The following is a 461373-nucleotide window of genomic DNA, read 5'->3' on the forward strand; positions in this document are numbered from 1 at the left end:
ATAACTACGGTTAAAAACCACTGAAAACCGGTAGTTATCCAATGTATAACCCTAATCTTCGCCTATCCCTGTGGATAATAGCTTCAGGTGATCCCAGCTTATACTGGCCGGGATCACCGATCATTCACAGGCTCAGAGGATCGATAATCCCTTGTATAGGTTGATCAAAAATAGCTTATCCACAGAGGATCGCGATTCTAGTAGTAGACATAACAAGAGATCTTTAAATAAAAAGATTTTTCTTTAATTACCCGCTGATCTTCCGGGCTTGTATCCCGCCTAAACTTGAGTAGAATCCTCTTCCCCATGCCCCTTGACGATCCTTCGCTTTCACGTGAGGTGTTTTTACCATGTATTATCCCGATCATTTTGACGTTATCATCATTGGTGGCGGCCATGCCGGTACGGAAGCGGCAATGGCGTCGGCACGTATGGGATGCCAAACCCTGCTGCTGACGCATAACATTGATACGCTTGGACAAATGTCCTGTAACCCGGCGATCGGCGGTATCGGCAAGGGGAATTTGGTCAAGGAAATTGATGCGATGGGCGGTTTGATGGCGCAGGCCATCGATAAGGCCGGCATTCAGTTCAGGATACTAAACGCCAGTAAAGGGCCGGCGGTCAGGGCGACCCGCGCACAGGCGGATCGCGTGCTTTACCGTCAGGCGGTGCGCGGCGCGCTGGAGAACCAGCCTAACCTGATGATCTTCCAACAGGCGGTAGAGGATCTGATCGTGGATGGCGATCGGGTCGTCGGTGCCGTTACGCAAATGGGGCTGAAATTCCGCACCCGCGCCGTGGTGCTGACCGTGGGGACCTTCCTGGACGGCAAGATCCACATCGGCATGGATCACTACAGCGGCGGTCGGGCAGGGGATCCGCCGTCGATTTCTCTGTCGCGCCGTCTGCGCGAGCTGCCGTTCCGGGTGAACCGCCTGAAAACCGGTACGCCGCCGCGTATTGATGCGCGCAGTATTGATTTTTCGCAGCTGGCGACACAGCATGGCGACGATCCGCTACCCGTCTTCTCATTTTTGGGCTCGGCGGATCAGCATCTGCGCCAGATCCCCTGTTATATCACCTATACCAACGAGAAGACCCATGAGGTCATCCGCCAGAATCTGGATCGCAGCCCGATGTACGCCGGCATCATCGAAGGCGTCGGGCCGCGCTATTGCCCGTCCATTGAAGATAAGGTCATGCGTTTTGCCGATCGCGATGCCCACCAGATCTTCCTCGAGCCGGAAGGGTTGATCAGCAACGAAATTTATCCCAACGGCATCTCGACCAGCCTGCCGTTCGATGTACAAATGAAAATCGTCCACTCTATGCGGGGGTTGGAGAACGCGCGCATCGTGCGTCCGGGCTATGCGATCGAGTACGACTTTTTTGATCCGCGCGATCTCAAGCTGACGCTGGAAAGCAAATTGATCGCGGGGCTGTTCTTCGCCGGCCAGATCAACGGGACTACCGGATACGAAGAGGCCGCCGCCCAGGGCATGCTCGCCGGTCTGAACGCCGCCAGGCTTGCCACCGACAAAGAGGGCTGGTCGCCGCGGCGCGATCAGGCCTATCTGGGCGTGCTGGTGGATGATTTATGCACATTGGGCACCAAGGAGCCTTACCGTATGTTTACCTCTCGCGCCGAATACCGGCTGCTGTTGCGCGAAGATAACGCCGATCTTCGGCTGACGGAAATCGGCCGGCAGCTCGGTTTGGTGGATGAGGTGCGCTGGGCGCGCTTCTGCGCCAAGCAAGAACAGATCGCGCTGGAGCGTCAGCGTCTGCGCGATATCTGGGTGCATCCCGACAGCGAAGGCGTCGAACAGCTTAATCCGCTGCTTAAAGCGCCGCTGACGCGCGAAGCCAACGGGGAAGAGCTTCTGCGCCGCCCGGAGATGGATTATGCGCGGCTGACCGGCCTGGACCGCTTTGGTCCGGCGCTGACCGACGACCAGGCGGCGGAACAGGTCGGGATCCAGATCAAATACCAGGGCTACATCGCCCGTCAGCAGGAGGAGATCGCGCGCCAGATGCGCAATGAACATACCCTGCTGCCGGTGGATATGGATTTCAGCGCCGTATCGGGCCTGTCCAACGAAGTGATCGCCAAGCTAAACGATCATAAACCCAACTCTATCGGCCAGGCTTCACGGATATCCGGCGTCACGCCGGCGGCGATTTCCATCTTGCTGGTCTGGCTGAAAAAACAGGGGCTGCTGCGCCGCAGCGCCTGACAACGACTGAATCATTGATGCTTGAGACATTGGAGACCCTGCTTGGACAGGCGGACATGGCGCTGTCGGCGGCGCAAAAAAAGCAGTTGCTGGGCTATGTCGGGCTGCTACACAAATGGAACAAGGCCTACAACCTGACGTCGGTGCGTTCCCCTGAGCAGATGCTGGTTCGCCACATCATGGACAGTATCGTCGTCAATCCTCATTTGCGCGGTGACCGCTTCATCGACGTCGGCACCGGTCCGGGGCTGCCGGGCATTCCGCTGGCTATCGTGCGACCCGAGGCGCATTTCACTCTGCTGGACAGCCTGGGCAAGCGCATACGCTTTCTGCGCCAGGTACAGCATGAACTGGGGCTCGACAATGTCACGGCGGTGCAGAGCCGGGTAGAGAGCTTCACGCCGTCCGCAGGCTTTGACGGCGTCATAAGCCGCGCTTTCGCCTCTCACGGCGACATGCTGACCTGGTGCGCTGCGCTGCCGGCCAAAGAAAAAGGCCGATTTTATGCGCTGAAAGGTCAGCTTTCCGAGGCGGAGCTGACAGCGCTGCCGCCGGGCTTTCGGTTAGAATCGGTGATCGGGCTTCAGGTGCCTGGCCTGGAAGGCGAGCGGCATATTGTGGTGGTGGCGGCGAATTAAATTGCTTTTCGTCAACAAAAAGGCAAAAAGAACCGTCGCGCGCTTTATTAAATAAACCGCCGGCGGTAATTTAGCTGTCCCGATAATCATTTACCTCTCTTTTACATTTCGTTAGCAATTGAATCCCGCCGCTAAATAGTATCTATACTAATAGTAACTAAGATAAATATATGTAATAAAAAATTATAATCACATTACTAAACCGCGCGCCAATATGAACGCGCGAGACGTCTGAAGCGTAAGAGGTGCGTCCAAATAGAGCGATTTTATAAAAAATAATATTAAAGCAGTTATATATTATAAATAATAATTTTTTTTAAATGCTGCGATGGCTAAATTAACCGCCGGATCGCGCTTTTAAATCCGTCGTGGTGTGATCTTGTGCACAGTTTTACAGGCGATAATTGGTGAAGCGTTGGAAAGCTTTGCATGTTATGATTCCCGCGCTTTTGCGGTAAAAAGACGAAATCTGCATTCTTTAAATTATTGTTCACCTTTTCGCTACTTATCGATTGAATTCGTAGTACTGACCCGTATAATTTTCACGTTTTTCACCGCTTGACTGATCGCGGCAAAGGCAGTTTTACACACACTCAGCCGGAGTTGAGCGGGTAGGGAGAGTATCAAAGTCATGACCTTAGCCCTTTACGGCGGTAAAGTCGCTGGAAAGCTACTCTTTGCCCAGTTGATGACTTTGGTGCTGTTCAGCGTTCTGTTCGCTCTGCAAAGCCCCCGCGCCGCCGCATCAGCCGCGGGGGGCGGGCTGGCCGCCTGGTTGCCGAATGTCGTGTTCATGCTGTTCGCATGCCGTCATCAGGCCGCGGTCTCGGGTCGCATCGCCTGGTCGTTCTCCGTCGGCGAGGGGCTGAAAATGGCGGCGACCATCGCCTTGCTGGTCGTCGCGCTTGGGATGTTTAAGGCCGCGTTTGTCCCATTGGGACTGACCTATTTATCGGTGCTGATTGTGCAGATATTGGCACCGGCCGTAATTAACAACAAAGGGTAAGAGGCATCATGTCTGCATCAGGAGAAATCGCTACTCCACAGGAATACATAGGCCACCACCTGAACAACCTTCAGTTGGACCTGCGTACGTTTGAACTGGTTAATCCCCACTCGGCGGCGTCTTTCTGGGTCCTGAACATTGATTCCATGTTCTTCTCGCTGCTGCTGGGCGCGATTTTCCTGCTGATCTTTGACCGCATCGCTAAGGGTGCCACCAGCGGCGTCCCCGGGAAAATGCTGACCTTCGTCGAGCTGGTGGTCGGCTTTGTCGACGGCAGCGTGCGGGATATGTTCCACGGTAAAAGCAAACTCATTGCTCCGCTGGCGTTGACCATCTTCGTCTGGGTCTTTTTGATGAACCTGATGGATTTGCTGCCCATCGATCTGCTGCCCTATCTCGGCGAGCACGTGCTGGGCTTGCCGGCGCTGCGTGTGGTGCCCTCGGCTGACGTTAACATTACGCTGTCGATGGCGCTCGGCGTATTTATCCTCATCCTGTATTACAGCGTGACGATGAAAGGGATCGGCGGCTTTGTCAAAGAGCTTACCCTGCAGCCGTTCAATCACCCGATTTTCATTCCCGTCAACCTGATTCTCGAAGGCGTCAGCCTGCTGTCCAAGCCAGTGTCGCTGGGCCTTCGGTTGTTTGGCAACATGTATGCAGGTGAGTTGATCTTCATCCTGATTGCTGGTCTGTTACCGTGGTGGTCGCAATGGATTCTGAATGTGCCCTGGGCCATTTTCCATATCCTGATTATTACGCTGCAAGCCTTTATCTTCATGGTCCTGACGATTGTCTATCTCGCGATGGCATCTGAAGAACATTGATTTTTATAACTTTAATATTGCGTTTAACTGAAACAAACTGGAGACTGTCATGGAAAACCTGAATATGGATCTGCTGTACATGGCTGCCGCTGTGATGATGGGTCTGGCGGCAATCGGTGCTGCGATCGGTATCGGCATCCTGGGTGGTAAATTTTTGGAAGGCGCCGCGCGTCAGCCTGATCTGATCCCTCTGCTGCGCACGCAGTTCTTTATCGTTATGGGTCTGGTTGACGCCATCCCCATGATCGCCGTGGGCCTGGGCCTGTACGTGATGTTCGCCGTAGCCTAGTGTTAAACGCCAAGCTAACCAACATTGAACCGTTAACTTTACAAGAGGCATTGTGCTGTGAATCTTAACGCAACAATCCTCGGCCAGGCCATCGCGTTTGTCCTGTTTGTGCTGTTCTGCATGAAGTATGTGTGGCCGCCGTTAATGGCCGCCATCGAGAAGCGTCAGAAAGAAATTGCTGACGGTCTGGCTTCCGCGGAACGCGCAAAAAAAGATCTGGACATCGCCCAGGCCGAAGCAACTGATCATTTGAAGCAAGCGAAGGTGGAAGCCCAGGCTATCATCGAACAGGCCAACAAGCGTAAAGCGCAAGTGGTTGATGAAGCCAAAGCCGAAGCGGAAGCGGAACGCAACAAAATCCTGGCACAGGTGCAGGCGGAAATTGACGCCGAACGCAAGCGCGCCCGCGAGGAGTTGCGCAAGCAGGTCGCTATGCTGGCTTTGGCGGGTGCCGAGAAGATCATCGAACGTTCCGTGGATGAAGCTGCCAACAGCGACATCGTCGATAAAATTGTCGCTGAACTGTAAGGAGGGAGGGCCGATGTCTGAACTGGTAACTGTAGCTCGCTCCTACGCCAAAGCGGCTTTTGACTTTGCTGTCGAGCACCAGGACGTGGCGCACTGGCAGTTGATGCTGGCGTTCTCTGCCGAGGTGAGCCGCAATGAGCGGATAGCCAAACTGCTCTCGGGCGCCGTTGCGCCCGAAAAGCTGGCGCAAACGTTTATCGCGGTCTGTGGCGAGGCGCTTGATGCCTCCGGTCAGAACCTGATTCGGGTCATGGCGGAAAACGGGCGTCTGGCGGTTCTGCCCGACGTGCTGGAGCAGTTCATTCTTCTGCGCGCGGCGCAGGAGGCGACTGTGGAAGTGGATGTCATTTCCGCCAGCACGTTGAAAGAAGAGCAACTGGCAAAAATTAGTGCCGCGATGGAGCAACGTCTGTCACGCAAAGTTAAGCTGAATTGCAAAATTGATAAGTCTGTCGTGGCCGGCGTCGTGATACGCGCGGGCGATATGGTGATAGACGGCAGCGTACGCGGTCGTCTGGAGCGCCTGGCAGACGTCTTGCAGTCTTAAGGGGACTGGAGCATGCAACTGAATTCCACCGAAATCAGCGAACTGATCAAGCAGCGCATTGCTCAGTTCAATGTAGTGAGCGAAGCTCACAATGAAGGTACCATCGTTTCCGTCAGCGATGGGATCATCCGCGTACACGGCCTGGCCGAAGTCATGCAGGGTGAAATGATCGCGCTGCCCGGCAACCGTTTCGCCATCGCCCTGAACCTGGAACGCGACTCCGTCGGCGCCGTGGTCATGGGGCCGTATGCGGATCTGGCCGAAGGCACGAAAGTCAAATACACCGGGCGTATTCTGGAAGTGCCGGTCGGCCGTGGCTTGCTTGGCCGCGTGGTCAATACCCTAGGTGCGCCCATCGACGGTAAAGGCCCGTTGGAGCACGACGGCTTCTCCGCCGTTGAAGCCATTGCGCCGGGCGTTATCGAACGTCAGTCGGTCGATGAACCGGTACAGACCGGTTATAAATCCGTCGACGCCATGATTCCTATCGGCCGCGGTCAGCGCGAGCTGATTATCGGCGACCGTCAGACCGGGAAATCGGCGCTGGCCATCGACGCCATCATCAACCAGCGCGACAGCGGCATCAAATGTATCTATGTCGCCATCGGCCAGAAAGCGTCCACTATTGCCAACGTGGTGCGTAAGCTGGAAGAGCACGGCGCGGTGGCGAACACCATCGTGGTAGTCGCCACCGCATCCGAATCCGCCGCATTGCAGTATCTGGCGCCGTATGCCGGTTGCGCCATGGGCGAATACTTCCGCGATCGCGGCGAAGACGCGCTGATCATTTATGATGATCTTTCCAAGCAGGCCGTGGCGTATCGCCAAATCTCCCTGCTGCTCCGCCGTCCGCCCGGCCGTGAAGCCTATCCCGGCGACGTGTTCTACCTGCACTCCCGTTTGCTGGAGCGCGCTTCCCGCGTTAACGCGGAATACGTTGAAAACTATACCAAGGGCGAAGTGAAGGGCAAAACCGGTTCGTTAACCGCGCTGCCTATCATCGAAACCCAGGCAGGTGACGTTTCCGCCTTCGTTCCGACCAACGTGATTTCCATCACTGATGGTCAGATCTTCCTGGAATCGAACCTGTTCAACGCCGGTATCCGTCCCGCCGTTAACCCGGGGATCTCGGTTTCCCGCGTCGGCGGTGCCGCCCAAACCAAGATCATGAAAAAACTGTCCGGCGGTATCCGTACCGCGCTGGCGCAGTATCGTGAATTGGCCGCTTTCTCCCAGTTCGCCTCCGATCTGGATGACGCGACCCGCAAGCAGCTGAATCACAGTCAGAAAGTGACCGAACTGCTGAAGCAGAAACAGTATGCGCCGATGTCGGTCGCCCAGCAGGCGCTGGTGCTGTTCGCGGCAGAACGCGGTTATCTGGAAGATGTCGAGCTGGAGAAAATCGGCGATTTTGAAGCCGCGCTAATGGCCTACGTGGACCGCGAGCAGGGCGAATTGATGCAACAAATCAACCAGACCGGCGCTTATAACGATGATATCGAAGGCAAGCTGAAAGGCATTCTCGATACCTTCAAGGCAACCCAGTCCTGGTAACGCGCTATGGCCTGCTCCGGCAGGCCATAAAGCAATGAGGAGAAGCAGAAATGGCCGACGCAAAAGAGATAAGTAGTAAGATTGCAAGCGTCCAGAATACGCAAAAGATCACCAAAGCGATGGAAATGGTCGCCGCCTCCAAAATGGGTAAAACTCAGGAACGCATGGCGTCCAGCCGTCCTTATGCAGAAACGATGCGCAAAGTGATTGGTCACCTTGCACTGGGTAATCTGGAATACAAACACCCCTACCTGGACGAGCGCGACGTAAAGCGCGTGGGTTACCTGGTGGTGGCAACCGACCGCGGTCTGGCGGGCGGCCTGAACATTAATTTGTTCAAAAAGCTGCTGGCGGACATGAAAGAGTGGAACGAGAAAGGCGTGGAAACCGAACTAGCGCTGATTGGCTCCAAGGCGGTGTCTTTCTTCAATTCGGTCGGTAGCAAAGTGGTTGCTCAGGTGACGGGCATGGGGGACAACCCCACGCTGTCTGAATTGATCGGGCCGGTAAAGGTTATGCTACAGGCCTATGACGAAGGCCGCCTGGACAAGCTCTATATTGTCAGCAACAAATTTGTCAATACCATGTCCCAGGTGCCGCAGATTCTGCAAATCCTGCCTCTGCCGCCAGCGGAAGAAGCGGATTTAAAGACCAAATCCTGGGATTATCTGTATGAACCCGATCCCAAAACGCTGCTGGATACCCTGCTGCGTCGTTATGTGGAATCGCAGGTTTATCAGGGCGTCGTTGAAAACCTGGCCAGCGAACAGGCCGCGCGTATGGTAGCGATGAAAGCCGCAACGGACAACGGCGGCAGCCTGATTAAAGAGCTGCAACTTGTTTACAATAAGGCTCGACAGACCAGCATCACTCAGGAACTCACCGAAATCGTCTCGGGAGCCGCCGCGGTTTAGGTTACGAATTACGTAGAGGATTCAAGATGGCTACTGGAAATGTTATCCAGGTTATCGGCGCCGTGGTCGACGTCGAGTTCCCGCAAGACGCCGTACCCAAGGTGTACAACGCGCTTGAAGTGGAAAACGGCGCCGCGAAATTGGTGCTGGAAGTAGAACAACAGCTGGGCGGCGGCGTCGTCCGCTGCATCGCGATGGGCTCCTCCGACGGTTTGCGTCGCGGCCTGAAAGTGACCGATCTCGAACGCGCGATTGAAGTGCCAGTGGGTAAAGCTACCCTGGGCCGCATCATGAACGTGCTGGGCGAGCCGGTCGACATGAAGGGCGATATCGGCGAGGAAGAACGCTGGTCTATTCACCGCCCGGCGCCGAGCTATGAAGAGCTGGCCAGTTCCCAGGATTTGCTGGAAACCGGTATCAAGGTTATCGACCTGATGTGTCCGTTCGCCAAGGGCGGTAAAGTCGGCCTGTTCGGCGGCGCCGGCGTGGGCAAGACCGTTAACATGATGGAGCTTATCCGCAACATCGCTATCGAACACTCCGGTTATTCCGTGTTCGCCGGCGTGGGTGAACGTACCCGTGAAGGTAATGACTTCTATCATGAAATGACCGACTCCAACGTTATCGATAAGGTTTCACTGGTGTATGGCCAGATGAACGAGCCGCCGGGCAACCGTCTGCGCGTGGCGCTGACCGGCCTGACCATGGCGGAGAAATTCCGTGATGAGGGTCGTGACGTTCTGCTGTTCATCGACAACATCTACCGTTATACCCTGGCCGGGACCGAAGTGTCCGCGCTGCTTGGCCGTATGCCGTCCGCGGTAGGCTACCAGCCGACGCTGGCGGAGGAAATGGGCGTGTTGCAGGAGCGTATCACTTCCACCAAAACCGGGTCTATCACCTCGGTGCAGGCAGTCTACGTCCCCGCGGATGACTTGACCGACCCGTCGCCGGCGACCACCTTCGCCCACCTTGACGCAACCGTGGTTCTGAGCCGTCAAATCGCCTCTCTGGGGATTTACCCGGCGGTTGACCCGCTCGACTCCACCAGCCGTCAGCTGGATCCGTTAGTGGTAGGCCAGGAGCATTATGATGTGGCGCGCGGCGTGCAGTCCATTCTCCAGCGCTATCAGGAGCTGAAAGACATCATCGCTATCCTCGGCATGGACGAGCTGTCCGAAGATGACAAGCTGGTGGTATCGCGCGCGCGTAAGATTCAGCGCTTCCTGTCCCAGCCGTTCTTCGTGGCGGAAGTGTTCACCGGCTCGCCCGGTAAGTACGTGGCGCTGAAAGACACGATCCGTGGCTTTAAAGGCATCATGGACGGTGAATACGATCATCTGCCGGAACGGGCGTTCTACATGGTGGGTTCCATCGACGAAGCCGTGGAAAAAGGCAAGAAACTGTAACGCCTTGATAGGAGGGTGATATGGCTGCAAAAACTTACTATCTGGATGTGGTCAGCGCCGAAAAACAGATGTTTTCCGGGCTGGTTGAGAAAATCCAGATGACGGGTAGCGGGGGCGAATTGGGGATTTTCCCCGGTCACGCGCCGCTGCTCACCGCCATTAAGCCCGGTATGGTGCGTATCGTTAAAGAGCACGGCAACGAAGAGTATATCTACTTGTCCGGTGGTGTACTCGAAGTGCAGCCCAGTACGGTAACCGTACTGGCCGATGCCGCCATTCGCGGCAAGGATCTTGACGAAGCGAGGGCGATGGAGTCCAAGCGCAAGGCGGAAGAGCATATCAATAACTCCCACGGTGATATTGATTATGCCCAGGCGTCGGCCGAGCTCTCCAAAGCGCTGGCGAAACTGCGGGTCATCGAACTGACCAAAAAAGTGATGTAATCAATAGTGAATCATGAAAGGCTGGTCGCGATGACCGGCTTTTTTGAGCCTGTTTAGAAATTTGTGTATTTGCCTGATTTTGATATGTTCAATCCAACATCAAAAACAGGTTAATTTATGGACGAAAAACAGTTGCAGGCTCTGGCTAACGAACTGGCCAAAAATCTCAAAACCCCTGAAGATCTCAGTCACTTCGATCGGCTGCTGAAAAAAATTAGCGTCGAAGCAGCTCTCAATGCCGAAATGACCCATCACCTCGGCTACGATAAAAATCAGCCTAAACCGGGGACCAACGCCCGCAACGGATATTCCACAAAAACCGTTATCACTGGCGATGGCCCGCTGGCGCTGCGTACTCCGCGCGATCGTGACGGTTCCTTTGAACCGCAACTGGTGAAGAAGAACCAGACCCGGATTACCGGGATGGATAACCAGATTTTATCGTTGTACGCCAAAGGGATGACCACCCGCGAGATCGCCGCCGCGTTCAAAGAGCTGTATGACGCCGATGTCTCGCCGGCGCTGGTCTCAAAGGTCACCGATGCGGTCATGGAGCAGGTTGTCGAATGGCAAAACCGGCCTCTGGATGCAGTCTATCCCATTGTTTATCTTGACTGTATCGTTCTAAAAGTCCGGCAGGACAGCCGCATCATCAACAAATCTGTGTTCCTGGCGCTGGGCATCAACATCGAAGGCCAGAAAGAGTTGCTAGGTATGTGGCTGGCCGAAAATGAAGGCGCAAAGTTCTGGCTGAACGTGCTGACAGAGCTGAAAAACCGCGGCCTGAACGATATCCTTATCGCCTGCGTAGACGGGCTGAAAGGTTTCCCTGACGCTATTAACGCGGTGTATCCGGAGGCGCGGCTCCAGCTGTGTATCGTACATATGGTGCGCAACAGCCTGCGGTTCGTCTCCTGGAAGGACTACAAGGCCGTCACCCGCGACCTGAAAGCTATCTATCAGGCCCCTACGAAAGAAGCCGGCTTGCAGGCGCTGGAAGCGTTCTCCAGTGCCTGGGACATCCGCTACCCGCAAATAAGTCGAAGCTGGCAGACAAACTGGGCCAATCTGGCCACGTTCTTTGCCTACCCAACGGACATCCGCAAGGTGATCTACACGACCAACGCCATCGAGTCGTTAAACAGCGTGATCCGGCATGCCATCAAAAAGCGCAAGGTGTTCCCGACCGACGACGCAGTGAAAAAGGTGGTGTGGCTGGCGATACAGGCGGCCTCACAGAAATGGACAATGCCTTTGAGGGACTGGCGCATGGCAATGAGCCGCTTTATTATCGAGTTCGGTGACCGCCTGGACGGTCACTTCTGAGAAAAGGCATTTACACAGAATCGTGTACAGGGTCGCTTTTTTTTATCTTTTTAATTAAGTCGCGGAATATTCACCGGCCTATGTGGGCAATTTCAGGTCCGCGTCGCTGAAAAAAACACCAGTTACGCCGCCATTTTCCTTTCTGGCAACACAATTGCTAGTTCCGGTCACATCCGATCACTGATTCCGATTTCACCCGATCACTAATTCTGATTTCATCCGATCACTGATTCCGGTCGCCCGATCAGCGATTCCGATTCTGTCCGATCGCTCATCTTCTGTTCCGCCATACTCTGGATACTTTTAGCTTCCGGGGGCATGGCACGTAAAAAGAAGAAAGCGAGAACGGAAATGTGCATTTATATTAATGTGTTACGTATGAAATTCGAGCCGCGTCGCTCGAATCGCACTATCGCAGCAGCGCTCGGCATAGGCTGTACTACCGTGCACGATATCCTCGGCCGATTCACGGTAGCTAACCTGGTCTGGCCATTGCCGGCGGAACTGTCCCCCGTCGACCTCGACCGCCTGCTCTATCCCGGCAAATCCGGAAAAGTTATCAATACATTACCCAGCTGGCTTGATATCGATACCGAGTTAAGCCGCAAGGGCATGACCAAGCAGCTGCTCTGGATGGAATATCAGTCCGCCGTGGGCGGTGATGCCCTCGGTTACTCACAGTTTTGTGCACTGTTCTGTGACTGGAAAAAGAAGCAGCGGCGTTCTATGCGCATGGAGCACAAGGCTGGCGAAAAGCTCTTCATCGACTTCTGTGGCCCCACCGTACCTATCGTCAACCCTGCGACCGGTAGCGTACGCCAGGTCGCTATCTTCGTCGCTGCCATGGGCGTGTCAGGCTATGCGTATATCGAAGCCTGCGAAGGGCAGGACATGGCATCGTGGCTCAACGCCAATAGCCGCTGTCTGCACTTCATGGGTGGGGTTCCGGAGCTGATGATACCTGATAATCTGCGCAGCGCTGTCAGCACCCCTGACCGCTATGAGCCGGTCATAAACCAGAGCTACCAGGCGCTGGCAAATCACTATGAGACAGTGGTGCTACCGGCGCGCCCGAGAAAACCGAAAGACTAGGCGAAGGCAGAATCAACTGTGCAGCTGGTAGAACGCTGGATTTTGGCCCGGTTGCGTAAACGTAGGTTCTACTCGCTGGCCGAACTCAACCAGGTGATACGAGAACTCAATCATGAGTTGAATCTGCGCCCGATGCGTCATTACGGCGGACAAAGTCGCCTTGAACGCTTCGAGCAGCTGGACAAACCGGCTCTTGGGCCTCTACCGCCCACACAATGGGAATACAGTGAGTATTTCGTTGCCCGAGTGGGACCTGATTACCACATAGACTACGGCAAAAACTGGTACTCGGTGCCGCATCCGCTGGTTGGCGAGCGCGTTGACGTCATCGCCACCCAACGGCTGGTGCAAATCCACCATAAGGGCGTCTGCGTGGCTACGCACCCTCGCAGCGATAACGCCTATAGGCACACGACTCAGGCGGCGCACATGCCGGCTAACCATAAGGGGCAGAGTCAGTGGACGCCGGAAAGGCTGTACAGTTGGGCTCTGTCGGTGGGTGTGTGCACACTGAAGTGGTCGAGTCCATCCAAAAGAGCAAAGCCCATCCGGAGCAGGCTTACCGCTCCGTGCTGGGGCTACTCAATCTGCAACGGCGCTATGAGACGACGCGACTGGAGAAGGCCTGCGCGCTGGCGTTGGAGAAAGGGTGCATTAACCGCTCTTTCATAGCCAACGTATTGAAACACGGCCGTGAAAGTGAGGTCACCCAGGACGGAGCCGGAGTATCAATGCTGGTTCACGAAAACCTCCGAGGTCCGGACAGTTATCACTAAGGAGAATAAATATGGATACACTGTTAATGGCTCTGCGAGAGCTGAAGTTGTCGGCAATGGTCCAGGCGTTGGAGACGCAACGCGAACTCCCGGGGAGTTATGGGGAGCTGGGGTTCGAGGAGCGGTTGTCGCTGATGGTAGAAGCGGAAAATTTGCATAAAAAAACAACCACATATGCCGTCTTCGACGGCAATCGCAAATGCGCTTGCAGGCAAAACCGGAAGATATCCGCTATATCCCTAGCCGAGGAGTGACACCGGAACAGATGCGAGATCTGCTAGGGGGACAATATCTGAAATATCAGAAAAGCATACTCATCACGGGGCCGACAGGTACGGGCAAAACCTGGCTCAGTTGTGCGCTTGGTGAGCAGGCATGCCGGCAGCAATATAGCGTGCGTTACTGGCGAGTGGGTCGGTTGCTGGCCCATCTTCACCAGTGTCAGGTAGACGGGACCTATCTAAAACAGCTTAATCAGTTAGAAAAAATAGAGTTACTGATCTTGGACGAAGTGGGCCTAGAATCAATAAGTCCGATGCAGGCAACGATACTGTTGGAGGTGATGGAAGATCGCTACGACAAAAGCAGCAGCATCCTGATCAGTCAACTGCCGGTGAAAAAATGGTATGGACTGATAGAAAACCCCACGACAGCTGACGCGTTACTCGATCGGTTAGTACACCCTAGCTATAGACTGGAACTTAAAGGCGAATCACTACGCAAAGAGCAAGGAGTAGCCAGCACAGGAAAAATAGACTAAACCCGAGTCAGAAGATGAGCGAACACATGATCGAATATCACTGGAATGGGTGATCGGAAAATATCGGAATAACTGATCGGATGTCGCCGGAACAGCGAGCCTGTTTAGAAATTTGTGTATTTGCCTGATTTTGATATGTTCAATCCAACATCAAAAACAGGTTAATTTATGGACGAAAAACAGTTGCAGGCTCTGGCTAACGAACTGGCCAAAAATCTCAAAACCCCTGAAGATCTCAGTCACTTCGATCGGCTGCTGAAAAAAATCAGCGTCGAAGCAGCTCTCAATGCCGAAATGACCCATCACCTCGGCTACGATAAAAATCAGCCTAAACCGGGGACCAACGCCCGCAACGGCTATTCCACAAAAACCGTTACCACTGGCGATGGCCCGCTGGCGCTGCGTACTCCGCGCGATCGTGACGGTTCCTTTGAACCGCAACTGGTGAAGAAGAACCAGACCCGGATTACCGGGATGGATAACCAGATTTTATCGTTGTACGCCAAAGGGATGACCACCCGCGAGATCGCCGCCGCGTTCAAAGAGCTGTATGACGCCGATGTCTCGCCGGCGCTGGTCTCAAAGGTCACCGATGCGGTCATGGAGCAGGTTGTCGAATGGCAAAACCGGCCTCTGGATGCAGTCTATCCCATTGTTTATCTTGACTGTATCGTTCTAAAAGTCCGGCAGGACAGCCGCATCATCAACAAATCTGTGTTCCTGGCGCTGGGCATCAACATCGAAGGCCAGAAAGAGTTGCTAGGTATGTGGCTGGCCGAAAATGAAGGCGCAAAGTTCTGGCTGAACGTGCTGACAGAGCTGAAAAACCGCGGCCTGAACGATATCCTTATCGCCTGCGTAGACGGGCTGAAAGGTTTCCCTGACGCTATTAACGCGGTGTATCCGGAGGCGCGGCTCCAGCTGTGTATCGTACATATGGTGCGCAACAGCCTGCGGTTCGTCTCCTGGAAGGACTACAAGGCCGTCACCCGCGACCCTGAAAGCTATCTATCAGGCCCCTACGGAAGAAGCCGGCTTGCAGGCGCTGGAAGCGTTCTCCAGTGCCTGGGACATCCGCTACCCGCAAATAAGTCGAAGCTGGCAGGCAAACTGGGCCAATCTGGCCACGTTCTTTGCCTACCCAACGGACATCCGCAAGGTGATCTACACGACCAACGCCATCGAGTCGTTAAACAGCGTGATCCGGCATGCCATCAAAAAGCGCAAGGTGTTCCCGACCGACGACGCAGTGAAAAAGGTGGTGTGGCTGGCGATACAGGCGGCCTCACAGAAATGGACAATGCCTTTGAGGGACTGGCGCATGGCAATGAGCCGCTTTATTATCGAGTTCGGTGACCGCCTGGACGGTCACTTCTGAGAAAAGGCATTTACACAGAATCGTGTACAGGGTCGGAACAGCTGATCGGATACGTCGGAATCTGCACCAATCGTGACAAATAGCCTTAGCGCCGGACGGCTACGCCCTGTAAAGTGTTTTTCATGCCAAAATATGTAGTAATCCCGCCTGCGAACGGGTTTACTTTCGTCTGATAAACAGGATTCCACAGGATGGTTATGTCGAATCGAGCATTAAGCGTGGTTGTCCTTGCCGCCGGCAAGGGAAGTCGAATGTTTTCCGCCTTGCCGAAAGTGCTGCATCCCCTGGCCGGTAAAGCTCTGGTGCAACACGTTATTGATGCCGCAACCCAGCTGGGCGCGGCGCGCATCCATCTGGTCTACGGTCACGGCGGCGAATTGCTGCGTGAACGGCTCGCCCGTCAGGATGCCCCCCTGAATTGGGTGCTGCAGGCCGAGCAGCGCGGCACCGGCCATGCCGTACAGCAGACGCTGGCGGATCTGCGCGACGAGGAAGATGTCCTGATCCTGTACGGCGATGTCCCGCTTATTTCTCCCGACACTTTGCAGCGCTTGCTGACGGCAAGGCCGGAAGGCGGTATTGGCCTATTGACGGTAACGCTGGACAATCCCGAGGGCTATGGCCGTATCGTGCGCACCGACGGCGAGGTGGTCGGTATTGTTGAGCAGAAAGACGCCAGCGAACAGCAGCGGCAAATAAAGGAAATCAACACCGGTATTCTGGTGGCCGGCGGCGGCGATTTGAAACGCTGGCTGGGGCAGTTAACCAACCATAACGCGCAGGGCGAGTTCTATTTGACGGACATTATCGCCATGGCCTGGCACGAAGGCCGAAAAATCAATACGGTGCAGCCCTCGCGGCATAGCGAAGTCGAAGGGGTGAATAACCGGCTACAGCTTGCGCGTCTGGAGCGGCTATTTCAGCAAGAGCAGGCGGAGCGTCTTTTGCTGGCCGGTGTGATGCTGTCCGATCCGATGCGTTTCGATTTGCGCGGCGAACTGCGTCACGGACAGGATGTCTCCATTGACACCAACGTCATCCTTGAGGGCCGGGTGACGCTCGGCAACCGGGTGATAATTGGTACCGGTTGCGTCCTGAAAAATGTGGTCATCGGTGATGATGTGGTCGTTAGCCCTTATACCGTTATCGAAGACGCCCGCGTGGCGGCGCACAGTACTCTCGGTCCCTTTGCCCGACTGCGCCCCGGCAGCGAGCTGGAGGAGGGCGCGCACGTGGGTAATTTTGTCGAAATGAAACAGGCCCGCCTGGGCAAAGGGTCGAAAGCCGGCCATCTTAGCTACCTCGGGGACGCCGAGATAGGGGCACAGGTCAATATCGGCGCCGGTACCATCACCTGCAATTATGATGGCGCTAACAAGCATAAAACCGTGATCGGCGACAATGTCTTCGTCGGCTCCGATAGCCAACTGGTGGCGCCGGTAACCCTTGGCCGCGGCGCCACCATCGGCGCCGGCACGACCGTTACGCGCGATGTGGCCGACGGCGAAATGGTCATCAGTCGGATCCGTCAGTTTCCCATTGCCAACTGGACGCGGCCGGTGAAGAAAAAATGAGGATGCGGCCGCCCTTAGCGGGTGGTTTTGTCCGCCGCGCTACCCTAAAGCGGCCGGCAAGACCCGCGGCGTGTAGCGGCGCCGCGCCGGTCGGATTTGGTGCTAGCTCATAACGGCGATTGCAGCCGTTTAATCAGGAATAACCGAGATGTGTGGAATAGTAGGCGCGGTTGCGCAGCGTGATATTGCCGAGATCCTGTTGGAGGGATTACGTCGTCTTGAGTATCGTGGATATGATTCCGCCGGCCTGGCGGTGGTGGACAATGACGGCCATCTGCAGCGCCTGCGTCGGGTGGGAAAAGTCAGCGCACTGACCGAGGCGGCACAGGCGCACCCGCTCTCCGGCGGCACTGGTATTGCCCATACCCGCTGGGCGACTCACGGCGAGCCGACGGAAAATAACGCGCATCCCCACGTCTCGGGGCACATCGTGGTCGTCCATAACGGCATCATCGAAAATCATGAACCGCTGTGCGAGCAGCTACGCGAACGCGGCTACACGTTCGTTACACAAACCGACACTGAAGTGATCGCGCATTTGGCGCATTGGGAACAGCGCCAGCAGGGCGGCGCGCTCTTTGAGGTGATGCAGCGGGTGGTAGGCGCGCTGCGTGGCGCCTACGGCACGGTTATTATGGATAGCCGCGATCCCAGCGTGCTGGTGGCGGCACGCTCCGGCAGTCCGCTGGTGATTGGCCGCGGCGTCGGCGAGAACTTCCTGGTCTCCGATCAACTGGCGCTGCTGCCCGTCACCCGCCGCTTTATGTTCCTCGAAGAGGGCGACATCGCCGAAATTACCCGCCGTACCGTTCGGGTATGGGACCAGGCCGGCGAGAGCGTGGAGCGGCCGGAAATCGAATCCCAGGTAAAATACGACGTCGGCGATAAAGGGCTGTACCGCCACTATATGCAAAAGGAAATTTTTGAGCAGCCGCAAGCGATCAAAAACACGCTGGAAGGTCGCTTTAGCCATGGAGAGGTAACGCTGTCGGAATTGGGCGACGGCGCAGATGCGTTACTACGCCAGGTGCAGCACGTGCAGATTATTGCCTGCGGCACCTCCTACCACTCCGCCATGGTCTCCCGCTATTGGTTCGAGGCGCTGGCCGGCGTGCCCTGCGATGTGGAAATCGCCTCCGAGTTTCGCTACCGCAAACCCGCAGTGCGTCCCGACAGTTTGCTGATCACCCTCTCCCAGTCCGGCGAGACCGCCGATACTCTGGCGGCGCTGCGGTTGACCAAAGCCCTCGGCTATCTGGGTTCGCTTGCCATCTGTAATGTCGCCGGCTCTTCGCTGGTGCGCGAATCGGATATGGCGCTGATGACCCGGGCCGGCACCGAAATCGGCGTAGCTTCCACCAAAGCGTTCACTACCCAGTTGACGGTGCTGTTGATGCTGGTGGCGCGTATCGGCCGCCCGCGCGGTATGGACCAGGGGGTAGAGGAAGATATCGTTCATGCTCTACAGGTGCTGCCGAGCCGCATCGAGCAAATGCTGTCGCTGGATAAGCCCATTGAAACGCTGGCCGAAGGCTTTTCCGATAAACATCACGCGCTGTTTTTAGGCCGCGGCGATCTTTACCCTATCGCTATGGAAGGGGCGCTGAAGCTGAAAGAAATCTCTTATATTCACGCTGAAGCCTATGCCGCCGGGGAATTGAAACATGGCCCGCTGGCGCTTATTGATGCCGATATGCCGGTGATCGTCATCGCCCCCAACAATGAACTGTTGAAAAAACTGAAATCCAATATAGAAGAAGTGCGTGCCCGGGGGGGATTGCTGTATGTTTTCGCGGAGCAGGATGCCGGTTTTACCGCCAGCGAAAATATGAAAATTATCCCGCTGCCGCACGTGGAACAGATTGTGGCGCCCATTTTCTACACCGTGCCGATGCAGTTGCTGGCCTATCACATCGCCCTGATTAAAGGGACTGACGTCGATCAGCCGCGTAATCTGGCTAAATCGGTAACGGTGGAATAACCTTAATGGTGGGCGCCGTCGGCCAGGCGCCCGCTGTCAAAGACAGGGAGGTTTTTCAACTTAGAGCGGGTAGACTGCCGTCGGCCCCGCCGTTGCCGCATTTCGGCGAATATACCGCATTAAAAGAGACCTCAAGACGCTACCGCTAGCCCGGTCGCGAGAGCGGATGGCGCCGGCGCGGGGGGAGGAAACAATCTAAAGAGACGCAGGGTGTCTGGTGGTCCGACGCTTAGGCGGTCACATCCAGGCGCAACCGCACCGCGGTATTTTTTGCGGATCTCCAGCGGTAGGTTTTACGTTAAAATCATGCCATTGTCGTCGAAAGGCGCGGCTGGCGACAACGGGATACGCCCGTCGGGCCGCTACTTCTTGACCTGCCGGAGGACGTGATACCATGGATAGCCGTTACGCTTGTCGACCTTTCTGGGCCTGCCTGGCCGTTGTGCTGGTCGCCTCGCCGTGCGCCCCGACCTTCGCGGCGCCGGCGGCTGGGGAAAATCCCCCTGTGCTGCACGAGCCGGTTCACCTGCTGCATCTCGTCGTGCCGGTGATCATCGCCGACAACACCTACCGGTTTGTGCTGGATACCGGCGCCAGTTATACCGTAATTGATAAACGGCTGGCGCAGACCCTTACCCGACCCGCGACGCCCGATGAGATCCCCTCGATCTTTCGTACCATTATGGCTAACGGCGTCGGCAGTACCCAGGGAAAGCTCGGCGCCGATCAGGTTTCGCTATGGCGTTCACTGCCGATAACGCTTGGCAGTTATACGCTGCCGGGCATCAATCCCTGGCTGGCCATCGATTTGGACATATTCAGCCAATCGCTAGGGGAAAAGGTGGATGGCGTTCTGGGCGCGGAGGTTTTCCGTCAGTTGAGTTGGGCGGTGGACAACCGTAGCCATCAATTGACCGCCTGGCGACATTCTCCGTCGTTGATGGGGTATCAGCAATGTCTGCCTTATGAGGACCAGTTCGGCCGCTCGCCGGTGTTAACGCTGGATTACAAAGCTTACAGCATCAGTATGGTGGTCGATACCGGCGCGGTGCAGAGTTTCGTCAGCGAAGAGCTTATCGGTAGGATGAAAAAGCAGTATCGCAATGTCACGACGGGTTACCGGCAAACGCCCAGCGCCACCGCCAGCGGCCTGGGTCATGATAATGACTATTTGATCGACGGCCTGACGTTTAACGGTATGCCGGTGGGCCGCATGAAAATCAGCGGCAACAAAAACGACATGTATAACCTGGGCATGGATTTCTTCAGCCGCTTTGACAGGCCGGACCAAATGTTATTTTGCTACAACGCCCGCCATTTTACGCGCAATGATAAAGAGCCTTTGCGCAACATTGGCGCTTTGTTGAATAAATCCGAAATTTTTGACGACTTCCTCCCTATCAGGGCGATTGTTACATGATGCGGACGCTGTTTGGCATTCCTAACAACGTGATCCGGTTAAGCGCTTTGACCATTGCCATAGCCTCACCTACCTGCGCGTCATAGTCATGCAGACTCAGATGACCACCCAGAAGTATTTTAAACCGGAACATGGCCGTTTCAGCCAGTGAACGCCGGTGATAACCTACTTTCTTTTTCCAGGTATCGTTATTGCCGCTCAGATGCTGATTTGCCACCGCATGGTTACGCTCATGGTATCGAGCTGGCCAATATTGCGCACCACTTCGCGGTGGGATAAGCGGCTTTATTTTTTTCCTCAGCAGAGCATCATGACAGTAACGCGTATCGTAAGCACTGTCAGCCGACGCTTCCCTGATTTTCCGGTGGGTTTGGTTAATCAGCCCGGGCAGCGCCTGCGCATCTGTCGTACCGCTTAGCGATAAATCGGCACAGATAATTTCATGTGTCGCGCTATCTACTGCCAGATGAAGCTTGCGCCATACTCTGCGCCTCTCAGCCCCATGCTGCCTGACTTTCCATTCGCCTTCGCCGAAGATTTTCAGGCCGGTGCCATCGATGACCAGGTGTGAGATTTCGCCGCGGGTTGGCGTTTTTATGCTGATGTCGACGGTTTTTGCTCGCCGGCTGACCAGAGAGTAATCTGGGCAGCGCAGCGACAGCCCCATCAGTTTAAAAATCGAGTCAACGAAACCCTGTAACGCCCGGAGCGAAAGGTTAAACACGCGCTTTATCATCAGAACCGTGGTAATGGCCATATCGGTGTAGTGAAGCGGCCGGCCACGATGTTCAGGTGGTGTACTCTCAGTCCATGCAGCAATGGCTGACTCATCAAGCCATACTGTCAGGTCCCCCCGCTGCCTGAGCGCATTGTTATATGCGGGCCAGTTGGTGATTTTAAACTTTTGCTTTGCCATGGGGACCTGATGTTGAAACGAATGTAGTGATCAGAGCCGCCAGTCACCTAAAAGTTCGATTTATTCAACAAAGCCGCTCAGATGCTGATTTGCCACCGCATGGTTACGCTCATAGTATCGAGCTGGCCAATATTGCGCACCACTTCGCGGTGGGATAAGCGGCTTTATTTTTTTCCTCAGCAGAGCATCATGACAGTAACGCGTATCGTAAGCACTGTCAGCCGACGCTTCCCTGATTTTCCGGTGGGTTTGGTTAATCAGCCCGGGCAGCGCCTGCGCATCTGTCGTACCGCTTAGCGATAAATCGGCACAGATAATTTCATGTGTCACGCTATCTACTGCCAGATGAAGCTTGCGCCATACTCTGCGCCTCTCAGCCCCATGCTGCCTGACTTTCCATTCGCCTTCGCCGAAGACTTTCAGGCCGGTGCCATCGATGACCAGGTGTGAGATTTCGCCGCGGGTTGGCGTTTTTATGCTGATGTCGACGGTTTTTGCTCGCCGGCTGACCAGAGAGTAATCTGGGCAGCGCAGCGACAGCCCCATCAGTTTAAAAATTGAGTCAACGAAACCCTGTAACGCCCGGAGCGAAAGGTTAAACACGCGCTTTATCATCAGAACCGTGGTAATGGCCATATCAGTGTAGTGAAGCGGCCGGCCACGATGTTCAGGTGGTGTACTCTCAGTCCATGCAGCAATGGCTGACTCATCAAGCCATACTGTCAGGTCCCCCCGCTGCCTGAGCGCATTGTTGTATGCGGGCCAGTTGGTAATTTTAAACTTTTGCTTTGCCATGGGGACCTGATGTTGAAACGAATGTAGTGATCAGAGCCGCCAGTCACCTAAAAGTTCGATTTATTCAACAAAGCCCATAAAAACGCCAACCCGCGGCGAAATCTCACACCTGGTCATCGATGGCACCGGCCTGAAAATCTTCGGCGAAGGCGAATGGAAAGTCAGGCAGCATGGGGCTGAGAGGCGCAGAGTATGGCGCAAGCTTCATCTGGCAGTAGATAGCGCGACACATGAAATTATCTGTGCCGATTTATCGCTAAGCGGTACGACAGATGCGCAGGCGCTGCCCGGGCTGATTAACCAAACCCACCGGAAAATCAGGGAAGCGTCGGCTGACAGTGCTTACGATACGCGTTACTGTCATGATGCTCTGCTGAGGAAAAAAATAAAGCCGCTTATCCCACCGCGAAGTGGTGCGCAATATTGGCCAGCTCGATCCCATGAGCGTAACCATGCGTGGCAAATCAGCATCTGAGCGGCAATAACGATACCTGGAAAAAGAAAGTAGGTTATCACCGGCGTTCACTGGCTGAAACGGCCATGTTCCGGTTTAAAACACTTCTGGGTGGTCATCTGAGTCTGCATGACTATGACGCGCAGGTAGGTGAGGCAATGGCAATGGTTAAAGCACTTAACCGGATCACACTGTTAGGAATGCCAAACAGCGTCCGCATCATGTAACAATCGCCCTGATAGGGAGGAAGTCGTCACAAATTTCGGATTTATTCAACAAAGCGGTTATTACCATCGACTTCCCATCCGGCAATAGAAAAGCGACCTATTTTGGGGTGATACCATTGAGTGCCGCGCTGCTCTGCCTCGTACATCATGTTGCTCAGTGCAGAAACAAAATTATTTTCATGAACAACGGACATTTGTGTAACCTGACCGCCCGGAGCGACATGGGGAACCTTTTTATACGGAACGCTCCACGCCATGACCAATTGCTTGCTTTTGGCATTGCTGAGGCCATAAGTCGCTTGCAGATAGCTGTACCCCTGATATCCCTCAGGGATCGTGCCTTGCTTGATGTGGTCGAGTTCCTCGGCAACCTGCTCGACTTGCGTTTCCACTGATTTCAGGCGGCGCTCCTGGGCAACGTTGAGTTCCGCCATTGCAGCAATTAGCTCTGCTTGTGTCATTTGTGGGCGATGACTAAGTTCTTTGAGCTTTTCGAGGACTGCACGGAGAACGGCTTTTGATTCACGCATTCCTACCAGCGTCATTTGTTCCATGCTGAGCATTGCGTAGTAGGTTTTGTGGCCTGTTTTGCCAACTACGAAATTTTCGTAGTTTAATTCTTCGCCAATTTCATCGATTACACGAGCATGGAAATCAGACGGACGGACGGGGTTTTCACCTGCGGCTTCGCGTGATGGGTTTATGATATTATTCAGAAAGTCTAAACTTGACATGGTTAAATATTGTACATTCATTAGATTTTGCATGGTTTCCCTCTAATCCTTGCCGCCATTTGATTACCATAAAGGTAATTATTTTGGTAATAATCAACCTTAAAAAGATGGCTGTCAATAGCTTACAATAGGAAAATTACTAAAAAGGTTACTTTTGTTTACGGAAATAAACCGACCCCATAGGCCGAATGATGGTAATCAATTGATTAATTTGGTTTTATTTGCCTTAAGATGTGGAAGCTAGACACGCAGATAATCCCCTGTCTCCTGCCAGACGGGGGAGAAATAAGGTTAATTCACCACCCTAACAGCGTGATCGATATACTGAGCATGAGTCTGAATATTCCCCATAGATCGGCGCATACTGCCGACGTATCCGCGAATAACGTCTATCTCACGCTCTGCGGCGGTCATGTCGAAACCATCGGCACGTAGCCACGCCAGAAGCATCAGGATCGTGCTCGATTCATCTTTGGTGAGAAAGTCCCTGATAATGGTCTGTTCGTGCTTTCTGTTGGCTGGGAGGCTGTAGTTGCGGCGACTACCTGCGGGAATGAACTCACCTTCGTGGATGATGCGCTGAAGCTTATCAACCAAAGCAGCAAGCTCAGCTGTTGCTGCTGTGCCGGTAAGATCGCCAAGAGTTTTGGGCTTACGATGCCCGTAACTTCCCGTTTTTCGGATTGATGGAAGGACTTCATTGGTTACCCACTTGCGGAAGCGATGGGGCAGGGTGCCTTGCTTCACTGCATCGCGGTAGCGGAGTACTAGAGTGAACATGCCGGATTCGGAGATGATATTGATCTGCTGAACTCGATTATCGAACATGTCTCGATGACTAAGCCCTATGTTAAACATAGACCTTTCATCATCATCCAGTTTTTCAATGGATTGCGTGACATTTTGAATTTGTAAGGCGGCACAAACATCTTGAGCAACAAACCACGATTCACCATTAAGCATGATGGTACGTACTTCGTGGCGTTCAAAATAAAATGGAGTAATGGCTGATACTGGAAGGTCATGATGACCTCCGATGGTTACTTTATGTAATCACCACCGAAGCTGTGAAACTTACTGGTGGTGAACTGAATAGGGTTCACAGTACCGGAGTAACCGCCCGGTGAGCCTTTCGGCTCCCCTATCCAGCCCACCATTGTGATGCGGCTAGATTGCGACATAAAAAAACACGCTCGCGGCGTGTCATCATGTCGCGGTTACTTCGGCAGGCTGTGAAACCCGGCACCTGAATTTGCATGTACATATCCACTATGTCGCAGGCTGCAGAGAATGTCAAAGCACTCAAAAGGTAATTTATTTAATTAAAAATGTCAAATTCACCCATATAGAGTTAATTACGGTATCTATATTAAAATAGATTCAAAACAATGCTTTGCTGCTTCCTTACCTTATGGGTTAGAATTCATATGACTACGGGAGGTAAAGACTATGGGCCAAGTCGCATTTGATACACAAGAGTTCGTCGAAACGCTGGAAAGCGCTGGTTTGCCGAAAGATCAGGCCAAGGCGATATCTCTCGTTGTACGTAAATCTCACGAAGTAGCGGATCTTGCTACCAAAGCCGATATCGCCGATGTAAAACGCGATTTTGCTGATTTACGTAAGGATTTTTCATCTGAAATTACTACCATCAAACGCGATATAGATGATGTCCGCAAAGACCTATCGGCAGAAATTGCCAATGTCCGCAAGGACTTATCGATAGAAATCACCACTGTCCGCAAGGATTTATCGGCAGAGATAAAACTCCGTTTTGATAAGGCGGATACACAGATAGCCTTGCTCCGTAAAGATGTTGAAAGTATCGCTACTGGACTTTTATTAAAACTCGGCGGGGTTATTGTGCTGACCATCAGCGCTTCGACAGCGATAATGAAATTTATGTAATTCTCCGTATACCATCACAAGTACTGGTGGTGAGCTGTACAGAAGGGAAAATACCGGGTAAACCTACCGATAGTCCACCATAGCGTTGCAGATAGTTGGGGAAATCTATGCCAAAAAAGCTGATTGATGCTGCAAAGCTAAACCAAGTTTTCGCCCATCTTAGCGAAAGCGCGGATAACCATGCTCTTTACTTCAAACTTGTTGAAGGCAACGATATTTCATCCCAGATACGAGAAGTTACTCTGGCACCAGGTTATCGAATCCTGCGCGCTTTGTTGAATAAATCCGAAATTTGTGACGACTTTCTCCCTATCAGGGCGATTGTTACATGATGCGGACGCTGTTTGGCATTCCTAACAGCGTGATCCGGTTAAGCGCTTTGACCATTGCCATAGCCTCACCTACCTGCGCGTCATAGTCATGCAGGCTCAGATGACCACCCAGAAGTGTTTTAAACCGGAACATGGCCGTTTCAGCCAGTGAACGCCGGTGATAACCTACTTTCTTTTTCCAGGTATCGTTATTGCCGCTCAGATGCTGATTTGCCACCGCATGGTTACGCTCATGGTATCGAGCTGGCCAATATTGCGCACCACTTCGCGGTGGGATAAGCGGCTTTATTTTTTTCCTCAGCAGAGCATCATGACAGTAACGCGTATCGTAAGCACTGTCAGCCGACGCTTCCCTGATTTTCCGGTGGGTTTGGTTAATCAGCCCGGGCAGCGCCTGCGCATCTGTCGTACCGCTTAGCGATAAATCGGCACAGATAATTTCATGTGTCGCGCTATCTACTGCCAGATGAAGCTTGCGCCATACTCTGCGCCTCTCAGCCCCATGCTGCCTGACTTTCCATTCGCCTTCGCCGAAGATTTTCAGGCCGGTGCCATCGATGACCAGGTGTGAGATTTCGCCGCGGGTTGGCGTTTTTATGCTGATGTCGACGGTTTTTGCTCGCCGGCTGACCAGAGAGTAATCTGGGCAGCGCAGCGACAGCCCCATCAGTTTAAAAATCGCGTCAACGAAACCCTGTAACGCCCGGAGCGAAAGGTTAAACTCGCGCTTTATCATCAGAACCGTGGTAATGGCCATATCGGTGTAGTGAAGCGGCCGGCCACGATGTTCAGGTGGTGTACTCTCAGTCCATGCAGCAATGGCTGACTCATCAAGCCATACTGTCAGGTCCCCCCGCTGCCTGAGCGCATTGTTATATGCGGGCCAGTTGGTGATTTTAAACTTTTGCTTTGCCATGGGGACCTGATGTTGAAACGAATGTAGTGATCAGAGCCGCCAGTCACCTAAAAGTTCGATTTATTCAACAAAGCCCATTCGAGCGCCAATGTTCAGATACCATATTGGTAAGAAACTACAAAATGCTGAGGGAATCTTTGAAGGTTATCTCATGGCCTTGGATGTTAGTTTGTCATCGTTCCCTATTTGAAATGAAATTAGACATGAAAAACACTTTACGATTGTAAAATTATGGGTAATCTTATCTTTATATAACGCTTCGATGTCCGAATGAAAATTCGCATGGTCATCGAATTTAAAAGTGCGGGCTAAAGATTATCATATCATGAGTTGGTATCTTTTAAGATTTAAAGCAACATCGTTTAATGTGGTTTTCAACCATCTAGCGGCTTTGTTGAATAAATCGAACTTTTAGGTGACTGGCGGCTCTGATCACTACATTCGTTTCAACATCAGGTCCCCATGGCAAAGCAAAAGTTTAAAATCACCAACTGGCCCGCATATAACAATGCGCTCAGGCAGCGGGGGGACCTGACAGTATGGCTTGATGAGTCAGCCATTGCTGCATGGACTGAGAGTACACCACCTGAACATCGTGGCCGGCCGCTTCACTACACCGATATGGCCATTACCACGGTTCTGATGATAAAGCGCGTGTTTAACCTTTCGCTCCGGGCGTTACAGGGTTTCGTTGACTCGATTTTTAAACTGATGGGGCTGTCGCTGCGCTGCCCAGATTACTCTCTGGTCAGCCGGCGAGCAAAAACCGTCGACATCAGCATAAAAACGCCAACCCGCGGCGAAATCTCACACCTGGTCATCGATGGCACCGGCCTGAAAGTCTTCGGCGAAGGCGAATGGAAAGTCAGGCAGCATGGGGCTGAGAGGCGCAGAGTATGGCGCAAGCTTCATCTGGCAGTAGATAGCGCGACACATGAAATTATCTGTGCCGATTTATCGCTAAGCGGTACGACAGATGCGCAGGCGCTGCCCGGGCTGATTAACCAAACCCACCGGAAAATCAGGGAAGCGTCGGCTGACAGTGCTTACGATACGCGTTACTGTCATGATGCTCTGCTGAGGAAAAAAATAAAGCCGCTTATCCCACCGCGAAGTGGTGCGCAATAGTGGCCAGCTCGATACCATGAGCGTAACCATGCGGTGGCAAATCAGCATCTGAGCGGCAATAACGATACCTGGAAAAAGAAAGTAGGTTATCACCGGCGTTCACTGGCTGAAACGGCCATGTTCCGGTTTAAAACACTTCTGGGTGGTCATCTGAGTCTGCATGACTATGACGCGCAGGTAGGTGAGGCTATGGCAATGGTCAAAGCGCTTAACCGGATCACGCTGTTAGACCCTGTACACGATTCTGTGTAAATGCCTTTTCTCAGAAGTGACCGTCCAGGCGGTCACCGAACTCGATAATAAAGCGGCTCATTGCCATGCGCCAGTCCCTCAAAGGCATTGTCCATTTCTGTGAGGCCGCCTGTATCGCCAGCCACACCACCTTTTTCACTGCGTCGTCGGTCGGGAACACCTTGCGCTTTTTGATGGCATGCCGGATCACGCTGTTTAACGACTCGATGGCGTTGGTCGTGTAGATCACCTTGCGGATGTCCGTTGGGTAGGCAAAGAACGTGGCCAGATTGGCCCAGTTTGCCTGCCAGCTTCGACTTATTTGCGGGTAGCGGATGTCCCAGGCACTGGAGAACGCTTCCAGCGCCTGCAAGCCGGCTTCTTCCGTAGGGGCCTGATAGATAGCTTTCAGGTCGCGGGTGACGGCCTTGTAGTCCTTCCAGGAGACGAACCGCAGGCTGTTGCGCACCATATGTACGATACACAGCTGGAGCCGCGCCTCCGGATACACCGCGTTAATAGCGTCAGGGAAACCTTTCAGCCCGTCTACGCAGGCGATAAGGATATCGTTCAGGCCGCGGTTTTTCAGCTCTGTCAGCACGTTCAGCCAGAACTTTGCGCCTTCATTTTCGGCCAGCCACATACCTAGCAACTCTTTCTGGCCTTCGATGTTGATGCCCAGCGCCAGGAACACAGATTTGTTGATGATGCGGCTGTCCTGCCGGACTTTTAGAACGATACAGTCAAGATAAACAATGGGATAGATTGCATCCAGAGGCCGGTTTTGCCATTCGACAACCTGCTCCATGACCGCATCGGTGACCTTTGAGACCAGCGCCGGCGAGACATCGGCGTCATACAGCTCTTTGAACACGGCGGCGATCTCGCGGGTGGTCATCCCTTTGGCGTACAACGATAAAATCTGGTTATCCATCCCGGTAATCCGGGTCTGGTTCTTCTTCACCAGTTGCGGTTCAAAGGAACCGTCACGATCGCGCGGAGTACGCAGCGCCAGCGGGCCATCGCCAGTGGTAACGGTTTTTGTGGAATAGCCGTTGCGGGCGTTGGTCCCCGGTTTAGGCTGATTTTTATCGTAGCCGAGGTGATGGGTCATTTCGGCATTGAGAGCTGCTTCGACGCTAATTTTTTTCAGCCGCCGATCGAAGTGACTGAGATCTTCAGGGGTTTTGAGATTTTTGGCCAGTTCGTTAGCCAGAGCCTGCAACTGTTTTTCGTCCATAAATTAACCTGTTTTTGATGTTGGATTGAACATATCAAAATCAGGCAAATACACAAATTTCTAAACAGGCTCCGCTGTTTAGGAATGCCAAACAGCGTCCGCATCATGTAACAATCGCCCTGATAGGGAGGAAGTCGTCACAAATTTCGAATTTATTCAACAAAGCACCATCTAGCCGCATCTGGTGTTTATTATTTTTGTCCGATGATTGAAACCCAATATCGGCGACCAGACAGTGTAGAGTCCTTTCGGAAAAGACTCTCACCTGTTTTTCCCGGGTATCTGTTTGTGAATCTTGGCTTCAATCATTGCCATCCGCAAAAACTCTCAGCACACAGACATATTTACGGACTCATCAATTTTGGTCAAGGACCATCGCCCATTGACGATGCGGTGATTGATCTCTTAATGGCAAAACCGCACATTGTGCGAGAAATAGTCGATGTCCCAAGAGGCTGGAAAGAAATGTCGGAGTTGGAAAAAATCATGTATATCCGCGATGACGAACAGCGGATTGCGGCTTTTCTGAATTACATGCAATCACAGCATTCTTCCGTCGCGGCCTAAACTCATCACTGAACATCTATGGCTTCGTTCCGGTAAAGCCTTTTTGCCGCTATGAGGAGATATTATGCTATCCGCTATTTGCGCAAATTCGTCCATCGCACCCGCCATTCGCCCTTTACCCGGTCGCACTGTGCTGAATCCGCTGGCCGGAAGTATCACCAGTGTCCGTAACCGGTCGGTAGGCTTTGACAGTAAGCCCTCGTGCTGGTCGTTTGTTAAGCGCACACTTGCCTCATTGCTTCGTAAGGTAGTGCGTGTATGCCAGGCTATCCCTGAAGCGCTGGCAACACTGGCGTCATGTCGAGGTCGAGCTAAAAATTGCCCATCAAAGCCAGATATCACCCGCACCCGACTGATGACGAAGACGCCCCGGACAGCGGGGATACTTCGCTATCTCGACCAGTTGGTTAAAGAGACGGATATCCGTTGGGCGGATGTGAATCATGATAACCCTGAGCGCCTGTGTGACCAGGTAGCCCGGCGCAGCTTTAACCGCAACGTGCTGACGACAGAGCTTGAAGGTCAGTCGTTTAATGCCTGTACCCGGATGCTAGCGCATCTGGAAGGGGAATACGGCCATCACCTTCGGGGTGTATTGGACTTCGCCGCCGAGCAGGTGGGGCATACAGAGGAAGACCCGATGAAAGTCTCTACCGCCTACAAGTACCCTACCTTCGTCGAAGACATCATCATCGCCTTGCACGAACGTTTGGGGCGTTACGATGTACTAGTTGAACCTGGTGCCAATATTCGGCGGTACAGTGAACTCTCCTCGAAAGATATTAAGGCGTTATCCTGTATTGGAGTTGCGCTTATCTAGATATACAGCCAGTAAGGGCTGGCACTTAAAACAGCAGGAAATTTTTTATGGGACGACAAACAAAAAATAAAGTCGGTCGCCCGAGTGAACTAGCGCAGAGCCTGGAAAAGGCTAAAGCGTATTTGTTAGGGGACTATGAAAATCTGGGTGATGTTGTCCCGAGCATTGCCGGATTGGCTTGCTATCTCGCCGTATCGCGCTCATCTGTGTACGACTGGGCCAAACAATCCAATGAATTTTCGTACATCGTAGAGGGCATTCTGGCACTACAAGAAAATCGTTTAATTAACAAGGGATTGCAGGGCGAATTTAACGCAACGATTACTAAGCTTATGCTGACCAAACATGGCTACTCAGATAAGCAGGAACTGACCGGTAAAGACGGCGGCGCACTTCAGGTAGAGACCAAACCACTCTCCTCACTATTTCATGATGACGAATCTTAATGCTATTTTCCGTCCATTCATCCAGTCACATCGCTACAAGATTGCCAAAGGCGGACGTGGGAGCGGTAAATCATGGGCCATCGCACGACTACTAGTAGAGATAGCACGACGAGGCACTTATCGCTTTCTTTGCGCTCGTGAGTTCCAGGCCAGTATGGCCGATTCTGTTATCCAGTTGATTGCAGACACTATCCAGCGCGAAGGTTATTTGAAGGAGTTCGAGATTCAGAAAGCGTATATCCGCCATCTTGCCACCGATAGCCTGTTTATGTTTTACGGTATAAAAAATAACGTTACTAAAATTAAATCGCTGGAAGGCATTGATATTGCTTGGATAGAAGAAGCTGAAGCGGTGACCAAGGAGAGCTGGGACATTCTTATCCCCACTATCCGCAAGCCGGGCAGTGAAATCTGGGTCAGCTTTAACCCGAAGAATATCCTCGACGACACCTATCAACGATTTGTTGTCAATCCACCGGATGATATCTGCCTGCTGACGGTGAATTACACCGATAATCCCCATTTTCCTGAAGTACTCCGCCTGGAAATGGAGGAATGCAAGTGCAAGGACTATGACCTGTATCTGCATATCTGGGAAGGGGAGCCGGTCGCGGACAGCGATCTGGCGATTATCAAGCCGTTGTGGATTGCTGCGGCCGTCGATGCCCATATAACGCTGGAATTTGACGCTGTGGGAGAAAAGCGTCTCGGCTTCGACGTTGCTGATGAAGGTGAAGACTGCAACGCCTTGTGCTTTGTGCAGGGCTCAGTCGAGCGAGATCTTGATGAATGGCATCGAGGCGATGTGATTGATTCCTTCAATTGGGTTAATCGATACGCGATAGAGCGGAGCATCACCTGCATTATCTACGACTCTATCGGTGTAGGCGCTGGCGTCAAGGCACACCTGAAGCGGATAGCCGCCATCAACGTCAAAGGGTTTAACGCCGGTGAAGCGGTCAAAGATCCTGATGCACTGTATATGCCGGGAAAAACAAATAAAGATATGTTCGCTAACATTAAAGCTCAGGCGTGGTGGGCGGTACGAGAGCGATTCTATAAAACATGGCGCTGCATTGAGGCCAAAAAACAGGATCCCAAAGCGGAATTGCTCTACCCAACAGATGAACTCATCAGCCTGTCAACGAAGAACATCAAAAAACTGGAATACCTGAAGGCCGAATTATCCCGGCCTCGGGTGGATTACGACAATAACGGACGCGTCAAGGTCGAGAGTAAAAAAGACATGAAAAAAAGAGGCATTCCCTCACCGAATATGGCGGATGCCCTCATTATGGCTTTTGCACCGACAGATCGCGCCTTGGATACATGGGCATTGCTGGGGAGAAATGCGTAAATGTCACGAAAACGCCATGCCCGCCATCAGGCGAAAAATCACGCCATCAGGCAACACACCGTGGATGGTTACGAAAACTTAACGGCACGCCTGGGGATCAGATCCCCCAATCTCAGCAGTGACGGCACGTATTTTCCCAGTTTCACCTCACGTAACAGGACGTTGGTAGAATTTGCCTATCGCTCCTCCTGGCTGATTGGCGCAGCAGTGGACACCATTGCCGACGATATGACGAAAAAAGGCGTCAGCATCACCTCGCAGGTCGCGCCTCAGGCAAGAGGCCGGCTGGAAGGGCGCTGGGAAGCGTTGGCGCTCTGGAATGCACTTAACGATACTCTCAAGTGGTCGCGGCTCTATGGCGGAGCAATCGGTGTCATTCTGATTGACGGACAGGATATGAGCCAGCCGTTACGCATGGAAACCATTGGGCGGGATGCGTTCAAAGGTGTACTGCCCCTTGACCGTTGGATGCTGAACCTAACGAGTACCGAAATAATTACCGATCTCGGCCCTGATTTGGGCAAGCCCAGGTTTTACGAGGTGGTCGGTACTGCCCAAGGCATTCCCGGTTGGAAAATACATCATAGCCGCGTGATACGCATGGACGGTATTGGCCTGCCTTACCAACAGGCGTACACGGAAAACGGTTGGGGCATGTCGGTGATTGAGCGCATTTATGATCGCCTGTTGGCTTATGACAGTGCCAGTACGGGCGCGGCTCAACTGATCCACAAGGCGCACCTGCGTACCTATAGCATAGACAAGCTGCGTGAAATCCTCGGCATGGGCGGAGAGCTTGAAGCGGGACTGATGAAGCACCTCGATATGATCCGCCTGTTTCAGTCCATTGAGGGCATGACCATCATGGACACCCAGGATCAATTCCAGACGCATTCTTACGCATTTAGCGGACTGTCCGATGTGCTCGCACAGTTTGCCCAGCAGATCGCTGGTGCTTCGGGGATCCCGCTGGTTCGCCTATTTGGTCAGTCAACTGCCGGATTTTCAACCGGGGAGACTGATCTGGCCAACTACTATGACAATGTCACTACCTTGCAGTCGCATAGACTGCGTCGGCCTGTGAGACGCTTGTTTGAAATCCTGCATCGTTCTGAGTTTGGTACGCCCTTGCCTGATGACTTCGCCTTTGAGTTTACGCCGCTCTGGCAGATGAAGGAGACAGACCGGGCTACGGTGGCACTGAATACCATCGAGGCACTCAGTAAAGCGGTAGAAAATGATCTGATGCCATTACACGTCGCCCGTGCAGAATTGCGTGATGCGGCGAAAATTACCGGCATCGGTGCCAACATCAGTGATGAGGACATTGAGGATGCGAAAGACATCGAGCCGCCCCCGTCCAGCGGTTTCCACGCGCCAGACCTCGACGCGACATGAAAGGCTTTACGTGACCCAACTGCGTAAGATGGCGCAGGCGGTAGGTGATATCGTCAACGGCACTTACGATGGCTCACAAATCTCCGCGCGGGACGCGACACAACGACTCCGCCAGTATGCCGACATCATCAGTCCGTGGGCCGAAACCGTGGCCACGCGTATGCTTAACGGCGTCGCACACCAAGAGGAAAAACAATGGCGTACGCTATCCCGTGACATTTCGGCAGGTCTTCACCATCAGATGCAACACACCGCTATCGGACAGGTGGCCCGCAGCATTATTGAGCAAAACATCCAGTGGATGAAATCTATCCCGCTGCATGCGGCTGACCGGATCGCAGATATCCAGTCTCAGGCTATCGAAGCCATGAGCCGCGGCGAGCGCCCCACTGCATTTATGGACGCTATTTTGCGTACCGGAGAGGTCGCCAAATCCCGCGCCAGACTGATTGCCCGCACGGAAATCGCTCGTGCCACCCAGGCACTGACGCAGGCGCGGGCCACCGCTATGGGCTCTGAGGGCTATATCTGGCGCACGGCCCATGATCCGGATGTTCGTCATTCTCATGCCCATATGGAAGGCAAGTTTGTGCGCTGGGGAAACCCGCCCACGCTGGACGGCATGACCGGTCATGCGGGCACGTTACCCAATTGCCGCTGTTACTGCGACGTCGTGATACCGGAAAACTAATCCATGAAATATTTCTTTAAGACGCGGCTGGGGGAAACCCGTTACCTCATGGCTGACGGCTCCCTATTGTGCGAATCCGTTCCGGTCGCTCGCACGGGCAGTCAGATGTATGCAGCGGCCGACATTCCTCACATTGAACCGGACCGCACGGGTGATATTGACGTCATCCGAACGCCTGATGTGGTTTTTAATCCCGCGTCGATGGCATCCTTTGAAGGTATCGCCGTCGTGATTAACCATCCTCGGGATGCTAGCGGTGACATCCTGTTCATTGCGCCAGACAACTGGCAAAGCCTGGCGCAGGGGCATGCGCAGAATATCCGCCGAGGCACGGGGGAGCAGGTAGATTTACTGCTCGCCGATCTGGTGATTAAAAACGACGCGGCCATTCGTGCTATTGACGCTGGGCTGCGTGAGATTTCATGCGGCTACGACGCCGACTATATCCAGACGGGTGTCGGTAAAGCCGAGCAAATCAATATTGTGGGTAACCATACCGCGCTTGTCCCTGAAGGACGGGCTGGGAAACGTTGTTCAATTGGAGACAGTCAATCTATGACAACCAAAAATACAGGCTGGTTTGCCAGCTTAAGGCGCGCCATTAAAACGGGGGATTCGGTGGAGGCGGAAGCCTTGCTTAAAAATGCACCGGACAATCTCACCGGCGATGACGGTGTTGAAACGCCTACCGTGATTTTAAAGGTGGAGGGGGCAGAAAAGACCGAGTCAGACAAGCCTACCGCCGATGAAAACGAGACTGGTATGGCCGAACGGCTCGCCGCACTGGAAACGGCGGTTCAATCCATTCTCGAAAAACTGACGCCGTCATCAACGACGGTTGATGAAACCACAGAAGAAGAAGAAAAGGAAACTCGCCGATTGACCGGTGACGCGGCTTATCAACAGGATGTGGTCGCTCGTGCTGAACTGATTCTGCTCGGCTTCTCTTTGCCTGAGGGGGCCAAACCGAGAACACTCAAGCGACAGGTGTTAAGTATCGCCTGCAAGACCACCGATGGCAAGGCGTTGCTTTCCTCACTGACTGACGCTAATGCTGATTTTATGATGATGCCCTTCTCTACCGTCTATAGCATTTTTAACGGTGCCAGTGAAATTGCCCGTTTGCGCAATAACGCCAAGCAGCAGATGCCGGTCTTCAATCTGGGCGGCTGCACTAACCACATTGCGGAACTGAACAAAACCAAAGCAGATTTCTGGAAAAACAAAGGAGCCACGGCATGACCGGTTCATCGATTCTCTTTACGCCCGATTTCGGGTACGCAGGCGCGTTAACGCGGCCTTCCCATTCTACTGTCGAGCCGGTGGTGATGAGCACCGACAAACCCTTCGCCGGTGACGGCCTGATGGGAAAAAAGGTGGCCGGTAAATTTGTGCCTATCTCGGAAGGGGATGCGGTCACCGTTTTTTTCGGTATTCGTGTGCGCTCTTACCCGTTTATGTCGGACAGCGATTTGGCACGACAGTTAACCACACCGTACAACCATACCGGGGATGCGCTGACCCGCGGCTATATCGCCGTCAAGGTCAATGCGGGCACGGTAACGGATAATGCCCCCGTTTTTGTCCGCGTTAAGGCTGGCACCAAAGATAAACCGATCGGCGGCTTTGAAGCCGAGGCCGACAAGACCGAAGGCAACACGGTAGCGCTTGCCAACGCCCGGTTTATCGGTGCCGCAGATGCTAATGGCATCGCGGAAGTGGCCTTCAACATTTAAGGAACGCACACGTCATGTATACGTTTGACCAAAAGACCTTTGATCATAAGACCGCCGACAGTGCGGGCGCTTTTTTACTGGACCAGCTTGAACGGCTGGATCAAACACTTAACCTGCCGCTGCTGGCCTATACCTGGAGCCGCGACGTTAATCTGCGTGAGGATGTCTCCATTGCCGATGAAATGGCGAGTTTCACCAACAGCAGCTTTGCAGCGCCCAGCTCTGTTGGTGCGGATGGTGAATCGTGGATCAGCCACAGTACCAATGTCATCGCCGGTATTGACCTCGATATTAATGAAACCACACTGCCTCTGACCCCCTGGTCACGCCAATTAAACTGGACGGTATTTGAACTGGCGTCGGCTATGCAGCTAGGCCGTCCCATTGATTCACAAAAACTGGATGCGATGAATCAGGTCTATCAGCTTAATGTTGACCGCCAGGTCTATGTTGGCAACAAGCTTCTCAGTGTGTAGGGGCTGCTCAATCAAGGAAGCGTGAAAACGTCCAAAGCGGGCAAACCATGGAAACAGAGTACTGCCGATGAAATTCGCGCGGCTATCGATGCTGGTTTGACAGCCGCATGGAAACAGACCGGACGGGCGGTGGTACCGGATAAGATGCTGGTGTCTCCCGATGAGTACGCCCTGCTGGTCAGCACCATTGTTTCCTCGGCAGGTAACCGGTCGTTGCTGGATTACCTGAACGAGAACACTATTGCGTTCAAACAGAATGGCAAGCCACTGGATATTCAGCCGGTGAAATGGCTTGAAAAGGGTGATGAATTCACCGCCAATCACGCCGAGCTCTACAGCCAGGATCGTAAGTACGTGCAGTTCCCGTTGGTGCCGCTACAGCGGACCTCGATGGAATACCGGGAATTACGCCAGATTGTCACCTACTACAGCAAGGTGGGGGCGGTGGAGCTGCGCTACAGCGATACCATGCATTATGTAGACGGCATTTGATGATGAGGGGGCGGGATAATGGCTAATCCATCCATGCCAACGATTGAAACGTTTAGAGCCGACTTTCCCGTCTTCGCTGATCCCCTGCGCTACCCCGATACACAAATCCGTATCCGCCTGGATCTGGCGGATACGCTGCTGGATGAGAAACGGCTGGGCAAACTGTTTGTGTATCTGGTGGAGCTGTTTGTGGCGCATTATCTGACCTTGTTCGCCGCAGATAACCGTTCGGCGGTAATCGGTGGCGCTGGGGGAGCGAATAGTGGCGTTGTGTCGTCCAAATCCGTCGATAAGGTCAGTGTGAGCTATGACAACAGCGCCACACTTAACCCCAGCGCGGGATTCTGGAATAACACACGCTATGGCGCCGAATTCTACCAGTATCTGTGCCTGTTGGGTGCCGGAGGGCAGCAGCTATGAAAAACGGTGTCACATTGAAGGTAGATAAGGCGCAATCCCTTCTAGATGCGCTTAAAACGCTTGGTAACAGAGATGTGTTGGTGGGCATTCCCGCCGAAGACGCCGCGCGTGATGATGTCCCCTTCGGCAATGCCGGCATTGGCTATATCAATGAAAATGGCTCTCCCGCGCAAAATATTCCGGCCAGACCCCATCTGCAACCCGGCGTTAAATCGGTGCAGGATAAAACGCTGCCTCTGTTGAAACAGGCCGCGCTTTTTACGCTTGACGGCAATATATCGGGTGCCGAGAGGTTGCTTAATCAGGCGGGAGCAACCGCGGTGGATGGGGTAAGGCGTCTTATTACCGCCTCTAACTTTACACCACTGGCCTCCAGTACGCTCGCGGCTCGCGCTCGTAAGGGTCGAAAGGGGGCTCGAGCTGGCAAGCCGTGCAGCAGGCAATGCCCCAGATAACGCGAATGCCAGACCACTGATTGATACCGGGCAGTATCGCCGATCGATCACTTACATTGTGAGGGATAAAAATGCCGGATCTTGATGTGACAGACGTGCTGTTTGATCCCGACTTCTGTGATACCACTCTAACGGTTACCCGTCGCCTCCGATCTGTTGACGATGACGGATTTAGGCATAACACGCATACCACCACGCGATTTTCAGGCGTTGTCACCGTAGACAAATCGCTCGAAAGCCGCCGTATGGAGGCGGGGATCCTTATCAGTGGCGCTATTCTGATTTTAACCACTGAACGGCTGACGCAGGGGCAGACAGCGCGTGATGCTGACATTGTGACTTATCAGGGTCGGGATTATCGCGTGACATTTGTCGATCCCTATACTGCTTACGGTGCAGGCTTTGTTCAGGCACATTGTGAATTGCTGCCGTTTGATGGAGGTACTCCGATTGAGCAATAACACCAGTACCGAACGGGGTTGGCTAACACCCAACGGCAGCGATCCGGTTTACGACAAGGAATTGGACAAGCTATTAAGTCAGTGGGTGCGCAACATTACCTTGCTGACTGCTAAACGTGTTATTGCCAGATGGCAACCAGAGCCGCCCGATATTCCGCCCGCAGACGTTAACTGGTGCGCTTTCGGTGTGGTGGATATGCCGTGTGACGATAATCCGGCTTTTGTTAACCAGACTGAAGAGAACACTGAACTCTGGCGGCATGAGGCGATTGAATGCCTGGCGTCCTTTTATGGTCCGGCAGGACAGCAGTACGCCACCCGTTTTCGTGATGGTATTACCGTCAGTCAGAATAACGCGGAACTGAACACCCAGGGGCTATCGCTCGCAGGTTATAGCACTATTATCCCGTTTCCCGAACTCATCAACACCCAGTGGGTGCGCCGGTACGATTTTACCGTGCGCCTGCGTCGTAAAGTGGTACGCGAATACAACATCCGATCGCTGATAGACGCGCCATTTACCCTTTCCGGAGAATAAACTATGTCACAGGGCTTACCTGTATCGAGAGTGGTCAACGTCACTGTCGATATGTCGCCGCGTGCGGCCAGCGCACGGAATTTCGGCGCATTGCTCATTATGGGCACCTCATCGGTCATCGACCCCCTTGAACGACTGCGGACATACTCATCCATTGAAGAGGTTGCGACCGATTTTGGTACTGATGCGTCAGAGTACCAGGCCGCGTCACTGTATTACCAGCAATCTCCCCGTCCGGTCGACCTGTTTATCGGGCGTTGGGTCAATGAAGCCTCAGCGGGCCTGCTGCGCGGCGCAATATTGACCGCAGAGCAGGTGAAAATCAGTCACTTCACCGGCGTGACCGATGGCGCGATGAAAATCACCGTCAATGGAAAAACAGTCACTATTAAGGGTGTGGATTTATCGGGAGAAACCAATCTGAACGGTGTTGCGCAGCGTATTGCTGAAAAAATCAATACCGCTACTGTGTTGTGGGATGCCAGCAATAGCCGGTTTGTTGTGACGTCATCAACGGCAGGCAAGAGCAGCACGGTGGGATTTGCCACTGCGCCAGACAGTGGTACTGATCTTTCCCCGCTGACAGGGTTATCACAGGCGGCTGGCGCAGCACCGGTGGCAGGGATGGACGGTGAAACAGCCGCGCAGGCGGTTGCGACGTTGGCCGATTTTTCCAGCGCCTGGTACGGCCTTATCGTTGCGGCCAATCTGTCTGCTGATGATATTACCGCCATTGCTGCCTTTATCGGTGCTAGCAATACATCACGTATTTTCGGATTAACCACGCAGGACACCGCAGCGATTGACGCTACCCGAACCGACGATATCGCTTCGCAACTTAAGCAGGGCATGTACGGACGGGTATTCACGCAGTATTCCAGCACGTCGCCTTATGCGGCCGCCTCAGCGTTCGGACGGGCCTTTACGGTCAATTTTGGCGCTAACACCACCACCCTGACCCTGAAGTTCAAGCAGGAGCCGGGCATCCAGGCTGAACTGTTGCGCACGTCTCAGGCGGATGCACTAGCGGCGAAAAACTGTAATGTGTTTGTGCGCTATGACAACGACACGGCTATTTTGCAGGAAGGCGTGATGGCGAACGGCGATTTCTTTGATGAGCGCCACGGCCTCGACTGGTTGCAAAACTACGTGCAGAACAATCTTTATAACCTGCTGTATACCAGTACAATCAAAGTGCCGCAGACCGATGCTGGCGGTACCCGCCTGCTGGCCTCCGTTGAACAGTCGATGGCGCAGGCCGTCAATAACGGTCTGATTGCGCCTGGTGTGTGGAATGGCGGGGCGGTAGGGCAACTGTCGCTGGGCGATACGCTGACCAAAGGGTATTATGCATTTATTCAGCCGATGACGGAGCAGGCACAGGCAGACCGTGAAAAACGTAAGGCACCGCCGATCCAGGTGGCCTGTAAACTCGCCGGTGCCGTGCATTTTGCGGATGTGCTGATCACCGTGGTTCGCTGAGGAAAATAATTTATGGCAACTTATTCATTTATGGATGTGTCGGCGTCAATGACGGGGCCGACGGGCGTGATTGATCTCGGCTATGGCTCGGCAAACTCTGAAGAAGGGATTGTGGTGGCCATGACCGAGGCAAAAAACACCATGACCATCGGCGCAGATGGCGAAGGGATGCACAGCCTTCATGGCGGAAAATCGGGTACCATCACGATTAATCTGCTGAAAACGTCGCCCGTTAATAAAAAGCTGATGCTGGCTTACAACGCCCAAAGCCAGTCCTCGTCCGTCTGGGGCAACAACGTTTTTGTGGTACGTAATCATGCCTAGGGGGATATCGCCACGGCGCGCGGTGGCGCGTTTCAGAAGATCCCCGACTGGCAGAATGCCAAAGACGGTAATACGGTCGCCTGGGTGTTTGACTGTATCAAAATCGATGAATTGCTTGGGGAGTTTTAACCGATGGAAATCGAACTGAAGGGTCATTTCTACCGCGCCGGGAAACTCAGCGTATTTGACCAACTGAAAGTGGCACGAAAACTCCTGCCGGTACTCTCTGGCATGGTCGGCGAACTGCAAAAGCTACGCGGCGGCGAGGCGGCCATGGAAACCCTGTTACCCGCCCTGATCACAGCGATAGGTGATATGCAGGATAGCGACTGCGACGCCATTATTCATGCCTGTTTATCGGTGGTCTCCCGGCAAAACGGCAAGGCATGGGTGGCTGTATTCCGCCAAGGGGATCTGATGTTTGATGATATCGACCTAGGGACCCTATTGCAGTTGGTCGCACAGGTGATAGGGGATTCACTGGGAAATTTTTTTCACGCACCCCTCGACGGCGCGACTGTGCCCCCACAACCAGTTTAACCCTCGATACGCTTCCTGACGGGGAAGATTATATTCTTCGCCCGGTGCGAGAATTTCATATTGACCAAAAGCATTTAGACAGTGGCGCGGTAGATCTCTGCCGTATCGCACTGCTTAATGACTATTTGGACATGAGCGCAGATAACGAAGCGCGGATAGCGCGATGGAGAGAGGCAAACCGTGGCTAACGTAGATACCATCCGCGACTTCCTCGTCAGCCTCGGTTTTCAGGTGGATGAATCGGGGATGCGGAAATTTGAGCGCGTTCTGACCGGCGTCACCACCAATGTGCTAAAGCTGGGCGTGGCTGTTGAGGGGGCGGCGCTGTCCGTACTGGGTTTTACCACACAGATAGCCGCTGGACTGGATAAGGTGTACTGGGCGTCACAACACACCGGCACCAGTGCAGCGGGCATAAAAGCATTGGGCTATGCGGCAGCCCAAACCGGCAGTAGTGTCGAAGCAGCGCAGGGCGCGCTGGAGAGCCTTGCGCGGTTTATGCGCAATAACCCCGGCGCAGAAGGCTTCCTGAACCGCCTGGGTGTGCAAACACGGGATGCCCGTGGACAGATGCGTGACATGTCGGCGATCTTTACCGGTGTCGGGCAAAAACTCGACCAGATGCCCTATTACCGGGCAAACCAGTATGCACAAATGCTGGGCATCGATGAAAATACCTTGATGGCGATGCGCAGGGGATTGAACGGCTTTACGGCGGATTATCAGTCTATGCTAAGCCGTACCGATTTTAACGCAGAAAAAGCCGCTGCGCAGTCTAATAAGTTCATGACGTCCATGAAGGGGCTGACGGCGCTGTTCGGTATCCTGCGCGATGAAGGTCGGCGCGAATCTGGCCGGGGGACTGGCGGGTTCTCTGGACGACCTGAGAAAGAAAATACTCGAAAACTTTCCCAAAATCGAAGACGTGTTGACCCGGATCGTCCGGGGAATGATCCGCGCCGGTGAGATGGTGGGCCACGTTATCTGGCGCCTGATACAGGCAGCGGGCCAAATTTTTGACTGGTGGCGCAGCCTGGATGGACAGAGCAAAAAGGTCATTACCACGTTTGGGGCCTTGACTGCCGCGATATTATTGCTGTGGGACGACTACCAGACCTGGAAGGAAGGGGGAAAGTCCTTTATTGACTGGTCGAAGTGGGGACCGGAAATCGAACAGGCGAAAAAGGCGTTCGCGTGGATAGGTGATAAAATCATCGGGCTGGTTAACGATGTCGGGGGCTGGCAAAATACGCTGAGCATTCTCGCCACCTTTATCGCCGGCACCTGGGTATCAAAAGTCCTCGGTGCGTTCGGCAAGATTGCCGGTCTGCCCATCCCTCCCTGGTTAAAACTCTGGGGGGCTGTATGCCGGTTATCTGGTCTCAGACAGGGAAAACATTGTCACCAGCGCCAAAGCGTCTTGGGACTACAACACCCGACAGATAAAACGTGGCGTGGGCGATAGCCTGAAAGCGCTAGGGATAGATAACGCCTGGGCCAGCAAACATCGCGGCGATGCTTCCGACGATCCACTGGCGCTCCCTCGTGGGATCCGCAACAACAATCCGAGGAATCTGAATTATGCGGGGCAGGCTGGCGCAGAAAGAGAGTCGCCCGGTGGCCGCTTTGCACGTTTTCAGACGCCGTTTGAGGGGTTGCGGGCCATGGCTTTACAGCTGGCACGTTATGCGGGGCGTGGTCTCAACACGATTGAAAAAATCATCAACACCTGGGCACCGGGAAGTGAAAACAACACGGGCGCCTATATTGCGGCGATATCCCGACAGTTGGGGGTAGCCCCGGATGCGGCGCTGAACCTGGGCAATCCTCAGTTGATGGCGTCGCTGATGGGCGGCATTATTCAGCATGAGAACGGGCGCAATCCCTACAGCAGTGAACTGATTGACCGTGCGGCGCTCGTGGGGATAGGCGGGAAAAGTCTTCAGCAAGAAACGACGATTAATGTCTATGGCGCAAGCGATCCGGCGACCACAGGCACGGATATTGCCGACAGGCAGACCGGTGTTAACGCCCGCTTGATTGGGCAGTTCACGCAGAGGGCCTACTGATGGATATCCTTTCCACACTGTTCTCGCAGCCCTCGCGCAAAATTGGGTTGTTGGTGCCGGATATGGTGATTTCGGAGAAACACCAGGACCAGCTTGAAATCACCGAGCATCCGGTGGAAATCGGCGCTGAAATCGCTGACCATGCCTATAAGCGGCCCGCTGAGCTAACGATGGAGGTGGGGTTTGCCGGGGGCGGCTCACTGCTGGATTTATGGGATACGGCAAAAATCGGGCTGAGTCTGGGCCAGAGTCCACGGGAAACCTATCAAAAGCTGCTTGAACTTCAGGCCAGCCGCCAACCGTTCGATGTGATAACCGGCAAGCGGCAGTACAGCAATATGCTAATCCGCGCGATTGAGGTGACGACCGATAAGGCCAGTGAAAACGTACTGATGGCCGTGCTGACGCTGCGCGAGCTGAACATGACCCGTACGGAAACAGCGACGGTGACGCGACAGGCCAACATGCAGGAGGGAGCCACCACCGCCGGTGTGGCGAATACCGGAGTCAAAACCACGAAACCCGTTGAGAACGTGAGTTTTCTACAGCGTGGTGCGGAGATAGTCAATGGTGATTAATGAAATTCCCCTGACGGCGACTAACCAGCAGTTCAGCATCACGCTTTCCGGCACGGTCTGGCAGATGCGCATTATCTGGCGCGACGTGGCAGGCTGGGTGCTAGATATGTGCAACAGTGCGAGTGAACCGGTGATTGCAGGTATTCTGCTACGGGGCGGGGAAGATCTGCTCTCGCAGTATGGGTGGCTAAAGCCCGGCGGCAGACTCATCGTGATTGAAGATGATAAACAGTCACTGGATGCCGCTGGATTAGACAAAACAGCAAAACTTTACTGGATAACCGATTAATCTGCGCTGGCAGTTTTTTTACGGACAACACCATGCCACAGAACTGGATAAGACAATGCTCGCTGATCGTCGCTGATGAAAAAGGTGAGGGTATCGAACTGTCCGCCTTTCGCACCACGTTCAGTATTTCATGGCCGGATACACGCTGGCCGCGCACGGCGGTGTTTAAAGTCTGGAACCTAAAACCGGAGACGGCCAATCGTATTCAGGCGGGCGAGTTTGCTCGTGTGCAATTAATGGCGGGGTATCAGGATAACACGGGGTTGATTTTCACCGGAAACATCCGCTATTCCCTTACCGGCAGAGATAATCCGACCGATACCTTTGTGATTATTCAGGCGGTCGATGCCCATGATGCTTACGATTACGCCACCTTGAATACGATTCTGGGCGCAGGCCATACCCAAGCCGAACAACATCAGACGCTACTCACCGGCCTGGCCCCCTACGGTATTGTGAAAGGAACGACGCCTGATTTTGAGACCCTGTACACGATTCTGTGTAAATGCCTTTTCTCAGAAGTGACCGTCCAGGCGGTCACCGAACTCGATAATAAAGCGGCTCATTGCCATGCGCCAGTCCCTCAAAGGTATTGTCCATTTCTGTGAGGCCGCCTGTATCGCCAGCCACACCACCTTTTTCACTGCGTCGTCGGTCGGGAACACCTTGCGCTTTTTAATGGCATGCCGGATCACGCTGTTTAACGACTCGATGGCGTTGGTCGTGTAGATCACCTTGCGGATGTCCGTTGGGTAGGCAAAGAACGTGGCCAGATTGGCCCAGTTTGCCTGCCAGCTTCGACTTATTTGCGGGTAGCGGATGTCCCAGGCACTGGAGAACGCTTCCAGCGCCTGCAAGCCGGCTTCTTCCGTAGGGGCCTGATAGATAGCTTTCAGGTCGCGGGTGACGGCCTTGTAGTCCTTCCAGGAGACGAACCGCAGGCTGTTGCGCACCATATGCACGATACACAGCTGGAGCCGCGCCTCCGGATACACCGCGTTAATAGCGTCAGGGAAACCTTTCAGCCCGTCTACGCAGGCGATAAGGATATCGTTCAAGCCGCGGTTTTTCAGCTCTGTCAGCACGTTCAGCCAGAACTTTGCGCCTTCGTTGTTCGGCCAGCCACATACCTAGCAACTCTTTCTGGCCTTCGATGTTGATGCCCAGCGCCAGGAACACAGATTTGTTGATGATGCGGCTGTCCTGCCGGACTTTTAGAACGATACAGTCAAGATAAACAATGGGATAGACTGCATCCAGAGGCCGGTTTTGCCATTCGACAACCTGCTCCATGACCGCATCGGTGACCTTTGAGACCAGCGCCGGCGAGACATCGGCGTCATACAGCTCTTTGAATGCGGCGGCGATCTCGCGGGTGGTCATCCCTTTGGCGTACAACGATAAAATCTGGTTATCCATCCCGGTAATCTGGGTCTGGTTCTTCTTCACCAGTTGCGGTTCAAAGGAACCGTCACGATCGCGCGGAGTACGCAGCGCCAGCGGGCCATCGCCAGTGGTAACGGTTTTTGTGGAATAGCCGTTGCGGGCGTTGGTCCCCGGTTTAGGCTGATTTTTATCGTAGCCGAGGTGATGGGTCATTTCGGCATTGAGAGCTGCTTCGACGCTGATTTTTTTCAGCAGCCGATCGAAGTGACTGAGATCTTCAGGGGTTTTGAGATTTTTGGCCAGTTCGTTAGCCAGAGCCTGCAACTGTTTTTCGTCCATAAATTAACCTGCTTTTGATGTTGGATTGAACATATCAAAATCAGGCAAATACACAAATTTCTAAACAGGCTCGATTTTGAGGCGACGCGCTTTCCCCGTGGAAAAACCTACTTTGGCATGGCGCGGGATGCGATAGATAACCTCACAGGGCAGTGCTGCAGATTCCGACGTATCCGATCAGCTGTTCCGGCGACATCCGATCAGTTATTCCGATATTTTCCGATCACCCATTCCAGTGATATTCGATCACGTGTTCGCTCATCTTCTGACTCGGGATTAGTCTATTTTTCCTGTGCTGGCTACTCCATGCTCTTTGCGTAGTGATTCGCCTTTAAGTTCCAGTCTATAGCTGGGGTGTACTAACCGATCGAGTAACGCGTCAGCTGTCGTGGGGTTTTCTATCAGTCCATACCATTTTTTCACCGGCAGTTGACTGATCAGGATGCTGCTGCTTTTGTCGTAGCGATCTTCCATCACCTCCAACAGCATCGTTGCCTGCATCGGACTTATTGATTCTAGGCCCACGTCGTCCAAGATCAGTAACTCTATTTTTTCTAACTGCTTAAGCTGTTTTAGATAGGTCCCGTCTACCTGACACTGGTGAAGATGGGCCAGCAACCGACCCACTCGCCAGTAACGCACGCTATATTGCTGCCGGCATGCCTGCTCACCAAGCGCACAACTGAGCCAGGTTTTGCCCGTACCTGTCGGCCCCGTGATGAGTATGCTTTTCTGATATTTCAGATATTGTCCCCCTAGCAGATCTCGCATCTGTTCCGGTGTCACTCCTCGGCTAAGGATATAACGGATATCTTCCGGTTTTGCCTGCAAGCGCATTTGCGATTGCCGTCGCAGACGGCATATATGGTTGTTTTTTCTATGCAAATTTTCCGCTTCTACCATCAGAGACAACCGCTCCTCGAACCCCAGCCCCCCATAACTCCCCGGGAGTTCGCGTTGCGTCTCCAACGCCTGGACCATTGCCGACAACTTCAGCTCTCGCAGAGCCATTAACAGTGTATCCATATTTATTCTCCTTAGTGATAACTGTCCGGACCTCGGAGGTTTTCGTGAACCAGCATTGATACGCCGGCTCCGTCCTGGGTGACCTCACTTTCACGACCGTGTTTCAATACGTTGGCTATGAAAGAGCGGTTAATGCACCCTTTCTCCAACGCCAGCGCGCAGGCCTTCTCCAGTCGCGTCGTCTCATAGCGCCGTTGCAGATTGAGTAGCCCCAGCACGGAGCGGTAAGCCTGCTCCGGATGGGCTTTGCTCTTTTGGATGGACTCGACCACTTTCAGTGTGCACACACCCACCGACAGCGCCCAACTGCACAGCCTTTCCGGCGTCCACTGACTCTGCCCCTTATGGTTAGCCGGCATGTGCGCCGCCTGAGTCGTGTGCCTATAGGCGTTATCGCTGCGAGGGTGCGTAGCCACGCAGACGCCCTTATGGTGAATTTGCACCAGCCGTTGGGTGGCGATGACGTCAACGTGCTCGCCAACCAGCGGATGCGGCACCGAGTACCAGTTTTTGCCGTAGTCTATGTGGTAATCAGGTCCCACTCGGGCAACGAGATACTCACTGTATTCCCATTGTGTGGGCGGTAGAGGCCCAAGAGCCGGTTTGTCCAGCTGCTCGAAGCGTTCAAGGCGACTTTGTCCGCCATAATGACGCATCGGGCGCAGATTCAACTCATGATTGAGTTCTCGTATCACCTGGTTGAGTTCGGCCAGCGAGTAGAACCTACGTTTACGCAACCGGGCCAAAACCCAGCGTTCTACCAGCTGCACAGTTGATTCTGCCTTCGCCTTGTCTTTCGGTTTTCTCGGGCGCGCCGGTAGCACCACTGTCTCATAGTGATTTGCCAGCGCCTGGTAGCTCTGGTTTATGACCGGCTCATAGCGGTCAGGGGTGCTGACAGCGCTGCACAGATTATCAGGTATCATCAGCTCCGGAACCCCACCCATGAAGTGCAGGCAGCGGCTATTGGCGTTGAGCCACGATGCCATGTCCTGGCCTTCGCAGGCTTCGATATACGCATAGCCTGACACGCCCATGGCAGCGACGAAGATAGCGACCTGGCGTACGCTACCGGTTGCAGGGTTGACGATAGGTACGGTGGGGCCACAGAAGTCGATGAAGAGCTTTTCGCCAGCCTTGTGCTCCATGCGCATGGAACGCCGCTGCTTCTTTTTCCAGTCACGGAACAGTGCACAAAACTGTGAGTAACCGAGGGCATCACCGCCCACGGCGGACTGATATTCCATCCAGAGCAGCTGCTTGGTCATGCCCTTGCGGCTTAACTCGGTATCGATATCAAGCCAGCTGGGTAAGGTATTGATAACTTTTCCGGATTTGCCGGGATAGAGCAGGCGGTCGAGGTCGACGGGGGACAGTTCCGCCGGCAATGGCAGACCAGGTTAGCTACCGTGAATCGGCCGAGGATATCGTGCACGGTAGTACAGCCTATGCCGAGCGCTGCTGCGATAGTGCGATTCGAGCGACGCTGCTCGAATTTCATACGTAAGACATTAATATAGATGCACATTTCCGTTCTCGCTTTCTTCTTTTTACGTGCCATGCCATGCCCCCGGAAGTTAAAAGTCTCCAGAGTATGGCGGAACAGAAGATGAGCGATCGGACAGAATAGGAATCGCTGATCGGGCGACCGGAATCAGTGATCGGGTGAAATCGGAATCAGTGATCGGATGTGACCGGAACCAGCATTCCTGGCGCTGGGCATCAACATCGAAGGCCAGAAAGAGTTGCTAGGTATGTGGCTGGCCGAAAATGAAGGCGCAAAGTTCTGGCTGAACGTGCTGACAGAGCTGAAAAACCGCGGCCTGAACGATATCCTTATCGCCTGCGTAGACGGGCTGAAAGGTTTCCCTGACGCTATTAACGCGGTGTATCCGGAGGCGCGGCTCCAGCTGTGTATCGTGCATATGGTGCACAACAGCCTGCGGTTCGTCTCCTGGAAGGACTACAAGGCCGTCACCCGCGTCCTGAAAGCTATCTATCAGGCCCCTACGGAAGAAGCCGGCTTGCAGGCGCTGGAAGCGTTCTCCAGTGCCTGGGACATCCGCTACCCGCAAATAAGTCGAAGCTGGCAGGCAAACTGGGCCAATCTGGCCACGTTCTTTGCCTACCCAACGGACATCCGCAAGTTGATCTACACGACCAACACCATCGAGTCGTTAAACAGCGTGATCCGGCATGCCATCAAAAAGCGCAAGGTGTTCCCGACCGACGACGCAGTGAAAAAGGTGGTGTGGCTGGCGATACAGGCGGCCTCACAGAAATGGACAATGCCTTTGAGGGACTGGCGCATGGCAATGAGCCGCTTTATTATCGAGTTCGGTGACCGCCTGGACGGTCACTTCTGAGAAAAGGCATTTACACAGAATCGTGTACAGGGTCTGCGTCGGCAAGCACAAACGGTAGTGATGTCATGACGACAGGTGGATCTGACTCAGTAAAACTTACTGTTGATAATCTTCCTGCGCATAACCATACGTTCTCGGCAAATACCAGTTCATTCGATTACGGAAATAAAGAGACCAACTGGTTTGATTATGGGGAAAAGGGCACCGATGTAAATGGAGGTCACACTCATACTATAGATGGCAAAAATGCAGAAGGAAGAGATACTCAGCTTTCTTTTATGTCAAGAACTAATTCTCAGACAGCGTCAAAATCAACCTCTGGGGCTGGAGAACATTCACATACAGTTAATATTGGTGGACATCGACATTCTGTTGGTATAGGAGCTCATTCTCATTCGGTATCAGGAGCGACGAAAAATACGGGTTCAAGTGCAGAACTGGCGGTGACGAACGCCTACATAAAATTAATGGGGTGGTATCGAGTGTCTTAAAAAACCATGGCGATACATAATTTTTAAATCCTCCTCAAAAAACAAACATTAGATTTTTGTATTTGCTATTTGAGTTGCACATTTTTGCTTGAGCCAAGATGTGAATTTCACCTCGATATACTTGTGCGTGAAATGAGCAGCAATTACAGACGCAGTAATTGCCATTAGCACAACAAGCCAAGAAATAATTGAATTATTATGAGAGGTATCAATCCGTTTCATTATGCTCATGCCAATAGAATTATGCAGCAGATAAAGAGAAAAGGAAATATCACCTAAATAAACTATATTGTTAGGTATTTTATTTGAAATTAGAGGTTCTGCTAGTGTTATAGCTAGGATAAAAAAACTGATTATGATAGTGCTATAAAAATTTAACGCGCTAATTTTTCCAGAGCACACTCCATAAGGAATAAAGATCAACAAGATACAAGATATAAAAAGAGATGTTGATTCTAAATTAAAAGACAACTTCTGTTTTTTCAATGAAATGTATAAATATCCAATTATGGCACCAATGTAAAATTCAAGAATAATCGGATTTGAAAGCAAACCATATATTGCTGTTTGAAATTTGTAACCCTGCGAACTAAGCGTAGGTTGAAACCCTAAAAAAACAGGTATTATGCACGTTACAAGTAAGCCGTAGATCAAAAGAGTTATGAGTCTAGGCTTAACTAACATACACAACGCAAAAACAATATAAAAATAAATTTCATAATTGAGAGTCCAACGAATGTTGTATATTTCGTCATCATCAATGTAATGTGGAGTTATGTTGGTTTTATAGACTGTAAAAGTAAGTGCGCTAAATAAATTTTGTGTTTTTTCAGGATAATGAAATGTACTCATTGCGCCGCCTAGTAGAAAAGCGACAAGTAGGCAAAAGTAGTATAATGGAATAACCCTCGTTGCTCGATTTAGTAAAAATCGAGTTGATGAGCGCCATCCATGATAATAATAATGTATGATATAAACCATAATAAAACCACTAATCACAAAAAAAATATCAACACCTATGATGCCCCACCCAAATAAGATATCCCACAAGGAAGAACCTGAAGTATCGTTTCCTTTTAAGTAAAATCTGTAGTGGAAAAAAAGAACTGATATGGCAGCAATACCACGAAGAACCTGCATTGTTTTTAATCTTTGGCTCATGGCAACCTCATGTCAAAAGCTAATTCAGCATTATACCACAATTCCGACTTTAGACCGAAACTGTTGTCGATGGTTAAGATTAATGAAAAGAAGATTACTAACGAGCCAATTCATTCAATTCATGGTCAGATAGGCCTATAGCGATTTTGATAAGATTTCGCTCAGCACCGTTAGCCAACAGCTGCCGGGCAATCTTGAGTGAGGCCAGCTTTTCACCTTTTTCTATGCCTTTCTGCTCACCAAGCTGCATACCTTGCTGGATGCCCTTCTGGATGCCCCTTTGCTCACCTTTGGCTTCAAGCTGCTCTGCAATGGTCATGATATCCTCCCGGTAATCAGTTGCTTTGGTGGCGATATGTTGTAGGAATCGCGATTCATCAGAAGTATTTCCCCGCTCTGCGATATAGTACATCAAGCTGCGGAACTGCTCTTTTGGTATCGCCCATAAATTCAGCAACCGGGCGATATCAGCAGCCAGTTCTAACATATTCCGCGTTCTGATGTGCTTCTGCACCAATTCTAGCAGAGCTATCCGCCGATGAGACAGTATTTCATCATCCGGCATAGCCGTGATATCAACCAGCGGGAATGCTTGCCTGTAGACTGATTCTGCCAGTTCAGGGTCAGCAAAGCAATCCAGCCAGCGGGTAGTGTAGGGATAAGGCGAGGTACGCCCGTGATAAAACAGCAGGGGGATGACGACAGGAAGCTGGTCATTGCCCTGCTCAAGGTGGCGCTGCATGGCAGCTACCGCATACCATAGCAACCGAAACGCCATCAGCTTTTCCGGGCCGCTCTGGTGCTCAATGAGACAGTAGACGTAGCCATCATGGCCCGTCGTGGTCTTCATCGAATACAGCATGTCCGAGCATTGGTTCTTAAGGTCGCCCTCGATGAAGCTGCCGGACTCCATCGCCAGTGTGCTGAAATCGCAGCGCTTGCGCAGGTGTTCCGGCAGATGGATTTCCAGAAAGTCACGAGCTACAGCGATGTCGCCGAGGAACTTTTTGAACAGGGCGTCGTGTTGGGATAATGAGGATTTTGTCATCGCCAGAGTATACCGCCCAAGATTAAAGTGTGTCATCGAAATGAAAGAATCCCCGGCTTACACCGGGCCGGGGTGTATAAATATCACACAATCAGCACTAAGTAGTTAACTCACAAACCTAACAGCATGGTCGATATACTGCGCATGGGTCTGAATATCACCCATAGATCGGCGTATACTGCCGACGTATCCGCGAATAACGTCTAACTCACGCTCTGCGGCGGTCATGTCGAAGCCATCTGCGCGTAGCCACGCCAGAAGCATCAGGATCGCGCTCGACTCATCTTTGGTGAGGAAGTCCCTGATAATGGTTTGCTCGTGCTTTCTGCTGGCGGGGAGGTTGTAGTTACGGCGGCTACCTGCGGGGATAAACTCGCCTTCGTGGATAATGCGCTGAAGCTTATCAACCAAAGCTGCAAGATCAACTGTTGCTGCTGTACCAGTAATGTTGCTTGACTGTAATTTGGATAGGTAAGCGCCGCTTCCATGCGGTTAAACTCAGCAATGTAAGCTTCCTTGAACGCGGCGGCCTTTTTGCCGGTAAATCCCATGACGAGGAAGACGAAACCGTCCTTGGTCATGGTATACATTGGGCGTTTTTCGCCTTTAGCATCAATGTAATCAACGGGCTCAAAATTGAGCCGGTTAAATTCTGGCGAGCAATCCAAAGTCTCAATACTACGGATAACGTTCTTGTGCAGCTTACCAAAATAGACGGCAACGTCTAATGACGTAGTTATAGCTTTACCGTTATGGATACTGACTTTAGGTGCAGCAAGGGATGAGTGAAGTGTCATAATGACCTCCGGTGACAATCTGAATTTAATCACCACCGTCGAGACCAATCTAGGGTGGTGAACTGAACGGAGTTGGTCTTACCGGGATTGTCATCCGGCCAGCTTTTCGGCTGCCCCATCCAGCCCACCATTGAGATGTAGCTAGATTGCGACATAAAAAAACACGCTCACGGCGTGTCATCATCGCGGTGAATCTCGGCGGGCTGTGAAACCCGGCACCTGAATTTGCAGGTACATAACCACTATGTCGCAGGCTGCGGAGAATGTCAAAAAACCAAAGTGGGGCTTTGTTTGATAAATCGAACTTTTAGGTGACTGGCGGCTCTGATCACTACATTCGTTTCAACATCAGGTCCCCATGGCAAAGCAAAAGTTTAAAATTACCAACTGGCCCGCATATAACAATGCGCTCAGGCAGCGGGGGGACCTGACAGTATGGCTTGATGAGTCAGCCATTGCTGCATGGACTGAGAGTACACCACCTGAACATCGTGGCCGGCCGCTTCACTACACCGATATGGCCATTACCACGGTTCTGATGATAAAGCGCGTGTTTAACCTTTCGCTCCGGGCGTTACAGGGTTTCGTTGACTCGATTTTTAAACTGATGGGGCTGTCGCTGCGCTGCCCAGATTACTCTCTGGTCAGCCGGCGAGCAAAAACCGTCGACATCAGCATAAAAACGCCAACCCGCGGCGAAATCTCACACCTGGTCATCGATGGCACCGGCCTGAAAGTCTTCGGCGAAGGCGAATGGAAAGTCAGGCAGCATGGGGCTGAGAGGCGCAGAGTATGGCGCAAGCTTCATCTGGCAGTAGATAGCGTGACACATGAAATTATCTGTGCCGATTTATCGCTAAGCGGTACGACAGATGCGCAGGCGCTGCCCGGGCTGATTAACCAAACCCACCGGAAAATCAGGGAAGCGTCGGCTGACAGTGCTTACGATACGCGTTACTGTCATGATGCTCTGCTGAGGAAAAAAATAAAGCCTCTTATCCCACCGCGAAGTGGTGCGCAATATTGGCCAGCTCGATACCATGAGCGTAACCATGCGGTGGCAAATCAGCATCTGAGCGGCAATAACGATACCTGGAAAAAGAAAGTAGGTTATCACCGGCGTTCACTGGCTGAAACGGCCATGTTCCGGTTTAAAACACTTCTGGGTGGTCATCTGAGTCTGCATGACTATGACGCGCAGGTAGGTGAGGCAATGGCAATGGTTAAAGCACTTAACCGGATCACACTGTTAGGAATGCCAAACAGCGTCCGCATCATGTAACAATCGCCCTGATAGGAAGGAAGTCGTCACAAATTTCGGATTTATTCAACAAAGCGCCAAAGTGGTAATCTTTTTTTTTGCGGTTTGTCAAAAAGCACCATAGATAGAATGCTGTCATTACCCATACTTATCTTTCTTGTGGAATCTATTATAACAAAAATAATAAGCGTAAGGTTACTCAAGCGAATTAACAGACATGTTGATATTAACCTTAAAAAGGAATGATTATGAAAAATCAATATGTCTCATACTACTTTCCTCTTAATGATAAGGAAGCTTAAAAGATTCATAGTAATGAAGGTGTTCTTGCGCTTACGAAGGAGTCCTGCCTACATAAACTGCTCGAAGCTCTCGAAGGAGACGGTCATGATGTGAGTGGAGCTTTCTTTGAGTTAAGTACTTTGCTGAACTACGTGGTTCACCACGAAAGGAATAAGTCAGATATAGCCACTCATTTAAAATACGTTCTTAATAAAATAGAAGAGTAAACAATTCTGGGCCGATGGCTCCGTTTTCATATGTGTGGACCAAATAGTTACCAATAAGGTTTTATTGTTCTAAGAACAACAACAATCCACCCATATATGGTTTAATCACCTTGTCAATTAATTATCTGGCGGATGGGGCCATGAGAATGGATCAGCAATCTAGCAACATAGTCACGCAGTTTTTTGCATGGCTTGCAGCAATTGCCTCAGCAGCAGGGATTTCTACCCAAGACCTAATCTACATAGCATTCGGAGCAATTGGCGTCATTGTGTCGATACTGTCCTTTGTACTTGGACGTATTGATGCAAGGGCAAAACGAAGGCAAGACACACGCCGTACAGCACTTTATGAGAACTACCTCAATATACGTATTGCCCGCGATGATTTGAAAAATAGCGAGATTCTTCAGCATATGAACCATTCAGGCGGGGAACAAAAAACATGAGCCGCCTAAGTAAGGCTGTAATCACACTGATCATATCTGGCGCAAGTGCTGCGGTAATCTTACCCCAATTTCTTAACGAAAAAGAAGCAAATCACATCAAGGCATACAAAGATTCTGGCGGCGTTTGGACAATATGCCGAGGTCTAACCAACATCGACGGTAAACCAGTAAATGCCAATATGAAATTCAGTACAGCACAGTGCGAAGCATTCAATAAGCAAGAAGAGGCTAACGCGCTGGCATGGGTCGAGCGTAATGTCCAAGTCCAGCTTAGTGAACCACAGAAAGCCGCAGTAGCGTCATTCTGCTACTGGAACATCGGCTCCGGTAAGTGCCAAGGTTCTACATTCTGGCGCAAACTCAATGCTGGTGATCGCAAGGGAGCTTGCGCGGAATTAAACCGCTGGGTGTTTGACGGAGGTAAAGATTGCCGACTGACTAAAGGAATGAAGCATGGATGCTACGGTCAGATTGAGCGCAGGAAGCAGGAGGAAGAACTATGCTTAGCAAACTGATGGCTAATAGCATAATGTTCTTTTTTGCATTATCGGCACTTATAGGCACTGGTGTATGGCTTGCAGGACGTCACTACCAGCTAACGATTGATAAACTGAATGAGACACTGGCGCTTTGCAGAACCAGCAAGCATCAACAGGCCGCAACGATAGAAATCCAAAACGCCGGTATTGAAGCCTTGCGGCGCGTCGAGGCCGAGCATCAAGCAAAAGCAGAGGCCGAGCAGAAAAAGGCCCTAAACGAGGCAAGGTATAACTACAGCAAGGCCAATGCAGTGCTCTCAGAGCGTACCATTGGCGATGTATGCTTAGCTGCAGCCAAAGCATTTGACGATGAACTTCGCCGGGAACGGGCGAAATGAAGCATTGGATACCTATTTTTGTTCTGGCGTTGGCTGGCTGTGCCAATGATACCCAGCCTCCAGCATATGTAGAAGTCAAAGTACCGGTACCGATCCTCTGCAAAACTGTGGACGTTAGACCACCGTCATTCGCTGTTGATCAGCTACCGATCGGTGCTACTATCGATTCGATGCGCAAATGCGAGCATTACGAGCTGAACGTCACCAGCGAATCGGATACGAGCGCGAGCTAATAGCATCAATCAATATGTACAAAAAGTAGTCACATTGTTCTGATGACGGTATAAAAGACGGTATGCAGCATAGCAATAAAAATAAAATTTATTAAAAATCAAAATTTTGATTTTATTATTAACAATTCTGGATAATCTTCACCTGAAGGGTGAGCCGGCGGCGTTGGCCACCGGTTATATGGCGAGAGCCTCCATGGCCCGGTCTGCTATGAAAACACACTATAATCTCCGCGTTATCGCCGCCAAGGCAGTAGCGCAGGTGCTGGACCAAGGCCAGTCTCTCGGCGCCCTGTTACCGCCGTTACAGGCGTCCTTGAACGAAAAGGACCGGGCGCTGCTGCAGGAGCTCTGTTTCGGTATTATGCGCGTCCTGCCACAGTTGGAATGGATCCTGCGCCAGCTGATGGAAAAACCGTTGACCGGTAAACAGCGGCCGGTTCATTACCTGCTCATGGTCGGTTTGTATCAGTTGATCTACACCCGCATCCCTGCCCATGCCGCGCTGGCGGAGACGGTAGAGGGCGCGGTGGCGCTGAAACGGCCGCCGCTCAAGGGGTTGATTAACGGCGTGTTGCGCCAGTTCCAACGCCAGCAGGCAGCCTTGCTGGCCGAGGCCGCGCAACTGGACATCCGCCACCTGCATCCCTCCTGGCTGCAAAAACGGATCCTGGCCGCCTGGCCGGCGCAGTATGCGCAGATAATCGACGCCAACAACCAACGGCCGCCGATGTGGCTACGGGTCAACCGCCGGCACCACAGCCGTGACGCCTATCTGGCGCTGCTGGCCGATGCGGCTATCGCCGCCGTCGCGCACCCGCAGTTGCCCGACGCGATCAAGCTGGAGGTACCGTGCAACGTCGGCCGCCTGCCCGGCTTCGATCGGGGCTGGGTAACGGTGCAGGATGCATCGGCACAGGACTGCGCCTTGCTGCTGGCACCGCAGGACGGCGAGACCATCCTCGATCTGTGCGCCGCCCCCGGCGGCAAGACCACCCATCTTTTGGAGATCGCGCCCGCGGCGCGAGTCACCGCGGTGGATGTGGACGGGCAGCGTGCGGCACGAATCCATGACAATCTGCAGCGGCTGGGCATGCAGGCGGAGATCATCATTGGCGACGGGCGTACGCCGGAAGACTGGTGCGATAATCGGCTTTTCAATCGCATCCTGCTGGATGCGCCCTGCTCCGCGACGGGCGTTATACGCCGGCATCCGGATATCAAATGGCTGCGCCGCGACGGGGATATCGCCGAGCTGGCCGAACTGCAGCGGCAGATCCTGCACGCCGCCTGGAGGACCCTAAAGCCCGGCGGCACGTTGCTGTATGCCACCTGTTCAATTCTGCCGGAGGAAAACCGCGGCCAAATCGCCACTTTTCTCGCCGGCCATCCTGACGCCCGGTTGCAGGAAACGGGCGATGCCGCCGCTCCCGGTTTGCAATGCTTACCGTCGCCGGCGTCGGGCGATGGTTTCTTTTACGCTAAGATGATAAAAGGGACGCAAGTCCCCTGACGGCGTGCATACTAACAGGAGCGTGCGCTCGCTAACGGCGCGCTTGATAACAGGTGCCCCGCCCGCTAACGGCGTGCTTGGCTGAACACAACGGGTCAATTATGAAAATTATCATCCTTGGTGCGGGGCAGGTCGGCGGAACGCTGGCGGAAAACCTGGTCGGTGAGAATAATGACATCACCATCGTCGATACCAATCCTGACCAGCTGCGCCAGTTGCAGGACAAGTTTGATCTGCGCGCGATCCAGGGGCACGGATCCCATCCGCGGGTTCTGCGTGATGCTGGGGCGGAGGATGCTGATATGCTGGTGGCGGTCATCAACTCCGATGAAACCAATATGATTGCCTGTTAAATAGCCTATACGCTGTTCAAAACTCCTAACCGTATCGTCCGCATCCGCTCCCACGATTATGTCCACGAGGCGAAGCGGCTGTTTTCGCCGGAAGCGGTGCCTATCGATCATTTAATATCCCCCGAGCAGTTGGTCACCGATAACATCTATAAACTGATTGAGTATCCCGGCGCGCTGCAGGTGGTCAATTTCGCCGAAGGCAAAGTTAGCCTGGTGGCGGTCAAAGCCTATTATGGCGGGCCGCTGGTCGGCAATGCCCTCTCTTCCCTGCGCGAACATATGCCGCACATCGAAACGCGCGTCACGGCGATTTTTCGCCAGGACCGGCCAATCCGCCCGCAGGGTTCGACGATTATCGAGGCGGGCGATGAGGTATTTTTCGTGGTCGCCTCGCAGCATATCCGCGCGGTGATGAGCGAAATGCAGCGGCTGGAAAAGCCCTATAAGCGCATTATGATTGTCGGCGGCGGTAATATCGGCGCCGGCCTGGCTTATCGGCTGGAAAAAGATTACAGCGTGAAGCTGATTGAGCGCGATCAAGAGCGGGCCCCGGAGCTGGCGGAACGGCTGCATGATACTATCGTCTTTTATGGTGATGCCTCCGATCAGGAGCTACTGGCGCAGGAGCATATTGAGCAGATCGACGTTTTTATCGCCATCACCAACGACGATGAAGCCAATATCATGTCCGCCATGCTGGCCAAACGGATGGGCGCGAAAAAGGTATTGGTACTTATCCAGCGGCGCGCCTATGTGGATCTGGTGCAGGGCAGCGTTATCGACATCGCTATTTCTCCACAGCAGGCCACGATATCCGCGCTGCTGGGGCATGTGCGCAAGGCAGATATCGTCAGCGTCTCCTCGCTGCGGCGCGGAGTGGCGGAGGCGATTGAGGCCATCGCACACGGCAACGAGAGCACCTCGCGGGTGGTTGGCCGCCATATCGACGCCATCAAACTGCCGCCCGGCACTATCATCGGCGCTATTGTGCGCGGCGATGAAGTGATTATCGCCAATCGCAACAGCCGTATCGAACAGGGCGACCATGTGATCATGTTCCTGACCGATAAAAAGTTTGTCAGCGATGTGGAACGGCTGTTCCAACCCAGTCCCTTTTTCCTTTAAGCATCGACATGTCGAAGGCCTATTCGGAAAAATACCCCCTGGTAAATCATTCATCTTTTGTTAGACTTAGTTCATTCACAAATGATGGAGCAATCCTATGAGTTTCTTACAATAATTCCGCAAATTCGCGATGCGTGGCAACGTGGTCGACCTGGCGGTCGGTATTATCATCGGTGCCGCTTTCGGCAAAATCGTCTCTTCTTTAGTGGCCAACGTCATCATGCCGCCGCTGGGGTTGCTGATCGGAGAAATTGATTTTAAGCAATTCAGTTGGGTGCTCAAGCCGGCGCAGGGAGACACGCCGGCGGTGGTCATGGAGTATGGTATTTTCTTGCAAAACATCTTTGATTTCATCATAGTAGCCTTTGCCGTGTTCTGTATCATTAAACTTATTAACAGAATGCATCGCAAAGAGGCGGAAAAACCGGCCGAGCCGCCCAAACCGAGTGCGGAAGAGACACTACTCACCGAGATCCGCGATCTCTTGAAACAGCAAAACAATGCCGTAGCGCCGGGTACAACGACGATAAGCGGCCAAACGCCGCCGCCTAAACTCTAAGGCAATTAACGGGCCGCAGCCGAAAACGTTAATCCACTCGCTGTTCGACAGCAAACCAGAAAACCAGTGGCAACCGTATCAATGATGCGTTTGCCACTGGCCTCCCAGTTCTTCCCCTGCTGGTGTTTACGATTGTAACTGCCCTTCCCTTTCTTATTTTTTGCGCGCCGTTGACGAAACAGCGGATCGTACAGCAGTGCCGCAAGCGCGTTGTCATGAATAGTGCCTTTGGTGTGGCGATAGTTTTCTTTCATAGCCGTTCTCTCGTCTAGTTGATTAATGCGCTAGCGCTTTTGCGTCAGGTTCGGGCAAAACGCGCGCGCAGTTGTTGCTGGTAATGCTGATGTAAAAAATCTGTGCTGAGCCCGGACTGTCGCAGCTTCATCTCCAACAGCCGCAGCCTGGCATCCAGAGGCGCGAAACGAGGGTCGTCCTCGCACAGCGTGTGGAGCAGATCCGCAAGCTGCAAGGCTTCTTTGCGATCCTGCAGCTCCGCCGGCAGGTAGCCGGCGTTTTTAAGTAACCGGTAGCCTGTACGCAGCGTTTCCGGCACAGCGCTGTCGTCATCCAACTGCTGCGGCTTGCCATAGCCGGGCAGCGCATCAAACTCTCCCGCCTGCTGCGCTTGCTGTATATGACGTTCGGCCCAGTCGTCCACAATGCCCATACTTTTACCCCGGATAGTTTGGCGAGACAGAGTGGCTGCGACTTACCCCTTGACCACGCGGTCAGCCCCTCTATGTTACGCAAAAACAGGCTATAACACTATCGGATGCTTAACGTCCCCTCACAGCCGTGATAAAAAGTCAGCCAAACAACGGGCTTTGGCTTCGCAAAATGCTCGCTACCTCCTTCGGCACCGGCGGCGGCTGGCCGCTCGCGACGTTGCCTGTCGCGCGAGCGCTAAAGAGCTCATGTCGGCACGCCCCTTAGGTAGCCACCCCACGCGGTTACGGCCACGTCACCCGCCGAAGCGCCTTACAATAATTGCATGATGTATTAATCAAATTCAAACCAAGCAACATCTGTTTACATTGATAATGTAAATAAATATACTTCTAATTTATTTTATCAAAATTAAATAATTTCACACCCATCCAGGATTGGCATCGCATTGATGCCGCTTGACGATAACAAATGAGATAGGAGAGGTAATGTTTTCCGCCAATGATTCATCAATGGGGCGCGGGCCATCGTATTTGGCCGCCGCCATTGCCTTGGCATTGATGCCAAGCGCCGCCTTTGCCGCTTCCGCCGCCACCGACAGCACTGAAGAGACCATCGTTGTGAAAGGGACCACCGATGCCGACGCGGCAGCGGACAGCCAGAATCAGGATTACAGCGTCCCGACCACGACCAGCGGCACCAAAATGCCGATGGTGTTGCGCGATATTCCGCAGTCGGTCGGTATCATCAGCCAACAGCGGATGGCGGATCAACAGCTCCATTCGCTGGGTGATGTGATGGCATACACAACCGGGATCAGTAGGAACCTGTCAGGATCGGATCGCGACCTCTACTATTCCCGCGGTTTCCAAATAGACAATTACATGGTCGATGGCATTCCCACCTATTTCGAGTCTCGCTGGAACTTGGGCGATTCCGCAACGGATACCGCGCTCTATGACCGGGTAGAAGTGGTGCGAGGCGCCAATGGGCTGATGACGGGAACGGGCAACCCTTCAGCGGCGATCAATATGGTGCGCGAACATGCGACCAGCCGTGAGTTTAAAGGCGATCTTACCACCGAATACGGTAGCTGGGACAAACAACGGTATGTGGCCGATCTGCAAAGCCCTCTTACTGAAAGCGGCAACGTGCGCGGCCGTATCGTGGCCGGCTATCAGGATAACGACTCGTGGCTCGATCGCTATAACAATAAGAAAACCTTCTTCTCAAGCATCATTAGATGCCGATCTGAGCGACTCCACGAGTCTCGCCGCCGGATACGAATATCAGCGCATCGATACCAATAGCCCGACCTGGGCAGGCTTGCCGCGCTGGAATAGCGATGGCAGCGTCAGGCATTATGACCGAGCCCACAGCACCGCGCCGGACTGGGCCTACAATGATAAAGAAATCAATAAGTTTTTCGTCACTTTGACCCAGCGTTTCGCCGATAATTGGCAGGCCACGCTAAACGCCACCCATACCAATACCAAATTTGATAGCCAGATGATGTATCTGGACGCGGTAGTCAACAAAGAGACCGGGCAATTAGTCGGCCCCTATGGCAACTATTATGGCGCCGGCTATGATTATGTCGGCGGGACGGGCTGGAACACCGGCGAGCACAAAGTGGACTCGGTCGATCTGTTCACCGACGGCAAATATGAACTGTTGGGACGTCAGCATACCGTGATGCTGGGAGGCAGCTACAGCCGGCAAACCAACCGTTACCTAAACACCTGGGCCAATATTTATCCTGACGTGTTAGGTAGTTTCTACGATTATGACGGTAATTTCCCAGAAACCCAATGGGGCCAACAGACCGTCGCGCAGGATGATAAAACCTACATGAAACCGCTGTACGCAGCGACCCGCATTTCATTAGCCGATCCGCTAAACCTGATTATTGGCGCCCGTTATACCAACTGGCGCATTGATGCCATGACCTACAGTATGGAGAAAAACCATACCTCGCCCTACGCGGGTTTGGTGTATGACATTGATGAAAACTGGTCGGCCTACGCCAGTTATACTTCTATCTTCCAGCCACAAAACTACCGCGACAGCTCGGGTAAATACCTCGCGCCCATCACCGGTAACAACTATGAAATCGGGGTGAAATCCGACTGGATGGGTAGCCGCCTGACCACAACGTTAGCCGTCTTCAGAATTGAGCAGGATAACGTCGCGCAAAGCACCGGCCAGATAATTCAAGGATCTACCGACACCGCTTATCGGGGCGTGGACGGCACCGTAAGCAAAGGGGTGGAATTCGAGATTAACGGAGCCATAACCGATAATTGGCAAATGACGTTCGGCGCCACGCGCTATGTCGCCACCGATTGTGATAACAAAGCGGTGAGCCCGGAACTGCCGCGAACCACGCTCAAACTGTTCACCAGCTATCGTCCGCAGGTTGCGCCGGATTTGACGGTGGACGGCGGGGTCAATTGGCAGAACCACGCGTACCAGGATATCTCCACCGCCTATGGTACTTGGCGTGCGGAACAGGGCAGCTATGCGGTGGTCGACTTGTTCAGCCGCTACCAGCTGACCAAAAATCTGTCGATACAGGCCAACATTCACAACTTATTTGATAAAACCTACGACACCAGCGTTTCCAATACGATCGTTTACGGCGAGCCGTGCAACTTTAGTCTCTCAGCAAACTACCATTTCTAACGCTTAATGACGGCGGGAGCATGCGCTCCCGTTTTAGTCTAAGTTGGTATAAATGCATTGCAGATAAGCACCATTTCGCAACGACTGCCCGCGCTAAAAAAGACGAGAAGTGCCTGAATAGACATCTAGCGATCGCCTTTACCGGGTTGGCGGCCATAACGCGCACGATGCTGGCGGCGACGGGGACTGTCTTATAACGTCACCGAGCCTGTACCGGATTCTGTGTAAATGCCTTTTCTCAGAAGTGACCGTCCAGGCGGTCACCGAACTCGATAATAAAGCGGCTCATTGCCATGCGCCAGTCCCTCAAAGGCATTGTCCATTTCTGTGAGGCCGCCTGTATCGCCAGCCACACCACCTTTTTCACTGCGTCGTCGGTCGGGAACACCTTACGCTTTTTGATGGCATGCCGGATCACGCTGTTTAACGACTCGATGGCGCTGGTCGTGTAGATCACCTTGCGGATGTCCGTTGGGTAGGCAAAGAACGTGGCCAGATTGGCCCAGTTTGCTTGCCAGCTTCGACTTATTTGCGGGTAGCGGATGTCCCAGGCACTGGAGAACGCTTCCAGCGCCTGCAAGCCGGCTTCTCTCCGTAGGGGCCTGATAGATAGCTTTCAGGTCGCGGGTGACGGCCTTGTAGTCCTTCCAGGAGACGAACCGCAGGCTGTTGCGCACCATATGCACGATACACAGCTGGAGCCGCGCCTCCGGATACATCGCGTTAATAGCGTCAGGGAAACCTTTCAGCCCGTCTACGCAGGCGATAAGGATATCGTTCAGGCCGCGGTTTTTCAGCTCTGTCAGCACGTTCAGCCAGAACTTTGCGCCTTCGTTTTCGGCCAGCCACATACCTAGCAACTCTTTATGGCCTTCGATGTTGATGCCCTGCGCCAGGAACACAGATTTGTTGATGATGCGGCTGTCCTGCCGGACTTTTAGAACGATACAGTCAAGATAAACAATGGGATAGACTGCATCCAGAGGCCGGTTTTGCCATTCGACAACCTGCTCCATGACCGCATCGGTGACCTTTGAGACCAGCGCCGGCGAGACATCGGCGTCATACAGCTCTTTGAACGCGGCGGCGATCTCGCGGGTGGTCATCCCTTTGGCGTACAACGATAAAATCTGGTTATCCATCCCGGTAATCCGGGTCTGGTTCTTCTTCACCAGTTGCGGTTCAAAGGAACCGTCACGATCGCGCGGAGTACGCAGCGCCAGCGGGCCATCGCCAGTGGTAACGGTTTTTGTGGAATAGCCGTTGCGGGCGTTGGTCCCCGGTTTAGGCTGATTTTTATCGTAGCCGAGGTGATGAGTCATTTCGGCATTGAGAGCTGCTTCGACGCTGATTTTTTTCAGCAGCCGATCGAAGTGACTGAGATCTTCAGGGGTTTTGAGATTTTTGGCCAGTTCGTTAGCCAGAGCCTGCAACTGTTTTTCGTCCATAAATTAACCTGTTTTTGATGTTGGATTGAACATATCAAAATCAGCGCTTTGTTGAATAAATCCGAAATTTGTGACGACTTCCTTCCTATCAGGGCGATTGTTACATGATGCGGACGCTGTTTGGCATTCCTAACAGTGTGATCCGGTTAAGTGCTTTAACCATTGCCATTGCCTCACCTACCTGCGCGTCATAGTCATGCAGACTCAGATGACCACCCAGAAGTGTTTTAAACCGGAACATGGCCGTTTCAGCCAGTGAACGCCGGTGATAACCTACTTTCTTTTTCCAGGTATCGTTATTGCCGCTCAGATGCTGATTTGCCACCGCATGGTTACGCTCATGGTATCGAGCTGGCCAATATTGCGCACCACTTCGCGGTGGGATAAGCGGCTTTATTTTTTTCCTCAGCAGAGCATCATGACAGTAACGCGTATCGTAAGCACTGTCAGCCGACGCTTCCCTGATTTTCCGGTGGGTTTGGTTAATCAGCCCGGGGCAGCGCCTGCGCATCTGTCGTACCGCTTAGCGATAAGTCGGCACAGATAATTTCATGTGTCGCGCTATCTACTGCCAGATGAAGCTTGCGCCATACTCTGCGCCTCTCAGCCCCATGCTGCCTGACTTTCCATTCGCCTTCGCCGAAGATTTTCAGGCCGGTGCCATCGATGACCAGGTGTGAGATTTCGCCGCGGGTTGGCGTTTTTATGCTGATGTCGACGGTTTTTGCTCGCCGGCTGACCAGAGAGTAATCTGGGCAGCGCAGCGACAGCCCCCTCAGTTTAAAAATCGCGTCAACGAAACCCTGTAACGCCCGGAGCGAAAGGTTAAACACGCGCTTTATCATCAGAACCGTGGTAATGGCCATATCGGTGTAGTGAAGCGGCCGGCCACGATGTTCAGGTGGTGTACTCTCAGTCCATGCAGCAATGGCTGACTCATCAAGCCATACTGTCATGTCCCCCCGCTGCCTGAGCGCATTGTTGTATGCGGGCCAGTTGGTGATTTTAAACTTTTGCTTTGCCATGGGGACCTGATGTTGAAACGAATGTAGTGATCAGAGCCGCCAGTCACCTAAAAGTTCGATTTATTCAACAAAGCCTGTCTGATAATGAAACCGTGCCACTCTCATCGCTGTCTGAGGAGTTCCATCTTGAGGACGACCGGCTGTCATTAAAGCCTCTATCCATCAACAAATTGACTATATCTTTATGTCCTAATTTTTCCGCCAGCCTGAGTGGCGTTATTTGTTTCCGTGCGCCTCTGAAATTGACATCCCATAGTGAGAAACCATTTCCATTAGCGCCTTTATCAAGCAGAAGCTTCACTTTATCATAATCATTTCTCTCTATAGCAAAATACAACGGCGTATATTGGTACTGATGATAATTCATGAAGTTATCTGCTCCAGGTAACCTACGTTTTTGTAAATAACTTAATGTTGTAAAATCATCGACCTTAAAGCCCATATCAATAATTTTTTTGACCACGGCAGTCCCGGGAGTAAAAATAATTGCCTTAGTCATTGCCGAATGACCATCAGCATCATATAAATTGACATTCAAGCCCCTTGGCTCCACAAACGCGAATAGCGTCATAAGCATGTCATCATCGATGCCCGAAGATATTGCTATCATAGCGGCCGTCTCCTTTCGGTCGTTAGCCCTGTTGATATCCCCCTCTTTGTTTAATCAGCTTGCCCGACAGTTCGAGGAAAGCTTGTCGTGTAGCCTCACTGAGGTCCGCATCAGTGGCGTAATGAGAAAACAACAACATTAATACCGTGTTCCCATCATCATCAGTTATCTTGTGATCCGTGCCCATTTCCAGAAGGTGGGTAGCGATGTGATAACGCCCTTTTCTTAATGCGTACATGAGTAATGTGTTTTTATCGCTGTCAATCTCAACATCAATACTGATATCTGCCGCTTTGGCGTTTTCCAGCGCGGCGATAAATGCATTGTGATCGCCTGTAACTATCCTATTCTTCAAATCAGCGACGAGGTACGCTGACGAAGCTGATGTCGCAAAAGGATAATGACTTAATGAAGATGAAATACTGGAAATAGGCATCAATCTCTCCCTCTCATTGGTTAAGTGGTAACTTTTCTGACCATAACGCTAAGTTGAGTTGATAATAGACCCTGTATATTCATTTTTTCCATTAACGAAAGTTTTTTAACACGACGAGTAAGAAGCGCTATTGGCACATATCTTATGCAGTTCTTATTAATTGACTAATTATTTCCATGAAGGACATAAGGGTTAGGCCAGGGGTTGATTTGGGACAATGTCATCGCGCCTTATCGCCGGCTATGGAAACGGTGACGGCAACAGGGAAGGGATCTTTGCGGCGGTTATCGGCAGAAGGGAAAATTCAGCTCAGCCACGGTGGCAGCGCCAACAGAGAATCATGGGGGCTACAGTTGTGGCTTGAATGCGCGCCATGGACTCTTGTGCGCTAAAACAACCACAGCGCTACACCTATTACGCCAAGCGGCAGGCAACTTTGGGGCATAAAAAAACCGGGCTAGGCCCGGTTTTTTACAAGCTTGCACAACGGCAGATTACTCTGCGGTCGCTTTCGCTGCTGGAGCTGTTGCTTCAGCGCGATCAACGAGTTCGATGTATGCCATCGGCGCGTTGTCGCCTGCACGGAAGCCACACTTCAGAATGCGAGTGTAACCACCGGCGCGGCTCGCGAAACGCGGGCCCAGCTCGTTAAACAGTTTTGCCACAATCTCGTTATCACGAGTGCGGGCGAATGCCAGACGACGATTTGCAACGCTGTCGGTCTTGGCAAGTGTAATCAGCGGTTCAACAACGCGGCGCAGCTCTTTCGCTTTCGGCAGGGTCGTCTTGATGATTTCATGACGAACCAAAGAGCCGGCCATGTTACGGAACATAGCCTGGCGATGGCTGCTGTTACGGTTCAGTTGACGACCACTCTTACGATGGCGCATGACCTTATCCTTCTCAGTAAAACCTTAACCTGTGATCGGGTTATTCATCAGCGATACTTGCCGGAGGCCAGTTCTCAAGGCGCATGCCCAGAGACAACCCACGGGAAGCCAACACGTCTTTGATCTCGGTAAGAGATTTTTTACCAAGGTTGGGCGTTTTCAGCAACTCAACCTCGGTGCGCTGTACCAGATCACCGATGTAGTGGATAGCTTCTGCCTTGAGGCAGTTAGCAGAGCGGACAGTCAATTCCAGATCGTCAACGGGGCGCAGCAGGATCGGATCGAATTCTGGTTTCTCTTCTTTCACTTCCGGCTGACGTACATCACGTAAGTCAACGAAAGCTTCCAGTTGTTCAGCCAGAATGGTTGCCGCACGGCGGATCGCCTCTTCAGGATCGATCGTGCCGTTGGTTTCCATTTCGAAAACCAGCTTGTCCAGGTCGGTACGCTGCTCAACGCGCGCTGCTTCCACATTGTAGGTGATACGCTCTACGGGGCTATAGCATGCGTCTACCAGCAGACGACCGATCGGGCGCCCATCTTCTTCCGAATGAATTCGGGCAGAAGCCGGAACATAACCACGTCCACGCTGAACCTTGATACGCATATTGATGGATGCGTTTTCATCGGTCAGGTGGCACAGGACATGCTGCAGCTTGACGATTTCGACATCCCCATCATGGGTGATGTCGGCTGCGGTCACAGGGCCAATGCCAGATTTATTCAGGGTCAAGACAACGTCATCTTTACCTTGAACTCCCACCGCCAGCCCTTTCAGGTTGAGCAGAATCTCCAGGATGTCTTCCTGTACACCTTCTTTGGTGCTGTACTCGTGCAGTACACCATCAATCTCAACCTCGGTCACCGCGCAACCCGGCATCGATGAAAGCAGAATACGGCGCAGTGCGTTACCCAGAGTATGGCCAAAGCCTCGCTCTAAGGGCTCAAGGGTCACCTTGGCGTGCGTCGAACTGACTTGCTCGATATCTACCAGGCGCGGTTTTAGAAAACTCTGTCACAGAACCCTGCATTGTGTCCTCTCTTTGGTACTAAGCCTTACTTAGAGTAAAGCTCGACGATCAGGTGTTCATTAATGTCCGCAGACAGATCGGTACGTTCTGGAATACGTTTGAACACCCCTTCCATCTTAGCAGCGTCGACTTCAAGCCAGGTCGGCTTTTCACGCTGCTCAGCCAGTTCCAATGAGGCACGAACACGGGATTGCTTTTTCGCTTTCTCACGGATGCTGACAACGTCATTCGGAGTAACCTGGTAAGAAGCGATGTTGACAACGCGGCCGTTCACCATGATCGCCTTGTGGCTGACCAATTGACGCGATTCAGCGCGGGTAGCACCAAAGCCCATGCGGTAAACAACGTTGTCGAGACGACCTTCCAGCAACTGCAACAGGTTTTCACCGGTATTGCCTTTCAGGCGTGCTGCTTCTTTGTAGTAGTTGCGGAATTGACGTTCCAGCACGCCGTAGATACGACGAACTTTTTGTTTTTCGCGCAACTGTACGCCGTAATCAGACAGACGCGGTTTACGCGCACCGTGCTGACCGGGCGGTTGCTCAATTTTGCACTTGGAATCGATCGCATGAACGCCAGACTTCAGGAATAGGTCTGTGCCCTCACGACGGCTCAGCTTGAGCTTAGGACCCAAATATCTTGCCATTTTCTTTCTCCAACTAACCTAAAAGCGGCGTTATACGCGGCGCTTTTTAGGCGGACGACAACCGTTATGGGGGATCGGAGTCACATCAGTAATGTTCGTGATGCGGAAACCAACCGCGTTTAACGCGCGGACGGTAGACTCGCGGCCCGGACCTGGTCCTTTAACCATAACTTCCAGATTCTTGATGCCATATTCTTTCACTGCTTCAGCGCAACGTTCTGCTGCAACCTGTGCGGCGAAAGGCGTGGACTTACGAGAACCACGGAAACCGGAACCACCGGCGGTCGCCCAACCCAACGCATTACCCTGACGATCGGTAATAGTTACGATGGTATTGTTGAAAGACGCATGGATATGAGCCACACCATCTGAAACTTGTTTTTTAACACGCTTACGTGCACGAATAGGTGCCTTAGCCATTATTTACTCACCCCGATTATTTCTTGATCGGTTTGCGCGGACCCTTACGGGTACGGGCATTGGTCTTGGTACGCTGACCGCGGACCGGAAGACCACGACGATGACGCAAACCACGATAGGTACCAAGGTCCATCAGACGCTTGATACTCAGGGTTACTTCACGGCGCAGATCGCCTTCGACAACAAACTTGGCAACTGCGTCACGCAGCGTGTCAATCTGCTCTTCAGACAGCTCACTGATCTTAACATTTTCAGCAATACTCGTAGCCGCACAGATGTGCTGCGAGCGGGTTTTGCCGATACCGTAGATTGATGTTAGGGCAATAACGGTATGTTTATGATCAGGAATGTTAATGCCTGCTATACGGGCCACTATGCACTCCTAAAATTTTTAACGGCAACACCATTCTGAAAAGCCCGTTTTCAGGATACCCAAACAATGTTGCAGCGACATACAAAAGATTGGCTGGCTAATCTAGCCAGCTCAACCCAACTTTGCAAGAAAAAAATGCCGGAAATATTAGCCTTGGCGCTGTTTATGCTTAGGCTCAGCGCTGCAAATCACACGAACGACACCGTTACGCTTAACGATTTTGCAGTTACGACATAATTTCTTGACGGAAGCACGAACTTTCATTTTTACTCTCCGTAACTTCTCAAGCTTTCCGAATTAGCGGTTATAGCCTTTCAGGTTTGCTTTCTTCAATGCGGACTCGTATTGACTCGACATCATCAGAGTCTGCACTTGAGTCATAAAATCCATGATAACCACAACGACGATCAATAAAGACGTGCCCCCAAAATAGAAGGGAACTTTCATTGCGTCACGCATGAACTCCGGGATTAGGCAGATAAAGGTAATGTACATGGCGCCGACCAGCGTGAGGCGGGTCATCACCTTATCAATATACCTTGCCGTTTGCTCTCCCGGACGAATGCCTGGTACAAATGCACCGGACTTCTTCAGGTTATCTGCTGTCTCGCGCGGGTTGAACACCAACGCCGTGTAAAAGAAACAGAAGAATATGATTGCAGCCGCATATAGTAACACATAAAGCGGTTGACCAGGCTGCAAATAGAGCGAAATCGCAGACAGCCAGCCCCAACCTGTGCCGCCTCCGAACCAGGATGCAATCGTGGCCGGAAACAGAATGATACTGGAGGCGAAAATTGCCGGGATAACCCCGGCCATGTTCACTTTCAGCGGCAAATACGTGCTCTGGGCCGCATAAACGCGACGTCCTTGCTGACGCTTGGCGTAGTTAACGACGATACGACGCTGACCACGTTCAACGAACACCACGAAAAACGTCACCGCGAACACCAGAACTGCAACCAATAGCAACACGAGGAAGTGCATATCGCCTTGTCGAGCTTGCTCTATGGTGTGGCCGATGGCAGGCGGCAAGCCCGCTACGATACCCGCGAAGATAATGATGGAGATACCGTTGCCGATACCTCGTTCAGTGATCTGCTCACCCAGCCACATCAGGAACATTGTCCCGCAGACCATGCTCACTACCGCAGTAAAGTAAAACGCAAAGCCTGGATTAATCACCAGACCTTGCATTTCAGACATATTCGGCAAACCGGTTGCGATACCGATTGACTGAAATATTGCCAACACCAACGTGCCGTAGCGCGTGTACTGGCTGATTTTACGTCTGCCAGCCTCGCCCTCTTTTTTAATCTCCGCCAGCGCCGGGTGTACCACCGTGAGCAGCTGGATGATGATCGATGCCGAGATATACGGCATGATCCCCAATGCGAAGATAGAAGCACGGCTGAGCGCACCACCAGAGAACATGTTGAACATTTCAATGATGGTGCCGCGCTGCTGTTCGAGCAATTTCGCAAGTACGGTGGCATCAATACCAGGGATCGGAATAAAAGAGCCGATGCGGAAGACAATAAGCGCCCCGATAACAAACAGAAGTCTGCGTTTCAGTTCACCCAGTCCGCCTTTGGCGCTTTGAAAATCTAATCCCGGTTGTCTAGCCATCTGCTACTTAATTCCTCAATTTTACCGCCGGCAGCTTCGATTGCGGCACGCGCGCCTTTGCTTACACGCAGGCCACGCACGGTAACCGCGCGTTTGACTTCGCCGGACAGCATGATTTTGGCGAATTCAGTTTGGATGCCAACGATGTTAGCGGCTTTCAGCGCGTTCAGATCCACGACTTCGCCTTCTACGTGCGCCAAATCGGACAGGCGGACTTCCGCGGTGACCATGGATTTGCGCGACGTAAAGCCGAATTTCGGCAGACGACGGTACAGAGGCATCTGGCCGCCTTCAAACCCGCGACGTACGCCACCGCCAGAACGAGACTTCTGACCTTTGTGACCGCGACCGCCGGTTTTGCCCAAGCCAGAACCAATACCGCGGCCTGGACGCTTAGAGGCGTGCTTGGAACCCTCAGCCGGAGACAGAGTATTTAAACGCATCTCTTACTCCTCAACTTTGACCATGTAGGAAACCAAATTGACCATACCGCGTACTGCAGGCGTATTTTCACGCTCTACGGTGTGGCCAATGCGACGCAGGCCCAAGCCAACCAGAGTTGCCTTGTGTTTCGGCAGACGACCGATGGAACTGCGAGTCTGAGTGATTTTAATAGTCTGTGCCATGGTCAATTACCCCAGAATTTCTTCAACGGATTTACCACGCTTGGCAGCGACCATTTCAGGAGACTTCATATTGCCAAGAGCGTCGATAGTTGCACGAACCACGTTGATCGGGTTGGTGGAACCATAGGCTTTTGCCAGTACGTTGTGAACCCCTGCGACTTCCAGGACGGCGCGCATTGCACCACCGGCGATAATACCGGTACCTTCGGAAGCCGGCTGCATGAACACGCGGGAACCCGTATGCGCACCTTTAATCGGGTGCTGCAGGGTGCCGCTGTTCAGCGCGACATTCATCATGTTGCGACGGGCTTTTTCCATCGCTTTCTGGATCGCTGCCGGAACTTCGCGTGCTTTGCCGTAGCCAAAACCAACGCGACCGTTACCATCACCAACAACCGTCAGTGCGGTAAAGCTGAAAATACGGCCACCTTTTACGGTTTTAGATACGCGGTTTACCGCGATCAGCTTTTCCTGCAGTTCGCCAGCTTGTTTTTCGATGTGTGCCATCTTACACCCTCACCTTAGAACTGAAGGCCAGCTTCACGGGCAGCATCTGCCAGTGCCTGGACTCGACCATGATATTGGAACCCGGAACGGTCAAAGGACACATCTTTAATGCCTTTTTCCAGCGCGCGCTCGGCAATAGTTTTACCTACTGCTGCGGCGGCGTCTTTGTTACCGGTACCCTTTAATTGCTCCACGATAGCTTTTTCTACAGTAGAAGCGGCTACCAGGACTTCAGAACCGTTTGGTGCAATAACCTGTGCGTATATATGACGCGGGGTACGATGTACCACCAGGCGGGTTGCACCCAATTCCTGGAGCTTGCGGCGTGCGCGGGTCGCACGACGGATACGAGCTGCTTTCTTATCCATAGTGTTACCTTACTTCTTCTTAGCCTCTTTGGTACGCACGACTTCGTCGGCGTAACGAACACCCTTGCCTTTATAAGGCTCAGGACGACGATAGGCACGCAGATCTGCCGCAACCTGGCCAATAATCTGCTTATCAGCGCCTTTCAGCACGATTTCAGTTTGGCTCGGGCATTCTGCGGTGATACCTGCCGGCAGTTGATGGTCGATGGGGTGAGAAAAGCCCAGAGACAAATTCACCACATTACCTTTCACTGCAGCACGGTAACCTACGCCTACCAGCTGTAGCTTTTTAATGAAGCCGTCGGTCACACCAATCACCATGCCGTTCAGCAGCGCACGAGTCGTGCCTGCAAGCGCCCAACCATTGGCATGGCCTTCGCGCGGAGCAAAGGTCAGCTGGTTATCAGCATGCTGAACGTCAACAGCTTCGTGGATAGTACGAGTCAGCTCGCCGTTTTTACCCTTAATCGAAATATCCTGACCGTTGAGTTTTACCTCTACGCCGGCAGGAATGACGACGGGTGCTTTAGCAACACGAGACATTCTTTCCTCCCAATTACGCTACGTAGCAGATAATCTCGCCACCAAGACCAGCCTGGCGAGCCGCACGATCAGTCATGAGACCTTTAGAAGTAGAAACAACCGCGATACCCATGCCTGCCATCACTTTCGGTAGCGCATCTTTTTTCTTATAGATACGCAGGCCGGGGCGGCTGATACGCTGAATGCTTTCTACCACCGGCTTACCCTGGAAGTACTTAAGTACCAGTTCCAGCGTCGGCATGGTGTCGCCTTCAACTTTGTAATCTTCAATAAAGCCTTCTTCTTTCAGCAAGTTGGCAATTGCCACTTTAAGCTTGGAGGAAGGCATGGAGACCGCGGTTTTGTTCGCGGCTTGACCGTTACGGATACGGGTCAGCATATCCGCGATCGGATCTTGCATGCTCATCTGTCTTTACTCCCGTGATTCAATTGGTGACAATTTACCAGCTAGCCTTTCTCAGACCCGGGATTTCACCGCGCATAGCGGCTTCACGGACCTTGATACGGCTCAACCCGAATTTCCGCAGGAAAGCGTGCGGACGACCAGTTTGGCGGCAGCGGTTACGCTGACGAGACGGGCTGGAATCACGCGGCAGAGTCTGCAGCTTGAGAACCGCATCCCAACGTTCTTCATCGGAAGCATTCACGTCGGAGATGATGGTTTTAAGTTCAGCGCGTTTTGCGAAGAATTTATCAGCTAATTTCACGCGTTTTACTTCGCGTGCTTTCATGGATTGTTTAGCCATCAGTAACCCTACCTTACTTGCGGAATGGGAAGTTAAAGGCGGTTAACAGCGCACGGCCTTCATCATCGGATTTCGCAGTGGTGGTGATGGTAATATCCAAGCCACGAACGCGATCGACTTTGTCATAGTCGATTTCCGGGAAGATGATCTGTTCACGCACGCCCATGCTGTAGTTGCCACGGCCATCGAATGACTTGGCGGACAGGCCACGGAAGTCACGGATACGCGGTACAGCAATGGAAATCAGTCGCTCGAAGAACTCCCACATGCGTTCGCCACGCAGGGTTACTTTACAACCGATCGGATAACCCTGACGGATTTTGAAGCCAGCAACAGATTTGCGTGCTTTAGTGATAAGCGGCTTTTGGCCTGAAATCGCGGTCAAATTGGCTGTGGCGTTATCCAGCAGCTTTTTATCGGCGATTGCTTCACCCACCCCCATATTCAGGGTGATCTTCCCGACCCGAGGGACTTGCATGACAGAATGGTAGCCGAACTGTTTCATCAGTTGAGAGACTACTTCGTCTTTGTAGTAATCATGCAGTTTCGCCATCGTACTACTCCAAATTACTTAATAGTTTCGCCGTTAGATTTGAAGACACGTACTTTCTTACCGTCTTCAATCTTAAAGCCCACACGGTCCGCCTTGCTGGAAGCCGCATTGAAGATTGCAAGGTTGGAAAGATCGATTGCCGCTTCTTTCTCAACGATGCCGCCCGGCTGGTTCATGGCCGGCACTGGTTTTCGATGCTTCTTAACCAGATTGATACCTTCAACAATGGCCTTGCCGGTAGACAGGACATTTTTTACTTTACCGCGCTTACCTTTATCTTTGCCGGTCAGCACGATAACTTCGTCATCACGACGGATTTTCGCTGCCATGATTCGCTCCTTAGAGTACTTCAGGTGCCAGAGAAATGATCTTCATGAACTTTTCGGTACGCAGTTCACGAGTCACCGGCCCAAAAATACGCGTACCGATAGGTTGCTCACTGTTGTTGTTCAACAAAACACAAGCATTACCATCGAAGCGAACGACAGAACCGTCAGGGCGACGAACACCCTTCTTGGTGCGCACCACTACCGCCTTCAGGACATCACCTTTTTTTACTTTGCCACGAGGAATCGCTTCCTTGATGGTAATTTTGATAATGTCGCCGACGCCTGCGTAGCGACGGTGCGAGCCACCTAGAACCTTGATACACATTACGCGACGTGCACCGGAGTTGTCGGCCACGGTCAGCATAGTCTGTTCTTGGATCATGTTAGTGCTCCGCTAATGTCAACTACTACTTATACTTAATGACCTGAATTGGTCGTAAGAACCCCCCGCCCATAATACAGGGCGTAGCATTATAACACCGCTCCTGGTGTATGGGTAGAAAAAATAAACGGCTCAAAGGACGAGCCGTTTATCTGTTTAGAGCGCGCTTACCGTTTTACAGGATCGCTTTCTCTACAACGCGAACCAGCGTCCAGGACTTGGTCTTGGAAATCGGACGGCATTCGCTGATTTCAACGATGTCGCCAATATTGCTGTCATTGTTCTCGTCATGTACGTGGAGCTTGGTCGTACGTTTGATGAACTTGCCGTAGATCGGGTGTTTCACAAAACGTTCAATGGCCACAACGATGGATTTCTCCATTTTGTCGCTAACCACACGACCTTGCAGAGTACGGATTTGGTCACTCATTACGCACCCGCCTTCTCAGTCAATAACGTCTTCACGCGCGCAACATTGCGGCGCACCTGCTTTAACAGGTGAGTCTGCTGCAGCTGGCCGCTGGCAGCCTGCATACGCAGGTTGAATTGCTCGCGCAGCAAGTTCAGCAGTTCGGTGTTCAGCTCTTCAGCGCTTTTTTCACGCAGCTCATTTGCTTTCATTACATCACCGTCTTAGTTACAAAGGTGGTTTTAATCGGCAGTTTTGCTGCTGCCAGCTTGAAGGCTTCACGGGCAAGCTCTTCCGGAACGCCGTCCATTTCGTACAGGACTTTTCCCGGCTGAATCAAGGCAACCCAGTATTCCACGTTACCTTTACCTTTACCCATACGCACTTCAAGCGGCTTTTCGGTGATCGGTTTGTCCGGGAAAATCCGGATCCAGATCTTACCTTGACGCTTAACTGCACGTGTCATGGCACGACGTGCTGCTTCGATTTGACGAGCGGTCAAACGACCACGGCCAACAGCTTTCAGACCGAAAGTACCGAAGCTAACATCCGTACCCGCTGCCAGGCCACGGTTGCGGCCTTTGTGCATCTTACGGAATTTTGTACGCTTTGGTTGTAACATCAGCGACTCTCCTTACTTGCGGCCTTTACGCTGCTGCTTTTTAGGTTGAGCAGCCGGTTCCGGTTGTTCAACGGCAGCCATACCACCTAAGATCTCACCTTTGAAGATCCACACTTTTACGCCGATGACACCATAAGTGGTGTGCGCTTCGGAGGTGTTGTAGTCGATATCCGCACGCAGGGTGTGCAACGGAACACGACCTTCACGGTACCATTCAGTACGCGCGATTTCAGCGCCGCCCAGACGGCCGCTGACTTCAACCTTGATCCCCTTGGCGCCAAGACGCATGGCGTTCTGCACGGCACGTTTCATCGCGCGACGGAACATAACACGGCGTTCCAGCTGCGAAGAGATGCTGTCGGCAACCAGTTTGGCGTCCAGTTCCGGCTTACGGACTTCGGCGATGTTAATCTGCGCCGGGACTCCAGCGATATCCGCTACCACCTTACGCAGTTTTTCGACGTCTTCGCCTTTCTTGCCGATCACGATGCCCGGACGAGCGGTGTGAATGGTCGCACGGATGCTCTTGGCCGGACGCTCGATCACCACGCGGGAAACCGAAGCTTTCGACAATTCCTTGGTCAGGAACTGACGAACTTTAAAGTCGCTGTCCAGGTTGTCAGCGAATTCTTTAGTATTCGCATACCAGGTAGAGTTCCAGGGTTTGACGATACCCAGGCGAATACCATTAGGATGTACTTTCTGACCCATTGCTAGTCTCCAGAGTCTCAGCGATCGGACACAACCACAGTAATGTGGCTGGTGCGCTTCAGGATACGATCTGCACGACCCTTGGCACGCGGCATAATGCGCTTCATGCTCGGGCCAGCGTCGACGAAAATCTTCGCGACTTTCAGATCATCGATATCTGCGCCATCGTTGTGTTCAGCGTTAGCAATGGCAGACTCCAGTACTTTCTTCACCAGACCAGCAGCTTTCTTGTTGGTATAGGTCAGAACTTCCAGAGCTTGCGACACTTTCTTACCGCGAATCAGGTCAGCCACCAGACGAACCTTTTGAGCAGAAGAACGAGCGTGGCGATGTTGAGCGATAGTTTCCATCTCTTCCTCCTACCTTAGCGCTTCTTGGCCTTTTTGTCGGCCGCATGGCCGCGATAAGTACGCGTCGGCGCGAATTCACCCAATTTGTGACCGACCATTTCATCGGCGACAAAAACGGGTACGTGCTGACGACCATTATGGACAGCGATGGTCAAACCGATCATTGTTGGAAAGATCGTTGAACGACGGGACCAAGTGCGAATAGGCTTCTTGTCACCGCTTTCCACCGCTTTCTCTACCTTCTTCAGCAAGTGCAGGTCAATAAATGGACCTTTCTTGAGAGAACGTGGCATGGTTTATCCTCTAATATTATTTGCTACGGCGACGTACGATGAACTTATCAGTAAGCTTATTGCTACGGGTCTTCTTACCTTTGGTCTGAATGCCCCACGGCGATACCGGGTGCTTACCAAAGTTACGACCTTCACCACCACCGTGCGGGTGGTCCACCGGGTTCATCGCCGTACCGCGAACGGTCGGACGGATGCCACGCCAGCGGCTGGCGCCGGCTTTACCAAGTACACGCAGCATATGTTCGGCATTACCTACTTCGCCCAGGGTCGCGCGGCATTCAGACTGAATTTTGCGCATCTCACCGGAACGCAGACGCAGCGTGACATAAGCGCCATCACGAGCCACGATCTGAACATAAGCACCGGCGGAACGCGCCAGCTGACCGCCTTTACCCGGTTTCATTTCCACGTTATGCACGGTGGAGCCAACCGGAATATTGCGCATCGGCAGAGCATTACCGGCTTTGATTGCCGCATCGACGCCAGATTGAATCTGATCACCGGCCTTCAGGCCTTTCGGTGCCAGGATGTAACGACGTTCACCATCTTTGTACAACACCAGCGCGATGTTGGCGGAACGGTTAGGATCATACTCCAGACGCTCTACCACTGCCGGGATACCGTCTTTATTGCGTTTGAAGTCAATCAGACGATAATGTTGCTTGTGGCCACCGCCGATATGGCGCGCAGTGATACGGCCATTGTTGTTACGGCCACCGGATTTGCTGAGGGTTTCCAGCAACGGGGCATAAGGTTTGCCCTTGTGCAGCTCAGGGTTGACCACTTTAACAACGTGGCGACGACCCGGAGATGTCGGTTTACATTTAACAATTGCCATTGTTCTTACTCCTTTTTACTTACTCTGCGCCGCCGATGAAGTCCAGGTTCTGGCTTTCTTTCAGGGTGACGTAAGCTTTTTTCCAGTCGCTACGACGACCGATACGCTGTCCGTGACGTTTGGTTTTCCCTTTGACAACCAGGGTACGCACGTCATTGACTTCGACTTCAAACAGTTTATGCACAGCGGCTTTGATTTCTACTTTGGTCGCATCTTTAGCTACTTTGAGAACGATGGTGTTGTGTTTTTCCATCGCGGTAGATGCTTTTTCAGAAACATGCGGCGCGCGCAGTACTTTTAGCAGACGTTCTTCACTAATCATGCCAGCATCTCCTCAACTTGCTTAACAGCGTCAGCCGTCATAACAACTTTGCCGAAGGCGATCAGGCTAACCGGGTCGATACCTTGGGCATCGCGTACGTCTACTTTGTAGAGGTTACGCGCGGCCAGGAACAGGTTTTCGTCCAGTTCGCCGGTAATGATCAGCACATCTTCCAACGCCATGTCTCTCAGTTTCTGTGACAGCAGCTTGGTTTTCGGCGCTTCGACAGAGAACTGTTCAACAACGATCAAACGATCCTGACGTACCAGTTCAGACAGGATGCTTTTCAGCGCCCCGCGGTACATCTTCTTATTTACTTTCTGACTGTGATCCTGCGGCTTGGCGGCAAAGGTAACGCCACCAGAACGCCAGAGCGGGCTCTTAACGCTACCGGAACGCGCACGGCCGGTACCCTTCTGACGCCAGGGTTTTTTACCGGAACCGGTGACTTCGGCACGGGTCTTCTGACCACGGGTCCCCTGACGGGCACCTGCTGCGTAAGCCACAACAACCTGGTGGACCAGCGCTTCGTTGAAGTCACGCCCGAAGGTAGTTTCGGAAACAGTCAGCGCGCTTTGCGCGTCTTTCAATACCAATTCCATTCCTATCTCCTCGACGTTACGCCTTGACAGCCGGTTTAACGATCAGGTCACCACCGGTTGCTCCCGGGACGGTGCCTTTGACCAGCAGCAGGTTGCGTTCTACGTCAACACGTACCACGTCCAGGCTCTGAACGGTTACGCGCTCGTTGCCCAGCTGGCCTGCCATTTTCTTGCCCTTGAATACTTTGCCCGGAGTCTGGTTCTGACCGATAGAACCCGGAACGCGGTGGGACAAGGAGTTACCGTGGGTAGCATCCTGGGTACGGAAATTCCAGCACTTTACAGTGCCGGCAAATCCTTTACCTTTGGAGGTACCAGTAACGTCGACTTTCTTAACATCAGCAAACAGTTCTACGGTGATGCTCTGGCCAACGATGACTTCTTCGCCGTCTTCGACGCGGAATTCCCACAGACCACGGCCGGCTTCAACGCCCACCTTCGCAAAATGACCGGCTTCCGGTTTGGTTACGCGGTTGGCTTTTTTGGTGCCGGCGGTAATCTGGATTGCGCGGTATCCGTCGTTTTCCAGATCTTTAACCTGGGTCACGCGGTTTGCTTCGATTTCAATAACGGTGACGGGGATAGAAACGCCATCTTCGGTGAAGATGCGAGTCATGCCCACTTTACGTCCGATTAAACCCTTCATTGTTTCAACCTCTCAATCGTTCAACGACCTGATTAACCCAGGCTGATCTGCACGTCTACACCGGCAGCCAGGTCCAGACACATCAGAGCATCAACGGTTTTTTCGGTTGGCTCAACGATGTCAACCAGACGCTTATGAGTGCGGATTTCATACTGATCGCGCGCATCTTTGTTGACGTGCGGAGAGATCAGAATGGTAAAGCGCTCTTTGCGGGTCGGCAGCGGGATCGGACCACGTACCTGGGCACCGGTACGCTTGGCAGTCTCGACGATTTCCGCGGTTGATTGATCGATCAGACGATGATCAAACGCTTTCAAACGGATACGGATTCTTTGGTTCTGCATGAGATCAGAGCTCCAATTATTTATAAACGTAAAAAACTACTCCTCACGCCCATTTCGATTGATGGGCGAGTGTAATCATTCAGTGTTACCCCCCTATTGGGGATGTTGTTAGCTGGCTTACCGCCTGCGCGGACTCGACGAGCGGGTCGGCCTGTCATGGTAATATCTACACAAGACAAGCCCGTGCATTATACGCAAATCTGTACAGGAAGCAAGCGCGGGCGGTGAAAAGGGAGAAGCGCTGCGGCGGAAAAGGCCATGCTCGGCGCGGGCCGCACTAGGTTGATATTATGCGGATAGACAGTCGGGCGCAAAGTTCCTTCCTCTGGGCGTACGGTGGAAAGGTCTTGACGTTATGCGCCAAGCCTCTTGCCCCCAGCCGACGGTAAAGGAAAACGATGCCAGACAAGCGACGCTCTGTCCTGAACGGGCGGTAATGAGGAGGAGATAAGACGCCCTGCCCTGCGCAGCGGCGCGGGGTGCGGTGAAGCTGACACTGTCGCCCCGTGACATTGACCGTCGCGGCCCGGCTTACTGGGCGGCGTCTTTGAGCTGCGACTGCAGGTAGTTCTGGGTACCGATACGGGTGATAAGCGCCAGCTCGGTTTCCAGAAAATCAATATGCTCTTCTTCGTCGGTAAGGATTTCTATCATTAAGTCCCGCGACACGTAGTCGCGTATCGAATCGGCGTAGGCGATGCCTTCACGCAAATCCTGCGCGCCCTGCAATTCCAAATAGAGATCGGAGCGCAGCATTTCTTCCACGTCCTCACCGATATTCAGACGGCCGAGGTCCTGCAGATTAGGCAGCCCCTCCAGGAAGAGAATACGTTCGATGTAGCGATCCGCGTGTTTCATTTCGTCAATGGATTCGTGGTATTCAACATCGTTGAGGCGCATCAGGCCCCAATTCTTGAACATCCGGGCATGCAGGAAATACTGATTGATAGCCACAAGCTCGTTGCCAAGCAGCTTGTTGAGATGGTTGATAATCTGGGCATCACCTTTCATGACAAAGTCCTCCGTTGCGTATTATATCAGAATATAACCGCGACAGAGTAATGCAAAGGAATAACCTTACTTTTTTAAGCGATATTTTCCAACGGCGCAATGTGCTGTAGTTCATCCTCCATTATGCGGCGCGCGACGCAGACACATTTTCCGCATTGGGTACCCATCGGCACCAATCGTTTCAACTGCTGGAAAGTCTGGGGCTGGTGCAGCCTCACTGCGGCGCGTATGGCTTTGTCGCTTACCGCATTACATAAACAAACATACATTGCTGGTACTCACTGGCTAATCTCATGCCAATTTAGATGAGAACGCGTGTCATTACAATATCGAAAGTATTGCTGTTTGCGTTTTGTTGATTAACCTGCTGATCTTAGTCCGCTTAATAGGACAATTTTTTTATAGGCATGACGCGATGAGTTTTCGCGCGGTTGTTCATGCCGCTGTGTTGTGCCCGCTGTGCGTCCTAAAAGCACGGAAATGAATATTAATAGTTAATCTGTACAGTTTATCCCTGTTCAGGCCATACTCTGCGTATGACGAATCCTATTCCTACCGCTGAAGAAACCTCTTTAGCCGCGTTGGCCGGCGAGCTGCGTATTTCGCTGGGTAAACTGGTGCGGCGGCTGCGCGCCCAACGATTTCACCTCTGCGCAAAAATCGGTGTTGCTGCGGCTGGATCGTGATGGTCCCGCCACCGTTTCGGCGCTGGCACGGGCCGAAAGCGTGCGTCCGCAGTCTATGCGCAGCACGGTAGCGGCGCTGCAGGCGTTGGGAGCGGTCATGGGCGTTGCCGATCCTGTTGACGGCCGGCAAACGCTTATCACCTTGACGGATGCGTTTCGCCAACGCCTGGAGGCTCATCGCTCGGCGAAGAACGACTGGCTGCACGGCGCCCTGGAAAGGCAGCCGTCTGCCGCCGAACAGGCGCAGCTCGCCGCCGCGGTCAGGTTGCTGCAGCGGCTTGCCGATTATTGACCCGGTCTTAGCCAGCTTGAAGCGAAAATGGTAGTGACGCCCGTTAAAGCGTGCACCTACCCTATAGGTGTTGCCTTTCCGCGGCCGGCTAAACCGATTTGAAGCAAACTCGCATCCAACCTTGGCGATCCGAAAGGAGGTTTCTGATGTGGCATTATTGGTTTTCCTGGTTCGCTGGCGGGCTTTTGCTTACCAATGCGGTGCCCCACCTCTGCGGCGGTTTTTTAATGGGCCGCGCGTTTCCTACTCCCTTTGCCAAACCAAGAGGGCGCGGACTTTCTTCCGCGCCGGTCAACGTACTTTGGGGGTGCGTTAACCTGGTTCTCGGTAATGTGTTTCTGTGCCGTATTGGCGATTTCGACATCCGTATTACCTTACCGCCGCCGCCGCCGCTATCGGGCTCGGCATTCTGACGATGGGGCTGTTTCTGGCTATGCATTTCGGCCGCCTGCAGGGCGCGAATCCGGCTCAACGGCGATGAATCCCCCGACAAGCGGGATTTTCCGTTCGCTGCGGCTCTACAATTATCGCTTGTGGGCCGCCGGCGCCCTGATTTCCAATCTGGGCACCTGGATGCAGAACACCGGGGAAGACTGATTAGTGCTGACCCAGCTCACGCAGCATAACGCCTCGGCCGTGGGCACGGTCATGGCGTTACAATTTGGTCCGCAGCTGCTGCTGTTACCCTGGACCGGTTTTGCGGCCGACCATTTCAATCAGCGTCGACTTCTGCTCGCCACCCAGGCGTCGATGGGCGTACTTGCGCTGGTACTGGGCGCACTTATCCTTTTCGGCGTCGTTCAACTCTGGCAGGTTTATCTCTTCGTGTTATTGTTCGGCTGCGCGGCGGCGTTCGACGCCCCCGTGCGGCAAACCTTCGTCGCGGAAATGGTGGGTGATGCGGATTTGCCCAATGCCGTCGCACTTAATTCAACCCTGTATAACGGCGTACGCCTGGTCGGACCGGCCATCGCCGGCGTCATTATTGCCTCGGTCGGCACCGGCTGGGCTTTTCTGCTTAACGGCGTCTCTTTCCTGGCGGTGCTGGTGTCCTTATCGTTCCTGCGTGTCGCCGATCTGCAGGCGAATGCGCGTGCGCGTCGCACCCGAGGCAGTTTGACGGAAGGGTTTCGCTATGTCGCGTCCCGTCCGGATTTGAAAGTCATCCTGGTCATGTTGTTACTTATCGGCACCTTTGGACTGAATTTTCCTATCTTCATATCCACGATGGCCGTTAACGTGTTCCATACCGACGCCCGCGGTTTTGGTCTGTTGTCCTCAATTATGGCTATCGGTACCTTATCGGGCGCCTTGCTTGCCGCCGGCGGCGGCGCGGTATTTGGATTAGGCTGTTTACTGGCCGCCGTCGCGCCGGGCTATTAGCTTTTCGCGGGGGCGCTTATCATTATCGGCGTCGCCGCCCTGACGTTTACCAATGCTACCAATAGCCTGATGCAGCTTACCACCGAACCGGCCATGCGCGGGCGGGTGATGGCGCTGCGTTTGGGCATTGCTTTGGGTGGAGCGCCTATCGGCGCACCTATTGTCGGTGGCGTGGCCGACCATTTCGGTCCGCGCTGGGCGCTTGGCCTAGGCGCAGCGGCGGGATTTGCCGCGGCCATGGTGGCCTTATACGCTTTTAGGTGGCGAGTGCTGGTTCCGGTCACATCCGATCACTGATTCCGATTTCACCCGATCACTGATTCCGGTCGCCCGATCAGCGATTCCAATTCTGTCCGATCGCTCATCTTCTGTTCCGCCATACTCTGGAGATTTTTAGCTTCCGGGGGCATGGCATGGCACGTAAAAAGAAGAAAGCGAGAACGGAAATGTGCATCTATATTAATGTTTTACGTATGAAATTCGAGCAGCGTCGCTCGAATCGCACTATCGCAGCAGCGCTCGGCATAGGCTGTACTACCGTGCACGATATCCTCGGCCGATTCACGGTAGCTAACCTGGTCTAACTGTCCCCCGTCGACCTCGACCGCCTGCTCTATCCCGGCAAATCCGGAAAAGTTATCAATACCTTACCCAGCTGGCTTGATATCGATACCGAGTTAAGCCGCAAGGGCATGACCAAGCAGCTGCTCTGGATGGAATATCAGTCCGCCGTGGGCGGTGATGCCCTCGGTTACTCACAGTTTTGTGCACTGTTCCGTGACTGGAAAAAGAAGCAGCGGCGTTCCATGCGCATGGAGCACAAGGCTGGCGAAAGCTCTTCATCGACTTCTGTGGCCCCACCGTACCTATCGTCAACCCTGCGACCGGTAGCGTACGCCAGGTCGCTATCTTCGTCGCTGCCATGGGCGTGTCAGGCTATGCGTATATCGAAGCCTGTGAAGGCCAGGACATGGCATCGTGGCTCAACGCCAATAGCCGCTGCCTGCACTTCATGGGTGGGGTTCCGGAGCTGATGATACCTGATAATCTGCGCAGCGCTGTCAGCACCCCTGACCGCTATGAGCCGGTCATAAACCAGAGCTACCAGGCGCTGGCAAATCACTATGAGACAGTGGTGCTACCGGCGCGCCCGAGAAAACCGAAAGACAAGGCGAAGGCAGAATCAACTGTGCAGCTGGTAGAACGCTGGATTTTGGCCCGGTTGCGTAAACGTAGGTTCTACTCGCTGGCCGAACTCAACCAGGTGATACAAGAACTCAATCATGAGTTGAATCTGTGCCCGATGCGTCATTACGGCGGACAAAGTCGCCTTGAACGCTTCGAGCAGCTGGACAAACCGGCTCTTGGGCCTCTACCGCCCACACAATGGGAATACAGTGAGTATCTCGTTGCCCGAGTGGGACCTGATTACCACATAGACTACGGCAAAAACTGCTACTCGGTGCCGCATCCGCTGGTTGGCGAGCGCGTTGACGTCATCGCCACCCAACGGCTGGTGCAAATTCACCATAAGGGCGCCTGCGTGGCTACGCACCCTCGCAGCGATAACGCCTATAGGCACACGACTCAGGCGACGCACATGCCGGCTAACCATAAGGGGCAGAGTCAGTGGACGCCGGAAAGGCTGTGCAGTTGGGCGCTGTCGGTGGGTGTGCACACACTGAAAGTGGTCGAGTCCATCCAAGAGAGCAAAGCCCATCCGGAGCAGGCTTACCGCTCCGTGCTGGGGCTACTCAATCTGCAACGGCGCTATGAGACGACGCGACTGGAGAAGGCCTGCGCGCTGGCGTTGGAGAAAGGGTGCATTAACCGCTCTTTCATAGCCAACGTATTGAAACACGGTCGTGAAAGTGAGGTCACCCAGGACGGAGCCGGCGTATCAATGCTGGTTCACGAAAACCTCCGAGGTCCGGACAGTTATCACTAAGGAGAATAAATATGGATACACTGTTAATGGCTCTGCGAGAGCTGAAGTTGTCGGCAATGGTCCAGGCGTTGGAGACGCAACTCGAACTCCCGGGGAGTTATGGGGAGCTGGGGTTCGAGGAGCGGTTGTCGCTGATGGTAGAAGCGGAAAATTTGCATAGAAAAAATAACCACATATGCCATCTGCGACGGCAATCGCAAATGCGCTTGCAGGCAAAACCGGAAGATATCCGCTATATCCCTAGCCGAGGAGTGACACCGGAACAGATGCGAGATCTGCTAGGGGGACAATATCTGAAATATCAGAAAAGCATACTCATCACGGGGCCGACAGGTACGGGCAAAACCTGGCTCAGTTGTGCGCTTGGTGAGCAGGCATGCCGGCAGCAATATAGCGTGCGTTACTGGCGAGTGGGTCGGTTGCTGGCCCATCTTCACCAGTGGCAGGTAGACGGGACTGTGGGGTGGCAATCATTTCTGGACTCTCAAGGGGAACGATGGATTAGCCGGAAGCCCTTTACTGACGCTGCTTACAGCGATTTTAAGAATTCTGGACTCGTCGCAAAAAAATGAGCAGAAAATGAGTTTTTTGCACTATATTCTGGACTGGATTGGTCGTGGTTTGAGTAAGTTTTAAAGCCGTTTAAACAATTTTTGATTAACGATTTCGTTGCTAAATATAAACAGAGAATTTATAGTTTTGTTAAACGGCCCTTTTGCGCTCGCTTGCTAGGCTATCTTCTGATGCTACTTCACCCTCCTCACTAGCCCCCTTTTTGATTTGGTCATAAAGCCGCATAAGACGCTCTTTTTCTTCCTGAGAGAGTAGAAGTAGGGCGTTATCTACGGAGTCAATACGTGATGATGAAAGCAATATTCCTTTGGCTCCTTCTTTATGGATAAGACGGATTAGTGATTCTATATCCTGACGATCAAGAGACTCATAAATCATTAGCCATGTATGTTTTAAGTTGTCATGCTCTTGTGTTTTTGAACTACTTTTAGCTCCATGATCTTTATTTAGCCCTGACGCGAGCCACTCAAGACTAACATTCTCAGCTTCAGCTATCGACAAAACTACCTTTAACGCTGGCTCAGTGCCTTTATGTAAGTAGTTATTTATTGTTGATGCAGGTAGCCCCCAAGCCTTAGCTGCTGAACGAATACTTCTTCCGCCAATAAGCATTTCAAGACGCTCTCTGAAGCTTTCTTTTCCCTCCCAGCCAAAAGCAAATTTATTTTCTTTTGTACCCATTTTTCTATTCCATGTAACATTTTGAATTATAAAGTAAAAACAAGATCTCGCTAAAAAAAGAAAATAAAGAGCTATTTTTGCTTTATTTGGGTTATTTTTAGAGCAATACTTGTCGATAGGAGTAAGCCTTATGACTTACCCGCATGGTTAACTTTTTAGGGTAATCGAATGATAGATAGAAATGAAGTGAATCATCGTGACTGGCACCGGATTGATATCGTGGCCTCCCTGCACAAGAAGGGGATCACCATGCAAGATCTTTCCCGCGGCTCGGGGCTGGCGTCCAGCACGTTAAAAAACGCGCTGTATCGTCCCTATCCCAAAGGTGAACGCATTATCGCTAATGCACTCAATGTGGATCCGGCCAGCATTTGGCCGAGTCGTTATATGATCAAGGTGTCGTAATTATGTTTGTTACGGTGAGTGAGTTAGTCGGTTTACCCGGATTACCTGGCACCTTGCAGGGACTTCGCTGGTCATTGAATAAGCGGACTGCAAATTCACCCGATTTAGTCCGTAAGCGTTCGGGCACCAAGGCTTTCGAGTACCACATAGATTGTTTGCCAGAACAAACACGCGAGATCATCAAACAGCGGCACTATAAATCTTTGATTGCGCAAGCCCCGGCCCAGCCGGCTGATGAGTCGGTCAAGCGCAGCACCGCCATCAAGTCGCGTGATGAGCTGGCGATCATGCGCCAATGTCCCGCTCTGCTCGAGCGCAAGGTGCAGGCCCTGAACGATCACCAAAAGCAGATTGCCGATGCGCGCATGATGCTGGCACAGGAAGTGATCCGGTTACAGCAGGCTGGCATGACCCGCATTGCGGCGGTGACCTTTATCGTCGATGAGTCAAAGGCCGGTACATTGCCCGAGGCCCTGCATCGCGCCGCCACACTGGCTAACGCCAAAAAGGGCCGCACCCGGCAAGGGGTGGGCAAAAGCAGTCTGCAGGAATGGGTGAGTCTCTATCTTAGCGCCGAGCGGCCCCAGGAGCGTCTGGCGATACTGGCTCCCGGTCAGCCGAAGAAGCAGCGTCCCGAGGACATGACGTGGTTCTACGCCCTGTTCTGGCCGCATTATGCCCGATCCTGTGGCCCCACAGTGCTGGAAGCCTACCGCGCGTTTCAGGCGGACTGGCAGGGCAAATACCATGACCAGCCCGCCATGCTGGCGGCCCTGCCGACCTACGACAAGGTCAATCGCATGGTCAAGAGGGTGGCACCTCACCGACGGGTCAAGGGCCGGGTCACCGGTTCGGCGCTCAAGGCGTATCAAGTGTACCAGCAGCGGGATTGGGCACAGATGCCGGTGAACGGCTGCTGGATAGCCGACGGCAAGTCGCTGAACATGAAAGTGGCGCATCCGATACACGGGCGGCCCTTTACCCCGGAGCTGACGTTGGTGCTCGACGGACGTACCCGGTATCTGGTGGGCTGGAGCCTGTCACTGGCGGAAAACGCCATCGCGGTAGCGGATGCATGGCGTTATGCCATCCAGCACCACGGCAAGCCATTGTTTGCCTACTCCGATAACGGCGGTGGTGAGACCAACAAGATGCTGGATGCGGATATCACCGGGATTTTTCCCCGGCTGGGCATAGAGCATATTACCGGTATCCCCGGTAATCCGCAGGCGCGGGGGATTATTGAGCGGCTTAACGGGGTTTTCCCACGCCGGCTGGCTCTGCGCTTTCAGACCTATAACGGGCTAAGCGCTGATCCCAACGGGACGCGGGTGCAAGGGCAAAAGCTGCTGAGTCTGTCGAATGCCTTGCGCCAGGGTAAAGAGCTGAACCCTGTCCAGCAGAAAACGCTGGCGATATTGCCCAGCTGGCGGCAGCTGATAGACGCCATCGAGGAAGAGGTGCAGCGCTATAACCACAGCCACGAGCACAGCGCGCTGCCGAAGGTTAACGGCAAGTCGATGACGCCGGCTGCTTACCGCAAGGCCCTGCTGACCGAGGAAGGAGACAACATTGAATACCTGACGCCGGGCGAATTGCGCGAGATGTTTATGCCGGAAGAGAAACGCGTGGCCCAGCGCGGTTGGGTTGAACTGTTGAATAACCAGTATGTTGCCCGGGAGCTGATTGAGGTAGACCGCCAGACGGTGCGGGTGGCCTACGATATCCATAACCTAATGAAGTGATTATTCGCCAGATGGACGGCGCCTATCTCTGCACTGCGCTCTGGAATGGCAATACCGCCTCGCCGGTGCCGGTCTCCAGAGTGGAAAAAGCGCTGGAAGCGCGCGCCAAGCGTCGCATTAAGCTGGCTGAAAGCAAGATTCAGGATGCGAAAGACGAATTACGCCCGGTGATTGACGCGCCCAGGGAAAGCGATTACAGCCTGCTGGTACCCAAGGCAGCGGAACCCGAAAAAGAGAAGGTGTATTTATTTGAATCTGAATATGAGCACGATATCAAGCAGGTCGGTAATAACCGCTAAGGATATATTGTATGACAACGCGAGAACGTATTTTCCAGCTGATGGAGCGGTCAGGTTACACCCAGCGCAAGGTGGCCGATAAAACCGGATTAAGCGGCGCGACCATTTCACAATATTTAAAGGGGGTCTACAACGGCAATATTGATAACGTCGAGGGCACACTGCGGGATTTTCTTGACCGCGAGACAGAGCACGCCCACCGGCGGGACATCAAGGTGCATTTTGTGCCGACCCATCTGGCCAGGGTGGCGCTGGACCTGATTGGTGCCACGCACGACTTCGGCGATATCGGCGTGATATACGGCCCGGCTGGCATGGGAAAAAGCATGGTGCTGAAGGAGTATGTGCGCGCCAACAGCGCCAATAAAGGCGTCATCCTGATTGAAGCCGACCCCGGCTATACCGCCAAGGTGTTATTGTAGGCGCTGTGCGCCCGGCTGGGTCTGCGCAAAACCGGCAATATTCATGAGCTGGTCGAGGAATGTGTGCAGGGGCTGCGCGACAAAAACTGGCTGGTCCTGGTTGATGAGGCCGAGCTGCTGCCCTACCGGGCGCTTGAGGTCCTGCGCCGCATTCACGACCGTTCCGGGGTGGCCATTGTCCTAGCTGGGATGCCGCGCCTGCTGCTCAATCTGAAAGGCTCACGCGGGGAATACGCCCAGCTCTATAGCCGGGTGGGCATGGCGTTAGACCTGGAATCTCGTAAGAAAGACAGTGAAGCCGAGGATTTCCGCGCCATTCTGGGCAGCCTGCTCTCGAACGGTGAGGCCACGGGCGAGCCGCTTGCGCCAGAGATTGCCGCCGCCTTTCGCAAGCATTCACGGGGCAATTATCGCCGCTTGTTTAAACTGGCGCGCGGGGTGGCCCGGACAAGCGCTATCGGCAATCAGGGGATGTCCGTGACATTAATCGACCGCTATGCGGAAATGCTAATTCATTGAAGGAGGAAAGTATGTCAGTCCATCATAAAGCGGCATCGACCAACACTTATCTTATCGCCGCGATGACGCAGGCAGGAGCCGTTATTCATTATTTGACGATAAGAGGCGTGAGCGTAAAAAGCGTGATATTGCATAATTGCAAATCCGTTATCCGTATTGAACACGCTTTGTTGAATAAATCCGAAATTTTTGACGACTTCCTCCCTATCAGGGCGATTGTTACATGATGCGGACGCTGTTTGGCATTCCTAACAACGTGATCCGGTTAAGCGCTTTGACCATTGCCATAGCCTCACCTACCTGCGCGTCATAGTCATGCAGACTCAGATGACCACCCAGAAGTATTTTAAACCGGAACATGGCCGTTTCAGCCAGTGAACGCCGGTGATAACCTACTTTCTTTTTCCAGGTATCGTTATTGCCGCTCAGATGCTGATTTGCCACCGCATGGTTACGCTCATGGTATCGAGCTGGCCAATATTGCGCACCACTTCGCGGTGGGATAAGCGGCTTTATTTTTTTCCTCAGCAGAGCATCATGACAGTAACGCGTATCGTAAGCACTGTCAGCCGACGCTTCCCTGATTTTCCGGTGGGTTTGGTTAATCAGCCCGGGCAGCGCCTGCGCATCTGTCGTACCGCTTAGCGATAAATCGGCACAGATAATTTCATGTGTCGCGCTATCTACTGCCAGATGAAGCTTGCGCCATACTCTGCGCCTCTCAGCCCCATGCTGCCTGACTTTCCATTCGCCTTCGCCGAAGATTTTCAGGCCGGTGCCATCGATGACCAGGTGTGAGATTTCGCCGCGGGTTGGCGTTTTTATGCTGATGTCGACGGTTTTTGCTCGCCGGCTGACCAGAGAGTAATCTGGGCAGCGCAACGACAGCCCCATCAGTTTAAAAATCGCGTCAACGAAACCCTGTAACGCCCGGAGCGAAAGGTTAAACACGCGCTTTATCATCAGAACCGTGGTAATGGCCATATCGGTGTAGTGAAGCGGCCGGCCACGATGTTCAGGTGGTGTACTCTCAGTCCATGCAGCAATGGCTGACTCATCAAGCCATACTGTCATGTCCCCCCGCTGCCTGAGCGCATTGTTGTATGCGGGCCAGTTGGTGATTTTAAACTTTTGCTTTGCCATGGGGACCTGATGTGGAAACGAATGTAGTGATCAGAGCCGCCAGTCACCTAAAAGTTCGATTTATTCAACAAAGCCGGTTTACACTGGCTTGCGCCCCGGAGAACTAGCCGCATTATCTTGGAGAGATATAGATTTTAATCGAAAAGAAATGACAATATCGCGCGCATTATCCGACAGAATATTTAAACTACCAAAAACAAACAAGCCACGTACAATTATATTATCTCCACCCGCAATTGAGGCCCTGAAATGTCAGCAAAAGCACACCGCAATGCTACAGGACATTGATGTAATAATTTACTGTACAAAAAAAGAAAAGCGACATGAAAAAATACGTCCAGTTTTTGCTCCATCCACAACAGCATCATCAGATAATCATGGCAAATTCTTTATGGCAAGTTCATTGCTAAATTTATGGGAGAAAGCAGTAAGGCGCTCTGGGATACGATATCGTCCGATTTACCAACTCAGGCACACGTTCGCTTGCTGGAATCTGACCGCTCACGGTAATGTTGCCTTTATCGCTAAGCAGATGGGGCATGCTGATTATACTATGTTAGTAAATGTCTATGGCCGTTGGATGGATAGTGAGAGTCATACCGAAAATGATAAGATATGGGAATCGCTCGCAGCAAAAGGGCATCAGGAGGCGCTAAAATGGTCCCAAAAATGTCCCAAGAAAATCGGGTAATCTCGTAAAATTATGTATTATATATAAAAAATCATGCCTAGTGCACATGCATGATATGCTACGCGCCGGCGTGATATAACAAGGAACACCTTCATGCAACAGACCCCCACCGTCGAGACGTGTTATGGACCGGTCGCGCAGCAGGTGCTGCAACGGGCCCGCCATATTCGTCTACTGATTTGCGATGTGGATGGCGTGATGTCCGACGGCCTGATTTATATGGGCAATCACGGTGAAGAACTCAAAGCGTTCAATGTCCGCGACGGCTACGGCATTCGTTGCCTGCTGACATCGGGCATTGAGGTCGCTATTATTACCGGCCGCTTCGCCAGGCTGCTGGAGGACCGCTGCGCCACGCTTGGCATTACGTACCTTTACCAGGGGCAGTCGGATAAGACTTTGGCCTTTAAAGCGCTTCTGAGTAAACTGACATTAACGGCGGAACAGGTCGCCTACGTGGGCGATGACCTGATTGATGCTCCGGTCATGGACCAGGTTGGCCTGAGCGTGGCGGTGGCGGATGCGCACCCGTTATTGCGGCCCAGGGCCGATTACGTTACCCGCATCGCCGGCGGTCGCGGCGCCGTGCGGGAAGTCTGCGACCTGCTGCTGCTGGCGCAGAGAAAGCTGGAGGATGCCAAAGGGCAGTCGGTATGAACAAGAATTTGCGTTGGACCACGGCGCTGCTGGGATTATTGGTACTGGTGCTTATTGGCTGGAATCTGGCGGATACCGACTCGGCGCCCGCCCAGGCGCCGGTCAATACCGGCGAGCCAATCTATCAGAGCGAATATACCACCACGGTGGTGTATAACCCGGCGGGGGGGCTTAACTATAAGCTGGTGGCCGATCACGTGAATCACTACGCCGAGCAACAGATAACCTGGTTTACTCGGCCGGTCGCCACCACGTTCGATGAGGACAAAGTGCCGACCTGGACGGTAAAGGCTGATAAGGCCAAGCTGACCCAAGACAGGATGCTTTATCTGTATGGCCATGTTCAGGTGGATAGCCTGACCGACGCTTCGCAGCTTAAACGCATTACAACAGATAACGCGGTGGTTAACCTGGTCACGCAGGACGTCTCCTCGGATGATGAGGTAACCTTATATGGTACCGGCTTTAACTCCACCGGCATGAAGATGCGCGGCAATCTGCGCAACAAGACCGCCGAGTTGATTGAAAAGGTTAAGACCTCTTATGAAATCCAGAATTCACAACGTACGCCCTAGCCTGCTTCTGGCCGGCGGCTTAATGCTGGCCAGCGCGCAGGCGCTGGCGCTCACCAGCGACAACCAGCAGCCGATTCATCTCGACTCCGCGCAGCAGGCGGTGGATATGGCGACCAACACCGTGACCCTAACCGGTGATGTTGTGGTCAAGCGTGGTTCCATCGATATTCGTGCCGATAAGGTGGTCATCACCCGTCCCGACGGTAAGGACGGTAACGAAGTGGTGGAAGGCTTCGGTAATCCGGTGACCTTCTATCAGTTGCAGGACGACGGCAAGCCGGTCCGCGGTCATTCGCAGAAAATGCGCTATGAGACCGCTAATGATCTGGTGATCCTGACCGGCAATGCCTATCTGGAGCAGTTGGACAGCAACGTCAAGGGCGATCGTATTACCTATCTGGTCAAGAAACAGCAGATGGAGGCGTTCAGCGACAAAGGCAAACGGGTCACCACCGTACTGGCGCCGGCGCAGTTGCAGGATAAAAGCGGCGCTAAAGCGCCGGCGAAATCGGCCAAATAAACGGGTATAGGATGTATGGCAACATTAATCGCAGAAAATTTGGCTAAAGCCTATAAAGGGCGACGCGTGGTGGAAGACGTCAGCCTTAAGGTAAGCTCTGGCGAAATTGTGGGATTGTTGGGGCCAAACGGGGCGGGCAAAACCACCACGTTTTATATGGTGGTGGGCATTATTCCCCGTGACGCCGGCCGCATTGTGATCGACGAAGACGATATCAGCCTTCTGCCGCTGCATACCCGCGCCCGGCGCGGTATCGGCTATCTGCCGCAGGAAGCCTCGATCTTCCGTCGTCTGAGCGTGTTCGACAATCTGATGGCGGTGCTGCAAATCCGCCAGGATCTGACCAGCGAACAGCGCAACGACCGCACGAAAGAGCTGATGGAGGAGTTTCATATCAGCCACCTGCGCGACAACCTAGGCCAGTCGCTATCCGGCGGTGAACGACGCCGGGTGGAGATCGCGCGCGCGCTGGCCGCCAATCCTAAATTCATCCTGCTTGACGAACCTTTTGCCGGCGTCGATCCGATTTCGGTCATCGACATCAAAAAAATCATTGAACATTTGCGCGACAGCGGCCTTGGCGTGCTGATTACCGACCACAACGTGCGTGAAACCCTCGACGTGTGCGAACGGGCCTATATCGTCAGCCAGGGTAAGCTTATCGCCCACGGCTCCCCCGCCGACATCCTGCTCGACGAACAGGTCAAGCGGGTTTATCTGGGCGAAGAGTTCCGCCTCTGATAAGGTGACGTTACCGCCGTGGTTCGTGAGGATAGTTGACGCATTATATGAAGCAAGGTTTACAACTCAGGCTGAGTCAGCAGTTAGCCATGACCCCGCAGTTGCAACAGGCCATTCGTCTGTTGCAATTGTCCACGCTTGAACTCCAGCAGGAAATTCAGACGGCGCTGGAAAGTAACCCCTTGCTTGAGCAGGCCGATTTGCATGACGAGGTGGAGGCGCACGATGCGCCCGACAGTGAATCGCTGGACACCCGCGAGGCGATGGAACAAAAGGACATGCCGGAAGAGCTGCCGCTGGACGCCACCTGGGACGAAATGTACTCCGCCGGCACGCCATCCGGCACCGATTACCGCGACGAAGAATTACCCGTCTATCAGGGCGAAACCACCCAGACCCTACAGGATTACCTGATGTGGCAGGTGGAGCTCACCCCTTTCTCCGATACCGATAAAGCCATCGCCACCTCGATAGTCGACGCCGTGGACGACACCGGTTATTTGACGGTGCCGCTGGACGATATTCTCGACAGCATCGGCGGCGAAAACGTGACCCTCGACGAAGTAGAAGCGGTGCTAAAACGTATCCAGCGCTTTGATCCGATCGGCGTGGCGGCGCGGGATTTGCGCGATTGCCTGCTGATTCAGCTCTCGCAGTTTCCGGTCGATTTGCCCTATCTCAACGAAGCGAGGCTCATCGTCAGCGATTATCTTAATCTGCTGGGCAGCCATGATTTCCGCACTCTGCTGCGTTCGACTAAGCTGAAAGAAGAGGTGCTGAAACCCGCGATGGGGCTGATACAGTCGCTGGATCCGCGTCCAGGGCAGTCCATCAATACCGGCGAGTCGCACTATGTCATTCCTGACGTGCTGGTGCGCAAACTGCAAAACCGCTGGGTGGTGGAACTTAATACCGACAGTATCCCGGCCCTGCGCATCAATCAGCAGTACGCGGCGTTGGGTAGCTGCACCCGCAATGATTCGGACGGTCAGTTCATCCGCAGCCATTTGCAAGAGGCGCGCTGGCTGATTAAAAGCCTGGAAAGCCGCAATGAAACGCTGCTGAAGGTGACGCGCTGTATTGTCGAACGGCAGAAGGCGTTTTTTGAACAAGGGGAAGAGTTTATGCGGCCGATGGTGCTGGCGGACATTGCCCTGGCGGTAGATATGCACGAGTCCACGATCTCGCGCGTCACCACCAGAAATATCTGCACAGCCCGCGCGGCATCTTTGAATTGAAATATTTTTTCTCAAGCCACGTCAATACCGAAGGGGGAGACGAAGCGTCCTCAACGGCTATTTGTGCGCTGGTGAAAAAACTCATCGCCGCGGAAAACCCGGCGAAGCCGTTTAGCGACAGTAAGCTCACCGACCTACTTTCCGAGCAGGGTATCATGGTGGCGCGGCGTACCGTAGCAAAGTACCGAGAGTCTTTATCCATCCCGCCGTCGAACCAGCGAAAACAATTGGTTTGACCTCTACAGAGAAGGAAGACACTATGCAGCTGAACATTACCGGACAGCATGTTGACATCACCGACGCCTTACGAGAATTTGTTACCACCAAATTCTCAAAGCTGGAACAGTTCTTCGATCGCATCAATCAGGTTTATATTGTCCTGAAGGTGGAGAAAGTTCAGAAGATTGCCGAAGCGAAGGTGCATCTCAACGGTGGTGAGCTGCACGCGACTGCGGAAGCGGATGATATGTACGCCGCCATCGATCTATTGATCGATAAACTCACGCGGCAGTTGAACAAGCATAAAGAGAAGCTGAAACAATATTAATTTAACCGTAGCCGACAACGCTACCTAAACCTCACATCGGCTCGTTATCCCTACGGTAACGGGCCGATGAGTCTTAAAGGTTAACCAGCGCCTAAGTGACCCGAAATGACTAACGATACAGCAATGCAAATTGATTCAGTGTTAAACATTGAATGTACCCGCAGCGACATCCACTGCCAGAGCAAGAAAAGAGCGCTGGAAATTATCAGCGAACTGGCGGCGAAGCAGCTCAACCTGGCGCCGCAAGTGGTGTTTGACGCCGTATTGACGCGTGAACGCATGGGCAGCACCGGTATCGGTAATGGCATCGCCATTCCGCACGGTAAGCTGGAAGAGGACACGCTGCGCGCGGTCGGGGTTTTTATCCGGCTTGAACAGCCTATCGCTTTTGACGCCATCGATAATCAGCCCGTGGACCTGCTGTTCGCGCTGCTGGTGCCGGCGGAGCAGTGCAAGGTCCATTTGCACACCCTGTCGCTGGTCGCCAAGCGGCTGGCGGACAAAACCGTTTGTCGCCGCTTGCGCGCCGCGCAAAGCGACGAGGAGCTGTATCAGATTATGACCGAGACGGATGACGGCGACTGATGTCGCGGCGCCGTCCCGAACGCGGGATGGAATGGGCGAGGCATGGCCGCATCGCCAGGGGATGAGATAAGTAAGGCAAAGGGGTGTAACGTCATGGTGCTGATGATAGTCAGCGGTCGTTCCGGCTCAGGTAAATCCGTTGCGCTGCGCGCGCTGGAGGACATGGGTTTTTATTGCGTCGATAATCTGCCGGTGGTGCTGCTGCCGCAGCTTGCCAGTACGCTGGCGGCGAGCAATATCTCCGCCGCGGTGAGTATCGATGTGCGCAATATGCCCGAATCGCCGGAAATTTTTGAGCAGGCCATGGATAACCTGCCGCAGGCCTTTTCCCCGCAGCTCCTGTTTCTGGACGCCGATCGCAACACGCTCATCCGTCGCTATAGCGACACCCGCCGGCTGCACCCGCTCTCCGCCCGGAACCTGTCGCTGGAAAGCGCCATCGATGAAGAGGATTCGCTGCTTGAGCCGCTGCGCTCGTGCGCCGATCTGGTGATCGACACCTCCGAGATGTCGGTGCATGAGCTGGCCGAAATGCTGCGCACCCGCCTGTTGGGCAAGCGCGAGCGGGAGCTGACCATGGTGTTTGAATCCTTCGGCTACAAGCACGGCATCCCCATCGACGCCGACTATGTGTTCGACGTGCGCTTTCTGCCCAATCCCCACTGGGATCCCAAGCTCAGGCCGATGACCGGTCTGGATCGCCCCGTAGCGGCGTTTTTAGATCGCCATACTGAAGTGCATAATTTCATCTATCAGACCCGCAGCTATCTGGAGCTGTGGCTGCCGATGCTCGAAACCAACAACCGCAGTTATCTCACGGTGGCGATAGGCTGTACCGGCGGCAAGCACCGTTCGGTCTATATCGCTGAACAGCTGGCGGACTATTTCCGTTCTCGCGGCAAGAATGTCCAGTCCCGCCACCGCACTCTGGAAAAACGCAAATCATGGCGGTCAAACAAACGGTAGAGATAAAAAACCACCTGGGGATGCACGCCCGGCCGGCAATGAAGCTGTTTGAATTGGTACAGAGTTTTGATGCCGAAGTGCTGTTGCGCAACGACAGCGGCACCGAAGCGGAAGCCAGCAGCGTTATCGGTTTGCTAATGCTCGATTCCGCCAAAGGGCGGATGATCGAAGTCGAGGCCACCGGGCCTGACGAGGTGCAGGCGCTGGCGGCGGTGATCGAGCTGTTTAATACCGGGTTTGACGAAGATTGACCCCAACCCCGTTCGCCACCCGTTCCCTGCCCCCTCTGCGGTCCAAGCCTGTCACGGGCGACGCTCTCGCCGCGTGTAGCTTCCCCGTCTTGCATCGGCATTTAACGCCGACAAACCTTTGCCCGCTTAGAACGTAGCCGGCGGTCGACGCCGCCGGGTGGTTTCGATGGGCATCCGGTCGGGCTATCCGCGCCCAGGTGCAGGCAAATGTGATCTTCCGAGCTATGGCCGCCCCATCACCGAAGTGCGTGCCATTACGATTGGGGAATGGATTCAAGTTAAGCGTAAAGTCCAGGTCCAAATCCAAGTCTTATATTTAGTTTAAGTTTGCATTCTAGTCACTGTTTTAATATTGATTTTTAATCGCCATCTTCAATAATCAATCTACTTTGAAAAATAAGTCTCCCTTGAGCATTAAGCTGCCTCGTTTTTATTTCTTGACCACCGGCAGTCAGGGTCGTAATTTAACCGACATTCATATCAAGAACGTAAAATCAATAAGCCACGTACGTCGCGGCCGTTTGCGCGCGGACAATTAAAAAGGGAATCATTAATAAAAGGATTTATTTATGATAACCGCTGTTTTTTATCATCGCTTTTGGTATTGCCTTATCGCAACCCGTCCCTGCCTTGGCCGAGTTCCACAGCCTTAGCGCCAGTTACCTTCACAACTTTATCAAAATTAAAACCGGCGGCACGGAAGCCGACGCCGGCGCCTTGGACGGCATCAACGTTAAATATCGCTATGAATGGGGCGGCCCGCTCAGTTTTATCGGCTCGCTGAGCTATATGACCGCCAATGCCTACAGCCGCCAGGTTTCTGAAAATAGTTTTCAGGAGGATGCTCGATATCGCTATAGCGCGGTTTCATTGAAAGCAGGGCCTGCCTGGCGTTTCAATGAATACGTCTCTCTTTATGGCATTATCGGCGTGAACTACGATGATTATTCATTACACGCCAGCAAAACCGCTATAAAGGCAGGCACATCGACCGCTACGCAGCATTACCGAGATCAACGACAGAAAGCCGCCCTCGCCTATGGCGCAGGCGTGCAAATCAACCCGGTCCAAAACATGGTAGTAGACCTAGGCTATGAAGCCAGCCGCTTCGACCATCGTGGTTTAACCTTTACCCGAAACGCGCTGCTTTTCGGCGTCGGCTACCGTTTCTGAGCGCTGAGCCGGCGCGCAGGACGGTGGTCTTCCTCTTCCTTCGCCGTTTGAGACGTTTTGCCCGCGGTGCCTTGGTGTCTGTCGAGAAGGCAGGCGCGCTAAGGTGGTTCTAAGGCTAGAGCGAGGCTAATGAGGCTGGTGGGCTAGTGAGGCCTGCGAGGCCAGTAAAGCCAATAAAGCTAGGCTGTGTCTCTCAAATGATTAAGGCAGAACACCTGCCTAAGTTAAGGAATAAATATCGTTATGGCATTTAATGATCTGCCCGATGCAGAGAGCCTGTTTAGAAATTTGTGTATTTGCCTGATTTTGATATGTTCAATCCAACATCAAAAACAGGTTAATTTATGGACGAAAAACAGTTGCAGGCTCTGGCTAACGAACTGGCCAAAAATCTCAAAACCCCTGAAGATCTCAGTCACTTCGATCGGCTGCTGAAAAAAATCAGCGTTGAAGCAGCTCTCAATGCCGAAATGACCCATCACCTCGGCTACGATAAAAATCAGCCTAAACCGGGGACCAACGCCCGCAACGGCTATTCCACAAAAACCGTTATCACTGGCGATGGCCCGCTGGCGCTGCGTACTCCGCGCGATCGTGACGGTTCCTTTAAACCGCAACTGGTGAAGAAGAACCAGACCCGGATTACCGGGATGGATAACCAGATTTTATCATTGTACGCCAAAGGGATGACCACCCGCGAGATCGCCGCCGCGTTTAAAGAGCTGTATGACGCCGATGTCTCGCCGGCGCTGGTCTCAAAGGTCACCGATGCGGTCATGGAGCAGGTTGTCGAATGGTAAAACCGGCCTCTGGATGCAGTCTATCCCATTGTTTATCTTGACAGTATCGTTCTAAAAGTCCGGCAGGACAGCCGCATTATCAACAAATCTGTGCTCCTGGCGCTGGGCATCAACATCGAAGGCCAGAAAGAGTTGCTAGGTATGTGGCGGGCCGAAAATGAAGGCGCAAAGTTCTGGCTGAACGTGCTGACAGAACTGAAAAACCGCGGCCTGAACGATATCCTTATCGCCTGCGTAGACGGGCTGAAAGGTTTCCCTGACGCTATTAACGCGGTGTATCCGGAGGCGCGGCTCCACTGTGTATCGTGCATATGGTGCGCAACAGCCTGCGGTTCGTCTCCTGGAAGGACTACAAGGCCGTCACCCGCGTATCTATCAGGCCCCTACGGAAGAAGCCGGCTTGCAGGCGCTAGAAGCGTTCTCCAGTGCCTGGGACATCCGCTACCCGCAAATAAGTCGAAGCTGGCAGGCAAACTGGGCCAATCTGGCCACGTTCTTTGCCTACCCAACGGACATCCGCAAGGTGATCTACACGACCAACGCCATCGAGTCGTTAAACAGCGTGATCCGGCATGCCATCAAAAAGCGCAAGGTGTTCCCGACCGACGACGCAGTGAAAAAGGTGGTGTGGCTGGCGATACAGGCGGCCTCACAGAACTGGACAATGCCTTTGAGGGACTGGCGCATGGCAATGAGCCGCTTTATTATCGAGTTCGGTGACCACCTGGACGGTCACTTCTGAGAAAAGGCATTTACACAGAATCCGGTACGGGCTCGGTCAGACCATGCAAGGAGAAAAAGATGATTTCCCATTCCTTTTGCGTAAAACGCTCACCCGGGTCAAACGTCGCCGGCCGTGGTGCTTCCCCGTCCACGCATTCCAGCGTCGAGCCAAACTTGAACGGGCGTGCATGGCAGATGGTTCCGATGCACTCGAATTCCACCTCCTCTGACGGGTCGTCAACGCAGTCGAATTGCGGGTAGAAATCGAATTGATAGGGTTGCAGCGTCTGCTCTGGGCCATAGGGCTGGACATTCTGCACCGAGAAGTAACTTTTACCCTCTCTCGCTTTTTTCTCCTGCGCCAGAAACAGCTCAAGTGCCAAAGGCGAATCAATCAATGCCTTCATCTCCGGGTTGAAATACGGCATGCCGCTCTTACCCGTTACCGCGCAGGGTGTGGTCAGATTCAGGCAGGTGTAGGCCATGAGTTGGTTCATGCTGCACCCCCGGTTTGTACGTGAGAGGCTTTTGCCTCTCAACGATTATGTTTAAAATCAATAAATTGCTTTTATTACAATGCGTTTGTCTATGATTGAAGCCAATCTAAATCCAACAAAACCGATTCGTTTGGGCCATTTTGTGGACGTTTTTTTACGCTCACGACAGCTATTTTTATTGTGATTTGTTATCATGTTAGTTTCATCAGTGGGTTAAATTTTACTGCGTCGTTTAGATAAATAGGGGCAAAATGAGCATATACCATGGTTTGTTCTATTTGGCCGTGACCTAGGATTTTCTGTAGCGCCAAGATGTTACCTCCGTTCATCATAAAGTGACTGGCGAATGTATGTCGAAGTACGTGAGTCCCTTGGCCATCAGGCAGATGCGGGGCAACATCTTTTATGGTTCTGCGTACTTCTTGGTAGTTTGCGTTTGGGAACAGGACATGTCTGCGATCTTTTGTAATTTCTTTTGCCATTTCTGGAGATATTGGTACTGTGAGATTATTCCCATTCTTAGTGCGGATAAATGTAACTTTTTCGTGGATTACACGATCTGCGGTCATTGACGCAGACTCGCTCCAGCCTGCCCCCGTAGCGAGGTATAGCTTTGTGACCCGTTGATTATCTCCTTCAAGACGAGATAACAGATCTGCAATTTCATTTAGGTGCAAAAATCCCATTTCTTTTTTAACTAGCTTGATTTTTTTCATTCCAGCCAGTGGATTTTCACAGTGGTAATGCCCCAGACTAATGAGAGTTGAGAAAACATTGCCAAGAAATTCTTGCTCTATGTTAATCGTTTTTGGCTTTATCCCTTGCTCTAACCTCAGTGCTCGATAGTCAGAGAAAGTAGCAGGACTAATCTTATCTGCCGTAGGGTTCTTCATTCTTTGATCTAGCGCAATAAGTTTTCGATGCAGTCGAGGGCCATTTCTGAGTAACTGTCCTTTGTGCTTCCACCATAATTTAATTAACACTGATAATGGCCGCCGATCTGTGGGTTTATCTAGCCAATCCTTGTTATTCAGTGTTGCAATGGCCCAACGTTCATATTGTTGAGCCTATGCCTTAGTAGAAAATTTTTTGCGAATACGCTTTCCAGTACGTCCTTGAGGGCGAACATCAACCAGCCGTCGGTTCCTAGTGATTTAATGCTCATTCTTCCTACTTTTAAAAAAGTTTCTTCTCATTTTGTTATTGATCATTAGTCATTATCTAACCAATGTGTTTTTTCGCTACATATACCGCCGCTAGACCATTTTTCCATGATTTTCAAAGCAATCAGCCAGCCTTTTGGATTTTTTGGGGGCTGCATGTGCTGGTGTACCCATCAGGGGAGAGAGACGGGGATATCTGCCCGGATTCTGGTACAACTTGGTTGGTCATAAGCCATAATGCATATTTTGAAAACCGTGGATGTTGTGTGAATTTGGTCAAGGTATCGCTTCCTACATTTGCGATGCGACCGGTTTCGTAGCGCTTCATTGTAGGGACTGGTATCCCTGTAATTTCAGCAAGTTCTTCTCTTGTTAGCCCTTCGGCTTCACGTATATCTCTCAATTTTTTTCCTATGAGCATTGGCAAGGTTCTCCTGAGCACCCTAATATAAGCCAAGGATTCCTTGGAGAACCCCGCGGAAGCCGATCTAAACCGATCTAAGAGGATAGCGCATGGCGGCAACACATAAAAGCACCCTCGTTAGAGCAGTGACATCAAATGCCAGAAACGTGGTGAGCTTGCCGGTCTGCGGCGAACGTGCTGGTTCCGGTCACATTCGATCACTGATTTCGATTTCACCCGATCACTAATTCTGATTTCATCCGATCACTGATTCCGGTCGCCCGATCAGCGATTCCGATTCTGTCTGATCGCTCATCTTCTGTTCCGCCATACTCTGGAGACTTTTAGCTTCCGAGGGCATGGCATGGCACGTAAAAAGAAGAAAGTGAGAACGGAAATGTGCATCTATATTAATGTGTTACGTATGAAATTCGAGCAGCGTCGCTCGAATCGCACTATCGCAGCAGCGCTCGGCATAGGCTGTACTACCGTGAACGATATCCTCGGCCGATTCACGGTAGCTAACCTGGTCTGGCCATTGCCGGCGGAACTGTCCCCCGTCGACCTCGACTGCCTGCTCTATCCCGGCAAATCAGGAAAAGTTATCAATACCTTACCCAGCTGGCTTGATATCGATACCGAGTTAAGCCGCAAGGGCATGACCAAGCAGCTGCTCTGGATGGAATATCAGTCCGCCGTGGGCGGTGATGCCCTCGGTTACTCACAGTTTTGTGCACTGTTCCGTGACTGGAAAAAGAAGCAGCGGCGTTCCATGCGCATGGAGCACAAGGCTGGCGAAAAGCTCTTCATCGACTTCTGTGGCCCCACCGTACCTATCGTCAACCCTGCGATCGGTAGCGTACGCCAGGTCGCTATCTTCGTCGCTGCCATGGGCGTGTCAGGCTATGCGTATATCGAAGCCTGCGAAGGCCAGGACATGGCATCGTGGCTCAACGCCAATAGCCGCTGCCTGCACTTCATGGGTGGGGTTCCGGAGCTGATGATACCTGATAATCTGCGCAGCGCTGTCAGCACCCCTGACCGCTATGAGCCGGTCATAAACCAGAGCTACCAGGCGCTGGCAAATCACTATGAGACAGTGGTGCTACCGGCGCGCCCGAGAAAACCGAAAGACAAGGCGAAGGCAGAATCAACTGTGCAGCTGGTAGAACGCTGGGTTTTGGCCCGGTTGCGTAAACGTAGGTTCTACTCGCTGGCCGAACTCAACCAGGTGATACTAGAACTCAATCATGAGTTGAATCTGCGCCCGATGCGTCATTACGGCGGATAAAGTCTCCTTGAACGCTTCGAGCAGCTGGACAAACCGGCTCTTGGGCCTCTACCGCCCACACAATGGGAATACAGTGAGTATCTCGTTGCCCGAGTGGGACCTGATTACCACATAGACTACGGCAAAAACTGGTACTCGGTGCCGCATCCACTGGTTGGCGAGCGCGTTGACGTCATCGCCACCCAACGGCTGGTGCAAATCCACCATAAGGGCGTCTGCGTGGCTACGCACCCTCGCAGCGATAACGCCTATAGGCACACGACTCAGGCGGCGCACATGCCGGCTAACCATAAGGGGCAGAGTCAGTGGACGCCGGAAAGGCTGTGCAGTTGGGCGCTGCCGGTGGGTGTGTGCACACTGAAAGTGGTCGAGTCCATCCAAAAGAGCAAAGCCCATCCGGAGCAGACTTACTGCTCCGTGCTGGGGCTACTCAATCTGCAACGGCGCTATGAGACGACGCGACTGGAGAAGGCCTGCGCGCTGGCGTTGGAGAAAGGGTGCATTAACCGCTCTTTCATAGCCAACGTATTGAAACACGGTCGTGAAAGTGAGGTCACCCAGGACGGAGCCGGCGTATCAGTGCTGGTTCACGAAAACCTCCGAGGTCCGGACAGTTATCACTAAGGAGAATAAATATGGATACACTGTTAATGGCTCTGCAAGAGCTGAAGTTGTCGGCAATGGTCCAGGCGTTGGAGACGCAACGCGAACTCCCGGGGAGTTATGGGGAGCTGGGGTTCGAGGAGCGGTTGTCGCTGATGGTAGAAGCGGAAAATTTGCATAGAAAAAACAACCACATATGCCGTCTGCGACGGCAATCGCAAATGCGCTTGCAGGCAAAACCGGAAGATATCCGTTATATCCCTAGCCGAGGAGTGACACCGGAACAGATGCGAGATCTGCTAGGGGGACAATATCTGAAATATCAGAAAAGCATACTCATCACGGGGCCGACAGGTACGGGCAAAACCTGGCTCAGTTGTGCGCTTGGTGAGCAGGCATGCCGGCAGCAATATAACGTGCATTACTGGCGAGTGGGTCGGTTGCTGGCCCATCTTCACCAGTGTCAGGTAGACGGGACCTATCTAAAACAGCTTAAGCAGTTAGAAAAAATAGAGTTACTGATCTTGGACGACGTGGGCCTAGAATCAATAAGTCCGATGCAGGCAACGATGCTGTTGGAGGTGATGGAAGATCGCTACGACAAAAGCAGCAGCATCCTGATTAGTCAACTGCCGGTGAAAAAATGGTATGGACTGATAGAAAACCCCACGACAGCTGACGCGTTACTCGATCGGTTAGTACACCCCAGCTATAGACTGGAACTTAAAGGCGAATCACTACGCAAAGAGCAAGGAGTAGCCAGCACAGGAAAAATAGACTAAACCCGAGTCAGAAGATGAGCGAACACGTGATCGAATATCACTGGAATGGGTGATCGGAAAATATCGGAATAACTGATCGGATGTCGCCGGAACAGCTGATCGGATACGTCGGAATCTGCAGGTACTCAGCCAGGACGAGCTGCCCCGCTTTGCCGTGGCCGCCAATACCCTGGCGATGGCGGTAAAAAGCAGTGCGGGTGAAGGCGCCGACTATATGGGCAGCCTATACCACAAGTTTGACAGCGTTGCGGAGAAAATGGGCCGTGTGCCGTTTGCCGAACAGATGGCGAGCAAAACCGCCTATATGGCACAGGCATTTGGTACCACGTTGCAAAAAATTTCAGATTTGATGGAGGGGGCCAGGGGAACGGGTGATAACTATGGGATCGGTCTGAATGAACAGCTGGCGGCGCTGGGGATGCTGGAAAAAATTCTCGGCACCGAGGCCAGCAGCAGCTATGAATCCTTCTACAAGGTGGCCGAAGACGGCGCGAAACAACTGGGGATGAGCTTTGTCAACAGCGCCGGCCAGATGCTGAGCTTGCCGGAGATGCTCACCAAACTTCAGGGGCACTACGGCGCGAGCATCGAGGGCAATCTCAAGGCCCAGGCCGAGCTGGATAAGGCCTTTGGTGACGGGGCCAATGTCATTAAACAGCTTTACGGCAACACGGATGTGCTAAACAAGCATATCCATGCCCTGGGCAGTAATGACGGCCTGAAGCGCGCGCGAGAGATGGCCGAGAAAATGATTGTCCCCAGGGACCGGCTGGCCGCCATCTGGACGGCGATCCGCATTGCATGGGGCGCACCCTGCTGCCGGTGTTATACCCGTTTATCAATAAAATGGCGGACGGCGGGCAAAAACTGGCCCGCTGGCTGACGTTGTTTCCCAATATTGCCCGTGTGGTGGGCTATGCCGTGCTGGCGTTTCTCAGCCTGGCCGGGGCTGGCGCGGTGGTGAATATCGCCATGGGTGCCAGCGCCTTTGTCATGGTGGGCTTGAAAGGATTGTGGGCAGGCCTGACGGCTGTCGTGAAGCTCCATGTGGCAGCCCTCTGGCTGTACCAAAAGGCGGTATTTGCCTGGGCGGCTGTGATACGCATGATGCGCGGCGTGTTGCTGGCGGTGCGTATTGCCGCTGTACTGACCGGCATTGCCATGAATTTTATGTCCTGGCCTGTCCTGCTGATTGTGGGCACGGTGGCGCTGCTGGTCGTGGGATGCATTGCGCTGGTCAAATACTGGGATACGCTCAAGGCCGCCATGATGCAGACCACCGCCTTTAAACTGATTGCCGCCTACGTTAGCTGGCTGGCAAGCCTGTTTACGCGCGCCTGGGAGGGGATACGCGCAGGCTGGCAGGCGTTGTGCGCCTACTTTGCCGACTTTTCCCTGAGCGACACCTTTGAGGACATGATTGACGGCGTGAGCGCGCTGTTTATCGGTCTCTGGGCGTCGGTGAAAGCCACTTTCGCCCGCACCTGGAACACCATAGCAGAAACCCTCAATCATCTGCCCGGCGTTAACCTGTCCCTCTCCGCCCTGCCGGGGGATAACACCGCCGGTGTCACCCCGTCAGGCCCCGCGCCGACGCGCCCTGCGAGCGGCCCGAAACTACTGACCGGCGGGCAGACCAAAGGACTCAGCCCCGGCGGCCTGAGCCGTGAGATCACCAGCCATCAGCGCAGCGTCACGGATAACAGCCGCCACATTGGGCAGGTGCATATCCACACTACGCAGGGCATGACGCCGGAGGGCTTACTGGAATGGCAGGAGATGCACGCATGAGCCGTTATCGTGATCTGCTGATCACCGACGGGGATTTCACCCTGAACAGCGGCCACGAGCCGAAACGCTGCACCGACCGGGTGAGCATTACCCAGGACTGCGCTCATGCACTACTAGAAAGCGGCCTGTTAACCCGCCTGGTGGCAGAGCGTAGCCGGACCTTGCGCGCGGATCTGCTGATGCAGGTCACCCTGCTGCTGGAAGAGGACGAGCGCCTGATCCCCGGCACCGTGTTGGTCAGTGAAGAAACACCGAAACGGCTGTGGGTGACAGCGCAACCCTATGATTTTGATCGTATTGAGATGAGTCCTCGCTATGACGAACAAACCCGAGATTGATTACGAGCAGGCGCTAAAGGACAGCGGCATGCCGACCACTGAAGAGGCCATTCATCAGGCGTTTGCCGAACAGGTGAGCGCTGCCGGGCTTATCACCAATACCTCGCGCATGTCGCCGTTCTGGCGGCTGATTCAGGCGACGGTCACCACTCCGGTGCTGTGGCTAAAAAACGCCCTGGTGTCGGTGGTGATGAAAAACATGTTTCTGATGACCGCTGACGGGGCCTTTCTTGATGCGTTTGCCGCCGGCGTCAGCCTGTCCCGTAAACCCGCCACCGCCGCCCGTGGCGTGGTAAGGTTTTTCAAGGAAAACGCCGAAGCCGAGGTCACCGTTCCCGCTGGCACCGTTATCGAGACCGAACGCCTTAACGGCACGATTTATCGCCTGATGACCGAGGCCGATCATACCCTCGGCGCAGGAGCGGAAAGCGCCCTGGTCAACGTCAGCGCCGGGCAGACCGGCGGGGGCAGCAATCTAGCGCCGGGGTATTACCGCATTTTACCCCACGCGGTGCCGGGGATTGCCCAGGTCACTACGGAAGAGGGCTGGTTGTTGACGCCGGGGGCGGATGCGGAATCAGATGACGAGCTGCGCGAGCGCTGCCGCAATCAATATAACCTGGCAGGGAATTATCACACCGATGCGGTGTATCGCAGCATGATAGCCGCAGTGGCGGGGCTGAGCATTGACCGTATTTTCTTTGAGCACGATGCGCCACGTGGGCCGGGCACCTCCAACGCCTATCTTTTACTGGATTCCGGTGTGGCGTCAGGGCCGTTTATTCAGGCGGTCAATGCGTACATCACCACCCAGGGCCACCACGGACACGGCGATGATATGCGCTGCTTTGCCCTGCCGGATACCCGGCACGACCTCACTGTCACGCTGTTTGTGAAGAACAAGACCAATTTTACCCTTGAGGCGCTGACCACGTTGACGACCGGCTGTGAAACCCTCATCCGCTGCGCGTTTCGTGAGAATGCAGCCTATGACGTGAAAAAGACCTGGCCTCATGCGCGCTTTTCGTTTTCCTCGCTGGCCCGTTCGCTGCATCAGACGTTTGGGGCGCTGGATTCGGTCGCTTTCTCACTGTCGGATATTGTCAGCCAGCTTGACGTCCCGCGCCTGAAAACCCTGACGCTTGAGGTGAAGGATGCGTGATTTTGACAAACAATTGGACCAATTGCATCTGCCGGTCTGGATGGACAAGGGAGAGCCGGCGCGCCTGTTACGCGCCTGTCATGCTTTCTGGCGGCAGGTGTATGGCGCCCTCACCTGGTCGTTGCGCCAACTGGACGCCACCACCTGCGCGGAGTCACTGCTTAGCGTGCTGGCCTGGCAGCGCGATATTAGCCGTTTTGACGGCGAGCCGCTGGCCTTGTTTCGTCTGCGTGTGCGCTACGCCTTTGTCAATGCCCGTGACGCCGGCTCGGTAGCGGGCTTTATCGCCATCTTTGCGCGTCTGGGTATCGGCTATGTGGAAATAGTAGAGCGTCTGGACGGCCTGGATTGGGACGTGGTACGGGTGCGCCTCAGCGACGGCCAGCTAGCCGGCCATCCTGATTTGCTGCGCCAGATTATCCGGCAATACGGGCGCACCTGCCGCCGTTACCAGTTTGAGGTGATAAACGGCACTGACCTGCATCTGCGCGCCGGTTGGGTCGGCGGTGATTACCAGTGCTACAGCGCCATGCTACCCCCATCGAGAGAGAAAAACTGATGTCACAAACGATTATCACTACAGCCTTTGAGCAATGGAAAGCCCAGGAAGCCGCCGAGGAAAAGTCGGTGGTGCTGGATGAGTTTGTCTTTGCACAGGTGCTGGGGCTAGATCCTGCCGCACCCATCGACCGTAACGAAACCTTGCCCGCGGCCGAACATATCGTACACCGCCAGGCAGTGAACAAGACCGGCGTCGTCAATCAGCATGCGGTGGTGTATGCGGTGACGCTGGGAACGGAGGTCGGCGACTTTGATTTTAACTGGATTGGCCTGGCGAATCGGGCCAGCGGCACGTTGGCGATGATTGTGCATGCGCCGGTGCAGCGCAAGCGGGCCACAGCGAACGGTCAACAAGGCAATGCCATTACGCGCTCCTTTTTGATGGCGTATACCGGTGCGGCAGTGGAAACCGGTATCACCACGCCCGCCGAAAGCTGGCAGATTGATTTTACCGCCCGGCTGTCCGGCCTGGATGAACGCCAGCGCCTGATTAACCTTGACCATTACGGCGCGGCCGCTTTCTTTGGTGACGGTTTTCGGGTCACGCGCAGCGGCCAGCGGTATACGGTCACCGCCAGTATTGGCTATATCGGCGGACTGCGGGCTGAACTGACAAAAAATCAACCTTTGACCATGCGGGCCACGCCAAGCCGCGTCTGGGTAGATGCCAGCCTGCAAGGAAATGTGGTGAGCCGCTGGGAGACGGTTATCACCTTTTCCCTAGGCGAGGCCAAAACCGATTACGTGGATGAGAGCGGCTTTGCCCATTATGTGTTTGCCCTGGCGCGCATTGACGAGGACGGTACGGTAACCGACCTGCGACCGGCCGGATCGCTGTCAGAGCAGGCGGCCAACAACGCCTATCTGCGCAAGGATGACAATCTGTCGGCGCTCACCGACAAGGCGAAGAGCCGGAAACATCTGGGGCTGGGGAAACTGGCGACACAAGACAGCGAACAGGCGGCAACGCTGACCCGGGCGGGGATTAGTGCGCTGAGCAATGCCACTGACAGCGAGGAGGACACAAAAGCGGCGACGCCCAAAGCCGTCAAAACGGTACAGGATAACGCCAACCGTCGGCTCGAAAAGACGCAAAATCTGGCTGACCTGCCAGACAAAGGCATCGCTCGTCATCATCTGAATGTTCATAGTAAAAATGACGCTGATGGTCGCTACTACCAGAAAACCGGCGGTACCGTCACTGGCTCCATGATTTTACTGGGTCGCCACATCATATTTGCAGGGGGATGACCGCAAGCATTTGGGTTTTCATAATCAGGACGGTAGCGTTCGCATGTGGCTTTACAAAGACAAGGGGGGTGATGGCGTTCGGTTAAACAACGGCAATGACGGCGGCGGAGATTGGGTTTTCAATAAAAACGGGCATTTTTACTCTCCGCAGGGGCTTTGTTGAATAAATCGAACTTTTAGGTGACTGGCGGCTCTGATCACTACATTCGTTTCAACATCAGGTCCCCATGGCAAAGCAAAAGTTTAAAATCACCAACTGGCCCGCATACAACAATGCGCTCAGGCAGCGGGGGGACATGACAGTATGGCTTGATGAGTCAGCCATTGCTGCATGGACTGAGAGTACACCCCCTGAACATCGTGGCCGGCCGCTTCACTACACCGATATGGCCATTACCACGGTTCTGATGATAAAGCGCGTGTTTAACCTTTCGCTCCGGGCGTTACAGGGTTTCGTTGACGCGATTTTTAAACTGATGGGGCTGTCGCTGCGCTGCCCAGATTACTCTCTGGTCAGCCGGCGAGCAAAAACCGTCGACATCAGCATAAAAACGCCAACCCGCGGCGAAATCTCACACCTGGTCATCGATGGCACCGGCCTGAAAATCTTTGGCGAAGGCGAATGGAAAGTCAGGCAGCATGGGGCTGAGAGGCGCAGAGTATGGCGCAAGCTTCATCTGGCAGTAGATAGCGCGACACATGAAATTATCTGTGCCGATTTATCGCTAAGCGGTACGACAGATGCGCAGGCGCTGCCCGGGCTGATTAACCAAACCCACCGGAAAATCAGGGAAGCGTCGGCTGACAGTGCTTACGATACGCGTTACTGTCATGATGCTCTGCTGAGGAAAAAAATAAAGCCGCTTATCCCACCGCGAAGTGGTGCGCAATATTGGCCAGCTCGATACCATGAGCGTAACCATGCGGTGGCAAATCAGCATCTGAGCGGCAATAACGATACCTGGAAAAAGAAAGTAGGTTATCACCGACGTTCACTGGCTGAAACGGCCATGTTCCGGTTTAAAACACTTCTGGGTGGTCATCTGAGTCTGCATGACTATGACGCGCAGGTAGGTGAGGCTATGGCAATGGTCAAAGCGCTTAATCGGATCACGTTGTTAGGAATGCCAAACAGCGTTCGCATCATGTAACAATCGCCCTGATAGGGAGGAAGTCGTCACAAATTTCGGATTTATTCAACAAAGCGCTCCGCAGGCACTCCATGCCGCAGGGGCGACCTATCAAGAAGATGGCAATATTCACGGGCCGGTATGGGGCGGGCATCTCAGCGGCTGGATAGAGAAACGTATTCACGAATCCTCTGCTTTCTGGGTAGATGGGAATAACTGGTGGCGCAAGGATTTTCGCGCAGGTATTGAATTTATTACTCAGGGCGGATTTGTAGAAGGTGATAGAAATACACATGGCCGAGTGAATCTTCATGCCAATGTACCACATCGATTATTGTATGTTTCCATCACTACAATAGACTTTGGGCAGCCAGACGCAACCTGGAATCATCAGGTCAAAGATTTATCCAATGAGCGTGACGGTTTTGAATGGTTTCATGGCTGGCAGGAACGAAAAATGTATTGGATGGCAGTAGGGTATTGACAATGGAAAAAATGAAATTTAGCGCCAAAACTGCCGGTTTTTACCTGGCATCAATGATCGACTCCTACAAAAAAGTAGGATCTTTACCAGACGATTTAATCGATATTGACGATAAAACATACGCGAAGTATTGCCGGAACCCACCCAGGGGAAAAACGCGTGGTGCAGACTCACAGGGTTACCCAATATGGATTGATGCGCCCTTCATGAAGCAGCGGCGGATGGACGAAGCGACACGTGCCATAGCCCCACTCCAGGACGCTGTAGACCTCGACATGGCAACGGATGCCGAAAAAGCCGCTCTGCTGGCGTGGAAGAAATACCGCGTACTGCTAAACCGCGTGGATATCACCCAGGTGCCGGATATTGACTGGCCGGAGGCCCCTGCATGATGTGGCGCAAGTCAACATTACGGTTGACAGATAGCCTACCGCCTTTGACCTGCACCGTCTTGCCGGTGCATCCCTGGACGCCGGGGGTGGGACGCAAGGCCGCCTCGAGAAGCTACCTGAGTCCACAAAATGCCGTGCACTGACTGGCGCAAAAGCTGTCTGGCACCGGGCGCAACCTGCGCGTGATGGTGGTGATGCTTCTGCGCCACCTCACAGCCGGAATTTATGTCCCTGCTCGCCGCCTTCTCAGCGGTGTTACCCCTGCCAGTGCTGGGGCAAGTCTCGCGCATGGCGCAAACAGCGGCCACGCAGGCCATCACCCGTATGCAGCTTCCGCCTAAAGCCAGCGGCGGCTTACCTGCCCCGCAGCCGTTATCTGCCGACACACTGCGTCTGGCGCAACGAGCCAAAATCATGGCAGAGGCAAAGGCAGAAGCGGCCAGCGGGGCCAATGTGGCGCAACTACAGGCTCACTTAACCGCGCTGTCCGACGCGCGCCAGTCGGCCCACGAGGCTATCGGTCAGGCTCTGGGCGACCTGAGCCAGAAAAGCGTCAACGCCTGGGTATTTACTGGCGAAGGACTGGCGGCCTCCCTGGCGGCCAACATGCAAAAAGAGGTGCCGCCGCCCGATGCGGTGATGACCCTGGCGACGCTGTTTGCCGGAGAAGAGGTATCCGCACTGGAGGCGATGGTCCATGACAATCATCACATTGGCCCTTGATGGCGAAGTACTGTCGCTAAAAAGCCTGATAGTGACGCCCACCATGCAGTTTCAGGAAAAAGACCAGTCGGGGCAAACCTCCAGCACCGCCAACGCGGAGCAGGGCATCAAGCCCAAGGAGCTGCGCGTCTCTGGCGTTATCCCGTGTGCTGACGCGCCTGTTTGCCCTGGCTGAAGCCACCGAGGGCGGCAGGCTGAAGCGCTACCGCGTGGCGAATCATACCGCCCAGGCCATCAATTTTCGGCTGGCGACATTTAGCGGCTCGATAGAGGCCCCGAAGCAGGACAGTAAACAAGCCTGGTTGGTGACATTCACGTTACGCGAACATCTGAGCGTGCCCGAGAAGAAAGACGCACGCGAAGGCAGTCAAACCGCCGCCCAGAAATAGAATCCGGGCAAGGGGCCAGCAAACGGCCCCCCGGCGGCAGAGAGCGACGAACAATTAAGCTGGTTTGAACGCAAGGTGCTCAAACCCGTCAATGACGCGCTGGGGTAAGACTATGAAACCGATTAAACGACTGATGCTGTCAGGGGATACGGTGCCGTTGGTTGACGTAAACCTGATACTGGAGATAAGCACCAGCGGGCGCGGATTTATCACCGCCCAGACGGAAAAGGACTACAGCGGTAAGCTGGTCCGCCTTGATATCGGCTACCCTGAGCGGGTATTGCGCTGGTTTACCGGCTTTGTTGAACGTGCGCAACCTGCCGGAAAAGGTTTTCAACGGCTCTTTGTCCGCGAGATGAGCGGCATCTTTGACCACCCCTGGCCCTGTTCATTCCAGCACCCGACCTTGCGCCAGATAGCGGAGTGGATACAGGCCCAAAGCGGCCTCAGCGTGGTCCTGCCGACCGCGTCAAATGACACCGATACCCCCATTCCCCATTTTACCCACAGCGGCAGAGGCTATCAGCTGCTGGCCACCCTGGGGCCGGCATTTGGTATACAAGATTACCTTTGGCAGCCGCTGCCGGACGGCGGTATTTACCTGGGCGGTGCCGCGCACTCCCTGTTTGCCGGCAAACCGGTCTCTATCCCCCCCGGAATTCAGCCAGACACAGGCGGCAGGCAATACGCTAACGCTGCCCATGGTGCCCAGCCTGCGCCCCGGCGTGGTCGTCAACGGCATGCCGCTGATCACGGTACGCCTGGAAAATGACACCATGGCGCTGACCTGGCAGGCTGCCAACCCGCTGACGGGAAAAACCACGGCCAAATTACCCGCCCAGCGCCAGATTGATGCAGCCTACCCGGAATTGTCCGCAGGGCTGCATCTGCCGAAATTTGCGCGGGTCGTGGGGCCGAGTGAAGCGGTCAGCCGGGGTGACCTGGCCGATCCGTTCCGCCCGCGTTACGCGGTGGATGTCCAATTACTGGATGCGGACGGCAACCCGGCAGCGAATACGCCGGTATATCCGACCGTGCCGCTCCCCCTGCCGATGACCGGCGCAGAGTCGGGGCTGTTCCATTTTCCGCCGCCGGGTACGCTCCTTGAAATCGGTTTTACCGAGGGTCGCCCGGATAAGCCCTTTGTGCGCCAAATCCTCGCCCACGGCCAGACCTTGCCCGATATCAAACCCGGCGAACAGCTTCAGCAACAACGCGCGGAAGTGTTCCAGCGCGTCACCGTGGCGGGCGACTGGGAGCGCCAGACAGATCAGTCTATCCGCGAAAACGCCCAGCACCGTGAAATCACAGCGGATAGCGAAAACCGCACACTGGTGACTCGCACCACCACGGTACAGGCCACGGACAAGACCACGGTACTGAGCGGCGCCCGTCTTCTGGCCGGCAGTATCCAGCAGATCGCCGAGGGCGATTACAGTGTGGCGCCCCGCGCACACTACGTCGCCAGTATCGGGCAAAACGCGACAACGGACATTGGCGGAGACCTGATAGAGAAAATCGGCAACATCCGCCGTAGTCTGGCGACAGCACGCCAGAAAGTGATAGCCCCCGTCGTCTGGGTGGGCAGTGAACAGGTCAACGTGATGGCGCTGATGCTCGATACCCTGGACGTACTGCAAGCGCTGGCGCAGCAGACCGCCAGCCATACCCACAGCAACACGGGCGTGCCCCAGAACGCCGGCGAGATAGCGGCAACCGGGGCGAAGTCTGACGCCTTACGCCACCGGTACGCGCCCGTTATCGGCTGATCTCCCCGCACACCACGGCCCGCATTACGCGGGCTTTTTTGTGGCTGCTGCTCACAGCGCCTGAGCGCCCCGCTAAGCCTCTCTTTGCCTCAAGCCACCCACATGCCACGCATTCCACTCCGTTCAGCCACAGCGCGCCAGGGCTGCGTCATCGCCACGAAATAAGCGCATCCCCCACGGAAACGGCGCTACACCGCACCCGCCTGCACACTTTGCATCGTAAAATTTTTTCAAAATCGCCTACCCACAAATCACCCCGCCAGCCCGCGCCTGGGCTTTTGGGCGACAGGCGAAATTGTAAAGTGTGAAAAGAATTTCAGTTTTTTACAGTTTTTGGCAGCAGAGAGATACCCCACGTAAAGCACATCCCATTGAAGTCACGGTAAAAGTCATGGATTACGTGGCAAAAAGCATAAAATCAGCGCTGAAAAGGCAAGGCAGACTTTTACAGAAAACCCAGGCGTGGCGCGCCTTACGGGCGAACAGGTGGCGGAGAGGGCTTTTCAATTTTTTTCACAACTGATTGGGCTGGCAGCGTCTCGGCAGAGCCGTCAACCACGTGACGAAATCGACTGGCGTAACGTGCGGAATGAGGCTTTACGTGGTGATTTCGTGGGCGGGTAAGAATTTGCAGAGAAGAGGATTACTGTTACACTTCGCGCGGGTGCTCTGGATCTTTCTGTCCTGAGCCTCAGCAAAAGGCAGAAAGAGAAAGGCCCCGGATCGATGTTAATCAACCCGAGGCCACTCTAATGCTTACACAACATAAAGGTAGCCTCTTCCACGCCGAAAGGCAAGCTAAGGAGGCCAGGATGCCGCAAAAATTCGCTATCACCACTCTGGTGGTTATCTGTATCACCTTACTGGTGTTTACCTGGATAACCCGGAAATCACTCTGTGAGATCCATACCAGAAAAGGCGAAACGGAGGTTGCGACCATAATGGCTTACGAATCTGTGAGGTAAGGCAACCCAACGGCAGGGCTTGTCCTCGCCCGTTGGCTGTTTGAGCGGAGATCCGCGAGCGCCCATTTTTCCGGCCAGCCTCAGCGCTGGCTTTCTTACGCTCAAAGAAAAGCCCCGAAGTCGGCGCGTTGGTTTGAATGGGAATTTATGAGTGCCATTTTTTCGTCCATTCGTATAGGTAGTAGCTTTTGACACGTAAATAAAAGGATTGTATGAAAGTGAAATTCCGCGTTGAGGTGTGGTCATTTTGTGGTAAAAATTTTAATTAAACACTTTAAAATTAGCACATTAAAAATAATCAACGGGAGACGAAAGCATCCTCACACAAATTAATTTGAAGTCGGAATATTAGACCATCACCAAAATTCACATCGATACTCTCTTCTCGATGAAGCATCTTTCGAGTAACCGCCGTAATCGCTTCATCCGTGACATCGTATTTCTTGCCCGTAAAACGCGTGGTGTTCGCCTCTTGCGTGGAATGTCCCGCCAGAATACGTCCGGACAAAGTTGAATAACCGACTGAAATTTTCTTTTTCATGCCTCACCCCCGGTTTTCGCTGAATTCGGTAATAATGTATCTACACTGGGTAAATCTGGCAGGTGCATCCAGTGAGTCACGTACCCATTTAAAAATCCCTGGCAATCTCCGTCATCAAAATATGCAATATCAATATGCCCATTGCCGGTCACAAGGAGCAGCCGCCCATCTTTTGGCATTTGCTCGCTGCAAGCAATCCACCCATTATTTTCTGCATCGCTGTTTTCATTCTTCCCATCAAGCGATGTCAGCACAAACCGGGCAAGTAATACCGCATCTTCCTGGGGGATGGTCGTTTCCAGACAGGCGTAGTCGGCCAACACGCCAGCCTCATGCATCACTCTAACTTCTTCTGACACTTTTTCATTATCAATCAGGCTTTGTTGAATAAATCGAACTTTTAGGTGACTGGCGGCTCTGATCACTACATTCGTTTCAACATCAGGTCCCCATGGCAAAGCAAAAGTTTAAAATCACCAACTGGCCCGCATATAACAATGCGCTCAGGCAGCGGGGGGACCCTGACAGTATGGCTTGATGAGTCAGCCATTGCTGCATGGACTGAGAGTACACCACCTGAACATCGTGGCCGGCCGCTTCACTACACCGATATGGCCATTACCACGGTTCTGATGATAAAGCGCGTGTTTAACCTTTCGCTCCGGGCGTTACAGGGTTTCGTTGACTCGATTTTTAAACTGATGGGGCTGTCGCTGCGCTGCCCAGATTACTCTCTGGTCAGCCGGCGAGCAAAAACCGTCGACATCAGCATAAAAACGCCAACCCGCGGCGAAATCTCACACCTGGTCATCGATGGCACCGGCCTGAAAGTCTTCGGCGAAGGCGAATGGAAAGTCAGGCAGCATGGGGCTGAGAGACGCAGAGTATGGCGCAAGCTTCATCTGGCAGTAGATAGCGTGACACATGAAATTATCTGTGCCGATTTATCGCTAAGCGGTACGACAGATGCGCAGGCGCTGCCCGGGCTGATTAACCAAACCCACCGGAAAATCAGGGAAGCGTCGGCTGACAGTGCTTACGATACGCGTTACTGTCATGATGCTCTGCTGAGGAAAAAAATAAAGCCGCTTATCCCACCGCGAAGTGGTGCACAATATTGGCCAGCTCGATACCATGAGCGTAACCATGCGGTGGCAAATCAGCATCTGAGGGGCAATAACGATACCTGGAAAAAGAAAGTAGGTTATCACCGGCGTTCACTGGCTGAAACGGCCATGTTCCGGTTTAAAACACTTCTGGGTGGTCATCTGAGTCTGCATGACTATGACGCGCAGGTAGGTGAGGCAATGGCAATGGTTAAAGCACTTAACCGGATCACACTGTTAGGAATGCCAAACAGCGTCCGCATCATGTAACAATCGCCCTGATAGGGAGGAAGTCGTCACAAATTTCGGATTTATTCAACAAAGCGTATCAATCATTGAACCTGTACCTCTTCATTCTGAATTTCATGAATGTAATATGATGGCATCATGCTGCCGTATATTTTGAAATGATGGATAGTGCCATCTTGTTCAGCAACGCATAGTTCAGGTGACCAACTACCACTTATAATTTTATACTCCTCGTCCGCTTTGTTGAATAAATCCGAAATTTGTGACGACTTCCTCCCTATCAGGGCGATTGTTACATGATGCGGACGCTGTTTGGCATTCCTAACAGCGTGATCCGGTTAAGCGCTTTGACCATTGCCATAGCCTCACCTACCTGCGCGTCATAGTCATGCAGACTCAGATGACCACCCAGAAGTATTTTAAACCGGAACATGGCCGTTTCAGCCAGTGAACGCCGGTGATAACCTACTTTCTTTTTCCAGGTATCGTTATTGCCGCTCAGATGCTGATTTGCCACCGCATGGTTACGCTCATGGTATCGAGCTGGCCAATATTGCGCACCACTTCGCGGTGGGATAAGCGGCTTTATTTTTTTCCTCAGCAGAGCATCATGACAGTAACGCGTATCGTAAGCACTGTCAGCCGACGCTTCCCTGATTTTCCGGTGGGTTTGGTTAATCAGCCCGGGCAGCGCCTGCGCATCTGTCGTACCGCTTAGCGATAAATCGGCACAGATAATTTCATGTGTCGCGCTATCTACTGCCAGATGAAGCTTGCGCCATACTCTGCGCCTCTCAGCCCCATGCTGCCTGACTTTCCATTCGCCTTCGCCGAAGATTTTCAGGCCGGTGCCATCGATGACCAGGTGTGAGATTTCGCCGCGGGTTGGCGTTTTTATGCTGATGTCGACGGTTTTTGCTCGCCGGCTGACCAGAGAGTAATCTGGGCAGCGCAGCGACAGCCCCATCAGTTTAAAAATCGAGTCAACGAAACCCTGTAACGCCCGGAGCGAAAGGTTAAACACGCGCTTTATCATCAGAACCGTGGTAATGGCCATATCGGTGTAGTGAAGCGGCCGGCCACGATGTTCAGGTGGTGTACTCTCAGTCCATGCAGCAATGGCTGACTCATCAAGCCATACTGTCAGGTCCCCCCGCTGCCTGAGCGCATTGTTATATGCGGGCCAGTTGGTGATTTTAAACTTTTGCTTTGCCATGGGGACCTGATGTTGAAACGAATGTAGTGATCAGAGCCGCCAGTCACCTAAAAGTTCGATTTATTCAACAAAGCCTCATGCAGACTCAGATGACCACCCAGAAGTGTTTTAAACCGGAACATGGCCGTTTCAGCCAGTGAACGCCGGTGATAACCTACTTTCTTTTTCAGGTATGAGCCTGTTTAGAAATTTGTGTATTTGCCTGATTTTGATAAGTGCAATCCAACATCAAAAACCCGCTTATACACAAATTTCTAAACAGGCTCTCATAATCCGCAATACAGCGATTATCCATCTCAAAGCATACCGCCCGTCGATGCTTACGAGGATTCAATCCCGTTCTGAGTGGTTCAATAATTTGAGGATGAGCGGGGGTTGCCAAGAAAGTTAGATGAGGATTTTGACGAGCGTGACTGCAACCCCAAGAAGTGCCGTCATCATGGCAGCCATCTTAATAAGCAACCACGTTGATATGCTTTCAACGTCCTTACGCAAAAGGGCTATCTGTGTCGACGTTTCTTTTCTGGCATCGGCGATTTGGACATCGGTTTTCTCAAAGCGAGTTTGCATTTGTGTTTCAAGCTTCTCAAAGCGAGCTTGCATCTGAGCTTCATTCTTCTCGAAACGAGCATCCATATCTTTACGAATGTCAGCTATCTGAATCGTCAGGTCCTTGCGTACGTCCTCAAGATCGCGCTTGGTCGCCACATCAGCTACCTCGTGGGATTTGCGGACGGCAATAGAAATCGCCTTGGCCTGATCTTTCGGCAACCCGGCGCTTTCCAGCGTTTCGACGAACTCTTGTGTATCAAATGCGACTTGGCCCATTATGCGTATCCTCTTGGTGATGCAGGCAGTATAGCTGTCGGGAGTATGGCAAGGCAACTTTGCGGGTAATTTGCTATAATCACCACGCCAGCCTGAACAACTGGCATCCCTAACCCAACTGCTGTGCCGTCCAACCCAGGGGTTAAGATGGCGCAGACGGCATATCAAAAAACGAGACCTACCACACTGACCACGGCGACAGCCGAGGCCGGCGGCTTGTTGCAATCGATAAAAACACGCTCTCAGGGTCGCGCGCATGCGCGTTTTGGGGGGACACCGTGCCGGTAGTTGCAACGGTCAAAACCGACTGGCTCCGGGTGATAAACGACATTACCCGCGCCGGCATTCCGTTACAGGAAATCGCCAGAGAGCTGGACGTGTCCAGGTCTGCGATTATTGGCTGGAAGCAGGGCGCTACGCCTAGCCAGCATCACGGCACCAGAAACGCGCCATCAAACTCAGGATGGAAAAATAGCCCATGATGGTAAATCCATATAGATACTGTAAGGACATGACGACATGAGAGACATTAAGTATGTACTAGAAAGCTGGGGAGCATGGGTCGTCAACTCGAACGATAGTCCCATAGCAAAGTCTTTGTCAGGACTGATCCCGCACAAAATTAAGTCCAGAAAACGGTGTTCAGATGATGACGGTATATGTATTTCTAATTGCATGGGGCTTTGTTGAATAAATCGAACTTTTAGGTGACTGGCGGCTCTGATCACTACATTCGTTTCAACATCAGGTCCCCATGGCAAAGCAAAAGTTTAAAATCACCAACTGGCCCGCATATAACAATGCGCTCAGGCAGCGGGGGGACCTGACAGTATGGCTTGATGAGTCAGCCATTGCTGCATGGACTGAGAGTACACCACCTGAACATCGTGGCCGGCCGCTTCACTACACCGATATGGCCATTACCACGGTTCTGATGATAAAGCGCGTGTTTAACCTTTCGCTCCGGGCGTTACAGGGTTTCGTTGACTCGATTTTTAAACTAATGGGGCTGTCGCTGCGCTGCCCAGATTACTCTCTGGTCAGCCGGCGAGCAAAAACCGTCGACATCAGCATAAAAACGCCAACCCGCGGCGAAATCTCACACCTGGTCATCGATGGCACCGGCCTGAAAATCTTCGGCGAAGGCGAATGGAAAGTCAGGCAGCATGGGGCTGAGAGGCGCAGAGTATGGCGCAAGCTTCATCTGGCAGTAGATAGCGCGACACATGAAATTATCTGTGCCGATTTATCGCTAAGCGGTACGACAGATGCGCAGGAGCTGCCCGGGCTGATTAACCAAACCCACCGGAAAATCAGGGAAGCGTCGGCTGACAGTGCTTACGATACGTGTTACTGTCATGATGCTCTGCTGAGGAAAAAAATAAAGCCGCTTATCCCACCGCGAAGTGGTGCACAATATTGGCCAGCTCGATACCATGAGCGTAACCATGCGGTGGCAAATCAGCATCTGAGCGGCAATAACGATACCTGGAAAAAGAAAGTAGGTTATCACCGGCGTTCACTGGCTGAAACGGCCATGTTCCGGTTTAAAACACTTCTGGGTGGTCATCTGAGTCTGCATGACTATGACGCGCAGGTAGGTGAGGCTATGGCAATGGTCAAAGCGCTTAACCGGATCACGCTGTTAGGAATGCCAAACAGCGTCCGCATCATGTAACAATCGCCCTGATAGGGAGGAAGTCGTCACAAATTTCGGATTTATTCAACAAAGCGCCCGCACTTCTAAATCCGATGACCATGCGAATTTTCATTCTAACATCGGAGCGTTATAAAAGTAAGATTACCCATAATTTTACGATCGTAAAGTGTTTTTCACGTTTAATTTCATTTCAAATAGGGAACGATGACAAACTAACATCCAATGCCATAAGATAACCTTCAAAGATGCCTTCAGCATTTTGTAGCTTCTTGCCAATATGAGTATCTGAACATTGATGCTCAAATGCTAAACTCATAAACGTTTTTCCTAAAACGTAATAATCAAATAACAAATCATACGCTTCAGGATTTTTCTCATGAAGTGATGCCATGCAATCGCTTTGTTGAATAAATCCGAAATTTGTGACGACTTCCTCCCTATCAGGGCGATTGTTACATGATGCGGACGCTGTTTGGCATTCCTAACAACGTGATCCGGTTAAGCGCTTTGACCATTGCCATAGCCTCACCTACCTGCGCGTCATAGTCATGCAGACTCAGATGACCACCCAGAAGTATTTTAAACCGGAACATGGCCGTTTCAGCCAGTGAACGCCGGTGATAACCTACTTTCTTTTTCCAGGTATCGTTATTGCCGCTCAGATGCTGATTTGCCACCGCATGGTTACGCTCATGGTATCGAGCTGGCCAATATTGCGCACCACTTCGCGGTGGGATAAGCGGCTTTATTTTTTTCCTCAGCAGAGCATCATGACAGTAACGCGTATCGTAAGCACTGTCAGCCGACGCTTCCCTGATTTTCCGGTGGGTTTGGTTAATCAGCCCGGGCAGCGCCTGCGCATCTGTCGTACCGCTTAGCGATAAATCGGCACAGATAATTTCATGTGTCGCGCTATCTACTGCCAGATGAAGCTTGCGCCATACTCTGCGCCTCTCAGCCCCATGCTGCCTGACTTTCCATTCGCCTTCGCCGAAGATTTTCAGGCCGGTGCCATCGATGACCAGGTGTGAGATTTCGCCGCGGGTTGGCGTTTTTATGCTGATGTCGACGGTTTTTGCTCGCCGGCTGACCAGAGAGTAATCTGGGCAGCGCAGCGACAGCCCCATCAGTTTAAAAATCGCGTCAACGAAACCCTGTAACGCCCGGAGAGAAAGGTTAAACACGTGCTTTATCATCAGAACCGTGGTAATGGCCATATCGGTGTAGTGAAGCGGCCGGCCACGATGTTCAGGTGGTGTACTCTCAGTCCATGCAGCAATGGCTGACTCATCAAGCCATACTGTCAGGTCCCCCCGCTGCCTGAGCGCATTGTTGTATGCGGGCCAGTTGATGATTTTAAACTTTTGCTTTGCCATGGGGACCTGATGTTGAAACGAATGTAGTGATCAGAGCCGCCAGTCACCTAAAAGTTCGATTTATTCAACAAAGCCACGACTTCCTCCCTATCAGGGCGATTGTTACATGATGCGGACGCTGTTTGGCATTCCTAACAGCGTGATCCGGTTAAGCGCTTTGACGAGCCTGTTTAGAAATTTGTGTATTTGCCTGATTTTGATATGTTCAATCCAACATCAAAAACAGGTTAATTTATGGACGAAAAACAGTTGCAGGCTCTGGCTAACGAACTGGCCAAAAATCTCAAAACCCCTGAAGATCTCAGTCACTTCGATCGGCTGCTGAAAAAAATCAGCGTCGAAGCAGCTCTCAATGCCGAAATGACCCATCACCTCGGCTACGATAAAAATCAGCCTAAACCGGGGACCAACGCCCGCAACGGCTATTCCACAAAAACCGTTACCACTGGCGATGGCCCGCTGGCGCTGCGTACTCCGCGCGATCGTGACGGTTCCTTTGAACCGCAACTGGTGAAGAAGAACCAGACCCGGATTACCGGGATGGATAACCAGATTTTATCGTTGTACGCCAAAGGGATGACCACCCGCGAGATCGCCGCCGCGTTCAAAGAGCTGTATGACGCCGATGTCTCGCCGGCGCTGGTCTCAAAGGTCACCGATGCGGTCATGGAGCAGGTTGTCGAATGGCAAAACCGGCCTCTGGATGCAGTCTATCCCATTGTTTATTTTGACTGTATCGTTCTAAAAGTCCGGCAGGACAGCCGCATCATCAACAAATCTGTGTTCCTGGCGCTGGGCATCAACATCGAAGGCCAGAAAGAGTTACTAGGTATGTGGCTGGCCGAAAATGAAGGCGCAAAGTTCTGGCTGAACGTGCTGACAGAGCTGAAAAACCGCGGCCTGAACGATATCCTTATCGCCTGCGTAGACGGGCTGAAAGGTTTCCCTGACGCTATTAACGCCGGTGTATCCGGAGGCGCGGCTCCAGCTGTGTATCGTGCATATGGTGCGCAACAGCCTGCGGTTCGTCTCCTGGAAGGACTACAAGGCCGTCACCCGCGACCTGAAAGCTATCTATCAGGCCCCTACGGAAGAAGCCGGCTTACAGGCGCTGGAAGCGTTCTCCAGTGCCTGGGACATCCGCTACCCGCAAATAAGTCGAAGCTGGCAGGCAAACTGGGCCAATCTGGCCACGTTCTTTTGCCTACCCAACGGACATCCGCAAGGTGATCTACACGACCAACGCCATCGAGTCGTTAAACAGCGTGATCCGGCATGCCATCAAAAAGCGCAAGGTGTTCCCGACCGACGACGCAGTGAAAAAGGTGGTGTGGCTGGCGATACAGGCGGCCTCACAGAAATGGACAATGCCTTTGAGGGACTGGCGCATGGCAATGAGCCGCTTTATTATCGAGTTCGGTGACCGCCTGGACGGTCACTTCTGAGAAAAGGCATTTACACAGAATCGTGTACAGGGTCTGGCCAGGGGAGATGGGAAAGGCTTCCGGGAATTGATGCAAAACATCCCCTCTCGTCAGATGCGCGAAGAGATTATCGCCACCAGTCTGCGCGATATGCTGTCTGCGGGTAAGCGCGGGGCGGATTTTAATCCCGGCGGTTTTGCGGACTGGTACCAGAACATGCGGGCTAACGGTCAGCTGCGGCTATTGGCGCAACATGCGCCGCGTGAACTGATGAGCGGCCTTTCCGACGTCTATACCGTTGCCCGTGCGATACAGAAGGCGAAGGCCAACGAAATTACCACGGGCAAGCTGAATGAATTTGTGGCGCGCTTTAACCGTGTTTTACGCAAGGTCACGAAATGGCGGCGAAATACGCGCAACGGGCAGGGGTGATAATTGGCGCAAAAGGCGGCTCTTTTGGGGCGTTGCTGGAGGGAACGTTTGGCGAGAAAATAACCGCGAGAGCACGTGCGGTCGGTGGGGCTTTGTTGAATAAATCGAACTTTTAGGTGACTGGCGTCTCTGCTCACTACATTCGTTTCAACATCAGGTCCCCATGGCAAAGCAAAAGTTTAAAATTACCAACTGGCCCGCATACAACAATGCGCTCAGGCAGCGGGGGGACCTGACAGTATGGCTTGATGAGTCAGCCATTGCTGCATGGACTGAGAGTATACCACCTGAACATCGTGGCCGGCCGCTTCACTACACCGATATGGCCATTACCACGGTTCTGATGATAAAGCGCGTGTTTAACCTTTCGCTCCGGGCGTTACAGGGTTTCGTTGACTCAATTTTTAAACTGATGGGGCTGTCGCTGCGCTGCCCAGATTACTCTCTGGTCAGCCGGCGAGCAAAAACCGTCGACATCAGCATAAAAACGCCAACCCGCGGCGAAATCTCACACCTGGTCATCGATGGCACCGGCCTGAAAGTCTTCGGCGAAGGCGAATGGAAAGTCAGGCAGCATGGGGCTGAGAGGCGCAGAGTATGGCGCAAGCTTCATCTGGCAGTAGATAGCGTGACACATGAAATTATCTGTGCCGATTTATCGCTAAGCGGTACGACAGATGCGCAGGCGCTGCCCGGGCTGATTAACCAAACCCACCGGAAAATCAGGGAAGCGTCGGCTGACAGTGCTTACGATACGCGTTACTGTCATGATGCTCTGCTGAGGAAAAAAATAAAGCCGCTTATCCCACCGCGAAGTGGTGCGCAATATTGGCCAGCTCGATACTATGAGCGTAACCATGCGGTGGCAAATCAGCATCTGAGCGGCAATAACGATACCTGGAAAAAGAAAGTAGGTTATCACCGGCGTTCACTGGCTGAAACGGCCATGTTCCGGTTTAAAACACTTCTGGGTGGTCATCCGAGTCTGCATGACTATGACGCGCAGGTAGGTGAGGCAATGGCAATGGTTAAAGCACTTAACCGGATCACACTGTTAGGAATGCCAAACAGCGTCCGCATCATGTAACAATCGCCCTGATAGGGAGGAAGTCGTCACAAATTTCGGATTTATTCAACAAAGCGGGTCGGTGGCGCGGAATCAGCAGAAGCCGCCGAGAGATTGATATTATCCCCTGAATATCAGCAGGCTTTTCGCTCGGCGAGAGCCCGTACCGGATTCTGTGTAAATGCCTTTTCTCAGAAGTGACCGTCCAGGCGGTCACCGAACTCGATAATAAAGCGGCTCATTGCCATGCGCCAGTCCCTCAAAGGCATTGTCCATTTCTGTGAGGCCGCCTGTATCGCCAGCCACACCACCTTTTTCACTGCGTCGTCGGTCGGGAACACTTTGCGCTTTTTGATGGCATGCCGGATCACGCTGTTTAACGACTCGATGGCGTTGGTCGTGTAGATCACCTTGCGGATGTCCGTTGGGTAGGCAAAGAACGTGGCCAGATTGGCCCAGTTTGCCTGCCAGCTTCGACTTATTTGCGGGTAGCGGATGTCCCAGGCACTGGAGAACGCTTCCAGCGCCTGCAAGCCGGCTTCTTCCGTAGGGGCCTGATAGATAGCTTTCAGGTCGCGGGTGACGGCCTTGTAGTCCTTCCAGGAGACGAACCGCAGGCTGTTGCGCACCACATGCACGATACACAGCTGGAGCCGCGCCTCCGGATACACCGCGTTAATAGCGTCAGGGAAACCTTTCAGCCCGTCTACGCAGGCGATAAGGATATCGTTCAGGCCGCGGTTTTTCAGCTCTGTCAGCACGTTCAGCCAGAACTTTGCGCCTTCATTTTCGGCCAGCCACATACCTAGTAACTCTTTCTGGCCTTCGATGTTGATGCCCAGCGCCAGGAACACAGATTTGTTGATGATGCGGCTGTCCTGCCGGACTTTTAGAACGATACAGTCAAGATAAACAATGGGATAGACTGCATCCAGAGGCCGGTTTTGCCATTCGACAACCTGCTCCATGACCGCATCGGTGACCTTTGAGACCAGCGCCGGCGAGACATCGGCGTCATACAGCTCTTTGAACGCGGCTGCGATCTCGCGGGTGGTCATCCCTTTGGCGTACAACGATAAAATCTGGTTATCCATCCCGGTAATCCGGGTCTGGTTCTTCTTCACCAATTGCTGTTCAAAGGAACCGTCACGATCGCGCGGAGTACTCAGCGCCAGCGGGCCATCGCCAGTGGTAACGGTTTTTGTGGAATAGCCGTTGCGGGCGTTGGTCCTCGGTTTAGGCTGATTTTTATCGTAGCCGAGGTGATGGGTCATTTCGGCATTGAGAGCTGCTTCGACGCTGATTTTTTTCAGCAGCCGATCGAAGTGAGGCTTTGTTGAATAAATCGAACTTTTAGGTGACTGGCGGCTCTGATCACTACATTCGTTTCAACATCAGGTCCCCATGGCAAAGCAAAAGTTTAAAATCATCAACTGGCCCGCATACAACAATGCGCTCAGGCAGCGGGGGGACATGACAGTATGGCTTGATGAGTCAGCCATTGCTGCATGGACAGAGAGTACACCACCTGAACATCGTGGCCGGCCGCTTCACTACACCGATATGGCCATTACCACGGTTCTGATGATAAAGCGCGTGTTTAACCTTTCGCTCCGGGCGTTACAGGGTTTCGTTGACGCGATTTTTAAACTGATGGGGCTGTCGCTGCGCTGCCCAGATTACTCTCTGGTCAGCCGGCGAGCAAAAACCGTCGACATCAGCATAAAAACGCCAACCCGCGGCGAAATCTCACACCTGGTCATCGATGGCACCGGCCTGAAAATCTTCGGCGAAGGCGAATGGAAAGTCAGGCAGCATGGGGCTGAGAGGCGTAGAGTATGGCGCAAGCTTCATCTGGCAGTAGATAGCGCGACACATGAAATTATCTGTGCCGATTTATCGCTAAGCGGTACGACAGATGCGCAGGCACTGCCCGGGCTGATTAACCAAACCCACCGGAAAATCAGGGAAGCGTCGGCTGACAGTGCTTACGATACGCGTTACTGTCATGATGCTCTGCTAAGGAAAAAAATAAAGCCGCTTATCCCACCGCGAAGTGGTGCGCAATATTGGCCAGCTCGATACCATGAGCGTAACCATGCGGTGGCAAATCAGCATCTGAGCGGCAATAACGATACCTGGAAAAAGAAAGTAGGTTATCACCGGCGTTCACTGGCTGAAACGGCCATGTTCCGGTTTAAAACACTTCTGGGTGGTCATCTGAGTCTGCATGACTATGACGCGCAGGTAGGTGAGGCTATGGCAATGGTCAAAGCGCTTAACCGGATCACGCTGTTAGGAATGCCAAACAGCGTCCGCATCATGTAACAATCGCCCTGATAGGGAGGAAGTCGTCACAAATTTCGGATTTATTCAACAAAGCGAGCAGCCGATCGAAGTGACTGAGATCTTCAGGGGTTTTGAGATTTTTGGCCTGTTCGTTAGCCAGAGCCTGCAACAGTTTTTCGTCCATAAATTAACCTGTTTTTGATGTTGGATTGAACATATCAAAATCAGGCAAATACACAAATTTCTAAACAGGCTTCTCGGCGACATCAAACCGTAAAACCGCCGCCGCGGATACCGATACGCGGCTTAGACGATTATCTGACTGGAAACCGTTTTTTAATTCCCTGCCGTTACCGGAACAACGCGTGATTAGCCGTGTAGGAGTGACCGGCTGGCTATCAGCGCAGCGAGACGACCGGGAATATTGATCCCCTATTTACATCGATAAAATCTGTGTAAGGCCAATCTTGCACGGATTCAACACGTCTGGAGAAAAACCCATGGCTGATATTACGCCAAATGTTGTTGTGTCCATGCCCTCACAAATTTTTACTCAGTGCAGGGCATTCAAGTCCTGTAGCAACGGCAAAATTTATATCGGCAAAATCAACACCGACCCCACAATAGCTGAAAATCAAATACAGGTTTATCTGGAAAATGAAGACGGAAAATACACACCCATCGTTCAGCCGCTCATCGTAGGGACAGGCGGCTACCCTGTCTACAACGGGCAGATTGCTAAATTCGTGACAGAAGAAGGCCACGCTATGGCGGTGTATGACGGCGACGGGGTACAGCAGTTCTATTACCCCAATGTCCTCCGTTATGAGCCAGATCAACTAGCAAAACGGTTGGCAAGTCCAGAAGAGGGATTGGGTGATGCTATGATAGCGGTGAAGCAACCTTATCCGAAATCTGTTGCCAGAACTCAGCATGATAAAAACGCAGATACAATTTGCGTAAAGGATTTCGGCGCTAAAGGTGATTTTTCAACGGATGACACTACTGCCATTCAAGCTGCTATAGATGCAGCGCGCTTTGTTGAATAAAGACCCCGTACCGGCTCCTCTTCTGCGTTCATCCTTATCTCTCCACAATAGGTTCGGCAAAGATACAGCGCCGTTATGACGTGTATTTGGTCCTGGTTAGGCAGCGTGAAGAAGTACTCATGGCCAGAAAATACGTTTAAAAACTTGAGGTTTTCAACCGTCAGTCGGCTTTGTTGAATAAATCGAACTTTTAGGTGACTGGCGGCTCTGATCACTACATTCGTTTCAACATCAGGTCCCCATGGCAAAGCAAAAGTTTAAAATTACCAACTGGCCCGCATACAACAATGCGCTCAGGCAGCGGGGGGACCTGACAGTATGGCTTGATGAGTCAGCCATTGCTGCATGGACTGAGAGTACACCACCTGAACATCGTGGCCGGCCGCTTCACTACACTGATATGGCCATTACCACGGTTCTGATGATAAAGCGCGTGTTTAACCTTTCGCTCCGGGCGTTACAGGGTTTCGTTGACTCAATTTTTAAACTGATGGGGCTGTCGCTGCGCTGCCCAGATTACTCTCTGGTCAGCCGGCGAGCAAAAACCGTCGACATCAGCATAAAAACGCCAACCCGCGGCGAAATCTCACACCTGGTCATCGATGGCACCGGCCTGAAAGTCTTCGGCGAAGGCGAATGGAAAGTCAGGCAGCATGGGGCTGAGAGGCGCAGAGTATGGCGCAAGCTTCATCTGGCAGTAGATAGCGTGACACATGAAATTATCTGTGCCGATTTATCGCTAAGCGGTACGACAGATGCGCAGGCGCTGCCCGGGCTGATTAACCAAACCCACCGGAAAATCAGGGAAGCGTCGGCTGACAGTGCTTACGATACGCGTTACTGTCATGATGCTCTGCTGAGGAAAAAAATAAAGCCGCTTATCCCACCGCGAAGTGGTGCGCAATATTGGCCAGCTCGATACTATGAGCGTAACCATGCGGTGGCAAATCAGCATCTGAGCGGCAATAACGATACCTGGAAAAAGAAAGTAGGTTATCACCGGCGTTCACTGGCTGAAACGGCCATGTTCCGGTTTAAAACACTTCTGGGTGGTCATCTGAGTCTGCATGACTATGACGCGCAGGTAGGTGAGGCAATGGCAATGGTTAAAGCACTTAACCGGATCACACTGTTAGGAATGCCAAACAGCGTCCGCATCATGTAACAATCGCCCTGATAGGGAGGAAGTCGTCACAAATTTCGGATTTATTCAACAAAGCGGATGCAGCGTCAGAATACTCAGTACGTGGTGCCACTGTATATTTTCCGGGGGGAATCTACAATGTGTCAGCTACATTAACTGTTCCTCAGTGGGTATCACTCGAGGGGGCGGGAATAGAAACGAGTCAAATCAGATGTACGGCTCCCAACGATAGCGTCAGTCCAATAGTAAAGGTTACTGGTTCACATAATGGCATTAGAAAAATGACTCTCCGCTATGCCACAAGGTCCTCGACCAAAGAGGTAGGAATAATATCTACTTCTTTTCAGGCAAAATATCACCAGATATAAATTATAGACTGTCATATTGGTGCATGGGTTTACAACCCTGATAGCAAAGAAAGCGCAGGTAGTGGACAGGTTGGGTCTGATTTCTTCATTAAAGACGCTTTGTTGAATAAATCCGAAATTTGTGACGACTACCTCCCTATCAGGGCGATTGCTACATGATGCGGACGCTGTTTGGCATTCCTAACAGCGTGATCCGGTTAAGCGCTTTGACCATTGCCATAGCCTCACCTACCTGCGCGTCATAGTCATGCAGACTCAGATGACCACCCAGAAGTGTTTTAAACCGGAACATGGCCGTTTCAGCCAGTGAACGCCGGTGATAACCTACTTTCTTTTTCCAGGTATCGTTATTGCCGCTCAGATGCTGATTTGCCACCGCATGGTTACGCTCATGGTATCGAGCTGGCCAATATTGCGCACCACTTCGCGGTGGGATAAGCGGCTTTATTTTTTTCCTCAGCAGAGCATCATGACAGTAACGCGTATCGTAAGCACTGTCAGCCGACGCTTCCCTGATTTTCCGGTGGGTTTGGTTAATCAGCCCGGGCAGTGCCTGCGCATCTGTCGTACCACTTAGCGATAAATCGGCACAGATAATTTCATGTGTCGCGCTATCTACTGCCAGATGAAGCTTGCGCCATACTCTCCGCCTCTCAGCCCCATGCTGCCTGACTTTCCATTAACCTTCGCCGAAGATTTTCAGGCCGGTGCCATCGATGACCAGGTGTGAGATTTCGCCGCGGGTTGGCGTTTTTATGCTGATGTCGTCGGTTTTTGCTCGCCGGCTGACCAGAGAGTAATCTGGGCAGCGCAGCGACAGCCCCATCAGTTTAAAATCGCGTCAACGAAACCCTGTAACGCCCGGTGCGAAAGGTTAAACACGCGCTTTATCATCAGAACCGTGGTAATGGCCATATCGGTGTAGTGAAGCGGCCGGCCACGATGTTCAGGTGGTGTACTCTCTGTCCATGCAGCAATGGCTGACTCATCAAGCCATACTGTCATGTCCCCCCGCTGCCTGAGCGCATTGTTGTATGCGGGCCAGTTGATGATTTTAAACTTTTGCTTTGCCATGGGGACCTGATGTTGAAACGAATGTAGTGATCAGAGCCGCCAGTCACCTAAAAGTTCGATTTATTCAACAAAGCCCATTAAAGATTGTTACTATGCAGGCATGATAGTGGGTGCCAATAATAATGATTTTTACAACGACCTTTATTTGTCTAATTTCCTGATGGTTGCGGATAGTACATGTTTCAAATTTGGTGCGCTGAGATTGTTAGGTCGCATTGAGAGTTTGAATGTGGAATATTGTGATATTATGGGTGGTGTTCACAGCTTGACAAGTGACCCAGGAAAAACTAGCGGTGTACGTTTTAGTGTTTTTACGTCCATGTATCTGGACTCAGCAACATATTCGTGTGAATTTAATGGGATTAACCATAGCTCTTTGACCGATTGCTGGATAAGTGGTGGGCGGGAATCTGGCTCATCGGGTGCAGAATTTCAGTCTTGCCACAGTTTTTCAATGACTGGGATGCGTGCATATAACTGTGGCTCGAATGCTATCACGTTTAAATCTTGCAATAACTTCACCGTTGACAAGACAATCATCGGTGGAAACAATAAATCTTCGATACCTGAAACACCGGACGTAAATTTTATTGGCTGTGACAAGTTTAATGTGGTGAACACGCATGGAACAGATGTAGGCAACACCAATTACGGCATCAGGATAGCATCTGGTTGCACAGCCTACACTCTGATGAACAATAAATTTACTGAGAGGTCAGCGGGATTAATACTTGAGGATGATATTAACTCAGCGTCGCGACTGGTTGATGGAAATCCTGGATACACAACGAGGAGCGGAGGAAGAGCTTCCTTGCCAGCAGGAGCAAAATCCGTCGATGTAAGCCATGGGCTCTCTGTCGAGCCTAAAATAAATATGGTGACAATTCAGCAAAATGGACAAACATTAACTCCTCTTTATGTATCATCCGTTTCTAAAGATACATTCACTGTCTCAACATTACAAGAAAATCAATCCGACGCGAGTTTTTCATGGAGGGTGGATGCAACACGGAGTGGCTGATGTGTGCGGCACAAATAAGATGCCGCGTATATCGTTATTTTATCAGCGTTAGCCTTTTATCTTTATAAACAATAATGTAAGCATCATCTATTTTTTTAATTTTAGCATCATCACCGAATCTTTTCATTAGTGACTTAAGTTGCTCGTCATTATCTAATATTATATATTGTGATTTAAAGTTTAACCATTTTGAATTACTTAGTCATCTATATGCATAGATTTTATCGTCAGTTGTACTGACGTTAACAGGAACTATCACTGTGTTCCGATCATTCATAATGACTGAAACCGATGATGCTTTCCAGTAGTTAGGCTTTGTTGAATAAATCGAACTTTTAGGTGACTGGCGGCTCTGATCACTACATTCGTTTCAACATCAGGTCCCCATGGCAAAGCAAAAGTTTAAAATTACCAACTGGCCCGCATACAACAATGCGCTCAGGCAGCGGGGGGACCTGACAGTATGGCTTGATGAGTCAGCCATTGCTGCATGGACTGAGAGTACACCACCTGAACATCGTGGCCGGCCGCTTCACTACACCGATATGGCCATTACCACGGTTCTGATGATAAAGCGCGTGTTTAACCTTTCGCTCCGGGCGTTACAGGGTTTCGTTGACTCAATTTTTAAACTGATGGGGCTGTCGCTGCGCTGCCCAGATTACTCTCTGGTCAGCCGGCGAGCAAAAACCGTCGACATCAGCATAAAAACGCCAACCCGCGGCGAAATCTCACACCTGGTCATCGATGGCACCGGCCTGAAAGTCTTCGGCGAAGGCGAATGGAAAGTCAGGCAGCATGGGGCTGAGAGGCGCAGAGTATGGCGCAAGCTTCATCTGGCAGTAGATAGCGTGACACATGAAATTATCAGTGCCGATTTATCGCTAAGCGGTACGACAGATGCGCAGGCGCTGCCCGGGCTGATTAACCAAACCCACCGGAAAATCAGGGAAGCGTCGGCTGACAGTGCTTACGATACGCGTTACTGTCATTATGCTCTGCTGAGGAAAAAAATAAAGCCGCTTATCCCACCGCGAAGTGGTGCGCAATATTGGCCAGCTCGATACCATGAGCGTAACCATGCGGTGGCAAATCAGCATCCGAGCGGCAATAACGATACCTGGAAAAAGAAAGTAGGTTATCACCGGCGTTCACTGGCTGAAACGGCCATGTTCCGGTTTAAAACACTTCTGGGTGGTCATCTGAGTCTGCATGACTATGACGCGCAGGTAGGTGAGGCTATGGCAATGGTTAAAGCACTTAACCGGATCACACTGTTAGGAATGCCAAACAGCGTCCGCATCATGTAACAATCGCCCTGATAGGGAGGAAGTCGTCACAAATTTCGGATTTATTCAACAAAGCGCAATCCAGCTAAAGAATAGGAAAATAAGTGTCTAACATCCTTTTAACAAAGCAGGCCGAAAGCCGCTTGTGATGGGGTTTTGCTACTCATACGACACCGGCCCTCAGCATATCATGCATGTGCACCACGCCTATCAGGTGGTCGTCCTGCGCTACCAGCAGCGAGGTAATGTTGCGCGCCTGCATCAGGTTGAGCGCCTCCACCGCCAGCATGTCGGGGGCGACGCGCCCGCCGCCGGGGGTCATGACATCGGCGATGCGCGCCCGGTTAAGGTCGATGCCCATATCAAACACCCGCCGCAGATCGCCGTCGGTAAAAATACCGGCAATGACATTTTGCGCATCGCAAATCACCGTCATGCCCAAATTTTTACGAGTGATTTCCAAGAGCGCGTCGCGCAACGAGGCCGTGCGGGCGGTCTGCGGAATATCGTCGCCGCTGTGCATGATATCGCTCACGCGCAGCAGCAGTTTGCGTCCTAATGCACCGCCGGGATGGGACAGGGCGAAATCTTCGGCGGTGAATCCCCGCGCCCGCAGCAGGGCCACCGCCAGCGCGTCGCCCATCACCAGCGCGGCGGTGGTGCTGGCGGTGGGCGCCAGGCCGAGCGGGCAGGCCTCTTCCGGCACATGCACGCAAAGATGGATTTCCGCCGCTTTCCTCATAGTGCTGTCCGGCTTGCCGGTCATGCAAATGAGCGGGATACGCAGGCGCTTGAGCACCGGAATCAGCGCCAGTACCTCATGGGATTCGCCGGAATTGGACAGCGCGATGACGATATCCTGCGGCGATACCATGCCCAGATCGCCATGGCTGGCCTCGCCGGGATGGACGAAAAACGCCGGAGTACCGGTACTGGCGAAAGTGGCGGCCAGTTTGCGGCCGATATGGCCGGATTTGCCCATGCCCATCACCACCACTTTGCCGGTGCAGCGGAACAGCGCTTCACAGGCGCGGCGAAAATCGTCGTTGATATATTGATCCAGCTGCGCCAGACTCTCGCGCTCAATTGCGAGAACTTGCTTTCCGGCGGCGATAAAATCAAAGGCCGGTGCTAATGTATTCTGCGACATAAAACGTATCCTGATTGTTCGCGGTGCGGGAAACTAGATCAACAGCACCGCGAGATAGGCGATGAACCCGCAAACCAGCAAAGTCCCCGACAGGCGATTAATCCGGCGCCGTTTGCGCAGGCACAGGGCGGCGAGGATAATGCTCGCCACCAGCATGACCCAATAATCGCGGGCAAAGGCGTCGGGATTGAACGGGCCGGGAGGGAGCAGCGCGGGAACGCCCAGCACAATAACACTATTGAAGATATTGGAGCCAATAACATTCCCCAAGGCAATATCATTTTCTCCCTTGAGCGCCCCGGCCACAAGCGTCGCCAGCTCCGGCAGGCTGGTCCCGATCGCCAGTACCGTCAGGCCGACTATCAAATCGCTCAAGCCAAAATAACGCGCCAGGACACTGGCGTTATCACTCACCATCCGCGCCGAAATGGGCATAATAATAAACGCCAGCACCAGCCACAGGACCGCCACGGTATTATTGCTATCCTGCGGCAGCTCCGCCAGTTGTTCACGGGTTAGCGTGTCGCTGCCTTCGTGCAGCGCAAGCCGGGAGATGGTGACGATAATCAGCAGGTAGCCCGCCGCCAACAGCAAGACGCCATCAAGCCTGCCCAGGCTGTGGTCCGCCAGCAGCAGGCCGCACAATAGCGTAATCAACGGCAGTAGCGGCAGCTCGCGCCGCACGATATCGGAGCGGAAGGTCACCGGCCGGATAAACGCCGCGCCGCCGACAATCAGCATAATATTGATAATGTTGGAGCCCAGGATATTGCCCACCGCCATATCAATTTGATTATTCAGCGCGGCGGTCACCGACACCAGTAATTCGGGCAGCGAAGTGCCGAAAGCGACGATGGTACAGCCGACAAGCCAGGGCGCAACGCCGAGCGAGCGGCTCAATACGGCCGCACTATAGACCAATCTGTCCGCGCCATAAACCAATAGAATGAGGCCAATAATTAATAATGACGTGGCAAAAAGCATGATAAATCCTTGGTTTGAGCAAAAACCTGTTCCGTTGGCGCATCATAGCCTTAAAAGGGAGACGAAAGGCGGACAATAAACGCAAACTGGCATTAATTTTGACCGCCTGACGGATAAAAGTAAAACGCGGCGATAAAGTTATCCGCATTGATGGGCCTGATGGGGCGAGAAAAGTTCGATGAAATGGTCAGCTTGCTTTACTATCATCACTGCAGACCGTGGGTGCGGGAAGAAAAGGGCAGTAAACTATGAACCAGAGCGATAACCTGGTCGAGATTCGCGGATTAAGCTTTTGTCGGGGCGATCGCGTTATTTTCGATGATATCAGCATGCAGTTTCCGCGCGGCAAAGTCACCGCGATCATGGGGCCGTCGGGCATCGGTAAAACCACCCTGCTGCGCCTTCTCGGCGGGCAGCTGCCGCCGGACAGCGGTGAAATTTGGGTGGACGGCGATAATATTCCCACGCTGTCGCGCCGGCGCCTCTACGAGGTACGTAAAAAAATCAGCATGCTGTTTCAATCCGGTGCGCTGTTTACCGATATTAACGTTTTTGAGAACGTGGCGTTTCCGCTGCGGCGGCATACCCGTTTGCCGGAGCCGGTGCTGCGCAGCACGGTGCTGATGAAGCTTGAGGCGGTGGGTTTGCGGGGGGCGGCCGCGCTGATGCCTGCCGAGCTTTCCGGCGGTATGGCGCGCCGGGCGGCGCTGGCGCGCGCTATTGCATTGGATCCTGAGCTGATTATGTTCGATGAACCGTTCGTAGGACAGGATCCGATTACCATGGGGGTGCTGGTCAAGCTTATCGACGAGCTGAATCACGCGCTCGGCGTCACCTGCATCGTCGTATCCCACGACGTGCCGGAGGTGTTGAGCATCGCCGATTACGCCTATATCGTCGCCGAGCAGCACGTCGTGGCGGAAGGCACCCCGGCCAGTCTGTGTGACAACCAGGATCTCCGAGTGAGACAATTTCTCGACGGCATCGCCGACGGGCCAGTGCCCTTTAACATTCCCGCCGAAGATTATCAGACCCAGCTATTGGGCGCAGGGAGTTAACCTCAGTCATGGTATTAGAAGCTATAGCGTCCTTCGGGCGCCGGGGGATCAGTATTTGCCACGGTTTCGGCCGGGCCGGTGTCATGCTGTTCAATGTGCTGATAGGCAAACCGGCCCTGCGCGAACAATGGCCGCTGCTGGTGAAACAACTTTACGGCGTCGGCGTATTATCGCTGGTGATTATTATGGTCTCTGGCCTGTTCATCGGTATGGTGCTGGGGCTGCAGGGCTACATTATTCTCACGACCTACAGCGCGGAGTCCAGTCTGGGCATGCTGGTCGCGCTGTCGCTGCTGCGCGAGCTGGGGCCGGTGGTGACCGCGCTGTTGTTCGCCGGCCGGGCGGGATCGGCGCTTACCGCCGAGATAGGTTTGATGAAGGCCACCGAGCAGCTTTCCAGTCTGGAGATGATGGCGGTGGATCCGCTGCGCCGAGTGGTGGCGCCGCGTTTTTGGGCCGGCGTGATTAGTATGCCGCTGCTCACGGCGATTTTTGTCGCGGTCGGCATCTGGGGCGGCACCGTGGTCGGCGTGGAATGGAAAGATATCGACAGCGGGTTCTTCTGGTCCGCGATGCAAGGCGCCGTGGACTGGCGGCAAGATTTGGTAAACTGTGTAATCAAGAGTGTGGTTTTCGCTATCACCGTCACTTGGATTGCGCTGTTCAATGGTTACGACGCGATCCCGACCTCCGAGGGTATCAGCCGCGCAACGACCCGCACGGTGGTTCACGTCTCGTTGGCGGTATTGGGATTGGATTTTGTGCTGACGGCACTGATGTTTGGGAACTGAGTGAATGCAAACCAAAAAAAGTGAAATCTGGGTCGGCGCGTTTATGATTATCGCCCTCTGCGCCATCGTGTTTCTTTGTCTGAAGGTCGCGGATATCCGTTCGGTGAGCAATGCCGCAACCTATCGGATCAGCGCGTCTTTCGATAATATCGGCGGACTCAAAGTGCGCTCGCCGGTGAGGGTTGGCGGGGTGGTCATCGGCCGGGTCGCGGATATCACCCTCGATCCGCAAACGTATACGCCGAAGGTCACCATGGACATTGAACAGACCTATAATCATATACCGGATACCAGTTCCCTTGCGATTCGCACCTCGGGGCTGCTGGGGGAACAATACCTGGCGCTGAATATCGGTTTCGAGGATCCGGAAATGGGGACGTCTATTCTAAAAGGCGGCGGCGTGATCCAGGATACCAAGTCCGCCATCGTGCTGGAGGACCTGATTGGCCAGTTCTTGTATAAAAGCGGCGGTGACAATAATAGCGCCGGCGCGGCCCAGAGTAACGGCACCGCGGCCGGGCAATAAGGTGATGTCCGCGGTCGGAAAGGCTTTGCCGCCGACTTATGAATGATACCGGGCGACGCGGTTCTCTCGTTAGCGTCGCCGACCGGTTGTCCCGTCGCCGCACCGCTTGAGCGCGGCGGCAGCGGGGTAACCTCAACAGGAGAAATGCATGTTTAAACGATTATTAATGGTGGCGCTGCTGGTGATTGCGCCGCTGACACAGGCTGCCGATCAGACCAACCCTTATCATTTGATGAACGATGCGGCGAGCAAAACCTTTACCCGCTTAAAGAATGAACAGGGCAAAATCCACCAGGATCCCAACTATCTGCGCACCGTGGTGCGTGAAGAGCAGCTCCCCTATGTGCAGGTGAAATACGCCGGCGCGCTGGTGCTAGGGCGCTATTATCGCGAAGCCACGCCGGCGCAGCGCGACGCCTATTTTAAAGCCTTCCAGGCCTATCTGGAGCAGGCTTACGGCCAAGCGCTGGCGCTTTACAGCAATCAGACCTATCAAATCGCGCCGGAGAAACCGTTGGGTGATGCAACGATTGTGGCTATACGCGTCACGATTATCGATCAGGGCGGCCGGCCGCCGGTACGTCTTGATTTTCAGTGGCGTAAAAATAGCGTCTCCGGCAACTGGCAGGCCTACGACATGATTGCCGAAGGGGTCAGTATGATTACCACCAAGCAAAACGAGTGGGCCTCCACGCTGCGCACCAAGGGCATTGACGGGCTGACCCAGCAATTGCAGGCCGCCGCCAGTCAGCCCATTACCCTGGATAAGCAGCGCAATGGCTGATGAGCTAAGCTGGCACACGCAGGGGCAAACGTTAATCCTACGGGGCGAGCTGGATCGCGACACGCTGCCGACGCTTTGGCAGCAGCGCCAGGGGTTGCTTGACGGCATCCGTTTCCTGGATGTATCCGGCCTAAAACGTGTCGATTCCGCCGGTGTGGCGCTGATGCTGCATTTTTATCACCAGCAGCAGCAGCGGGGCGCGACGCTCGCGCTCACCGGCGTCACCGATCGGCTGCGCACCTTGATCGCTTTATACAAGCTGCAGGCGATCCTGCCTTGTGCGCCGTCCGCGAGCGTCTAATCTGTCATCCCGGCGCCTGGCTGCGCGACGTAAAGAATCGCAGTTAATCTTATTGCCTGTTCCCGAGCGCGGCGGTTTCCTCTAAGATAGCGGTCTGATTCCCGACCCTGCAAAGTAAAACGTTATATGGAAACGAGTGAAATCAAAGCGGTGCTGATGGAAGCCTTGAAGCTGGACGAAGCCCACGTAAGCGGCGACGGTAGCCATTTTCAGGTTATTGCGGTCAGCGCGCAGTTCACCGGCATGAGCCGGGTGAAAAAACAGCAGACGATTTATGCGCCGCTGATGGAATATATTTCAGACAACCGCATCCACGCCTTATCGATCAAAGCCTACACCCCCGAAGAGTGGCAGCGCGATCGCAAGCTGAACGGTTTTTAAATGTTGACCCTGGCGGGCAACAGTCTTCCCGTTAAATAGAGAGCAGTCGTAATGGATAAATTTCGTGTCCAGGGTCCTACCCGGTTAAGCGGCGAGGTCACCATTTCGGGGGCCAAAAATGCCGCGTTACCGATTTTATTCGTCGCGTTGCTGGCGGAAGAGCCGGTTGAGATCCAAAACGTCCCCAAGCTGAAAGATATCGACACCACCATGAAACTGCTGGGCCAGCTCGGCGCCAGAGTTGAACGCAATGGTTCGGTGCATGTGGACGCCAGCGGCGTTAACGTTTATTGCGCGCCCTATGAGCTGGTGAAGACCATGCGCGCGTCGATTTGGGCGCTGGGGCCGCTGGTGGCGCGTTTCGGCCAGGGGCAGGTATCCTTGCCGGGTGGCTGCACCATCGGCGCGCGCCCCGTGGATCTGCATATCAGCGGCCTGGAGCAACTGGGCGCCACCATTAAGCTGGAAGAGGGTTACGTCAAAGCCTCCATGGACGGCCGTCTGCGCGGGGCGCATATCGTCATGGACAAAGTCAGCGTCGGCGCCACAGTCACGATCATGAGCGCCGCGACGTTGGCGACCGGCACCACCATTATTGAAAACGCCGCCCGCGAGCCGGAGATTGTCGATACCGCCAATTTCCTTATCACGCTGGGCGCGAAAATCAGCGGCGCCGGTACCGATAAAATTACCGTCGAAGGGGTTAAGCGCCTCGGCGGCGGCGTCTATCGCGTACTGTCCGATCGCATCGAAACCGGCACCTTCCTGGTCGCGGCGGCTATATCCCGCGGTCGCGTGGTCTGCCACGCCACGCGTCCCGATACGCTGGATGCCGTACTGGCCAAATTGCGAGAAGCGGGCGCGGATATTGCCGTCGGCGACGACTGGATCAGCCTGGATATGCACGGCCAGCGTCCGAAAGCGGTTACGGTGCGCACCGCCCCCCATCCCGGCTTCCCCACCGATATGCAGGCGCAGTTCAGTTTGCTGAATTTGGTGGCCGACGGCACGGGGGTGATTACCGAAACCATTTTTGAAAACCGTTTCATGCACGTCCCTGAACTGATTCGGATGGGAGCGCATGCGGAAATCGAAAGCAACACCGTGATCTGCCACGGCGTCGCGACGCTGTCGGGCGCACAGGTCATGGCGACCGACCTGCGCGCTTCCGCCAGCCTGGTGCTGGCCGGCTGTATCGCCGAGGGGGTGACGGTGGTGGATCGTATTTATCATATCGATCGCGGTTATGATTGTATCGAGGAAAAGCTGCGGCGTATGGGTGCCAATATCGAACGGATCAGCGGCGAGTAGTCAACCGCCGCGCCCGGCCGCAGTGTTCGCTGGAGCGCTTTGGGTGATTGGCGTGTTGCTCGTCGGTGTCGCCTCTGCGGCGGCTAGCGCGTTATGGCGGGGCGCGCACGGCGCTTTAGTTTGAGGCGGGATATTCCTGAATGGTGACCTCGACAGTCAATTTTTTGCCGTTGCGCAAGATCTCTACCGGAATACGCGATCCGGGACGAATTTCCGCCACCTGATCCATCGTTTCGATCGCGGAAATGGCTGGCTTATGGTTGACGCTCAGGATCACATCTTCCACCTGAATACCGGCCTGCGCCGCCGGGCCGCCCGGCGTCACTTCGTTGACGATGATGCCTTGAATGCGATCGAGGCCGCCGCCGTTGTGCATCGATGCTACTTCACGGCCGCCGATACCGATATAGCCGCGGATCACCCGACCATCGCGAATCAGCTTGTTCATCACCTTGGTGGCCAGCGCGGTCGGAATCGCGAAACCGATACCTTCCGGCGTTTCGCCGTTATTGCTCTTATCAAACGATAGAGTATTGATGCCCACCAGCTCGCCAAGCGTGTTGATCAGCGCGCCGCCGGAATTGCCGTGGTTAATGGAGGCGTCGGTTTGCAGGAAATTCTGCCGCCCGGACGGGCTCAAACCGATGCGGCCGGTGGCGCTAATAATGCCTTGGGTAATCGTCTGCCCCAGATTGTAGGGATTGCCAATCGCCATCACCACATCGCCGATATGGGGCTGGCGGTCGGGATTGATGGAGATCACCGGCAGGTTGTTGGCGTCGATTTTCAGCACCGCCAGATCGGTCAGACTGTCCGAACCGACCAGCAGCGCCTCGTACACCCGCCCGTCCTGCAGCGCGACGATAATTTGCTCGGCGTCGTTGATGACATGTTTGTTGGTCAGCAGGTAGCCTTTCTGGTTCATAATGACGCCGGAGCCCAGCGTGCGGATTTCCAACTGGTTATGGGCGCTGCTGTTCATGCTGCGGTTATACACGTAGACCACCGCCGGCGCGGCGCACCCCCTGATTATAACTGACGGGCTCCTCGCTATCGCTATATTATCGGCACGATGCAGCAACTGGCCGGTGGTGGAGCGAAGCGTGGGCACCAGCGCCAGCAATAGGGCTGCGACAATGAAACCGATAATGACGGCACGTAACAACTTGAGGAGCATGGGACTCGCAGGGGTAGTGGAAAATAGCGGCAGGATAACATGAGTTAAACGGACACCGCAGCGCCGGCGTCCGTTTTTTTAATCCCTTAGCGCAGTAACAGGAAAATACTCGCGTCGCCGCGCACGATATTTAGCGCCATGACCGCCGGTTTGGCTTCCAACACTTTGCGCAGTTGTGCCAGGCTCTGTACCCGTTCGCGGTTCAGGCCCACGATCACATCGCCTTTCTGCAGGCCGATCGCGGCGGCGGGGGAATCTTTCACGACATCCTCTACCTGAACGCCCTTGGTGCCGTCTTTCAACTGACCATTGCTCAGAGAAGTCCCCTGCAGCGCCGGAGTGAGGATCTCTTCGCTGGTGGTGGCGGAGGCGCTGTCATCCAGGACCACCGACGCCGTTTGCGGCTTGCCGTTGCGCAGCAGGCCAAGTTTGACGGTTTTACCGGGGGCGGTCGTGCCGACTTTCACCCGCAGTTCGGCGAAACTCTGAATCGGCTTGTTTTCCACCGAGACGATGATATCGCCGGCTTTGATACCGGCCTTGGCCGCGGCGGAATTCGGCAACACTTCTCTGATGAACGCGCCGCGCTGGGCGTCGATGTTAAAGGCTTTTGCGATATCGGCGGTCAGCTCGGTGCCCTTAATGCCCAACTGGCCGCGTTTGACTTCGCCATATTCAATCAGTTGCTGACTCAGGTTTTTGACGATGTTGCTGGGGATGGCGAAACCGATGCCGATATTGCCGCCCCCCGGCGCCAGAATGGCGGTGTTGATGCCGATAAGCTCACCGTTGAGGTTAACCAGCGCGCCGCCGGAATTGCCGCGGTTGATGGAGGCATCGGTCTGAATGAAGTTCTCCAGGCCCTCCAAATTCAGGCCGCTGCGGCCCAGGGCGGATACGATACCGGACGTGACGGTCTGGCCGAGGCCGAACGGGTTGCCCACCGCGACCGCGAAATCGCCGACCTTAAGGACGTCGGAGTCGGCCATGGTCACCTCGCTGAGGTTTTTCGGGGAGGGCAACTGCAGCAGCGCCAGATCGGTCTGCTCGTCGTGCCCTACCAGCTTGGCGTCGAATTCGCGACCGTCATTGAGCTGCACTTTGATCTTGTCCGCGCCGTTGACCACATGATTGTTGGTGATCACATAACCCTTCGCGGCGTTGATGATGACCCCTGATCCCAGCCCTTCAAACGGACGCGTTCCGCCGTTGCCGCCCGGGGTGTCGGGACCGAAGAAGTATTTGAATTCCTTGGGCAGAGTGGGACGCCGGACGGGCTGGGAGCCTTCAACATGGACGCTTACCACCGCCGGCAGGACTTTGGTCAGCATCGGCGCCAGGCTGGGCATGGACTGCCCCGCCACTTCGGCCGGCAGCGCCGCCCGGGGCGCCAAAAAAGGGAGTAGGCTCAGCCCGATACTGAGCGCCAATGCGCTGAATAGAGGTGTTGTTTTCATTGTAACGTTAACTCGCTCGTTTTCGTATCAGATACCCTGGTTCAGGCACCCGGTGACGGTAGCATAATCGCCATTATGACCCTGCCGGGTACGGAAAGTTCAGCCGGGGCGCGCGTCGACGCCGGCAAAACGCGGGCTGGCGGCGCTATTTGCGCAAGCCGCGCGTGGTGCGCAGCAAGCCGCTGGCGCTTTCCGGGTAATCCCGCGGCTGCATTTCCGCCGGGATTTGATCGTTGTCCGCTTCCGCTTCGGTCAGACGATAGCGGAACGGGTTATCTTCGCGGCGCTGGTCCGGCAGCAGGCTATTGGAGCTTTTGGCCATATGCTGATACAGCTGACGGTAATCGTCGGCCATATTGTCCAACAATTCGGCGCTGCGGGCGAAATGGCTGGTCAGCTCTTCGCGATACTCGTCCAGCTCGGCTTTACTCTTCTCCAGCTCGTGTTGAAGCGTTTGCTGCTGACGCAGTTTACGATTACCGAACCGCATGGCGACCGCACCGATGATAATGCCCACCACCAATCCAATCAGCGCATATTCCCAGGTCATAATGACTCCTATTTTTGACTTCGTTGTCCCGTAGGGTTTAATACACAGTTAGCTTCACTATAACCGGTAACGCGCCATCAGTGGAACCGGAGAGTGTGACGACGGGTTACCGGCCGGGACGCGGGGCTATTGTGTTCGACCGCGCCGCTGTTTAGGATGTGCGGCACGCGCTTTTTTACCTTTCATTTTCATTCAGGGAACGTCAGCCACATGCAAGCCACTTCGCCGTTGTCCCTTTATCAGCAGATGCTGGCGCAAGGGGAATACCAGCCCGATGACGTCCAGGCCGCCGCCATTGCCCGCCTGGACCGGATCCATCAGCAGTTGGGCGCGGCGCAAAACACCGCCGCCAGCGCCCCCTCGGGCCTGTTACGCCTGCTGGGCAAAAAATGGCTTGGCAAGGGTGAGCGCGCAACGGACGAGCCGGTCCAGGGTTTATATATGTGGGGCGGAGTAGGCAGAGGCAAGACCTGGCTGATGGATTTATTTTATCGCAGCCTGCCCGGCGAGCGTAAACTGCGGCTGCATTTCCACCGCTTTATGCTGCGGGTGCATGAAGAGATGACCCGTCTCCAGGGCCATCAGGATCCGCTGGAGATCATCGCCGACGGCTTCAAAGCCGAGACCGACGTGCTCTGCTTTGATGAATTCTTCGTGACCGATATTACCGACGCGATGCTGCTGGGTACCCTGATGCAGGCGCTGTTTGCCCGCGGCATTACGCTTGTGGCCACCTCCAATATTCCGCTGGACGATCTTTACCGCAACGGGTTACAGCGCGCGCGTTTCCTGCCGGCCATAGAACTTATCAAACGCCATTGCGAAGTGATGAATGTCGATGCCGGCATCGATTACCGGCTGCGCACCTTGACGCAGGCCAATTTGTGGCTCAGCCCCCTCGGCGGCGAGACGGACCGGGCGATGGCGCGGATGTTCAGCGCCCTGGCGGGGAAACATCTCGCGCTTGAGGGCGAGGCCCCGGCGCTGGAAATCAATCATCGGCCGCTGCCGACCCTGGGCGTGACCGACGGGGTGGTGGCGCTGGATTTCGCCGAGCTGTGCGGCGGCGCGCGCAGTCAAAACGACTATATCGTGCTCTCCGAGCGCTTTCATAGCGTCCTGCTGCACAATGTGCGGCCGATGAGCAGCGACGAGGAAAATACCACCCGACGATTTTTGGCGCTGGTGGATGAGTTCTACGAGCGCCACGTCAAGCTGGTGGTCGCCGCCAGCGTGCCGATGGCGGCGCTCTATCAGGGGCAGCTGCTGCGCTTCGAGTACCAGCGCTACTTGTCGCGTTTGCAGGAAATGCAGAGCGAGGAGTATCTCCGGTTGGCGCATCAGCCCTGATGACGTAAAAAAGGGTCGATCTTTGCGGATGACTTCTCTATAATCTTGCGGCCCCACGTTACATTGAGGTTTTTTCCCAAAACTTCAATCGCGCCAGCAACGGCTACTGAAGGGGTAGGTTTGCTGGACTGAAAGCTGTGTGAGCCTCATAACTGTTCATTGAAGCGTTTGGGTGTTCACCAAAGTGAAACTTAAATTGAGTAAGCTTTTAATGAAAACTTTTACAGCAAAGCCGGAAACGGTCAAACGTGACTGGTATGTTGTCGACGCCGAAGGGAAAACCCTTGGCCGTCTTGCTACCGAACTGGCTCGTCGTCTGCGCGGCAAGCATAAAGCGGAATATACGCCGCATGTGGATACCGGTGATTATCTCATTGTTCTGAACGCTGACAAAGTGGCCGTTACCGGCAACAAGCGTAACGATAAGATCTACTATCACTACACCGGTCACGTCGGTGGTATCAAACAAGCGACCTTTGAAGAGATGATTGCCCGCCGCCCTGAGCGTGTGATTGAAATCGCGGTTAAAGGCATGCTGCCAAAAGGCCCGCTGGGTCGTGCTATGTTCCGTAAACTGAAAGTTTACGCCGGTACCGAGCACAACCACGCGGCACAGCAACCGCAAGTTCTGGACATTTAATCGAGATTATAGGCAATGGCTGAAAATCAATATTACGGCACTGGTCGCCGCAAAAGCTCTTCCGCTCGCGTCTTCGTTAAGGCGGGCAGCGGCAACATCGTTATTAATCAGCGTAGTCTGGATCAGTACTTCGGTCGCGAAACCGCCCGCATGGTCGTTCGCCAACCGCTGGAGCTGGTCGACATGGTGGGCAAACTGGATCTGTACATCACCGTTAAAGGTGGCGGCATCTCCGGTCAGGCAGGCGCCATTCGCCACGGTATCACCCGTGCGCTGATGGAATATGACGAAACGCTGCGCGCCGATCTGCGCAAAGCCGGTTTTGTTACCCGTGACGCCCGTCAGGTTGAACGTAAGAAAGTCGGTCTGCGTAAAGCACGCCGTCGTCCGCAGTTCTCCAAACGTTAATTTCGCAGTATTCACTGCCACAAAAAGCCCGGACCCGTCCGGGTTTTTTTTATTTATTGCGTCCTGACCCGCCTGGAATATCAACCGCAGCCAGTTATTCACGCTGATTTGCCATATCGTGCCCCACAAAACAGGCAAAATCTGATAAACTAGCCAACGCTTATATTATATGCCTGTTTACTTGTCTGGCGTTTTGTCAACCGGCTGCAAGCTTTCCGGTTCCGGTTGCAGCGGGCAAAGTGGCTACGGGTCAACGGCGGACAAATCAGGAAAATAACCCTGGGTTAGGGTTATTCGCGGTATTTTCTCAATAAACTTGGAGGTTTTCATGGCTGTCGCTGCCAACAAACGTTCGGTGATGACGCTGTTTTCCGGCACGACCGACATTTTCAGCCATCAAGTGCGCATCGTGCTGGCGGAAAAAGGGGTAAGTGTCGAAATTGAGCAGGTTGAGATGGATAATCTGCCGCAGGACCTGATTGACCTTAACCCCTACCGCACTGTGCCGACGCTGGTCGATCGCGAACTGACGCTTTACGAGTCACGCATTATCATGGAATACCTGGATGAACGGTTCCCTCATCCGCCGCTGATGCCTGTTTATCCTGTAGCGCGCGGCACCAGCCGCCTGATGATGCACCGCATCGAAAACGATTGGTACACGCTGATGCGCAAAATCGAGCAAAGCAGCGGCAGCGAGGCAGATAACGTGCGTCGGCAACTGCGCGAGGAGCTGCTGGCGGTGGCGCCGGTGTTCAACGAAGCGCCGTTTTTCATGAGCGAAGAGTTCAGCCTGGTGGATTGCTACCTGACGCCGCTGCTGTGGCGTTTGCCGCAGCTGGGCATTGAACTGGCCGGCGCGGGCGCCAAAGAGCTGAAAGGGTATATGACGCGCGTATTTGAACGCGATGCCTTCCTGGCCTCGCTGACCGAAGCCGAGCGCGAAATGCGCCTACAGATCCGGGGGTAAAGGGATGGAAGTGACTCAGCTTTCGCCGCGCCGGCCTTACCTGCTGCGGGCGTTTTACGAATGGTTGCTTGATAATCAGCTGACGCCGCATCTCGTGGTGGATGTCAACGTGGATGGCGTGATGGTGCCGATGGAATTTGCCCGCGACGGGCAAATCGTGCTCAATATCGCGCCGCGCGCGGTGGCGAATCTGGCGCTGGGCAATGATGAAGTGCAATTCAACGCCCGCTTTAGCGGGGTTCCGCGTCAGGTGGTAGTGCCGATGGCGGCCGTGCTGGCGATTTACGCCCGTGAAAACGGCGCCGGCACGATGTTTGAGCCCGAAGTGGCCGACGACGACAGCGCTGAAGACCCGACCACGGAAACCGTCATGTCGGTTATCGACGGCGATCGGCCCGACAACGCGCAGGCCGATGATCCGGAAGACGAGCCGCCCACGCCGCCGCGCGGCGGTGGCCGACTTTCATTGCGCGTGGTGAAGTAATTGCCCGACGACAACGTTGCGGCGCTGCCCGCCCCAGGCCGCTGATTTGCGGCCTGATCCCGCCTTTATCAGAAACACGCCGGTTCCAAACCGCACAATAAAACGCCGTCCCGGCATTGCGGCGGGACGGCGTGTGTTTCTGACCCTAGCGTGGATGGAAGCGCTTACACTTCCAGATAATCCATGATGCCTTCGGCCGCTTTACGCCCTTCAGCAATGGCGGTGACCACCAGATCGGAGCCGCGTACCGCATCGCCGCCGGCGAAGATCTTCGGATTGCTGGTCTGGAAGGCGGCCGCGCCGTGTTCCGGCGCCATGATCCGGCCTTGGCTGTCCAGTTCAACGCTGAAATCGGCCAGCCAGCTCATGTGGTGCGGACGGAAGCCGAAGGCGACGACCACCGCATCGGCATCAAGAATATGCTCAGAGCCGGTAACGATTTCCGCGCGGCGGCGTCCGTGGGCATCCGGCGCGCTCATGGCGGTACGGACCATCTTCACGCCGCAGGTCCGGCCCTCGGCGTCCACTTCGATGCTTACCGGCTGCAGATTGAACATGAACTCCACCACTTCCTCGCGCGAGTTTTTTACCTCACGGCGGGAGCCGGGCATGTTTTCCTCGTCGCGGCGATAGGCGCAGACAACCCGGCTGGCGCCGTGGCGAATGGAGGTCCGGACACAGTCCATGGCAGTATCGCCACCGCCCAGCACGACCACGCGTTTGCCGCTCATGTTGACATAGGTCGCTTCGGCGGGGTTACCGAAGCCCATCAGTTCACGGGTATTGGCGACCAGAAACGGCAACGCGTCATACACGCCCGGCGCATCTTCGTTGTCCAAACCGCCGCGCATCGATTGATAGGTGCCGACGCCCAAAAACACCGCATCGTATTCGCCGAGCAGATCGCTCAGCTGCACATCTTTACCGATTTCGGTATTCAATCGGAACTCAATGCCCATGTCGCTGAAGATTTCGCGGCGCTTTATCATCACCTCTTTTTCCAGCTTAAAGGCGGGAATGCCGAAAGTCAGCAAACCGCCGATTTCAGGATGACGGTCAAACACCACCGCCTGTACGCCGTTGAGCGCCAGCACGTCAGCGCAGGCCAGCCCCGCGGGGCCGGCGCCGACAATCGCCACCCGTTTGCCGGTGGGAACGACGTTGGCAACGCTGGGTTTCCAGCCCATTTCAATGGCTTTGTCGTTAATATAGCGTTCAATATTGCCGATAGTGACCGCGCCGAACTCGTCGTTGAGCGTGCAGGAGCCCTCGCACAACCGGTCCTGCGGGCAGACGCGCCCGCACACTTCCGGCAGACTGTTGGTCTGGTGCGAAAGTTCAGCCGCTTCGATAATGCGCCCCTCGTTGGCAAGCTTCAGCCAGTTGGGAATGTAGTTGTGGACCGGACATTTCCATTCACAGTAAGGGTTGCCGCAGGAGAGACAACGGTCCGCCTGCGCTTTGGACTGCGAGTCGGAGAACGGCTCGTAGATTTCCACAAATTCAATTTTACGCACCTTCAGCGGCTTTTTCGGTGGATCCACACGCTGTAGGTCGATAAATTGATAGACATTTTGACTCATCATTAACCTCTTACTGCGCTTGCACGCGCAATTCTGCCGCGGAGCGGCTGCGGTGGCCCAATAACGCTTTCACATCGCTCGATTTTGGCTTCACCAGCGCGAAGCGACCCGCCCAGGCCGGCCAATCGGCCAGCAGCTCCTCGCCGCGGTGGGAGCCGGTCAAATGAACGTGCTCGGTTATCAGCCCGCGCAGATGCTCTTCGTGAATGGTCAAATCCGCCACGGCCAGGACTTCCACCAGTTCTGGATTCACGCGCTTGGCAAAGTCGCCATGCTCGTCGAGGACATAGGCGAAGCCGCCGGTCATCCCTGCGCCGAAGTTGACGCCGGTACGGCCGAGCACGCAAACAATGCCGCCGGTCATGTATTCGCAGCCGTTATCGCCCACGCCTTCCACCACCGTGATGGCGCCGGAGTTACGCACCGCGAAACGTTCGCCGGCCCGCCCGGCGGCAAACAGCTTGCCGCCGGTAGCGCCATACAGGCAGGTGTTGCCGATAATGGTGGCTTCATGGCTTAAAAACGCCGAGCCGACCGGCGGACGCACCACGATGCTGCCGCCCGCCATACCTTTACCGACATAATCATTAGCATCCCCCGTCAGGGTCAGCTCCACGCCGCCGGCGTTCCAGACGCCGAAACTTTGGCCGGCGGTGCCGGTAAAGTGGGCTTTAATCGGATCCGCGGACAGGCCCTGATCGCCGTGAACGTCGGCGATGGCGCCCGACAGCGATGCGCCCACCGAACGATCGGTGTTGTGAATATCGAAGTAGAACGTCTTGCTTTGGCGCGCGTCCACATACGGCATCGCCTGCTGCAGTAGGGTTTTATTCATTGCTCCCGGGTCAAACGGCGGATTGCGCTCCTCGGTGCAATACAGCGCCTTGCCCGGATGGGGCTGCGCGGTGGCGAGCAGCGGCGCGAGATCCAGCTTATTCTGCCGGGCGGTTATCCCGTCAAGCTCGCAAAGCAGATCGGTGCGGCCTATCAAATCCACCAGGCGGGTCACGCTCAGCTCCGCCATGATTTCGCGCGTTTCCTGCGCGATAAATTGAAAATAATTCGTCACGCGTTCCGGCAGGCCGTGGTAATGATCGCGGCGTAGTTTTTCGTCCTGGGTCGCGACGCCGGTGGCGCAGTTGTTAAGGTGGTAGATGCGCAGATATTTGCAGCCGAGCGCCACCATCGGGCCGGTCCCGAAGCCAAAGCTTTCGGCGCCGAGGATCGCCGCCTTAATGATGTCCTGGCCGGTTTTGAGCCCGCCGTCCACCTGTAGGTGAATTTTATGGCGCAGCCCGTTGGCCACCAGCGCCTGCTGGGTTTCCACCAGGCCCAATTCCCAGGGCGAGCCGGCGTATTTCACCGAGGACAGCGGGCTGGCGCCGATGCCGCCGTCATAACCGGCAATGGTTATCAAATCCGCATAGGCTTTGGCCACGCCGGTGGCGATGGTGCCGACGCCCGGCTCGGACACCAGCTTGACCGAAATCAGCGCCTTGGCGTTTACCTGCTTGAGATCGAAAATCAGCTGTGCCAGGTCTTCTATCGAGTAGATATCATGATGCGGCGGCGGCGAAATCAACGTGACGCCGGATACCGAATAGCGCAGGCGCGCGATATACGGCGTGACCTTGTCGCCAGGCAGTTGGCCGCCCTCTCCGGGCTTGGCGCCTTGTGCCACCTTAATCTGGATGACGTCGGCATTGACCAGATAGGCCGGCGTGACCCCGAAGCGCCCGGACGCGACCTGTTTGATGCGCGAGACTTTATCGGTGCGGTAACGGGCGGGATCTTCACCCCCCTCGCCGGAGTTGGAGAAACCGCCCAGCCCGTTCATGGCCTGGGCCAGCGACTCGTGGGCCTCCGGGCTGAGTGCGCCGATGGACATCGCGGCGGTGTCGAACCGTTTAAATAGCGCTTCGGCCGGCTCCACCTGATCCAATGCGACCGCTTGGCCGTTGGGCTTCAGTTGCAGCAAATCCCGCAGCGTCGCGACCGGACGCTGGTTGACCAGATCGGCATACTGACGATAATCCTGCCTATCGCCGCTCCGTACCGCCTGTTGCAGGGTGTGCACCACATCAGGATTGTAGGCGTGATATTCGCCACCGTGGACGTATTTCAACAGCCCGCACTGATCGAGGGCTTTGCGTTTCAGCCAGGCCCGTTTCGACAGGTTCAGTAAATCCAGCTCGAAATCTCTAAAGCTGGCGCCGCCAATGCGGCTGACCACGCCCTGGAAGCACAGATCGGTCAGATCGCGATGCAGACCTACCGCTTCAAACAGCTTCGAGCAGCGGTACGAGGCGACGGTTGAAATGCCCATTTTGGACATGATCTTGTACAGCCCCTTGTTGATGCTATTGCGGAAGTTCAGCATCACCGTACGATAATCTTTCTCGATGGTGCCGTTATCCACCATCCCGGCCAGACTTTCATAGGCCAGGAACGGATAGATAGCGGTGGCGCCGAAGCCCAGCAGCACCGCAAAGTGGTGCGGATCGCGGGCGCTGGCGGTTTCAACAATCAAGTTGGCGTCGCAGCGCAGGTTCTTTTCCACAAGGCGGGTATGGATGGCCCCCACCGCCATCGGCGCCGGCACCGATATGCGGCCCGGCGCGATAGCGCGGTCGGTCAGCACCAGCAGCACCGTGCCCTGGCGCACCATGTCTTCCGCCCGATCGCACAAGCCTAAGAGCGTGTCGTGCAGGCTCGCCTGCGTCGGCTCAAAGGTGATATCCAGCTTGTTGGCGCGATAGTGATCCCCCGCCTGCGTCGTGAGCTGGGTAAAGTCGGAATAGAGTAAGATGGGCGATTTGAACGCCAAACGGTACGCTTGACCTTCCGCTTCGCTAAACACGTTCATTTCGCGGCCGATACAGGTGGCCAGCGACATCACGTGGGCCTCGCGCAACGAGTCGATAGGCGGGTTGGTCACCTGGGCGAACTGCTGGCGGAAATAGTCATAAATCACCCGCGGCCGGCTGGAAAGCACGGCGAACGGCGTATCGTCGCCCATCGACCCGGTGGCTTCCTGGCCGTTTTCCCCCAGCACGCGCACGATGGCGTCCAGCTCTTCAAAAGTATAACCGAACTGTTTTTGATAGCTGCTGAGCAAATCATTATCCAGCGCGCGGAACCCCACCTGATCGTCCGGCAGATCCTCAAACGGCGTGAGGCGGCGCACGTTGCGCTCCATTCACTCTTTATAGGGATGGCGGCTTTTGAGATCGTTATCGGTTTCCGCCGAGTGCAGAATGCGCCCGCTGGTGGTGTCTATTACCATCAGTTCGCCGGGGCCGACGCGGCCTTTTTCCACGACTTCGTCGGGCTGGTAGTCCCATATACCGATCTCGGAGGCGCAGGTGATGAGCTTATCGGTGGTAATGACATAGCGCGCCGGGCGCAGGCCGTTACGATCCAGGTTACAGGCGGCGAAGCGGCCATCGGACATCACCAGACCGGCCGGGCCGTCCCAGGGCTCCATATGCATCGAGTTAAAGTCGAAGAAGGCTCGCAGCTCGGGATCCATATTCGGGTTGTTCTGCCAGGCGGGCGGCACCAACAGGCGCATGGCGCGGATGAGATCCATCCCGCCGCTTAAAAACAGCTCCAGCATATTATCCAGCGAACTGGAGTCCGAGCCGGTTTCATTGACGAACGGCGCGGCATCTTGCAAATCGGGGATCAGCGGCGTTTTCAGCTTGTAGGCGCGCGCGCCCACTGCCGGTTACCGGTAATAGTATTGATTTCACCGTTATGGGCCAAGTAGCGGAACGGTTGGGCCAGCGGCCAGCGCGGCACGGTGTTGGTTGAAAAGCGCTGATGGAATAGGCAGATGGCCGATTCCAGCCGCAAATCCGCCAGGTCGAGATAAAAGCACGGCAGGTCCGCCGGCATGCAGAGGCCTTTATACACGGTCACCAAATTGGACAGGCTACAGACGTAGAAACTGTCGTCGGTGACGCGCTTTTCAATACGGCGACGCGCCACATACAGGCGGCGCTCCATATCGCGCGGGCGCCAGCCGGCGGGGGCGTTAACGAAAATTTGTTCGATACGCGGCAGTGAAGACAGCGCAATATCGCCCAATACGTCGGCGTTGATGGGGACGTCACGCCAGCCGGCGATGGACAGCGTCTCGTTTTGCATCTCGTCTTCGACGATGCGGCGGCTGGCGCGGGCTTCCTCTTCATCCTGGCTCAGGAACATCATGCCGACGGCGTAGTTTTTCGCCAGCCGCCAGCCGCGCTCCTGCGCCACCATATGATAGAAGCGATCGGTTTTTTGCAAAAGCAGCCCGCAGCCGTCGCCGGTCTTGCCGTCGACCAGGATCGCGCCACGATGCTGCATACGGGCCAGCGCATGAATGGCGGTGCGCACGACCTTATGGCTGGGCTCGCCCTCTATATGGGCAATCAGGCCGAAGCCGCAGTTGTCCTTCTCGTGCGTAGAATCGTACAACATATCGTGAACCTCCCCAGGCTCCTGCTAACTCACACAACCTGCTGCGAGGAGGCGAATCGGTATGGAACGGCAGCGGATGGCAGGATGAAACCATTTCTGCGCTCTGCTGTCCCGCTCTCACTCAATACCTCTCGTGGCGGTCTGACACTGATAAACGACTAGTATTAAGAAGGAGTCTTCAATAACTGCATAAATATGACGAGTCGTTGCCCCGTCAGGATTTCTTCCAGCGGCCTTCCAAATTAACGATATTCACCACGCAGGTCAAATATCCATGTAAAGGACGGTGATAAAAGAAATTTATGGATTAACTATTTGAAAGATAATAATAAAGTGTGATTTTTATCCCGTTAATGAGGCGTCGGCGAGGGGCCTGGGTATTGCGCTGTCTCACTGTAGTGCAGCGCCGCTATCTCTGCACCATGCTAGTGCGGGGCGCTTTGGTAGCACGTTATTCTGTCATCGCCATTTTCTGTGACGGATGCCACTGTTTTTCAGGATTAGTGCGCATTTGAATGAATCACAGGGGCGGAATAAAAATTATTAATCCCCAGGAAAGTGCTTCAATTTTCGATTGTAATGCATATTTATGCCATTGAAAGAGGACGGTCAGGGTATTTGATCGCGGTCAGCATTTGAGGGCGGGGAAAAGCGTAAGCTTCAGGGCGACGGAAACACCGGATCCATAGCCTATGCAGTTACAGAAATTAGTCAATATGTTTGGCAACGATCTCCAGCGCCGCTACGGCGAGAAGATCCATAAACTCAGCCTACACGGCGGTTTTAGCTGCCCCAATCGCGACGGCACACGGGGACGGGGAGGCTGCACCTTTTGCAATGTCGAGGCGTTCAGCGATCCGCAGCGGCAATATTCTCCTATCGCCGAACAGCTGGCCGGCCAGGCCGCGGGGTGGATCGCGCCAAACGCTATCTCGCCTACTTCCAGGCCTATACCAGTACTTATGCAGAAGTGCGGGTTTTGGACAGCCTGTATCAACAAGCGCTTAGCCAAGGGAATATCGCCGGCTTATGTGTCGGCACTCGACCCGATTGCGTGCCGCTGTCGGTGCTGGATCTGCTGGCCGAGTATCAGGACAAGGGCTATGAAATCTGGCTGGAGTTGGGTTTACAGAGCGCGCAGGATAAAACCCTACGGCGCATCAACCGCGGCCATGATTTTGCCTGTTACCAGCGCACCGTTGCCCTGGCGCTGGAGCGAGGACTGAAAGTGTGCACTCACATTATTATTGGTTTGCCCGGCGAGGACGCGACGGCGTGCCTCGACACCCTCAGCAAAGTCATAGCTGAGGGCGTGGTGGGTCTAAAATTGCATCCGCTGCATATCGTTGACGGCAGCGTATTGGCCCGCGCCTGGCGGGCGGGCAGGTTGACGACGCTGACGCTGGCGGCCTATGCCGCCATCGCCGGCGAAATGATTCTCCATACCCCCCCCCTGACATTATCTTTCATCGTGTATCCGCCAATGCTCATCGTTCCCTACTGCTCGCGTCACAATGGTGCGCAAATCGTTGGGACGGCATGCTGGCCGTGTACCACTATCTACAGGAACAAGGACCGAAGGGCAGCGCCATCGGCACACCTTGGCGGCTCCCCGCCGCCGAAGAGAGTTTGTGATCGCTTACTCCTTTTGTGCGCATTTACCGGCCAGCCCACGCGCGCGGCGATATTGCCGATTGGGCACCGCCCTCCACCACCGCGCTTTGACGCCGCAGCGCGAGCCATACCGGCATCACACCACAGATCGACGCCAGGCCTGAACGGGAGACGGCGCATGCGCCGAGACCGCCCCCCTTGCCGCCATTTTGATCCCACTCGCGTTTTCAACATCTCCGGCGAGGGTGACGCACCCGGACTGGTTCAGTAGGAATTATTTACGGTATGATTCATCTATTGCCCTTAAAGGAATCTTCCATGAAGCAAATTCGCCTGCTGGCTCAATATTATGTCGACCTGATGGTGAAACTCGGCTTGGTACGCTTCTCCTTGCTGCTGGCCTCGGCGCTGGTGGTTCTGGCGATGATCGTCCAAATGGCCGTCACGATGGTGCTCAGGGGCGAGGTGGAGAGTATCGACGTCGTGCGCTCCATTTTCTTCGGTCTGTTAATCACTCCGTGGGCGGTCTACTTTTTGTCGGTGGTGGTGGAGCAGCTTGAGGCGTCACGCCAGCGCCTGTCGCGGCTGGTGGGTAAGCTTGAGGAAATGCGCAATCGCGATTTACAGCTCAACGCCCAACTGCAAAACAACATCGCTCAGCTCAACCAGGAGATGGCAGACCGCGAAAAGGCCGAAGAGGCGCGGCGCGGGGCGATGGAGAAACTGACCGAGGAAATGGCGCGGCGTGAACAGGCGCAGGTAGAGCTTGAGCAGCAGTCCTCGCTCTTGCGCTCCTTCCTCGATGCATCGCCCGACCTGGTGTACTACCGTAATGAGAACAAAGAGTTTTCCGGCTGTAACCGCGCCACCGAGCTGCTCACCGGCAAAAGTGAGAAACAGTTGGTGGGGCTTACCCCGCGCGAGGTGTATTCCCCCGAGATCGCGGAAAAGGTGATCGAAACCGATGAAAAGGTCTTCCGCCATAACGTTTCACTCACCTATGAGCAATGGCTGGAATATCCCGACGGTCGTAAAGCCTGCTTTGAGCTGCGCAAAGTCCCGTTTTACGATCGTATCGGCAAGCGCCACGGCCTCATGGGCTTTGGTCGCGATATTACCGAGCGTAAGCGCTATCAGGACGCGCTGGAAAGCGCCAGCCGGGAGAAAACCACCTTTATCTCCACCATTAGCCATGAGCTGCGTACGCCGCTTAACGGCATCGTGGGTTTGAGCCGGATTTTGCTGGATACCCAACTGACGCAAGAGCAGCATAACTACCTGAAAACCATCCATGTCAGCGCGGTTACCTTAGGCTATATCTTCAACGATATTATCGAAATGGATAAGCTGGAGCGCCGCAAGGTACGGTTGGACAATCAGCCGCTGGATTTCACCGATTTCTTGATGGATTTAGAAAACCTTTCCGGCCTGCTGGTGCAGCCGAAAGGGCTGAAGCTGGTGATGGCGCCGCATCAGCCGCTGCCCCGCTCTATCATCGCCGACGGCACCCGCCTGCGGCAAATCCTGTGGAACCTCATCGGCAACGCGGTGAAATTCACCCGACAGGGTGAGATCGTGATCCACATCTGGCGTGAACAGCAGGACCGTTTATGCTTTGACGTGCAGGACTCCGGTATCGGCATTCCTGAAGAGGAGCAAGAGAAGATTTTCGCTATGTATTACCAGGTGAAAGGGCAGCACGGCGGCAAGCCGGCGACCGGCACCGGGATTGGCCTGGCGGTCTCCAAACGGCTGGCGCAGGCGATGGGCGGCGATATCACCGTTAAGAGCCAACCCGGCCAAGGCTCTTGCTTTACGCTATCCATCGTGGCGCCGGAAGTGGCGCAGGTGCAAGAGCAGGTTGAGGATGAAGAGGCGATGCCGCTGCCGGCGCTAAATGTCCTGCTGGTGGAGGACATCGAGCTGAACGTCTTGGTGGCCCGCTCCGTACTGGAGAAGCTCGGCAGCAGCGTGGAGGTCGTGATGACCGGCAAGGACGCGCTGGCAATGTTCGATCCCGATGAGTTCGACCTGGTGCTATTGGATATTCAACTGCCGGATATGACCGGTCTGGATATCGCCAGCCAGTTGAAGAGCCGCTATCAGGGGCGGCATATGCCGCCGCTCATCGCGCTGACCGCCAACGTCTTGAAGGACAAAAAAGAGTACCAGGCGGCCGGCATGGACGATGTACTCAGCAAGCCGCTAGAGATCGCGGCGCTTACCCAGGTGATAAAGACGTTTTGGGATCATGCTGATAGCGCCGCCGTTGTGGCGCCGGCAGAGCCGGCGGCGGTGGATAAAAACCGGCAGGTATTGGACACCGCCATGCTGGAACAGTACCTGGAACTGGTGGGGCTGTCATTGATTACGCAAAGCCTGGCGATGTTTGAAAAAATGATGCCCGGCTATCTGGTGATCCTAGATTCCAACATGACCGCCCGCGATCGGCAAGGCATCGCTGAAGAGGGGCACAAAATCAAGGGCGCTGCGGGGTCGGTAGGGCTACGTCATTTGCAGCAGTTGGCGCAGCAGATCCAAAACCCTGAGCTGCCGGCCTGGTGGGATAACGTCCAGGAGTGGATCGACGAGTTGAAGCACGAATGGCGCCACGATGTGCAAACGTTGCGTGATTGGGTTCAGCTGGCAGAAAAAAAATGACCCCGACTTATGCCGGGGTGCGCGAAGATTGCGCCAACACCAGAGAAACGGTTTACCGCCGAGAAGGCTCAGCGGGGGTAGGGGACGGAGAAAAGACGTCACCCGTATTCATGGATAAACCATAGCAAAACAACAGAATAATATTACAAGATCCATTAAAATTTGGGATGTAATACAGATTTTGTCAATGGAAATAACAAGTTCACCTACCAGACAGAAGGAATCTAGCCAATGAAACGGATCGGTGTCGTGTTGAGAGGCTGCGGCGTCAATGACGGCAGTGAAATTCATGAAGCGGTGCTTACGCTTTTGGCCATCGACCGCGCGGGGGCCGGCGCGCTCTGTTTTGCGCCCGATAAACCGCAGTTGCAGGTGATAAATCATCTTAGCGGCGAGCCGTGCGACGAACGGCGCAATGTGCTGGTGGAAGCGGCGCGGATCGCGCGCGGGCATATCCAGCCGCTATCGGCGGCCAGCGCCGATGAACTTGATGCGCTGATCGTCCCCGGCGGCTTCGGTGTGGCAAAAAACCTCAGCAATTTGGCGCAAACGGGCGCTGATTGTGAAGTCGATGCCGAACTGGCGCGCCTGGTGCAGGCGATGCACGAAAAGCGCAAGCCATTAGGTTTTATTTGCATCGCGCCGGCGCTATTGCCCAAAATTCTGGCGGTCCCGCTACGGTTAACGCTGGGCACCGATGTCGATGCCGCCGAGATGGTAGACGACATGGGCGCGATCCATGTCACCTGCCCGGTGGATGACATCGTTATCGACGGCGATAACAACATCATAACCACGCCGGCCTATATGCAGGAGACCTCGATTGCCGAGGTGGCCAAAGGTATCGACAAACTGATGGCGCGCGTGCTGGAATTTATCCCATGAGGGGTCGCGCTGGCGATCGCTCCCTGCTGCGGCGCGTATGGCGCTGGCTATTGAGAGGCTGTCTGGCCCTGGTGGCGCTATGGCTGCTGGCGATAGTGTTGTTCGCCTTTGTGCCGGTGCCTTTCACCGCCGTCATGGCGGAGCGGCAAATAGACCACTGGCTAAGAGGGGATTTCCGCTATGCCGCCCACTCGCGCTGGGTGCCGATGCGGGCTATTGCCCCGCCGATGGCGTTGGCGGTGATGGCGGCCGAGGACCAAAAGTTTTCCCGCCATTGGGGGTTCGATATCACCGCTATCCGCGATGCGCTCAACCACAATGCGCGCAGCCGGCATATTCGCGGCGCGTCCACTCTATCGCAGCAGACGGCGAAGAATCTGCTGCTGTGGGAGGGGCGCAGCTGGCTGCGTAAAGGACTGGAAACCGGCCTGACGCTCGGGATAGAGGGGGTGTGGACCAAGCGGCGCATTTTGACCGTGTATTTGAATATTGCGGAATTTGGCGAGGGCATATTTGGCGTGGAGGCGGCGTTGCTGGAGGCGGTATTACCCAACCCGCTGAGCTTAAGCGCCGACGCTCCCAGCGTCTATGTTCGCCAACGGCAGCGTTGGATCCTGCGCCAGATGCGGCAAATGGGCGGTGATGCTTATCTGGCGCAGACGGGCCTGCGTTAAGCCGCGGTTAACAGCGGTCGGCCTAAACCGCGATTACTGCAAGTAGGTGAAGGCGGTCGTGACATGTTTCACGCCGTTCACTTTACTGGCGACTTCGGCCACGGCCTTGCCTTCGGCGTTGGTCACCAGCCCCAGCAGGAAGACTTCGCCGTTCTCCGTGGTCACTTTGACGTTGGAGGACTTGACCGCGTCGCTGGCCAGCAGCTGCGAACGGATCTTGGTGGTGATCCAGGTATCCATTGACGCGCGTCCGAGCGACACCGGCTGCCCCTGACGGATTTCGTTATAGACCTCGGTGGCGCCGTCGACGCCCATCGCAATCTGCTTGGCGCGTTCGGCAAGTTCGGGGGTCGGCGCCTGGCCGGTTAGCAGGACTTTGCCCTGATAGGCCGTATTGACAATGCGCGCCTCTTTCTTCAGTTGCTGATCTTTGGCCAGCGCATTGGCGACCCGGGCTTCAAGCGTGCCGTCATCGACTTGGGTGCCGACGGTGCGGGGATCGGTGGCGGTTTTGGTGGCGACCGCGGCGGTACCAACCACCACCGCGCCGACGCATCCTTGCAGCATCAAGGCGGTACACAGCAGTATTAATGGCGTATGAACTTTCATCTGGGCTCCTTAATCGTCCAGGTGGGGAAACAGCTTATTATCTATCAAATCACATAGACAGTTCACGGTGAGCATATGCATCTCTTGAATCCGCGCGCTGCGATGGGACGGGATGCGGATTTCAACGTCCTGTTGACCGAGCAGGCCGGCCAATTCGCCGCCGTCGTAGCCCGTCAGGGCGATAATTTTCATGTCCCGGGTGACGGCCGCCTCGACGGCTTTCACGATATCACGGCTGTTGCCGCGGGTGGAAATCGCCAGCAGGATATCGCCGACCTGCCCGAGCGCGCGCACCTGCTTGGCGTAGATCTCGTCATGCTGGCGATCGTTGGCGATGGCGGTTAACACCACGGTATCGGCATTCAACGTCATTGCCGGCAGACTGGGGCGCTCGGCTTCAAAACGATTCAGCATACAGGCGGCGAAGTGCTGCGCGTTGGCGGCGGAGGTGCCGTTGCCGCAGCATAAGATTTTTTTATCGCCGAGCAGCGCCTGCGCCAGTACATTGGCGGCATGGGCGATGGCGTCGGGCAGCGCTTCCGCCGCCGCTATCTGGGTTTGGATACTTTCGGTAAAACAGCCTTTTATTCTTTCCAGCACGTTTAACAACCTGATAAGTCAAAAAATGAATGGGGCGTCATTACGGTGCGCCAAAGGCGTCTTTTAGCCATTCTACCCGGCTTCCGGTAATGGCGATAATGTCGAAGCGACAGGCGGAAGTGTCAAAACTGGCGTCACGCTTTCGGCGGCGACGCGCGAACCGCTTCGCCTGCGCCCCGCGTGAGCGGCCGCTTACCGTGCCGCTATGAGTTGGCCCCGCTCGTATTTCAGCCATGACAACGTCCTGTTGATCACGCAATCCGGCGTTGCCGATAGCGTGCCGGTTTCGCCCGCGACCTGAAAGCCCGGAAGCTGGTGCATTTCGCTGAAGTGATTGGCCAGCGTCCAGGCGTCCATGCCCATGGCGTACAGCCGCACCAGCGAATAATCACCGCGGAACTGGGCGCTTATCTGCGACAGCAGCGCCGGGTTGTCGCCGGTCAGCAGCGGGATATCGCTGAATTCCAGCCTCTCCATTTCCAGGCGGTAATCGGGACCGGCATCGGCCTGATAGCTGCGCGAACTGGCATACAGCGCGCCGCGCGGCAACAGCAACAGCGGCGGCTGTCGGCCCTGCTGGTGAATATGGTTGGCCGCGTCGCGCGCTTCATCTTCCGGAAACAGGGCAAAATAGCAAATATTGGGCCGCGATTGCAGATGTTCCGGCTGATTGAGCGCCAGGACATTCAGCGTGCCGGCGGCCGCGGCGCCGGCGTTATCGTTGTACAACTGCTCCACGTCGTTTTTCAAGAGCGGACCGATTATCATACTGGCGCCGTCCCGCTGCGCCTGGGCCAGGAGCGCCGGCAGCGGCTGGCTGGAGGTATCATAGACCTTCACCTGCACGCTGCTGGCGGTAGAAGCGGCGGCGGGGGCCGGCGCTTCGGCGTCTCGCCCGCCGGCGCGCCGTCGTTAAGGTTGGCGCCATCGGCGGTCTGCCCGGCAGCGTTAGGATCCTGAACCGGGGCGCTTGGTTGTGCGGTCAGACCGTTTTTCGCCGCCGTAAACCCCTGCTGAATCGCGTTGGAAAATACCTGCGCCTGACCGTTCAGCGGTAGCAGCAAAGCAATGCCCCCCACCGATGACGATGAATAGTTTTGCACCTGGCCCAGGGGGGTGGGCAGGGTTTTCGCCGCCGGGTTTTGCTGATAGCGGGTCTGCCAGTCTTTTATTGCCGCTTGCAGCAGAGTAGGATCCTGACGGTTGTCCTGATAGACCCGCAACAGATCCAGCCAGCCCTGCAGCACGTTCTCATTGGCGTTGATGACCAGATTGCCCTGCTGGGACGGGAGCGACACCAGCGTTTGCCAGGTTTTATCGATATTTTGCTGACGGGCGGCCGGGTCGGTCAGCAGCGGAGCCTGAGCAATATAGGCCCGTACCAAATCCAGCGAAGGTTGGCTCTGACCGGCATCGATCATCGCCTGGGTGTAGCGCAGGCGCTGTTGCGCCAGCGGCAGGCGCCCTTCTTTAATCAACGCGCGAATGGCGAGTAATTGGTAGTCGGTCTTGGTATCATTGCGGCTTTGCTGCATCTGCTGCAAATAATAGTCGGCATTGGCGTTGGCCGGAATGGACGCGCGGCCGGTCTGGCTTTCCGGACCCTGGGTGGTACACGCGGCCAGTATCAACGAGGCCAGCAAGACAGGAATCAGACGTCCTGTTTTAAAACCCAATACATAGGAGGAAAGCATACTGTATCCAGTGATGTTTTTTTCAAGATGCTCAATATTAAATCGGCAATCCGGATGAAACAATGAATCAACACCAACAAGCGGATATTTCCGCAGCAACGCTGTATGTGGTACCGACTCCCATTGGTAATCTGGAGGACATCACCCGGCGGGCGCTGTCTGTCCTACAGGGCGTTGATCTTATTGCCGCTGAGGATACCCGTCATACCGGTCTATTGTTACAACATTTTGCCATAAATGCGCGGCTGTTCGCGTTGCATGACCATAATGAACAGCAAAAGGCGGACGTTTTATTGGCGAAACTGCAAGACGGACAAAGTATAGCGCTGGTCTCTGACGCCGGCACGCCGCTTATCAACGACCCGGGATATCATCTGGTGCGCCGCTGCCGCGAGGCCGGAATTCGCGTCGTGCCGCTGCCGGGCGCCTGCGCGGCCATTACCGCCCTGTCCGCCGCCGGGCTGCCTTCCGATCGTTTCTGTTATGAAGGCTTTCTGCCGGCGAAGCGCAAAGCGCGCCTCGATTCCCTACAGGGGCTGGCACAGGAGCCGCGCACGCTGATTTTCTACGAGTCCACCCACCGGTTGCTGGAGAGCCTGGAGGATATGGCCACCGCCTGGGGGCCGCTGCGCTACGTGGTGCTGGCGCGGGAGCTGACCAAAACCTGGGAATCCCTTCACGGCGGGCCCGTCGGGGAGCTATTGGCCTGGGTGCGGGAGGACGACATGCGCCGCCGCGGCGAAATGGTGCTCATCGTCGAAGGCTATCGCGCGCCGGACGATGCGCTGCCGCCGGAGGCGCTGCGCATGTTAGCGCTGTTGCTGGCCGAATTGCCGCTGAAAAAAGCCGCGGCGCTGGCGGCGGAGATCCACGGCGTGAAAAAGAATGCGCTGTACCGCTACGCCCTCGATTGGCAGCAAAAAGCGTAACGCGGCGCTGCGGCGTCATTCCTGGAACGCATATCGCGGATGACAAGCGTCGGGAAAGTGCCTATACTGCGCCCCGGAGTTGACCAGACAGTCGCCGCTTCGCCGTCGTCCCCGCAAGGGAAACAGGGGAAGGGGAGGAAAGTCCGGGCTCCATAGGGCAGGGTGCCAGGTAACGCCTGGGGGGTGCAAACCCACGACAAGTGCAACAGAGAGCAAACCGCCGATGGCCTGCGCAGGCGGGAACAGGTAAGGGTGAAAGGGTGCGGTAAGAGCGCACCGCGCGGCTGGTAACAGTTCGCGGCACGGTAAACTCCACCCGGAGCAAGGCCAAATAGGGGTTCACATGGTACGGCCCGTACTGAACCCGGGTAGGCTGCTTGAGCCAGCGCGCGAGCGCTGGCCTAGATGAATGACTGTCCACGACAGAACCCGGCTTAACGGTCAACTCCACTCTTGCGTTAACCCCGCGCCTCACCCTGGTGCGGGGGTTTTTTTTGCCGTTGGCGTCCGCGTGCTTACGGCGCCGGTCGGTCGTCGCCGGCCAAATCAATCAACAGCGCCTGCAACAGTGCCTGCAACGGCGCAGTGGCTCGCAATGTCAGGGGCTGCTCATCATGCACAAACGCGCCGTCGCCGCAGGAAAGCTGCCCGCGCGCGCTCTGCATACCGCCAATCTCCACCTGGCCATACACCGATTGCACATAAGCGCGTCGGCCGTTTAGCGGTACCGTCAGGCTCTCGCCCGCCGCCAGCGTCACCCGATGCACCCACGCCTGCTGGCGCAGCCTCAGGCTCCCCTGTTCCCCCTGTGGCGAGGCCAGCAGGACGTGGGGGGCTACGGGCAGCGTAAGCGATTGCACGGCGGGATTTTCCCGCGTGGGGCAGGCATCGAGCCACAGTTGCATGCGGGTCAGCGGTTGCGCGCCGATATTATGCTCGCTATAGCTAACGCCGGGCTGGGCGGCCAGCATCAACGCGTCGCCGGCGGCCACGCGGACGGCATGACCGTTGCTATCGCGGTATTCGGCTTCGCCCCGCAAGACGATATTCAACACATCGACGGGGGGATAGGTCCGCGGCTGGAAGGCGGCGCCGACCGCCAGCACTTCCTGGTTCAGCGCCCGCAGAGAAGCGTAGTGTAAGAAAGCCGGATCGAAATAGTGGCCGAAAGAAAAGGTATAGCGTGCCTGCAACCATCCGAAGTCCGCCTGGCCGTATTGCTGGGCTGTTCTGCAAGTAATCATGGCGTAATCTGTTTCCACGGGGTCTGGATAAAGTGTAAGCGGCTGGACGGCGGATTGTTAGCAAGTTAATCTGGACGCCATATTCAAAAATCCTGAATGAGAAGATCCGATGGCTAAAGACCGGGCATTGACGTTGGAAGCCCTGCGGGTAATGGATGCGATCGATAGGCGCGGCAGCTTTGCCGCCGCGGCGGGTGAATTGGGACGGGTGCCTTCGGCGCTAAGCTACACTATGCAGAAATTGGAGGAGGAGCTGGATGTGGTCTTGTTCGACCGCTCCGGCCATCGCACCAAATTCACCAATGTCGGCCGTATGTTGCTGGAGCGCGGGCGGGTGTTACTGGAAGCGGCGGATAAGCTTACCACCGACGCGGAGGCGCTGGCGCGCGGCTGGGAAACCCACCTGACGCTGGTGACCGAAGCACTGGTCCCCGCTGAGAAACTGTTTCCGCTGATAGACAAACTGGCGCGCAAAGCCAACACCCAAGTTTCCATTATTAGTGAAGTGCTGGCCGGCGCCTGGGAGCGTCTGGAACAAGGGCGGGCCGATATCGTCATTGCGCCGGATTTGCATTTCCGCGCGTCCTTGGAAATCAACAGCCGCAAACTTTACCGCTTGCTCAATGTTTACGTCGCCAGCCCCGATCATCCGATCCACCAGGAGCCTGAACCGCTGTCCGAAGTCACCCGCGTCAAATATCGCGGGATTGCCATCGCCGATACCGCCCGCGAACGGCCGGTGTTGACGGTGCAACTGCTGGATAAACAGCAGCGCCTAACGGTGAGCACGATGGCGGATAAACATAAGGCGTTGCTCGCCGGGCTGGGGGTGGCGACGATGCCTTACCCGCTGGTGGAGGCGGATATCGCCGCCGGGCGGCTGCGGGTGGTTAGCCCGGAGTACAGCGCCGGCAGCGATATCATCATGGCCTGGCGCCGCGACAGCATGGGCGAAGCCAAATCTTGGTTCCTGCGCGAAATTCCCAAACTGTTTAGCTAACGCCCGCCGTCGCCGTCCGGCAAGCGACCGGTTTCACAAATCGTTTAGTCAAAGCGCCTACCGCCGCTGTCCGGCGGTCGACGCTCACGCCTCGCGGGCGCCGAAACGCTGCGCGCGACCATGGGGTTCGCCGAGATCGAACTGCGGCCCGATAGAAATAATACCGTGCGGATTGAGGGTCGGATCGGATGACTGCGGAAATAATGGTGGCGAATATGGGCGAAATCTACCGTTTCGGCAATGCCCGGCAGCTGATAAATATCGCGCAAAAACCCCGACAAGTTCAAATAGTCGCTCAGGCGCTGACGATCGCATTTGAAGTGGGTGTGGTACACCGCATCAAAGCGGATAAGCGTGGTCCACAGCCGTAAATCCGCTTCGGTCAGGCGGGGGCCGGTCAAATAGCGATGTCGGCCGAGGATCTCCTCTAGTCGCGCCAGAGCAGCGAAAACCTCCTTCGCCGCCTCATCGTAGGCTTCCTGACGGGTAGCGAAGCCGGCTTTGTAGACGCCATTATTGACCTGCGGGTATACCCAGCCGTTGATCTCATCAATGGCGGCGCGCAGGTCAGGGGGGTAATAGTCGCCGGCCAGCGCGCCGGCGCCGTCGAACGCGCTATTGAACATCCGCAGGATATCCGCCGATTCATTGCTGACAATGGTCTGCTGCTGCTTATCCCACAGCACCGGTACCGTAACGCGGCCGCTGTAGCCGGGATCCGCCTGTAAATAGAGTTGATAAAGAAACGCTTTGTCGAACAGGGGATCGCCGGTAGCGCCGGGAAAATCCTGGCTGAAGGTCCAGCTGTTCTCGAGCATTAGCGGGTGGACCACCGAGACGGGGATTAACTGGGTTAACCCTTTCAACTGACGCATCAGCAGGGTGCGGTGCGCCCAAGGGCACGCCAATGACACATAAAGATGGTAGCGGCCGGCTTCGGCGTGAAAGCCGTCGCGCCCTTCGGGACCGGCGCTACCGTCGGGCGTTATCCAGTTGCGGAACACCGACGCCAAGCGCTGAAATCGTCCGCCGCTGGCGGCGGTATCGTACCATTTGTCCTGCCACTGCCACTGCCACTGCCACTGCCACTGCCACTGCCACTGCCACTGCCACTGCCACTGCCCCTCGACGAGTAACCCCATGTCCACACTCCTCTCAACATCATGCCGTTCGGTTTTCGACGCCCCGTGCCCACCGTCAGCGGAAAGAGCGGGATGTCGGTTTTTTTACCCGCTTACGCCCCTGACCCGCTTGGGCCGGCGGGTTAGGGGGTGGCCGCGGTTACCCTTTTTTAGCCAGCAGACGATCAATGCTGAAGGCGCCAGGGCTGCTCACCGCCAGCAGCAGATAACCGCCGGCGATGGTCAGATTTTTCATGAAATTGATCTGGTTACCCGCCTGGGTAAAATCCGCATGGAAAATAAACGCCGTCAACAGCGTAAATACCACGGTGATAAGCGCCACGCTGCGGGTCAATAAGCCGAACAGAACCGCCAGACCGCCGCCGACTTCAAGCAAAATGGTCAACGGCAATAAAAAGCCCGGCACGCCCATCGCCGCCATGTACTGCTGGGTACCGGCATAACCGGCGCCCAGTTTGCCGTAGCCGGCCACAATAAACAGTATAGGCATCAATACACGTGCCACCAGCAAGGCGCTATCATCTAATTTTTTCATGATTCTCTCTTGGTTTGTGTCTGCTGGCGCAATGCACGGCTAAGGCTTCTATAAGATGCGCCCCGCGGATGAGTACGGCGGGAGGACACCGGATGCAGGCAGTGTAATGCGCAGCTGTGGCCGGTGATAGCGAGTAAAATTGTCAGGGTTGATCAGAAAAATTGAATAATAGGGGGCGATGAAAATGCTTCTAGACGACCGGTCCAATCGATGCTACCTTCAAAGCATGAACATGGCGACAAACACCGAAACCAACCCCGTTCGGGACAGCATTCTGGCGCACGGTCAGCGGATCATGGCCGGCAAGGGTTTTTCCGCTGTTGGGCTTAATGAAATTCTGGCTGCTGCCCGCGTGCCGAAGGGGTCGTTTTACCATTACTTCGGTTCAAAAGAGGCGTTTGGCGAGGCGCTGCTGGAGCGTTATTTCGCGGACTATCTCGCTTATCTTGACGCCACGCTGAGCGCACCCGACCAGAACATGGCGCAGCGTCTGATGGCGTATTGGCAGAACTGGCAGGACACGCAGTCTTTTCACGATTGCCAGGGCAAGTGTCTGGCAGTCAAGTTGGGCGCGGAGGTAGCCGATCTGTCCGAGGCGATGCGGCTGGCGCTAGCGCGCGGGACCTCTGGCATCACCCGTCGACTGGCGCGCGCCATTGAAGACGGCGTGGCGGAAGGGTCGCTAACCATCGAGGGTTCACCTACGGAAGTTGCGCAAAGCCTCTACCAATTGTGGCTAGGTGCCAGCGTCATGGTCAAGATAGCCCGTGATACCCAGCCCTTTGTCACGGCCATGGCAACCACGCGTCATATTTTGCATCTGACCCTCTGACCGGAGGGAAACAGATAAACGCACTTTCACCGAAGTGTTTTTTTATCTTTCGTTTCAATACGACCGGTCTAATAGTAACGTTCACGCCATCTGGAGAAAGAGAATGAAAGTATTAATGGTTCTGACCTCGCACGACCGGCTCGGTGATACCGGCCGTAAAACCGGCTTCTGGCTGGAAGAATTGGCCGCGCCGTATTACGCCTTCAAGGATGCCGGCGCCGAGATCGTGTTGGCCTCGCCTAACGGCGGCCAGCCGCCGCTCGATCCCAAAAGCAACGAGCCGGCTTTCCAGACCGGGGAGACCCGCCGTTTCGAGGCCGATGCCGGGGCGATGGCGCAATTGTCCGCTACCGTGCGCCTGGACAACGTAGCGGAGGCCGATTACGACACGGTGTTTTACCCAGGGGGCCATGGCCCGCTGTGGGATTTGCCCGAAGACAGGCATTCTATCGCGCTGATTGCCGCCTTCCTGGCCGCCGGCAAACCAATAGCTTTAGTTTGCCACGCACCGGGCGTGCTGCGTCACGTTAAGACCCCGGCGGGGAGGCCGCTGGTGGAGGGCAAGCATGTCACGGGCTTTAGCAATTCTGAGGAAGCCGGCGTCGGATTGATTGAGGTCGTGCCGTTTCTGGTCGAAGATGAGCTGAAGGCTTTGGGCGGCCTGTATGCCAAGGTGGAAGATTGGGCGTCTTACGTCGTCAGCGATGGACTGCTGATAACCGGCCAGAATCCAGCGTCGTCCGCGGCGACGTCAGCGCGGCTGCTTGAGCAATTAAAGGCGAGTTAACCCGCCTTTAATTGCCGGGCGGTGTTGATTATACGCGCCCTGCAGATTCCAACGTATCCGATCGAGCCTGTTTAGAAATTTGTGTATTTGCCTGATTTTGATATGTTCAATCCAACATCAAAAACAGGTTAATTTATGGACGAAAAACAGTTGCAGGCTCTGGCTAACGAACTGGCCAAAAATCTCAAAACCCCTGAAGATCTCAGTCACTTCGATCGGCTGCTGAAAAAAATCAGCGTCGAAGCAGCTCTCAATGCCGAAATGACCCATCACCTCGGCTACGATAAAAATCAGCCTAAACCGGGGACCAACGCCCGCAACGGCTATTCCACAAAAACCGTTACCACTGGCGATGGCCCGCTGGCGCTGCGTACTCCGCGCGATCGTGACGCTTCCTTTGAACCGCAACTGGTGAAGAAGAACCAGGCCCGGATTACCGGGATGGATAACCAGATTTTATCGTTGTACGCCAAAGGGATGACCACCCGCGAGATCGCCGCCGCGTTCAAAGAGCTGTATGACGCCGATGTCTCGCCGGTGCTGGTCTCAAAGGTCACCGATGCGGTCATGGAGCAGGTTGTCGAATGGCAAAACCGGCCTCTGAATGCAGTCTATCCCATTGTTTATCTTGACTGTATCGTTCTAAAAGTCCGGCAGGACAGCCGCATCATCAACAAATCTGTGTTCCTGGCGCTGGGCATCAACATCGAAGGCCAGAAAGAGTTGCTAGGTATGTGGCTGGCCGAACAATGAAGGCGCAAAGTTCTGGCTGAACGTGCTGACAGAGCTGAAAAACCGCGGCCTGAACGATATCCTTATCGCCTGCGTAGACGGGCTGAAAGGTTTCCCTGACGCTATTAACGCGGTGTATCCGGAGGCGCAGCTCCAGCTGTGTATCGTGCATATGGTGCGCAACAGCCTGCGGTTCGTCTCCTGGAAGGACTACAAGGCCGTCACCCGCGACCTGAAAGTTATCTATCAGGCCCCTACGGAAGAAGCCGGCTTGCAGGCGCTGGAAGCGTTTTCCAGTGCCTGGGACATCCGCTACCCGCAAATAAGTCGAAGCTGGCAGGCAAACTGGGCCAATCTGGCCACGTTCTTTGCCTACCCAACGGACATCCGCAAGGTGATCTACACGACCAACGCCATCGAGTCGTTAAACAGCGTGATCCGGCATGCTATCAAAAAGCGCAAGGTGTTCCCGACCGACGACGCAGTGAAAAAGGTGGTGTGGCTGGCGATACAGGCGGCCTCACAGAAATGGACAATGCCTTTGAGGGACTGGCGCATGGCAATGAGCCGCTTTATTATCGAGTTCGGTGACCGCCTGGACGGTCACTTCTGAGAAAAGGCATTTACACAGAATCGTGTACAGGGTCGCCGGTAGCACCACTGTCTCATAGTGATTTGCCAGCGCCTGGTAGCTCTGGTTTATGACCGGCTCATAGCGGTCAGGGGTGCTGACAGCGCTGCGCAGATTATCAGGTATCATCAGCTCCGGAACCCCACCCATGAAGTGGAGGCAGCGGCTATTGGCGTTGAGCCACGATGCCATGTCCTGGCCTTCGCAGGCTTCGATATACGCATAGCCTGACACGCTCATGGCAGCGACGAAGATAGCGACCTGGCGTACGCTACCGGTCGCAGGGTTGACGATAGGTACGGTGGGGCCACAGAAGTCGATGAAGAGCTTTTCGCCAGCCTTGTGCTCCATGCGCATGGAACGCCGCTGCTTCTTTTTCCAGTCACGGAACAGTGCACAAAACTGTGAGTAACCGAGGGCATCACCGCCCACGGCGGACTGATATTCCATCCAGAGCAGCTGCTTGGTCATGCCCTTGCGGCTTAGCTCGGTATCGATATTAAGCCAGCTGGGTAAGGTATTGATAACTTTTCCGGATTTGCCGGGATAGAGCAGGCGGTCGAGGTCGACGGGGGACAGTTCCGCCGGCAATGGCCAGACCAGGTTAGCTACCGTGAATCGGCCGAGGATATCGTGCACAGTAGTACAGCCTATGCCGAGCGCTGCTGCGATAGTGCGATTCGAGCGACGCTGCTCGAATTTCATACGTAAGACATTAATATATATGTACATTTCCGTTCTCGCTTTCTTCTTTTTACGTGCCATGCCCCCGGAAGCTAAAAGTCTCCAGAGTATGGCGGAATAGAAGATGAGCGATCGGACAGAATCGGAATCGCTGATCGGGCGACCGGAATCAGTGATCGGATGAAATCAGAATTAGTGATCGGGTGAAATCGGAATCAGTGATCGGATGTGACCGGAACCAGCACGCCCCTCGATTCGGGTGAAGGCTAGCGGGTTTCCAGCGCCTTACGCACCATTTTGACCGCGCCCAAGATGCCAATGCCTCGTTTCGCCCAGCGCATAAGTCGGCTGGGGTGACAAACGTTGTACAGCGCCAATAGACTGGTGCCCGCAATCAGATAGCGGCGGAAACTTAACAGACGCATCCAGCGCCGATCCCAAGGGGCGGTGACGAGCTGCCACCGGCGGCTTTGCACGCCCAGCGCCTGGCGCTGTTGCTGGATTTGGTGCAGCAACAGCAGCTTTTTGGCGTGTTTCGGCTTGGGTTCGCTCATTTTGCCTCCGCAATCCTGTCGCGCTGCTTACTTTTTACCTCTTCCTCGTGCTTGCGTTCGGCTTCTTCGTTTTTAATTTCATCCTGAAGCTTTTCAAGAATGTTACGATCCACCTGCAACTCCTCGCGCGTTGCGCCAAGTAACGAGGATTTCCGCGCTTTAGCTAAGGTCACCACCGCGCCGACGATCGCCAGCAGCAGTATGCCGGTCGTGGAGGCGATCGCCGTCAGGCGGTATTGCGGATCGATGGCCAGGACCACCAGTACCAGCAGACTCATCAGACCAAACGCGGCAAACAGCAGCGTGATACCGGCCATCATCAGCATCTGGATGATATTGAATTTTTCCTCCTCCAGCTCCACTACGGTCAGGCGCAGTCGGGTCTCTACCATACCGACGACAATAGTAAGGATTCGCTGGGCGATATTGAATAAGCCATTACCAGGGCCCTGGTTTTGCTGTTCGATCATAATGATTAGCGCCGTGTAATAAGTGCACCGAGGATAAAGCCGACCACGGCGCCAACGCCAATGCCCGCCCAAGGATATTCGTGTACGTATTCATCTGCCTTACTGGCCACCACACGGGTTTGCTCCTCCAGACGCTCGCTGCCATCGCCAAGACGGCTGCGGGTATCCTTGAGCGCGCGCTCCGCTTTAGTACGCAGTTTTTCAAACTCGGCTTTGGGTTTTTGCGCGGAACCACGCAACACTTCTTCCAGCGTATCCGCCAGTGATTTCAATTCCGCACGTAAATGTTCAGAAGTGGCATCTTTGACCATGGTTAGACTCCTTCAAGGCTTTGGCATCGGGGGCGGGGGTGAAAAAAAGCCCGCGTCCACCCGACCAACCATTAATTATTTTTAACCCTGCTACGCCCTGAGCCGTGTTGCCCGCCGGCGCTGATAGCGCCGATGAAACCTCCCGGCGTCATGAGCCAGGCATGAAGCGCGGCCTGTAGCGGCGTACCGCGGGGTGAGAGGTCATTGCACCGGGTGCGTTGAATCCGGGTCGTCATGCTAAAAGCCAGAAGGGCTTCTGATGTTTAGCGCTTAAGGTAAGCGTAGCCCCGGATCCGCTAAACCGCAAAAATGTGGTAACAATTTCTTAGGGTTAATCCGGTTAAAGACAAGGCCGCCTGACGGCGGCAGTGGGCAGTGGGTCGGCGAGCACGCCTGCTTGGCAAGGACGGCACGCCGAAGCGGCGGGGTTAACCCAGACGCTCCTCATCGGCGGCAGGACGGTATAGCCACTGCCAGGCGCTGTAGCGGCGGCTTTTCAGTATCGCATAGCCCTCGGGCAGGTGACTTTGCAGCACCAATTGCGCCGCCTGCGCTTGTTCCGGGGTGTCCAGATGAATAATCATACTGTCCTTGGCGGGGGTAATGCTTTTCACGTGGATACCGCGATCCTCAAGCAACTGATAGAGAAAAAAACCGTCCGGCAGCGAACCGCGTTCGCGGGCAACGGTGATTTGCAGCGTGCTGTCGTCGCGGCACAGCGTCGGCAATAACAGCGTCAGCGACACCACCACCACCACCGCCAGCAAACCGAGGCGGGAGCGTTTCATAAGGCCAAAACAACCTGACACTTTCATCATTCTTTATCCGAATCGGTAAGCCGTTTACGGCGCCAGATGACCACCAGCGAACTCACCAGCCCGATAGTCAACAGCGCCAGCGGCAGCAGCATCAGGCACAGCATCAATTCCTCTTCATAGCGCTGAAACACCGGCGTTTTCCCGAGGATGAACCCGACGAGCGTTAAGATAAACACCCATAGAAAGGCGCTGATCCAATTAAAAAAATGAAAACGCGAACTGCCTAGGCCGGACAAACCGGCGATAGTCGGCAGCAGCGTTCGCACAAACGCGACGAACCGGCCGATAAGCAAAGCCGAAAGCCCATGGCGATGAAACATCCGGTAGGCCCGCTGATGATAGTGCGCTGGAAGATGCGCCAGCCAGCTCTTCACCAGCCGGTTATTTTCCAGCCATTTCCCCTGTATGTAACTAATCCAACTGCCCAAGCTGGCGGCGACGGTCAGAAGCAGCAGCACGAGAGGAAAATTCAGCGTCCCTTTTGCAATCAGCACGCCGATTAATATCAATAAACTGTCGCCGGGTAAAAAGGCGGCGGGCAGTAGGCCGTTCTCCAAAAAAAGGATGACAAACACCAGCAAATAAATGGTCCAAACCAGGCTGGGATCGGAAAGTGTTTCAAAATCCTGTTGCCAGATGGCGTGCAACAGTTCCTTAAAGATATCCATTGTGTATTCTTAACCATTGACGGCATGTCATCTACTGCCCGCCGCCGAACCGGAACAGAGGAAGCGAACCCGCGGCGTTGGCTTCGGAACGCACGCTTACGCGCCTATCAACCGCGAACGGCAAGGAAAACGCTGCTCTATCCGCGCCGGCGAAACCCGTCCCTGCGTCTGAAGCGAGAGAAAAACCGCGCGCGAAACGGCGGCTGGCGAACCGGCTGAAGTGTAAAAAAATCATCCACACTGTAACAAAACCAACTCCATTGAGACAGTGTAAATATAGCCGAAAATGCCACGAGATGGGCGCTTTTAAGGGGAAAAATAGGCCCTGCGCCGTCAGTTTTACATCGGCTGACATAAAATCACGCTTACTGACTTTATCCGCCCGCGCCGCCGCCTCGCGCTGCAAAATAGCGCCGGCTAAGCCTTAATGACGAGCGGCGGCGGCATCCCTCATCGGGCATGAAAACGCGTCTAAGGCGGCGACCGGCGCGACAGGGACAGCGTTGAGGGTGGCGAAGAGCGTTGTCAAACAGAAGAGATCGCGTTAGCCGGCAAAAAGGTCTGGTCGGAAAGCCTGCAAAAAAAAGGCAATTTGCCGCGCCATACGGTAATAAAACAGCATAAAAAACCAGCGGTAAAGATATTTATGCCGGCCGACTTCTTTGCATAGCAGATAATTAACGCCGTAGCTATCTTGCGCGCGTGCGGTAATCCCTTACGCACAGCGATGATAATTCCCCGCTTCGCTTCTCGTCAGGCCGATTATGCGCCGTCGCGGGTGCGTACTTTTTATTCTGTTAAAAAAGGATCGATAATTAAATATTCCAAATTCTTTGGAAATAGCTTAGAAAGAGGTTTACCCATTGTTCGGGCTGGCCAGCGGAAGGCTATTCCTTAAGCCTTCAATCACTCGGGTGAAGGCCATTCTCATCATTTTTTGGGGTATCATTATGTGGCCTTTAATAGGCATCGTTATCGTTATTTTCGGCTTTGCGCTACGTTTCAATCCTCTGGTGGTCGTAACGCTTGCGGGCTTTATCACCGGGCTGACCAGCGGCCTGGATTTGCCTGCGGTAATAAGCGATTTTGGTACCGCCTATGTGCAAAATCGTTATATGGCGCTTATCTGGCTGGCGCTGCCGGTCATCGGGCTGCTGGAGCGCAACGGACTGCGCGAGCAGGCGCAGTGCCTGGTGACGCGCATCCACTCCGCGTCGCTGTCGCGCATTCTGATTCTCTATATGCTGATGCGGCAGTTAACCGCCGCGCGGGGCTTGACCGCGCTCGGCGGCCATGCACAAATGGTGCGGCTACTGATAGCCCCCATGGCCGAAGGGGCGCGCGTAAACGGTTGGGGGATTTACCCCAGGCGGAGCGTGAAAAAATCCGTGCGCACTGTGCGGCGGTAGATAATATCGGCGTATTCTTCGGCGAAGACATATTTATCGCCATCGGCTCGATCTTATTGATGAAAGGATTTATGGAGCAAAACGGTTATATTATCGAGCCGCTGCATTTTGCCGTCTGGGCCATTCCCACCGACCCTGTACACGATTCTGTGTAAATGCCTTTTCTCAGAAGTGATCGTCCAGGCGGTCACCGAACTCGATAATAAAGCGGCTCATTGCTATGCGCCAGTCCCTCAAAGGCATTGTCCATTTCTGTGAGGCCGCCTGTATCGCCAGCCACACCACCTTTTTCACTGCGTCGTCGGTCGGGAACACCTTGCGCTTTTTGATGGCATGCCGGATCACGCTGTTTAACGACTCGATGGCGTTGGTCGTGTAGATCACCTTGCGGATGTCCGTTGGGTAGGCAAAGAACGTGGCCAGATTGGCCCAGTTTGCCTGCCAGCTTCGACTTATTTGCGGGTAGCGGATGTCCCAGGCACTGGAGAACGCTTCCAGCGCCTGCAAGCCGGCTTCTTCCGTAGGGGCCTGATAGATAGCTTTCAGGTCGCGGGTGACGGCCTTGTAGTCCTTCCAGGAGACGAACCGCAGGCTGTTGCGCACCATATGTACGATACACAGCTGGAGCCGCGCCTCCGGATACACCGCGTTAATAGCGTCAGGGAAACCTTTCAGCCCGTCTACGCAGGCGATAAGGATATCGTTCAGGCCGCGGTTTTTCAGCTCTGTCAGCACGTTCAGCCAGAACTTTGCGCCTTCATTTTCGGCCAGCCACATACCTAGCAACTCTTTCTGGCCTTCGATGTTGATGCCCAGCGCCAGGAACACAGATTTGTTGATGATGCGGCTGTCCTGCCGGACTTTTAGAACGATACAGTCAAGATAAACAATGGGATAGACTGCATCCAGAGGCCGGTTTTGCCATTCGACAACCTGCTCCATGACCGCATCGGTGACCTTTGAGACCAGCGCCGGCGAGACATCGGCGTCATACAGCTCTTTGAACGCGGCGGCGATCTCGCGGGTGGTCATCCCTTTGGCGTACAACGATAAAATCTGGTTATCCATCCCGGTAATCCGGGTCTGGTTCTTCTTCACCAGTTGCGGTTCAAAGGAACCGTCACGATCGCGCGGAGTACGCAGCGCCAGCGGGCCATCGCCAGTGGTAACGGTTTTTGTGGAATAGCCGTTGCGGGCGTTGGTCCCCGGTTTAGGCTGATTTTTATCGTAGCCGAGGTGCTGGGTCATTTCGGCATTGAGAGCTGCTTCGACGCTGATTTTTTTCAGCAGCCGATCGAAGTGACTGAGATCTTCAGGGGTTTTGAGATTTTTGGCCAGTTCGTTAGCCAGAGCCTGCAACTGTTTTTCGTCCATAAATTAACCTGTTTTTGATGTTGGATTGAACATATCAAAATCAGGCAAATACACAAATTTCTAAACAGGCTCTTCCCACCGCCTTTTTTGCGTTTATCATTCATAGCTGCCGCGTGGCATTTTACCAGCGTGCGCTTATTCGGCGCTATGCCGCGCAGAACAAAACGCGGGCAGTGCAGATTCCGACGTATCCGATCAGCTGTTCCGGCGACATCCGATCAGTTATTCCGATATTTTCCGATCACCCATTCCAGTGATATTCGATCACGTGTTCGCTCATCTTCTGACTCGGGTTTAGTCTATTTTTCCTGTGCTGGCTACTCCTTGCTCTTTGCGTAGTGATTCGCCTTTAAGTTCCAGTCTATAGCTGGGGTGTACTAACCGATCGAGTAACGCGTCAGCTGTCGTGGGGTTTTCTATCAGTCCATACCATTTTTTCACCGGCAGTTGACTGATCAGGATGCTGCTGCTTTTGTCGTAGCGATCTTCCATCACCTCCAACAGCATCGTTGCCTGCATCGGACTTATTGATTCTAGGCCCACGTCGTTCAAGATCAGTAACTCTATTTTTTCTAACTGCTTAAGCTGTTTTAGATAGGTCCCGTCTACCTGACACTGGTGAAGATGGGCCAGCAACCGACCCACTCGCCAGTAACGCACGCTATATTGCTGCCGGCATGCCTGCTCACCAAGCGCACAACTGAGCCAGGTTTTGCCCGTACCTGTCGGCCCCGTGATGAGTATGCTTTTCTGATATTTCAGATATTGTCCCCCTAGCAGATCTCGCATCTGTTCCGGTGTCACTCCTCGGCTAGGGATATAACGGATATCTTCCGGTTTTGCCTGCAAGCGCATTTGCGATTGCCGTCGCATACGGCATATGTGGTTGTTTTTTCTATGCAAATTTTCCACTTCTACCATCAGCGACAACCGCTCCTCGAACCCCAGCTCCCCATAACTCCCCGGGAGTTCGCGTTGCGTCTCCAACGCCTGGACCATTGCCGACAACTTCAGCTCTCGCAGAGCCATTAACAGTGTATCCATATTTATTCTCCTTAGTGATAACTGTCCGGACCTCGGAGGTTTTCGTGAACCAGCATTGATACGCCGGCTCCGTCCTGGGTGACCTCACTTTCACGACCGTGTTTCAATACGTTGGCTATGAAAGAGCGGTTAATGCACCCTTTCTCCAACGCCAGCGCGCAGGCCTTCTCCAGTCGCGTCGTCTCATAGCGCCGTTGCAGATTGAGTAGCCCCAGCACGGAGCGGTAAGCCTGCTCCGGATGGGCTTTGCTCTTTTGGATGGACTCGACCACTTTCAGTGTGCACACACCCACCGACAGCGCCCAACTGCACAGCCTTTCCGGCGTCCACTGACTCTGCCCCTGATGGTTAGCCGGCATGTGCGCCGCCTGAGTCGTGTGCCTATAGGCATTATCGCTGCGAGGGTGCGTAGCCACGCAGACGCCCTTATGGTGGATTTGCACCAGCCGTTGGGTGGCGATGACGTCAACGCGCTCGCCAACCAGCGGATGCGGCACCGAGTACCAGTTTTTGCCGTAGTCTATGTGGTAATCAGGTCCCACTCGGGCAACGAGATACTCACTGTATTCCCATTGTGTGGGCGGTAGAGGCCCAAGAGCCGGTTTGTCCAGCTGCTCGAAGCGTTCAAGGCGACTTTGTCCGCCGTAATGACGCATCGGGCGCAGATTCAACTCATGATTGAGTTCTCGTATCACCTGGTTGAGTTCGGCCAGCGAGTAGAACCTACGTTTACGCAACCGGGCCAAAACCCAGCGTTCTACCAGCTGCACAGTTGATTCTGCTTTCGCCTTGTCTTTCGGTTTTCTCGGGCGCGCCGGTAGCACCACTGTCTCATAGTGATTTGCCAGCGCTTGGTAGCTCTGGTTTATGACCGGCTCATAGCGGTCAGGGGTGCTGACAGCGCTGCGCAGATTATCAGGTATCATCAGCTCCGGAACCCCACCCATGAAGTGCAGGCAGCGGCTATTGGCGTTGAGCCACGATGCCATGTCCTGGCCTTCGCAGGCTTCGATATACGCATAGCCTGACACGCCCATGGCAGCGACGAAGATAGCGACCTGGCGTACGCTACCGGTCGCAGGGTTGACGATAGGTACGGTGGGGCCACAGAAGTCGATGAAGAGCTTTTCGCCAGCCTTGTGCTCCATGCGCATGGAACGCCGCTGCTTCTTTTTCCAGTCACGGAACAGTGCACAAAACTGTGAGTAACCGAGGGCATCACCGCCCACGGCGGACTGATATTCCATCCAGAGCAGCTGCTTGGTCATGCCCTTGCGGCTTAACTCGGTATCGATATCAAGCCAGCTGGGTAAGGTATTGATAACTTTTCCGGATTTGCCGGGATAGAGCAGGCGGTCGAGGTCGACGGGGGACAGTTCCGCCGGCAATGGCCAGACCAGGTTAGCTACCGTGAATCGGCCGAGGATATCGTGCACGGTAGTACAGCCTATGCCGAGCGCTGCTGCGATAGTGCGATTCGAGCGACGCTGCTCGAATTTCATACGTAAGACATTAATATAGATGCACATTTCCGTTCTCGCTTTCTTCTTTTTACGTGCCATGCCATGCCCCCGGAAGCTAAAAGTCTCCAGAGTATGGCGGAACAGAAGATGAGCGATCGGACAGAATCGGAATCGCTGATCGGGCGACCGGAATCAGTGATCGGATGAAATCAGAATTAGTGATCGGGTGAAATCGGAATCAGTGATCGGATGTGACCGGAACCAGCACCACCACAGCAGAGTCTCTTCCTCTGGCTGGCCGTATTGGCGTGCGGCCTGATAATCGATACTTTCGTAAAATATTTGTCCAACCAGCCCTGTTGCCGGCTCAAACATCACCGCCGCTACCGACAATATCGGGCAACCGGCTTTTTTACCCAGCGTTTCGATATCGAGCATTACGTTATTCATGGGTCTGTTCATGATTTTTCCTCAATGCTGTTTTTTATAAAGCATGACCGCCGGTTTCATTTGCTGGCGAATTGCGTCTGAATAAATCATGCATTGCCGCGCGTCATAAAAACGCAGGCGCTTTGTTGAATAAATCCGAAATTTGTGACGACTTCCTCCCTATCAGGGCGATTGTTACATGATGCGGACGCTGTTTGGCATTCCTAACAGTGTGATCCGGTTAAGTGCTTTAACCATTGCCATTGCCTCACCTACCTGCGCGTCATAGTCATGCAGACTCAGATGACCACCCAGAAGTGTTTTAAACCGGAACATGGCCGTTTCAGCCAGTGAACGCCGGTGATAACCTACTTTCTTTTTCCAGGTATCGTTATTGCCGCTCAGATGCTGATTTGCCACCGCATGGTTACGCTCATAGTATCGAGCTGGCCAATATTGCGCACCACTTCGCGGTGGGATAAGCGGCTTTATTTTTTTCCTCAGCAGAGCATCATGACAGTAACGCGTATCGTAAGCACTGTCAGCCGACGCTTCCCTGATTTTCCGGTGGGTTTGGTTAATCAGCCCGGGCAGCGCCTGCGCATCTGTCGTACCGCTTAGCGATAAATCGGCACAGATAATTTCATGTGTCACGCTATCTACTGCCAGATGAAGCTTGCGCCATACTCTGCGCCTCTCAGCCCCATGCTGCCTGACTTTCCATGCGCCTTCGCCGAAGACTTTCAGGCCGGTGCCATCGATGACCAGGTGTGAGATTTCGCCGCGGGTTGGCGTTTTTATGCTGATGTCGACGGTTTTTGCTCGCCGGCTGACCAGAGAGTAATCTGGGCAGCGCAGCGACAGCCCCATCAGTTTAAAAATCGAGTCAACGAAACCCTGTAACGCCCGGAGCGAAAGGTTAAACACGCGCTTTATCATCAGAACCGTGGTAATGGCCATATCGGTGTAGTGAAGCGGCCGGCCACGATGTTCAGGTGGTGTACTCTCAGTCCATGCAGCAATGGCTGACTCATCAAGCCATACTGTCAGGTCCCCCCGCTGCCTGAGCGCATTGTTATATGCGGGCCAGTTGGTAATTTTAAACTTTTGCTTTGCCATGGGGACCTGATGTTGAAACGAATGTAGTGATCATAGCCGCCAGTCACCTAAAAGTTCTATTTATTCAACAAAGCCCCCCATCAGTTTAAAAATTGAGTCAACGAAACCCTGTAACGCCCGGAGCGAAAGGTTAAACACGCGCTTTATCATCAGAACCGTGGTAATGGCCATATCGGTGTAGTGAAGCGGCCGGCCACGATGTTCAGGTGGTGTACTCTCAGTCCATGCAGCAATGGCTGACTCATCAAGCCATACTGTCAGGTCCCCCCGCTGCCTGAGCGCATTGTTGTATGCGGGCCAGTTGGTAATTTTAAACTTTTGCTTTGCCATGGGGACCTGATGTTGAAACGAATGTAGTGATCAGAGCCGCCAGTCACCTAAAAGTTCGATTTATTCAACAAAGCCAAACGCAGGCTGAAGGGCACCGGGACGAGGCGTGACTCCTGCACCAGACTGCGGTCATTAAGATAATAAACACAGCGATTACCGTTATCCCTATATTCACATTTAATCACACGATATAACATGTTTATGTCCTCCCGAGTGGGTAGAGAAAAACAGGCATGACGTTTATTTGGCGCAAGCCAGCACCGGCGGATTGACGCCATTCTAAAACAGAGTATTAATGCATTCTTTATTCAGTGTTTCGGTGTCAGCCACGCTTTGTTGAATAAATCCGAAATTTGTGACGACTTCCCGCTTTGTTGAATAAATCCGAAATTTGTGACGACTTCCTTCCTATCAGGGCGATTGTTACATGATGCGGACGCTGTTTGGCATTCCTAACAGTGTGATCCGGTTAAGTGCTTTAACCATTGCCATTGTCTCACCTACCTGCGCGTCATAGTCATGCAGACTCAGATGACCACCCAGAAGTGTTTTAAACCGGAACATGGCCGTTTCAGCCAGTGAACGCCGGTGATAACCTACTTTCTTTTTCCAGGTATCGTTATTGCCGCTCAGATGCTGATTTGCCACCGCATGGTTACGCTCATGGTATCGAGCTGGCCAATATTGCGCACCACTTCGCGGTGGGATAAGCGGCTTTATTTTTTTCCTCAGCAGAGCATCATGACAGTAACGCGTATCGTAAGCACTGTCAGCCGACGCTTCCCTGATTTTCCGGTGGGTTTGGTTAATCAGCCCGGGCAGCGCCTGCGCATCTGTCGTACCGCTTAGCGATAAATCGGCACAGATAATTTCATGTGTCACGCTATCTACTGCCAGATGAAGCTTGCGCCATACTCTGCGCCTCTCAGCCCTATGCTGCCTGACTTTCCATTCGCCTTCGCCGAAGACTTTCAGGCCGGTGCCATCGATGACCAGGTGTGAGATTTCGCCGCGGGTTGGCGTTTTTATGCTGATGTCGACGGTTTTTGCTCGCCGGCTGACCAGAGAGTAATCTGGGCAGCGCAGCGATAGCCCCATCAGTTTAAAAATCGAGTCAACGAAACCCTGTAACGCCCGGAGCGAAAGGTTAAACACGCGCTTTATCATCAGAACCGTGGTAATGGCCATATCGGTGTAGTGAAGCGGCCGGCCACGATGTTCAGGTGGTGTACTCTCAGTCCATGCAGCAATGGCTGACTCATCAAGCCATACTGTCAGGTCCCCCCGCTGCCTGAGCGCATTGTTATAGGGGGGCCAGTTGGTAATTTTAAACTTTTGCTTTGCCATGGGGACCTGATGTTGAAACGAATGTAGTGATCATAGCCGCCAGTCACCTAAAAGTTCGATTTATTCAACAAAGCCACGACTTCCTCCCTATCAGGGCGATTGTTACATGATACGGACGCTGTTTGGCATTCCTAACAGCGTGATCCGGTTAAGCGCTTTAACCATTGCCATAGCCTCACCTACCTGCGCGTCATAGTCATGCAGACTCAGATGACCACCCAGAAGTGTTTTAAACCGGAACATGGCCGTTTCAGCCAGTGAACGCCGGTGATAACCTACTTTCTTTTTCCAGGTATCGTTATTGCCGCTCAGATGCTGATTTGCCACCGCATGGTTACGCTCATGGTATCGAGCTGGCCAATATTGCGCACCACTTCGCGGTGGGATAAGCGGCTTTATTTTTTTCCTCAGCAGAGCATCATGACAGTAACGCGTATCGTAAGCACTGTCAGCCGACGCTTCCCTGATTTTCCGGTGGGTTTGGTTAATCAGCCCGGGCAGCGCCTGCGCATCTGTCGTACCGCTTAGCGATAAATCGGCACAGATAATTTCATGTGTCGCGCTATCTACTGCCAGATGAAGCTTGCGCCATACTCTGCGCCTCTCAGCCCCATGCTGCCTGACTTTCCATTCGCCTTCGCCGAAGATTTTCAGGCCGGTGCCATCGATGACCAGGTGTGAGATTTCGCCGCGGGTTGGCGTTTTTATGCTGATGTCGACGGTTTTTGCTCGCCGGCTGACCAGAGAGTAATCTGGGCAGCGCAGCGACAGCCCCATCAGTTTAAAAATCGAGTCAACGAAACCCTGTAACGCCCGGAGCGAAAGGTTAAACACGCGCTTTATCATCAGAACCGTGGTAATGGCCATATCGGTGTAGTGAAGCGGCCGGCCACGATGTTCAGGTGGTGTACTCTCAGTCCATGCGGCAATGGCTGACTCATCAAGCCATACTGTCATGTCCCCCCGCTGCCTGAGCGCATTGTCCCCTGCGGGCCAGTTGGTGATTTTAAACTTTTGCTTTGCCATGGGGACCTGATGTTGAAACGAATGTTGTGATCATAGCCGCCAGTCAACCTAAAGTTCGCTTTATTCAACAAAGCCCAAATCGTTATTTTTTCCGTCCTCATTATCGTTCAAACATGACTCTCTATAGGGCGACTCGGCTTTGGGCTTTGTTGAATAAATCGAACTTTTAGGTGACTGGCGGCTATGATCACTACATTCGTTTCAACATCAGGTCCCCATGGCAAAGCAAAAGTTTAAAATCACCAACTGGCCCGCATATAACAATGCGCTCAGGCAGCGGGGGGACCTGACAGTATGGCTTGATGAGTCAGCCATTGCCGCATGGACTGAGAGTACACCACCTGAACATCGTGGCCGGCCGCTTCACTACACCGATATGGCCATTACCACGGTTCTGATGATAAAGCGCGTGTTTAACCTTTCGCTCCGGGCGTTACAGGGTTTCGTTGACTCGATTTTTAAACTGATGGGGCTGTCGCTGCGCTGCCCAGATTACTCTCTGGTCAGCCGGCGAGCAAAAACCGTCGACATCAGCATAAAAACGCCAACCCGCGGCGAAATCTCACACCTGGTCATCGATGGCACCGGCCTGAAAATCTTCGGCGAAGGCGAATGGAAAGTCAGGCAGCATGGGGCTGAGAGGCGCAGAGTATGGCGCAAGCTTCATCTGGCAGTAGATAGCGCGACACATGAAATTATCTGTGCCGATTTATCGCTAAGCGGTACGACAGATGCGCAGGCGCTGCCCGGGCTGATTAACCAAACCCACCGGAAAATCAGGGAAGCGTCGGCTGACAGTGCTTACGATACGCGTTACTGTCATGATGCTCTGCTGAGGAAAAAAATAAAGCCGCTTATCCCACCGCGAAGTGGTGCGCAATATTGGCCAGCTCGATACCATGAGCGTAACCATGCGGTGGCAAATCAGCATCTGAGCGGCAATAACGATACCTGGAAAAAGAAAGTAGGTTATCACCGGCGTTCACTGGCTGAAACGGCCATGTTCCGGTTTAAAATACTTCTGGGTGGTCATCTGAGTCTGCATGACTATGACGCGCAGGTAGGTGAGGCTATGGCAATGGTCAAAGCGCTTAACCGGATCACGTTGTTAGGAATGCCAAACAGCGTCCGCATCATGTAACAATCGCCCTGATAGGGAGGAAGTCGTCAAAAATTTCGGATTTATTCAACAAAGCGATCCACACAGATAAAACCTGATGGAAAAACCGTCAATCCACCATAAAAAGCCAGCACAAAAATGATGGCTATTGCCCTTAGACCATCGATATCATAGAGGCATTTCATAAAAATCTATATTTTTCAATTAATTATAATAAAAACAGTTCATTGCAGCTCATCTGCAGCCTTACCCTAACGTATTTTGCATCATTGTTAAATACACTCGTTTATGGGAACTCCCAGCTTAATATTTATGCCGACATATTAATCAATGCTGGATTACCTCTTTAGCTATTACAGGTTAACATTTTGATTTTAAATTAAAATATTTCTCTTCCCGTGTTATTACTTATAGCCACTACCCCTCAGTCAGTATCTACGAGTTACAACTAATAATTATCTTGACGATTAATTACTGATTATTGATCGGTAAAAATTATAGTAACGCATGAGGATTGCATTAATGAGTACGCCAATCGTACCTTGGGTGGGAGGAAAGCGGCGGCTGGCTAAACGTCTTCTTATCGTACTTTCCTGAGCACAAATGCTACGTTGAACCATTCTGTGGGGGAGCGGCGCTGTTTTTCAGCAAGGAACCATCCACAGTCGAAGTGCTGAACGATATCAATGGCGATTTGATAAACCTCTATCGGGTGGTTAAGTGTCACCACCGGTTTAAATCTGATCCATTCTGCTAATTAAATCACTATTCTTTTAAGAGGAAGATAACAAAAATAATCTTGGATATTTGAAAACTATAAGACAGTTCGACAAGTGGTCATAATCGCATCCATATGCGCGATCTCTACATCGAAAAAAACGCCAAGCAGGGCGCTGACGCGGTTTCCGGGGCTATGCCAGTCACAAGTTCGCTTCGCTCACGTATCGGTGCGCAGAAGCTTCAGAGCGCGTTTATAAGTACTTTTCGCGCCTCGCATGCCTTCGGCATAATGGCGTATTAATAACCACTGATTTTAACAAAAAAGCCTATTTTACTTAGCAGGGTGGATCACTTTTCAATTGGTAGTGACAGTTAAGTACCATTTGGAGGAATTTATACGTCAGTTTAAGTGGGCTTTAAGCAGTAGGCAGCTGTTTGATTGGCTAAAAGAAACACCACCACAAACGCTGACCGATATACAGCGAGCCGCCCAGTTTTACTATCTTCAACAACTCACATTTGGTGGCAAAGTGAGCGGGCAGAACTTTGGTACTTCCGCTGTGCGATCACAGTCATTGAACCTTCTAAGAATCGAAGAGCAGCTATAACAGGCTCATCTGCGTTTATCTCAGGCAACCATAGAGCATCTTGGTTGGCAGGCTTGTATTGAAAAATATGATAGGCCACATACATTGTTCTACCTTGATCCACCTTACTGGAAGACTCAAGGCTATGGCGTGGCGTTTGGCCTGGAGCAATACAGCATCATTGATAGCCTGGCTCATTCGATAACAGGAAGAATGGTTATTTCAGTTAATGATATCCCAGAAATGAGGAGCATCTTCAAAAACCTTCATATCGACGTTGTTGACCTAAAATACTCATTAGGCAACAACCCTCATAGCAGACGCGAGTTAATCATTCGCAATTTCGCCTGATTTCCTTTTTGCAAACAATTCTGGACTGTCCAAAATGGCCACTTTTTAGTGGTTTAAAGGAGTCCAGAATTGCTTGCAAATTAGTCCAAAATATTTTGCATCGCTACACATGGGCGCACGGTAGCGTTCAACCGATCATCGCGTTCTGGTTCAGTTCCTCCACGCACTCCAATACCCCCGTTGGCGAAAAGGCTGCGGTGGATTATTGCGAATAAACGCCGAAGGCGATCCGTAGAATCGACCGGCGGAAATTTTGATCTCACCGGTGAGCGACACCGCATACACCGTCAAGTCGCGCTGGTGGCTGCCGCTGGTAGGGCTGAACAGCGGATTTGGCGGCAGCTCGGCGTTACGCAGTTGGCGCCAGGCAACGTTGCCGGTCATCTTCTCCGCATCCAACAATAGCCGTTCACCCACGTACAGATCCTCCGGCAGATAGGTAATGCCGGTACCGAGTATATTCAAGCAGCCCCCTACGCACATATTCCGCGGCAGTGAGGTTATCGGGGTATTTTCCAGCACCAGATGATCGTCGAGGCTGAAATTGTCCGGCAGCTGACACAATTGTGAGCGTTCGATGTAAAGAGACCCGCCTACGTGTAAGTCTGCCGGCAGCCGGCGAATTGCCATATGGTTGAGATCGAGATAATCCAGCACCCGCAGGCCGCTGGGTAATGCGGTGATATTACAGCCGCGCAATATAAGCGAACCGATAATGACCATGTCATTAGGTAAGCGATCAATTCGGCTGGCGGAAAGATCCAGTGTTTCGCCGACTAATATCATACCGCCTGCTGCTGCCGTCAATGTCCGACACTCACGAAAAGGCGTAATAATCATACGGGTTTCTGCGCGGCGATGTAACTTTCTGAAATAAGGTCTATTATTGCAAGCGATAACAGTGGGTAAATAGGCTAATATCGCTGCGTCATTTTTGATAAAAATATCGCATAAAATATGTATTTATTATTATTTTTGACTTAATTATTAATTATGTATTTTACGGCCCGCCTAGGGTATCGCTGGCGGGCCGTTGAGCCCAGGTTGTCCCTTGCCAGAGGGCCGTTGCTATTTCATTAATAGTTGCTATTTCATTAATATAAGCGCAACTGCCCTATGCTAAGGTGAAAATCAGCGGTAATAGGTATCCAACATAATATTTGAATTGTATGTTTCTATTTTACATGCCGGCCAGGGTCCAGGGTGGATGAATAAAAAGCAATTAAAAGGAACAGTTATGTGGGTAACGCATTTATGCCGATCGACCATGCTATTGACCTGGCGCTTAGCGCTGACGAGCAGGGTACCAAAGAGGGAAGCGCCTTTCGGTGTAGTCGGCGGGGCAGCTACCGTTAGGGGCAGGGCAAGCTATGTAAATTGATCGGTCGCCAGAGAAGGAGGAAAACACCTGCCCGCGGTGGCGCGGCAGTAAACGTTGGGGCGTTAAGGCGACGGGGTACTTCGCTCTCTCGGCGCTCAGCGGCTGGTGCCTTTGGTGTGAGCATGCGCGCGGCGAGACGTTTTGGCTCAGCTGCCTGCTGCCGTGATATTTTATGCTCTGAGCCGTATCGGCGGCCGCTGTGATACTCTGTATTTCGCTACCCAGGATTGTGAGCGTGCGCAGCGTTTGCGCGATGAAATCGAACGCGGACAGCGCTACGGACGGCTTGTGGCCCGCTGTGCGACAACCTGTCTGGACAGGGACGGCCAGCGTCTGGCGGCCGGAATCCTGCCGCCAGTGGGTCGGTTTCAGTCCGAGATACTCGCCTGCTCTGGCGTGACGCCGGCGAGGGATCAGATCCAGGCCATGACGCCACCGCGCTGGCTCGCCGGCCATTTCATCTGGTTGGCACAGCAATTGGGCCCAGCTCTGAACGCCTTGCCCCCTTCGATGCCCTGTTACCTTGTGATGCAGTGTGACAGCGGCCTGCCGGTGGAAGAAGAGCAGCAATTACTGTTGCAAACCGGCGCCCCTTTTAACCGACACTTTACCCCTTTGTCCGCGAGCGGGCTGTTGGCGCTGGATGACTGGCTTGATGATACGGCGCGTGCGCCGAGCGCCTTGGTGGTTATTGCGGTACAGCGGGCCGTGCCGCTGGAGGACGCCCTGGAGGAGAAAGGGGCGGTATCGGGAGCGGAAGGGATTATCGAGTCGACGGTGGGACTGGTGATGATAAGCGAATATTGCCCGTCGTTGCCGGTGCTGGCGCGGATCCATCATCTTGACGATGTACTAGGCCCGGCGGGGATGGCCACGCCCTGGCTGTCGCTGGCTGTCGCTGGCTGCAGCGGCTGAACAATGTCGAGAGGACGGTACGGCGCAACTGATCATCTGCCACGAGGCGGCGCGGCGGATCTGGATCGGCGGGGTTACGCCGCCCGAGCCCTGAGTGCCGCCTGGCCCGGGCTGACGCCTTATTCCGCTTGTCGGTACACTGCCCCCGCGGTCTGTTTTATCGCCTCTTGTGTGGCATCGCCAAAGCTGAGGGTGTCGTAAGTTCTTGTTTGAACGCGCCGCAACCCCTCCAGAACGTCTTCAGGCAACCTCATGACGGGAGCGATAATAACCGTTTATTGACCCGACTGTGCAGGCTCATGGTAGAGTAAAAACGCCGCTAAGGTCTGTCTATCCAGAACGGAGAGGAGGCGAAACACCGTGGGTATAGGAATCTATTAATAGCGTCCTAGACCGATCAAAGGTCACGACCACCCTGCGCGGGTTGCCGCATTATTTAAGCTAAAACGGGGGGCCCCTCTGGCTAAACGTCTGCATGGATTCGATGTATGGCGATGTTAAACGCTTTGTAATTGACACCGGCAACAGTGCATGGGAATGCGTCGCGTGCAAAGCGACGTTGAGATCCCGGCTTTCATTCATCACGAGAGAAAATAAGCGGTAGATCTCATCACGGTATAATAAGCAAATGCGCTCAAGCCACGCGGCATATTAAGCAAATGGACTTAAGCGGCAATTTGCATTCCGGCGTGAAATCCTCATTTTCATTGCTATTAACGTCAATACTTACCCAACAAGGTATGAAAGAAAAGATTAACTTATTCAGCGCTGTTATCGCCTTCGGCGCGCGCGCAACGTTATTCTGCGCCGTCATGTCGGTATTAAGGTGCAGCACCCCTTACCGATGACGGGCTACGCCAAGTTCTTTTAGCCACTCGCCAGACATGATGCGAGTGTAATCAGATTTTGCTATTCGTTTGCAAGCTCGCCTGGTGCAAGAGCATTGGGCGAATAGGCTTAATTCAGCGTTATTGAGGACACCATGGATAAAGAAGTCATTTATACCGATTCGACATCAGCGGCAGACGGCCGTGACGGTCCTGCCGTCGCGGCTCATTCAGCGCTCCCCGACTAATAAAACATTACTGTTTCAGGAGCTGGAAAAAGCCAATTATTGGTATGGGGGTCAGGGCCATCACGTTACCTTGGTCAGTCAGCAAGATACCGCGATTCAGCTTTGGCTGACCCAGCTTTTATTTGGCGGGACGTTAGAGCATTGGATTGTGCACACTCTTTTTCCCCAATGCGACGAAAGCGAACTCACCCTCAGTAAATTACGAGGGAAAATGTACGACCAGTTATTGAATTTGGTGGAATGTGATGCATCCTATACGCGGGACGAGGCCAATCAATTATGGCAATTTCTTATTCTGGCGCACTGTCCCCTATTGATACCTCTTGATCAAGCCACCGACGCGCTGCGGATCGACAGTTTGGACTGGCACGATTTGCACGCTGGAACGCTTTTTTTACACTATGCCAGTCCGGACCACCTCATCCCCAAGGATAAATCCTTTGCTCAGGATATTGGCAACATCCTCTTTATCCTTAGCCGCGCGACGGGCCAATACGGCCATTTCTTCAAACTGTCGGCGGCGCTGCATGCGGCGCTGACGTCATCCCCGACGCAAGGCGTGATGTTTAAAAAACGGCCTTACTCGCTTAGTCACTATTTCGCCGCGCGCAACGCTCACCTCGCGACGCATGATCGGGTGGCGGCCTTCCAGGAAGCGGTCGGGCAATGGCGAACGCGGCGGCAATTGGCGAAAGACATCATAGCCCGGCATCGTCCCGGGCTCTCACCGGCGGAACATGCTGAAACCCTGCAACGTTACCTCTATCCCTACGCTGGCCTCACCGCCCGCAAACCGGCTCACGCCACCGATACGCCGCAACCTGACCTGACGGATTTACCCCAACTTGATGAAGCGTACTGGCAAATGACGGAAAAGGTCAGCCGAAGCTATGTGGCGCAGTACCGCTGGCTTTGCGCTGCGGGCTGGGAGGGGTTGGCTGACGACGAGCAGAACTATCTCCGCCAGGCGACGATCCATCTGATATAGCTGTGGTTTTTGCAGCCATCGCAGCGGCGTCCAGAATGGAGTCAATCCGAGCATGTTTACCGACCGAAGGAAAATATCGATGTCTTTAAGGCGGTGTGGGGCGACGAGGCGCGTTTCTATGCCGCCATCAACGCCTCTGACGGGTGCAAAGTCAGGCGAATTGACAAGATTGACAACCATTTAGACGAATTGATGCAGGCATCCACGGTGGCGGAAGCCGGAATTCGCGTCTCCTTCCTCATGCAGGTCAAAAGCGAACAGCAGTCCCTGGCGACGTTTATTGACACCATCGCGCACCGGCATGAGGAAATGTTCACCGGCCGGTTGAGTGAGTACGGCAAATTAACGACCTCCAACGAGATGTTGCACACGACATTAGTCGCGAAAATGCCGTTCACCGGTTGCTACGAGTATCGTCCCGACGCCGAAGGGCTAGATTGCCACCTGAATACGCATTTGCTTATGACGGTGATGGGCGAGATGGCGGCATCGGCCAAAGATGACGCCCAACGCCGGGTGATTGACGCAGTTATCACGGGTATCCGGTCAAACTTGCTGCTCACCAAGAGAGGGGGGATGGACTGCGTATCCCCCTGCCCGACGCGGCGAATCACGGGCAGCCGGCCGCCCAGCAACCTCCCGGCGCGCCGACGTCCGGTGTGGATTACAGGCTCGATCCGGACGTGGAAGGCATTTACTCGCTGTCCAAAGCCGCGGTGGCCCATGTCGTTACGATGGGGTACGCCGTTAGCGAAACGTTGCACGATAATGGCTGGCTGCTGGCGAAGATGGACGACCGTGATTTCCTGCGCCCGCTGCCGGACGCGCCGGTAGCCGATCTCATCGCCGTGGCGGGGCAATACAAGTTGACGCTGCCGTTTCAACGCATCAGCCAACACGGCATTTACGTGAAGGTGATGCCGGAGATGGGAGTCTTATATGGCCCTCAATTTATGCTTCAGCAACGCAACAAAAACAGGATCGGCGTAATAGAAAAAACGTCCGATGTGTTGGATGTCTATTTTATGTTCCCCCCATCCTCAAGCGGTGCATCCGTCATGCGCGCGGCCCATATCACGCTGGATCTGGCCGGGATTGCGACAGGGGATCTCCCTGCGCTGCAACGTTTTATTTCCCTGCGGCCGGCGATGGGCCTCAAGTATATCAATGTAAGAAAAATCAGCGTGTTGCTTGATCGCTTTTTGGGTAAAGGGCAATATTATATGTTGTCGCATTATGACCTTCAGCAAAACCAAAAGGCGACCTCGACGTTTCCAACCAGTTTTTTACACTAGAACAAAGAGCGCATGCTTAAGAAAACCGATGAGGCCCGCGAGGCGGTGCTCGCGCTTAAGCAGTTGTTTGCAGAAGCCGGCTTTCTGCCGCGCGATCGGGATAAATCGTTGGCTCAGTCGCCGCCCCTTCCCCGGACCAGCCCGATATATCATTACCTTCTGTTTGCGCTGGGGGTAAAGCCCGCAGACGATAAGATTATTCAATATGCGGCGCGCTGGCTGTGTTATTACACCGAACGCATTGATGAGGAATTTGCGGCTCGACCCTTTGCCGAAAATGTCCTGTTCGTTGCGCACAAGGCGCGTCGGATACAGCCTGACGGTAAGCCTTCCCTTATGGGGTTCACGTTTTGCAACGTTAAATACCGGCGATTGCTCATCATGGCCGATAGCTTTGATGACGCTAACCAGACGTTGCCGAGAATGCATTTATTTCACGAAGCCTCATTACGCCTCGCCAGCGTCAATTATCTCCATGCGCCGATAGCGACCGATAACGGACAGACAAACGAGCGCGTTGAAGTCTATGAAGATAGAGAGGATATTCGCGAGGCGGATCTGATGTATTACAACGCGGAGAGTCAATTTATCGATCGTTACCGGCGGGCCTTGCTTAAGTCCGTCGCGGCGCCGGGCGAAACGGACCCGGCGGCGCGGCAACGGCGCAATCGTGCCGTCACGGCCATGAGCAGAGCGGCCTTCATCAAGCGCCTGTGGCAGGATAATCTTCTTAGGGCCAATCTGTTGATGGATGATGCCGATACGGTGGCGACGTACATCTACGACCTGGGGAGAGGGATGCGGTATATCCCTGAGGGACAAACGCGATTACCGGGCGATCGCTTGTCCCAATTGCCGCGCAAAATCTATGCCTTGATTATTGCCTCCGGCCGGCGTCGTAAACCCGCCAGTCAGACGGATTACTGTGTGCCTGGACATTGCAGCGGCAGCATATCCCGGCGCATCAGCACCGGCAAAAAAGGCTAACGGGGCGGGGCCGCGCGCGGGGCAAGATCCGGAGCGTCGAACGCAACGGCCAGCGGTGCTGACCTTTGGCTGGACGGCAAATGTCAAAGGGCTTCCCGCCGCCAGCGTAATTTTTTGCCGAAGCCCAGGGTATTGTCGGTCATTTTTACCTCCAGCAAATCCAACTGCCAGATCGGGGAGGGCATCGCTTTCGCCAGCGGGAAGCGATGATAATAGCGTCTACGCGCCTGTTGTTCCTCCTCGCCCTCGAGACAGGTGATGATACCGCGATACTGGACGCCTTTTATTAACGCTACCGTTTTCGGCTGTGGGGCAATGGTTCCGGCTACCCGTGCATTTTGCCGCATCAGTTCGCCGTGGCGGGTTTGCGGGGAGGTCAACAACCACAGCGCCATCGCCGGCTCGTGGAAGACATAAAAGCAGTTGGCGCACCAAAGATCGTCGAGGTTGCCGGCGCACAGCGTCAGGACGTGCTGTTTAGTGATAAAGCGGCAAATGGCCGCCAGTTGTTCATCCATTACGATTGGCCCCGCGGTGAAATGTTGTCCGCCGCCAGAATGTCGGCGGCGACGCGCCATTGGTGGCCGAAAAGACTATACTGCTTTCGGCATAGGACGCAACGTTTCCGGACGGCAATCATTGGCTTGGGGGTTGCGATGCGGTGGGCAACGCGGCCTATAAACTGCCCGGTGTACGGATAATGAAGGTTAGCATCGCTATTAAGGACGTTATGGATCACCTGTTGCACAACATTCATCGGTTGGTATTCCCCGCAGTTCTTCACCCGTTTCGCGCCGCCGGCGCTGAGCCGCCCGGCGTAAGGTCTAAGCCCGTGCGGTGGCCGGGAGTGACGGCGCTGGGAATGCTGACGCTGCTGCTGGGACTTACCGGCTGCTGCAGCCAACAAAGTAAGCAGGCCGACAGCGCCAGACCGGAGGTGGTGAAGGCGCATACCCTGCGCCTGATGCCTTCCAGCGTGCGCGACAGGCCGGGTTGGGCTGCCGATATCGCCGCCGCGCCGCCGCGCGGCATATTCCGGCGTTTGTGATGCATGCTGCGTTACTACTCCCTTCATCCGACGGCCGCAGTTACAGCACGCGGCTAGATAAGGTGCGCAGCGAGAAAGATCTCAGCGACCTATTTGATGATTTTATCGACGCCGTACCGCTGGGACAGCGTCTGTTCGGCAACCTCAATCCGGTGCACACCGGCGGGCCCATGCAGGTCAGTATCGCCTTCGCGCAGGCTCACGCCGAGCATTATCCCTACCCCATTCCGGGCACGTTGCGTCAGGAGGTGTTCACCCGCCGCGGGGGGATCTATTTCGGCCTGGCGCATTTACTCGGTTATCCCGCCGCCTATTCCCAGCCGCTGTACCGCCTTGCCGACTATAACGCCGGCTGGTACGCCAGCCGCAACGCCGCATTTCAAAGCGCGGTCAGCTGCATTAGCCGGTAAAAAGCTGGCGCTCGATGGCGATCTGATCAATTACGCTGCCGACAGCCCGGGGCAGACGGAACTGGCGCTGCGTTCGGTGCAGCAACCGCTGGGATTGAGCACATCGGCGATTCGTCAAATGCTTGAGCAGGGGGAACGAGAGAGCTTCGAGAAAACGGCCCTCTACCGGCAGGTTTACGCCCTGGTGGAACGCGGCGGTAAACGGTTACCGCGGGAAATGCTGCCCGACATTAAACTGGAAAGCCCGAAGATCACCCGCGATCTGACCACCGCCTGGTTCGCCAAGCGGGTCGATAGCCGTTATCAGCGCTGCGTCGCCGGCGATCGTGGCCGGTTAACGACGGCGTGAAACGGTGCGCTTTCGGCCGCAACAGCCGTAGCGTCGGATCTTACCTGGCTGGAAATAACCCTTTCTCGCTTTCCGAGCCGCGGCAAACAACGGGCATAAAAGGCTGGTGTGGCAAAGAGATGCCCGCACGGAATACCTCTGATACCTATCTCAGACGGTGAAAACTTATCTTGCGCTAATGTTTTTACCATTAACCTTTTAAGCTCTGGGCGGCGGCGATGGCGGCGTCTTATTTCGATTATCGCCGGCGAATCCGCCTATTTTGGGCTATCGTTGAATTATGCAAATAATCATCTTAATAATTATTAATATGAAATATTTTCCAGCTTACTAGCGAAAATATCAGTGATATTAATCAAATAGCGCCAGAGAGGGCACGGGGAGGATCGAACGATGCGTAATCACTCGGCGGATGACTCGTCGCTGCCCTCTACGGCAGAGGGGGAAACCGCGGAAACCGTCCAGGAGACCCTGCCGTTGGCTCAGGAGCGGGTCGACGTAGCAAAACAGCGGGTAGTGCAGGGGTGCGTTACCGTCACGCGCAGGACAACCGAGCGCGAGCAGGCCATTGAGGAGTGGTTACAACAGGAAAATGTCGAGATACACCGCGTTATAAAAGGGACGCCGCTGGAAGCCCATCCCGCTATCCGTGAGGAAGATGGCGTCATGATTATTCCGGTGGTGGATGAGCATATTGAAGTTGTGCGCACATTGGTGTTGCGGGAAGAGATCCACATTCGCAAAGTGACGACCGCCGTCCCTTATCAGGAGAGTGTGACGTTGCGCAGTCAGGATATAACCGTTGAAAAACAGCGGGATGATTGTAGCGATGCAAAATATTTTGGACTAATTTGCAAGCAATTCTGGACTCCTTTAAACTACTAAAAAGTGGCCATTTTGGACAGTCCAGAATTGTTTGCAAAAAGGAAATCAGGCGAAATTGCGAATGATCAACTCGCGTCTGCTATGAGGGTTGTTGCCTAATGAGTATTTTAGGTCAACAACGTCGATATGAAGGTTTTTGAAGATGCTCCTCATTTCTGGGATATCATTAACTGAAATAACCATTCTTCCTGTTATCGAATGAGCCAGGCTATCAATGATGCTGTATTGCTCCAGGCCAAACGCCACGCCATAGCCTTGAGTCTTCCGGTAAGGTGGATCAAGGTAGAACAATGTATGTGGCCTATCATATTTTTCAATACAAGCCTGCCAACCAAGATGCTCTATGGTTGCCTGAGATAAACGCAGATGAGCCTGTTATAGCTGCTCTTCGATTCTTAGAAGGTTCAATGACTGTGATCGCACAGCGGAAGTACCAAAGTTCGCCCGCTCACTTTGCCACCAAATGTGAGTTGTTGAAGATAGTAAAACTGGGCGGCTCGCTGTATATCGGTCAGCGTTTGTGGTGGTGTTTCTTTTAGCCAATCAAACAGCTGCCTACTGCTTAAAGCCCACTTAAACTGACGTATAAATTCCTCCAAATGGTACTTAACTGTCACTACCAATTGAAAAGTGATCCACCCTGCTAAGTAAAATAGGCTTTTTTGTTAAAATCAGTGGTTATTAATACGCCATTATGCCGAAGGCATGCTAGGCGCGAAAAGTACTTATAAACGCGCTCTGAAGCTTCTGCGCACCGATACGTGAGTGAAGCGAACTTGTGACTGGCATAGCCCCGGAAACCGCGTTAGCGCCCTGCTTGGCGTTTTTTTCGATGTAGAGATCGCGCATATGGATGCGATTATGACCACTTGTCGAACTGTCTTATAGTTTTCAAATATCCAAGATTATTTTTGTTAGCTTCCTCTTAAAAGAATAGTGATTTAATTAGCATAATTAATCAGATTTAAATCGGTGGTGACACTTAACCACCCGATAGAGGTTTATCAAATCGCCATTGATATCGTTCAGCACTTCGACTGTGGATGGTTCCTTGCTGAAAAACAGCGCCGCTCCCCCACAGAATGGTTCAACGTAGCATTTGTGCTCAGGAAAGTACGATAGAAGACGTTTAGCCAGCCGCCGCTTTCCTCCCACCCAAGGTACGATTGGCGTACTCATTAATGCAATCCTCATGCATTACTATAATTTTTACCGATCAATAATCAGTAATTAATCGTCAAGATAATTATTAGTTGTAACTCGTAGATACTGACTGAGGGGTAGTGGCTATAAGTAATAACACGGGAAGAGAAATATTTTAATTTAAAATCAAAATGTTAACCTGTAATGGCTAAATAGGTAATCCAGCATTGATTAATCTGTCGGCATAAATATTAAGCTGGGAGTTCCCATAAACGAGTGTATTTAACAATGATGCAAAATACGTTAGGGTAAGGCTGCAGATGAGCTGCAATGAACTGTTTTTATTATAATTAATTGAAAAATATAGGTTTTTATGAAATACCTCTATGATATCGATGGTTTAAGGGCAATAGCCATCATTTTTGTGCTGGCTTTTTATGGTGGATTGACGGTTTTTCCATCAGGTTTTATCGGTGTGGATATGTTTTTTGTGATTTCAGGTTTTTTGATAACCTCAGTCATCATTAACTCAATGAAAAATAATGATTTTTCATTTTTTGGTTTTTACCGGCGTAGATTATGGCGATTACAACCAGCCTTAATTGCTATTGTTTTAGGCTTTGTTGAATAAATCGAACTTTTAGGTGACTGGCGGCTCTGATCACTACATTCGTTTCAACATCAGGTCCCCATGGCAAAGCAAAAGTTTAAAATCACCAACTGGCCCGCATACAACAATGCGCTCAGGCAGCGGGGGGACCTGACAGTATGGCTTGATGAGTCAGCCATTGCTGCATGGACTGAGAGTACACCACCTGAACATCGTGGCCGGCCGCTTCACTACACCGATATGGCCATTACCACGGTTCTGATGATAAAGCGCGTGTTTAACCTTTCGCTTCGGGCGTTACAGGGTTTCGTTGACGCGATTTTTAAACTGATGGGGCCGTCGCTGCCCTGCCCAGATTACTCTTTGGTCAGCCGGCGAGCAAAAACCGTCGACATCAGCATAAAAACGCCAACCCGCGGCGAAATCTCACACCTGGTCATCGATGGCACCGGCCTGAAAATCTTCGGCGAAGGCGAATGGAAAGTCAGGCAGCATGGGGCTGAGAGGCGCAGAGTATGGCGCAAGCTTCATCTGGCAGTAGATAGCGCGACACATGAAATTATCTGTGCCGATTTATCGCTAAGCGGTACGACAGATGCGCAGGCGCTGCCCGGGCTGATTAACCAAACCCACCGGAAAATCAGGGAAGCGTCGGCTGACAGTGCTTACGATACGCGTTACTGTCATGATGCTCTGCTGAGGAAAAAAATAAAGCCGCTTATCCCACCGCGAAGTGGTGCGCAATATTGGCCAGCTCGATACCATGAGCGTAACCATGCGGTGGCAAATCAGCATCTGAGCGGCAATAACGATACCTGGAAAAAGAAAGTAGGTTATCACCGGCGTTCACTGGCTGAAACGGCCATGTTCCGGTTTAAAACACTTCTGGGTGGTCATCTGAGTCTGCATGACTATGACGCGCAGGTAGGTGAGGCTATGGCAATGGTCAAAGCGCTTAACCGGATCACGCTGTTAGGAATGCCAAACAGCGTCCGCATCATGTAACAATCGCCCTGATAGGGAGGAAGTCGTCACAAATTTCGGATTTATTCAACAAAGCGCGTCTGTTGAACAGCGGGAAGTGCGCGCCAGTCGTTTTGGCAACCGATAGTTCATTCCGGCGTTGCTGATCCCGCTGGTGACGCTGCTCGGCACCTTTGTCTTTAAAAACCTGACCTGGAACGGTGCGCTGCTGATCCCCGCCGGCTCCTCCACCCTGGCCGCGCTGGGCCTGGGTATTATCGTCGTGTTCTTCGTCGCGCTGATGATGTTGCGTGAGACGCTCGCCAGCGCGATGAACGAAGGCCGGCGGCTGCTGGACGCCATCGGCTGGGCCAGCGTCCTGCCGCAAATGCTGGCGGCGCTGGGGGGGGGGGGGGGAATTTTCGCCCTGGTCGGGGTGGGTAAGCTGGTGGCGGGGCTGATTACCGATGTCATCCCGCTAGGACTGCCCATCGTCGCGGTCGCCGCCTACTGCATCGGCATGACGCTGTTCACCATTATTATGGGCAACACCTTTGCGGCATTTCCCATCATGACCGCCGGCATCGGTTTACCCATTATCGTCGGCCATATGGGCGGCAATCCAGCTATCATGTCCGCCATCGGCATGTTGGCGGGATTTTGCGGTACGCTAATGACTCCTATGGTGACTCCTATGGCGGCCAATTTTAATATTGTTCCCGCCGCACTGCTGGAGCTTTCCGACCAGCATGAGGTCATCAAGGTGCAATTTCATACCGCCATCTTATTGTTAATCATCAATATTCTTTTAATGTCGATACTGGTGTTCCGTTTTTGATTCGGTGAAGAGAATAAAGAAAAGTAAATGACTACCCTGCAAAGCGACGCGTTTCTATTGGACGGCGAACGGGCCGCGGCTATGGCGCGCATCGCCCTGGGACATGTGGAACGCGAATATCCCAACCACATCATGCACAATTTACAGGACGAACGAGACATCAACGGACCGCGCGCCCTGCATCCGTTTTTTTTCGGCAGCTACGACTGGCACTCCTGCGTACATAGCTATTGGCTGCTCGCGCGCATTGCCAACCGCTTTCCCCAGCTTGCGGAGGCGGAAGCGGCCCGCGCGCTGTTTGCCCGCCGCCTTACGCCCGAGGCGATAGCGCAAGAACTGGCCTATTTTACCTAGCCTAACCGCGGCAGCTTCGAGCGTCCCTACGGCTGGGCCTGGCTGTTAAAACTGGTGGCTGAGTTTGGCGCCGGTCACGAAGATCGTCTCAGCCGCTACGCCGAGGCGCTGGCGCCGCTGGCGGATCACATGGTGACGAGTTTCAAAAAATTCTGGCCGCTGCAAACCTACCCCATCCGCACCGGCATGCACTTTAACAGCGCCTTTGCCAGCGTGCTGGCGCTGGATTACGCGCAAGGCAGCCAGGATGCGGCGCTGGTTTGGCAGCGATCGCGCCTGTCAGGCGTGGGAGCCGGCGGGAGATGAATTTTTATCGCCGACGCTGATAGAAGCGGTCTATATGTCGCGCTGTCTCTCGGCTACGGCGTTTAGCGCCTGGTGGCAGGCGTTCTTGCCACAGCTTGACGCGCAACAGCCACAGACGCTATTCCACCCGGTTTTCGTCAGCGATCGCTTTGACAGCAAGATTGCCCATCTCGACGGCTTGAACCTCAGCTTCGCCTGGTGCTGGCGCACCCTCGCCCGGCAGTTGGGAACGGCGCCGGATCATGGGCTACAGCAGGTGGCCGCGGCGCATCTACACGCCGCGCTGGCGCATTTGGACACCAACTATATGGGCGCCCACTGGCTGGCCACCTACGCTCTGCTAACCTTCGAGACCTGAGGCGGCGGCGCGCCGGTTATTTTACCCCGGTAGTCACGGTGTCCAGGTGCACCACGGGGTTGTCGCTGAACATATAGCGGTCAACGCTGGATTCAAAATCGTCGGTGGTGGCGTGGAACAGCATCTGCTTGGTGTTTTCCAAATGTTGCCACATCGCCAGTTTGGCCGCGTAGGGATCCTTGCGGATCAGCGCATTGAGAATTTGGTCGTGCTCTTCTCGCACCAGCTTTCTATCGCTTTATCGTCGATATGCTTGTGCAGCTTGTTCCAATAAGGGTTATGCACCCGCTGGGTCCACATTTGTTCAACGATGGACGCCATCGCGCTGTTGCCGGTGGCCAGCGCCACCTGAACGTGGAATTTCAGGTCCCATTGCGAATCGCGAAATCTGTCTTCCTGGCGCGCATTCTCCTGGATTTCCATCAGCAGGATAATGTCCTGTTTGAACACCTGGGTCGCCGCGAACTCGGCAATATTACTTTCGATAAGCTGCCGCGCTTGTAGCATCTCAAACGGGCCGGGCGTGGCGGCCTGAATTTCGCCGGCGGGCAACACCACATGCTTTTGCTGATTGGCGATGACATGGATACCCGAGCCTTTGCGCACTTCCACGTAACCTTCCACCTCCAGCATGATAATCGCTTCCCGCACTACCGTGCGGCTGACGTTCATCTCCTCGGCGATATAGCGTTCCGCCGGCAGCTTCTCGCCGACCGGATAGATACCGGATTCGATGCGCCGTTTCAGTTCGGCCGCCAGTTGCTGGTATAATCTGCAGGTCTCAGTGGGTTCCATTTTGCATGCTCTTCACAATACAGAGAAAGGGTGGCGCTGACGTTTAGCGGCCGGCGCCGGCGGGACAAAAAAAAGGAGGGCCGACACGCATTTATTATACCACTTTTTGTCCTCGTGGGCCAGATGCGCCACCCGGCCTTACCGCTCTTTAATTTCCCCACCCCGTGGAGGAAAAAATCCCCGGCGCGGTTGACAACCGTCGCCGGGGAGCGGGGCAGAGAAGGGCGGGCGCCAGGCAGACTGCGGGCGCTGGGGCGACGTTACACCGTCGCCGGGGTTCTCTGTGATTCCACCTCATCCGCCGGACGGTTTTTCAGAATGGTCCAGATGCACAGGGCGCCTAACAAATCGAACAGCGCCAGGACCGCGAACAGCGGACTAAAGCCGATGGTATCCGCCAGCGCGCCGACCACCAGGGCGAACAGGGTGCTCGCCAGCCACGCGGCCATGTCGGTCAGGCCATTGGCGGTCGCCACTTCATTACGGCCAAAGACGTCCGAGGACAGGGTAATCAGCGCGCCAGACAGCGACTGATGGGCGAAACCGCCGATGCACAGCAGGCCGATAGCCACATACGGGCTGGTAAACAGGCCAATCATGCCGGGGCCAATCATCAAGAACGCCCCCAGCGTCACGACTAGTTTGCGCGAGACGATCAGATTCACGCCAAAGACGCGCTGGAAGAACGGAGGCATGTAACCGCCGACGATACAGCCCAAATCGGCGAACAACATCGGCATCCAGGCGAACATAGCGATTTTTTTCAGGTTAAAGCCGTAAACTTTAAACATGAACAGCGGGATCCAGGCGTTAAAAGTCCCCCAGGCCGGTTCGGCGAGAAAACGCGGCAGCGCGATGCCCCAGAATTGGCGGTTGTGCAGGATTTCCCAGGCGCTCATTTTCTTACCGTTATTGACCTGGTGCTGGGCTTCCTGGCCGCTCAGGATGTAATCCCGTTCTTCTTCCGTCAATTTCTTCTGATTTTTCGGGTGATTATAGAACACCAACCAGCAGAGTGCCCAGATAAGGCTCAGCATGCCGGTAATGATAAAGGCCATTTCCCAGCTGTGAATCATAATCGCCCAAACCACCAACGGCGGCACAACCATGGCGCCGATGGAGGAGCCAACGTTAAAGTAGCCGACCGCAATAGAGCGTTCTATCGCCGGGAACCATTCGCTGCTGGCCTTCAGACCGGCCGGGATCATCGCGGCTTCCGCCATCCCCACCGCGCCGCGGGCGATAGCCCGGTCGCCCCAGCTGCTGGCCAGCGCCGTGGCCATACAGAACACCGCCCACAGAATCGCGAACACCGCATAGCCGACCTTGGTGCCCAGCATGTCCAGGACATAACCCGCCACCGGTTGCATAATGGTATAACAGGCGGAATAAGCTGCGATGATATAAGAGTATTGCTGTGTGGTAATGTGCAGCTGGTCCTGCAACGTCGGGGCCGCCACCGCAATGGCGTTACGCGTTAGGTAGCCCAGCACCGTGCCCACGGTGACCAGGGCGATCATATACCAGCGTAACCCTTTAATCTTACGCATTAAAACTTCTCCCAATAGTAGTGCCGTCAATCCAACTGCTCGGTCGGTGGCTCGACGGTGTGATATAGAGAACCCAACGTAAGGTGTTCCCCTAGGTATTGTTTTTATCAGGCTGCCCAGGGTGCTGCGTCCTGCCGGTGCGGCTTTTCAGCGGGCCGGTTAATTGCCGGCTCTTCCGAATCGCACCCACCCCGCTTGGGTGTTCGCTAAACGCCCCGCGGTCCTCGCCAATAAACAAAATTTGAGTCCTGACTGAAAACGGCGTTACGATAACTTGTCATACATATTTAAAAGATGAGAACCATCACAAAAACCATTAATAATTTAATGGATAATAATTTGGTCCCGTCAGCCGCCTTTTTCGGCGGAATTGGCGCAAAGATGTGACATTTTTGTTGATTCATGAAGGGTGTTCGCTACGACAGGGCTTAGAATCCAATCAGTTGGTCCTAAATTGGTATAACATCTTTCGACATTTTGGAAACATTGCTAAAAAAACGAAGGTGAGGAGCCTGTTATGACCGCGTTTTTAACTGAAGATTTTTTGCTGGACAGCGAATTCGCCCGCCGTTTGTATCATGACTATGCGAAAGACCAGCCGATTTTTGATTATCACTGTCATTTACCGCCGGAACAGATCGCGCAAAATTACCGCTTTAAAAACCTGTACGACATCTGGCTGAAAGGAGACCACTATAAATGGCGCGCGATGCGCACCAACGGCGTGGCCGAACGTTTTTGTACCGGCGACGCCGGCGACTGGGAAAAATTTGAAGCCTGGGCGCAGACCGTGCCGCACACCATCGGCAACCCCCTCTATCACTGGACCCATTTGGAACTGCGCCGTCCGTTCGGCATCAGCGACACCTTATTGTCGCCAGCGACCGCGCGGCAAATCTGGGACCGCGGTAATGCCCTGCTAGAACAGGATAATTTCACCGCCCGCGGCATTATGCAGCAGATGTGTGGGGTGGCAATCATTTCTGGACTCTCAAGGGGAATGATGGATTAGCCGGAAGCCCTTTACTGACGCGGCTTACAGTGATTTTAAGAATTCTGGACTCGTCGCAAAAAAATGAGCAGAAAATGAGTTTTTTGCACTATATTCTGGACTGGATTGGTCGTGGTTTGAGTAAGTTTTAAAGCCGTTTAAACAATTTTTGATTAACGATTTCGTTGCTAAATATAAACAGAGAATTTATAGTTTTGTTAAACGACCCTTTTGCGCTCGCTTGCTAGGCTATCTTCTGATGCTACTTCACCCTCCTCACTAGCCCCCTTTTTGATTTGGTCATAAAGCTGCATAAGACGCTCTTTTTCTTCCTGAGAGAGTAGAAGTAGGGCGTTATCTACGGAGTCAATACGTGATGATGAAAGCAATATTCCTTTGGCTCTTTCTTTATGGATAAGACGGATTAGTGATTCTATATCCTGACGATCAAGAGACTCATAAATCATTAGCCATGTATGTTTTAAGTTGTCATGCTCTTGTGTTTTTGGACTACTTTTAGCTCTACGCTCTTTATTTAGCCCTAACGCGAGCCACTCAAGACTAACATTCTCAGCTTCAGCTAACGACAAAACTACCTTTAACGCTGGCTCAGTGCCTTTATGTAAGTAGTTATTTATTGTTGATGCAGGTAGCCCCCAAGCCTTAGCTGCTGAACGAATACTTCTTCCGCCAATAAGCATTTCAAGACGCTCCCTGAAGCTTTCTTTTCCCTCCCAGCCAAAAGCAAATTTATTTTCTTTTGTACCCATTTTTCTATTCCATGTAACATTTTGAATTATAAAGGAAAAACAAGAGCGCGCTAAAAAAAGAAAAGAAAGAGCTATTTTTGCTTTACTTGGGTTATTTTTAGGGCAATACTTGTCGATAGAAGTAAGCCTTATGACTTACCCGCATGGTTAACTTTTTAGGGTAATCGAATGATAGATAGAAATGAAGTGAATCATTGTGACTGGCACCGAATTGATATCGTGGCCTCCCTGCACAAGAAGGGGATCACCATGCAAGATCTTTCCCGCGGCTCGGGGCTGGCGTCCAGCACGTTAAAAAACGCGCTGTATCGTCCCTATCCCAAAGGTGAACGCATTATCGCTAATGCACTCAATGTGGATCTGGCCAGCATTTGGCCAAGTCGTTATATGGTCAAGGTGTCGTAATTATGTTTGTTACGGTGAGTGAGTTAGTCGGTTTACCCGGATTACCTGGCACCTTGCAGGGACTTCGCTGGTCATTGAATAAGCGGACTGCAAATTCACCCGATTTAGTCCGTAAGCGTTCGGGTACCAAGGCTTTCGAGTACCACATAGATTGTTTGCCAGAACAAACACGCGAGATCATCAAACAGCGGCACTATAAATCTTTGATTGCGCAAGCCCCGGCCCAGCCGGCTGATGAGTCGGTCAAGCGCAGCACCGCCATCAAGTCGCGTGATGAGCTGGCGATCATGCGCCAATGTCCCGCTCTGCTCGAGCGCAAGGTGCAGGCCCTGAACGATCACCAAAAGCAGATTGCCGATGCGCGCATGATACTGGCACAGGAAGTGATTCGGTTACAGCAGGCTGGCATGACCCGCATTGCGGCGGTGACCTTTATCGTCGATGAGTCAAAGGCCGGCACATTGCCCGAGGCCCTGCAGCGCGCCGCCACGCTGGCTAACGCCAAAAAGGGCCGCACCCGGCAAGGGGTGGGCAAAAGCAGTCTGCAGGAAAGGGTGAGTCTCTATCTTAGCGCCGAGCGGCCCCAGGAGCGTCTGGCGATACTGGCTCCCGGTCAGCCGAAGAAGCAGCGTCCCGAGGACATGACGTGGTTCTACGCCCTGTTCTGGCCGCATTATGCCCGACCCTGTGGCCCCACAGTGCTGGAAGCCTACCGCGCGTTTCAGGCGGACTGGCAGGGCAAATACCATGACCAGCCCGCCATGCTGGCGGCCCTGCCGACCTACGACAAGGTCAATCGCATGGTCAAGAGGGTGGCACCTCACCGACGGGTCAAGGGCCGGGTCACCGGTTCGGCGCTCAAGGCGTATCAGGTGTACCAGCAGCGGGATTGGGCACAGATGCCGGTGAACGGCTGCTGGATAGCCGACGGCAAGTCGCTGAACATGAAAGTGGCGCATCCGATACACGGGCGGCCCTTTACCCCGGAGCTGACGTTGGTGCTCGACGGACGTACCCGGTATCTGGTGGGCTGGAGCCTGTCACTGGCGGAAAACGCCATCGCGGTAGCGGATGCATGGCGTTATGCCATCCAGCACCACGGCAAGCCATTGTTTGCCTACTCCGATAACGGCGGTGGTGAGACCAACAAGATGCTGGATGCGGATATCACCGGGATTTTTCCCCGGCTGGGCATAGAGCATATTACCGGTATCCCCGGTAATCCGCAGGCGCGGGGGATTATTGAGCGGCTTAACGGGGTTCTCCCACGCCGGCTGGCTCTGCGCTTTCAGACCTATAACGGGCTAAGCGCTGACCCCAACGGGACGCGGGTGCAGGGGCAAAAGCTGCTGAGTCTGTCGAATGCCTTGCGCCAGGGTAAAGAGCTGAACCCTGTCCAGCAGAAAACGCTGGCGATATTGCCCAGCTGGCGGCAGCTGATAGACGCCATCGAGGAAGAGGTGCAGCGCTATAACCACAGCCACGAGCACAGCGCGCTGCCGAAGGTTAACGGCAAGTCGATGACGCCGGCTGCTTACCGCAAGGCCCTGCTGACCGAGGAAGGAGACAACATTGAATACCTGACGCCGGGCGAATTGCGCGAGATGTTTATGCCGGAAGAGAAACGCGTGGCCTAGCGCGGTTGGGTTGAACTGTTGAATAACCAGTATTTTGCCCGGGAGCTGATTGAGGTAGACCGCCAGACGGTGCGGGTGGCCTACGATATCCATAATCCTAATGAAGTGATTATTCGCCAGTTGAACGGCGCCTATCTCTGCACTGCGCTCTGGAATGGCAATACCGCCTCGCCGGTGCCGGTCTCCAGAGTGGAAAAAGCGCTGGAAGCGCGCGCCAAGCGTCGCATTAAGCTGGCTGAAAGCAAGATTCAGGATGCGAAAGACGAATTACGCCCGGTGATTGACGCGCCCAGGGAAAGCGATTACAGCCTGCTGGTACCCAAGGCAGCGGAACCCGAAAAAGAGAAGGTGTATTTATTTGAATCTGAATATGAGCACGATATCAAGCAGGTCGGTAATAACCGCTAAGGATATATTGTATGACAACGCGAGAACGTATTTTCCAGCTGATGGAGCGGTCAGGTTACACCCAGCGCAAGGTGGCCGATAAAACCGGATTAAGCGGCGCGACCATTTCACAATATTTAAAGGGGGTCTACAACGGCAATATTGATAACGTCGAGGGCACACTGCGGGATTTTCTTGACCGCGAGACAGAGCGCGCCCACCGGCGGGACATCAAGGTGCATTTTGTGCCGACCCATCTGGCCCGGGTGGCGCTGGACCTGATTGGTGCCACGCACGACTTCGGCGATATCGGCGTGATATACGGCCCGGCTGGCATGGGAAAAAGCATGGTGCTGAAGGAGTATGTGCGCGCCAACAGCGCCAATAAAGGCGTCATCCTGATTGAAGCCGACCCCGGCTATACCACCAAGGTGTTATTGCAGGCGCTGTGCGCCCGGCTGGGTCTGCGCAAAACCGGCAATATTCATGAGCTGGTCGAGGAATGTGTGCAGGGGTTGCGCGACAAAAACTGGCTGGTCCTGGTTGATGAGGCCGAGCTGCTGCCCTACCGGGCGCTTGAGGTCCTGCGCCGCATTCACGACCGTTCCGGGGTGGCCATTGTCCTAGCGGGGATGCCGCGCCTGCTGCTCAATTTGAAAGGCTCACGAGGGGAATACGCCCAGCTCTATAGCCGGGTGGGCATGGCGTTAGACCTGGAATCTCGTAAGAAAGACAGTGAAGCCGAGGATTTCAGCGCCATTCTGGGCAGCCTGCTCTCGAACGGTGAGGCCACGGGCGAGCCGCTTGCGCCAGAGATTGCCGCCGCCTTTCGCAAGCATTCACGGGGCAATTATCGCCGCTTGTTTAAACTGGCGCGCGGGGTGGCCCGGACAAGCGCTATCGGCAATCAGGGGATGTCCGTGACATTAATCGACCGCTATGCGGAAATGCTAATTCATTGAAGGAGGAAAGTATGTCAGTCCATCATAAAGCGGCATCGACCAACACTCATCTTATCGCCGCGATGACGCAGGCAGGAGCCGTTATTCATTATTTGACGATAAGAGGCGTGAGCGTAAAAAGCGTGATATTGCATAATTGCAAATCCGTTATCCGTATTGAACACCATCCGCTCTGTGAGCAGTTATTAAAACAGGGGCAGGCGGATTATATCACCGTGGGCAAAAACGCACAGGGTGGTTTTAAGCAAGGGGCATTCATGAAAGGTGGGTGCAAGGTGATTTGGTCAACGTCATTACATTGAGGCTATCATGCCAATTAAAATAACAGTGACTCTTCTAGATGATGAAAAAGGCACTCATGCGAATATCCGTGCTAAACAAAAAAAGGTTACACCACATGAAGATAAATGTGCACGCCTATTACTTAAACTGATAGAAATGTATTTCTCTGAAATTGGTGAAAACGAAAACAGGATTAAAGGAGTTCCCCATGTCCACTAACTCACATGACAATACCGTGCCCGCCGGCTACTGGCAGGACGCCAAAAGGGTATTGATACCCGACGCCATGGTAAAACCCATTGATAAGGAGCGTGACGCGTTGGTTAAAGATATTGTGGGGCGCGCCCGGCCGCTGTATGAGGCATTAAGAGACTTTAAACACCGCGCGTTTGTCGATATCCAGGCATTGATTGACCTGTCGATTGAGCAGTACGGGGGCTTTGTTGAATAAATCGAACTTTTAGGTGACTGGCGGCTCTGATCACTACATTCGTTTCAACATCAGGTCCCCATGGCAAAGCAAAAGTTTAAAATCACCAACTGGCCCGCATACAACAATGCGCTCAGGCAGCGGGGGGACATGACAGTATGGCTTGATGAGTCAGCCATTGCTGCATGGACTGAGAGTACACCCCCTGAACATCGTGGCCGGCCGCTTCACTACACCGATATGGCCATTACCACGGTTCTGATGATAAAGCGCGTGTTTAACCTTTCGCTCCGGGCGTTACAGGGTTTCGTTGACGCGATTTTTAAACTGATGGGGCTGTCGCTGCGCTGCCCAGATTACTCTCTGGTCAGCCGGCGAGCAAAAACCGTCGACATCAGCATAAAAACGCCAACCCGCGGCGAAATCTCACACCTGGTCATCGATGGCACCGGCCTGAAAATCTTCGGCGAAGGCGAATGGAAAGTCAGGCAGCATGGGGCTGAGAGGCGCAGAGTATGGCGCAAGCTTCATCTGGCAGTAGATAGCGCGACACATGAAATTATCTGTGCCGATTTATCGCTAAGCGGTACGACAGATGCGCAGGCGCTGCCCGGGCTGATTAACCAAACCCACCGGAAAATCAGGGAAGCGTCGGCTGACAGTGCTTACGATACGCGTTACTGTCATGATGCTCTGCTGAGGAAAAAAATAAAGCCGCTTATCCCACCGCGAAGTGGTGCGCAATATTGGCCAGCTCGATACTATGAGCGTAACCATGCGGTGGCAAATCAGCATCTGAGCGGCAATAACGATACCTGGAAAAAGAAAGTAGGTTATCACCGGCGTTCACTGGCTGAAACGGCCATGTTCCGGTTTAAAACACTTCTGGGTGGTCATCTGAGTCTGCATGACTATGACGCGCAGGTAGGTGAGGCAATGGCAATGGTTAAAGCACTTAACCGGATCACACTGTTAGGAATGCCAAACAGCGTCCGCATCATGTAACAATCGCCCTGATAGGGAGGAAGTCGTCACAAATTTCGGATTTATTCAACAAAGCGATCCACACCGATAAAACCTGATGGAAAAACCGTCAATCCACCATAAAAAGCCAGCACAAAAATGATGGCTATTGCCCTTAGACCATCGATATCATAGAGGTATTTCATAAAAACCTATATTTTTCAATTAATTATAATAAAAAACAGTTCATTGCAGCTCATCTGCAGCCTTACCCTAACGTATTTTGCATCATTGTTAAATACACTCGTTTATGGGAACTCCCAGCTTAATATTTATGCCGACAGATTAATCAATGCTGGATTACCTCTTTAGCCATTACAGGTTAACATTTTGATTTTAAATTAAAATATTTCTCTTCCCGTGTTATTATTTATAGCCACTACCCCTCAGTCAGTATCTACGAGTTACAACTAATAATTATCTTGACGATTAATTACTGATTATTGATCGGTAAAAATTATAGTAACGCATGAGGATTGCATTAATGAGTACGCCAATCGTACCTTGGGTGGGAGGAAAGCGGCGGCTGGCTAAACGTCTTCTATCGTACTCTCCTGAGCACAAATGCTACGTTGAACCATTCTGTGGGGGAGCGGCGCTGTTTTTCAGCAAGGAACCATCCACAGTCGAAGTGCTGAACGATATCAATGGCGATTTGATAAACCTCTATCGGGTGGTTAAGTGTCACCACCAGTTTAAATCTGATCAATTCTGCTAATTAAATCACTATTCTTTTAAGAGGAAGCTAACAAAAATAATCTTGGATATTTGAAAACTATAAGACAGTTCGACAAGTGGTCATAATCGCATCCATATGCGCGATCTCTACATCGAAAAAAACGCCAAGCAGGGCGCTGACGCGGTTTCCGGGGCTATGCCAGTCACAAGTTCGCTTCGCTCACGTATCGGTGCGCAGAAGCTTCAGAGCGCGTTTATAAGTACTTTTCGCGCCTCGCATGCCTTCGGCATAATGGCGTATTAATAACCACTGATTTTAACAAAAAAGCCTATTTTACTTAGCAGGGTGGATCACTTTTCAATTGGTAATGACAGTTAAGTACCATTTGGAGAAATTTATACGTCAGTTTAAGTGGGCTTTAAGCAGTAGGCAGCTGTTTGATTGGCTAAAAGAAACACCACCACAAACGCTGACCGATATACAGCGAGCCGCCCAGTTTTACTATCTTCAACAACTCACATTTGGTGGCAAAGTGAGCGGGCAGAACTTTGGTACTTCCGCTGTGCGATCACAGTCATTGAACCTTCTAAGAATCGAAGAGCAGCTATAACAGGCTCATCTGCGTTTATCTCAGGCAACCATAGAGCATCTTGGTTGGCAGGCTTGTATTGAAAAATATGATAGGCCACATACATTGTTCTACCTTGATCCACCTTACTGGAAGACTCAAGGCTATGGCGTGGCGTTTGGCCTAGAGCAATACAGCATCATTGATAGCCTGGCTCATTCGATAACAGGAAGAATGGTTATTTCAGTTAATGATATCCCAGAAATGAGGAGCATCTTCAAAAACCTTCATATCGACGTTGTTGACCTAAAATACTCATTAGGCAACAACCCTCATAGCAGACGCGAGTTGATCATTCGCAATTTCGCCTGATTTCCTTTTTGCAAACAATTCTGGACTGTCCAAAATGGCCACTTTTTAGTGGTTTAAAGGAGTCCAGAATTGCTTGCAAATTAGTCCAAAATATTTTGCATCGCTACAGGACCTATCTAAAACAGCTTAAGCAGTTAGAAAAAATAGAGTTACTGATCTTGGACGACGTGGGCCTAGAATCAATAAGTCCGATGCAGGCAACGATGCTATTGGAGGTGATGGAAGATCGCTACGATAAAAGCAGCAGCATCCTGATCAGTCAACTGCCGGTGAAAAAATGGTATGGACTGATAGAAAACCCCACGACAGCTGACGCGTTACTCGATCGGTTAGTACACCCCAGCTATAGACTGGAACTTAAAGGCGAATCACTACGCAAAGAGCAAGGAGTAACCAGCACAGGAAAAATAGACTAAACCCGAGTCAGAAGATGAGCGAACACGTGATCGAATATCACGGGAATGGGTGATCGGAAAATATCGGAATAACTGATCGGATGTCGCCGGAACAGCTGATCGGATACGTCGGAATCTGCAGCGAGACTATCAGATACGCTAATGTGGATGTGAAGCAACGGACAATGCTCCGGACCACCGTGCCCGAACAGCCACGATGGCGCCGCAACGCGGTGGAACACCCAACGCGTGCCGCGGACCCGAGTGCGACAGCAACGGCCGCCCAGATGACGCAACCATAAAAAAGGGCGCCCGAGGCGCCCTTTCATGCTGCCGGCTTAACGCCGGCATTGGCTGTAAGACGTAGTGTCTTAACCGATAACTTTGGCAACAACGCCGGCGCCAACGGTACGGCCGCCTTCGCGAATAGCGAAACGCAGACCGTCGTCCATGGCGATCGGGGCAATCAGGTTAACAACCATCTTGATGTTGTCGCCAGGCATCACCATTTCAACGCCTTCCGGCAGTTCGATGGTACCGGTTACGTCAGTGGTACGGAAATAGAACTGCGGACGGTAGCCTTTGAAGAACGGCGTGTGGCGGCCGCCTTCGTCTTTGCTCAGAATATACACTTCCGATTCAAACTGGGTATGCGGCTTGATCGAGCCCGGTTTGGCCAGAACCTGACCACGCTCGACGTCGTCACGCTTGGTGCCGCGCAGCAGCACGCCAACGTTCTCGCCGGCACGGCCTTCGTCCAGCAGTTTACGGAACATTTCAACGCCGGTGCAGGTGGTTTTGGTGGTGTCTTTGATGCCGACGATTTCCACTTCTTCACCCACTTTGACGATGCCGCGCTCTACACGACCGGTTACCACGGTGCCGCGGCCGGAGATGGAGAATACGTCTTCGATCGGCAGCAGGAACGGCTTGTCGATGGCGCGTTCCGGTTCCGGAATGTAGCTGTCTAGCGCTTCCGCCAGTTCAATGATTTTCTGCGTCCAGGCTTCGTCGCCTTCCAGCGCTTTCAGCGCGGAACCGTAGATAACCGGCGTGTCATCGCCCGGGAAGTCGTACTGCGACAGCAGTTCGCGCACTTCCATTTCCACCAGTTCCAGCAGCTCTTCGTCATCAACCATGTCGCATTTGTTCATGAACACGATAATGTAGGGTACGCCAACCTGGCGACCCAGCAAGATGTGCTCGCGGGTCTGCGGCATCGGGCCGTCGGTGGCGGCAACGACCAGGATCGCGCCGTCCATTTGGGCCGCACCGGTGATCATGTTTTTCACATAGTCGGCGTGCCCCGGGCAGTCTACGTGCGCGTAGTGGCGGGTCGGGGTATCGTATTCAACGTGCGAAGTGTTGATGGTGATACCACGAGCCTTTTCTTCCGGCGCGTTGTCGATCTGATCGAACGCGCGCGCGCTACCGCCGTAGGCCTTGGCCAGAACGGTGGTGATGGCGGCGGTCAGGGTCGTTTTACCATGGTCAACGTGGCCGATAGTACCGACGTTAACGTGGGGTTTGGTGCGTTGAAACTTTTCTTTAGACACGGCTATATTCCTTACTCTTATGCTCTCACCAACGGGTGAGAGCACGGGATATTAATTGTAACCCTTAAAGCTTACTTGGCTCTGCGGGTTTCGATAATGGCCTGAGCAACGTTGTTCGGTGCTTCATTGTACTTCAGGAACTCCATGGAGTAAGAAGCACGGCCCTGAGTCTGTGAACGCAGATCAGTAGCATAACCGAACATTTCAGACAAGGGGACCTGCGCACGAACGGTTTTACCGGTCGTGGTGTCTTCCATACCGTCAATCATACCGCGACGACGGTTCAAGTCACCAATAACGTCACCCATGTAGTCTTCAGGCGTTTCAACTTCCACCTTCATGATAGGTTCCAGCAGCACCGGTTTCGCCTTCATGAAGCCTTCTTTGAACGCCATGGAACCGGCGATCTTGAACGCCATTTCCGAGGAGTCGACTTCGTGGTAAGAACCATCGAAGGCGGCAACGCGGACGTCTACGATCGGGTAGCCGGCCAGAACACCGCTCTTCAGCTGTTCCTGAACGCCTTTATCCACCGCCGGAACGTACTCTTTCGGTACCACGCCGCCGACGATTTCGTTCAGGAACTCGTAGCCTTTGCCACCCGGTTCCATCGGTTCAATACGCAGCCATACGTGGCCGAACTGACCGCGACCACCGGACTGACGAACGAATTTACCTTCCTGTTCGACGGTGGAGCGGATCGTTTCGCGGTAGGCCACCTGCGGCTTACCGACGTTGGCTTCCACGTTGAATTCGCGACGCATACGGTCGACGAGAATTTCAAGGTGCAGCTCACCCATACCGGCGATGATAGTCTGGCCGGACTCTTCATCGGTCCAGACGCGGAAAGACGGGTCTTCCTGCGCCAGACGGCCCAGAGCCAGACCCATTTTTTCCTGGTCGGCTTTGGTTTTCGGTTCCACGGCGACCGAGATAACCGGTTCCGGGAATTCCATACGCTCAAGGATGATGGGCGAGGACGGATCGCACAGGGTATCCCCGGTGGTCACATCTTTCAGGCCGATGGCCGCGGCGATATCGCCGGCGCGGACTTCCTTGATTTCTTCACGTTTGTTGGCGTGCATCTGTACGATACGGCCGAAACGTTCGCGCTTGTCCTTCACCGAGTTCAGCACCGTATCGCCGGAGTTGACGACGCCGGAGTAGACGCGGAAGAAGGTCAGGTTGCCGACGAACGGGTCGGTGGCGATTTTGAACGCCAGAGCCGAGAACGGCTCATCATCGCTGGAATGACGCTCAGCATGGGTTTCGCCATCGTCGAGCACGCCATCGATGGCGGCAACGTCGGTCGGTGCCGGCAGGTATTCGATGACCGCATCCAGCATCGCCTGCACACCCTTGTTCTTGAACGCGGAACCACAGGTGACCAGAATGATTTCGTTGTTCAGAACGCGCTGGCGCAGACCGGTCTTGATCTCTTCTTCGGTCAGATCTTCGCCGCCCAGGTATTTGTCCATCAGCTCTTCAGATACTTCAGCTGCGGATTCCACCAGGTGCTGGTGCCATTTGTCAGCCAGCTCGGTCAAATCGGCGGGGATGTCTTCATAAGTGAAGGTCACGCCCTGGTCCGCTTCGCTCCAGTTGATGGCTTTCATTTTCACCAGATCGACGACGCCGGTGAATTTTTCTTCCGCGCCGATAGCTAGCTGAATCGGAACCGGGTTAGCGGCCAGACGGGTTTTCAGCTGCTCGACTACGCGCAGATAGTTGGCGCCCATACGGTCCATTTTGTTTACGAACGCGATACGCGGCACTTTGTATTTGTTTGCCTGACGCCATACGGTTTCAGACTGCGGCTGCACGCCGCCGACCGCACAGTAGACCATGACGGCGCCATCAAGCACGCGCATGGAACGTTCTACTTCGATGGTGAAGTCAACGTGTCCCGGGGTGTCGATGATGTTGATGCGATGCGAATCAAACTGTTTAGCCATGCCGGCCCAGAAACAGGTGGTCGCGGCGGACGTGATGGTGATACCACGCTCCTGCTCCTGCGCCATCCAGTCCATGGTGGCTGCGCCATTATGAACTTCACCGATCTTGTGGTTCACACCCGTGTAGAACAGAATACGTTCAGTCGTGGTGGTTTTACCCGCGTCGATGTGTGCACTGATACCGATGTTACGATAGCGTGCGATGGGTGTTATACGAGCCATTTGAATCCTCGATTACTAGGGCGTTCATTCCGAGCCAACCCGGCAGGGACAGCTCATGAGCGTCCGCCAGGTTAGCGTGACTACGGCGGTACGATTACCAGCGGTAGTGGGCGAACGCCTTGTTGGCATCTGCCATACGGTGAACGTCTTCACGTTTCTTCACAGCAGTACCTTTGTTTTCTGCTGCATCGGAAAGTTCGTTCGCCAAGCGCAGAGCCATAGATTTATCACCGCGTTTACGAGCTGCTTCAACGATCCAACGCATTGCCAGGGCATTGCGGCGAACCGGACGAACTTCTACTGGCACCTGATAAGTCGAACCACCGACGCGGCGCGATTTGACTTCGACAGTCGGACGCACGTTGTCCAGGGCAACTTCAAAAGCTTCCAGATGGCCTTTACCCGAACGCTGAGCCAGGGTCTCCAGCGCGGTATAGACGATTGCTTCTGCGGTAGATTTTTTGCCATCTACCATCAGGATGTTAACAAATTTGGCCAAAAGCTCAGATCCGAACTTCGGATCCGGCAGGATTTTACGTTGACCAATGACGCGACGACGTGGCATGGAAATACTCCGTTGTTAATTCAGGATTGTCCAAAACTCGATGAGTTCTTTGACAGAGTTAATAAAACGTTTGGCCTTACTTAACGGAGAACCATTAAGCCTTTGGCTTCTTCACGCCGTACTTGGAGCGGCCCTGCTTGCGGTCTTTAACACCGGAGCAGTCAAGGGCGCCACGAACGGTGTGGTAACGCACACCCGGCAGGTCTTTTACACGACCGCCACGGATCAGGATCACGGAGTGCTCCTGCAGGTTATGACCTTCACCGCCGATGTAGGAGGTGACTTCAAACCCGTTGGTTAAACGAACACGGCATACTTTACGCAGCGCGGAGTTCGGTTTTTTCGGGGTGGTGGTATATACGCGGGTACATACGCCACGTTTCTGCGGGCAGGCGTCCAGCGCCGGAACGTTGTTCTTCGCAACCTTCATGGAGCGCGGTTTGCGTACCAGCTGGTTAATCGTTGCCATTCAATAAAGCTCCTGGGTTTTGCTTCGTAAACACGTAATAAATCGCCTCGTGATGCCGCGGGGCAAAGTACGAGGACGCAGAATTTTATGGCTGACGGGTAAAGGTGTCAAGAAATATACAACCCACCCTGACTTACCACGCCATCTGCTGCGGCTGTTTTTCGGTCAGCCTGACGAAATCATTATAACTGATTATCGCAATATTGGGCGAAAAATGAACAGACAATCCGCGTGCGGCGATGTCGTTTTCCAGCGCGTGCAGCGCCAGAGGCGAGGCGCTCAGCGCGCGGGCGGCCGGCGAGCCACGCAGACCGGCGATAACGCCATCAGACAGCAGTAGCAGATCGTCGCCGGGCCGCGCGGTACGCAGCAGCGCCGCCAGATCGCAGGCATAGGGAGAACGGCTCAGGGTATACAGCATGGGCGCCCTCCGGCGTTAAAACGTCAAAACGGTATCGTAGGCGGCCAGACGCTGTCGCCAATCCGCCGCCGGCAGCCACTCGGCGTCCAGCACCCAGCCAGCGCCGGCATCCAGTCCGCGCTCCGCCGCCGAGTCGGCGCAGAGATAGAGCCTGTCGACATCATACAGCGATAGCACTCCGAAGGTGGCGACGAAGTCCCGCGCCAGAATTTGCGCCGGCTGCTGCTGCGGCAACAGCAGCAATACGCCGTCGGCAATGAAAAAGACCCCGATATCTTCGGCCAGCGCCGAGGTGGCCAAGAGTGCGTCAAGCCCCTCCCGTCCAGCGGCGTCGCCGTGTGGCCCGTGGGTAAAAACAAAAGCGATGCGGTTCATGGCGGCCTTAAAACTGAATAAAGCGATCGCAGCCGAGCACTGCCTGCACCAGAGTGCCCAGGCCGCTGAGCTCGAAGCCCGGCTGAAGGTTCTCGCCGGCGCGGTTTTGCAGCGACGCCTGTAGGGCATCGGTCACGCCGCGGCGCAGGGCGGCGGCAACGCAGACATGCAGCGCCACCCGATGCTGCTGCGCCAGATCGTGCCAGGCGCGCACCAGATCCACCTCATCGCCGGCGGGCGCACTCAGACGATTGGCGTTAGCAACGCCCTCTTGGTAAAAAAACACGATGCCGAGACGGTGGCCGCACGCCAGCAGCGCCTGGGCGAACTGTAACGCGCTGCTGGCGCGCTGGTTGCCATAGGCCGGTCCGGTGACCATCAGGCAGTAGTTCAGACTCACCGCTCCTGCCCTACAAAATCGCCGCTTTTGAACTGACGGATATACAGATACACCGTGTGCTTGGAGATATTGAGCCTCTCGGCGACCTGGTTGATGGCGTCCTTGATGTCAAAGATGCCTTTCTCGTACAGATTAAGCACGATCTGCCGATTTTTGGCGTTGTTGGATACGTTGCGATCGGCGTTGACTTCTTCGATAGTGAACTCCAGCGTTTGCGCCACCAGATCGTCCACCGAGGAGGCAAAATTCACCGAGGTCGCGATGTCCTGCGTTTCCGGCGGGATAAACGTTTGCATAATCTGCGAGAACGGCACGTCCAAATTCATATTGATGCACAGAAGCCCTATCACCCGCTGCTCGCGATTGCGGATAGCAATGGTGACGGATTTCATCAGGACGCCGTTTTTCGCCCGGGTAAAAGTAGGCGCGGGAAACGCTGCTGTCCTCACCGGCCATGTCATGTAGCATGCGCAGCGCCAGATCCGAGATCGGCGACCCCACTTTACGTCCGGTATGTTCGCCGTTAGCGATACGCACGGCCGAACATTTCAGGTCCTCCAGGGAGTGCAATACAATCTCGCAATGTCCGCCAATAAGCATCGCCAGGCCGTCCACGACGGCCTCATAAGAGGCGAGAATTTCATGATCCACGGCGCTGAAAGGACGTTCGTCCAGTAAATCCAGCTCACCGGAATCAGAATGTGGGAGAGACGTAGACATGTGGAAATACCACCCGTGGTTGTGAATCTGCCGGGATAGTATCGGGCAGATTTGGCTGTAATTCTGTTATCCGGCCGCTAGTCTAGCAAATCCGGTAAAACGCTGTCCTTGTGTTTGGTGAGATTTTTTATTATTCCGCATGGATATTATCCGCCCGCGCCGCGGCCAAAGGCGAAAGAAGCGCTGGCCAGCAGGGCGCCCAAAAAAAGCCATCCCCGGGGGGATGGCCTGCGCGACGCTCACGGGCGGCGGCCCGTTGGCGATAACGGTAGTCTTATTTTTGCTGCGCGCCCGTGTCGGGAACCGGCGCGGCCGCGGCCAGTTTGATATCCAGCAGCTCGACATCAAACACCAACGTGGAGTTGGCCGGGATACCGGGAACGCCGGTTTTGCCATACGCCTGCTCCGGCGGAATAACCAGCTGGATTTGCCCGCCTTTCTTAATGTGCTTCAGCCCTTCGGTCCAGCCGGGGATGACGCCGTCCAGGCGGAAGGAGAGCGGCTCGCCGCGTTTGTAGGAGTTGTCGAATTCCGTCCCGTCGACCAGGGTGCCTTTATAGTTCACAACCACGGTATCGCTGTCGGTCGGCGCGCTGCCGATGCCGGTGCCGGCTTTATCGACTTTATACAGCACGCCGTTGGCAGTTTTCTTCACACCCTTCTGCTTGGCATAGTCGGCGCGGTATTTGTCGCCCTTGGCGGCGTTGTCCTTGGCTTCCTGCTCCATTTTGGTCTGGGCGGCCTGTTTGACGCGCGCCTCAAAGCTTTGCAGCATGGCTTCAATCTCTTGATCGGACAGCTTGCTATTGTTGCCGAAGGCGTCCTGAACGCCGGAGATCAGCTGACCTTTATCCAGCTTGATCCCAAGTTTTTCCTGCTCTTTCAGCGAATTATCCATATAACGCCCCAGGGAGGCGCCCAGCGCATAGGCGGCCTGATCTTCGCTGCTTTTGAATTTGTCCGAGGTGGCGCTGGGAGCCGCATCGGCGGCCAGAGCGCTGCTTGCGTTAAGGGCAAATGCCATAGTAGAGGCCAGCAGCGATACTTTAATCAATGATTTCATAAATCTCCATTTTCCTGGGATAGCGGTCCCGGGGTCGATAGCAAAGTCAGGCAAATACTATAGCTGTGAGCATAAACACAACACAATCGCTATGCCAGTTGATTAACGCTTTCTGGGACTTTTTTTATAACAAGAAGTTTCCTGATAATGCATTTTCATTGCGTCGCGGTTTGATATCACCGCCTAATGATGACCTTTATGCGGGCGATCCGCGCAAAGCAAGATAGAATCTACCGGGATTGCCCGCGCGAGGCAACCGCGAAATGGGAACGGTGCGACGCCGGTTTCATTGGTCTTGATCGGTACCGAGAGGGGAAAATGATGGAACTATCGCAGCTGGAACAACGTCTGGAATTATTGGAGGGACGGGTCGCTTTCCAGGAGATAATGATTGAGGAACTGAATCAGACAGTGGTGGCCCACCAGCGCGATATTAGCCGGCTGCAGGAGCAATTACGCTTGCTGTCGGATAAGTTACGCGCGCAGAACACCTCGCTTATCGCTTCGCAAAGCGAGGAAACGCCCCCGCCCCATTACTGAGCGGGTGGCGCCCATGGCGGGGCCCGCACGGGTCCCGCGCCGATCGCGCTTAGTGGCAGCCGCAACCGCCGCCTTTATGCTCATGATCATGGCCGTGTTCGCCATGAACGTGACCGTGCGCCAGTTCTTCCTCGGTCGCTTCACGCACGGCGATGACGTCCACATGGAAGTTCAGGTTCTGGCCGGCCAGCATAGGGTTGTCGTCAACCACGACATGATCGCCATCGATTTCGGTGATTTCCACCGGGACCTGGCCCTGATCGGTTTCCGCCAGGAAACGCATGCCCACTTCCAGTTCGTCGACGCCCATAAAAACATCTTTAGGCACGCGCTGCACCAGATTTTCATCGTAGGGGCCGTAGGCATCGTTGGCTTCGATACTGATATCAAAGCTGTCGCCCGCGGCGTGGTCTTCCAGCGCTTTTTCCAGCCCGGGAATCAACGAGCCATGACCATGCAGGTACTCCAACGGTGCGCTCACCGGGGATTCATCGACCAATACACCGTCTTCTGTCCTCAACTGGTAGGCCAGACTGACCACCCGATCTTTTACTACTTTCATGATATCTCCCACCATTGGAAACTAATTTGGCGCTGATTCTAACCAAAAACCGCACGTATGTAAGCTTTAGCCGTAAAAAAGCGGTCAATCACGCTACTCCGGATGAAAAATACCGATAATGTGTTCCTTATCCGGTCTTTTCGCGCTAATCATTTCGTCATCCTGTCGCTGGCTATAGCCGCATTTGACGCAGCCCACCCGGTCACTATTCTCCTCGCGCCATACCGCCAGCGTGTCGCCGCTGTGGCAGACGGGGCAGGTGGCGCCAGCGATAAAGCGTTTACGCTTTGCCGTCATTGGGTCGTTCCCCCTGTTGTTCATCCTCGCCCCAACCGTTGAGCAGCCTGCGTTCCTGCTGCATCTCGCGCTGGAAAATGTCCTCCAGCTCGCGCCGCGCCTCCATAACGCGCGAACTGTGCCGCCCTTCCTCTTGGGGTTGGGGCATCAATTCACGCAGCATACGCATATCCAGCCGGCGGAAGTGTTGCTGCGCCCGGTAGGCCTGATGCGGATGCATACCCAACGATTGCAGCACCTTGCGCCCCAACTCCAGCGCGCTGGAGAAGGTTTCACGTGAAAATCGCGACACGCCGGCCTGCAGTAACTCATGCGCTTCAACGCGCGCGCGCCAGAATCTGCAAATGGGGAAAGTGCTGCTGGCAAAGGTGGATAATGGCCATATTATCTTCGGACGTGTTGGCTGCGACCACGATGGTGCTGGCTTTTTCCGCGCCCGCAGCCCGCAGCAGCTCCAATTCGGTCGCGTCGCCGTAATAAAACTTTGTAGCCGTAGCTGCGCATCAGGCTGACGACGCTGATATCGCGCTCAAGCACCGTAATGCGCGTTTTATTCGCCATGAGCAGGCGGCCTATCACTTGGCCGAAACGGCCAAAACCGACAATGATCACCTGCGGCTCGTCGTCGTTGACAAAAGGTTTTTCATCGTCCTCTTCAACTGCATTATAGCGCCGGACCAGGATACGATCGATCAATTGCATCATTAACGGCGTGGTAATCATCGACAATGTGACAATCACCAGCAATAACGATAATTGATCGCCGGTAAGGATTTTCTGCGCCGAGGCGGCCGAAAACAGGACGAAGGCGAACTCCCCGCCCTGGCTGAGTACGCCGGCGAATTGCAGCCGGACGGAGCGCTTAAGCCCCGACAGCCGCGCCAGGATATACAATACCGTGCCTTTTATCGCCACCAGTATGGCGACCCCGGCCAGCACCGTCAGCACATGTACATACAAAATGCCGAGATTCAGCGCCATGCCGACCGAAATGAAAAACAGCCCCAGCAGCAGCCCCTTAAACGGTTCAATGGCAATTTCGAGCTCGTGACGGTACTCGCTTTCGGCCAGCAGCACGCCGGCGATAAAGGTTCCGAGGGCCATCGACAGGCCCAGCAAATCCATAAACAGCGCGGCTCCCAGCACCAGCAGCAGGCTGGCAGCGGTGAAAACTTCGCGCACATTTGCCGAGGCGATATAGCGAAACAGCGGACGCAGCAGATAGCGCCCGCCCACCAGCATGCCGAAAAACGCCGCCAGCTTGATGCCGATTTTCATCCAATCGCCGTGGCCGCCGCCGCCGGAGAGAAACGGGATAAGCGACAGCGCCGGGATCACGGCCATATCCTGAAACAGTAACACCGAGAAACCCAGTTGACCGCCCTCATTGCGGTTCATGCCTTTATCCCGCATCAACTGCAGCGCAATGGCGGTTGAGGACATGGCCAGACCGATGCCGCCGATAAGCGCCGCCTGCCAGCGTCAAGGTAAGCGCAGCCCCCAGCAACGCCGCGGTGATAGCCACCTGCGCGGCTCCGACACCGAATATCGAATGCCGTAAATGCCAGAGTTTGGCGGGGTTCAGTTCCAGGCCGATGATGAACATCAAAAACACCACCCCCAGCTCCGAGAAATGCAGGATCTCATCGACATCGCGAATAAAACCCAGACCCCAGGGGCCGATGGCGATGCCGGCGGCGAGGTAGCCTAACACCGCGTCGATGCCGAGCCGTTGCGCAATAGGCACCGCCACCACCGCGGCAAAAAGAAACAGCACCACCGCAATCAGAAAAGAGGGACTACTCTCCATGGCGTTCGCCCTCCGACGGCAACGGTAACGATAGCCAGCGCGCATATTCACTGGCGCTGCGGGCGAGGCGCGCCGCGCCCAATAAATAATCATCGGCGGCTGCCAGTGCATACGGCACAGCGCGGCGGTCAGGGCGAAAGGACGCAGGATATCCGCCATCTCCACCCCTAACGCGCCGCTGGTCTGATAGGCGCTCTCGGCATCGCCGGTGGTGATAACCGACCGCCAGTGTTTGCCGGCCAGCGCGTCGCCGCCGACACCGCTGGCGAAGCCGCGGGTCAGCACGCGATCCAGCCACTCTTTGAGCAACGCGGGACAGCTGTAGGTGTATAACGGGTGCTGAAACACAATCACCTGGTGATCGCGCAGCAGCTGTTGCTCGTGAGGTATATCGATAAAAAAATCCGGATAGTGCGCATACAGATCATGTACGGTGACATGACTGAGCGTAGCCGCAGCCTTGAGTAACACCTGATTCGCCACCGAATCCTGGGCCTCAGGATGCGCGTACAATAGCAAAACTTTGGGCGGCTCAGAGATCAATTCCCCTCCAAAGCGTCGTCAGGAAGCGGGATTTCCGCTACCATGCTTCGCAAAGATAACGTCAGGACGCGATATCCTGTTTAACATTCAACTATGTAAATTTAACATACTCTAACGACGGCGCTTTATGATTGTTTTCTCCTCGTTGCAGATTCGTCGCGGTACCCGCGTACTGCTGGATAACGCCACCGCCACGATCAACCCAGGGCAAAAAGTCGGGTTGGTCGGCAAAAACGGCTGCGGCAAATCCACGCTGCTATCGCTGTTGAAAAAAGAACTCAGCGCCGACGCCGGCAGCGTCAGCCTGCCCGCGAACTGGGCGATGGCCTGGGTTAATCAGGAAACCCCCGCTCTTGACGTGCCGGCACTGGAGTATGTTATCGATGGCGACCGGGAATATCGTCAGCTTGAATCTGAATTACTTGTTGCCAATGAAAAAAATGATGGTCATGCCATCGCCACGCTACACGGGAAACTGGACACCATCAACGCTTGGACCATTCGCGCCCGCGCCGCCAACCTTTTGAGCGGTCTGGGCTTCAGCCAGCCGCAGCTGACGCAGCCGGTGCGTGCTTTCTCCGGCGGCTCTGGCGCATGCGCCTTAATCTCGCGCAAGCCCTGCTGTGCCGGTCTGATCTGCTGTTGCTGGACGAGCCGACCAACCATTTGGATTTGGATGCGGTCATCTGGCTGGAAAAGTGGCTAAGAAATTACCCGGGTACGCTTATTTTGATTTCCCACGATCGCGATTTTCTCGATCCTATCATCAATCGGGTGCTACATATCGAACAACAGACCCTAAATGAATATACCGGCAACTACTCGTCGTTCGAGCAGCAGCACGCCACCAAACTGGCGCAGCAGCAGTCGCTCTACCAGCATCAGCAGGAAAAAGTGGCGCATTTGCAGCACTACATCGATCGCTTCCGCGCCAAGGCAACCAAAGCCAAGCAGGCGCAAAGCCGCATCAAAATGCTGGAAAGAATGGAGCTTATCGCCCCAGCGCATGTGGATAACCCCTTTCAATTCAGTTTCCGCGCGCCGGAAAATTTGCCCAATCCGCTGCTCACCCTGGAAAAAGTCAGCGCCGGCTATGGCGATAACCTGATTTTACGCTCCATCAAGTTCAACTTGGTACCCGGTTCACGCATCGGTCTGCTGGGACGCAACGGCGCCGGTAAATCGACGCTTATCAAGCTCCTGGCCGGAACCCTGCCGCCACAGTCGGGGACGGTGTCGCTGGCGAAAGGCATCAAGCTTGGCTACTTCGCCCAGCACCAGTTGGAGTTTTTGCGCGCCGATAAAACGCCGCTGCAACACCTGAGCCGGCTGGCGCCAAAGGAGTCTGAGCAATCGCTGCGCGATTTCCTGGGCGGCTTCGGCTTTCAGGGCGACAAAGTCACCGACCAGACGGCGCGTTTTTCCGGCGCCGGGACCACGACCACCAGCCTGGCTTTTCGCAAAATCTTTCAACAGTTGAACATTCGCGCCGCGGAGTTGGAAGGCGATAGCTTTCACCACTTCACCCGGCCGGAAATGGATTTGGCCATTCGTAAAGCGCTCGATTTAGGTCGGCACGTGAGTTATTTCGGCCCGGATGCGAATAACTTCGATCTTCTGGAAAGAACGTTTTATCACTATGGGGAAAGCGGACGCGGGCAGGCGCGCAAATATTTGCATACCTACGACGAAGCGGTTCCTTATAATCAGGTCCCCGGCACCTTTACCCCCTGGCAGCCCCTGCCGGAACCTACCGACGTCCTATTCTACGAGGGGCTGCACGGCGGCGTTGTGACCGAGCATAATGACGTTGCGCGGCACGTGGATTTGCTGGTGGGGGTGGTGCCGATAGTCAATCTGGAGTGGATCCAGAAATTGATGCGCGATACCAACGAACGGGGCCACTCCCGCGAAGCGGTCATGGATTCCGTGGTGCGATCCATGGAAGATTATATCAATTTTATCACGCCGCAATTTTTCCGTACCCATATCAACTTTCAGCGGGTGCCGACGGTGGACACCTCCAATCAGTTCGCCGCCAAAGCGATCCCGTCGCTGGACGAAAGCTTTGTGGTTATTCACTTTCGCGGCCTGGACGCCATGGATTTTCCCTATTTACTGGCGATGCTGCAGGGATCTTTCATTTCCAATATCAATACGCTGGTGGTGCCGGGCGGCAAAATGGGTTTGGCGATGGAACTGATCATGGCGCCGCTAGTCAAGCAATTGCTGGAAGGGAAACAGATTCGCTAAGCGGCTTCACGCAGGCGCCGCGCGCGGGAACGACGCGCGGCGCCAATCGGGTGAGGCATTATGCGGCTTAGCGCCGCGCCCCGGCAGTCAAGCGCGCCCCGCGCGATCAGTCGAGGCGACGTACCTCAAAGCTGTGGGTGATACTGGCGGCTTTACCCAGCATCAGCGAGACCGAACAATACTTTTCCGCCGACAGCGCGCTCGACGATCTTATCCGTCAAATCGCGGCCGGTGACGATAAAATGCAGATTGATTTGGATAAACAGACGCGGCGCTTCCTCGCGGCGCGTCGAGGTTAACTTGACCTCACAGTCGCGCACATCGGCGCGGCCCTTTTGCAGAATCGAAACCACGTCAATAGCGCTACAGCCGCCGGCGGACATAAGCAGCATTTCCATTGGGCTTGGGGCCTTTTCGCCGCTGTTGCCATCTATGATAATCTGGTGGCCCGAGGCGGATTCGCCGATAAAAGACAGCCCTTCTACCCACTTTACTCGCGCTTGCATATCGTTAACTCCTGATAATATTCTTTGTGAAAGACTACCTTTTTGCCGCCAAACTGGCAATGTAACCGCAGATGCATCATGCTGAAGCGAGACAACACAAGACAGTTTCTTAAAGCTATGCTAAAAAACAAGGCAGGATCGAACTCACCGACAGTGAAAGAGCAAGAGAGCGATCGAAACGTCACCAACATTGGACCCTGATAAATTCCCTTGCGAGGTTCCGTTTATGAACGGAACGACATCATAATAACACCTTACCTTACAGGGAATACACCGTTCCTAAACAGGGCGGCGATGACAAAAGAGGATAACAGCGAATGGTTCTCGGCAAACCGCAAACAGACCCGACTCTCGAATGGTTCCTGTCTCATTGCCATATTCATAAGTATCCATCGAAGAGTACGTTGATTCACCAGGGTGAAAAGGCAGAAACGCTCTACTATATCGTCAAAGGCTCCGTCGCAGTGCTTATCAAGGACGAAGAAGGCAAGGAGATGATCCTCTCCTACCTGAATCAGGGCGATTTTATCGGCGAACTGGGGTTGTTTGAAGAGGGGCAGGAGCGCAGCGCATGGGTGCGGGCGAAAACGGCCTGCGAAGTGGCTGAGATATCCTACAAGAAATTTCGCCAGTTGATTCAGGTCAATCCCGACATTCTGATGCGTCTGTCTTCACAAATGGCCAGCCGCCTGCAGGTGACCTCAGAGAAAGTCGGCAACCTGGCTTTCCTGGATGTGACTGGGCGTATCGCGCAAACGTTATTGAATTTAGCCAAGCAGCCGGACGCCATGACTCACCCGGACGGTATGCAAATAAAAATCACCCGGCAGGAAATCGGCCAAATAGTCGGCTGTTCACGGGAAACGGTCGGCCGTATTTTGAAAATGCTTGAGGATCAAAATCTCATCTCTGCCCACGGTAAAACCATTGTCGTTTACGGAACCCGCTAATCCCCTTTCACCACGGGCATGGTCAGGACGGCCATGCCTTTTTAGCTGACTTATGTGGCGCAGACTCATCTACCACCCTGAAGTGAATTATGCCCTGCGGCAGACCATTGTGCTTTGCCTGCCGGTCGCCATCGGACTGATGTTCGGCAGCCTGCAGCAAGGTCTGCTGTTCTCGCTGGTGCCCGCCTGTTGCAACATCGCCGGGCTTGATCAGCTCCATAAGCGTTTCTTTAAGCGGCTGGTGGTCGGCGGCTCGCTGTTCGCCCTGAGCAGTATTTTCATCCAGCTGCTGTTGGCGCACGGCGTGCCGCTGCCGTTTGTCATACTGGGGTTGGCGCTGCTGTTCGGCGTCAGCGGCGAAATAAGCCCGCTACACGGCCGCTTGCTGCCGGCATCGCTGATTGCCGCGGTATTTACCCTGGGGCTGACCGGCAATGTGCCGCTTTGGCTGCCGCCGCTGCTCTATCTGGCAGGGACCGCCTGGTATGGGCTGTTTAACGCGCTGTGGTTCCGGCTATGGCAAGAGCAGCCGATGCGCGAGGCGCTCAGTCTGCTCTACCGCGAACTGGCGGATTATATCGAAGCGAAGTACAGTTTGCTGACTCAGCATACCGATCCGAACAGTGCGCTACCGCCGCTGTTCGCCCGCCAGCAGAAGGTCATCGACCAGATTGCCCAAGTGTATCAGCAGTTGCATATGCTCTCGGCCAACCATCTCAGCCAGTACAAAAGACTACTGCACGCCTTCCAGGTCGCGTTGGATCTGCAAGAGCATATCACGGTGAGTCTGCATCAGCCGGATGAAGTGCAAAAGCTGGTGCAGCAAAGCCACGCCGAGGCGGTGTTGCGCTACAACGCGCGTATCGTCGCCCCCGGCTGCGCGTCCTGGCGGACGATATTCTCTATCATCGCCAACCTGACCGGTTTGCCGCGGATGCCGGCTTGTCGGCGCTGGAAAAAATTGCCCGCCACCATCCGGATAACCCGGTAGGCCAGTTCTGCTATTTCCATTTCAGCCGCATCTATCGCCTGTTGCGTTCCCAGCGCCCCCTCTATCGTCGCGATGTGATGGCGGATAACCAGCAGCGGTTGCCGTTCTGGCCGGCGCTTGCGCAGTTATTGCTCCTTGAAATCGATGGCGCTGCGTAACGCCGCCCGCCTGGGCCTCATGCTGGCGGTCGGCAGCAGTTTGGGCCTGGTGTTCAATCTGCCGAAACCTTACTGGATCCTGATGACCATCATGTTTGTCAGTCAGAATGGTTACAACACGACCCGGGTGCGTATACAACATCGGGCGCTGGGTACCCTGGCTGGTCTGGTGATTGCCGCGGGTACGCTTCAACTAAAGATGGGCGACGGCGTCATCCTGACCGACATGCTGGTGGTGACTCTGGCCGGCTATTTGGTACTGCGCAAAAATTACGGTCTGTCGATGACCGGTATGACGGTGGTGACCGTGTATACCCTGCAATTGTTGTCGTTGAACGGCGCGCATTTCCTGCTGCCGCGGCTGGTGGACACCTTGATTGGCTGTATGCTGGCCTTTGGCGGCACGCTGTGGCTGTGGCCGCAATGGCAGAGCGGGCTGTTGCGCAAAAACGCCCATCAGGCGCTGGAGCGGGATCAGGAAGCGTTGCGGCTGCTGTTGCAGCCCGCCCCCGGCGCGCCCGCGCTGGCTTATGCCCGCATGCGGGTCAACCAAGCGCACAATGCCTTGTTCACCTCCTTAAGCCAGGCGATGCAGGAGCCGGGGTTCAATTCCCGCTATCTGAGCGATATGCGCTTATGGGTCACCCATAGTCAGTTCATTGTCGAACACATCAACGCCATGACGACGCTGGCGCGCGATCACTATATGCTGACCGATACGTTGGCGGCCAGACTATCTGGCCTCTTGCGAGGTGGCGCTGCAAAGCTGTCAGCAACGGCTGGAATATGACGGCCCGAGCACCGAAAATCCGGGTATTTTCAACACTGATGGCCCGCAGGATCAGGCGGTGACGCTCATGGAACGTCATTTGCGGCGCATATTGTTCCATCTCTGCGTGATGCATACGATTTCGTCGGTGGCGTGGCCGCAGCACGGTTTTTGGCTCGCGAGCCGTTTGCGCGATACGCCGCCAAACTAGCGCCGTGGCCGGCGAGAGGGCAAAACCGCCTCAAGCCGGCGGAAGGACAGTACTGGCACAGACCGGCTGATAGCGATGGCGTCTTGATAAACGTCCCTGATGCCGGGGTTGAAAGCGCAGCGCCGGACGCGTGAAAAACCGCCCGCGCAGAAAAGCTGCAGATTCCGACGTATCCGATCAGCTGTTCCGGCGACATCCGATCAGTTATTCCGATATTTTCCGATCACCCATTCCAGTGATATTCGATCACGTGTTCGCACATCTTCTGACTCGAGTTTAGTCTATTTTTCCTGTGCTGGCTACTCCTTGCTCTTTGCGTAGTGATTCGCCTTTAAGTTCCAGTCTATAGCTGGGGTGTACTAACCGATCGAGTAACGCGTCAGCTGTCGTGGGGTTTTCTATCAGTCCATACCATTTTTTCACCGGCAGTTGACTGATCAGGATGCTGCTGCTTTTGTCGTAGCGATCTTCCATCACCTCCAACAGCATCGTTGCCTGCATCGGACTTATTGATTCTAGGCCCACGTTGTCCAAGATCAGTAACTCTATTTTTTCTAACTGCTTAAGCTGTTTTAGATAGGTCCCGTTTACCTGACACTGGTGAAGATGGGCCAGCAACCGACCCACTCGCCAGTAACGCACGCTATATTGCTGCCGGCATGCCTGCTCACCAAGCGCACAACTGAGCCAGGTTTTGCCCGTACCTGTCGGCCCCGTGATGAGTATGCTTTTCTGATATTTCAGATATTGTCCCCCTAGCAGATCTCGCATCTGTTCCGGTGTCACTCCTCGGCTAGGGATATAACGGATATCTTCCGGTTTTGCCTGCAAGCGCATTTGCGATTGCCGTCGCATACGGAATATGTAGTTGTTTTTTCTATGCAAATTTTCCGCTTCTACCATCAGCGACAACCGCTCCTCGAACCCCAGCTCCCCATAACTCCCCGGGAGTTCGCGTTGCGTCTCCAACGCCTGGACCATTGCCGACAACTTCAGCTCTCGCAGAGCCATTAACAGTGTATCCATATTTATTCTCCTTAGTGATAACTGTCCGGACCTCGGAGGTTTTCGTGAACCAGCATTGATACGCCGGCTCCGTCCTGGGTGACCTCACTTTCACGACCGTGTTTCAATACGTTGGCTATGAAAGAGCGGTTAATGCACCCTTTCTCCAACGCCAGCGCGCAGGCCTTCTCCAGTCGCGTCGTCTCATAGCGCCGTTGCAGATTGAGTAGCCCCAGCACGGAGCGGTAAGCCTGCTCCGGATGGGCTTTGCTCTTTTGGATGGACTCGACCACTTTCAGTGTGCACACACCCACCGACAGAGCCCAACTGCACAGCCTTTCCGGCGTCCACTGACTCTGCCCCTTATGGTTAGCCGGCATGTGCGCCGCCTGAGTCGTGTGCCTATAGGCATTATCGCTGCGAGGGTGCGTAGCCACGCAGACGCCCTTATGGTGGATTTGCACCAGCCGTTGGGTGGCGATGACGTCAACGCGCTCGCCAACCAGCGGATGCGGCACCGAGTACCAGTTTTTGCCGTAGTCTATGTGGTAATCAGGTCCCACTCGGGCAACGAGATACTCACTGTATTCCCATTGTGTGGGCGGTAGAGGCCCAAGAGCCGGTTTGTCCAGCTGCTCGAAGCGTTCAAGGCGACTTTGTCCGCCGTAATGACGCATCGGGCGCAGATTCAACTCATGATTGAGTTCTCGTATCACCTGGTTGAGTTCGGCCAGCGAGTAGAACCTACGTTTACGCAACCGGGCCAAAACCCAGCGTTCTACCAGCTGCACAGTTGATTCTGCCTTCGCCTTGTCTTTCGGTTTTCACGGGCGCGCCGGTAGCACCACTGTCTCATAGTGATTTGCCAGCGCCTGGTAGCTCTGGTTTATGACCGGCTCATAGCGGTCAGGGGTGCTGACAGCGCTGCGCAGATTATCAGGTATCATCAGCTCCGGAACCCCACCCATGAAGTGCAGGCAGCGGCTATTGGCGTTGAGCCACGATGCCATGTCCTGGCCTTCGCAGGCTTCGATATACGCATAGCCTGACACGCCCATGGCAGCGACGAAGATAGCGACCTGGCGTACGCTACCGGTCGCAGGGTTGACGATAGGTACGGTGGGGCCACAGAAGTCGATGAAGAGCTTTTCGCCAGCCTTGTGCTCCATGCGCATGGAACGCCGCTGCTTCTTTTTCCAGTCACGGAACAGTGCACAAAACTGTGAGTAACCGAGGGCATCACCGCCCACGGCGGACTGATATTCCATCCAGAACAGCTGCTTGGTCATGCCCTTGCGGCTTAACTCGGTATCGATATCAAGCCAGCTGGGTAAGGTATTGATAACTTTTCCGGATTTGCCGGGATAGAGCAGGCGGTCGAGGTCGACGGGGGACAGTTCCGCCGGCAATGGCCAGACCAGGTTAGCTACCGTGAATCGGCCGAGGATATCGTGCACGGTAGTACAGCCTATGCCGAGCGCTGCTGCGATAGTGCGATTCGAGCGACGCTGCTCGAATTTCATACGTAAGACATTAATATAGATGCACATTTCCGTTCTCGCTTTCTTCTTTTTACGTGCCATGCCATGCCCCCGGAAGCTAAAAGTCTCCAGAGTATGGCGGAACAGAAGATGAGCGATCGGACAGAATCGGAATCGCTGATCGGGCGACCGGAATCAGTGATCGGATGAAATCAGAATTAGTGATCGGGTGAAATCGGAATCAGTGATCGGATGTGACCGGAACCAGCAAAAGCGGCGGACGACAGGAACGCCGATGCGGCGCCGGCGTTCCCGTTGTCCCTCTGTCAGGCCGCGCCCGTCACCTGCACCACGGCTTTCTCAAACCGCGCCAAGCCCTCGTCAATATCGGCAAACGTCACCACCAGCGACGGCGCGAAGCGAATTACATCGGGGCCGGCATTGAGAATCATGAGCCCTTCCAGGGCGGCGGCATGCAGAAAATCCCGCCCCCGCCCCTGATAGCGCGGCGCCAGCTCCGCGCCAAGCAGCAGTCCCATACCGCGCACCTGCGTGAAGACCTGATATTTTTCGTTAATGTCCTGCAGCGCTTGGATGAAACGCTCGTGGCATTCGTTGATACCGGCCAGCACCTCGGGAGAGTTGATCACGTCCAGCGCGGCTTCCGCCACCGCGCAGGCCAGCGGGTTACCGCCGTAGGTCGTGCCGTGGATGCCAACGGCCATAGCCGAGGCGATATTTTCGGTGGTTAGCATCGCGCTTATCGGAAAGCCGCCCCCCAGCGCTTTGGCGGTGGTGAGAATATCCGGCTGCACGCCATAATGCATATAGGTGAAGAGTTTGCCGCTGCGGCCCATGCCGCATTGCACCTCATCCATCACCAACAGCGCCTGGTGCTTATCGCACAACGCCCGTACGCCGCGCAAAAACGCCGGCGTCGCCGGGGTTATGCCCCCTTCCCCCTGGATCGGCTCCAGAACGATAGCGCAAGTGTGATCGTCGATAACGGCTTTTACCGCATCAAGATCGTTGAACGGCACATGGACGATATCCGCCGGTTTCGGCCCAAAACCGTCTGAATACTTCGGCAGCCCGCCCACCGACACGGTGAACAGCGTGCGGCCGTGGAAAGCGTTATGAAACGCAATGATTTTGGTCTTACAAGGACTATGGCGGGTAATGGCGTAATGGCGCGCCAGCTTGAACGCCGCCTCATTCGCCTCGCCGCCGGAATTGGCGAAAAACACGCGATCGGCAAAGGTGGCATTGATAAGCTTACGCGCCAGGCGCAGCACCGGTTCGTTAGTGAAGACGTTGCTGGTGTGCCACAGCGTTTCCCCTTGGGTTTTTAACGCCGCCACCATCGCCGGATGACAGTGCCCCAGCGCGGTGACCGCGATGCCGCCGGAAAAATCGACATACTCCTTGCCCTGCTGATCCCAAACCCGGCTGCCTTTGCCTTGCACCGGAATGAACTGGGCGGGTGCATAAACCGGCAAGATGACCTGATCGAACGTTTCCCGGGTAACTGCGGCATCGTCTGTTTTCATAAGGCGTTTACTCTGTCTAATGTGAGTTGAAAAATAAAAATATAGTCATAGAATATGAATAAAAAATCACACCCAAGTCAAGCGCTATCGCCAGCGAAACGCAAATTAGACCGCCATTAGCGGTCGAGAAAATTCGCTAGCAACCGGTGACCTTGTTCACTCATGATGCTTTCAGGATGAAACTGTACACCCTCCAACGGCAGTGAGCGATGGCGGATGGCCATAATTTCATCCGGTTCTCCCTCGCGCTGGCTCCAGGCGGTTACCGCCAGGCAGGACGGCACGCTGGCCGCGTCAATCACCAGCGAGTGATAACGTGTTACCGTCAGCGGCTGTGCTAGATCGGCAAATACCCCTTGACCATCGTGGCGAATAACGGAGGTTTTGCCGTGCATGACTTTACGCGCACGGACAATGCGGGCGCCGAACGCTTGCGCGATGGCCTGATGCCCCAGACAAACGCCCAATATGGGCAGCTTGCCGGCAAAATGACGGATAGCGGCCAGGGAGATACCGGCCTGGTCCGGGGTCCCCGGGCCGGGGGAGATGACCAGACGCGCCGGCGCCAGCCGCTCGATATCCGCGATATCCAGACTGTCATGGCGGCGCACCATCACCTGCGCCCCCAGCTCACAGAAATACTGATAGAGATTCCAGGTGAATGAGTCGTAATTATCGATTATTAGCAATCCATTCATAATACTCCTTGAAACATAACCTATTGCGCCTTTGCCGCGACGTCGTTGCGCGCCGATTGACGCCGAACCTTGATGAGCAGCGAGTGTATGACAACGGCGGCGACGTGACTACGACCATTGCCGCATTGTCCGGGATACAAAGACGAAAAGACAGGACGTCGACCGCGCCCGCGGTATCTGGTTATCGGAGCTGAATCGCCAAACGCGCCGGCCTGATTGGCGCGCAGCCAGTCCTGCTGGTCGAGGGGATGCCAGTGAATATCATAGCCGGCGTGAATAATCAGCTGTTCAAAGAAAATCCGCTGAGCGCGCCCGTTTCCCTCGCGGAAGGGATGTAACATATTGATATCGACATAAAAGACCGCCAATTGGTCACAGAACGGCTCAAACGGCAGATCGCGCAGATAATCCTCTTCTTCCAGCCGCTGCATCACCGCGTTTCCTTCTGTTTCCAGATAGGCGAAGTGACAAAAACGGATATCGTTCTGATAAATATCGACGCTGCGCAATTGGCCCGCCCAAGGATAGATATCTTGGAAAAGCGAGTGGTGAATGGCGCACAGCCAAGGCAATCCCATGTTGGCGGGCCCCAGCGCCAACGAGGCGGCGCGCAGCGCGGTCAACGCCAATTCCGCTTCCTGTAGCCCCGCGGCTTCATGAATGTTCAGGACGTTGCGCAGCACCTTCAGACCCGGATAAAAATAGGGATCGGACCCTGTACACGATTCTGTGTAAATGCCTTTTCTCAGAAGTGACCGTCCAGGCGGTCACCGAACTCGATAATAAAGCGGCTCATTGCCATGCGCCAGTCCCTCAAAGGCATTGTCCATTTCTGTGAGGCCGCCTGTATCGCCAGCCACACCACCTTTTTCACTGCGTCGTCGGTCGGGAACACCTTGCGCTTTTTGATGGCATGCCGGATCACGCTGTTTAACGACTCGATGGCGTTGGTCGTGTAGATCACCTTGCGGATGTCCGTTGGGTAGGCAAAGAACGTGGCCAGATTGGCCCAGTTTGCCTGCCAGCTTCGACTTATTTGCGGGTAGCGGATGTCCCAGGCACTGGAGAACGCTTCCAGCGCCTGCAAGCCGGCTTCTTCCGTAGGGGCCTGATAGATAGCTTTCAGGTCGCGGGTGACGGCCTTGTAGTCCTTCCAGGAGACGAACCGCAGGCTGTTGCGCACCATATGTACGATACACAGCTGGAGCCGCGCCTCCGGATACACCGCGTTAATAGCGTCAGGGAAACCTTTCAGCCCGTCTACGCAGGCGATAAGGATATCGTTCAGGCCGCGGTTTTTCAGCTCTGTCAGCACGTTCAGCCAGAACTTTGCGCCTTCATTTTCGGCCAGCCACATACCTAGCAACTCTTTCTGGCCTTCGATGTTGATGCCCAGCGCCAGGAACACAGATTTGTTGATGATGCGGCTGTCCTGCCGGACTTTTAGAACGATACAGTCAAGATAAACAATGGGATAGACTGCATCCAGAGGCCGGTTTTGCCATTCGACAACCTGCTCCATGACCGCATCGGTGACCTTTGAGACCAGCGCCGGCGAGACATCGGCGTCATACAGCTCTTTGAACGCGGCGGCGATCTCGCGGGTGGTCATCCCTTTGGCGTACAACGATAAAATCTGGTTATCCATCCCGGTAATCCGGGTCTGGTTCTTCTTCACCAGTTGCGGTTCAAAGGAACCGTCACGATCGCGCGGAGTACGCAGCGCCAGCGGGCCATCGCCAGTGGTAACGGTTTTTGTGGAATAGCCGTTGCGGGCGTTGGTCCCCGGTTTAGGCTGATTTTTATCGTAGCCGAGGTGATGGGTCATTTCGGCATTGAGAGCTGCTTCGACGCTGATTTTTTTCAGCAGCCGATCGAAGTGACTGAGATCTTCAGGGGTTTTGAGATTTTTGGCCAGTTCGTTAGCCAGAGCCTGCAACTGTTTTTCGTCCATAAATTAACCTGTTTTTGATGTTGGATTGAACATATCAAAATCAGGCAAATACACAAATTTCTAAACAGGCTCAGGGATCGCGGTCGTCGCCGATTTTATCGTTCATAATGCCTCCTCAGCTCGTCCAGGCGTGCGGATAGCGCTTCGCCTTCCAGCGTAACCGGCGCAATGTCATAGCCTTCGAGCCGGGTACTGGCGCAAAAATTTTCATTCCGTCGCTTTGCAAATAGCCGCGCTTTTTGCTTTTCGGTCATTTTTTTCATCAGCCGCTCCTGTCAGACGCTGCCGGTTTCCTGGAAAGAATAAGTATAACGTGCATTAGCGGCTTCGCCGTGAAGGGCGCGGAAGGCTGGCGCGCACCGCCCAAGAGAGGAATGGCGGATCCTGGCGGGTTTTCGTGGCGGGAGGAGGCGGGAAACCGACTGGCGGTTAGGCATTTCGGGGTGAGAAAAACACCCTACGCCCCTCGCTCAGAACAGGCGTAAGTAAGAGAGACTCCCGTGGATCAAACGCCTATCAGCGCCTGCACGATGCCCGGATCGTCTGCCGGACAACGCCGGCACGATATCGCGGGTCAGCGGGGCACGCTCGGCAACACGTTGGGCCGCCTGCCGCCACCACATCGCGCGCCATCGCACACCAGAAGCCGTACGGCATGGAGGGTCGAACGCCGGGCGCCCTAAACGAAGTATTATCAGGCGCCTGAAGCCGTAAACCCCAGGCCTCACCCCGAAGAGGCGAATAGCGCGTAACGCCATGGGACGTTACGCGTCAATGCCGTCAGGCGACGGGTTTAGGGCAAGACTTTGGCGGAAAGAATGACAATCGGCTTAACCGGCACGTTCTGGTACGGCCCCTCATTCTTGGTGGGCACTTGAGCGATTTTGTCCGCCACCTCGATACCTTTTACCACCTTGCCGAAGACGGCATAACCGAAATCGCGCTGGCCGTGATCGAGGAAGGCGTTGTCGGCCACGTTGATGAAAAATTGGCTGGTGGCGCTGTCTTTATCGGCGGTACGCGCCATGGCGATCGTGCCGCGGGTATTGCGCAGGCCATTGTCGGCTTCGTTTTTAATCGGCGCCTGGGTCGGCTTTTGCGACATGTCCTGGCTGAATCCGCCGCCCTGGATCATGAAACCAGGGATCACGCGGTGGAAAATAGTGTTGTTATAAAAACCGCTATTAACGTATTGCACGAAGTTTTTCACCGAAACCGGCGCTTTGGCGCTGTCCAATTCCAGCTCGATGTTGCCTGCTGAAGTGGTCAGCAGCACATGGGAGTCCTGTGCCGCGGCGCATAAGCACCCGAAGAGCAAAATGTCAGGGTAAGCAAGGTAGCAGCGGTCGCCAGAGAGCGTTTGAGCATAAGAATTCCTTTTAAGAGATAAGGCCACAGGAAGCGCTTAGATTTTAAAGAGCCGCTTTCGGCAGTGCCAGCCATTTACCTTTTTTTACGTAACGGAGTATTTACGCCGGCGCCGGCCAAACTGTGATGAGGCGCCCATCCTTTTCACCTACCGCCGGGAAGAATATTATCTGCTAGACATTTAACAGCAAATAATAAATAAGCCATGATAGTATCGCGCCTCCCGCGAGCAAGCAGGGTGATATCCGTTTCCAGACCCGTTTTTCACCGGTAGTCATCAGACTAGAACTAGGTTTACAATGAATCAAAACAACAAATTAAGACTAACATGGATTAGTTTTTTTTCTTATGGGCTAACCGGCGCGCTGGTGATTGTCACCGGCGTGGTACTGGGCAACATCGCCGACTACTTCCAGTTACCCCTTTCCAGTATGAGCAATACCTTTACTTTCCTAAACTCAGGCATTTTAGCGGCGATATTTCTCAATGCCTGGCTGATGGAGATAATTTCCCTGAAACGGCAGTTGATGTTCGGCTTTCTGCTGATGGTGTTGGCGGTCCTGGAGTTGATGAGCGGCCATAATCTGACGGTATTCTCCCTGTCGATGTTTGTACTGGGCGTGGTCAGCGGCATTACCATGTCTATCGGCACCTACCTCATCACCCATCTGTATGCGGGACGGCAGCGCGGCTCGCGCCTGTTGTTTACCGACTCGTTCTTCAGTATGGCCGGTACCCTGTTTCCGATGCTGGCCGGCGTGCTGCTGGCGCGCCATATCACCTGGTACTGGGTTTATGCCTGTATCGGCGTGGTCTACGTGGTGATTTTTGTCCTTACCCTGCTGTCCGATTTCCCCGCGCTGAAATCCCGCGCCACCGCCGGCCAGACGCTGCAAACCCGGGAGCCCTGGGGACCGGGCGTGGCGCTGCTGGCGCTGGCCGCGCTCTGTTATATTTTGGGTCAGCTGGGTTTTATTTCTTGGGTACCGGAATACGCCACGACGCGTTTCCAAATGGATATCCAGCAGGCCGGCGGATTGGTCAGTCATTTCTGGACCGCTTACATGGTCGGAATGTGGGTCTTTAGCGCTCTGTTGCGGTTCTTCGATTTGCAGCGCATCGTGACCGTGCTTGCGGCGCTTTCGGCGGCCTTCATGTATCTGTTCATCCACGCCGGCGATCCCGCCTGGTTGCCCTGGTGTTTGCTGGCGCTAGGTTTTGTTTCCAGCGCGATTTATACCACCATCATCACGCTGGGATCGCAGCAAACCCGGGTGACATCCCCCAGACTGGTCAATTTCATCCTGACCTGCGGCACCATCGGCACCATGCTAACGTTTGTCGTGACCGGCCCCATCGTAGCCCGCTATGGCGTGGGCGCGGCGCTGCAAACTTCCAATCTGCTGTATGTTACGGTATTCATTCTGTGCCTGCTGCTGGGTTTCGTTAGCCGCCATCGCACCCATAGTCAAGCGATCGTCTGATGTTGCGCGCCGGCTTGTCAATCAAGCCGGCGCCGGAGGCCCTCGCCGCGGGATAGTTTGACCGTGCATGTGTTATCACTCAACATCATCTGTTTGTTCACTTATCTCTGTCATGTCATAGTAGGCCCGCGCACCGGCTGGGGTAGGATCGGCCTTGCTAGCAAACGTTTGCGTAGAGAAGGGCCGACAGCTGCGCCGGTCCACCGTCGCCCTGGCGGCCTGACGCCCTATGCGCCCTCGCGCCGGGGGCGCGAACGTTAACTTATCCCTGTCTATAAGGACCTTGTGAACATGACCGGATCTTCCCCCACCGTTTCCCGCGCCCCGCTATTGTTGGCGGCGCTGATTGGGGCCAATCTGTTCAGCTGGACCTGGGCGCTGCTCGCTTTTGGACACAATAGCGCCCTTATCGCCGCCATCGACACCGTAACCCGTCAAATGATGCAGCAGGGCCAGCGCCCGACGGGGGTAGGGGCTTTTTTTCCCTGGGACACTCTACGATTGTCATTCTGGCCACCTTGGCTATCGCGCTGACGGCTTCCGCCTTCCAGGACCACATGGGTTGACTGCATACCTACGGCGGGCTGATGTACCGCCCGCTTGGCAAACTGTTTCGGCTGATGCGTAAAAGCTGGCATATGTACCTGGTGGGGTTTTTATTCGGCCTGGGATTTGATACCGCCACCGAAATCGGGCTGCTTGGCTTGTCAGCCGCCGGCGCGTCGGCGGGCATTGCCATCTGGTCGATAATGGTCTTCCCGGCACTGTTCGCCAGCGGCATGGCGCTGGTGGATACCCTGGATAATATGATGATGATCAACGCCTATGGCTGGGCGCTGGATAAGCCGCAGCGCAGACTTTATTACAATATGTCGGTCACCGCCACCTCGGTACTGGTGGCGCTGGTGATAGGCGGGCTTGAGGCGGCGGGACTGCTGGTGGAAAAGTTCGATCTGCAGGGCGGCTCGTGGCGTCCCTTAATGATCATTTGGGCAACGCCGGTGTTGTGGTAATTGGCCTGTTCGCCGTCTGCTGGGGCATTTCGGTGCTTAACTACCGCTGGCGGCGCTACGATCAGCTGCCCATTTGATTCTCTCGCCCGACGTGTGACACATCGTCGGACGCGTCCCACCGCTCGTCGTCAATAACCTCTGTTCGCCAAGGCTCGTCCAGGGCGACCGAGAGCACCTTTTGGTTAAACGACCTGGCGGGGTTACCGCTAGCGCCTGTGCGCCATGCCTTCCGAATGTCCCCCCGCCCGCCGTTGGCGCTTTCAGCGCCGCCGGGCGCGCCAATTCTGATGCAGCGCTTCGTTATAGTGATGAATATCACCACGCGTTAGACCAATATCCCGTAATTGGTCGTCGCTGAGCGCTAACAGGATCTGTTTGTCGCGCCGATAGAGCCGCCAGCGGCGTAACCGCGCCCAACCGCGGCGTACAAAGCCTGACCAACCAGGGGTGGCAGGGCGGGCGACGGGGTCGGTTGCCGCCGGTATTGAGGCGATAAGGCATTGCGGTGACGTTTTCATCATAGCTCCTGTGGCTGGGGTGACAGGAATATGATGGAAGATTGTCCTATTACGGTACAGATTCAGAACTGCACTATTTTAATCATACAGATTGCGAATAATTAAACTGTAATGGTAATCTAGTGCGCGATCTGTGCCGGTTTCTTCGCTTTATTGGCCATCTGTATGAGGCATGTAAGACCCGTTACCATCGTCTGGCCGATATCATCGGCGACCGCATCAAACAAGGCCTATACAACCGCGGCCAGCGGCTGCCCTCGGTGCGCGCGCTGAGCGTGGAACATGGCGTCAGCATCAGCACCGTGCAGCAGGCCTATCGGAATCTGCAGCACCGGCAGTTAATCACCGCCCGCCCCAAATCCGGCTATTTCGTCTGTCAGCAGCACGGGCTGCCGGCGCTGCCGGAGATGTGCCGACCCGCACAGCGAGACCGGTGGAAATTTCACAATGGGATCTGGTATTGCAGCTCACCCGCACCCGCAGCGCGCGCGATGTCATTCACCTCGGCCCCGACGTCACCGCCAATACCTTGAAACCTTTGCGTAAATTGTTGAGCCGCGTGGCGCTCCACCCGGATCTCCGCAGCCTGCATTATGATGAATTAAGCGGTTCCGCTCCCCTGCGCGAGCAGATCGCGCGCCTGATGATAGACAGCGGTAGCCATGTGGCGCCGGAGGGTGTCATCACCACCACCGGCTGCCACGAAGCGCTGTCGATCGCCATCCATGCGTTATGTCAGCCGGGGGATATTGTGGCGGTGGACTCCCCCAGCTTTCACGGCGTCACCCAAATTCTGAAAGGTTTCGGCATGAAGGCGCTGGAAATTCCCACCGACCCCCTCACCGGCATCAGCCTGGAGGCGCTGGAACTCGCCCTCGAGCAATGGCCTATCAAGGCTATCCAATTGACCCCCAATTGTAATAATCCACTCGGCTATTTGATGCCTGACGCCCACAAGGTGGCGCTGTTGACGCTGACGCAACGCTACGATACCCCCATAATCGAAGACGACGTTTACGCGGATCTTGCCTATCACTATCCCCGCCCGCGGACGATCAAGTCCTTTGATGAAGACGGCCGGGTGCTGCTATGCAGTTCATTTTCCAAAACGCTGGCGCCGAGCTTGCGTATCGGCTGGATCGAACCGGGACGCTATATGGAGCAGGTATTGCATATGAAATATATCGGCACCGGCGCCACCTCCACGCAACCGCAGTTGGCCATTACCGAATTTCTGCGCCAGGGGCACTACCTGAAACACGCAAGCCGGATGCACGCCCGCTATCAGCTAAATCGCGACATCATGACGGAATGGGTGCAGCGTTATTTTTCGGCGGGAACTAGGATAAGCCGGCCGCAGGGGGGATTTTTGCTGTGGGTAGAGTTGCTGCCGGCGTTTAATACCCTGCGGCTGAACCGTCAATTGGAGAACAAAGGCGTACAAGTGGCGGTGGGGCCCATTTTCTCCGCTTCCGGGAAATACCGCCACTGCCTGCGGCTCAATTACGCCAATCGCATGACACCGGCTATTGAGGCGGTGGTAAAATGCATCGGCGAAACGGTAGCGCAGCAGTTGGAAGCCTGCGCCTTGCTGACCCCGGCGGCGGAAGCGGCACAGGATGGGCAATAGCCAGCGATCCTTTTAGCGGAAATTCACGCTCTCCGGCTCCTGCAAGCAGAGCATCGATTGCGACGGTGGAGTGTGTGCTATCACCCGCCCGCGGCAGATAACATAGCGCGGCGGCGTCTGGCGCCGTACGGCATCGAAACCATTTTCCGCCGGCAAGATCAACAAATTGGCCTGATAAGCGCATTTGATGCCGTACTCGCTCAGGTTGAGCGTCCGGGCGCCGTTGCCGGTAATCAGGTTCAACCCGTTATTAATCTGCTCATACCCCATCAATTGGCATACGTGCAGGCCCATATGCAGCACCTGCAGCATGTTGCCGGTGCCGAGAGGATACCAGGGGTCAAACACATCATCATGGCCGAAACAAACATTGATGCCCTGCGCCAGCATCTCTTTCACGCGAGTGACGCCGCGGCGCTTGGGATAATCATCGAAACGGCCCTGCAGGTGAATATTCACCAGCGGATTGGCAACGAAATTGATGCCCGACAGTTTCAGTAGGCGGAACAGGCGCGCCCAGCCGCAACGCCTCCTCCAACAGGGCCTCGCCGTCCGGGAAAGAGAGGATCCCCTCCTGGGGAAACGCCGCCAGTTGTAAATCCACCCAGGGCGCCGCTTCCTGCTTGACTTCCAACAGCGCTTTTAACGACGTCAGCGACGGATCGGAGACGTCCACATGGCTGCGTACGTGCTGAATGCCGTTTGCGATTTGCCATTTCAGCGTCTGCCAGGCGCGGGTTTTGACATCCTCGTGGGTCAGCTCGGCCTTGCGCTCCGCCCAGCGGGCAATCCCTTCAAACAGCGTGCCGGACTCATTCCAGCGCGGGTCGCCGGCAGTTTGAGTGGTATCAAGATGAATATGGGGTTCCACAAAGGGCGGTATCGCCAATCCACCCTCGGCGTTGAGGACCCCTTCGCCGTCCCGCTGGCCGTGATTTTGCGGTGCCAGACGGCGGATGATTCCCTGCTCGAGGGTGATTTGCCATAAACCTTCACGCCAGGGCAGCCGGACGTGACTGATAGTTTGCTGCAGGGGATTAGGCACGGGTTACCTCACTTTTATCAGGGGCCTGAATGATAGATAGCGTAACCGCGGCAGAATGACAACCGCTTAAAATTCATTACCTTTGCCGGGAGGGGCAGAAAAGCATGGGAAAAGGCGCGCCGACCTGAGCATAGCGGCATCGGACTGGCGCGCGAGGGGTGTGCATCACTCAGGGTTTGGCGACAAAGCCCACCGTTTCATAGACCTTGGCCAGGGTCACGCTGGCCTGAGCGCGGGCTTTCTCCGCCCCGTCGCGCAGGACCTGATTCAGATAGGCCTCGTCGGCGCGTAGGGCATGGTAGCGGGCCTGTAACGACGTCAGCATTTCCGACACCGCATCCGCGACGGCGGTTTTCAGATGGCCGTACATTTTGCCGACAAACGCCTGCTCCAGCTCAGCCACCGGCGTGCCGGTCACGCCTGAAAGAATATCCAGCAAATTGGAAACACCGGGTTTCGTCACGGGATCGTAGCGCACCACCGACGGCTCGTCGGAATCGGTTACCGCGCGCTTGAGTTTCTTGACCACGGATTTCGGATCTTCAAGCAGAGTTATCACGTTATTGCGGTTATCATCCGATTTCGACATCTTTTTCGTCGGATCCAGCAACGACATCACCCGTGCGCCAGACTTAGGAATAAACGGTTCCGGAATGGTAAAAATGTCGCCATACAGCGCATTAAACCGCTTGGCGATATCGCGGCTGAGCTCCAAATGCTGCTTCTGATCTTCCCCAACCGGCACCTGATTGGTCTGGTAGAGCAGAATATCCGCCGCCATCAGCACCGGATAATCAAACAGCCCGGCGTTGATGTTTTCGGCGTAACGGGCCGATTTATCCTTGAACTGAGTCATCCGGCTCAGTTCGCCGAAATAAGTGTAGCAGTTCAACAGCCAGCCCAGCTGGCTATGCTCCGGCATGTGTGACTGAATGAAAACCGTACTTCTGGCGGGATCGATACCGCAGGCTAGATACAGCGCCAGAACGTCCAATGTCGCCTTGCGCAGCTGCTGGGCATCCTGACGGGCGGTGATGGCATGCAGGTCAACGATACAATAAATACAGTCATAATCATCTTGCATACTGACCCACTGACGCAGCGCACCCATATAGTTGCCAATGGTCAGTTCCCCTGACGGCTGCGCGCCGCTGAATACGATGGGCTTACTCATTTTAAACGTCCTGATTAACGGAAGGTGACAGCCCGAGCACGGGCAAAAGATCGGCAAAACGGTCCAGAACGTAATCCGGATGACTCAAGGTGATCGCTTCACCGTAGTTATAGCCATAGGTCATGCCGGCGCTTGGGCAGCCGGCGGCTTTGGCCGCGAGGATATCATTGCGTGAATCGCCGACGAACAGCAACTCGCGGGCATAAAGCCCCGAATGGCCGAGCACCAGATAAAGCGGAGCCGGGTGCGGCTTTTTGGCGGAAACGTCATCGCCGCCGATAATCAGCGCGAAATGGAGCTCGATACCGAGCGAGGCCAGCAGCGGCGCGACGAAGGGCGTGGGCTTGTTGGTCACCAGCGCCATCGGCAGCCCCAGAAGCGCCAGCCGCGCCAGCGTATCCGCGACCTCGGGAAATAGCGTACTGCCCGCCGCCACCGTCCCGGCATAGTGCTCATCGAAGCGCAGGCGGGTGGCGCGCTGCAGCGCGGCGTCCGGTTCCGTCTGGGTAACCCAGCGCAGCGCGCGCTCCACCAGCACATCGGCGCCGTTGCCGATCCAGGTGGCGATACGCGCCAGGCCGGCCGGAGGCAGGCCCTGCTCTGAAAGCGTCCGATCGAGAGCAGCGGTTAAGCCGGGGGCGCTGTCGGTTAGGGTGCCATCAAGATCAAACGTGATACCGCGGATAGGCCGTTCTTCACGCATTCCCCGCCGCTCCCGCCAATTCGTGACGCATGGCATCGATGACGGTACGGTAGTCCGGCTGGCTAAATATAGCGGAGCCGGCGACGAACATATCGGCGCCCGCGGCGGCGATAGCGCCGATGTTGTCCACTTTGACGCCGCCGTCCACCTCCAGCCGGATATCCCTGCCGTTAATATCGATTAGCCGCCGCGCCTGACGCAGTTTATCAAGCGTAGAGGGTAAGAACGACTGACCGCCGAAACCGGGGTTGACCGACATCAGCAGGATAACATCAAGCTTATCCAGCACATACTCAAGGCAGCTCAGAGGCGTGGCGGGATTAAACACCAGTCCGGCCTTGCAACCGTGCTCCTTGATGAGCTGCAGCGAGCGGTCGATATGTTCCGATGCCTCCGGGTGAAAGGTAATATAACTGGCGCCGGCGGCAGCAAAATCCGGGATCAAGCGATCGACCGGTTTCACCATCAAATGCACATCAATGGGCGCGGTAATGCCATAGCTGCGCAGCGCTTTAAGCACCATCGGCCCCATGGTCAGATTAGGAACATAATGATTATCCATCACATCAAAATGCACGACGTCCGCCCCGGCGGATATCACTCGGGCGGTATCTTCACCCATGCGGGCGAAATCCGCGGAAAGGATGGAAGGGGCGATTAAAAAGTTTTTCATCCATGTCTCCCGTCAGTTACGGTCAGTCTGCGGCGGGGCGACCCCGCTCAAAGATATAACGCCAACAGCTCATTTACGCTGCTGCGCCCGAAGATATTACTGCTGATGGTCCGTCGCGCCGTGACATGATGCAGCACCGCATCGCCATACCATTTCCGGGTCAGCGCGGTATCGTGATTGGAAATCAGCACCGGTATCCGGCTTTCGCGAGCCAGCTGGCTGGCGAGGCGCGCCAGATTCTGCTGTTCGGTCAAATTGAAGCTATTAGTATGGTATGCCGTAAAGTTCGCGGTGGTAGAGAGCGGCACATAGGGCGGATCGCAATACGCCACCGAGCCCGGTTCGGCGCGAGACAGCGTTTGCTGGTAGTGCTCACAGACAAATACCGCTCGGCGGGCTTTCTCGGCGAACCGGTAAAGTTCCAACTCCGGAAAATACGGCTTTTTATAGCGACCGAAAGGGACGTTGAACTCACCGCTCAGGTTATATCGGCACAGGCCGTTGTAGCAATGCCGGTTGAGATAAAGAAACAATACCGCGCGCCGGTGGGCGTCCGTACAGAGATTAAACTCGCTACGCAGCAGGTAGTAAACCTCCGAGATGTTGGCATCAGCGGCAAACAATTCACGGGCGTCGCGGATAAAGTCGTTCGGGCGCTCTTTAACGATATTGAACAGATTGATGAGATCACTGTTTATGTCAGCGAGGATGTAGCGGTCGTAATCCGTATTGAGGAACACCGAGCCGGCGCCGACAAAAGGCTCTATCAGGCAATCGCCCGCCGGCAGGTGACGGCGGATAGCCTCAATCAGCGGGTACTTGCCGCCGGCCCATTTCAAAAACGCGCGGTTCTTCTTCATGCCTTCGCTACTTACTCACACTCTTCAGAGCCGCGGATTGTACCCTGTTTACCATAGCGCTACAGCGCTATCTTCAAGAACGCTTAATTATTTTGGTCCTTTTTAACCTGACCGATTTGCCGCGCCCAGGGTTTCTTGGCCTGCACATCAGCGGGCAATTGCGCCACCGCGTTTTTGACCTGCGACAGCGAAGGATAAACCCCGTTGACCAGCACGTACCAAGGCTTGCCGTCGCGTCGGGTCTGATACACCCAATAATGGCTCAGCTGCTGTTGGCGCGCATAGGCGTTAAGCGTAGCCGGCTGCGAAGCGCTGCTTAACTGTAGCGTGTAATAACCGGCCGGTGCAGATTGAATCGTTCCCGCTGCGCTGCCCGCGGCCGCGGAGGGTGCAGGAGCGGACGGCGCTCGAGCGCTCGAGGCCGCTTTCGGCGCGGTGGCGGCCGGCACCATTGGCGTTTGTTTCGGTTCGCGGCGCGCGGCGGCAGGCGCCTTCGCCGGCGCGGTCGACGCTGATTTGTGCGGTTGTGTGACGCTGCGGCTGCCCGGCGTCAGAGTGGCCGCCGCGGTGGGCAGAGTCGAAACCGGCCCCTGACCGTTCATTTGCGCGGCCACGCCGTTAACCTGATTTCCCTGCTGGGTCAGAGCGTCGGCCATATTGCCCGGTAATTCCACGCGCTGCTGCCCGCTCGGCGTGGTGACCGGCGCGGCTTCCGTTGGCGTTGAGGCGACCTGCGGCCCGCGCAGCTCTTGCGGCGAGGAGGCGCCATCGCTGCCGTTCACCGCCGCCGGGACGCCGTTGGTCTGAGAATTGTTCGCCGCCGGCGCGGTGGCGCCAGGGGAGGACGAAGTGGCGTCGGAGCCGGAGGTCGAGCCGGAGAGATCGATATTACGCTGGCCGTTATTGTCAGCGCTCTGGTGGCTTGAATCGGTACGCGACGGGGATTTAAGCGCCGAACCGATGCTAATCACCAGCAACAGCAGCACCAGAATGCCGATACCTATCATCAAATGCTGCCTGGATACCGGCACTTTCGGCACGATAGGACCTTTCCGCTGGCGGGGGGGACGGCGATCGCTGCTATCGGGTCTCAGTTCGTCTTCCGACTTGAACTCATCCATATAAAACTCTCCGACTGAGAGGGGTTTTTCCAGCGCCGGAGCGCGGGAAGGGTTATCACACTAAACCGGCCATGCCGACGCGCCCTGGCGTACGGCCGACCGGCTCAGGCCTGGCAATCCTTAATCGATGCCACCACCATATCATCAGCCACGCCGGCGTGCACTTCCGCGTTGCCGAGCGTCACCGGCAGCACCAGACGCAGCTGGCCGGCGATGACTTTTTTGTCGCGCATCATATGCGGCAAGTAATCTTCCGCAGCCATTTCCGCCGGCCCGCTGACCGGCAGGCCAGCACGCAATAGCAGCGCGCTTACCCGCTCGGCGTCCGCATCGCTGAACTGGCCGAGGCGGCGCGCGGCGCGCACCGCCATCACCATTCCGGCGGCCACGGCTTCGCCATGCAGCCAGTTGCCATAACCCATATGGGTTTCGATGGCGTGGCCGTAGGTATGGCCGAGATTAAGCAGCGCGCGCTGCCCCTGCTCGCGTTCATCCGCGGCCACCACGTCCGCTTTCAGCTCGCAGCAGCGGCGGATGCAGTAGGCGAGCGCCCGGGGCTCCAGGGCCAGCAGCGCGTCAAGATTGTCCTCTAGCCAAGCGAAAAACACCGCATCAAGAATAATACCGTACTTGATGACTTCCGCCAGGCCCGAGGAGAGTTCCCGCCGCGGCAGCGTATTCAGACAGTCCAAATCGATAACCACCGAGGCGGGCTGATAGAAGGCGCCGATCATGTTCTTGCCGAGAGGATGGTTGACCGCGGTTTTACCGCCCACCGACGAGTCGACCTGAGAAAGTAGCGTGGTGGGAACTTGAATAAACCGCACGCCCCGCTGGTAACTGGCGGCGGCGAAGCCGGCCAGATCACCGATGACGCCACCACCGAGCGCGATGATGGTGGTATCGCGGCCATGGGGTTTGGCCAACAGCGCGGTGAAAACTTGATCCAGCACCGTCAACGATTTGTTCTGCTCGCCGTCAGGCAAGACCACCCGATCGACCTTGACGCCGGCCTGGCGCAGTCGCCCGCTCAGGGAGTCCAGATACAAAGGCGCGAGGCGGTCATTGGTCACCAGCATGGCGTTATCGCCACGCGTTAACGGCCAGAAAGACGCCGGATCATTGAATAATCCGGCGGCAATGGTAATCGGGTAGCTGCGCTCCCCTAATGTAACGGTAATCATCTCCATGGGACGCTCAATGACCTTTTCGGCATCTCGTTAATTCAGATTAGCTGCTTTCCAGCATATTGATAATTTGGTTAGCAACAACCTTGGCGCTTTGTTCGTCGGTGCGGATAGTGACGTCCGCTATTTCTTCATACAGCGGATTACGCTCGCGAGCCAGCGCTTCCAGGACGTCGCGCGGCGGAGCTTCAACTTGCAACAGCGGGCGTTTCTTATCACGCTGCGTACGGGCCAGCTGTTTTTCAATGGTGGTTTCTAGATAAACAACCACACCGCGGGCAGAGAGGCGGTTACGTGTTTCGCGCGATTTCACGGAGCCGCCGCCGGTAGCCAGCACAATCCCCTGCTTTTCGGTCAGTTCGTTGATGACTTTCTCTTCTCGATCGCGGAAGCCGTCTTCGCCTTCCACGTCAAATACCCAGCCTACATCAGCCCCGGTGCGTCGCTCAATCTCTTGATCAGAATCGAAAAACTCCATATTAAGTTGTTGAGCCAACTGACGCCCAATAGTGCTTTTGCCGGCACCCATAGGCCCAACCAGAATGATATTGCGTTTCTCTGCCATGTTTTTCGGTATTACTAAGATTATTCGTTAATGACAACCCGCCCCGCCAATCAAATTAGCGGCGGGACCTAAACTGAAACCTCATGAGCGTTAGTGCGAGAATCAGACGAAAATTATCTCAACACTCCGGGTAGTTTGGCAACCGATTAAATTGATGCCTACACCGTAAGCAAGATCCCCGGTATCATCACCGGTATGACATTTGACGCAAAATCAGCGATGCTCAATGGGTTACCCTTGTAAGCGAAATCGCCGACAGCGTCAAATTGATAACGAAAAAAACGCATAAATTGTTGCCGCATACCCGCTTTCGTCCGGTTTAAGCGGTGGTAGTCTATCCTGATATGCGGGTGGGTGTAATAAAAATAACTAGTTCACGTTGTTTATGATTAGCTCGTTGGCGCTTAAATAACGCCCCTACTAGCGGGATATCGGCCAATAGCGGCACCCGATCGTTGCTCCGCTGCTTTTGATGCTGGAATATGCCGCCGAGCACGATGGTCTCACCGTCTGCAATCGTTACCTGAGTTTTAATCTCTTCCGTATCGATGGTCACGCTCTGGCTTTCTCCCTGCTTGATGATACTGCCCGGAACATTCTGGCTCAGCCGCAAATCCAGCGTGATGCGCCCGTTGCGCAGAATACGCGGCGTCACCTCCATGCACAACACCGCCTCTTTGAACTGAATTGAGGGATGTTTGCCGTGGCCGCTGGTCATCGGATACGGGATTTGCGTGCCTTGCTTGATGCTCGCGGTCTGCTGATGGGCGGTATAAAGACGCGGGCTGGCCAGAATATCCACCTTGTTTTCCTGCTCCAGCGCGGTCAACTCAAGCTCCAGCATCCGGCCATTGAGACGCGCCAGCGGCAGCCCGATGCGGGCAAAATGCCCGCCAACCGGCATTTTCACGCTGGCGCGCGCATCCTCCGGCGCGCTTTCCCCCGGGTAGCGCCAGTTAACCCCGACCTCGCAGGTTTTTCCGGCTGATGGTGACGATATGGGCGGTGATAAGCACCTGCTCAAGCGGTATATCCCACACGGCTATCCAATCGCTCACGGCGGCCAGGGCGGCGGCGGTATCGCGCAGCACCAGCGAGTTGATACGCTTATCGAGCCGAACGCTGCCTCTGGATGACAATAGCGACGTGCGCTGGGCGTCAATGCTGCGAACCACTTCGGTCGCGTCGGCATACTGCAGGGTGATTAACCGGTTAATCAGCGGCGCCCCTCCTCTCGCGGCGCCGTCGACGCCGCTTTTTCCTGCCGCTGTTCGTCCTGCGCTTCCTGCTGCGATACCACCAGCGTCTGACCTTGACGCGTCATCTGCAGGCCGTCTGCCGTCAGAACCAGCGCCAGCGCCTGGCGCCAGGGCATCTCTTGCAGCCGCAGCGTGATCTCGCCCTCAACGCCCGGTGTCACCACCAGATTCATCCCGCGGTGGGCGGCCAGGGCCTGCAATACCTGCCGTACCGGCGCATCATCCGCGCGCAGCGATAGCGTGCCCTGCCCACTACCGCGCCGGTGAACCCCCGAGCGGGAGAATCGGATGGCGGTATCCGCACCGGCCGGAACGGATACCGTATCGCCGTGCCGCCGCTGCTCGTTGCTAGAGAAGGCGGATCGCCTGTCGCCGCCGCGGGGACTTCGCCCGCCGGGATCGTGGGTATCATGCCCGCCGCCGGGGCCTCGCCCGCTGATACGCTCGGCGGATCGGCCCCGGGGGTGGCCAGGACGATGACCAACAGCAGCCAAAGTCCCCGCGCTAAACCTGCCTGGGCGCCATGCCGCCCCTTTCCCTGCTGCACCCGGAATGTCTTAGTATGCCCCAGCCGGCATCTCCCCATCGTCGTTCTCCTTTGCGACCGCAGACGTTGATTCGTCCGCACGGGTTATTCTGAAATCCAGCATCAGTCCTTCGGGTGTCGCTTTTAACGATAATGCCTGCAGGCCAATGCAGCCGTTAAGCGCCGCAATAGCGCTCAGTAAACGCTCAAACCCGGCGAAGTCCGTGGTAGCTGCGACCGTCCATCCCGGCCGATCCCCATGGCCCCCCGCGGACATGGCCCACCAGTGTAACCCGGCGGGGGGAGATCGTGCCCCGGAGTCATGAACAGCGATAAAGGGTCCTGCGCCAACCGCTGGCAAAAATAACGACGGCCGCCACCAGCGCGTAGCCCGCCAGCCATTTTATCGCCGGCCGATCGCGTCCGGTTCCCGCGGCCGGCGAAGTCATGCCCCCTCCTCCGGCGGCCAGGCCGCTACAAGGAAAAATTGCCAGCGCAACGCGTCCCGCCGCCTGACCTCCCGCCAGCGGAAATCGGGTAACGTTGCGTGATCTATTAGCCGGCGCCGCAGGGTAACCACCGGCGGATAACCCTCGCTGCAACCGCTGATATAAAGCCGGTCGCCGCGCTGCTCAATCTCGGTAAGCCACAGCTGCGGCGGCAACAGCGCCGGTAGCTGCCGAAACAGGTGCACATAACGCTGATTGGCGATCGCCAGCCGGCGTTGGCGCTGCGTCGTTCGCGCCGCGCTTGCCGACAGCGCGGCGGCGCGGGCTGTCGGTTCCGCCTGCGCCGCCTCAGGGGACGGATGCGTTTCAGCCAGACGGGTTTCCAGCGTTAAGCGCTGATGGCGCCAATAGACCGCAGGCGTGGCGATAAGCGCCGACGCCAGTAATAGTGGCACCAGAGTCAACAGCAGCAGGCAGCGAACGCGTCGCCGAAGACGGGCCTGCCGCCAGGGCCACAGGTTCACCTGCTCCATAGGCGTTCATCCGGCGCCAGCGCCAGGCCCTCCGGTACCGGACCGGGCCCGATACAGGTGTAGTGGCAGGCCGCCACCGCCCCGACGTCAAAGGCGAAATCCAGCGGCGCGACGTGATAAGCGCCACTGGCACACCGATGCACCAGCGGCAAAGCGGGGTTCAAGGCGCAGGCGCGTCAGCGTGACGGGCAGTCCCGTCAGGCAAAGCCGGACCGAAAGGCGCCGGGGAAGCTGGCGGCGCAGCGCATCCACCGTGGCCGCCACAGGGCAGGGATCGCCCTGCGCGTCCCGCCCCATTGGTAAGGGAAATTGCCACCAGCCGCGGCAGCACCATTGCGTGCGTTCGCGCGACAAAGCCAGCGCGCGCAGCACGTCCGGCTCGATATCCATGCCTATCCGCCAGCGGTCAAACGCCATGATTCCCCCCTTCCCTGAGGCTGGTCACTTAAATTACGTATCCAATAGCAAGGCTAACCTTTATACTAGCTCGCGGTTGTTTATAAACTGCCCAAATGACAAAAAATGGGAATTCTCAGGTGAAGTTCGTAAAATATTTATTTATCTTTGCAGTGTGTTGCATTTTGTTGGGAGCCGCCTCGATATATGGCATGTACCGCTATATCGCTCCCCAATTGCCCGATGTGGCAACGCTGAAAGACATCCGCCTGCAAACGCCAATACAGGTCTTCTCGGCGGACGGCAAACTTATTGCCCAATACGGTGAGAAACGCCGCATCCCGCTCAGGCTCGATCAAATGCCACCGGAATTGGTGCATGCCTTCGTCGCCACGGAAGACAGCCGGTTCTACGAGCATCACGGTGTGGCATCCGGTAGGCATTTTGCGCGCGGCCTCCATTGCCCTGCTCTCCGGCCACACCTCGCAGGGCGCGTGTACCATTACTCAGCAGCTGGCCCGCAACTTCTTCCTGAGCCCGGAACGGACGCTTATTCGTAAAATCAAAGAAGCGTTTCTGGCGGTACGGATCGAGCAGTTGCTCAGCAAAGATGAAATCCTTGAACTTTATCTGAATAAAATTTACTTGGGGTACCGCGCTTACGGCGTGGGCGCGGCGGCGCAGGTCTATTTCGGCAAGGACGTCAGCCAGCTCACGCTAAGCGAGATGGCCATGATTGCCGGTTTGCCGAAAGCCCCCTCCACCTTCAATCCGCTTTACTCCCCCGAACGGGCGCTGGCGCGGCGCAATACCGTCCTGGCGCGCATGCGCGATGAAAACTACATTACCCAGGCCGAATACGAGCAGGCGCGCGACGCGGCGCTGGTGGCCCATTACCACGCGCCGGAAATCGATTTTTCCGCACCCTATGTGTCGGAAATGGTGCGCCAGGATATGCTCAAACGCTATGGAGATAATGCCTATACCGACGGCTTCAAGGTGTATACCACTATCACCAAGCCGCTACAGCAGGCGGCGCAGACCGTGGTACGCAACAACGTTCTGGCCTACGATATGTGCCACGGCTACCGCGGTCCGAGCAGCATACTTTGGAAAGTCGGCGAGTCGCCCTGGGACGCGCAGCATATCCGCGATAGGCTGAAGACCCTGCCCGTCTACGGTCCGCTGCATGCGGCGGTCGTGACCGAGACCAGCGTCGACGGTGCGGTAGCGATGATGGCCGACGGCAGCAACGTGTCGCTGTCGCTGGCGGGTATGCGCTGGGCGCGGCCGTTCAGAAGCGACACGCAGCAGGGCCCGACGCCGAAAAAGGCGACGGACGTGGTGCAGGCGGGGCAACAGATTTGGGTGCGCCAAATGGACGATGGCTGGTGGCTCGCCCAGGTGCCGGACGTTAATTCAGCCCTAGTGTCGCTGGATCCGCAGGACGGCTCGGTCAAAGCGCTGGTCGGCGGTTTCGACTTCAATCAAAGCAAATTCAACCGTATCACCCAGGCTCTGCGCCAGGTGGGTTCCAATATCAAGCCCTTCTTGTATACCGCCGCGCTGGATAAAGGGTTGACCCTGGCGACCATTCTCAACGATGTGCCTATTTCCCGCTGGGATGCCGGCCCGATTCGGCTGCGCCAGGGGCTGGGACAGTCGAAAAACGTGGTAATGGTCCGCGCCATGGGGGTCGATTATGCCGCGGAATACCTGCAGCGTTTCGGCTTCCCGGCGCAGAATATCGTCCACACTGAATCGCTGGCGCTGGGATCCGCGTCCTTTACTCCACTACAGCTGGTGCGGGGCTATACGGTGTTGGCCAACGGCGGTTATCTGGTCGACCCTTACCTCATCACTAAAATCACCGATGAGAATGATCAGGTGCTGTTTACCGCCAAACCGAAGGTAATGTGCGCCAGCTGCGATTTGCCGGTTATCTACGGCGATACGCCGAAATCGGCGGTATTGTCGGACGACAGTATGGAAAATGTGGCCGTCTCACGCCAGTCCGACGCTAACGGTACGGTGCCGATGCCGCGGCTGGAACGGGTTTCGCCGGCGCAGGCGGCAGCGGACGGGGTGCAGCTGTATGCCCCCCTCGTTATTAGCACGCCGCTGTCGTTTTTGATGCGCGACGCCCTCAACAGCAACATCTTCGGCAAACCCGGCTGGATGGGCACCGGCTGGCGTGCCGCCCGCGATTTGAAGCGCCATGATATTGGCGGCAAAACCGGGACCACCAACGACTCCAAAGACGCCTGGTTCTCCGGCTACGGCCCCGATACTGTCACCACCGTCTGGATAGGCTTCGACGATCATCGCCGCAATTTGGACAAAACCACGGCGTCAGGCGCCATCAGCGATCTGATTTCCGGCGCCGAGGGCGGCGCCAAAAGCGCCCAGCCTATCTGGGATGATTATATGAAGATAGCGCTGGAGGGCATTCCCGAAGAGAAACAAGATCCTCCCCCGGGCATTGTTACCGTCACTATCGATAAGAGCAGCGGTAAGTTGTCCGACGGCGGCGGCAACAGCCGGCCAGAATACTTTACCGACGGCACCCAGCCGAAAGAGCGGGTCGTGCATGAAGTCGGTACAACACTGATGGACAACGGTCAGCAGCAAGAGCTGTTTTGATTGAGCGCCACGCCGGGCGAAGGTATTTAGGCCCGGCCAAGGTATTCCCCGCGACGCCGGATTGCGTCGGGAATGGGCTCTGTTCGCCTCGACGTTTGATGCGCCGGGCAGGGTCTATTTTGACCACGGCGTCAGAGGGCGCCAGGGAGGGATTATTTTGACCGCGGCGCCTGATTGAGCCAGGCATGGGCGAGAAACAGCGCGCTCACATCGCGCGCTTCGCAAAAATCAGGTTCATCCAGCAACGCCAGCATACGGCTTATCGGCCATCGCACCAGCGGCAGCGGCTCCGGCTCGTCCCCCTGTAGCCGCTGGGGATAGAGATCCTGTGCTACCACAATATGCATTTTGCTGGAGAAATAAGACGGCGCCATACTCAGGCGACGCAAAAAGGTAAAGGCGCGCCCGCCAAAGCCCGCTTCCTCCATCAGTTCGCGATTGGCCGCCTCCATCACCCCTTCGCCGGGGTCGATAAGCCCTTTTGGAAAACCCAGCTCGTAATCCTCAATGCCGGCGCCGTACTCGCGGATCAGCAACAGATGGTCATCCAGCACCGGCACGATCATCACCGCCTCGCGATGGGAAGGCTTCATGCGCTCATACACCCGCCGCGCGCCATTGCTGAACTCCAGATCGACGGATTCAACGGTGAACAGGCGGGACTGGGCAACGGTCGCCACGCGATGTATTTTGGGTTTTTGCAGATTCTTATCCATATCGTTCCCGCAGATTGCGCACAGGAGGACCAGGGGACGCCCGGCCATCGGGTTGGTCAACATTGTGCGTTAATAAGGGACCAGGCCGCAACCTGTCTGCGCGAACACCTTTCTCACGCCGTCAAAACGGTGGCGCACAAATCTGGCAAACGGCGAATAAAATAGGAAAATGCTGATATATCCGCGACAGTGGGCTTGTTACCCTCCCCCTAGCATCGGTTACTATGCCTGTTTTACGCCGATGACTCCTTGCGCCCGCCGCAGGCCCATTTGAGCAGCAGCACCGGCGTGAGTCCTTGCAACGACAGTTAATTTTGGTGTGGTATTTATGAGGTTGTGGGTGGGGTTAGCATGAGCGCAATCGTGTTTGTATTGGCTGGCGTGCTTGCCTGTGCGATGGTTTTGGTTGTCGGCTGGCGCTATTATCGCCGGCGTGCCCGCCCTGTCTCCGTCAAACGTCTGTCGTTCATTCAGCCCTTTCCGCGCAAGCTGACGGCGAAAGAGCGCGCGGCCATCGAGCATTACTTACATCATAGCCAGCCGCTGGCGGGCGCTCCGCTGACGCCGCGCAGCGATAATGTCTATTCCGTTACCCACGCCATCACCCGTTATGGCCTGGCGACCGATGCGCCGCATAAATGGCGTTACTATCTCGACAACATCGAAATTCATTTGCCGGCGCAATGGGAACAATTCATCGCCGAAGAGAACCATGTTGAGCTGATACGGACCGACAGCATGCCGTTGGTGATCTCCCTCAACGGCCATTCGCTGGTGAATTACGCGCCGTCCGCGATGGCGCCGGCGCGCGCGACGGTACCCAATTCCTCGATGCGCGAGCAGGGCAATGAGCAGGTAGAGTTGCTCAAAGTGCGCAAGGAAACGCCGCAGGAGCGGGCCATCAGTCGTCCTTCCGGGCGAAGCGTTGTTTTGCAGCACGGCGCTGCTGTTGATACTGCTGAGCCTGCTGGCGCCCATCGTGGCCTAGGCCTGGCTGGCGACGCTGGCCGGGTTGCCCGCCGCGCTGGCCGCGTGGCTGCGGTTTCGCCCGCCGCCGCCGCGCAACCGCCAGGATATCCACTGCCTGCGCGGGATCCCACGGCGTTGGGGGCTATTCGGCGAATCCGGTCCAGGACAACGAAAATAAAATCACGCCGGGGCTGGCCTCCGCCATTCAAAAATCCGGCATGATACTGCTTGATGATTTCAGCGACATCGTGCTGAAGACCCAGGCGTTATGTCAGGATGACGCCGCCCCTTGTCAAAGATTGCAGGCGGCGCTGGTGAATTTGGCCAACGGGCGCGACTGGCCGACGATCGTCAAACGCGCCCGCGCGGGTTCATTGAAAGGCATTAATGTTCTGCTGCGTCCCGTAAGCGTCGATACGCTGGAAGGGCTGGTCAACGCCGCCGCCTACTATTTTTACCAGCGAAACGCGTAACGCCACTAACGCGCTCAACAGCCCGCCGCCGGGCGGTTTTTTGATCCGCAGCGACGAAGATAAACAGCTGGTGGAGACCCCTCCCCCCGGCGCGAACTTCAATGATTATGCCGGCCTGGCGCAATGGCATGAGCTGCAACGGTTGTCTAGCCAGTTGCTGCACACGCCGTTTAACGCCGAGGGCGTTATCACCAATATCACCGTCGACGCCAACGGCACCCGCCACATCGCGCTGCACAGCGAGCCCGAAAGAGTCTCCCTGTGGCGTAACGTGGGCGCCACGCTGTTGCTGCTGCTGACGGTCGCCGCGTTTAACACCATTTTGCTGATACGCCGCCTGCACAACGGACGACGCAGGGCGCGGGATATCCAGCGCTATTATGATGGCTGCTTTAACCACGAGGCGGTGTCCTCGGGCGGCAACCGCGTCTGGCGGAGCTGACTGCCGCCCATTGCGGCCCCCGCTCAGGCGGCAAGTATGCTATCCTGAAAACTGATTTGACCGTTCGCCGTTAGGCCACGGCCCTGTTCCCTTATTCCGCTTACGTCCTGGAGTCCACATGTCCGCAGCAATCGACTGGCGCCATATTGATACCGTCATTCTTGATATGGACGGGACGCTGCTGGATTTAGCCTTCGATAGCGACTTCTGGCAGTCTCGCGTACCGGCGGCCCTCAGCCGGCAACGCGGCATCGCCCCGGCCGAGGCCGGCGCGCTGATAGATCTGGAGTATCACAGCGTGCGCCATACATTGAATTGGTACTGCTTTGATTATCGGCGTCAGCGGCTGGCGCTGGATATCGCCGCCATGACCGCCGAGCTTGGCCATACCGTGCGGCTGCGCGACGACACGCTGCCGCTGCTGGCCGCGTTGCGCCAGCGCGGCCGTCGCTCTATCCTGCTGACCAATGCGCATCCCGATGGCCTGGCGGTAAAATGCGCCACACCGGTTTAGGCCAGCACCTTGATTTATTATTTTCCACCCATATATTTGGTTATCCCAAGGAAGATCAGCAATTGTGGCGGCGCGTCCGCGAGCATACCGGTTTTGATCCGGCGCGGACGCTGTTTATCGACGACAGTGAGCCGATCCTCGACGCGGCCAGCCGCTTTGGTATCCGCTATTGTCTCGGCGTCAGCAATCCCGATTCCGGGCTGGCGCCCCAGACGTTCCGGCGGTATCCGGCGCTGAGCGATTACCGCGCGCTGCTGCCCGCGCTGGCCGGCATGGCGCCTGACACCCAGGAGGTGAAATGAAACCCAAAGACGTTAACGACGAGATTCCGGCCGTGCGGCTGGATAAGTGGCTGTGGGCGGCGCGTTTTTATAAAACCCGCGCGCTGGCCCGCGAAATGATTGAAGGGGGCAAAGTTCATTACAATGGACAACGCAGTAAACCGGGCAAAACGATGGAGCTGGGCGCGGAGATCACGCTGCGTCAAGGCAATGACGAACATCAGGTGAGCGTGCGCGCCATTAGCAATCAGCACCGCCCGGCCAGCGATGCGCAGCAGCTGTATCAGGAGACCGATGCCAGCATCGCCAAGCGGGAGAAAATGGCCGAAGCGCGCAAGCAAAATGCCCTTACGATGCCCCATCCGGACAGGCGCCCGGATAAAAAAGAACGCCGCAATCTGATTAAATTTAAATATGGCGAACCGGGTGAGGCGCAATAACCCGCCCGGCGCCGCAGGCATAAGAGACCATAATGACCCATCAAGACCAGCTGCACCGTTATCTTTTTGAAAAATATTCCGTCAGGGGTGAACTGGTGTCATTACAGGAAACCTACCGGCAGGTGCTGGGCCAACACAACTACCCGCCGGCGGTGAAAACGCTGTTAGGGGAACTTCTGGTGGCAACCAGCCTGCTTACCGCCACGCTGAAGTTTACCGGCGAAATCACCGTCCAATTGCAGGGGGACGGCCCGTTGCATCTGGCGGTGATTAACGGCGACGATCGGCAGAATATGCGCGGGCTGGCGCGTGTCGACGGCGAAATCGCCGCTGACGCCACCCTGGCGCAAATGGTGGGCAATGGCTATCTGGTCATCACGCTGACGCCCGCCGAGGGCGAGCGGTATCAGGGGGTGGTCGGTCTGGAAGGTCCTCATCTGGCGGCCTGTCTGGAAAACTACTTCCTGCAATCGGAGCAGTTGCCGACGCGACTGTTTATCCGCACCGGCGAGCATCAGGGCCAGGTGGCCGCCGCCGGCCTGCTGCTGCAAGTATTGCCCGGCCAGGATACCCGCGCCGATGATTTCGACCATTTGACGCAGCTCACCGCAACAGTGAAGGGCAACGAATTGTTCGCTTTGCCGGCCAACGACGTTTTATACCGCCTCTATCATCAAGATGAGGTGACGGTCTACCCGCCGCAATCGGTGCAATTCCTCTGTACCTGCTCCCGCCAGCGCTGCGCCGACGCGCTGATTACCCTGGGCGAACAGGAGTTGAACGACATGCTCGAGCAGGACGGCGAAGTGGATATGCATTGCGATTTTTGCGGCAGCCATTACCGTTTTGACGCCGACGCCATCGCGGCCCTACAGCGGCAGGCGGCGGAAGGTCGCGCGCCACAGGCCTAGGATTTAACCTATTACCCCGCCGGACGATTGCCTCTTCGGCGGCATATGTTAAGGTAATAACTTATTTTCCGTGCGCCCATTCACAAAATAACTTAAAACCTGCCCGGTCAGGTCAATCCTTGATTTATCTCTCGGCGCGCCCACCGCTAACCCCTACAATCGCTAACGATACTTATTGAACTAAGGAGCAGTAACATGGTAAGTGAGAGGATTACCCCGCAGCAATGGCTCAGTTATGGAATAACGGGCTGCCGCGAACTGATGTACAACCCAGACTACAACCAACTGTTTGCAGAAGAAACCGACCCCGCTCTCAGCGGGTTTGAACGCGGAACCCTTACCCGATCGGGCGCGGTGGCGGTGGATACCGGGATTTTCACCGGTCGCTCGCCGTTCGATAAGTATCTGGTGCGTGACGCTAAGACCCGCGACACCCTGTGGTGGTCCGATCAGGGCAAAGGCGCCAATGACAATCATCCCCTTGACCAGCAGACCTGGGATCACCTTAAAAAGCGGGTCGGCCAGCAACTTAGCGGCAAGCGCCTGTTTGTCATTGATGCTTTCTGCGGTGCCAATGAGGATAGCCGACTTAAGGTGCGTTTTATCACAGAGGTAGCCTGGCAGGCGCACTTCGTCAAAAATATGTTCATCCGGCCAAGCGACGAGGAGCTGCGCGGCTTTGAACCGGATTTTGTGGTGCTTAACGGCGCCAAATGCACCAACTCCGACTGGCGCGAACAGGGCCTGCATTCAGAAAACTTTGTCGCTTTCAATCTCACGGAAGGCATCCAGCTTATCGGCGGCACCTGGTACGGCGGCGAAATGAAAAAAGGGCTGTTCTCGGTGATGAACTACCTGCTGCCGCTAAAGGGGATCGCGTCCATGCACTGTTCGGCCAACGTCGGCGCCGATGAGGATGTCGCGTTGTTCTTCGGCCTTTCCGGCACCGGCAAAACCACGCTGTCGACCGACCCGCGCCGCCGTCTGATCGGGGATGATGAACACGGCTGGGACGACGATGGCGTATTCAATTTTGAAGGGGGCTGTTACGCCAAAACTATCCGCCTTTCCCCCGAGGCCGAGCCGGAGATTTATCAGGCGATTCGCCGTAACGCGCTGCTGGAAAATGTGGTGGTGCGGGCGGACGGCAGCGTGGATTACGACGACGGCAGTAAGACCGAAAACGCCCGCGTTTCTTATCCCATCGATCATATCGAGAATATCGTCAAACCGGTGTCGCGCGCGGGACACGCGACGCGCGTCATTTTCCTGACGGCGGATGCCTTTTGCGTCTTACCGCCGGTCGCCAGCCTGTCGATGGAACAGGCTCAGTATCATTTCCTGTCCGGCTTCACCGCCAAACTGGCGGGGACCGAGCGGGGCGTGGTGGCGCCGGTGCCCACCTTCTCCGCCTGCTTTGGCGCGGCATTTTTGTCGCTGCATCCCACCGCCTACGCCGATGTGCTGACTAAACGCATGAACGCCGCCGGCGCCGGCGCCTTTTTGGTCAATACCGGCTGGAACGGCAGCGGTAAACGGATCTCCCTCAAAGACACGCGGGCGATTATCAACGCCATTTTACGCGGCGATATTGACGATGCTCCGACGGCGACCCTGCCTATCTTCAATCTTACGATGCCTACCGCGCTGCCGGGCGTGGACGGCGCGATCCTCGACCCGCGCGCTACTTACGCCAATGCCGGCGAATGGCGGACCAAGGCGGAAGATTTGGCCCAGCGTTTTATCGATAATTTCGCCAAATTTACCGACACCCCGGCAGGGGCGGCGCTGGTGAGCGCGGGTCCACGGCGCTAACGCTTTCTGCGCCGGCACCCAGGGCGGGATGCCGTCCTCGTCAAGGCACCGCACTACGGTGGTCAGCCTGGATGCGGCGAGGCTTTCTGGCCGTAGCATCACGTCATACCGCCGCTTAGTCGGCGCTTTTGCCGGCGGCTTTGGCTTTACTGACGCTGGCGCCTTGATCCATTTATGCGACCGGCAGCGGTAAATTGGCGCGGATACGCAGCCCCTGCCGGGCGCTGCGGCCGATTTCCAGCTTACCGGCATGGGCATCGATGATGCGCTGCACAATGGCCAGACCGAGGCCGGTACCGCTGGTGCTGCGCGCGCTGTCGCCGCGCACGAACGGCTGGAACAGATACTGTAGCTGATCCGGCTTAATGCCTGGACCATCATCCTCGACCTCAAACCAAACGCGGTTGGTGTCACGGCCGCTATTCACCTTGATCCAGCCGTTGCCGTAGCGCGCCGCGTTCACCACCATATTCAGCGCCGCCCGCTTGATGGACAGCGGGTTAACGTTAACAATCAGCTCCTCGCCGCAGATATCGGTTTCAATCACGCGCTCATAACCGCTCTCCGCCGCCACCACTTCGGTCAGGATGCTGTTCAGATCTGCCATTTCGGTCTGCATCTCCTGGCCGGTACGCAGATAATCGATAAATTGCTCGATAATGGCGTTGCACTCTTCGATATCTTTATTGATCGACTCGGCGAGGTAACCGTCTTCCGCGCTCATCATCTCCGTCGCCAGGCGGATGCGGGTCAGCGGGGTGCGTAAATCATGGCTGACGCCGGCCATCAACAGAGTCCGATCATCCGCCAGCAGCTTGACGCCGGCGGTCATCTGATTGAAAGCCCGGGTCACCGAGCGCACCTCCGAGGCGCCATACTCCCGCAGCGGCGGCGGAATAATGCCCTTCCCCACCTGCAGCGCGGCGTGTTCCAAATCCACCAGCGGCCGGTTTTGAATACGAATAAAAAGCCAAGCGCCGCCGATGGCCAATAACATAATCGCCAGGGTGTAGCGGAACAGCGGCGAGAAGTCCCCCTGATGGATTTCGGTCAGCGGGATGCGTACCCAAATATCCGGCGATAACCAGGTTTTCAGCCAGACAACGGGGGAATTTTTGATGACCTCGACGCGCACATCGGTCGGGCCGCCCAGCTGCTGCGCCATTTGCTGGCTCAGAAACTCATAATGCTGCGCCCAGCGCAAACCGCTCTCTTCCGCGGCCGGATTGGTATACAGCGAGATACCCAATTCACGGTAAATTTCGCGCCGGAACGCCGGCGACACTTCCAGTAACGTACCGTCCTCCAGCTGCAACCGGTCGGTCATCAACATTCTGACTTCATAAGCCAGAACCTTATTGAACTGTTGCAGACTCGGCAGAATAGCGAAATTCAGAACCACCAGGTAGGTCGTTACCAGGCTGACGAACAGCAAGGTAACGATTAACAGCAGACTGCGGGCGAAGGAACTGCGCGGAGAGATGCGCCATCGCATCATGCTTTACTGCCGTCCGGCACAAAGACATAGCCCAGACCCCATACGGTCTGTATATAGCGCGGATGGGCCGGATCTTCTTCCACCATGCGCCGCAGACGGGAAATCTGCACATCAATGGAGCGCTCCATGGCGCTATACTCGCGGCCGCGCGCCAGGTTCATCAACTTATCGCGGGACAACGGTTCGCGCGGATGGCTGACCAACGCTTTGAGCACCGCGAATTCACCGCTGGTCAGCGGCATCGGCTCATCTTCGCGGAACATCTCGCGCGTACCGAGGTTAAGCTTGAATTTGCCAAAAGCGATAATCGCCTCTTCCTGCGACGGCGCGCCCGGCAGCTCGTTGGCCTGCCGGCGCAGTACCGCGCGAATGCGGGCCAGCAGCTCGCGCGGGTTGAAGGGCTTGGGAATATAGTCATCGGCGCCGATTTCCAGGCCAACGATCCGGTCCACTTCTTCCCCTTTGGCGGTAACCATAATGATAGGCATCGGGTTGCTCTGGCTGCGCAGCCGGCGGCAGATAGACAGGCCATCTTCACCCGGTAGCATCAGATCCAGCACCATTAAATGGAAAGATTCCCGCGTCAGCAGACGATCCATCTGCTCAGCGTTGGCGACGCTGCGTACCTGAAAGCCCTGTTCGGTCAAATACCGCTCAAGGAGCGCCCGCAGGCGCATATCGTCATCCACTACCAGGATTTTGTAATTATCTTGCATTGTCTCTCTTCCAAAGGCGAAACGCCCGTAAAGGATATTGTTCAAAAACCGGTGGATCACTGACAGCGATTTCAGGTGACCATTCTAAGCGAAATTGTTACAAAGCATATGAAGATGCGTAGTTATCAACACTTTCCGCACCTGATCGACCCGATAATAACATCTGTCGTGCCGTCGCGAATAATAATTAACGTCCACGTCCGTGCTCAGTTTAACGGCGGCGTCACCGTGCCGTGAGCATTATTCGCGGTAGGCGATATCGGTGATATACTAGGTGCGGCGCCCGCCAGGGGTCATGACTTCCGCCTCGTCATCCACCGCCTTTTTTATTAAAGCGCGCGCCATAGGCGAGTCGATGGAAATGTAGTCCTTATGTTTGTAGATTTCATCGGGACCGGCGATACGAAAGCGTTTTGTTTCCCCCTCCGGGCTTTCCACCTCCACCCAGGCGCCAAAAAACACCCGCCCCTCCTGCTGCGGGGAATAGTCCACCACCCGCGCCTCTTTCAGCACGCGGCGCAGATAGCGCACCCGCCGATCAATCTCGCGCAGGATCTTCTTGTTATAATGATAATCCGCATTTTCACTGCGATCCCCGAGGCTGGCGGCCCAGGCCACCTTTTCGGTAATTTCCGGCCGGTAGCGTTTCCACAGGTGGTCCAGCTCATCGTGTAATTCCCGGTAGCCCTGACGGGTAATAAGGTTGCTCTTCATCGTCACCTATCGTCGCAATACATCGCCAATAACGGCAATATACCATAGCGACGCCGGCGGTTAACGAACCCAGGCGGCTGGCATTTTGCCGCCGCAAACCGTATAACTGTGCAGGCCCAAGCAATCCTTATGACAAAATGAACTGTAACGCATGAATAAAGAGTCATTGAACCATCTTATCGCCGGCGAGCTGAAAGCCCGGGCGGAGCAGGTGGACGCCGCGGTGCGGCTGCTGGATGAAGGCAACACCGTGCCTTTTATCGCCCGCTATCGTAAAGAAGTCACCGGCGGCCTGGACGATACGCAGTTGCGTACGCTGGAAACGCGCCTGGGTTACCTGCGCGAGCTGGACGAGCGACGTCAGAGTATTCTGAAATCCATCGACGAACAGGGCAAACTGACCGAGGCGCTGGCCGCGGCAATCCAGGGGACCTTGAGCAAAACCGAGCTCGAAGATCTCTACCTACCCTATAAGCCCAAACGCCGCACCCGCAGCCAGATAGCCATTGAGGCTGGGCTGGCGCCGCTGGCGGATAGGCTCTGGCAGGACGCGTCCATGGATCCCGAGAGCGCGGCGGCCGAATTTGTGAACCCCGACGCCGGCGTGGCCGACGTCAAAGCGGCCCTTGACGGCGCGCGCTATATCCTGATGGAGCGCTTTGCCGAAGATGCCGCCTTGCTGGCGAAAATTCGCGCCTATTTGTGGAAAAACGCCCATCTGGTGTCGCGGGTCGTCCCCGGCAAAGAAGAAGACGGCGCCAAATTCCGCGACTATTTCGACCACCACGAACCGCTGTCCCAGGTGCCGTCCCACCGTGCGCTGGCCATGTTGCGCGGACGCAACGAAGGCGTGCTGCAACTGGCGTTGAACGCCGATCCGCACACGGATGAGCCGCCGCGCGCCAGCTACTGCGAGGAAATGATTGCCGATCATTTGCAGGTGCGCTTCAACCAGGCGCCGGCCGACGGCTGGCGCAAGTCGGTCATCAGTTGGACCTGGCGCATCAAAATTCTGATGCACCTAGAAACCGAATTGATGGGCAACATGCGTGAAAAGGCCGAGGAGGAAGCGATCCAAGTCTTCGCCCGCAACATGCATGATTTATTAATGGCGGCGCCGGCGGGATTGCGCGCCACCATGGGACTGGATCCGGGTCTGCGCACCGGCGTTAAGGTCGCGGTCGTCGACGCCACGGGCAAACTGGTGGCGACGGATATCCTCTATCCGCATACCGGCCAGGCCGATAAAGCCGCGGCGGCGGTCGCGGCGCTGTGTCTGAAACATCATGTCGAGCTGGTCGCCATCGGCAACGGCACCGCATCGCTAGAAACCGAGCGCTTTTATGCCGAGGTCCAAAAGCGCTATCCAGACGTGAAAGGGCAAAAGGTAATTGTCAGCGAGGCCGGCGCGTCGGTCTATTCCGCCTCGGAGTTGGCGGCGCAGGAATTCCCCGATTTGGATGTCTCGCTGCGCGGTGCGGTCTCCATCGCCCGCAGACTGCAGGATCCGCTGGCGGAGCTGGTCAAAATAGATCCGAAGTCCATCGGTGTCGGCCAGTATCAGCACGATGTCAGCCAAAGCCAACTGGCGAAAAAACTGGATACGGTGGTGGAGGACTGCGTCAACGCCGTCGGCGTCGACTTGAATACCGCCTCGGTGCCACTGCTGATTCGCGTCGCCGGCCTGACGCGTATGATGGCGCAGAATATTGTCAACTGGCGCGATGAGAACGGCCGTTTCCGCAACCGTCAACAGCTGCTGAAAGTCCCCCGCTTAGGCCCCAAGGCCTTTGTGCAATGCGCCGGCTTCCTGCGCATCAATCACGGCGACAACCCGCTTGACGCCTCTACCGTGCATCCAGAGAGTTATCCGGTGGTAGAGCGGATTTTACAGGCCACGGAGAAATCGTTAAGCGATTTGATGGGCGATCCGTCTACGCTGCGCGGCCTGAGTCCGTCCCATTTTACCGATGAGCGCGTCGGTTTGCCCACCGTCACCGATATCATCAAAGAGTTGGAAAAGCCGGGACGCGACCCGCGGCCCGAGTTCAAAACCGCCACTTTCGCCGACGGCGTGGAAACGCTCCAGGATCTCTCGCAGGGTATGGTGCTCGAGGGTACGGTGACCAACGTGACCAACTTTGGCGCATTCGTGGATATCGGCGTACATCAGGACGGGTTGGTGCATATCTCCTCTCTGTCCGATCGGTTCATCGACGATCCGCACAAGGTGGTGAAAGCCGGCGATATTGTCAAAGTGAAAGTCATGGACGTCGATATGGCGCGCAAACGCATCGCCTTGACCATGCGGCTCGACGAACGGCCGGGGGAGGCGCCGGCGCGCCGGGATATGGGTGAACGCCGGCGGGACAACGGCGCAACGGCGTCTCGTCCCCCCGCTCGCGGCGGCGGCCGCCAATCCGGTAATGCCGCGGGCGGCCGCGCTGGGCAAACGGCGTTAAAAACGGCGGGGCCGTAGAGACGGGCCCCATTATCCCTGTGCGCCGGTAGATCGGCGCTAAACGCCCTGTGGATACGGGCCCGCGCCCTGCCTGGGCGGCGCCCCCTGTCCCCTGCCATTTAGCGCCTCTCGCGGGTCAGCGCGCCTTAACTGCGGGTGGCGCACGCAGCGCTGGTCCTGTCCGCCGTCCCCCTAACGTCCAGGGTGAGGGGTCTTCGTGCGGCTTTTTTTTGGCATCGGCTGCACCGGTGCGGTTAGGCTCACATTGATGTTTACCACGGCCAAAGAATGGAGGGCTGATAAATAAATTAATATTTAATTATTTCTATATTCACTATTCCTGATGCGGGCGATAATTGCATCAATTTTTAATAATTAACATAATATTTTAATTACACTATTTTGACTCTTATTTAATATTTACTGCCTATTGGCACAGGGTTATTTTCATTTTCCGCCGTGCGCCATGGCTAATAAAAATAGACGACCCCCACTCCATCGCCCGGAATCTTCGAGACGCTTAAAAAACTTAAATACTGTAAATACAGTGCATTGCATCAAACCGCAGGGAATAGATTTTTGCGATTGCCGCTGAAAAAAAGAATTTGGTTGATGGTTTGTTTTATTTAGCACGGGTGATAAGGTGATAAAATTTTTGTTATTGATAACTATTACTTTTACCATTTGCAATAATTAACACTGCGCAATCATACCCCGGGACGCCGGGGTATTTACCGTTTCCGCCGTGCTTTCGGTCACCATCAAGAAGGTCACTATGCAACTGCAATTGCAATTGCAGTACCATTATAAAATTACCGGCTATGCCAAAGAGATCCCTCCCGCCTTTCGGCAAAAAATGCTGTCTCTTGGCATGTTGCCCGGCAGTTCGTTCCAGGTGGTGCGCGTCGCCCCGCTGGGCGATCCCGTGCAAATCGAGGTGCGGCGGGTACAGCTGGTATTGCGAAAAAAAGATCTGTCATTGCTGCTATTGAGCCGTACCGACCATTGACCCGCCCTGCTCCGAACGCGCCGTGCGCCCGGGGTAATCCGTTTGTATTTGTCACTGCTTACAGGTTTTATTCATGATCACTACACGCACTGTGGCCTTGATCGGTAATCCCAACGCCGGCAAAACCACCCTGTTCAACCAGTTGACCGGCGCCCGCCAGCGGGTCGGTAACTGGGCCGGCGTTACGGTGGAACGTAAAGAAGGCTGTTTCACCACTGCCGCGCAGCATATTACGCTGGTCGATCTGCCGGGCGCTTACTCTCTGACCACGCTGTCGCAGCAATCCTCGCTGGACGAGCAAATCGCCTGCCGGTATATCCTCGAACGGCAGGCCGATGTGCTTATCAACGTGGTCGACGCCGCCAATCTGGAGCGTAATCTTTATCTGACGCTACAGTTACTGGAGCTGGGTATTCCCTGCATCGTGGCGCTGAACATGCTGGATATCGCCTGCAGTCAGGGCATTAACATCGATATTCCGGCACTGGAGCGACGGCTCGGCTGTCCGGTGATCCCGCTGGTATCCACCCGTGCTGAGGGCATTGAAACCTTGAAGGCGCGGCTGGACGGCCCGCTACCGGCGGCACCGTCCCTCACGGTCGACTATCCGCCCGCCGTCCGCCAGGCGGTAGAACAGCTACAGCCATTCACCCCTCACGCGTATTCGCCACGCCAGCGGCGCTGGCTGGCGCTGCATATGCTGGAAGGGGACATTCACAGCCGTGAGTTGCTGACCTCGCCCCAACGGCTGGAAAGCCTGCGCGCGGGCCTGCAGCAGGATGCGGCGCTGGCGATCGCCGATGCCCGCTACGCCACCATCATCGCCCTCTGTCAGGCCGTCAGTAACGGTCATTTGACGCAGACCAACTGCTTGACCGCGCGTCTTGACGCCGTGCTGCTTAACCGCTGGCTTGGCGTGCCGCTGTTTTTTATGGTGATGTATCTTATGTTCATCCTCGCCATCAACCTCGGCGGCGCTCTGCAGCCGCTGTTTGAGGGCGGATCCGCCGCGTTGTTCATCGACGGCACCCAGTGGCTGGGCTATCAGCTGCACGCGCCGCAGTGGTTAACGCTGCTGCTGGCCCAGGGCGTGGGCGGCGGGATCAATACCGTGCTGCCGCTTATTCCGCAAATCGGCATAATGTATTTGTGCCTGTCGTTTTTGGAAGATTCCGGCTATATGGCGCGCGCCGCGTTCGTCATCGACCGGCTGATGCAGTTCCTCGGCCTGCCGGGCAAGTCGTTCGTGCCGCTGATTGTCGGTTTCGGCTGCAATGTGCCGTCGGTAATGGGCGCTCGCACGCTCAACGCGCCGCGCGAGCGCCTGATGACCATCATGATGGCGCCCTTCATGTCCTGCGGCGCGCGGTTGGCGATTTTCGCCGTCTTCGCCGCAACTTTTTTCGGCCAGTACGGCGCAACGTTGGTATTTTCGCTATATCTGCTGGGAATTGTGGTCGCGATCCTTACCGGATTGATGCTGAAATATACGCTCATGAGCGGCGAAGCGATTCCGTTCATCATGGAGCTGCCGGTGTACCACGTGCCGCACATCAAAAGCCTGCTGCTGCAAACCTGGCAGCGGCTGAAAGGCTTCGTGCTTCGGGCCGGTAAGGTCATCGTCCTGGCCAGCATGCTCATCGGCGCGCTTAACAGCTTCACGCTGCACGGCGAAGCGGCGGACAGCGTCAACCACTCCGCGCTGGCAGCGGTGAGTAAAACCCTGACCCCTCTGCTCAAGCCGATGGGCGTCCATGAGGATAATTGGCAGGCCACGGTCGGGCTGATTAGCGGCGCGATGGCCAAAGAGGTCGTGGTGGGGACGCTGAACACGCTGTATACCGCCGAACAGATCACCCGTACCCCGTTTGAGCCGGACGCGTTCGATTTGTTGGATGAGTTGTCCGACGCCATGACGGAAACCTGGCAGGGTCTACAGGATGTCTTCAGCTTCAGCGTTCTTGCCAACCCTATCGAAGCCAGCAAAGGCGACGGCGAGATGAGCGGCGGCGCCATGGGAATGATGAGCAGCAAATTTGGCAGCGCCACCGCCGCTTACAGTTATCTGATCTTCGTTCTATTGTATGTGCCCTGTATTTCGGTCCTCGGCGCCATTACCCGCGAAAGCAGCCGTGGTTGGATGCTACTGTCGGCACTATGGGGCGTTAATGTGGCTTATTCGCTGGCAACGCTGTTCTATCAGGCGGCCACTTTCATGCAGCATCCGCTTTACAGCGCGACGGCGATAGCGGCGGTTATCGTGGTCAACGGTCTTTTGATTGCCTGCCTCTACCGCTGTCGGGATCGTTTCCAGCCGGGGCTGTCCGCGGCGGAATCCTCACCCTGTTGCCAGCCCGCCGGCGGCGAAAGCTGTCACTAAGGAGGCGCGGTGTCTGGACTGATGCAGCTGCGCGACGCGCTGGAATTGATGGGCCAAGCAGACGCCCGCGCCCTGAGCCTGCGGCTGCGGCTGCCCCAGGCGATGGCCGCGGCGATGCTGGAACGGTTGGAGATGATGGGCCAGGCCGAGCGGATGACCGGCGACGATACAACCGCCGGCGCCTGCCGCGCCTGTTCGCGCAGCGCCCGCTGCCGGCTGCCCTGCTATCGGTTGCGTTCGCCGGCCGCTTAGTCCGCTGCGCTCAAAGCAAATGACCATACGCTCATCGATGCCCGCAGTCGCTGCTGCTGCCGGCTGCCCTGTTAACGGTGCGTCCACCGGCGGTGCGTTGAATCGGGGCAGCGCCGGAAAATACGCTTTCCGGCGCATTCTTAGCATAGGAATTAATTCACTGATATACCGATCATTTTCCGCATTTCCACCGCCTTCCCCACCCGCAACTGTCATCGATCCCCTTGGCGATTTCGCTCCCAGTAGCTACAGTGACAACAAGGTATCATTGCCACGTTTATGCTGTGTCAGCACGTTCGTCACATCAACAAGGTGCCATGATGGAAGCCATAACCCGCTTGCTGAGAGAGATTTACCCCACCGCCTTAAGCCAGGGGCAACTGGACACCATCAAGAGCCAAATCAGCTTCGCCAAGTCCACGCCGCACCAGGCGCGCAAAACGCACTGGGATCAGGACGATGTAGTACTTATCAGCTACGCCGACCAGTTTATGGAGGCGGAAAAACCCACCCTTGATACCTTCACCACTTTTTTTAATCACCGCTTGCGCAACACGTTTTCCCTGGTGCATTTGCTGCCGTTCTATCCCTACTCTTCCGACGATGGTTTTTCCGTCATCAATTATTAACAGGTCAACCCTATCGTCGGCAGCTGGCAGCAGATCGGCCAGCTCAATCGCTCCACCCGGTTGATGTTCGATTTTGTCTGTAATCACATGTCCGCCGAAAGTCAGTGGGTGAAAGGCTATCTAGCGGGTAGGCCTATGAGGAGTTCTTTATTGCACTCCCCCTCCCCGCCACCGATCTTAGCAGCGTGACGTGCCCGCGCACGTCTCCATTGTTGACGCCGTTTACCGCGCCAGACGGCCGCACCCGCTATCTCTGGACCACGTTCAGCGCCGATCAGGTGGATCTCAACTTTGGCCACCCCCAAGTACTGATCGCCGTTATCGGCGTATTGCTGCACTATTTGATACATGGCGCGGACTATATTCGCCTGGACGCGGTGGGCTATCTGTGGAAAGAAGTGGGCACCCGTTGTATCCATTTACCCCGCACCCATTTGCTGGTGAAACTGTTCCGCGCCATTTGCGATGAAGTCGCGCCGGGAACCGTGATTATTACCGAAACCAACGTGCCCCATCAGGATAACATTAGCTATTTCGGCAACGGCCGCGATGAGGCGCAGATGGTATACCAGTTTCCGCCGCCGCTGGTGCTGCACGCGCTGCACAACGGCAGCAGCCGCGCTGGCTGGACATCGGCGGCGGCACTACGACCTTTTTTAACTTCCTCGCCTCCCATGACGGCATCGGTATGAATCCGCTGCGCGGCATTCTGCCGGAGGCGGAAATCATCCGGCTCGTGCGCGATCTGGAGAGCGAGGGTGCGCTGGTGTCCTATAAACAAAATACCGATGGCACCACCAGCCCCTATGAAATCAACGTTACTTATCTGGATGCGCTTAACCGGCGCGAGGATAGCGATGAGACGCGGCTAAGCCGCTTTATCCTCGCCCATGCCATTTTGTTGGCGTTTCCGGGCGTGCCGGCTATTTATGTACAGAGTATCCTCGGGTCACGTAATGACTATGAAGGGGTGAAGGCCGCCGGGCATAACCGCGCGGTCAATCGCGAAAAATACCCGCTGAAAAACATCAAAGCGATGTTGGATGAGAAAACCAGCTTGCACTCGCGCGTATTCCGGGCGCTGAGCGCCCTTATCCGGCTGCGTCGTCGGCAACAGGCGTTTCACCCAGATGCGGCCATGGAGGTGCTGGAGTGGGATAATGCGCTGCTCGCCTTTTACCGCCGCGCCGCCGACCAGCGGCGGCTGTGTATCTATAATTTGGCAAATAAAGCGGTGAGCTGCACCCTGCCTGACGGCGATTATCGCCAACTGACCACCGACGGTTCAGTCAGCGGCGGCCCCCTGACCCTCGCGCCCTATACGTTCTACTGGCTTGAACCCCTGACCGACCGCTAACGCAATCGGGCAGCGGTCCGACGTGGGCCGCATTGCCACCGCTGACGCAATCAGGTAACGGTCTGGCTGAAGTCGCACAGCGCCTGGCAGAAAAGCGCGGGATGAGAAATGAACGGCGCATGCGCCGCGCCGGCAAAGACGATGCTTTGGCTGGCGGGACTGAATTCATCCACCAAGGGGACCACTTTACGCGGCACCAGGCCGCCCAGATAGCCGTACAGGCGCAGCAGCGCCAGCCCGCCGGCCAGCACTTCGGTCTCGGGCGTCGGCTGCGCCAATACCACACTTTTCAGCCAGCGCGCATCTTGACGCGCGGACTCGGTTCCCAGCGTTTGCAGACCGAGAAAACGGCTGACGGTTCGGGTGAAATCCGAACGCAGCTCCTGCGCAAAGCCCTCCAGCACCTCCGGCCTTATCCCTGGCCAGTAGCCGTCGGCGCAAAAACGCGGAGAAGAGGCCACGGTAATCAGGCCAGCGACCGCTTGGGGCCGCCGATACGCCACCAGCCCGCCGAGCGACCAGCCTAGCCATAGCGCGCCGGCTGGGACCCGTGACGCCATTTCCTCCGCCATCTGCTCCAAGGTCAGCGCCCCGTATCCGCGGCTGCGGCCATAGCCCGGCAGATCGACCAGGTGCAGGCGAAAATGCGGCGCTAGCCGCGGAATAATGCAAGACCAGACGCCGGCATTCAGTCCCCATCCGTGCAGCAGCACAAGATCGCGATCGCCGGTACCGGTCGTTTGCCAAAACAGTGACGTCATCCGTTATCGTCCAAAAGTCGGAAACAAAAAAGGTTAACCCTATGCTAACAATCAGCGCCCTGTGCCCTGTGTTGGCTATGCCGGCAACCGCTTTGGTTCAGCCATCACGGCGTTTGCCGCGGCTGCGTTAGAATGCTGCTAGCGGAGCAGGGAATCGCCCTGGCAAAGTCTGCTTACGGTGGGGGACTACCGTGCGCCGCTTAGCCGGCTGGTGGCAAAACTCAAATATCAGGGCGACACCGGCCTTGCCCGCGTGCTGGCGCGACTGCTGTGGTTGCGCTGGCGCGATCGCGCCGCCGAGGGGGATGAAAAGCCGGATTTGTTGCTTAATGTGCCTTTGCATGCCTATCGTCACTGGTGTAGGGGCTATAATCAAACCAAACTGCTCGCCGGTGCGCTTTCGCACTGGCTAAAGGTTCCTTGGCAGGCTCAGGGACTGTTCCGCTACCGCGGCGGGCCGCCCCAGCAGCGCTTAGGCGCCCGTCAACGCCGGCATAGCCTCCGCGGTGCCTTCTTGTGCCGCGTGGATGTAGCCGGGAAACGGGTGGCGCTGTTGGACGATGTTGTTACCACGGGCAGTACCGCCGGCGAGATAAGCCGGCTGCTGCTGCGCCATCACGCGCGCGAAGTGCCACTGTGGAGCATTTGTCGCACCTTGTAGTCTATGGGGGAAAGGGCGTATAATATCCGACTGATTTAATCAACTATTGAGTGAATGTTATGATCCGTATTACCGATGCTGCCCAGGAACATTTTGCTAAATTGCTGTCCAATCAGGAACCCGGCACCCAGATCCGCGTGTTCGTTATCAATCCTGGCACGCCCAATGCGGAATGCGGCGTTTCATACTGCCCGCCGGATGCGGTGGAGGCCACTGATACGGAGCTGAAATTCGATAAAATCTCGGCCTATGTGGATGAGCTCTCCGCCCCTTACCTACAGGATGCGAAAATTGACTTCGTCACGGATAAGCTCGGCTCCCAGCTGACGCTGAAAGCCCCCAATGCCAAAATGCGCAAAGTGAACGACGACGCGCCGCTTATCGAGCGGGTTGAGTATTTGCTCCAGTCGCAGATTAATCCGCAGCTGGCGGGCCACGGCGGTCAGGTGACGCTCATGGAAATCACGGATGATATGCTGGCTATCCTTCAGTTCGGCGGCGGCTGTAACGGCTGTTCGATGGTGGATTACACGCTTAAAGAAGGGATCGAGAAAGAGCTGCTGGAGAAATTCCCCGAACTGAAGGGCGTGCACGATTTGACCGAGCATCAGCGCGGCGAACACTCCTATTATTGATCGGCGTTAGACCTGACCTGACTAGCAGGGTTAGGCCTAATCTGTCGATGGGCGTCCGCCAAAACAGACCATCGGCATTAAGCTCGATCCGTGAACGGGGGTTAGCCCAACCTGTCCATCGGCGTTAAAACTGACCGGCAAGCGGGCGTTTGCCCGACTTAATCCTCGGCGTTCCCTTCGCCGCACCTCCCCCGCCAGCGGCCGACCGCCGTCAGCAGTTGGATAATGTCAGGGTCGCTAAACAGGGTCTCGAGATCCCGCGTCAACTTGCGCCGCCAGTTAGGATAGGCATCGGTGGTACCGGGCACATTGACCGGTGTTGCCATCTGCAACCAGTCTTCGGGCTGTAGCCCCAGCAGCGCGCTGCGGCTTTGCGCCACAAACCGGTGGATAGCGGCGTTCAACGCCGGCGACATGGGAACCTCCTCCGCCCGCACGGGGGTGGCGGCAGGCAGGCAGCCTGCGCGCCGCAGCGCGTCCAGCAACGCCTGCCGTTCCAGACGCCGTTCCTCCAGCAGCCGCCGCCAGGTCTGCTCATCGTCATATAGGTCCAGCTGGTGGGCCAAATCAATATCCGCCCCTTGCCAGAAACCGCTTAATGTCGCTAAATCATGGGTGGTAAGCGTCGTCATCGCCTGTGGGGGATATTCCGCCGGCGCGCGGAATTGCTGGTCCTGGCCGCGTTCAAAAAACAGCACCTTATACGAATACACGCCCACGGCGCGCAGCTTCTCGACGATATCCTCCGGCACGGTGCCGAGATCCTCGCCGATGACCATACATTGCTTGTGCTGGCTCTCGAGGGCCAACACCGCCAGCAAATCTGCCACCGGGTAGCGCGCATACGCCCCGTGCTCAGGACCATAGCCCCGCGGTACCCACCACAAGCGCATCAACGCCATCACATGATCCAGGCGCAGCGCGCCGCAATAGCACATGCCGCAATAGCACATATTGGCGCGCAGCATATCGATAAACGGCTGATAGCCGCGTTTACGCAACACGTTCGGATCCTGCGGCGGCAGTTGCCAATTCTGCCCCTGCGGGCCCAATCGGTCCGGCGGCGCGCCCACCGACGCGGATAAGCAGTACAGGGCGGGATCGGCCCAGTTTTCTACACCGTCATCGCCGACGCCCACCGCCAGATCACGATAGATCCCTACCGGCATCGCCAGCCGTTGGCTGAGTCGGTAACAGCCATCCAACTGCCTGGCCGCCAGCCACTGCAAATAACTGAAAAAAGCGATCTCGTCCTGGTGCTGCCGCCTAAAACGCGCCAGCGCCGCGCTGTTGGCCTGCTGATATTCCGCCGGCCAGTCGCGCCAGCCCAGACTCAGGCAACCGTGCGCAACCTGTTCAAGGTGCAGCGCATCAAAAGTCGCCTGCTGATAAAGGCTGTCACCGCCGGCCGCGATAAACTCCGCCAGCGATTGGCGTTCAGGATCGTCTGTCCCACGTCGATTAAACTGCGCCCAAGCGTAACGCAGCGCCGTCAGTTTCAGCGTCATCACCTGCGCATAATCCACCTGGTCATTCGCGCGCAACGCCTGTAGCCGGCGGCCGGTTTCCGGCTCCCGCCACCAAAGCTGCGCCTGCTCACTGTGCAGAAAATCGTCCAGCCCGCCGACATCAATGTAGATAATATTCAAGTAGCGGCGCGAAGAGGGACTATAAGGACTGGCCCAATCGGGCAGCGCCGGATACAGCGCGTGCAGCGGGTTAACGCCGACAAAAGCGCCGCCCAGCCGGGCGGTCCCGGCGATCATTTGCGCCAAATCACCAAAATCGCCGATGCCCCAATTGCGTGCTGAACGCAGCGTATAGAGCTGGACCGTGTTGCCCCACAGCCGCTGTCCCGCCCGGATCGCCGGCGGCTCATAACAGCGCTCGGGGGCGACAATCACCTTACACTCCCAGCGCGCGTCTTTAACGCACAGCGTCAACCGATGGTAGCCATCGGACACCCCCATCGGCAGCGTCAGAAGATGCGCGCGCCCCGTCGTCGCCGGTTCAAGCGCCTCGTCGCCCACCGCAGGCGCCGCCCGGGTCTGCCCGTGATGTTGTTTGCCCGACTCCTCGGTCAGCGTCCAAGCTACAACGATTCCGGCGGGCAGCGTCAGCGAGCGCTCACGGTGACCGCCGGTGACCCATACGGGCGGCAGCGGCGTTTCCGGGCTGATGCTGCGCGGCCATTGCCATGCGTCGACGTACTCGGTGATAATGCCGGCCCGCCGCGCGCGCCGATAAAGCGCCTCCGCCCCTGTCACCGGCATGTCCCGTGCTTGACCATGCTCATCTCCGGCAGCGCCATCGCGGCGCCTCAACGTTTTGCCTGCCAGATACGCTGCTGATAATCGCGTATCGCGCGGTCCGAGCTGAAGAAGCCCACCCGCGCGGTATTTAGCACCGCGCTGCGCGTCCAGTCATCGGGCCGGCGATATAACGCGTCCACCTGCTGCTGAGCCCGGCAATAGGCGGCGAAATCCGCCAGCACCAAATAAGGATCGCCGCCTTTTTGCAGACTGTGCAGTAAGAGCTCGAAGGCGTGCTTGTCTTTGAAGCTGTAGCTACCGCTGGCCAAGTCCGCCAACAACCCTTTCAGCGCCTTATCCTGCTCCGGTTTATAGCCGTCGGCGAGCAGCGCCTTTACCTGGCTTACCGTGTGGCCGAAGATGAATATATTCTCCTCGCCCACCTGCTCGGCGATTTCCACATTGGCGCCGTCGAGCGTACCGATGGTTAACGCGCCATTCAGCGCCAGTTTCATATTGCCGGTACCCGATGCCTCTTTACCGGCGGTGGATATTTGCTCGGACAGATCCGCCGCGGGTATCATCCATTCGGCGAGCGTCACGCGATAATCGGGCATAAAAATCACCTGCAACCGATCGTTTATCTTGCGGTCGTTATTGATCTTATGCGCCACCTGATTGATAGCGTAAATAATATTTTTTGCCAGCGCATAACCCGGCGCCGCCTTGGCGCCGAACAAAAAGACGCGCGGGACAATGTCGAGATCCGGGTTATCCCGCAGCCGGCGATAGAGCGACAGAATGTGCAACAGATTCAAATGCTGGCGCTTATATTCGTGTAGCCGTTTGATCTGCACATCGAACATCGCTTGCGGGTCAACGACAATGCCCGTCATCTGATGGATTTTATCGGCCAGCCGCCGTTTGTTGTCGTATTTAATCTGCTGGAAACAGGCGCGAAACGCCGCATCGTCCGCATAAGACGCCAGCGCTGTCAATCTTTCAAGCCGGGTGATCCAGCCTTTGCCAATGGTTTCGTCAATCAGCCCCGCCAGCGCCGGATTACACTGTTTCAGCCAGCGGCGCGGAGTAATACCGTTGGTCACGTTATGGAACTTCCGCGGCCACAGCTGATAATACTCGGGAAACAGGTCGCTTTTCACCAGTTCGGAATGCAGCGCGGCGACGCCATTGACCGCAAAGCCACATACCACGCATAAATTCGCCATCCGTACTTGTTTATCCTGCACGACCGCCAAGCGGCGCCATACCGCGTTATCGCCCGGCCAGCGCTGCTCCACCAGCACCCGCAGCCGGTCGTTAATGTGCCTGATAATGGCGAAATGGCGCGGCAGCAGCGTCTGCAGCAGCTTTTCATCCCAGCATTCCAGCGCCTCCGGCATCAGCGTATGGTTGGTGTAGGCGAAAGTGCGTGACGTAATCAACCAGACTTCATCCCATGTGAGCCGGTGTTGGTCGAGCAGCACGCGCAGCATCTCGGGGATGGCGATAGCCGGATGGGTATCATTAAGCTGGATAACTTCATAATCCGGCAGAGTTTCCAGACTGCGGCCGGCCAAATGGTGACGGCGCAAAATGTCCGTCACCGCACAGGCGCACTGGAAATACTGCTGCATCAGCCGCAGCTGTTTGCCTTCCTGATGGTTATCGTTCGGGTAAAGTACTTTAGTCAACTTGGCGGCGTCGATCCCGTCCCGTTCGGCTTTAAGGAATTTCCCGTCATTAAACAGCGCCAGATTGAACGGATGCGGATGCGTCGCCTGCCATAAACGCAGCGGCAGCACCGCGCCGTTGCCAAAACCGACCACCGGCAAATCCCAGGCTTCGCCGATAAGCGAGAACGCCGGTTCCCAGCGGCTGCCACCCTGCCCGTCTTTCACCAGTTTGCCGCCAAACCCTACCTCAACATTTAGCGCCGCGTTATGACGGAACCAGGGATAGGTTTCGCGATGCCAGTCGTCGGGGGATTCCCATTGCTGGCCTTCGGCGAAGGTCTGGCGAAACAAGCCGTACTGGTAATTCAGCCCGTAGCCGATGGCAGGCTGGCCCACGGTCGCCATGGAATCCATATAACAAGCGACCAGGCGGCCCAGGCCGCCGTTACCCAGCGCCGGATCGACCTCGTATTCCAGGATATCGGCAAGACTAACCTGATAAGCTTCGAGCACCCTTTTGACCGTGTCGTACCCGCCAAGATTGATAAGATTATTGCCGGTCAGACGTCCCAGCAGGAACTCCATGGAAAGGTAATTGACATGACGGAGGATTTTCTTATTGTCGCCCGGTTGGGCGCTTGGGGGGACGATACTTTCATTGACCGCCGCGCTGACCGCCTGCCACCACTGAAACGCGGTCATTTCCTGCGCGCCGGCGAGACCATAACGTTGCCACTGGCGATCTAGCGCTGCCTGGAACACAGCTTTATCAAATTTGGGTCTTGGCATATGAACGTCTCTATCCTGTTAGGCTAAAGTGGACAGCGCCGGAAAACCGGCCCCCTGATCCTGCCATCGTCATGGCTATTCCGGCGCCCACCGCAAGCGATCGTCATGGCAAACTACGGTTATCCCAAGGTTTAGCGGAGCGACACGCCACGCCTGTGGCCATGTCAAACCACGACGCCCCCCGCGGCGTACCCCAAGGGGTCGCCGTGCAAAAGGTCGCGGAAGGGTCTGGCTAAGCGCCGTGATGATCAAAGAATAGACAACGCCGTTAAAAAGGGGAGAGCCGGCGTGAATTTTTACGCTCGAGCCCTTACGCTCAGCACAGCTCCAATTTGACATCGGAGTGTTCGATAAGCGTCATCACCCCCGGTGGCGGCAGTTGGTCGGTAAACAGATAATCTACCAGGTCCATTTTGCCGAGATTGACCATGGCGCTGCGGCCGAATTTGGAATGGTCGGTCACCAGCATCACGCAGCGAGAATTGTCGATAATCGCCCGTTTGGTGCGCACCTCGTGATAATCGAACTCCAGCAGCGAGCCATCCAAATCAATGCCGCTGATGCCGAGGATGCTGTAATCAAGCCGGAATTGAGAAATGAAATCGAGGGTGGCCTCGCCGATAATGCCGCCGTCGCGCGTGCGCACTTCGCCGCCGGCCAAAATCAGGCGGAAATCTTCTTTGGCGGTAAGCAACATCGCCACGTTAAGATTATTGGTGACCACCCGCAGATTTTTATGACCCTGCAGCGCGTGCGCCACCGCCTCCGGCGTGGTGCCGATATCGATGAACAGCGTGGCGCCGTCGGGGATTTGGCTGGCGACGCGCGCCGCAATGCGCGCCTTTTCCGCCGACCACATCACCTTGCGATCGTGGTAGGCGGCGTTGACCGAACTCGACGGCAGCGCTGCGCCGCCGTGATGACGCTGGATCTTGTTCTGCTCGGCCAAATCGTTCAGATCGCGCCGTATTGTCTGGGGACTGACGGCAAAGTGATCCACCAGCTCCTCGGTACTGACGTAGCCCTGCTGGCGAACCAGCTCGATAATGGCATCATGCCGCTGCGTTTGCTTCACATTGACTCCTCTGCTGCCGGCCGATCAGCGCTGAGCGCCGTGACTCCGACGCCGCCGCGTTTGCCAGAACGCCATCAGCAGGCCCGTTACCAGACCCGCCACGTGCGCGGCATTGGCTATTGCGATACCCAAAATATTAAAATAGCCGGCAATGAGCCATAACAGGGCGAACACGATGACCCCGCGCGGCATAGATAGCGACCCGCCGGGATTTTTCTCGCCGTGCCACCAGACATAGCCCATCAGCGCATACACTACGCCAGACAGACCGCCGAAAAAGCTCCCGCTGAAATGCGACTGCACCACGCCGCTAACGATTGCCGAGAGCAGGAACAAAATGAGTAATGACGCCCTGCCGCGGTAGCGCTCCGTCAGGCCGGCCAGATACCACCACCACACCACATTGAACACCAGGTGCAATAGCGAGAAATGCAAAAAGGCATGGCTGACCCAGCGCCAGATCTGTCCGTATTGGGCCGGACCGGCGGGATACGCCAGCACGGCCATTACCCGATCATCGCCGAGCAGGGTCATCAGCACAAAGACCAGCACGCACAGTGCCGTTACCCCCAACGTCAAGGGGCCGGCCTGCTGACGCAGCGCCGGCAGCCAGGCGCGCAGGCCGGATCCCGTCACGCCGCGGTAATGTAACGAACCGGTACGCCAGCTGGCGGCCTGATAACGGGGATGCTGCGGTTCAAGTAAAAACGCCTCCAGCGCCGCCTCGACCTGTTCCAGTTTTTCGTCCTGGGCCAGCCACAGCTCGATATAACTCCCCTGCGGACGCAACTCCATGTCCACGCCCTGGGTTTTTATATAATCAATGAAGGCCAACACCAGACGCGCGTTAGACAAGGCGGCAACTCGAATCATGTTTCACTCACGCTTTCATAATGAGGTAATGGTGGAACAGAATACACGATTCGCGGGCTAAACGCGCGGCCCGACGACGGCTTCCCCCGCGCGCCAACGCCGCTAGACGTCCAGGCAATGTACTGAGGATAAAGGAGAAACGCCGGCAGGCGAAATGCCGGAGCGGTAGATTGCGACGCGCCTCGCCGATGCCCGCCAATTTTGCGATCTATGTCTCAAAGCGAGGAGCGCAACGCAGCCACCTTCCCCCTCTCCGTGCAGCGACGGCCGGTGAACCATGACGCGTTTTCGTCGCTATAGCGATTCCGTATCCTGCGGAAAGGCTTTCAGCCAGGCGTCAAACCCACCATCGACGCTGTAGGCGGCCTCAAACCCCTGGCTCAGCAGATATTGGGCGGCGCCTTTACTGCTATTGCCGTGATAGCACATCACCAGTACCGGACGGGCGGCATCCTGTTGCGCCAAAAACGCCGGCAGAGTGTCATTGGTCAAATGGAACGCGCCACGGGGATGCCCGGCGGCGAAACTTTGCGGATCGCGGATATCTACTAGCACCGCGTCCCCCCGCTGCCAGCGCTCCCTGGCCAGTTCTACGCTGATTGTTGCAAATTGATCCATACCCTGTCGCCTCGTTTAATCAAAAGATAGCACGCCTCACGGCAGCGAAAGGAGTGTAGCAAGCCGTTGGCCGGCATGCAGCGCTTTTCGCCGGCATCCGGCCGCGCCCTATCGGCGTCTAACTCGATATGCTACCCCCATCGCCGTGGCGGCGACCCGCGCTGCCCGGGTAAAAACGTTAACTGCGTCACGCATGGCCTCTTTTTTGCACAGAGTTCTTGGCGTGGATGTTGGTTTGCGCTTACAATAATGAGCGAAAACGAACATAAAAGAACTGTAACGCGCATTGGGAGGAAGGTAACGTGGAAACCAAAGACTTGATCGTCATCGGCGGCGGGATCAACGGTACCGGCATCGCTGCCGACGCCGCCGGGCGCGGACTGTCCGTATTGCTGTTGGAAGCGCAGGATTTGGCGGGCGCCACGTCATCCGCCAGCTCCAAACTCATTCACGGTGGCCTGCGCTATCTCGAACATTATGAATTTCGTTTGGTGAGCGAAGCGCTGGCCGAACGGGAGGTGCTGTTAAAAATGGCGCCCCATATTGCCTTCCCGATGCGCTTTCGATTGCCGCACCTGCGGCCGGCGTGGATGATTCGCTTGGGCCTGTTTATGTATGATCATCTGGGCAAACGCACCAGTCTGCCGGCAAGTGAGGGCGTTCGATTTGGCGCGGATTCGGTCCTGAAACCGGAAATCGTGCGTGGTTTCGAGTATTCAGACTGTTGGGTGGACGATGCGCGTCTGGTGGTGCTCAACGCTCAGGAAGTGGTGGCGCGGGGCGGCGATGTTAAAACCCGTACGCAGGTGACCCGCGCCTGGCGGGAAAACGGTCTGTGGCACGTCGAGGCGCGCGATAGCCTGACCGGCAAGAGCCATCGCTGGCAGGCCAAGGGGCTGGCCAACGCCCCCGGCCCTTGGGGGAAACATTTCATTGATGACAGCCTGCATTTACCGTCGCAGTACGGCATCCGCCTGATAAAAGGCAGCCATATCGTCGTGCCCCGGGTCCATCCCCAGCCGCAGGCGTACATTCTGCAAAACGAAGATCACCGCATTGTGTTCGTCATTCCCTGGATGGAAACGTTCTCCATTATCGGCACCACCGACGTGGAATATCATGGCGATCCGGGGAAGGTGCATATCGATGACGGTGAAATTGACTATCTGCTCAAGGTTTATAACGCCCATTTCAAACGACCCCTGGGCCGCGAGGACATCGTCTGGACCTACTACGGCGTGCGTCCGCTGTGCGACGACGAATCCGATTCGCCGCAGGCGGTGACCCGCGACTATACGCTATCGTTAAGCGATGAAAACGGTAAAGCGCCGCTGCTGTCGGTATTTGGCGGCAAACTTACCACTTACCGCAAGCTGGCCGAACATGCGCTGGAAAAACTGGCTCACTACTATCCCCACGCCAAAGGCGCCTGGACCCGCAACGCGGTGCTGCCGGGCAGCGATTTCGCCGGTACTCGCGACGACTATGCCGCCGTGCTGCGCCGCAAATTCTCCTTTCTGCCGGAATCGCTGACGCGGCGCTACAGCCGCACTTATGGCACCCGCAGCGAGCAGCTGCTGGCAGGCGCCGCCGGCCTGGCGGATCTGGGTGAAGATTTCGGCCACGGCCTGTACGAAGCCGAGCTGCGCTATCTGGTAGCGCAGGAGTGGGTTGTCACGCTGGACGACGCCATCTAGCGCCGCACCAAACTGGGCATGTGGCTGGACGAGGCCCAGCAGGCGCGTATTACCGACTGGCTGGCGCAGCACGTCAGTCCTGCGCGGCTGTCGCTAGCGTCCTAAGCCCCGCCTGGCCGCCCGCTGGCGCAACTACAGGCGGACGGGCGCCACTTTCCAGATTTCCTCGGCATACTCGCGGATCGTCCGGTCGGAGGAGAAATAGCCCATGCTGGCGATATTCAACGCCGCGCGGCGCGTCCATTCGTCCGGGCGCTGATACAGGCGGTCCACCTCATCCTGGGTATCGACATAGCTGCGGTAATCCGCCAGTAGCTGATAATGATCCCCCAAGTTGACCAGCGAATCGGATAAGTTGCTGTAGCGTCCCGGCTCGCCGGGGCTGAACACGCCGGTGGCAATCTGCGATAGCGCCAAATGCAGCTCCGCATCCTGCTCATAATAGCTGCGCGGATTGTAACCGTCGCTACGCAGCGTCTCGACCTGCAGGGCGGTATTCCCGAAAATAAACATATTCTCCTCACCCATATGCTGGCGCATTTCGATGTTAGCGCCGTCGAGCGTGCCGATGGTCAGCGCGCCGTTGAGGGCAAACTTCATGTTGCTGGTACCTGACGCCTCGGTGCCCGCCAGAGAGATTTGTTCGGAGAGATCCGCCGCCGGAATAATCAGCTGCGCCATGTAATAGGCCGAGGCGGCTTTGCCGGCGAAAATATTGACCCGCGGCACCCAGTCGGCGTCGGGGTTCTCGCGAATGCAGTTATAGCGGGTAATGATATTCAGCACGTTTAGCAGCTGGCGTTTATATTCGTGAATACGCTTGATTTGCACATCAAACAGCGCCGCCGGATTGACCCACCTCGTCCAGCTGATTCGCCAGATAGGCCGCCAGCTGTTTTTTATTGGTCAATTTCGTCTGCTGGAACTGAACAATAAACGCGGGAAAATCGATGTGCCCCTTCAGTTCTTCCAATTGGCCGAGATCGGTACGCCAGGTGTGGCCGATGGTTTCATCCAGCACCGCCGATAGCGGCGGATTGGCCAGCGCCAGCCAGCGCCGCGGCGTCACGCCGTTGGTCTTATTGCAGAAACGATCGGGGAACAGGCGCGCGAAATCGACGAAGAGCGACTGCACCATCAGCTCAGTATGCAGCTCGGAGACGCCATTGACCTTATGGCTGGCGATCACCGCCAGCCAGGCCATCCGCACCCGACGGCCGTTGTGTTCATCCACGATAGACACCCTCGACAGCAACTCGCTGTCGTCCGGCGCCTGCGCCTGGACCTGATTGAGAAAATGATCGTTGATATCGAAAATGATTTGCAAATGGCGCGGCAAGATCTTGCCCAGCATGTCCACCGGCCAGGTCTCCAGCGCTTCGCTCATCAACGTATGGTTGGTGTAGGAAAACGCTTGGCAGACCACTTCCCAGGCGCGGGCCCAATCAAACTTATGCTCATCAATGAGCAGACGCATCAGTTCGGGAATGGCCAGCACCGGATGGGTATCATTCAAATGGATAGCGATCTTATCGCCCAAGTTATCGAAGGTGTTGTGCAGCAGCCAATGGCGGTTGAGAATATCCTGCACCGTGGCGGAAACGAGAAAATATTCCTGTCGCAGCCGCAGTTCGCGGCCGGAATAGGTGGAGTCGTCAGGATAAAGCTCGCGGGAAACGTTTTCGGAATAATTTTGGCTTTGTTGAATAAATCGAACTTTTAGGTGACTGGCGGCTCTGATCACTACATTCGTTTCAACATCAGGTCTCCATGGCAAAGCAAAAGTTTAAAATCACCAACTGGCCCGCATACAACAATGCGCTCAGGCAGCGGGGGGACATGACAGTATGGCTTGATGAGTCAGCCATTGCTGCATGGACTGAGAGTACACCACCTGAACATCGTGGCCGGCCGCTTCACTACACCGATATGGCCATTACCACGGTTCTGATGATAAAGCGCGTGTTTAACCTTTCGCTCCGGGCGTTACAGGGTTTCGTTGACGCGATTTTTAAACTGATGGGGCTGTCGCTGCGCTGCCCAGATTACTCTCTGGTCAGCCGGCGAGCAAAAACCGTCGACATCAGCATAAAAACGCCAACCCGTGGCGAAATCTCACACCTGGTCATCGATGGCACCGGCCTGAAAATCTTCGGCGAAGGCGAATGGAAAGTCAGGCAGCATGGGGCTGAGAGGCGCAGAGTATGGCGCAAGCTTCATCTGGCAATAAATAGCGCGACACATGAAATTATCTGTGCCGATTTATCGCTAAGCGGTACGACAGATGCGCAGGCGCTGCCCGGGCTGATTAACCAAACCCACCGGAAAATCAGGGAAGCGTCGGCTGACAGTGCTTACGATACGCGTTACTGTCATGATGCTCTGCTGAGGAAAAAAATAAAGCCGCTTATCCCACCGCGAAGTGGTGCGCAATATTGGCCAGCTCGATACCATGAGCGTAACCATGCGGTGGCAAATCAGCATCTGAGCGGCAATAACGATACCTGGAAAAAGAAAGTAGGTTATCACCGGCGTTCACTGGCTGAAACGGCCATGTTCCGGTTTAAAACACTTCTGGGTGGTCATCTGAGTCTGCATGACTATGACGCGCAGGTAGGTGAGGCTATGGCAATGGTCAAAGCGCTTAACCGGATCACGCTGTTAGGAATGCCAAACAGCGTCCGCATCATGTAACAATCGCCCTGATAGGGAGGAAGTCGTCACAAATTTCGGATTTATTCAACAAAGCGAATAATTTTTGTCTTCCACCGCGGCGAAGTAGTCGCCCTGATTAAATTTGCCGAGGTTGATCTCACTGCTCGCCTGCGCACTCCACAGCCGCAGGGTATTGGTGGCATCGGTATCAAAGCCCGGGATAATCTGGTCATAGGCGCAGGCCAGCACCTCTTCGGTTTCTACCCAGCGGATTTTGGCGCCTTCATGCTATAGCCTGCCGCCGAAACGGACCTTATAGCGGCTGGGGTGGCGGGGAAACTCCCACGGGTTGCCGTACTCCAGCCAGTAATCGGGAGACTCGGCCTGCTGGCCGTTGACGATATTTTGCTTGAACATACCGTATTCATAGCGGATGCCGTAACCGCGTCCCGGCAGCGCCAAAGTCGCCATCGAGTCGAGAAAACAGGCCGCCAGCCGTCCCAGACCGCCGTTGCCCAGGCCGGGATCGTTCTCCTCCTCGGTAAGCAGATCGTCCAGCTCCAGCCCCATTTCATCCAGCGCGACCCGGGTGTCCTCATAAATTCCCATCGCCAGCAGCGCATTAGAGAGCGTGCGGCCGAGCAGAAATTCCATCGACAGATAATACACCTGGCGCACATCCTGCGACAGTTGGGCGCGGTTGGATCACAGCCAGCGCTCCACCATGCGATCCCGTACCGCCAGCAGCACGGCATTTAGCCACTCGTGTTTGTTCGCCACGGCGGGATCTTTGCCGATGGTGAACATCAACTTGTAGGCGATGGAGTGTTTAAGTGCCTCGACGCTGAGGGTGGGTGACGCATAGATAAACGGTGAATTCATGCCCGTGTTTCCCCTGGTTGAACCTTAAAGGCGTTGATACAACGACTGATAGGCTTTCGCGGCAACGCGCCAGCTGAAATCCAGTCCCATCGCCTGCCGCTGCACATAACGCCACAGCGACGGCCGCGACCACAAGACAAAAGCGCGGCGGATAGCGCGCTGCAGGCCCGCGGCGGTGGCATCTTCAAACACAAAACCGCTGGCGACGCCGTCCGACAGATTTTCCAGCGAACTGTCGGTGACGGTATCCGCCAACCCGCCGGTACGGCGCACCAGCGGCAGAGTGCCGTACTTCAGCGCATAAAGCTGGGTGAGCCCGCATGGCTCAAAGCGGCTCGGCACCATCAACACGTCTGCGCCGCCGATAATGCGGTGCGAAAATGCCTCATGGTAGCCCAGTTGTACCCCCACCTGGCTAGGATATTCCGCCGCCGCGGCCAAAAATCCCTGTTGCAGCGTGGCGTCGCCGGCGCCGAGCAGCGTGAGCTGGCCGCCCTGCTCAAGCAAATCCGGCAGGACCTCCAGCACCAGATCCAGCCCTTTCTGGCTGGTTAGCCGGCTGACCACCGCGAACAACGGCACCTTTTCATCCACCGTCAGCCCCATCGCGGTTTGCAGGTGGCGCTTATTGTTGACCTTCGCCTCCAGCACATCGCGGTTATAGCAGGTGGCGAGCATGGCGTCATGGGTTGGGTTCCAAATGGCGTCATCGACGCCGTTGAGAATACCGCTCAACCGCCCCTGGGTCTGTAGGGACGCCAGCAGCCCCTCCATGCCGTAACCGTAGGCCGGCTGCGTGATTTCCCGGGCGTAAGTAGGGCTGACCGTCGTGACATGATCGGCATAAAACAGCCCGGCTTTCATATAGGAAATCTGACCATAAAACTCCAAACCATAGGTCTGGAAAAAGTCATCCGGCAGTTGGAGTTCCGATAAATGACGCGGGGAGAACAACCCCTGATAGGCCAGATTATGCACGGTGAACACCGATTTTCCGGCCGGCCTTTCGCCGCCAGATAGGCGCAGGTCAATCCGGCATGCCAGTCGTGGGAGTGCACGATATCCGGACGCCAGGTGGGATCCAGCCCGGTAGCCATTTCCGCCCCCACCCAGCCCTGGACAGCGAAACGCAGGTAGTTATCCATATAGGCGAACTGATCCTAGTCGTGATAGGGGCTGCCGTGACGATCGTAGAGATCCGGAATATCAATCAAATAGATGCCAACGCCGTTGAAACGGCCGTACAACAGTACGCCGTGGCGCGACAGCGCATCGAACTCTTTTACCACACGGCTATCGGGAACACCTTTACGCAGATCGGGAAAGGCAGGCAGGAGAACCCGCACATCATCGCCCTCTGCGATTTGCGCAGCGGGGAGCGCCCCTACCACATTTGCCAGACCCCCGGTTTTCAATAAGGGGAACAATTCAGAACAAACATGTAGAACCTGCATCATCGCTCCTGTTGTGGCTTAGTGCTCTTCTAGTGACCGTTTGAGGTCTTCCCTAACTGAGTTTTGCCAATGTCTCGCGGGTGACCAGCACGACGCCTTCTTCCGTAAGGTGAAAGCGTTACCGGTCCAAATCCGCCTCTTCGCCAATAATCATGTCATCAGGGATCTGGCAGGCGCGATCGATAATGCATCGTCGCAGCCGGCAGGAGCGTCCGACAATCACGTCAGGCAACAGCACCGCCTGTTCCAGCTCGCAAAAGGAATGGATCCTGACGCGCGGAAACAGTACACAGTGTTTCAAGGTAGTCCCGGACAAAATACAGCCGCCGGAGACCAGTGAATTCAGCGTCACGCCGGAATGGCCGGCGCGATCCTGGGTAAATTTGGCGGGCGGCATCGCCGTACGGATCGGCCACTCGCGATCGTAAATATTCAGCTCAGGCATAACCGGCGCGAGATCGAGGTTGGCGCGCCAATAGGCGTCCAGCGTGCCGACATCGCGCCAGTAGGGCGTACTCTGGCCGGGCTGGGCCGACCGCACGCAGGAGAGCGTAAAGGGGTGCGCACAGGCATCGCCATTGGCGGTCACGCGGGGCAGAATATCCTTGCCGAAATCGTGGCTGGAACGGTCATCGCGCCGATCTTCCTCCAACCGCTGGTACAGATAGTCAGCGTTGAAAACATAAATGCCCATGCTGGCGAGCGCCATGTCCGGCTGGCCCGGCATCGCCGGGGGATCCTCCGGTTTCTCCACGAAATTCACCACGCGATAGTCGGCATCCACCGCCAACACGCCAAAATCACGCGCCTCGTCGCGGGGGACCGGCAGACAGGCAACGGTACAGGGTGCGCCCTTCTCCACATGATCGATAAGCAGCCGCGAATAATCCATCTTGTAGATATGATCGCCGGCCAGGATCACCAGGTATTGCGCGCGGTAGCGGCGAATAATGTCCAGATTTTGCGACACCGCGTCGGCGGTACCGCGGTACCAATGTTCGGTTGCCAACCGCTGCTGGGCGGGCAGCAGGTCAACAAATTCGTTCATCTCGGCATTGAGGAACGACCAGCCGCGCTGGATATGCTGTACCAGCGTATGGGATTGATATTGGGTAATCACGCCGATGCACCGGATGCCGGAATTCAGGCAATTGGACAAAGCAAAATCGATGATGCGGAATTGCCCCCCCGAAATGTACCACGGGTTCGGCGCGTTCGGCGGTCAGCCCTTTTAGTCGCGAGCCGCGTCCGCCCGCCAGGATCAACGCCACGGATTGAATCGGTAACTGGCGCGCCAGTATCACCGGGTCACTGCTTGCAAACCGCACCATAGCCCACTCCTTTAATCCTGTTCCAGCACGCATGCCGCGCGGGGACCAAGCGATAGCAAAAGGTCAGCGGGGGCTGACATAAGCGGCTGAAACGGTGCCGTTAACCGCCACCTCCCTTCAGGTAAGGTGATTTCACAGGGGCTTGTCGTGGCATTGATCACAAAAAGCGTACGTTGCGATAAACGAATTTGCAGCCGCGTTTCCCCCTGCTGCCATTGTTCCGCGCACAGCGGAGCACCGTGCTCATCAAGCCATTCGACCTGCTCCGGCGAATCCTCCACCCACCAGCGATCGACGTTTAGCGCCGGAATCGATTGACGCAGGCGGATGAGCCCGGCGGTGAACGCGGTCAACGCCTCATCGACCTGCGCCCAGTCCAGCCAGGTAGTGGCGTTGTCCTGGCAATAGGCGTTGTTATTGCCCTGCTGGCTATGGCCGTGCTCATCGCCGGCCAACAGCATCGGCGTGCCCTGGGACAACAGCAGCGTCGTCAGTAGCGAGCGCTGGCTTTGGCCACGATCGGCATTCACTTGAGCGCTGGCGTCCAGCCCCTCATGGCCGTGGTTAAAGCTGTGGTTCTCACCGGCGCCGTCGCGGTTGTCCTCACCGTTAGCCTGATTATGCTTGTGGTTAAAGCTCACCAAATCGCGCAGCGTGAAACCGTCATGGGCGGTCAGCATGTTTACCGAGGCGGCCGGCGAGCGCTGGCGGAACAGATCGTCCGAGGCGGCGAAACGGCGGGCGAATTGACCCAGCCGAATATCCCCGTGCAGCCAAAAGCGACGCACATCATCGCGAAAGCGATTGTTCCATTCGGCAAACGGCGACGGGAAACGCCCCGCCTGATAGCCGTCCGGTCCAATATCCCACGGCTCGGCGATAAGATTGCAGCGTCCGAGCAGCGGGTCGGCTTTGATGGCGGCAAACAGCGGCGCGTCGGCGCTGAACGCCGGCGTCCGGCCCAGCACGCTGCCGAGGTCGAAACGGAAACCGTCTACGTGGCACTCCTCCACCCAAAAACGCAGACAGGTCATTACCCATTCCCGCACCAAGGGCTGACAAAGGCGCAACGTATTGCCGCAACCGGTCCAGTTCCGATAGTCGCCCTGCTCATCGAGCCAGTAGTAGCTGCGGTTGTCGATCGCGCGCAGCGACAGCACTGGCCCGAACCGATCCAGTTCCGCGCTGTGGTTGAATACCACATCCAGTAGGACCTCAATGCCGGCGCCGTACAGCGCCCGCACCATATCGCGGAATTCGTTCAGCGCGCTTTGCCCCTGTTGTCCCGCGGCATAAGCGGGCTCCACCGCGCAGGGGGCCAGCACGTTATAGCCCCGGTAATTAGACAGCCCCTAGCGCTGCAATCGCGGCTCATGGGCGTGCTGCTGCACCGGCAGCAATTCAACGGCGGTAATGCCGAGGGAGCGCAGGTACGCCAACATTTACGGATGGGCCAGACCGGCATAGGTCCCGCGCAGCGCGGCGGGAATAGCGGGGTGCAACTGGGTGAGACCACGCACGTGGGCTTCATAGATCACCGTCTTCCCCCAGGGCACCGCCGGCGGCGTATCGCCGCGCCAGTCATAATCGAGCGCCACCACCCGGCATTTGGAAACATAGGGCGCGCTGTCGGTGGGATCCGGCTGGTCGCCCGCGTCCAGCAGCGCCGGATGGTCGCCGACCTCCCCTTCCAGCGTGTAAGCGCAGGGATCGATAACCAGCTTTGCCGGATTGAAACGGTGGCCCTCGCCGAGGGCGAAAGGGCCATGGAGACGAAAGCCGTAACGCAGGCCCGCACCGGCGCCGGCCAGATGGCCGTGACAACGATCGCCGCTACGGCCGGGTAATTCCCACTGCTGTTCGCCGCCCTGCTCATCGAATACGCACAGCACCACCCGCTCTGCATGGGCGGAAAACAGGCAGAAATTGACGCCGGCGCCGTCAATGCGGGCGCCCAGGTATTCAGGAGACCCCGCCGTTAGCGCCGTCATTCCCCCTCCCGCAGCAAAAAGAGGGTCGCCAGCGGCGGCAACGTCAGCGACAGAGAATAGCCGTGGTAATGCCAGGGGATCGGCTCGCTGTGGATTTCGCCCTGATTCCCCGTATTACTGCCGTTATAATAAGCCGAGTCGGTATTGAGCACCTCATGCCAACGGCCGCCGTGGGGGACGCCGATGCGATAGCCTTGGCGCGGCACCGGCGTAAAATTGCTGACCACCAGCATTTCATTGCCGGCGTTGTCGCGACGCAGGAAGGCAAATACCGAGTTTTCATGGTCATCAGACACCAGCCACTGAAAGCCGGAAAACGTATAATCGCACTCATAGAGCGGAGGATGACTGCGATAGCATTGGTTCAAATCCCGCACCAGCCACTGCACGCCGGCATGGTAACCGCCTTCATCGTCCAGCAAATGCCAGTCCAGGCTCACATCGTGGTTCCATTCTCGGCGCTGGGCAAATTCGTTACCCATAAACAGCAGCTTTTTACCGGGATGGCCCCACATAAAGCCGTAATAAGCGCGCAGATTGGCGAATTTTTGCCAATCGTCGCCGGGCATACGTCCGAGAATGGACCCCTTGCCGTGCACCACCTCATCGTGGGACAGCGGCAGCACAAAATTCTCGCTGTAGGCATAGACCATGCTGAACGTCATCTGATGATGATAGTATTTGCGATGCACCGGATCGAGCTGCATATAGTGCAGCGTGTCGTTCATCCAGCCCATATTCCATTTGTAATGGAATCCCAGCCCGCCGGCGTCCGGCGGCCGGCTGACTCCGGAAAAAGAGGTGTACTCCTCCGCCACGGTGACCGCGCCGTCACGCTGCGTGCCGACGGTATGGTTGGTGTAGCTCAGAAAGGCGATGGCCTCCAGATTTTCATTGCCGCCATAAAAGTTGGGCACCCACTCACCGGCGGCGCGGCTATAATCGCGGTAAATCATGGAAGCCACCGCATCGACCCGCAGCCCGTCGAGGCCATAACGCTCCAGCCAAAACAGCGCGTTGCCGGCCAGATAGTTGCGCACTTCGTTACGACCATAATTGTAAATCAGCGTATTCCAGTCCTGATGCCGCCCCTCTTTCGGATCGGCGTATTCGTACAGCGCCGTGCCGTCAAAGTGCGCCAGCCCGAATTCGTCGCTCGGGAAATGGCCCGGCACCCAGTCCAGCAGCACGTTCAACCCGGCCTGATGGGCGGCGGTAATGAGCGTGCGAGAATCCTCCGGCGTACCGAAGCGACAGGCCGGGGCATAAATGCCAAGGGGCTGATATCCCCAACTGCCGTCAAAAGGGTGTTCATTTATCGGCAACAATTCGATATGGGTAAAACCCATATACTTCACGTAGCCGACCAATTGCTCCGCCAGCTCCAAATAACTAAGCCAGAAATTATTCTCGGCGTGGCGGCGCCAGGAGCCCAGATGCACTTCATAAATGGCGATAGGTTGGTTCATTCCATTGGCCTGGCGGCGTGCCACGTCAGGCGGATCCGCCGGCGGCGGCAATCCTCGCGTTAGCGACGCCGTGTCTGGACGCATAGGGATCGGCTTTGAGCCGCGTCTGCCCGTGGCAATCGATGATTTCATATTTATAAAGTTGACCAACGGTTACCGCCGGCAGAAAGAGTTCCCAAATACCGTTTTCCCGCCGCTGGCGCATCGGATGGCGGCGGCCCTCCCAAAAATTAAATTCCCCAACTACCGAAACCCGCCGCGCATTGGGCGCCCAAACGGCGAAACGCATGCCGGCGACGTCATCGAGAACCTCAGGATGTGCCCCCAGCCGTTCCCAGGGACGTAAATGGGTGCCTTCCGCCAATAGCCAGCTGTCAATATCCTGTAATAAAGGACCGAAACGATAAGATAAGTATGCTCATGCCAGGTAACGGCCAGCCGATGATGAAAAGGATTTTTACGCCGTGGAATCAGCGCGCTAAAAAAACCGCGCGGGTCATCACAGTTTAAATCTGTGACTCGGCGTCCATTTTTCGCCTCTATTACGCTTTGTTGAATAAATCCGAAATTTTTGACGACTTCCTCCCTATCAGGGCGATTGTTACATGATGCGGACGCTGTTTGGCATTCCTAACAACGTGATCCGGTTAAGCGCTTTGACCATTGCCATAGCCTCACCTACCTGCGCGTCATAGTCATGCAGACTCAGATGACCACCCAGAAGTATTTTAAACCGGAACATGGCCGTTTCAGCCAGTGAACGCCGGTGATAACCTACTTTCTTTTTCCAGGTATCGTTATTGCCGCTCAGATGCTGATTTGCCACCGCATGGTTACGCTCATGGTATCGAGCTGGCCAATATTGCGCACCACTTCGCGGTGGGATAAGCGGCTTTATTTTTTTCCTCAGCAGAGCATCATGACAGTAACGCGTATCGTAAGCACTGTCAGCCGACGCTTCCCTGATTTTCCGGTGGGTTTGGTTAATCAGCCCGGGCAGCGCCTGCGCATCTGTCGTACCGCTTAGCGATAAATCGGCACAGATAATTTCATGTGTCGCGCTATCTACTGCCAGATGAAGCTTGCGCCATACTCTGCGCCTCTCAGCCCCATGCTGCCTGACTTTCCATTCGCCTTCGCCGAAGATTTTCAGGCCGGTGCCATCGATGACCAGGTGTGAGATTTCGCCGCGGGTTGGCGTTTTTATGCTGATGTCGACGGTTTTTGCTCGCCGGCTGACCAGAGAGTAATCTGGGCAGCGCAGCGACAGCCCCATCAGTTTAAAAATCGAGTCAACGAAACCCTGTAACGCCCGGAGCGAAAGGTTAAACACGCGCTTTATCATCAGAACCGTGGTAATGGCCATATCGGTGTAGTGAAGCGGCCGGCCACGATGTTCAGGTGGTGTACTCTCAGTCCATGCAGCAATGGCTGACTCATCAAGCCATACTGTCAGGTCCCCCCGCTGCCTGAGCGCATTGTTATATGCGGGCCAGTTGGTAATTTTAAACTTTTGCTTTGCCATGGGGACCTGATGTTGAAACGAATGTAGTGATCATAGCCGCCAGTCACCTAAAAGTTCGATTTATTCAACAAAGCCCCTCTATTACCGTGACCGCGCTGGCATCCGGCAATAACGCGCGTACCACCAAACCCGCCTCGGTGTAATGTATCCCCAATAAAGAAAACGGATCGGCATAATGGTCGACCACCAGTGCGGTAATAACATCTTGGTCGGGATATCCTGCCATGTCTTCTTCCTTTGCTTACTCCATGAAATAAAAGGATATTGCAAAAAAAATAAAGGGTAAAAACCTACCAGCCAGCACGCTCTCGCACCGTCAGCCGCGCGCGGCGGCGGCACGTTGGCGGTTAACGTACGTGACAAGGGAGCAGAAAGTTTCCATATGAGAGACAATTACGATGAGAACGTAATCATGGAACTCTCAATAATAAGCATAGACAAATGTTTACCGCGCGTTCAGGCTTGCTTAACGAAATTTTTTATTAACTATTAAGCCTATGAAAAACTTAACTTCACTCAGTTAAATTTTTTATCAGCCAAAAAAACACGTTGGCGACAGGTGTTGCATCAAACGCAATGAATGACGGGCGCCCACGGATCGTTAATCAACGGATGGGCGGAGAGTACGCCGCGCGGGTCTGCGCCGATGACGGGTGGGGCCGACCGTACTCTGGCGCGGGCGCGTCATGCGCGTCATCTTTTCTCATTGCGCTGGGACATGAGAATATCAGCCTACCTGAATCGCCGGCGCCCGATGGCGCTTAAAGTGCCACAGGCATTAACCCGGCGCTGGTCGCGCAGGAAGGAAGAAAATAAAAGCAGGTGGACGTGCGCGAGTGAAGTCAGTTTACCCGGCGGCACGGCGAAAGACGACTATCCGCCCCTCGCTTCAGGCGGCAAGGTGCGGCTATCGTTCCTTCGCACCCGGCGGCAAGGGGCAAATATCAGTGAGCTAACTGGCGCAGCATGCGGCGCAGGGGTTCGGCGGCGCCCCACAACAGCTGATCGCCGACGGTGAAGGCCGAAAGATACTCCGGCCCCATGTTCAATTTGCGCAGCCGGCCGACCGGCGTTTTCAGCGTGCCGGTCACCGCCGCCGGCGTCAATTCCCGCATCGACAGTTCACGATCGTTAGGTACCACGGTCACCCAGTCATTATGGGTTGCCAGCAAACGTTCAATTTCCGCCAGCGGAACATCCTTCTTCAGCTTCAGCGTAAACGCCTGGCTATGGCAGCGCAGGGCGCCGATGCGCACGCACAACCCATCCACCGAAATTGCCTGACGGGTGTTGAGGATTTTGTTGGTTTCCGCCTGGCCTTTCCACTCTTCGCGGCTCTGGCCGTTTTCCAGTTGCTTATCTATCCAGGGGATCAGGCTACCGGCCAGCGGCACGCCAAAGTTATCCGTCGGCAGGGTGCCGCTGCGGGTCAGATCGGTGACCCGCCGCTCGATATCCTGAATGGCCGAAGCCGGATTTTGCAGCGGTTTCGCTACCGCGTCGTGCAATTGCCCCATTTGAACCAGGAGTTCACGCATATGGCGCGCCCCGCCGCCGGATGCCGCCTGGTAGGTGGCGACCGAGGCCCACTCCACCAAATCCTGGGCAAACAACCCGCCCAGCGACATTAGCATCAGGCTCACGGTGCAGTTACCGCCAACAAACGTCTTAATGCCGCGATCCAGGCCCTGTTGAATCACCGCCTGGTTAACGGGATCGAGAATGATAATCGCGTCATCGCGCATACGCAGCGACGACGCTGCATCAATCCAATAGCCTTGCCAGCCGATTTCACGCAGCCGCGGATAGATTTCGTTGGTATAATCGCCGCCCTGGCAAGTAACGATAATGTCCAGCGCGCTGAGCGCCGCCAGATCCCGTGCATCTTGCAGCACGCCCTGCTGGCCGTTGACCGCCGGCGCGGGCTGACCATGTTGGGAGGTGGAAAAAAATACCGGGCGGATGGCGTCAAAATCACGCTCTTCGGTCATGCGCTGCATTAGCACTGAACCGACCATACCGCGCCAGCCGATAAAACCAACGTTTTTCATGTTTAATTGTCCTGTCGTAGGGGGTGACAAACTATTCCGTGTGCTCTTACTACACAGCGTCAGCAGGATACACTCTGTCCACCATAAAAAATGTGGCCGAAATACCGCAAGTGAAATTATTCGATTTTAAGCCCTTTTTCAGCAGCGGCGCTTATACTCTTCCCCTGCCGTTGCCGGGGCGCCGGCGCTGATGACGTTGAGGTAATAATGAGTGAAATGATATCGGCCACCGTTTTGTTATTTCTGATTATGGATCCCTTGGGCAACCTGCCCATATTCATGTCGGTGCTCAAACATCTGGAGCCGAAGCGGCGGCGCGTTATCGTCATCCGGGAAATGCTGATAGCGCTGCTTCTAATGCTGGTTTTTCTGTTTGCCGGCGAACATATTTTGTCGTTTCTCAGCCTGCGCACCGAAACGGTATCCATCTCCGGCGGCATTATCCTCTTTCTGATCGCTATCAAAATGATTTTTCCTTCCCAGGAAGGCAACAGCACCGGCCTGCCGGCGGGGGAAGAGCCGTTTTTGGTGCCGCTGGCGATCCCGCTGGTCGCCGGCCCGTCTATTCTGGCGGCGCTGATGCTGCTATCGCATCAATATCCACTGCAAATCAACCATTTGGTCCTGGCTTTACTCATCGCCTGGGGTCTGTCGGTCGTCATCCTGATGTTGTCCAACGTCTTTCTGCGGTTGCTGGGGAGTAAAGGGGTCAGCGCGCTTGAGCGGTTGATGGGGTTATTGTTGGTCATGATCTCGACTCAGATGTTCCTGGACGGCGTGCGCGCCTATCTGCGTACTTAGGGACGGGAGACAACATCGTCAATCAATAGACCGGGCGTGACAACCGCCCGCACGCTCAAGAAGCGGCAGGCGGTCGATTGGTAAAACCCGGCCTAGCAGGCAGACTGCCAGGCCGGACTGCGCGAGCGTAGGCGGATAAGGTTAAATTACCATATTCAGCAGCAGACAGCCCACCAGGCCGCTGACCGCGATGATGGTTTCCAGCACGGACCAGGAGCGGATGGTCTCACCAATTGTCAGGTTGAAATACTCCTTGAACAGCCAGAAGCCAGGATCGTTGACGTGGGAAAAGATCACGCTGCCGGAGCCGACGGCGATGACCATCAGCTCGGGGCTAACGCCGGTGGTGGCGATAAGCGGCGCGGCGATACCGCCGGCGGTAATCGCGGCGACGGTCGCCGAACCCAGTGCGATACGCAGCGTGGCGGCGATGGTCCAGGCGAGCAGCAGCGGAGAAATGGTGCTACCTTCCATCAGCGAGGCGATGTATTTATCCACGCCGCTGTCAACCAACACTTGTTTAAACGCCCCGCCGCCGCCGATGATCAACAGCATCATGGCAATGATTTTAATGGAATCGGTAATGGTACCCATTACGTCATCCATACTGCGGCCCCGATTCAGACCAAAGGTGAAAATGGCAATCAACACCGCGATAAGGGTGGCCATAATGGGATCATCGAAGAACTCGGTGTAAGCCAAGATGGGATTGCCGGCCGGCAGCAGCATTTCGGTGATGGCGCGTAGCGCCATCAATACCACCGGCACCAGCGAAGTCCAGACGCTGACGGCAAAGCTCGGCATTTCCTGCTCGGTGAATTTTTTCGGATTGTACAGAACTTCCGGCACCGGTTTGTCGATATGGCGCAGAAATTGCGAATACACCGGACCGGCCAGGATGACCGTCGGGATGGCGAGGATAGTGCCGTACAACAGGGTCTTACCCATATCGGCGTGGAAAATGGCGGCGATGGCGGTGGGGCCGGGGTGCGGCGGCAGGAAGCCATGCGCCACCGACAGCGCGGCGGCCATCGGCACGCCGACACAAAGCAGTGAAATACGCGCGTTGGCGGCGATACTGAACACCAGCGGCAGCATCAGCACAAAACCAATCTCGTAAAACAGCGCGAAACCGACGGTGAAGCCCGTTAATACCACCGCCCATTGAATATAGCATTGGCCAAATTTGTCGATAAGCGTGGTGGCGATGCGTTGAGCCCCGCCGCAGTCCGCCAGTAGTTTACCCAGCATGGCACCAAAGCCCATGATCAGCGCCAGGCTACCGAGCGTACCGCCAACCCCGTTTTTAATCGACCCGATAACTTTATTGACCGGCATGCCCTGCAAAACCCCTACCGCCAGCGCAACCAGGATTAAGGCGATAAAACCGTTTAATTTAAAACGGATCATCAGGAGCAGCAGCAGTGCTACACCAATGGCAACAATAAAAAGTGGCATGATAATTCCCCAATGGATATCTGTCCGGACCGGCATTTCGCGTGTCGGTCAATCGGTGATAGTCTTCAATTCATATCGTACGAGATGATGTTACCGGTATCATGATACCGGTAACATCGCCCGCTAAGGAATGCATGGGGGAACTATATTAGCGTTTTGGGATCGGGATCATATTCTGACCCCGGGCGCAGGGCCAGAGACTTTCACCGTCCGGTTAGGGTCAGACCTGAAGCAGAGCAGCGCTAGTGCCGTTAACGTTCGGCAGCGGCGGCGTCGCCTGTCCGCGCGCCGGGGTTGTCAGATACTTTCACCCGCCAATAACGTGAAACCTACGTCGATTTGTCCATCGCCGCGAGGCTCACCCCGCAGGCGAGCCAGCAGGCAGTCAGCGCTCAGGCGCCCCATTTCCTCGCGGGGGGTGAGTACGCTTGCCAAGCGCGGATGGACAACCCGGGCGAAGTCGTGGCCGTGGAAGCCGGCGATCGCCATTTTATCGGGCACGGCGATCCCCTGGCGCTGGCATTCAAATAGCGCACCGATGGCCAGGTCGTCGTTGGTGCTGATGATACCGTTAATGCCGGGATACTCCCGCTGCGCTTGGCGCAGCAGCTCCACGCCGGCGGTATAGTTGGAAGAATCCGCTATCATGACGCTATACGCTGGCAGGCCGGCGTCGCGCATGCCTTGCTCATACCCCTGCTGTTTGATGATGGTACGTTCATCCTGCCGGGCACCGAAGTACACTACCTGACGGTGTCCCCGTTCGATAATCAGGCGGGTCATCTGCCGGGCCGCCTCGAAATTATCAAAACCCACGGCCATATCCAGACACGGTGAAACGTAATCCATGATTTCCACTACCGGAATGCCGGCCACTTCGATCATTTTCAGCGTGCGGGGAGTGTGATGGCGTTCAAACAAAATAAGGCCATCGATATTATAAGAGAGCAGCGAGGTCAGCCGCAGCTCTTCCAGCTCCGGTGAATAACCATAGTGCGCCAGCATGGTCTGATAGCCGTTGGCATCGGTGACCTGTTCAATGCCGCGCAGGACTTCGGCGAAAACTTGGTTGGTCAGCGAAGACAATAAAACGCCGATAGCGCGGCTGGTGGCGTTGAAGAGAATATCCGGCGCTCGATTGGGAATATAGCCCAGCCTGTCAAGCGCCGCGGCGATTTTTGCCTGCAGCGCCTGGGAAACCCGATCCGGATCGCGCAGATAGCGGCTTACCGTCATTTTGGTGACCCCAACCTGATCGGCAACATCCTGCAGTCCCGGCCTTTTTTTCTTCATTATTAACTTGTTAACCTCCGCCGACGATTCAGCTAAGTTTAACAAAAAAAAGCCTGGCCGAGTATTTTTTCCCGGTTAAACCGGCGGCAGATCAAACAGCAGCACTTCGCTGTCCTCGTGCGCCGCCAGCGCGATACGGCTTTCATCCCACACCGCCAGCGCATCGCCGGCCGCCAGCGTCTTTTCATTCACCGTCAACGCGCCGGCAATCACCTATAGCCCCAGCCGGCGATCAGGCGCTATCGGCCGCGCGGGAGCGCCCAGCGGGTCAGCGTCATATCCTGGAACACCCGCAACGATCCGTCGCGGGCATCCGGCGATAGCACCAGTTGGCGGCCTTCGGGCGCCGCGAAGCGACGCTGTTCGTAGCGCGGCGGCAGACCGGTTTGCATCGGCAATATCCAGATCTGATAGAGATGCAGGAGCGCATCGTCGCGGGCATTGTATTCGGAGTGCCGTATCCCGGTCCCGGCGCTCATAATCTGAAACTCGCCGGCGTGAATCTGCGCCTGATTGCCCATACTATCCCGGTGCGCAACCGTCCCGGACAGCACATAGGTCAGAATCTCCATGTCTTTATGGGGGTGGGTGCCAAAGCCTTCACCGGGGGCGATGATATCTTCATTGATCACCCGCAGCGCGGAAAATCCCATAAAATCGGGATGATAGTAGTCGGCAAAGGAAAAACTATGCCGGCTGGTCAGCCAACCATGCTGGGCATAGCCGCGGTCGTTGGCGGCACGTACAAAGTTCATATTCAATTCTCCTCACTATTTTCCTCCAGTCTATGCGCGGCGCAGCAGAATAATAGCGGAAAAATATCACCACTAAGTTCAAAAAAATCGAATGACGGGCGACAGAGGGCTAATGAGGGTATTAAAAAAAAAACCAGCGCACAGGCTGGCTGAAATTACTGGAAGCAATGTGAGCAATGTCGTGCTCCCGTGCCAGTATCGCAATGGCTGGCAAGCATAGTAATGGCAATCATTATCATTCACAGTCGTAAAGCATTTTTTATTCCTCTCCCAAATACATCGCCCGTAGATATCGGGGCACCGCATCGTCCTCGTTGCTGCCGATAACGTCCAGGGTCGGCAAGGTGTCCTTCAGGCGCTGCTGGGCATTTTGCATAATGCAGCCTTTGCCGGCCATCGCCAGCATTTCTTGGTCATTCATCCCGTCGCCGAAGGAGATACAATCCTTAAGTTGATATCCGAGCAGGCCGGCCACCTGCCGCAGCGCGTACCCTTTGGAAACCCCGCCCGCCATGACCTCCAGACAAACCGGTAGGGAGAAGCTGACGTTGACCCGATCGCCCCAGCGGGCGTTGAGCGCTTCTTCCAACACCAGCAGCCGCTGATGGTCGTCGCAGGTGAAATACACTTTGCAGATGCCGTCGGTGGGCAGCGCGCCCTACTGATACACCTGATATTTGAACGTGGATTCGCGAAAAAAATCTTCCTGATCGGCGCGATTACGGTTCATAAACCATTCATCATTGCGAAAGACATTCGTCAGGATTTTCGGATCCTGATGCACTACGCTGAACAACTCCGCGGCGATATCTTCATCCAAATTGTGGGAGAAGATCAGCTCGCCGGCGGTGTTGTGTACCCGTGCGCCGTTAGAGGTGATCATATAGGCGTCAATCTCCAGATTGGCGCGCATCTGCGCCACGTCCACATGGTGGTGGCCGGTGGCGAACACGAAGTGGATCCCGCGTGCGGTCAGGAGTTGCAGAGTTTGTTTGGTGTAGGGGGTGAGCCGGTGAAAGCAGTGTGCCATCAAGATCGGACGCAACAATATGGAACATGGGACGATAAAACCTCTGGTGTACGCGGCGAAACCAGCGCCGCAGATTAATGATGCCGCATAAAGAAATTAGCGATTAACGTAAGAGCTTGCGTGCGCAGCGGGTCAGTCTCGAATAAAATTTCGTGACGCGCGCCCGTAATCGTTATCGGGCCGTTATTCTCACAGGGATGACCCGCCAGGGCCATCGCCTGGCAGAACGCCCGGTGGCTACGGTTATCCACGATTTTGTCTTCTCCGGCCTGCATCAGCAGCACCGGCGTGGTAATGGCGCCGGCCTGCGCCAGCACCTGCTCCCCGGCCAGTATCCCCTCGCGCACTCAGTGGTAGGTGGGGCCGCCCAGTTGCAGCTCCGGATAATCGGCGTAGTAGCGCAGGTTGCGGCGATAGCGTTGGTCGCTGTGCGTCAGCATGTTGACCGTGAACGGTCGGGGCCGCCAGGCGCCGGTGCCTACCGCGTAGCGATCGCGCATGGCCGGCCGCAGTTCCGCCCACTCCAGAATACACCAGGCCAGCCAGCGCGGCAGGCGTCCGGCTGCTCCGCCAGGAACAGCGCGAGAATGGCGCCGCCCATGGAGTGCGCCAGCGCAAAGCGTCTGCGGTAGCCGGCCGGGTGGACAATCCATTGCCAAAAGCGGGCGAAATCGCTGACATAATCGGCGAATTGCAATACGTGACCGCGGTGGGAGTCTGCCAGCAGTCTGCCGGAAAGCCCTTGTCCACGGTGATCGATAATCATCACATCATAGCCGCACTGGAACAGATCATAGGCCACTTCCGGATATTTGACATAGCTTTCAATGCGGCTAGTGCTGATGACCACCACTTTATCATGGCCGGGGGCGCAAAAGCGCACAAAGCGAATCGGCAGCGCCTGCGCGCCGGCAAATTCGCCTTCTTCCCGCCCGCGCCAAAAATCCAGCAGCTCGCCGTTAGAGAACGCAGCGAACTGCCGTTCACGGGTTAGCCACTGGGCATTACGCACCCGGCACATTGTCCGGCGGCGCCTTAGCGCGACAAAATAAGGTTAATGCCGAAGCCGGCAAACAATACGCCGGCCACGCCATCGATCCAGCGCGCCAGACGCTGATAACCGCGGCGCATCGCCGGCAGGGCAAACACCACCGCCACCAATGAAAACCACAGCAGGGTTTCGCCCAAAATCAGGGCGAATATCCCAAAGCGGGCGCCGGCGCCGATATTATCGCCGACGAAAAGCGAAAATACGCTGCCGAAATAGATAACCGCCTTGGGATTGGCCAGATTAGTGAGCAGGCCGCGTAAAAAGCGATGCTCGCGGCCGCCGTCAGCGGCAACGGCCGGGGGATTGACGCCCGCCGGGGCCTGCCGACGCGCCGCCGCCCGCAGCAGTTGCCAACCCATCCAGCAAAGGTACAGGCCGCCGCCGCAGGTAATAAGGTTATGCAGCCAGGCCATACGGCTCAAAAGCAGATGCAGCCCCAGCAGCGCCACCGCCGCCCAAATGGCCACCCCGAGGGTGATACCCATGACGCCGTACATCGCCTGGCGGCGGTCTGCGAGACGAAAAAGAAATCCGGACCGGGGAACATCAGGGCGATCAAATGCAATTAACATACTTTTCCTGCTCCTGAAATAAAACGCCGGAGCATCTTGCCCCGCACGTCAGTGGATGACTGTCCCGCTACACCGCGGCCCGTCCCGATGCCCGCCGCACGGCGGCCGCTCCGGCCCGGGCGCGCTTAGCGCACGGGCAGAGGCGGAGGCGGATCTTCGTCGGACAGGTGTTCGCGGATAAGGGCCAGTAACGGAAGCCCGAAACGCTCCAGTTTACGATTCCCCACCCCGTTGATCCGCAGCATCTGGCCGCTGTCGGTGGGCAATTGCTCGGCTATCTCCAGCAGCGTGGCGTCGTTGAACACCACATAGGGCGGGACGTTGGCTTCGTCCGCCAGCGTTTTGCGCAGCTTACGCAGTTTGGCGAATAACGGGCGATCGTAGTTACCGCCGTAGGTTTTGGGGGCCGCGCGGGTTTTCAAATTGGTCACCCGCGGCTCCGCCAGCATCAATGCCACCTCGCCCCTGAGCACCGGCCGCGCGGACTCGGTCAACTGCAACGCCGAGTGCTGGGTGATATTCTGACTGACCATCCCCAGGTGGATCAATTGTCGCAGCACGCTTATCCAATGCTCATTGCTGCGGTCGCGGCCGATACCGTATACCGGCAGCCGATCGTGCGCGTTTTCACGAATACGCTGGCTGTTGGCGCCTCTGAGCACCTCAACGACATAGGCCATACCGAAACGCTGCCCGACCCGGTAAATGCAGGAGAGCGCTTTACGCGCCTCCTCCAACCCATCATAGCGCTTGGGCGGATCGAGGCAAATATCACAGTTACCGCACGCCATTTGACGGCCTTCGCCAAAATAATTCAGCAGCACCAGCCGCCGGCAGGTCTGCGCCTCGGCAAAAGCGCCCATGGCGTTTAGCTTATGGCGCTCGATATCCTGCTGCTGGCCGGCGGGTTTTTCTTCCAGGCAGCGCCGCAGCCAGGCCATATCCGCCGGATCGTATAGCAAGATGGCTTCGGCCGGCAGACCGGCGCGACCGGTTTCCTGATAGTACGATTCGATGGTGCGCGGGATATCAAAATGCAGCACAAAGCGCACATTGGGCTTATTAGTCCCCATCCCGAACGCCACCGTCGCCACCACGACCTGCAAATCATCGCGCTGAACCGCCTCTTGCACCTGGGCGCGGCGCTCGTTTTCCAGGCCAGCGTGGTACGCGGCCACGCTGACGCCGCGGCTTTGCAACCGCGACTGAGATCTTCCACCCGCGAACGGCTGTTGCAATAGATAATGCCGCTCTTGCCGTGCTGACCCTGCACAAAGTACCAGAGCTGCTCAAACGGCTTGTATTTCTCCACCAGCGTGTAGCGAATATTGGGGCGGTCAAAGCTGCTGACCTGGATCAGCGGAGCGCGCAAATCCAGCAAACGCAGGATATCCTGCCGCGTAGCCTCGTCCGCGGTGGCGGTCAGCGCCAAAAACGGCAGCGTCGCAAAATGGCGTTTGATTTGCCCGCGCGCGCGGTATTCCGGGCGGAAATCGTGTCCCCATTGCGAAATGCAGTGCGCCTCGTCCACCGCTATCATCGCCAGCCGCCACTGCTGCAGTTGCTCGAGCATGTTGTCCATCATCAGACGCTCGGGCGCGATATACAGCATCTTAATGCGCCCGCTGCGGCACGCGGCCATCACCTCGTACTGCTGCTCGCGGCTCTGGGTGGAATTCAGACAGGCCGCCGCCACGCCATTGGCCAGCAGCTGATCGACCTGATCCTTCATCAGCAAAATCAGCGGTGAAACCACAAGCGTCAGCCCATCCATCACCAGGGCGGGGATTTGATAGCACAGCGATTTACCGCCGCCGGTGGGCATCACCACCAGGCAGTCGCGGCCGCTCAGAACCGAGTGAATGATCGCTTGCTGGCCCGGCCGAAACTGCTGGTAGCCAAAGGTGTCGTGCAACACCTGCTCCGCCAGCGCTTCCCGTTGGATTATTTCCGCCGTAGACACATCTGCTCCAACTTTGTCTTCAGACGGACGCCGCAGGGGGGCGTCCGTGGTTAAGTCCCTGTGAATTACATCATATCATTGAGCATAAAGCCCATCCCTATACGGATCTGCCGATGATTATAATCGATTAGCGACTCGCCATAGCCGCTGTTCCAGTTGTAGCGCCCTTCCGCGCTAAAGATGCTCTCACCCCAGGCATAGCCTATCTTCAGTCGGTAGTGGCCCATGTACTTGATAATATCGGGGTTATCGCTACTGTCGTCCAGCCACAGCCAGGGTTTTACCTCCACCTGCCAGTTGCCGTTTTGCGCCATTAGCCGCGTATAGGCGCGGTTCCAGCTGCGCGACGTAGGATCCGAACGGCCGTTGGATTGATGGTTCAGGCCCACTTCCACATCGCGCAAGGTCCAGCCTGCGAAATCATAATCCGTTGCCCAGCCAATGAACAGCTGCGGTTCATAGTTGGTCTCACGAAAGGGCGACGATTCCTCGCTGTTGGATAACTGCCACCAGGAGCGCTGGGTGTATGAGGCGCCCAAAAGCGAGTTATCCCCCGCGATGCCGCGCCACAGCGGGAACCCCAGGCTCAGTTGGAACGCCACTTCGTCTTTTTTGGCGTTATTGGCCCAATCGTAGCTGCTTATCGCCTGTTTGTTGATGTTGCTGGTATAGGTGTAGAGTAAGTAGTTGCTCTCGTACGGGTACAACGTGAAAGAATTGTCGTGCTCCTGCAACAGATTGGCAATGATACTTCCCTTCACCGCCGGCGTATCGTGGATCTTCTCAACCGTGGCTTCCTGTGCGTAAACGAAAGACGTCGATCCCAGCAAGAGAGCCGTGGCTCCCCAAAGTCTGCGCATAAAATGTTCTCCGAAAGCGCGTAACCCATCAACACAAGCATTCAAAGCTAATCATTTTACACGCTCCAGGAATTTTCGTTTAGGGAAAACTGCCTAAAGTGACTGCGACCATCCGAGACTAGTAAGCCATATTAATTAAGCATACTATAAACATATAATTTCCCTTACCCCGCGCGGTGAGCGTTGCCCCAATCCGGAATTGACTATGTCTTTAACCCCCCTTACCGCTGATCACGCCCGCCGTTTGATCGGGGATATCTTTGTTTATCATATGCCGTTCAACCACGAATTAGGCCTGAAGCTTACACAACATGAGAACGACGCCGCACAACTCGAATTCGCGCGCGATGAAAAGCTGGTGGGCAACACCCTACAGCGTATTCTTCACGGCGGCGTTATTGCCTCGGAACTGGACGTCGCCGCCGGCATAACCTGCGTCACCGGCGCATTGCTGCGCCAGCCCGCGTTGTCGGAGCAGGATCTGCGTCATCGGCTGGCGCGCATGGGAACGATTGACATGCGGGTGGATTATTTGCTGCCCGGCCACGGCGAGCACTTTACTGTCACCAGCCATCTACTGCGCGGCGGCAATAAGATCTCCGTGGCGCGCGCGGAGCTGCACAACAATCGGGGGCATCATCTCGCCACCGCAACTTATTTGGTAGGCTGACCAATGAACGAAAACACCGCCCGCCAAGGCGTGCTGTGCGCCCTCGGCGCTTACTTTATTTGGGGCCTTGCTCCCGCCTACTTCAAATTGATAGATTACGTGCCCGCCAACGAAATCCTCGCGCACCGTATTTTGTGGTCGGCGGTGTTTATGCTGGTATTGCTGACCCTGGGCCGCCGCTGGCCGCAGGTGCGCCGGTCTTTTCGGCGCGGCAGATTGCTGCTGACCCTGGCGCTGACCTCTGTACTGATAGGCAGCAACTGGCTGCTGTTCATCTGGGCGGTCAATCACCACCATATGCTGGAAGCCAGCCTCGGCTACTTTATCAATCCGCTGGTCAACGTTTTGCTCGGTATGCTGTTTCTGGGAGAACGTTTCCGGCGATGGCAATGGCTGGCGGTCGTGCTGGCATCCGCTGGTGCGCTGGTGCAGTTGTGGATGTTCGGTTCACTGCCGCTTATCGCCCTGGGACTGGCGCTTACCTTTGCCCTGTATGGCCTGCTGCAAAAAAAGATCGGCATCGACGCTCAAACCGGCATGCTGATAGAAACCCTCTGGCTGCTGCCGGCCGCCGCCGTTTACCTGTTTTTCATCGCCGACACCCCGACCAGCCACCTCAGCGCCAACGGCTGGCACCTTAATACGCTCCTGGCGAGCGCGGGCGTGCTGACCACCGTGCCGCTACTGCTGTTTACCGCCGTCGCTAACCGTCTGCGGCTGTCGACGGTAGGTTTTTTCCAGTATCTCGGGCCGACGCTCATGTTCCTGTTGGCGGTGGGCTTTTATGGCGAGGCGTTAAGCGCCGATAAACTCTATACCTTCGCCTTTATCTGGCTGGCGCTCGGCGTATTTATCGCCGACGCCCTGCTGGCCCAGCGACGGCGGCTACAGACCGCCTGACGCCGCGTCAGCCGCGCGATTGGCTGGCCTGGCGCCGGACGGAGGTGCGCGAGATAAAACGCGCCATCGCCGGCGGCCCGACCAGCAAAATGGCAAATAAACGCAGGCTTTGCATCGCCATAACGAAACCGATGTTTACCTGACTGCCGGCGGCGATAATCGCCACGGTATCCAAGCCACCCGGACTGGTGGCCAGATAAGCGGTCAGCAGATCCACCGGCAACAGTTTGGTCAACAGCCAGGCCATGGCGCCGCACAGCAGCATCAAACCGGCGATAGATGCCAGCATCTGCGGTAGCGTTTTCAGCGCCAACAGCACGATAGCGCGGGTGAAGCGCAAGCCGACGCTCCAGCCGATAAACGCATAGACCAGCGCCAATAGCCACTCCGGCACTTGCAGCGTCAGCGTGCCGGTGGCGTGCAGCGCGGCGGCCGGCAACCATCGGCAGCAGCAGCGGGCCGGCGGGAATACACAGCCGTCGGCCGAGTATCGCCCCCTCGGCCGCCACCCCCAGCGTGGCGACAAAGCGAAGGTCCAGCGGCGGAAACCACTGCACCGCCGGCCCCGGTAAACTGCTAAACCTGACCAGCAGCCAGCTCGACAATCCGCTGGCCAGCAGCGTAACCGCCAGCGTCAACACTACAGGTAGCCAATCACTGACCAGCACCGACAGAATGGAAGGCGAGAGGGCGCCGGCTATCATGCACCCCAGGATGGCCTGGCAGCCGATAAATACTTTTGGCGATATGGCGATGCGGGCGCCGGACAACGCCATCACCAGACCGACCATCATGGGTCCAAGCAGCAGCGCGGCGGGAACATGGTAATGTTGCAGGATAAATCCCAGCGCCAGCGAGCACGCCAGCAGGATCACCCATTGGAGATAAACCGGGAAAGCTTTCATGAATGAAGGTCGTTTAAAAGCAGGCGTAAGTAGCCATTTTATCACATTGCGGGCGTGTAGGGAAAATATCTGCGTCCGATGCGGCGCCCCGCCCAACCGCGCAAGGGCGTGATAGCGTTTCCAACGCCCGCCGGCGCCTTGCGATAGCAGGGGTTAACGGCAACGGGCCAGGGATGATGGAGCCTGCCGCCCTTTCCACCTCGGCCAATACCTAAAGCCAGTTTTTCCGTTTGAAATACAAATACGGCGCCAGCCCGGCCAGTATCATTAACATAATGGCGCCGGGGTAGCCGAAGGACCATTTCAGCTCCGGCATAAACTCGAAGTTCATTCCATAGCTGGAGGCGACCAGAGTCGGCGGCAGGAACACCACCGACACCACCGAAAATATTTTAATAATGCGGTTCTGCTCGATATTGATAAACCCCATCGCCGCCTGCATCAGGAAGTTCACCTTCTGAAACAGCGATTCGTTATGGGGCAGCAGCGATTCGATATCGCGCAGGATCTCCCGCGCCTGCTCCAACTGGCCCGACGGCAGCCGCGCCTTGCGCACCAGAAAATTCAACGCCCGCTGGGTATCCATCAGGCATAGCCTGACCTTCCAGCCCACATCTTCCAGCTCGGCGAGGGTTGAGAGCGCATTGTCATACTCATCACCCTGGTGGCCGTCCATGATGACCAGGCTCAGGGCCTCCAGATCGCTGTAGATATTCTCGATTTCGTCCGCCAGTTGCTCGATCTTGGTCTCGAACAAATCCAGCAGAAGCTCATAGGCGTTGCCGTCAATCAGCGTCTGGCTGCGGGTGCGCATCCGATACAGGCGAAACGCCGGCAGTTCCCGCTCGCGCAGGGTGTAAAGCCGGCCATCGCGGATGGTAAACGCCACGGTGGCGTTGCCGGCGTGATCCTCCGCGTCGGCATAAAAGAAAAAGGAGTGGATATGCAGCCCGTCCTCGTCCTCGAAAAAACGGGCGGACGCTTCGATGTCCTCCAGCTCCAGACGTGTCGCCAGGCTCTGGCCCAGCTCGTGCTGCACCCGTTCGCGCTCATCATCGCCGGGCTCGATCAAATCAACCCATACCGCCTCGGGTAGGGTTCCCAGCTCATCGGCGTCAAGACGCGATAAACGATGGTTTTCCAGTTGAAATGCGTTAAGCATACGCCCTCGTTTCCTTCACGGTAACAAACGGGAAACGCATTAGATCACAGAAATACGGGGTGAGGAGTCACCGTCGAGTTTCAGACCGTCAAAGATCCGACTCCGCGCGACGCTAAATGCAGGTCGCTGACAACCACTGAGGCAGCCAGCGCTGGAGGCAGCCTTAGTGGATGTACCTGATAAACAGATTATCGAGCCAGTATCTACTGGGGGTGTCCAAGGCGTAATCCTCTCCTAATAGTAGTGCGCGCATGTTACGCCGAGAAGAAAAAGGCTGTCAATACGTGAGAAAAACCGTTTGGCCAGTTTCTGTACAATAACGCGGCACGCGGCGGCGTTAAACGGTTTCCAGCCGGGCGTAAGCCGCCGCCAGCCATTTAATACCCTGGCCTTGAAACGCGATTTGCAGCCGGCTATGTTCGCCGCTGCCTTCCAGATTCACCACCGTGCCCTCGCCAAATTTCGGATGACGCACTCGCTGGCCGAGGGTGAAACCGCTGTCGTTTTCGCTCAGCGGCGCGCCTAGGCGCTGTTGGCTGGCCGGACGGGTTACGCTTGCACGCAGCCGCACTTCTTCCACGCAGGACGGCGGTAGTTCGCCAACAAAACGCGACGGCCGATGGTAGGCCTCTTTGCCGTACAGCCGGCGGGTCTCCGCATAGGTGATGGTCAGCTTGTCCATCGCGCGGGTAACGCCAACGTACGCTAAACGTCGCTCCTCCTCCAGCCGACCGCCCTCGTCCAGCGACATTTGGCTGGGGAACATCCCCTCTTCCATGCCGACGATAAACACTTGGGGAAACTCCAGCCCTTTGGCGGAATGCAGCGTCATCAATTGCACCGCATCCTGATAGGCATCAGCCTGGCCCTCGCCGGCCTCCAGGGCGGCATGGGATAGGAACGCCTGCAACGGCAGCAGATCCTGATCTTCATCGTTGTAGCTGAACTGGCGGGTGGCGGTGACCAGCTCTTCCAGGTTTTCGATACGCGCCTGGCCCTTTTCGCCTTTCTCCTGCTCGTACATGCTCCACAGACCGGAATTTTTGATCACCCGATCGGTTTGCACATGGAGCGGCAGCTCCGCCGTCTCTTGCGCCAGCGCATCGACAAGCTCCAAAAACCGCTGCAGCGCGGCGGCGGCGCGGCCGGCCAGCACGCGCTCGGCGAGCAGCGCCCGGCTGGACTGCCACAACGTCAACTGTCGGTCGCGGGCGGTCTGGCGCACCACGTCGAGGGTGCGATCACCGAGTCCGCGCGTCGGCGTATTGACCACCCGCTCATAGGCGGCGTCATCGTTGCGGTTGGCGATAAGCCGTAAATAGGCGAGCGCATCCTTGATTTCCTGGCGCTCGAAAAAGCGCATGCCGCCATAAATTCGGTAGGGCAGGCCCGTTTGCAGCAGCGCTTCTTCCAGCACGCGCGACTGGGCGTTGCTGCGATAGAGAATGGCGCAGTCCTTGAGCGCCCCGCCCTGCTCCTGGCTCACCTTGATGCGATTCACCACGAAGCGTGCCTCGTCCAATTCGTTAAAGGCGCAGTAAAGGGTAATCGGCTCACCTTCGGCGCCTTCGGTCCACAGATTTTTGCCCAGCCGGCCGCCGTTGTGGGCGATAAGGGCATTGGCGGCCTGTAGGATATTGCTGGTGGAACGGTAATTCTGCTCCAGGCGAATGGTCTGCGCGCCGGGAAAATCATCCAGAAAACGCTGGATATTCTCCACCTGCGCGCCGCGCCAGCCGTAAATCGATTGGTCATCGTCACCCACGATCATCACATTGCCGTCATTGCCGGCCAGCATGCGGATCCAGGCGTATTGAATTTGGTTGGTATCCTGAAATTCGTCTACCAGGATGTTGGTGAAACGCTCGCGGTAGTGGCGCAGAATATGCGGCTTGTTCAGCCACAGCTCATGGGCGCGCAGCAGCAGCTCGGCGAAATCCACCAGCCCGGCGCGGTCGCAGGCTTCCTGATAGGCCTGATAAATACGCTGCCAGGTCGCCTCCACCGGGTTGCCGTAACTTTCCACATGTTGCGGGCGCAGACCCTCGTCTTTCTTGCCGCCGATATACCACATCGCTTGGCGCGGCGGCCACTGTTTCTCATCAAGATTCATGGCGCGGATGAGGCGTTTTAACAAACGCAGCTGATCCTCGCTGTCGAGGATCTGAAAATCCTGCGGCAGATTGGCATCTTGATGGTGGGCGCGCAGCAGGCGGTGGGCCAACCCATGGAAGGTGCCTATCCACATGCCGCCCTGGCTGGTACCCACCAAATGTTCGATACGGTGGCGCATTTCCGCCGCCGCTTTGTTGGTGAAGGTCACGGCCATCACCGAATAGGGCGAGCAGTTTTTAACCGACAACAACCAGGCGATACGGTGTACCAGCACCCAGGTTTTGCCGCTGCCGGCGCCGGCCAGCACCAGTAAATTACCGCGTGGCGCCGCCACGGCTTCCCGTTGCTTGTCGTTCAAGCTGTTGAGCAAATCAGAAACGTCCATAGGTGACCTTTAACATGCTAATGGGGAATGCCGTCCGGCGGCGGCAAAAACACTGGTCATTTATGGGTCTTCCCCTGTTGTGGTGGCTAAGGGCATTATGATGGCAGTCTTGATTTTTGAGGAGTCTGCCATGGACGAAAAGTCCCTCTATGCCCATATCCTTAACCTGTCCGCACCGTGGCAGGTACAATCCCTTTCTCTTAATGAAAAATCTGGATCAGTGACGGTAATTGTCGGCATTGCCGAGCACACACAACTGGCCTGCCCAACCTGCGGTAAATCCTGCTCCATACATGATCACCGGCGTCGTAAATGGCGTCACCTCGATACCTGTCAGTTCACCACGCTGGTTGAGGCTGATGTCCCCCGCGTTGACTGCCCCGAGCACGGTTGCCAGACACTGCCTGTTCCCTGGGCAGGGTCAGGCAGCCGCTACACCTTGTTGTTCGAAGCCTTTGTTCTTTCATGGCTGAAAGTCAGCACCGTGGATGCTGTCAGAAAGCAGCTCAAACTCAGTTGGAATGCCGTTGAAGGCATCATGATGCGCGCAGTCAAACGAGGCTTGGCCCGGATAAAACAACCCTTATCCGCCCGTTACCTCTGCGTGGATGAAGTCGGGTTCAAAAAAGGACACCAGTACGTCACCGTTATCTCTGACAGGCAGGGACGCGCTTTGCAACTGACCGACGACCGCGGTGTAGAAAGCCTTGCCAGTTATCTGCGCAGCCTGAGAGATCACCAGCTTGATGAGATAAAAACGCTGTCTATGGACATGAACATGGCCTATATCAGTGCAGCCCGCATCCATCTTCCCAATGCCGTCGATAAAATTGCTTTCGATCACTTCCATGTGGCAAAAATGTTGTGCGCCGTCGTTGATAAAACCCGTCAGGGTGAGATGAAACAGATCCCGTCGTCAGACAGGAAAGACGCCCACCGCTCACGCTATCTATGGTTTTACAGCAAACAAAATCGCCTCGGGTGCTGGGCAGAGAGGTTAGAAGTTGCCCGGCTGATGTTACCCCAAACGAGCCAGTGCTGGGTAATGAAAGAGCTTGCTCGCGATCTGTGGCACCGCCGCTATGACAATCATAGCCGTAAGCTGTGGCAGGAATGGATGGCGATGGCTAAAGACACCGGCATACCGCTCATGGCCAGCATTGCCCGCATGGTGGCAAAACGCCTTTACGGCATTCTGAATGCAATGAAAAACCGGGTATCAAATGGGAATGCGGAGTCCCTGAACAGCAAAATACGGCTGTTCAGGATCAAGTCACAGGGCTTCAGGAACAAAGAACGTTTCAAGCTGGGCGTAATGTTCCACTATGGGAAACTAAATATGAATTTTTGAGCAATCATTTAAGAGAGTTATAAAATTTTTTTTGCTGGTGATGTTGTATTCGCTCGTCATTCTCCTTTTCTTTTTCCTTTTGCCACATATTACTGCATCCCGGATCGCTAGGGGTAAGACAATATTGAGTTTTATCAACTTGAGATTCACTTTTCTCCCAAGATAATTTTGGCGTTACCTCTGGTGACAGTGAATAGTCTTTCTTATCAGTGTCATACATCATATTTGGTGAGGTCGATGCTGCAACACCATGAAGCAGTAAGATAAATGGGGTATATGCATATTTTTTTAAGCATGACATGAACGTTATTCCTTTAAACGTAAATATGTTTGACATCCATACAGAAGTCCAAGTTCCAGCCAAAAGAATAAGTAAAGTAAAAATGCAGAACTGTCGATTGAGCCACCACAACAGGGGAAGACCCTCATTTATACAGACTTAAGAGTGATTATAACAAGGCTGCCAAGGATGCCAACCGCGAAATTTCCAGATGCGGTAACAGACGCGCATCGGCGGCGGCGAAATTACCGCCGCGACCGTTAATCCAGCAGGCCTGCATTCCGTAGCGAATGGCGCCGGTGACATCCGCCTCCAAATCGTCGCCCACGTGCAGAATATTGCAGGGCGGCACATTTAACCGCGCCGCCGCCAGCGCGTACATATCTTGCCTGGGCTTGGCGCGACCGTCCGGGCCGGCGCGCAAAATATGGCGGAAATAGCCCGCCAGTCCGCAGGCCTCGGGGGAGGCATTGCCGTTGGTTATCGCCACCAGCGGCCAGCGGGCGCTGAGGGCCGCCAGCGTGCTGTGGGTTTCCGCCGGCACATCTATCTGGCTGCGCCAGCGCAGGACCACCTCCATGGCGGCATCGGCGCCAACGCGCGCCTCGCGCTCGCTGAGTCCCGCGTTACGCATCGCCAGTTCGATCGAGCGCCAGCGCCAATGACTCACATCGTGGTAAATCTCCGGCTCGCGCTGGCACAACTCGCGGCGCAACCGTTGATAATCGTCCTGTCCCAGACAGCGTAGCGCGGGATGATATTGCTGTAGAAATTGCACCGACTCGTATTCGGTACGGGCAATCACCGGCCGATTATCGTAGAGCGTATCATCAAGATCAAAGGTTAACGCGCGCAGCTCTTGCAGAGGGCGATAGAAATGCATCAGATTTTTCCCCGTTTGGCTCGTGGGTGCGCGGCATCGTACACCGATGCCAGATGCTGGAAATCAAGGTGGGTATAGATCTGGGTGGTGCTGAGATTGGCGTGGCCGAGCAGCTCTTGCACCGCGCGCAAATTGCCGCTCGACTCCAGCATATGGGTAGCGAAGGAGTGGCGCAGCTTATGCGGATGGATATGACTATTTACCCCCTGCTTCACGCCCCATTCGGCAAAGCGTTTCTGCACATTACGCGCGGAAATACGTCCCCCGCGCTGGGCGATAAACACCGCGTCATTTTGAGGCGTGTATTGGTCACGCAGCGCCAGCCAGCGCCTCAACCAGGCCACGGCGGTGGCGCCGATGGGCAGTTTTCGTTCTTTATTGCCTTTACCCACCACCCGCACTTCGCCGCCGCTGAGATCAACGTCTGCGCAATTGAGGCCGACCAGCTCCGCTAGCCGCAGCCCGGCTCCGTACATAACCTCGAGCATCGCACGGTCGCGCAGCGCCAGAGGATCGTGGGTGTCGATATCCAGCAGGTGGTCAACTTCGTCGACATCCATATTTTTCGGCAGATGCCGGCCGTGGCGCGGCGCGGGAACACCTCGCGCCGGGTTTGCGCCCAACTGACCGATGCTCACCAGCCAGTCCAGAAAACTGCGCAGCGCGGAAAGCCGCAGCGCCAGACTGGCGGGCTGTAATCCCTGGCGCTTGCTGCGGGTGGCCAACGCGCGCACCTGGCTTACCTCCAGTTGCCGCCATTCCGTAAGCCCCATCTCGGAAGCCATGGCGATAAGAGTGGCCAACTGCCGAAGATAACTTTCCCGCGTTTTGGCGCTCAGCTGCCGCTCCACCCGCAAATATTGCAGGAAGGCATCGACCTGCGGCCAGAGCGGAGAGCGGGTGTCGGTCATGCCCGGCTGACCCAGCGTTCCAGCAGGCCCGGTAATAGCGTGGCCAATTGCTGTAACAACACCGTTCCCATGCCGTCCTGGAAATGCTGGCTGTCGCGGCTGGTAAACATAAGCACGCCGAGAGAGCCATCGTCCCCGAGCAGCGACATGGCGACGGAGCCCACCTGCCGTACCTGGGGCAGCAGCAGCAGCAACTCCGGGCCGTTCAGCTTGCCGAGATAATGATTGCCCTGGCCGAGACGTTGGATCCGCAGCGGCTCGAACGAGCTGCGCGCCAGCGCCAAATACGTGAACCCCGACGGGGCGCCCAATTGCCACTGATCGCTGAACAGCCGCACATGCGCCCCCGCCAATCCCAGGCCGCGCGCCCAGCGCTGCAGGCGATTAAGCAGCTCTTGCAAACTGTCTGCCGCCGCCAGATCGGATTGCAGCCGCAGTAAGCGATTGAACAGCGGCTCATTGGTGCTCGCATGTTCCATCAAACGGGTGATATCGTCTTCCAACTGTTGAATATGGGCACGCTGGCGCCCCAGTTGCCATTCCAAGAGGGAGACGCAGCCGTGCACCGGATGCGGCACCACCATCTGCTCCACGCTTCGGACATTGCGGATAAAGAAATCCGGGTGAGTGAGCAGATAACGCACCACCTGTTCGTCATCCAGCGTTTGCGCGCTGTCCGCCTGTTCGCCGACTTGCTTCATAGATGAATAAATCCGTCATAGATATGGGTGGCGGGTCCGGTCATATACAGCGGATGTCCCGGCCCGCGCCAGCTGATGTCGAGCCGGCCGCCGGGAAGGTCCACCTGCACCTGTTCCACCAATTGGCCCTGCGAGATCCCCACCGCGACCGCGGCGCAAGCGCCGCTGCCGCAAGCCTGGGTTTCACCCGCGCCGCGTTCATAGACCCGCAGGCGGATATGCCCGCGGTTCAACACCTGCATGAAACCGATATTGGCCCGTTCCGGAAAGCGCTCGTGACTCTCAAGCACCGGCCCGAGCGTCAGCACCGGAGCGCTCCCCACGCTGTCCACGGCAATCACGCAGTGTGGATTGCCCATGGAAACCACGCCGCACAGCACCGTCTGTTCCGCCGCGCGCATGATATAGGTTTTCTCAGCTTTGGCCGCGCGAAACGGCACCTGCTGTGGGTCGAAATTCGGCTCGCCCATATTAACGCGCACCATATCGTCCTCGGTGACGGTCAGCATCATGCGCCCCATTTGGGTGCTGACAAGAATGTCGCGTTTGTTGGTCAGATTTTTCATGCGCACGAAACGGGCAAAACAGCGTGCGCCATTGCCGCATTGCGCCACTTCGCTGCCGTCAGCGTTGAATATACGATAATGGAAATCCAGTTCCGGATCATAGGGCGATTCCACCACCAACAGTTGATCAAATCCCACGCCGCAATGCCGGTCCGACAGACGGCGGATCATCTCGGGTGAGAAATAGACATTTTGCGTCACGGCATCCACGACCATGAAGTCGTTACCCAGGCCGTGCATTTTGGAGAACTGCATATCCCACTCCGCTGAGTAACCGATAGTGCAGCATAGCGCGTCTGCCGGCAGGAAGCGACTGCGTCGCGATTACGGCTGTTCGGTCCCGACGGCGGCGCTGCTGCCATCATCCCCGGGCGAGGCGGTCTGCACCGGAGACTGGGTCGAGGACGGCGTGGTCGTCAGTTGATGCTTCTGTTCGCTTTTATCCGCTTTGTCCGCCGGCGGGAAATAAAGGGGACCTTTCAGGCCGCAGCCGTAAAGCCCCAGCAGCATCAACACCAACGCCGCGCGGCGCAATTCGCTTTTCATTTCACCCATTACCTATTGTTCATCCGTCTCAGCTTCCTATCATCGCAGTTGGCATATGAAAAGCAACAGCAATTGTGGTTTACAAGCGACGAGGCGGGCGCGAAATAGCGGGCGCGGGGAGCGCGTGCTCCGCCGGCGGATTAGCTGCTGCGGGCGTTTTGCGCCAGCGGCGGCGCGCCATTTTCCAACGGCGTGGCGCACAAATGGGAGAGCACGCTGCTGCGAAAGGGCACGACCTGGATACGGCCGTCCAGATTCATAATCTGATAGAACTGCGGCAAATTGAAATTGATGAAGCTGGAGCCATAGGTAAACCGGTCATGGGATGAGGAGTAGAAGCGGCTGACGTCGCGCACCAGCTCCTCTTTGCTGCCTTCGCAATGATGATAGGCTTCCACCCGATTGGTTTCATCGAGAATATAGATATTGCATCCGCTGTCATCGGTGGTGTCTTCAAAAAAGAACTGGATGATGCCCTCGCTGGCGAACCCGTCCACGACCGGCGGCAGATGGATCTGCTCGGTCTCCATCTGGATGGACAGCCCGTGCAGTTTATTATTGGAAATGGCGCCGTAGAACTCCACCGCGTTTTCCAGCTTCTGTACCGAAACGCTCAGGCGCTCGAAAAACAGCCCCCAGGTCTGTCCCGCCACGCGCACCGCCTTGAACCGCGCCGGATCCTGGCGGGTGCTGGAGAGACGTAGCTCGATACATTCGGAAACCAACTGCTGCACGCGAGTGCGGATAAGCCCGCGTAAATGCTGGCTGTAACAGAATACCTCGACCGTATCCGGCGGCGCGGCGTCCTGATGCATTTTGCCGAGAATGGTTTTCAACGCTTCCAGCACCGCCTGCTCGCCGCTGAAATGTAGGGTGCGCACTTCATTCCACGAGTCGCGATAGAGCAGGTCGATGCTGCCCACCAGACACTGCTGCTGGCCGAAGCTGAAAACGTCCAACTTACGGAAATCGAAATGCACCACTTGGTTGCGGAATACCGCAGTGGGGTCGTGTTCCAGATTGACGATAATCGCCAGATGACGGATTTCACACGGGCTATAGAGCGCCTTGGGCGTCGGCGCCGGCACCCGCAACGGGAAGTGGCCGGCGACATCGGCGATGAGCTCATTCAGTTTAGCGCTATCGCAGGTATCGCTACCCTTGATATGCACTTGGGTCGAGCGGGTCAACAGCCCGTTAAACCAGGCCCAGGCCACCAGTTTATTAAGATAGCGGTTATATTCCAGCGGCTGGTGGCTGATGATGGAATCCATCGACGGTGACTGATTGTATAAATACCAGCCGGTGCGGTTGGCGCGCCCCTGCGGCACGTGTATGAACGTCAGGTGCGGTTCCGACAGATCCGGCGAGATCTGCGGATTGAGCAACGTCACTTTGCCCGGCAGCGCCTCGAAGGCCGCATACAGCTTGCGGGTCAGCACGCCGATATCCTGCGGGCTGGCGCTGACGCTCAAGTTGTTGCGGCGGGCGAACCGGATCAGATTGCGGTAACTCTGCATCATGGCGTCCAGCAGCTCATTATGCGCTTCACGCACCTGGCCTATCTTCCAGTTGGCGCGATCGTCCAGCATTTTCAGCCGCGCCTCATCCCAACCCCAGTTGGTCACCAGCTGCGTCAGGATCCCACGCCGCCAAGGGGTACCCGTCGGATCCTGCGATAATTTTTCGCATACCTTCAGATAAAAGCAGCGGCGCACCAAGTCCAGCCGCGTCATATCGTTTATCTGAGTCAGGTAGTACGTCACCCGTTCTAGCATCATGCAATAAGGATCGAGGCCGAAGGACACGATTTCGCCGTCATGCAGCCGCTGTTTAATCTTCATCGCCAGCAGTTCGGTATGGGGATATTCCCAGGAGTAGGCTTCCAGCAGCAGCGTTTTCAGCACCGCCTTATAGGGGGAGTCGATGCTTTTATACAGCTGCCACAGGCTGGCGCCGAAATACTCTTCCGCGGACAGGGTGCCGAGGCCCCCCAAATCTAGCCACTCGTTGGGCGTCAGCGCGCCGCGGGCGTACAGCGACAGAACATATTCGTCGTAATGGGCCTCTTCGTCCCCCGGCACCATGTTCCACAGGATACGCTTACCGCCCATGCGCACGGCGGTGCGATAGAATTCATCCAGCAGCAGGATATGCTGGGTGGAGCCGCAGTCCTCGTCGCCCAAACTGCCGCTTTCGTTATGGCGAAAACGGTTTTCATCTATCAAGAAGAAGTTGACGTCCACGCCCTGACGTGTCGCCCACTGCTCCAGCAGGTGGCACTTGCGCTGCAACTGAGCGCGTTCTTCGTTGTCCAGCCAGGATTGGTGACAAACCCAGATGTCGAAATCGGAATTGGTGTTCTGGCCGATGGTAGAGGTACTACCCATGGAGTAAACGCCGGTGATGGGTTGCTCGCCGCTGTCCGTCTCCGCCACCGCCGCGCCGGCCTGGCGGCTGATATCGTCAAGCCAGGCGCGCTGCGTTTCATTGGGGGAATAAAAACAGATGCCGTGAGGCACATTACCGTCCAGGTAACCCGGAAGCATCGGATGGTGAAAATGTAGTAAGGTTGGCAGCAGACTGTATACGTGTTGAAAACCCGGCCCCATGGCCGCCAACGCGCGATCTACCCGAAGTTGGTTAATCGCGTCCAGTCTCTGTTTCAAGGTCTCGATGTAGAAGTACAAGACGTCTCGCCTGATTATCCCGGTGTTAGAAAAACCCGTTTCTCCACCTGACCGGCGTAGTGAGTAGTAGAATTATTGGCCGGTAAATGCTGGAAACGTGATCAATCTAACACCTTGCTGATTGACCGTAAAGAAAGTTAAGCTACCCAGTGAGTATAGCACTTTCCCCAACGGCAACTTGTTATTCCTTTTTTCTCCCTTCCCGCCTCGCTTAGCCGGCGCCGAAAACTGACAGTGCTTCACTATCGGTGTTAGGATGGTGGGTGAGTGATAAAATCGGTAATGACTATGCAAGACAACCTTCTCAGAATCGCCACCCGGCAGAGCCCTCTGGCGCTTTGGCAGGCGGGCTACGTGCGTGATGCATTGCTGCGCCACCACCCGCATTTGCAGGTGGAGCTGGTGCCCCTAGTGACCCGCGGCGACATCCTCCTTGATACCCCGCTGGCAAAAGTGGGCGGTAAGGGCTTGTTCATCAAGGAATTGGAACGGGCGCTCCTGGAACATCGCGCCGATATCGCCGTCCATTCGATGAAGGATGTCACGGTCTCTTTTCCCGACGGTCTGGGACTTTGTGTGCTGTGCGAGCGCGACGATCCGCGCGACGCCTTTGTCAGTTCGCATTACGCCAATCTTGACGCGCTGCCGCCAGGGGCGATTATCGGCACCTCAAGCCTGCGCCGGCAGTGCCAACTGCGCGAACGGCGTCCTGATCTGCAGGTGCGCGATCTGCGCGGCAATGTCGGCACGCGGTTGGCGAAACTCGATCGGGGCGACTTTGATGCCATCATCCTGGCGGTCGCCGGTCTGAAACGGCTGGGACTGGTGGATCGCATCCGTCAGGCCATTGATCCGGCGGACTCGCTGCCGGCGGTAGGTCAAGGGGCGGTCGGCATCGAATGCCGGCTGGATGATGCCCGCACGCTGGCGCTGCTGGCGCCGCTGCATCACCGGGAAACCGCTCTGCGCGTCGGTGCCGAACGCGCCATGAACGCCCGCCTGCAGAGCGGGTGCCAGGTGCCTATCGGCAGTTATGCCGTGCTCGACGGCGATCAAGTCTGGCTGCGCGTCCTGGTGGGGTCGCCGGACGGCACCACCGTCATTCGCAGTGAAGGACGGGCGCCGCTGGCGCTGGCGGAGCAGCTCGGCCTGCGCCTGGCTGACGATCTGCTGGATCGTGGCGCTCGTGCCATTTTGGCCCAGGTTTATCAGGACGATCCGCCGCAATGAGCATCCTCGTCACCCGCCCATCGCCCGCGGGCGAGCAACTGGTGAACAGGCTTCGCGCCCGCGGCAAATCCGCTTGGCATCTGCCGCTTATCGACTTTACCCCCGGCAATGATCTGCCGCATCTTCCGCAACGTCTCGCCGATCTGTCTGACGGCGATTTACTGTTTATCGTCTCACAGCATGCGATCAACTACGCTCACCCCTGGCTGACGCAGCAGGGCGTCAGTTGGCCGCCCGGGTTGCACTATTTCGCCGTGGGGCGCAGCACCGGCCTGCGGCTGCATGATCTGAGCGGATTGCCGATCAGCTACCCCGACGAGGGAGAAACCAGCGAGGATTTGCTGCGTCTGCCGGCGCTGGCGCGCATCAACGGCAAGCGCGCGCTTATCCTGCGCGGCAACGGCGGACGGGACGTGCTGGAGAAGACGTTACGCCAGCGCGGCGTGCAGGCCACCTATTGCGAATGCTACCGCCGCAGCCCGATACATTATGACGGCGAAGAGCAGGGCCGACGCATGCGAACGCTGGGCATCGACACGCTGGTAATTACCAGCGGCGAAATGTTACAACAATTCTATACTTTAATGCCTGAATACTATCGCCGCACCTGGCTGATGCCATGCCGGCTGATAGTGGTCAGCGAACGTTTAGCCATGCTTGCCCGCCAATTGGGCTGGACGAACATCGTCGTAGCGAACGCGGCAGACAACGATGCATTGATGCGCGTATTGCTCTAAATTTAATCATGGGACAGGCCAACATGACGGAACACACTACTTCAACGATCCCGCAGGATGACGCGACCAAGAAGACAGATAGCCCGCATGCTTCGACCCCGCTTTCCGGCGACGCCGAGCCACGGCCCGCTGCACCCTCGCGGCTCGCGGGGGGGAAGATTCCGCCCGCCGGTAACGGCACACCGGGCAAAACGGCCGGCGGCCGCCGGCCGCTGGCGCTGATACTGGCGGCGTTGGCCCTGGCCATAGCCGTTTTACTGGCGATTGGCGTCTATATCGCCGCGCGCCAGCAGGCGCATCAACAAGAGGCCGCGCGCGCGCAACTGCAGGCGAGTCTGGTTGAACTCAATCAGGCGCAGCAGACGCAACGCCAGCAATACCAGGAGTCACTGGCCGCCCAGAGGCAAGCGCTCGACGCTGCGCGGGCGCAGCAGGCGGCCCAGGGGCGCGAGCTGGAGGATTTGCAGAACAAACTGACGGCCATCACCGGGACTAACGCCAATACCTGGCTGCTGTCGCAGGCGGATTTCCTGGTGAAAATGGCCGGACGCAAATTGTGGAGCGACCGGGATGTCGTCACCGCCGGCGCACTGCTGAAAAGCGCTGACGCCAGCCTGGCGCAAATGAACGATCCCAGCCTGACCGAGGCGCGGCGGGCGATCACCGAAGATATTGGCACGCTGGCCGGCGTCAGCCAGATAGATTTTGATGGCATTATCTTGAAACTCAACCAGTTGACCAACCAGGTGGACAACCTGCGGCTGGCGGATAACGACAGCGACGAATCCTCCATGGATAGCGACAGCGGCGAATTATCGGGGTCAATTCAAGAGTGGCGGCAAAACCTCAGCAAAAGCTGGCATAATTTCATGAACGATTTCATTACAGTGCGCCGCCGCGATACCGGCGCCGAGCCGCTGCTGGCGCCGAATCAGGATGTTTACCTGCGGGAAAATATTCGCGCCCGGCTGCTGGTCGCCGCCCAGGCGGTACCGCGCCACCAGAATGAAATCTATCAGCAGTCGCTGGATTCCGTGTCCACCTGGGTGCGCGCCTATTTCGATGCCGACGATGCCAATACCCGCGCTTTCCTGAGCCAGCTTGACGCTTTGGGCCAGGAGGATATCACCATGAACCTGCCGGATAGTCTGCAAAGCCAGCCGCTGCTGGATAAACTGACGCAGACCCGGGTACGCAATCTGCTGGCCCAGCCGGCGTCCCCCGCCGCACAGGGAGAATAAGCGATGATTAAGGTCTTATTGCTGTTCATCCTGCTGTTCGCGGGCATTGTGCTCGGCCCGCTGATCGCCGGTCATCAGGGATATGTGCTGATCCAGACCGATAATTACAATATTGAAACCAGCGTCACCGGTCTGGTGATTATTCTGATCCTGACGTTTATCGTGTTGTTTATCATCGAATGGGCAATCCGTCGGCTGTTTCGGACCGGGGCGCGTACCCGCCGCTGGTTTCACGGCCGTAAAAATCATCGCGCCCGCAAGCACACCAGCGCGGCGTTGATGAAGCTGGCCGAAGGGGATTACCGTCAGGTGGAAAAACTCCTGGCGCGCAACGCCGATCACGCCGACCAGCCGGTGGTCAACTATCTGCTGGCGGCGGAAGTCGCGCAGCAGCGCGGGGACGATTTACGCACTAATCAGTACCTGGCCCGCGCGGCGGAAGTGGCGGACAACGATCAGCTACCGGTAGACATTACCCGGGTGCGCATCCAACTCGCGCGCCATGAGGATCATGCCGCCCGCCACGGCGTCGACCGTCTGCTGGAAACCGCGCCGCGCCATCCCGAAGTGCTGCGCCTGGCGGAACAGGCCTTCATCCGCACGCACGCCTGGCAATCGCTGCTGGATATTCTGCCGGCAATGCGCAAAGTTCAGGTATACGACGAGGCGACAATAAATCGCCTGCAGTATCAGGCTTTTAACGGGCTGATGGACCAGATCATGGAAAATCAGGGCAGCGAGGGGTTGAACCGCTGGTGGCGCGATCAAAGCCGGAAAGTGCGCAACGACGCCTCCCTACAGGTGGCGTTGGCCGAACACCTCATCGAATGCAACGATCACGACACCGCGCAGCGTCTCATTGTTAAGGCGCTTAAACATCGCACCGACGATGAACTGCTACTGCTGCTGCCGCGCCTGAAGAACGGCGACCCCGAGCAGGTGGAGAAAGCGCTGCGGCTGCAAATCCGCCAGCAGGGAGACACGCCGCTCTTAAGCAGTACGCTGGGGCAGTTGTTGATGAAACGCGGCGAATGGCAGGCCGCGGCCGACGCCTTTCGCGCCGCGCTTAAGCAGCGCCCGGACGCCCACGATTACGCCTGGCTGGCGGATGTGCTCGACCGGCTGCATAAGCCGGAGGAGTCGGCGCAGATGCGCCGCGAGGGGTTAATGCTGACGCTGGCCGCGTCGCCAAGCAAAACGCCCGGCGCGTCCCTGGCTCCCCAAACGCCGGCGAACGACACCCGGGCAGAGCCGGTTAAAACGCCCCCCGCCGATCCCCGCCCTTGAGGCCGGCTTGCGGGAGCAAGAAGCCGCATGCCGCTCCAGCTTTGATGCCTACCCACCTGAGCAGAATGCCCCATTGACTCTTGCTGCCCTGCCGCCGAAGAGGCCGCTTTATCTATGACGCTGGTGCGCGGCCGTTCGTCAGTCCTGTACCGTGAGTTGCCGTTGCTCGCCGAGCCCCTCAACGCCCAACCGCAGCCGCTGGCCGGCCCGCAAGAAAACCGGCTGCGGTTTTTGCCCCATTCCCACCCCCGGGGGCGTGCCGGTAGCGATAATATCCCCCGGCAACAGACGCATGAACCGGCTCAGGTAGCTGATGATTTCTTTGACGGAAAAAATCATCGTCGCCGTGGATCCCGCTTGGTAGCGCTTACCATCCACTTCGAGCCAGAGCTGCAACGCCTGTGGATCGGCGATTTCATCTTCATCGGCGGTCACCAGCCAGGGACCGATGGGACCGAAACTGTCATAGCCCTTGCCTTTATCCCAGGTGCCCCCTCGCTCCAGCTGCCAGTTCCGCTCGGACACATCATTCACTACGCAGTAGCCCGCCACGTGCTGTAGGGCGTCTTGTTCGGCGATATCTCGGCCGCCTTGACCGATCACCACGCCAAGCTCCACTTCCCAATCGGTTTTCAGCGAGCCGCGCGGGATATGCAGCGCATCAAAAGGACCGCTGATAACGCTGATCCATTTATTGAATACGATAGACTCGGTAGGGATTGCCGCGTCGGTTTCGGCCGCATGATCGGCATAATTCAACCTGATACAGACGAATTTACCTACCCGGCCGACGCAGGGGCCAATGCGCGGATCGCCCGCCACCTTTGGCAGCGTAGCGGGATCCAGGGCGCGCAGGCGGTCAAGCGCCGCCGGCAATAACGTCTCGCCGGCGATATCCTCTATCTCTCCGGCGAGAGAGCGCAATTGGCCGTCGCCATCCGGGAGTGCCGGACGCTCTTCACCCGGCGGACCGTAACGTAATAGCTTCATCTATAGCCTCCTTGCCGGCGAGTGAAATAAAAGCGCTGGAGACCCGCGCCAGACGGCGGGCCTATCCTTTAGTGCAGCTTGACGAAAATTGCCCGGCGATGAAAAAAAATGACCGGGCAGTGTATTTTTGCTTTCTACCAACTTGTATTTATAGCAAAACGCCTAACGGCGTAGGGAATTTGTTTACTGGCCGGGGGCCGGAACAGGACTTTCCAGGTGCCACCGGCTTTTTTTTATTTGTACACGCAGAGCCAAGCCGACCCGCAGGATAGCCTTCCCAGGCCAACAGCGGCGCATTGACTTGTCTATAAACAATTGCCAGCAACGTCCGGTTTTTGCGCCCACCAAAACGTCCAGCGATCGTTTTCCACGATCGGCTGTCCCGCCGTCAAGCGCGCGAGAATATAAGCAATCATCTGCGCCAACGCCTCATCGCTTAATTCATGCAGGATTGAGCGCCCGGTGCGGCCGCGCAAATCCGCCGCCAACGCGGCGCTATCGGCGTACTCGCGCCGCGTCTCCCACAGGGTGGTGGTCGGACGCAGTTCAAATCCCGCCGCCGTTATCGCCGCTTCAATCGCCGCGCGCGGCGGGCGACGCGCCCTTTCAATGGCGGCCAACTGCGGGAACAGATCGAAAAACCAGCCGCGCATATGCTCGGGCGATCCCGGCAAGAAGACATCTTCCGGCGTCCGATCCTGAATCAGCAGAAGTCCCCCCGGCGCGAGGATGCGCCATGCTTCATGCAAAAACGGGTGCGGCGAGTCGAAATGGTGAATGAGGGCGCGGGCGAAAACGATATCCTGACTGGCGTCTGCCAGACCGGTCGCGGTCGCGTCGCCCTGCACAAACGCAACATTGGTTAATCCCTGCACGGTTTCCTGCTCATCTTGGCCGGTGACCTGTCGGGCGCCTAACCCGGCCCAGGCAGCGCTATAAATGCCGCCGCCGCAGCCGATATCGGCAATCGCTTTACCGGCGGGATCCACCCGCTGTTGAATAAAATCTCTCCAGCCGGCATATGGGCTACGCGGCGGGCATAAGAATATTGATTAGAGCCAGCATGAAAATCGATTGCCATCGGTACACCTCGCCAGCGGATGAAGCACGCGCCGCAAAACAGCGCGGCAAGGATTATCCTAGCCGGGCCGCGCAGCGAAAGCGTAACCAGGCGTCACCTGTCCGCGTCGGCGCCTACCAGTGCAGCATCAAAGCCCTGCGGCGCTTGCCCTGTGCCGCAGCAGGGGCATTGCGCCGCGCGGCCGGCAACGGCGCACGCCAGCGCAAGGGGTCAAATATCGTCCATGACGCTGGTATGCATAAAGCTATTCAACGCCTCGCGATAGCGATCCTGCATCTGCGGATCATGTTCGGTTTCCAGGCGCTCAAGCAATACCGCCAAAATCAATTTATGGGTGACGGGACGGCCGGTCAATTGTATTTCTTCAATAATCGTCGTCAGCAGACCGTCTGCCCCAGCCGCCCCGGCGGCCGGAAGCGTCGCGGGAGAGGCGATCGGCTGTCCCGTTTCAACGTTTACGCTGCTCATGAAGTCTCTCTTAAGTCACCTGCCGTCGGCCTTGCCGCGGTAGATAAAGGCGTTGTTTACGATGGTGGTCAGGAAAGCGTGCACCGCCGCCATGGGCTATTACACCGGCGGTGGCGAATTAACTTTAGACGGGGTTAGCGGCTTTTCAACGCCGCCGGTAAAAAATACTTTTCCTGCGGGGAACGGACTCACCGCGCGGCTTTTACCGCCGGCCAAAGCGGGGGGCAGGGTCGTGAATTCGGCTACCCTGGCGGCCCATCGCCCCCCGCCCTCAGGTTGACGGTGGCCATCGCGTAATGCTGTGGCGACCTTAGTAAAGACTGGCCTTACCAAGGGAACCAAACAGCGCCATTTTGTTGCGAATCACCTCGCGAGCCGCCAGAATGGGTTCTGGATAAATCACGTTCGGATCCCACCAACTTTCCCGGCTGAGTATCTCGCGCGCTTTTTAGAAGTAAGCAAACTTCATATCGCTGGAAATATTGATTTTACTCACCCCGAGGGTCACGGCCTCCGCTATTTCGGCGTCTGGATTGGAAGACCCGCCGTGCAGTACCAGCGGGATCGACACACGCTGCGAAATATCGCGCAGAATATGCATTTGCAGCGCCGGCTTAACATCCTTCGGATAAATACCGTGCGCGGTCCCGATGGCCACCGCCAGCGTATCCACACCGGTGCGGGTGACAAAATCCTGCGCCTGCGCCGGATCGGTATAGGTGACTTTCGATACCCCGCCCTCTACCGGATTGCCGGTCTGGCCGATAGTGCCCAGCTCCCCCTCCACCGACACCCCCACCGCATACGCCAGCCGCACCACCTCGCGGGTTAGCACCACATTTTCCTCATAGAGTAGCAGTGAGCCGTCGATCATCACCGACGTAAATCCGCATTGAATGGCGCGTTGCACATGTTCGATGGAGACGCCGTGATCCAAATGCAAGACAAAGGGCATTGGACTTTTTAACGTTCTTTCGCGTACATAGGCGAAAAAGGCGTCGGTGACAAAATCATGTTCGCTGGGATGAATGGAAATAATAGCCGGGGTACGGGTGGCCTCAGCCTCTTCCACCACCGCGCGGATAAAGCAGCTATCGGCCACGTTGAAAGCCCCGATGGCGAAACGATGTTCGCGGGTCGGTTGCAGGATGTCATTCATATAAATCAGCATGATATCTTCCTTCTGGGTTGAATTGCGGATAAACGCGGCCCGCACCGGCGCCGATGGACAGGACGAAAAGGGTGATGCCGGCCGGAGTCAGGCTTTATGGGCCGACCCGGACCAGCCGAGATACTCGGCCACAACTTCCTGGCAAGCGGATTCCATCAACCGCAACATATCCGCCAGTTCGGCATCGGGATGCTGACGTAGCCCGTCGTGTAGCGCGGTTTTCCCGGCCTGGGCCACCGCGACGCCGACATTAATCTTTGCCACGCCGTGCTGACTGACCCGGCGTATGTCCTCCGGCCGGGTGCCGCTGCCGCCGTGCAGCGCGAGCGGCACGCGCGATACCCGATGGATGGCCTCCAGCCGCTCAAAATCCACCTCCGGCGTGACGCCCGGCGGATAGAGGCCGTGCGCGGTACCTACCGATATTGCCAGCAGATCGATGCCCGTCTGGCGGAGGAAAGGCTCGACATCCTCCACCGCGGTCATCATCTGCCGCGCATCGGCGATCTGATACACCGGTGCATCGGCGATATGGCCCAGCTCGCCCTCCACGCAGACGCCATCGGTCGCCGCCAGTTGCACCACCTGGCGCGTCTGGCGAATGTTCTCCGCCAGCGGCTGGCTGGAGGCATCGATCATCAGCCCGCTGAAGCCGGCGCGAAATGCCTGACCGATGATCGCGGCGTCACTGCCGTGATCCAGGCTCAGCGTCACCGGTACGGCGGCCTCATCGGCCAGCGCGCGTATCAGCGGTACCGCCACCCGCGGCGGCAGATGGCCGCAATGGCCCTGGTAGAGATTGAGGATCATCGGCGCCCGCTGCTGTTCGGCAGCGCGAATGGTGGCGCGCGCGGTTTCCAGATTGAAACAGTTAATGGCTAACAGCGCGTACCGACGCCGGCTGGCGTCAGCCAGCAAACTCTTTATGGCGGCAAACATGGCGACTCCCGTTATTCCAAAGTGAATTTGATGTCTTCGTCCCGCACGGTCCTATCTTCTACATCATCGAACTCCTCATCCGCCTCGGTGACCCGTTTCTTTAAAAGCGACAGCATCACGCCGCAAATGACGGTCCCGATACCGAGGGCCAGGCAGAACATCGCCGGCCGGGTAAACAGCGACACGACGAACATCCCGCCGTGCGGCACCGGCGACTCGACGCCCCAGACCATAATCAACCCGCCCGCAATAGCCGAGGCCACGACGCACGACGCCACGACCCGCAACAGGTCCCGCGCCGCGATGGGGATAACCCCTTCGGTTATCATGCAAATCCCCATTGGAAACGCGGCCTTGAGCGCTTCTTTCTCCGCCCGGGTATATTTGTACCGCGTGAGCAAAAACGACAAGGTGATGCCAAACGGCGGGATGATGGAGCCGACGAATTTCACCGCTTCCGGACCATAAATACCGTCCACCAGCAGACCGTCGGCGAACAGCGACATGGTTTTATTGACCGGCCCGCCGAAATCGAAGGTGGCCATAGCGCCCAGAATGGCGCCCATCAGGAAACGCGATCCGCCCTGCATCGATTCCAGCAGGTGGATCAGCGCCTTTTGCAGCCAGACGATAGGTTGGCCGATGAAGGTCATCATCAGCAGTCCGGCGATGATAGTGCTCAGCACCGGCAGGATCATCACCGGCATCAACCCCTGCATCGACACCGGCAGCTTAATTACCCGACGCAGCAGGAGTACGGTGTAGCCCACCAGAAAACCACCGAGAATGCCGCCGATACACCCGCTCTGAATCTGCCCGCAAGATAAAACCGACGATAAGCTCCGGAGCGAAACCGGGTCGATCGGCGATGGAGTAGGCGATCGCGGCGCTAATCAGCGGCACGATAAGCCCCATACCCCACCCCCCGATCTGGTTAAGCATCCAGGGCACGCTGCCAGTCTTTTGGCCGACGTCCGGCCCGCCGATGACCTGTCCCAGCGCGATACAGATCCCCGCCGCGACAATCAGCGGGATCATCCACGAAATGCCGGTCAACAGATGCCCTTTAATGACAGTGCCCGTGTTATGTTGGCTAACGTTCATGATATGGCTCCCGAAGCCGTTGGTAATCAGGCCCGTTCCAGCGAGCCGGCCACTTTTTCCAGGAATTTGACCGGTGATTTGATCACCACGTCGGTTTTGACCCGCACCAAACGCTTGCCTTTAAAGCGCTCCTCGCCGTTGATTTTGATATCGACCGCCAGGATCACCACATCGGCGGCGGCAATCGCCTCCGGCGTCAGCGGATTTTCGGTACCAATGGTGCCCTGGGTTTCGACCTGGATTTCATAATTCAGCGCACGGGCGCCCTTAATCAGTTTTTCGCGCGCAATAATAGGTTATGCGCGATGCCTGCCGTGCAGGCGGCGACACAAACGATTTTCATACTCGGCCTCATAGGGTTGCAGGGTTAACAAAGGTCGGTCTCTGCGTACTAACTGAACAACGCAATGATGTTATTGGCGTCCGTTTCCGTTAATAGCCGGTCGATGACATCGTCATCGGCCAGCGCCGCCGCCACCTGCGACAGTAGACGAATATGGGTGGTGTTCTGATCCTCAAGACGCACCGCGAACAAGATGATGCAGCGCACTTTGCTGCCGTCGAGGGTTTCCCAGGGAATATCCTGCGCGGTCCGCCCGATAGCCAGCGTGGTCTGCTTCACCGCCTGGGATTTGCCGTGCGGGATAGCGATATGGTTTTCAAAGCCGGTGGAGCCCTCGGCCTCACGCTGCCAAACGTCTTGAATAAAATCCTCTTTGCTGGTCAGGGCGCCATCGTCATATAACAGATCGGCCAATTCCTGAATAGCGTCCTCTTTATTGGTCGCCTGCATGTTCAAGTTGACGCGCCGCGGCGTAAGAATCTTATTGATGTCCATCCTCTACCTCACCACAATGTGAATAATGAATTGGCTCCGCCACCGAGGACGGGATAACCGCATGCTGCAACGTGCTGGCGATGACTTTTTCGGTGACGCGTTTGATATCGTCGTCATTGAAAAAGACCGAAACATACACAATCGGAATGCTTTCCTCGCGCAAATGAATGGTGGAGACAATCAATTCGATCGGCGCCTGGCGGCAAAACGCAGCCATATTGCTGGCGGAAACCACGCCGGCGATCACCCAATCGGGAAAGGCGCGCAGAATACGGCTTTTGAGTAAATGAGAGGTGCCTACCCCGCTGGAGCACACCACCAAAATACGTTTATGGGCGATCTTCCGCTCCAGCGCCGCCTGGAAATGAATGGTCAAATAACCTATTTCATCTTCGGCGATAAGCTGCAAACCAAACAGCGCGCAAACCTGATGAATAGCTTTATCGGTTTGCTGATAGATATCCGGCAATTCGTTCTTGATATCCTCAAGCAAAGGATTACGGATGCGAATGTGATATTTCAGGCGATTGAGCAAGGGGAGAACATGAATAAGCAGGCCATCATAAAGCAACCTGTCGGAACGCAAATCGATATTGATCAAAGACGAAAACGCGTCAATTAAATGTAGCGTTAACCGATGTGACTCTCCGTTAAAGAAATGACTATGGGGTTGCCGCCCGTCGGCCCCTTCCTCCATGACAATACCCGATGAAATAATATACTGATAAATAAACCACACCTCTTCGGCAGGCAGCGGATGGACAAACCGCGCTTCTATTTTTTCAATCATTTCATGGGCGATAGAAAATATATGTTCGTCAACCTGCCTGGCCTCTATTTTCTCCGCCATCGCCAACGCATTTCCCTGCGCCATATGGTGCATCATAATTAAAATATGGGTGAAGATATTAATGTAGTAGGGTTCGCCGAGCGGGTATCCGAGCCGCCGCTCCATTTGTTGCAGCAACTGTTGCACGAAAAGAACGTCTTCAGCGCCAAAATAATCCGTCAGCGCTTTATAGCTGCCGGGATCGAGCCGCGAATGATTGATTCCCTGTGATTCATGATATCGTTAATCAACGACACCATGGCCTGGCGTACATTGTTCTCGCTGCCTTCGATATGGGTGCCGCTCTGGCTGCGCACCAGCGTCAACCCCAGCGGCTGCATCCAGCCCTCTATAATTTTGAGGTCGTTAACGATCGATGCACTGCTGATGAAGTAGCGCTCCGACAGCTTGCTGATGGAGGTCTCGCGCAGCGTCTCGCTCAATAGCTGAGAGGCGATTTTGATCCGCCTCGACTTATTGGCCAGCGCCTCGGTGAAACCGTCCTCGGGGATGACCTGCTGCTCTAGCAGCGCTTTGTTGAATAAATCCGAAATTTGTGACGACTTCCTCCCTATCAGGGCGATTGTTACATGATGCGGACGCTGTTTGGCATTCCTAACAGTGTGATCCGGTTAAGTGCTTTAACCATTGCCTCACCTACCTGCGCGTCATAGTCATGCAGACTCAGATGACCACCCAGAAGTGTTTTAAACCGGAACATGGCCGTTTCAGCCAGTGAACGCCGGTGATAACCTACTTTCTTTTTCCAGGTATCGTTATTGCCGCTCAGATGCTGATTTGCCACCGCATGGTTACGCTCATGGTATCGAGCTGGCCAATATTGCGCACCACTTGCTGGTTCCGGTCACATCCGATCACTGATTCCGATTTCACTCGATCACTGATTCCGGTCGCCCGATCAGCGATTCCGATTCTGTCCGATCGCTCATCTTCTGTTCCGCCATACTCTGGAGACTTTTAGCTTCCGGGGGCATGGCACGTAAAAAGAAGAAAGCGAGAACGGAAATGTGCATCTATATTAATGTCTTACGTATGAAATTCGAGCAGCGTCGCTCGAATCGCACTATCGCAGCAGCGCTCGGCATAGGCTGTACTACCGTGCACGATATCCTCGGCCGATTCACGGTAGCTAACCTGGTCTGGCCATTGCCGGCGGAACTGTCCCCCGTCGACCTCGACCGCCTGCTCTATCCCGGCAAATCCGGAAAAGTTATCAATACATTACCCAGCTGGCTTGATATCGATACCGAGTTAAGCCGCAAGGGCATGACCAAGCAGCTGCTCTGGATGGAATATCAGTCCGCCGTGGGCGGTGATGCCCTCGGTTACTCACAGTTTTGTGCACTGTTCTGTGACTGGAAAAAGAAGCAGCGGCGTTCTATGCGCATGGAGCACAAGGCTGGCGAAAAGCTCTTCATCGACTTCTGTGGCCCCACCGTACCTATCGTCAACCCTGCGACCGGTAGCGTACGCCAGGTCGCTATCTTCGTCGCTGCCATGGGCGTGTCAGGCTATGCGTATATCGAAGCCTGCGAAGGGCAGGACATGGCATCGTGGCTCAACGCCAATAGCCGCTGTCTGCACTTCATGGGTGGGGTTCCGGAGCTGATGATACCTGATAATCTGCGCAGCGCTGTCAGCACCCCTGACCGCTATGAGCCGGTCATAAACCAGAGCTACCAGGCGCTGGCAAATCACTATGAGACAGTGGTGCTACCGGCGCGCCCGAGAAAACCGAAAGACTAGGCGAAGGCAGAATCAACTGTGCAGCTGGTAGAACGCTGGATTTTGGCCCGGTTGCGTAAACGTAGGTTCTACTCGCTGGCCGAACTCAACCAGGTGATACGAGAACTCAATCATGAGTTGAATCTGCGCCCGATGCGTCATTACGGCGGACAAAGTCGCCTTGAACGCTTCGAGCAGCTGGACAAACCGGCTCTTGGGCCTCTACCGCCCACACAATGGGAATACAGTGAGTATTTCGTTGCCCGAGTGGGACCTGATTACCACATAGACTACGGCAAAAACTGGTACTCGGTGCCGCATCCGCTGGTTGGCGAGCGCGTTGACGTCATCGCCACCCAACGGCTGGTGCAAATCCACCATAAGGGCGTCTGCGTGGCTACGCACCCTCGCAGCGATAACGCCTATAGGCACACGACTCAGGCGGCGCACATGCCGGCTAACCATAAGGGGCAGAGTCAGTGGACGCCGGAAAGGCTGTACAGTTGGGCTCTGTCGGTGGGTGTGTGCACACTGAAGTGGTCGAGTCCATCCAAAAGAGCAAAGCCCATCCGGAGCAGGCTTACCGCTCCGTGCTGGGGCTACTCAATCTGCAACGGCGCTATGAGACGACGCGACTGGAGAAGGCCTGCGCGCTGGCGTTGGAGAAAGGGTGCATTAACCGCTCTTTCATAGCCAACGTATTGAAACACGGCCGTGAAAGTGAGGTCACCCAGGACGGAGCCGGCGTATCAATGCTGGTTCACGAAAACCTCCGAGGTCCGGACAGTTATCACTAAGGAGAATAAATATGGATACACTGTTAATGGCTCTGCGAGAGCTGAAGTTGTCGGCAATGGTCCAGGCGTTGGAGACGCAACGCGAACTCCCGGGGAGTTATGGGGAGCTGGGGTTCGAGGAGCGGTTGTCGCTGATGGTAGAAGCGGAAAATTTGCATAGAAAAAACAACCACATATGCCGTCTTCGACGGCAATCGCAAATGCGCTTGCAGGCAAAACCGGAAGATATCCGCTATATCCCTAGCCGAGGAGTGACACCGGAACAGATGCGAGATCTGCTAGGGGGACAATATCTGAAATATCAGAAAAGCATACTCATCACGGGGCCGACAGGTACGGGCAAAACCTGGATCAGTTGTGCGCTTGGTGAGCAGGCATGCCGGCAGCAATATAGCGTGCGTTACTGGCGAGTGGGTCGGTTGCTGGCCCATCTTCACCAGTGTCAGGTAGACGGGACCTATCTAAAACAGCTTAATCAGTTAGAAAAAATAGAGTTACTGATCTTGGACGAAATGGGCCTAGAATCAATAAGTCCGATGCAGGCAACGATACTGTTGGAGGTGATGGAAGATCGCTACGACAAAAGCAGCAGCATCCTGATCAGTCAACTGCCGGTGAAAAAATGGTATGGACTGATAGAAAACCCCACGACAGCTGACGCGTTACTCGATCGGTTAGTACACCCTAGCTATAGACTGGAACTTAAAGGCGAATCACTACGCAAAGAGCAAGGAGTAGCCAGCACAGGAAAAATAGACTAAATCCGAGTCAGAAGATGAGCGAACACGTGATCGAATATCACTGGAATGGGTGATCGGAAAATATCGGAATAACTGATCGGATGTCGCCGGAACAGCTGATCGGATACGTCGGAATCTGCACCACTTCGCGGTGGGATAAGCGGCTTTATTTTTTTCGAGCCTGTTTAGAAAGTTGTGTATTTGCCTGATTTTGATATGTTCAATCCAACATCAAAAACAGGTTAATTTATGGACGAAAAACAGTTGCAGGCTCTGGCTAACGAACTGGCCAAAAATCTCAAAACCCCTGAAGATCTCAGTCACTTCGATCGGCTGCTGAAAAAAATTAGCGTCGAAGCAGCTCTCAATGCCGAAATGACCCATCACCTCGGCTACGATAAAAATCAGCCTAAACCGGGGACCAACGCCCGCAACGGATATTCCACAAAAACCGTTATCACTGGCGATGGCCCGCTGGCGCTGCGTACTCCGCGCGATCGTGACGGTTCCTTTGAACCGCAACTGGTGAAGAAGAACCAGACCCGGATTACCGGGATGGATAACCAGATTTTATCGTTGTACGCCAAAGGGATGACCACCCGCGAGATCGCCGCCGCGTTCAAAGAGCTGTATGACGCCGATGTCTCGCCGGCGCTGGTCTCAAAGGTCACCGATGCGGTCATGGAGCAGGTTGTCGAATGGCAAAACCGGCCTCTGGATGCAGTCTATCCCATTGTTTATCTTGACTGTATCGTTCTAAAAGTCCGGCAGGACAGCCGCATCATCAACAAATCTGTGTTCCTGGCGCTGGGCATCAACATCGAAGGCCAGAAAGAGTTGCTAGGTATGTGGCTGGCCGAAAATGAAGGCGCAAAGTTCTGGCTGAACGTGCTGACAGAGCTGAAAAACCGCGGCCTGAACGATATCCTTATCGCCTGCGTAGACGGGCTGAAAGGTTTCCCTGACGCTATTAACGCGGTGTATCCGGAGGCGCGGCTCCAGCTGTGTATCGTACATATGGTGCGCAACAGCCTGCGGTTCGTCTCCTGGAAGGACTACAAGGCCGTCACCCGCGACCTGAAAGCTATCTATCAGGCCCCTACGGAAGAAGCCGGCTTGCAGGCGCTGGAAGCGTTCTCCAGTGCCTGGGACATCCGCTACCCGCAAATAAGTCGAAGCTGGCAGACAAACTGGGCCAATCTGGCCACGTTCTTTGCCTACCCAACGGACATCCGCAAGGTGATCTACACGACCAACGCCATCGAGTCGTTAAACAGCGTGATCCGGCATGCCATCAAAAAGCGCAAGGTGTTCCCGACCGACGACGCAGTGAAAAAGGTGGTGTGGCTGGCGATACAGGCGGCCTCACAGAAATGGACAATGCCTTTGAGGGACTGGCGCATGGCAATGAGCCGCTTTATTATCGAGTTCGGTGACCGCCTGGACGGTCACTTCTGAGAAAAGGCATTTACACAGAATCCGGTACGGGCTCGCCGCGGACGAAAAGCGGCTACATAACCAGCCCGCGCTGACTTGGCACTCCGCGCGCATCCCACCCACCAGCGCTGGAAAGCACACGCTTTGACGCTCGGCATCCCATTGCTCCAGATCCGGGAAATGTATCGCCTGGTTCATGCAGCCAGCTCCGCGCGCAGGGTTTCCAGCACCGGCAAAACCGAGGGCAATACGCCATGCCACAGGAAGAAGGCCGACGCCGCCTGGCCCACCAGCATGCCGAGCCCATCGGCGCAGTGCAGCGCGCCGTGCCGGCGACACCAGGCGATGAACGGCGTTTCGCCTTGTTGATAAAACATATCGTAGCAGCAGACCGCAGGCGCAATGACGGAGGCCGGCAGCGGCGGGATACCCCCCTGCACCCCGGTGGATGTCGCGTTAATGATCAGGTCGTAATCCGGCGTGCCGAGGCGCTCCAGCGGCAGCGCACTGATATCGCCGACGTGATGGTAAAACTCCACCAGCTCTTGTGCGCGGGGGAAAGTGCGGTTGGTCAGCACCACTTTGCAGCCGTAGGACAGCAGCGGCAAGATAACCCCCCGCGCCGCGCCGCCGGCGCCCACTAACAGCACCCGGCTGTCTTGGCGCAATAGAGCGAGACGCTGCAAATCGCTGACCAACCCAATGCCGTCGGTGTTGTCCCCCAGTAATGTGCCATCCGGTAGTTTCTTGATGGTATTCACCGCCCCGGCCAAAGACCCGCGCTCGGTGAGCTGATCGCACAGCGAAAACGCACGTTCTTTAAACGGCAGGGTAATATTCGCCCCTAATCCTCCCGCGTCGAAAAACTGCCGCAGCGTTTGCTCAAAACCGTCCAGCGGCGCTAACACGCGGCCATAAGGATGGGCTAAACCGGTTTCGGCGGCAAAGAGCGCATGAATGCGCGGTGACCGACTATGGTTAATCGGATTACCAAAAACGGCATAGGTATCCATGGTGTCACTCCGGTGATAGTCAGCCCTGGCGAATTAATTCGCCGCTTAGGGCATCGCGAATTTCAGAAGGATTGCACCGCCCCTCCACCGCTTCGTCCAGTACCGGAAAAACGGCGCCTAATTGCTCACGCACTTCGCCGGCGGTACGCGCCGGCGGCAGCCCGATCAAATTAGCGCTGGTGGACACCAGCGGCTTGCCGAAAGCTAGGCAAAGACGCCGCACTGGTTCAAATGCGCTGACGCGTACCGCCAGTGATGCGTATTGCCCCGTTAACCAGCGCGGTGTTGTGGGGCGGGCCGGTACCACCCAAGTAACGGGGCCCGGCCAACAGGCGAACATCCGCTCCCGCGCGGCATTATCCAACGCGCTGTCGTCAATATAATCCGTGAGCTGGGCGTAATGCTCGGCAACCAGGATCAACCCTTTTTGCCACGGGCGCTGTTTTAGCTTGAGCAGCGCCTGAACCGCGCTTTCGCTGTCCGGATCGCAGCCTAACCCGAACACGGCCTCTGTCGGATAAGCGATAACCTGCTGCTGGCGCAGCGCCGTCACTACATTTGTCAGGTCAGGCAAGAGAGTTTCATTCTTCATTATCGTTTGTCGCTACCGGCCTGCCGCAGCCTTTATCGGCACAAAACCGCTTTGCGCCGCGGGCGGTATTTTTCTCCATTAACAGCGGGAAATGGCAATACGCGCATTCCCCCGCCACGGGCTGATTATTCAATGCATATTTGCAGGCGGGATACCGATCGCAGGCGTAAAAACTTTTACCAAAGCGCGAGGTCCGCTGCACCAGTTTGCCAGTGCGGCATTGGGGACAGGTAAATGCCGTAGCGTCAGCTACCGCCGTGGGCGCAATATGGCCGCATTCGGGATAGTTCGAGCAGCCGATAAATATACCGAAGCGCCCCTGACGCAATACCAGCGTTGATTGGCATTCCGGGCAAAGCTGTCCTTCGAGCACTTTCACTACATGCCCATCACCCTGGGGCTTTAGGGAGCGAATATAGTCGCACTGCGGGTAATGAGAGCAGCCCAGAAAGGGGCCATGCTGTCCAGAACGAATAACAAGCTCTACCCCGCATTGGGGGCAGGACGCCGGGTGCTTCGCGGAAAAAAGCGCAGCTTTGGTCATAGCGTTACGTCATCTTTAATGCATCAATGCAGACGCTGTTCGTCTTCTTCAAAAACCAGATCTTCCATTTGCTGATAGGCATTTTCACAGCCTGGAATATTAAACAGCACCATAAGAATAACCCACTTCAGATCTTCTAAATCAAATTTCGCCGCGTCCAACGCCATCACACGATCGATGACCATCTCGCGGGTTTCAAGGTTCAACACCTGAATCTGTTCAAGAAATAATAAGAAACCGCGACAGTCGGTATCCAGGAACTGACTCTCCTCATCAGTGTAGATACGCATGGCAAGCGGATCGGCATTCAGCGCAAAAGCTCTGCCCTGCCCGTCCTGCAAATCAGCCAGTTTCTCCAGCCAGTTTAACGCATTATAAATATCGTCCTGATGAAAGCCCGCTCGGGTAAGGTCATCGGTCAATTTATCCTGATCCACGCACATTTCGACTTCATTGTGGATGTAGGTTTCAAACAAATACATTAGTACGTCGAACATGGCCTGCCCTCCTTAATCGGACATAGCCGCCGGGTACAACTGCGATCCATCCTGCTAACTCCAGTTCGAGCAGTTTCACCACCACCTCTGGCACAGGTTGGCCGGCACGTTCAGCGACGACGTCAACAGGTGTAACCTCATCCCCTACGTTAGCCAACACATCGGCAAATGGCAATTTAACTTCGCATTCTGGTGCAGAAATAATTTCCGTCTTATTCGGCGCCAGCCATTTTAAGTCACTGCACAGGTGTTCAAATATCTCCTCCGGGCGGCTGATAAGCGCCGCGCTGCTGGATAAGCCAATGGGTATCGGCGCTGGACGGGCTGCCCAGCGGGCCTGGCAAGGTAAAGATCTCTCGTCCCTGATCCAGCGCACAGCGCGCCGTGACCAGCGAACCGCTTTTTATTGCCGCCTCAACTACCAACACCCCCAGGCTTAACCCGCTTATCAAACGGTTACGAAAGGGAAAATGCATCGCCAGCGGCGGCGCATGGGGCAAAAACTCCGATACCAGCGCGCCTTCTTGCGCGACAATTTCAGCGGCCAACCGGCGATGCGGCGCGGATAGCCGTAACCGATCCCGCAGCCCAACACCGCCACGGTCTTTCCCCCAGCGGCCAGCGCGGCGCGGTGACAAACGCCATCAATACCGAGCGCCAGACCGCTGGTGATAGTCAGGCCGGCAGCCGCGAGCTGGCTGGCGAAATAGTCACCCCACTGTTTACCGTATAAGCTGTATTGCCGGCTACCGACCATCGCCAGCTGTTGCGTTTTCAGGCAGGCAGGATCCCCTGCGATAAAGATCGCCGGCGGCGGGCAGTCGAGGGCGGCGAGGCGGCGGGGATAACGTGCATCGTTGATAGCAAGCAAATGGTGACGGGGTGGCGCCAGCCAGCGGCGCGCACTCTCCAATTTCGCTTGGCGAACAGCGACGATAGCGCTGGTGCTGTCGCGGGGTTAAAACCGCATTTAACAGCGCTTGCTGGTCCAGCGGCGCCGAATCCACCGTTTTGGCTAGATATTCCCTGGCCCGAGCACCGTTTACCCCCTTTACCGCCGCCATACGCAGCCATATTTCGCTCAACGGCATTTCCCCTCCTTCCCTGACTTGGCGACCGGCCAACGCCGGGACATTTCCCGTCCAATGCTGTCAATCAGCCCCGGAAATGTCTAGAATAAGGGTAAATATCGTTTTCATACTCAGATGCAGATTCAGACCACTATGTCATTATTGCAGGTATTACATTATCCCGACGAGCGGTTGCGCAAAGTCGCCAAACCTGTCGCCGACGTCAATGACGCCATCCGCCGCATAGTGGATGATATGTTTGAGACGATGTACGCCGAGGAGGGGATCGGCCTGGCCGCCACCCAGGTTGATATCCACCAGCGGATCATCGTTATTGATGTCTCGGAAAACCGCGATCAGCGCCTGGTGCTGATCAATCCCGAACTGCTGGAAAAAAGCGGCGAAACCGGCATTGATGAAGGCTGTCTGTCGATTCCCGATCAGCGAGGCTTCGTACCGCGGGCGGAGAAGGTGAAAGTGCGGGCGCTGGATCGCGACGGTAACAGCTTCGAGCTGGAGACGGACGATCTGCTGGCAATCTGTATCCAGCACGAGATGGATCATCTGGTCGGCAAGCTGTTTGTTGATTATCTCTCGCCGCTAAAACGTCAGCGCATTCGTCAAAAAATGGAAAAACTGGCGCGTATGACCGCGCGGGCGGAAAAGTAACCCAAACGCCATAGGAATCATCGTGTCCGACTCTTTACGTATTATCTTCGCCGGTACGCCGGATTTTGCCGTGCGCCATTTGGACGCGCTGATTCGCGCCCAACATCAGGTGGTCGGCGTTTTCACCCAGCCGGACCGGCCCGCCGGACGCGGCAACCGATTGACGCCCAGCCCGGTCAAGCAGTTGGCGGAGCGGCATAGCCTCCCGGTATTTCAACCTTCTTCGCTGCGCAAACCCGAAGGGCAAGGGTGGGTGGCCGCATTGAAGGCGGATATCATGGTGGTGGTGGCCTATGGCCTGATCCTGCCTCAGGCGGTCCTGGACCTGCCGCGCCTTGGCTGCATCAACGTTCATGGGTCGCTATTACCGCGATGGCGCGGGGCGGCACCGATTCAGCGAGCATTGTGGGCCGGCGACGACCGAACCGGCGTAACGATCATGCAGATAGATGCCGGCCTTGATACCGGCGCCATGCTGCATAAGGCGACCTGTGTTATTGAGCCCAACGACACCAGTGCCTCGCTGTATGACAAATTGGCGCAAATCGGGCCAGACGCCCTATTGTCCACGCTTGAGCAGCTTGCCGCCGGTCGCGCCGCAGCCGAGCCACAAGACAACGCGCTCGCGACCTATGCGGACAAACCCAGCAAAGACGAAGCCCAGCTCGACTGGCGCCTGCCCGCGGCGCAGCTTGAGCGCTGTATCCGCGCCTTCAACCCCTGGCCCATCAGCTATTTTCCGCTGTCGGGGCAGCCAATCAAAGTTTGGGCCGCCAGCGTAGACGCCCGGCAGACGGCGTCATGTGCGCCAGGCACGATTGTGGCCGTGGACAAGGCCGGCATTCACATCGCCACCGGCCAGGGCATGCTAACGCTCACGCAGTTGCAGCCAGCGGGTAAAAAGGCGATGCCGGTCCAGGATTTACTCAATTCACGCCCCGAATGGTTTATTCCCGGTACACTTCTGGATAATTGTTAACAGCACTGTTTAAACATTTTTAATCTATTGATAAAACCCGCGAACACCAAGTGTATCGGCGGGGTTTTCTTTATGTACTATCTTTTTCTATTCTGTGCAGCCCACTATTTTTGACGGTATATTTGACGGTACTGATTTTTATGAAGTACTCTAAGGCCGTTCAATGGATCGTATTTTTATCAAAATTGAGCCATTTTGACGGTACATAAACGGTACCGGAGGGACTGCTATCTTATGCTTACAGACGCTTTGTTGAATAAATCCGAAATTTGTGACGACTTCCTCCCTATCAGGGCGATTGTTACATGATGCGGACGCTGTTTGGCATTCCTAACAGTGTGATCCGGTTAAGTGCTTTAACCATTGCCATAGCCTCACCTACCTGCGCGTCATAGTCATGCAGACTCAGATGACCACCCAGAAGTGTTTTAAACCGGAACATGGCCGTTTCAGCCAGTGAACGCCGGTGATAACCTACTTTGAGCCTGTTTAGAAATTTGTGTATTTGCCTGATTTTGATATGTTCAATCCAACATCAAAAACAGGTTAATTTATGGACGAAAAACAGTTGCAGGCTCTGGCTAACGAACTGGCCAAAAATCTCAAAACCCCTGAAGATCTCAGTCACTTCGATCGGCTGCTGAAAAAAATCAGCGTCGAAGCAGCTCTCAATGCCGAAATGACCCATCACCTCGGCTACGATAAAAATCAGCCTAAACCGGGGACCAACGCCCGCAACGGCTATTCCACAAAAACCGTTACCACTGGCGATGGCCCGCTGGCGCTGCGTACTCCGCGCGATCGTGACGGTTCCTTTGAACCGCAACTGGTGAAGAAGAACCAGACCCGGATTACCGGGATGGATAACCAGATTTTATCGTTGTACGCCAAAGGGATGACCACCCGCGAGATCGCCGCCGCGTTCAAAGAGCTGTATGACGCCTATGTCTCGCCGGCGCTGGTTTCAAAGGTCACCGATGCGGTCATGGAGCAGGTTGTTGAATGGCAAAACCGGCCTCTGGATGCAGTCTATCCCATTGTTTATCTTGACTGTATCGTTCTAAAAGTCCGGCAGGACAGCCGCATCATCAACAAATCTGTGTTCCTGGCGCTGGGCATCAACATCGAAGGCCAGAAAGAGTTGCTAGGTATGTGGCTGGCCGAAAATGAAGGCGCAAAGTTCTGGCTGAACGTGCTGACAGAGCTGAAAAACCGCGGCCTGAACGATATCCTTATCGCCTGCGTAGACGGGCTGAAAGGTTTCCCTGACACTATTAACGCGGTGTATCCGGAGGCGCGGCTCCAGCTGTGTATCGTGCATATGGTGCGCAACAGCCTGCGGTTCGTCTCCTGGAAGGACTACAAGGCCGTCACCCGCGACCTGAAAGCTATCTATCAGGCCCCTACGGAAGAAGCCGGCTTGCAGGCGCTGGAAGCATTCTCCAGTGCCTGGGACATCCGCTACCCGCAAATAAGTCGAAGCTGGCAGGCAAACTGGGCCAATCTGGCCACGTTCTTTGCCTACCCAACGGACATCCGCAAGGTGATCTACACGACCAACGCCATCGAGTCGTTAAACAGCGTGATCCGGCATGCCATCAAAAAGCGCAAGGTGTTCCCGACCGACGACGCAGTGAAAAAGGTGGTGTGGCTGGCGATACAGGCGGCCTCACAGAAATGGACAATGCCTTTGAGGGACTGGCGCATGGCAATGAGCCGCTTTATTATCGAGTTCGGTGAACGCCTGGACGGTCACCGAAGAGCCTGTTTAGAAATTTGTGTATTTGCCTGATTTTGATATGTTCAATCCAACATCAAAAACAGGTTAATTTATAGACGAAAAACAGTTGCAGGCTCTGGCTAACGAACTGGCCAAAAATCTCAAAACCCCTGAAGATCTCAGTCACTTCGATCATATTCACCCTGGCATCGCCCGCGATCACGCGCCGGGCCAGCTCTCCGTCCTGGTTATGCATGGCGCTGATGGCGTCGGTCAACTGCTGTTCCACCAGCCCGCCCATCGCCCAAGTACATAAACACCGTGTAATCGGAGCAGCGCGCCGCCTGTTGCATATTATGCGTTACGATGACCAGCGTATAGTCGGTTTTCAGTTCGGAAATCAGTTCCTCGATACGCCCGGTCGAAATCGGATCCAGCGCCGAACAGGGCTCATCCAGCAGCAACACATCAGGACGGATAGCGATACCGCGCGCGATGCAAAGACGCTGCTGCTGGCCTCCCGAGAGGCTATAACCGCTTTGATGCAGCTTGTCGCGCGTTTCGTTCCACAGCGCCGCCTTGGTCTGTGACCATTGCACCCGTTCATCCATCTCCGCGCTAGAGAGTTTCTCGAATAACCGTACGCCGAAGGCGATATTGTCATAAATCGACATCGGGAAGAGCGTTGGCTTTTGAAAGACCATTCCCACCCGGGCGCGCAACAGCGACACATCGCCGGTATCGGCCAGAATATTTTGGCCGTCGAGCATGATTTCACCCTGCGCACGCTGCTCGGGATAAAGCTGATACATTTTATTGGACGTGCGCAACAGCGTGGATTTACCGCCGCCGGACGGCCCGATAAATGCCGTGACCTGATTACGTTTAATATTGAGGCTGATGTTCTTCAGCGCATGATATTTACCGTAATAAAAATTGAGATCCCTGACCTGCAGCTTACTGTCACCGGCGGGGTGAATCGGGTTCATACTTCTCTCCTGCCCTCGGCGACAACCGCCGACGGCGCTTAATGGTTTTTCCTGGCAAACACCGTCCGGGCGATAATATTCAGCAGCAGCACGCACAGGGTAATGATCAATACCCCGGCCCAGGCCAACTGTTGCCATTCCACAAACGGACTCATGGCAAATTTGAAAATCGTGACCGGTAGATTAACGATAGGCTGCATTAGGTCGGTGCTCCAGAATTGATTGGACAACGACGTAAACAACAGCGGCGCGATTTCGCCGGCGATGCGCGCCACCGCCAGCAGCACCCCGGTCAAAATGCCGGACAAGGAGGCTTTCATGGTGATGGCGGAAATCATTTTCCACTTCGGGGTACTCAACGCGTAAGCCGCTTCGCGCAGCGTATCGGGAACCAGGCGCATCATATTCTCGGTGGTGCGGATTACGATCGGAACCTGCAACAGCGCCCATCTGAGCGGCAATAACGATACCTGGAAAAAGAAAGTAGGTTATCACCGGCGTTCACTGGCTGAAACGGCCATGTTCCGGTTTAAAACACTTCTGGGTGGTCATCTGAGTCTGCATGACTATGACGCGCAGGTAGGTGAGGCAATGGCAATGGTTAAAGCACTTAACCGGATCACACTGTTAGGAATGCCAAACAGCGTCCGCATCATGTAACAATCGCCCTGATAGGGAGGAAGTCGTCACAAATTTCGGATTTATTCAACAAAGCGCCGTCAGTCCCGTTTCTTCCAACACTTCGCGTCGCGCGGTCTCTTCTAATGACTCACCCAGCTCAAGCAACCCTTCCGGCAAACCTCGATAGCCATTCAATCTTTGTTGTAATAAAATATCGCCTCTTTCATCCAGAATGATGACATTCGACCCCGCCAATAATAAAGGCCGGTGACCGATCATGGCTCTTATGTCTTTTACATATCTGCTCATTATCAACTTCCGTCAATGTAATTTGCAATTCGGTGCGCTTGGCGCTGTATTTTCGCTATTGCTGATGATATTACCGCAATATCATTCAATGGCAATAAAGGATAGATAGGTAGACAAAAAATAGTTGCAGCGATATTTTCACTCACGGGCAATACGGTTGCGTTGAATTCCTTATAGGCTTTCATTTTATGTACCACGGGAAAGAAATAGCGCCTTGTTGGTATGCCCTCGGCACATAAAGCTGCCTCCAAAACGTCCCTATCACAGCCAAAAAGTTGTTTATCCACCTGGATAGAAAAATCCTTATAGGTACTCACAACAGGCTTTGTTGAATAAATCGAACTTTTAGGTGACTGGCGGCTCTGATCACTACATTCGTTTCAACATCAGGTCCCCATGGCAAAGCAAAAGTTTAAAATCACCAACTGGCCCGCATATAACAATGCGCTCAGGCAGCGGGGGGACCTGACAGTATGGCTTGATGAGTCAGCCATTGCTGCATGGACTGAGAGTACACCACCTGAACATCGTGGCCGGCCGCTTCACTACACCGATATGGCCATTACCACGGTTCTGATGATAAAGCGCGTGTTTAACCTTTCGCTCCGGGCGTTACAGGGTTTCGTTGACTCGATTTTTAAACTGATGGGGCTGTCGCTGCGCTGCCCAGATTACTCTCTGGTCAGCCGGCGAGCAAAAACCGTCGACATCAGCATAAAAACGCCAACCCGCGGCGAAATCTCACACCTGGTCATCGATGGCACCGGCCTGAAAATCTTCGGCGAAGGCGAATGGAAAGTCAGGCAGCATGGGGCTGAGAGGCGCAGAGTATGGCGCAAGCTTCATCTGGCAGTAGATAGCGCGACACATGAAATTATCTGTGCCGATTTATCGCTAAGCGGTACGACAGATGCGCAGGCGCTGCCCGGGCTGATTAACCAAACCCACCGGAAAATCAGGGAAGCGTCGGCTGACAGTGCTTACGATACGCGTTACTGTCATGATGCTCTGCTGAGGAAAAAAATAAAGCCGCTTATCCCACCGCGAAGTGGTGCGCAATATTGGCCAGCTCGATACCATGAGCGTAACCATGCGGTGGCAAATCAGCATCTGAGCGGCAATAACGATACCTGGAAAAAGAAAGTAGGTTATCACCGGCGTTCACTGGCTGAAACGGCCATGTTCCGGTTTAAAATACTTCTGGGTGGTCATCTGAGTCTGCATGACTATGACGCGCAGGTAGGTGAGGCTATGGCAATGGTCAAAGCGCTTAACCGGATCACGTTGTTAGGAATGCCAAACAGCGTCCGCATCATGTAACAATCGCCCTGATAGGGAGGAAGTCGTCACAAATTTCGGATTTATTCAACAAAGCGCTCACAACATTGTTAGGGATATGCTGTAGGCTGATACCGGGAACCGATTTCAATCTCTGCGTATAGGCATTAGCGGCTGCATTGTGTAATCTGATATTTTCCGGCAATAAATCGAACGAAGTGACCCCCATCAGACAGCTTATTTCGTTAAGTCGTCCATTCGTGCCTACATAGGTACAATCATAATCGCCTAGATTGCCATACTCTCGATACGTTCTCAATCTTTGCGCTAACACCGCGTCGCGGGTAAAGATTAGTCCACCCTCACCAGTAACCAGCGTTTTCATTGGGGTGGTGCTGAATACTTCAGCGTCACCGAAACGACCAATCTTGATGTTATCCAATGTAGATCCCATGCCGTGGGCCGCATCGAATATGAGCTTGATATTATGTGCTTTAGCTAGCTTTTCGAGCGCCAGGCAATCCGCAGGCACACCAAAGACATGGACCGCAAGTATCGCTTCAGTCTGGTTGGTTATTTTTTGCGCGAGAGCGCTAATGCTTATATTATATGTATCCGGACAGCAATCAACAAACACCGGTTTAGCCCCGGTTTGTACAATCGCATTAGCAGATGCACAAAATGTAAACGACGGCACCAAGACGTCCCCCGTTATGCCAAGCGCTTGCAAGGTAAGCGTCAGGCCAATGGTCGCCGACGATACCGCAACGACATTCATTTGTGCGTCCTCGCTATACGCTTTTGCCTTGTCTTCGTATGCCTGTAAATATTTCTCTTTGGTAAGCATTCCGGAGGCTAAAATTTCCGCTATGCTCTCTTTTATAGTCGCAATAGAAGGAATATAAGGTTTCAAGAAGGGTATTCCTTGCGAATAGGCTTTCACCCCATACAGAATAGCGGGTTTACCTTTCATGGCAGCCCCCTGACGATCAGGTTATGTTCCAGGGTTTTAACATTGCTGTATATGTTTAAGTTAGGGTCAGGAATTAAATGGCTTTTCACCAGCATCTCGATCTCCTTTATGCCTTTCTTAAGGTCATGCTCAGCAGCAAACCCTAACTTATTCCTGATACTTGCAAAGGCCACTTTATAACTTCGATTATCTGTAATGGATGCGTCACTTTTCACGACAATGCCCGGTATGCAGGAGCAGATCACCTTTCCCAGCCCAGACAGGTTAATGTTTAGTTTGTCATCACCGACATTGTAAATATCCCCGCTGATTTTTTCGTTTGGCACTGCCAAAGCGATTGCTATGGCTCGAGCCACATCTCTGCAATGGATAAACGGCCGCCATTGTTGCCCGCCATGAATGATGCATTCCCTTCTGTTAACCGCATTAGCGGTCATACCATTGACGGCTAAATCAAACCGCATTCTCCTTGAGGCGCCAAAGACGGTTGCGAACCTGCATATCGTGACGGCCATATCCTCTTTGTAAGCCTGGGCGATGGCCTCACCCTGGATTTTTGTTTCTGAATAATAGTCCACTGGATTCAGCTTTGACCGCTCAGTAAAAACATCCTCGCCATAACCGTACACGCTACAGCTTGAGGCAAAGAGAATATGTTTGACCTTTTCTTTTGCCGCCACGTCGAATAGCTTTTGGGTCGCGACCACGTTGACTTCGTTACAAATTTCCTTGTCAAAAGATCACGCCGGATTACCGACAATCCCGGCCAGATGAACAATTTTGTCAATATTGACGACCGCCTTTCGGAGATGCGCGGTAACCTGAATGTCCCCTTGTTGCATCTCGAAATGGCTTAACCCATAAAAGGGGCGTAACCCGGACATCCCGAAGGTTCCATTATCAATAACGCGAACCCTATGTCCCTGAGAAAGAAGGAGTTCAACTAGATGTGTATCAATATAGCCCGCTCCGCCTGTAACGAGAATCCTTTCCATATTCTTTTCTCCCTGTACATTGGTCTACTGACCCTGCCTGCGTTAGCAGCGATATTCACTTTCTCTACGGCTAACATCAGTGCCATCATTTATTCATAAATGATATTAATAAACTTTGTATAATTAAGTAATTTTAAATTCTGCGTTCAACTAAGAAAATAATAAACCTGATAATGTTTTATACTATTATAGCATGCCATGTTTACGTTGATATGTGATGCGCTTCTTATTTTTAATTAAGCAATAACCTTTTTTGCACATTTTTATCTTTATTACTAAAACACGTAAATTCATGGCTTTTTATTTATTAAGGCTTATTATTGATTTCACTACAACATAAAACGCCGCTCTTTTTACAGCAACAATTACGGGGATCGGGTTTTCAGCGTCTCATTTCTGTCTTTATAAGTGAAAGCTGATTCGCTTTTGCTGGCTTAAGACCATTATGCAAACAGGTCATTTTAGCGGGATTTATTCCCCTCATCCTCACAAAGAAACCGTGGTACATCGCTGTTGGTAAAGACAAGGTGATGTCGTGTCATAACGCACGGCCCTTTTGAGAACGTTTAATCCTGTCTTCACCGCAGTGCTGGCGGCATGAAGAGCCTTAGCATTCCCGCCTCCGATCGCGGTTCCACAGGAGTCAACATCAAAACAGGGCTGAGCAGCGGGAGCATGAGGGCATGGGGGCAAAAAAAACAGCAAATCATCATGACTTGCTGTTGTCTTTTACGACCTTGTCTGGATATCGCGCAACAAGATTTTTGAGAATATGGTCGGCGAGAGAGGATTCGAACCTCCGACCCACTGGCCCCAAACCAGTTGCGCTACCAAGCTGCGCTACTCGCCGAGGTGATACGCCGCGTAGGCCTCTGGAACAAACTCAAGCGGGGTGCCAACGGGCAGGTAATGCTGACAAAATTCAAGGATGTGGTGCGAAGAGAGGGACTTGAACCCTCACGTCCGTTAAGACACTAGCACCTGAAGCTAGCGCGTCTACCAATTCCGCCACCTTCGCATGCCCACTGATAATGGGGTGACTGATGGGACTCGAACCCACGACAACTGGAATCACAATCCAGGGCTCTACCAACTGAGCTACAATCACCATTACTGATTACTATCGCAACGCAGCATAGGACTTACCACGACTCTACGCACAAACGTGATGGTGCGCCCGACAGGATTCGAACCTGAGACCTCTGCCTCCGGAGGGCAGCGCTCTATCCAGCTGAGCTACGGGCGCGTAGCGCCGTTGCGGGTGGGGATAGTACGGATTTACGCGCCGGCTGTCTAGTGGTTTTTCAAAGAAATGATGCGTTTGGTTACCCTTTGCTCACTTGCGTCGCCGCCCTGCCCTTCCCCCTTCGCCCGCTATAGGCGTCCGCTGATATGATAGCCCAAGTAACGCAGAAGTTTAAGCTGACGCTGCAGGCGCGACGGCTGGCTTAACAGCCGGCAAAGCCACTCCAGCCCCAAATCCTGCCACACCTTGGGCGCGCGCTTGACGTGGCCGGTAAACACGTCATAAGTGCCCCCTACGCCCATATACAGCGCCACGGGATATACCCGCCGGCATGCCTGCATCAATTGCTCCTGGCGCGGCGAACCCATGGCAACAGTGACGATAGCGGCCCCGCTGGCGCGGATGCGTTCTATCAGCGCCGGTTGCGCGTCGGCGGTGAAATAGCCGTCTTGCCGGCCGACGATGTTCACATTCCAGCGCGCGCGCAGCTGCGCTTCGGTCTGCATCAGCACCACCGGACGGCCGCCCAGCAAAAATACCGACACGCCTTCCCTGCCGGCGCGCGCCATGAGATCTTCCCATAAATCCGCGCCCGCGATACGGCTTACCTCGGCATGGCGATATTTGCGGCGAATGGAACGTACGATGCTGATGCCGTCGGCATACTTATATTCCGCTTCGTCAAGCAGCTGTTTCAGCGCCGCATCTCGCTCGGCTCTCAGGACTTTTTCAGCGTTAATCGCCACCAGGGTGCCGGTTTTCAGCCGTCCGCCGGCAAACAAATAATCGATAAATTCCTCCCGGTCGCGAAACCCCCAGAGGGCCAGGCCACGAATTTGATAATGGGGAACCCCGTCGTTATTATGCATTATATTCTTCCCATGGGGGGTAATCGGTTACGGCACGGCGGGTGGCCGTTCAATCTGGCGCTGCGCGGCCGTATCAGCTCCGCGTGACGGAACAGCAAGAACAACAGTTTAGCTGCGATTAAACACAGCCCGAACACCTGGCAGAAAAACACCACCCGTGATACAAACGCATCCAATCCTTCACGCGCCAGGACTATCATGTTGAATACCGCACCAAAACAAAAGGATTGCAAGAACGAGGCGCGGTAGCGATCGCCCGCCGCCGTGCCGCGCTCATAGAGCGTGTCGAACCCCTTGATGATAAGCCCGACCACGATAGCGCCCAGCGGGATGAACCCGACGCCGCCCATCACAATCAGCGAACCGATAAGCGTGGGTGAAATCGCCAGGCCTGAATGGTTGTTCAGCACTTCCCAGGTAAAATAATTCGCCGTATTCAGCACCAGCGAAGGCCGATCCGGCCACAGCCAGCCGGGAATGAAGACATAAAAATCACGAACGATAGGTGCTAGACCCTGAAAATCTATGTGTCCATAGTTTTGCAGCAGCAGCGCCAGGTTTTCCCAGGGCGAGAAGGTGTCGCGCGTTAGATAGAGAAAAGTATAGAACGCTTCATCGCCGCTGACATTCAGCCCGTAGCGTTTCAACGCCAGCCAGAACATGCCCGCGATCGCCACTACGCCGGCGCCCGCCAGCATCCACAAGGTGATCCAGCCGCGCTGGATACCGATGAACAAAAACAGCGCGAAGGCAATAATGATATTGGCGCGCGTGCCGCCCACCACGATATAGGTGAAAATACCGAAGGCAACCGTGGCGATAAGAAAGATTATCCAGCTGCGCCGGGTAGGGTTCAGGAAATAGATCAGCAGCATTGCGGGAATGAAGAAATAAAAAAAACGCTTTAGCGCGACGCCGTAGACATCGCTGGAAAAGATCTGGCTATAGGCATGCAACCGGAACAGCAAAAAACCGTTATGGATGAAAAACACCATCACCGTTGCCACGGCGATGAGCGCCAGCAGCAGCCACAGTAAATGGATCTCGGTACGGCTGATGCTGAACCAGGGCGGCCGCGGGCCGCGCGGGCGGGCGAACAACCGGGTTCTGTAGCTGACATAGTAGATGCCATAGAAGGCGGTCGCCGCCAGCAGCGATTCCAGCAGGTTTTCCACCGGCACCACCTCGACGCCATAGCGGTACACCAGCAGACAAGTAAAGGGAAAACCGAGATAGAACGTCAGCAGGTATAACACCGAAAAGAAAACATTGAAATTAAACCTGACCCGCCGGAATTCCTGGTAGATTAGTGACAGAACCAGCGCCAACGACAGCAAATAGACCACCAGCAGGCCGCCGAACTGCGCCAGCGTCATAGCGGTACCCCCGCGGCAATGGACAACGCCTGACGCCCAGCCATACAGGATATTCGGGTAGAAAAAGGCGATACGCGCCGGATCCTGCGCCAGCATGCGCCGCTGCGTTTCGCGGATAAGGGCGGGGTCGAGCGAGTCCTCCTCATACAGCACCGGCACCTGCTGCGCGACCAAATCCTGGCAGAACGGATTGTGCCGGCTAAGTACGAATGGCAGGCCCAACTGAATCAGCAGGCTCAGCGTGCCGATGCCCTGCTGGCGCTGGAAGAGGAAATAGCCAGCGTCGCATTCCTGCAACAGCGCGAGATAATCGTTAAAGGCCAGCGGTTCGGTGAGGATCCGCACCTGTCCCTCGGGGAAGCAGCGCTCGCTTTCCGCGCGCACCGTGGCGATATAGGTATCGTTGCCGGCGGGATAGCCCATCGGCACGATGATCTTGACCGCGCTGCCGAATTGATGATGAATGGCGCGCAGCGCCTGGCAATGGCGGTTGGAGGGATCCCCGGAATTGCCCACCAGCAGCGTTAGCGGCCGGTTGCCTACCTCCGCTGGCGCCACCCGCACGATATCCGCGGCCAGCCGGGTAGGGAAATAGAGCAGCGAAGCCGGCACCGACGGATGCCGCTGGCGATAGCAGGCCAGATCGCCGCGGGTGGCGAAGACATGACCGACCCGCCCCTGGGCACGGCGGCGCAGCAAATAGAACAGCCGGTGGCGCAGGCGGCGCGATTCCTCATACAGATCCGCGCCCCATACGTGCCAGCTTATACGCGCAGGGCAGATTTTGCCCGCCAGCATCGCCAGCCAGAGCGAGGGATTGAATTGGCCGTGCAGAAAATAACGTTCGTCCGGCGCCGCGGCGGCGCGGTGCACCAGCGCTTTGGTCAGTGCCCGCTTACTGTCAAAACGCTCGATATCCAGCTGATCGTAGCCGGAAAATGGCGCGCCGTCCGGGGCGACCACCATAAATCGCCGGGTCTGCGCCGGCGGGTAGATTGCCGCCAGCGTATCATTGAAGAAACGCAGCACCGTCAGATTATGATGGGGGATATCGGATCCCAGCACATGTATCAAATTGCTCATTTTTTCCTGAGATAAAGTAGGAATACACCGCTGCACAGCGCGAAATAAACGATATAGGTGGCCATATAGGCCTGGGTCGCGCCCAGCGCGCCGTGGCGCGGAATAAGCCAATGGGAAAAGCCGGTCAGCAGCACAAACTGACTTATTTCAGCCAAGAGATAAACGCGCAGCACGGCACGGGCCACCACCAGGTAGCCAAAAACATAGGCGCCCACCTTCAGGACATCCCCCACCAGTTGCCAGGCAAACAGCCCGCTCATGGCGCTGAATTCGGCGGAAAACAACAGCCGGATCGCTACGTCCCGCAATAGCCAAAGCGTCAGGCTGACCGTCGCCACCGCCGGCAGCACAAAGCGCAGCGCACGCGCGATTTCACGCGCTACCGACCGCTTATCATTTAATCGTGACAGCGTGGGCAATAAATAAATGGTAAACGAGGCGGTGATAAACTGCAAATAGGAGTCCGAAATACTGCTGACGCCCTGCCAAATCCCCACCGCCGCCCAACCCTCCGTACGGGCCAGCAAATTACGCATCATCACATAGGCCACCGGCAGGGTCACCGCGGTGATAAGCGCCATGACGGTGAACTTGGCCAGCAGCGCGGCATAGCCGCCGTCCCAGGCGGGCAGCAAGAATGAGAGCGGCAGATGGCGCTGGTAGCACAACATGAACAGCACCGGCAGCAGCGCCATCGCCGGCAACAGCGCCAGCCCGGCCAGAGCGCCCGCATAGCCGCCCAGCCGGTAGCAGACAAAAAAGGCGGCGACGCCAAGCAGGCTGCCGACACTGATGGCTAACGCATTGCCGGTGGCGTCCCGATACCCTTTTAAAATCGCCAGCCCCAGGTTGGCGCAGGCGATCCCCAGCTGGATAACCGCCAGCGCCACGACGGCATCCCGATACCGCTCATGGCCGAACAGAGCGCGGCTGACCGGATCGGCGGCAAAAACAAACACCGCCGCCAGCAGCAGCGAGGAAGCAAGGACCATCGCCGAGCCGGTGCCCAGCGCCGCGCGCAGCCGATCCGGTTGATGCTGATGCTGCGCTACCAGTTTGGTCATTCCGTTGAAGATGCCAGCGCCGGACAGGACGCCCAGCACCGTGACCAATTGGCGAAAATTCCCCGCCTGCCCCACGCCGTCGGGACCGAACGCCACCGCCAGCACCTTCACCACCAGCAGACCGGAGCCGATTTTGATAAGCGTGGATAGCGCGGTCCAGACGGATGCGTTCGCCAGCGACATATCAGTTGAAGTAGCCGTATATCGCGTCAATGACGCGCTGCTGATCGTCGTCGCTCAGATTGTAAAACAGCGGCAAACGCACCAGGCGCTGACTTTCGCGCTGAGTATGGCGATCGCTGCCGTGGAACCGACCAAAGCGGCGCCCCGCCGGGCTATCGTGCAGCGGAATGTAATGAAAGACGGACAAGATATCCGCCGCTTTCAAATGGCGGATGAAACCGTCGCGATCGTCGATATCCCGCAACTTGACATAGAACATGTGGGCATTGTGCAAACAGGTGGCCGGCACCGTCGGCAGCGTCAAACCGTCCAACGACGCCAGCGCAGACGCGTAACAATGCCACAGCGCCAGGCGCCGTTGATTGATGATGTCCGCCGCCTCCAGCTGTGCCCATAGATAGGCGGCCTGAATATCCGCCATGAGATAGCTGGAACCAATATCGCGCCAGGTATACTTATCCACCTGTCCACGGAAAAATTGGCTGCGGTTGGTGCCCTTTTCGCGGACGATTTCCGCCCGCTCAACGAGGGCCGCATCGTTAATGAGCGTCGCGCCGCCCTCACCGCCGGCGGTATAGTTTTTGGTTTCGTGGAAACTAAAGCAGCCGATATGGCCGAGAGTGCCGAGGGCGCGCCCTTTATACGTCGCCATGACCCCCTGCGCGGCGTCTTCCACCACCCACAAGCGGTGCCGCTCGGCGATCGCCATGATGGTATCCATTTCACAGGCCACGCCGGCATAATGAACCGGCACGATAGCGCGGGTTTTGGGCGTGATCGCCACTTCTATCAGCGCCTCATCCATGTTCATCGTGTCCTGGCGGATATCGACGAAGACAATCGTCGCGCCGCGCAGCACAAAGGCGTTGGCGGTGGACACGAAGGTATAGCTCGGCATAATTACTTCATCGCCGGGGCGGATATCCAGCAGAATAGCCGCCATCTCCAGCGAGGCGGTGCAGGAAGGCGTCAGCAACACCTTCGCGCTGCCGAAACGCTGCTGGAGCCAGTGTTGGCAGCGCTGGGTAAACCCGCCGTCGCCGCACAGCTTGCCGCTGCCCATCGCGGTCTGCATAAAGCCCAATTCGGTGCCGACCACCGGTGGCGCGTTAAATGGAATCATGAGGTTCTCGGTATAACCAATGCGCGGCATGCACTACCCGTGCGCCGCTCGCCAAATAAAGCCGCAGCGCCGGCAGGTTGGCGGTTTGCGTCGCCACCCACAATTGTCGGAAGCCGCGGCTGCGGCACCAGCCCAGCGCCGCGCGGCACAGCAATTTGCCCGTGCCGCGACCGCGGGCGGCGGGAGACACCGCCAGCAGGCCGATACGCGCCGCGTGCCCCCCGATATCCCGGAGCGTTACCAGCCCCGAAATATCGTCGGGCTCCTGCGCCACCAGGCAGAGGTGATCAAAACTGCCCCGTACGGCGTTTTCCACCCACTGCGCGTAAAAGCGCTGGCGCTCTTCGTCGCTGAACCACGGCGCCCGAAAGCGGCTTTGCACCAACGTCTGCGCCGCCAGCACGCGCAGCGCGGAAATATCCGCCTCCCCCGCCAGCCGCATTTCCGCCGCCGGCAGCGCCGCAGCACCCGCGACCGGCGCGCCGCCGGCGCAGGCCGGCAGGGTATAACAGCAGTCCATTTCGCCTTCCACCGGCCGAAAACCGATGGCGCTAAGCGCATCCATTTGTGCCGTGGCCTGCGCCGCCACTTTCGCCTGCACCAGCGCAAATCCCGTCAGCGCCGACGGGGTCAAACGCGGCGCGGCGTCGTCAAACACGACGCGGCCCAGGCGGCGGCCGAAAAACTCGCTCTCCCAGGCCAGGAGGTCAATACTGGCGCGGGCGGACATGGAGCAGATCCATCAAGTATTGGCCATAGCCGGTTTTCGCCAGCGCCTGCGCCGCTCGCCGCGCACCGTCATCATCGAGCCAGCCGTTGCGCCAGCCGATTTCTTCCAGGCAGGCGATTTTAAACCCCTGGCGCTTCTCGACCGTCTGCACAAAGGTACTGGCCTCTATCAGGCTGTCATGGGTGCCGGTATCCAACCATGCGAAACCGCGCCCCAGCAGCTCGACGTGCAGCCCGCCCTGCTCCAGATACATCTGGTTTATCGAGGTAATCTCCAGCTCTCCGCGCGCCGAAGGCGTAACCCGTCTCGCGAACTCTACCACCTGGCGATCATAGAAATAGAGACCGGTTACCGCCCAGCGGGAGCGGGGATGGGCCGGTTTTTCCTCCAGCGCGACGGCGCGGAAATCGTCATCGAACGCCACCACGCCGAACCGCTCGGGATCCATCACCTGATAGGCGAACAGCGTCGCGCCCTGCTCGCGCGCGGCCACCTGCCGCAGTTTGGGGCTAAAGCCCTGACCAAAATAGATATTGTCGCCAAGCACCAGACAGCAGCGGTCGTCGCCGATAAAGCTTTCGCCAATCAGAAACGCCTGCGCTATCCCCTCGGAACTGGGCTGGGCGGCATAGGTCAGACGAATACCGAACGCCTCGCCCGCGCCGAGCAGCCGCTTGAATAACGGCATTTCTTCCGGGGTGGTGATAATCAGGATGTCGCGGATCCCCGCCAGCATCAGCACCGACAGCGGATAATAGATCATCGGTTTGTCGTACACGGGCAACAGTTGTTTGGAAATCCCGCGGGTGATCGGATAGAGGCGGCTGCCGCTGCCGCCCGCCAGAACGATACCTTTCATCTGTCCTCCTCGCCTTACTGGCCCGGCCCGAGGCCGAGACGCTCGCCGCGATAGCTACCGTCCAGCACCCGCTGCCACCATTCATGATGGGTTAAATACCACTGCACGGTCTTGGCCATCCCGCTGTCGAAGGTTTCCTGCGGCCGCCAACCCAATTCGCGCGCAATTTTACCGGCGTCAATCGCATAACGCCGGTCGTGCCCCGGCCGGTCTTCGACCTGCGTGATGAGCTGCCTGAACGCGACGACGCCGGGGGGATGAGGCGCGCCGGCCTGCTCCAACAGCCCGCACAGCGCTTCTACTACGTCGATGTTGCGCCGCTCGTTATGGCCGCCGATGACATAAGTCTCACCGGGGCGGCCGCGGGTCACCACCTGATAGAGGGCGCGGGCATGATCCTCCACATACAGCCAGTCGCGGATCTGACCGCCGTCGCCGTACACCGGCAGCGGTTTACCCGCCAAGGCGTTGATAATCATCAACGGGATCAGCTTTTCCGGGAAGTGATAGGGGCCATAATTATTGGAACAATTCGTCACCAGCACCGGCAGGCCGTAGGTGCGCATCCAGGCGCGCGCCAGGTGGTCGCTGGCGGCTTTCGAGGCGGAGTAGGGACTACTGGGCGCATAAGGCGAGCTTTCGTTAAACTGGCTACCGTCATTGGGCAGATCGCCGTACACTTCATCGGTGGAGACATGGTGAAAGCGAAAGGCGGCGCGCGCGGCCGTAGGCAAGGTCTGCCAATACCCGCGGGCCGCTTCCAGCAGAATCGAGGTCCCGGTGATGTTGGTATCGATAAACGCCGCCGGGCCGTCAATGGAGCGATCGACATGGCTCTCCGCCGCCAGATGCATGATGGCATCCGGCTGGAACTCCGCGAGCAGCTGCGCCATTGTCGGGCCGTCACCGATATCGGCGCGGGCAAAACGATAATGGGGATGGTCGGCGACGGGCGCCAGCGAGTCCAAATTGCCGGCATAGGTCAGTTTATCCACCACTAACACCCGATCCGCGGTGGCGCCGAGAATATAGCGTACCAGCGCCGAGCCGATAAACCCCGCACCGCCGGTAATCAGCAGGCATCTCATCGCCAGACTCCGCGCGTATCCACCACCCAGCGCTGACGGATGGCGGAAGGCGCGAGGGCGCGGAATTGGCGATGATCCACCAGCATAACCAGAACATCGGCCGTCGCCAGCGCCTGGTCCCTGTCCGCCAGAGTGACCAATCCGTCCAACGAGGCCGGCAGCGCGTCGACATTCGGCTCCACCGCCAACGTCTGGCCGCGATGCCAACGGGCGATGAGCTCGGTCACATGCAGCGCCGGGCTTTCACGCAGGTCGTCGATATCCGGTTTAAACGCCAGCCCGAAGCAAGCGATGGTCACATCGCTACTGCCGCGCCCGCTGTCGTTAAGGCAGTCCGCCACCGCCGCCTTCACTTTTTCCACCACCCAATCGGGTTTGTCGTCATTCACCTGGCGCGCGGTGCGGATAAGCCGCGCCGGCGCCGGATTCTGGGCCACGATAAACCACGGATCCACCGCGATGCAATGGCCACCGACGCCCGGTCCCGGCTGCAAAATATTGACCCGCGGATGGCGATTGGCCAGCGCTATCAGCTCCCAGACGTTGATTTGCTGTTCCGCGCAGATGACCGACAGCTCATTGGCGAAGGCAATGTTCACATCGCGGAAGCTATTCTCGGTCAGCTTACACATTTCGGCGGTGCGGGCATTGGTCACCACGCACTCTCCTTCCAGGAAGATGCGATACAGCTCGGCGGCGCGCGCCGAGCAGCGCGGCGTCATGCCGCCGATCACCCGGTCATTTTTAATCAGCTCCACCATGATCTTGCCGGGCAGCACCCGCTCCGGGCAATAGGCGATATTGATATCCGCCGCCTCTCCCGCCTGGTGCGGGAAGGTCAGATCGGGACGCGCGGCCGCCAGCCAGCCGGCCATCTGTTCAGTTGTTCCCACCGGCGACGTGGACTCAAGGATTACCAGACATCCCGGCTCTAAAACCGGCACCAGCGATAACGCCGCCGCCTTGACATAGCTCAGATCCGGTTCATGGTCATCCTGAAAGGGTGTCGGTACGGCGATGAGGAACGCGTCCGCCGGCTGCGGCTGGCTCACCGCCCGCAGCAGACCCTGGCGCACGGCATCGGTCACAACCCGGTCCAAATCCGGTTCAATGATGTGTATTGCGCCGCGGTTAATGGTGTCTACCGCATACTGGTTTGTGTCTACGCCTATCACCCGTTTGCGGCGCGAGGCAAACGCCGCGGCGGTGGGCAGACCGATATACCCCAGTCCAATAACGGAAATTGTGTCAAAATTCATGGATTCACCTGCTATCTTTTTTTAATACCGTGATAATCCGCTCACAGGCATGGCCATCGCCGTAGGGGTTATGCGCCCGGCTCATCCGTTGATACGCCTGGGCATCATTGAGCAACTGCGATACCGCCTGGTGAATCGCCTGCTCATCCGTCCCTACCAGCCGCACGGTGCCGGCCGCCACCGCCTCCGGCCGCTCGGTGGTATCGCGCATCACCAGCACCGCTTTCCCCAACGAGGGAGCTTCTTCCTGGATCCCGCCGGAATCTGTCAGAATAATCGTGGCTCGATTCATTAAATAAACGAACGGCAAATAGTCCTGTGGATCAATGAGTTTTATATTGGCGATACCGCTCAGCATACGGTTTACCGGTTCGCTAACGTTAGGATTAAGATGCACTGGATAGACCACCTGCACGTCGGGGTGATCAAGCGCAATACGCGCCAGCGCGGCGCAAATGCGCTTGAAACCGTCGCCAAAGCTCTCGCGGCGATGGCCGGTGACCAATATCATCTTCTGCACACCGTCGAGAAACGCGTAACGCTCATCCAAGCTGGCGCGCAGCCCGGCATTACTCATTACCCGGTCCCACACCCAAAATAGCGCGTCAATCACCGTATTGCCGGTCACCGCGATGCGCGCCGCCGGCAGCCCTTCCGCCAGCAAATTGGCGCGGGCATTGTCGGTGGGTGCGAAATGCCAGCGGGCCAGGTGGCCGGTCAATTTACGATTCGCCTCCTCCGGCCAGGGAGAGGACAGATCGCCGGTGCGCAGGCCCGCTTCCACATGGCCCACGGGGATATGTTGATAAAACGCCGCCAGACTGGCGGCCAGGGTGGTGGTGGTATCGCCATGCACCAGCACCACGTCTGGACGGAAGTCGTCTAGGACGGGCTGCATGCCGGTCAATATGCGGCTGGTTATCTCGCCAAGGCCCTGCGCCGGGCGCATGATATCCAAATCGTAATCGGGCACGATCGCAAACAGGCGCAACACCTGATCCAGCATCTCGCGATGTTGGGCCGTCACGCAGACGCGGGTCTCGAAGGCCGGATCAGCGGCCAGGGCCAGAACCAGCGGCGCCATTTTGATGGCTTCCGGCCGTGTGCCAAAGACGACTAACACTTTCACAACAGTTCCCTTTATTCTGAGCAAAGCCGGCAACGGCTTGGAATACATTCGGCCGCGCGGCTAACGGCAGCGGACTATTCCGACAGTTTAATGCCTGTCAGCGGCATTAACGACGGCGCGCCAGCGCGACGCCCGCGCCCAGCAGCATACCTACGGCTCCCCACAGCACAAGCAGGAACAGGCGGCGTGGCTTATCGCGTTTTACCGGCTCTTCAGGGGTCCTCAAATAACGGTAGGTCTTAAAGCTCTTGTTTAAAACCGGCCCTACATTGAGGGTAGTCAACATCGCGCGGTTTTGGTCGTAATCGGTATCATAGGCCGGTCCGGCCGCCTGCAGAGCGTCCAAACGTGCCTGCAGGAGCGGGTGGCCCAACAGGAACATTTCGGATTGCGGCAAATTCTCGGCGGCGACGTCGGTTCGGCTGCGGTCGATACCCTGCGTGAGCGCCAGTTTCAACGCCTGATTAAGCTGTTGCTGCTCGCGCTGATATACCGCCGCGGCCACCGCCTCCTGCCGCTTCACCTGCGCTTTGAGCGAGACGGTGCGCGCGGCCCAGGCGGCCATAACATCCTCATTGAGATGGTTGGCCGCGCGCTGGTTGGCGAAATCCACATAGCGACGCAGCAGCTGATTGGCGTCCGGCGCGGTTTCCGCCACCAGCCGCGCGCTGTCGGGCAGTTTTTTCACCTCGTCGCGCGGCAGGAACTGAATGGCGTTAATCAACTCATCCAGCAGCACCGCGTCGGCGTGGGCGTCGCCCTTTTTGCGCGTTTGATAATAGGGGCTGGCGAGCCAGAAATCCCAGCGGGTGTCGTAGGATGCGAGTTGGCGCAAGAATTCCTGATACGCTTCATCGGCAATCGAGGGGGTGTCAGAGGTCGGCAGCGCGGTATTTTTCACATCCAAATTGCGCAAAAACTGCTGCTGGGAGAAGTAGCCGCCCTGTACATTCATCGTCGGTTTGTCGGTAATGGCGATGGCGGTCCACTCCTGGCGCGCCACGAAGGAGTATATAAGCGCGCCCAGCGCAAACGCGAGCGCATAGGCGATGACGGTAACCTTGCCGCGCCACAGGACGCATAGCAGACCGCGCAAGTCCAGTTCATTGTCGATAGCCTGTCCCCGGCCGGCGGAGGAGGGTGAGCTAGCAGGTGTCATTTTCGTCCCGAATTTCCGTTTAAGGTGGTGTTTTTTTGTAGTGGCTAAGCCGTCGCTTGGTTCGCTTGACGAAGCGGGCGACCCGCCAGGCGCATTTCAGTACGTAGCCATACAGTAAAAACACCCCAATCCACAGCAACAACATGACCGACTCCGGCCAGCGCAGCCAGCGTTCCCCCGCCACGCCGAAGAACGCCAGTAGCGCGGCGGTGAGTGTAATAATGATAAACGCCTGGCGCGAGCTGAAACCCGCGCGCATGATCAGGTGGTGAATATGCTGCCGGTCGGGCGCAAACGGGCTCATGCCTTTGCGCATCCGGCGGTACATAATGGCTATCATATCCATCAGCGGCACGGCGATGATCCACAGGGCGGTCACGGGATTCATCGGGTGCCCCCAGCCCTGGGTGCTTTGCAGCAGCAGCCAGATAATCGTGAAGCCGATCATGGTGCTGCCGGCATCGCCCATAAACACTTTATAGCGTCGGCCGAACACCCCAAGGTTTAATAAAATATAGGGCAAAATGGCGGCGATCATGGCAAAACACCACAGCGCCAGGCCTGGATTATTGTCCAACGTGAGCAGGATGCCCATGGCGCCAAGAGACACGCAGGAGAGGCCGCCCAACAGGCCGTCGATACCGTCCACCATATTGAACGCGTTGATCGCCGCCCAGACGGCGAATAGCGTCACCAAATAGCCAAATGGCCCCAGCACCATTTCCCACGGCCCGAAAATGTAGCCCAGGCTATTAATAATATAGCGGCCGCTGAATACCATCATCGCCACCGCGACCAGCGCCTGGATAATGGCGCGCGCCACCACGCTGATATCGAACCGATCGTCAAGCGCGCCGGTCACGACCAGGACGCCCGCGCACATCAGGTACAGCGACACGTGGGGAATATAATGATCCGTATAGAGAAAGGCGAAGCAGATGCCGGCATAAATGGAAATACCGCCCACCAGAGGGATCTGCCCCTGGTGGCGTTTGCGGTAGTTGGGCTTGTCGACCAGGCCTATTTTTTTGGCAACCTTGCGCGCTAAAAACAAAAAGAGCAAAGAAAACAGAAAAATAGCAACAAAATCAGTACTCATATTGAGTATGTTCACAATAGAAAGCTCTCTGCATCCATCAGGTCGTTCAATGCGTCACCATGGTTTACGCCTCAACTCCGATGCCTTACTCGTCACTGAGTTTTGTGACAACGAAATAGGGTTTCTGTTATCTCTTTATGTTCCACCTGAATCTCCGTCAGGCGTGCAGATAGGATCAAAATCGCCCGGACAGGCACAGACGCGTGTAACCGGGCACACCAAAGATGTGACTATCCTAGCATTAGAAAAGAAAAACGCCACGTGAGAACGTGGCGCTACCCGAGTTTTTGTGACTTACGAACGTTTCATCATGTCGAAGAATTCATCGTTGGTTTTGGTCATCGCCAACTTGTTCATCAGGAATTCCATCGCATCAATTTCACCCATCGGGTGGATGATTTTACGCAAGATCCACATTTTCTGTAGCTCTTCCTGAGTGGTAAGTAATTCTTCTTTACGGGTCCCTGAGCGGTTGTAATCGATCGCCGGGAAAACACGTTTCTCGGCGATTTTACGCGACAGGTGCAATTCCATGTTGCCTGTGCCCTTGAACTCTTCGTAAATCACTTCGTCCATCTTCGAGCCGGTATCGATAAGCGCGGTGGCGATGATGGTCAGACTACCGCCCTCTTCCATATTACGCGCGGCGCCGAAGAAACGCTTCGGACGATGCAGGGCGTTGGCGTCGACACCGCCGGTCAATACCTTGCCGGAAGCGGGTACGACGGTGTTGTAGGCGCGCGCCAGGCGGGTAATGGAGTCCAGCAAGATAATAACGTCTTTCTTATGTTCAACCAGGCGCTTGGCTTTTTCTATCACCATTTCGGCGACCTGCACGTGGCGAGACGCCGGCTCGTCGAAGGTCGAAGCGATGACTTCGCCTTTCACCAAACGCTGCATCTCGGTCACTTCTTCCGGACGTTCGTCAATCAGCAGCACCATCAGCACGCAGTCGGGGTGATTATAGGCGATGCTTTGGGCGATATTTTGCAGCAGCATGGTTTTACCGGCTTTCGGCGGCGCCACGATCAGGCCACGCTGGCCGCGGCCAATAGGCGAGGCAAGATCCAGAACGCGCGCGGTCAAATCTTCGGTAGAGCCGTTACCGCGCTCCATGCGCAAACGCGAATTGGCGTGCAGCGGCGTCAGGTTTTCAAACAGGATCTTGTTGCGGGCGTTTTCCGGCTTGTCGTAGTTGACTTCGTTGACCTTCAGCAGCGCAAAGTAGCGCTCGCCCTCTTTCGGCGGACGGATCTTGCCGGAAATGGTGTCGCCGGTGCGCAGGTTAAAGCGGCGGATCTGGCTGGGGGAAACGTAAATATCATCGGGGCCGGCAAGGTAGGAACTGTCGCTGGAGCGGAGAAAACCGAATCCGTCCTGCAAAATTTCCAGCACGCCATCGCCGAAGATATCCTCGCCGCTCTTGGCATGCTGCTTGAGGATGTCGAAGATGATGTCTTGTTTACGCATGCGGGCCAGGTTTTCCAGCCCCATATTCTCGCCGAGGGTCACTAGCTCTGAAACCGGCGTATTTTTTAATTCGGTAAGGTTCATAATGGTGGGTTCTTAAACTCGGGGTATATCTCGAACTGATTTTGTGGATGGTATGGCATCGTAAAACCGTGCCTGTCTATGGCATTTAATCCCGGGAAATCCCGTTTGGGCTGATGAACAGCGACTCATGCAATATGAATAACAAGAAGACTGAGATTAAGAGTGCCTAACAACGGATTAATTTAAATCCCGCCTGCCTGACGCCCTCGTTGGTCACGTTTGGTACTTTCTTACAACGGGGTGCGGGCAAAGAGTAAAGCTCAGATTCAAACTACAGGTAAGATCACAATGCAGTGGACATAAACTTAGCATGGTTCTTGATGAGCGTCTAGCGGTCAATATGAGAAATGCTTATGAACGCCAGCGCCCAGAGGAAGATGCGCAATACCGCTTACAGATTTGCGTTAAGGAACTCTTTCAACTGTCCTTTGGACAGGGCGCCAACTTTGGTAGCTACCACTTCACCATCGCGGAACAGCAACAGGGTGGGAATACCGCGGATACCATACTTAGGTGCAGTGGCCGGATTTTCGTCGATGTTCAATTTAGCGATGGTCAGTTTGCCGTCGAATTCATCAGCGATTTCTGCCAGAATAGGCGCAATCATTTTACAAGGACCGCACCATTCGGCCCAGAAATCGACCAAAAACAGCCCTTTGGCCTGTAATACGTCCTTTTCGAAGCTGTCGTCACTCAGATGAATAATTTTATCGCTCATGTTTTACTCCACAGAATTATCGTTACCTGCCGTTGCAGCAATGACCAACAACAGGTTGACTTTATTTCACTGTATACACTTTCGTAATGCAATAGCTAACTGTTATTCTACCACACTATGAGCAAAACACACTTAACAGAAAAGAAGTTTTCCGACTTCGCCCTGCACCCGTTAATCGTTGAATCGCTTGATTCTAAAGGCGTTAACAATTGTACGCCCATTCAAGCGCTGACTTTGCCCATTACGCTTGCGGGCAAAGACGTCGCGGGCCAGGCGCAAACCGGTACCGGCAAAACGCTGGCCTTTCTAACGGCCACGTTTCATCATTTACTCACCCACCCTGCCGCCGAGGGGCGTCAAACCAATCAGCCGCGCGCGTTGATTATGGCGCCTACCCGCGAGCTGGCGGTGCAAATCCATTCCGATGCCGAACCATTAGCCCAGGCGACCGGCCTGAAAATGGGGCTGGCCTACGGCGGCGATGGTTATGATAAACAGCTGAATGTGCTGGAAGCTGGGGTCGACATCCTGGTGGGCACCACCGGCAGGCTGATTGACTACACCAAACAGAATTACGTCAATATGGGCGCCATTCAGGTGGTGGTGCTGGACGAGGCCGATCGGATGTTCGACCTCGGCTTTATCAAAGATATCTGCTGGCTGTTCCGCCGGATGCCCGCCGCCGCTGAACGGCTGAACATGCTGTTTTCCGCCACCCTCTCTTATCGGGTGCGCGAGCTGGCGTTCGAGCATATGAATAACGCCGAGTATGTTGAAGTGGAGCCGCTGCAGAAAACGGGCCACCGCATACAAGAGGAGCTGTTTTATCCTTCTAATGAAGAAAAAATGCGCCTGCTGCAAACCCTGGTCGAGGAAGAATGGCCCGACCGGTGTATCATTTTCGCCAATACCAAGCACCGCTGTGAGGATATCTGGGGCCACCTGGCCGCTGACGGTCATCGCGTCGGGCTGCTGACCGGCGATGTCTCGCAGAAGCGGCGCCTGCGCATCTTAGAAGAGTTTACCCAGGGCGCGCTCGATATCCTGGTGGCGACGGACGTGGCCGCCCGCGGACTGCATATTCCCTCTGTGACCCACGTCTTCAATTATGATCTGCCGGACGACTGCGAAGATTACGTCCACCGTATCGGCCGGACCGGCCGTGCCGGCGAGAGCGGTTGTTCCATCAGCCTGGCGTGTGAAGAATATGCATTGAATCTTACCGCGATAGAAAGCTATATTGGCCATCAGATCCCCGTTAGTAAATACAACAGCGACGCGCTGCTGACCGACCTGCCCGCGCCAAAACGGTTGACCCGCCCCCGCACCGGCAGTGGTCCTCGGCGCAGCGGCGCGCCGCTCCATAACCGTAAACGTCCGGGCTAAACGCAGATGATAAGCGCCTCCTCACTCTATGCCGCCATTGACTTAGGCTCCAACAGCTTTCATATGTTGGTGGTGCGTGAGGTGGCCGGCACCGTCCAGATGCTGGCGCGCATCAAGCGTAAAGTGCGTCTGGCCGCCGGGCTCAACGGCGATAACCGGCTTTCCAGCGACGCGATGCAGCGCGGCTGGCAGTGCCTGCGCCTGTTTGCCGAACATTTGCAGGATATCCCCCCCGCCCACGTCCGCGTGGTGACCACCGCCACCCTGCGCCTGGCCACTAACGCGGCGGAATTTCTCGGCCCGGCCAGTGATATTCTGGGCTGTCCGGTGCAGGTCATTTCGGGCGAAGAAGAAGCCCGGCTTATCTATCAGGGCGTCGCCCACACGACCGGCGGCTCCGATGAACGTCTGGTGGTGGATATCGGCGGCGGTAGCACCGAGCTGGTGGTGGGGCGCGGCGCGCAGGCGCTGGAACTGTTCAGTCTGGAAATGGGCTGCGTCACCTGGCTGGAGCGCTATTTTAACGACCGCAGCCTGACGCGGGAAAACTTCGAGCGGGCGGAGCAGGCGGCGCGCGAAAAAATCCGCCCGGTCGCTTTCCGCCTGCTGGCCCGGGGCTGGCAGGTGTGCGTCGGCGCCTCCGGCACGGTGCAGGCGCTGCAAGAAATTATGGTTGCCCAGGGGATGGATGAACATATTACGCTCAGCAAACTGCTGCAGCTTAAACAGCGCGTCATTCACTGCGGCAAGCTCGAAGAGCTGGAAATCGAAGGTCTGACGCTGGATCGAGCGCTGGTGTTCCCGAGCGGGCTGGCGATTTTGCTGGCGGTATTTGCCGAACTCGGCATCAAGACCATGACCCTGGCGGGCGGCGCGCTGCGCGAGGGGATGATGTACGGCATGATGGCGTTGCCGGCCGGCGGCGATATCCGCCAGCACACCCTGGAAAACTTGCAGCACCGCTATCAGCTGGATACCGAGCAGGCGCAGCGGGTCGCCCGGCTAGCGGAAGGATTCGCCCGTCAGGTGGCCGAGACCTGGCAATTGGACGAGCGATGTTTCACGCTTTTGCGCTGCGCCAGCATGATCCACGAAATCGGCCTAAGCATTGATATCAAACGCGCTCCGCACCATGCCGCCTATCTCGTCCGCCATACCGACCTTCCCGGTTTTACCCCCGCCCAGCAAAAGCTTATCGCCACGCTGCTGCAAAACCAGAGCAACCACATCGATCTCACCCAGTTGAATGACCAAAATAGCCTGCCGCTGCGCATCGCTCAACGCTTATGCCGGTTGATGCGGCTGGCGATCATCTTTGCCAGCCGCCGGCGCGACGACGCGTTGCCCGCGGTGGAGCTGCGCGCCATGGACGAAACGCTGCACGTACTGTTACCCCACGACTGGTTGAACCAGCATCCGCTGCGGGCGGAATACCTGGAGCAAGAAAGCCAGTGGCAGAGTTACGTCCACTGGCCGTTATTGCTGGAAGAAGCACCGCAAAGCTGAGCGATCGACTCAGCTAACGCTACGTCGCGGCCGCTGTTGCCACGCTAAGCGGGAAATACCTTAGCCGCCCTCGCCGCGCGCCTTGGCCAACTGAGCGCGAAGACTGGCCAGATGGCCCTGTCCACGGCTCATCCGCTCCTCGGCGCTGACCGGTTTACGCACTTGCTCCCACGCCAAATCGTCCTGCGGCAGTTCCAGCAAGAAGCGGCTCGGTTCCGGTTTGACCAGTTCGCCGTATTGACGCCGCTCGCGGCACAGGGTGAAAGTTAATTCCTTTTGCGCGCGGGTAATGCCGACATAAGCCAGGCGGCGCTCCTCATCGATATTGTTCTCGGCGATACTGCTTTGATGCGGTAACAGTCCCTCCTCCATGCCGACCAGGAAGACATAGGGAAACTCCAACCCCTTAGAGGCGTGCAGCGTCATCAGCTGCACCTGATCCAACTCCTCCTCGCTCTCACCGCGCTCCATCATATCGCGCAGAGTAAAACGGGTGACCACCTGATCAAGCGTCATCGCCTCATTCAAATCGGAGCCGGTAAGCATCTCGGTCATCCAGCTGAACAGCTGGTTAACATTCTTCATCCGCATTTCCGCCGCTCTCGGACCGGGAGAGCTTTCATACAGCCAGCTTTCATAGTCGATACCGTGGATGAGTTCACGCACCGCCGCGACCGGCTCCCGCTCCGCCTGGCGGGCAATGCCCTCCAGCCAGCGGGTGAACTGTTGCAGCGATTCCAGGCCGCGGCCGCTCAGCGTTTGCTCCAGGCCCAGATCGAAGCTGGCGGTGAATAGGCTCTTGTCGCGCTGCGTCGCCCAGGTACCCAACTTCGCCAGCGTCGCAGCGCCGATCTCCCGGCGCGGCGTGTTCACCATTCGCAAAAACGCGCTATCGTCATCGGGATTGGTCAGCACGCGCAGATAGGCGAGCAGATCCTTAATCTCGGGGCGTGAGAAAAACGACGTTCCGCCGGAGATGCGATAAGGAATGCGGTTTTGCATCAGCATCTTTTCAAACAGCCGCGACTGGTGATTACCGCGATAAAGAATAGCGTAATCGCGATAGCGGGTCTTGTTGATGAAATGGTGGGCGATCAATTCTCTCACCACCCGCTCGGCCTCGTGATCTTCATTATTGGCGGTGATCACCTTTAGGATTTCGCCATAGCCCAGCCGGGAAAACAGCTTTTTCTCAAAGACATGCGGGTTGTTGGCAATAAGAATATTGGCGGCGTTGAGTATGCGCTCGGTGGAGCGGTAGTTCTGCTCCAGCTTAATCACCGCGAGCGTCGGGAAATCCTGTTGCAACAGCGCCAGATTTTGCGGCCGCGCGCCACGCCAGGAGTAAATCGACTGGTCATCGTCCCCCACCACGGTGAAACGGCCCCGCGGCCCTACCAGCAGCTTTACCAGTTCATATTGGCTGGTGTTGGTGTCCTGATACTCATCCACCAGCAGATAGCGCAGCCGGTTTTGCCAACACTCGCGCACCGCCTCGTCACGCTGCAGCAGCTTGGTGGGTCGCAGGATCAAATCGTCGAAATCCAGCACATTGCAGGCGACCAGATGATTGTCGTAGAGCTCGTAACAGTGGGCGAACAGCTTATCCCGCTCGGAACGCGCGGCCACCGCGGCCTGCGGCGGCGACAACAGATCGTTCTTCCAGTTGGAAATGGCGGCGGTAAGCTGATTAAGCAAGTCTTTGTCCCCTTCCAGCCACGGCTCGGTGAGATCCTTTAACAGCGCCAGTTGGTCCTGCTCGTCGAACAGCGAAAATTTAGCCTTCATGCCCAATGCCTTATATTCGCGCTTGATGATAGCCAGCCCGAGCGTATGGAACGTGGCGACGGTTAAGCCGCGCGCCTCAGCGCGGCCCAGGGTTTGCGCCACCCGCTCTTTCATCTCCCGCGAGGCTTTATTGGTAAAGGTGACCGCCGCGATATGGCGCGCCTGGTAACCGCAACCGCGGATCAAATGGGCGATTTTATTGGTGATGACCCGCGTTTTACCCGAGCCGGCGCCGGCCAGCACCAGGCAGGATCCAGTGACAAATTCGACGGCTTGTTGTTGGCTCGGATTAAGGCGCATTAGTTATTCCCGGGCAAAAACGGTGGCAGAGAACGGAGGGGGATTGTAGCAGAAAGCGGCGTCGGGGTTTATCCCCATCGTAACGGGGATACACGTGCCCCCAACGCCCGCGCCTCGCCACGGTCGGGCCGCATTCGCCGGCAACAGGCAAAAAAAGCCCCGCCTAACGGCGGGGCCTGAGTCTGTCGGCGCGTCATCCGGGGGGATGACCCAGCCGCCTGTCAGTTGGCGACCGCGATGCGTTTCATATCCTTCATGTAACCGCGCAATTCGGCGCCCACAATTTCGATCGGATGCTGGCGAATTGCTTCGTTAACATCGCGCAGGCACGCATTGTCGATTTCCCCCTCGGCCACCGGTTTGCCCAAGTCCCCCGCCTGCAGGTTGCCCATAAACGCCTCTTTAAGCAACGGCACGGCGGCATTGGCGAACAGATAGTTGCCGTATTCGGCGGTGTCGGAAATGACCACGTTCATCTCATACAGACGCTTGCGGGCGACGGTATTGGCGATGAGCGGCAATTCATGCAGGGATTCGTAATAGGCCGATTCGGCAATGATACCGGAACGAGTCATGGTTTCAAATGCCAGCTCCACGCCGGCTTTTGCCATGGCGATCATCAGCACGCCGTGGTCAAAATAGGTCTGCTCGCTGATTTTGCCGTCGTACTGCGGCGCATTTTCAAACGGCGTACGGCCGGTTTCTTCGCGCCAGCCGAGCAGTTTGACATCATCGTTGGCCCAATCAGCCATCATGCCGCTGGAGAAGGCGCCGGTAATGATATCGTCCATGTGTTTTTCAAACAGCGGCTGCATCAATTGCTTCAGTTGCTCGGACAGCGCAAAAGCGCGCAACTTCGCGCTGTTGGACAAGCGGTCCATCATCAGCGTGATACCGCCCTGCTTCAGCGCTTCGGTGGTGGTTTCCCAGCCGAACTGAATCAGTTTGCCGGCGTAGGCCGGGTCGACGCCGTCGGCGACCATCTTGTCGAAGCACAGCAGCGAGCCGGCCTGCAGCATACCGCACAGGATGGTCTGCTCGCCCATCAGATCCGACTTGACCTCGGCGACAAAGGAGGATTCCAGCACTCCCGCGCGATGACCGCCGGTCGCAGCCGCCCAGGCTTTGGCCAGCGCCATCCCCTCGCCCTTCGGATCGTTTTCCGGATGCACGGCGATAAGGGTCGGTACGCCAAAACCACGTTTGTACTCTTCGCGCACCTCTGTCCCAGGGCATTTCGGCGCCACCATGATAACGGTGATGTCGCGGCGGATTTGCTCGCCCACTTCAACAATGTTAAAGCCGTGGGAATAGCCCAGCGCGGCGTCTTGTTTCATCAGCGGTTGTACCGCCTGCACCACCGCGGAATGTTGCTTATCGGGAGTCAGGTTAACGACCAGATCCGCTTCCGGCACCAGCTCTTCATAGGTGCCGACGCGAAAGCCGTTTTCCGTCGCTTTACGCCAGGAGGGGCGCTTCTCGGCGATCGCTTCTTTACGCAGCGCGTAGGCGATATCCAACCCGGAGTCACGCATATTCAGCCCCTGGTTCAAACCCTGGGCGCCACAGCCGATGATCACCACTTTTTTGCCTTGCAAGTAACCCGCTTCATCGACGAACTCATCGCGGCTCATGAAACGACATTTACCCAACTGCGCCAACTGCTGGCGCAAATTTAAGGTGTTGAAATAGTTAGCCATGGTGCAACTCCATCATCAGGTATCAGGGCGTGCCGTAGGCGTTCGCCCGCAGACAGTAATCTTTTCTGCCAATCACTATAAAGCAGGAAAAGCATTGCTTAAATTGATATATTAACAATCTGACCTTGCAGAATCTGCAATACCACTGGCCGGCACTACGCGACGGTGGATTTCATTCACTCTCGGGGCGAATCCATGGATATCCGCGACCTCAAGTTGTTTCTCCACCTGGCGGAAAGCCGCCACTTCGGCCACAGCGCCAAGGCGATGCATGTCAGCCCGTCGACCCTGTCGCGCCAGATCCAGCGGTTGGAGGAGGACGTCGGGCAGACGCTGTTTTTACGCGATAATCGTACTGTACAGTTGACCGACGCCGGCCAGCAACTGAAAGAGTTCGCGCAGCAAACCCTGCTGCAATACCAACAGCTGCGCCACCGCCTCGGTCAGCACGGTCCTTCGCTCAGCGGCGAACTGCGGCTGTTTTGCTCGGTAACCGCCGCCTACAGCCATTTGCCGCCGATCCTCGATCTGTTTCGCGCCGAGCATCCGCTGGTGGAAATAAAACTCACCACCGGCGATGCCGCCAACGCGCTGGATAAAGTGCAGTCCGGCGAAGCGGATTTGGGCATAGCCGGCCATCCGGAAATTCTGCCAGCGAGTATCGACTTTACCCCCATCGGCGAAATCCCCATGATATTGATCGCGCCGGCGCTGCCTTGCCCGGTTCGCGCCCGGGTCAAGACCCCCCAGCCTGACTGGTCGAATACCCCTTTCATTTTGCCGGATCACGGTCCGGCGCGTCGGCGCATTGAATTGTGGTTTCGCAGCAACCATATCAGCAATCCGCTGATTTACGCTACCGTTGCCGGCAATGAAGCGATTGTGTCGATGGTGGCACTGGGCTGCGGTATCGCGCTGATCCCGTCGGTGGTGATGGACAATTCGCCGGAGCCGGTGCGCAGCCGTATCACCCTGCTGGAGCACGGCACCCCGGTCGCGCCGTTGGCGCTGGGAGTCTGTGCACAACGAAAGCGGCTACAAGAGTCGCTGATCGACGCCTTCTGGCAACTGCTGGAGCGCTAACCGCCGCTTGACGCCCGATTCGCCCCGGCGAACAGGGCGGTAGATCCGCCAGGAACAAGCGAAACGCCGGATTGGCGGTAACATCGTGGCACTCATAGCCCAAGGCCGAAAGATGATGATCGAATTCCGGTTCACGCTCTGCCAATTCAAATCCCGCCAGCACCCGGCCATAATCCGTGCCGTGGCTGCGGTAGTGAAACAGCGTAATATTCCAGCGCGTGCCCAGCGTGTACAAAAATTTTAGCAACGCTCCGGGGGGATTCGGGAAACTCGAAGCTGTATAAACGCTCGCGCAGCGGCTTCGACGGGCGACCGCCCACCATATAACGGACGTGAAGCTTGGCCATCTCATCGTCGGAAAGATCCGCCACCTGGTAACCGCCGGCGGCCATTTCCGCCAGGATCTCCTCGCGCTCCTCACGCCCGCGGGTCAGCCTAACGCCGACGAAAATACAGGCGTTATCGGCATCGCTATAGCGATAATTGAATTCGGTAACCGGCCGGCCGCCCAACAGCTCGCAGAAGGCCAAAAAGCTGCCCTTTCTTTCCGGGATGGTCACCGCCATCAGCGCTTCGCGCTGCTCGCCCAGTTCACAGCGCTCCGAGACATAGCGCAGGCCGTGAAAATTGACGTTGGCACCGGACAGCACGTGCGCCAGACGCTCATCATGGATGCCGTGCAGCTGGACATATTTTTTCATTCCCGCCAGCGCCAGCGCACCGGAGGGCTCGGCAATCGCCCGCACGTCCTCAAACAAATCCTTCACCGCCGTGCAAATTGCGTCGCTGTCCACGGTAATAACATCATCAAGATAATCGCGGCACAGGCGGAAGGTTTCATTACCGATGCGCCGTACCGCCACGCCTTCGGCAAACAGGCCAACCCGCGGCAAATCCACCGGCTCGCCGGCCCGCAGCGCCGCCGCCAGACCGCCGCCGCCCACCGGCACAAAAATACGGTCCAGATGGGCATCCTACTGCAACAACTCCATCGCCAGCGTCCCCTGGCCGGCGATCACCGCCGGATGATCGAACGGCGGCACAAAAGTCATATTGCGTTCGTGTGCCAATTCAATGGCTTTCGCCTTAGCTTCATCAAAATTGGCGCCTAATAACAGCGGTTCGCCGCCGAAGCCGCGCACCGAGTCCACTTTGATATCGGCGGTATTGATATCGATAATATCCCCGTCGCGCACCAGCCCGATCAGGCCGCCGCTGGCGGCTTCCGGCGACACATGGCCGATAGACAATCCCGAGGTTACGCCGGAAAAGCGGCCATCGGTAATCAGCGCGCAGCTTTTACCCAGCCCCATGGACTTAAGGAAGGTGGTGGGATAGAGCATTTCCTGCATTCCCGGTCCGCCTTTCGGACCTTCGTAGCGGATCACCACGACATCGCCGGCCACCACTTTACCGCCGAGAATGGCCTCGGACGCGGCTTCTTGACTTCCATACACCTTGGCCGGCCCGCGGAACACCAGGCTGCCTTTGTCGACGCCGGCGGTTTTCACGATGCAGCCGTCTTCGGCAATGTTGCCGTAGAGCACCGTCAATCCCCCGTCCTGGCTATAGGCGAATTCACGGGCGCGAATGCAGCCTTCTTGACGATCGTCATCCAGCGACGGCCAGCGACACTCCTGGGAAAACACCTGAGTGGTGCGAATACCCGCCGGCCCCGCGGCGTACATGCTTTTTACCGCCGCGTCGTCGGTCACCATGATATCGTAGCGCGCCAGCGTTTCCGGCAGCGACAGCCCGAGCACGTTGCGTACGTCGCGATTAAGCAGGCCGCTGCGATCCAGCTCGCCCAGAATGCCGATGACGCCGCCGGCGCGGTGTACGTCTTCCATGTGGTATTTTTGCGTGCTGGGCGCGACCTTACATAAATGCGGCACCTTCCGCGACAGGCGATCGATATCGGCCATGGTAAAGTCCACTTCGCCTTCCTGCGCCGCGGCCAGCAGATGGAGCACGGTATTGGTCGAGCCGCCCATGGCGATATCCAGGGTCATGGCGTTTTCAAACGCGGCTTTTCTGGCGATACTGCGCGGCAGCGCGCTGGTATCATCCTGCTCATAGTAACGTTTGGCTAACCCGACGATACGCTCGCCGGCGTTCAAGAACAGGTGCTTGCGATCGGCGTGGGTCGCCAGCAGCGAACCGTTGCCCGGCTGGGAAAGGCCAAGCGCCTCGGTCAGGCAGTTCATCGAGTTGGCGGTAAACATGCCGGAGCAGGATCCGCAGGTCGGGCAGGCGGAACGTTCGATCTGGTTACTGTCTTCATCCGAGACGTGGGGATTGGCGCCCTGAATCATGGCGCCTATCAGGTCCAGCTTGATGATTTTATCCGACAGTTTGGTTTTACCGGCTTCCATCGGGCCGCCGGAGACAAAAATGACCGGTATGTTCAAGCGCAGCGACGCCATCAGCATCCCGGGGGTGATTTTATCGCAGTTGGAAATGCACACCATAGCGTCGGCGCAGTGGGCATTCACCATGTATTCCACCGAATCGGCGATAAGCTCGCGCGACGGCAGAGAGTACAGCATACCGCCGTGCCCCATCGCGATGCCGTCGTCCACCGCGATGGTATTAAACTCTTTCGCTACCCCGCCGGACGCTTCGATTTGTTCGGCGACCAGCTTACCCAGATCGCGCAGATGCACGTGGCCCGGCACAAACTGGGTAAAGGAGTTGACCACGGCGATAATCGGTTTGCCGAAATCGTCGTCGGTCATCCCCGTGGCGCGCCAGAGGGCGCGTGCGCCGGCCATATTACGGCCGTGCGTGGTGGTAGCGGAACGGTACTTAGGCATGCTCATAACTCCAGTTATTCAGATGGCCAGGGCGGCCGTAGCGCCCCGGCGCGAAAGCGTTATCGTTATTGATTGACCGAATCCAGCCAGCCCCATTTATCTTCAGTCTCGCCGGTAAACAGCCCGAAGAACGCCTGCTGCAACTGCTTGGTGACCGGACCGCATTTGCCGATACCGACCTTGATGCCGTCAACGCTACGCACCGGGGTTATCTCGGCGGCGGTACCGGACATGAAGACCTCATCGGCCAGATAGAGCGATTCGCGGGACAAGACCTGTTCCCGCACTTCCAGTCCGGCCGTGACGGCCAGCTTGATAATAGCGTCGCGCGTGATGCCGGGCAGCGCGGAAGAGGTGAACGGCGGCGTAAACAAAATACCGTCCTTCACTTCAAACAGGTTCTCGCCGGCACCCTCGGAAACATAACCGTGCACGTCAAGGGCGATGCCCTCTTGATAACCATGGCGGCGGGCTTCGCTGCCCACCAGCATGGAGGACAGGTAATTGCCGCCGGCTTTAGCCGCGGTCGGGATGGTATTAGCCGCCGCGCGATTCCAGGAAGACACCATCGCGTCAATTCCCTGATCCAGGGCCTCTTCCCCCAGATAGGCTCCCCAGGGGAAGGCGGCGATAATCACGTCGGTGGTGTAGCCCGCCGGCGGATTCACGCCCATGCCGACATCGCCGACATCGCCGACAAACACCAGCGGCCGGATATAGGCGCTGACCAATTTATTTTTCAGTATAACGGCGCGCGTGGCCGCCATCAGCTCATCCACGCTTTGTGTCACCGGCATGCGATAGATTTTGGCCGAATTATGCAGTCGCTGCATGTGTTCACGATGACGGAATACCACCGGGCCTTTATGCGAATCGTAACAACGTACACCTTCAAAGACTGATGACCCGTAATGCAGCGCATGCGACATTACATGGACTTTGGCTTCTGCCCACGGAACCATTTCACCGTTAAACCAAATGAAATCAGCTTTCTTCGTTGTCATTTTTTTCTTTCCTTACCCGGCCTTAGGCACGTATTTGTTGTGATGTTAATTGCTGGATCTCGACACAGGCGACATCCATTAGTTTGCTCAATTGTGCAGACAATAAGTCCACGGACCGCTTGCTGGCAAAGGTCAAGTGAATATTTATACCTTCAGCCTCGGTGCGCGGCGTCATATTTAATGCGCACAGCTCAAAACCGCGGTGGCGGACCACCCGTAAAATACGCTCCACGACTTCCGGGCGAAAGTGCGCCTGAATGGAAAGGGAATGTTGCATCATGATGATTTCTCCAGCATGGTTTCATTACCGGCGCCCGGCGGCACCAGCGGCCAGACATTCTCAAGCTCATCGATAGAGACATGCAGCAGGAACGGCCCCGGTTGGGTAAACAGGGTTTCCAGCGCCTGCGGGATGTGGTCTTTACGGGTGATGTGCAGGCCGGGAATGTCGAAGGCACTGGCCAGCGTGAGAAAATCGGGGTTATCGGTCAGGGTGGTTTCGCTATAACGTTTATCAAAAAATAACTGCTGCCATTGACGGACCATGCCTAAACGCTGGTTATCCAGCAGCACGATTTTCAGCGGCAACCGTTTTCGCTTAATGGTGGTCAGCTCCTGCACATTCATCATGAAGGAGCCGTCGCCGGAGACGCAGATGACGGTATCCTGCGGCCGGGCAATCTGCGCGCCAATCGCGGCGGGAATGCCGAAGCCCATCATACCCAGCCCGCTGGAGGTAATGAAATTCTTCGGCCGGCTGAAACGCATATGCTGGGCGGCCCACATCTGATGTTGCCCTACATCGGTGGTCACGATGGCGTCATCGGGGGCACGATCGCTGATGGCCCGCAGCAGGGCCGGCGCGTAAATCCCCTCGCCGGGGTGATCATAGCGCCAGTGGTACTCCGCCTTCAGCACCTGGGTTTCAACCCGCCAGGCGTCGATGGACATCGGCTGCGCCAGCGCCGGCAACAGATGATTCAGGTCTCCCAGCAGCGCAATATGCGCCTGACGCAGCTTGCCCAATTCGGCAGGATCAATATCCAGATGGATCACTTTGGCCTGGGGGGCGAAAGCGTTCAGCCGGCCGGTCACCCGATCGTCAAAACGCGCCCCAACCGCGATCAGCAGATCGCACGCCTGCACCGCCAGATTGGCGGCCTGGTTACCGTGCATACCCAGCATGCCCAAATAACAGGCATCGTCGCCCTCCAGGTCGCCCTGGATGCTGCCGGCCTGATCGTCGAGGCTCAACAAATGCGGCGTCAGGTCGCCGTCGGCCAGCTGAATATCCTTGGGAATATCAATCAGGACCGGGCCGGGACGTCCGCTGGTGGCGATGGCGAACGCTTCGGTGATGATGCCCGGCAGCGCGTCCAGCGATTCCACCAGAAAGCTGTGTTTAGTACAGGCCAGCGACAGGCCCAATACATCGATCTCTTGAAAGGCGTCGGTGCCGATAAACGCCGATCCAACCTGTCCGGTAATCGCCACGACCGGCACCGAGTCCAATAGGGCATCGGCCAGACCGGTGATAAGATTGGTGGCGCCAGGACCGGAGGTCGCGATACACACCCCCACTTTGCCAGTAGCCCGTGCGTAGCCGATTGCTGCGATGGCCGCGCCCTGCTCATGACGGCATAGCAGATGCTCCACCCCGCCGTCGTAGAGCGCGTCGTACACCGGCATGATAGCGCCGCTGGGATAGCCGAAAACCATGTCCACACCCTGTGCCCGCAGCGCCTGTACTACCCATTGAGCTCCGTTCATGGTTAGTTCCCCGCCTTCACGCCGCAGGGACAGAACAATATTCTAATTTTCATTTAGTGTTCTCTTGTCGCTTGATTGATACCAAAAAAAAACCCCGACCAGTTGGTGCGGGGGTTTTCTTGAGATTTAAGCTTGTTTAGTAAGCTTTTCTTCGTCCAAGTGCAGCCCCGCACGGTGGGATAATAATCACCACCACGCTAATCACGACTAGGCTAATCACTTGAACAACGGCTTTCATAAATAGGTTTTCATTATGTTTGACATCGAATGAATGCCTACAGAGTTATCACAGTTAGTGTAAGCATAACAACTATTTTCGTTATGCCCTCCAGCGCGAGCAGCGCATTTTACCCTGTTATTCCCTGATTTAAATCAGGTTATTCATAAATGAAAATTTTTCATTTAGTCGACGACGGCCAGACAGAACAAGGACCCAAAGTAGCGCTTTATGGCAAGAGAGTTCCACCGATACGAGAAGAGAGAGACGTAGAGACATGGCGGTCACCCCCCTTGGCGAGCGCGGTGGCGATGAGGGGATAAACAAGGTTACCGCTGCTGAGATGAGGGTGATAGAGGGGTCAAGCGGGATAAGGCCGATAGGCGCGTCATCTATTGCGCGCCTTCGCTGCGCTGCCGACAGAGAAGGGATCGGTGGGTCGATGACAGTTTGAGCATACGGGACGTAATATAGAGGCATCAGATGATTGATTAGTATTAAAGGTATTTTTCGGGTAAGGGGGATAATACGTTTGCGGTACGCCATGAGCAGTAGCCATTGCGCGCAATAATAAGCAATGCCATAACGTAAAAAGAGAGCCTGTTTAGAAATTTGTGTATTTGCCTGATTTTGATATGTTCAATCCAACATCAAAAACAGGTTAATTTATGGACGAAAAACAGTTGCAGGCTCTGGCTAACGAACTGGCCAAAAATCTCAAAACCCCTGAAGATCTCAGTCACTTCGATCGGCTGCTGAAAAAAATTAGCGTCGAAGCAGCTCTCAATGCCGAAATGACCCATCACCTTGGCTACGATAAAAATCAGCCTAAACCGGGGACCAACGCCCGCAACGGCTATTCCACAAAAACCGTTACCACTGGCGATGGCCCGCTGGCGCTGCGTACTCCGCGCGATCGTGACGGTTCCTTTGAACCGCAACTGGTGAAGAAGAACCAGACCCGGATTACCGGGATGGATAACCAGATTTTATCGTTGTACGCCAAAGGGATGACCACCCGCGAGATCGCCGCCGCGTTCAAAGAGCTGTATGACGCCGATGTCTCGCCGGCGCTGGTCTCAAAGGTCACCGATGCGGTCATGGAGCAGGTTGTCGAATGGCAAAACCGGCCTCTGGATGCAGTCTATCCCATTGTTTATCTTGACTGTATCGTTCTAAAAGTCCGGCAGGACAGCCGCATCATCAACAAATCTGTGTTCCTGGCTCTGGGCATCATCATCGAAGGCCAGAAAGAGTTGCTAGGTATGTGGCTGGCCGAAAATGAAGGCGCAAAGTTCTGGCTGAACGTGCTGACAGAGCTGAAAAACCGCGGCCTGAACGATATCCTTATCGCCTGCGTAGACGGGCTGAAAGGTTTCCCTGACGCTATTAACGCGGTGTATCCGGAGGCGCGACTCCAGCTGTGTATCGTACATATGGTGCGCAATAGCCTGCGGTTCGTCTCCTGGAAGGACTACAAGGTCGTCACCCGCGACCTGAAAGCTATCTATCAGGCCCCTACGGAAGAAGCCGGCTTGCAGGCGCTGGAAGCGTTCTCCAGTGCCTGGGACATCCGCTACCCGCAAATAAGTCGAAGCTGGCAGGCAAACTGGGCCAATCTGGCCACGTTCTTTGCCTACCCAACGGACATCCGCAAGGTGATCTACACGACCAACGCCATCGAGTCGTTAAACAGCGTGATCCGGCATGCCATCAAAAAGCGCAAGGTGTTCCCGACCGACGACGCAGTGAAAAAGGTGGTGTGGCTGGCGATACAGGCGGCCTCACAGAAATGGACAATGCCTTTGAGGGACTGGCGCATGGCAATGAGCCGCTTTATTATCGAGTTCGGTGACCGCCTGGACGGTCACTTCTGAGAAAAGGCATTTACACAGAATCGTGTACAGGGTCGATCAGAGCCGCCAGTCACCTAAAAGTTCGATTTATTCAACAAAGCCTGTCCCAGGTAATTAACACCAATATTCTTTCTATCACCGCGCAAAATAATCTGAATAAGTCACAAAACTCGCTGAGCACCGCCATTCAGCGGCTGTCGTCCGGGCTGCGTATTAATAGCGCCAAGGACGATGCCGCCGGTCAGGCCATCAGCAACCGTTTTACCTCGCTAATTAACGGTTTAACCCAGGCATCGCGCAACGCCAATGACGGTATTGCCGTGGCGCAGACCGCGGAAGGGGCCATTAATGAAGTGAATGAAAACCGCTTTGTTGAATAAATCCGAAATTTGTGACGACTTCCTCCCTATCAGGGCGATTGTTACATGATGCGGACGCTGTTTGGCATTCCTAACAGCGTGATCCGGTTAAGCGCTTTGACCATTGCCATAGCCTCACCTACCTGCGCGTCATAGTCATGCAGACTCAGATGACCACCCAGAAGTGTTTTAAACCGGAACATGGCCGTTTCAGCCAGTGAACGCCGGTGATAACCTACTTTCTTTTTCCAAGTATCGTTATTGCCGCTCAGATGCTGATTTGCCACCGCATGGTTACGCTCATGGTATCGAGCTGGCCAATATTGCGCACCACTTCGCGGTGGGATAAGCGGCTTTATTTTTTTCCTCAGCAGAGCATCATGACAGTAACGCGTATCGTAAGCACTGTCAGCTGACGCTTTCCTGATTTTCCGGTGGGTTTGGTTAATCAGCCCGGGCAGCGCCTGCGCATCTGTCGTACCGCTTAGCGATAAATCGGCACAGATAATTTCATGTGTCGCGCTATCTACTGCCAGATGAAGCTTGCGCCATACTCTGCGCCTCTCAGCCCCATGCTGCCTGACTTTCTATTCGCCTTCGCCGAAGATTTTCAGGCCGGTGCCATCGATGACCAGGTGTGAGATTTCGCCGCGGGTTGGCGTTTTTATGCTGATGTCGACGGTTTTTGCTCGCCGGCTGACCAGAGAGTAATCTGGGCAGCGCAGCGACAGCCCCATCAGTTTAAAAATCGCGTCAACGAAACCCTGTAACGCCCGGAGCGAAAGGTTAAACACGCGCTTTATCATCAAAACCGTGGTAATGGCCATATCGGTGTAGTGAAGCGGCCGGCCACGATGTTCAGGTGGTGTACTCTCAGTCCATGCAGCAATGGCTGACTCATCAAGCCATACTGTCATGTCCCCCCCGCTGCCTGAGCGCATTGTTGTATGCGGGCCAGTTGGTGATTTTAAACTTTTGCTTTGCCATGGGGACCTGATGTTGAAACGAATGTAGTGATCAGAGCCGCCAGTCACCTAAAAGTTCGATTTATTCAACAAAGCCAATGAAAACCTGCAGGCGATTCGCCGCTTAACGGTGCAGGTAAAATCCACCGCTTCGATCTCCGACGCCGATAAAAAATCTATCCAGGATGAGATCGGCAAGCGTTTGGAGGAATTGAACGCTTTGTTGAATAAATCCGAAATTTTTGACGACTTCCTCCCTATCAGGGCGATTGTTACATGATGCGGACGCTGTTTGGCATTCCTAACAACGTGATCCGGTTAAGCGCTTTGACCATTGCCATAGCCTCACCTACCTGCGCGTCATAGTCATGCAGACTCAGATGACCACCCAGAAGTATTTTAAACCGGAACATGGCCGTTTCAGCCAGTGAACGCCGGTGATAACCTACTTTCTTTTTCCAGGTATCGTTATTGCCGCTCAGATGCTGATTTGCCACCGCATGGTTACGCTCATGGTATCGAGCTGGCCAATATTGCGCACCACTTCGCGGTGGGATAAGCGGCTTTATTTTTTTCCTCAGCAGAGCATCATGACAGTAACGCGTATCGTAAGCACTGTCAGCCGACGCTTCCCTGATTTTCCGGTGGGTTTGGTTAATCAGCCCGGGCAGCGCCTGCGCATCTGTCGTACCGCTTAGCGATAAATCGGCACAGATAATTTCATGTGTCGCGCTATCTACTGCCAGATGAAGCTTGCGCCATACTCTGCGCCTCTCAGCCCCATGCTGCCTGACTTTCCATTCGCCTTCGCCGAAGATTTTCAGGCCGGTGCCATCGATGACCAGGTGTGAGATTTCGCCGCGGGTTGGCGTTTTTATGCTGATGTCGACGGTTTTTGCTCGCCGGCTGACCAGAGAGTAATCTGGGCAGCGCAGCGACAGCCCCATCAGTCGCAAAATTGAGTCAACGAAACCCTGTAACGCCCGGAGCGAAAGGTTAAACACGCGCTTTATCATCAGAACCGTGGTAATGGCCATATCGGTGTAGTGAAGCGGCCGGCCACGATGTTCAGGTGGTGTACTCTCAGTCCATGCAGCAATGGCTGACTCATCAAGCCATACTGTCAGGTCCCCCCGCTGCCTGAGCGCATTGTTATATGCGGGCCAATTGGTAATTTTAAACTTTTGCTTTGCCATGGGGACCTGATGTTGAAACGAATGTAGTGATCATAGCCGCCAGTCACCTAAAAGTTCGATTTATTCAACAAAGCCGGAAATTGACCGTATTGCTGAACAAACGGAATTCAACGGTATAAGAATATTAAGTAAAGATCAGAAACTGGCTATTCAGGTCGGCGCCAATGATGGCCAGACCATTGATATTGATTTGTTTGATATGGGCATTGAAAATGCTGGGTATGGAAGGTTTTAATGTCAATGATTCTGTCACTATCCCTGGCTCGGTAGGCGCAGAAGTTAAGAGTGTTTCAGGTGATTTAAGGCTTTGTTGAATAAATCGAACTTTTAGGTGACTGGCGGCTATGATCACTACATTCGTTTCAACATCAGGTCCCCATGGCAAAGCAAAAGTTTAAAATTACCAACTGGCCCGCATACAACAATGCGCTCAGGCAGCGGGGGGACCTGACAGTATGGCTTGATGAGTCAGCCATTGCTGCATGGACTGAGAGTACACCACCTGAACATCGTGGCCGGCCGCTTCACTACACCGATATGGCCATTACCACGGTTCTGATGATAAAGCGCGTGTTTAACCTTTCGCTCCGGGCGTTACAGGGTTTCGTTGACTCAATTTTTAAACTGATGGGGCTGTCGCTGCGCTGCCCAGATTACTCTCTGGTCAGCCGGCGAGCAAAAACCGTCGACATCAGCATAAAAACGCCAACCCGCGGCGAAATCTCACACCTGGTCATCGATGGCACCGGCCTGAAAGTCTTCGGCGAAGGCGAATGGAAAGTCAGGCAGCATGGGGCTGAGAGGCGCAGAGTATGGCGCAAGCTTCATCTGGCAGTAGATAGCGTGACACATGAAATTATCTGTGCCGATTTATCGCTAAGCGGTACGACAGATGCGCAGGCGCTGCCCGGGCTGATTAACCAAACCCACCGGAAAATCAGGGAAGCGTCGGCTGACAGTGCTTACGATACGCGTTACTGTCATGATGCTCTGCTGAGGAAAAAAATAAAGCCGCTTATCCCACCGCGAAGTGGTGCGCAATATTGGCCAGCTCGATACTATGAGCGTAACCATGCGGTGGCAAATCAGCATCTGAGCGGCAATAACGATACCTGGAAAAAGAAAGTAGGTTATCACCGGCGTTCACTGGCTGAAACGGCCATGTTCCGGTTTAAAACACTTCTGGGTGGTCATCTGAGTCTGCATGACTATGACGCGCAGGTAGGTGAGGCAATGGCAATGGTTAAAGCACTTAACCGGATCACACTGTTAGGAATGCCAAACAGCGTCCGCATCATGTAACAATCGCCCTGATAGGGAGGGAGTCGTCACAAATTTCGGATTTATTCAACAAAGCGCCTGGGACATAGCAGTTTCCTTTAAATAGCAGTGGGTAACGTTGTGACAATAAAACCATTAACATTACTGCTGGCCTAATCTCTATCGGCGGCGGAATGCAAAGCTTTAAAAATTATCTGCTACCTATGTATTAAGCAACTTACCATCAATCGCCCCGATTAATTTATTTCACCATAAATAAGCTGAACCGCAACAAATCACACCCTGGTCCGTTAGCGCCTGGGGTTATGGCTTTGATTGACGCCGTCAATGCCTCATCATCACCCTAAAATCTCTGCGCTTGTTGCGCCCTGGTCACGCTCCTGGTCGGTATGCCGGTATCCTTTGCGTTTGATGAAGGTAGCTATTGCTGGCTGTAGAGGAGGGATAATCGAGGGTAACGCGCCGGCTACGACCGCCGGAGAGCTAGCTTAACAGGAGAGTGAGGGCGGCGTTGCCGCGCCGAAACGTTGTCGACGCACAGGTGCAACCAGCAGCGGGCTCCACGGATATCGCGGTCTTCGCCACGGCGCGACGGGCCGCACCGTGGGTGCGTTAAAGCGAAAAAACCCCGGGCAAGCCGGGGTCAGGCAGAAGCGGAAATCGCTTTAGCGCAGCAGTGAAAGGATGCCCTGCGGCACCGAATTAGCCTGCGCCAATACCGCGGTGCCCGCCTGCTGCAGGATGTTGGCGCGGTTCATATTGGAAACTTCGATAGCAAAATCCGCATCCAGAATATTGGAACGCGACTGGCTGAGATTCGTTACGGTGGTGCTTAGGCTATTGATCACCGAACTTAAACGGTTTTGGGTGGCGCCCAGCGAACCGCGCACTTCGTCAACCTTGGCGATGGCCTTGTCCAGGTTCTCCAGCGGGTTGTGGGTTGCGGCTTTACCCTCCGCGCTCACCTCTATTTTCTCTCCCTGGGTCACCTTTACCCTTGGCATCGATGCTGGCGCTATAGTAGACCGGCTCGCCGTTATCCGTCCCTTTAAGTACATAGCCTGATTGAACGGATTTGTCCTCGCAGGCATGGACGGTCATACCCGCCGGCGGTGTGACTGACGTAGTGCCGGTTTTAACGTCTTGAGGACTAGGCGCCATGCCTTCTGCTGCATCTGCCTCCACCTTGGTTGCGGCGGCAGCGGTATAGGTTAACTTTGCGTTCCCAGCTCCGGAATTACCCGTTTGTGCCTTGTAATATTCTTCAGTTCCTGATTTTTTTACGTAATATTGCAAACCCTTTCTGTAAACCTTGCCGTCAATGTCAATCTTATCCGCGGCAGTGCCCGCGAACTCGATCGTTGGCTTGGCCCAGTTGTCGACATTGTCCGTTTGCTCTGTCTTAATGTCCGACGATTTTACAACCTGCACCACGCTGAAAGTATCGATACCTAATTCTTTTGTATCCAATTGCTTGAGTTCAATATCCACCGTCTCTCCATCGTTAGCGCCTACCTGAATCGACAAGTTTTGGTTTTTACTCAGAATTCGCACACCGTTAAATTCCGTTTGTGCGGCAATACGGTCGATCTCATCCAAACGCTTGCCGATTTCATTTTGGATGGATTTTTTATCGGCTTCGGAGATCATGGCGGTGGATTTAACCTGTACCGTCAGGCGACGGATCGCATGCAGGTTTTCATTGATCTCATTAATTGCCCCTTCGGCAGTTTGCGCCACCGAGATACCGTCATTGGCATTGAGCGATGACTGAGTCAGTCCGTTAATTAATGAGGTAAAGCGGTTAGCGATCGCTTGGCCGGCCGCGTCATCCTTGGCGCTATTAATGCGCCAGCCGGACGACAGACGCTGTATCGCACTACCCAAAGAAGCCTGTGATTTATTAAGGTTATTCTGCGCGGCCATAGAGAGGATGTTGGTGATAATCACCTGTGACATAATAAATTCCTTTTTTGAATGCGATTAAGTAAGTCATTGACGATCATTACTCAGTAACGCCTGCAGGCCCTACAAACTATCGGCACTCCATTCAAAAGCTTTAATCTAATTCTGCCCACCGAGGATCATAAAATTAAGCATAACAGTAATTTATGATATTATCATATATGCATAACATATATGAGTATCAACGTGCTTAATATTTTTATTAAACGTATGTCCTGCAACAATGCGACCCTGCGCGCCCACCGCTCATCCCGTCATTACTCACGACGTAAACGCGATCTCGCCTGTTATCACTTAGGAAACGGGTCATCGTTTCGCATCACACAACAGGGGACTTTTTGTCAATTATCCTTTTGTCATCCCGCGCCGATTAAACTTTTCTCTCTTCGCGGCCGATAGCAATGCATACAATCCACGCGGTGATTAACAGGAGAGTTGGCATGGAGGGTATATCAATTTCGGGCATCAGAGATGCGCTGATGGCGAATCAGACCAAGCAGTTTCAATTGATGCTACGACCCATACAGTTACGGCAAAAAAGCATCGAGTGGAAAATCAGCGCCTGGAGGAAAATCCGCTCCAGTCTGCAAACCTTGCTGGAGAAAAGCAATGCCCTGAAGAATGATGCCTTTTACGCCATGAAGATCAGCGAAAACAAGGCATTTAGCGCCAGAGCCAGCAGAGGCGCCATGGCGGGCACCCACGATATCAAGGTCAATGAACTGGCGCAAAACCATACCCTGTCTTTTCAGACTAAAAAAGGGATTGATACGCCGCTGGGCGATAACAAGCCAACCCGTACGCTGACAATCAGCCAAAAAGGCGAAAACGGTGAGATGAAAGATATCGTGATTACCCTCGCGCAAGAAGAAACCAGTCTGGCGGGGATAGCCAAGGCCATCAACAACCAGAAGGCCGGCGTCCATGCCGAAGTGAAAAATGTGGACAATGACGGCACGCTGCGTTTGGTGTTACGGGGGCTTTGTTGAATAAATCGAACTTTTAGGTGACTGGCGGCTCTGATCACTACATTCGTTTCAACATCAGGTCCCCATGGCAAAGCAAAAGTTTAAAATTACCAACTGGCCCGCATATAACAATGCGCTCAGGCAGCGGGGGGACCTGACAGTATGGCTTGATGAGTCAGCCATTGCTGCATGGACTGAGAGTACACCACCTGAACATCGTGGCCGGCCGCTTCACTACACCGATATGGCCATTACCACGGTTCTGATGATAAAGCGCGTGTTTAACCTTTCGCTCCGGGCGTTACAGGGTTTCGTTGACTCGATTTTTAAACTGATGGGGCTGTCGCTGCGCTGCCCAGATTACTCTCTGGTCAGCCGGCGAGCAAAAACCGTCGACATCAGCATAAAAACGCCAACCCGCGGCGAAATCTCACACCTGGTCATCGATGGCACCGGCCTGAAAGTCTTCGGCGAAGGCGAATGGAAAGTCAGGCAGCATGGGGCTGAGAGGCGCAGAGTATGGCGCAAGCTTCATCTGGCAGTAGATAGCGTGACACATGAAATTATCTGTGCCGATTTATCGCTAAGCGGTACGACAGATGCGCAGGCGCTGCCCGGGCTGATTAACCAAACCCACCGGAAAATCAGGGAAGCGTCGGCTGACAGTGCTTACGATACGCGTTACTGTCATGATGCTCTGCTGAGGAAAAAAATAAAGCCTCTTATCCCACCGCGAAGTGGTGCGCAATATTGGCCAGCTCGATACCATGAGCGTAACCATGCGGTGGCAAATCAGCATCTGAGCGGCAATAACGATACCTGGAAAAAGAAAGTAGGTTATCACCGGCGTTCACTGGCTGAAACGGCCATGTTCCGGTTTAAAACACTTCTGGGTGGTCATCTGAGTCTGCATGACTATGACGCGCAGGTAGGTGAGGCTATGGCAATGGTCAAAGCGCTTAACCGGATCACGCTGTTAGGAATGCCAAACAGCGTCCGCATCATGTAACAATCGCTCTGATAGGGAGGAAGTCGTCACAAATTTCGGATTTATTCAACACAGCGGGTAATACTCCCCTCCTTGGCGACCTCCGCATTTTCCGCAACCTCTGCATTGGCGTTGACGGCGGCCGTGACGGAGTGAATCGCCGCAACGTCGGCGTAGTTCATAACGCCGGCATTAGCCGTCGCATTCATGATCCCTAGCGTCGGCCATGACCTTCGCGTTATTCGCGACACCGCCTTGAACCAAAATGCCAGATGCCAGATGCCAGATGCCAGATGCCGAATTCTAGATCGCCATATTCATCACTTCCTGATAGGCATTGATCAATTTATTATTGACCTGAATTCCCAAATGCAGCGCCAGCGACGCCTTCTGCATTTCCACCGCTTTGTTGAATAAATCCGAAATTTGTGACGACTTCCTCCCTATCAGGGCGATTGTTACATGATGCGGACGCTGTTTGGCATTCCTAACAGTGTGATCCGGTTAAGTGCTTTAACCATTGCCATTGCCTCACCTACCTGCGCGTCATAGTCATGCAGACTCAGATGACCACCCAAAAGTGTTTTAAACCGGAACATGGCCGTTTCAGCCAGTGAACGCCGGTGATAACCTACTTTCTTTTTCCAGGTATCGTTATTGCCGCTCAGATGCTGATTTGCCACCGCATGGTTACGCTCATGGTATCGAGCTGGCCAATATTGCGCACCACTTCGCGGTGGGATAAGCGGCTTTATTTTTTTCCTCAGCAGAGCATCATGACAGTAACGCGTATCGTAAGCACTGTCAGCCGACGCTTCCCTGATTTTCCGGTGGGTTTGGTTAATCAGCCCGGGCAGCGCCTGCGCATCTGTCGTACCACTTAGCGATAAATCGGCACAGATAATTTCATGTGTCGCGCTATCTACTGCCAGATGAAGCTTGCGCCATACTCTGCGCCTCTCAGCCCCATGCTGCCTGACTTTCCATTCGCCTTCGCCGAAGACTTTCAGGCCGGTGCCATCGATGACCAGGTGTGAGATTTCGCCGCGGGTTGGCGTTTTTATGCTGATGTCGACGGTTTTTGCTCGTCGGCTGACCAGAGAGTAATCTGGGCAGCGCAGCGACAGCCCCATCAGTTTAAAAATCGCGTCAACGAAACCCTGTAACGCCCGGAGCGAAAGGTTAAACACGCGCTTTATCATCAGAACCGTGGTAATGGCCATATCGGTGTAATGAAGCGGCCGGCCACGATGTTCAGGTGGTGTACTCTCAGTCCATGCAGCAATGGCAGACTCATCAAGCCATACTGTCATGTCCCCCCGCTGCCTGAGCGCATTGTTGTATGCGGGCCAATTGGTGATTTTAAACTTTTGCTTTGCCATGGGGACCTGATGTTGAAACGAATGTAGTGATCAGAGCTGCCAGTCAACCTAAAAGTTCGATTTATTCAACAAAGCCCATTTCCACCATAACATCATTCAAAGCGATTCCCGGCACGCCTAATTCAAATTTCTCCGCCTTGCGCCGGGCATTTATTTGCATGCCGTTAATCTGTTTGATACTGCTATTCAATTCACTAATAAAGCCCGCACCGGCTACCGCCGGTGCGGAGAGCGTTATTGTGGTGCCCGCCGCCTGTTGTGCCGTCACCTTCATCATGGCCAAAACGGAATGGATGGCCTGGGTTGTCATATAACCTCCTCAAATACCTCACTTCAGCGACATTAGCACGGCAAGGCCGCGTTGAATGGCGAAATTAAGAATAAAAGCGCATGCTTATTTGCCTATCAGGCGGGTCGCCCTGTGCCAAGATTGTCACCGATTGGGAAATTACGTCGTTGGGCTATGGAAAGCTATTCCCTAGTAATAAGCATTTTATTTCCTCACCCTACCATCATGATTCTTTGTTTTTAATTCTGCTTCAGGGATCCTGCATGAATGCCTCGGCCATGGATATCAATGCTAAATCGGCAATAAGCCTGACCAACCTAATAGCGCGTTTTCGCGACCATCCGAAATATACGCTATTAGCGGCCGGCGCCGCGGGGATTGCGCTGGCTATTGTCCTGCTGTTGTGGGCCAGAACGCCGGATTATCGCATTTTGTATAGCAATATCAGCGACCAGGACGGCGGCGCCGTGGTCGCGGAACTGACCACGATGAATATCCCCTACCGTTTTGCCGGCAACAGCGGCGCCATTATGGTGCCGAGCGACCGGGTCCACGAAACCCGGTTGCTGCTGGCGCAAAAGGGGTTGCCGAAGGGCGGCGCGCTGGGATTTGAACTGCTGGATCGCGAGAAATTCGGTATGAGCCAATTCAGCGAGCAGATCAATTATCAGCGGGCGCTGGAAGGCGAAATCGCCCGCACCATTGAAACGCTAAATCCGGTGAAATCGGCCAGGGTTCATATTGCGATGCCGAAACCCTCGCTGTTTGTGCGCGAACACAAGCCGGCCACCGCCTCGGTGACGTTGGCGTTGTATCCCGGGCGCGCGCTGGACGCCGGTCAAATTCAGGCCATTACCTGGTTGATATCCGGCACCGTGCCCGATTTACCCGCCGGAAATATTACCCTGGTAGACAGCCAGGGCCAATTACTTGCTCAACCGGGCAATGATGAGCTTAACCTCAGCACGACCCAGCTTGCCTATACCCGTGAAGTGGAGGGCGATTATCAGCGGCGCATCAGCGCGATACTTGCGCCGGTGATAGGCGCGGCCAACGTGCGCGCGGAGGTGACCGCCCAGTTGGACTTTACCGCGGTGGAGCAAACGGCGGAGCAGCATAAACCCAACGGACGCCCGGAGGAGATGGCAATCCGCAGCCAACAGTTAAACGCCAGCGATCAGATCGGTATTCAGGCGCCTGGCGGTGTACCGGGGGCGCTTAGCAATCAGCCCACTCCGCCGGCCACGGCGCCGATTGAATCCCCCGCCAACCCCGCCGCCGGCAAAAAGCCCGCCGCCAAGGACGGTGCCCCGGCGCCCGCCGCCATCGCGCAGCCGCCGCGCAGCAGCCAAAACGAAAAAACCATCAATTACGAAGTCGATCGCACGCTGACCCACAGCCGTTTTCGTCCCGGCGTGCTTAAACGCCTGTCGGTGGCGGTGGTGGTTAACGACCGTAAGGACAGCGCCGGCAAGCCCGTACGGTTGACGCCGCAGGAAATGCAGGATGTGACCGCGCTGGTGCGCGAAGCCATGGGCTTTTCAAGCGAACGCGGCGATACGCTCAACATCGTCAATACCCGCTTTGTCGCCAATCAGGACATGCCGCCGTCGCTGCCGTTCTGGCAGGATCCCGGCCTACAGGCTATGGCGTTCAGCACGATGCGCTATGCGCTGGTGGCGCTGCTGTTCTGGCTGGCGTGGCGTAAAGGTTTCCGTCCGCTCTGGCAGCGGCAGCAGGAGATCGAGCGCGAGCGCATCCGGGCGCAGTACGAAGCCAACCTGCCGCGGGATGAGCCACGCCCCGTTTCGCGCAGCGAGCTGGAGAAGGAGACGCGCGAAAAAGCCCGCCAGGCAATGGAGGACAGTATCCAGCAGTTGCGTGATATCGCCGCCGCCCGGCCACAGATGGTGGCGCGGATACTGCGTCAATGGATAACCCGCGAGCAACAACCATCATGAATGCCATCGAAAAGAGCGCCATCGTCATGCTGACGCTGGGGGAAGAGACCGCCGCTGCCGTCTTTAAACATCTGCGTAAGCAGGAAGTGGAAGCAATAGGTAAAACCATAGCCTCGCTGGGGATTTACTCCCGCCAGCAGTTGACGAGCGTGCTTGAAGCGTTTCATTCCGATGCCGAGACGATGATAAGCCCGGATAAGGACTGTTACGACTACCTGCGCGCGGCCCTTATCAGCGCGCTGGGGGAGGATCGCGCCCAGCTGCTGCTTGAAGAACTGCACATCACCGGCGCGGACGATGACAAAGGAATTGACGCGCTTAACGCAATGAAACCGCAGGCGGTGACGGCGCTTATTCAAGCCGAACATCCGCAGGTGATCGCCGCCATTCTGGTACTGCTCAAGCGCAATCTGGCCGCCGAAATTCTCTCCGGTTTCGAGGAGACGCTGCGCAACGACATCCTGGTGCGTATCGCCACGCTGGACGGTCTGCAGCCGGCCGCGCTGCAAGAGCTCACTCTGGCCCTCAATGATTTGCTGCGCGGCCAGCGCGGCCGGCAAGGCAATAAAGGCGGCGTTCGTCCGGCGGCGGAGATCCTTAATTATATGCAAAGCCGGCAGGAAGAAGCGGCAATCGATGCGGTACGCGCCCTCGACGAAAGCTTGGCGGAGAGAATCGTCGAGCACATGTTTACGTTCGATGATCTACAGGATCTGGACGACCGCAGCCTGCGGCGGATCCTGCAGGAGATCGACGCCGATATGCTCGTCATTGCCCTGAAAGGTTGTGCGCCGTCGCTGGTGGATAGGATCTTGGGCAATATGTCGCAGCGCCAGGCCGAGATATTGCGCGACGACCTTAGCCTCAGCGCGCCGGTGAAAGAGTCGCGGGTGGAAACCGAGCGTAAAGCGATCATGGCCGTGGTGCGCCGTCTGGCCGATGCCGATGAGATAGTCATCAATAAGGACGGGGAAAATTATGTCTGAGCACGTCGAACAAACGCGCTGGCAACACTGGCTACCGGCGGATTTGTCCCTGGCGTTCGCCGATAGCCTCCCCGCGCCGCTACTGTCAGCGGACCACGATGAAAAAGCCTGGCAGGCGGAGCTGACGCTCCTGCGCACCCAGGCGGAACAGCGCGGGTTTAAGCAGGGCCAGCAGGAAGGCGAGCAGCAGGGCTACCGGCAAGGTTTTGACAAGGGGCGCAGCGACGGCTTTGAACAAGGGTTACAGGATGCGCAAACCGAGCAGGAGCACATCACCGCACAGATGGCGGATTTCCTGAGCGAACTGAAGGCCACCCTGGCGGGGGTGGATGCGGTGATGCCGGCGCGGCTGATGCAAATTGCGCTGACGGCGGCCAGCAAAATCCTCGGCCAGTCGCCGGTGTGCGATAGCCGCGTGGTGCTGAGTACTATCCAACAACTGCTGCACGATCGGCCTCTGTTCGACGGTTGCCTGCGGCTTTATGTCCATCCCGACGATCTGCCATCGCTACAGAGTCATTTAGGCAGCACCTTGGAAAGCCAGGGCTGGCGGCTGCTGGCCGATGGGCAGCTGCTGCGCGGCGGCTGCCGGATTGTCGCCGAGGACGGCGAAGTGGACGCCACCCTGGAAACCCGCTGGCAGCAGCTGTGCCAGATGCTCAAGGAGGGCTTGTCGCATGACCGTGCAGCTGGAACGCTGGATTAACGCGATGGCGCGTCAGGAACGGATGATCACCACCCTGCCGGACTGCCGTCACTACGGGCGGCTAACGCGGGCGACAGGCATGGTGATGGAGGCGGTGGGGCTGCAATTGCCCCTCGGCGCCACTTGCCTTATCGAACGCTATACCGGCAAGGCGGTAAGTCAGGTCGAATGTGAGGTCGTCGGGTTCAAAGGCCGGCAGTTGTTTTTGATGCCGCTGGAGAATATGGAGGGCATTCTGCCCGGCGCCCGCGTGTATGCGCCGGGTTTGGTCAACGGCAACGTTCCCGCCCGCTTGCTTCCCCTGGGCCCGGCGCTGCTGGGCCGTGTCCTCTGCGGCGGCGGGCTGCCGCTGGACAATTTACCGCCGCCGGAAACCGGTTATCGCGCCTCACTCCACAGCCCGCCGCTTAATCCCTTATCGCGCAGCCCGATCACCGAGGTGCTCGATGTGGGAGTGCGCGCCATTAATGGCCTGCTGACGGTAGGCCGCGGGCAGCGTATGGGCCTATTCGCCGGCTCCGGCGTGGGCAAAAGCATGCTGCTCGGCATGATGACGCGCTATACCCAGGCCGATGTCATCGTCGTCGGCCTGATCGGCGAGCGCGGACGCGAGGTGAAGGACTTTATCGAAAATATTCTCGGCGAGGAGGGGATCGCCCGCGCGGTCATTATTGCCGCGCCGGCGGATGTGTCGCCGATGCTGCGTATGCAGGGCGCCGCTTATGCCACGCGCATCGCCGAGGATTTTCGCGATCGCGGCAAGCATGTGCTGCTCATTATGGATTCCTTGACACGCTATGCGATGGCCCAGCGCGAAATCGGCCTGGCCATCGGCGAGCCGCCGGCCACCAAAGGCTATCCGCCGTCGGTATTCGCCAAATTGCCCGCGCTGGTGGAGCGCGCCGGCAACGGCGCGGACGGCGGCGGCTCCATCACCGCTTTTTATACCGTATTGACGGAGGGCGATGACCAGCAAGATCCCATCGCCGACGCCGCCCGGGCCATTTTGGACGGTCACGTGGTGCTGTCCCGCCAGCTTGCCGAGGCGGGACATTATCCTGCCATCGACATTGAGGCCTCCATCAGCCGGGCGATGACCGCCTTGGTGGATACGCCTCATTTTCAACAGGTTCAGCAGGTAAAGCAGTGGCTCGCCAGCTATCAGCGCAATCGCGATCTCCTGTCGGTCGGCGCTTATGCCGCCGGCAGTGACCCGCTGCTCGATCAGGCGATTGCCCACTATCCGCAATTGGAGAGCTATCTGCGCCAGGATGTATCGCAACGCTGCAATTACGCTCAATCCTGTCAACAGCTGTCCAGTATCTTCACTCCCCCTTCAACCGCATAAGGAATCCTTCATGACCAGTACATCGCCAATCGAAACCTTGAGGGAACATGCTGAACGGGCGCTGGAAGAAGCCCTGCTTCAGCTCGGCGCCTGCCGCAGAGCGCACGCCAGCGCCGTGGCGCAGCTGAATCAGCTGATGGATTACGAACAGGACTATCGCAAACAGCTCGAAGAGAATATGACCGGAACCGGTCTGAACGTTGATAAATGGATTAATTATCAGTCGTTTATCGCGTCGCTGTATAAAATTGTCGCCCACCACAGCCAGCAGGTGTCGGTGTTCCAATCGCGGGTCGATCTGGCGATGGCCCACTGGCAACAGAAAAAACAGCGGCTTAACGAGTTTGCAATTCTGAAAACGCGCTCCGATAACGCCCGTCAATTACGTGAAAGCCGCCGCAATCAAAAACAAATGGATGAGTTCGCTCTGCGGGCATCCTTGAAGGAGAGTGGAATCATGATACCCAACGCGAGCGCTGTTATCCGGGGCGGCGGGCAGCCTATCGCCGCGGCCCTCCCCGCCGAATTGCCCCAAAGCGAATTTGCCGACGCCTTGGAGCACTATCTCGCCGGTATCCGGCGTCAGGACGTGGGCGCCGACAGTACGGCGACAGATCCGAAGGCAACCCTGACACAGCGCTGCAAGGCTCTGACGGCCCTTATCCACCGGCGTCTGGCGGAGGGGGATAACGCGCTGGACGATGACGAGCTGCAGCATTTACAGGCGCTGCTGGCGCAGTTGGCGCTGCAACAATGGCCCGCCGACGGGGATCCGGTGCTGGCGAAACTGGGCATTGCCTCCGTCCCGGCCCGTGATCAGCGCAACGGCGCCGGTCTGGCGCTGGCCGAGCCCCGCGCCGAGGTCGACGGACCGGCGCAAACCCCATCCGGCGCCGGCGGCGAGCGCGCAGTGGCGCCGTCCGCCCTTTCGGCCATCGCGCCGGAATTTACCGACGCTCAGAGCGCAGAGGTCCAGGGCAAGAAAGAGCAGCAGCCGCTGCTACTGGTGCCGTCGACCAAGCGCAACGCGAGCCGCGCGGAAAACACGCCACTCCGTCTTGACACCGTTAACCTTCAGTCGGTGGCCGCGCGCCTGCGCGGCGAAGCGTTGTCGCGCACGGCAACACCGGCAGACAAACTTGCCGCAACCGCGACGCCTACGTCGAGTGCGCCGCCGAGCGCGGGGCTGGAAGCCATCACCACCGACGCCCCTTCCCTGCGTACACCGGCACCGCCGCCGGCGCCCATAGCGCACCTGCGCCAACCGTTAGGCTCCCCGGCCTGGCAGCAACAACTCGGTGAACACATCACGCTATTCAACCGTAACGGCATCTTTCACGCCCAGTTGCATCTGCATCCGCAGGAGTTGGGTGCGGTGAAAGTCAATTTGCGCCTGAATAAGGAGCAGTTGCAGGTGCATTTCGCTTCAGATAATCAGCAGGTGCGGGCAGTATTGGAAACCGCCATGACCCAATTGCGCACTTCACTGACGGAAAACGGCATCGCTCTCGGCGATACCAGCGTCGGCACCGACGAATCCGGTCATGACGCCTCCGGTCATCAGCAGGACCGCGGCGACAGCCCCCAACACGGGCAGGGGCGCAGGAAGTCGCTGTTCGTGGCGCACCGCAACGGCGGCGGCTCAGCCGGCCCCGGCGCGTGGTACCGCGACGGTATCGATATCTATGCCTGAAGGGGCAAAGTGCAGGCGTTTTAGACGTTTTTTTTCCCCTTCATTCGGGATGATTAACGGGATACTCAGTACTGCACTCGGCCGCAGACGCGCTGGCGAGGGAATAGATTTTGGCTACAGGGGCAAAAAGACGTGTCAGGCATTAACGCTACTTTTACTCGATACCGCGCTGTCGCGGTCATTATTTTGGGGTTGATCGCCGTGCTGGCGCTCAGCCTGTTCGTCTATCTGCAGCCCGGCGTGAAAAAGGAATTGCTTCCTGTTACGCAGACGGTGGATGGCCTGCCCGCGGAAAACGATTTACCGCCGGTGTATTTTCCGTTGGACCCTTTTACCGTCAGTCTACAGCCGGAGGACGGCGATTACGGTGCCATGCTGTATGTCGGTTTGACGTTGCGTCTGCGGGACGAAAAGACCCGCGAGTTAGTGGAAAGTCAATTACCCGAGTTACGCAATCACCTGATTTTGCTGCTGTCGCAGCAATCCCTCGCCTCGCTCACCTCCGCAGCAGACAAGCAGGCATTACTCAAGAAAATAAAGCGCGAGCTCAATCAGCAGCATCCCAACGGTCAGCCGTCTTTCGTGACTGACGTATTTTTCAACTCATTCATTGTGCGGTGAACGCTATGTCTGAGAAAGAATCCGTCCGCTTCGGCCCTCTTACGCGCAAACAGGCCAAGCAGGAGCTGCGGCAGGCACAGGCGCGCGCCGCGCAGCAGACCCCTTTGCAGGCCGGTTCGGGTTCGCCGTTTGATGCCGTGCAACGGCGTCGCCTGGGGGGCGAGCGTCTAAAAGGGCTGGAAATGATCAACCAGGATTTCGCCGGCCGGTTTCGCCGTGCGCTGTTCACCCTGATGCAGCGTCGCACCGATATCAGCGCGGAAGCGATTTTAATCCAACCGTATCGTGAATTCGCCGCCCAGTTGCGTCCGCCCGCCAGCCTGAATCTTATCAGCCTGAAACCGCTGCGGGGCAACACGCTATTCGCCTTCACGCCGGGACTCATCTTTACCGCGCTCGACACGCTGTTCGGCGGCAACGGGCGGCTGCCCGACACGCAGGAGCGGGCATTTACCCCGGCGGAACAGCGTGTTATCGACCGTTTGCTGAAGCTGATGCTGCACGCCTACGGCGACGCCTGGCTGGGGTTACATCCACTTGAGCCGGAATTTATCACCGCGGAAACCTCCTGCCGCTTTACAGGCTTTAGCGACGGCGAAATGGTCGTGGTCTCCCCGTTCCGGGTCGCTATCGGCGCCATGCAGGGCGAATTCGCCATTATTTTCTCCCAGGCGGCCCTGGAGTCGCTGCACGAGATGTTGAGTAAACCGCTGCCGGAGCATATCCGCCAGGATCAGGGGCAGTGGCGGCAAAACCTGGCCAGGCAATTGCAGGGCACCGAATTGGAGCTTATCGCCCGATTCGCCGACCTGCCTTTGTGCCTGTCGCGGGTCATGGCGCTGCGGCGCGGCGATATCCTGCCGATCCCCCGCCCTGAACGGCTGACCGCCTACGTTGACGGTGTACCGGTGTTTCTCGGCAGCTATGGCAGCCTGAACGGGCAGTATGCGCTGCGGGTGGAACACGTGATCAATCAAGACATTAATCAACTGAACAATAAGGACATTTCTCATGAGTGATACCTCACATATGCCCGACGGCGAGGCGCCATTGCACGAAACCGACGCGCAAACCAATGGCGATGCGGCACGGCCGGCACCGACCGGACCGGAATTTCCCGCCGCTGACGCCGCCGAAGAGGAATCGCCGCTGAGGGAAGATCTCAGTCTGATTCTGGATATTCCGGTAAAGATGACCGTGGAGTTGGGACGTACCCGGATGACCATTCGCGAACTGCTGCACCTAAGTCAGGACGCGGTGGTGCCGCTGGAAGGACTGGCGGGCGAACCGCTGGATATTCTGATTAACGGCTACCTTATCGCCCGCGGCGAAGTAGTGGTAATGGGAGAACAGTACGGCGTGCGCATCGCCGATATTGTGACGCCCGCCGAACGTATGCGCCGCTTGAGCCGATAAATGAAACAGACCACGTTACAGTCACCCGTCGCCTACGATAGCGGTCACGGCGCGGCGCTTTTCAATGTGGCCGGCTCGCTGGGCGCGGTGTTGCTGCTGATCCTGTTGCTGCTCAAACTGGCCCGGCGCTTGGGCTATTTCGCGCCCCGTCACGGCGGCCAGCCGCTGCTCAAAGTCCGCGCCGGTTGCTCCCTTGGCAACCGTGAACGGGTCGTCGTGGTGGAAGCCGGCGAACACTGGCTGGTGCTCGGCGTCACGCCGGGACGGATCACCCATCTGCATACCCTCCCCGCCGGCGACGCCGCGCCCGAGGAGCTGCCGCCGACTTTCTCGACGCTGTGCGCGCGAGGGCGCCAATCGCGGGAGACGACATGAGCATGCCGACCCTGCGCGCCTCGCTTCGCGCGCGCCGCGGGACGGCGGGCGGCGTTTGGCCATTTTGGCTGCTGCTGGCGCTACCGCTGCTGCTGCTGCCCTACCAGGCTGCCCACGCCGCGGAACAGGGATTGTTACAAATACACACCCTGCCCGACGGCGGCCAGCGCTGGTCGCTGCCGGTACAAACGCTGGTATTGCTGACATCGCTCACTTTTTTACCGGCGGCGCTGCTGCTGATGTCGGGGTTTACCCGCATCATTATCGTGCTGGGCATCCTGCGCAACGCATTGGGTACGCCTTCCGCCCCACCCAATCAGGTCCTGCTCGGGCTGGCGTTATGTTTAACCTTTTTCGTCATGTCGCCCGTGCTGGACAGCATTTATCGCGATGCTTATCTGCCGTTTTCCAAGGATCAGATCGGTATGGAAACGGCGGTGCAGCGGGCGGCGCAGCCGCTGCGCCAGTTTATGCTGACCCAAACGCGGAAAACGGATTTGTCACTCTACGCCCGCCTGGGAAAACAGACAGAGCTCGCGGGCCCGGAGCAGGTGCCGATGCGCATCCTGCTGCCGGCGTTTGTTACCAGCGAACTCAAGACCGCCTTTCAAATTGGCTTCACGCTGTTTATTCCGTTTCTGATTATCGATCTGGTCATCGCCAGCGTCCTGATGGCGCTGGGCATGATGATGTTGCCGCCCACCACGGTGTCGCTGCCGTTTAAGCTGATGCTGTTCGTGATGGTGGACGGCTGGCAACTCTTGCTCGGGTCGCTGGCCCAAAGCTTTTTCAGTTAACCTAAACGAGGCCTTTCCATGACGCCGGAAGCGGTAATGACGCTGGGTTTTGACGCAATGAAAGTCGGGTTGGCGCTCTCCACTCCGCCGCTGTTGGCCGCCATGGTCACCGGGCTTACTGGTAAGCCTGCTGCAGGCGTCCACCCAGATAAACGAGATGACGCTGTCGTTCATCCCGAAAATTCTGGCGGTCATTACCTCGCTGGTTATCGCCGGTCCCTGGATGCTCAGCCTGCTGCTGGATTATATGCGTACGCTATTCAGCCAACTGCCGTATTCGATAGGGTAAGGGCCATGCTGGACTTAACCGCCCTGCCAGCCGCCATCGGCCCGCATTTCTGGCCGCTGGCGCGTTTACTGGGGCTTTTCGTCAGCGCGCCGCTGCTCAGCGAGAAGATAATCACGAATAAAGTCAAAATCGGCTTGGCGGTGCTGATTACGCTGCTGATTGCCCCCGGACTGGAGCCGGTGGCCACCCCTCTGGTTTCCGCGGCGGGGCTGTGGCTCATCATGGTGCAGCTTATCATTGGCGTAACGGTGGGGCTGACGTTGCAGTTCGCCTTTAGCGCCATGCGCTTCGCCGGCGAAGTGATCGGTTTGCAGATGGGGCTCTCGTTCGCCACCTTCTTCGACCCCTTCAGCGGACCGAACTCCCCGATTATCGCCCGCTTGTTCAATGTGTTGTTGCTGTTGCTGTTTGTCTCTCTCGACGCGCACCTGCTGATGATTGACGTGCTGGTCGACACTTTCCAACTGCTGCCCATCGCGCCGCTGCCCCTTAACGGCGAAAATTTCCTGGCGCTGGCGCGCGCCGCCGGCCTGTTGTTTTCCTGTGGTTTAATGCTGGCGCTGCCGGCAATGACGCTACTGCTGTTGCTTAATATTACTTTGGGGGTGCTGAACCGATTAACACCGCAATTCTCCGTGTTTGTCATTGGCTTTCCGCTAACGCTCGGCGGCGGACTGCTGGCGCTGATGCTGGTCATGCCGTTGTTGGCAACCTTCGCCGAAGGGCTATTGAGCACGCTGTTTCAACAACTTTCCGCCATTCTCGCCGCGATGGGCGGCGGCCAGCAGGCATAAAAAACCGGCGCGAAAACGTCTCAGCGCCGGCGCTAGCCTAAGCGGACACTTACTTCATCAGGTTGAATAACGACATGTTTTGCATCATTTGAAACACCATCATCGAGGAATCCATCGCGACTTGGGATAATTGCAGCTCCGTCACCAGGGCTATTTGCGAACCCGTATCCTGCCCCAGCCCTTGTTGCAGTCGATCGGTTATCCCCTCGCGTTGGCTTACGCCGGCAGCGTCAAGGTTGTCGAGCAGTTGCAGATTAAGACCGGAAACCACCTGCGCATTACCGACATTATCTTCTGTCTTTCTTACCGCGCTACGGGCGGCGTCCATTATCGCTTTCAGTTCCTCTCCCGGCCATGCGCCGCCCCCTTCATTTCCCGCATCGCTTTTTAGCGCGCCGATAAGCGCATCCAGTTTTTTGAAAACCGTATCCTGCCCCTCGATATTGAAAATATCGCTGCCGATATGGCCAATTTTCATCTCCCGGCCTTCGTCAACCTGCTGGCCGATAGCGGTACCGCCGCCCTGATAAACGATATCATCGCTGCCCTGCGCTTTTTGAAAAGGCTTCACATCGGCTTTATAGCCGGCAAAGATATAATTGCCGCTGGTGTCCTGCGCATTAGCGCTGGCGAGGAGATCGTCGCGCAGGCCCTCTAATTCCTGAATTATCGGCGCGAGATCCCCCGCCGGTTTCTGGATGGCCATGATTTTGGCGTTGATGGCGGAGAGCGTGTTGGTGACCGTTTGCAGCGTATCGCCCTCTTTCGTTAGCACGGCCCGGGCATAACCGCGCGTGCCGCTGTAATAATCCAGCTGCGCCAGGGCGTTACGATAGGTCACCACGTCCATCGCCGCGGCGGGATCGTCGGACGGGCGCAATACCCGGGTATTGGCGCTCAAATGCATGGCCACATCATTAAAGCGGGACGCGGAGCTCATGATGAACTGGGTTTGCTGTTGATACATATAATGGGTGCTGAGATTCATTATTTACCTCATCAAGTGGGTGACGTAGTGCCGGCACTTGGGCCACGTGGTGGCGATTTAGCGGATAGTAAGCAGGGTATCCAGCAGTGAATTAGCGGTTTGCAGCACCTGGGCGCTAGCATTGTAATACTGCCGGAACATTTCCATTTGAACGTATTCTTGGTTGAGATTGACCCCGGTTTTCTCACTGCGCTCCACGTAGGCATCCTGGAAGGCTTTCTCCTGCGAGCTGGCCGTTTCCATCAAATTGCGGGTGGTGGTGCCGACATAGCCAATCAGACCGGCGTAGGCGTCACTCAGCGTAGCGCCATTGATTAATTTATCATGCTGGATATTGCCGAGCGCAATGCTGTTACCGTTGTTGCCTGTCTCTTTACCGTCCGTATCTTGGGGATCTTTTTCGCTGGCGGCGGCAATTTCATCACCGTTTTTGATGCTCACCGCCATGCTGTCGGCAATACCGTTGAACGGATTTAATTGATAACTATCGCCCTCTTGCGCATCACCCTTCACCGCGACCGTGACCCCCTCGAACGTCAATTTACCGTCGACGAAGGTGGACTCTACTTTTCTGCCGTCAGCGGTGCCAGTGACCTGCCACGTGCCGTTCTCGAAGCGCAGGGTATATTCCTGCGGTTTCGCCACCCCGCCCTCGGTGGCCGGGTCGGTATTGAGTGCGGTCACCGAAAGGCTGGCTTCGCCTTGGTTTTTCCCGTTGGCGATGGCGTTGGGTAACGCGTAGCTGAATAGGTTCTTACCCTTTTCGCCGTTAGCGTCATAGCCTTGCTTGTTCACCTCGTTGAAGCGGTGACTTAAATGCCGCGCCAGCTCATTTAACCGGTCACGGATCTCCGGCAAGTCCTGATTGCGAAACGCCAGTAGCCCGCCCAGAACGCCCTTGTCCAGTAGACTATCCTGTAGAGGGATAATGGCGTTTTCAGCATCGCGATAGGCAATCACCTGGCGCCCCGGGTTATTATTATCGGTCGTGACTTCCAGCGCGTTGGCCTTGTCGCCGCTCACCAGCATATGACCATTACTCAACGTGACGTTGACCGCCCCGGTGCGGCTGTCAATCTGCGTGTTGATGCCGGTTTGCTGGCTCAGCGCCTGTAACAGCGCATCACGCCTGTCCAGCAGATCGTAAGCGCCGCCGCCGTCAATGCTCTGTCGGTTGCTAATCTCCCGATTCAAACTTGCCAGTTGGCCGGTCAATTGATTGATGACGTTAACCGACTGCCGGATGTCCTGATTATTTTTCTGCTCTTGTTTGATGAGCTCATCGCTGAGTTTATTGAAGCGTCCGGTCAGTTCTTTAAGGGCCGTAAACGCACTACTGCGGTAGTTACCGTTCGTCGGCACTTTGCTGATGTTCTTCAGCGCGTTGAACAAGCTGTTAAGCTTGGTATCAATCCCGTTGTCGGTTCTGCTGAACTCCAGATCCAGCGAACTCATCTTGTCATAATGCGCGCCGCTGACCCGCAGCAAGGTTTCCGTCCCCCGCACCCGCTCATTGGCATATTCATCGAAAGCGCGGGCAACCCCCTCCACGCGCACGCCGTTGCCGATATAGCCCGTTGCGGTCACTCTTCCCCCCGCAGCGCCCAATATAATGTTTTGCCGGCTGTAATTGGGGTTGGTGGCGTTGGCGAGGTTGTTGCCGATGACGCTCAGCGCCTGCTGTCCGGTTTGCAAACCGCTGCTGGCAATATAATAAAGGTTTAGCATAAGGGTACCCGCTCCTGGTCAGAATGTGGCCGGCCAGCCAAAGCGTTGACGACCGGCGAGGGCTTATTTTCCTTATCGGCCGGCGGGGAAAAAACTCAAGCGCGCCGCTCAGAAAAGCGTGGCGAGATCGTGCTGATAGGCCGCCTGCGCGCGCTGCCCAACCGTTTTCAATTGCGCGATGATAGTGATCAATTTGTCGGCATAATGCGGATCGGTGGCATAGCCGGAGGATTGCAGCGATCGGGCCGCCTGTTCCGGCGTGCTGGCCTGCATGACCCGTCGATAACGGGTGTTTTCCGTCAGCAACCGCGTATAATCCCGCAGCGCCTCACCATAAGAGGCATAGACGCGAAATTTCGCCTTCACTTTCTGCATGACCCCGTCCACCCATTCGGTCGTGGTAATTTGCGTGCTTTCGCCCCGCCAACCGGCATCCGCTTTTATGCCAAATAAATTGTGGCTTGGCGCGCCGTGGGCGGTTCTGATTTTCCGCGCTCCCCATCCCGATTCCAGCGCCGCCTGCGCCAGCCCCACTCCGCGGGCCGTCAAATCCTGCGCCAGCTGTTGGTCGTACAGCGAGGTATAGAGCTGGGTTTGGGCGCTGGTCAGCAGTCCCTCCTGCGGGAGCGTCGCGCGCATGCTCTTGAGCATCATGTCCACAAACAGCCCCTCGACCTGGCGCGCAGCGTCCGCGACCCCCTGACTCGACGCCTGCGCGGCGCGGATTTTCATGGCCCCCAGTTGGGAAAAATCCAGCGTGGAGCCGAACAATGGGATGCCGTCACTCATTAGTTGATTTCCAATTTGGCGTTTAAACAACCGGCGCTTTGCATAGACTGCAAAATTGCCATCAAATCATTCGGCGTAGCGCCGATGCCGTTTAGCGCGCTGACAACATCATTGAGATTCGCGCCGGCGTCGATTTGCTGCAGAGCGCCCCCTTCATTGCGCACGTTGATCGCGGTGTCCGGCACCACCACCGTGTGTCCGCCGCCGAAAGGCGTGTTAGGCTGACTGACCTTATAGGTCCGATTGACTTCGACCGTCAGCTCGTCATGGGCCACGGCGCAGCTACCCAGCACCACGTCCCGGTTCATCACCACCGAGCCGGTACGCGAATTGATCACCACCACCGCATCGGTGGGGCCAAGCGTAATGGGGATATTTTGCAAGCTGGCCAGGAAACGGACTTTGCCCGGCCCGTCGCGCGGTACGGCGACGTTAATCGTGCGGCTATCCAGCGGCAGGGCGCTACGGCGGCCGAAATGACGATTGATGGCGTCGCTTATTTGCTGCGCCAGCGAAAAGTCGTCATTATTCAACTGTAACATAATGACGTTGCCGCCGGCAAAATCCGCCGGCACGCTACGCTCGACGATGGCGCCGCCGCTGATACGTCCGCCGTTTAATTGATTCACCTGCACCCGATTGCCGCCGGCCTGCGCGCCGGAACCGGAGACCAGTATATTGCCCTGCGCCAGCGCATAAACCTGGTTATCCACGCCCTTCAACGGCGTCATCAATAACGTCCCGCCGCGCAAACTTTTGGCGCTGCCGAGCGAGGAGACCACCACATCGATCTTCTGGCCGGCGCGGGCAAAAGCGGGCAATTTAGCCGTTACCATCACCGCCGCGACGTTTTTCAGCTGCATGTTGGTTCCCGTCGGCACGGTGACGCCCAGTTGGGAAAGCATATTGCGCAGGCTTTGCGTGGTGAACGGCGTCTGGGTGGTCTGGTCGCCGGTGCCGTCCAGGCCCACCACCAGACCGTAGCCGATCAACGCATTCTCCCTCACGCCCAATACCGTGGTGAGGTCGCGAATACGCTCCGCCTGAATGGACGGCGCTAGCAACAGCCCGGCCACCGCGCAGAGGGATAACATCATTCTCACAACCGATTTGTTCATTCCTTATCCTTAAAAGGGGAAATAGTTAAGGAAGAAACGCTGTAACCAACCCATTTGCTGCGCTTCATTAATATAGCCATCGCCGACATATTCGATTCGGGCGTCGGAAACCAGCGTCGACACCACCTGATTGTTGCCGTCGATGGTGCGGGGGTTGACGATGCCGGAAAAACGGATGAATTCCGTGCCCTGGTTAATGGCAATCTGTTTTTCCCCCACGACGCGTAAATTGCCGTTGGTAAGGACGTCGATCACGGTGACGGTGATGGTCCCGCTGAAGGTGTTTTTAGCGGCCGCGCCCCCCTTGCCGTTAAAACCATTACTACTCTCGATATCCGTCGCTAGACGATCGCCGCCCATCAACCCGTTCAACATGCTGGGGAGAGCGTTAATGCCGAAATCCGCGTTGCCTTTGCGATCGGCGTTGGAGGAGGAGCTTTTGCTGGCGCTGACGTTTTCTTGCAGCATAATCGTCAACGTGTCGCCAATATTGCGCGGCCGGCGATCCTCAAACAGCGGCTGATAGCCATAATTCATCGCCTGGCCGGGCTGAAACACCGAGCCATTAACGGCGATGGGCATGGGCGGCGCCGGTGCCGCGGTGGTCGCGCCGGCCACCAGCGGACGAGGCGGCGGCGCAGTGCAACCGCCGAGTAAAAGTGTGGCCAGGGCAATGCCGCTTCCCCTGATAAGGGCGCGGCGCGCGGCGCGCGGCGCGTGTGCCGTGACGCCGGCACCAGGCGAACCTTGGCGATGAAAGCTGAGTCATATTTTCCATAAAGGTGGATCACGCAGGTGAGAAGAAAAAGCGGGGCCGGACGCCGCCCCCCTAATGACGCCCCTAGAGCTGCACGAGTCGCTGCAGCATCTGATCGGAGGTGGATATCGCTTTGCTGTTCAACTCATAAGCGCGCTGGGCCTGAATCATGGTAATCAGCTCCTGGGCGACGTTAACGTTGGAGTTTTCCAGGAATTGCTGCTTGAGCGCGCCGGCCCCGTTCATGCCGGGCTTATTCTCCATCGGCGCGCCGGAGGAGGGCGTCTCGTAATACAGGTTTTCCCCCAGGCTTTGCAAACCGGCATCGTTAATGAACGTGGCGAGGGTCAATTGCCCCACTTCTTGCGGCTCGGTTTGTCCTGGCAAGGTGACGCTAACCAAACCGTCCTTGCTGATGGTCAGATTGGAGGCACCGTTGGGTATCGTCACCGCCGGCTGGATGGGATAGCCGCTCGAGGTCACCAATTGGCCGTACTGATCGCGCTGTAGTGATCCATCGCGGGTGTAGGCGTTGGTGCCGTCCGGCATCAGTACCTGTAGGAAGCCCGACCCCTCAATGGCCACATCGGTGGGATTGCCGGTATTGGTCAACCCGCCCTGCAAATGGATGCGTGTAGTGGCGACGGGCCGCACGCCGGCACCCAGCTGGAGCCCGGAGGGAATCGTGGTCTGTTCGGAAGATTTGGCGCCTGGCTGGCGCACGGTTTGATAGAGCAGGTCCTCGAATACCGCCTGTTGGCGTTTAAATCCCATGGTGGATACGTTGGCAATATTGTTGGAAATCACGTCCATATTGGTCTGCTGCGCTTCGAGACCGGTCTTGGCAATCATTAAAGAGCGCATCATAATCTTTTCTCCTTCCTGGCTTAACCGATAGCCAACAGCTGATTACCGGCGCGGGCGTTATCGTTGACGTTGCTGATAACTTTCATCTGCATTTCAAAGCTGCGGGCGTTGCCTATCATCTCCACCATGGTCTGGACCGGGCTGACGTTGCTGCCCTCAAAGGCGCCGGGCGTCAGGCGCAGCGTCGGATCTGCCGGCAGCACGGCGCCGCGTTGCGCGCGCGCGGTATCGGTGAGATTAAACAGGCCACTATCGTCGTGGCGCAAACTGTCGGGTTCGAGACGAACCAGCTTTAGCTGGCCAATCTGGACAAGGGTTTTTGGCTCATCGCCGTCGCCCAGAACGGACAGCGTGCCGTCCGGGCCGAAGGTGACAGCCGCGCCGGGCGGCACCGTCAGCGGTTGGCCATCGGCGCCCAGCAGCGGGTAATTCTGCACCTTGAGCCCTCCCGCGCTATCGATCTCGATCCGGCCGTTGCGGGTATAGGCTTCGCCGCCGTCGGGCAACCGCACCGCCAACCAGCCGTGCTGGTCCAGGGCCACATCGAGATTGTTGCCGCTGATATTAATAGGGCCAGGGGAAAAATCGTTGCCCGGCACCGACGGTACGACCAGCGTGCGGGTGGCGAGGGTCGGCCCGTTGACCGGCGCGGCGCGAAAGGCGGCCAGTTGCGCCCGAAAGCCGGTCGTCGCCGCATTGGCCAGATTATTAGCGGCCACGCTCTGTTGCGTCAGCGCGGCGGAGGCCACGCCCATGGCGGTATATATCGCGCGATCCATGGCACATTATCCTCAGCGCATACTGACCAGCGTTTGCAGCAGCTGATCCTGGGTTTTAATCGTCTGGGCGTTGGATTGATAGTTGCGCTGCTGGGTCATCATTTTGACCAGCTCGTTGCTCATATCCACATTCGAGGCTTCCAGCATCTTGCCCCTGATGGCGCCAAAGCTACCGGTACCGGAGGTGCCGATAAGCGGTGCCCCGGAGGCGCCGGTCTCCGTCCAGCAGTTATCACCGGTGGGCTGCAAACCGCCGGTGTTGGTGAAACTGGCCATCAACACCTGCGCTATCAGTTGGGTCTGCTGATTACTGTAATTTGCGATAATCTCTCCGTTATCGCCGACGGAATAGCCGTTGAATTTGCCCACCCCATAGCCATTGGTCGACGTTTTTCCCGATGGCTTCTCGTCACCCTGTTGCGTCATGGCGGTGAGATCGAGAGCGAAGTTCAGCTTCTTGGCGCCGTTAAGACTCTCGCTTTCTACCTTAAATTCTTTTGGGTTTACCTCTTTAACTTTACCGTACTCATCAAACTTGATATCGGCGGTGAATAATTTGTTTTTGTCCCCCTCTTTTACCGACGCGGTTTCGTCAAAACAATGCACCTTCCACTCTCCCGCATTTTCTCCTTTGATATAAAAAACTTTAATGATGTGAAGATTACCCAGACTGTCATAGGCCTGAAGCTGCGAGGTGTAGTTATAGCTCTTATCGTTAGTGGGATCGAAATCCTTAATTTCCAGCGGTTTTGCACCGGAGGGCAGGTTATCGCTGATACTGCCTTCGGTCGTTTCCGACGCCGGTATCGGCGCATCAGGCACGATAATATTTTCAAGGGGCGCGCCGCCTGAAATCGTTGGAGGCGTGCCGGTGGCTTTATAACCGGTCAGATGTTTACCCTGTTTATTAACGATCTCTCCATATTTATTGCGATCAAACTCGCCGTTGCGGCTATAGTAAATTTTCCCGCCATTATCCGCGAGGCGGAAAAAACCGCTTCCCGCAATCGCCATATTGAGATTACCCGCCCCCGCAATCATCGTACCGTCATTAAAGTCTTGCTGCACCCCCGCCAATTGCACCCCGAGTCCTATCATCGATCCCGAAAACATATCGGCAAAAGAGGCCGATGACGATTTAAATCCGACCGTTTGCGCGTTGGCGATATTATTACCGATCACATCCAGCGCCTGCGCTGCGGCGTTAAGGCCGCTGACTCCCTGAGCGAATCCCATAGTGATAATCCTATTTAGGTGAAATGTAGTGGTATTGGATGTATAAATTAACTATTCAACCAATATGACATCCTTAAGATAAATAGCGCCGTCTAACCCCAACGCCAATTTCGCGCTGCCGTTGCTGAAAAACACATTTTCGACTTTAGCGGCCTTAAGGGCGTTTACCATCGGGCGGCTTTCATCTTTATTTTTAGCTTCAATGCTAACGTCATAGTGTTTGGCTTTATCATCATCAAGAGGAGAAGAAGCGTCAATCGGCGGCGTCGTTTGCGCCTTGCGGATATCCAATTTATAGGCGCCAGGTTTCACATCTTTGTAGTCTTGCGTATAGGCTTTGCCTTGCTCATCGGTGAAGGTCACCCGGACTTCATCCGCGCCGCTGGGCAATTCAAAACCATAAGCCGTCTGCCCTTCGAACGAAACCGAAGGCTTACCGACAATAAGCACGGTACGACCCACCCAATTGGACAAATTGACCGCCTGCACGCTATTGACCATGCCTCCCATCCCCAGCACGGTGTTATTTAATTTCTCCACCCCGAGGGCGACGTGCATCTGCGCCATTTGTGAGGCGAGCTGATTGTTGTCCATGGGATTGGTGGGATCCTGGTTTTTTATCTGCGCCAGCATCATTTGCAGAAAATTATCCATCAACTCCTGGGTCCCTTCGGACTGGGCGTCCATGGCCGACGTCGCGGCGCGGCTGTCGCTGGTCGCAGCATCAGTGTTGCCGGCTTTCAATGCCCCGTGCGTCTGCGCATCCTGCGCGTTCAAAGCGAAATTATTCGCCGTTGACGAGGCATCCCGCGACGCCAAAAGAGTGGATGCGCCGCGGGAATACTCCCTGGGCGCCAGACCTGCTAATTCCATCGGTTTGTCCTTTACTGGCCCATCGCCAGGGTTTTCATCATCATCGACCGGGCGCTATTGATGACCTCGACATTGGCCTGATAGCTGCGTGACGCGGACAGCGTATTCACCATTTCCGCAACCCTATTGACGTTGGGCATTCGGATATAACCGCGGTCGTTGGCCCGCGGATGGCCCGGATCATAAACCAGCCGCCAGGGAGCAGGATCCTCAACCACCTGGCTCACCCGCACGCCGCCCACCGGCTGACCCGGCGCGGCATCGAGTTGAAAAACCACCTGTTTTGCCCGATAAGGCTCGCCATCGGGGCCCGTGACGCTCTAGGCGTTAGCCATATTGCTCGCGCTGACGTTTAGACGCTGTGAGGCTTTGTTGAATAAATCGAACTTTTAGGTGACTGGCGGCTCTGATCACTACATTCGTTTCAACATCAGGTCCCCATGGCAAAGCAAAAGTTTAAAATCACCAACTGGCCCGCATATAACAATGCGCTCAGGCAGCGGGGGGACCTGACAGTATGGCTTGATGAGTCAGCCATTGCTGCATGGACTGAGAGTACACCACCTGAACATCGTGGCCGGCCGCTTCACTACACCGATATGGCCATTACCACGGTTCTGATGATAAAGCGCGTGTTTAACCTTTCGCTCCGGGCGTTACAGGGTTTCGTTGACTCGATTTTTAAACTGATGGGGCTGTCGCTGCGCTGCCCAGATTACTCTCTGGTCAGCCGGCGAGCAAAAACCGTCGACATCAGCATAAAAACGCCAACCCGCGGCGAAATCTCACACCTGGTCATCGATGGCACCGGCCTGAAAATCTTCGGCGAAGGCGAATGGAAAGTCAGGCAGCATGGGGCTGAGAGGCGCAGAGTATGGCGCAAGCTTCATCTGGCAGTAGATAGCGCGACACATGAAATTATCTGTGCCGATTTATCGCTAAGCGGTACGACAGATGCGCAGGCGCTGCCCGGGCTGATTAACCAAACCCACCGGAAAATCAGGGAAGCGTCGGCTGACAGTGCTTACGATACGCGTTACTGTCATGATGCTCTGCTGAGGAAAAAAATAAAGCCGCTTATCCCACCGCGAAGTGGTGCGCAATATTGGCCAGCTCGATACCATGAGCGTAACCATGCGGTGGCAAATCAGCATCTGAGCGGCAATAACGATACCTGGAAAAAGAAAGTAGGTTATCACCGGCGTTCACTGGCTGAAACGGCCATGTTCCGGTTTAAAACACTTTTGGGTGGTCATCTGAGTCTGCATGACTATGACGCGCAGGTAGGTGAGGCTATGGCAATGGTCAAAGCGCTTAACCGGATCACGTTGTTAGGAATGCCAAACAGCGTCCGCATCATGTAACAATCGCCCTGATAGGGAGGAAGTCGTCACAAATTTCGGATTTATTCAACAAAGCGTCACGCTGCTAGAATCGCTGTTGCGCCAGCAGCGGGTGGATAGCTCTCTGGTTCAAAAAGTCACGCTCAAAACCCCGGCGAAGTTATTGCCGGGTTGCCCGTCACCACACTTGCAGTTGGCCAGCCATGGCCGGTTGAGTGGCAATATGAGCGTCACCGCCTGCTGCGGCGAGCGGCGGTATTTTCTGCAAATCCAGGTGCGCGCCCGCGGCGATTACTGGGTGGCGGCCCGCGCGCTGCCCGCGGGGACGTCCCTTAGCGCAAAAGATATCGTCAAGGAGCACGGGGAGTTGGTAGGTCAGGCACGCAATGTGATTTTTGCGACGCAGCCGGTAACCGGCTCGCTTACGACGCGCACCATCCAAGCCGGTCAGCCGCTGGCGGCTACCATGCTGTGCGCGCCCTGGAAAGTTCGTCAGGGCAACCCGGTGGCGGTCGTCAGCCGTGGACCCGGCTTTCAAGTTCGCCATTATGGCAAGGCCATGAGCGAGGCCGCGGTCGGGGATACACTGCGGGTACGTTTGGCCTCAGGGCAAATGGTCAGCGGCGCGGTGGATAATCAAGGGGTTGTCTTGCAAAATGAACGCGCTTTCTCAAGTTTCTCCGTCCCAGGCCGATAAGCAAAACATAGGCATCCCCTTCAACCCCAGGCGAGGAGTAGACTATGAGCATAGAACGCACGTTACCCGCGCAGGCTATCACGGCGGTGGTGAATGACCTGCGTCACGGTCAGTCCGAGCTACCGAGAAGGCAGCCGATATCACGCCGCGACAGTCGCAGTCAAGAGATAACCCTTAGCGATACCCGATTACAAGTGCGTAGCCAAGATGTCGATCGTACCCGCGTCGCGCAACTACAGCAGGCGATCGGTCAAGGAAAGTTGATTATGAATTCAGGGCGCATGGCTGATGCCCTACTGATGAATGCCTGGCAAAACTAATGCGATTCACCGCGCCAGGAGCCGGAGACAAGGCGATAATGGATAATTTGACGCTTGCGTTACGCCAGCTCGACCAAGCGCTTGATAAGCTCGGTCAGATACTACAGGCGGAGTATCAATTACTGGCAACCGTGCCCCTTCAACCCGTTGCGCTACAGGGCGTTACCCATGACAAAAGTCAGCAGATTAGCGCGGTAGCCCATTACGATGCGCTGCGTCAGCGGGCGGAAGTTGACTGCGGATTGCGGGCGCCTTATACACGCCATCCCGATCTGGATGACCTGTGGGCGTGGATCCAGGTCCGAACCCGGGATCTCCATGAGCAGAATCGGCGCAACGGGGTAAGCCTTAAAGCCCAAATGGCCCACGTCCGTTCCCTTAGCTCCGCGATAAAGGCGCTTGCCCCGCAACAAATGTTCTATTGCGCCGACGGCGCCTCACATCACGGTATGCGGCTGCAAAATCTCGATATCAATGTCTGATTTTCATCGATACGCGCGACGTTAGCGCGCAATACGTTTCCCTCCTTTGTCGCCACGCCGGCGCTGCCGCTCTTTTACCAGCGGCGTTTTTTTTCGCAAACGGGTCATCACGTACCATTGACCGCGGTGAGGATAACCACCGCAACGATCGTTCCTCGTTAACCAGCCAGCGACAGTGAAAGTAATACACCTAACAATAGGGGGTAATAAAAGGACCGCGCACCCGACCCTGCGCGAGGCCGGTGCCTCGTCCGACGCGGGTGTGCCGCCTTACCCAACATCACTTGGCGCCGGGCAGCAGGGCATACAGCCGGGGTATCAATGCCGGCGTCATTTCACGGGGCGTCAGTCTGGACGCCCGCATCAAGGCGTCAAACGCGGCGGCGGGATTATTCAGCCGCCGCGCCAATCATCGTATTAAAGCGCACCGGCCGGTTGTCGGCGATTTCGGTACTGGCCAACACGGTCAGCTGCGGCAATGAGCGGCGCAAAAAGCGCGAAAGCATGGTGCGCAGAACGGGATTGACCAGCAGAACCGTCGGAGCCCCCAGGGCCAGCTGCCGCTGCAGCGCCCGTTCGGCCTGGACCAGCAAGCGATCCGCCACCCCCGGCTCTAGCGCGCCGCCGTTTTGTACCGCCTGTATCAGCGCCTGCTCTAACGCCACCTCCAGGCCAATGACCTGGATATCCCCTGTGCCGGGAAACCAGCGTTGGGTAATGGCGCGGGCCAATTTATGGCGTACCAGGCTGGTTAACATGTCCACATCGTTTTGCTGTGGCGCATGTTCCGCCAGGCATTCCACTATCGAGCGCATATCACGGATAGAAACCTGTTCAGCCAGTAAATTCTGTAATACTTTATGCAGGGTGGTAAGCGAGAACACATCCGGGATCAAATCCTCCGTAAGCTTGGGCATTTCACGGCCCAAATGCGCCAGCAACTCCTGCGTTTCCTGGCGGCCAAACAGCTCCTCGGCATGCTGCATGAGCAATTGATTGAAATGGGTCGCGACTACCGTGCTGGCATCCACCACGGTATAGCCCAGCGTCTTGGCCTCATCGCACAGTACTTGGTCTATCCATACGGCCGGCAGGCCAAACGCGGGTTCCTGACAGGGATCGCCCGGCAGCGTATCGCTGGCGTTGCCGGGATTAATGGCCATCCAGCGCTCGGGATAGGTATCCCCGCAGCCGATTTCCACGCCGTGCAGTAAGATGCGGTAGTGGGTCGGAGGTATTTCCAAATTGTCGCGAATATGTACCACCGGCGGCAGATATCCCATTTCACGGGCGAATTTTTTGCGGATCCCCCGTATGCGCTTCAACAGCTCAGCCCCCTGGCTGCTGTCCACCATCGGGATCAACCGATAGCCTACCTCCAGTCCGAGGGTATCCTCAGGCTGCACGTCATCCCAACTGGCCTCCTCGCTCTGCCGCGTTTCCGGCGCCGGGTTATCCCCCAGCGCGCCCGCCGTCGCCGTCTCCCCGTGCATAACGGCGTGATGGCGCAGCAGCCACGCCATGCCGAGCAGCACTAGCGTGAACAGCAAAAACACGATGTTGGGCATCCCCGGCACCAGCCCCAGCAAGCCAATCATCGCCGCGGACAGCATCATGACCCGAGGGTTATTGAACAACTGGCTTACCATTTGCTCGCCCACGTCTTGATGGGTGGCCACACGCGTGACAATAACGCCGGCGGCGGTCGAGATGACCAGCGCCGGTATTTGCGCCACCAGACCGTCGCCGATAGTCAGCAGTGTATAGGTTTCCCCCGCGCGGCCGAGATCCATACCGTGCTGCATGACGCCCACCAGCAAACCGCCGATCAAGTTAATGGCCATAATCAATAACCCGGCGATGGCATCACCGCGGACGAACTTGCTTGCGCCGTCCATGGAGCCGTAAAAATCCGCCTCTTGCGTCACCTCCGAGCGCCGCTGTTTGGCTTCCTCTTCGCCGATAAGGCCGGCATTGAGATCGGCGTCGATGGCCATTTGTTTGCCCGGCATGCCGTCCAATACAAAGCGTGCGCCCACTTCAGCTATACGGCCCGCGCCTTTGGTGATAACCATGAAATTGATAATCACCAGAATGGCGAACACAACGATACCGATAGCGAAGTTGCCGCCGACGAGAAAATGGCCGAATGCGTCGATAACCTGCCCCGCCGCCGCTTCCCCTTGATGCCCCTGCAATAAGATTACCCGCGCCGAGGCGACATTGAGCGCCAGCCTCAGTAGAGTGGAGAATAACAGCACGGTCGGAAAAGCGGCAAAATCGAGGGTACGCTGGGTGAACATCGCCACCAGCAGGATCATTATGGATAACACGATGTTAAAGGTAAAAAAGAGGTCCAGGGCGAAAGGGGGCAAAGGCAGGATCATCATCGACAGAATCATGATAATCACCACCGGACCCGTAAAGATTTGCCACCTGGTCTGACTGAAATCGGTTAAATGCAGTTTAGCTACCAGGTTTACCATTAAAAATACTCCCTTTTGCACAATCCAATGCTTTCGGTACGGTGAGTTTGCTCGGTTGCCTGGGCCGCAAGCCCCCTTGCTTGCGCCAGCGACGCAAGCCATACACCCAAGCCAGCACCTCCGCCACGGCGCCATAGAGCGCCACCGGAATGACTCCGCCTATCTCGCAGTGCCGGTAGAGGGCCCGGGCCAGCGGTGGCGCTTCCAGAATGGGGATCACCTTCTGCTCCGCCCGCTGACGAATATTTAGCGCCACGACGCCGGCCCCTTTCGCTAATAGCCGCGGCGCGGCCATACGCAACTGTTCATATTTCAGCGCCACCGCATAATGGGTCGGGTTGACGATCACCACATCGGCGTTCGCCACATCCTGCATCATTCGCCGCTGCGCCTGCTGACGCTGGCGAATCAGGCTTTTCAGCTGCGGATCCCCTTCCTGTTCTTTGTATTCTTCGCGAATATCATGGCGCGACATCCGCAGCTTTTTCAGATGACTGAATAACTGATACAAAATGTCGAACCCCACTACGGGTATCAGGGCGAGGATGATAAGTAACACGCACTGGCGAATAAGCGACAGACTTCCCGCCATGACCGTAAGGGGCGCCCCCTGCGCCAACTGCGTCATCCGCGGCCAAACAAACCACAACGCGGTGCCGCAGGCTCCTCCCACCAGACAGACGTTTGAACAGCGTCTTGGTAAGTTCAGCCATCATCTGCATGGAAAACAGGCGCTTCAGCCCGCTAAAGGGGTTCAAGCGTTTGAGATCCAGACTGACGGCCTTGCTGCTAAACAACACGCCACCGATCAACATCGGCGACCCGGCGGCCACCAACGTCACGCCGAGGAATAGCGGCGCGCTCACCAGCAGCGCCTGCCGCACCAGGCCGGAAAATTGGGCGAGCAACCAACTCCCCTCGCCGTTGATGTGAAGATCAAACGAGAGCCCGCTTTGCAGCATCCGCCCCATACCGCGAGCCAGATCATCTCCCGCCAGCCATAGCAGGCTCCAGCCAGACAGTAACATCAGCCACGACACCAGTTCTTTGGAACGCGGTACCTGGCCTTCTCTGCGCGCTTTTTGTAATCGGTGGGGAGTGGGCGCTTCGCTTTTTTCCAGATCGCTATCTTCCGCCACGGCACTCTGTCCTCGCGTAGTGAATGAGTGATTTCAGGGCTTTTAGCCTACGTGAGGAAAGGGGATCCGATAAGGTGAAAAAGCGCCGGATCCGCGCGGCTTTTACCAGACCAATCACCCGCCTGCGGCGAGCGTCCTCGATGGCCGCGCCGCACGGTCAGTTAGCGCATCGTGCTAGGGGGATAACGCGGCCTCCACGTCAGGGCGCGTTTGGTGGAATCGTCGCCGGCGTCTTCCCGCCGGCGCCATCGTTATCGTCGTTCGGCGCGGACGACATCGCGTCAGATGGCGCCGAGGGGCCTGATGACACTGATGGCGCCGAGGAACCTGACGGCACCGATGGCCCTGACGACGCGGTATCCTTGCCGCGCGGCGGCTTAGTCAAACGCCGCAATTGCGCTGCCGCATCCTGGTCGCCGTCAATCACTTCGCTATGGATCTCGGTATTTTCCTGGCGGATTGCTTCTTCCTGCTCGTGGGTCAAAATAACGATACTAATACGGCGCTGCGCGGCGTTGTCATCCTCTTTACCGGGCGGCGCCATGGTATTCGCCATGCCGATGACCTGGAGAATTTTGTCACTCATCAACCCGCCTTCCACCAATTCACGGCGCGACGCATTGGCACGATCGGCGGACAGCTCCCAGTTGCCGTAGCCACGCTCGCCGTTTAAATAAGGCTGATTATCCGTATGCCCGGCCAGGCTTATACGATTGGGCAAATCGTTAAGCACCGGCGCAATGATATGCATGATACTGCGCATATAGGGCGCAATTTCCGTGCCGCCGGTGGCGAACATCGGCCTTCTTTTACTGTCGATAATTTCAATACGCAATCCCTCATGCATCAGCGTAATGCGCATATTCGGCTGCAGTTCCCGCAGCCGCGGATCGTTGCGTAACATCTGCTCCAAGCGCAGGTGGGTATCATTCAGCCTTTGAATATCCCGCTGGTGCTCCAGCTGGCGCTGACGCGCCGGCTCGGTGGCGTCGTTGGCGTTAGCGGGCAGCGGGAAATCATTGATGTTGAATTTGCGGTTGTGGGTAATCGCCTCACTCAACGGCATTCTGAAATATTCGGCGATCTGCTCACGCTGCTGCTGCGTCGTCGCCCCCAGCAGCCACATCACCAAAAAAAACGCCATCATTGCGGTCATGAAATCGGCATAGGCTATCTTCCACGAGCTGACATGATGATCGACATGCTGTACCCTGCGCCATTTGATTACAACCGGGGGTGACGTCTTTTTCATGAATTGACCGTCGTATCAGCAGATTCCATCAGACCGGTTTTTTTTATCTGGCGCAGGTGGGCTTCCAATTCCTCGAAAGAGGGGCGTTCAGAGGTATATAAGGTCTTGCGGCCGAACTCTATCGCGATCGGCGGCGCATAGCCGTTCAAACTGGAGAGCAATGTCACGCGAATGCAGTGCAACATCTTGATATGTTCATCGCCTTTCTGCTTAAGCAATGCCCCCAGGGGCATCACGCATCCGTAGGCCAGGAGAATACCGAGCAAGGTTCCCACCATCGCATTGGCGATCAAGGCGCCGAGTTCGCCCGCGGGGCGGTCCGCCGCCGCGGCCAGGGCATTTACCACGCCCATTACCGCCGCGACGATACCGAAGGCGGGCAGCGCATCACCTACATGCAGCAGGCTGTTTACCGGGATATCATTTTCTTGTTCATAGGTCTCTATCTCCTCATTCATCAGCGCTTCAATTTCATAAGCGTTGAGATTACCGCTGACCATCAGACGCAGGTAATCAATAAGGAAATCGATAACCAATTTATCTGCGTGCAACGAAGGATAGTGATTGAAAATAACGCTGTTATGCGGATCGTCAATCTCTTTTTCCAGCGTTATCAATCCGGACTGACGACTTTTGGACAGTAGGCGATACATCAGCGCCATGATATCCATATACATCGCTTTATTATAACGCGATGAACGGAACAAGCGCGGAATTGACTTTACGGTAGCATAGATAGCCTTACCATTATTTCCTGCAACAAAGGTACCTAAACCCGCGCCCACGATAATCATAAATTCCGCAGGCTGAAATAAGGCGCCGAGTTGTCCTTCAGCTAACAAAAATCCGCTTTGTTGAATAAATCCGAAATTTGTGACGACTTCCTCCCTATCAGGGCGATTGTTACATGATGCGGACGCTGTTTGGCATTCCTAACAACGTGATCCGGTTAAGCGCTTTGACCATTGCCATAGCCTCACCTACCTGCGCGTCATAGTCATGCAGACTCAGATGACCACCCAGAAGTATTTTAAACCGGAACATGGCCGTTTCAGCCAGTGAACGCCGGTGATAACCTACTTTCTTTTTCCAGGTATCGTTATTGCCGCTCAGATGCTGATTTGCCACCGCATGGTTACGCTCATGGTATCGAGCTGGCCAATATTGCGCACCACTTCGCGGTGGGATAAGCGGCTTTATTTTTTTCCTCAGCAGAGCATCATGACAGTAACGCGTATCGTAAGCACTGTCAGCCGACGCTTCCCTGATTTTCCGGTGGGTTTGGTTAATCAGCCCGGGCAGCGCCTGCGCATCTGTCGTACCGCTTAGCGATAAATCGGCACAGATAATTTCATGTGTCGCGCTATCTACTGCCAGATGAAGCTTGCGCCATACTCTGCGCCTCTCAGCCCCATGCTGCCTGACTTTCCATTCGCCTTCGCCGAAGATTTTCAGGCCGGTGCCATCGATGACCAGGTGTGAGATTTCGCCGCGGGTTGGCGTTTTTATGCTGATGTCGACGGTTTTTGCTCGCCGGCTGACCAGAGAGTAATCTGGGCAGCGCAGCGACAGCCCCATCAGTTTAAAAATCGAGTCAACGAAACCCTGTAACGCCCGGAGCGAAAGGTTAAACACGCGCTTTATCATCAGAACCGTGGTAATGGCCATATCGGTGTAGTGAAGCGGCCGGCCACGATGTTCAGGTGGTGTACTCTCAGTCCATGCAGCAATGGCTGACTCATCAAGCCATACTGTCAGGTCCCCCCGCTGCCTGAGCGCATTGTTATATGCGGGCCAGTTGGTGATTTTAAACTTTTGCTTTGCCATGGGGACCTGATGTTGAAACGAATGTAGTGATCAGAGCCGCCAGTCACCTAAAAGTTCGATTTATTCAACAAAGCCACAAAAATCCACTAAAAATCGACATAAACACAATGATATAACCAACGATAACTAGCACGGTGATCCCTTACAAGACGGTGACATCCAGAAAATGAACGTTGTTGCCAGTGATGGAATAATCCGTTTGTGAAAATGGTATTCAGTGCATCACTCTGTCTAGCATGGCTTTACGTTGCACATATTCCGTTGTCTTAAGTTATATATGCGATTATCGGCGGCGGCATGTGAAAGTTTACGCTTTTTAACCGCCCTTGAGGGTGGGTGGCAAAAACTGCAAACAAAGTTATGGGGCGGATGGAAGGCGTAGGTAATGAATGCTCCCCCACATTGTTTACAGCGCGTTTGCCCCAGTAATTGGCTGTCGATAAAGCGTAGCAATATCCAGGCGCGGGTCAAACCCAGTACCGGCCCGCCATCCTGGCGCTGCGGGCAGAGTTCGAGATACAGCCGATACGCTTTTATCATTGCCTCGATGGTCGGGATATTTCCTATACGAATCAGGCAGAGATAAGCGTTGTAAAACGCGGAAGAGTGGATATTCTGCTCCCAGGAGAGAAACCAGTCAGCGGAGAATGGCAACAGCCCCTTAGGCGCCGGCGTCCCTTTGACTTCCTTATACAATCTCAGCAATCGACTGCGGCTCAGGCAGGTTTCATTTTCCAGAATAGGTAGCCGAGCGCCGAGCGCAATCAGCTCCATGGCCAGCTGTATATCCCTGGATTCCTGCATGATACTTTTCCTATACACGAGATCATTCCTTAAGCAAACGGGTAGGATCGGGAGTCGCTGAATTTAAGCAACTGCGTGGACAGCACAATCCCTGTATGGACCTGCTGTAACTCATCAACACGGGATTCGCGCGTCAGGCAATTGATGATCTGCTCGTCATCCAGGCGCAGCAGACAAATAAGCTGGTTGATTTCGCCAAGCTTTATCAATTCAGACAGAGAAAGTCCCGCCAGTTTATCCAGAGTGTCTTCGCCCACCCCAAGACGGAATCCCGCTACCTTCTTATCTTTTTTGATAAGCTCTTGGGCGAGTAAGAGATAGGATAGATTTATTTCATGTATATTCCTGAGAAGGTTATCACTACTCATCGTCGATGCATCCTTGTTATTTTAATAGCGAAGGAGGGTTAAGCATTAATGACCGAAAAGCATTAGACCCTGATATCGGTCACCTGGCACTTATTTAAACCTACACTTAGCATGTTAATAATTAAAGAACACTGCAATTACTAACCCTTGGCTCTGTTTATAATGGCCTTACCGAAAGCATTATTATCTTAACCACGCCGCCCATGCAAACATATTTTTCCCATCAATCTCAGGAGACAATTAATGATAAGTAACAGTCATCCTACGCGCTAATTCGGCGTACAATAGCCCAACACTTTATTATTTATCCACTGTTCAAAAAAAGAAATTACATCACTGCCTCATTAGTAAATCCATAATCCGCCGATTTAATGCATCGGCGGACATTTATGTTACATGGTCTGTGACGCTTGCGATTGACCACACAATATACATACTAGTTATATTGCAATACAAATAAAAAATCTTATTTTTACGCGCTAACCCGTCATTAGTCACACTTGTAACTTACATTAAAAAACACGGCCCTAATCATCGCCTATTGTGCCAATTAAATATCGGTTCAGCCGGTTAAAATCGTCTGCTATCATTTGCGCCGATAATTAGCAACGCTAACCTTTTTACCTTAATTTTCCCCCCGAAGCGCTTTGTTGAATAAATCCGAAATTTGTGACGACTTCCTTCCTATCAGGGCGATTGTTACATGATGCGGACGCTGTTTGGCATTCCTAACAGTGTGATCCGGTTAAGTGCTTTAACCATTGCCATTGTCTCACCTACCTGCGCGTCATAGTCATGCAGACTCAGATGACCACCCAGAAGTGTTTTAAACCGGAACATGGCCGTTTCAGCCAGTGAACGCCGGTGATAACCTACTTTCTTTTTCCAGGTATCGTTATTGCCGCTCAGATGCTGATTTGCCACCGCATGGTTACGCTCATGGTATCGAGCTGGCCAATATTGCGCACCACTTCGCGGTGGGATAAGCGGCTTTATTTTTTTCCTCAGCAGAGCATCATGGCAGTAACGCGTATCGTAAGCACTGTCAGCCGACGCTTCCCTGATTTTCCGGTGGGTTTGGTTAATCAGCCCGGGCAGCGCCTGCGCATCTGTCGTACCGCTTAGCGATAAATCGGCACAGATAATTTCATGTGTCACGCTATCTACTGCCAGATGAAGCTTGCGCCATACTCTGCGCCTCTCAGCCCTATGCTGCCTGACTTTCCATTCGCCTTCGCCGAAGACTTTCAGGCCGGTGCCATCGATGACCAGGTGTGAGATTTCGCCGCGGGTTGGCGTTTTTATGCTGATGTCGACGGTTTTTGCTCGCCGGCTGACCAGAGAGTAATCTGGGCAGCGCAGCGACAGCCCCATCAGTTTAAAAATCGAGTCAACGAAACCCTGTAACGCCCGGAGCGAAAGGTTAAACACGCGCTTTATCATCAGAACCGTGGTAATGGCCATATCGGTGTAGTGAAGCGGCCGGCCACGATGTTCAGGTGGTGTACTCTCAGTCCATGCAGCAATGGCTGACTCATCAAGCCATACTGTCAGGTCCCCCCGCTGCCTGAGCGCATTGTTATATGCGGGCCAGTTGGTAATTTTAAACTTTTGCTTTGCCATGGGGACCTGATGTTGAAACGAATGTAGTGATCATAGCCGCCAGTCACCTAAAAGTTCGATTTATTCAACAAAGCCCCCCCGAAGGAGAAATTGGGCTGTCGTAATAACACGAGGGCATCACCGGTGATGGGATAATAATCGCCATTTGACTACCGCAATCCAGACCGGTAACGCACAGGATAGCGCCGCTGGCGCGTCATTCCGTCTAATAGTGCAATGGCCGCGGCGACGACGCAGGGAGAGGTCGCTATCCCTGCGGGTAATGCCGATTTAGGTTAAGCAAGAGTAATCATTGTCGCGACGGTGAAACCCTTCTAAGTCGTTTTGGCGGAGATGGCCGCCCTTGACGTTTCGCCCAATCGCACGCGGCGCTGACGCCGGGATAAAAAAACAGCGGACCTGAGAAGGTCCGCTGTCGATAGCGGTAACGTGCGATTAATGGCGACACACTACGGTTGAAATTTGGTCGGTGAGAGAGGATTCGAACCTCCGACCCATACGTCCCGAACGTATTGCGCTACCAGGCTGCGCCACTCACCGTAATGCGGGCGCATACTACTGCGCCTCGCTACAGGCGTCAATCCCTTTTTCAGTAATTGCCGTCAACTGTTTACAAACCCATCAGCCACGATTAACCGTGGCAGCCGGCTGCGCCGCCGACGGTTTCTGACACCAGTTATTTTCCGCTTTAATACCGCCATTAGGGGACTGGTACCCCAGGCATCCCAACAGGCTATCAAACAATTCTTCATGACGATGCACCGAGCCGGCGCGCTGTTGCGCCTGCAGCCGTGCAAAGGCGTCATGATTCTCGGGACTGGCCAGGAAAGCGTCGGATGCCCAGACCATCATCGGTACGCGGAACTGCTCCGGTGGCGCCATGTCGCGCGGTGTACCGTGCAAGTGATAGTTTTCGTCAATGGACTCACCGTGATCGGCGGCATAGAACACTAGCGCTTTTTTATCGCGGACCTGATCGATGACCTTATCGATAAAACTATCGGTATACAGGACGCTGTTATCGAACGCGTTAATCAGCTGCGCCTTGCTGCAGGCCTGATCGACGCCGATACACTCCGGCTGATAGCGGGCAAAACTGCGCGGGTAACGCTGCGAATACAAATAGTGAGAGCCTTTGGTGTGCAAAATGACCAAATGCTTGCCTTGGGGAGGGCGGGCCAGCGATTCCTTCAGCTCGTCAACGAGCAGCATATCGTCCACGGATTTACCATCATTGCGCTTCTCTGACGCGATCATTTCGCGAAAGGCATAATTGTTGGCGTCGGTGTTATTGTAGAACCACACTTCGCTTTGCATGGCAAACAGCTCGGAGGTGAAGCCCAGTTTACGCATCACGGTAAAGACATTCTGCTCTTTCAGCGTACGCTGCGGATTATCGAGGATTCCCCCCTCGCGCACGAACATACAGCGCAAAGAGAGTTTGGTGGAGGTATCGCAGGAATGCCCGCGAAACGCCACCAAATTCTTTTCGTGGGAGAGTGTTGGCGTCGTATCGCGTTCATAGCCCAGCAAACCCATATGATCCCAACGGGTCGTCTCGCCAATAATAAACACCACATAGGTATTATCGATGCCCGCCGGCGGCAGATAGGTAAACTGCTTGGCGGGATCGAACAGGCTTTCGTTATCCTGGCTCTCATCGAGCCGCGTATAAGCGAACAGCCCGAGCGCCGCCAACCAGTTCGACGGCAGGTAGGAGTGCGCCACCAAACCGCCATAGCTGGGCATATCAATATTGGTGATACGTTCACGCAGATTCTACGCCTTATCCTGATAACGCACCGGCAGCCATACCAGCGCCAGCACCACCAGCAGCCCCAGTAAAGATTTCACCCGTCTGCCCGGCGTTTTCATTTGCTGGAACAGGGTATCGGCGAGGGCATTTTGCCAAATCAGCAACAGCGGCAAGGCGCTTATCCCTACCATTCATACCAGGAATTTGATGCCCACGACTTCGCGCGACAGATCGATATCGGTCGTCATCACCGAGGCGATAATGCCGTAACCGATAACGACGTTGAAATAGGTCATGTAGTAACTGGCGGCGACCGATATCAGCACCAGTAGCGACGCCGCGATGCGATAGAACAGGCGACCGCCGAACGACAATATCCGCATCAAAAAGAAGGTGGATAAAATGGCGGCGGTGATTTCGGTTAACGCGATGACCATATGCCCGACGGTGGAGGACAGATGCAGCATATCGAATCGTCGGATGAAGACCGAGAGATTGAGGAACAGGCCGATATAGATGGCAAGCAACAGGGAAAGCGTCTGATATGACAGTGTTTTTACAATTTTCATTTAAGGCAAAAGCCCAGCAAGGATGAGGTCGTGACGGCCACGGGGCTTAGCTGCTGGCGCAGCAACGGGCTAAATCCGACGATAATTGAGCAGCGCAATAGTGACCGATTGAAATTTTTTGACAAGGAAAATGGCTTTGTTGAATAAATCGAACTTTTAGGTGACTGGCGGCTCTGATCACTACATTCGTTTCAACATCAGGTCCCCATGGCAAAGCAAAAGTTTAAAATCACCAACTGGCCCGCATACAACAATGTGCTCAGGCAGCGGGGGGACCTGACAGTATGGCTTGATGAGTCAGCCATTGCTGCATGGACTGAGAGTACACCACTTGAACATCGTGGCCGGCCGCTTCACTACACCGATATGGCCATTACCACGGTTCTGATGATAAAGCGAGTGTTTAACCTTTCGCTCCGGGCGTTACAGGGTTTCGTTGACGCGATTTTTAAACTGATGGGGCTGTCGCTGCGCTGCCCAGATTACTCTCTGGTCAACCGGCGAGCAAAAACCGTCGACATCAGCATAAAAACGCCAACTCGCGGCGAAATCTCACACCTGGTCATCGATGGCACCGGCCTGAAAATCTTCGGCGAAGGCGAATGGAAAGTCAGGCAGCATGGGGCTGAGAGGCGCAGAGTATGGAGCAAGCTTCATCTGGCAGTAGATAACGCGACACATGAAATTATCTGTGCCGATTTATCGCTAAGCGGTACGACAGATGCGCAGGCGCTGCCCGGGCTGATTAACCAAACCCACCGGAAAATCAGGGAAGCGTCGGCTGGCAGTGCTTACGATACGCGTTACTGTCATGATACTCTGCTGAGGAAAAAAATAAAGCCGCTTATCCCACCGCGAAGTGGTGCGCAATATTGGCCAGCTCGATACCATGAGCGTAACCATGCGGTGGCAAATCAGCATCTGAGCGGCAATAATGATACCTGGAAAAAGAAAGTAGGTTATCACCGGCGTTCACTGGCTGAAACGGCCATGTTCCGGTTTAAAACACTTCTGGGTGGTCATCTGAGTCTGCATGACTATGACGCGCAGGTAGGTGAGGCTATGGCAATGGTCAAAGCGCTTAACCGGATCACGCTGTTAGGAATGCCAAACAGCGTCCGCATCATGTAACAATCGCCCTGATAGGGAGGAAGTCGTCACAAATTTCGGATTTATTCAACAAAGCGCCAAAAATACCGAAATTCCCTCTGAGGGCGAACCTGCCACGGCCGATCCGTTGAAAACCATCGACCAAGCCATTGCTATCGTCGATGAAGCCCGTGGCGCCCTGGGCGCGACCCAGAACCGTCTGGGTTCGGTTATCAACAGCCTGAGCACCACCGTGGCCAACCTGAGCCAGTCGCGTTCTAATATCGAGGATGCGGACTTCGCCACCGAAGTCTCCAACATGAACCGCGCCAATATCCTGCAGCAGGCGGGCACCGCGGTATTGGCGCAGGCCAATGCGGTACCTCAGGGTATTCTGTCGCTGTTGCGTTAATCGTTGCTCCCTCTGTTTGTGCCAACCCCGGCTTGCCGGGGTTTTTTGCGTTAATTCACGCCAAATAACCGCATATTCGCCGTATTTTGCCGCCTTTAACCGCCGGCGCGCGGCTGATAATGACGTTTCACCGAACGGCCCGCGCGAGGTAAATGTGGAAGTCATATACAATCATCAGGGAAGACTGGCCGACGATCGCGGCATGTGGCAGCAGTATGCGCCCATCATCCGTCATGAGGCGCTGCGATTACAGGTTCGTCTGCCGGCAAGCGTAGAACTTGAGGATCTTATCCAGGCGGGGATGATCGGTTTATTGGCGGCTATCGACAGCTTCGATGCCACGCAGGGCGCCAGCTTCACCACCTACGCCCGATCGCGTATCCGCTGGGGCATGCTGGACGAACTGCGGGAGCGGGATTGGGTGCCGCGCAGCGTGCGGCGCAATGCGCGCGAGATCGCGGCGGCCATCCAGCGGCTGGAGCAGCGGCTGGGCGCCAGCGCCAGCGAACAGCAAATCGCCGACGAACTTGGCGTGCCGCTGTCGGCCTACCAGACCATGCTGCATGAAACCAACTGTAGCCAGCTGTTCTCGCTGGATGAGTTAATGGCGCAGGAAGCGCAGGGCACCGGTCCGGCGCTTCCCGCCGGCGCGGAACAAGATCCTTTCCAGCGGCTACTGGCCGGCGGGCTGCGCAAGCGGGTGAAGGATGAAATAAGCCGGCTGCCTGAACGTGAACAGCTGTTGCTTAACCTTTATTACCAGCAAGAGCTGAATCTTAAGGAAATCGGCGAGGTCCTTGGGGTTGGCGAATCAAGAGTGAGCCAGTTGCATAGTCTGGCGATAAAACGGCTGCGCGCGCGGTTACAGGAAAGCGTCTGACTAGGGTTAATCTGATAAAGGACCGCGGCGGGGCGCATCGCTATTTTTTACCGGACATATAGCGTAAGGTAAAAGCGCTAAACGGCCGTTTAAACGGTTATCCGCCCCGAGGTCTGGCAGCATTTTACCCTGCACTATGGGCGAGATCGCCACATTACCGTTCATATATTCGCCATTCGGAAAGAAAATTTTTTAGCAGTATAACCGACCATTAAAATCTTGTTACATAGTGTAAATATGCACTATAGTCCCTTATTGCCTGCCGATCATGCTTAATTTTCGCCTCGGCACCTCACTTTTATGTTCGTTTGCCGGCCCACAAAAAACATGTAAATCCCCACGGGTTATATTGACGTCTTGGCAAACTGTTACCAAATTGGGAGCCTCGGAAATCAGGGAGGCAAAGGATTGTTTGAATGTTTTTACGCATTCAACCCGCCGGTCAATGCTTTTCCAACGGCAGTCCGTTTTGTCTCCTCCCATTTCCTACTGATGCCGCAGGGCATACTGCACAGACCGCAGTCCCAAAAAAACAGCGTCTGGCCGTGCAACACACAACATCACATCACATATTGGAGCAGAATAATGACAATTTCCTTGACGAAATCAGGGATTCTGAAGGTCGGTATCAGCCTGGCGGCATTAGCCGTGGCGGCCAGTGTGCAAGCGAAAACGTTGGTGTACTGTTCCGAGGGGTCGCCGGAAGGGTTTAACCCGCAGCTGTTCACCTCCGGCACGACCTTTGACGCCAGCTCGGTGCCCATTTATAACCGTCTGGTGGAATTCAAGCTGGGTACAACGGAAATCACGCCCAGCCTGGCGGAAAAATGGGACGTGAGCGACGGCGGTAAGGTGTATACTTTCCATTTGCGCCACGGAGTGAAATGGCAGGACAGCAAAGATTTCAAATCGAGCCGTGATTTTAACGCCGACGATGTCATCTTCTCCTTCACGCGCCAAAAAGACGCCAATGCGCCTTATCATAAAATCTCCGGCGGCAGCTACGAGTATTTTGACGGCATGGGCATGGGTGATTTGATCGCCAACATCGAGAAAGTCGACGACTACACCGTCCGCTTTACCCTGACCCGCGAAGAAGCGCCGTTTGTCGCTGATTTGGCCATGGACTTCGCCTCATCCTGTCGGCGGAATATGCCGATAAAATGATGAAAGCCGGCACGCCGGAGAAGCTGGACCTGAATCCCATCGGCACCGGCCCGTTCCAGCTTTTGCAGTATCAGAAAGATTCCCGCATCCTGTATAAAGCCTTCCCGGGCTACTGGGGCACCAAGCCGAAAATCGATCGTTTGGTGTTCTCCATTACCCCCGACGCATCCGTGCGCTATGCCAAAATGCAGAAAAACGAATGCCAGGTCATGCCTTATCCCAACCCGGCCGACATCGCGCGCATGAAGCAGGACAGCACCATCAATCTGCTGGAGCAGCCGGGGCTGAACGTCGGCTATCTGGCCTATAACGTTGAGAAGAAGCCGCTGGATAACTTTAAAGTCCGTCAAGCGTTGACCCTGGCGGTGAATAAAAAAGCCATTATCGACGCCGTTTACCAGGGCGCCGGTCAGGCGGCCAAAAACCTGATCCCGCCGACAATGTGGAGCTACAACGACGCGGTACAGGATTACCCTTACGACCCCGCCAAGGCAAAAGAGTTGCTGAAAGAAGCTGGCTTGCCTGACGGCTTCACCATCGACTTGTGGGCAATGCCGGTGCAGCGTCCTTACAACCCTAACGCGCGCCGCATGGCCGAGCTGATTCAAGCTGACTGGGCGAAAATCGGCGTGAAAGCCAATATCGTGACCTACGAATGGGGCGAATACCTCAAGCGCGCCAAGGCCGGCGAACATCAGACCGTGATGATGGGCTGGACCGGCGACAATGGGGATCCGGACAACTTCTTCGCGACCCTGTTCAGCTGCGGCGCGGCTAAAGACGGTTCCAACTACTCTAAATGGTGCTCCAAGCCGTTCGAGGATCTGATCCAGCCGGCGCGTAGCGAGTCCGACCACGCCAAACGTATCGACCTGTACAAACAGGCCCAGGTGGTGATGCACGACGAAGCGCCGGCGCTGATTATCGCCCACTCGACAGTGTATGAGCCGGTGCGTAAAGAGGTGAAGGGCTACGTGGTTGACCCGCTCGGCAAACACTATTTCGATAACGTTTCTTTAGACTGATGATCTACTAACCCCCCTTTATCCCTGCAGGGAGCTTCCGCCAGCCCGGCGGAAGCGGGAGTATTCCCCGGTGTCGCACCGGGGAACGGCCGCGCGCCAGCGGGGCCACGGGGGGAAATCCTGAAGACATGAGCGTTAATCACCCGGACGATATCCACTGCGTCCGGGTCAATTTTTTACAGAAACAGAGATTACGGAATATGTTGCAGTTCATACTCCGACGTTTGGGTCTGGTGATCCCGACGTTTATTGGTATTACCTTGCTGACCTTCGCCTTCGTGCATCTGATCCTAGGGGATCCGGTGTTGATCATGGCCGGGGAGCGCGGTATTTTCCCCGAGCGCCATGCGGAATTGATGGCCCAGATGGGGCTGGATAAGCCGCTATTTCAGCAATACTTTCACTATATCGCCGGGGTGCTACAGGGGGATCTGGGCACCTCGCTTAAAAGCCGGCTGCCGGTATGGCAGGAATTTGTCCCGCGTTTCCAGGCGACCTTGGAGCTGGGGATTTGCGCCATGATTTTCGCCGTACTGGTAGGCATTCCCGTGGGGGCGCTGGCGGCGGTGAAGCGCGGTTCGATTTTCGATCATACCGCGGTGGGTATCTCGTTGACCGGCTATTCGATGCCCATTTTTTGGTGGGGCATGATGTTGATTATGCTGGTGTCGGTGCATTTGAACCTTACGCCGGTGTCCGGCCGGGTGGGGGATACGGTGTTTCTCGACGACAGCCAGCCCCTGACCGGTTTCATGCTGATTGATACGCTGATTTGGGGCGAGCCGGGGGATTTTAAAGACGCCGTCATGCATATCATCCTGCCGGCCATCGTACTGGGTACCATTCCGCTGGCGGTCATCGTGCGTATGACCCGTTCGGCGATGCTGGAGGTGCTGAGCGAGGATTATATCCGCACCGCGCGTGCCAAAGGGCTGAGCCGCCTGCGGGTGATCATCGTCCATGCGCTGCGTAACGCGCTGCTGTCGGTCGTAACGGTTATCGGCCTGCAGGTGGGGACGCAGCTGGCGGGCGCTATCCTGACCGAAACCATCTTTTTCTGGCCGGGCATCGGCCGCTGGCTGATTGAGGCGCTGCTGCGGCCCCCGGTCTGGATGGAAGGCGGCAGCTGGCAGTTTCTGCTCGGCACCGACGATGTGGGCCGCGATATTCTTAGCTGCCTGATGTACGGCGCCCGCCTGTCGCTGCTGGTGGGATGCCTGGTGGTCGCGCTGTCGCTGCTGCTGGGGGGTGATCTTCGGCCTGCTGGCCGGCTATCTCGACGGTATGGTGGATACTATCATCATGCGCGTGGTCGATATCATGCTGGCCCTGGTGCTGGTGGCGATCTTCGGCCCGTCCATCGTTAACGCCTCGCTGGCGCTTACCTTTGTCGCCCTGCCGCACTATGTGCGTTTGACGCGCGCATCGGTGCTGGGGGAAGTCAACCGCGATTACGTGACCGCTTCGCGGGTGGCCGGCGCCGGTACGCTGCGGCAGATGTTCGTCAATATTTTGCCCAACTGTCTGGCGCCGCTTATCGTTCAGGCCTCGCTGGGGTTCTCCAATGCCATTCTGGATATGGCGGCGCTCGGCTTCCTGGGTATGGGGGCGCAGCCGCCTACGCCTGAGTGGGGCACAATGCTGGCGGACGTATTGCAGTTCGCCCAGAGTGCCTGGTGGGTGGTGGCGTTCCCTGGATTCGTCATTCTACTCACCGTGTTGGCGTTCAATTTAATGGGGGACGGCCTGCGTGACGCCCTCGACCCCAAACTCAAGCAGTAACGAGGATGCAATGGCGTTATTATCCATAGACAAACTGTCGGTCCATTTCGGCGATGAGGGTACCCCGTTCCGCGCCGTTGACCGAATCAGCTACCAGGTGGAACAGGGCCAGGTGCTGGGCATCGTCGGCGAATCCGGCTCGGGTAAATCGGTCAGCTCGCTGGCCGTGATGGGATTGATTGATTATCCCGGCAAAGTTATGGCCGACAATCTGGTATTCAACGGCCGCGATCTGCAGAAAATTTCCGACAACGAGCGCCGCCAACTGATCGGCGCCGATATGGCCATGATTTTCCAGGATCCGATGACCAGCTTGAACTCCTGTTACACGGTGGGCTTCCAGATCATAGAAGCCATCAAAGTCCACCAGGGCGGCAACCGCCGGACCCGCCGCCAGCGCGCCATCGATCTGCTGACGCTGGTGGGCATTCCCGATCCGGCCTCCCGGCTGGACGTGTATCCGCATCAGCTATCCGGCGGTATGAGCCAGCGCGTGATGATAGCCATGGCCATCGCTTGTCGGCCCAAGCTGCTGATTGCCGATGAACCGACTACCGCGCTGGATGTCACCATCCAGGCGCAGATTATCGAGCTGTTGCTTGATCTGCAACAGCGCGAGAACATGGCGTTGGTACTGATTACCCACGATTTGGCGCTGGTGGCGGAAGCGGCGCACCATATTATCGTGATGTACGCCGGGCAGGTGGTGGAAACCGGCAAGGAGACGGAAATTTTCCGCGCGCAGCGTCATCCCTACACCCAGGCGCTGCTGCGCGCCCCGCCGGAGTTTGCCGCCGATAAGGCGCGTCTGACGTCGCTGCCGGGCACCGTACCGGGCAAATATGACCGTCCGTCGGGCTGTCTGCTTAACCCGCGCTGCCCCTATGCCACCGACCATTGTCGCCAGTCGGAGCCGGCGCTGCGCACCTTGCCGGACCGTCAGTCCAAATGTCACTATCCGCTGGATGATGCCGGGAGGCCCACCCGATGAGCGAAATCATTATCGATAACCGGTCCACCTCGCTACTGCATGCCGTGGATCTGAAAAAATATTATCCGGTCAAGAAAGGGCTGTTCGCCGAAGAGAAACTGGTGAAAGCGCTCGACGGGGTCTCTTTTACCCTTGAGCGGGGGAAAACCCTGGCGGTGGTCGGCGAGTCGGGTTGCGGTAAATCGACCCTGGGACGTTTGTTGACCATGATCGAAACGCCGAGCGGCGGCGAGCTGTATTACCTCGGGCAGGATCTGCTCAAGCCTGACCGTACCGCCGAGCATCTGCGCCGCCAGAAGATCCAGATAGTTTTCCAGAACCCCTATGGATCGCTGAATCCGCGTAAAAAAGTGGGACAGATTCTTGAGGAGCCGCTGCAGATCAATACCTCGCTTAGCCGGGCGGAGCGCCGGGAAAAAGCGCTGGCGATGATGGCGAAAGTGGGGTTGAAAACCGAACACTATGATCGCTATCCCCATATGTTTTCCGGCGGCCAGCGGCAGCGCATCGCTATCGCCCGCGGTCTGATGCTGGATCCGGATGTGGTCATCGCCGACGAACCGGTGTTCGCGCTGGATGTCTCGGTACGGGCGCAGGTCTTGAATCTGATGATGGATCTGCAGCAGGAGATGGGATTGTCCTACGTGTTTATCTCACACGATTTATCGGTGATAGAGCACATCGCCGACGACGTGATGGTGATGTACTTGGGCCGCTGCGTCGAGAAGGGCAGCAAAGACGCGATTTTCAACAATCCGCGTCATCCCTATACCCAAGCGCTGCTGTCCGCCACGCCCCGGCTCAATCCCGATCTGCGTCGCGCTGCAACCGCAGCTGAAAGGCTACGGCGATCAACTGGTGGCGTGCTTCGCCGTTGATCAGGATGAAGCCCAAACAGGCCGATAACCACCGACTCAGGGGACCGTGTCCCCTGATATACCGCCTGTGTCCCCCCGTGAGATGAACAAGCGCCCGTCTCCGTCAGGGCCAGAATAGCCCAGATACCCCGTCGTTCCGCAACTAACCGAACAGGGCTACATTGGCGCCCTTATCGCTGGTTGGCTAGACGTTGGCTCTCTGTCCTCTGCACTAGGAATATACAGCATGTTCCGAAAGGTGACATTTATCCCTGATAATACAGGGGTCTTCCCCTGTTGTGGTGGCTCAATCGACAGTTCTGAATTTTTACTTTACTTATTCTTTTGGCTGGAACTTGGACTTCTATATGGATGTCAAACGTATTTACGTTTAAAAGAATAACGTTCATGTCATGCTTAAAAAAATATGCATATGCCCCATTTATCTTACTGCCTCATGGTGTTGCAGCATCGGCCTCACCAAATATGATGTATGACACTGATAAGAAAGACTATTCACTGTCACCAGAGGTAACGCCAAAATTATCTTGGGAGAAAAGTGAGTCTCAAGTTGATAAAACTTAATATTGTCTTACCCCTAGCGATCCGGGATGCAGCAATATGTGGCAAAAGGAAAAAGAAAAGGAGAATGACGAGCGAATACAACATCACCAGCAAAAAAATTTTATAACTCCCTTAAATGATTGCTCAAAAATTCATATTTAGTTTCCCATAGTGGAACATTACTCCCAGCTTGAAACGTTCTTTGTTCCTGAAGCCCCGTGACTTGATCCTGAGCAGCCGTATTTTGCTGTTCAGGGACTCCGCATACCCATTTGATACCCGGTTTTTCATTGCATTCAGAATGCCGTAAAGACGTTTTGCCACCATGCGGGCAATGCTGGCCATGAGCGGTATGCTGGTGTCTTTAGAGCTATCGCCATCCATTCCTGCCACAGCTTACGGCTATGATTGTCATAGCGGCGGTGCCACAGATCGCGAGCAAGCTCTTTCATTACCCAGCACTGGCTCGTTTGGGGTAACACCAGCCGGGCAACTTCTAACCTCTTTGCCCGGTACCCGAGGCGATTTTGTTTGCTGTAAAACCATAGATAGCGTGAGCGGTGGGCGTCTTTCCTGTCTGACGATGGGATCTGTTTCATCTCAGCCTGACGGGTTTTATCAACGACGGCGCAAAACATTTTTGCCACATGGAAGTGATCGAAAGCGATTTTATCGACGGCATTGGGGAGATGGATGCGGGCTGCACTGATATAGGCCATGTTCATGTCTATAGACAGCGTTTTTATCTCATCAAGCTGGTGATCTCTCAGGCTGCGCAGATAACTGGCAAGGCTTTCTACACAGCGGTCGTCGGTCAGTTGCAAAGTGCGTCCCTGCCTGTCAGAGATAACGGTGACGTACTGGTGTCCTTTTTTGAACCCGACTTCATCCACGCAGAGGTGACGGGCGGGATAAGGGTTGTTTTATCCGGGCCAAGCCTCGTTTGACTGCGCGCATCATGATGCTGTCAACGGCATTCCAACTGAGTTTGAGCTGCTTTCTGACAGCATCCACGGTGCTGACTTTCAGCCATGAAAGAACAAAGGCTTCGAACAACAAGGTGTAGCGGCTGCCTGACCCTGCCCAGGGAACAGGCAGTGTCTGGCAACCGTGCTCGGGGCAGTCAACGCGAGGGACATCAGCCTCAACCAGCGTGGTGAACTGACAGGTATCGAGGTGATGCCATTTACGACGCCGGTGATCATGTATGGAGCAGGATTTACCGCAGGTTGGGCAGGCCAGTTGTGTGTGCTCGGCAATGCCGACAATTACCGTCACTGATCCAGATTTTTCATCAAGAGAAAGGGATTGTACCTGCCACGGTGCGGACAGGTTAAGGATATGGGCATAGAGGGACTTTTCGTCCATGGCAGACTCCTCAAAAATCAAGACTGTCATCATAATGCCCTTAGCCACCACAACAGGGGAAGACCCTAATGCAGACACTCATTCAAGGCCTAAAACTCATTGACTTCTAAGGCTATGGCTAGTCGATCAATTGCACCCCTTTGCGGATAAAATCCAAAGGTATGTATTTATCAAGGCCGGTATGCCGGCAATATTCAATAAGCTGAACGAGACTGTGAACGCGGCCTTGTTGTAAATATTCATGAGGTGCACGTCAACCGTTTTATAGGAAATAGCGAGTCGTTTGGCTTTGTTGAATAAATCGAACTTTTAGGTGACTGGCGGCTCTGATCACTACATTCGTTTCAACATCAGGTCCCCATGGCAAAGCAAAAGTTTAAAATCACCAACTGGCCCGCATACAACAATGCGCTCAGGCAGCGGGGGGACCTGACAGTATGGCTTGATGAGTCAGCCATTGCTGCATGGACTGAGAGTACACCACCTGAACATCGTGGCCGGCCGCTTCACTACACCGATATGGCCATTACCACGGTTCTGATGATAAAGCGCGTGTTTAACCTTTCGCTCCGGGCGTTACAGGGTTTCGTTGACTCGATTTTTAAACTGATGGGGCTGTCGCTGCGCTGCCCAGATTACTCTCTGGTCAGCCGGCGAGCAAAAACCGTCGACATCAGCATAAAAACGCCAACCCGCGGCGAAATCTCACACCTGGTCATCGATGGCACCGGCCTGAAAGTCTTCGGCGAAGGCGAATGGAAAGTCAGGCAGCATGGGGCTGAGAGGCGCAGAGTATGGCGCAAGCTTCATCTGGCAGTAGATAGCGCGACACATGAAATTATCTGTGCCGATTTATCGCTAAACGGTACGACAGATGCGCAGGCGCTGCCCGGGCTGATTAACCAAACCCACCGGAAAATCAGGGAAGCGTCGGCTGACAGTGCTTACGATACGCGTTACTGTCATGATGCTCTGCTGAGGAAAAAAATAAAGCCGCTTATCCCACCGCGAAGTGGTGCGCAATATTGGCCAGCTCGATACCATGAGCGTAACCATGCGGTGGCAAATCAGCATCTGAGCGGCAATAACGATACCTGGAAAAAGAAAGTAGGTTATCACCGGCGTTCACTGGCTGAAACGGCCATGTTCCGGTTTAAAACACTTCTGGGTGGTCATCTGAGTCTGCATGACTATGACGCGCAGGTAGGTGAGGCAATGGCAATGGTTAAAGCACTTAACCGGATCACACTGTTAGGAATGCCAAACAGCGTCCGCATCATGTAACAATCGCCCTGATAGGGAGGAAGTCGTCACACATTTCGGATTTATTCAACAAAGCGCGTTGTAGGCACAATTTCTGAAGCCAGACCCTTACTTTTTTTCTCAGCCATGAATTATATCAACGGTAAATCGCCGGTTAAGCTAACTACGCATTTGTCGGATAACACTTTTACGGAGCGAGAGCTCGAAATTATCTTCTTTTCTTATCAAGGGTTGAGCAGCAAGGAAATAGCGCTACGCCTGGGAATTTCACGTCGCACGGTAGAAAATAGGCTTTGCGGGCTTTATCAAAGGGCAAATGTTCATAATATTCAGCAATTCAGAGAGTTTTGCAAAGATTTAAGCTTTGATTATTATATTCCCGAGTCTTTTTTGCAGCCGAAAATTATCGTCATAGAGGCTGTTAATGCCTAATATTTTTGAGATATTGGTCAGGATTTATACGCCAAGCCTGTTCTACGCTTTTTTTTTATTACGTTCATATTGCATGATTTTGTGTTTAACTAATAGGCTTTAATTCGCGGCGTCGATTGATTAATAAACCACGATGACAGTCGGTGTGTCGCGCCGCAAGCCACGTTTCCACGCTTCCACGCTTTGGCTTTGGCGGATTGCGCCGCCTGGTAAATGAATCCCACTAAAGCAGGGCCATTTAATACTAGCGGCAATGACCTGTAATGCACTTGCGCTACCAGCGGAAACGTATAAGTTCAACGGCACGCTCTAAGGGGCGACCTCCTGCTGTGCGAGCGGCCATTCGTGCAAGAGCGGTTGGAGGAGGTGAGCAACGTTCCCGGTGCCGGGACCGGGTAGGGGCATTTCAATCGTGGATTGAATACCGTTTTGCCGCTGTGTCGAATGAACGCGCGCGACGTGCCGGTTGGTGAAGGCACGTCACCCGCAACGGAACGATCTTCGTCGCCGCGATTTTAATCAGCGCCTGCGCTGAAGGTTACCGGTACCAGGGGCGCGTCTTGGTCATCTCCATTTTCTCCGCTTAGCCTCTATTAAATAAAGATCCCTTTCCGTTTAGCTTCCATTTAAATCAAGGTCGTGGAATTTGACATATATCATGCAATAGACTTTTTTGTAATGTTAGCATTTCCATGATTAATCGGCTTAGGCGTTTATCAGCTTATAGCGCGGTTATTTCACCCTTATGCGGCTTTGTTGAATAAATCGAACTTTTAGGTGACTGGCGGCTCTGATCACTACATTCGTTTCAACATCAGGTCCCCATGGCAAAGCAAAAGTTTAAAATTACCAACTGGCCCGCATATAACAATGCGCTCAGGCAGCGGGGGGACCTGACAGTATGGCTTGATGAGTCAGCCATTGCTGCATGGACTGAGAGTACACCACCTGAACATCGTGGCCGGCCGCTTCACTACACCGATATGGCCATTACCACGGTTCTGATGATAAAGCGCGTGTTTAACCTTTCGCTCCGGGCGTTACAGGGTTTCGTTGATTCGATTTTTAAACTGATGGGGCTGTCGCTGCGCTGCCCAGATTACTCTCTGGTCAGCCGGCGAGCAAAAACCGTCGACATCAGCATAAAAACGCCAATCCGCGGCGAAATCTCACACCTGGTCATCGATGGCACCGGCCTGAAAGTCTTCGGCGAAGGCGAATGGAAAGTCAGGCAGCATGGGGCTGAGAGGCGCAGAGTATGGCGCAAGCTTCATCTGGCAGTAGATAGCGTGACACATGAAATTATCTGTGCCGATTTATCGCTAAGCGGTACGACAGATGCGCAGGCGCTGCCCGGGCTGATTAACCAAACCCACCGGAAAATCAGGGAAGCGTCGGCTGACAGTGCTTACGATACGCGTTACTGTCATGATGCACTACTGAGGAAAAAAATAAAGCCGCTTATCCCACCGCGAAGTGGTGCGCAATATTGGCCAGCTCGATACCATGAGCGTAACCATGCGGTGGCAAATCAGCATCTGAGCGGCAATAACGATACCTGGAAAAAGAAAGTAGATTATCACCGGCGTTCACTGGCTGAAACGGCCATGTTCCGGTTTAAAACACTTCTGGGTGGTCATCTGAGTCTGCATGACTATGACGCGCAGGTAGGTAAGGCAATGGCAATGGTTAAAGCACTTAACCGGATCACACTGTTAGGAATGCCAAACAGCGTCCGCATCATGTAACAATCGCCCTGATAGGGAGGAAATCGTCACAAATTTCGGATTTATTCAACAAAGCGCCCTTATGCATGTCGCTTGCGCTGTTTTGTCGTCTCATTAACAAATCAGCGCAATAAGTTGAAAAGGCCTGCTGAAAAGTCGTTATTAAGCCAATAGCCATTGCAAAGGCCCTTATTTTAGCGCGTAACGGACAAGTTATTGCCCGTGCGAGTGTCTGTGATATGGCCAAAGTTTTATTGCCGGCGTTACAAATAGCATTTGTTGTATAGGCCGTAGTGGGTTGGTTGAAATGCGAGGCGGTTATTTTCCCCTGTGTCAGCCTCTTAATTCGTCCACTGTTTTGTTGCGGCTCGACATATTTTATGCACCTCATTCATTTACTTGGCCGGTGCTCAGAGCACGTGTCGGGAAGGTGATTATCATTTCAGCGCGCGGCGGAGTTGTTTAAGCTGCCACCCTTGCTACCGCCTGTCCCTTAGCGGTGGCTGAAATGGAGGGGCGCAAAGTACCGGCAATATTGCACGCGGGATTTGGCGCTAGCGCCTTCTTGCGCGGCCGGACCTGGCTTTGCTGAAAACGGCAAGGCTCGACGCCGGATGCCATAAGCGGGTTGCTTGCTACACCCTACAGCGCAGCGCGAATCATCGCGGGTTCGACGATGGCGGGTGAGAGGATTTACCCGTTGCCGACATCGGGTGTACATTAATGATCTCTCAAGGCCATTGCGCCGTTAGCGAAACACCCTGCGTCTTGGCAATGAAGTCATCTGACGGGGCTTACGCCCTTACTGGAGAAGCGCCATGAGTAAACTCCTTGACCGCTTTCGCTATTTCAAGCAGAAAGGGGAAACCTTTGCCGCGGGTCATGGGCAGATGTACCACACCAATCGTGACTGGGAAGACAGTTATTGCCAACGCTGGCAATACGACAAAGTTGTGCGTTCTACCCACGGCGTTAACTGTACCGGCTCCTGTAGCTGGAAGATCTACGTCAAAAACGGTTTGGTGACGTGGGAAACGCAGCAAACGGATTATCCGCGTACCCGGCCGGACATACCAAATCACGAGCCGCGCGGCTGCCCGCGCGGTGCCAGCTATTCGTGGTATCTCTACAGTGCCAATTGCTTAAAATATCCGTTAATTCGCAAGGCGCTGCTTAAACTGTGGCGGGAGGCGCGCTGCCAGCATCACGATCCGGTGGCGGCCTGGCAGTCAATCATGGCCGATGAGCAAAAATGTCAACACTATAAAGCGCAGCGTGGCCGCGGCGGGTTTGTCCGTTCCAGCTGGCAGGAGCTTAATCCGCTGATTGCCGCGGCCAATATTTGGACGATTAAAAACGTCGGGTCGGATCGCGTGGTGGGGTTTTCGCCCATCCCTGCCAGCTGCGCGCGGCCGATTTGGTGAATAACCTCGGCGAGGAGAATAATCCGCAATGGAAAACCGTCGCCTTCGACAGCGCGGGTGAATTAGCGGTGCCGAATGGCTCGATCGGTTTTCGCTGGGGGGAGACGGGTAAATGGAATCTTGAACAGAAAGCCAACGGTCAGGCGACCCAGTGGCTGCTCAGCCTGCTTGAGCAGCGCGATGACGTGCTGGATGTGGCCTTTGCGTATTTTGGCGGGCTGGAGAACCCGCATTTTCGTCATGTGAAGCAAGACGCCATCCTGGTGCATAAACTGTCGGTAAAATTTCTGCGGCTGGCCGACGGTTCTCGGGTGCCGGTCACCACGGTTTATGATCTTACCCTCGCCAATTACGGCGTCGATCGCGGTCTCGATGACAACAACTGCGCGAACGGCTATCACGAGATATGCGCCTATTCACCGGCATGGGCCGAGCAGATTTGCGGCGTCCCGCGTGAGCAGATCGCGCAAATTGCCCGTGAGTTTGGTGCCAGCGCCCATAAAACCCATGGCCGGGCGATGATCATCCTCGGTGCGGGCATCAACCACTGGTATCACATGGATATGAGCTACCGCGCGCTGATCAACATGCTGATTTTTTGTGGCTGCGTCGGCCAGAGCGGCGGCGGCTGGGCGCACTATGTCGGTCAGGAGAAACTTCGGCCGCAAACGGGATGGTTGCCGCTGGCCTTTGCGCTCGACTGGCATCGTCCCGCCGCGTCAAATGAATAGCACCTCCTTTTTCTACAATCACGCCAGCCAATGGCGTTATGAGAAATTGCAGGCGCAGGCGCTGCTGTCGCCGCTGGCGGATGCCGAGGACTATGCGGGTCATTTGCTCGACTTTAATGTGCGCGCCGAGCGCATGGGCTGGTTGCCCTCTTCCCCGCAGCACAATGTCAATCCGCTGTACATCGCCGCCAAAGCACGACTGGCCGGGCAATCAGCCGAAGATTGGACCGCGTGTGCGCTTAAATCGGGCGAACTGCGTATGGCCTGCGAACAGCCGGAGAGCGGCAACAATCATCCGCGCAATATGTTTATCTGGCACTCCAACCTGTTGGGTTCCTCCGGCAAAGGGCATGAATACATGCTGCGCTATCTGCTCGGTGCCGAAAGCGGCATACAGGGTGAACCGCTGACGGATGAGGCGCTTATGCCTAAGGAAGTGGAGTGGCGCACGGCGGCGCTTGAAGGGAAATTGGATTTGCTGGTCACGCTCGACTTCCGCATGTCGAGTACCTGCCTGTTCTCCGACATCGTCCTTCCTACTGCCACCTGGTATGAAAAAGACGACATGAACACCTCCGACATGCATCCGTTTATCCACCCGCTTTCCGCCGCGGTCGATCCGGCGTGGGAGTCGAAAAGCGATTGGGAGATTTACAAGGGTATCGCCAAAACCTTTTCGCAGCTGTGCGTCGGCCATCTCGGTTATGAAACCGATGTCGTGCTGCAACCTATTCAGCATGACACCCCGGCCGAACTGGCCCAAGGTGGTGACATCCGCGACTGGAAAAAGGGGGAGTGCGATCTGATCCCCGGCCAGACCGCACCGCATATCATCATCGTGCAGCGTGATTATCCGGCGACCTATGAACGCTTCACCGCCGTCGGCCCGCTGCTGGAACAGCTCGGCAACGGCGGCAAGGGCATACGCTGGAATATCGATAAAGAAGTCGAGCTATTACGCCAGCTGAATCATGTCAAATCAAAGGGGCCGGCCAAGGGACAACCGCAGATCAATAGCGCGATTGATGCCGCCGAGATGATTCTCACGCTGGCGCCGGAAACCAATGGTCGGGCGGCGGTAAAAGCCTGGCGGGCGCTGAGTGAATTTACCAGCCGCGATCACGCGCACCTGGAGCGGCCAAAAGAAGAGGAAAAAATCTGCTTTCGCGATATTCAGGCGCAGCCGCGCAAAATTATCTCTAGCCTAACCTGGTCGGGGCTGGAAGCTGAGCACGTCGCCTATAACGCCGGCTACACCTGGCGCACTGGCGCACTGGCGCACGCTAAGCGGTCGTCAGCAGTTGTATCAGGACCATCCGTGGATGCGCGCCTTTGGTGAAAGTCGTGGCTTATCGTCCGCCGGTGGATACGCGCAGCTTGGCTGGTCTACAGCATATTCCCTCCAACGGATTCCCGGAGAAGGCGCTGAACTTCCTGACGCCGCACCAGAAATGGGGCATCCACTCCACCTACAGCGACAACCTGCTGATGCTGACGTTGTTGCGCGGTGGGCCCATCGTCTGGATGAGCGAGACCGATGCCCGTGAACTTAGCATAGCCGACAACGACTGGATTGAAGCCTTCAACGCTAACGGCGCGCTGACGGCGCGTGCGGTGGTCAGTCAGCGCATACCGGCGGGAATGACGATGATGTACCACGCGCAGGAGCGTTTAATAAACCTCCCCGGTTCGGAAGTCACCGGCATGCGCGGCGGGATCCATAATTCGGTGACGCGCGTCTGCCCGAAACCGACCCACATGATAGGCGGCTATGCGCAACTGGCATACGGTTTCAATTATTACGGTACCGTCGGGTCCAATCTCGATGAATTCATCATGATACGCAAAATGAAGCGGGTGAACTGGTTGGGCGATGAGGGCCGCGATGGGGTCCAGGAGGCGACGAGATGAAAATTCGCGCGCAAATTGGCATGGTGCTTAATCTCGATAAATGTATCGGCTGCCACACCTGCTCGGTCACCTGCAAAAACGTCTGGACTAGCCGTGAGGGAGTGGAGTACGCCTGGTTTAACAACGTCGAAACAAAACCCGGCATCGGTTATCCGAACGCGTGGGAAGATCAGGAAAAATGGCGGGGGGCTGGCTGCGCAAAATTAACGGTCGACTCATACCGCGCCTGGGGCATCGCGCATCGGTGCTGTCTAACATCTTCGCCAACCCGGTAGTAGTACCGGGCATAGATGATTATTATGAGCCGTTTACCTATGACTACCAAACGCTGCACAACGCTAAAGCCGGCCATGCTCAGCCGACGGCACGCCCGCGGTCGTTGATTAGCGGTGAGCGCATGGACAACATTGTCGGCGGCCCCAACTGGGAAGAGCTGCTGGGTGGCGAGTTTAGCCAACGTGCGGCGGACAGTAACTTTGCCCAGATGCAAAAAGAAATCTACGGCCAGTTCGAGAATACGTTCATGCTGTATCTGCCGCGCCTGTGTGAACACTGTCTTAACCCCAGCTGTGTCGCCACCTGCCCGAGCGGCGCCATTTACAAGCGCGAAGAAGACGGTATCGTGCTCATCGACCAGGATAAATGCCGTGGCTGGCATATGTGCATCAGCGGTTGTCCGTACAAGAAAATCTACTTCAACTGGAAAAGCGGCAAGTCTGAAAAATGCCTTTTCTGTTATCCCCGCATCGAGTCCGGCATGCCAACCCTCTGCGCGGAAACCTGCGTTGGCCGTATTCGCTATCTCGGCGTGTTGCTGTATGACGCGGATAGCATTGCCGACGCCGCCGGCACCGAAGCAGAGCACCGACTGTATGAGCGCCAGCGCGAGATATTTTTAGATCCCGGCGATCACGCCGTGGTTGCACAAGCGCGCAAGCAGGGCATCATGCAAAATGTGATTGACGCGGCGCAGGCGTCGCCCGTCTGGAAACTGGCCGTGGACTGGCAGTTGGCGCTGCCGCTGCCGCTGCACCCGGAATATCACACGTTGCCCATGGTGTGGTACGTACCGCCATTATCGCCCATCCAATCGGTGGCCGATAGCGGCGGGCTGCAACACGCAAACGGCGTCCTACCCGACGTCGAAAGTTTGCGCATTCCCGTGCAGTACCTCGCCAATATGCTGACCGCAGGGGATACCGCCCCCGTGTTGCGTGCTCTAAAGCGCCTGATGGCGATGCGTCATTACAAACGCTCACAAACCGTGGACGGCGTGACGGATACACGCGCGCTGCAAGAGGTGGGTCTGAGTGCAACGCAGGCGGAGGAGATGTACCGCTATTTGGCCATTGCGAATTACGAAGATCGTTTTGTCATCCCCAGCAGCCATCGTGAGCTTGCGCGCGACGCCTTCTGGCAACGCAACGGCTGCGGCTTCAGTTTTGGCGACGGCTGTCACGGCAGCGATAGTCGATTCAACCTGTTCAACAGCCGGCGGATTGGTGCCATCGATGTAAGCGATAAAACCGGAGGTGACGGATGAAAATCTTAAAACTCATCGGCTTATTTCTTGATTATCCTGATGAAAGTCTATGGGCGCATCAGGAAGAACTCCTGGCGCTTGCGGTGCAACAACAGCCGTCCCTATTGCCGTTTCTTCATCGTTATCTTACCGCCCGACCGCTGGATAAGCAGGCTGACTGGTGTGCGCTGTTCGAGCGGGGCCGTGCAACGTCGCTGCTCCTGTTCGAGCATGTGCACGCACAATCACGCGACCGCGGCCAGGCAATGGTCGATCTGCTGGCGCAGTATGAGAAAGCGGGGTTGGTGCTCAAGCGCCGCGAATTACCCGATTATCTGCCGCTGTATTTGGAGTATTTAAGTCTTCGTCCCGCGGGCGAGGCGCGGCAACATCAGCGGCGCTGTCGTGATGATGTGCAGCCGTATTATCTCCATCCCATCGCGGGGGGAAAACGCTAATGCACTATTTAACGATGTGGTTTTTCGACATTTACCCCTATCTGTGCGGCACGGTATTCCTGATTGGCAGCTGGCTGCGCTATGACTACGGGCAATATACCTGGCGCGCCTCGTCAAGCCAGATGCTGGATAAGAAAGGTATGCGGCTGGCATCCAATCTCTTTCACACCGGCATTTGCTGGTTCCGGTCACATCCGATCACTAATTCTGATTTCATCCGATCACTGATTCCGGTCGCCCGATCAGCGATTCCGATTCTGTCTGATCGCTCATCTTCTGTTCCGCCATACTCTGGAGACTTTTAGCTTCCGGGGGCATGGCATGGCACGTAAAAAGAAGAAAGCGAGAACGGAAATGTGCATCTATATTAATGTATTACGTATGAAATTCGAGCAGCGTCGCTCGAATCGCACTATCGCAGCAGCGCTCGGCATAGGCTGTACTACCGTGCACGATATCCTCGGCCGATTCACGGTAGCTAACCTGGTCTGGCCATTGCCGGCGGAACTGTCCCCCGTCGATCTCGACCGCCTGCTCTATCCCGGCAAATCCGGAAAAGTTATCAATACCTTACCCAGCTGGCTTGATATCGATACCGAGTTAAGCCGCAAGGGCATGACCAAGCAGCTGCTCTGGATGGAATATCAGTCCGCCGTGGGCGGTGATGCCCTCGGTTACTCACAGTTTTGTGCACTGTTCCGTGACTGGAAAAAGAAGCAGCGGCGTTCTATGCGCTTGGAGCACAAGGCTGGCGAAAAGCTCTTCATCGACTTCTGTGGCCCCACCGTACCTATCGTCAACCCTGCGACCGGTAGCGTACGCCAGGTCGCTATCTTCGTCGCTACCATGGGCGTGTCAGGCTATGCGTATATCGAAGCCTGCGAAGGCCAGGACATGGCATCGTGGCTCAACGCCAATAGCCGCTGCCTGCACTTCATGGGTGGGGTTCCGGAGCTGATGATACCTGATAATCTGCGCAGCGCTGTCAGCACCCCTGACCGCTATGAGCCGGTCATAAACCAGAGCTACCAGGCGCTGGCAAATCACTATGAGACAGTAGTGCTACCGGCGCGCCCGAGAAAACCGAAAGACAAGGCGAAGGCAGAATCAACTGTGCAGCTGGTAGAACGCTGAGTTTTGGCCCGGTTGCGTAAACGTAGGTTCTACTCGCTGGCCGAACTCAACCAGGTGATACGAGAACTCAATCATGAGTTGAATCTGCGCCCGATGCGTCATTACGGCGGACAAAGTCGCCTTGAACGCTTCGAGCAGCTGGACAAACCGGCTCTTGGGCCTCTACCGGCCCACACAATGGGAATACAGTGAGTATCTCGTTGCCCGAGTGGGACCTGATTCCCCACATAGATTACGGCAAAAACTGGTACTCGGTGCCGCATCCGCTGGTTGGCGAGCGCGTTGACGTCATCGCCACCCAACGGCTGGTGCAAATCCACCATAAGGGCGTCTGCGTGGCTACGCACCCTCGCAGCGATAACGCCTATAGGCACACGACTCAGGCGGCGCACATGCCGGCTAACCATAAGGGGCAGAGTCAGTGGACGCCGGAAAGGCTGTGCAGTTGGGCGCTGTCGGTGGGTGTGTGCACATGAAAGTGGTCTATCCATCCAAAAGAGCAAAGCCCATCCGGAGCAGGCTTACCGCTCCGTGCTGGGGCTACTCAATCTGCAACGGCGCTATGAGACGACGCGACTGGAGAAGGCCTGCGCGCTGGCGTTGGAGAAAGGGTGCATTAACCGCTCTTTCATAGCCAACGTATTGAAACACGGTCGTGAAAGTGAGGTCACCCAGGACGGAGCCGGCGTATCAATGCTGGTTCACGAAAACCTCCGAGGTCCGGACAGTTATCACTAAGGAGAATAAATATGAATACACTGTTGATGGCTCTGCGAGAGCTGAAGTTGTCGGCAATGGTCCAGGCGTTGGAGACGCAACGCGAACTCCCGAGGAGTTATGGGGAGCTGGGGTTCGAGAAGCGGTTGTCGCTGATGGTAGAAGCGGAAAATTTGCATAAAAAAAACAACCACATATGCCGTATTCGACGGCAATCGCAAATGCGCTTGCAGGCAAAACCGGAAGATATCCGCTATATCCCTAGCCGAGGAGTGACACCGGAACAAATGCGAGATCTGCTAGGGGGGACAATATCTGAAATATCAGAAAAGCATACTCATCACGGGGCCGACAGGTACGGGCAAAACCTGGCTCAGTTGTGCGCTTGGTGAGCAGGCATGCCGGCAGCAATATAGCGTGCGTTACTGGCGAGTGGGTCGGTTGCTGGCCCATCTTCACCAGTGTCAGGTAGACGGGACCTATCTAAAACAGCTTAAGCAGTTAGAAAAAATAGAGTTACTGATCTTGGACGACGTGGGCCTAGAATCAATAAGTCCGATGCAGGCAACGATGCTGTTGGAGGTGATGGAAGATCGCTACGACAAAAGCAGCAGCATCCTGATCAGTCAACTGCCGGTGAAAAAATGGTATGGACTGATAGAAAACCCCACGACAGCTGACGCGTTACTCGATCGATTAGTACACCCCAGCTATAGACTGGAACTTAAAGGCGAATCACTACGCAAAGAGCAAGGAGTAGCCAACACAGGAAAAATAGACTAAACCCGAGTCAGAAGATGAGCGAACACGTGATCGAATATCACTGGAATGGGTGATCGGAAAATATCGGAATAACTGAACGGATGTCGCCGGAACAGCTGATCGGATACGTCGGAATCTGCAGCATTCTCGAAATCTTTTTTGGCCACCTCTTGGGCCTGTTGACGCCGCACTGGGTTTACCAGCCCTTCCTGTCGATTGCTGTCAAGCAGCAAATGGCGATGGCGGCCGGCGGCGTATTTCGCATCATGACGCTCATCGGCGGATTACTGCTGCTGAAACGGCGGTTGACGCACCCGCGCCACCATCCACCCTGATGGATAGCGTGATCCTTGTGATGCTGATGACGCAATGCCTGTAGCGATGCAAAAGATTCTGGACTAATTTGCAAACAATTCTGGACTCCTTTAAACCCTAAAAAATGGCTATTTTGGACAGTCCAGAATTGTTTGCAAAAACAGCATCAGGATAAATTGTGAATAATCAACTCCATATTATTGTCGATTTTTCGCTCAGCAGTATACTACTGATGCACAGGATTTGCCAGGCCTGATAAGCCAAACCCACAGGAAAATCAAGGAAGCGTTGGCTGACGGCGCTTACGATACACCTTACGGCCATGATGCTCTGCTGAGAAAAAAATGAGGCCGCTTATCCCATCGCAAAGTGGTGCGCAATACTGGCCAGATAAATACAGCCAAGCGACATTATTTTGATAACAGCCAGCTATGCTTCTTTGCCATATCAGGACATCGACTGTAATCAGTTTTAAGTCGGTTGGCTATACCAGGAGCGTAACCACGCCGTGTGGCGAATTAACGTCTGAGCGAAGGAACCAGAATGATACCTGATGCCTAGAAAAGAAAGTAGACTGCCAGCGGCGCTCAGTGGCTGAAACGGCCATGTCCCGGGTAAAAACGCTTCAGGGCGGTCATCTTAGGGCCTGTCATCAATTGAATGTTCCATAAGCACTTTATATTTAATAAAATATGGCAAAATGCCTTTTGAGCATTTTGCAGGCTTTGTTGAATAAATCGAACTTTTAGGTGACTGGCGGCTCTGATCACTACATTCGTTTCAACATCAGGTCCCCATGGCAAAGCAAAAGTTTAAAATCACCAACTGGCCCGCATACAACAATGCGCTCAGGCAGCGGGGGGACATGACAGTATGGCTTGATGAGTCAGCCATTGCTGCATGGACTGAAAGTACACCACCTGAACATCGTGGCCGGCCGCTTCACTACACCGATATGGCCATTACCACGGTTCTGATGATAAAGCGCGTGTTTAACCTTTCGCTCCGGGCGTTACAGGGTTTCGTTGACGCGATTTTTAAACTGATGGGGCTGGTCGCTGCGCTGCCCAGATTACTCTCTGGTCAGCCGGCGAGCAAAAACCGTCGACATCAGCATAAAAACGCCAACCCGCGGCGAAATCTCACACCTGGTCATCGATGGCACCGGCCTGAAAATCTTCGGCGAAGGTGAATGGAAAGTCAGGCAGCATGGGGCTGAGAGGCGCAGAGTATGGCGCAAGCTTCATCTGGCAGTAGATAGCGCGACACATGAAATTATCTGTGCCGATTTATCGCTAAGCGGTGCGACAGATGCGCAGGCGCTGCCCGGGCTGATTAACCAAACCCACCGGAAAATCAGGGAAGCGTCGGCTGACAGTGCTTACGATACGCGTTACTGTCATGATGCTCTGCTGAGGAAAAAAATAAAGCCGCTTATCCCACCACGAAGTGGTGCGCAATATTGGCCAGCTCGATACCATGAGCGTAACCATGCGGTGGCAAATCAGCATCTGAGCGGCAATAACGATACCTGGAAAAAGAAAGTAGGTTATCACCGGCGTTCACTGGCTGAAACGGCCATGTTCCGGTTTAAAACACTTCTGGGTGGTCATCTGAGTCTGCATGACTATGACGCGCAGGTAGGTGAGGCTATGGCAATGGTCAAAGCGCTTAACCGGATCACGCTGTTAGACCCTGTACACGATTCTGTGTAAATGCCTTTTCTCAGAAGTGACCGTCCAGGCGGTCACCGAACTCGATAATAAAGCGGCTCATTGCCATGCGCCAGTCTCTCAAAGGCATTGTCCATTTCTGTGAGGCCGCCTGTATCGCCAGCCACACCACCTTTTTCACTGCGTCGTCGGTCGGGAACACCTTGCGCTTTTTGATGGCATGCCGGATCACGCTGTTTAACGACTCGATGGCGTTGGTCGTGTAGATCACCTTGCGGATGTCCGTTGGGTAGGCAAAGAACGTGGCCAGATTGGCCCAGTTTGCCTGCCAGCTTCGACTTATTTGCGGGTAGCGGATGTCCCAGGCACTGGAGAACGCTTCCAGCGCCTGCAAGCCGGCTTCTTCCGTAGGGGCCTGATAGATAGGCTTTCAGATCGCGGGTGACGGCCTTGTAGTCCTTCCAGGAGACGAACCGCAGGCTGTTGCGCACCATATGCACGATACACAGCTGGAGCCGCGCCTCCGGATACACCGCGTTAATAGCGTCAGGGAAACCTTTCAGCCCGTCTACGCAGGCGATAAGGATATCGTTCAGGCCGCGGTTTTTCAGCTCTGTCAGCACGTTCAGCCAGAACTTTGCGCCTTCATTTTCGGCCAGCCACATACCTAGCAACTCTTTCTGGCCTTCGATGTTGATGCCCAGCGCCAGGAACACAGATTTGTTGATGATGCAGCTGTCCTGCCGGACTTTTAGAACGATACAGTCAAGATAAACAATGGGATAGACTGCATCCAGAGGCCGGTTTTGCCATTCGACAACCTGCTCCATGACCGCATCGGTGACCTTTGAGACCAGCGCCGGCGAGACATCGGCGTCATACAGCTCTTTGAACGCGGCGGCGATCTCGCGGGTGTTCATCCCTTTGGCGTATAACGATAAAATCTGGTTATCCATCCCGGTAATCCGGGTCTGGTTCTTCTTCACCAGTTGCGGTTCAAAGGAACCGTCACGATCGCGCGGAGTACGCAGCGCCAGCGGGCCATCGCCAGTGGTAACGGTTTTTGTGGAATAGCCGTTGCGGGCGTTGGTCCCCGGTTTAGGCTGATTTTTATCGTAGCCGAGGTGATGGGTCATTTCGGCATTGAGAGCTGCTTCGACGCTGATTTTTTTCAGCAGCCGATCGAAGTGACTGAGATCTTCAGGGGTTTTGAGATTTTTGGCCAGTTCGTTAGCCAGAGCCTGCAACTGTTTTTCGTCCATAAATTAACCTGTTTTTGATGTTGGATTGAACATATCAAAATCAGGCAAATACACAAATTTCTAAACAGGCTCTATTATGGGGGCTTTGTCCAAGGCAGAGCTTATGGCTACTTTTTCTATGCTCTCCGATACAGAGAAAGAGCGTCTTATGCGGTTCTATGACCAAATCAAAAAGGGGGCTCGTGAGGAGGGTGAAGTAGCATCAGAAGATAGCCTAACAAGCGAACGCAAAAGGGCCGTTTAAAAAAACATACATTCCTTATTTACATTTAGCAATGAAATTGTTAATGAAAAATTTTTAAACGGCTTTCAAACTTATCCAAACTACAATCAATCCAGTCCAAAATATAGTGCAAAAAAAATCATTTTCCGCTCATTTTTTTGCGACGAGTCCAGAATCGATAAAATTTCTGTAAGCCGCGCCAGTAAAGGACTTTCGGCTAACCCATCGTTCCCCTTGATAGTCCAGAAATGCTTGCCACCCCACATGCCTGCTGGGGCTTTTGACCATTCAGTTTTCAAGGCGTCATATGGACGGTCACGATATGATGAAACTGGTTGACTGGGCGCAGGCGATTGTGACGTTTCACGGTCATGCATCTGACCATCTGGACGGCGTGGAGTGGGTATATCGCGTGCACTTGGTGTTGGGTATGACGCTATTTCTGGTTTTCCCTTTCACCCGGCTGGTGCATGTATGGAGCGCGCCGGTGGGGTATTTAACCCGGCGTTATCAGATTGTGCGTTCGCGTCGTTAACCTCGCATACTCGGCCAGAGGGCGAGGCATTGCCGGCACCGTGCCTGGCCGCGATTGTCAAGCATCGACGGCGTCCTTTTTGCGCAGCGGCCTCTCTGTGCCTGCTTACGGCCTTCCCTGACCCGTTGAGCGGCCTTAAACGGTGCCGAGCGCCGTTATTGGCGCTGTAGCGACCAGTAGGTGAGGAGATGCAGGCTGGCGGAATAATAATCTTCATTGTTCTGCAAACGGTCGGTTACCTGAGCGCCGTTGGCCAATATGACGTCTCGTATGGCCAGCATGCCCGGCGGTAGCATGTAGTCGGCTTTTTCGCCGCTTTGCACGTCAACCCAGGCCGGCGTACTAAGTCTGTCGTACTGACGCCAATAGGCGATATAAGGCCCCAAGGCCTGGCTGTCCGGCTGCGCCCAATGGAAGTAAAGCGGAATACGCACCGCGTCGAAACTGAACCGCGCCGGCCAGCGATCGCCGGGCGCTACGCCGCCGTTCGCGTCCAGACGCACCCAGTCGGTGGGCAGCCGTGGCGCGCCGAAACTCATTTTGCTCAATAATTGCCGGGCGTCGCTGCTGAGTTCATTCCAAATCGGCAGATGACTCTCTTGATAAAACGCCTGCCAGGCGGGAAAAATAAAGTAGGAGGGGTTAAGGGTCAGCGCGTCGGCCTGCTTAAAGCCCTCCACGCCGGGCAGCAACACTTTGAGGCCGGCGAACTCCACCACGGTGCGCTGCACAATCGCCTGCTGTAGCGCCTTAGAGGCCTGTAGGTAGTCGGGCTGTCGCCATTTTTGCCCTGCTTGCAGCAGTGCCCAGGCAATCAGCGTATCGCCGTCGGTAGCGTTATTGCGATCCGCCACTGGCGGGGTGCTGGCGGGATCAAAGCGCCAGGCCTTTAGGCCGCTATTCTGCTGGTACAAATGCGCCCGGGTCCACTGCTAGAGCAAATCGAATGTCGGCCGGTCGTTATTGTAAACCGCCAACAGCATGCCGAAGCCCTGTCCTTCCGAATGGCTGACGTTATGATTGCCGGTATCGATAATCCGGCCCTCCGGCAGCAAAAAGCGGTGTTTATATTGCGCCCAGCCGGCGGATTCAGCACGGGCGTCGCCGGCCAACAGCGTTAGCGTGAGACCGAGCAGACAGGTTAATTGACCGAAACGTTTCATCACACTATTACATCCTTAGCGACTGTTTTCATAGCGAAAGGTCATTTCGCCACCGGCGCTGTCCTGCTGCCAGCGCAGCGCGACGTGCCGCTGCCCGCCCTGATCTAACAGCCAGCGCGCATAGGCGCCTTCCAGAACGGCCGCCAGACCGGTTCGCTTTGCCCGGCGGGCGTGGCGCGGTGGCTTCGGGCGTCAGGCGGACATAGCCCCAGTGAAAGCAAGACCAAAGCCGATTCAGTCCGTCCTCCAACTCGCCCACCGTGGCGGCGGCAGGCTGCGGGAAACGGCAGGCCAACTGCTCCCCCACCAGATTCAGAAACTGACGCTTGTCCTCATCGCCGGCGTTATCGCTGATGCCCGCTATAAGCAGACCCACCAGATCCTGTCAGCCGGGCTGAGTTTGCCGCTGGCGGTAGTAGTCCAGCGTCGTGGATGTCTGCAGATCTTCCTGCTTCATTATTGGCCACCTAAAAGATATTTTAAAAACAACTGCGCCGAACCTTCGGAATAATCGCCAAAAGTGTCATAACTTAACTGCCCGCCGACGCTCATTTGCGGGTTGATTTTATAGACCCCTTTAGCATGGACGTTATAGCCGACGCCATATTCGCTACTGCCGCTGTAATAGGCGTCATCGGCATAGCCATTGGCCACCAGGGACGCCATTTCCGCCTGCATGTCGGGGTCGTGGGGATAATAGTCGCTCTTATCCTGATTATAGGATTGATAGCCGATAACGCCGCCCAACGTCAGATTCCAGTCGTCGAAGGTCTGGATGTAGTCAACTGGCAGCGAGAGGCTGATGTAGTTTTGCGGGCTGAAGTAGCCGCCCTGGCCATAGCTGAAATAGCTCAGATTGCGATCAAACGCCATCCAGGTCAGGTTTACTCCGCTGCGCAGTTCGCGGCCGTCGGCGCGATAGGGACGGAAATAGACCCCCGACGAGGCGTTGATACCGGTGTTGCTTTTGACGTTGTCGCCCAGATAGCTGTAAGCGCCCAAACCGGCATACAGGCCAATGTCGCCATCGTCATAGGCGTACTGCACGCTGCCGCCGTTGCGCGTTACCTGGCCCCAATGTTTCCCGCTAATTGCGTCGCGCGCGCCGACGTAGGCCAGCAGACTGTCCGTGACCGCCCGCCGTTCGGCGCGGAAGGTCAACTGGCTGAAGTTCGACAGCCGGGGCGACCATTCGACGCCGCCCACCCAGGAGGCCATATCGTTATCGGTTCCGAGCGGCGTCGACCCCACGTCGACTTTGTAGCGTTCGCCCTTTAACGCCAGATTGACCTCGGTCCCCGTCGCTTTCTGCGCGCCGGAAGAATCGGCGACGTAATCGCCGCTGTTGATGCTATCGCTGGTGGACGTATTGGTCGTGGTGCTGGTGGCGCCATCGGATCCGGTGGTGGTGGATGTCGTGGTGGTAGAGGTTGTCGCGCCCGCGGCGGCGTTGGCGACCCGCTGGCCCTGCTGTAGCGCGCCGGTGCCGAAACGATTATTGGCGAAGCCGGAAGAGCTGCCCGCATCCAGAGAAACGGGTGTCACCGTTAGGCTAAGCCGGGCGTTATCGACCGGCGAGCCGGAAATCGTCAGCGGGGCTTTGACTTCGGTCAGATTGCTCAGGCCGTTTTCGCCGTCGCGGCTGCGCACCGCCACTTCGCCCTCCGCCCAAGTGGCGGTTTTCTCTCGGACCTGGTTCATCAGATCGTTGATTTGGGTCAGCGTCCGGGTCTCCGGCGTAGTGGTCGGCGTCGTCGCGCGGCTATCGTCGCCAAAAGGATTATCGGCGCTTTGCAGACCGCCGACCAGCGACACCGCGCCGTTGTCGGTGTCGGTGTCGGCCATGCCGATGATCCGGCCTTTGGCGGAGCGCAGCAGCGCCATGGCCTGGTCGTGATCCCCTTGCGCCTCGGCCACGCGCGCTTCCAGGATCAAGCGGTCCACCGATCGGGGCCCTTGCATGCCGTCGAGCAATTGCCGGGCGCGCGCGATGTCGCCCTGGGCCAGAGCCGTATTGACCGCGCCTTCCCGCGCGTCGGTATTTTGCGGTTCGCGCGTCAGGACATAATTGTAGATCTTCGCCGCCTGAGCATTCATCTTACCGCTCTGATAAAGGCGCGCCATCGCCAGCATCAGCCCGGTATCCTGCGGGTCGTTTTGCAGCGCGACGATCAATTTATCGTAAGCGGCGGCATATTGACCGCGTTCGCGCAGCGTATCCGCTTGATTAATCACCGCGCCTTGACGCAGGCGGCTTAGCTCAGCCGGTGTACTGGCGGCGACAATCGCGGGGTTATTGAGGAAGGCGGCGGCTTCATCGGTCAGCCCCGTCTGGTTCAATACGCCGATTTGCGCGGCGTAATCGCCGATGCCGCCGTGGATCGGCTGGCGCAGGTTGGTACGTACCAGCGAGACCTCAGTGGTGTTATCCCCCAGCGTTTGCAGACACTGCGCCAGATCGCGCACGGCGCGGTTGCGGCGGCCCTCCGGGATCCAGGCCAGCCATTGGGCGGCGGTGGCCATACGCCCGGTTTCGCTGGCAAGCAGCGCCGCGGTATACAGATTGTCCACCGGCGCGCCACGCTGGGCAATCGCGCTCATCAGCCCCTGCGCGCGGGCGCTGTCACCCTGTTGTTGCAGAATACGCACCATATCCAGCCGCACCCAGACATTGGTCGGCTGTTTTTGTAGCGCCTTATTCAGTCGCGCCAGCTCCTGCTGCGTATTACCCGCCTGTAACGCCTGCTGTGCCTGCCTGCGCAGCGGATCCACGCTATTGCCGGCCATTTCGCGCGGGCGTTCATCGGCGGGCAGGGTTTGCAGCAACTGTTGAGCGTTGCGGGGCTTATTTTCCTGGCGCAGCGTGTAATACAGACCCAGCCTGGCATCCTTGTTCTGTGCGTCGCGGCTGAGGATAGTACGATAGGTCTGCTCCGCGCCGCTGAGATCGTTTTGCTGGAAATGCTGCCATAGGGCGCTATCGCCGGGATGGCGCTGGATATAGCGGTCATAGTCCGCCTTGTCGGCGGCCTGCGGCCGGGCGGAGGGAATGCCGGCCAGGGTGTCATAGTATTCCACCGCCAAACTGTCCGGCGGCGCGGCATCCCGGAACAGCACGCGGTAGCTTGCCACCGCCTGCGCGGCACTGCCGCTGGCCGCCAACCGGCGGGCGTTGTCCAACTGCTCAGGGGGGATGGCCTGTACGGCGTTGGCGCTGTCCAGGCTCCCCAGGCGCGTATCGTTGGGGGAAACTGCCGTTAAGCGGGCGCGCCATCTCGCCGCCTGCGCCTGATTGCCGTCTTGCAGCGCATAGAGCGCCAGCAGGTAAAGGGCATCGGCATTATTCTCGTCCACCGCCAATACTTTTTGCAGCGATTCCCGTGCCAGATCGTCATGGCTTTTATCGTGCCAATAGGCGGCCTGCTGCAACAGGGCGTTAATCGCCGGACTGTTGTCGGCGGCGCACCAGGAGGCAAAGATTGGTTTAGCGACCCGTTTCATAACCGATACCCATAGAACCCACTCCGCAATGCCTCATTTACTGATCCTGATGAGGGTTGGCGCTGTTGGCCAGCCGTTTGGCGGCATGGCGAGCCAGCAGAAGATAAACACCGCTGCCGACCAGCAGGGCACATAACAGCCCGCACAGCGCGAGCAGGATGATGTGCTGATTGGCGTACCACAGCACCCGCATGTACCAGGGCATTTCACCGCGCGGGAACAGCGCGCCGACGCTAAAGCTGCGTACGCCATTCTCGTTATTAATCACCGCCACATCGCCGAGAATGCCGGTGGCATTGCCGGCGCGGGCCGCCATCGCCATCAGCGTGGCGATTTGGCCGGCAGCAGCATCACCGTCTGGGAAAAGTCGGCCATACGGGTAAAAGGAAACGAGGCGCCCACATAATAGGAAAGATTCGGCAGCAGGCCGAAATGATAGGTGCGGCTCAAATCAATATACGAGTCCGGATCGATGCGGCTTTTAATGGTATTGCTGGTGAGCAGGCTAGGGGGCATTCGGCTTCGGCCGCAAAGAGAAATAGAATTGCATCTGGTTATCGCCATAAATCAGATAGGGCGCCAGTTGCAAGGTATAGCGTTCCTGACGGGAGTCGCCGCCCAGCTTACGCCACAACCCTTTTAGCAGGCCGCGCTTGTTCACCGGCAGGCTGTAAAGGAAGGTGCCGTTGAGGGTGACATCCAGTTTGGAGTGATCTTCATCGATTCCGCTGTCGGCGGGAAAGCGGTAACCAACGTAGACCGGAATGTGGTCGCCGTCCCACATAAACAGATCCGGCGCGGCGCGAAAGCCAATGCGGATGCCGTCGTGATACAGCCCGCTGGCGGTCAGTGATTGGATGTCCTGCGTCAGTTCCTTCAGATAGACCGGGCGACTGGTGTCTATCCAGCGCGGCGCGTCATAAGGCTGGCGTTCAGGTATGGCTTGCTCCTGCACCTGGATGACATCCTGTTTTGCCGGCAGCGGCGTCGAAATCAACTGCCACGCGGCCTGGCGCAGCTCGGCGCCGTTGCGTCCCACCACCAGCAGCAGTTTATACACCGGATTTTGCGGATTATTGATGACCTGCAGCGTCGGGCCCGTTACCTGCGGCAGGGTCAGCGTGCCGATTTTGTCCTCCGGTTCGCCGAACAGGATGCCGTTTTGCGCCGGCAGCGCGTCGAGCAATACGGCGAAATCGACGCTGCGGTAGCTGGAATGCAGGCCAAAATAGGAGGCCAACATACTGGCGGCTTCCACCGCATCCGGTTTTAGAGTCCGGGAAAACAGGAAGGCCAGCGAGGAGCCTTTCATCGATTGCGGATCAAAGAGCGGACGGGGAAAATGAGATAAATCCCTACCGATATCAAGGAGTTGGCTGCTTAACTGCATATGGGTGTCGGGCAGGAGGGTTACCCAATATTTGTCGGTCAGATCCCGCTCGCAGGTAAGCGTATTATCATCGCTGACGCTGAAGCTTAGATTGTTTTTCCCCACCACCATCGCCGACGGGACGTCCAGCCGATAGACGTTATTGCCGCTCGCCGTTTGATTTAGGCGGATATCGCCCAGATCTTGGCCGTTGAGCATCAAGCGCAGGCGGGTATCCCGCGCCGCCAGCGCCGGCGACACTTTCAGCGCCAAAGAGAGATGGGCGTTGGTGACTACCTGATTTTGCGCCAGGGTGAAGATAATCCCCGATTGCAACTGACCGCCGCTGAGGGTCAGGCCGTTGGGCTGGCCCATTTCCTCGATGCTAATGGTTTCATCATCAATCGGATTCATCGGCGCCAGGGGAAAGCCGGCCGGCAGCGGTGGCAAACGGTAAAGCGGCGCGGCGCTATCCTGGTCGGCACCGTTGGCCGGCGTCGCGGCCGCGGCCACCGATGCCGACAACAGCGCCGCCGCCAGAGAAACCATCATCCTGAAATGACATGACATATGTTTGATTCCGCCTGTCCTTATGCCGTCTCACCTGGCCCGGCGGACCGGGCGTGCTTTTTCTTCTGACCGCGTTCTTTCCAAGTGTTATAGAACAACTCGAATACGCAGCGCACAATGCTGGCAAATGAGCGCAAAGGACGATCGCGCTGGTAGGGGAGCGCCAGCCAGGCATCGGCGCGCGCCATCACCACCCGTACCAGCTCGCGCCGCTTATCCAGAGGCATCTCTTTAAACATGAGCCGAATCACGTCCGGGCCGGTGTGGATCACGCTGACCGGAATGCAGACGCTTCCTGATTGCAGCCGTAGCTCCACCTCTTCAAGCGTGTCGTGAAGATAGCGATCGTCCGGAGTCACCAATTTCACGCCGCCCATGGAGAGATCCCGCGTTTCGCTGACCACGGAGATGCCGCTGGCGTAATGAATGATGGCCGGAATCGTCACTTCGACGCAGATGGTTTTGCGCACCTGGCGCGTTTCTTTGGCCACCGCGATGGCCGCCAGCAAAATAATAACGCTGAGCTTCGCCCACACGACGTTGAACACGATGACGCGCGGGTCGACGTTGAAATAGTCATACATGACCGCCCGCGCTATCCCCGCGATAATGCCCAGCACCAGCAAACAGGCCACGATGATATGCGGGCGCACGATGTGGGCGTCGAAAAACCCCTCATCTAACAAGCCACCCTTATCCGTCACGTTAAATTTGCCATGCTTGGGGGAGATGAGGGTCAACAGGGTCGGAATGATCAAATGAAACGCCATCACCGTTTCGTAAATCTCACCCCAGAAGGTGTAACGGTAACGGCCGTTCATGCGTGAATTCAGCCAGATGGCCATAAACAGATGTGGTAGCACATAGGCGAAAATCGTACTGGCCGACGAGGCGATAATATTCTGGTTGAAAAGGAGATACGCCAGCGGCACGGTTAAAAATACCACCCGC

General features: G+C 55.4%; 371 protein-coding genes, 5 tRNA genes, 1 other RNA gene and 124 pseudogenes (1 of these 501 only partly in view). 238 read left to right on the forward strand and 263 right to left on the reverse strand.

Features of this window, described 5'->3' with window-relative positions; all coding sequences use genetic code 11:
- Positions 1-350: 350 nt before the first annotated feature.
- From mnmG to SOPEG_RS00095, 18 genes and pseudogenes are all read left to right on the forward strand, one after another.
- On the forward strand, positions 351-2240 hold the full coding sequence (mnmG, locus tag SOPEG_RS00005; RefSeq protein ID WP_025243820.1) for a tRNA uridine-5-carboxymethylaminomethyl(34) synthesis enzyme MnmG: 1890 nt from the start codon (positions 351-353) through the stop codon (positions 2238-2240).
- 17 nt (positions 2241-2257) lie between these two features.
- Complete coding sequence (gene rsmG / locus SOPEG_RS00010) at positions 2258-2878, forward strand: 16S rRNA (guanine(527)-N(7))-methyltransferase RsmG (protein ID WP_025243821.1); 621 nt, start codon at positions 2258-2260, stop codon at positions 2876-2878.
- A 631-nt stretch (positions 2879-3509) separates the two neighbouring features.
- Positions 3510-3884 carry a F0F1 ATP synthase subunit I gene (gene atpI, locus SOPEG_RS00015; protein ID WP_025243822.1) on the forward strand — a complete coding sequence of 125 codons (375 nt, stop codon included), beginning with the start codon at positions 3510-3512 and terminating at the stop codon, positions 3882-3884.
- Positions 3885-3892: 8 nt separating this feature from the next.
- Positions 3893-4711, forward strand: coding sequence for a F0F1 ATP synthase subunit A (gene atpB, locus SOPEG_RS00020; RefSeq protein ID WP_038467949.1), 819 nt, complete (start codon positions 3893-3895; stop codon positions 4709-4711).
- 49 nt (positions 4712-4760) lie between these two features.
- On the forward strand, positions 4761-5000 hold the full coding sequence (gene atpE / locus SOPEG_RS00025; protein WP_000429386.1) for a F0F1 ATP synthase subunit C: 240 nt from the start codon (positions 4761-4763) through the stop codon (positions 4998-5000).
- A 57-nt stretch (positions 5001-5057) separates the two neighbouring features.
- Positions 5058-5528, forward strand: coding sequence for a F0F1 ATP synthase subunit B (gene atpF / locus SOPEG_RS00030; protein ID WP_025243824.1), 471 nt, complete (start codon positions 5058-5060; stop codon positions 5526-5528).
- Positions 5529-5541: 13 nt separating this feature from the next.
- On the forward strand, positions 5542-6075 hold the full coding sequence (gene atpH, locus SOPEG_RS00035) for a F0F1 ATP synthase subunit delta (protein WP_025243825.1): 534 nt from the start codon (positions 5542-5544) through the stop codon (positions 6073-6075).
- A gap of 12 nt (positions 6076-6087) precedes the next feature.
- Positions 6088-7629, forward strand: a complete 1542-nt coding sequence (atpA, locus tag SOPEG_RS00040; protein WP_025243826.1) for a F0F1 ATP synthase subunit alpha — start codon at positions 6088-6090, stop codon at positions 7627-7629.
- A 50-nt stretch (positions 7630-7679) separates the two neighbouring features.
- A complete protein-coding gene (atpG, locus tag SOPEG_RS00045; RefSeq protein ID WP_025243827.1) occupies positions 7680-8543 on the forward strand; it encodes a F0F1 ATP synthase subunit gamma in 864 nt (287 codons plus the stop codon).
- A gap of 26 nt (positions 8544-8569) precedes the next feature.
- A complete protein-coding gene (gene atpD / locus SOPEG_RS00050; RefSeq protein WP_025243828.1) occupies positions 8570-9952 on the forward strand; it encodes a F0F1 ATP synthase subunit beta in 1383 nt (460 codons plus the stop codon).
- Between the two features lie 20 nt (positions 9953-9972).
- On the forward strand, positions 9973-10395 hold the full coding sequence (locus SOPEG_RS00055; protein WP_025243829.1) for a F0F1 ATP synthase subunit epsilon: 423 nt from the start codon (positions 9973-9975) through the stop codon (positions 10393-10395).
- A 117-nt stretch (positions 10396-10512) separates the two neighbouring features.
- The gene (locus SOPEG_RS00060) at positions 10513-11721 is read left to right on the forward strand and encodes an IS256-like element ISSoEn2 family transposase (protein ID WP_025243830.1); all 1209 of its coding nucleotides are present in this window, start codon (positions 10513-10515) and stop codon (positions 11719-11721) included.
- A 318-nt stretch (positions 11722-12039) separates the two neighbouring features.
- A pseudogene (istA, locus tag SOPEG_RS23660) lies at positions 12040-13589 on the forward strand (IS21 family transposase).
- Between the two features lie 11 nt (positions 13590-13600).
- A pseudogene (gene istB, locus SOPEG_RS00075) lies at positions 13601-14349 on the forward strand (IS21-like element ISSoEn3 family helper ATPase IstB).
- A 168-nt stretch (positions 14350-14517) separates the two neighbouring features.
- Positions 14518-15727, forward strand: a pseudogene (locus tag SOPEG_RS00080) (IS256-like element ISSoEn2 family transposase).
- Positions 15728-15924: 197 nt separating this feature from the next.
- A complete protein-coding gene (glmU, locus tag SOPEG_RS00085; protein WP_025243832.1) occupies positions 15925-17301 on the forward strand; it encodes a bifunctional UDP-N-acetylglucosamine diphosphorylase/glucosamine-1-phosphate N-acetyltransferase GlmU in 1377 nt (458 codons plus the stop codon).
- A 148-nt stretch (positions 17302-17449) separates the two neighbouring features.
- Entirely contained in the window at positions 17450-19282 is a 1833-nt protein-coding gene (gene glmS, locus SOPEG_RS00090; protein ID WP_025243833.1) for a glutamine--fructose-6-phosphate transaminase (isomerizing), read from the forward strand.
- A gap of 394 nt (positions 19283-19676) precedes the next feature.
- A complete protein-coding gene (locus SOPEG_RS00095) occupies positions 19677-20702 on the forward strand; it encodes an aspartyl protease family protein (protein WP_051419361.1) in 1026 nt (341 codons plus the stop codon).
- Here SOPEG_RS00095 and SOPEG_RS00100 read toward each other — a convergent pair.
- Both SOPEG_RS00100 and SOPEG_RS22305 read right to left on the reverse strand, forming a co-directional pair.
- Positions 20695-21618 (reverse strand): IS5-like element ISSoEn1 family transposase, encoded by a 924-nt coding sequence (locus SOPEG_RS00100; RefSeq protein ID WP_025243834.1) that lies wholly within the window; start codon positions 21616-21618, stop codon positions 20695-20697. The genes SOPEG_RS00095 and SOPEG_RS00100 overlap by 8 nt on opposite strands.
- 72 nt (positions 21619-21690) lie before the next feature.
- Positions 21691-22413 (reverse strand): annotated as a pseudogene (locus tag SOPEG_RS22305) (IS5 family transposase); the annotation flags it as partial.
- Between the two features lie 76 nt (positions 22414-22489).
- On the opposite strand from SOPEG_RS22305, the pseudogene SOPEG_RS23665 reads away from it, so the two are divergent.
- Positions 22490-23094, forward strand: a pseudogene (locus SOPEG_RS23665) (IS5-like element ISSoEn1 family transposase); the annotation flags it as partial.
- Positions 23095-23135: 41 nt separating this feature from the next.
- Here SOPEG_RS23665 and SOPEG_RS22310 read toward each other — a convergent pair.
- Both SOPEG_RS22310 and SOPEG_RS00120 read right to left on the reverse strand, forming a co-directional pair.
- Positions 23136-23861, reverse strand: a complete 726-nt coding sequence (locus SOPEG_RS22310; protein WP_025243836.1) for a hypothetical protein — start codon at positions 23859-23861, stop codon at positions 23136-23138.
- A gap of 258 nt (positions 23862-24119) precedes the next feature.
- The gene (locus SOPEG_RS00120) at positions 24120-24833 is read right to left on the reverse strand and encodes a BRO-N domain-containing protein (protein WP_038467959.1); all 714 of its coding nucleotides are present in this window, start codon (positions 24831-24833) and stop codon (positions 24120-24122) included.
- Positions 24834-25277: 444 nt separating this feature from the next.
- On the opposite strand from SOPEG_RS00120, the gene SOPEG_RS00125 reads away from it, so the two are divergent.
- Together SOPEG_RS00125 and SOPEG_RS00130 are read left to right on the forward strand one after the other, a co-directional pair.
- Positions 25278-25736, forward strand: coding sequence for a CCDC90 family protein (locus tag SOPEG_RS00125; RefSeq protein ID WP_025243838.1), 459 nt, complete (start codon positions 25278-25280; stop codon positions 25734-25736).
- 107 nt (positions 25737-25843) lie between these two features.
- Complete coding sequence (locus tag SOPEG_RS00130) at positions 25844-26068, forward strand: hypothetical protein (protein WP_038467962.1); 225 nt, start codon at positions 25844-25846, stop codon at positions 26066-26068.
- Here SOPEG_RS00130 and SOPEG_RS00135 read toward each other — a convergent pair.
- On the reverse strand, positions 26061-26984 hold the full coding sequence (locus SOPEG_RS00135; protein ID WP_025243839.1) for an IS5-like element ISSoEn1 family transposase: 924 nt from the start codon (positions 26982-26984) through the stop codon (positions 26061-26063). The genes SOPEG_RS00130 and SOPEG_RS00135 overlap by 8 nt on opposite strands.
- 462 nt (positions 26985-27446) lie before the next feature.
- Here SOPEG_RS00135 and SOPEG_RS00140 point away from each other — a divergent pair.
- Positions 27447-28364, forward strand: a pseudogene (locus SOPEG_RS00140) (IS5-like element ISSoEn1 family transposase).
- Positions 28365-28374: 10 nt separating this feature from the next.
- Here SOPEG_RS00140 and SOPEG_RS00150 read toward each other — a convergent pair.
- Complete coding sequence (locus SOPEG_RS00150) at positions 28375-29583, reverse strand: IS256-like element ISSoEn2 family transposase (RefSeq protein ID WP_025243842.1); 1209 nt, start codon at positions 29581-29583, stop codon at positions 28375-28377.
- 150 nt (positions 29584-29733) lie between these two features.
- On the opposite strand from SOPEG_RS00150, the gene SOPEG_RS23670 reads away from it, so the two are divergent.
- The 21 genes and pseudogenes from SOPEG_RS23670 (at position 29734) to SOPEG_RS00250 (ending at position 45330) form a co-directional block, all read left to right on the forward strand.
- Positions 29734-30150: a transcription termination/antitermination NusG family protein gene (locus SOPEG_RS23670; protein ID WP_257720400.1), complete on the forward strand. Its 417-nt coding sequence runs from the start codon at positions 29734-29736 to the stop codon at positions 30148-30150.
- A 130-nt stretch (positions 30151-30280) separates the two neighbouring features.
- Entirely contained in the window at positions 30281-30970 is a 690-nt protein-coding gene (locus tag SOPEG_RS00155; RefSeq protein ID WP_148296964.1) for a hypothetical protein, read from the forward strand.
- Positions 30971-31017: 47 nt separating this feature from the next.
- Complete coding sequence (locus tag SOPEG_RS00160) at positions 31018-31416, forward strand: DNA-packaging protein (protein ID WP_025243844.1); 399 nt, start codon at positions 31018-31020, stop codon at positions 31414-31416.
- On the forward strand, positions 31403-32773 hold the full coding sequence (locus SOPEG_RS00165) for a PBSX family phage terminase large subunit (protein ID WP_038469262.1): 1371 nt from the start codon (positions 31403-31405) through the stop codon (positions 32771-32773). The genes SOPEG_RS00160 and SOPEG_RS00165 overlap by 14 nt, the downstream gene beginning before the upstream one ends.
- Positions 32774-34171 (forward strand): DUF1073 domain-containing protein, encoded by a 1398-nt coding sequence (locus SOPEG_RS00170; RefSeq protein WP_051419363.1) that lies wholly within the window; start codon positions 32774-32776, stop codon positions 34169-34171. It abuts the gene before it with no gap.
- Between the two features lie 28 nt (positions 34172-34199).
- Positions 34200-34862 carry a phage head morphogenesis protein gene (locus tag SOPEG_RS00175; protein ID WP_025243846.1) on the forward strand — a complete coding sequence of 221 codons (663 nt, stop codon included), beginning with the start codon at positions 34200-34202 and terminating at the stop codon, positions 34860-34862.
- A gap of 3 nt (positions 34863-34865) precedes the next feature.
- Entirely contained in the window at positions 34866-36104 is a 1239-nt protein-coding gene (locus SOPEG_RS00180) for a DUF2213 domain-containing protein (protein WP_025243847.1), read from the forward strand.
- Positions 36101-36598, forward strand: a complete 498-nt coding sequence (locus tag SOPEG_RS00185) for a structural cement protein Gp24 (RefSeq protein ID WP_025243848.1) — start codon at positions 36101-36103, stop codon at positions 36596-36598. Before SOPEG_RS00180 ends, SOPEG_RS00185 begins: the two co-directional genes overlap by 4 nt.
- 14 nt (positions 36599-36612) lie before the next feature.
- A pseudogene (locus SOPEG_RS00190) lies at positions 36613-37566 on the forward strand (DUF2184 domain-containing protein).
- Between the two features lie 18 nt (positions 37567-37584).
- Entirely contained in the window at positions 37585-37986 is a 402-nt protein-coding gene (locus SOPEG_RS00195) for a DUF4054 domain-containing protein (RefSeq protein WP_025243849.1), read from the forward strand.
- Positions 37983-38526, forward strand: a pseudogene (locus SOPEG_RS00200) (hypothetical protein). Before SOPEG_RS00195 ends, SOPEG_RS00200 begins: the two are co-directional and overlap by 4 nt.
- Positions 38513-38902: a hypothetical protein gene (locus SOPEG_RS00205; protein WP_025243850.1), complete on the forward strand. Its 390-nt coding sequence runs from the start codon at positions 38513-38515 to the stop codon at positions 38900-38902. Before SOPEG_RS00200 ends, SOPEG_RS00205 begins: the two are co-directional and overlap by 14 nt.
- Entirely contained in the window at positions 38892-39440 is a 549-nt protein-coding gene (locus tag SOPEG_RS00210) for a phage neck terminator protein (protein ID WP_025243851.1), read from the forward strand. The genes SOPEG_RS00205 and SOPEG_RS00210 overlap by 11 nt, the downstream gene beginning before the upstream one ends.
- Positions 39441-39443: 3 nt before the next feature.
- Complete coding sequence (locus SOPEG_RS00215) at positions 39444-40922, forward strand: DUF3383 domain-containing protein (RefSeq protein ID WP_025243852.1); 1479 nt, start codon at positions 39444-39446, stop codon at positions 40920-40922.
- A gap of 12 nt (positions 40923-40934) precedes the next feature.
- Positions 40935-41375 (forward strand): annotated as a pseudogene (locus SOPEG_RS00220) (phage structural protein).
- A 3-nt stretch (positions 41376-41378) separates the two neighbouring features.
- Positions 41379-41786 carry a phage tail assembly chaperone gene (locus tag SOPEG_RS00225; protein WP_025243853.1) on the forward strand — a complete coding sequence of 136 codons (408 nt, stop codon included), beginning with the start codon at positions 41379-41381 and terminating at the stop codon, positions 41784-41786.
- Between the two features lie 32 nt (positions 41787-41818).
- On the forward strand, positions 41819-41974 hold the full coding sequence (locus SOPEG_RS28995; protein WP_071882100.1) for a DUF6889 family protein: 156 nt from the start codon (positions 41819-41821) through the stop codon (positions 41972-41974).
- Positions 41975-42032: 58 nt separating this feature from the next.
- A pseudogene (locus tag SOPEG_RS22315) lies at positions 42033-43855 on the forward strand (lytic transglycosylase catalytic).
- A complete protein-coding gene (locus SOPEG_RS00240; protein ID WP_025243857.1) occupies positions 43855-44433 on the forward strand; it encodes a phage baseplate protein in 579 nt (192 codons plus the stop codon). The pseudogene SOPEG_RS22315 and the gene SOPEG_RS00240 overlap by 1 nt, the downstream one beginning before the upstream one ends.
- Positions 44423-44722 carry a phage baseplate plug family protein gene (locus SOPEG_RS00245; RefSeq protein WP_025243858.1) on the forward strand — a complete coding sequence of 100 codons (300 nt, stop codon included), beginning with the start codon at positions 44423-44425 and terminating at the stop codon, positions 44720-44722. The genes SOPEG_RS00240 and SOPEG_RS00245 overlap by 11 nt, the downstream gene beginning before the upstream one ends.
- A 32-nt stretch (positions 44723-44754) precedes the next feature.
- Entirely contained in the window at positions 44755-45330 is a 576-nt protein-coding gene (locus tag SOPEG_RS00250; protein ID WP_025243859.1) for a hypothetical protein, read from the forward strand.
- Here the strand turns inward: SOPEG_RS00250 and SOPEG_RS00255 are convergent.
- From SOPEG_RS00255 to istA (SOPEG_RS00265), 3 genes and pseudogenes are all read right to left on the reverse strand, one after another.
- Positions 45238-46447: pseudogene (locus SOPEG_RS00255) on the reverse strand (IS256-like element ISSoEn2 family transposase). The gene SOPEG_RS00250 and the pseudogene SOPEG_RS00255 sit on opposite strands and share 93 nt — an antisense overlap.
- Positions 46448-46723: 276 nt before the next feature.
- The gene (gene istB, locus SOPEG_RS00260) at positions 46724-47473 is read right to left on the reverse strand and encodes an IS21-like element ISSoEn3 family helper ATPase IstB (RefSeq protein WP_025243860.1); all 750 of its coding nucleotides are present in this window, start codon (positions 47471-47473) and stop codon (positions 46724-46726) included.
- 11 nt (positions 47474-47484) lie between these two features.
- Positions 47485-49034: pseudogene (gene istA / locus SOPEG_RS00265) on the reverse strand (IS21-like element ISSoEn3 family transposase).
- Between the two features lie 145 nt (positions 49035-49179).
- Between istA (SOPEG_RS00265) and SOPEG_RS00270 the strand changes: the two are divergent.
- Both SOPEG_RS00270 and SOPEG_RS23685 read left to right on the forward strand, forming a co-directional pair.
- A pseudogene (locus SOPEG_RS00270) lies at positions 49180-49839 on the forward strand (IS256 family transposase); the annotation flags it as partial.
- Positions 49840-49904: 65 nt separating this feature from the next.
- Complete coding sequence (locus SOPEG_RS23685) at positions 49905-50330, forward strand: phage tail protein (RefSeq protein WP_071882101.1); 426 nt, start codon at positions 49905-49907, stop codon at positions 50328-50330.
- 48 nt (positions 50331-50378) lie between these two features.
- Here SOPEG_RS23685 and SOPEG_RS00275 read toward each other — a convergent pair whose 3' ends face one another.
- The 3 genes from SOPEG_RS00275 to SOPEG_RS30680 all read right to left on the reverse strand — a co-directional run bounded on the left by SOPEG_RS00275 (position 50379) and on the right by SOPEG_RS30680 (position 53336).
- Positions 50379-51491, reverse strand: coding sequence for an acyltransferase family protein (locus tag SOPEG_RS00275; protein ID WP_025243862.1), 1113 nt, complete (start codon positions 51489-51491; stop codon positions 50379-50381).
- Between the two features lie 97 nt (positions 51492-51588).
- Positions 51589-52539, reverse strand: a complete 951-nt coding sequence (locus SOPEG_RS00280) for an Rpn family recombination-promoting nuclease/putative transposase (protein ID WP_025243863.1) — start codon at positions 52537-52539, stop codon at positions 51589-51591.
- Between the two features lie 263 nt (positions 52540-52802).
- Positions 52803-53336 carry a Rha family transcriptional regulator gene (locus SOPEG_RS30680; protein WP_025243864.1) on the reverse strand — a complete coding sequence of 178 codons (534 nt, stop codon included), beginning with the start codon at positions 53334-53336 and terminating at the stop codon, positions 52803-52805.
- A 358-nt stretch (positions 53337-53694) separates the two neighbouring features.
- Here SOPEG_RS30680 and SOPEG_RS00290 point away from each other — a divergent pair, with 358 nt between their 5' ends.
- The 7 genes and pseudogenes from SOPEG_RS00290 to mscL all read left to right on the forward strand — a co-directional run bounded on the left by SOPEG_RS00290 (position 53695) and on the right by mscL (position 60209).
- Positions 53695-54618 carry an IS5-like element ISSoEn1 family transposase gene (locus SOPEG_RS00290; protein ID WP_025243865.1) on the forward strand — a complete coding sequence of 308 codons (924 nt, stop codon included), beginning with the start codon at positions 53695-53697 and terminating at the stop codon, positions 54616-54618.
- Between the two features lie 634 nt (positions 54619-55252).
- On the forward strand, positions 55253-55552 hold the full coding sequence (locus SOPEG_RS00295) for a hypothetical protein (RefSeq protein WP_038469271.1): 300 nt from the start codon (positions 55253-55255) through the stop codon (positions 55550-55552).
- A complete protein-coding gene (locus SOPEG_RS00300) occupies positions 55549-56067 on the forward strand; it encodes a lysozyme (RefSeq protein WP_025243867.1) in 519 nt (172 codons plus the stop codon). Before SOPEG_RS00295 ends, SOPEG_RS00300 begins: the two co-directional genes overlap by 4 nt.
- Positions 56052-56429 carry a hypothetical protein gene (locus SOPEG_RS00305; RefSeq protein ID WP_025243868.1) on the forward strand — a complete coding sequence of 126 codons (378 nt, stop codon included), beginning with the start codon at positions 56052-56054 and terminating at the stop codon, positions 56427-56429. The genes SOPEG_RS00300 and SOPEG_RS00305 overlap by 16 nt, the downstream gene beginning before the upstream one ends.
- Positions 56430-56870: 441 nt before the next feature.
- Positions 56871-58172, forward strand: a complete 1302-nt coding sequence (gene rsmB / locus SOPEG_RS00315) for a 16S rRNA (cytosine(967)-C(5))-methyltransferase RsmB (protein ID WP_025243869.1) — start codon at positions 56871-56873, stop codon at positions 58170-58172.
- A 101-nt stretch (positions 58173-58273) separates the two neighbouring features.
- A pseudogene (gene trkA, locus SOPEG_RS00320) lies at positions 58274-59650 on the forward strand (Trk system potassium transporter TrkA).
- A 130-nt stretch (positions 59651-59780) separates the two neighbouring features.
- Complete coding sequence (gene mscL, locus SOPEG_RS00325; protein WP_081742882.1) at positions 59781-60209, forward strand: large-conductance mechanosensitive channel protein MscL; 429 nt, start codon at positions 59781-59783, stop codon at positions 60207-60209.
- A gap of 5 nt (positions 60210-60214) precedes the next feature.
- On the opposite strand, the gene SOPEG_RS00330 is transcribed toward mscL, so the two are convergent.
- On the reverse strand, positions 60215-60463 hold the full coding sequence (locus tag SOPEG_RS00330) for an alternative ribosome-rescue factor A (RefSeq protein WP_025243870.1): 249 nt from the start codon (positions 60461-60463) through the stop codon (positions 60215-60217).
- Between the two features lie 44 nt (positions 60464-60507).
- Entirely contained in the window at positions 60508-60876 is a 369-nt protein-coding gene (locus tag SOPEG_RS00335) for a DnaJ family domain-containing protein (protein ID WP_025243871.1), read from the reverse strand.
- A gap of 487 nt (positions 60877-61363) precedes the next feature.
- Here SOPEG_RS00335 and fhuE point away from each other — a divergent pair.
- Positions 61364-63560: pseudogene (gene fhuE / locus SOPEG_RS00345) on the forward strand (ferric-rhodotorulic acid/ferric-coprogen receptor FhuE).
- A 238-nt stretch (positions 63561-63798) separates the two neighbouring features.
- On the opposite strand, the pseudogene SOPEG_RS00355 reads toward fhuE, so the two are convergent.
- The 34 genes and pseudogenes from SOPEG_RS00355 to bfd all read right to left on the reverse strand — a co-directional run bounded on the left by SOPEG_RS00355 (position 63799) and on the right by bfd (position 82539).
- A pseudogene (locus tag SOPEG_RS00355) lies at positions 63799-65008 on the reverse strand (IS256-like element ISSoEn2 family transposase).
- Between the two features lie 100 nt (positions 65009-65108).
- Positions 65109-66033: pseudogene (locus SOPEG_RS23695) on the reverse strand (IS5-like element ISSoEn1 family transposase).
- Between the two features lie 64 nt (positions 66034-66097).
- On the reverse strand, positions 66098-66643 hold the full coding sequence (locus tag SOPEG_RS00365; protein ID WP_025243872.1) for an ankyrin repeat domain-containing protein: 546 nt from the start codon (positions 66641-66643) through the stop codon (positions 66098-66100).
- 22 nt (positions 66644-66665) lie between these two features.
- Positions 66666-67082 carry a hypothetical protein gene (locus SOPEG_RS00370; protein ID WP_148296966.1) on the reverse strand — a complete coding sequence of 139 codons (417 nt, stop codon included), beginning with the start codon at positions 67080-67082 and terminating at the stop codon, positions 66666-66668.
- Positions 67083-67573: 491 nt separating this feature from the next.
- The gene (gene rplQ, locus SOPEG_RS00375; RefSeq protein WP_025243874.1) at positions 67574-67969 is read right to left on the reverse strand and encodes a 50S ribosomal protein L17; all 396 of its coding nucleotides are present in this window, start codon (positions 67967-67969) and stop codon (positions 67574-67576) included.
- A 40-nt stretch (positions 67970-68009) separates the two neighbouring features.
- Positions 68010-69000 (reverse strand): annotated as a pseudogene (locus SOPEG_RS00380) (DNA-directed RNA polymerase subunit alpha).
- A 25-nt stretch (positions 69001-69025) separates the two neighbouring features.
- Positions 69026-69646 (reverse strand): 30S ribosomal protein S4, encoded by a 621-nt coding sequence (gene rpsD / locus SOPEG_RS00385; RefSeq protein ID WP_025243875.1) that lies wholly within the window; start codon positions 69644-69646, stop codon positions 69026-69028.
- 30 nt (positions 69647-69676) lie between these two features.
- On the reverse strand, positions 69677-70066 hold the full coding sequence (gene rpsK / locus SOPEG_RS00390) for a 30S ribosomal protein S11 (protein WP_025243876.1): 390 nt from the start codon (positions 70064-70066) through the stop codon (positions 69677-69679).
- A 16-nt stretch (positions 70067-70082) separates the two neighbouring features.
- Positions 70083-70439, reverse strand: coding sequence for a 30S ribosomal protein S13 (gene rpsM, locus SOPEG_RS00395; protein ID WP_025243877.1), 357 nt, complete (start codon positions 70437-70439; stop codon positions 70083-70085).
- 147 nt (positions 70440-70586) lie between these two features.
- Entirely contained in the window at positions 70587-70703 is a 117-nt protein-coding gene (gene rpmJ / locus SOPEG_RS23700) for a 50S ribosomal protein L36 (RefSeq protein WP_002227352.1), read from the reverse strand.
- A gap of 33 nt (positions 70704-70736) precedes the next feature.
- A complete protein-coding gene (secY, locus tag SOPEG_RS00400; protein WP_025243878.1) occupies positions 70737-72068 on the reverse strand; it encodes a preprotein translocase subunit SecY in 1332 nt (443 codons plus the stop codon).
- Entirely contained in the window at positions 72047-72511 is a 465-nt protein-coding gene (rplO, locus tag SOPEG_RS00405; RefSeq protein WP_025243879.1) for a 50S ribosomal protein L15, read from the reverse strand. Before rplO ends, secY begins: the two co-directional genes overlap by 22 nt.
- Positions 72512-72514: 3 nt before the next feature.
- The gene (gene rpmD / locus SOPEG_RS00410; RefSeq protein ID WP_025243880.1) at positions 72515-72694 is read right to left on the reverse strand and encodes a 50S ribosomal protein L30; all 180 of its coding nucleotides are present in this window, start codon (positions 72692-72694) and stop codon (positions 72515-72517) included.
- Positions 72695-72700: 6 nt separating this feature from the next.
- Positions 72701-73201 carry a 30S ribosomal protein S5 gene (gene rpsE / locus SOPEG_RS00415; RefSeq protein WP_025243881.1) on the reverse strand — a complete coding sequence of 167 codons (501 nt, stop codon included), beginning with the start codon at positions 73199-73201 and terminating at the stop codon, positions 72701-72703.
- Between the two features lie 14 nt (positions 73202-73215).
- A complete protein-coding gene (gene rplR, locus SOPEG_RS00420) occupies positions 73216-73569 on the reverse strand; it encodes a 50S ribosomal protein L18 (RefSeq protein ID WP_025243882.1) in 354 nt (117 codons plus the stop codon).
- Positions 73570-73578: 9 nt separating this feature from the next.
- Complete coding sequence (gene rplF, locus SOPEG_RS00425) at positions 73579-74112, reverse strand: 50S ribosomal protein L6 (RefSeq protein WP_025243883.1); 534 nt, start codon at positions 74110-74112, stop codon at positions 73579-73581.
- 13 nt (positions 74113-74125) lie between these two features.
- Positions 74126-74518: a 30S ribosomal protein S8 gene (gene rpsH / locus SOPEG_RS00430; RefSeq protein WP_025243884.1), complete on the reverse strand. Its 393-nt coding sequence runs from the start codon at positions 74516-74518 to the stop codon at positions 74126-74128.
- Between the two features lie 34 nt (positions 74519-74552).
- Positions 74553-74858: a 30S ribosomal protein S14 gene (gene rpsN, locus SOPEG_RS00435; RefSeq protein WP_025243885.1), complete on the reverse strand. Its 306-nt coding sequence runs from the start codon at positions 74856-74858 to the stop codon at positions 74553-74555.
- 13 nt (positions 74859-74871) lie between these two features.
- Positions 74872-75411 (reverse strand): 50S ribosomal protein L5, encoded by a 540-nt coding sequence (gene rplE, locus SOPEG_RS00440; protein ID WP_025243886.1) that lies wholly within the window; start codon positions 75409-75411, stop codon positions 74872-74874.
- A 14-nt stretch (positions 75412-75425) separates the two neighbouring features.
- Positions 75426-75740, reverse strand: a complete 315-nt coding sequence (gene rplX, locus SOPEG_RS00445; RefSeq protein WP_025243887.1) for a 50S ribosomal protein L24 — start codon at positions 75738-75740, stop codon at positions 75426-75428.
- 10 nt (positions 75741-75750) lie between these two features.
- Positions 75751-76122: a 50S ribosomal protein L14 gene (gene rplN / locus SOPEG_RS00450; protein WP_011412078.1), complete on the reverse strand. Its 372-nt coding sequence runs from the start codon at positions 76120-76122 to the stop codon at positions 75751-75753.
- Between the two features lie 175 nt (positions 76123-76297).
- Complete coding sequence (rpsQ, locus tag SOPEG_RS00455; protein WP_025243888.1) at positions 76298-76552, reverse strand: 30S ribosomal protein S17; 255 nt, start codon at positions 76550-76552, stop codon at positions 76298-76300.
- The gene (gene rpmC, locus SOPEG_RS00460) at positions 76552-76743 is read right to left on the reverse strand and encodes a 50S ribosomal protein L29 (protein ID WP_025243889.1); all 192 of its coding nucleotides are present in this window, start codon (positions 76741-76743) and stop codon (positions 76552-76554) included. The genes rpsQ and rpmC overlap by 1 nt, the downstream gene beginning before the upstream one ends.
- Complete coding sequence (gene rplP / locus SOPEG_RS00465; RefSeq protein WP_025243890.1) at positions 76743-77153, reverse strand: 50S ribosomal protein L16; 411 nt, start codon at positions 77151-77153, stop codon at positions 76743-76745. Before rplP ends, rpmC begins: the two co-directional genes overlap by 1 nt.
- 12 nt (positions 77154-77165) lie before the next feature.
- A complete protein-coding gene (rpsC, locus tag SOPEG_RS00470) occupies positions 77166-77864 on the reverse strand; it encodes a 30S ribosomal protein S3 (RefSeq protein WP_025243891.1) in 699 nt (232 codons plus the stop codon).
- A 17-nt stretch (positions 77865-77881) separates the two neighbouring features.
- Entirely contained in the window at positions 77882-78214 is a 333-nt protein-coding gene (gene rplV, locus SOPEG_RS00475) for a 50S ribosomal protein L22 (RefSeq protein WP_011412083.1), read from the reverse strand.
- A 14-nt stretch (positions 78215-78228) separates the two neighbouring features.
- A complete protein-coding gene (rpsS, locus tag SOPEG_RS00480) occupies positions 78229-78507 on the reverse strand; it encodes a 30S ribosomal protein S19 (RefSeq protein ID WP_011412084.1) in 279 nt (92 codons plus the stop codon).
- Between the two features lie 16 nt (positions 78508-78523).
- The gene (gene rplB, locus SOPEG_RS00485) at positions 78524-79345 is read right to left on the reverse strand and encodes a 50S ribosomal protein L2 (protein ID WP_025243892.1); all 822 of its coding nucleotides are present in this window, start codon (positions 79343-79345) and stop codon (positions 78524-78526) included.
- A gap of 19 nt (positions 79346-79364) precedes the next feature.
- A complete protein-coding gene (rplW, locus tag SOPEG_RS00490; RefSeq protein WP_025243893.1) occupies positions 79365-79667 on the reverse strand; it encodes a 50S ribosomal protein L23 in 303 nt (100 codons plus the stop codon).
- Positions 79664-80269 carry a 50S ribosomal protein L4 gene (gene rplD / locus SOPEG_RS00495; RefSeq protein WP_025243894.1) on the reverse strand — a complete coding sequence of 202 codons (606 nt, stop codon included), beginning with the start codon at positions 80267-80269 and terminating at the stop codon, positions 79664-79666. The genes rplW and rplD overlap by 4 nt, the downstream gene beginning before the upstream one ends.
- 16 nt (positions 80270-80285) lie before the next feature.
- On the reverse strand, positions 80286-80915 hold the full coding sequence (rplC, locus tag SOPEG_RS00500; protein WP_025243895.1) for a 50S ribosomal protein L3: 630 nt from the start codon (positions 80913-80915) through the stop codon (positions 80286-80288).
- Positions 80916-80947: 32 nt separating this feature from the next.
- Entirely contained in the window at positions 80948-81259 is a 312-nt protein-coding gene (rpsJ, locus tag SOPEG_RS00505; protein ID WP_025243896.1) for a 30S ribosomal protein S10, read from the reverse strand.
- Between the two features lie 531 nt (positions 81260-81790).
- Positions 81791-82270 carry a bacterioferritin gene (gene bfr, locus SOPEG_RS00510; protein ID WP_025243897.1) on the reverse strand — a complete coding sequence of 160 codons (480 nt, stop codon included), beginning with the start codon at positions 82268-82270 and terminating at the stop codon, positions 81791-81793.
- Between the two features lie 74 nt (positions 82271-82344).
- Positions 82345-82539, reverse strand: coding sequence for a bacterioferritin-associated ferredoxin (bfd, locus tag SOPEG_RS00515; protein WP_025243898.1), 195 nt, complete (start codon positions 82537-82539; stop codon positions 82345-82347).
- 267 nt (positions 82540-82806) lie between these two features.
- Here bfd and SOPEG_RS29005 point away from each other — a divergent pair, with 267 nt between their 5' ends.
- The 6 genes and pseudogenes from SOPEG_RS29005 to SOPEG_RS00540 all read left to right on the forward strand — a co-directional run.
- Entirely contained in the window at positions 82807-82956 is a 150-nt protein-coding gene (locus tag SOPEG_RS29005; protein ID WP_236851870.1) for a hypothetical protein, read from the forward strand.
- Positions 82934-83248 (forward strand): helix-turn-helix domain-containing protein, encoded by a 315-nt coding sequence (locus tag SOPEG_RS00520; RefSeq protein WP_236851589.1) that lies wholly within the window; start codon positions 82934-82936, stop codon positions 83246-83248. Before SOPEG_RS29005 ends, SOPEG_RS00520 begins: the two co-directional genes overlap by 23 nt.
- A gap of 146 nt (positions 83249-83394) precedes the next feature.
- Positions 83395-83661 (forward strand): hypothetical protein, encoded by a 267-nt coding sequence (locus tag SOPEG_RS00525; protein WP_200867847.1) that lies wholly within the window; start codon positions 83395-83397, stop codon positions 83659-83661.
- 187 nt (positions 83662-83848) lie between these two features.
- A complete protein-coding gene (locus SOPEG_RS00530) occupies positions 83849-84631 on the forward strand; it encodes an MFS transporter (RefSeq protein WP_200867848.1) in 783 nt (260 codons plus the stop codon).
- 413 nt (positions 84632-85044) lie between these two features.
- Positions 85045-86579: pseudogene (istA, locus tag SOPEG_RS00535) on the forward strand (IS21 family transposase).
- An 11-nt stretch (positions 86580-86590) separates the two neighbouring features.
- Positions 86591-87037: pseudogene (locus SOPEG_RS00540) on the forward strand (ATP-binding protein); the annotation flags it as partial.
- 244 nt (positions 87038-87281) lie between these two features.
- Here SOPEG_RS00540 and SOPEG_RS00545 read toward each other — a convergent pair.
- Positions 87282-87833: a helix-turn-helix domain-containing protein gene (locus SOPEG_RS00545; RefSeq protein ID WP_025243901.1), complete on the reverse strand. Its 552-nt coding sequence runs from the start codon at positions 87831-87833 to the stop codon at positions 87282-87284.
- A 171-nt stretch (positions 87834-88004) separates the two neighbouring features.
- Between SOPEG_RS00545 and SOPEG_RS00550 the strand changes: the two genes are divergently transcribed.
- The 5 genes and pseudogenes from SOPEG_RS00550 to SOPEG_RS00565 all read left to right on the forward strand — a co-directional run bounded on the left by SOPEG_RS00550 (position 88005) and on the right by SOPEG_RS00565 (position 91450).
- Positions 88005-88238, forward strand: coding sequence for a helix-turn-helix domain-containing protein (locus SOPEG_RS00550; protein ID WP_038469280.1), 234 nt, complete (start codon positions 88005-88007; stop codon positions 88236-88238).
- A gap of 2 nt (positions 88239-88240) precedes the next feature.
- On the forward strand, positions 88241-89983 hold the full coding sequence (locus SOPEG_RS00555; protein ID WP_335334063.1) for a Mu transposase C-terminal domain-containing protein: 1743 nt from the start codon (positions 88241-88243) through the stop codon (positions 89981-89983).
- An 11-nt stretch (positions 89984-89994) separates the two neighbouring features.
- Positions 89995-90282, forward strand: a complete 288-nt coding sequence (locus tag SOPEG_RS30480; protein ID WP_335334064.1) for a hypothetical protein — start codon at positions 89995-89997, stop codon at positions 90280-90282.
- 11 nt (positions 90283-90293) lie between these two features.
- A pseudogene (locus SOPEG_RS00560) lies at positions 90294-91223 on the forward strand (AAA family ATPase).
- 11 nt (positions 91224-91234) lie between these two features.
- Complete coding sequence (locus SOPEG_RS00565) at positions 91235-91450, forward strand: hypothetical protein (protein ID WP_025243903.1); 216 nt, start codon at positions 91235-91237, stop codon at positions 91448-91450.
- Here SOPEG_RS00565 and SOPEG_RS00570 read toward each other — a convergent pair.
- Entirely contained in the window at positions 91443-92366 is a 924-nt protein-coding gene (locus SOPEG_RS00570; RefSeq protein WP_025243904.1) for an IS5-like element ISSoEn1 family transposase, read from the reverse strand. The two genes, SOPEG_RS00565 and SOPEG_RS00570, sit on opposite strands and share 8 nt — an antisense overlap.
- An 88-nt stretch (positions 92367-92454) precedes the next feature.
- Here SOPEG_RS00570 and SOPEG_RS22335 point away from each other — a divergent pair, with 88 nt between their 5' ends.
- The 12 genes and pseudogenes from SOPEG_RS22335 (at position 92455) to SOPEG_RS23705 (ending at position 101852) form a co-directional block, all read left to right on the forward strand.
- The gene (locus SOPEG_RS22335; RefSeq protein WP_071882103.1) at positions 92455-93057 is read left to right on the forward strand and encodes a site-specific integrase; all 603 of its coding nucleotides are present in this window, start codon (positions 92455-92457) and stop codon (positions 93055-93057) included.
- A gap of 93 nt (positions 93058-93150) precedes the next feature.
- Positions 93151-93714 carry a 3-deoxy-manno-octulosonate-8-phosphatase KdsC gene (kdsC, locus tag SOPEG_RS00580; RefSeq protein WP_025243906.1) on the forward strand — a complete coding sequence of 188 codons (564 nt, stop codon included), beginning with the start codon at positions 93151-93153 and terminating at the stop codon, positions 93712-93714.
- The gene (gene lptC, locus SOPEG_RS00585) at positions 93711-94289 is read left to right on the forward strand and encodes an LPS export ABC transporter periplasmic protein LptC (protein ID WP_025243907.1); all 579 of its coding nucleotides are present in this window, start codon (positions 93711-93713) and stop codon (positions 94287-94289) included. The genes kdsC and lptC overlap by 4 nt, the downstream gene beginning before the upstream one ends.
- A complete protein-coding gene (lptA, locus tag SOPEG_RS00590) occupies positions 94258-94809 on the forward strand; it encodes a lipopolysaccharide ABC transporter substrate-binding protein LptA (protein WP_025243908.1) in 552 nt (183 codons plus the stop codon). The genes lptC and lptA overlap by 32 nt, the downstream gene beginning before the upstream one ends.
- Before the next feature lie 15 nt (positions 94810-94824).
- The gene (gene lptB / locus SOPEG_RS00595) at positions 94825-95550 is read left to right on the forward strand and encodes an LPS export ABC transporter ATP-binding protein (protein WP_025243909.1); all 726 of its coding nucleotides are present in this window, start codon (positions 94825-94827) and stop codon (positions 95548-95550) included.
- Positions 95551-95597: 47 nt separating this feature from the next.
- Positions 95598-97024, forward strand: a pseudogene (rpoN, locus tag SOPEG_RS00600) (RNA polymerase factor sigma-54).
- Between the two features lie 23 nt (positions 97025-97047).
- A complete protein-coding gene (gene hpf / locus SOPEG_RS00605) occupies positions 97048-97335 on the forward strand; it encodes a ribosome hibernation promoting factor (protein ID WP_025243910.1) in 288 nt (95 codons plus the stop codon).
- A 105-nt stretch (positions 97336-97440) separates the two neighbouring features.
- On the forward strand, positions 97441-97920 hold the full coding sequence (gene ptsN / locus SOPEG_RS00610) for a PTS IIA-like nitrogen regulatory protein PtsN (protein WP_025243911.1): 480 nt from the start codon (positions 97441-97443) through the stop codon (positions 97918-97920).
- Positions 97921-98013: 93 nt separating this feature from the next.
- Positions 98014-98886, forward strand: coding sequence for an RNase adapter RapZ (gene rapZ / locus SOPEG_RS00615; protein ID WP_025243912.1), 873 nt, complete (start codon positions 98014-98016; stop codon positions 98884-98886).
- Positions 98865-99137: a PTS phosphocarrier protein NPr gene (gene npr, locus SOPEG_RS00620; protein ID WP_025243913.1), complete on the forward strand. Its 273-nt coding sequence runs from the start codon at positions 98865-98867 to the stop codon at positions 99135-99137. The genes rapZ and npr overlap by 22 nt, the downstream gene beginning before the upstream one ends.
- A 591-nt stretch (positions 99138-99728) precedes the next feature.
- On the forward strand, positions 99729-100310 hold the full coding sequence (locus tag SOPEG_RS00625; RefSeq protein ID WP_335334104.1) for an Ail/Lom family outer membrane beta-barrel protein: 582 nt from the start codon (positions 99729-99731) through the stop codon (positions 100308-100310).
- Positions 100311-100654: 344 nt separating this feature from the next.
- Positions 100655-101852 (forward strand): annotated as a pseudogene (locus tag SOPEG_RS23705) (IS256 family transposase).
- 10 nt (positions 101853-101862) lie between these two features.
- Here SOPEG_RS23705 and SOPEG_RS00640 read toward each other — a convergent pair.
- From SOPEG_RS00640 to SOPEG_RS23710, 3 genes are all read right to left on the reverse strand, one after another.
- Complete coding sequence (locus SOPEG_RS00640) at positions 101863-102330, reverse strand: hypothetical protein (RefSeq protein ID WP_025243917.1); 468 nt, start codon at positions 102328-102330, stop codon at positions 101863-101865.
- Positions 102331-102521: 191 nt separating this feature from the next.
- Positions 102522-103313 carry a phage integrase gene (locus SOPEG_RS00645; protein ID WP_025243918.1) on the reverse strand — a complete coding sequence of 264 codons (792 nt, stop codon included), beginning with the start codon at positions 103311-103313 and terminating at the stop codon, positions 102522-102524.
- Positions 103314-103617: 304 nt separating this feature from the next.
- Positions 103618-103914: a helix-turn-helix domain-containing protein gene (locus SOPEG_RS23710; RefSeq protein WP_071882104.1), complete on the reverse strand. Its 297-nt coding sequence runs from the start codon at positions 103912-103914 to the stop codon at positions 103618-103620.
- 346 nt (positions 103915-104260) lie between these two features.
- Here SOPEG_RS23710 and istA (SOPEG_RS23715) point away from each other — a divergent pair.
- The 14 genes and pseudogenes from istA (SOPEG_RS23715) (at position 104261) to SOPEG_RS00720 (ending at position 117527) form a co-directional block, all read left to right on the forward strand.
- Positions 104261-105811 (forward strand): annotated as a pseudogene (istA, locus tag SOPEG_RS23715) (IS21 family transposase).
- 11 nt (positions 105812-105822) lie between these two features.
- Positions 105823-106572, forward strand: a complete 750-nt coding sequence (istB, locus tag SOPEG_RS00660) for an IS21-like element ISSoEn3 family helper ATPase IstB (RefSeq protein ID WP_025243921.1) — start codon at positions 105823-105825, stop codon at positions 106570-106572.
- Positions 106573-106687: 115 nt separating this feature from the next.
- Complete coding sequence (locus tag SOPEG_RS22340; RefSeq protein WP_257720402.1) at positions 106688-107455, forward strand: phage tail tape measure protein; 768 nt, start codon at positions 106688-106690, stop codon at positions 107453-107455.
- A complete protein-coding gene (locus SOPEG_RS22345) occupies positions 107374-108363 on the forward strand; it encodes a phage tail tape measure protein (RefSeq protein WP_148296967.1) in 990 nt (329 codons plus the stop codon). Before SOPEG_RS22340 ends, SOPEG_RS22345 begins: the two co-directional genes overlap by 82 nt.
- On the forward strand, positions 108360-108701 hold the full coding sequence (locus SOPEG_RS00670; protein ID WP_025243922.1) for a DUF2590 family protein: 342 nt from the start codon (positions 108360-108362) through the stop codon (positions 108699-108701). Before SOPEG_RS22345 ends, SOPEG_RS00670 begins: the two co-directional genes overlap by 4 nt.
- Positions 108679-109863, forward strand: coding sequence for a baseplate J/gp47 family protein (locus SOPEG_RS00675; RefSeq protein ID WP_025243923.1), 1185 nt, complete (start codon positions 108679-108681; stop codon positions 109861-109863). Before SOPEG_RS00670 ends, SOPEG_RS00675 begins: the two co-directional genes overlap by 23 nt.
- Positions 109856-110422 (forward strand): phage tail protein, encoded by a 567-nt coding sequence (locus SOPEG_RS00680; RefSeq protein ID WP_025243924.1) that lies wholly within the window; start codon positions 109856-109858, stop codon positions 110420-110422. Before SOPEG_RS00675 ends, SOPEG_RS00680 begins: the two co-directional genes overlap by 8 nt.
- The gene (locus SOPEG_RS00685) at positions 110422-111675 is read left to right on the forward strand and encodes a phage tail-collar fiber domain-containing protein (RefSeq protein WP_025243925.1); all 1254 of its coding nucleotides are present in this window, start codon (positions 110422-110424) and stop codon (positions 111673-111675) included. Before SOPEG_RS00680 ends, SOPEG_RS00685 begins: the two co-directional genes overlap by 1 nt.
- Before the next feature lie 227 nt (positions 111676-111902).
- A complete protein-coding gene (locus SOPEG_RS00690) occupies positions 111903-112826 on the forward strand; it encodes an IS5-like element ISSoEn1 family transposase (protein WP_025243926.1) in 924 nt (307 codons plus the stop codon).
- A gap of 408 nt (positions 112827-113234) precedes the next feature.
- A complete protein-coding gene (locus SOPEG_RS00700) occupies positions 113235-113681 on the forward strand; it encodes a tail fiber assembly protein (RefSeq protein WP_148296968.1) in 447 nt (148 codons plus the stop codon).
- A gap of 225 nt (positions 113682-113906) precedes the next feature.
- Positions 113907-114404, forward strand: a complete 498-nt coding sequence (locus SOPEG_RS00705) for a hypothetical protein (protein ID WP_236851591.1) — start codon at positions 113907-113909, stop codon at positions 114402-114404.
- Positions 114379-114901: pseudogene (locus SOPEG_RS00710) on the forward strand (baseplate complex protein). Before SOPEG_RS00705 ends, SOPEG_RS00710 begins: the two are co-directional and overlap by 26 nt.
- A gap of 4 nt (positions 114902-114905) precedes the next feature.
- Positions 114906-116562: pseudogene (locus tag SOPEG_RS00715) on the forward strand (hypothetical protein).
- Between the two features lie 812 nt (positions 116563-117374).
- Positions 117375-117527 carry a Hok/Gef family protein gene (locus tag SOPEG_RS00720; protein WP_200867878.1) on the forward strand — a complete coding sequence of 51 codons (153 nt, stop codon included), beginning with the start codon at positions 117375-117377 and terminating at the stop codon, positions 117525-117527.
- 298 nt (positions 117528-117825) lie between these two features.
- On the opposite strand, the gene SOPEG_RS00725 is transcribed toward SOPEG_RS00720, so the two are convergent.
- Positions 117826-118068 (reverse strand): DUF7446 family protein, encoded by a 243-nt coding sequence (locus SOPEG_RS00725; RefSeq protein ID WP_025243929.1) that lies wholly within the window; start codon positions 118066-118068, stop codon positions 117826-117828.
- Positions 118065-118493 carry a DUF551 domain-containing protein gene (locus tag SOPEG_RS00730; protein WP_025243930.1) on the reverse strand — a complete coding sequence of 143 codons (429 nt, stop codon included), beginning with the start codon at positions 118491-118493 and terminating at the stop codon, positions 118065-118067. The genes SOPEG_RS00725 and SOPEG_RS00730 overlap by 4 nt, the downstream gene beginning before the upstream one ends.
- A 26-nt stretch (positions 118494-118519) precedes the next feature.
- Between SOPEG_RS00730 and SOPEG_RS00735 the strand changes: the two are divergent.
- Positions 118520-119444: pseudogene (locus SOPEG_RS00735) on the forward strand (IS5-like element ISSoEn1 family transposase).
- 271 nt (positions 119445-119715) lie between these two features.
- Here SOPEG_RS00735 and SOPEG_RS00740 read toward each other — a convergent pair.
- The 3 genes and pseudogenes from SOPEG_RS00740 to SOPEG_RS00745 all read right to left on the reverse strand — a co-directional run bounded on the left by SOPEG_RS00740 (position 119716) and on the right by SOPEG_RS00745 (position 121467).
- On the reverse strand, positions 119716-120639 hold the full coding sequence (locus SOPEG_RS00740; protein WP_025243834.1) for an IS5-like element ISSoEn1 family transposase: 924 nt from the start codon (positions 120637-120639) through the stop codon (positions 119716-119718).
- Positions 120640-120713: 74 nt separating this feature from the next.
- A pseudogene (locus SOPEG_RS29010) lies at positions 120714-120806 on the reverse strand (IS5/IS1182 family transposase); the annotation flags it as partial.
- A gap of 220 nt (positions 120807-121026) precedes the next feature.
- Positions 121027-121467 (reverse strand): CCDC90 family protein, encoded by a 441-nt coding sequence (locus SOPEG_RS00745; protein WP_025243931.1) that lies wholly within the window; start codon positions 121465-121467, stop codon positions 121027-121029.
- Positions 121468-121986: 519 nt separating this feature from the next.
- Here SOPEG_RS00745 and SOPEG_RS23735 point away from each other — a divergent pair.
- Together SOPEG_RS23735 and SOPEG_RS00750 are read left to right on the forward strand one after the other, a co-directional pair.
- Positions 121987-122157 carry an antiterminator Q family protein gene (locus SOPEG_RS23735; protein ID WP_081742887.1) on the forward strand — a complete coding sequence of 57 codons (171 nt, stop codon included), beginning with the start codon at positions 121987-121989 and terminating at the stop codon, positions 122155-122157.
- A 64-nt stretch (positions 122158-122221) separates the two neighbouring features.
- A complete protein-coding gene (locus tag SOPEG_RS00750) occupies positions 122222-123145 on the forward strand; it encodes an IS5-like element ISSoEn1 family transposase (protein ID WP_025243932.1) in 924 nt (307 codons plus the stop codon).
- Between the two features lie 172 nt (positions 123146-123317).
- Here SOPEG_RS00750 and SOPEG_RS00755 read toward each other — a convergent pair.
- Both SOPEG_RS00755 and SOPEG_RS00760 read right to left on the reverse strand, forming a co-directional pair.
- A pseudogene (locus SOPEG_RS00755) lies at positions 123318-123527 on the reverse strand (antiterminator Q family protein); the annotation flags it as partial.
- Between the two features lie 52 nt (positions 123528-123579).
- Positions 123580-124503, reverse strand: a complete 924-nt coding sequence (locus SOPEG_RS00760) for an IS5-like element ISSoEn1 family transposase (RefSeq protein WP_025243933.1) — start codon at positions 124501-124503, stop codon at positions 123580-123582.
- 234 nt (positions 124504-124737) lie between these two features.
- Between SOPEG_RS00760 and SOPEG_RS00765 the strand changes: the two are divergent.
- The 3 genes and pseudogenes from SOPEG_RS00765 (at position 124738) to SOPEG_RS00780 (ending at position 127446) form a co-directional block, all read left to right on the forward strand.
- Positions 124738-125948: pseudogene (locus SOPEG_RS00765) on the forward strand (IS256-like element ISSoEn2 family transposase).
- A 69-nt stretch (positions 125949-126017) separates the two neighbouring features.
- On the forward strand, positions 126018-126359 hold the full coding sequence (locus SOPEG_RS00775; RefSeq protein ID WP_025243936.1) for a hypothetical protein: 342 nt from the start codon (positions 126018-126020) through the stop codon (positions 126357-126359).
- A gap of 163 nt (positions 126360-126522) precedes the next feature.
- Complete coding sequence (locus tag SOPEG_RS00780) at positions 126523-127446, forward strand: IS5 family transposase (RefSeq protein WP_025243937.1); 924 nt, start codon at positions 126523-126525, stop codon at positions 127444-127446.
- Between the two features lie 170 nt (positions 127447-127616).
- On the opposite strand, the pseudogene SOPEG_RS00785 reads toward SOPEG_RS00780, so the two are convergent.
- A pseudogene (locus SOPEG_RS00785) lies at positions 127617-128750 on the reverse strand (IS256-like element ISSoEn2 family transposase); the annotation flags it as partial.
- 79 nt (positions 128751-128829) lie between these two features.
- Between SOPEG_RS00785 and SOPEG_RS00790 the strand changes: the two are divergent.
- Positions 128830-129753, forward strand: a complete 924-nt coding sequence (locus SOPEG_RS00790) for an IS5-like element ISSoEn1 family transposase (RefSeq protein ID WP_025243939.1) — start codon at positions 128830-128832, stop codon at positions 129751-129753.
- Here SOPEG_RS00790 and SOPEG_RS28135 read toward each other — a convergent pair.
- Positions 129746-129898, reverse strand: a complete 153-nt coding sequence (locus SOPEG_RS28135; protein WP_025243940.1) for a hypothetical protein — start codon at positions 129896-129898, stop codon at positions 129746-129748. The two genes, SOPEG_RS00790 and SOPEG_RS28135, sit on opposite strands and share 8 nt — an antisense overlap.
- Positions 129899-130214: 316 nt before the next feature.
- On the opposite strand from SOPEG_RS28135, the gene SOPEG_RS28570 reads away from it, so the two are divergent.
- A complete protein-coding gene (locus SOPEG_RS28570) occupies positions 130215-130763 on the forward strand; it encodes a phage tailspike protein (protein WP_200867849.1) in 549 nt (182 codons plus the stop codon).
- A gap of 241 nt (positions 130764-131004) precedes the next feature.
- Positions 131005-131928 carry an IS5-like element ISSoEn1 family transposase gene (locus SOPEG_RS00805; protein WP_025243942.1) on the forward strand — a complete coding sequence of 308 codons (924 nt, stop codon included), beginning with the start codon at positions 131005-131007 and terminating at the stop codon, positions 131926-131928.
- A gap of 498 nt (positions 131929-132426) precedes the next feature.
- On the opposite strand, the pseudogene SOPEG_RS23740 reads toward SOPEG_RS00805, so the two are convergent.
- Positions 132427-133349: pseudogene (locus tag SOPEG_RS23740) on the reverse strand (IS5-like element ISSoEn1 family transposase).
- Between the two features lie 100 nt (positions 133350-133449).
- Here SOPEG_RS23740 and SOPEG_RS26925 point away from each other — a divergent pair.
- Positions 133450-134370 carry a hypothetical protein gene (locus tag SOPEG_RS26925; protein WP_148296969.1) on the forward strand — a complete coding sequence of 307 codons (921 nt, stop codon included), beginning with the start codon at positions 133450-133452 and terminating at the stop codon, positions 134368-134370.
- Positions 134371-134756: 386 nt separating this feature from the next.
- A complete protein-coding gene (locus SOPEG_RS00825; RefSeq protein ID WP_025243945.1) occupies positions 134757-135680 on the forward strand; it encodes an IS5 family transposase in 924 nt (307 codons plus the stop codon).
- Positions 135681-135822: 142 nt separating this feature from the next.
- Here SOPEG_RS00825 and kdsD read toward each other — a convergent pair whose 3' ends face one another.
- Positions 135823-136809 (reverse strand): arabinose-5-phosphate isomerase KdsD, encoded by a 987-nt coding sequence (gene kdsD / locus SOPEG_RS00830; RefSeq protein ID WP_025246990.1) that lies wholly within the window; start codon positions 136807-136809, stop codon positions 135823-135825.
- Between the two features lie 33 nt (positions 136810-136842).
- The gene (locus tag SOPEG_RS00835) at positions 136843-137793 is read right to left on the reverse strand and encodes a calcium/sodium antiporter (RefSeq protein WP_038468016.1); all 951 of its coding nucleotides are present in this window, start codon (positions 137791-137793) and stop codon (positions 136843-136845) included.
- A gap of 248 nt (positions 137794-138041) precedes the next feature.
- Between SOPEG_RS00835 and mlaF the strand changes: the two genes are divergently transcribed.
- The 7 genes from mlaF (at position 138042) to murA (ending at position 142945) form a co-directional block, all read left to right on the forward strand.
- Entirely contained in the window at positions 138042-138851 is an 810-nt protein-coding gene (gene mlaF / locus SOPEG_RS00840) for a phospholipid ABC transporter ATP-binding protein MlaF (RefSeq protein ID WP_025243946.1), read from the forward strand.
- A gap of 8 nt (positions 138852-138859) precedes the next feature.
- Positions 138860-139642: a lipid asymmetry maintenance ABC transporter permease subunit MlaE gene (gene mlaE, locus SOPEG_RS00845; RefSeq protein WP_025243947.1), complete on the forward strand. Its 783-nt coding sequence runs from the start codon at positions 138860-138862 to the stop codon at positions 139640-139642.
- Between the two features lie 4 nt (positions 139643-139646).
- Positions 139647-140168 (forward strand): outer membrane lipid asymmetry maintenance protein MlaD, encoded by a 522-nt coding sequence (mlaD, locus tag SOPEG_RS00850; protein ID WP_025243948.1) that lies wholly within the window; start codon positions 139647-139649, stop codon positions 140166-140168.
- Positions 140169-140316: 148 nt separating this feature from the next.
- Positions 140317-140952 (forward strand): phospholipid-binding protein MlaC, encoded by a 636-nt coding sequence (gene mlaC, locus SOPEG_RS00855; protein ID WP_025243949.1) that lies wholly within the window; start codon positions 140317-140319, stop codon positions 140950-140952.
- Positions 140945-141253: a lipid asymmetry maintenance protein MlaB gene (gene mlaB / locus SOPEG_RS00860; RefSeq protein ID WP_025243950.1), complete on the forward strand. Its 309-nt coding sequence runs from the start codon at positions 140945-140947 to the stop codon at positions 141251-141253. The genes mlaC and mlaB overlap by 8 nt, the downstream gene beginning before the upstream one ends.
- A 126-nt stretch (positions 141254-141379) precedes the next feature.
- Positions 141380-141634 carry a BolA family iron metabolism protein IbaG gene (gene ibaG, locus SOPEG_RS00865; RefSeq protein WP_025243951.1) on the forward strand — a complete coding sequence of 85 codons (255 nt, stop codon included), beginning with the start codon at positions 141380-141382 and terminating at the stop codon, positions 141632-141634.
- A 51-nt stretch (positions 141635-141685) separates the two neighbouring features.
- Positions 141686-142945: a UDP-N-acetylglucosamine 1-carboxyvinyltransferase gene (gene murA, locus SOPEG_RS00870; RefSeq protein ID WP_025243952.1), complete on the forward strand. Its 1260-nt coding sequence runs from the start codon at positions 141686-141688 to the stop codon at positions 142943-142945.
- A 115-nt stretch (positions 142946-143060) separates the two neighbouring features.
- On the opposite strand, the gene degS is transcribed toward murA, so the two are convergent.
- The 3 genes from degS to zapG form a co-directional block, all read right to left on the reverse strand.
- A complete protein-coding gene (gene degS, locus SOPEG_RS00875) occupies positions 143061-144122 on the reverse strand; it encodes an outer membrane-stress sensor serine endopeptidase DegS (protein ID WP_025243953.1) in 1062 nt (353 codons plus the stop codon).
- 86 nt (positions 144123-144208) lie between these two features.
- The gene (gene degQ, locus SOPEG_RS00880) at positions 144209-145579 is read right to left on the reverse strand and encodes a serine endoprotease DegQ (RefSeq protein ID WP_025243954.1); all 1371 of its coding nucleotides are present in this window, start codon (positions 145577-145579) and stop codon (positions 144209-144211) included.
- 145 nt (positions 145580-145724) lie between these two features.
- Positions 145725-146129 (reverse strand): Z-ring associated protein ZapG, encoded by a 405-nt coding sequence (gene zapG, locus SOPEG_RS00885; RefSeq protein WP_025243955.1) that lies wholly within the window; start codon positions 146127-146129, stop codon positions 145725-145727.
- A 210-nt stretch (positions 146130-146339) separates the two neighbouring features.
- Between zapG and zapE the strand changes: the two genes are divergently transcribed.
- The 5 genes from zapE to sspB all read left to right on the forward strand — a co-directional run bounded on the left by zapE (position 146340) and on the right by sspB (position 149981).
- A complete protein-coding gene (gene zapE / locus SOPEG_RS00890) occupies positions 146340-147479 on the forward strand; it encodes a cell division protein ZapE (RefSeq protein ID WP_025243956.1) in 1140 nt (379 codons plus the stop codon).
- 211 nt (positions 147480-147690) lie between these two features.
- On the forward strand, positions 147691-148119 hold the full coding sequence (gene rplM, locus SOPEG_RS00895; RefSeq protein ID WP_011410080.1) for a 50S ribosomal protein L13: 429 nt from the start codon (positions 147691-147693) through the stop codon (positions 148117-148119).
- Positions 148120-148134: 15 nt separating this feature from the next.
- Positions 148135-148527, forward strand: a complete 393-nt coding sequence (gene rpsI / locus SOPEG_RS00900) for a 30S ribosomal protein S9 (protein WP_011410081.1) — start codon at positions 148135-148137, stop codon at positions 148525-148527.
- 328 nt (positions 148528-148855) lie between these two features.
- Positions 148856-149497 (forward strand): stringent starvation protein SspA, encoded by a 642-nt coding sequence (gene sspA / locus SOPEG_RS00905; RefSeq protein WP_025243957.1) that lies wholly within the window; start codon positions 148856-148858, stop codon positions 149495-149497.
- A gap of 4 nt (positions 149498-149501) precedes the next feature.
- Positions 149502-149981, forward strand: a complete 480-nt coding sequence (gene sspB / locus SOPEG_RS00910) for a ClpXP protease specificity-enhancing factor (RefSeq protein WP_025243958.1) — start codon at positions 149502-149504, stop codon at positions 149979-149981.
- A gap of 164 nt (positions 149982-150145) precedes the next feature.
- Here the strand turns inward: sspB and SOPEG_RS00915 are convergent, their stop codons facing one another.
- Both SOPEG_RS00915 and gltB read right to left on the reverse strand, forming a co-directional pair.
- Positions 150146-151564, reverse strand: a complete 1419-nt coding sequence (locus SOPEG_RS00915) for an FAD-dependent oxidoreductase (protein ID WP_025243959.1) — start codon at positions 151562-151564, stop codon at positions 150146-150148.
- Positions 151565-151574: 10 nt separating this feature from the next.
- Positions 151575-156031, reverse strand: a pseudogene (gene gltB, locus SOPEG_RS00920) (glutamate synthase large subunit).
- Positions 156032-156723: 692 nt separating this feature from the next.
- Here gltB and mnmL point away from each other — a divergent pair.
- From mnmL to mtgA, 4 genes and pseudogenes are all read left to right on the forward strand, one after another.
- Positions 156724-157666, forward strand: a pseudogene (gene mnmL / locus SOPEG_RS00925) (tRNA modification radical SAM protein MnmL/YtqA).
- A 297-nt stretch (positions 157667-157963) separates the two neighbouring features.
- A complete protein-coding gene (arcB, locus tag SOPEG_RS00930; RefSeq protein ID WP_025243960.1) occupies positions 157964-160306 on the forward strand; it encodes an aerobic respiration two-component sensor histidine kinase ArcB in 2343 nt (780 codons plus the stop codon).
- Positions 160307-160537: 231 nt separating this feature from the next.
- Positions 160538-161191, forward strand: a complete 654-nt coding sequence (gene elbB / locus SOPEG_RS00935) for an isoprenoid biosynthesis glyoxalase ElbB (protein WP_025243961.1) — start codon at positions 160538-160540, stop codon at positions 161189-161191.
- Positions 161188-161865: a monofunctional biosynthetic peptidoglycan transglycosylase gene (mtgA, locus tag SOPEG_RS00940; RefSeq protein WP_025243962.1), complete on the forward strand. Its 678-nt coding sequence runs from the start codon at positions 161188-161190 to the stop codon at positions 161863-161865. The genes elbB and mtgA overlap by 4 nt, the downstream gene beginning before the upstream one ends.
- Before the next feature lie 33 nt (positions 161866-161898).
- Here the strand turns inward: mtgA and dolP are convergent, their stop codons facing one another.
- The 4 genes and pseudogenes from dolP to SOPEG_RS00955 form a co-directional block, all read right to left on the reverse strand.
- Positions 161899-162474 (reverse strand): division/outer membrane stress-associated lipid-binding lipoprotein, encoded by a 576-nt coding sequence (gene dolP, locus SOPEG_RS00945; protein WP_025243963.1) that lies wholly within the window; start codon positions 162472-162474, stop codon positions 161899-161901.
- Positions 162475-162483: 9 nt separating this feature from the next.
- On the reverse strand, positions 162484-163074 hold the full coding sequence (gene diaA, locus SOPEG_RS00950) for a DnaA initiator-associating protein DiaA (RefSeq protein WP_025243964.1): 591 nt from the start codon (positions 163072-163074) through the stop codon (positions 162484-162486).
- Positions 163075-163114: 40 nt separating this feature from the next.
- Positions 163115-163213: pseudogene (locus SOPEG_RS29015) on the reverse strand (YraN family protein); the annotation flags it as partial.
- A 53-nt stretch (positions 163214-163266) separates the two neighbouring features.
- Positions 163267-164768 (reverse strand): annotated as a pseudogene (locus SOPEG_RS00955) (penicillin-binding protein activator).
- 62 nt (positions 164769-164830) lie between these two features.
- Between SOPEG_RS00955 and rsmI the strand changes: the two are divergent.
- Positions 164831-165697 (forward strand): 16S rRNA (cytidine(1402)-2'-O)-methyltransferase, encoded by an 867-nt coding sequence (gene rsmI, locus SOPEG_RS00960; protein ID WP_038468022.1) that lies wholly within the window; start codon positions 164831-164833, stop codon positions 165695-165697.
- 75 nt (positions 165698-165772) lie between these two features.
- An RNA gene (gene rnpB, locus SOPEG_RS23655) (RNase P RNA component class A) lies at positions 165773-166150 on the forward strand.
- A gap of 62 nt (positions 166151-166212) precedes the next feature.
- Here the strand turns inward: rnpB and SOPEG_RS00965 are convergent.
- Positions 166213-166941: a pirin family protein gene (locus SOPEG_RS00965; RefSeq protein ID WP_025243965.1), complete on the reverse strand. Its 729-nt coding sequence runs from the start codon at positions 166939-166941 to the stop codon at positions 166213-166215.
- Between the two features lie 109 nt (positions 166942-167050).
- Between SOPEG_RS00965 and SOPEG_RS00970 the strand changes: the two genes are divergently transcribed.
- On the forward strand, positions 167051-167941 hold the full coding sequence (locus SOPEG_RS00970) for a LysR family transcriptional regulator (RefSeq protein ID WP_025243966.1): 891 nt from the start codon (positions 167051-167053) through the stop codon (positions 167939-167941).
- Between the two features lie 84 nt (positions 167942-168025).
- On the opposite strand, the pseudogene SOPEG_RS00975 reads toward SOPEG_RS00970, so the two are convergent.
- A pseudogene (locus tag SOPEG_RS00975) lies at positions 168026-169005 on the reverse strand (glutathione S-transferase family protein); the annotation flags it as partial.
- Between the two features lie 217 nt (positions 169006-169222).
- Positions 169223-169618, reverse strand: coding sequence for a DoxX family protein (locus SOPEG_RS00980; RefSeq protein ID WP_025243967.1), 396 nt, complete (start codon positions 169616-169618; stop codon positions 169223-169225).
- A 226-nt stretch (positions 169619-169844) separates the two neighbouring features.
- Here SOPEG_RS00980 and SOPEG_RS00985 point away from each other — a divergent pair, with 226 nt between their 5' ends.
- The 3 genes and pseudogenes from SOPEG_RS00985 to SOPEG_RS23755 all read left to right on the forward strand — a co-directional run bounded on the left by SOPEG_RS00985 (position 169845) and on the right by SOPEG_RS23755 (position 172582).
- The gene (locus tag SOPEG_RS00985) at positions 169845-170450 is read left to right on the forward strand and encodes a TetR/AcrR family transcriptional regulator (RefSeq protein ID WP_025243968.1); all 606 of its coding nucleotides are present in this window, start codon (positions 169845-169847) and stop codon (positions 170448-170450) included.
- Between the two features lie 103 nt (positions 170451-170553).
- The gene (locus SOPEG_RS00990) at positions 170554-171237 is read left to right on the forward strand and encodes a type 1 glutamine amidotransferase domain-containing protein (protein ID WP_025243969.1); all 684 of its coding nucleotides are present in this window, start codon (positions 170554-170556) and stop codon (positions 171235-171237) included.
- Positions 171238-171372: 135 nt separating this feature from the next.
- Positions 171373-172582 (forward strand): annotated as a pseudogene (locus SOPEG_RS23755) (IS256 family transposase).
- A gap of 33 nt (positions 172583-172615) precedes the next feature.
- Here SOPEG_RS23755 and istA (SOPEG_RS25815) read toward each other — a convergent pair.
- The 7 genes and pseudogenes from istA (SOPEG_RS25815) to SOPEG_RS01030 form a co-directional block, all read right to left on the reverse strand.
- Positions 172616-173365: pseudogene (gene istA, locus SOPEG_RS25815) on the reverse strand (IS21 family transposase); the annotation flags it as partial.
- A gap of 185 nt (positions 173366-173550) precedes the next feature.
- Entirely contained in the window at positions 173551-173838 is a 288-nt protein-coding gene (locus SOPEG_RS01005) for a YqjK-like family protein (protein ID WP_025243973.1), read from the reverse strand.
- A gap of 89 nt (positions 173839-173927) precedes the next feature.
- A pseudogene (locus SOPEG_RS01010) lies at positions 173928-174308 on the reverse strand (phage holin family protein); the annotation flags it as partial.
- Between the two features lie 5 nt (positions 174309-174313).
- Positions 174314-174619 carry an ElaB/YgaM/YqjD family protein gene (locus SOPEG_RS01015; protein WP_025243975.1) on the reverse strand — a complete coding sequence of 102 codons (306 nt, stop codon included), beginning with the start codon at positions 174617-174619 and terminating at the stop codon, positions 174314-174316.
- Between the two features lie 428 nt (positions 174620-175047).
- Positions 175048-175407 carry an EnvZ/OmpR regulon moderator MzrA gene (gene mzrA / locus SOPEG_RS01020; protein ID WP_158382309.1) on the reverse strand — a complete coding sequence of 120 codons (360 nt, stop codon included), beginning with the start codon at positions 175405-175407 and terminating at the stop codon, positions 175048-175050.
- A gap of 26 nt (positions 175408-175433) precedes the next feature.
- The gene (locus SOPEG_RS01025) at positions 175434-176105 is read right to left on the reverse strand and encodes a DedA family protein (protein WP_025243977.1); all 672 of its coding nucleotides are present in this window, start codon (positions 176103-176105) and stop codon (positions 175434-175436) included.
- 31 nt (positions 176106-176136) lie between these two features.
- Positions 176137-176511: a hypothetical protein gene (locus tag SOPEG_RS01030; RefSeq protein WP_025243978.1), complete on the reverse strand. Its 375-nt coding sequence runs from the start codon at positions 176509-176511 to the stop codon at positions 176137-176139.
- 544 nt (positions 176512-177055) lie between these two features.
- Between SOPEG_RS01030 and SOPEG_RS25820 the strand changes: the two are divergent.
- Positions 177056-177669, forward strand: a pseudogene (locus SOPEG_RS25820) (DUF969 domain-containing protein).
- Between the two features lie 10 nt (positions 177670-177679).
- Here SOPEG_RS25820 and SOPEG_RS01040 read toward each other — a convergent pair.
- From SOPEG_RS01040 to SOPEG_RS01075, 8 genes and pseudogenes are all read right to left on the reverse strand, one after another.
- Positions 177680-178888: an IS256-like element ISSoEn2 family transposase gene (locus tag SOPEG_RS01040; RefSeq protein ID WP_025243979.1), complete on the reverse strand. Its 1209-nt coding sequence runs from the start codon at positions 178886-178888 to the stop codon at positions 177680-177682.
- A 294-nt stretch (positions 178889-179182) separates the two neighbouring features.
- Positions 179183-179932 (reverse strand): IS21-like element ISSoEn3 family helper ATPase IstB, encoded by a 750-nt coding sequence (gene istB, locus SOPEG_RS01045; RefSeq protein WP_025243980.1) that lies wholly within the window; start codon positions 179930-179932, stop codon positions 179183-179185.
- Positions 179933-179943: 11 nt separating this feature from the next.
- A complete protein-coding gene (istA, locus tag SOPEG_RS01050; protein ID WP_081742890.1) occupies positions 179944-181494 on the reverse strand; it encodes an IS21-like element ISSoEn3 family transposase in 1551 nt (516 codons plus the stop codon).
- A gap of 93 nt (positions 181495-181587) precedes the next feature.
- Positions 181588-181857 carry a 3'-5' exonuclease gene (locus SOPEG_RS01055; RefSeq protein WP_081742891.1) on the reverse strand — a complete coding sequence of 90 codons (270 nt, stop codon included), beginning with the start codon at positions 181855-181857 and terminating at the stop codon, positions 181588-181590.
- Between the two features lie 162 nt (positions 181858-182019).
- Positions 182020-182943, reverse strand: coding sequence for an IS5 family transposase (locus SOPEG_RS01060; RefSeq protein ID WP_025243983.1), 924 nt, complete (start codon positions 182941-182943; stop codon positions 182020-182022).
- A gap of 75 nt (positions 182944-183018) precedes the next feature.
- A pseudogene (locus tag SOPEG_RS01065) lies at positions 183019-183273 on the reverse strand (transposase); the annotation flags it as partial.
- A gap of 423 nt (positions 183274-183696) precedes the next feature.
- Positions 183697-184620, reverse strand: a complete 924-nt coding sequence (locus SOPEG_RS01070; protein ID WP_025243985.1) for an IS5 family transposase — start codon at positions 184618-184620, stop codon at positions 183697-183699.
- A 102-nt stretch (positions 184621-184722) separates the two neighbouring features.
- Entirely contained in the window at positions 184723-185646 is a 924-nt protein-coding gene (locus SOPEG_RS01075) for an IS5-like element ISSoEn1 family transposase (protein ID WP_025243986.1), read from the reverse strand.
- A 217-nt stretch (positions 185647-185863) separates the two neighbouring features.
- Between SOPEG_RS01075 and SOPEG_RS01080 the strand changes: the two genes are divergently transcribed.
- The 3 genes and pseudogenes from SOPEG_RS01080 to SOPEG_RS29020 all read left to right on the forward strand — a co-directional run.
- Complete coding sequence (locus SOPEG_RS01080; protein ID WP_025243834.1) at positions 185864-186787, forward strand: IS5-like element ISSoEn1 family transposase; 924 nt, start codon at positions 185864-185866, stop codon at positions 186785-186787.
- 559 nt (positions 186788-187346) lie between these two features.
- Positions 187347-187523: pseudogene (locus SOPEG_RS23765) on the forward strand (DNA adenine methylase); the annotation flags it as partial.
- Between the two features lie 334 nt (positions 187524-187857).
- A pseudogene (locus SOPEG_RS29020) lies at positions 187858-188424 on the forward strand (DNA adenine methylase); the annotation flags it as partial.
- 150 nt (positions 188425-188574) lie between these two features.
- On the opposite strand, the gene SOPEG_RS01090 reads toward SOPEG_RS29020, so the two are convergent.
- Positions 188575-189264, reverse strand: a complete 690-nt coding sequence (locus tag SOPEG_RS01090; RefSeq protein WP_148296970.1) for a leucine-rich repeat domain-containing protein — start codon at positions 189262-189264, stop codon at positions 188575-188577.
- Positions 189265-190231: 967 nt separating this feature from the next.
- Between SOPEG_RS01090 and SOPEG_RS26935 the strand changes: the two genes are divergently transcribed.
- The 5 genes from SOPEG_RS26935 (at position 190232) to SOPEG_RS01115 (ending at position 195065) form a co-directional block, all read left to right on the forward strand.
- Positions 190232-190720 carry a hypothetical protein gene (locus tag SOPEG_RS26935; protein WP_148296971.1) on the forward strand — a complete coding sequence of 163 codons (489 nt, stop codon included), beginning with the start codon at positions 190232-190234 and terminating at the stop codon, positions 190718-190720.
- A 1031-nt stretch (positions 190721-191751) separates the two neighbouring features.
- Positions 191752-192783, forward strand: coding sequence for a hypothetical protein (locus SOPEG_RS01105; RefSeq protein WP_025243991.1), 1032 nt, complete (start codon positions 191752-191754; stop codon positions 192781-192783).
- Between the two features lie 9 nt (positions 192784-192792).
- Positions 192793-193617: a hypothetical protein gene (locus tag SOPEG_RS26940; RefSeq protein WP_148296972.1), complete on the forward strand. Its 825-nt coding sequence runs from the start codon at positions 192793-192795 to the stop codon at positions 193615-193617.
- Positions 193572-194078: a hypothetical protein gene (locus tag SOPEG_RS01110; protein ID WP_148296973.1), complete on the forward strand. Its 507-nt coding sequence runs from the start codon at positions 193572-193574 to the stop codon at positions 194076-194078. The genes SOPEG_RS26940 and SOPEG_RS01110 overlap by 46 nt, the downstream gene beginning before the upstream one ends.
- A gap of 12 nt (positions 194079-194090) precedes the next feature.
- Positions 194091-195065 carry a hypothetical protein gene (locus SOPEG_RS01115; protein WP_025243993.1) on the forward strand — a complete coding sequence of 325 codons (975 nt, stop codon included), beginning with the start codon at positions 194091-194093 and terminating at the stop codon, positions 195063-195065.
- A gap of 83 nt (positions 195066-195148) precedes the next feature.
- Here the strand turns inward: SOPEG_RS01115 and SOPEG_RS01120 are convergent, their stop codons facing one another.
- Positions 195149-195583 (reverse strand): YhbP family protein, encoded by a 435-nt coding sequence (locus tag SOPEG_RS01120; protein WP_025243994.1) that lies wholly within the window; start codon positions 195581-195583, stop codon positions 195149-195151.
- 344 nt (positions 195584-195927) lie between these two features.
- On the opposite strand from SOPEG_RS01120, the pseudogene SOPEG_RS01125 reads away from it, so the two are divergent.
- Both SOPEG_RS01125 and SOPEG_RS01130 read left to right on the forward strand, forming a co-directional pair.
- Positions 195928-196872 (forward strand): annotated as a pseudogene (locus SOPEG_RS01125) (DUF1615 domain-containing protein).
- Between the two features lie 393 nt (positions 196873-197265).
- Positions 197266-197757: a YsnF/AvaK domain-containing protein gene (locus SOPEG_RS01130; RefSeq protein WP_025243995.1), complete on the forward strand. Its 492-nt coding sequence runs from the start codon at positions 197266-197268 to the stop codon at positions 197755-197757.
- Positions 197758-197802: 45 nt separating this feature from the next.
- On the opposite strand, the pseudogene SOPEG_RS29025 reads toward SOPEG_RS01130, so the two are convergent.
- Both SOPEG_RS29025 and SOPEG_RS23770 read right to left on the reverse strand, forming a co-directional pair.
- A pseudogene (locus SOPEG_RS29025) lies at positions 197803-198368 on the reverse strand (DNA adenine methylase); the annotation flags it as partial.
- Between the two features lie 343 nt (positions 198369-198711).
- Positions 198712-198951 carry a DNA adenine methylase gene (locus SOPEG_RS23770; RefSeq protein ID WP_071882109.1) on the reverse strand — a complete coding sequence of 80 codons (240 nt, stop codon included), beginning with the start codon at positions 198949-198951 and terminating at the stop codon, positions 198712-198714.
- A gap of 322 nt (positions 198952-199273) precedes the next feature.
- Between SOPEG_RS23770 and SOPEG_RS01140 the strand changes: the two genes are divergently transcribed.
- The 4 genes and pseudogenes from SOPEG_RS01140 to SOPEG_RS01155 all read left to right on the forward strand — a co-directional run bounded on the left by SOPEG_RS01140 (position 199274) and on the right by SOPEG_RS01155 (position 202329).
- Positions 199274-199531 (forward strand): acyltransferase family protein, encoded by a 258-nt coding sequence (locus SOPEG_RS01140; protein WP_025243998.1) that lies wholly within the window; start codon positions 199274-199276, stop codon positions 199529-199531.
- 60 nt (positions 199532-199591) lie between these two features.
- Complete coding sequence (locus SOPEG_RS01145; protein WP_025243999.1) at positions 199592-200515, forward strand: IS5-like element ISSoEn1 family transposase; 924 nt, start codon at positions 199592-199594, stop codon at positions 200513-200515.
- Positions 200516-200633: 118 nt separating this feature from the next.
- Positions 200634-201311 (forward strand): 5-oxoproline transporter, DUF979 family subunit, encoded by a 678-nt coding sequence (locus SOPEG_RS01150; protein WP_051419378.1) that lies wholly within the window; start codon positions 200634-200636, stop codon positions 201309-201311.
- Between the two features lie 132 nt (positions 201312-201443).
- Positions 201444-202329, forward strand: a pseudogene (locus SOPEG_RS01155) (DUF2891 domain-containing protein).
- Positions 202330-202345: 16 nt separating this feature from the next.
- Here SOPEG_RS01155 and exuR read toward each other — a convergent pair.
- Together exuR and SOPEG_RS01165 are read right to left on the reverse strand one after the other, a co-directional pair.
- A pseudogene (exuR, locus tag SOPEG_RS01160) lies at positions 202346-203124 on the reverse strand (transcriptional regulator ExuR).
- 260 nt (positions 203125-203384) lie between these two features.
- Entirely contained in the window at positions 203385-204674 is a 1290-nt protein-coding gene (locus SOPEG_RS01165) for an MFS transporter (RefSeq protein ID WP_025244003.1), read from the reverse strand.
- 517 nt (positions 204675-205191) lie between these two features.
- On the opposite strand from SOPEG_RS01165, the pseudogene SOPEG_RS01170 reads away from it, so the two are divergent.
- A pseudogene (locus SOPEG_RS01170) lies at positions 205192-205638 on the forward strand (glucuronate isomerase); the annotation flags it as partial.
- Positions 205639-205883: 245 nt separating this feature from the next.
- On the opposite strand, the gene SOPEG_RS22370 reads toward SOPEG_RS01170, so the two are convergent.
- A complete protein-coding gene (locus tag SOPEG_RS22370) occupies positions 205884-206435 on the reverse strand; it encodes a helix-turn-helix domain-containing protein (protein WP_025244005.1) in 552 nt (183 codons plus the stop codon).
- A gap of 168 nt (positions 206436-206603) precedes the next feature.
- On the opposite strand from SOPEG_RS22370, the gene SOPEG_RS01180 reads away from it, so the two are divergent.
- The 8 genes and pseudogenes from SOPEG_RS01180 (at position 206604) to SOPEG_RS01205 (ending at position 211543) form a co-directional block, all read left to right on the forward strand.
- A complete protein-coding gene (locus SOPEG_RS01180; protein WP_025244006.1) occupies positions 206604-206840 on the forward strand; it encodes a helix-turn-helix domain-containing protein in 237 nt (78 codons plus the stop codon).
- Positions 206841-206842: 2 nt separating this feature from the next.
- On the forward strand, positions 206843-208477 hold the full coding sequence (locus SOPEG_RS01185; RefSeq protein WP_335334065.1) for a DNA-binding protein: 1635 nt from the start codon (positions 206843-206845) through the stop codon (positions 208475-208477).
- A gap of 12 nt (positions 208478-208489) precedes the next feature.
- Positions 208490-208885, forward strand: a pseudogene (locus SOPEG_RS30485) (Mu transposase C-terminal domain-containing protein); the annotation flags it as partial.
- A gap of 11 nt (positions 208886-208896) precedes the next feature.
- Positions 208897-209826, forward strand: a complete 930-nt coding sequence (locus SOPEG_RS01190) for an AAA family ATPase (RefSeq protein WP_025244007.1) — start codon at positions 208897-208899, stop codon at positions 209824-209826.
- 11 nt (positions 209827-209837) lie between these two features.
- Complete coding sequence (locus SOPEG_RS01195) at positions 209838-210128, forward strand: hypothetical protein (protein ID WP_025244008.1); 291 nt, start codon at positions 209838-209840, stop codon at positions 210126-210128.
- Between the two features lie 7 nt (positions 210129-210135).
- Positions 210136-210327 carry a hypothetical protein gene (locus SOPEG_RS26950; RefSeq protein WP_148296976.1) on the forward strand — a complete coding sequence of 64 codons (192 nt, stop codon included), beginning with the start codon at positions 210136-210138 and terminating at the stop codon, positions 210325-210327.
- The gene (locus tag SOPEG_RS01200) at positions 210317-210559 is read left to right on the forward strand and encodes a DUF3164 family protein (protein WP_025244009.1); all 243 of its coding nucleotides are present in this window, start codon (positions 210317-210319) and stop codon (positions 210557-210559) included. Before SOPEG_RS26950 ends, SOPEG_RS01200 begins: the two co-directional genes overlap by 11 nt.
- Positions 210560-210619: 60 nt before the next feature.
- On the forward strand, positions 210620-211543 hold the full coding sequence (locus SOPEG_RS01205) for an IS5-like element ISSoEn1 family transposase (protein ID WP_025244010.1): 924 nt from the start codon (positions 210620-210622) through the stop codon (positions 211541-211543).
- Between the two features lie 41 nt (positions 211544-211584).
- Here the strand turns inward: SOPEG_RS01205 and SOPEG_RS30335 are convergent, their stop codons facing one another.
- Positions 211585-211707 carry a hypothetical protein gene (locus SOPEG_RS30335; protein WP_257720367.1) on the reverse strand — a complete coding sequence of 41 codons (123 nt, stop codon included), beginning with the start codon at positions 211705-211707 and terminating at the stop codon, positions 211585-211587.
- 338 nt (positions 211708-212045) lie between these two features.
- On the opposite strand from SOPEG_RS30335, the gene SOPEG_RS23775 reads away from it, so the two are divergent.
- From SOPEG_RS23775 to istB (SOPEG_RS01215), 3 genes and pseudogenes are all read left to right on the forward strand, one after another.
- Complete coding sequence (locus SOPEG_RS23775) at positions 212046-212279, forward strand: DNA adenine methylase (protein WP_148296977.1); 234 nt, start codon at positions 212046-212048, stop codon at positions 212277-212279.
- A gap of 322 nt (positions 212280-212601) precedes the next feature.
- Positions 212602-213180, forward strand: a pseudogene (locus tag SOPEG_RS29030) (DNA adenine methylase); the annotation flags it as partial.
- A gap of 110 nt (positions 213181-213290) precedes the next feature.
- Positions 213291-213596: pseudogene (gene istB / locus SOPEG_RS01215) on the forward strand (IS21-like element ISSoEn3 family helper ATPase IstB); the annotation flags it as partial.
- 350 nt (positions 213597-213946) lie between these two features.
- On the opposite strand, the gene tuf reads toward istB (SOPEG_RS01215), so the two are convergent.
- From tuf to fkpA, 9 genes and pseudogenes are all read right to left on the reverse strand, one after another.
- On the reverse strand, positions 213947-215131 hold the full coding sequence (gene tuf, locus SOPEG_RS01220; RefSeq protein ID WP_025244013.1) for an elongation factor Tu: 1185 nt from the start codon (positions 215129-215131) through the stop codon (positions 213947-213949).
- A gap of 71 nt (positions 215132-215202) precedes the next feature.
- On the reverse strand, positions 215203-217308 hold the full coding sequence (gene fusA / locus SOPEG_RS01225; protein ID WP_025244014.1) for an elongation factor G: 2106 nt from the start codon (positions 217306-217308) through the stop codon (positions 215203-215205).
- Between the two features lie 94 nt (positions 217309-217402).
- Complete coding sequence (rpsG, locus tag SOPEG_RS01230; protein WP_011412093.1) at positions 217403-217873, reverse strand: 30S ribosomal protein S7; 471 nt, start codon at positions 217871-217873, stop codon at positions 217403-217405.
- Between the two features lie 94 nt (positions 217874-217967).
- Positions 217968-218342 carry a 30S ribosomal protein S12 gene (rpsL, locus tag SOPEG_RS01235; RefSeq protein ID WP_025244015.1) on the reverse strand — a complete coding sequence of 125 codons (375 nt, stop codon included), beginning with the start codon at positions 218340-218342 and terminating at the stop codon, positions 217968-217970.
- 133 nt (positions 218343-218475) lie between these two features.
- A complete protein-coding gene (gene tusB, locus SOPEG_RS01240; RefSeq protein ID WP_025244016.1) occupies positions 218476-218763 on the reverse strand; it encodes a sulfurtransferase complex subunit TusB in 288 nt (95 codons plus the stop codon).
- Between the two features lie 15 nt (positions 218764-218778).
- The gene (tusC, locus tag SOPEG_RS01245) at positions 218779-219138 is read right to left on the reverse strand and encodes a sulfurtransferase complex subunit TusC (RefSeq protein ID WP_025244017.1); all 360 of its coding nucleotides are present in this window, start codon (positions 219136-219138) and stop codon (positions 218779-218781) included.
- A gap of 7 nt (positions 219139-219145) precedes the next feature.
- On the reverse strand, positions 219146-219538 hold the full coding sequence (gene tusD, locus SOPEG_RS01250) for a sulfurtransferase complex subunit TusD (RefSeq protein WP_025244018.1): 393 nt from the start codon (positions 219536-219538) through the stop codon (positions 219146-219148).
- Positions 219535-220258, reverse strand: a pseudogene (locus tag SOPEG_RS01255) (helix-turn-helix transcriptional regulator). The gene tusD and the pseudogene SOPEG_RS01255 overlap by 4 nt, the downstream one beginning before the upstream one ends.
- Before the next feature lie 274 nt (positions 220259-220532).
- A complete protein-coding gene (gene fkpA, locus SOPEG_RS01260) occupies positions 220533-221321 on the reverse strand; it encodes an FKBP-type peptidyl-prolyl cis-trans isomerase (RefSeq protein ID WP_025244019.1) in 789 nt (262 codons plus the stop codon).
- Positions 221322-221642: 321 nt separating this feature from the next.
- Between fkpA and SOPEG_RS01265 the strand changes: the two genes are divergently transcribed.
- Positions 221643-221861 (forward strand): protein SlyX, encoded by a 219-nt coding sequence (locus SOPEG_RS01265; RefSeq protein WP_025244020.1) that lies wholly within the window; start codon positions 221643-221645, stop codon positions 221859-221861.
- Between the two features lie 49 nt (positions 221862-221910).
- On the opposite strand, the gene slyD is transcribed toward SOPEG_RS01265, so the two are convergent.
- The 4 genes and pseudogenes from slyD to kefG form a co-directional block, all read right to left on the reverse strand.
- The gene (slyD, locus tag SOPEG_RS01270) at positions 221911-222423 is read right to left on the reverse strand and encodes a peptidylprolyl isomerase (RefSeq protein ID WP_025244021.1); all 513 of its coding nucleotides are present in this window, start codon (positions 222421-222423) and stop codon (positions 221911-221913) included.
- 93 nt (positions 222424-222516) lie between these two features.
- Positions 222517-222744: a YheV family putative zinc ribbon protein gene (locus tag SOPEG_RS01275; RefSeq protein WP_417903430.1), complete on the reverse strand. Its 228-nt coding sequence runs from the start codon at positions 222742-222744 to the stop codon at positions 222517-222519.
- Positions 222704-224530 (reverse strand): annotated as a pseudogene (gene kefB / locus SOPEG_RS01280) (glutathione-regulated potassium-efflux system protein KefB). Before kefB ends, SOPEG_RS01275 begins: the two are co-directional and overlap by 41 nt.
- Positions 224520-225070, reverse strand: a pseudogene (gene kefG / locus SOPEG_RS01285) (glutathione-regulated potassium-efflux system ancillary protein KefG). Before kefG ends, kefB begins: the two co-directional pseudogenes overlap by 11 nt.
- A 130-nt stretch (positions 225071-225200) precedes the next feature.
- Here kefG and SOPEG_RS25835 point away from each other — a divergent pair.
- The 3 genes and pseudogenes from SOPEG_RS25835 (at position 225201) to SOPEG_RS29045 (ending at position 227326) form a co-directional block, all read left to right on the forward strand.
- Positions 225201-225779 carry an ATP-binding cassette domain-containing protein gene (locus SOPEG_RS25835; protein ID WP_025244023.1) on the forward strand — a complete coding sequence of 193 codons (579 nt, stop codon included), beginning with the start codon at positions 225201-225203 and terminating at the stop codon, positions 225777-225779.
- A pseudogene (locus tag SOPEG_RS30340) lies at positions 225668-226468 on the forward strand (ATP-binding cassette domain-containing protein); the annotation flags it as partial. The gene SOPEG_RS25835 and the pseudogene SOPEG_RS30340, both read left to right, overlap by 112 nt.
- Positions 226442-227326, forward strand: coding sequence for a phosphoribulokinase (locus SOPEG_RS29045; protein ID WP_051419983.1), 885 nt, complete (start codon positions 226442-226444; stop codon positions 227324-227326). The pseudogene SOPEG_RS30340 and the gene SOPEG_RS29045, both read left to right, overlap by 27 nt.
- 106 nt (positions 227327-227432) lie before the next feature.
- Here the strand turns inward: SOPEG_RS29045 and SOPEG_RS01300 are convergent.
- A pseudogene (locus SOPEG_RS01300) lies at positions 227433-227832 on the reverse strand (OsmC family protein).
- A 317-nt stretch (positions 227833-228149) separates the two neighbouring features.
- Between SOPEG_RS01300 and crp the strand changes: the two are divergent.
- Both crp and SOPEG_RS01310 read left to right on the forward strand, forming a co-directional pair.
- The gene (crp, locus tag SOPEG_RS01305; RefSeq protein ID WP_011412109.1) at positions 228150-228782 is read left to right on the forward strand and encodes a cAMP-activated global transcriptional regulator CRP; all 633 of its coding nucleotides are present in this window, start codon (positions 228150-228152) and stop codon (positions 228780-228782) included.
- A gap of 52 nt (positions 228783-228834) precedes the next feature.
- Positions 228835-230911 (forward strand): annotated as a pseudogene (locus tag SOPEG_RS01310) (YccS/YhfK family putative transporter).
- A gap of 276 nt (positions 230912-231187) precedes the next feature.
- Here SOPEG_RS01310 and istB (SOPEG_RS01315) read toward each other — a convergent pair.
- The 8 genes and pseudogenes from istB (SOPEG_RS01315) to ppiA all read right to left on the reverse strand — a co-directional run bounded on the left by istB (SOPEG_RS01315) (position 231188) and on the right by ppiA (position 238967).
- Positions 231188-231937 carry an IS21-like element ISSoEn3 family helper ATPase IstB gene (gene istB, locus SOPEG_RS01315; RefSeq protein ID WP_025244026.1) on the reverse strand — a complete coding sequence of 250 codons (750 nt, stop codon included), beginning with the start codon at positions 231935-231937 and terminating at the stop codon, positions 231188-231190.
- A gap of 11 nt (positions 231938-231948) precedes the next feature.
- A pseudogene (istA, locus tag SOPEG_RS01320) lies at positions 231949-233499 on the reverse strand (IS21-like element ISSoEn3 family transposase).
- 224 nt (positions 233500-233723) lie between these two features.
- The gene (argD, locus tag SOPEG_RS01325) at positions 233724-234947 is read right to left on the reverse strand and encodes a bifunctional acetylornithine/succinyldiaminopimelate transaminase (RefSeq protein ID WP_025244027.1); all 1224 of its coding nucleotides are present in this window, start codon (positions 234945-234947) and stop codon (positions 233724-233726) included.
- Between the two features lie 116 nt (positions 234948-235063).
- Positions 235064-235645, reverse strand: coding sequence for an aminodeoxychorismate synthase component II (locus SOPEG_RS01330; protein ID WP_038468034.1), 582 nt, complete (start codon positions 235643-235645; stop codon positions 235064-235066).
- A 176-nt stretch (positions 235646-235821) separates the two neighbouring features.
- A pseudogene (locus tag SOPEG_RS01335) lies at positions 235822-236382 on the reverse strand (putative adenosine monophosphate-protein transferase Fic); the annotation flags it as partial.
- A gap of 8 nt (positions 236383-236390) precedes the next feature.
- Positions 236391-237599 carry an IS256-like element ISSoEn2 family transposase gene (locus tag SOPEG_RS01340; RefSeq protein WP_025244030.1) on the reverse strand — a complete coding sequence of 403 codons (1209 nt, stop codon included), beginning with the start codon at positions 237597-237599 and terminating at the stop codon, positions 236391-236393.
- Between the two features lie 95 nt (positions 237600-237694).
- Positions 237695-237862: a YhfG family protein gene (locus tag SOPEG_RS23785; RefSeq protein ID WP_071882110.1), complete on the reverse strand. Its 168-nt coding sequence runs from the start codon at positions 237860-237862 to the stop codon at positions 237695-237697.
- A 530-nt stretch (positions 237863-238392) separates the two neighbouring features.
- A pseudogene (ppiA, locus tag SOPEG_RS01345) lies at positions 238393-238967 on the reverse strand (peptidylprolyl isomerase A).
- Between the two features lie 299 nt (positions 238968-239266).
- Between ppiA and tsgA the strand changes: the two are divergent.
- Both tsgA and SOPEG_RS01355 read left to right on the forward strand, forming a co-directional pair.
- On the forward strand, positions 239267-240451 hold the full coding sequence (gene tsgA / locus SOPEG_RS01350; RefSeq protein WP_025244031.1) for an MFS transporter TsgA: 1185 nt from the start codon (positions 239267-239269) through the stop codon (positions 240449-240451).
- Between the two features lie 291 nt (positions 240452-240742).
- Positions 240743-241541 (forward strand): annotated as a pseudogene (locus SOPEG_RS01355) (HoxN/HupN/NixA family nickel/cobalt transporter).
- Between the two features lie 183 nt (positions 241542-241724).
- Here SOPEG_RS01355 and SOPEG_RS01360 read toward each other — a convergent pair.
- Positions 241725-241985, reverse strand: coding sequence for a YjiS-like domain-containing protein (locus tag SOPEG_RS01360; RefSeq protein WP_038468037.1), 261 nt, complete (start codon positions 241983-241985; stop codon positions 241725-241727).
- 158 nt (positions 241986-242143) lie between these two features.
- Between SOPEG_RS01360 and SOPEG_RS01365 the strand changes: the two are divergent.
- Positions 242144-243612 (forward strand): annotated as a pseudogene (locus tag SOPEG_RS01365) (aminotransferase-like domain-containing protein).
- A gap of 12 nt (positions 243613-243624) precedes the next feature.
- On the opposite strand, the pseudogene SOPEG_RS01370 reads toward SOPEG_RS01365, so the two are convergent.
- From SOPEG_RS01370 to SOPEG_RS01425, 13 genes and pseudogenes are all read right to left on the reverse strand, one after another.
- A pseudogene (locus SOPEG_RS01370) lies at positions 243625-244645 on the reverse strand (amidohydrolase family protein).
- Positions 244646-244826: 181 nt separating this feature from the next.
- Positions 244827-245831: a tryptophan--tRNA ligase gene (gene trpS, locus SOPEG_RS01375; protein ID WP_025244033.1), complete on the reverse strand. Its 1005-nt coding sequence runs from the start codon at positions 245829-245831 to the stop codon at positions 244827-244829.
- Position 245832: 1 nt separating this feature from the next.
- Positions 245833-246534, reverse strand: coding sequence for a phosphoglycolate phosphatase (locus SOPEG_RS01380; RefSeq protein WP_025244034.1), 702 nt, complete (start codon positions 246532-246534; stop codon positions 245833-245835).
- Positions 246527-247207 carry a ribulose-phosphate 3-epimerase gene (rpe, locus tag SOPEG_RS01385; RefSeq protein WP_025244035.1) on the reverse strand — a complete coding sequence of 227 codons (681 nt, stop codon included), beginning with the start codon at positions 247205-247207 and terminating at the stop codon, positions 246527-246529. Before rpe ends, SOPEG_RS01380 begins: the two co-directional genes overlap by 8 nt.
- Positions 247208-247254: 47 nt before the next feature.
- Positions 247255-248067, reverse strand: coding sequence for an adenine-specific DNA-methyltransferase (gene dam, locus SOPEG_RS01390; protein ID WP_025244036.1), 813 nt, complete (start codon positions 248065-248067; stop codon positions 247255-247257).
- 83 nt (positions 248068-248150) lie between these two features.
- A complete protein-coding gene (locus SOPEG_RS01395) occupies positions 248151-249188 on the reverse strand; it encodes an SPOR domain-containing protein (RefSeq protein ID WP_025244037.1) in 1038 nt (345 codons plus the stop codon).
- 104 nt (positions 249189-249292) lie between these two features.
- Positions 249293-250378 carry a 3-dehydroquinate synthase gene (gene aroB, locus SOPEG_RS01400; RefSeq protein ID WP_025244038.1) on the reverse strand — a complete coding sequence of 362 codons (1086 nt, stop codon included), beginning with the start codon at positions 250376-250378 and terminating at the stop codon, positions 249293-249295.
- A gap of 40 nt (positions 250379-250418) precedes the next feature.
- Positions 250419-250940 carry a shikimate kinase AroK gene (gene aroK / locus SOPEG_RS01405; protein ID WP_025244039.1) on the reverse strand — a complete coding sequence of 174 codons (522 nt, stop codon included), beginning with the start codon at positions 250938-250940 and terminating at the stop codon, positions 250419-250421.
- Between the two features lie 334 nt (positions 250941-251274).
- The gene (locus tag SOPEG_RS30490; protein WP_335334084.1) at positions 251275-251844 is read right to left on the reverse strand and encodes a hypothetical protein; all 570 of its coding nucleotides are present in this window, start codon (positions 251842-251844) and stop codon (positions 251275-251277) included.
- A gap of 52 nt (positions 251845-251896) precedes the next feature.
- Positions 251897-252115 carry a secretin N-terminal domain-containing protein gene (locus tag SOPEG_RS30495; protein WP_335334066.1) on the reverse strand — a complete coding sequence of 73 codons (219 nt, stop codon included), beginning with the start codon at positions 252113-252115 and terminating at the stop codon, positions 251897-251899.
- A gap of 41 nt (positions 252116-252156) precedes the next feature.
- Positions 252157-252399: a secretin and TonB N-terminal domain-containing protein gene (locus SOPEG_RS30500; protein WP_335334067.1), complete on the reverse strand. Its 243-nt coding sequence runs from the start codon at positions 252397-252399 to the stop codon at positions 252157-252159.
- Positions 252400-253170: 771 nt separating this feature from the next.
- On the reverse strand, positions 253171-253707 hold the full coding sequence (locus SOPEG_RS01420; protein ID WP_025244041.1) for a PilN domain-containing protein: 537 nt from the start codon (positions 253705-253707) through the stop codon (positions 253171-253173).
- Between the two features lie 87 nt (positions 253708-253794).
- The gene (locus SOPEG_RS01425) at positions 253795-254124 is read right to left on the reverse strand and encodes a type IV pilus biogenesis protein PilM (protein ID WP_025244042.1); all 330 of its coding nucleotides are present in this window, start codon (positions 254122-254124) and stop codon (positions 253795-253797) included.
- 119 nt (positions 254125-254243) lie between these two features.
- Between SOPEG_RS01425 and mrcA the strand changes: the two are divergent.
- A pseudogene (gene mrcA / locus SOPEG_RS01430) lies at positions 254244-256746 on the forward strand (peptidoglycan glycosyltransferase/peptidoglycan DD-transpeptidase MrcA).
- 152 nt (positions 256747-256898) lie between these two features.
- On the opposite strand, the gene nudE reads toward mrcA, so the two are convergent.
- Positions 256899-257462, reverse strand: a complete 564-nt coding sequence (nudE, locus tag SOPEG_RS01435; RefSeq protein ID WP_025244043.1) for an ADP compounds hydrolase NudE — start codon at positions 257460-257462, stop codon at positions 256899-256901.
- 351 nt (positions 257463-257813) lie between these two features.
- Here nudE and SOPEG_RS30685 point away from each other — a divergent pair, with 351 nt between their 5' ends.
- The 6 genes and pseudogenes from SOPEG_RS30685 to pckA all read left to right on the forward strand — a co-directional run bounded on the left by SOPEG_RS30685 (position 257814) and on the right by pckA (position 263307).
- A complete protein-coding gene (locus SOPEG_RS30685) occupies positions 257814-258653 on the forward strand; it encodes an IgaA/UmoB family intracellular growth attenuator (RefSeq protein WP_025244044.1) in 840 nt (279 codons plus the stop codon).
- A pseudogene (locus SOPEG_RS30695) lies at positions 258593-259346 on the forward strand (IgaA/UmoB family intracellular growth attenuator); the annotation flags it as partial. The gene SOPEG_RS30685 and the pseudogene SOPEG_RS30695, both read left to right, overlap by 61 nt.
- A gap of 118 nt (positions 259347-259464) precedes the next feature.
- Positions 259465-260162, forward strand: a pseudogene (gene yrfG, locus SOPEG_RS01445) (GMP/IMP nucleotidase).
- Complete coding sequence (gene hslR / locus SOPEG_RS01450) at positions 260159-260581, forward strand: ribosome-associated heat shock protein Hsp15 (RefSeq protein ID WP_025244047.1); 423 nt, start codon at positions 260159-260161, stop codon at positions 260579-260581. The pseudogene yrfG and the gene hslR overlap by 4 nt, the downstream one beginning before the upstream one ends.
- Before the next feature lie 32 nt (positions 260582-260613).
- Positions 260614-261492 (forward strand): Hsp33 family molecular chaperone HslO, encoded by an 879-nt coding sequence (gene hslO, locus SOPEG_RS01455; protein ID WP_025244048.1) that lies wholly within the window; start codon positions 260614-260616, stop codon positions 261490-261492.
- Between the two features lie 195 nt (positions 261493-261687).
- Positions 261688-263307 (forward strand): phosphoenolpyruvate carboxykinase (ATP), encoded by a 1620-nt coding sequence (pckA, locus tag SOPEG_RS01460; protein ID WP_025244049.1) that lies wholly within the window; start codon positions 261688-261690, stop codon positions 263305-263307.
- Between the two features lie 172 nt (positions 263308-263479).
- On the opposite strand, the gene envZ is transcribed toward pckA, so the two are convergent.
- The 3 genes from envZ to greB all read right to left on the reverse strand — a co-directional run bounded on the left by envZ (position 263480) and on the right by greB (position 266235).
- On the reverse strand, positions 263480-264805 hold the full coding sequence (gene envZ / locus SOPEG_RS01465) for a two-component system sensor histidine kinase EnvZ (RefSeq protein WP_038468042.1): 1326 nt from the start codon (positions 264803-264805) through the stop codon (positions 263480-263482).
- The gene (ompR, locus tag SOPEG_RS01470) at positions 264802-265521 is read right to left on the reverse strand and encodes an osmolarity response regulator transcription factor OmpR (protein WP_025244050.1); all 720 of its coding nucleotides are present in this window, start codon (positions 265519-265521) and stop codon (positions 264802-264804) included. Before ompR ends, envZ begins: the two co-directional genes overlap by 4 nt.
- 270 nt (positions 265522-265791) lie before the next feature.
- A complete protein-coding gene (gene greB, locus SOPEG_RS01475) occupies positions 265792-266235 on the reverse strand; it encodes a transcription elongation factor GreB (protein ID WP_038468044.1) in 444 nt (147 codons plus the stop codon).
- A gap of 151 nt (positions 266236-266386) precedes the next feature.
- On the opposite strand from greB, the gene SOPEG_RS01480 reads away from it, so the two are divergent.
- From SOPEG_RS01480 to SOPEG_RS01500, 5 genes and pseudogenes are all read left to right on the forward strand, one after another.
- Positions 266387-268714, forward strand: a complete 2328-nt coding sequence (locus tag SOPEG_RS01480) for a Tex family protein (protein WP_025244051.1) — start codon at positions 266387-266389, stop codon at positions 268712-268714.
- 757 nt (positions 268715-269471) lie between these two features.
- Entirely contained in the window at positions 269472-269705 is a 234-nt protein-coding gene (gene feoA, locus SOPEG_RS01485; protein WP_025244052.1) for a ferrous iron transporter A, read from the forward strand.
- A 76-nt stretch (positions 269706-269781) separates the two neighbouring features.
- Positions 269782-272085: a Fe(2+) transporter permease subunit FeoB gene (feoB, locus tag SOPEG_RS01490; protein WP_025244053.1), complete on the forward strand. Its 2304-nt coding sequence runs from the start codon at positions 269782-269784 to the stop codon at positions 272083-272085.
- Positions 272086-272094: 9 nt separating this feature from the next.
- Positions 272095-272337, forward strand: coding sequence for a FeoC-like transcriptional regulator (locus SOPEG_RS01495; RefSeq protein WP_025244054.1), 243 nt, complete (start codon positions 272095-272097; stop codon positions 272335-272337).
- A gap of 320 nt (positions 272338-272657) precedes the next feature.
- Positions 272658-274323 (forward strand): annotated as a pseudogene (locus tag SOPEG_RS01500) (alpha-amylase family glycosyl hydrolase).
- 50 nt (positions 274324-274373) lie between these two features.
- Here the strand turns inward: SOPEG_RS01500 and bioH are convergent.
- Complete coding sequence (bioH, locus tag SOPEG_RS01505) at positions 274374-275084, reverse strand: pimeloyl-ACP methyl ester esterase BioH (protein ID WP_025244055.1); 711 nt, start codon at positions 275082-275084, stop codon at positions 274374-274376.
- Positions 275085-275295: 211 nt separating this feature from the next.
- On the opposite strand from bioH, the gene SOPEG_RS01510 reads away from it, so the two are divergent.
- Both SOPEG_RS01510 and nfuA read left to right on the forward strand, forming a co-directional pair.
- Positions 275296-275745, forward strand: a complete 450-nt coding sequence (locus tag SOPEG_RS01510) for a hypothetical protein (RefSeq protein ID WP_417903431.1) — start codon at positions 275296-275298, stop codon at positions 275743-275745.
- A 59-nt stretch (positions 275746-275804) separates the two neighbouring features.
- Positions 275805-276380: a Fe-S biogenesis protein NfuA gene (nfuA, locus tag SOPEG_RS01515; RefSeq protein WP_025244056.1), complete on the forward strand. Its 576-nt coding sequence runs from the start codon at positions 275805-275807 to the stop codon at positions 276378-276380.
- A 158-nt stretch (positions 276381-276538) separates the two neighbouring features.
- On the opposite strand, the gene malQ is transcribed toward nfuA, so the two are convergent.
- The 5 genes from malQ to glpE form a co-directional block, all read right to left on the reverse strand.
- Positions 276539-278653 carry a 4-alpha-glucanotransferase gene (malQ, locus tag SOPEG_RS01520; RefSeq protein ID WP_038468050.1) on the reverse strand — a complete coding sequence of 705 codons (2115 nt, stop codon included), beginning with the start codon at positions 278651-278653 and terminating at the stop codon, positions 276539-276541.
- A 47-nt stretch (positions 278654-278700) separates the two neighbouring features.
- A complete protein-coding gene (gene malP, locus SOPEG_RS01525; RefSeq protein WP_025244058.1) occupies positions 278701-281097 on the reverse strand; it encodes a maltodextrin phosphorylase in 2397 nt (798 codons plus the stop codon).
- Between the two features lie 316 nt (positions 281098-281413).
- A complete protein-coding gene (locus tag SOPEG_RS01530) occupies positions 281414-282172 on the reverse strand; it encodes a DeoR/GlpR family transcriptional regulator (protein ID WP_025244059.1) in 759 nt (252 codons plus the stop codon).
- A gap of 24 nt (positions 282173-282196) precedes the next feature.
- Positions 282197-283045 carry a rhomboid family intramembrane serine protease GlpG gene (gene glpG, locus SOPEG_RS01535; protein ID WP_025244060.1) on the reverse strand — a complete coding sequence of 283 codons (849 nt, stop codon included), beginning with the start codon at positions 283043-283045 and terminating at the stop codon, positions 282197-282199.
- Positions 283046-283339: 294 nt separating this feature from the next.
- Positions 283340-283663, reverse strand: a complete 324-nt coding sequence (glpE, locus tag SOPEG_RS01540) for a thiosulfate sulfurtransferase GlpE (protein ID WP_025244061.1) — start codon at positions 283661-283663, stop codon at positions 283340-283342.
- Between the two features lie 302 nt (positions 283664-283965).
- Between glpE and glpD the strand changes: the two are divergent.
- Positions 283966-285465: pseudogene (glpD, locus tag SOPEG_RS01545) on the forward strand (glycerol-3-phosphate dehydrogenase).
- Positions 285466-285492: 27 nt separating this feature from the next.
- On the opposite strand, the pseudogene SOPEG_RS25840 reads toward glpD, so the two are convergent.
- Positions 285493-287062: pseudogene (locus SOPEG_RS25840) on the reverse strand (glycogen/starch/alpha-glucan phosphorylase); the annotation flags it as partial.
- Between the two features lie 68 nt (positions 287063-287130).
- Between SOPEG_RS25840 and SOPEG_RS01555 the strand changes: the two are divergent.
- A complete protein-coding gene (locus tag SOPEG_RS01555; RefSeq protein ID WP_025244062.1) occupies positions 287131-288054 on the forward strand; it encodes an IS5-like element ISSoEn1 family transposase in 924 nt (307 codons plus the stop codon).
- A gap of 54 nt (positions 288055-288108) precedes the next feature.
- On the opposite strand, the pseudogene SOPEG_RS23795 reads toward SOPEG_RS01555, so the two are convergent.
- The 8 genes and pseudogenes from SOPEG_RS23795 to asd all read right to left on the reverse strand — a co-directional run.
- A pseudogene (locus SOPEG_RS23795) lies at positions 288109-288897 on the reverse strand (glycogen/starch/alpha-glucan phosphorylase); the annotation flags it as partial.
- 24 nt (positions 288898-288921) lie between these two features.
- Positions 288922-290351: pseudogene (gene glgA / locus SOPEG_RS01565) on the reverse strand (glycogen synthase GlgA).
- A 52-nt stretch (positions 290352-290403) separates the two neighbouring features.
- Positions 290404-291682: pseudogene (glgC, locus tag SOPEG_RS01570) on the reverse strand (glucose-1-phosphate adenylyltransferase).
- 11 nt (positions 291683-291693) lie between these two features.
- Positions 291694-293673, reverse strand: a pseudogene (gene glgX / locus SOPEG_RS01575) (glycogen debranching protein GlgX).
- Positions 293670-295700: pseudogene (gene glgB / locus SOPEG_RS01580) on the reverse strand (1,4-alpha-glucan branching protein GlgB). Before glgB ends, glgX begins: the two co-directional pseudogenes overlap by 4 nt.
- A 43-nt stretch (positions 295701-295743) precedes the next feature.
- Positions 295744-296667 (reverse strand): IS5-like element ISSoEn1 family transposase, encoded by a 924-nt coding sequence (locus SOPEG_RS01585; protein ID WP_025243834.1) that lies wholly within the window; start codon positions 296665-296667, stop codon positions 295744-295746.
- 76 nt (positions 296668-296743) lie between these two features.
- A pseudogene (locus SOPEG_RS28145) lies at positions 296744-296893 on the reverse strand (GlgB N-terminal domain-containing protein); the annotation flags it as partial.
- Positions 296894-297611: 718 nt separating this feature from the next.
- Complete coding sequence (gene asd / locus SOPEG_RS01590; RefSeq protein ID WP_025244064.1) at positions 297612-298718, reverse strand: aspartate-semialdehyde dehydrogenase; 1107 nt, start codon at positions 298716-298718, stop codon at positions 297612-297614.
- Positions 298719-298925: 207 nt separating this feature from the next.
- On the opposite strand from asd, the gene SOPEG_RS01595 reads away from it, so the two are divergent.
- Positions 298926-299519 (forward strand): YhgN family NAAT transporter, encoded by a 594-nt coding sequence (locus SOPEG_RS01595; protein ID WP_025244065.1) that lies wholly within the window; start codon positions 298926-298928, stop codon positions 299517-299519.
- Between the two features lie 141 nt (positions 299520-299660).
- Here SOPEG_RS01595 and gntT read toward each other — a convergent pair whose 3' ends face one another.
- The 8 genes and pseudogenes from gntT to pldA form a co-directional block, all read right to left on the reverse strand.
- Entirely contained in the window at positions 299661-300977 is a 1317-nt protein-coding gene (gene gntT / locus SOPEG_RS01600) for a gluconate transporter (protein ID WP_025244066.1), read from the reverse strand.
- Positions 300978-301274: 297 nt separating this feature from the next.
- Entirely contained in the window at positions 301275-302270 is a 996-nt protein-coding gene (gene gntR / locus SOPEG_RS01605; protein WP_025244067.1) for a gluconate operon transcriptional repressor GntR, read from the reverse strand.
- Positions 302271-302345: 75 nt separating this feature from the next.
- Positions 302346-303025 (reverse strand): annotated as a pseudogene (locus SOPEG_RS01610) (pirin family protein).
- Between the two features lie 259 nt (positions 303026-303284).
- A pseudogene (gene yigL / locus SOPEG_RS01615) lies at positions 303285-304083 on the reverse strand (sugar/pyridoxal phosphate phosphatase YigL).
- Positions 304084-304129: 46 nt separating this feature from the next.
- Positions 304130-305076, reverse strand: a pseudogene (gene pldB / locus SOPEG_RS01620) (lysophospholipase L2).
- Between the two features lie 14 nt (positions 305077-305090).
- Positions 305091-305653, reverse strand: a pseudogene (rhtC, locus tag SOPEG_RS01625) (threonine export protein RhtC).
- 150 nt (positions 305654-305803) lie between these two features.
- Positions 305804-307641 (reverse strand): annotated as a pseudogene (gene recQ / locus SOPEG_RS01630) (ATP-dependent DNA helicase RecQ).
- Positions 307642-307706: 65 nt separating this feature from the next.
- Positions 307707-308501 carry a phospholipase A gene (pldA, locus tag SOPEG_RS01635; RefSeq protein WP_025244068.1) on the reverse strand — a complete coding sequence of 265 codons (795 nt, stop codon included), beginning with the start codon at positions 308499-308501 and terminating at the stop codon, positions 307707-307709.
- A gap of 205 nt (positions 308502-308706) precedes the next feature.
- On the opposite strand from pldA, the gene SOPEG_RS01640 reads away from it, so the two are divergent.
- A complete protein-coding gene (locus SOPEG_RS01640) occupies positions 308707-309171 on the forward strand; it encodes a thioesterase family protein (protein ID WP_025244069.1) in 465 nt (154 codons plus the stop codon).
- Between the two features lie 3 nt (positions 309172-309174).
- Entirely contained in the window at positions 309175-310071 is an 897-nt protein-coding gene (gene rarD, locus SOPEG_RS01645; protein ID WP_025244070.1) for an EamA family transporter RarD, read from the forward strand.
- A gap of 7 nt (positions 310072-310078) precedes the next feature.
- Here rarD and SOPEG_RS01650 read toward each other — a convergent pair.
- The 3 genes and pseudogenes from SOPEG_RS01650 to uvrD form a co-directional block, all read right to left on the reverse strand.
- Positions 310079-310976: pseudogene (locus SOPEG_RS01650) on the reverse strand (AbrB family transcriptional regulator).
- A 211-nt stretch (positions 310977-311187) separates the two neighbouring features.
- Complete coding sequence (gene corA / locus SOPEG_RS01655; protein WP_025244071.1) at positions 311188-312138, reverse strand: magnesium/cobalt transporter CorA; 951 nt, start codon at positions 312136-312138, stop codon at positions 311188-311190.
- Between the two features lie 337 nt (positions 312139-312475).
- Positions 312476-314638: a DNA helicase II gene (gene uvrD / locus SOPEG_RS01660; protein ID WP_025244072.1), complete on the reverse strand. Its 2163-nt coding sequence runs from the start codon at positions 314636-314638 to the stop codon at positions 312476-312478.
- Between the two features lie 130 nt (positions 314639-314768).
- Between uvrD and SOPEG_RS01665 the strand changes: the two genes are divergently transcribed.
- A complete protein-coding gene (locus SOPEG_RS01665; protein WP_025244073.1) occupies positions 314769-315989 on the forward strand; it encodes an ISL3-like element ISSoEn4 family transposase in 1221 nt (406 codons plus the stop codon).
- Positions 315990-315993: 4 nt separating this feature from the next.
- Here SOPEG_RS01665 and SOPEG_RS26955 read toward each other — a convergent pair whose 3' ends face one another.
- The 7 genes from SOPEG_RS26955 to SOPEG_RS01695 form a co-directional block, all read right to left on the reverse strand.
- A complete protein-coding gene (locus SOPEG_RS26955) occupies positions 315994-316290 on the reverse strand; it encodes a hypothetical protein (protein WP_148296978.1) in 297 nt (98 codons plus the stop codon).
- 148 nt (positions 316291-316438) lie between these two features.
- Positions 316439-317152: a 5-amino-6-(5-phospho-D-ribitylamino)uracil phosphatase YigB gene (gene yigB, locus SOPEG_RS01670; RefSeq protein WP_025244074.1), complete on the reverse strand. Its 714-nt coding sequence runs from the start codon at positions 317150-317152 to the stop codon at positions 316439-316441.
- Positions 317152-318063, reverse strand: coding sequence for a tyrosine recombinase XerC (xerC, locus tag SOPEG_RS01675; RefSeq protein ID WP_025244075.1), 912 nt, complete (start codon positions 318061-318063; stop codon positions 317152-317154). Before xerC ends, yigB begins: the two co-directional genes overlap by 1 nt.
- Positions 318060-318764 (reverse strand): DUF484 domain-containing protein, encoded by a 705-nt coding sequence (locus SOPEG_RS01680; RefSeq protein ID WP_025244076.1) that lies wholly within the window; start codon positions 318762-318764, stop codon positions 318060-318062. The genes xerC and SOPEG_RS01680 overlap by 4 nt, the downstream gene beginning before the upstream one ends.
- On the reverse strand, positions 318761-319585 hold the full coding sequence (dapF, locus tag SOPEG_RS01685) for a diaminopimelate epimerase (protein WP_025244077.1): 825 nt from the start codon (positions 319583-319585) through the stop codon (positions 318761-318763). Before dapF ends, SOPEG_RS01680 begins: the two co-directional genes overlap by 4 nt.
- A 69-nt stretch (positions 319586-319654) precedes the next feature.
- Complete coding sequence (gene lptM / locus SOPEG_RS01690; protein ID WP_051419387.1) at positions 319655-319885, reverse strand: LPS translocon maturation chaperone LptM; 231 nt, start codon at positions 319883-319885, stop codon at positions 319655-319657.
- 131 nt (positions 319886-320016) lie between these two features.
- On the reverse strand, positions 320017-322566 hold the full coding sequence (locus SOPEG_RS01695; protein WP_025244079.1) for a class I adenylate cyclase: 2550 nt from the start codon (positions 322564-322566) through the stop codon (positions 320017-320019).
- A 288-nt stretch (positions 322567-322854) separates the two neighbouring features.
- On the opposite strand from SOPEG_RS01695, the gene hemC reads away from it, so the two are divergent.
- The 4 genes from hemC to hemY are packed head-to-tail and all read left to right on the forward strand — an operon-like array spanning position 322855 to position 327061.
- On the forward strand, positions 322855-323796 hold the full coding sequence (gene hemC, locus SOPEG_RS01700) for a hydroxymethylbilane synthase (RefSeq protein WP_025244080.1): 942 nt from the start codon (positions 322855-322857) through the stop codon (positions 323794-323796).
- Entirely contained in the window at positions 323793-324533 is a 741-nt protein-coding gene (gene hemD, locus SOPEG_RS01705) for a uroporphyrinogen-III synthase (RefSeq protein ID WP_025244081.1), read from the forward strand. The genes hemC and hemD overlap by 4 nt, the downstream gene beginning before the upstream one ends.
- Before the next feature lie 23 nt (positions 324534-324556).
- Positions 324557-325774, forward strand: a complete 1218-nt coding sequence (gene hemX / locus SOPEG_RS01710; RefSeq protein ID WP_025244082.1) for a uroporphyrinogen-III C-methyltransferase — start codon at positions 324557-324559, stop codon at positions 325772-325774.
- 3 nt (positions 325775-325777) lie between these two features.
- Entirely contained in the window at positions 325778-327061 is a 1284-nt protein-coding gene (hemY, locus tag SOPEG_RS01715) for a protoheme IX biogenesis protein HemY (RefSeq protein ID WP_025244083.1), read from the forward strand.
- Positions 327062-327199: 138 nt separating this feature from the next.
- Here hemY and SOPEG_RS01720 read toward each other — a convergent pair whose 3' ends face one another.
- The 10 genes and pseudogenes from SOPEG_RS01720 to SOPEG_RS23800 form a co-directional block, all read right to left on the reverse strand.
- Positions 327200-328051, reverse strand: coding sequence for a fumarylacetoacetate hydrolase family protein (locus SOPEG_RS01720; protein ID WP_025244084.1), 852 nt, complete (start codon positions 328049-328051; stop codon positions 327200-327202).
- A gap of 305 nt (positions 328052-328356) precedes the next feature.
- A complete protein-coding gene (locus SOPEG_RS01725) occupies positions 328357-329100 on the reverse strand; it encodes a class I SAM-dependent methyltransferase (RefSeq protein WP_335334085.1) in 744 nt (247 codons plus the stop codon).
- Between the two features lie 242 nt (positions 329101-329342).
- Positions 329343-329600: a biofilm development regulator YmgB/AriR family protein gene (locus tag SOPEG_RS01730; RefSeq protein WP_025244085.1), complete on the reverse strand. Its 258-nt coding sequence runs from the start codon at positions 329598-329600 to the stop codon at positions 329343-329345.
- Between the two features lie 310 nt (positions 329601-329910).
- A pseudogene (locus tag SOPEG_RS01740) lies at positions 329911-330771 on the reverse strand (ketose-bisphosphate aldolase).
- A gap of 87 nt (positions 330772-330858) precedes the next feature.
- Complete coding sequence (locus SOPEG_RS01745; RefSeq protein ID WP_025244087.1) at positions 330859-331710, reverse strand: class II fructose-bisphosphate aldolase; 852 nt, start codon at positions 331708-331710, stop codon at positions 330859-330861.
- 11 nt (positions 331711-331721) lie between these two features.
- Positions 331722-332814: pseudogene (locus SOPEG_RS01750) on the reverse strand (PTS fructose transporter subunit IIC).
- A gap of 26 nt (positions 332815-332840) precedes the next feature.
- Positions 332841-333157: pseudogene (locus SOPEG_RS01755) on the reverse strand (PTS fructose transporter subunit IIB).
- Positions 333158-333205: 48 nt separating this feature from the next.
- A complete protein-coding gene (locus tag SOPEG_RS01760) occupies positions 333206-333652 on the reverse strand; it encodes a PTS sugar transporter subunit IIA (RefSeq protein WP_038468062.1) in 447 nt (148 codons plus the stop codon).
- Positions 333639-335038, reverse strand: a pseudogene (locus SOPEG_RS01765) (BglG family transcription antiterminator); the annotation flags it as partial. The gene SOPEG_RS01760 and the pseudogene SOPEG_RS01765, both read right to left, overlap by 14 nt.
- A gap of 29 nt (positions 335039-335067) precedes the next feature.
- A pseudogene (locus SOPEG_RS23800) lies at positions 335068-335340 on the reverse strand (IS5/IS1182 family transposase); the annotation flags it as partial.
- A 134-nt stretch (positions 335341-335474) separates the two neighbouring features.
- Between SOPEG_RS23800 and istA (SOPEG_RS23805) the strand changes: the two are divergent.
- The 3 genes and pseudogenes from istA (SOPEG_RS23805) (at position 335475) to SOPEG_RS01790 (ending at position 339222) form a co-directional block, all read left to right on the forward strand.
- Positions 335475-337024, forward strand: a pseudogene (gene istA / locus SOPEG_RS23805) (IS21 family transposase).
- A gap of 11 nt (positions 337025-337035) precedes the next feature.
- On the forward strand, positions 337036-337785 hold the full coding sequence (gene istB, locus SOPEG_RS01785) for an IS21-like element ISSoEn3 family helper ATPase IstB (protein WP_025244089.1): 750 nt from the start codon (positions 337036-337038) through the stop codon (positions 337783-337785).
- A 228-nt stretch (positions 337786-338013) separates the two neighbouring features.
- Entirely contained in the window at positions 338014-339222 is a 1209-nt protein-coding gene (locus SOPEG_RS01790) for an IS256-like element ISSoEn2 family transposase (RefSeq protein ID WP_025244090.1), read from the forward strand.
- On the opposite strand, the gene SOPEG_RS30345 is transcribed toward SOPEG_RS01790, so the two are convergent.
- From SOPEG_RS30345 to SOPEG_RS31105, 8 genes and pseudogenes are all read right to left on the reverse strand, one after another.
- The gene (locus SOPEG_RS30345; RefSeq protein WP_071882111.1) at positions 339130-339399 is read right to left on the reverse strand and encodes a DUF1488 family protein; all 270 of its coding nucleotides are present in this window, start codon (positions 339397-339399) and stop codon (positions 339130-339132) included. The two genes, SOPEG_RS01790 and SOPEG_RS30345, sit on opposite strands and share 93 nt — an antisense overlap.
- The gene (aroE, locus tag SOPEG_RS01795) at positions 339396-340214 is read right to left on the reverse strand and encodes a shikimate dehydrogenase (protein WP_025244091.1); all 819 of its coding nucleotides are present in this window, start codon (positions 340212-340214) and stop codon (positions 339396-339398) included. Before aroE ends, SOPEG_RS30345 begins: the two co-directional genes overlap by 4 nt.
- 19 nt (positions 340215-340233) lie before the next feature.
- A complete protein-coding gene (gene tsaC, locus SOPEG_RS01800) occupies positions 340234-340806 on the reverse strand; it encodes an L-threonylcarbamoyladenylate synthase type 1 TsaC (RefSeq protein WP_025244092.1) in 573 nt (190 codons plus the stop codon).
- Positions 340796-341350, reverse strand: coding sequence for a DNA topoisomerase family protein (locus SOPEG_RS01805; RefSeq protein WP_025244093.1), 555 nt, complete (start codon positions 341348-341350; stop codon positions 340796-340798). Before SOPEG_RS01805 ends, tsaC begins: the two co-directional genes overlap by 11 nt.
- 23 nt (positions 341351-341373) lie before the next feature.
- Positions 341374-341847 (reverse strand): DUF494 family protein, encoded by a 474-nt coding sequence (locus SOPEG_RS01810; protein WP_025244094.1) that lies wholly within the window; start codon positions 341845-341847, stop codon positions 341374-341376.
- Positions 341819-342214 carry a DprA-like winged helix domain-containing protein gene (locus SOPEG_RS30700; protein WP_417903441.1) on the reverse strand — a complete coding sequence of 132 codons (396 nt, stop codon included), beginning with the start codon at positions 342212-342214 and terminating at the stop codon, positions 341819-341821. The genes SOPEG_RS01810 and SOPEG_RS30700 overlap by 29 nt, the downstream gene beginning before the upstream one ends.
- Positions 342099-342709 (reverse strand): annotated as a pseudogene (dprA, locus tag SOPEG_RS30705) (DNA-processing protein DprA). The gene SOPEG_RS30700 and the pseudogene dprA overlap by 116 nt, the downstream one beginning before the upstream one ends.
- On the reverse strand, positions 342594-342938 hold the full coding sequence (locus SOPEG_RS31105) for a hypothetical protein (protein ID WP_470251494.1): 345 nt from the start codon (positions 342936-342938) through the stop codon (positions 342594-342596). Before SOPEG_RS31105 ends, dprA begins: the two are co-directional and overlap by 116 nt.
- A 132-nt stretch (positions 342939-343070) precedes the next feature.
- Here SOPEG_RS31105 and def point away from each other — a divergent pair, with 132 nt between their 5' ends.
- Both def and fmt read left to right on the forward strand, forming a co-directional pair.
- Positions 343071-343586: a peptide deformylase gene (gene def / locus SOPEG_RS01820; protein WP_025244096.1), complete on the forward strand. Its 516-nt coding sequence runs from the start codon at positions 343071-343073 to the stop codon at positions 343584-343586.
- Positions 343587-343608: 22 nt separating this feature from the next.
- Complete coding sequence (gene fmt / locus SOPEG_RS01825; protein ID WP_025244097.1) at positions 343609-344565, forward strand: methionyl-tRNA formyltransferase; 957 nt, start codon at positions 343609-343611, stop codon at positions 344563-344565.
- Positions 344566-344866: 301 nt separating this feature from the next.
- On the opposite strand, the pseudogene SOPEG_RS26965 reads toward fmt, so the two are convergent.
- Positions 344867-345046, reverse strand: a pseudogene (locus tag SOPEG_RS26965) (IS5/IS1182 family transposase); the annotation flags it as partial.
- 72 nt (positions 345047-345118) lie between these two features.
- Between SOPEG_RS26965 and SOPEG_RS01835 the strand changes: the two are divergent.
- A complete protein-coding gene (locus tag SOPEG_RS01835) occupies positions 345119-346357 on the forward strand; it encodes an IS256-like element ISSoEn2 family transposase (RefSeq protein ID WP_025244098.1) in 1239 nt (412 codons plus the stop codon).
- A gap of 112 nt (positions 346358-346469) precedes the next feature.
- Here the strand turns inward: SOPEG_RS01835 and SOPEG_RS23815 are convergent.
- The 3 pseudogenes from SOPEG_RS23815 to SOPEG_RS01845 form a co-directional block, all read right to left on the reverse strand.
- A pseudogene (locus SOPEG_RS23815) lies at positions 346470-346586 on the reverse strand (PhoU domain-containing protein); the annotation flags it as partial.
- Positions 346585-347274 (reverse strand): annotated as a pseudogene (locus SOPEG_RS01840) (phosphate ABC transporter ATP-binding protein); the annotation flags it as partial. The pseudogenes SOPEG_RS01840 and SOPEG_RS23815, both read right to left, overlap by 2 nt.
- 38 nt (positions 347275-347312) lie before the next feature.
- Positions 347313-347720: pseudogene (locus SOPEG_RS01845) on the reverse strand (ABC transporter permease subunit); the annotation flags it as partial.
- Between the two features lies 1 nt (position 347721).
- Here SOPEG_RS01845 and SOPEG_RS26970 point away from each other — a divergent pair.
- A pseudogene (locus tag SOPEG_RS26970) lies at positions 347722-347934 on the forward strand (IS5/IS1182 family transposase); the annotation flags it as partial.
- A gap of 45 nt (positions 347935-347979) precedes the next feature.
- Here SOPEG_RS26970 and SOPEG_RS01855 read toward each other — a convergent pair.
- Both SOPEG_RS01855 and SOPEG_RS01860 read right to left on the reverse strand, forming a co-directional pair.
- On the reverse strand, positions 347980-348204 hold the full coding sequence (locus tag SOPEG_RS01855) for an NUDIX domain-containing protein (protein ID WP_081742897.1): 225 nt from the start codon (positions 348202-348204) through the stop codon (positions 347980-347982).
- A gap of 2 nt (positions 348205-348206) precedes the next feature.
- The gene (locus tag SOPEG_RS01860) at positions 348207-348521 is read right to left on the reverse strand and encodes a DegT/DnrJ/EryC1/StrS family aminotransferase (RefSeq protein ID WP_038468070.1); all 315 of its coding nucleotides are present in this window, start codon (positions 348519-348521) and stop codon (positions 348207-348209) included.
- A 79-nt stretch (positions 348522-348600) separates the two neighbouring features.
- Here SOPEG_RS01860 and SOPEG_RS01865 point away from each other — a divergent pair, with 79 nt between their 5' ends.
- The gene (locus SOPEG_RS01865; RefSeq protein ID WP_025243834.1) at positions 348601-349524 is read left to right on the forward strand and encodes an IS5-like element ISSoEn1 family transposase; all 924 of its coding nucleotides are present in this window, start codon (positions 348601-348603) and stop codon (positions 349522-349524) included.
- Here the strand turns inward: SOPEG_RS01865 and SOPEG_RS01870 are convergent.
- The 18 genes and pseudogenes from SOPEG_RS01870 to wecA all read right to left on the reverse strand — a co-directional run bounded on the left by SOPEG_RS01870 (position 349517) and on the right by wecA (position 365732).
- Positions 349517-350455 (reverse strand): DegT/DnrJ/EryC1/StrS family aminotransferase, encoded by a 939-nt coding sequence (locus SOPEG_RS01870; protein ID WP_025244101.1) that lies wholly within the window; start codon positions 350453-350455, stop codon positions 349517-349519. The two genes, SOPEG_RS01865 and SOPEG_RS01870, sit on opposite strands and share 8 nt — an antisense overlap.
- Positions 350452-351450: pseudogene (locus tag SOPEG_RS01875) on the reverse strand (NAD-dependent epimerase/dehydratase family protein). Before SOPEG_RS01875 ends, SOPEG_RS01870 begins: the two are co-directional and overlap by 4 nt.
- 773 nt (positions 351451-352223) lie before the next feature.
- Positions 352224-352300: transfer RNA gene (locus SOPEG_RS01885), tRNA-Pro, on the reverse strand.
- 81 nt (positions 352301-352381) lie between these two features.
- Positions 352382-352468, reverse strand: a tRNA-Leu gene (locus SOPEG_RS01890).
- 14 nt (positions 352469-352482) lie between these two features.
- Positions 352483-352558, reverse strand: a tRNA-His gene (locus SOPEG_RS01895).
- Between the two features lie 61 nt (positions 352559-352619).
- Positions 352620-352696: transfer RNA gene (locus SOPEG_RS01900), tRNA-Arg, on the reverse strand.
- 128 nt (positions 352697-352824) lie between these two features.
- Positions 352825-353565, reverse strand: a complete 741-nt coding sequence (gene wecG / locus SOPEG_RS01905) for a lipopolysaccharide N-acetylmannosaminouronosyltransferase (protein ID WP_025244104.1) — start codon at positions 353563-353565, stop codon at positions 352825-352827.
- Complete coding sequence (wzyE, locus tag SOPEG_RS29050; protein ID WP_025244105.1) at positions 353565-354941, reverse strand: ECA oligosaccharide polymerase; 1377 nt, start codon at positions 354939-354941, stop codon at positions 353565-353567. Before wzyE ends, wecG begins: the two co-directional genes overlap by 1 nt.
- A 39-nt stretch (positions 354942-354980) precedes the next feature.
- Positions 354981-356024, reverse strand: a pseudogene (locus SOPEG_RS29055) (TDP-N-acetylfucosamine:lipid II N-acetylfucosaminyltransferase); the annotation flags it as partial.
- The gene (gene wzxE, locus SOPEG_RS01915) at positions 356021-357271 is read right to left on the reverse strand and encodes a lipid III flippase WzxE (protein WP_025244106.1); all 1251 of its coding nucleotides are present in this window, start codon (positions 357269-357271) and stop codon (positions 356021-356023) included. The gene wzxE and the pseudogene SOPEG_RS29055, both read right to left, overlap by 4 nt.
- A gap of 1 nt (position 357272) precedes the next feature.
- Complete coding sequence (gene rffA, locus SOPEG_RS01920) at positions 357273-358394, reverse strand: dTDP-4-amino-4,6-dideoxygalactose transaminase (protein ID WP_025244107.1); 1122 nt, start codon at positions 358392-358394, stop codon at positions 357273-357275.
- Complete coding sequence (gene rffC / locus SOPEG_RS01925) at positions 358381-359124, reverse strand: dTDP-4-amino-4,6-dideoxy-D-galactose acyltransferase (protein WP_025244108.1); 744 nt, start codon at positions 359122-359124, stop codon at positions 358381-358383. Before rffC ends, rffA begins: the two co-directional genes overlap by 14 nt.
- Positions 359102-359983: a glucose-1-phosphate thymidylyltransferase RfbA gene (gene rfbA / locus SOPEG_RS01930; protein ID WP_025244109.1), complete on the reverse strand. Its 882-nt coding sequence runs from the start codon at positions 359981-359983 to the stop codon at positions 359102-359104. The genes rffC and rfbA overlap by 23 nt, the downstream gene beginning before the upstream one ends.
- 14 nt (positions 359984-359997) lie before the next feature.
- A complete protein-coding gene (rfbB, locus tag SOPEG_RS01935; protein WP_025244110.1) occupies positions 359998-361071 on the reverse strand; it encodes a dTDP-glucose 4,6-dehydratase in 1074 nt (357 codons plus the stop codon).
- Positions 361068-362330, reverse strand: coding sequence for a UDP-N-acetyl-D-mannosamine dehydrogenase (gene wecC / locus SOPEG_RS01940; RefSeq protein WP_025244111.1), 1263 nt, complete (start codon positions 362328-362330; stop codon positions 361068-361070). Before wecC ends, rfbB begins: the two co-directional genes overlap by 4 nt.
- 4 nt (positions 362331-362334) lie before the next feature.
- The gene (gene wecB, locus SOPEG_RS01945; protein WP_025244112.1) at positions 362335-363459 is read right to left on the reverse strand and encodes a non-hydrolyzing UDP-N-acetylglucosamine 2-epimerase; all 1125 of its coding nucleotides are present in this window, start codon (positions 363457-363459) and stop codon (positions 362335-362337) included.
- 106 nt (positions 363460-363565) lie between these two features.
- The gene (gene wzzE, locus SOPEG_RS01950) at positions 363566-364618 is read right to left on the reverse strand and encodes an ECA polysaccharide chain length modulation protein (protein WP_025244113.1); all 1053 of its coding nucleotides are present in this window, start codon (positions 364616-364618) and stop codon (positions 363566-363568) included.
- A gap of 19 nt (positions 364619-364637) precedes the next feature.
- Positions 364638-365732 (reverse strand): UDP-N-acetylglucosamine--undecaprenyl-phosphate N-acetylglucosaminephosphotransferase, encoded by a 1095-nt coding sequence (gene wecA, locus SOPEG_RS01955; RefSeq protein WP_025244114.1) that lies wholly within the window; start codon positions 365730-365732, stop codon positions 364638-364640.
- Between the two features lie 34 nt (positions 365733-365766).
- Here wecA and SOPEG_RS28150 point away from each other — a divergent pair, with 34 nt between their 5' ends.
- Positions 365767-365982 (forward strand): hypothetical protein, encoded by a 216-nt coding sequence (locus tag SOPEG_RS28150; protein ID WP_158382314.1) that lies wholly within the window; start codon positions 365767-365769, stop codon positions 365980-365982.
- A 29-nt stretch (positions 365983-366011) separates the two neighbouring features.
- Here SOPEG_RS28150 and rho read toward each other — a convergent pair whose 3' ends face one another.
- Positions 366012-367271, reverse strand: a complete 1260-nt coding sequence (gene rho / locus SOPEG_RS01960; protein WP_025244115.1) for a transcription termination factor Rho — start codon at positions 367269-367271, stop codon at positions 366012-366014.
- A 391-nt stretch (positions 367272-367662) separates the two neighbouring features.
- Positions 367663-367989: a thioredoxin TrxA gene (trxA, locus tag SOPEG_RS01965; protein ID WP_025244116.1), complete on the reverse strand. Its 327-nt coding sequence runs from the start codon at positions 367987-367989 to the stop codon at positions 367663-367665.
- A gap of 117 nt (positions 367990-368106) precedes the next feature.
- Here trxA and rhlB point away from each other — a divergent pair, with 117 nt between their 5' ends.
- Positions 368107-369375, forward strand: a complete 1269-nt coding sequence (gene rhlB / locus SOPEG_RS01970; protein WP_025244117.1) for an ATP-dependent RNA helicase RhlB — start codon at positions 368107-368109, stop codon at positions 369373-369375.
- A 6-nt stretch (positions 369376-369381) separates the two neighbouring features.
- A complete protein-coding gene (gene gppA, locus SOPEG_RS01975) occupies positions 369382-370881 on the forward strand; it encodes a guanosine-5'-triphosphate,3'-diphosphate diphosphatase (protein WP_025244118.1) in 1500 nt (499 codons plus the stop codon).
- Between the two features lie 60 nt (positions 370882-370941).
- Here gppA and rep read toward each other — a convergent pair whose 3' ends face one another.
- Both rep and ilvC read right to left on the reverse strand, forming a co-directional pair.
- Positions 370942-372969 carry a DNA helicase Rep gene (gene rep, locus SOPEG_RS01980; protein WP_025244119.1) on the reverse strand — a complete coding sequence of 676 codons (2028 nt, stop codon included), beginning with the start codon at positions 372967-372969 and terminating at the stop codon, positions 370942-370944.
- A 221-nt stretch (positions 372970-373190) separates the two neighbouring features.
- On the reverse strand, positions 373191-374669 hold the full coding sequence (gene ilvC, locus SOPEG_RS01985) for a ketol-acid reductoisomerase (protein ID WP_025244120.1): 1479 nt from the start codon (positions 374667-374669) through the stop codon (positions 373191-373193).
- A gap of 195 nt (positions 374670-374864) precedes the next feature.
- Between ilvC and ilvY the strand changes: the two genes are divergently transcribed.
- Entirely contained in the window at positions 374865-375752 is an 888-nt protein-coding gene (gene ilvY / locus SOPEG_RS01990; protein ID WP_025244121.1) for an HTH-type transcriptional activator IlvY, read from the forward strand.
- Here ilvY and SOPEG_RS28575 read toward each other — a convergent pair.
- The 8 genes and pseudogenes from SOPEG_RS28575 to ilvL form a co-directional block, all read right to left on the reverse strand.
- Positions 375637-375999 carry a hypothetical protein gene (locus tag SOPEG_RS28575; RefSeq protein ID WP_200867851.1) on the reverse strand — a complete coding sequence of 121 codons (363 nt, stop codon included), beginning with the start codon at positions 375997-375999 and terminating at the stop codon, positions 375637-375639. The genes ilvY and SOPEG_RS28575 overlap by 116 nt on opposite strands.
- A complete protein-coding gene (locus tag SOPEG_RS28580; protein ID WP_417903442.1) occupies positions 375899-376453 on the reverse strand; it encodes a threonine ammonia-lyase in 555 nt (184 codons plus the stop codon). Before SOPEG_RS28580 ends, SOPEG_RS28575 begins: the two co-directional genes overlap by 101 nt.
- A pseudogene (locus SOPEG_RS30710) lies at positions 376451-376903 on the reverse strand (pyridoxal-phosphate dependent enzyme); the annotation flags it as partial. The gene SOPEG_RS28580 and the pseudogene SOPEG_RS30710, both read right to left, overlap by 3 nt.
- Before the next feature lie 15 nt (positions 376904-376918).
- Positions 376919-378568: pseudogene (ilvD, locus tag SOPEG_RS28585) on the reverse strand (dihydroxy-acid dehydratase); the annotation flags it as partial.
- A 65-nt stretch (positions 378569-378633) separates the two neighbouring features.
- A complete protein-coding gene (locus tag SOPEG_RS02005) occupies positions 378634-379572 on the reverse strand; it encodes a branched-chain amino acid transaminase (protein WP_025244122.1) in 939 nt (312 codons plus the stop codon).
- Positions 379573-379594: 22 nt separating this feature from the next.
- The gene (gene ilvM, locus SOPEG_RS02010; protein ID WP_025244123.1) at positions 379595-379852 is read right to left on the reverse strand and encodes an acetolactate synthase 2 small subunit; all 258 of its coding nucleotides are present in this window, start codon (positions 379850-379852) and stop codon (positions 379595-379597) included.
- The gene (locus SOPEG_RS02015; protein WP_025244124.1) at positions 379849-381342 is read right to left on the reverse strand and encodes an acetolactate synthase 2 catalytic subunit; all 1494 of its coding nucleotides are present in this window, start codon (positions 381340-381342) and stop codon (positions 379849-379851) included. The genes ilvM and SOPEG_RS02015 overlap by 4 nt, the downstream gene beginning before the upstream one ends.
- A 136-nt stretch (positions 381343-381478) precedes the next feature.
- Positions 381479-381580, reverse strand: coding sequence for an ilv operon leader peptide (ilvL, locus tag SOPEG_RS23830; protein ID WP_011412204.1), 102 nt, complete (start codon positions 381578-381580; stop codon positions 381479-381481).
- A 647-nt stretch (positions 381581-382227) separates the two neighbouring features.
- On the opposite strand from ilvL, the gene SOPEG_RS02020 reads away from it, so the two are divergent.
- Together SOPEG_RS02020 and SOPEG_RS23835 are read left to right on the forward strand one after the other, a co-directional pair.
- Positions 382228-383436 (forward strand): IS256-like element ISSoEn2 family transposase, encoded by a 1209-nt coding sequence (locus SOPEG_RS02020; protein ID WP_025244125.1) that lies wholly within the window; start codon positions 382228-382230, stop codon positions 383434-383436.
- An 80-nt stretch (positions 383437-383516) separates the two neighbouring features.
- Positions 383517-383780 (forward strand): annotated as a pseudogene (locus SOPEG_RS23835) (flagellin N-terminal helical domain-containing protein); the annotation flags it as partial.
- 56 nt (positions 383781-383836) lie between these two features.
- Here the strand turns inward: SOPEG_RS23835 and SOPEG_RS22410 are convergent.
- The 3 genes and pseudogenes from SOPEG_RS22410 to SOPEG_RS30715 all read right to left on the reverse strand — a co-directional run bounded on the left by SOPEG_RS22410 (position 383837) and on the right by SOPEG_RS30715 (position 386287).
- Positions 383837-384761 (reverse strand): annotated as a pseudogene (locus SOPEG_RS22410) (IS5-like element ISSoEn1 family transposase).
- A gap of 250 nt (positions 384762-385011) precedes the next feature.
- On the reverse strand, positions 385012-385935 hold the full coding sequence (locus SOPEG_RS02035; RefSeq protein WP_025244127.1) for an IS5-like element ISSoEn1 family transposase: 924 nt from the start codon (positions 385933-385935) through the stop codon (positions 385012-385014).
- Between the two features lie 124 nt (positions 385936-386059).
- Entirely contained in the window at positions 386060-386287 is a 228-nt protein-coding gene (locus SOPEG_RS30715; RefSeq protein WP_158382316.1) for a hypothetical protein, read from the reverse strand.
- A 26-nt stretch (positions 386288-386313) separates the two neighbouring features.
- On the opposite strand from SOPEG_RS30715, the gene SOPEG_RS02040 reads away from it, so the two are divergent.
- Positions 386314-387237: an IS5-like element ISSoEn1 family transposase gene (locus tag SOPEG_RS02040; protein WP_025243942.1), complete on the forward strand. Its 924-nt coding sequence runs from the start codon at positions 386314-386316 to the stop codon at positions 387235-387237.
- Positions 387238-387881: 644 nt separating this feature from the next.
- Here SOPEG_RS02040 and SOPEG_RS28590 read toward each other — a convergent pair.
- Entirely contained in the window at positions 387882-388181 is a 300-nt protein-coding gene (locus SOPEG_RS28590) for a flagellin (protein WP_335334068.1), read from the reverse strand.
- Complete coding sequence (locus SOPEG_RS02045) at positions 388165-389175, reverse strand: flagellin N-terminal helical domain-containing protein (protein WP_081742902.1); 1011 nt, start codon at positions 389173-389175, stop codon at positions 388165-388167. Before SOPEG_RS02045 ends, SOPEG_RS28590 begins: the two co-directional genes overlap by 17 nt.
- A 446-nt stretch (positions 389176-389621) precedes the next feature.
- Between SOPEG_RS02045 and SOPEG_RS02050 the strand changes: the two genes are divergently transcribed.
- Both SOPEG_RS02050 and SOPEG_RS02055 read left to right on the forward strand, forming a co-directional pair.
- Entirely contained in the window at positions 389622-390170 is a 549-nt protein-coding gene (locus tag SOPEG_RS02050; RefSeq protein ID WP_025244128.1) for a flagellar cap protein FliD N-terminal domain-containing protein, read from the forward strand.
- Positions 390171-390234: 64 nt separating this feature from the next.
- Positions 390235-391158, forward strand: coding sequence for an IS5-like element ISSoEn1 family transposase (locus SOPEG_RS02055; RefSeq protein WP_025243865.1), 924 nt, complete (start codon positions 390235-390237; stop codon positions 391156-391158).
- Positions 391159-391440: 282 nt separating this feature from the next.
- Here SOPEG_RS02055 and fliE read toward each other — a convergent pair whose 3' ends face one another.
- The 3 genes from fliE to SOPEG_RS02070 all read right to left on the reverse strand — a co-directional run bounded on the left by fliE (position 391441) and on the right by SOPEG_RS02070 (position 392829).
- On the reverse strand, positions 391441-391593 hold the full coding sequence (gene fliE, locus SOPEG_RS23840) for a flagellar hook-basal body complex protein FliE (protein WP_335334087.1): 153 nt from the start codon (positions 391591-391593) through the stop codon (positions 391441-391443).
- A 2-nt stretch (positions 391594-391595) separates the two neighbouring features.
- A complete protein-coding gene (locus SOPEG_RS02065; protein ID WP_025244129.1) occupies positions 391596-392519 on the reverse strand; it encodes an IS5-like element ISSoEn1 family transposase in 924 nt (307 codons plus the stop codon).
- A gap of 61 nt (positions 392520-392580) precedes the next feature.
- Complete coding sequence (locus SOPEG_RS02070; RefSeq protein WP_025244130.1) at positions 392581-392829, reverse strand: flagellar hook-basal body complex protein FliE; 249 nt, start codon at positions 392827-392829, stop codon at positions 392581-392583.
- 242 nt (positions 392830-393071) lie between these two features.
- Between SOPEG_RS02070 and fliF the strand changes: the two genes are divergently transcribed.
- The 12 genes and pseudogenes from fliF to fliR all read left to right on the forward strand — a co-directional run bounded on the left by fliF (position 393072) and on the right by fliR (position 403794).
- Positions 393072-394769 carry a flagellar basal-body MS-ring/collar protein FliF gene (gene fliF / locus SOPEG_RS02075; protein ID WP_025244131.1) on the forward strand — a complete coding sequence of 566 codons (1698 nt, stop codon included), beginning with the start codon at positions 393072-393074 and terminating at the stop codon, positions 394767-394769.
- Positions 394766-395755 (forward strand): flagellar motor switch protein FliG, encoded by a 990-nt coding sequence (fliG, locus tag SOPEG_RS02080; RefSeq protein WP_025244132.1) that lies wholly within the window; start codon positions 394766-394768, stop codon positions 395753-395755. Before fliF ends, fliG begins: the two co-directional genes overlap by 4 nt.
- The gene (fliH, locus tag SOPEG_RS02085; protein ID WP_025244133.1) at positions 395748-396461 is read left to right on the forward strand and encodes a flagellar assembly protein FliH; all 714 of its coding nucleotides are present in this window, start codon (positions 395748-395750) and stop codon (positions 396459-396461) included. Before fliG ends, fliH begins: the two co-directional genes overlap by 8 nt.
- A complete protein-coding gene (gene fliI, locus SOPEG_RS02090) occupies positions 396433-397809 on the forward strand; it encodes a flagellar protein export ATPase FliI (protein WP_025244134.1) in 1377 nt (458 codons plus the stop codon). The genes fliH and fliI overlap by 29 nt, the downstream gene beginning before the upstream one ends.
- Positions 397810-397819: 10 nt before the next feature.
- The gene (fliJ, locus tag SOPEG_RS28165; protein WP_025244135.1) at positions 397820-399502 is read left to right on the forward strand and encodes a flagellar export protein FliJ; all 1683 of its coding nucleotides are present in this window, start codon (positions 397820-397822) and stop codon (positions 399500-399502) included.
- Positions 399503-399688: 186 nt separating this feature from the next.
- Positions 399689-400123, forward strand: coding sequence for a flagellar basal body-associated FliL family protein (locus tag SOPEG_RS02100; RefSeq protein WP_236851594.1), 435 nt, complete (start codon positions 399689-399691; stop codon positions 400121-400123).
- Between the two features lie 5 nt (positions 400124-400128).
- On the forward strand, positions 400129-401142 hold the full coding sequence (gene fliM / locus SOPEG_RS02105) for a flagellar motor switch protein FliM (RefSeq protein ID WP_025244137.1): 1014 nt from the start codon (positions 400129-400131) through the stop codon (positions 401140-401142).
- Between the two features lie 10 nt (positions 401143-401152).
- Positions 401153-401539 (forward strand): flagellar motor switch protein FliN, encoded by a 387-nt coding sequence (fliN, locus tag SOPEG_RS02110; protein ID WP_417903443.1) that lies wholly within the window; start codon positions 401153-401155, stop codon positions 401537-401539.
- Positions 401540-401914 carry a flagellar biosynthetic protein FliO gene (gene fliO / locus SOPEG_RS02115; protein ID WP_025244139.1) on the forward strand — a complete coding sequence of 125 codons (375 nt, stop codon included), beginning with the start codon at positions 401540-401542 and terminating at the stop codon, positions 401912-401914.
- Positions 401911-402711: a flagellar type III secretion system pore protein FliP gene (gene fliP, locus SOPEG_RS02120; protein WP_025244140.1), complete on the forward strand. Its 801-nt coding sequence runs from the start codon at positions 401911-401913 to the stop codon at positions 402709-402711. Before fliO ends, fliP begins: the two co-directional genes overlap by 4 nt.
- A gap of 18 nt (positions 402712-402729) precedes the next feature.
- Positions 402730-403000, forward strand: a pseudogene (gene fliQ, locus SOPEG_RS02125) (flagellar biosynthesis protein FliQ).
- A gap of 5 nt (positions 403001-403005) precedes the next feature.
- The gene (gene fliR, locus SOPEG_RS02130; RefSeq protein ID WP_025244141.1) at positions 403006-403794 is read left to right on the forward strand and encodes a flagellar biosynthetic protein FliR; all 789 of its coding nucleotides are present in this window, start codon (positions 403006-403008) and stop codon (positions 403792-403794) included.
- A gap of 49 nt (positions 403795-403843) precedes the next feature.
- Here the strand turns inward: fliR and flgL are convergent, their stop codons facing one another.
- From flgL to flgC, 10 genes and pseudogenes are all read right to left on the reverse strand, one after another.
- Positions 403844-404782, reverse strand: a complete 939-nt coding sequence (gene flgL, locus SOPEG_RS02135; protein WP_025244142.1) for a flagellar hook-associated protein FlgL — start codon at positions 404780-404782, stop codon at positions 403844-403846.
- 57 nt (positions 404783-404839) lie between these two features.
- On the reverse strand, positions 404840-406510 hold the full coding sequence (gene flgK, locus SOPEG_RS02140; RefSeq protein WP_025244143.1) for a flagellar hook-associated protein FlgK: 1671 nt from the start codon (positions 406508-406510) through the stop codon (positions 404840-404842).
- Between the two features lie 108 nt (positions 406511-406618).
- Entirely contained in the window at positions 406619-407299 is a 681-nt protein-coding gene (locus SOPEG_RS02145; RefSeq protein ID WP_025244144.1) for a glucosaminidase domain-containing protein, read from the reverse strand.
- Positions 407299-408396, reverse strand: a complete 1098-nt coding sequence (locus tag SOPEG_RS02150; RefSeq protein ID WP_025244145.1) for a flagellar basal body P-ring protein FlgI — start codon at positions 408394-408396, stop codon at positions 407299-407301. Before SOPEG_RS02150 ends, SOPEG_RS02145 begins: the two co-directional genes overlap by 1 nt.
- Positions 408397-408426: 30 nt before the next feature.
- On the reverse strand, positions 408427-409107 hold the full coding sequence (locus SOPEG_RS02155; protein ID WP_051419390.1) for a flagellar basal body L-ring protein FlgH: 681 nt from the start codon (positions 409105-409107) through the stop codon (positions 408427-408429).
- Between the two features lie 151 nt (positions 409108-409258).
- Positions 409259-410041 carry a flagellar basal-body rod protein FlgG gene (gene flgG, locus SOPEG_RS02160; RefSeq protein ID WP_025244147.1) on the reverse strand — a complete coding sequence of 261 codons (783 nt, stop codon included), beginning with the start codon at positions 410039-410041 and terminating at the stop codon, positions 409259-409261.
- Between the two features lie 20 nt (positions 410042-410061).
- On the reverse strand, positions 410062-410820 hold the full coding sequence (locus SOPEG_RS02165) for a flagellar basal body rod protein FlgF (protein ID WP_025244148.1): 759 nt from the start codon (positions 410818-410820) through the stop codon (positions 410062-410064).
- A gap of 12 nt (positions 410821-410832) precedes the next feature.
- Positions 410833-412056 (reverse strand): flagellar hook protein FlgE, encoded by a 1224-nt coding sequence (gene flgE, locus SOPEG_RS02170; protein ID WP_025244149.1) that lies wholly within the window; start codon positions 412054-412056, stop codon positions 410833-410835.
- A 51-nt stretch (positions 412057-412107) separates the two neighbouring features.
- Positions 412108-412929, reverse strand: coding sequence for a flagellar hook assembly protein FlgD (locus SOPEG_RS02175; protein WP_025244150.1), 822 nt, complete (start codon positions 412927-412929; stop codon positions 412108-412110).
- An 11-nt stretch (positions 412930-412940) separates the two neighbouring features.
- Positions 412941-413297 (reverse strand): annotated as a pseudogene (gene flgC / locus SOPEG_RS02180) (flagellar basal body rod protein FlgC); the annotation flags it as partial.
- A 72-nt stretch (positions 413298-413369) separates the two neighbouring features.
- Between flgC and SOPEG_RS02185 the strand changes: the two are divergent.
- The 4 genes from SOPEG_RS02185 (at position 413370) to SOPEG_RS02200 (ending at position 415771) form a co-directional block, all read left to right on the forward strand.
- Positions 413370-414293, forward strand: coding sequence for an IS5-like element ISSoEn1 family transposase (locus SOPEG_RS02185; RefSeq protein ID WP_025244151.1), 924 nt, complete (start codon positions 413370-413372; stop codon positions 414291-414293).
- 91 nt (positions 414294-414384) lie between these two features.
- Positions 414385-414969, forward strand: a complete 585-nt coding sequence (gene flgA / locus SOPEG_RS02190; protein ID WP_158382318.1) for a flagellar basal body P-ring formation chaperone FlgA — start codon at positions 414385-414387, stop codon at positions 414967-414969.
- A 44-nt stretch (positions 414970-415013) separates the two neighbouring features.
- The gene (gene flgM / locus SOPEG_RS02195) at positions 415014-415289 is read left to right on the forward strand and encodes a flagellar biosynthesis anti-sigma factor FlgM (RefSeq protein ID WP_025244153.1); all 276 of its coding nucleotides are present in this window, start codon (positions 415014-415016) and stop codon (positions 415287-415289) included.
- A 38-nt stretch (positions 415290-415327) separates the two neighbouring features.
- A complete protein-coding gene (locus SOPEG_RS02200) occupies positions 415328-415771 on the forward strand; it encodes a flagella synthesis protein FlgN (RefSeq protein WP_025244154.1) in 444 nt (147 codons plus the stop codon).
- A gap of 389 nt (positions 415772-416160) precedes the next feature.
- Here the strand turns inward: SOPEG_RS02200 and flhA are convergent, their stop codons facing one another.
- From flhA to eptB, 10 genes and pseudogenes are all read right to left on the reverse strand, one after another.
- Entirely contained in the window at positions 416161-418257 is a 2097-nt protein-coding gene (flhA, locus tag SOPEG_RS02205) for a flagellar biosynthesis protein FlhA (RefSeq protein WP_025244155.1), read from the reverse strand.
- Positions 418238-419396 (reverse strand): annotated as a pseudogene (gene flhB / locus SOPEG_RS02210) (flagellar biosynthesis protein FlhB). Before flhB ends, flhA begins: the two are co-directional and overlap by 20 nt.
- A 199-nt stretch (positions 419397-419595) precedes the next feature.
- Complete coding sequence (gene motB / locus SOPEG_RS02215) at positions 419596-420648, reverse strand: flagellar motor protein MotB (protein ID WP_025244156.1); 1053 nt, start codon at positions 420646-420648, stop codon at positions 419596-419598.
- Entirely contained in the window at positions 420645-421508 is an 864-nt protein-coding gene (gene motA, locus SOPEG_RS02220) for a flagellar motor stator protein MotA (RefSeq protein ID WP_051419391.1), read from the reverse strand. The genes motB and motA overlap by 4 nt, the downstream gene beginning before the upstream one ends.
- 43 nt (positions 421509-421551) lie before the next feature.
- Entirely contained in the window at positions 421552-422475 is a 924-nt protein-coding gene (locus tag SOPEG_RS02225; RefSeq protein ID WP_025243834.1) for an IS5-like element ISSoEn1 family transposase, read from the reverse strand.
- Positions 422476-422706: 231 nt separating this feature from the next.
- Positions 422707-423297 carry a flagellar transcriptional regulator FlhC gene (gene flhC / locus SOPEG_RS02230; protein WP_025244158.1) on the reverse strand — a complete coding sequence of 197 codons (591 nt, stop codon included), beginning with the start codon at positions 423295-423297 and terminating at the stop codon, positions 422707-422709.
- Between the two features lie 11 nt (positions 423298-423308).
- Positions 423309-423647, reverse strand: coding sequence for a flagellar transcriptional regulator FlhD (flhD, locus tag SOPEG_RS02235; protein WP_025244159.1), 339 nt, complete (start codon positions 423645-423647; stop codon positions 423309-423311).
- A gap of 699 nt (positions 423648-424346) precedes the next feature.
- Positions 424347-425270: an IS5 family transposase gene (locus SOPEG_RS02240; RefSeq protein ID WP_025244160.1), complete on the reverse strand. Its 924-nt coding sequence runs from the start codon at positions 425268-425270 to the stop codon at positions 424347-424349.
- Positions 425271-425733: 463 nt separating this feature from the next.
- Positions 425734-425810 (reverse strand) — tRNA-Pro (locus SOPEG_RS02245).
- Positions 425811-425891: 81 nt separating this feature from the next.
- Positions 425892-427595: pseudogene (gene eptB, locus SOPEG_RS02250) on the reverse strand (kdo(2)-lipid A phosphoethanolamine 7''-transferase).
- A 207-nt stretch (positions 427596-427802) separates the two neighbouring features.
- Here eptB and SOPEG_RS02255 point away from each other — a divergent pair.
- From SOPEG_RS02255 to SOPEG_RS02290, 8 genes and pseudogenes are all read left to right on the forward strand, one after another.
- Positions 427803-428726 carry an IS5 family transposase gene (locus SOPEG_RS02255; protein ID WP_025244161.1) on the forward strand — a complete coding sequence of 308 codons (924 nt, stop codon included), beginning with the start codon at positions 427803-427805 and terminating at the stop codon, positions 428724-428726.
- Positions 428727-428820: 94 nt separating this feature from the next.
- Positions 428821-429096, forward strand: a pseudogene (locus tag SOPEG_RS02260) (flagellin); the annotation flags it as partial.
- Positions 429097-429298: 202 nt separating this feature from the next.
- Positions 429299-429976 carry an RNA polymerase sigma factor FliA gene (locus SOPEG_RS02265; protein ID WP_051419987.1) on the forward strand — a complete coding sequence of 226 codons (678 nt, stop codon included), beginning with the start codon at positions 429299-429301 and terminating at the stop codon, positions 429974-429976.
- A gap of 585 nt (positions 429977-430561) precedes the next feature.
- Positions 430562-432168: pseudogene (dppA, locus tag SOPEG_RS02270) on the forward strand (dipeptide ABC transporter periplasmic-binding protein DppA).
- A gap of 200 nt (positions 432169-432368) precedes the next feature.
- Positions 432369-433358: pseudogene (gene dppB, locus SOPEG_RS25860) on the forward strand (dipeptide ABC transporter permease DppB); the annotation flags it as partial.
- Positions 433359-433470: 112 nt separating this feature from the next.
- Positions 433471-433950, forward strand: coding sequence for an ABC transporter permease subunit (locus SOPEG_RS28475; protein WP_162149695.1), 480 nt, complete (start codon positions 433471-433473; stop codon positions 433948-433950).
- Between the two features lie 10 nt (positions 433951-433960).
- A complete protein-coding gene (dppD, locus tag SOPEG_RS02285; RefSeq protein WP_025244164.1) occupies positions 433961-434941 on the forward strand; it encodes a dipeptide ABC transporter ATP-binding protein in 981 nt (326 codons plus the stop codon).
- Positions 434938-435847, forward strand: a pseudogene (locus SOPEG_RS02290) (peptide ABC transporter ATP-binding protein). Before dppD ends, SOPEG_RS02290 begins: the two are co-directional and overlap by 4 nt.
- Before the next feature lie 659 nt (positions 435848-436506).
- Here the strand turns inward: SOPEG_RS02290 and SOPEG_RS30510 are convergent.
- Positions 436507-436686: pseudogene (locus SOPEG_RS30510) on the reverse strand (transposase); the annotation flags it as partial.
- Positions 436659-437730, reverse strand: a pseudogene (locus SOPEG_RS30720) (ISL3 family transposase). The pseudogenes SOPEG_RS30510 and SOPEG_RS30720, both read right to left, overlap by 28 nt.
- Positions 437731-438090: 360 nt before the next feature.
- Between SOPEG_RS30720 and SOPEG_RS02305 the strand changes: the two are divergent.
- The 12 genes and pseudogenes from SOPEG_RS02305 to SOPEG_RS23870 all read left to right on the forward strand — a co-directional run bounded on the left by SOPEG_RS02305 (position 438091) and on the right by SOPEG_RS23870 (position 451841).
- On the forward strand, positions 438091-439014 hold the full coding sequence (locus tag SOPEG_RS02305; RefSeq protein ID WP_025244166.1) for an IS5-like element ISSoEn1 family transposase: 924 nt from the start codon (positions 438091-438093) through the stop codon (positions 439012-439014).
- Positions 439015-439119: 105 nt separating this feature from the next.
- Positions 439120-439425 carry a helix-turn-helix transcriptional regulator gene (locus tag SOPEG_RS02310; RefSeq protein ID WP_025244167.1) on the forward strand — a complete coding sequence of 102 codons (306 nt, stop codon included), beginning with the start codon at positions 439120-439122 and terminating at the stop codon, positions 439423-439425.
- Between the two features lie 824 nt (positions 439426-440249).
- Positions 440250-441173, forward strand: a complete 924-nt coding sequence (locus SOPEG_RS02315; RefSeq protein WP_025244168.1) for an IS5 family transposase — start codon at positions 440250-440252, stop codon at positions 441171-441173.
- Positions 441174-441970: 797 nt separating this feature from the next.
- Positions 441971-445218 (forward strand): annotated as a pseudogene (locus SOPEG_RS25870) (nitrate reductase subunit alpha).
- Positions 445215-446761, forward strand: a pseudogene (gene narH / locus SOPEG_RS02330) (nitrate reductase subunit beta). Before SOPEG_RS25870 ends, narH begins: the two co-directional pseudogenes overlap by 4 nt.
- A pseudogene (gene narJ, locus SOPEG_RS02335) lies at positions 446758-447129 on the forward strand (nitrate reductase molybdenum cofactor assembly chaperone); the annotation flags it as partial. The pseudogenes narH and narJ, both read left to right, overlap by 4 nt.
- Positions 447130-447197: 68 nt before the next feature.
- A pseudogene (locus SOPEG_RS23865) lies at positions 447198-447374 on the forward strand (respiratory nitrate reductase subunit gamma); the annotation flags it as partial.
- Between the two features lie 145 nt (positions 447375-447519).
- A pseudogene (gene istA, locus SOPEG_RS02345) lies at positions 447520-449070 on the forward strand (IS21 family transposase).
- Between the two features lie 11 nt (positions 449071-449081).
- Positions 449082-449832: pseudogene (istB, locus tag SOPEG_RS02350) on the forward strand (IS21-like element ISSoEn3 family helper ATPase IstB).
- 122 nt (positions 449833-449954) lie between these two features.
- Positions 449955-450131 (forward strand): annotated as a pseudogene (locus SOPEG_RS02355) (respiratory nitrate reductase subunit gamma); the annotation flags it as partial.
- A 217-nt stretch (positions 450132-450348) separates the two neighbouring features.
- A pseudogene (locus SOPEG_RS26995) lies at positions 450349-450530 on the forward strand (IS5/IS1182 family transposase); the annotation flags it as partial.
- Between the two features lie 392 nt (positions 450531-450922).
- A pseudogene (locus SOPEG_RS23870) lies at positions 450923-451841 on the forward strand (IS5-like element ISSoEn1 family transposase).
- 10 nt (positions 451842-451851) lie between these two features.
- Here SOPEG_RS23870 and SOPEG_RS02370 read toward each other — a convergent pair.
- Positions 451852-453061 (reverse strand): annotated as a pseudogene (locus tag SOPEG_RS02370) (IS256-like element ISSoEn2 family transposase).
- Between the two features lie 76 nt (positions 453062-453137).
- Here SOPEG_RS02370 and SOPEG_RS28170 point away from each other — a divergent pair.
- Both SOPEG_RS28170 and narI read left to right on the forward strand, forming a co-directional pair.
- Positions 453138-453305, forward strand: a complete 168-nt coding sequence (locus SOPEG_RS28170; RefSeq protein ID WP_158382320.1) for a hypothetical protein — start codon at positions 453138-453140, stop codon at positions 453303-453305.
- Between the two features lie 244 nt (positions 453306-453549).
- Positions 453550-453819: pseudogene (gene narI, locus SOPEG_RS02375) on the forward strand (respiratory nitrate reductase subunit gamma); the annotation flags it as partial.
- 155 nt (positions 453820-453974) lie between these two features.
- On the opposite strand, the pseudogene SOPEG_RS02380 reads toward narI, so the two are convergent.
- The 5 genes and pseudogenes from SOPEG_RS02380 to SOPEG_RS02400 form a co-directional block, all read right to left on the reverse strand.
- Positions 453975-454982, reverse strand: a pseudogene (locus SOPEG_RS02380) (glycosyl hydrolase family 8).
- Positions 454983-455010: 28 nt separating this feature from the next.
- A complete protein-coding gene (bcsD, locus tag SOPEG_RS30725; protein WP_051419392.1) occupies positions 455011-455358 on the reverse strand; it encodes a cellulose biosynthesis protein BcsD in 348 nt (115 codons plus the stop codon).
- 80 nt (positions 455359-455438) lie between these two features.
- Positions 455439-458483, reverse strand: coding sequence for a cellulose synthase subunit BcsC-related outer membrane protein (locus SOPEG_RS02390; protein WP_025244174.1), 3045 nt, complete (start codon positions 458481-458483; stop codon positions 455439-455441).
- 37 nt (positions 458484-458520) lie between these two features.
- Positions 458521-460404, reverse strand: a pseudogene (locus tag SOPEG_RS02395) (cellulose biosynthesis cyclic di-GMP-binding regulatory protein BcsB).
- A gap of 38 nt (positions 460405-460442) precedes the next feature.
- A pseudogene (locus SOPEG_RS02400) lies at positions 460443-461373 on the reverse strand (glycosyltransferase family 2 protein); its annotated part runs 536 nt beyond the window's last position; the annotation flags it as partial.

Source organism: Candidatus Sodalis pierantonius str. SOPE (genome assembly GCF_000517405.1).
GTDB lineage: Bacteria > Pseudomonadota > Gammaproteobacteria > Enterobacterales > Enterobacteriaceae > Sodalis_C > Sodalis_C pierantonii.

Coding starts and splice junctions, on each gene's coding strand:
- hpf (WP_025243910.1), top strand. CDS start 97,048: ATGCAGCTGAACATTACCGGACAGCATGTTGACATCACCGACGCCTTA.
- feoA (WP_025244052.1), top strand. CDS start 269,472: ATGCAACTGCAATTGCAATTGCAGTACCATTATAAAATTACCGGCTAT.
- flgL (WP_025244142.1), bottom strand. CDS start 404,782: ATGAATCTCAGCACCCATTATATGTATCAACAGCAAACCCAGTTCATC.
- SOPEG_RS22345 (WP_148296967.1), top strand. CDS start 107,374: ATGGGGCGCACCCTGCTGCCGGTGTTATACCCGTTTATCAATAAAATG.
- rplN (WP_011412078.1), bottom strand. CDS start 76,122: ATGATCCAAGAACAGACTATGCTGACCGTGGCCGACAACTCCGGTGCA.
- fliJ (WP_025244135.1), top strand. CDS start 397,820: ATGACCAGTACATCGCCAATCGAAACCTTGAGGGAACATGCTGAACGG.
- SOPEG_RS28570 (WP_200867849.1), top strand. CDS start 130,215: ATGGCTGATATTACGCCAAATGTTGTTGTGTCCATGCCCTCACAAATT.
- SOPEG_RS00675 (WP_025243923.1), top strand. CDS start 108,679: ATGACGAACAAACCCGAGATTGATTACGAGCAGGCGCTAAAGGACAGC.
- SOPEG_RS00275 (WP_025243862.1), bottom strand. CDS start 51,491: ATGAGCCAAAGATTAAAAACAATGCAGGTTCTTCGTGGTATTGCTGCC.
- kdsC (WP_025243906.1), top strand. CDS start 93,151: ATGCAACAGACCCCCACCGTCGAGACGTGTTATGGACCGGTCGCGCAG.
- rplR (WP_025243882.1), bottom strand. CDS start 73,569: ATGGATAAGAAAGCAGCTCGTATCCGTCGTGCGACCCGCGCACGCCGC.
- SOPEG_RS01555 (WP_025244062.1), top strand. CDS start 287,131: ATGGCAAAGCAAAAGTTTAAAATCACCAACTGGCCCGCATACAACAAT.
- SOPEG_RS01080 (WP_025243834.1), top strand. CDS start 185,864: ATGGCAAAGCAAAAGTTTAAAATCACCAACTGGCCCGCATATAACAAT.
- ilvC (WP_025244120.1), bottom strand. CDS start 374,669: ATGGCTAACTATTTCAACACCTTAAATTTGCGCCAGCAGTTGGCGCAG.
- rep (WP_025244119.1), bottom strand. CDS start 372,969: ATGCGCCTTAATCCGAGCCAACAACAAGCCGTCGAATTTGTCACTGGA.
- SOPEG_RS00685 (WP_025243925.1), top strand. CDS start 110,422: ATGTCACAAACGATTATCACTACAGCCTTTGAGCAATGGAAAGCCCAG.
- rfbB (WP_025244110.1), bottom strand. CDS start 361,071: ATGAGATGCCTGCTGATTACCGGCGGTGCGGGGTTTATCGGCTCGGCG.
- SOPEG_RS00060 (WP_025243830.1), top strand. CDS start 10,513: ATGGACGAAAAACAGTTGCAGGCTCTGGCTAACGAACTGGCCAAAAAT.
- SOPEG_RS01745 (WP_025244087.1), bottom strand. CDS start 331,710: ATGTTTGCCGCCATAAAGAGTTTGCTGGCTGACGCCAGCCGGCGTCGG.
- rpsI (WP_011410081.1), top strand. CDS start 148,135: ATGGCTGAAAATCAATATTACGGCACTGGTCGCCGCAAAAGCTCTTCC.
- atpD (WP_025243828.1), top strand. CDS start 8,570: ATGGCTACTGGAAATGTTATCCAGGTTATCGGCGCCGTGGTCGACGTC.
- lptA (WP_025243908.1), top strand. CDS start 94,258: ATGAAATCCAGAATTCACAACGTACGCCCTAGCCTGCTTCTGGCCGGC.
- wzxE (WP_025244106.1), bottom strand. CDS start 357,271: ATGTCGCTGGCGAACGCATCCGTCTGGACCGCGCTATCCACGCTTATC.
- SOPEG_RS02050 (WP_025244128.1), top strand. CDS start 389,622: ATGGAGGGTATATCAATTTCGGGCATCAGAGATGCGCTGATGGCGAAT.
- rpsG (WP_011412093.1), bottom strand. CDS start 217,873: ATGCCACGTCGTCGCGTCATTGGTCAACGTAAAATCCTGCCGGATCCG.
- SOPEG_RS01865 (WP_025243834.1), top strand. CDS start 348,601: ATGGCAAAGCAAAAGTTTAAAATCACCAACTGGCCCGCATATAACAAT.
- SOPEG_RS00680 (WP_025243924.1), top strand. CDS start 109,856: ATGCGTGATTTTGACAAACAATTGGACCAATTGCATCTGCCGGTCTGG.
- flhA (WP_025244155.1), bottom strand. CDS start 418,257: ATGGTAAACCTGGTAGCTAAACTGCATTTAACCGATTTCAGTCAGACC.
- SOPEG_RS01360 (WP_038468037.1), bottom strand. CDS start 241,985: ATGATGAAAACGTCACCGCAATGCCTTATCGCCTCAATACCGGCGGCA.
- SOPEG_RS00835 (WP_038468016.1), bottom strand. CDS start 137,793: ATGCTTTTTGCCACGTCATTATTAATTATTGGCCTCATTCTATTGGTT.
- fusA (WP_025244014.1), bottom strand. CDS start 217,308: ATGGCTCGTATAACACCCATCGCACGCTATCGTAACATCGGTATCAGT.
- flgM (WP_025244153.1), top strand. CDS start 415,014: ATGAGCATAGAACGCACGTTACCCGCGCAGGCTATCACGGCGGTGGTG.
- rplP (WP_025243890.1), bottom strand. CDS start 77,153: ATGTTACAACCAAAGCGTACAAAATTCCGTAAGATGCACAAAGGCCGC.
- sspB (WP_025243958.1), top strand. CDS start 149,502: ATGGAAGTGACTCAGCTTTCGCCGCGCCGGCCTTACCTGCTGCGGGCG.
- SOPEG_RS01810 (WP_025244094.1), bottom strand. CDS start 341,847: ATGTTCGACGTACTAATGTATTTGTTTGAAACCTACATCCACAATGAA.
- SOPEG_RS00750 (WP_025243932.1), top strand. CDS start 122,222: ATGGCAAAGCAAAAGTTTAAAATCACCAACTGGCCCGCATATAACAAT.
- tusB (WP_025244016.1), bottom strand. CDS start 218,763: ATGCTGTATACCCTGAGCCGTTCTCCCTATGCCTGCGATCTGGCGGCG.
- fliI (WP_025244134.1), top strand. CDS start 396,433: ATGACCGTGCAGCTGGAACGCTGGATTAACGCGATGGCGCGTCAGGAA.
- rpsE (WP_025243881.1), bottom strand. CDS start 73,201: ATGGCACACATCGAAAAACAAGCTGGCGAACTGCAGGAAAAGCTGATC.
- SOPEG_RS00720 (WP_200867878.1), top strand. CDS start 117,375: ATGCCGCAAAAATTCGCTATCACCACTCTGGTGGTTATCTGTATCACC.
- istB (WP_025243860.1), bottom strand. CDS start 47,473: ATGGATACACTGTTAATGGCTCTGCGAGAGCTGAAGTTGTCGGCAATG.
- SOPEG_RS31105 (WP_470251494.1), bottom strand. CDS start 342,938: ATGCCGTTGAGCGAAATATGGCTGCGTATGGCGGCGGTAAAGGGGGTA.
- SOPEG_RS01165 (WP_025244003.1), bottom strand. CDS start 204,674: ATGCGTAAGATTAAAGGGTTACGCTGGTATATGATCGCCCTGGTCACC.
- nudE (WP_025244043.1), bottom strand. CDS start 257,462: ATGGATAAGAATCTGCAAAAACCCAAAATACATCGCGTGGCGACCGTT.
- npr (WP_025243913.1), top strand. CDS start 98,865: ATGGCGGTCAAACAAACGGTAGAGATAAAAAACCACCTGGGGATGCAC.
- SOPEG_RS01090 (WP_148296970.1), bottom strand. CDS start 189,264: ATGATTATTACGCCTTTTCGTGAGTGTCGGACATTGACGGCAGCAGCA.
- lptB (WP_025243909.1), top strand. CDS start 94,825: ATGGCAACATTAATCGCAGAAAATTTGGCTAAAGCCTATAAAGGGCGA.
- SOPEG_RS30335 (WP_257720367.1), bottom strand. CDS start 211,707: ATGAAATACCTCTATGATATCGATGGTCTAAGGGCAATAGCCATCATT.
- fliG (WP_025244132.1), top strand. CDS start 394,766: ATGAATGCCATCGAAAAGAGCGCCATCGTCATGCTGACGCTGGGGGAA.
- SOPEG_RS00225 (WP_025243853.1), top strand. CDS start 41,379: ATGGAAATCGAACTGAAGGGTCATTTCTACCGCGCCGGGAAACTCAGC.
- zapE (WP_025243956.1), top strand. CDS start 146,340: ATGCAAGCCACTTCGCCGTTGTCCCTTTATCAGCAGATGCTGGCGCAA.
- SOPEG_RS00055 (WP_025243829.1), top strand. CDS start 9,973: ATGGCTGCAAAAACTTACTATCTGGATGTGGTCAGCGCCGAAAAACAG.
- SOPEG_RS00305 (WP_025243868.1), top strand. CDS start 56,052: ATGCTTAGCAAACTGATGGCTAATAGCATAATGTTCTTTTTTGCATTA.
- SOPEG_RS00985 (WP_025243968.1), top strand. CDS start 169,845: ATGAACATGGCGACAAACACCGAAACCAACCCCGTTCGGGACAGCATT.
- SOPEG_RS01835 (WP_025244098.1), top strand. CDS start 345,119: ATGGACGAAAAACAGTTGCAGGCTCTGGCTAACGAACTGGCCAAAAAT.
- rpsD (WP_025243875.1), bottom strand. CDS start 69,646: ATGGCAAGATATTTGGGTCCTAAGCTCAAGCTGAGCCGTCGTGAGGGC.
- SOPEG_RS01200 (WP_025244009.1), top strand. CDS start 210,317: ATGTCCACTAACTCACATGACAATACCGTGCCCGCCGGCTACTGGCAG.
- tusC (WP_025244017.1), bottom strand. CDS start 219,138: ATGAACCGCATCGCTTTTGTTTTTACCCACGGGCCACACGGCGACGCC.
- trxA (WP_025244116.1), bottom strand. CDS start 367,989: ATGAGCGATAAAATTATTCATCTGAGTGACGACAGCTTCGAAAAGGAC.
- SOPEG_RS02070 (WP_025244130.1), bottom strand. CDS start 392,829: ATGACAACCCAGGCCATCCATTCCGTTTTGGCCATGATGAAGGTGACG.
- corA (WP_025244071.1), bottom strand. CDS start 312,138: ATGCTTAACGCATTTCAACTGGAAAACCATCGTTTATCGCGTCTTGAC.
- SOPEG_RS00130 (WP_038467962.1), top strand. CDS start 25,844: ATGCCAAAAAAGCTGATTGATGCTGCAAAGCTAAACCAAGTTTTCGCC.
- SOPEG_RS02175 (WP_025244150.1), bottom strand. CDS start 412,929: ATGGAATTAGCAGGTCTGGCGCCCAGGGAGTATTCCCGCGGCGCATCC.
- SOPEG_RS01205 (WP_025244010.1), top strand. CDS start 210,620: ATGGCAAAGCAAAAGTTTAAAATCACCAACTGGCCCGCATACAACAAT.
- fliN (WP_417903443.1), top strand. CDS start 401,153: ATGCCCGACGGCGAGGCGCCATTGCACGAAACCGACGCGCAAACCAAT.
- rplM (WP_011410080.1), top strand. CDS start 147,691: ATGAAAACTTTTACAGCAAAGCCGGAAACGGTCAAACGTGACTGGTAT.
- hslR (WP_025244047.1), top strand. CDS start 260,159: ATGAAACCCAAAGACGTTAACGACGAGATTCCGGCCGTGCGGCTGGAT.
- trpS (WP_025244033.1), bottom strand. CDS start 245,831: ATGAGTAAGCCCATCGTATTCAGCGGCGCGCAGCCGTCAGGGGAACTG.
- SOPEG_RS01055 (WP_081742891.1), bottom strand. CDS start 181,857: ATGAACAGACCCATGAATAACGTAATGCTCGATATCGAAACGCTGGGT.
- fliR (WP_025244141.1), top strand. CDS start 403,006: ATGCTGGACTTAACCGCCCTGCCAGCCGCCATCGGCCCGCATTTCTGG.
- atpH (WP_025243825.1), top strand. CDS start 5,542: ATGTCTGAACTGGTAACTGTAGCTCGCTCCTACGCCAAAGCGGCTTTT.
- rpsQ (WP_025243888.1), bottom strand. CDS start 76,552: ATGAGTGACCAAATCCGTACTCTGCAAGGTCGTGTGGTTAGCGACAAA.
- SOPEG_RS00280 (WP_025243863.1), bottom strand. CDS start 52,539: ATGACAAAATCCTCATTATCCCAACACGACGCCCTGTTCAAAAAGTTC.
- hslO (WP_025244048.1), top strand. CDS start 260,614: ATGACCCATCAAGACCAGCTGCACCGTTATCTTTTTGAAAAATATTCC.
- SOPEG_RS01275 (WP_417903430.1), bottom strand. CDS start 222,744: ATGAACAACAGGGGGAACGACCCAATGACGGCAAAGCGTAAACGCTTT.
- degS (WP_025243953.1), bottom strand. CDS start 144,122: ATGCTCCTCAAGTTGTTACGTGCCGTCATTATCGGTTTCATTGTCGCA.
- SOPEG_RS28135 (WP_025243940.1), bottom strand. CDS start 129,898: ATGGACGAAAAACTGTTGCAGGCTCTGGCTAACGAACAGGCCAAAAAT.
- rpsS (WP_011412084.1), bottom strand. CDS start 78,507: ATGCCACGTTCTCTCAAGAAAGGTCCATTTATTGACCTGCACTTGCTG.
- SOPEG_RS00240 (WP_025243857.1), top strand. CDS start 43,855: ATGGATATCCTTTCCACACTGTTCTCGCAGCCCTCGCGCAAAATTGGG.
- gntT (WP_025244066.1), bottom strand. CDS start 300,977: ATGCCACTTTTTATTGTTGCCATTGGTGTAGCACTGCTGCTGCTCCTG.
- istB (WP_025243921.1), top strand. CDS start 105,823: ATGGATACACTGTTAATGGCTCTGCAAGAGCTGAAGTTGTCGGCAATG.
- SOPEG_RS22370 (WP_025244005.1), bottom strand. CDS start 206,435: ATGGGTACAAAAGAAAATAAATTTGCTTTTGGCTGGGAGGGAAAAGAA.
- SOPEG_RS00250 (WP_025243859.1), top strand. CDS start 44,755: ATGCCACAGAACTGGATAAGACAATGCTCGCTGATCGTCGCTGATGAA.
- SOPEG_RS00295 (WP_038469271.1), top strand. CDS start 55,253: ATGGATCAGCAATCTAGCAACATAGTCACGCAGTTTTTTGCATGGCTT.
- SOPEG_RS02305 (WP_025244166.1), top strand. CDS start 438,091: ATGGCAAAGCAAAAGTTTAAAATCACCAACTGGCCCGCATACAACAAT.
- bfd (WP_025243898.1), bottom strand. CDS start 82,539: ATGTATGTTTGTTTATGTAATGCGGTAAGCGACAAAGCCATACGCGCC.
- SOPEG_RS00790 (WP_025243939.1), top strand. CDS start 128,830: ATGGCAAAGCAAAAGTTTAAAATCATCAACTGGCCCGCATACAACAAT.
- bioH (WP_025244055.1), bottom strand. CDS start 275,084: ATGACGTCACTGTTTTGGCAAACGACCGGTACCGGCGATCGCGATCTT.
- hemD (WP_025244081.1), top strand. CDS start 323,793: ATGAGCATCCTCGTCACCCGCCCATCGCCCGCGGGCGAGCAACTGGTG.
- SOPEG_RS01145 (WP_025243999.1), top strand. CDS start 199,592: ATGGCAAAGCAAAAGTTTAAAATCACCAACTGGCCCGCATACAACAAT.
- SOPEG_RS26950 (WP_148296976.1), top strand. CDS start 210,136: ATGCCAATTAAAATAACAGTGACTCTTCTAGATGATGAAAAAGGCACT.
- SOPEG_RS23770 (WP_071882109.1), bottom strand. CDS start 198,951: ATGAGGATTGCATTAATGAGTACGCCAATCGTACCTTGGGTGGGAGGA.
- rpsJ (WP_025243896.1), bottom strand. CDS start 81,259: ATGCAGAACCAAAGAATCCGTATCCGTTTGAAAGCGTTTGATCATCGT.
- SOPEG_RS01790 (WP_025244090.1), top strand. CDS start 338,014: ATGGACGAAAAACAGTTGCAGGCTCTGGCTAACGAACTGGCCAAAAAT.
- SOPEG_RS02165 (WP_025244148.1), bottom strand. CDS start 410,820: ATGGATCGCGCGATATATACCGCCATGGGCGTGGCCTCCGCCGCGCTG.
- wecC (WP_025244111.1), bottom strand. CDS start 362,330: ATGAATTTTGACACAATTTCCGTTATTGGACTGGGGTATATCGGTCTG.
- SOPEG_RS01005 (WP_025243973.1), bottom strand. CDS start 173,838: ATGAGCGAACCCAAGCCGAAACACGCCAAAAAGCTGCTGTTGCTGCAC.
- SOPEG_RS23785 (WP_071882110.1), bottom strand. CDS start 237,862: ATGAAAAAAATGACCGAAAAGCAAAAAGCGCGGCTATTTGCAAAGCGA.
- pldA (WP_025244068.1), bottom strand. CDS start 308,501: ATGCGCAGACTTTGGGGAGCCACGGCTCTCTTGCTGGGATCGACGTCT.
- gntR (WP_025244067.1), bottom strand. CDS start 302,270: ATGAAGAAAAAAAGGCCGGGACTGCAGGATGTTGCCGATCAGGTTGGG.
- SOPEG_RS01110 (WP_148296973.1), top strand. CDS start 193,572: ATGGACGACCGTGATTTCCTGCGCCCGCTGCCGGACGCGCCGGTAGCC.
- SOPEG_RS02200 (WP_025244154.1), top strand. CDS start 415,328: ATGGATAATTTGACGCTTGCGTTACGCCAGCTCGACCAAGCGCTTGAT.
- SOPEG_RS02020 (WP_025244125.1), top strand. CDS start 382,228: ATGGACGAAAAACAGTTGCAGGCTCTGGCTAACGAACTGGCCAAAAAT.
- SOPEG_RS00700 (WP_148296968.1), top strand. CDS start 113,235: ATGGTTTCATGGCTGGCAGGAACGAAAAATGTATTGGATGGCAGTAGG.
- rpmJ (WP_002227352.1), bottom strand. CDS start 70,703: ATGAAAGTTCGTGCTTCCGTCAAGAAATTATGTCGTAACTGCAAAATC.
- SOPEG_RS00825 (WP_025243945.1), top strand. CDS start 134,757: ATGGCAAAGCAAAAGTTTAAAATTACCAACTGGCCCGCATACAACAAT.
- SOPEG_RS00160 (WP_025243844.1), top strand. CDS start 31,018: ATGGGACGACAAACAAAAAATAAAGTCGGTCGCCCGAGTGAACTAGCG.
- hemX (WP_025244082.1), top strand. CDS start 324,557: ATGACGGAACACACTACTTCAACGATCCCGCAGGATGACGCGACCAAG.
- SOPEG_RS00970 (WP_025243966.1), top strand. CDS start 167,051: ATGGCTAAAGACCGGGCATTGACGTTGGAAGCCCTGCGGGTAATGGAT.
- SOPEG_RS00565 (WP_025243903.1), top strand. CDS start 91,235: ATGTCAGTCCATCATAAAGCGGCATCGACCAACACTTATCTTATCGCC.
- sspA (WP_025243957.1), top strand. CDS start 148,856: ATGGCTGTCGCTGCCAACAAACGTTCGGTGATGACGCTGTTTTCCGGC.
- dppD (WP_025244164.1), top strand. CDS start 433,961: ATGGCGTTATTATCCATAGACAAACTGTCGGTCCATTTCGGCGATGAG.
- istA (WP_081742890.1), bottom strand. CDS start 181,494: ATGGCACGTAAAAAGAAGAAAGCGAGAACGGAAATGTGCATCTATATT.
- glmS (WP_025243833.1), top strand. CDS start 17,450: ATGTGTGGAATAGTAGGCGCGGTTGCGCAGCGTGATATTGCCGAGATC.
- fliM (WP_025244137.1), top strand. CDS start 400,129: ATGTCTGAGAAAGAATCCGTCCGCTTCGGCCCTCTTACGCGCAAACAG.
- mlaB (WP_025243950.1), top strand. CDS start 140,945: ATGGCTGATGAGCTAAGCTGGCACACGCAGGGGCAAACGTTAATCCTA.
- SOPEG_RS26955 (WP_148296978.1), bottom strand. CDS start 316,290: ATGTCATGCTTAAAAAAATATGCATATACCCCATTTATCTTACTGCTT.
- crp (WP_011412109.1), top strand. CDS start 228,150: ATGGTTCTCGGCAAACCGCAAACAGACCCGACTCTCGAATGGTTCCTG.
- SOPEG_RS01420 (WP_025244041.1), bottom strand. CDS start 253,707: ATGGAGCAGGTGAACCTGTGGCCCTGGCGGCAGGCCCGTCTTCGGCGA.
- rpmD (WP_025243880.1), bottom strand. CDS start 72,694: ATGGCACAGACTATTAAAATCACTCAGACTCGCAGTTCCATCGGTCGT.
- SOPEG_RS00690 (WP_025243926.1), top strand. CDS start 111,903: ATGGCAAAGCAAAAGTTTAAAATCACCAACTGGCCCGCATACAACAAT.
- slyD (WP_025244021.1), bottom strand. CDS start 222,423: ATGAAAGTAGTAAAAGATCGGGTGGTCAGTCTGGCCTACCAGTTGAGG.
- mlaC (WP_025243949.1), top strand. CDS start 140,317: ATGTTTAAACGATTATTAATGGTGGCGCTGCTGGTGATTGCGCCGCTG.
- SOPEG_RS00990 (WP_025243969.1), top strand. CDS start 170,554: ATGAAAGTATTAATGGTTCTGACCTCGCACGACCGGCTCGGTGATACC.
- SOPEG_RS00335 (WP_025243871.1), bottom strand. CDS start 60,876: ATGGGCATTGTGGACGACTGGGCCGAACGTCATATACAGCAAGCGCAG.
- istB (WP_025243980.1), bottom strand. CDS start 179,932: ATGGATACACTGTTAATGGCTCTGCGAGAGCTGAAGTTGTCGGCAATG.
- rpsH (WP_025243884.1), bottom strand. CDS start 74,518: ATGAGCATGCAAGATCCGATCGCGGATATGCTGACCCGTATCCGTAAC.
- tsaC (WP_025244092.1), bottom strand. CDS start 340,806: ATGAAGAATGAAACTCTCTTGCCTGACCTGACAAATGTAGTGACGGCG.
- SOPEG_RS02005 (WP_025244122.1), bottom strand. CDS start 379,572: ATGACAACGAAGAAAGCTGATTTCATTTGGTTTAACGGTGAAATGGTT.
- rpsN (WP_025243885.1), bottom strand. CDS start 74,858: ATGGCTAAACAATCCATGAAAGCACGCGAAGTAAAACGCGTGAAATTA.
- secY (WP_025243878.1), bottom strand. CDS start 72,068: ATGGCTAGACAACCGGGATTAGATTTTCAAAGCGCCAAAGGCGGACTG.
- SOPEG_RS00525 (WP_200867847.1), top strand. CDS start 83,395: ATGTGGCATTATTGGTTTTCCTGGTTCGCTGGCGGGCTTTTGCTTACC.
- SOPEG_RS30490 (WP_335334084.1), bottom strand. CDS start 251,844: ATGCCGGTTGGCGGGCATTTTGCCCGCATCGGGCTGCCGCTGGCGCGT.
- rarD (WP_025244070.1), top strand. CDS start 309,175: ATGAACGAAAACACCGCCCGCCAAGGCGTGCTGTGCGCCCTCGGCGCT.
- rpsK (WP_025243876.1), bottom strand. CDS start 70,066: ATGGCTAAGGCACCTATTCGTGCACGTAAGCGTGTTAAAAAACAAGTT.
- SOPEG_RS01380 (WP_025244034.1), bottom strand. CDS start 246,534: ATGCGTGAAGAACGGCCTATCCGCGGTATCACGTTTGATCTTGATGGC.
- SOPEG_RS00365 (WP_025243872.1), bottom strand. CDS start 66,643: ATGATAGCAATATCTTCGGGCATCGATGATGACATGCTTATGACGCTA.
- rplE (WP_025243886.1), bottom strand. CDS start 75,411: ATGGCGAAACTGCATGATTACTACAAAGACGAAGTAGTCTCTCAACTG.
- rsmB (WP_025243869.1), top strand. CDS start 56,871: ATGAAAACACACTATAATCTCCGCGTTATCGCCGCCAAGGCAGTAGCG.
- SOPEG_RS01190 (WP_025244007.1), top strand. CDS start 208,897: ATGACAACGCGAGAACGTATTTTCCAGCTGATGGAGCGGTCAGGTTAC.
- SOPEG_RS00545 (WP_025243901.1), bottom strand. CDS start 87,833: ATGGGTACAAAAGAAAATAAATTTGCTTTTGGCTGGGAGGGAAAAGAA.
- rsmI (WP_038468022.1), top strand. CDS start 164,831: ATGAATCAACACCAACAAGCGGATATTTCCGCAGCAACGCTGTATGTG.
- SOPEG_RS01180 (WP_025244006.1), top strand. CDS start 206,604: ATGATAGATAGAAATGAAGTGAATCATTGTGACTGGCACCGAATTGAT.
- SOPEG_RS02015 (WP_025244124.1), bottom strand. CDS start 381,342: ATGAACGGAGCTCAATGGGTAGTACAGGCGCTGCGGGCACAGGGTGTG.
- SOPEG_RS01075 (WP_025243986.1), bottom strand. CDS start 185,646: ATGGCAAAGCAAAAGTTTAAAATCACCAACTGGCCCGCAGGGGACAAT.
- aroK (WP_025244039.1), bottom strand. CDS start 250,940: ATGGCAGAGAAACGCAATATCATTCTGGTTGGGCCTATGGGTGCCGGC.
- SOPEG_RS01480 (WP_025244051.1), top strand. CDS start 266,387: ATGAATAAAGAGTCATTGAACCATCTTATCGCCGGCGAGCTGAAAGCC.
- rfbA (WP_025244109.1), bottom strand. CDS start 359,983: ATGAAAGGTATCGTTCTGGCGGGCGGCAGCGGCAGCCGCCTCTATCCG.
- SOPEG_RS28150 (WP_158382314.1), top strand. CDS start 365,767: ATGCGTCACCATGGTTTACGCCTCAACTCCGATGCCTTACTCGTCACT.
- aroB (WP_025244038.1), bottom strand. CDS start 250,378: ATGGAGATGATTACCGTTACATTAGGGGAGCGCAGCTACCCGATTACC.
- SOPEG_RS02310 (WP_025244167.1), top strand. CDS start 439,120: ATGAATTATATCAACGGTAAATCGCCGGTTAAGCTAACTACGCATTTG.
- SOPEG_RS00290 (WP_025243865.1), top strand. CDS start 53,695: ATGGCAAAGCAAAAGTTTAAAATTACCAACTGGCCCGCATATAACAAT.
- bfr (WP_025243897.1), bottom strand. CDS start 82,270: ATGAAAGGTGATGCCCAGATTATCAACCATCTCAACAAGCTGCTTGGC.
- SOPEG_RS00205 (WP_025243850.1), top strand. CDS start 38,513: ATGCCGGATCTTGATGTGACAGACGTGCTGTTTGATCCCGACTTCTGT.
- SOPEG_RS30685 (WP_025244044.1), top strand. CDS start 257,814: ATGAGCGCAATCGTGTTTGTATTGGCTGGCGTGCTTGCCTGTGCGATG.
- SOPEG_RS00195 (WP_025243849.1), top strand. CDS start 37,585: ATGGCTAATCCATCCATGCCAACGATTGAAACGTTTAGAGCCGACTTT.
- atpE (WP_000429386.1), top strand. CDS start 4,761: ATGGAAAACCTGAATATGGATCTGCTGTACATGGCTGCCGCTGTGATG.
- ilvM (WP_025244123.1), bottom strand. CDS start 379,852: ATGATGCAACATTCCCTTTCCATTCAGGCGCACTTTCGCCCGGAAGTC.
- SOPEG_RS00185 (WP_025243848.1), top strand. CDS start 36,101: ATGACCGGTTCATCGATTCTCTTTACGCCCGATTTCGGGTACGCAGGC.
- SOPEG_RS02255 (WP_025244161.1), top strand. CDS start 427,803: ATGGCAAAGCAAAAGTTTAAAATCACCAACTGGCCCGCATACAACAAT.
- SOPEG_RS00805 (WP_025243942.1), top strand. CDS start 131,005: ATGGCAAAGCAAAAGTTTAAAATTACCAACTGGCCCGCATACAACAAT.
- SOPEG_RS00570 (WP_025243904.1), bottom strand. CDS start 92,366: ATGGCAAAGCAAAAGTTTAAAATCACCAACTGGCCCGCATACAACAAT.
- SOPEG_RS00780 (WP_025243937.1), top strand. CDS start 126,523: ATGGCAAAGCAAAAGTTTAAAATTACCAACTGGCCCGCATACAACAAT.
- rplC (WP_025243895.1), bottom strand. CDS start 80,915: ATGAAGGGTTTAATCGGACGTAAAGTGGGCATGACTCGCATCTTCACC.
- mlaE (WP_025243947.1), top strand. CDS start 138,860: ATGGTATTAGAAGCTATAGCGTCCTTCGGGCGCCGGGGGATCAGTATT.
- rpsC (WP_025243891.1), bottom strand. CDS start 77,864: ATGGGTCAGAAAGTACATCCTAATGGTATTCGCCTGGGTATCGTCAAA.
- SOPEG_RS02240 (WP_025244160.1), bottom strand. CDS start 425,270: ATGGCAAAGCAAAAGTTTAAAATTACCAACTGGCCCGCATATAACAAT.
- SOPEG_RS00180 (WP_025243847.1), top strand. CDS start 34,866: ATGAAATATTTCTTTAAGACGCGGCTGGGGGAAACCCGTTACCTCATG.
- flgE (WP_025244149.1), bottom strand. CDS start 412,056: ATGGGATTCGCTCAGGGAGTCAGCGGCCTTAACGCCGCAGCGCAGGCG.
- SOPEG_RS00965 (WP_025243965.1), bottom strand. CDS start 166,941: ATGATTACTTGCAGAACAGCCCAGCAATACGGCCAGGCGGACTTCGGA.
- lptM (WP_051419387.1), bottom strand. CDS start 319,885: ATGGGTGAAATGAAAAGCGAATTGCGCCGCGCGGCGTTGGTGTTGATG.
- SOPEG_RS01140 (WP_025243998.1), top strand. CDS start 199,274: ATGAAATACCTCTATGATATCGATGGTTTAAGGGCAATAGCCATCATT.
- SOPEG_RS01805 (WP_025244093.1), bottom strand. CDS start 341,350: ATGACCAAAGCTGCGCTTTTTTCCGCGAAGCACCCGGCGTCCTGCCCC.
- SOPEG_RS01120 (WP_025243994.1), bottom strand. CDS start 195,583: ATGGATGAACAACTGGCGGCCATTTGCCGCTTTATCACTAAACAGCAC.
- fliF (WP_025244131.1), top strand. CDS start 393,072: ATGAATGCCTCGGCCATGGATATCAATGCTAAATCGGCAATAAGCCTG.
- SOPEG_RS00170 (WP_051419363.1), top strand. CDS start 32,774: ATGTCACGAAAACGCCATGCCCGCCATCAGGCGAAAAATCACGCCATC.
- SOPEG_RS01025 (WP_025243977.1), bottom strand. CDS start 176,105: ATGGATATCTTTAAGGAACTGTTGCACGCCATCTGGCAACAGGATTTT.
- murA (WP_025243952.1), top strand. CDS start 141,686: ATGGATAAATTTCGTGTCCAGGGTCCTACCCGGTTAAGCGGCGAGGTC.
- SOPEG_RS01195 (WP_025244008.1), top strand. CDS start 209,838: ATGTCAGTCCATCATAAAGCGGCATCGACCAACACTCATCTTATCGCC.
- SOPEG_RS00915 (WP_025243959.1), bottom strand. CDS start 151,564: ATGAGTCAAAATGTCTATCAATTTATCGACCTACAGCGTGTGGATCCA.
- SOPEG_RS23685 (WP_071882101.1), top strand. CDS start 49,905: ATGACGACAGGTGGATCTGACTCAGTAAAACTTACTGTTGATAATCTT.
- malQ (WP_038468050.1), bottom strand. CDS start 278,653: ATGCCGGTGACAGGGGCGGAGGCGCTTTATCGGCGCGCGCGGCGGGCC.
- SOPEG_RS00215 (WP_025243852.1), top strand. CDS start 39,444: ATGTCACAGGGCTTACCTGTATCGAGAGTGGTCAACGTCACTGTCGAT.
- SOPEG_RS00125 (WP_025243838.1), top strand. CDS start 25,278: ATGGGCCAAGTCGCATTTGATACACAAGAGTTCGTCGAAACGCTGGAA.
- mscL (WP_081742882.1), top strand. CDS start 59,781: ATGCGTGGCAACGTGGTCGACCTGGCGGTCGGTATTATCATCGGTGCC.
- atpG (WP_025243827.1), top strand. CDS start 7,680: ATGGCCGACGCAAAAGAGATAAGTAGTAAGATTGCAAGCGTCCAGAAT.
- rpmC (WP_025243889.1), bottom strand. CDS start 76,743: ATGAAAGCAAATGAGCTGCGTGAAAAAAGCGCTGAAGAGCTGAACACC.
- ilvL (WP_011412204.1), bottom strand. CDS start 381,580: ATGAAAGCCGTTGTTCAAGTGATTAGCCTAGTCGTGATTAGCGTGGTG.
- rapZ (WP_025243912.1), top strand. CDS start 98,014: ATGGTGCTGATGATAGTCAGCGGTCGTTCCGGCTCAGGTAAATCCGTT.
- kdsD (WP_025246990.1), bottom strand. CDS start 136,809: ATGTCGCAGAATACATTAGCACCGGCCTTTGATTTTATCGCCGCCGGA.
- SOPEG_RS00745 (WP_025243931.1), bottom strand. CDS start 121,467: ATGGGCCAAGTCGCATTTGATACACAAGAGTTCGTCGAAACGCTGGAA.
- glpE (WP_025244061.1), bottom strand. CDS start 283,663: ATGGATCAATTTGCAACAATCAGCGTAGAACTGGCCAGGGAGCGCTGG.
- SOPEG_RS00555 (WP_335334063.1), top strand. CDS start 88,241: ATGTTTGTTACGGTGAGTGAGTTAGTCGGTTTACCCGGATTACCTGGC.
- ibaG (WP_025243951.1), top strand. CDS start 141,380: ATGGAAACGAGTGAAATCAAAGCGGTGCTGATGGAAGCCTTGAAGCTG.
- SOPEG_RS23710 (WP_071882104.1), bottom strand. CDS start 103,914: ATGCTCATAGGAAAAAAATTGAGAGATATACGTGAAGCCGAAGGGCTA.
- malP (WP_025244058.1), bottom strand. CDS start 281,097: ATGCCAAGACCCAAATTTGATAAAGCTGTGTTCCAGGCAGCGCTAGAT.
- flhD (WP_025244159.1), bottom strand. CDS start 423,647: ATGAGTAGTGATAACCTTCTCAGGAATATACATGAAATAAATCTATCC.
- flgK (WP_025244143.1), bottom strand. CDS start 406,510: ATGCTAAACCTTTATTATATTGCCAGCAGCGGTTTGCAAACCGGACAG.
- asd (WP_025244064.1), bottom strand. CDS start 298,718: ATGAAAAACGTTGGTTTTATCGGCTGGCGCGGTATGGTCGGTTCAGTG.
- wecG (WP_025244104.1), bottom strand. CDS start 353,565: ATGCATAATAACGACGGGGTTCCCCATTATCAAATTCGTGGCCTGGCC.
- xerC (WP_025244075.1), bottom strand. CDS start 318,063: ATGACCGACACCCGCTCTCCGCTCTGGCCGCAGGTCGATGCCTTCCTG.
- SOPEG_RS01185 (WP_335334065.1), top strand. CDS start 206,843: ATGTTTGTTACGGTGAGTGAGTTAGTCGGTTTACCCGGATTACCTGGC.
- SOPEG_RS00330 (WP_025243870.1), bottom strand. CDS start 60,463: ATGAAAGAAAACTATCGCCACACCAAAGGCACTATTCATGACAACGCG.
- degQ (WP_025243954.1), bottom strand. CDS start 145,579: ATGAAAACAACACCTCTATTCAGCGCATTGGCGCTCAGTATCGGGCTG.
- glmU (WP_025243832.1), top strand. CDS start 15,925: ATGTCGAATCGAGCATTAAGCGTGGTTGTCCTTGCCGCCGGCAAGGGA.
- dam (WP_025244036.1), bottom strand. CDS start 248,067: ATGAAGAAGAACCGCGCGTTTTTGAAATGGGCCGGCGGCAAGTACCCG.
- SOPEG_RS28580 (WP_417903442.1), bottom strand. CDS start 376,453: ATGAAAAAATATGTCCAGCTGCACGGCATCCATGATGAGCGTCTGGCG.
- SOPEG_RS01060 (WP_025243983.1), bottom strand. CDS start 182,943: ATGGCAAAGCAAAAGTTTAAAATTACCAACTGGCCCGCATATAACAAT.
- SOPEG_RS01130 (WP_025243995.1), top strand. CDS start 197,266: ATGCGTAATCACTCGGCGGATGACTCGTCGCTGCCCTCTACGGCAGAG.
- rplX (WP_025243887.1), bottom strand. CDS start 75,740: ATGGCAGCGAAAATCCGTCGTGATGACGAAGTTATCGTGCTGACCGGC.
- SOPEG_RS00135 (WP_025243839.1), bottom strand. CDS start 26,984: ATGGCAAAGCAAAAGTTTAAAATCACCAACTGGCCCGCATATAACAAT.
- SOPEG_RS29005 (WP_236851870.1), top strand. CDS start 82,807: ATGACGAATCCTATTCCTACCGCTGAAGAAACCTCTTTAGCCGCGTTG.
- SOPEG_RS00670 (WP_025243922.1), top strand. CDS start 108,360: ATGAGCCGTTATCGTGATCTGCTGATCACCGACGGGGATTTCACCCTG.
- SOPEG_RS01340 (WP_025244030.1), bottom strand. CDS start 237,599: ATGGACGAAAAACAGTTGCAGGCTCTGGCTAACGAACTGGCCAAAAAT.
- SOPEG_RS00740 (WP_025243834.1), bottom strand. CDS start 120,639: ATGGCAAAGCAAAAGTTTAAAATCACCAACTGGCCCGCATATAACAAT.
- rpsL (WP_025244015.1), bottom strand. CDS start 218,342: ATGGCAACGATTAACCAGCTGGTACGCAAACCGCGCTCCATGAAGGTT.
- atpA (WP_025243826.1), top strand. CDS start 6,088: ATGCAACTGAATTCCACCGAAATCAGCGAACTGATCAAGCAGCGCATT.
- tsgA (WP_025244031.1), top strand. CDS start 239,267: ATGAATCAAAACAACAAATTAAGACTAACATGGATTAGTTTTTTTTCT.
- mlaD (WP_025243948.1), top strand. CDS start 139,647: ATGCAAACCAAAAAAAGTGAAATCTGGGTCGGCGCGTTTATGATTATC.
- wzyE (WP_025244105.1), bottom strand. CDS start 354,941: ATGACGCTGGCGCAGTTCGGCGGCCTGCTGGTGGTCTATTTGCTGTCG.
- SOPEG_RS30345 (WP_071882111.1), bottom strand. CDS start 339,399: ATGAACCAGGCGATACATTTCCCGGATCTGGAGCAATGGGATGCCGAG.
- SOPEG_RS00760 (WP_025243933.1), bottom strand. CDS start 124,503: ATGGCAAAGCAAAAGTTTAAAATCATCAACTGGCCCGCATACAACAAT.
- SOPEG_RS02045 (WP_081742902.1), bottom strand. CDS start 389,175: ATGTCACAGGTGATTATCACCAACATCCTCTCTATGGCCGCGCAGAAT.
- istB (WP_025244089.1), top strand. CDS start 337,036: ATGGATACACTGTTAATGGCTCTGCGAGAGCTGAAGTTGTCGGCAATG.
- SOPEG_RS00095 (WP_051419361.1), top strand. CDS start 19,677: ATGGATAGCCGTTACGCTTGTCGACCTTTCTGGGCCTGCCTGGCCGTT.
- nfuA (WP_025244056.1), top strand. CDS start 275,805: ATGATCCGTATTACCGATGCTGCCCAGGAACATTTTGCTAAATTGCTG.
- SOPEG_RS26925 (WP_148296969.1), top strand. CDS start 133,450: ATGATAGTGGGTGCCAATAATAATGATTTTTACAACGACCTTTATTTG.
- SOPEG_RS28475 (WP_162149695.1), top strand. CDS start 433,471: ATGCGCGTGGTCGATATCATGCTGGCCCTGGTGCTGGTGGCGATCTTC.
- rplB (WP_025243892.1), bottom strand. CDS start 79,345: ATGGCAATTGTTAAATGTAAACCGACATCTCCGGGTCGTCGCCACGTT.
- fliO (WP_025244139.1), top strand. CDS start 401,540: ATGAAACAGACCACGTTACAGTCACCCGTCGCCTACGATAGCGGTCAC.
- pckA (WP_025244049.1), top strand. CDS start 261,688: ATGGTAAGTGAGAGGATTACCCCGCAGCAATGGCTCAGTTATGGAATA.
- SOPEG_RS02315 (WP_025244168.1), top strand. CDS start 440,250: ATGGCAAAGCAAAAGTTTAAAATTACCAACTGGCCCGCATATAACAAT.
- hemC (WP_025244080.1), top strand. CDS start 322,855: ATGCAAGACAACCTTCTCAGAATCGCCACCCGGCAGAGCCCTCTGGCG.
- yigB (WP_025244074.1), bottom strand. CDS start 317,152: ATGCATTTCTATCGCCCTCTGCAAGAGCTGCGCGCGTTAACCTTTGAT.
- SOPEG_RS00100 (WP_025243834.1), bottom strand. CDS start 21,618: ATGGCAAAGCAAAAGTTTAAAATCACCAACTGGCCCGCATATAACAAT.
- SOPEG_RS22310 (WP_025243836.1), bottom strand. CDS start 23,861: ATGCAAAATCTAATGAATGTACAATATTTAACCATGTCAAGTTTAGAC.
- SOPEG_RS01395 (WP_025244037.1), bottom strand. CDS start 249,188: ATGGATGAGTTCAAGTCGGAAGACGAACTGAGACCCGATAGCAGCGAT.
- dapF (WP_025244077.1), bottom strand. CDS start 319,585: ATGCAGTTCTCCAAAATGCACGGCCTGGGTAACGACTTCATGGTCGTG.
- SOPEG_RS02065 (WP_025244129.1), bottom strand. CDS start 392,519: ATGGCAAAGCAAAAGTTTAAAATCACCAATTGGCCCGCATACAACAAT.
- SOPEG_RS23735 (WP_081742887.1), top strand. CDS start 121,987: ATGAGAGACATTAAGTATGTACTAGAAAGCTGGGGAGCATGGGTCGTC.
- ilvY (WP_025244121.1), top strand. CDS start 374,865: ATGGATATCCGCGACCTCAAGTTGTTTCTCCACCTGGCGGAAAGCCGC.
- SOPEG_RS23775 (WP_148296977.1), top strand. CDS start 212,046: ATGAGTACGCCAATCGTACCTTGGGTGGGAGGAAAGCGGCGGCTGGCT.
- uvrD (WP_025244072.1), bottom strand. CDS start 314,638: ATGGACGTTTCTGATTTGCTCAACAGCTTGAACGACAAGCAACGGGAA.
- SOPEG_RS01665 (WP_025244073.1), top strand. CDS start 314,769: ATGGACGAAAAGTCCCTCTATGCCCATATCCTTAACCTGTCCGCACCG.
- SOPEG_RS01115 (WP_025243993.1), top strand. CDS start 194,091: ATGCTTAAGAAAACCGATGAGGCCCGCGAGGCGGTGCTCGCGCTTAAG.
- fkpA (WP_025244019.1), bottom strand. CDS start 221,321: ATGAAATCATTGATTAAAGTATCGCTGCTGGCCTCTACTATGGCATTT.
- SOPEG_RS02145 (WP_025244144.1), bottom strand. CDS start 407,299: ATGAGTGACGGCATCCCATTGTTCGGCTCCACGCTGGATTTTTCCCAA.
- glpG (WP_025244060.1), bottom strand. CDS start 283,045: ATGATTCGAGTTGCCGCCTTGTCTAACGCGCGTCTGGTGTTGGCCTTC.
- SOPEG_RS01070 (WP_025243985.1), bottom strand. CDS start 184,620: ATGGCAAAGCAAAAGTTTAAAATTACCAACTGGCCCCCCTATAACAAT.
- istB (WP_025244026.1), bottom strand. CDS start 231,937: ATGGATACACTGTTAATGGCTCTGCGAGAGCTGAAGTTGTCGGCAATG.
- SOPEG_RS02185 (WP_025244151.1), top strand. CDS start 413,370: ATGGCAAAGCAAAAGTTTAAAATCACCAACTGGCCCGCATATAACAAT.
- SOPEG_RS01680 (WP_025244076.1), bottom strand. CDS start 318,764: ATGAAGCAAGTCGGCGAACAGGCGGACAGCGCGCAAACGCTGGATGAC.
- rsmG (WP_025243821.1), top strand. CDS start 2,258: ATGCTTGAGACATTGGAGACCCTGCTTGGACAGGCGGACATGGCGCTG.
- gppA (WP_025244118.1), top strand. CDS start 369,382: ATGATAAGCGCCTCCTCACTCTATGCCGCCATTGACTTAGGCTCCAAC.
- SOPEG_RS01330 (WP_038468034.1), bottom strand. CDS start 235,645: ATGAATGGATTGCTAATAATCGATAATTACGACTCATTCACCTGGAAT.
- rho (WP_025244115.1), bottom strand. CDS start 367,271: ATGAACCTTACCGAATTAAAAAATACGCCGGTTTCAGAGCTAGTGACC.
- zapG (WP_025243955.1), bottom strand. CDS start 146,129: ATGACCTGGGAATATGCGCTGATTGGATTGGTGGTGGGCATTATCATC.
- mtgA (WP_025243962.1), top strand. CDS start 161,188: ATGAGGGGTCGCGCTGGCGATCGCTCCCTGCTGCGGCGCGTATGGCGC.
- SOPEG_RS00725 (WP_025243929.1), bottom strand. CDS start 118,068: ATGAAAAAGAAAATTTCAGTCGGTTATTCAACTTTGTCCGGACGTATT.
- SOPEG_RS02055 (WP_025243865.1), top strand. CDS start 390,235: ATGGCAAAGCAAAAGTTTAAAATTACCAACTGGCCCGCATATAACAAT.
- SOPEG_RS00165 (WP_038469262.1), top strand. CDS start 31,403: ATGACGAATCTTAATGCTATTTTCCGTCCATTCATCCAGTCACATCGC.
- atpI (WP_025243822.1), top strand. CDS start 3,510: ATGACCTTAGCCCTTTACGGCGGTAAAGTCGCTGGAAAGCTACTCTTT.
- SOPEG_RS02265 (WP_051419987.1), top strand. CDS start 429,299: ATGTGGCAGCAGTATGCGCCCATCATCCGTCATGAGGCGCTGCGATTA.
- SOPEG_RS30480 (WP_335334064.1), top strand. CDS start 89,995: ATGGACGGCGCCTATCTCTGCACTGCGCTCTGGAATGGCAATACCGCC.
- elbB (WP_025243961.1), top strand. CDS start 160,538: ATGAAACGGATCGGTGTCGTGTTGAGAGGCTGCGGCGTCAATGACGGC.
- hemY (WP_025244083.1), top strand. CDS start 325,778: ATGATTAAGGTCTTATTGCTGTTCATCCTGCTGTTCGCGGGCATTGTG.
- SOPEG_RS00705 (WP_236851591.1), top strand. CDS start 113,907: ATGTCCCTGCTCGCCGCCTTCTCAGCGGTGTTACCCCTGCCAGTGCTG.
- SOPEG_RS02225 (WP_025243834.1), bottom strand. CDS start 422,475: ATGGCAAAGCAAAAGTTTAAAATCACCAACTGGCCCGCATATAACAAT.
- envZ (WP_038468042.1), bottom strand. CDS start 264,805: ATGATGCGATGGCGCATCTCTCCGCGCAGTTCCTTCGCCCGCAGTCTG.
- def (WP_025244096.1), top strand. CDS start 343,071: ATGTCATTATTGCAGGTATTACATTATCCCGACGAGCGGTTGCGCAAA.
- SOPEG_RS00980 (WP_025243967.1), bottom strand. CDS start 169,618: ATGAAAAAATTAGATGATAGCGCCTTGCTGGTGGCACGTGTATTGATG.
- SOPEG_RS01760 (WP_038468062.1), bottom strand. CDS start 333,652: ATGGACATCAATAAGATTCTTACGCCGCGGCGCGTCAACTTGAACATG.
- rplD (WP_025243894.1), bottom strand. CDS start 80,269: ATGGAATTGGTATTGAAAGACGCGCAAAGCGCGCTGACTGTTTCCGAA.
- rplQ (WP_025243874.1), bottom strand. CDS start 67,969: ATGCGCCATCGTAAGAGTGGTCGTCAACTGAACCGTAACAGCAGCCAT.
- SOPEG_RS01015 (WP_025243975.1), bottom strand. CDS start 174,619: ATGGTCAAAGATGCCACTTCTGAACATTTACGTGCGGAATTGAAATCA.
- SOPEG_RS01265 (WP_025244020.1), top strand. CDS start 221,643: ATGGAACTATCGCAGCTGGAACAACGTCTGGAATTATTGGAGGGACGG.
- SOPEG_RS00150 (WP_025243842.1), bottom strand. CDS start 29,583: ATGGACGAAAAACAGTTGCAGGCTCTGGCTAACGAACTGGCCAAAAAT.
- SOPEG_RS02150 (WP_025244145.1), bottom strand. CDS start 408,396: ATGATGTTATCCCTCTGCGCGGTGGCCGGGCTGTTGCTAGCGCCGTCC.
- fliH (WP_025244133.1), top strand. CDS start 395,748: ATGTCTGAGCACGTCGAACAAACGCGCTGGCAACACTGGCTACCGGCG.
- argD (WP_025244027.1), bottom strand. CDS start 234,947: ATGAAAACAGACGATGCCGCAGTTACCCGGGAAACGTTCGATCAGGTC.
- mnmG (WP_025243820.1), top strand. CDS start 351: ATGTATTATCCCGATCATTTTGACGTTATCATCATTGGTGGCGGCCAT.
- SOPEG_RS00175 (WP_025243846.1), top strand. CDS start 34,200: ATGGCGCAGGCGGTAGGTGATATCGTCAACGGCACTTACGATGGCTCA.
- aroE (WP_025244091.1), bottom strand. CDS start 340,214: ATGGATACCTATGCCGTTTTTGGTAATCCGATTAACCATAGTCGGTCA.
- SOPEG_RS02040 (WP_025243942.1), top strand. CDS start 386,314: ATGGCAAAGCAAAAGTTTAAAATTACCAACTGGCCCGCATACAACAAT.
- SOPEG_RS01040 (WP_025243979.1), bottom strand. CDS start 178,888: ATGGACGAAAAACAGTTGCAGGCTCTGGCTAACGAACTGGCCAAAAAT.
- SOPEG_RS25835 (WP_025244023.1), top strand. CDS start 225,201: ATGATTGTTTTCTCCTCGTTGCAGATTCGTCGCGGTACCCGCGTACTG.
- mzrA (WP_158382309.1), bottom strand. CDS start 175,407: ATGAAACGCTCCCGCCTCGGTTTGCTGGCGGTGGTGGTGGTGGTGTCG.
- rplO (WP_025243879.1), bottom strand. CDS start 72,511: ATGCGTTTAAATACTCTGTCTCCGGCTGAGGGTTCCAAGCACGCCTCT.
- rplW (WP_025243893.1), bottom strand. CDS start 79,667: ATGATTAGTGAAGAACGTCTGCTAAAAGTACTGCGCGCGCCGCATGTT.
- motB (WP_025244156.1), bottom strand. CDS start 420,648: ATGAAAAAGACGTCACCCCCGGTTGTAATCAAATGGCGCAGGGTACAG.
- SOPEG_RS01720 (WP_025244084.1), bottom strand. CDS start 328,051: ATGAAGCTATTACGTTACGGTCCGCCGGGTGAAGAGCGTCCGGCACTC.
- arcB (WP_025243960.1), top strand. CDS start 157,964: ATGAAGCAAATTCGCCTGCTGGCTCAATATTATGTCGACCTGATGGTG.
- rpe (WP_025244035.1), bottom strand. CDS start 247,207: ATGAAAAACTTTTTAATCGCCCCTTCCATCCTTTCCGCGGATTTCGCC.
- rffA (WP_025244107.1), bottom strand. CDS start 358,394: ATGATTCCATTTAACGCGCCACCGGTGGTCGGCACCGAATTGGGCTTT.
- ptsN (WP_025243911.1), top strand. CDS start 97,441: ATGACTAACGATACAGCAATGCAAATTGATTCAGTGTTAAACATTGAA.
- rplF (WP_025243883.1), bottom strand. CDS start 74,112: ATGTCTCGTGTTGCTAAAGCACCCGTCGTCATTCCTGCCGGCGTAGAG.
- SOPEG_RS01585 (WP_025243834.1), bottom strand. CDS start 296,667: ATGGCAAAGCAAAAGTTTAAAATTACCAACTGGCCCGCATATAACAAT.
- SOPEG_RS01595 (WP_025244065.1), top strand. CDS start 298,926: ATGAGTGAAATGATATCGGCCACCGTTTTGTTATTTCTGATTATGGAT.
- flgG (WP_025244147.1), bottom strand. CDS start 410,041: ATGATGCGCTCTTTAATGATTGCCAAGACCGGTCTCGAAGCGCAGCAG.
- SOPEG_RS00775 (WP_025243936.1), top strand. CDS start 126,018: ATGCAAAACATCCCCTCTCGTCAGATGCGCGAAGAGATTATCGCCACC.
- greB (WP_038468044.1), bottom strand. CDS start 266,235: ATGAAGAGCAACCTTATTACCCGTCAGGGCTACCGGGAATTACACGAT.
- rhlB (WP_025244117.1), top strand. CDS start 368,107: ATGAGCAAAACACACTTAACAGAAAAGAAGTTTTCCGACTTCGCCCTG.
- SOPEG_RS01640 (WP_025244069.1), top strand. CDS start 308,707: ATGTCTTTAACCCCCCTTACCGCTGATCACGCCCGCCGTTTGATCGGG.
- SOPEG_RS00300 (WP_025243867.1), top strand. CDS start 55,549: ATGAGCCGCCTAAGTAAGGCTGTAATCACACTGATCATATCTGGCGCA.
- rffC (WP_025244108.1), bottom strand. CDS start 359,124: ATGTCCGCCCGCGCCAGTATTGACCTCCTGGCCTGGGAGAGCGAGTTT.
- SOPEG_RS26935 (WP_148296971.1), top strand. CDS start 190,232: ATGACGCCACCGCGCTGGCTCGCCGGCCATTTCATCTGGTTGGCACAG.
- SOPEG_RS01870 (WP_025244101.1), bottom strand. CDS start 350,455: ATGAAAGGTAAACCCGCTATTCTGTATGGGGTGAAAGCCTATTCGCAA.
- SOPEG_RS30680 (WP_025243864.1), bottom strand. CDS start 53,336: ATGACACTTCACTCATCCCTTGCTGCACCTAAAGTCAGTATCCATAAC.
- SOPEG_RS01855 (WP_081742897.1), bottom strand. CDS start 348,204: ATGAGCAGATATGTAAAAGACATAAGAGCCATGATCGGTCACCGGCCT.
- SOPEG_RS02035 (WP_025244127.1), bottom strand. CDS start 385,935: ATGGCAAAGCAAAAGTTTAAAATTACCAATTGGCCCGCATATAACAAT.
- SOPEG_RS01425 (WP_025244042.1), bottom strand. CDS start 254,124: ATGGCGTTTGACCGCTGGCGGATAGGCATGGATATCGAGCCGGACGTG.
- lptC (WP_025243907.1), top strand. CDS start 93,711: ATGAACAAGAATTTGCGTTGGACCACGGCGCTGCTGGGATTATTGGTA.
- ompR (WP_025244050.1), bottom strand. CDS start 265,521: ATGCAAGATAATTACAAAATCCTGGTAGTGGATGACGATATGCGCCTG.
- SOPEG_RS01730 (WP_025244085.1), bottom strand. CDS start 329,600: ATGAGCAGCGTAAACGTTGAAACGGGACAGCCGATCGCCTCTCCCGCG.
- fliP (WP_025244140.1), top strand. CDS start 401,911: ATGAGCATGCCGACCCTGCGCGCCTCGCTTCGCGCGCGCCGCGGGACG.
- SOPEG_RS00640 (WP_025243917.1), bottom strand. CDS start 102,330: ATGAACCAACTCATGGCCTACACCTGCCTGAATCTGACCACACCCTGC.
- atpB (WP_038467949.1), top strand. CDS start 3,893: ATGTCTGCATCAGGAGAAATCGCTACTCCACAGGAATACATAGGCCAC.
- dolP (WP_025243963.1), bottom strand. CDS start 162,474: ATGAAAGTTCATACGCCATTAATACTGCTGTGTACCGCCTTGATGCTG.
- SOPEG_RS28170 (WP_158382320.1), top strand. CDS start 453,138: ATGGGGGCTTTGTCCAAGGCAGAGCTTATGGCTACTTTTTCTATGCTC.
- rplV (WP_011412083.1), bottom strand. CDS start 78,214: ATGGAAACTATCGCTCAACATCGCCACGCTCGTTCTTCTGCTCAAAAG.
- mlaF (WP_025243946.1), top strand. CDS start 138,042: ATGAACCAGAGCGATAACCTGGTCGAGATTCGCGGATTAAGCTTTTGT.
- SOPEG_RS00245 (WP_025243858.1), top strand. CDS start 44,423: ATGGTGATTAATGAAATTCCCCTGACGGCGACTAACCAGCAGTTCAGC.
- wzzE (WP_025244113.1), bottom strand. CDS start 364,618: ATGACACCTGCTAGCTCACCCTCCTCCGCCGGCCGGGGACAGGCTATC.
- SOPEG_RS02390 (WP_025244174.1), bottom strand. CDS start 458,483: ATGAAACGGGTCGCTAAACCAATCTTTGCCTCCTGGTGCGCCGCCGAC.